We start from the raw sequence: 456,365 nt of genomic DNA on the forward strand, positions 1-456,365 counted from the left end.
CGGACGCCCGCGCCGCCTCGACGAACTCACGGTTGGCCAGCGTCATCGTCTGCCCGCGGATCACCCGGGCCAGGTACGGCCAGCCGAACACGCTGATCACCACGACCAGCAGCACTGGCCGGTTGCCCGACGGCAGCGACGACAGGATCGCGATCATGAAGATCAGCGCCGGGAACGCCATCAGGAAGTCCATCAGCCGCGAGATCACCTGGTCGATCCAGCCGCGGTAGAACCCGGCCAGCATGCCGAGCACCACGCCGAGGACGCCGGTCAGCAGGGTGGCCGACAGCGAGATCGTGATCGACACGCGCGCGCCGTACACGATCCGCGCGAACAGGTCGCGGCCGTTCTGCGGCTCGACCCCGAACCAGTGCGATCCGCTGATCCCGCCGAGCGAACCGCGCGGCAGACCGCCGAGGTCGGAGTTGATCGCGGCCGAGTCGAACTGGTACGGCCCCCACCCGCTGAGCTTGGTGATCAGCGGGGCGGCCACTGCCATCAGGACCACGATCGCCAGGAACACCAGGCAGGCCAGCGCGCCCTTGTCCCGGGTGATCGTGGTCAGGATCCGCCGGCCCGAGGTGGGGGGACCGCCGGCCGCGACCGGGGTCCCCACCTCCTCGACTTCGATCAGTGCCGGGGTCGTCGTCACTTCCCGCTGTCCTTGAGACCGACCGACACCAGGTCGATGCCGCCGGAGAAGCCGTCGTGCAGGTAGGCCCCGCCGATGTTGCTGCCGACAAGCATCAGCACCTTCTCGTACAGCAGCGGCACGATCGGCGCGAGCGCCATGATCTGCTTGTCCAGCTCGCCGTAGGCCGCGTTCGCCGCCTGGACGTCGGTCATCTTGGCGATCTCGTCGATCTTGGCGTTCACGCCCGGGTCGTTCAGCTGGGACAGGTTCGTGTTGCCCTTCGAGGTGATGTTGCGGCCGTCGAACAGCGGCGGCAGGAACGTCTGGCCCGACGGCCAGTCCGGGCACCAGCCGGTGATCGCCGCGTCGTGCTGCTGCGACGTCGTGCCGATCACCTCGTAGTACGTCGCGGTGTCGATGGTGTTGATCTTCACGGTGATCTTCAGCGGCGCGAGCGCCTGCTGGATCGCGACCGCCATCGCCTGCATCTTCGGCTGCGCCCGGGTGTCGAGCGTCATCGTGAAACCGTTGGCCAGACCGGCCTCGGTCAGCAGCTTGCGGGCGCTGTCGGCGTCACCCTTGTTGTCGGGGCTCGGGTACGGGTCGTAGTCCATCCGGCCGGCGATCGTCGGCGGCTGGATGGTGTTCCCGATCTCGGCGAGCGCCGATCCGCCGTCGGCGTCGCGGACGGTCTGCTTGTTCACCGCGAGATTGATCGCCTGCCGGACCTTCACGTTGTCCAGCGGCTTCTTCGTGGTATTCAGGCCCATGTACGTCGTACAGCCGTTGATGCCGGTCATCGTGCGCTGCTTCAGCTGCGGGGTCTGCATCCGGGCCACGGTGGCGGCCTGGACGGTACCGGCGATCGCGTCGGCGTCGGTGCCCTGCCCGGCGAGCATCCGCTCGTCGATCGTGGCGGGGTCGAGGCCGAACGTCCACTGGAAGGCATCGGGGTTCGCGGTCCGGACGCTGTCGGTCTTCTTGTCCCACTTGTCGTTGCGGACGAGCTTGAGCGAGGCGCCCGGCTTGTAGTCGGCGAGCTTGTACGGACCGGAGGAGATCGGCTTGCTGTCCAGCTGGTTGCCCGCGCCCTGGCCCTTCGGCACCGGGGTGAACGTGTTCTGCGCGACGACACTGCCGAAGTCCGCGAACGGCTTCTTCAGGTGGAAGACGATCGTCTTCGCGTCCGGCGTCGCGATAGTCGCCAGGTCACCCGACTTGTACGGGCCCTGGTACGACGCGGGCGCCTCGATCAGCTGCTTCGCGTACGGCGAGCCGATGCCGAGCTCGGGGTCCCAGGCGCGCTCCACTCCCCACTTCACGTCGGCGCTGGTGATCGGCGCACCGGTCTCGAAGAACACGCCGTCCTTCAGCGTGAAGGTCCAGGTCTTGCCGCCGTCGGTCGGCTTACCGGTGTCGGTGGCCAGGTCCGGCACGATCTTGGTGCCTTCGGCCCCCGGTGCGGCGCCCTGGGTGGTCAGCGTCCGGTAGATCAACCGGTAGAAGTTGTTGACGCCGCCGTCGAAACCGCGCGCCGGGTCGAGGTGCGAGAAGGCCGCGTTCGCGAGCACCTGCAGGGTGCCGCCTTGTTCGGCCTTGGCGCCCGGACCGGCCGATTGGCCACTGGTCCCGGACGTGCCGCCACCGCACGCGCTGAGGGTGAGCGCGGCGGTGGCCACCAGCCCCACGAGCATTGGAGTTCTCTTCATCAGCCTTCTCTTTCGGTTCGCAGCCACACACGCATGGCCAGGGCCTGACGGTTTCCCCACAGGAAGTACGGGACGAACGTCGCCGGCACTTCTTGGACGGCGGATTCACTGCTTGCTTCGGTGATGACGGGATAGAGCTCGGCCGGTGGCACCGGGGCGACGCCGGCGGTCAGCTCGAGCACGAGGTGGTCGTCGCGCTGCCGTGCAATCGCCGTGCTGACAGCGCCCGGCTTCAGCAGCAGGTCGTCGACCGGTGCGTCCACATCTTGTTGCTCGACGCAATAGACCAGCGGGCCGCGGGTCACTGCGATCGCACCACGCGTCGCGTCCAGGTACGGATGCGACCCATGGGCTCTCGGCGCCATCGGCAACGTCAGTCGGACGACGTCGCCGGGAACGAAGGTGCGGCGGACGGCAACCCACCCGTCGTCCGCCGACGCCGGCGCCTCGTCCTCGGCCCCGGGCCGGACGAGCGTCGCCTCGGTCGCCCAGGCGGGGATCCGGAGCGCGATCGTGCGTTCCTCGGCCGGCGCGTTCTCGACCGTGAGGGTGATCTCGCCGTCCCACGGGTAGTTGGTGGAGACGCTGATTGCCAGGTCGCCGGCGGTGATGCGCGCGTCGGCGTACACCCCGACGTACAGGATGTCGTCGCGGGCAACGGCCACGTGGTCCTGGAGCTCGGACATCCAGCGGACGATGTTCGGCGGGCAGCACGGGCAGCCGAACCACGCCCGCCGCAACAGCTCGCCACCGTCCTCGGCACCGGATCGTTGCGCGTGATCCGGCCGCCGCTGCAGCGGGTTGTCGTAGAAGAACGCCGTACCGTCGGCCGAAAGCCCTACGGCGTAAGCGTTGTAGAGCACGGTCTCGTAGACGTCGAGGTACGACGCCTTGCCGGTCGCGGCGAACATCCGCCAGGCCCACTGCATCGTCGCGATCGCCGCACAGGTCTCGGCGTACGCACGCTCGGAGGGCAGCTCGTACCGGTCGCCGATCGCCTCGTCGGAGTGCCGGCTGCCGAGCCCGCCGGTGAGGTACAGCTTGGTCGCGACCATGTCGTCCCAGAGCCGCTCGAGTGCCGTCAGCAAGGTCGTGTCGCCGGTCTCCAGGTACACGTCCGTCGCGCCGGCGGCCAGGTAGGCCATCCGTACGGCGTGCCCGATGACCGAGGGCAGCTCGCGGAACGGCACGTGGTCCTGGAAGTACTCACCCGGGAAGATCGTGTGCTTGAGCTTTCCCTGGCCGCGGCGATCGACGAACAGGCGCGCCTGGGTCAGGTAGTCCTGGTCGCCGGTTTCTCGATAAAGCTCGACGAGCGCCATCTCGACCTCGGGATGACCGTCGATCGCTTCCTCGCCGCGCTCGCCGTACCGGTGCACGACGAGGTCCGCGAACCTGCGCGCGACGGTCAGCAGGCGGTCGTCGTCCAGCTGACGGTTCGCGGCGACGGCGGCCTGGATCAGGTGGCCGAGGTTGTAGAGCTCGTGTCCCCAGCCGAGGTCGGACCACGGTTGCTTGGGTTGGTCGGGGTCCTGGAAGTACGAGTTCAGGTAGCCGTCCCCGGCCTGCGCCTGCTCGAGCAGTACGACGACCTCGTCGAAGAACTCCCGCGCGCCGGCCGGGGCGTCGTCGCGGGCGACCTCGTACGCGAGGCCCTCGAGCGTCTTGTACAGATCGGTGTCCAGGAACGGGTACCGCCCGCGGTACGGCCCGACCGAAGGGTCGGCGAGCCGCCGGAGGTTCTCCAGGTTCCCCGCCTTCCGCAACTCCGCGATGACATGCGGAATCGTCGCGTCCCGGTTCCGCTGCTGCCAGGTGCGCAGCAGTCCACCGGTCAGCTCTACGCTCACCTCAGTACCGTGTGACATTGCACTGACCTTAAGTGCAATGTCACACCTTGCCAAGAGAGAACGGCAGACGTTTACATGCCGGAAACCATCGACCCCGGCGGCCGGCCCGATCCGCGGCGAGTCAGAGGCGGGGGTCGATCGGCTCCGATTCCAGGGCCAGGACGGCGAAGGTGCATTCGTGGATGCGCCAGAGGGGCTCGGCTCGGGCTGCGCGGTCCAGGGACTCCAGGCCCAGGGCATACTCCCGGAGGGCGAGGGAGCGCTTGTGGCCCAGGTTGCGGTCGCGGAGGCGGGTGAAGTTGGCGGGGTCGGTGTAGTCGGGGCCGTAGATCAGGCGCAGGTACTCCTGCCCGCGCACCTTCAGCCCGGGCTGTGCGAGGCCCTTCGGGGTGCGGGTCAGGTTCGCGGCCGGCTTCACCACCATGCCCTCGCCCTGCCCCTCTCCCCCAGCACCCGTCAGCTCCTCCCACCAAGCGATCCCGTCGTCCCAGTTGTCCGCGTCGACGAACAGCCGCCGGGTCGGCGTGATCAGCTCCGGGCCCTCGGCAACCATCCGGTCCGCGACACCCAGGTGCCAGGCATGCGGGCGGTCCTGGTACGTCGTGCCCTCGGACGCGAGCACCTGGAACGGCGCCAACCGCACGCCGTCGAGCCCGTCTGTCGGCCAGCAGTACCGCCGGTACGCGTCGGTGAACTTCGCGGCGTTCGCGGTACGGCTCTCCATCGTCGCCAGCAGATCACCGACATCCAGCCCGGCGGCAACAGCCGACCGGAGCGCGGCGGTTGCTGCGGGCAACGACGTACGAGCGGCCGCGCCGACGGCGGCGTACTGGTTCCGGAGGAGGTCTTCGGCCTTGGCGCTCCACGGCAGCAGCTCGGCGTCGAGCAGCAACCAGGGCGTGTCGAGCTCCTCGAAGACACCGGCGGCGGAGGCCACGGCGCGCAGCCGGAGCAGGAGCTCGTCGGTCAGGTCCGGCTCGAAGAACGATCGTCCGGTGCGCGTGTGGATCGCGCCCCGGCCCGCGAGACCGAACCGCTTCTCCGCAACGTCGTCGTCCCGGGTGAGCAGTACGACGGCACGCGAGCCCATGTGCTTCTCCTCGCACACCAGCTCGGTCACACCCTGCGCCCGGTACGTCTCGAACGCCTGCCGCGGGTGCTCCAGCAGTCCAGGCTCCGGTGAGGTCGCGACCGGGCTCATCGTCGGCGGCAGGTACAACAGGAACCGCGGATCGATGGCGAACCTGCTCATCACCTCGAGCGCCGCACCGGCCTGCTCGGCGCGGATGCTGAGTCGCCCGTGTGTCGCGGTCTCGATCACCCGCCGACCGGTCACGTCGGTCAGCTCGAGTACGTCGGGCTCGCGCGTCGGTGCCGTTGCCACGTGCAACGGTTTGGCCGGTGCGTAGTACTCCTCGGCGGCCCGGATCGACACCAGCTCGCGCTCCGGGTAGCGCAGCGCGGTCAGGGATCCACCGAAGACGCAGCCCGTGTCGAGGCAGATCGTGTTGTTGATCCACTCCGGCTCGGGCGTCGGCGTGTGACCGTAGACGACCGTCGCGCGGCCGCGGTAGTCGTTCGCCCACGGGTACCGCACGGGCAGGCCGAACTCGTCGGTCTCCCCCGTCGTCTCGCCGTACAGGCAGAACGAGCGGACCCGGCCGGAGGCGCGGCCGTGCATGCGCTCGACCAGGCCGGCGTGGGAGACGACGAGCTTGCCGCCGTCGAACACGTAGTGCGAGATCAGCCCGTCGATGAACGCTTCGACCTCGTCGCGGAACTCCTGCGGCTCCAGCGCGAGCTGCTCGAGCGTCGTCTCGAGGCCGTGGCTGATCTTGACGTTCTTCCCGCGCAGAGCGCGGAGCAGCTTGTCCTCGTGGTTGCCGGGCACGCAGTACGCGTGGCCGTTGGCAACCATTCCCATCACCAGGCGCAGTACGCCGGGTGAGTCAGGGCCGCGGTCGACAAGGTCGCCGACGAACACCGCGCGGCGGTCCGCGTGGTCTGCATCGACAGGTCGGCCGGCGTCGTCGCGGGTCAGTGTGTAGCCGAGCTCCGTGAGCAGCTGCTCGAGCTCGGGACGGCAGCCGTGGACGTCGCCGATGACGTCGAACGGGCCGGTCTGGTCCCTGAGGTCGTTGAACAGCCGCGTGCGCCCGATGCTGAGGGCATCGATCTCGTCGACGTCGGAGAGCACGTGGACGGTGCGGAAGCCTTCGCGCTTCAGGCTGCGCAGACCGCGCTTCAGCTGCGAGCGCTGGCGGGTGATCACCTTCGCGCCGAACGTCCGGTCGGCGCGCTGCTCGGTGCGCTCGATGCAGACGCGCTCCGGTGGGTCCAGCACGATCGCCACCGGCAGTACGTCGTGCTCGCGGGCGAGGTTGACGAGCTCCTTGCGCGCGTCGGGCTGCACGTTGGTCGCGTCGATGACGGTCAGCCGACCGGCCGCGAGCCGCTTGCCGGCGATGAAGTTGAGGACCTCGAAGGCGTCCTTGGTGGCGGCCTGATCGTTCTCGTCGTCCGACACGAGCCCACGGCAGAAGTCGCTCGAAATCACCTCTGTCGGCAGGAAGTGCTTGCGGGCAAAGGTGGACTTGCCGGAGCCGCTCGCTCCCACCAGCACGACGAGACACAGGCTTGGAATCTCCAGCTCGCTCATCGCGCCACCTCCGCTTCGGCGGGGGTGCCGAGGGTGAACAGGGCCAGCTGGGTCGGTGGGCCGACGGCGGGGTCGACCGGGCCTACGGGCCGGAACTCGACTGCATAGCCGTAGCGGGCGGCTGCCTCGTGACACCAGGTCTCGAACTCTGGGCGGGTCCACTCGAAGCGGTGGTCGGGGTGGCGGAAGTTGCCCGCGGGGAGGGAGGGGAAGCGCACGTTGTACTCGCTGTTCGGGGTGGTCATGACGACTGCGGCCGGGCGGGCTGTGCGGAAGACCGAGTAAGCCAGCGCGGGCAGGCGTGGTGGGTCGACGTGCTCGACAACCTCCATCAGCACGACCGCGTCCAGCCCGGCCAGCCGCTCGTCGGAGTACGTGACCGACGACTGCAGGAACCGGAGCCGGTCCCGCTGCCGATCGGGCAGGTCGTCGTAGTGCAGCCTCCGTTTGGCCCGGATCAAAGCCCGCGCGGATACGTCCGTCGCGATCAGCTCGCCGATCATCGGGTCCTTCAGCAGCTCGCCGACGAGTGCGCCCTCGCCGCAGCCGATGTCAGCGATCCGGCGCGCGCCCAGCTCACGCAGTACGCCGGCCACCACGTCACGGCGCTCGACCGCGAGAGACACCGAACCCTCGTCGGACGACTCCTCGGCCAGTTCCTCGCCATCGACTTCCACCAGGCGCTCCAGCGCCGCATCGGCCAGATACCGACGGTGAGCGAGGTAGCGGCGCGAGATCAGGTCCTTCTCCGGATGCGCCGCGAGCCACCCCTCGCCGGCCCGCACCAGCTTGTCCACCTCGTCCGAGCCGACCCAGTAGTGCTTGGCGTCGTCCAGCACGGGCAGCATCACATACAGGTGATTGAGCGCGTCGGCCAAGCGCAGTACGCCGGTCAGCCGCAGGTCGACGTACCGGGAGTCGCCCCAGGCCGGGAGCTCCGGGTCGAGCGGCACCGGGCGGGCGTCGACGGTCCAGCCGAGCGGCGCGAAGAACCGCTCGGCCAGATCGGACCCACCGTTGCACGGCAGCGCGGGCACGTGGATCTCGAGCGGGATCGGACGCGCGGCCAGCTCCGGCCGGGCGTCGCAGCGTCCGTTCATCGCGGTCCGGAACAGCTTGGCCAGCGCGACCGCGAGCAGGCTGGAAGCGGCGTACGGACGGTCGTTCACGTACTGCCCGAGCGTGAAGCCTTCCGCCGCCTTGCCGCGGCCGGAGCGGACCAGCCCGATCGGGTCGATCTCCAGCAGCACCGCGGCCGTGCAGCGCTCGTCGGTCGCCTCGGGATAGAAGACATGGGCCGATCCGCCGGTGACGTCGATCGCCTGCGGTCGCGCCGGGTTCTTGTGCAGAAGAAACCCGAAATCACGCGCGGGCGCGTCAATACCGGTCAGATCGGTGCCGAGGGTCAGGAACACTGCGCTATTCGATCACGGGTCGAGGACCGAGACACGCGGATCAGGGGCTGGCGTGTTCGCCCCTTTGGATCTAGCTTGTGTTGAGAAGATGAGTCGCTACAGACCGTCCTTCCCCGCTGACAGTCGGTAAATGTCCCCGGTTTGTGGCGAGAGCCCAAGCACGTGACTACGGGGAAAGGATCATGGCACCAATCTGTCGCCTCCCGGGGTGTCGCCCGTGAAACCCCAGACATTCGAACTCGTCCGCTACACCGACATCAGCGGGGTTTCCGGCACCGGCGTCGTCGCCGAAGGATGTGTCTTCACCGACGGCTCGGTCGCGCTCCGCTGGCACGGCCCGAACCCCTCCACGGCCGTCTGGCCGGACCTGGACTCCATCCTCGCCGTCCACGGCCACTGCGGCGCCACCGTCGTGCGCTGGCTGGACGTCTCCGAGATGGAGCCGGTGCCGGGCACCGACCTCCTGCCCGGCGAGCTCACGCACATCCTCGCCACCGGCCGCCGGACCCACCACCACCACCCGCCGGCCGTCGCGTCGGCCTGAAGGCGAGTTTCGACTGACCGCCCGGCCTACGGGGTGAGGCCGGTCAGCGCGAAGAACTCCTGCCGCGAACTGGGGTTGTCGCGGAGGATCCCCTGCAGCGACGACGTGACGGTGCGCGAACCGGTCGCCCGGACGCCGCGGAGCGACATGCACTGATGCTCGGCCTCGATCACCACGCCGACGCCCTTCGGCTGGAGGTGGTCCTGGAGCCAGTCCGCGACCTGCTTCGTCAGTCGCTCCTGCACCTGGAAGTCGCGGGCGAACAGCTCCACCACCCGGGCCAGCTTCGACAGCCCGAGGATGCGGTCGCCGGGCAGGTACCCGACGTGGGCGACGCCCTGGAACGGCAGCAGGTGGTGCTCGCACAGCGACTGCACCGGGATGTCCTTGGCCAGGACGAGCTCGTCGTACCCCTCGTCGTTCGGGAACGTGGTCAGCTCGAACTCGCGCGGCGTGAGCATCTCCGCGTACGCGTTCGCGACCCGGCGCGGGGTGTCCGCGAGGTGTGCGCTGTCCGGGTCCCGCCCGAGCGCGGTCAGCAGGTCCGCGACGGCACGCTGCGCGGCCGGAAGATCGATCTCCGCCCGCCGGGCGACGATGTGGAGGGGGACGGACTCGAGGTCGGCCGAGATCGCCATCTGCTCACTCCCTGAGGTCTCAACGAAATGCCACTATAACTGTTACATCAACCGAAGTTGTCGATAGAATCATCCCGTGGACACGTCGTGGGACACCGAGGTTCAAGCGGTTGCCGCCCTGGAGGAGCCGACCCGCCGCCGGCTCTACGAGTACGTCGTCGCCTCGCCGGACCCGGTCAGCCGGGACGAGGCCGCGGCCGAGCTCGGCATCCCCCGGACGACGGTCGCGTTCCATCTGGACCGGCTCACCGAGGAAGGCCTGCTCGACACCTGCTACGAGCGCCGCAGCGGACGCACCGGCCCCGGCGCCGGGCGGCCCGCGAAGCTGTACCACCGCTCCAACCGGGAGATCGAGATCAGCCTCCCCGAGCGCCAGTACGCCGTCGCCGGCCGCCTGCTCGCCGCCGCCGTCGAAGATGCCGAGGCGAGCGGTACGTCACCCCGTGAGGCGGTCAACCGCCGGGCCCGGGAGTACGGCGAAGCAATCGGCCGTGACGCCGGGGATCGCCCGGTGATCGAGATCCTGGCCTCGCACGGCTTCGAGCCGCGTGCGGACAAGGACGGCATCGCGCTGGTCAACTGCCCGTTCCAGCGCATCGCCCAGGAGCAGCCCCAGCTGGTCTGCGGCATGAACCTGCATCTGCTGGCCGGCATCGTCAGCACGCTCGACCTCCCGTACGAGGCCCGCCTGGACCCGTCGCCAGGTCACTGCTGCGTTCGGCTGGTGCCCGCGGGATTAAGCTCACCGGGTGGCGAAGAGTAAGCAGAGTCAGGGCACGCCGGCGACGGTGGCGCTGACGAAGGCGAAGGTCGAGTTCACGACGCACGCCTACGAGCACGACCCGGCGGCGAAGTCGTACGGGCTGGAGGCCGCCGAGGCGCTCGGGCTCGCACCGGAGCAGGTGTTCAAGACCTTGCTCGTCGAGGTCGACGGGAAGCTCGCGGTCGGCGTCGTACCGGTCGGCAAGCAGCTCGATCTGAAGGCGATCGCGGCCGCGGCCGGCGGGAAGAAGGCGGTGATGGCCGACCCGGCCGCCGCCGAACGCACCACCGGGTACGTCGTCGGCGGGATCAGCCCGATCGGCCAGAAGCGCGCCCTGCCCACCGTCGTCGACAGCACCGCCGTCGACCACCCGACGGTGTACGTGTCGGGCGGCCGGCGGGGCCTCGACATCGGCCTGTCCCCCGCGGACCTGATCACTGTGACCAAGGCCCGTACGGCGGCTATCGCCAGATAGAGCCGAGCTGATGGATCGTCAGCTCGTCCACGACCACTCGCCCGTCGGCGGAGAGTTCGAGCTCGGCCGGGCGAACGTTGTAGCTCTGGTAGACCGCGCCGTCGTTCCCGAACACGTCCAGCTGATCGCGGTCGACCAGCAGGTGCAGCTTGAGCTTCCCGCCGGTCAGTCGGAGCTTGGCCCCGTCGAGCGTTTGCTGTTGGACGTCGTACGTCACCTCACGGCCAACCTTCAGGGTGAACCGCGTCGCCTGGCTGACGTCGACCGTCGTCTCCAGCTCGTACGTGCTGCCGGCCGGGAGTTGTCGGGTGTTGTCGGCGATGGTCAGGTCTTTCCAGGTCGCAGAGCTTGTGCGCAGGGACGCGATCTCCGGGATCGGCGTGCTGAAGACGCGGAGGCCGTTGTCGGTCCGGTGCAAAGCGAGCTCCACCGGGAACGACGCGTTGCCGGTCCAGAGCGAGCCCTTGTTCTCGCCCTGCCACGCCATCGAGACGATCCGGCCGCCCGGGACGTTCTCGAAGGTCAGGCCCGCGTAGTACCCGGCGCCGGCGAAGGTCTCGGTCTGGTTCAGCCGCTCCGGTTCGCTCCAGTCCGAGTGGTACGCCGTACCGTCCCAGTCGCCGACGACGTACTTGCCGCTGCCGGCGTGCAGCACCCAGTGATAGCTGTCGGCGAGCGGCATCCGGATCAGGTTCGGGCATTCGAACAACCAGTCGGCCGCGTAGCGTGACGCGAACGTCCAGTCGAGAAGGTTGGTCGAGGTGTAGAAGTCGACGCCGTTGCCGCCCTCGTCGGACCACAGCACCATGCCCCACGTCTGCGAGACCGGGTCCCGGAACACCTTCGGGTCGCGGCTGGTGCCGCCCGGTGTGACGATCTTCTTGCCGTCGGCGTACGTCAGGAACTGGCTGCCGCCGTCGAGGCTGTAGAAGACGGTCACGCCGTTCGTGCCCGAGTAGACGAGGATCGGGTCGTGGTCGCCGTCCTTCAAGCCGCTGACGTTCTCGGCGTCGACGACTCCGCCGCCCGACCACAGGTCGCCCGGGTGCACGGCCGGGTCGAGGGCGATCGGCTGCTGGGTCCAGTGCACGAGGTCGGTGCTCGTCGCGTGACCCCAGTGCATCGTGTCCCAGACCAGGCTGTCCGGGGCGTGCTGGTAGTAGAGGTGGTACACCCCGCGGTAGTAGACCGGTCCGTTCACGTCGTTCATCCAGCCGCCGCGGCTGGAGAAGTGGAACTGGCCGCGGTTGTCTTCTTGGTAGTCGGTCTCCGGGTACGGGAACGTCATCAGGCCACCAGGTCGGGAGGAGCGTCAGGGTCGGCAGGGCGCAACGCGCCGGTCATCAATGACACCACCTGGCTCATCGACGCGTCCGTCGGGCTGACGACCGCGGCGCGGCGGCCGAGTCGGTGTACGTGGATGCGGTCGGCGATCTCGAACACCTGCGGCATGTCGTGACTGATCAGCACGACCGGCAGGCCGCGGTCGCGGATCCGGCGGATCAGGTCGAGCACCTGCCGCGACTCCTTCACGCCGAGGGCGGCGGTCGGCTCGTCCATGATGACGAGCCGGCTGCCGAACATCGCGGCCCGCGCGACCGCGACAGCCTGCCGCTGGCCACCGGACAACGTCTCGACGAGCTGACCGATGTGCTGCACAGTTTCGATGCCGAGGGCATCCAGTTGCTGCTGGGCCTGTTGCCGCATCGCAGTACGGTCGAGCAGGCGGAGCACGCTGCCGAGCGGTCCGGTACGGCGTACCTCGCGGCCGAGGAACAGGTTGGTCGCGATGTCCATCGCGGGCGCCAGCGCGAGGGTCTGGTGGACGGTCTCGATACCGGCGTGGCGGGCGTCCAGCGGTGAATGGAAGTGCGTTGGCCGGCCGTCGAGCAGGATCGTGCCCGCATCCGGGATCAGTGCGCCGGACAGGGCCTTGATCAGGCTGGACTTGCCGGCGCCGTTGTCACCGACCACGGCCAGCACCTCACCGGCGTACAGGTCGAAGTCGGCGCCGTCGATCGCGGTCACCCGGCCGTACCGTTTCACCAGGCCACGTGCTTGCAGGGCTGGTTCGCTCATCGCGACCTCCTCCGGACGATCTGGTCGAAGGCGACGGCGGCGATCACGAGGACACCGGTCGCCACGTCCTGGTACAGGCTGTCGATCCCGGCCTGCGTCAGCCCGCTTCGCAGTACGGCGACGATCAGTGCGCCGACGACCGTGCCGAGGACGCTGCCCCGTCCGCCGAACAGGCTGGTGCCGCCGATGACGACCGCGGTGATGCTGTCCAGGTTCCCGGTCTGGAACGCGTTCGGGTCCGCGTTCGGGATCCGGCCGAGCGCCTGCCAGGCAGCGAACGCGTAGATCACGCCGGCGATCAGATAGACGCTGAACCGGGTCCGGCCGACGTGGATGCCGGTCAGCCGGGCCGCCTCCGGATCGTTGCCCAGGGCATACACATGGCGTCCCCAGGCGGTCCGGGTGAGCGCGTACCAGGTGACCGCGAACATCACCACGGCCAGCGTCATGCCGTGCGTGACCTTGAGCTGGCCGAACAGGTAGCCGCCTTCGCCGAGGACACCGAGTACATCGTTGGTGACCGGAAACGAGTTGCCGCCGGAGTACAACCGGCCCGCCGCCAGCACAACGGTCAGCATGCCCAGCGTCACGATGAACGGCGGCAGATTGAGCAACGTCACCAGTCCGCCGGAGATGGCGCCCAGCCCCGCACAGACGGCGAACGCCACCACCAGCGCGACTCCGGACGGGCTTCCCTCACTCACCAAACGAGCAAGGACCATCGTCCCGAGCACCATGACCGCCGCATTCGCGAGATCGATCCCCCCGGTCAGCACGATCAACGTCTGCCCGAGAGCCAAGGTCGCAACCACCAGGGACTGCTGCATCACCAGCGAGACGTTGTCCACGGTGAGGAAGGTGGAGGTGGTCACCGAGAACACGATCACCGCGAGGATGAGCGCACCCAGCGGACCCAGTGCCGGGTTGTGGAGGAAGGCTTCCGCGGAACGGTTCCTCAGCGAGGAGGTGTGCGCGACGCTCATCGCTCAGCCCCAGCAGTTCTGGGCGCCCCAGGCGGTGTCCTTGGCGTCCATTCCTGCGACCGGCTTGTCGGTGATCAACTGAGCGCCGGTGTCGACGAATCCGGTCGGCTTCTTGCCGTTCTTCGCGAAGTCGACGACGGCGTCGACGCCCTGCTCGGCCATCTTCTTCGGGAACTGCATGACGGTCGCGAGGTACTTGCCGGCCTTCACGTCCGCCACGCCCTGGCAGCCGCCGTCGATGGAGCCCACGGCAACCTTCCCGGCCAGACCCTTCGCGCTCAGCGCCGCGACGGCGCCACGGGCCGCCGGTTCGTTCAGCGTGTAGACCGCGTTCACGGTCGAGTCCCGCTGCAGCAGGTTCTCCATCGCGGCCTGCGCCTTGTTCTGGTCGCCGTTGGTCGGCGCGGCGCCGAGGATCGCCGGATCGCCGTCCTTCAGTCCCATGCCCTGCAGGAAGCCACGGTGCCGCTGCTCGTCCACCGTCCCGCCGGGCGTGCCGTCCATCATCAGCAACTTCGGCGGTGTCGAGCCGAGCGTTGCCTTGATGTACTTGCCCTGCAGCTCGCCGGCCGTCGTGTTGTTCGTCGCGTACGTCGCGTCGACGGCGTCCTTCGGGTCGGTCTCGGTGTCGAGGGCGATCACCAGAACGCCCTTCTCCTTGGCCTGTTTGAGCGCGCCGAGGATTCCGGTCGAGTTGCTCGGCGTGATCATGATGCCCTTCACGCCTTGCTGCACGAGGTTCTCGATCGCGGCGACCTGGCCCTCGTTGTCGCCGTCGAACTTCCCGGCGACGGCGATCAGCTCGGCGCCCTTGTCCCGCGCATGTGCCTTGGCGGACTCGCGGAGCTTGACGAAGTACGGGTTGGTGTCGGTCTTGGTGACCAGCCCGATCTTGATCGGGCCGCCGCTGTCCGAGCTGTCGCCGCCGGACTTGGTCTTCGTGCACGCCGTCGTGCAGGCCAGCGTCGCGGCCAGCAGGATCACGGGGACGGTTCTTCTCACGGGGCTGCCCTCCCGGGAACGGATAGGCCCGGGCCACAGACCCGGGCGAAGGTCTGGGGAGCGAAGCTAGACCGCTTCAGCTGCCGTCCGCTGGCTTTGCGCAAAGCCTTGCGCAAAGTACGCAGAGCGATGACCATACGACGGATGGTCACGATGACCGAGGTCGCTCGCGCCGCCGGAGTCTCGGTGAGCACGGTCTCGCACGTCGTGAACGGCACCCGCCTGGTCGCGCCGAAGACCCGCGAACGGGTGCACCACGCGATGCGGATCCTCGGCTACGAGCACCACCCGACCGCGCGCTCGCTGGCGGCGGGCTCGAACCAGACCATCGGCCTGGCGATCACCGCGGCCTCCAACCCGTACTGGGTCGAGCTGATCCAGGGCATCGACGGCGAGGCCACCCGGGCCGGCCTCAACCTGATCATCGTGGACACCCGCGACGACGCCCGGCACGAGTCGGCCGCGGTCGCGAACCTGATCGCCCACCACATCGAGGGTCTGGTGATCGCACCGGCCGTCGGCTGGCGCGACATCACCCTGCCGCTGCTCCGCGACCATCCGATCCCGTACGTCCTCGTGGACCGGATCGACCCCGATCTCCGGGTGGACCAGGTCGGCGTCGAGAACGAGGCGGCGACCGCAGCGGTGATCGACCACCTGATCTCGCTCGGCCATACCCGGATCGGCATGCTGGCCGGTATGCAGGGGCTGTCGACGAGCAGCGAGCGCCTCCGCGGGTACCACCTCGCCCACCAGCGAGCCGGCCTTGCGGTCGATCCCGAGCTCGTGGTCGACGGCGCCTCGACGGGTGACGGCGGCCGCCGGGCCGCCCTGGAGTTGCTCGAACTTCGCTCGCGCCCGACCGCGGTGTTTGCCGCCAACAACAACATGACCATCGGCGCGCTGGCCGCATTCCGGGTAGCCGGCGTGAAGGTGCCGCGCGATATCGCCGTCACCGCCTTCGACGACTTCGCCTGGGCGGATCTGTTCAGTCCCGGACTGACCACCGTCGCGCAGCCGTCGGCCGCGATCGGCGCGCGTGCGGTCCAGTTGCTGCTACGACGGATGAACGATCCCGGTGCACCTCCGCAGGCAGTCCGGCTGCCTGCGGAGATCATGCACCGGGAGTCGTGCGGCTGCGTCAGCCGGTGACACCGGGCTTCCCGGCCTCGAGATGACCCGACAGGCGACGGCGGTACGTCGCGACCGCGGTCGGCGACTGGCTCGGGCTCTTGCCGGCGGGCAGGTGATGCACGTCGAGGTGGGACGGCGCGGCGAGTTCTCCGCCGTACGGGTAGATGGCGAAGTGGGCCGACTGGGATCCATGGTTGCTCAGGGCCAACATCAGCTTGCCGTTGGCAACCGAACCGGAAACCGACGGCTCGTAGGCAATGCGCGGGCCGGGCGGCGGCCGGGCTCCTGCATCGGCATCGCCTGGTCGGCGGGCGGTGCGGGGTGCCAACGGGTGATCGGCGCCGGCACCGCGCGGGGCTGGTCGACCGGCGGCTGACGGTACGTGCGGTCGAAGTCGAACGTCGACGTCAGGTCACCGCAGGCGGTCCGGCGCCAGGTGCTGATGTTCGGCTCGCGGACACCGGTCCACAGCTCGAGGAACCGCAGTACCGAGGTGTGGTCGAAGTACCCGTCGTTCTCGTCGAAGTTGATCAGCAGCACAGCGACTCCGGCTCGGACCGGTACATCGCCTTGCGGAAGAGCTTCTGGTCCTTGGCCGGCAGTTTCTCGACGGCCGCGTCGAGCTGCTTCAGGGCGTCGGCGCGCTCGGCTCCGGTCTTCGCGAAGAGCCTGTCGTAGAACTCCTCCCGTCCAGTCGTAGCCGGCGTGGTTGTAGTCGTACGCCGCGTTGGTCACCGCGCGCTGCGTCGTACCGGGCTCGTAGCCGGTGGTGCCGGACCACAGGTAGTTGCGGTTCGGGTTCGTCGAGCCGTTGACCGAGCAGTGGTACGCGTCGCAGATCGTGAACGTCTCGGCGAGCTCGTACTGCAGCGGGATGTCGCGGCGCTCGTAGTGGGTCATGGTGGCGGCCGTCTTGGCCTGTACCCAGTCGTCGTTCCAGCCGCGCGCAGACCAGGCGCCGGGAGATCCCGGTCACGGGGCCTCCCGGCCTGGACCGAGGACCGGCGCGACGAGGGAAGGCTGGGAGTCACAGCCCCATGGCCCGCCGCGACGGAGTCACGGCATCAACACAGTCATGGTTCGGACCCTAGGGTCGGTCCGTAGCCACTGTGAGACCTGTGGATGAACAGCTATCCGTGTCGAACGATTGCTGCGTCGCGCAGCTTCTCCAGGGTCTGCACGGTCGTCTCCCAGCCCATGCAGGCGTCGGTGATCGACTGCCCGTAGGTCAGTTCCCGGGTCGGGTCGAGGTCCTGGCGACCCTCCTGCAGGAACGACTCGAGCATGACGCCGACGATCGCCTCGTTCCCCGCCGCGACCTGCGCGCCGATCTCCTCGGCCACCACCGGCTGACGGCGGTGGTCCTTGCGGCTGTTGCCGTGGCTCGCGTCGATCACGACGCGCTCGGGCAGGCCGGCCTTGCGCAGGAGCTCGACGGCGCCGCCGACGGACTCGGCGTCGTAGTTCGGTCCGCTGTCGGAGCCACGCAGTACCAGGTGGCAGTCCGGGTTGCCGCGGGTGTGCAGGATCGCGGGCGCGCCGTCGTGGTCGATACCGGTGAACACATGCGGTACGGCGGCGGCCTTGATCGCGTCGACCGCGGTGGCGATCGAGCCGTCGGGGCGGTTCTTCATCCCGATCGGCATCGAGAGGCCGGACGACAGCTGGCGGTGCACCTGGCTCTCGACGGTCCGTGCGCCGATCGCGCCCCAGCCGACGGTGTCGGCGATGTACTGCGGGGTGATCGGGTCGAGGAACTCACAGCCGGCCGGGAGACCGAGCTCGGTGACCTGGACGAGGAGCTGACGAGCGATCCGCAGACCGCGGTTCACGTCGCCGGAGCCGTCGAGGCCCGGGTCGTTGATCAGGCCCTTCCAGCCGAGGGTGGAGCGCGGCTTCTCGAAGTACACGCGCATCGCGATCAAGAGTCCGTCGGAGAGGCGCTCGGCCACCGGTCGGAGTCGTTCGGCGTACTCGAGGGCCGCCTTGGCGTCGTGCACCGAACACGGGCCGACGACGACGAGCAGACGGTCGTCGACCCCGTTGAGCACGTCGGCGACCGCCTGGCGGCCGTCGGCGACGGTGCGGGCGAGCTCGTCGCTCAACGGGAACTCGTCGTGCAGGGCCAGCGGCGTGACCAGCGGGACGGTCTTCTCGATCCGGCGATCGACCACCGAGGTCTGCTCGGTCGGTTTGGGAAGGGTGTTCATCGTGGGGGACCTTTCTGCCGGTCCGCTCGCGTTGCAGCGCACGCAGCCGGCTGAGGAACGAGAAAAGCCAAGGACGGAGGTCCTTGGCTTCGGGCCGGCTGTGGTGTTTGCGGTCGGGCGTCAGCGATCGGCTGAGCTGCCCGGCACCAGAGCCGGCCACTCAAAAAATCGCCAATAGCTGCGCTTCACGTCGACGACAATAGCACCCGTGAACATCCGTACCGCCCATCGAGACGAACTACCGACCCTCCGGGACCTGGAGACAGCCGCCGGCGTGCTGTTCCGCGACATCGGCATGACAGACGTCGCGGACCACCCGCCGCCCGCGCTGGAGGCGTTCGAGGAGTACCGCGAGTCGGGTCGGCTGTGGGTGTCGGCCGACGACGCGGACCGGCCGACCGGATTCGTCCTGGTGGAGCTCGTGGACGGCGCGGCGCACATCGAGCAGATCAGCGTTCACCCTGAACACCAGGGCCGTGGGATCGGGCGCCAGCTGATCGAGCACGTCGAGCGGTGGGCGGCCGGGCAAGGGATGCCGGCGTTGACACTCAGCACGTTTCGCAGCGTGCCGTGGAACGGGCCGTACTACGCGCGGCTCGGATTCTCGGAGCTGGCAGGCGAGGACCTGACCCCGGGGCTGGTCAAGATCCAGGCAGCGGAAACGGCGTTCGGGCTGGACCCGGCCGAGCGGATCTTCATGCGGCGGGCGGTTGCTGATCAGTAACCGGAAGCGGTGCGGGCTCGTTGAGGGCTGCAAGACCGGCTAGACGACGGGGAGTGCAGCAGGTGGTGAGGCCGCGGACCTTTGAGTTGGTTCGGTATCGGGATCCGAGTGGGGTTTCGGGGACCGGAGTGGTGGCTGAGGGTTGTGAGTTCAGCGACGGATCGGTGGCACTGCGATGGCGCGGTGACAACCCGGCCACGGCTGTCTGGCCTGACCTGGACTCGGTGCTCGCGGTGCACGGGCACCAAGGCGCCACCGAGGTCCGGTGGGTCGAGGGCCAGAGTCCGTCGGCCCCCCGCGCAGGCCTCGACAACTTGTTCGACGAACTCCACCAGGTGCGGCCCCCGTCGTCGCTCACCGATCCGCTTCCGCCGCCGCCCGGCCACGCACGTGGATGGGCAGGGGCCCGGCACCTGAGGTAGAACGTGGCCGTGACGCAGATCTACCTGGTCCGGCACGGCGAGCCGGATTACGAGCCGATCGACTCCCGCGGCTGGCCGGGAATCGCGGCTGCCTCCGCCCCGCTCAGTGCCGTCGGGATGAAACAGGCCGAGGAGCTCGCCGACCTGCTCGGCGGCATCCGCGCGACGTACCTGGTCAGCTCGCCGTTCACCCGCGCCCTGCACAGCGCCGCGATCATCGGCCATCGGCTCGCCCTCGGCGTCAAGGTCGACTACGACCTGCGCGACTGGCTGCCGGACGAAACCGGCCGGTGGGGCAGCATCGCCGACCTCCACGCCGCACAGGCCGAGTTCGAGGCGTACGACGGGGAATGGCCGGAAGGCATCCACCGACCCTGGGAGCCACTGTCCCGGGTCCGGGAGCGGGCCCGCGCCGCCCTCGCCCGGCACACCGCCAGCACCGACGGGCCGGTCCTCGCGATCACCCATGCGACGGTGATCCGGGCGCTGACCGGAGAGAAGGAGACGGCGCACGGCGGCCACGAGTACTACCGCTACGATCCGGCGAATGACAGCTGAGCCCGGTCTGCCGCGCATCATCGGCGCGGTTGCGCTGGGTGGTGTGATCGGCTCGCTGGCTCGGTACGGAATCGCCGTAGCGATGCCGCACGGACCGGCGGGCTTCCCCTGGGCGACGTTCGTCGCCAACGTGCTGGGCTGTTTCGCGATCGGAGTGCTGCTCGCGCGTTTGACTCCGCGGCACCATCCGCTGCTGCGGCCGTTCCTCGGCACCGGCATCCTCGGCGGCTTCACGACGTTCTCGACCTTCGCCGTCGACACCGAGAAGTTGCTGCACGTGCAGATGGTTGTTGCATTCGTCTACTTCTTCGGCACGATCGCCGCAGCGTTGGCAGCGGCAACGATCGGCGAACTGGTCGGCGGGCGGACGCGATGAACGTCCTGCTCGTCGCGCTCGGCGCCGCGGTCGGTGCGCCGCTCAGATTCCTGGTGGACAAGCACATGGTCGCGCGGTTGTTGCTCGGTGCCCGGATCGAGACCCCGTTGCCGTGGGGAACCTTCGCCGTCAACATCCTCGGCAGTTTTCTGCTCGGGTTGCTGACCGGCGTCGGCAATCACACGATCGCTTTGCTCGTCGGTGTCGGGTTCTGCGGCGCGTTCACGACGTACAGCACGTTCGCGGCCGAGACGACGGCACTGGCCGGTTCCGGACATCGTGGCAAGGCGTTGCTCAACGTCGTGCTGAACCTGGGTACCGGACTGGCCATGGCCATTCTCGGAGCGTGGCTGAGCAAGTGACTCATGTCACACGACGTGATGACGTGAACACCTGCGCCGCCTCCGTGCGCCTGAAAGAGCCCCGATCACGGGCCGCAACGGCACGTGGTGATAACGAATGGCCCGAACTTCGAGACAACAAGGGTTGAACTACGTAAGAGATGAGCATAGTTTTCACCGAGCGCCCGTCCGCGCTCACGGTGAGTCAAGGAGGTTGCCATGTCGAGAGGGATGCCTCGCCTGCCCCGCCCGCTCATGGATCTGTGGGACTGGCAGTCACAAGCCGCATGCCGGGACGTCAACCCGGAACTCTTCTTCTCTCCCGAATCGGAGCGTGGCGTTCGCAAACGCGCCCGCGAGATGGTCGCCAAGTCGCTGTGCGGGACCTGCCCCGTCCAGCCCGAGTGCCGGCAGCACGCGCTCTCCGTCGGAGAGCCGTACGGCGTCTGGGGCGGCACCACGGAGTCCGAGCGCGACAACACCCTGCTCCCCGAGCACCGGAAGTCCGCCTAGGCACAACCGGAGAAGTCAGGCGTTCCCGTCGTCGGTTTCGGACGGGGTGTCGTCGGACGTCTTCTTCGGCTTGTCCTGGGGACGGTCCTTCGGGCGGTCCTTGTCCGCCGGATCTTCGGGCTCCGGCGGCTTGACCGTCGTGCGCGGGTCCCGGTAGCGGTCCAGCGACTTGAGGAAGTCCGGATCGTCGTCGGGCGCGAGTGGGCGGCTGACCGGCCGCGAGGGCCGTACGACGGTCTCGCGGTCGCCACCGCCCTGGGTGCGCGACATGAGCAGCCAGACGATCGGCCCGACGAACGGGACGAACACGATCAGGACGATCCACACCAGCTTGGGCAGGTGCGGCACGTCCTCGTCGGGTGTCTGGATGCAGGAGAACAGCGCATACACGCTGAGCACCAGGCTGATCAGGAACGGCAGGAATCGAACCACGCTCCAACAGTACGGCGCTGACCCCATCAGCGGGTGGAGGTGGTGAGTCCTCGGGCTCGTAGGACGGTGTTCTCGAGGGGGCGGAAGACGAGCAGTTCGATGCCGACGCCGACCGCGAAGATCAGGACGATGCCGGCGAAGACCATCGAGATGTCGGACAGCGACATGCCGTTGTGCAGATACTGCCCGAGTCCTTCGCCGAGCTCCGGTGAGGTGGCGATCAGCTCGGCGGCCATCAGCGACCGCCACGAGAACGCCCAGCCCTGCTTGAGTCCGCCGAGGAACCCTGGCAGCGCGGCGGGCAGCAGGATGTACCGGATGCCGCCGAGCCGGCCCGCGCCGAGGGCCTTGCCGACCCGCGGCAGGATCGGCGGCACCTGGTCCAGACCGGAGACGAGGCCGTTCGCGATCGAGGGCACGGCGCCGAGCAGGACGACCCAGTAGATCGCGCGGTCGTTGAGTCCGAACCACAGGATCGCCGCCGGCACCCACGCGACCGAGGGCAGGCTCTGCAGGCCGGACACGAGCGGCCCGATGCCTCGGCGTACGACGGTGATGTTGGCGATCGCGAGGCCCAGGGGTACGGCGATGAGCAGCGAGATCGCGAAGCCGATGACAGCGCGGTGCACCGATACCCAGAACAGTTCCGCGATGTCGCCGCTGGTCACCAGCTGCCAGATCTGGCTCCAGACGGCCGCCGGTGCGGGCAGTTTGAACTCGGGCCAGAACGCCGCGGCCCACAACGCCTGCCAGATCGCCACCAGCACGACGATCGCGCCGATCGGCGGCAGGACCCGCGCGGCGATCCGCCGTACCCGGGATCCCTCGGGCGCGTTGACCGGGGTGTCGAGGGCGTCCAGGCCGGCCTCGACGGATCCTTCCTGGACGTCAAGCGGCATGACTGCTGATCACCTTGCGGAGCGCGGTGTTGATCTCGTCCACAGCCCCGGGCGCGTCCTCGACATTCCACTGCCGGACGACCCGGCCCGGTCGTGACGACAGCAGTACGACGCGTTGGCCGAGGCGCACCGCCTCCCGGACGTCGTGCGTGACGAACAGGATCGCCGTACCGGTCGCACGCCAGATCCGGAGCAGTTCACCCTGCAGGACGTCGCGGGTGATCGCGTCGAGCGCAGAGAACGGCTCGTCCATTAACAGCAAGGACGGCTTGCCCTCCGCGTCATCGGCGTTGTCCGCGGTGGACGCCAGCGCCCGCGCCAGGGCGACGCGTTGGCGCATACCGCCGGACAACTCGTGCGGGCGCTTGTCCCCCAGCCCGGCCAGCCGGACCAGCTCGAGCAGCTCGGCCGCCTTCGCCCGCCGCTCTGCCTTCGGTACGCCGGCCATCCGCAGCGGAAGCTCGACGTTCCCCGCGGCGGTCAGCCACGGCATCAGCGCGGCCTCCTGGAAGACGACCGCCGGCCGCGACGAGTTGAGCTCGATCCGTCCTGCCGTCGGCTGATCCAGGCCCGCGACGAGGTTCAGCAGCGTGGTCTTGCCGCAGCCGGACGCGCCGAGCAGGCAGACGAACTCACCGGGCTCGACCTCGAGATCGACGCCGTCCAGCGCGACCACCGACTTCCGGCCGGTCCCGAACGTCTTGCCCACTTGATGAAACCGCACCGGGCTGAGTACGTCCGGCAAGGTGTCGATGGTCGCGGTCATTGGCTTCCTCCTGGCTACTTCGAGTCCAGCTACTTCGAATCCAGGCCGGCGGCGTCGACCGTCGGCTTGCCTGCCTTGCCGAGTACGTCGTTCAGCGGGCCGAGGTCCGCGAACCCGGCCACCGCCGGCGCCTCCTTCGCGATCCCGGCCGTGACCTGGTCCTTCGCCAGCTGCGGGAACGTGCTCGCGATCGGGTCCGCGGTGATCTGGATGTTCTTGAACGCCCGGTCGATCACGGCGGGCTTCAGCGCCTTACCGGTCGCTGCCTTCAGCTGGTCGTTCACCACGGTCTTCGCATCGCCGGGATTCGTCGCGCTGTAGTCGATCGCCGCGACCAGCCCGGACAGCAGCGCCTTCACCGTCTCCGGGTGCTCCTGCAGGAACTGGGTCCGGACGATCAGGACCGTCGTCGGGAACTTCCCGTCCGGCCACAGCGACGCCTCGTCGAGCAGCACCTTCGCGCCCGCGTCGAGGACGAGCCGCGACGACCACGGCTCGGGCAGCCAGGCCGCGTCCACATCGCCCTTCTTGAACGCGTCGAGCGTCTGCGCGTTCTCCAGGTTGGTCACCTTGACCTTGCCGGTCAGGTTCTTCTGTGCGAGCCACTTCTTCAGCGACACGTCCTGCGTGTTGCCCAACTGCGGGGTGACCACGGTCTTGCCGACCAGGTCGTCCGGGTTGGTGATCGTCGGCTTCACCACGAGCTGCGCGCCGCCGGACGTCGTACCGGCGATCAGGCGGACCGCTTCGCCGTGGGACTTCGCGAAGGCGTTGATCGCGGGACCGGAGCCGATGAACGACGCGTCCAGCGAACCGCCGAGCAGCGCGCCGACTGCCTCCGGACCGGCGTTGAACTGGGTCGGCACGAGCTTGGTGCTGCCGAGCTCCTTGGTGAACAGACCCTTGCCGAGACCGACGAGCGCGGCGGCATGGGTGACATTCGGGAAGTAGCCGAGCCGCAGCTCGGTGGCGGGACCCTGGTCGCTCGACGCGACCGGCGTCTCGTCGGCGCCGCCGGCGCGCGAGCAGCCCGCGGCGGCGATGGTCAGGGCAAGGGTGGCAGCGAGCAGGCGGAACGGACGAATGGCGGGGATGCTCACGAGAAGACCTTTGTCTTGAAGGAAAGCGGAGCTTCAGGAAGCCGGCTCGAGCTCGCGCTCGTCGACGACGGCCTCGAGTTCGGCGTCGGTGGCCGTGCGGCGGGCGAGCCGGATCCCGTAGAGGACCAGTGCCGCCCAGCCGGCCACGAGGGCGGCGTACACGGCGTACCGCGGGCCGGTGGTGACGTCGAGGCCGTTCAGCAGGGTGCGCGCGTTGGTCAGGATCAGCACGAGGCCGACCGCGACACCGAGCCAGCGGGTCGCCAGCCGGGACACCAGCCACGCGGCCAGCGGGGCCGCGATGACGCCGCCGATCAGCAGCGCGGCGACGATGCCGTACGGCAGGTTGTCGCGACCGAGCCCGAACAGGAAACCGATGCTGGCGGCGACCGAGACCAGGAACTCGGCCGCGTTGACCGATCCGACCGCGCGCCGCGGCGCCAGCTTGCCGCTGGACAGCAGCGCGGAGTTCGCGACGGGTCCCCAACCGCCACCGCCGGTGGCGTCGATGAAGCCGGCCACCAGGCCGAGCGGACCGAGGAACTTCCCGGCCGGGCGGCCTTCGATCACGGCCCGGACCTTCCCCGTACCGAACCGGACCAGGATGTAGACGCCGAGCAGGAGCAGCAGACCGGCGACCCACAACGAGGCCGACTCGGTCGACAGGCTGGACAGGAACGTCGCGCCGACGAACGCGCCGACAGCGCCGGGCGCACCGATCAGCGCGACCACGCGCCAGTCGACGTTGCCGAAACGCCAGTGCGACAGGCCCGAGGCGAGCGTGGTGCCGACCTCGGACAGGTGCACCGAGGCGGAGGCGACGGCCGGGGAGATCCCGGTGATCAGCAGAGCCGTACTGGCGGTGACGCCGTACGCCATGCCGAGGGTGCCGTCGACGAGTTGGGCGATCGAGCCCAGCAAGGCGATCAGGATGAGACGACGCACGGAAGTACTCCCACAGGTCGGTGACGGGCTGACGGGCGGAGTGGTACGCCGAAGGTCAACAACCCGAGGAGTTCACGCGGAGCAGATCGACGTGCCGGCGGCGCGTCAGCGCATCGCCGGGAGCGTTCGAAGTGATCTGCACCCATCCATGAAAGCGCACAAAGTCGAGCAAGATGCTCAGGTTTCAGCATCTGGGACGGTGAATCACTAACCAAGACAAACGATCAGGATCGATCATGATCGGCCGGTTGTGGTCAGACGGTTGAAAGCCGAGCGCGCCGCTGCCTACGGTCCTGAGCGTGCTGACTCCCCGATCTCTCAAAACCGAGTACGCCGTCCGACCGCTCGGCGTCGACGTGAACCGGCCGCGGTTCTGCTGGGTCGCCACCGCGCCCGGGTACGGCGCGACGCAGGCGGCGTACCAGATCCTCGTCGCCTCTGCGCCGGAGCTGTTGACTCCGGAGAGCGCGGACGTGTGGGACTCGGGCAAGGTGGACTCTTCACAGACCTTCGGCATCGAGTACGACGGTCCCGCGGTGGCGCGGACGCGGTACCACTGGACGGTCCGGCTCTGGGACGAGCGGGTCGGTGAGTGGGCTGCACCGGAATGGTTCGAGACCGGGCTGCTGGACGAAGGCTTCGCGGCGGCGCAGTGGATCGGCGGCGCGACCGACAGCGCTCCCCTGCTGCGGCGCGGGTTTGCCGTCGACGGGACCGTACGGCGAGCGCGGCTGTACTCGAGCGGGCTCGGGTACGCGGATCTGCGGTTGAACGGTCACGCGGTGAGTGACGCAGTACTCGATCCTGGCTTCACCGCGTACGACCACACTGTCCTTTATGTGACGCACGACGTCACCGAACTCCTGCAGTCGGGGGAGAACGTGGTCGGCGCCGAGCTCGGACGCGGATTCTTCGGCCTGACCTCGGTGAACGTCTGGCGCTGGCACGATGCGCCGTGGACCGCCGACCCGCGGCTGATCGCGCGGCTGGTCGTCGAGTACGACGACGGGCGCGTGGACGAGGTCGTGACGGACGAGTCGTGGCGCATCACCGGTGGACCGACGGTGTCCGATTCCCTGTATCTGGGCGAGACGTACGACGCCCGCCGAGCGCTGCCCGGGTGGGACGCGGCCGGGTACGACGACTCGTCCTGGTCGGCGGCCGCGATCGTCGAGGCGCCGAAGGGGAAGGTGACCGCCCAGGCGCACGAGCCGATCCGGGTGGTCGAGACCGTCGATCCGGTCGAGGTGACCGAGGTCCGGCCGGGCGTGTGGATCGCGGACTTCGGGCGCACCGGTGCGGGCTGGACCAAGCTGTCCGTCGCGGCGCCGGCCGGTACGACGATCAGCCTGACCCACGGCGAGACGGTTGCCGATGGCAACGTGGCGGCGTGGAACGTGCACGTCGACGGCGACCGGATCCAGCGGGACGAGTACGTTGCGGCTGGCAACGGTGTGGAGACGTGGGAGCCGCGATTCTCGTACAAGGGCTTCCGGTACGTGCAGATCGAGGGCGCGCGGGCCGACGTTCAGATGCGGGTGGTGAACTCCGATGTCTCCGGCGTGACCCGGTTCGCTTCGTCGCAGGCGCCGTACGAGCAGTTCGAGCACGCGATGCGGCGGACGATCCTGAGCAACCTGCACGGGATCCCGACCGACACGCCGTACTTCGAGAAGAACGGGTGGACCGGGGACGCGCAGGTGGGCGCGCCGACGATGCTGGCGACGCTCGACCTGGCCCGGTTCTTCACCAAATGGCTCGGGGACATCCGGGACAGCCAGGCCGACTCCGGGCAGCTGCCGGTGATCGTGCCGTCGAGCGGGTGGGGGTTCACCGACCTCTCCCCTGCGACCGAGTGGCCGACGGTCTACCCGTTCCTGCTGCGCGAGATGTATCGCTGGTACGGCGACGAGCGGCTGCTGCGCGAGCACTGGGAATCGCTGACGAAATACCTGGTCTGGGAGCTGGACCGGGTCGAGGACGGGCTGTCGGTGAGTGTGCTCGGCGACTGGCTGCCGCCTGGGTTCGGGAGCGGCCCGGCACCGGAAGACCGGCGGCTGACGGGTACGGCGTACCTGTATCGGGCCGTCGTGGTCGCGGCCGAGATCGGTGAGTTGATTGGGCGGCCCAACGACTATCGCAAGGCCGCGGCCGAGCTCGCGGACGGGCTCAACCGGGCCTTCCTGGATCGATCGGCGGGACGGTACCGATCGGCCGACGATCCGGACTACCGGCAGACGTCGAACGCCGTGCCGCTGGCGTTCGGGATCGTGCCGGACGACATGGTCGACCAGGTCGCAGCGGGACTGGCCGCGGACGTCGAGGCGCGCGGGTTCCATCTCAACACGGGTTGCCTGGGCGTCGGCGTACTGCTCCCGGTGCTGACCGCGCACGGGTACGGCGACGTGGCAACGAAGGTCGCACTGCAGCGCAGCTATCCGAGCTGGGGTTACTGGTTCGACCTCGGCGCGGACACGATGTGGGAGAAGTGGGAGGACGACTCGCGGTCGCGCAACCACTACTTCCAGGGCACCGTCGTGCAGTGGATCTTCGAGAACGTCGCCGGGTTGCGCGTCGTCGACGCGGGCTGCGAGCGGATCGTGGTCCGGCCCGATGCGCGCGACGAGGTGGACTCGGCGAGCATCCGGACCGAGACGATCCGCGGGAGGGTGTCGGTCTCCTGGAAGAGGACGGGACGGGTGCTGTCGTTGGAGGTGCAGGTGCCGGTCGGTACGACGGCAGTAGTGCACGTACCGTCGGCGGCTGCCGCGGACGTTGCCGCCGTACCGCAGTCGTTCGCGGGCGAGGCGACGTACGACGACGGGTACACGATCTACACGGTGCCGGCCGGGCAGTGGCACTTCACCAGTCGGTCGGCGTGATCTTTGTGTAGATGAGGTCGCAGACCTCGCGGCCCTCGGCCTGCGCGCGGGACTCGAACTTGGTGACGGGCCGCCATTCGGGACGTGGAGCCCAGCCGTCGTACTTGTTGTGCAGCGACGGCTCGGCTTCGCAGACGTCGAGCATGCGGTCGGCGTAGTCCGCCCAGTCCGTTGCCAGGTGCAACGTCCCGCCCGGCTGCAACCGGGACGCGACCAGCGCGACGAACGGCGGGCTGACCAGACGGCGCTTGTGGTGCCGCTTCTTCGGCCACGGGTCCGGGAAGTAGATGCGTACGCCGGCCAGCCTGCCCGGCGGGACCTGGTCGCGCAGGAACTCGACGGCGTCGCCCCGGAGCAGACGGACGTTCTCGAGGTCGTACTTCTCCACCCAGAGCATCAGCTGGCCGAGTCCCGCGGGGTACACCTCGGCGGCGAGATGGTTGACCTCCGGCGCGGCGACGGCGAGCTGTGCGGTCGCCTCGCCCATCCCGGAGCCGATCTCCAGCACGGTCGGCGCTTCCCGGCCGAACCACTCGGCGAGGTCCAGCTCACCGGGCGGCAGGTCCTCCTGCGTCCGGCCGAGGTCCGACCATTGCGTCTGCCAGACCCGCTTCTGCCCAGCCGTCATCCGAACGCTGCGCCGGACCGTGCTGAAGACTCCCGGTTGCCTGACCTGATCCACTGCTTCCACCGACACGAGTGTATTAGTCGTCCCAGAACAGGTGGGCAACGGTGTTGTGGGCCCGGCGGGTGGTGCGGAGGTAGTCGTCGGAGAAGCGGCTCGACTCGCCAGGCGGGTAACCGCAGATCTGGGCGACGGCGGCGAGGTCCCGGGGATTGCGTGGCAACGAGTCGCCGGGGCGGCCGCGGACGAGCATGATCGCGTTGCGGATCCTGGTGGCCATCTCCCACGCGGCACGCAGCGTGTCGGCCTCGGTCGGGTCGACGAGGTTGGCGTCCACGCCGGCGTAGAGCGCTCCGAGCGTGCGCGTCGTACGCAGAGTCGGGACCCGGTGCGCCTCGCGGAGCTGCAGGAGCTGGACGGTCCACTCGATGTCGGCGAGACCGCCGCGACCCAGCTTGGTGTGCGTGGCCGGGTCGGCGCCTCGTGGGAGCCGCTCCGCGTCGACGCGTGCCTTGATGCGACGGATCTCCATCACGTCCCGTTCGCTGACGCCGTTCTCCGGGTAGCGCAGCGGGTCGATCAGTTCGCGGAACGATTGGCACAGGTCGGCGTCGCCACACAACGGGTCGGCCCGCAGCAGGGCCTGCGCCTCCCAGACCGCCGACCACCTGGCGTAGTACGAGGCGTACGACGCCAACGTCCGCACCAACGGCCCTTGCCGACCCTCCGGCCGCAGGTCCGCGTCGACCGCGACCGCCGGATCGGTCCCCGGCAACGCGAGCAGCCGGCGCAGTTCGGTCGCCGCCTGGGTCGCGAAGTCCGTCGCCGCCTTCTCGTCCGCGCCGGGCTTCGGGTCGTGGACGAACATCACGTCGGCGTCGCTGCCGTAGCCGAGCTCGTGCCCGCCGAACCGGCCCATCGCGACGATCGACATCCGTGTCGGCTCCGGCTCGCCCTTCGCGATCGCCCTGCGGGCAACCTCCAGCGCGGTCGTCAGCGTCCCGACCGAGATGACGGTCAGCGCCTGACCGACCGTCTCCACGTCGAGCAGTCCGGACAGATCGGCGGCCGCGATCCGGAACAGCTCCCGTCGCCGGACCGCGCGGATCGCCGCGACCGCGGCCTCCGGCGCATCCTGCCGACGGGCCGCCGCGGACATTTCCGCCAGCAGCGCGTCCTGGGTCCGCGGAGTCAGCTCCCGCTCGTCCGCGAACATCGCGGTTGCCTCGGGCGCGCGCTGCAACAGGTCGACGGCGTACCGGCCGCTGGCCAGCAGATGCGCGAGGCGCTCGGCCGATGCGCCTTCGTCCCGGAGCTGGCGCAGGTACCAGGGGGTCGAGCCGAGTGCATCGGAGATCGTGCGGAACGCGAGCAGACCGGCGTCCGGATCCGGTGACTCCGCGAACCACCCGAGCATCGCGGGGAGCAGCGCCTTCTGGATCGACGAGCGCCGCGAGACACCCTCGGACAACGCCTCGATGTGCCGCAGCGCCGACGCGGGATCGGCGTACCCGAGCGCCGTCAGCCGCTGCTTGGCCGCCTCCGGCGTCAGGCGGACCTCGTCACCCGGGATGCGTGCGACCGCCGCGAGCAGGGGCCGGTAGAACAGCTTCTCGTGCAGGCGGCGTACCTCGAGTGCGTGCTTCTTCCATGCCGCGGTCAGGTCGGTGATCGGGTTCTTCGTGAAGCCGAGGGAGCGGCCGAGCCGGCGCAGGTCGGCCTCGTCGTCGGGGACCTGATGGGTACGACGCAGGCGGTACAGCTGGATGCGGTGCTCCATCGAGCGCAGGAACCGGTACGCATCTGCCAGTACGGCGCCATCGGTGCGGCCGACGTACCCGCTGGTGGTGAGGGCCTCGAGCGCGACCAGCGTCGTACCGCTGCGGACCGACTCGTCGCTGCGGCCGTGGACGAGCTGCAGGAGCTGTACGGCGAACTCGACATCCCGCAGCCCGCCGGGGCCGAGCTTCAGTTGGCGATCGACGTCCGCGGCCGGGATGTGGTCGACGACGCGACGGCGCATCGCCTGCACGTCGTCGACGAAGCCCTCGCGGTCGGCCGCCGACCAGGCGAGGTCGCCGATCCTCTCGGAGTACTCCTGGCCGAGCGCCGCGTCGCCCGCGACCGGACGGGCCTTGAGCAGCGCCTGGAACTCCCACGTCTTGGCCCAGCGCTGGTAGTACGCGAGATGGCTGTCGAGAGTGCGGACGAGCGGGCCGGACTTTCCCTCCGGGCGGAGCGCCGCGTCGACCGGCCAGAGCGTGCCTTCGCCGGTGTGCGCGGAGCAGATCCGCATCGTCGCGGCCGCGAGCTGGGTCGCGGTCTTCAGCGCCGGCAGCTCCGGTTCACCTTCGAGCGGCTCGGCGACGAACAGCACGTCGACATCGCTGACATAGTTGAGCTCCCGGCCACCGCACTTGCCCATGGCAATGATCGCGAGGCGGCAGTCGGCAGCGCCCGGGTGCGCGGCGAAGTACTCGTCGCGCGCGATGCGCAGCGCGGTCTCGAGCGCCCCGCCGGCGAGATCCGCGAGTACGGCGGCGACCTCGTCGACGAGCAGGCCCTCGGCGAGATCACGTGCGGCCAGCCGCAGCAGCAGGCGGCGGTACTCGACCCGCAGCGCGTCGACCGGATTGTCTGCCTCGACCGCGGTGGCGAGCTTGGCGGCGACGTCCTCCACCGACGGGCGGGTGCCGGCCAGCGCCGGGTCGGCGAGGTCGTACCAGTGCCGTGGGTGAACGGACAGATGGCGGCCGAGCGCCTCGCTCGCGCCGAGCACGTACACGAGGCGTCGCCGGAAGCCCTCGTCCATCTCGAGCGTGCGCGCGAACGCGGCCACGTCGTACTCGTGCCGGTGCAGCGCCTCCGCCAGCCCGCAGAGCCCGTACAGCGCGAGGTCGGGATCGGCCGACTCCGACAGCGTGGTGATCAGCTGCTCGGTGGCCATCGGGCTGTGCGAGTCGAGGACGTCCAGCTCCTCGAGCATCCCCGCCGCCCGCTGCGGGTCCTCGAACCCGAGCCGAACCAGGCGTCCCTCCCACGACCCTCTCCGACCCTCAGCCACCCCCGCAATCTATCCAACTTCGCATCACGGCGGCTCCTTGGGCACCCCTCGACCGTCGCCGGAGGAGCACAATGGTCGGCGTGTTCACAAAGTCTCAGCTGGATCGCGGACAGATCGCGAGGAATACACGGTGTCGTGTAGCGGATTCGCTCAGTAGTCGGCATGATGGCTTCTCATGGTCATGATGACGGGGTCGCTCGCCGTGCGCGGAACGGTGCTCTGGCTGACACCACAGCAGGGCGGGCGAGTGTCGGGTCCGCCTGAGCCGGACTACGACTACGACTACACCGCGACGGCGTACCTCCCGCCACGCACGCCCGAGGACGGTCAGGCCGGGCTCGCGCTACGCCGCTTCGCGCCGGGCGCCTGGCGCACGCCGGCCGAGGGGATTCTCGTTCCGGCCAAGGGGAATCGGGCCCAGCAGGTGATCCCCGGCTGCATCGTCGTGATCACCGAAGGCGTCCGCCCGGTCGGGCTGCTCACGGTCGAAGAGGTGCACGCGCTGGCCCCGGATGGTACGCCGATCGTGGCCGCCGCCGTCCAGCCGGCTGCCGATGCTGTCGGGGCTGGGGCTGCTGCTGGCGGTGGTATTGCGGAGGCGTCGGCGCCGGCTGATCCGCCGTACCGGCACTCGACGGCGGCGTCACGGTGGGCCTCGAAGCACGCCTCCGACGACGCACCACCACAGCCCGCCGGAGTCTGAACACACTCTGGTGCAACCCGCCGTCGCGCTGGTCGTCGAGGGCTGGGCAGCCCGCGCCCAGCCCGCGGACGCTCGGTGGTGACTTTGAACATCGCATGGCCTGTCCGAGGTCTTCGTAGCGTGTCCAAGGTTCATTGAATGGCATTCCCTGACAGCCAACTCGTAGTGCGCCCCTACAGGACAGGTAGGAGTTTGTTCAGTTCGAAGGGGGTTACTTGGCGGCGGTAGTCCTGCCATTCGGCGCGTTTGTTGCGGAGGAAGAAGTCGAAGACGTGTTCGCCCAGGGTCTCGGCTACGAGTTCGCTGTCTTCCATGGCGCTGATGGCTTCGGCGAGGCTGCCGGGGAGGGGTTTGATGCCTAGGGCCTTGCGTTCGCGGGAGGTCAGGGACCAGATGTCGTCCTCGACCTCCGCGGGAAGCTCGTAGCCCTCTTCGATGCCCTTCAGGCCCGCGGCGAGCATCAAAGCAAAGGCGAGGTACGGGTTCGCGGCAGAGTCCAGCGACCGGAACTCGACCCGTGAGGACTGCCCCTTGTGCGGCTTGTACATCGGCACGCGCACGAGAGCGGACCGGTTGTTGTGCCCCCACGAGATGAACGACGGCGCCTCGTCCCCGACGGCCAGGCGCTTGTACGAGTTCACCCACTGGTTCGTCACCGCGGTGATCTCGCCGGCGTGGTGGAGCAGACCGGCGATAAAAGCACGACCGGTCTTCGAGAGCTGGTACTGCGCGCCGCCCTCGAAGAAGGCGTTGCGGTCACCCTCGAAGAGCGACATGTGGGTGTGCATGCCCGACCCGGGCTGATCCGACAGAGGCTTCGGCATGAAGGACGCGTAGATGCCCTGCGACAGCGCGACCTCCTTCACCACGACGCGGAACGTCATGATGTTGTCCGCGGTCGACAGCGCGTCGGCGTACCGCAGGTCGATCTCCTGCTGGCCGGGCCCGCCCTCGTGGTGGCTGAACTCGACCGAGATGCCCATCGACTCGAGCATCGTGATCGCCTCGCGGCGGAAGTCGTTGCCGATCCCCTGCGGCGTGTGGTCGAAGTACCCGGACGAGTCGACCGGCTCAGGCGTCGTACCAACGGCGCCCGTCAGCGACTTGAACAAGTAGAACTCGATCTCGGGATGCGTGTAGAAGGTGAAGCCCAGATCCGCAGCGCGAGACAGCGTCCGCTTCAGCACGTGCCGCGGGTCCGCGAACGACGCCGATCCGTCCGGCATGTTGATGTCGCAGAACATCCGCGCGGTGCCCATCGTCTCGCCGCGCCAGGGCAGGATCTGGAACGTCGACGGGTCCGGCTTGGCCAGCATGTCGGCCTCGGTCACCCGGGCGAACCCCTCGATCGCCGACCCGTCGAACCCGAGCCCCTCGGCGAACGCGCTCTCCAGCTCGGCCGGCGCCACGGCGACCGACTTCAGGAACCCGAGCACGTCGGTGAACCAGAGCCGCACGAAGCGTACGTCGCGCTCCTCCAGCGCGCGCAGCACGAACTCCTGCTGCTTGTCCATCAGTCCACCTCTCGCCCAGGTCCAGAACTTCTCACAGTGTGCCCCGTCTCTGTTAAGCAGACGTTACGTGCCCAGGCGGACACAGGCATGGTCAGGGGCCTAGCGTGTTCCCGTGCAGACGATCTTCCACGCAGCGCTCATCGTCGCCGCGGTCCTCTGCCTCAGCGACCTCATCCTGAGTACGGCGCGCTTCGTGCAGTCGCTGCGCCGGAAACGACCGGCCGAGCGGGACGTGCTCGGCCGCCGCTGGCTGCCGGTCCCGGAGCTCGGGTTCGGCATGTGCGCCTTCTGCTGCCCGGGGCTGGTGACGCTCGGCCTGACCCATCACGACGCGGACAGCCTGCCGACCAAGCAGATCCTGCTCGCCGCGCTGGTCTTCGGGTACGCCGGTGCCGTGCTGTCCCGGATCGTCCGTACTCCGGGGCCGGGCGGTCGCCGGTTCCGCCTACGCGCCGGCCTGCTGCTGGGCCTGCCGGCCCTCTTCGGCCTCGTGTTCGGCCTGTCCGGCGTCGTCTGAGCGATCCTTGGCCCGCCGCGCCCGTCGAGCCTGGTACCAAGGCACGACCCGCTCGAGCGGGGCGAAGGCCAGCCAGCAGACGACCGTCGGCAGGAAGTGGATCAGCAGGATCGCCGTGTTCGCCGCGTGGAACCCGAGGAAGAACAGGGCCCCGAGCAACTGCCACTTCCCCTTGAGCCACAGGATCACCGGCGAACAGAACTCTCCGATGATGCCCACCCACTGCATCACGTGCAGCACCCACGGATAGTGCAGCAGCCACTCCCCGACCGGGTGCGGCCGCCGCACGATCGCCCAGGTCAGTACGGCGCTCCCGGGCCAGGTCAGCGCCCATCCGGCACTGCGCAGCTTCGCGATCGAGGACAGGAAGTACGTCGCGATCACGCAGATCTGGATGCACCGGATCACCCACCCGGCCGCCTCGGACCGGGTCTGGTCGCCGTACGACGCCCGCCCGCGCCGGGCACCGCCGACGGTCGGGAGGACCCACAGCGCGATCACCAGCGCGAGGTGGTCGTGGTCGACCTTGCCATCGCTCATCCCGATCAGTACCCACCAGGTGAACGCCGGCGCGACGATCCAGCCGGCGATCCGCGGGAAGTAGTTCGACGCACCGATCAAGCAGGCCGCGATCAGCACGAAGTACAGCGCGGTCGTGTTCGCGACCGAGGGTGTCGGCAGGTGCAGCAACCGCTCCAGCAGCAGCGGCTGGTAGAGGTCCGGATGCTGGCCCTTGTCGCGGGTGTCGCGGACGAAGGCGTGCATGTCGAGGATGACGAACAGATACAGAACCGTCCGCAACCAAGCGATCCGCCCGAGCGCGATCGCCGGCGTGAACCAGTTGGCCGCCCTCATCGCCGCACCTCCCAGGTCGCCAGCACCTGCGACGTCGGCGGTCCTTCGACCCGGCCCTTGACCAGTTGGGTGGTGTCGCGGATCAGCTCGAGCTTCACGTACTTCGGCTTGTCAGGATGCTTGCGCGCCCACCCGTCCGCGACCTGCTGCAACAGCGACGGGTCCTTCACGATCTCCCCGGACCGCGCCTCGATCTCGGCCCGCGCCACGCCGGCGCCCTCGATGTTCAGCGGTACGTCGACCGTCGTACCGGCGTCGGTGACCGCGCTGATCCGGGTGTAGTCGATCTTGGCGTCGTCGGGCACGGACATCGCGTACTGCGACATCGGCCCGAACGGCCAGGCGTCGTCGGACGCCCGCACCGATCCGTTGATGAGCAGACCGATGCCGACCACGGCGACGAGGACCCGCAGACCCTTGCCGACCGGGCTCAGCCGGACGACGTCCTGCCCCTCCTGACTCTGTGTCACCACGTCATTAGATCATTCCGGTTTGGGGGCGTTGTTCGTAGGGAATTTTCTACAGCATGACCGCCCCAGAAAATATCCAACGCGCCCGGGTCTCCCGGCGTACGTTGCTCGGCGCGACCGCCGGCGGCGTACTGCTCGGCGGGGCCCTGACCGCAGCCATGCCCACAACAGCGCTCGCCGCCCCCGCGCCGCGCTGCTACACGCGCACCGAGTGGTCGGCGCGCCCGCCCAAGTCGGCGACCCAGGTGATCGGCAAGCCCGACCACATCGTCATCCACCACACCGCGAGCCCGAACGTCACGGACTACTCGCTCGCGGCGGCGTACTCGGTCCAGCACTGGATCCAGGACCTGCACATGGACACCAACGGCTGGATCGACATGGGCAACCAGCTCACGATCAGCCGCGGCGGGTTCCTGATGGAGGGCCGGAGCAAGTCGTTGTCGGCGATCAACAACGGCCAGAACGTCCTCGGCGCCCAGACCGCGAACGAGAACAGCCACACGATCGGCATCGAGCACGAGGGCATCTACGTCACCGAGAACGTCACGGTCGCGTTGTTCGACATGTCCGTGCTGACGTGCGCGTGGCTGTGCACGAAGTACGGTCTGGATCCGCATGTCGCGATCGTCGGGCACCGCGACTACAACACGACGCAGTGCCCGGGTGACGTGTTCTACGCGCGACTGCCGGAGCTGCGCGACAGAGTGGCCGCTGTCCTCTTCGGTTAATAGGTGATCCTCCGGATCAGGAGCTCGAACGGGCCGCGGCAGTTGACTCGCCGCATCCGGTCGGCGAATTGACACAGGTAGCACGTCAGCGACCGTTGCCCGACAGCCGCGATCGCCAGGGTGACCGGGCCCTGGCGATCGCTCGGGGCCAGCGGTCCTTCCACCGCAGCGCCCACACACCGAACAGCATCCGAAGTCCCTGCGGGTGTGAACCTTCGTCGCTGTTCCATGGATGGATGCACGAGGAAGCCCTGACTCGCTGGCAGCGCGGGTGGTCCGCGTCGCGAGGGTGGACCGATTACCAGCAGGTCGACGACGTCACCGTCGTACGCGTCGGCGAACCCCAGCGACGGGTCCAGTACGTCGCGACGGAGCAGAACGCGACCGCTGCCGCCCATCTCGCGCTGACCGACTGCCATCCGCCCGGTACGTCGTGGCTGACGATCGCCACCGACGACCCCGATCGCCTCGCCGCCGGCCTCAAGCCGCTCGAGGCGATCCGCACCCAGTGGCTGATGACGATCAGCCTTGCCGAGCAGGCGACGTACCCGGTGCCCGCGCCGTACATCCTCGAGGTGTCCGAGACGCCTTCTGTGATCGACGTACGGATCTGCGGCTACGGCGAGGTCGCCGCCAGCGGCCGGATGGCGGTACTCCACACGGGCGCGGTCGCCGACATGATCACCACCGACCCGGCCCATCGCCGCCGGGGCCTGGCCCGAGCCGTTATGACCGCTCTCGCCCAGGCCGCATCCACCCGGACCGCCTATCTCTCTGCCTCCCCCGACGGCCGCCCGCTGTACGAGTCCCTAGGCTGGACCACCCTCATCCCGGTCCTAGTGGCCCGCACAGCAGGAACCTCACCGACATGAAGCAGATCATCGCGTTCACCGGATTGCCAGGCACCGGCAAGTCGACGCTGGCCGAAGCACTCGCGACCGAAACCGGAGTGCCGGCTTTCGCCGGCGACTGGTTGCTCGGCGCGCTCCGACCGCACGGCGTACTGCGTGGGCTGGAACGCCCGGTGTTCCTGGACATGTACTACGACCTGCTCGGGACTTTGATCAAACGGCAGTTGATGCTCGGGCAGTCGGCGATCGTGGATTGTCTGGTGAATGAGGAGATCGCCGCCCGGTGGGACGAACTGGCCGCGGAGTACGACGGGCGACTGCGCCTCGTGGAGTGTGTCTGCAGCGACGAGGAAGAGCACCGGCGGCGGGTGGAAGGCCGGTGCCGCGGCATCCCCGGATGGCACGAGGTGGGCTGGGATCACGTCGAGCGGATGCGGAGTGAGTATCCGCGGTTGGCGCGCGAACGGCTGACGGTGGATGCGATGGATTCGCTGACCGGGAACCTACTTCGGGTAGGTGCTTACATTCGGCGTACGTAAGAGGTTGGAGAGGGGCGTGGGGATGCGGGCCCGGACCCAGTAATGTGCTCCCGTGCCTCAACTCCGAGTGGCTCTTGCGCAGCTCAATGTGACCGTGGGTGATATCGCCGGGAACGCCGACAAGATCGTCGCGTGGACCCGGAACGCGGTCGAGCAAGGCGCGCATGTGGTCGCCTTTCCCGAGCTCGGGCTGACCGGCTACCCGGTGGAGGACCTGGCCCTGCGGGCATCGTTCGTGGACGCGTCGCAGGCGCGGATCCACGACCTCGCGCAGCGGCTCGCCGACGAAGGACTCGGCGACATCGTCGTGGTCTGCGGGTACCTCGACCGCGCGAGCGGTACGGCGATGGGCATCGACCGCCTCGGCCGGCCGAAGGGCTCCCCCACCAACTGCGCCGCGGTGATCCACCAGGGCCGGGTCGTCACCAGCGCGGTGAAGCACCACCTGCCGAACTACGGCGTCTTCGACGAGTTCCGGCACTTCGTCCCCGGCAACACCCTGCAGGTGATCCGGATCCACGGCATCGACGTCGCGCTCGTCATCTGCGAGGACCTCTGGCAGGACGGCGGCCCGGTCGCGGTCACCCATGAGGCCGGCGCCGGTCTCCTGCTCGTGATCAACAGCTCGCCGTACGAGGCCAACAAGGACGACACCCGCGGCGACCTGGTCCGGCGCCGCGCCCGCGAGGCCGGCTGTGCGCTCGCGTACGTCAACCTCGTCGGCGGCCAGGACGAGCTCGTCTTCGACGGCGACTCGCTGGTGGCCGATGCCGACGGCAAGGTCTTCGCCCGCGCCCCGCAGTTCGAGCAGGGCAGCATGATCGTCGACCTGGACCTCCCGGCCGCGTCGGGTACGCCGGAGGGCACCCACGAAGGCATCGAGATCGTCCACACCGTGCTGCAGGACGAGGCGGTGCCGTCGTACGACGCGATGGACCCGGTGATCGCACCGCACCTGTCGGACGAGGCCGAGATGTACGGCGCGATCGTCACCGGTCTGCGCGACTACGTGCAGAAGAACGGCTTCAAGTCCGTCCTGCTCGGACTTTCCGGCGGCATCGACTCGTCGCTGGTCGCCGCGATCGCCTGTGACGCGATCGGCGCCGAGCACGTCTTCGGGATCTCCAACCCGAGCGTCTACTCCAGCGACCACTCCAAGGACGACGCCGCCGAGCTCGCCGCGCGTACCGGCCTGAACTACCGCGTCGTGCCGATCCAGCCGATGGTGCAGCCGTTCCTCGACACACTCGGCCTGACCGGGCTGGCCGAGGAGAACCTGCAGGCCAGGGTCCGCGCGGTGGTCTGGATGGGACTGTCGAACGCCGACGGCCACCTGGTGCTTGCCTGCGGCAACAAGTCGGAGCTGTCCGTCGGGTACTCCACCATCTACGGTGACGCGGTCGGCGGGTACGCACCGTTGAAGGACGTCCCGAAGACGCTGGTCTGGCGGCTCGCGAAGTGGCGCAACGCGGAGGCCAAGGAGAAGGGGCAGCAGCCCCCGATCCCGGAGAACTCGATCGCCAAACCACCGTCCGCCGAGCTTCGCCCGGGGCAGCAGGACACCGACTCGCTGCCGCCGTACGATCTGCTCGACGACATGCTGGACGACTACGTCGAGCAGGACCGAGGCAGTGCGGAACTCGTCGCTGCCGGGTTCGACACCGGGCTGGTCACGAAGGTGATCCAGCTCGTCGACCGCGCGGAGTACAAGCGCCGGCAGTACCCTCCGGGCCCGAAGATCACCCACAAGGCCTTCGGCCGGGACCGCCGGTTGCCGATCACGAATGCATGGCGTGAGGACGCACGAAAGGCAGCCGAGCACTGAGCGACTCCTGGCGGTACCGCCCATCATCAGACAACCCGTGGGGCTCGTCGGACGACCTGCACGACCGCTCCGGCCTGCCCCGCGACACCTACCCCGACGATGTGAGCGATCGCTCACCCTCGGGCGGTGGCGCTCACCCTCCGCAACGGTGGGACGATGGCAACATGGTTGACAACTTCCTGTCGGCCGGTACCCAGGACGACGACGAGGAGTTGCCGTCGCCGTACGGGACCGGACCGAAGAATCGGACAACCGAGGAGCAGCGCCGCTCGGACTACGACAACGACACCTGGCGGGACCGTGGCCCAGGCAGCTCCGGGCTCGGCCTCGACCCGTCGCCGTCGTTGCCGAACGCACCGCGGACCTACGAGCGCGGCCCGGTGCCGCAGCAGCCGTACGTCCCGAAGCCGCCGTACCTGCCGACCGCTCCGCCGCCGTCACAGCACCAGCCGCGGCAGCAACCGCCGCAGCGGCCTGAGTACTACGGTGAATCGCGGGACGAGTCCTACGACCGGTACCAGGAGCAGAGCCCGTTCCGTCCGCAGCAGCCGCCGGCACAGCAGCCTCCGCAGGCGCCGCAGACACCAGCGGCACCGCAATCGGGACAGCCGCCGCAGCAGGGGCGGCCCAGTCCGTTCGGGCCGGGAAGCAACGGCGCGCCGGGGAATCGCGCGCCGCAGCCTGGTCAGCCGACTGGACAGCCGCCGCGGCCGCCGGCTCCGCCGCAGTCGAGCAATGGGACGAGCAACGGAGTGAGTCCGCGGCCGCCGCAGGCGTCGAACGGCAGCACCAACTGGAGTGGTCAGGCACCGCAGCCGTCTCCTGCACCGCAGCCGCATTCGCCCGCGCAGAGCAACGGATTGAGCAACGGGCACAGCAACGGGCACAGCAATGGGCACAGCAACGGACTGAGCAACGGGGTGAGCGGTAGCTCGAGCAACGGGCTCGGTCCGCAGCAGCCGCCGCGGCAGGCGCCACCCGCGCCCCCGCACGAGCCGCCGCACGAGCCGGTGCGTGCGCAGGAGGCTGCCCAGCCGCAGGAGCCCGCGCGTCCCGAGCAGCCACCTCGTCCCGAGCAGGTTGCACGCCAGGAGCCGTCTCCGCACGAGCAGAGGGCTCGGCGGGAGCTTGCCGCCCTGCAAGAGCAGTTGGCCAGACAGGACCGCGAGCAGGCTTCGCGGCAGGAGCAGGCGCCTCGGCCGGAGCAGCAAGCCCGTCAGGAGCAGCCGGCACGCCGCGACGAGCCGGCCCGACGCGACCTCCCCCAACGTCAGCAGGAGCCGGCGCGCCCAGAGTTCGCCACACGCCCGGAAGAGCCGGCGCGGCCGGAGCAGGCAGCGCGGCCGGAGCAGGTGGCGCGGCCGGGTGCTGCTCCATCGACTCCTTCGACGCCGATGGATACGCAGACGATCACGGCGTACATGCCGGACATGATCGAGGGTTATCAGCAGGACAACGCGTACCTGTCGGATCCGAGTGCGGAGTACGAGAGCAACGCGCCGGTCAGTGAAGAGCCGGAAGGCCCGCGGCCGATCGGTGCGCGGCGGCGTGCGAATGTCCAGCAGGATGCGCCCAGCCAGATCGGCGCCGAGCCCGCCTCGTCGTCGCATCGGGCCGCGCGCCGCGCGCAGGTGTCCGCCAGCACCGCGGGCGACACCGACGGTCCGTCGGCGTCCGGCGGCAACCAGCCGGCCCAAGGCGGCTCGAGCGAAGCATCCAAGCGACCACGGCGGTACCGCGTCCACCACCTCCGCGACTTCAAGAACCGCGGCGAGAAGTGGGCGATGCTGACGGCGTACGACCAGTACACCGCCGAGATCTTCGACCAGGCAGGCATTCCGGTGCTGCTGGTCGGCGACTCCGCCGCGAACAACGTCTTCGGCTACGATACGACCCTGCGGGTGACCGTCGACGAACTCATTCCGTTGGCGCGCGCGGTCGCGGGTGCGGTCGAGCGGGCGCTCGTCGTCGCCGACCTGCCGTTCGGTTCGTACCAGGCGTCGCCGGAGCAGGCGTTCCACACCGCCGTCCGGTTCATGAAGGAAGCCGGCGTGCACGCGGTCAAGCTCGAGGGCGGCCGGAACATGGTGCCAATGGTCGAGAAGCTGACCCAGTCCGGCATCCCAGTGATGGCGCACATCGGCTTCACGCCGCAGAGCGAGCACAGCATCGGCGGGTACCGCGTCCAGGGCCGCGGCGATCAGGCCGCGGGGCTCATCGACGACGCCGTCGCGCTGGCCGAGGCCGGCGCGTTCTCTGTCGTCCTGGAGATGGTCCCCGGCGACGTCGCCGCCGAGATCACCAAACGCGTCCCGATCCCGACCATCGGCATCGGCGCGGGTCGCGACACCGACGCGCAGGTGCTCGTCTGGCAGGACATGGCCGGCCTCCGCTCGGGCAGCATGCCCCGGTTCGTCAAGCAGTACGCCGACCTGCGGGGCATCCTCTCGACCGCGGCGGCGACGTACGCGTCGGAGGTTGCATCGGGCGCCTTCCCGGGAGACGAGCACACCTTCTAAGCCACTCATCGTGCCGTCCGGGTAGCTCTCCGGATACCCCCGCGAACCCTTGTTCCTCCCGGTTTCGCGGGTTCACGATGTTTGCGGCAAAAGGGGAGGGCCGATGAGAATTCGTCGATTATTTGTTGCCGCAGGCGTCTCGTTCGCGCTGGTTGCCGGAGTAATCAGCTCCATTCCAGCCGCGAGTGCCGCACCGTCCAGCTCGTCCGGGCACAAGCCGGCGAGCTACACGCCACCGCCGGTCCAATGGGGCGCGTGCACAAGCGCGACGCTCGCCGGCCGGGGCGCGCAATGCGGGTTCGTCGTGGTGCCGTTGGACTACGAGCACCCGGGTGGAACGAAGATCAAGCTCGCGGTGTCGCGGGTGATGCACAAGACACCGGATTCGCAGGCACAGGGTCCGATGCTGGTGAACCCGGGCGGACCGGGCGCTTCCGGACTGATCTACGCGATCTTCGGTGAGTTCGTGCCGAACGGCGCCGGCGACGCGTACGACTGGATCGGTTTCGATCCGCGCGGTGTCGGTTCGAGCCAGCCCGCACTGAGCTGCATCCCGGACTACGCCGGTTACAACCGTCCGTTCTACGTCCCGGTGACACCGAAGCTCGAGCAGGTCTGGATCAACCGCTCGAAGGCCTACGCGAAGGCCTGCAACAGCGCACAACACGCACTGCTCGGTCACCTGACCACGCTGGACTCGGTCCGCGACATGGAGAGCATCCGTAAGGCGCTCGGCGCCCCGCAGATCAACTACTACGGCTTCTCGTACGGCACGTACCTCGGCCAGGTGTACGGCACGTTGTACCCGAACCGCTTCCGTCGCGTCATCTTCGACGGCGTCGTGAACGCGACCCGCGTCTGGTACAAGGCCAACCTCGACCAGGACATCGCCTTCAACAAGAGCGTCAAGGTGTTCTTCGCGTACGTCGCCGCGCACAACTCCGTCTGGCATCTCGGCACCACCGAGCGCGCCGTCGAACTGCGGTACTACGCCGAAATGTACAAACTGATCGGCCATCCCGCCGACGGCAAGATCGGGCCGGACGAGTGGAACGACATCTTCACCCAGGCCGCGTACTACGTGTACGGCTGGGTGGATGTGGCGAGCGCCTTCGCCGGCTGGGTCCACAACCACGACGCCGCTCCGCTGGTCGCCCTGTACGGCTCCCCGCCGTTCGACGACAACGGGTACGCGGTCTACCTCGGAGTGTCCTGCACCGACGCGAAGTGGCCGACCAACTGGAACACCTGGCGCCGTGACAACTGGCGAATCTACGCCAAGGCGCCGTTTCTGACCTGGAACAACGCATGGTTCAACGCACCGTGCGCCTTCTGGCCCGCCAAGGCCGGCAACCCGGTGAAGGTCGACGGCCGTCACGTCCAGAGCGCGCTGCTGATCAACGAGACCCTCGACGCGGCAACGCCGTACTCGGGCGCCTTGCAGACCCGCAAGACGTTCCCGCACTCGGTGCTGATCGAAGGTGTCGGCGGTACGACGCATGCCGGCTCGCTGTCCGGTGTGGCCTGCACGGACGACCGCATCGCGGCGTACCTGGAGACCGGTGCGCTTCCGGCCCGTCTGCCAGGGAACCGCTCCGACGTCAAGTGCCCGCCGGTCCCGGCGCCGCAGCCGGACGCCGCTCTGGCATCGGCAGCGAAGGCCGGATCGGGCGGGAGTGCGCTCCGGGAGGAGCTCAGATCCACGGTAGGGCCGACCGTTCGGTCCAGTACTCCTCGGGCTGCTGGATGAACTCGGTCAAAGGTCCGTCAGTTCGATAGGCGAGGTTGCTCGCCAGTTGGGAAGCAGTCGTGGCTCCACTGAGGACGATGTCGGCCCAAGGTTGAGCCGCGGCTGCGCCGATCGCCAGCGCGTCGGGGGCGACGCCGTGCTGGTGCGCGAACTCGTTGAAGGGCGTCTCACCGGCACGGCTGGTGAGGCGCCCGTTCGCGACCGCCTCTTTGACCACGACGAACCAGCCGGCTGCGTGGGCCTCGTCGAGGGCCGGTCCTGCAGAGGGCTCCAGGACGTTCCAGGTCGCCTGTACGGCGGAGAACGGCGTACCCAGGGCGACTGCCTTGCGAAGGGTCTCGGCCTGACGTGGTCCGCTCGTGGAGAGGCCGACGCGAACGCCGGAGTCCGTGAGTTCGCGCAGGCGGTCGAGCAAACGCTTGTCGCCGAGCGCGGGACTGTCGGCGGTGAGGCTGTGGACGAGGTAGAAGTCCGGCGGTCCACCAAGCGCTTGAAGGGTCTCCGGCCACTGCCGCTCGAACGTGGCGAGGTCGTGACTCTTCACCTCGTGCGTGTCCGCGTCGTGCCGCCATTCACCGACGTACGTGTAGCCCCACTTCGACCCGATCGTGAGTTGCCTACGGCGCTCCGGCGTGAGCCACTCGCCGAGGAACTTCTCGGCAAGACCGTACGAACGCGCGGCGTCGAAGTACCGAACACCGGCCTGCCAGGCCTGCTCGAGCAGCTGGTGCGTGCGCACCCGGAGATCGTCGACCGCCCGTCCCGGCGGGAGATCCTCGTCGTGCCCGAGATTGATGTACCCCGGACGTCCCAGCGCTGCCAGCCCAAGACCGATACTCGCCATGCCACCGATCGTAGATGTCTGCGGCAACCATGTGAGACGCGCCGCAGCACCCGACGAACAGCAAGCCGCGTCCCTTACCGTTTTGTGGTGTGAGCGAATCTCAGCTGCCACCACCAGGAACGGTCCGACGCCGGACGACGGCCCGCGTGCTGCCGGTGCGTCCGGACGGCAAGGTGCTGCTGCTGCACGGCTGGGATCCGCTGAAACCGCAGACGCCGTACTGGTTCACCATCGGCGGTGGCGTCGAAGCCGGTGAGACCGTCGGCGAAGCGGCCAGTCGTGAACTGCGCGAAGAGGTCGGGATCGTGCTGCCGGCCGACGCGCTCGGTGTGCCGGTGGCGACGAACACGATCGAGTTCGAGTGGGGCGGGTGCCAGATCATCCAGCACCAGACGTTCTTCGCGGTCGCGGTGGACAGCGTCGACGTGACCTTCGCGAACCAGGAGGAGCTCGAGCTGCAGACCATCAGCGCGCACGGCTGGTGGTACGGCGACGACCTCGAAGCGACCGGTCAGGCCGCGCACGTCACCATCCCGGGCCTGCTGCGGCAAGCGGCCGACGCGATCACACTGCGACGGGCGTCCTAGCGGGCGCGCGCCGCCTTGAAGACCTTCTTCGGGACCTTCTTGTCCACCTTGTAGTGGACCTTGTCGATGCGCTTCGCGCAGCCTGCCTTGGACAGGCGCATCAGCACCACCGGGCACTTCTTGCACCTCGGCTTGTCCTTGCAGCACTTCTTCTTCGCGGTCATCGACGGCACTCGGCGAGTGTAGGTGAGGCATACCTAACCGTCTAGATGACAACGCAGCTACCGTGGCGGACATCACTCCAACTGGCCGGCCAGGACCTCCCGCGCCTCGACGAGCGACGGCCCGTACCAGGTGAGATGCCGCCCCGAGATGCACCGTGCCGGATTGCCGAACGCCTCCGGACCATCCGCCGGAGAAAAGGCATAAGGCTCGTCCGGAAGCACCACGATGCCGTACTCCGGTAACGCGTCCGGGTCGAACCTTGGATAACGCTCGCCGGATTCCGCAAGCACGTTGTCGATGCCGATCCGGGAGAGTAGATCGCCCGCGAACGTGTCCCGCCCCAACGCCATCCACGGCCGCCGCCAGATCGGTATCACCGCCCGCCGGCGCATTCCGTCGTACGGCGAACTCCACACAACTCGCGCTTGCTCCAACCATGCCGGCACGTCACCGACGATCGCGGACAGCATGCGACCGAGTGAGTCGAGTGATTCGGGCACTGTTGCCGGCGCGGTCACCCAGACCGCGATTCCGTGCTCGCGCAACGCGTCGAGATCGGCCGCGCGATTCTCCTCGGCGTTCGCCACGACGACGTCCGGCGCGAGCTCGGCGATGCGCTCGACATCAGGATTCTTGGTACCGCGAACACGTACGACGTCGAGGTCCGCGGGATGCGTACACCAGTCGGTCGCACCAACGATCAACGACGGATGCGTGACCGCGATCGACTCCGTCAACGACGGCACGATGCTCACCACACGACGTACCGCGGCAGGTAGTCCGACCACGTTGCCGACGTCGTCGTACACGCTCTTCACAGGTCCGTCGCACCTCACCTTCGCAGGACGTTGCCGAGGACAACACTCGCCGATCGGGGCACTTCACGGCAGATTCTGCCGCGTGTCGCCAAGAAATTCTTGAGCCTATCCGGCATGCTCACGGCACGGCGGAATCCCTTCTGCACAAGGATTTTCGGCATTTGCGCCGCTCTTTGCCGCCAGTTCGCCTTAACCTGTAGACGTTTCGGGTGCTTTACGTGGCGCACAAGTGTTGTCATCATCATGACGACGAGGAATCCACCGTGGTTTTCCTCAGCCGCACCAAGGAGGCAGAGTGCCAGCCAAGAAGGCAGCCGCAGGGAAGGCGACAGCCAAAAAGGCTTCTCCCGCCAAGAAGACTGTCGCGAAGAAGGCCCCGGCGAAGCGGACGACAACCGCGCGCAAGGTCAGCGCAGCAAAGAAGACAGCGACGAAGAAGGTGAGTGCGGCCAAGAAGACCGCCGCTAAGAAGACGGTGGCGAAGAAGGCGCCGGCGAAGCGGGCTGTTGGGAAGACGGCCACCGCGAAGAAGACCACCGCCAAGAAGGCCCCGGCGAAGAAGGTCACGGCCCGCAAGACCGTTGCGAAGAAGGCGCCGGCGAAGCGCGCAACCGCTGCCAAGAAGACGACGGCGGCGAAGAAGACGACGGCCAAGCGCACGACCGCCGCCAAGAAGACGACGGCGAAGAAGACCGTCGCTCGCAAGACGGCCGCCAAGAAGGCCCCGGCCCGCAAGACCGCCGCCAAGAAGGTTGCCGCCAAGAAGGCGCCGGTGAAGGCCGCTGCCAAGAAGGCGCCGGCCAAGCGCGTCGCGGCGAAGAAGACGGCGGTCCGCAAGACCGCCGCGAAGAAGGCCCCGGCTCGCAAGACCGCGGCTCGGCGGGTAGCCCGCTGATCCGGACGTCCGCGCTCGCGCGACGTCCGTCACGACAAACCTGAGGGGCACCACCGGAGTCGGTGGTGCCCCTCGGCATGTTGTGGTCGGAACTCGTCAGTCGTCGTCCCACTTGGGGTCGTTCTCCCAGGCCTCGTTGCGTTCCTGGACCTTGTCGAGCGCGCGGGCGGCTTCCTCCGGGGAGCTGTACGGGCCGAGCCGGTCGCCCGACTTCGCTCCGGAGTACGGCTCGACCTTGCCGGTCTTGGTGTTGAAGTACCACTCGTTGCTGTGATCGTCGCTCATCTGGATGACCTACCTCCCGGGAGTCTTGTCGCAGCTGAATAGAATGATCTCACCATGTCGATCCTTACTGCTGGCGTCATTTCGCCGCGCCGCGACGTACCCGCCTCCATCCCGCGCCCGGAGTACGTCGACAAGCCGGCGCCGACGCCGTTCGACGGTTCGTACGTGACGTCGCCCGAGCTGATCGAGAAGATGCGGGTCGCGAGCAAGCTGGCCGCGCAGGCGTTGCAGGCGGTCGGTGCGGCGGCCAAGCCGGGGGTGACGACCGACGAGCTGGACGCGGTCGGACACGAGTACCTGATCGAGCGCAACGCGTACCCGTCGACGCTGGGCTACCGCGGCTACCCGAAGTCGCTGTGCACCTCGGTGAACGAGGTCATCTGCCACGGCATCCCCGACGACCGTCCGCTCGAGGACGGCGACATCGTCAACGTCGACATCACGGCGTACCTCGACGGTGTGCACGGCGACACCAACGCGACGTTCCTGGTCGGCGACGTCGACGAGGAGAGCCGGCTGCTGGTCGAGCGCACGCTGGAGGCCCTGAACCGCGGCATCAAGGCGGTCAAACCCGGCCGGCAGGTCAGCATCATCGGCCGCGTGATCGAGTCCTACGCCAAGCGCTTCGGGTACGGCGTCGTCCGCGACTTCACCGGCCACGGCATCTCGACGTCGTTCCATTCCGGCCTGATCATCCCGCACTACGACGACGAACGCTTCAACGACGTCATCGAGCCCGGCATGACCTTCACCATCGAGCCGATGCTCACCCTCGGCACCTACGAGTACGACCTCTGGGACGACGGCTGGACCGCCACCACCAAGGACAAGTCCCGCACCGCCCAGTTCGAACACACCCTCGTAGTCACCGACACCGGCGCCGAAGTCCTCACCCTGCCGTGAACATCACGCAGTATCGCGAAGCCCACCTCCCAGGCATCCTCGCGATCTGCGAAGCCGAACACTGGCCCAGCCTCCCCGCCGACCCCGCACGCGCCCACGCGGTCTGCACTGCACCGGGCGTGACAACTGTCGTCGCACTCGACGGCGAGCAGGTCATCGGTTTCGCCTACCTACAAAGCGACGGCCACATCCAGGCCCACCTGTCCCAACTAGCAGTCCACCAGGCCCACCGCCGCAAAGGCATCGGCCGCGCGCTCCTGGAGTACGCCGCACCCCTAACCGGAGCCCAACGCATAGACCTAGTCACCGACACAGCGGAAGCCTTCTACAAATCCTTCGACCACCGCCCCTTCTCAGGCTTCCGCATCTACCTGTAACTCAACACACCGCACACGTGCGGATGCCGGGGGGAAGCGTCCGCGCTGTCACCTCCGCCCCGCCACGTCCACATCCGACGTGTCCCCACCACTTCCCCCGCATCCGCACGGCAGCCCGTACGTCAGCGTCCGCGCGTCCACGTCCGTCCTGTCACGTCCACGTCCACGTCCGCCGTGTCCCGACCACTTCATCCCCAGCATCCGCAGGTCAGCATCGTCACATCAGCATCCACGCCACATCCGCCCCGCCACGCCACATCCGCCGTGTGCCGGCCACTTCCTGCCTGGCATTCGCACGGTCACGTCCACGCCGTCACGTCCACGCCGTCACGTCCCGACCAGGTTTGTTCTGGCACCCGCGCGGCGGCGTGCGCGTGGGCACAGCCGCGGTAGGTGTGGCACCGGGGCGGATGTGGAGTGCTAGGTGAGTGGTGTATCGGCCCAGGGGTCTGGGGGAATGGGTTTGGTCGAGCTCAACGAGCTGTCTCGGGCGTGTGGGGTTGGCTGAGCTGGATTGGTTGCCACCGAATCGCCTTGGAGTGCGGAGTGAGCGGCTTCCTGCGTCGTTGTTTCGTCGGCTGACCAGGGACCAGGACGTCGGGTCGTACGCCGTTCAGCAGACACTCCTGAACGGCCACCGGGACGTCTCCGCGCGGGAGGTCTCGTGGGAGGTCCTGCGGAGGCACGGGTGTCTGGTCGCGGGGCGGGGGTTGCCGCGAGGAGAGATGGCACGCTTGGTCTGCGTTGGGGTGGTGGATCGGCCCAGCTGGGGCGGGACACCTGGATGTGTCCGTCGGTGATGGTGATTACCCAGTGGCCGGCGTGGAGGGCGCGATGGTGTGCTCGGCAGAGGAGTACCAGGTTGTGGATCGCGGTTTCGCCGCCGTCGATCCACGACTGAAGGTGGTGTGCGTCGCAGTGGATCGGCGGGGCGCCACACACTACGCAGCCTTTGTCGCGAACGTTCAAGGCGCGACGCATCGCCCGCGTCACCAGGCGCTCGGCCCGCCCGACGTCGAGCGGCTCGGAGTTGGATCCGAGTACCAGCGGGATGATCTTCGCGTCACACGCCATCCGGCGGATCGCCGCGGCTGAGAGCCCATCGCCGTACACGAGTTCGCCGGTCGCGTTGGCAACGGCAGACCTCAGGTCGTCGAAATCGATCGTGACGGTGATGTTCGCCTTCGCACCGTACCCAGGCACCCAACGATCCGCACAGTACGCACCTGATCCATCCGCGACCGAGCCGTCGTTGGCCGAGCCGTCCCCGGCCGAGCCACCGTTGGCCGAACCATTCCCGGCCGGCCTGGTCCTCGCCGAGTTCGCCGAGGCATATGCCGTTGCGTCACCCGTGGCGCCGTCGTGCGTGGCAGCGGCTGCGGCTGCGGCGGCTGCTGCATCGACCGGGGTGGCGTTTTCGAGGGCAGCTCCTGTGGGGCGGCTGTTGGTGGTGGGTGGTTTGAAGCCGGTTTCGGTGGCTGCGGCGGCGATGGTGAGGGTGGTTGTGAGGGCGTCTGCTTGGCGCTTTTCGCGGGTGCGGGGGTCGAGTTCGCCGTCGTGGGTCTTGTGGGGGCGGGCGGCGGCGTGGATGCGGGATCGGAGGAGTTCGGCGTTCTCGTTGGCCAGGTAGCCGCGGAACTTGACGCCGTTCTCGGCCTCGATCAGGGTCAGCGACTCGCGGGCGTACGCCGCGTTCTCGTCGGGCTCGGGGCCGTCGGAGTCCAGCAGGTCGCAGATCTGTCGTGCGGCCTTGGCGAGCTCTCCTGGCGACAGGTGCGCGGCGAGCTTGACCAACTGCTCCTCCGCCACTTCGAGGTCTTCCACCGCGACTCTGGAGCCGACTCGCTCCAGCGCACTGACGATCGCGCCCGCCTGGGCTGGACGGAGCGGTCGAGTCTCGTCGGTGAGGGCAGTCGAGACGGCGTCGTACTTCGGCAGGCTGCGCGACAGCTTGACGTCGCGGTGGGCGTCACGGCGGTCGATGCGGTGGCGCATGGCAAGCAGTTCGGCGGTGTCGCGGGCGCCGAGCTCCGCGGCCAGACCGATCTCGTCGACACGGGCGATGAGCTGCAGGCGGTAGGTCAGAAGCTGGGTGACTGCAGCGTCAACCTGGTCAATGGTCGGCAGCAGCTCGCTGTCGCTCATCGACCAGACCGGCCGCTCACCCAGAAGTTCCATGCCCACAACGATAGACACACCCACCGACAGTTCCCAACCCAGAATCCCCTTATTTTCAAGGCGATTCAGTTATCCACAGATACAAAGTTCATCCGTCGACGAAGCCCAGATCGCGATACAGTGTGAGTGCGGGAGCATTGGAGTCCTCGACTCGCAGAGCGACCGTCGACGTTGCACAGCAGGCCAACAGCAGCCGCGCGATCCCCCGCCGTCGGTAGCTCGGGGCGGTGAACAGTTCGATGATGAAGGGGCAGTCCGGGGTATCGGGCCACGGCGCTCGCTTCACGATCAGCATTGCGCCTGCCAACTCGTCGCCCGACCAGGCCAGCCGGCTCAGGTTCAGGTCCAGTACGCCGTAGTGGCCTTCGAAGGTCAGCTCGATGTCTTCAATTGCTTCGGTCTCGGTCGACGAGGCAACGCCAGGCTCGTAGGCCTCGAAGTACAGGCGTCCCAACAGAAAGGTGTCCTCTAATGACGGCGCACGGAGCACGACTCCCGGAACGGCGGCGGTGTGCACAGGTCCGGCCGGGCGGACCAGAATGCTCATCAGAGCTCCCCGGCGGAGGCAATCACCGTCCGGCCGAACGCGACGGCGTCGATCGCATCGGCGGCGGTGAAGACAACCTCCGTACCGGCGCGATGGTCGATCGCGCGCCGGCAGAGTCCGGCGTACGCCGGGAACGTCGCGGCCCCGTGCTCGCCCGCAGCCGTCTTGGAGACGATGTTGCCCTCGGCAAGCAGCGCGTGCAGCCGCGGTACGCCGAGCACACACCACGGGATGATCCAGCCGTCGATCACCTCATCCCCCGGAGCGTCGGCAAAGCGGTTCTCCACCCGATCCAGCAGCGGCGCCCAGTACGACGTGAGGTTGGCCCGCGTGTAGTCGACGAGAGCCTGCTGATCGTCATGGACCTTCAAGCCCGGCACCTCCCGCACCGCGATCGACTGACGCGCCAGCTCCGACCACAGCACCGGGCTCACACCGCCTGCCTGGAGCTGACCGTCGATCGTGCAGACAACTGATGCGCGGAGGTCCGGCGGGGCCGCGAGGGTCGGCGCGGTCAGGTACACGACATCGAAGTACGGGCGCTCCGGCAGGCCGGTGTGGAGAGGGCGGACCTCGTCCTGCGTCACCGGCCTGTCGACCACGACCACACCGTCGATATCGCTGCGGCCCGGCCGGAAGTCGCCCAGCGGGATCGAGCCCGTCAGGTACAGCCCGCGGACCCGATCCGGCAGCAGCTCGTCCGCCAGGGTCAGGTACTTCGACGAGATCTCGGCGTACGGCGTCATCGGTTGGATGCGGTGCCGATGAACGCGCCGAGGTCCGCGGCCTGCTGCACGCGGGAGTCCTCGTGGATGTACATCATGTGGCCCGCCGGGTAGTACCTCGTCTCGATGTTGCCGGTCAGCTCCGCCGGGATCTGCAGGCGCGCCAACGTGTGCTCGGTGGCGAAGTACGGCGTCGCGCCGTCGTAGTGCCCGGACGCGACGTACACCTTGAGGTGCGGGTTGACGCGCATCGCCTCGGCGAGCTTGTCCGCGACCATGATCTGCTGGCCCTCGAACTCCTTGAACGACCAGTTCCTCGCCGCGTCCATGTTGAGCACCTCGTACGGCAGGTCGTTCTCGTACCCGAGCTCGACACGGACGTAGTGGTTGAGCGCCGCAGCGTACGGACCGGTGATCGCGTTCATCGACGGGTCGCGGTCCTGCCGCTCGCCGGCCGCATCCGGATCCCAGCCGGTGAAGCGACCGTCGATCCGCCCGACCACCTGCCGGCGCGACCGCAGCAGTTCGGCGAAGAACCGGCCGTGCTCGATCCGCAGGTTCACCCGGTCGATGTAGTCCTCGCTGAGCCCGGTCAGCGCGGCCAGCCGGGTGACGACCTCGGCCCGGTACTCCGCCGGAATCCGGTTGCCCTGGGCAAGCGCATTCGGGTACCGCCCGGCCGCGAACCGTTCCGCGTCGGCGAGGAGTTCCTCGAGCGTCTGGTCCGGCACGAGACCGTGGTAGTGCGCGATCGCGGCGTACGTCGGCAGGAACAGCGTGTACGGCAGATCGTTGCCGGGCGTGAAGTCGAGCGTCCCGAACTCCAGCACGACCGAGATCAGCATGACGCCGTTCAGGTACAACCCGTACCGCTGCTGCAGATGCGCGGCCAGTCCGGCCGCACGCGTCGTACCGTACGACTCGCCGGCCAGGAACTTCGGCGACATCCAGCGCCCGTTCCGCGACGTCCACAGCCGGATCACCTCGCCGACCGATTCCAGGTCACGGGTGAACCCGTGGTAGTCCCCCGGCTTCTCCCCCTCGACCGCGCGCGAGAACCCCGTCGACACCGGGTCGATGAACACGACGTCGCTGTACTTCAGCAGGGTCTCCGCGTTGTCGACGATCGAGTACGGCGGGGGCGCCAGCTCACCCACATCGCCCGACACCACGCGCCGCGGGCCGAGCAGTCCGAGGTGCAGCCAGATGCTCGACGAACCCGGTCCGCCGTTGAAGGCGAACGTCACCGGACGGTCCCCGGCGTCGGCGTCGTCCAGGGTGTACGCGGTGAGGAACACCTCCGCCTTCGGCTTCAACCCCTCGAACTTCCCGTCGGTGTACACCTCCTGCCGGAGCACGATCCGCCCGGTCGTCGCCGTGTACCGCAGCTCCTGCCCGTCGACGGTGATCGTGTGCTGCGACGTCACCAGATCGTCGACCGGCTTCGCGGGCTTCGTCTCGGTGCCGGCCTCGGTCTCCGTCTGCTCCTCGTTCGCCATGTCGAGCACCTTAATCCACGGCGGCAGGCGCTAGCGTTGGGTTTATGGCGACGATTCTGCACATCGCGTTCGCGGACCAGTGGGCGGCCGCGCTCGAGGCCGGGAGCTACCGGTGGTCGACCCGCGGCAAGAGCCTCGACGACGGCGCCACGTTCATCCACGCTTCCCGGCCCGAGCAGGTCGCGATGGTGGCGAACTTCGCGTACGACGACGTGGACCAGCCGCTGTGCCTGCTCGTGATCGACACCGGGAGGCTGGTGTCGGCGCTGTGCGACGAGGACCTTGACGGGACGGGGATGAGCTTCCCGCACATCTACGGACCGTTGAACCTGGACGCAGTGGTCGACGTACGCCCGTACGAGCGCGGTACCGACGGCCTGTGGCCGGAGGTGTCCGAGGAGGCCGTATCCTGAGGGGACGGAACGGGTCGGTCGGGCGATCGCGTCGTCCTGGCTCAGTTCTACTGGACCAGGGCGCCGAGGAAAGTCCGGACTCCACAGGGCAGCGTGGTGGGTAACGCCCACCCGGGGTAACCCGCGGGACAGTGCCACAGAGAACAGACCGCCAGCGGCTCCGATGAACCCCGTGGTTCATGGGAGTGCGGGTGAGGGTGAAACGGTGGTGTAAGAGACCACCAGCTCCGCAGGTGACTGTGGAGGCTCGGTAAACCCCACGTGGAGCAAGGCCAAGAAGGGCGGTGGGCAACCACCACCCGCGCGAGCGTTCGAGGGCGGCCCGCCCGAGCTCGCGGGTAGGCCGCTGGAGGTGCCCGGCAACGGTCACCGTAGATGGATGATCGCCACCACAGAATCCGGCTTACAGACCGACCCGTTCCCCACCCTCGAACGCCGCTTTCAGTGGCAGTGGCCGTCGGGCTTGACGCTGCGGCCGGCTGGTTTCTCCCAGGGTTCTTGGCGGCCCAGGGCGGTCATGTCCAGGGCCGTTACGGTGAAGGTCATGGCGTCGGGGCCGCGGCCGTACGTCGAGTAGGTGTGGTAGACCTGCTCGCCCACCCGGAGGAAGCAGCTCAGGCCGTGGAGGTCGAAGGCTGCTCCATCTGGATGAAGTCGGCCTCGGGGCGGAGGTCCCAGTCGGGCTTCGAGCGGTAGTTGTAGGAGAACGGCATGACCGACTCGTCCAGCGTCACGTGGTAGTCGTAGTTGAAGTCGCTCCCGTACGACGAGTACCACGGGTACTGCCACCCGCGCTCGGCCTTGTACGCCGCGAGCTTGTCGTACGGCGCCCGCGATACCAGCGCGAAGGTGGTGTTCGCGCCATGCAGCCCCGTCTGAGACCCGATGTCGTCGACGAACCCGGTGCAGTTCGGGCACGCCGCGTCCCACTCCGGCTGGTACATGATGTGGTACACGACCAGCTGGTCCCGCCCCTCGAACAGCTCCAGCAGCCCGGCCGGCCCGCCGCCGCCGCCCGTGAACGCGTACGGCTTGTCGACGAGCACCATCGGCAGCTCGCGCCGCCGCGTGTTGAGCGCGTCCCGCTGCTTCGTGAACGCCTTCTCCTCCGCCAGCAGCGCGACCCGTGCGGCCAGCCAGTCCTCCCGGGACACGACCTCGGGCAAGTTCATTCCAGCCTCCTCGAGATGAGATTCACCGGCGACGTCGGAGCCGACAACGCGAATTCGACACCCCGAGGCAGGCAAATTTGAGTGGGGTTGAGGTCTGGCGATGAACGGGTTTTGGTGCGACCGTGCTTCCGGGGGTCCACGAGCTTGTAACGAGTCAGGGGTACGGGGTCATGGGGAGGGGATTCGGACAATGCTGTCTCGAACCAGGAAATTCGGGGTTCTCGCGCTGTCGGCGGTGCTGGTCGGAGCGCTGATCGGAGTAACGCCGGCCGCGGCCGATCCGCCGAGGCCGAAGAAGGATCTCGGCTACAGCGACAAGGTGCTGTTGCAGAAGGCACGCACCAAGGGCCAGAAGACGGTCACGCTGCTGGTTGCCGCCGACAAGGGGCAGAGCAACGAGGTCGCGCAGCGGGTGGCGAAGCTCGGCGGGACCGTCGAGAAGCGGACCGACTCGATCGGCTACCTGCGCGTCAAGATCAGCACGGACAAGGCCGAGGACGTGGCGAACGTCCTGGGCGTCAAGGCGGTGGACGTCGACGACGTGATCCCGCTGGAGGACCCACGGCCCGAGGGCACGGTGGATCCGGCCCCGCAGCCGCCGCCGAAGGCAACGACTCCGCGGGTCAACCCGTACATGCCGACCGGTGACATCGGCTCGGCGCAGTTCGTCAACCAGCACCCGACCTGGGACGGCCGCGGCACGACGGTCGGCATCCTCGACACCGGCGTCGACCTCGGCCACCCGGCGCTGAACACGACGTCGACCGGCGAGCGCAAGATCGTCGACTGGGTCACCTACACCGACCCGACGTTCGTCGGCAACACGAACGCCGACAACGACCCGACCTGGATCCAGATGAACACCACGGTCGACGGCAGCACGGTCGGCCTTCCCGGCGAGGGCAGTGTCCAGACCGGCACCTTCAACGAACGCGATCCGCGCCTGGGCGGCGAGCTCGGCAACGACGTCAACCGCGACGGCAACCCGGCCGGCTCGAGCGGTACGTTCGGCGTCGCCTGGAACAAGACCACCGGCAGGGTCTGGGTGGACACGAACCAGAACGGCACCTTCGCCGACAACCCGGCGATGACCGACTACAAGATCAACTACGACATCGGCCACTTCGGCACCGACAACCCGGCCACGCCGATCAGTGAGTCGATGCCGTTCGTCGTGCAGACCGACCCGGCGGACAACGTGGTGAACATCGGCATCGTCTCCGGCGCGCACGGTTCGCACGTCGCGGGCATCGTGGCAGGCAACAAGCTCCTCGGCGGCTCGATGAGCGGCGCCGCACCGGGCGCGAAGCTGGTCTCGGTCCGGGTCTGCCTGTTCATCGCCGGCTGCACCAACCACGCACTGCTCGAGGGCATGATCTACGCGGTCACCCAGGCACACGTGGACGCGATCAACATGTCGATCGGCGGCCTGCCGGCGCTGAACGACGGCAACAACGCCCGCGCCGAGCTGTACAACTCGCTGATCGACACCTACGGCGTACAGATGTTCTTCTCCGCCGGTAACAGCGGACCGGGCATGAACACCATCGGCGACCCCGCGGTGGCGTCGAAGGTCGTGAGCGTCGGTTCGTACATCACCAGCGCCAGCTGGCTGGCGAACTACGGCTCGAAGACCGGTCCGGCCGAGAACCTGCACCCGTTCTCGTCCCGCGGCCCGGCCGAGGACGGTGCGCTCAAGCCGGAGATCGTCGCGCCGGGCTCGGCGATATCGGCCGTCCCGACCTGGCAACCAGGGCAACCGGTCGTCGGCACGTACACGCTGCCACCGGGCTACGGCATGTTCCAAGGTACGTCGATGGCCTCGCCGCAGATGGCCGGCGCAGGCGCACTGCTGCTCAGCGCCGCAAAGGCGACCGGCCTGTCGGTCACGCCCGCGCAACTGCGCAAGTCGCTGTTCTCGTCGGCGCGGTTCCTGACCGACTACAGCGCCTACGAGCAGGGCAACGGCCTGGCCAACGTCGGCGCCGCGTGGAACCTGCTGAAGAAGAGCCCGCGGACCGACACCATCACCGCCGCGGTCCCGGTCAGCACCGCCCTGTCCGCGTTCCTCAAGACGCCGGGCATCGGCACCGGGATCAACGACCGCGAGGGCGTGGTCCTGGGTACGCAGTACACCCGTACCTACACGTTGCGGCGTACCTCCGGGCCGGCCGGCAAGGTGAAGTACAAGCTGTCCTGGCTCAGCGGCGACGGCACCTTCGTCACCGCCGGCAACGTCATGCTGCCGCTCAACACCGACGTGTCCCTGCCGGTCCTGGTCAAGGCCAAGTCCGTCGGCGCGCACTCGGCGCTGCTGCAGTTCGACGACACCAGTTCACCGGGGATCGAGTTCCAGACCCTGAACACGATCGTGGTGCCGAACGAACTGTCGACGGCGACTCCGGCGAAGACGGTCACCGGGAAGATCGGTCGCAACCAGACCACGAGCTACTTCTTCCGCGTGCCCGCCGGCGTCACCGCTCTGAAGGTGGACCTGTCCGGTCCGAACGCGACGGCAGGCACCGGGCAGGCGCGATTCCTGCGCTTCAGCCCGTACGGCCTTCCCAGCGAGGACGCCGAGACCAACAGCCTGTACTGCTACAGCCCACCGGTCGCGGGCGGGACGTGCTCGGATCCGCTCAGCCGTACGGTCAGCAACCCGATGCCCGGCGTGTGGGAGATCACCGTCGAGGCCCGGCGTACGTCGGACCTCCTGAAGACGCCGTACACGCTGACGGCGTCCCTGCTGGGGGCATCGGTGTCGCCGAACCCCGACGTCATCGCCAGCGGCACCCTCGGGCAGCCGATCAGCCGCTCCTACACGATGACGAACCTGCAGGGTCCGTTCACCGGTAGGGCCGTCGGGACCGCACTGGGCAGCGCGAAGCTGGCCACCCCGACGATCGCGGACGGCGCACAGCAACAGTTCCAGGTGAATGTGACGCCGGGCACGACCTCGCTCAAGGCCGCGATCGGCGGCACGAGTGATCTCAACGCCGACCTCGATCTGTTCGCGTACAACTGCTCGAGCGGAACCTGCGTGCTGGCTGCGCAGAGTGCGGGCAGTACCGCCGTGGAGTCGATCACTGTGAACAACCCGGCGGTGGGCATCTGGGTCATCCTCGTCGACGGGTTCGCGGTGCCGTCGGGGACGACGACGTACAACTATCGCGACGTTCTCGCCAACCCGGCGTACGGCACGATCGCAGTGTCGGACGCCAACGCGCTGCGGGCAGCAGGCGCAGTGTGGACCGCGCCGGCGACAGTGACGCCGACTGCGGCACCCGCGTCCGGGCGGGTTCTCTACGGCAACGTGGAGGTCCGGACGGACACGAATGTCCTCATCGGTTCAGGGGATGTGATCATCCAGTCCGTCAGCTGAGCAAACCGGCCTCCGACCCACGCGTGCTGCGGCGCGCGTGGGTCGGAGCCCGTTTCGACCCGCAGCCGATGAGAAACTGGAGCCATGCGGAGACGGGTGCGGACCGGGATCGTGATCCTTCTCCTGGTCGTGCTACTCGGCGGGGCCGGGTACGTCGGCTGGGTGCTGGTGCAGCGGTCCGAACCGGTATCGCTGCCGGAGCTGACCGGGAACTACCAGGTCGGCCGCCGAACGTTCGAATGGACCGATACGCCGCGCCGCGACCCGTACACGAACGGCCCGCGCAAGCTCGCTGTCTGGCTGTGGTACCCGGTCGCCAAGGAGACCACCGGCCGCCGCGTCCAGTACGCCCCCGGCCAGTGGAGCGCACTCCACCTCAAGTCGCCCGTCTCGCTGTTCCAAGGACCGTTCGACACCCTCCAGGACCGCGCCCTGGACCGGGTAGCCGTCGCGCCGGGTCGCTTCCCGGTCGTCGTACTGATGCCGGGCATGGGCCTGTCCGCTCCGATGTACGCGGCTCTCGCCGAGGATCTCGCGAGCCACGGGTACCTCGTCGCGGGCGTCACACCGACGTACAGCGCGAACCTCACCGTCCTCGACGGCCAAACCGTGGAGAGCAAGCCGGAGGCGAACCCGCCGAACCTCGGCGACAGCACCGAAGGCTCTCAGCAGGTAGGCGACCATCTCGTCACCGTCTGGGCCGCCGATGCCCGGTTCGCCGCCGGCATGGTCGCGAAGCAGCTACCGGGCTCGGTCGAGTCCTCGGTCGGACCGTCGTACGTCGGCCACTCGTTCGGCGGTGCGGCGTCACTCGAAGCCTGCCGCCAGGACCAACGCTGCGCGGCCGCGGTCGACCTGGACGGCAGCCAGTTCGGTGAGGTGGTGACGAAGGGGGTGACGGCGCCGATCATGCTGCTCGGCGCCGACGACTCCTGCATCACCAGCGTCTGCGGCCCGGACGCCAAGAACGATGCCGACCGCAACCGCGCACTGTCTTTGCTCAAGGCAAGCAATGGCGCGTCGTGGTGTGCCACGATCCCCGGCAGCCGCCATTTCAACTTCACCGACTACGGCGTCTACTACCTGGCCTACCCGCTCCGGAAGTTCCTGCCGCTCGGCAGCGTCGGCCCACGCCATGCCCTGACCGTCACGAACGGCTACCTCAACACCTTCCTGTCGCACGCGATCTACAAGACCCCGCCGCCCGGCGCTCCGGCCTGCCGGACCTAGAGATCCAACTCGTAGGTCTGCCCAACCAGCGCGTCGCCCCACATCTCGTGCGGCTCGGTCGCCGTCAGCCGGAACCCGCGTGACAGGTAGATGTGCCGCGCCGCGACCAGCGGATCGTTGGTCCACAACACCATCCGCTTGTAACCGGCTGCGCGGGCAAACTCCAAACACGTGTCGACCAGCGCGGCACCGAGCTTCAGCCCACGCGCCGCCGGCGTCACGAGCAGGAGCCGCAACTGCGCCGTCGTCTCGTCCGGACCGCGCACACAGAAGATGCTGCCGACCCGCTCCCCGTCCACCTCCCCGATCCACGCCGCCTCGCGCTCGTCGTCGTGCTCGGTCGCGTACGCCGCCACGATCTGCGCGATCAGCACCTCGTACTGCGGACTCCAGCCGTACTCGGCCGCATAGATCTCCGCGTGCGACTGCACTACCCAGCCGAGATCGCCCGGCTTCCCCAGCTTCCTGATCATTCGTCCACCCGATCTACTGACACGACTGTTTCAGTAAGCGATACTAGCCTGGTGCCGACCACAAGAACAGTGCCACTTTCGAAGGATGGCCCGTCCGCGCGCCAGCAGGAACTGCTCGAGCGCGCGTACGCCTACTCGCTGACGCACGGGCTGGCCGACCTGTCGCTGCGCCCGCTGGCGACCGCGATCGGGTCCAGTCCGCGCGTGCTGCTGTTCCTGTTCGACAGCAAGGACGGCCTCATCCGGGCCCTGCTCGCCCGCGCCCGGGCCGACGAGCTGGAGTTGCTCCGCCGGATCCAGCAGCAGCACGACGTACCGCCCGGGCTGGACGTGGTCGCCCGGGAGCTGTGGACCTGGATGGCAGCTCCTGAGCGGCGGCCGTTGATGACGTTCTGGGTCGAGGCGTACGGGCGGTCCCTGGTCGCGCCCGAGGGGCCGTGGGCGGACTTCGCCCGCTCGACGGTCGACGACTGGCTCGAGTTGCTCAAGGCAACGCAGCCGGACCCGGACGCGATCCACTCCGCGGCGCGGCGTACCGGCGTACTGGCGATGCTCCGTGGAGCGCTGATCGACCTGCTCGCGACCGGCGACCTGGAGCGGACCACCGCCGCCCTCGAGGACTACCTAGCCGACTAGCTCGAACGCGACCGTGCGCTTGGCGATGTCGGCCTCGACCAGCTTCACGCGGACCTGCTTGCCCAGCGGCAGCGCCGTGCCCGTGACCCGGCCTTCGATCGCGACCTTGGTCAGCGCGACGATGCCGCGGTTGTTCTCCCGCTCGTCGACCTCGGTGATCACGCCGTCGAACTCGGACCCGACCTGATCCGCGACCAGCCCGGCCTCGACCATGCTGACGATCGACCGCTCGTACGCGTGCGCGCGCCGGTCCGCGTCGTCCATCATCTTCGGGATCTCGTCCATCGAATCCCGCACCCAGGCCGGCACCTCGGCACCGGCCGAGAGCGCGACGCAGATCTCCCCGGTCCAGCGGTCGACAAGTCGTCGCAGCGGCGCGGTGACATGGGCGTACTCCGCCTTCATCGCGGCATGTTGCGGTGACGCCGGCACGCTCCCCGCGAAGGCGACGTACCCGGCGCCGCGGAACAGCACCGTGCAGGCCGCGAGCATCGCCGCGTGCGCCGGCACCTTCGGGTCGAGCCCGTGGATGAACTCGGCGTACGTCGTCTCGTCCGGCCAGGCGAGCCCCAGCGCCTTGGCGGTGTTGCCGAGCTTGCGGCGCAGATCGTCGTGCGATTCGGGCAGCGTCCGCAGGATGCCGATCTTGCCCTTCATCATCAGCTCGGCGGCGGCCATCCCGGTCAGCAGGGAGATCTGCGCGTTCCAGCCCTCGACCGGCAGCGGCGCGCGGAACTCCAGACCCCAACCGTGGTTGGAGGTGACGACCTCCTGGTCCGGGATCGGCAGGTTGACGCCGCCGCGATCCAGCTCACGCTGCTCCCGGAGCTTCCCGACCTCGCGCAGCAGTTGCAACGACTCGGACGCCGTACCTGCGTCGAGGTCCTGTTGTACGCCGGCGTAGTTGAGCTTGGCCCGCGACCTCACCAGGGCCCGCTCGCAGGTGACGCCTGTGCCTTCGCCGGTCGCGTCCACCATGATCGTCCAGAGCAGAGCGGGACGGACCTGGTCGGGCAGCAGCGAGGCCTCGTCCTCGGACAGCTCCGGCGGGTGCAGCGGCGTGCGCTTGTCCGGCGCGTACAGGGTCTCGCCGCGCTTGCGGGCCTCGACGTCGATCGGGTCCCCGGCCTGCACGAACGCGGCGACGTCGGCGATCGCGTAGTGCACGGTGTAGCCGTCGCCGGTTCGCTCGATGTGCAGCGCCTGGTCGAGGTCCATCGAGTCCGGCGGGTCGATCGTGACGAACTCGATGTCGGTCCGATCCAGCTTCGGCAGGCGAACGTTCGCCGCCGCTGCCACCGCCGCGGCGGTCACCTCGGGCGGGAAGTCGGCCGGGACCTCCTGCTCCCGACGGATGTCCTGCAACGACGCCCGGAACACCTCCGGAACATCCTCGGCGAAGTGAACTCTCTGCAGCGGCATGGGGTCAGACTAGGGCAGGCCGCCAGGCAGGCCCTACAGGGCAGGCTGCAGGTTGAAGGAGCGGAGCGACGCCAGTCCGTCGGCGTACCAGTGGATCTCGGTCAGGGTCGCCGGGCGCATTTCCATCCGGAACATCGACGACATCGGGGCCTGCAGCACCGATCGGACCATCAGCTTGATCGGCGTCACGTGCGTCACCACGACGACGGTCTTGCCGGGGTGGCGGGCCAGCAGCCCGTCCCGCGCCGACCGCGCCCGCCGCGCGCACGCGTCGAACGACTCACCGCCGGGCGGCGCGACACTCGTCGAGTCCAGCCACGCGTTCAGCGCGTCCGGCCACTTCTGCTGTACTTCGGCGTACGTGTGGCCGTCCCAGTCGCCGAACGAGCACTCGATCCAGCCGTCGTCGACGATCGGCTCCAGCCCGAGCCTCGTCGCCACCGCGTCGGCCGTCTGCCGGGCCCGCACCATCGGCGACGTCACCAGCGCGTCCACCCCGCCGATCCGGGCCAGGTACTCCGCCGCTGCCGCGGCCTGCGCGCGACCGGTGTCGCTCAACGCCGGGTCGTCGCCACCGGCACCGGAGAACCGCTTCTCCGCGGTGTGCGGCGTCTCGCCGTGGCGCAGGAAGATCAGCTGCGTCGGTGGCTCGGCCTGCGCACCCCAGCCCTGCAAGGCCTTCTGCAGATCCGACGGCTCCTGGGCCGAGGCCGGCGCCGATCCGGCCGGGGCGGGTGTCAGCGGGATGTCCACGCCGTCGAGCGCGTTGTTCGCGAGGGCGTCCGCGGCGGAGTTCTGTGCGCGCGGCACCCAGGTCCACTCGGTCCCGAACGGCGCCAGGCCCTGCGCCTTGATCGCCAGCGGCTTCAGGTCCGGGTGCTTGATCTTCCACCGGCCGGCCATCTGCTCGATGACCAGCTTCGAGTCCATCCGCACCTCGATCGAGGCGTCCGGCGCGTACTCCGCGGCGAGCTGGAGCCCCGCCACGAGTCCGGAGTACTCCGCGACGTTGTTGGTCGCGATCCCGAGCGTCTGCCCCTGCTGTGCGATGACCTGACCCGTTGCCGGATCACGCACCAACGCGCCGTACGCCGCCGGCCCCGGATTCCCCCGGGACCCACCGTCGGCCTCGACGATGACGTGCGGATAGCTCATGCCGCGCTCTCCGACGTACGGACGAGGATGCGGCCGCACTCCTCACACCGCAGTACGGCGTCGGGGGCTGCCGCCTTGATCGCGAGGAGGTCGGACGGGGCAAGCTCCATCCGGCAGCCCATGCAGCGCTTGCCGACCAGCGGCGCGGCGCCGATGCCGCCGTTGTGCTCGCGCAGCCGTTGGTACTGGGCGACCAGGTTCTCCGGGAGCTCGGCAGCGACAGTCGTGCGCTTGTCGCCGAGCTGCGCGCGCTGCTCGTCGAGCTCCTTGAGGGCGGCGTCGCGGGTGGTCTCCAGCTCGGACTGCCGGCCCGCGAACGCCTCGGCCCGGGCGCGCAGGTCGGCCTGCACCACCTCGGCGGCCTCGAGCTTCTCCATCACCTCGAGCTCGGCGTCCTCCAGGTCGGAGATCCGGCGCTCGAGCGAACCGATCTCGTGCTGCAGGTTCTCCAGGTCGCGGGGCGAGGTGACCTGACCGGAGTCGATCCGCTGCTGGTTGCGGGCACGGCGCTGGCGGACCTGCTCGACGTCGCTGTCGGCCTTCTTCTGCTCGCGCTGCAGGTCGCTGACCTCGGTGTCGGCGGTGACGAGCTCGCGGTCGACCACGGACTTCTCGGCGGACAGGTCCTTGAGGGCCTGGTGCTCGGGCAACGACGCGCGCTTGTGCGCGACCTGATCCAGCTGCAGGTCGACATCCTGCAGGTCCAGCAACCGGCGTTGGACGGCGGGCTCGGCGTTCAGAGTCGGCTCCTTCAAATCGTGGCGGCGCCCTCAGATCCGCAGGGTCCATGCGTCCGTGCAGAGCGTTGAGATGTGAGTGTCCACGGTACTGCCTTGCGCTGCCAGGCCGGCGAGCAGGAGCCGCTCGGCATCCGCGAGCCACGGCCACTCGCTGGCCCAGTGCGCGACGTCGACCAGCGCGGGGTCGCCGTACGCGCGCGCCTCGGTCGCGGGATGGTGCCGGAGGTCCGCGGTGAGGTACGCGTCCACACCGGCGGCCCGGACCCGGTCGAACTCCGAATCGCCCGCTCCCCCGACCACCGCGACGGTCTCGATCATCCGCTCCGGATCCCCGGAGACGCGCACGCCGTGCTCGGTCCGCGGCAGGCTCTCCGCGACCAGCCGGGCGAAGTCGGCCAGCGGCAACGGCTCCGCGAGTACGCCGATCCGGCCGCCACCGCGCTCACTCGGCAGCGCCGCCAACTCGTAGAAGTCGTACGCCGGTTCCTCGTAGGAATGCGCCGCGACCAGCGCCTCCGCGACCGCCCGGCGCTTGCGGCGCGGCAGGATCATCTCGATGCGGTCCTCCCGCACCACCTCGATGTCGCCGACGGTGCCGATCGTCGGGTTCGCGCCCTCGAGCGGCCGGAACGTCCCGTCGCCGGTGACGCTCCATGCTGCGCGTTCGTAGTTGCCGACCCGCCCCGCACCGGCCTTCGCTAGCGCGTCGAGCATCGCCTGCGTCTCCCCGACCGGGACACCGACGACGACCTTGTCCATCGGGTCGGCCGGCATCGGCTTCAACGGCCGCGTGTCCCGCAACCCGATCGCGGCGGCGAGCGCGTCGCTCACTCCCGGGTTCGCGTTGTCGGCGTTGGTGTGGCAGACCTGCAGCGCGACGCCGCCGCGGATCAGGTCGTGAATCACCCGGCCCTTCGGCGTCGACGTGGCCACACTGTTCACACCGCGCAGCAACAACGGGTGGTGCGTGACGAGCAGATCGAACCCGCCTTCGATCGCCTCGTCGACCACGCCCCGCATCGGATCCACGGCGAACAGGACCCGCCGTACCTCTTGCTCCGGATCCCCGGTCACCAACCCGACCGCATCCCACGACTCCGCCCAGGCCGGGTCGTACAACCGATCGAGAACCGCAGTCACATCCGCCAGCGTCGTCACGCCGCCTATCCTGACACCCACTGGATTGTGACGGGGGCAGCCGCCCGGTGCCCCCGCCACAACCAGTTCCGCCGGTGCGGACGTGGAGGTGCGACCGCCCCGCCGCATCCACCACGTCGCCCGCTCCGGCGGGTCGTCCCAGTCACAGGGGGAGGGCCGTCGACAGGGGCCGACGGCTTGACCGGGACGAGTCTTCGAGGCCTGGCTAGATCAGCCAGGCGGTTGTGTCGCTCGGGAGCTTGTCGCCCTCGAGCGGGCCGCTGGACAGCACCACGGCAGCGTCCGGCAGCTCGACCGGGGCCGCGCCGAAGTTCGTGACGCACTGCCAGCCGCCGGGCCGGGTGAAGTGCAGGACCCAGTCCGTCGCGTCGACCCAGGTCAGCGAGTTGCCGGTGCGCAGACCACGCCGTACGGCGAGGGCCTTGCGGTACAGGCTCAGCGTCGACTCCTGGTCGCCGTCCTGCGCCTGGACCGAGTACGCCCCGAACCACTTCGGCTGCAGCAGGTGGGACCCGCCCGGGCCGAAGCCGAACGACAACCCGTCGACGGTCCACGGGATCGGCACCCGGCAACCGTCGCGGCCCTTCTCGGCGCCCTTCGAGCGGAAGTACGCCGGGTCCTGCAGGTTCGCGGCCGGCAGCTCACCGACCTCCTGCAGACCGAGCTCCTCACCCTGGTACAGGTACGCCGACCCGGGCAGCGCCAGCATCAGCAGCGTGGCAGCTCGGGCGCGCTGCAGGCCGAGCGCGACGTCGACCGTCGGCTCGGTGCCGTTGCTGAGCAGCCAGTCCTTGCCGTCCTGCCAGCCGCCCTTCGGGTTCCTCGGCAGGCCGTACCGGGTGGCGTGCCGGACGACGTCGTGGTTGGAGAACACCCACGTCGACGACGAGCCGTTCTCCTCGGCGAGCGCGAGGTTCTCCTCGATCACCTTGCGGAACTTCTCGTACTCGAAGTCGGCCTGCAGCAGGTCGAAGTTGAACGCCTGCCCGAGCCCGTCGGCGCTGGCGTACCGGGCCCGGCGGGCGGCCGGCACGAACGCCTCGGCCACGGCCGACCGCGGCGGGTCGTAGGTGTTCAGCAGGTTGCGCCAGTCGCGGTAGATCTCGTGGACGCCGTCCTGGTCCCACAGCGGGTGCGCGCCGTTGGACTCCGACTGGCGGGGCAGCATGGCCTTCGACGGGAACGGCTCGGACAGGTCCTTCACGAGCGCGTGCGCGACGTCGACCCGGAAGCCGTCGACCCCGCGGTCGGACCAGAACTTCAGCGTCTCCAGGAAGTCCGCGCGGACCTCCGGGTGCTGCCAGTTCAGGTCGGGCTGCTCGGCGGCGAACATGTGCAGGTACCACTGGCCGTCGTCGGTCTTGGCCCAGGCGGAGCCGCCGAAGACGGAGTCCCAGTCCGACGGCGGCTGGTCGCCGTCGCTGTCTTCCGGGCCGTCGCGGAAGATGTACCGCTCCCGGGCCGGCTCGCCCTTGGCCGCCTCGAGCGCCTCGACGAACCACTCGTGGCGGTTGGAGGTGTGGTTGGGGACGATGTCGACGATGAGCTTGATGCCCTCGGTGTGCAGCGCCTCGATCAGCTGGTCGAAGTCGTCCAGGGTCCCCAGCCGCGGGTCGACGTTGCGGTAGTCGTCCACGTCGTACCCGCCGTCGGCCAGCGCGGAGGGGTAGAACGGGCTCAGCCAGACCGCGTCGATCCCCAGCGCCACCAGGTACGGAACCCGACTGACAATGCCCTGCAGATCGCCGACGCCATCACCGTTGGCGTCGGCGAAGCTGCGCGGGTAGATCTGGTAGACGACAGCCTGCCGCCACCAGTCGGACTGAGCCGTTTGGGTCGTTGGGGTCGTCTGCGGACTCGTCACGATCGCCTCACCGGAATCTGTTGGTAACCCAGGGTTTATATATAGGCTCTAAATTTAGAATCTGCATGTATTCTGCGGTCGGTACGACGACAGGTCAAGGGGCTTTTCATGGCAAAACCACCGACTACCCCACCGACGGCCACTCCGACGATGTTGCGCCGGGTGAACGCGGGGAAGGTACTGGGCGTGCTCACGGGCGCGCGGGTGATGACAGGAACCAGCCTGATCGAGGCCACCGGGCTCACCCGCGCGACCGTGCACGCGGTCTGCAACGACCTGATCTCGATGGGCTGGGTGGTCGAGCTCGACCCCGGCCGGACGTCTGTCGGCCGTCCGTCGCGCCGGTTCGAGTACAACAACCACGCGGGATACGTGCTCGGCATCGACATCGGTGCGGCCAAGACGACCGTGCTGGTCTCGGACCTGCGCGGCGAGACGGTCGCCAAGGCCGGGCGGTCCGCGGCAGGCGTGAAAACACCGGCCGAGCGGACCGGGATCGTGCACGAGACGGTGCTCGAGGCACTGGCGTCCGCAGGAGTGTCGAACGAGCAGGTCCTGGTGGCGGGCGTCGGCGTCGCGGCGCCGGTCGATCGGGACGGGAACATCCTGGTCGACGACGAGTTCTGGCGGCGCTTCGACGCGGACCTGTCGAAGCGGCTGACCGAGCTGCACGGCTGGCCGGTCCTGCTGGAGAACGACGCCAACCTCGCCACCCTCGGCGAGCACTGGCGCGGCGAGGCGCGCAACGTCGACGACCTCGTCGTGCTGCTGGCCGGTGAGCGGTTCGGGTCCGGGCTGATGGACTCGGGTCGGCTCCTGCACGGCAGCCGCGGCGGCGCCGGCGAGATGGTCTTCCTCAAGCTGATCGAAGGCGTCGGCGATACGCACGGCATCGCCCGGATCGCGCGCGAGAACGGTACGGCGGCGGTCGCCGACCCGGCCGTCGAGACGTCGCTGCGCGAGCTGGCCGAGGGCGGCGAGGTGACCGCGGAGCAGGTGTTCAGCGCCGCGGCCGGCGGCGATGAAGTTGCCCTAGGCATCCTTGAGGACATCGCCGCCCGGACCGCGCGGGTGATCGCCACCCTCGGCATCTTGTTCAACCCCGAGCTGATCGTCATCGGCGGCGCGGTCGCCGAAGCCGCAGCCGCCCTGCTCCCCGACCTCGACAAGCACCTGTCCGGCTACACCAGTACGCCGCCCCGCGTCGCCGTCTCGTCCCTCGGCGACGCGATCGTCTCGGTCGGCGCCGTCCGCCACGCGCTCAACTACGTCGAGGAACACGCCCTCGACCTGGAGCTCAGCTCCCGCCCCAACTGGTGAAGCGGATCCCCGGGCCATCACAATCGGCGGCCGGCGGGCACCCGACGCCTGGCCGGGACGACCGGCGGTGATTGTGATGGCCTGGGGATCCGGCTCTCTTGCTAGCTCTCGCGGGTCAGCTGCCTGGCGATGGCCTCCAGGACGATGATGTTGCGGCCGGAGGTGGTCGCCGAGGGGACGCCGCTCGGTACGACGGCTTGGTCCTCCGGGATGCCGGTGCAGAGGACGAAGACGTTCCCTGGGTGGCCCTGGACGAGGTGGTCGAGCGCTTCGCGCATCCACGGCGTACGGCCGGCGTCCTGGACGGCGATCACGAGCGGTCGGTCTGCGGCGGTCTGAGCGGCCTTGGCGATCGCATCGTTCCCCGGCTCGGCTGCGTTGGTCATGCGGTGCTCGCCGCGGAGTACGACGCCGTCCGCGCCGGGGGCGACGCGGGTGAAGATCTCCGGGAGGCCGGAGAAGTACGGGTTCCAGGCCGGGTGCAGGCCCTGGGTGAGGTCGATGACGTACGGCGCCGGGCCGAGCGCGGGGAACGACTGGCCGACGACCACGCGGTTGGCGACCTCCCGGATCGGGGCGCCGTCGAGGCCCGGCTGTCGAGTGCGCTGACCGAGCGAAGCGGCGAGGGCACGGACCCGTGCGGCCGCGTCGGCGACGCGCTCGGCGGGGAGCGTGCCAGTACGCACGGCATCGGCCACGCGCGCGATCAGGGCCTGCGCGTCCGCGGTACCGACCGCGATCATCGCCAGGTCGGCGCCGGCGCCGATCGAGGCGACGGCGGCGTCCTCGATCGACCGGTTCTTGGTGATCGCCTGCATCTCGAGCGCGTCGGTGGTGATGACTCCGTTGAAGCCGAGCTCCTCGCGGAGCAATCCGGTCAGCACCCGGTGCGAGAGCGTGGCGGGCTGGTCGTCGTACGCCGAGAAGACGATGTGCGCGCTCATCACGACGTCGGCGCCCGCGGCAATGGTCGCCCGGAACGGGGCCAGCTCGACCGCCTTGACCTCCTCGATCGAACGGTCGACCCGCGGGAGATCCGAGTGCGAGTCGACGGCCACGTCGCCATGTCCCGGGAAGTGCTTGGGGCAGGCCGCGATACCGGCCTCGTGGACACCCTCGACGAAGGCGACGCCGTGGCGCGAGACCACGTCCGCAGTACGGCCGAACGAGCGGGTGGAGATGATCGGGTTCGCCGGGTTGCTGTTCACGTCGACCGACGGGGCGAGCATCAGGTCGATGCCTAGGGACGCGAGGGTCGCGGCGGCATCGCGGGCCGACGCCCGGGTCAGGTCGACGTCGTCCAGGTCCCCGAGCAGGCGCGGCGAGGCGAGCGGCCACGGGTTGGCGGGCGCCAGGTGGCTGAACTCGCCGCCCTCGTGATCGATCGCCACGATCAGATCCGGCCGCTCGGCCCGCAGGTCGGCGGTCAATGCGGCCACCTGCTCGGCACTCGCCACGTTGCGGGTGAACAGGATGACCGCGCCGAGCCCGTCGGCGACGGCCCGCCGCAGCTCGTCGGTGGCTGTGGTCCCGGCGAACCCGACCACCAGCGCGCCGGCCGCATCACGTTCCAGTTGATCACTCATCCCCCCACCCTCTCCCGCGCCGGCCCCGGGCCGCCACCCAGCGCGCTAATAATTAGCCGGCTCGGGAGGCGCGGAGGGGCATCGTTGTCAGGACCTGTCATGGCAGTTAACTGCCGTCTTCCTGCGGGTTTGCCGTGATTACTTTCATTCACCCCTGTCTGTTCGGGCCGACTACAGATAACGTTGTCTCTCGACCTGACCGCCCTGACCGGGGGGACGATGAGCGACGACGCAGCGATGGCGCGGGAGACCGTGCTGGGAATCGACATCGGCGGCACGAAGATGGCCGCCGCTTTGGTGTCCGCGGACGGCACGATTCTCTCCGGCGACCGCATCCTCACCCCGGCCGGCGACGCCGACGAGGTGTTCGCCGCGCTCGGGGAGCTGATCGCGCGAGTCCGCGGCGATGTCACTCCCCTCGCTGTCGGCATCGGCTCCGCAGGTCCTCTCGACCAGCAGCACGGCCTGGTCTCCCCCGTGAACATCACCGGTTGGCGCAACTTCCCCCTCGTCGACCGGGTCCGGGCGCTGACCGGCGACGTACCTGTCGCCCTCGGGCTCGACGGGCACTGCTTCGCGCTCGGTGAGTTCTGGAGTGGTGCCGGGCGGGACGCGAAGACCCTGCTCGGGATCGTCGTGTCGACCGGCGTCGGCGGCGGGCTGGTCGTGGACGGCAAGCCGTTGATCGGTCAGTCCGGCAACGCGGCGCACATCGGCCACGTGGTGGTCGACCAGGACGGCGAGGCGTGCGCCTGCGGGTCGTACGGCTGCGTCGAGGCGTACGCGAGCGGCCCGCGGATGGTCGCACGGGCCAAGCGGCAGGGCTGGCGGACGGACGAGGACGTGGACGCCGCCGTACTGGCTGCTGATGCCGCGGCCGGGGACGAGCTGGCACTGGCGACGTTCGACGACGGGGCGCAGGCGCTGGCCGCGGGGATCGTGGCGACCGCCGTCACCGTCGACCTGACCACGGTCGTGATCGGCGGCGGGGTGGCGAAGGCCGGGCCGGTGCTGTTCGACCCGGTGCAGGCCTGGGTGAAGCGGCTGGCGCAGCTGCCGTTCGTCGCGGACCTGACCGTGGAGCCCGCTCAGCTGGACAACGCCGGTTTGCTGGGTGCCGCACATCTGGCGTGGGCGACTCTGGCCTGAACTCGCCGGCCTGAACTCACTGGCCTGAACTTTCGGCTGAACACGGGCTGAAACCGGCCGAACACACAGGTTCTGTCGTTCGGAAAGGGTTATCTCGCGCATCTTTGCGCAATTTTTACGAATATCAGGAATCTCTGTAACGACCGCCCCACTTCACCCGATTCAAGGGATGGATGGGGTGGGGGCACCGTCATCCACGGACGGTCCAGGGGGGCCTGGGACCGGTCGGAAGCGGTTGATCGAGGGGGGCCTTGGATCAACCGGACACGTGAGCGGCGGGCGAGGAGACTCACCCGCCGCAACCGTGTCGCCCGCAGGTCGGGAACCGCCGTGCTTCGGGCAGCGTCCGACCGACTTGGTGAGTGATCGATCTGGTGGAGGGACGAGATCGAACGCGGGTTCTGCATCGTGGACGGCGGTCGGTGGCTGCGGGAGGGCTGCTACTGAACCTGACCCCCCGCCCACGGTGCAGAACCGACCTCGCCCTGATCAGGGCTTGAGCCACTCCGGTTCCGGCAGGCGGCTGCGGTCGAGCCGGCCGTTGTCGTCCAGCGGGAGCTCCTCGATCGGGATCAGATCCGCCGGCACGAGGTAGATCGGCAGTTCCTTGCCCAGGTCAAGCATCAGCCGCGCGAGTACGGCCGGGTCGCTGTCCTCGAGGACGACGTACCCGATCAGGCAGGTGTCGCCGCCGGGATCCGACTGGGCCACGACGACGGCATCGACCACGCCGGGCTGGTCGGCCAGCACGTGCTCGGTCTCGCCGGGCTCGACCCGGTGGCCGCGGATCTTCACCTGGTCGTCGGCGCGGCCCAGGTACTCGAGCATGCCGTCGGCGCGCCAGCGGCCGAGATCGCGGCTGCGGTACAGCCGTGCACCCGGATGGCCCGGATCCGGTACGAACGCGTGCTCGGTCTCCTCCGGCCGCCCGATGTAGCCCTGCGCAACTGCCGCGCCGCCGAGGTGGATCTCCCCGACCGCGCCGACGGGCACGGGCCGCAGCGCCGCGTCCAGCAGGCGTACGACGACGCCCTCGATCGGACGCCCGATCGACGGCCGGTCCTCGGCCGGGTCGACCTCGTGGATCGTGGTGACGATCGACGCCTCGGCCGGCCCGTACTCGTTGAACAGCCGGCAGTCCGGATGCGCGTCCAGGAAGTCCCGCACCTTGTGCGTCAGCACCATCGCCTCGCCACCGGCGACGATCTCCCGCAGCGCCGGCATCTCCGGCAGGCGCCGCATCGTCGCCAGCAACGCGGTCAGCGGGCTGAACGCCATGAACAGGCGCTCGACGCTGTGATCGCGCAGTGCCGCGACGACCGAGTCCGGGTCGTACCGGTCGTCCTCGCCGATCAGCACGAGCGCCGCGCCCGAGGCCAGCGTCGTGAACATCTCCTGCACATGGACGTCGAAGCCGAACGACGTCCACTGCAACGTTCGCAGCGATCGCCTCGTCCGCAGGTAGTGCCGGACCAGGTTGACCGGGCCGCGGTGGGGGACCACGACGCCCTTGGGATTGCCGGTCGAGCCGGAGGTGTAGATGCAGTAGGCAACATCATCGGCCGCCGCCCGCACCGGCGGCGCCTGCCGCGCCCGCGGGTCGCCGTCCACCGCCGCCACCGGGACGAGCCGCAGACCCAGGCGGTCCGCCAGCGCCGCGTCGTCGCCGACCAGCGCAACGGCCTTCGCGTCCTGCACCATGAAGGACCAGCGGGACTCCGGTACGCCGGGATCCAGCGGGAGGTACGCCGCGCCGGACTTGAGCACCGCGAGTACGGCGACGACCATTTCGGTGCCTCGGGCAACGCGCACGGCGACGAGCTGGCCGGGCTTCACGCCGAGATCGACCAGCTGCCAGGCGACCGCGTTCGAGCGGCGGTCCAGCTCGGCGTACGTCAGTTCTCGGTCGCCTTGGACCAGCGCGATCGCGTCCGGGGTGCGGGCGACCTGCTGCTCGAAGAGCGTGTGCAGACCGCTGAGCTCGCCGGCGACGACCGCGTCGCGTCGTACCCGGCCGATCGGACCGCCCGGGTCGACGTCGGACTCGAGTTCGCGGAGCGCCTTCAGGTCCGGCTCGATCGGGACGACGAGCTCGGGGATCCGTAGCGCCGGACGAGTCGTTGCCCTGCGCAACACCTCGGCCAGGTAGTCGAGCAGGCGCTCGATCGTTGCCTGGTCGAACAATCCGGACCGGTAGTCCGCGGTACAGGTGATGCCGGCGCCGTGGTGCGTCAGCCGGAACCGTACGTCGACGGTCGCGGGCAGGTCGTCGTCGCCGTCCTCGAAGTCGACGAGGATCTGGAACAAGGGATCGCGCTCGAGGATGGCGAGATCGGTGCCGGCGTGGTCGAACGCGCCGGCGGTGATGTCGCGGATCCGCTGGGCCAGCTCGCCGAGGTCGGGCTCGCCGGACAGGTCGATGCGCAGCGGGAGCGCGCGGCGGGGCGCGGTGGAGGTGTCACCCTTCGGGCGGATGAGCGAGGATCCGATCGTCACGTCGTCCTGGGCGGCGAACCTGCCGAGGACGGTGGCGACTGCGGCCAGCATCGTCATCACCGGGCTGAGTTTGCGCTCCCGGCTGTACGCGAACACCGCGTCGCCGAGCTCCTCCTCCAGCTCTTGCTTGACCGAGGCAACGGTGTCGTCGCCGGCGGCACGGACGCGATCCGCGGGGAGGACCAACGGTTCGGCTCCGGCCAGCACCTGGTCCCAGTAGGACAGGTCGTTGCGGCGGGCCTCTTCCGTCGCGCTGAGTTCCGCCGTACTGCGGGCGGCTTCTTCGTCGTCGACCCACGAGTCGGCCGTGTCCTGAGCGTCGGTCGGTGGGGCGGCTTGGTCCTCCTGTGGTGCCTGCTCTGGTTGGTCGCCGAGGAGGGCCAGTTGCTCACGCATGAGTTGAGTGACGCCGTCGACCAACTGGCCCGCGACGCGGAGCTGCTGGGACATGAGCGCGGCCATCCCGCTGCCGGGCAGCTCGGCCTCGCTCGTTGCCGCCGCGGCCTCGTCCACCTTTGCCGCAAGCTCTGCGAGACCCGATCCGAGCACTGCCAGGGCCGCCCGCGGATCCCGCGCCGCGGGCTGTTCGACCGTGCTGCTGTCGGCGTCCGGCGCTTCGGCCTCTTCCGTCGGCTCAGCGGTCTGCGTCGGCTCGACGGTCTGCGTCGACTCGGCGGCCTGCGTCGGCCCGACGTCCGCGGTCGGCTCGGGGTCAGCCTCCGGCTCCGTCGTCTGGACAGCTACCGCGGTCGCGAGCTTGTGCGGCGTTGTGTACGTCAGGAAGAGATCGTCCGGCGCCAAGTCCGCCTCGAAGCGGCTGTTGATCTCGTCGATCACCGGCGCCATCTTCGCGGGCGTCGCACCCAGCTCGGCGAACGTGTGGTCCACCGTCAGGTCGTACGGATCGAGATTGAGGTGCTCGCAGGTCAGATCGAGTACGAGATCCAGCGACTCGCGGTACCGCTCCGCCTCGCTACCGGACAGCGCCCCCGCCTGTGCGAGGTAGTCCGCGTCGATCGAATGTGTCTCGGCCGGCAGCGCGAACGGCGACCGCTCGCTCTCCTCGACCTCTGTCGGCTCCGGCTCGAGCTGCTGCATCGGCGGGTCCAGCGGGATCCGCTTGACTGCCGCGTTCGACGGCGGCTCGAACACCGGCGACTGCGCCCGCGCGGCGCGCTCGAACGGGTTCAGCTGCACCCGCGCCGCGGCCGCATTGTTGTCCCCGGCAACCGCCGTACCAGGGCCGGCGAGCACGGTCACGGTCGGGTCGACCGGGTGGTAGACGCGACGGAACGGGTACGTCGGCAGCGGCACGCGCCCGCCGTCCGGGTAGACCTTCGCCCAGGCGATCTCGGTGCCCTGCTCGTACAGCTCGGCCAGCCCGTTCATCGTCGCGAGCACGGGGTCCTGGCCGAGGCGCTGCGCGGGGATCCACGTGCTGTTCGGCGCGATCCGGCGACCGGCGGGGCTCAGTACGGCGTCCGGTCCGAGCTCCAGGAACCGGCGGCAACCGGCGGCCGTGACCGCCTCGACCGCGTCGCCGAACAGCACCGGCTGCCGCAGCTGCCCGACCAGGTAGTCACCGTCGAGCACGGTCCCGGACTCGAGCAGGTCGCCCGACCAGCTCGACACCATCGGCGTCCGCAACGGCTTCAACGTGATCTCGCCGACGATCTCGGCGAAGTCAGACAGTATTGGGTCGACCAACGAACTGTGGAACGCCCGGTCGACGTCCAGCCGCTGCCACGCGACCTCCAGCCGGTCGAGCTGCGCCGCGAGCTGTCCGACGATCACCTCGGAGCCGGTCAGCACGAAGTTTTGCGGACCGTTGCCCGCAGCAACCTCCACGCCGGCCGAGCGGGCGATCTCGCGGACCCGGTCGGCGTCCGCGCGCACCGAGACCATTGCCCCAGGCACCGTTCCGCGCTGCATCAGCTGGCCGCGCTTCGCGGTCAGCCGTACGCCGTCCTGCAGCGACAACGCGCCAGCGACACACAGAGCGGCGTACTCCCCCACGCTGTGGCCGACGACAAGCGCGGGCTGTACGCCGAACGACTGCCAGAGCCGGGCAAGCGCGAGCTCGAACGCGAACAGCGCCGGCTGTGCGGTCTCGGTCGGCCACACACCTTCCGCCGTACCGGTTGCCGGGGTCAGCAGGAGCTCGAGCAGGCTGCCGCCGGTCTCCTCGTGGTACACGCGGTCGCACTCGTCGAGCACGGACCGGAACACCGGGAAGCGCGCGGCGAGTCCCGCCGCCATGCCGCGACGCGCGGCTCCCTGGCCGGTGAAGGCGTAGCCGAGCGGACCAGGTCCACCACGCGGTACTTCGGTTGCCTGTGCGGACCCGAGCGCCTCGACGAGCTCGGCCTCCGTGCCGCCCGCGACCGCGATCCGGTGCCGGTGCGCCGGCCGGCCGAGTGCCGCCGTACCAGCGAGGTCGATGAGGCGGTGGCCGGTGCCGTGGTCGAGGTCCGTCCGGTACAGCTCGACGAGATCGGCCAGGGCGTCCGGGTCGGGCGCGGACAGCGCGAGTACGACGGGGCCGTCGTCGCCGCGGCGGATCTGCCGGGGCGCCTCCTCCAGGATCACGTGCGCATTGGTGCCGCCGGCATCGATCGCGCTGACGCCCGCGCGGAGCGTCGTCTCCGCGTCCCACTCGCGGGCCTCGGTGCCGATCACGAAGGGGCTGCCGTCGAGGGCGAGCGCCGGATTCGGTGCGGTGTAGTTGATCGTGGGGACGAGCATCCGGTGCTGGAGCATCAGGATCGTCTTGATCAGGCCGGCCATGCCCGCAGCGCTGTCGAGGTGGCCGATGTTCGGCTTCACCGAGCCGATCGTGCAGAAGCCGACCTTGTCGGTGTGCCTTCTCAGCGCGGTCGTCAGCGAGCGCACCTCGGCCGCGTCGGCGGTGGCGCTGCCGATCCCGTTCGCCTCGATGTAGCTGAGGGAGTCGGCGTCGAACCCGGCCCGCTCGAGCGCGCGCTCGATCAGCTCGACCTGGTTCCCCGACGGGGCGTCCTCGTTGCTGACCGCAGTACCACGGATCACGGCGTACACCGTGTCGCCGTCGGCGAGGGCCTGGTCGAGACGCTTCAGGAGCACTGCGGCGACGCCGTTGCCGCCGACCGTGCCGTCGGCATCCGCGGCGAACGCGCGGACATGGCCGCTCGGCGACAGGATCGACTCCGGCGTCGGGTGATAACTCGTTGCCTGAGGCACCTGTACGGCGGCGGCGCCGGCGAGCGCGAGATCCGCGTCACCCGAACGCAACGCCTGGCAGGCCAGGTGTACTGCGACCAGCGACGACGACCACGCCGACTGCACGCCGATGGCGGGGCCGGTGAGGCCCAACCGGTAGGCGACGCGCGTCGCGAGCGAGTCGCGCGACTGGTGCTGACGGTTGTAGAGGTTCATGCCCGAGCCCGCGAACACGCCGACGCGGCCCGACGTACCGGCGTACCCGCCGTGCTCCAAGGCCTGATGACACACCTCGAGGAACAACCGCTGAGCCGGATCCATCAACTCCGCCTCGCGGTCGCTCAACCCGAAGAACTTCGCATCGAACGACTCGATGTGCTCCAGCACCCCGCTGACCGCAACCGCGCCGTCCGCCTGCCCGACCTCCTCCGGCGAGAACCGCCGGACACTCTCCACACCGCCGACCAGGTTCTCCCAGAACTGCTCAACACCCTCAGCCCCCGGGAACCGCCCAGCCACCCCCACGACGGCCACCGGCTCCACCACCGGCTTCTCCTGCTTCGCACCGGACTGGCCCTCACCAGCCACCTCGCGCTGCACACCCGCCGCGCCCTGCCCAGCGCTCAACTCCCTCTCGGCAACCGCCGCGCCCCGCCCAAGCGCCCCTGCTCCGCCGACAACACCCTCGCCGTCCGCAAAACCCTGCCCCGCCCGACCCTCGGCACCTGCGCTCTCGGCACCCGTGCCTTCGGCCTCCCCGGCACCAACAGACGCAGCCGAGCCCTCAAACACCTCGTCACCCGCAGCAGCACCCGCCCCGGCAACTACCTCAACGTCGCCGGTCTCCTCGAGGCCCGCGGCCGCACCAACAGCCGACTCCACTTCAACACCGGAAGACTCCTCCGCGACATCCTCGGCCTCAACCGCTACCGCCTGGACCCCCACGGCCCGGCCATCCGAGGCCGCCGACTCCTCACCCGCCGCAGCCTCACCTACCGCGCCCCCACCAGACCCCGCATCCTCCGACTCGCCAGCAACAACTTCACCGGCGTCATCAGACTCAGTCGCCTCAAGCTCCGCGCTCTCCGCGTCCGCGCTCTCCGCGCCGGCACTCTCGGCACCCGTGCTCTCGGCGTCCGTGCTCTCGGCACCCGTGCTCTCGGCACCTGTGCTCTCGGCACTCTCGCTCTCCGCCTCCGCGCCTTCGGCCTCCGCGACCGCCGCGTCCGCGCCTTCAGTTTCCGGGGCGTCGGTGGACTCGTCAGCAGACACCTCCTGCTCGACTCCATCAACCTCCGCACCCTCAAGACCTGACTCAGAAGTCTGCGCCCCGGCCCCCACAGCCTCGTCACCTGCGCCCGCCGTCACCTGAGACGAAGCGCCCGCGACCTCACCGACCTCGACCTCACCGGTGCCCGCTTCCTCGGCCTCCTCGGCGACAATCTGATCCGAATCGTCCGCAGCAGTCAGATCGGAGTCCATCGCCCCACCTGCCTCGCCGCCCGCCTCGGAGGTAGTCGCCGCAGCTAGCTCACGGGCCACAGGTTCGTCGGTCGTCTCCTCATCTTCGGTGACCCCAGCAACCACTGCATCCGACTCGACATCACCCGAGCCGGCCTCAGCCACCACATCATCCGAAGAACGCCCGGACTCGCGTTCGTCCTCAACAACCTCGGCCCGCGCCTCAACCGGCTCCTGCTCATGCCCGACCTGCTCGTGCTCAGCTTGCTCGTCGTCGGCCTGCCCGTCCTCAAACTGCTCCGGCTCGATCGCTTCTGGGTCGGCGGCGGATTCGTGCTCGCGAGTCGGGTGCGACTGTTCTGCAGCCTGCGGCTCGGTCGAGGCAGCCGGTTCCTGCGAACTCTCGGCAGTTGCCTCCTGGCTGCCCTCAGCTGCGGCAGGTTGGTCCTCAACCACAGCCGCGTCGGCGTCAGACGAGGTCTGCTCGACTGCAGACTCATGCTCGGACCCTGGCCCCGCTGTCTCTTCCGAACCAGCGGCCTCGGCAGCCTCCGACTGGGCCTCAGGTACTGCGGGCGTAGCGGACTCAGCCGACTCCGGCGTCAGGTCAGGCTGATCCGCGAGTACTCCGGCAGCACCGTCCTCGGGCGCTACTGCTGACGCCGGCTCGGCCTCTTCCGAGTCCGACTCAGCCTCAGGTACTGCGGTGGCCTCGGCTGCAGGTGCAGCGGGCGCGGACGACTCGGGAGTGAGCTCCGGCTCGGTTGCAGGTACGTCGGTGGCGTCGGACTCGGCTGCTGCCTGCGACGCCGAAGCGGCCTGCTCCGGATTCGGCTCAGGTACTGCGGTGGTGTCCGGCGCAGGTGTTTCCGTGGCGGAACCGGCGGCGGGCTCGGACTGGTCCGGGCTCAACTCGGGGTCGGCCGCAGGTACTGCGGTGACATCAGCGGCAGGTGTAGACGATTCGACTGACTCAGGAGTCGGCTCGGGCTCAGCCGTGGGTGCTGCGGTTGCGTCGGGCGCAGGTGCCGACGATTCGACTGGCTCCGGAGCCGGCTCGGGCTCAGCCGTGGGTACTGCGGTTGTGTCGGGCGCAGGTGTCGAGGACTCGGCTGGCTCAGCAGTCGGCCTGGCCGCAGCCGTAGGTACTGCGGCGGAGTCGGGTGCAGGTACCGAGGATTCGGCTAGCTCAGCAGTCGGCTCGGCATCAGCCGCAGATGCCGCGTTGCCGTCGGGTGCAGGTGTGTCGGATGTGGTGGAGTCGGCCGGCTCGAGGGTGAGTTCGGGCTCGGTCTCAGGCGCTGTCGCGGAGGCAGGCGGCTCGGCTGTGGCGGCCGCCGTGGTCTCGCGGCCGGGAGGTGCCGGCGACATGAACTCGCTGATGGCAGGAAAGTCCGTGTCGGCTGTCGGCTTGGCGTCGGGTGAGGACGCCGGCTCAGCTGAGGTGCTCGCGATGGCGGACGGGTCGGAGGAACTACGGGCGGCCGGGGAACTAGACGCGTCAGCGGGTGCCATGAGCGAGTCAAAATCGGCGGCCGGGGGTGCGGAAGGCGCCACGGCGGAACTGGATGCGGGTGCGGCGGTCGAGGGCGCCGCTGGCGCGGAGGCTGTCGCCTCTGCGGGCGAGGTAGGTCCGGACGCCACAGGCTCAACCGTCGCGGCGCCGGACGCTGCCGGGTCGATCGCACGGCCGGACGCTGCCAGGTCGGACGCTGCTGCGTCCGAGGGTGCGGGCTCAGGTACGGCGGGGGCGGAGGAGCTCGCGGCAGTTGGAGAATCGGACGACGTCAGGTCAGACGCTCCCGGGTCCGCGGCGGCAGGCGCGGACGGCCGTGCGGGCGCAGGTTCCGACGCTGCCGGGTCGGACGCCGCCGGGTCGACTGCTGCCGGGTCGACTGCTGCGTCCGAGGGTCCGGGCTCAGGTGCCGCGGGGGCGGAGGAGCTCGCGGCGGCTGGGGAATCGGACGGCGCGGCGTCCGACGCTGCCGGGTCGGACGCTGCCAACTCGGAGGTCGAGACGGACTCGCGCTCCGACGGCGCGGCGTCCGACGCTGCCGGGTCGGACGCTGCCAACTCGGAGGTCGAGGCGGACTCGCGATCCGAGGGCGCGGTGGACGCGCGCTCGGACGGTGCGGTGTCGGTGGCTGCCGGGTCGGAGGTTGAGGCGGACTCGGGCTCCGACGGTGCGGTGGGCTCGGGCTCGGACGGTGCGGCGGGCTCGGGCAGCCCGGCGGGTGTGGGTGGGCTGGGTGGTGTGGGGGTGCCGAGGGTGGGGCGGGAGGGGGGTGTGGGGATGGAGTTTTGGAGTTCGCGTTTCCAGGCTAGGCGGACTACTGGGAGTTCGGTGGTGCGTTCTGAGGGGTCCTCGTCGGCGTACGGGGTGGTTTCGGGGGTTGCCGAGGGGCCTTGGCCGGTGGGGCCGGAGTTGGGGGTGGCGCCGGCTGGTTCTACGTGGGGGGCGGCGAGGGGCTGGAGGAGGGTGCCGTCGATCCAGCGTTGTTTGAGGAGGGGGCGGAGGATCTTGCCGCCGGGGGTGGTGGGGAAGTCGCGGCGCGGTACGCCGACCACCTGCGCCGGGAGGCCGAGGCGGGTCTGGATCAGGCTTCGGATCGCCTGGTCCATGCCTGGGACCGAGTCCGGTGTGAGCGCATAGAACACGACCAACCGATCGGTCCCGGTCTCCTCGTCCGCGACGCCGCAGGCGGCGACCAGGCCGTGCTCGGCGCCGACGACCGTGGTGGCAACGGACTCGATGTCGTGGGCGTAGTGGAGCTTGCCGGACATGATGATGCGTTCGCTGTCCCGTCCGGTGACGACGACCTGCCCACCGGTGATGAACCCCTGGTCCCCGGTCGCCAGCCACTTCCGCGCCGGCCAGTTCCCGACCGGGAACGCGGTCCGGTCGGCCTCCAGATTCCCCAGGTACCCCGGCGTCACCCGCGCGGACGCGACCTGCAGCTGACCGATCCGCCCCTCCGGCAGTACGGCGCCGTTCGGTGCCACGATGCGCACCGTCGTGCCAGGCGCCGGCGCACCGACCGACACCAGCGAGAGCACACCCGGTACTTCGGTCCGCGTCTTGCCCGGCCGGGCGACGGCGACCTTCCCGGACGACGGCCGCTGGTCCACCCACTCGACCACGCCGGTCGGTGGGATGCGCACGCGATGCACGTTCGGCGTCAGACCGGGGCGCGCGAACGTGATCCCGGTGACCGTCTCGGTCATCCCCCACGCCGCCACGAACGTCTCCGGTACGACGCCGAACCGGTTCGTCACGCGCAGGAACTCCGACATCACCGGCACGGTGATCTGCTCGCCGCCGCTGACCAGACTGCGCAACGCGGACAGGTCCCAATGCCGGTCCGGCTCCCCCGCGACAGCCGCGGTCGCGAGCCGGTACCCGAAGTTCGGCGACCACGAGTGATTGACGCGGTGCTGGTCCATCAGGTCGAGCCAGCGCAGCGGGTTGGCCAGCACCCAGTCGGTGTTCACGTGGATGTTCGTGCACCCGGTGAACACGGGCAGCAGGTGGTACAGCAGGAACGCGCCGCTGCGATCCAGCGGCAGCCAGTTCAACGTCGTCTGCCCCGGGCGCACCGGCAGCATCGCCGGCGTACCGGCGGCGAACTCGACCAGCCCGCGGTGCGTCAGCTGCACGATCTTCGGCGTACCGGTCGATCCCGACGACAGCATCAGTACGGCGACGTCGTCCGCGGCCGGGCGGTGAAAGTCCGAGGTCGGCTCGTGGCCCGCCATCGCGTCGGGGTCGAGGACCGGCAGCCCGAGGTCGTTCGGCAGGTCGGACGGGCGGCCGATCAGGACCGTCCAGCCGAGCAGGTCGGTGATCTTGCGGAGCCGCTCGCGGCCTTCCTCGGTCCGGTCGCCGCCCGGGTTCGGCGCGACGAGCAGCGGCCGGATGCCACCGAGCGTGCAGGCCCAGAACGCGGCGAAGAACCCGACCGGCTCGGTGCAGTGCACGACGGCGGGATCACCCGCGCGTACGCCGTTCGCGCGCAAGCCGGCCAGTATGCGGGCAGCGAGCTCGAGCAGCGTCGGGAAGTCGAGCTTGGTCTCGCGACCGTCCGCACCGATCTCGACCACACCGGCGGCACCGAAGTCACGCGCTGCACGCAGCAGCGCGCTCGGCAGATCGCGTGGGTAGCCCGCGGGAATCATCAATGCCGGCCCGGTGGAGATCGCCGGCCGGTCCGCACCACTTCTCACGCCGTTGCCACCACCAGCTGCTGCACCGGGGGCTCAGGCGCGGATACGGGTGTGGGTGTGCTGGGACGCGTGCAGACGTCGGCAACGAGCAGAGAGACGCCGACCAGTTGGCGACCCACGGACACGCGCCTCCCGAACTGGACGGAGCGGGTTCAGGGCAGACCCGCCTCACTTCACACCGAAAGCAGCCCCGTATTTCCGCCTGCCGGAACGATGCCGTGACCGGGCGCACCCGGTATGTCATCGCGCCGACCGACAGCCGTGAACCCTACCAGCCGCGACCCGCCCCGGAGGAGTCCGTTCTCACCAGCCGATGGTTAAGAATTGTGCGACTCACGACACCGATCACAACGAGTGTCAGCGCGTTCCGATACGGCCCGCCGCAACAAACCTGACGACAGGTCGCGCGCACGGCGAGAACATAAGCCAATGAGTGAGACGGACCCAGAGGTCCGCACGACTACCGGATTCGTCAGGGGACGCAACGAGAACGGCTTGGCGGTCTTCCGCGGCATACCGTTCGCGCGGCCGCCGGTGGGCGAGCTGCGCTTCGCCGCGCCGCAACCGGCGGAGCCGTGGGACGGTGTGCGCGAGGCCGTGGCGTTCGGACCGCCACCACCGCAGTCGCTCGTCTTCGGGCCGCCGTCGAACCCGGCGACAGGCGACGACTGGCTGACTGTGAACGTCTGGTCGCCGCACCTCGGCGCGGGGCTTCCGGTAATGGTGTGGGTGTACGGCGGCGCGTACGCGATCGGGCAGTCCGGCGATCCGTCGTACGACGGCACTCAGTTGGCGAGCGAAGGTGACGTCGTCGTGGTGACGTTCAATCACCGGCTCGGTGTCGACGGCTTCGGGCAACTGGAGGGCGCTCCGGCGAACCGCGGTCTGCTCGATCAGGTCGCGGCACTGGAGTGGGTGCAGGCGAACATCGGCGCGTTCGGTGGCGATCCGGGGCACGTGACTGTGTTCGGGGAGTCGGCCGGGGCGGGCTCGATCGCCGCCTTGCTTGCGATGCCTCGTGCGGCCGGCCTGTTCCGTCGCGCCATCACCCAGAGTGCGCCCGGCACGTTCTTCTCGCCGGAGCTGGCCGGCGACATCATGGCCGCGATCGCCGACCTGCTGGACGTCGTGCCGACTGTCGACAATCTGCAAAAGGTCTCGATCTCGGAGCTCGTCGATGCCTCGGACGCATTGGCCACCGGGATGCGCTCGGACACCGATCGGTGGGGCGCAGCGGCGTACATGGCGATCCCGTTCGCGCCGGTTGTCGACGGCGAGGTCCTGCCGCGGACTCCGTTCGAGGCGCTGGCTGACGGAGCGGGCCGCGACGTCGAACTGATCGCGGGCCACATGCGGGACGAGTACCGCCTGATGCTCGCGGCGGACGGCCGGCTCGGCAACCTGACCGACCAGGACGCCGCGACCGCGCTGCAGATGCTCGCCCCGGACGGCTACCGCGAGGCGTATCCGGATGCGACCGCAGAGCAGTTGTACGAGCTCGTCCACTCCGACTGGCTGTTCCGGATGCCGAGCCATCGGCTGGCCGAGGCGCAGGTCGCCGGCGGAGGCCGCGCGTACGCCTACGAGCTCGCCTGGCCCGACACCGGCCTCCGCGCCTGCCACGGCCTCGACGTACCACTCGTCTTCGGCACCACACCCCTCCTCGGCTTCCTGCTCGACCCCTCAGAGCTGCCTGACGCCGACCAGGTCTCACAGCTCTTCCGAACCGCGTGGCTCACCTTCGCCCACACCGGCGATCCCGGCTGGCCCGAGTACGACGCCACAACCCGACAAGTCGCCGTGTTCGGAACCGACCTGACCACCACGCCGTACCCCGAGGAGACCTCACGCCTGCTCTGGGCCGCGCATCCCTTCGCCCCGCTCTTGTTGCTGGGCCAGTAGCTGCGCATACCGATGGCCAGAAACGCCTCGGTCGCCACCTCGGAGAAGCTGACCGTCGCGAGCGGCTCAACGAGCTCGAACATGCGATGAACCTTGGCCCGTGGGTGCAGCGTCATCGGCATCTCCAGAGATCGTGACACCGCCCTCTCCGGCGGCCTCTACCCCTGGCGTCGAACCGACGGTCCCGGATTCGACACCCATCCCGCAGGCTGTCGCTGATCAGAACATCGCTTCCGCGGTGACCCGGTCATACTTCTTTGTGTAGTCGTCCGACGAGAAACAGGACATCGCCTGCGTCTGCCCCGGCTCCAGTTGGTTCGTCGAGCACTGCACGTCGATCACGACCTCGTCGGCCTTCAGGAACTTCAGCTCGATGAACATCGAAGAGGTCTCGCCGCCGGTGTTCCGCGCCTTCCCCGTCATCGAGGCCGAGCCGTATTCGGACGTCAACTTCCAGCCCGACAGCACAGTGTGCTTGCCCAGCTGGAACGGCTTACCGACGGTCACGACACAGGGTGCGTTCTTGTCTTCCTGGCCGGCGCACGCCACCCCCGCTGGCTTCGGCGGCGTCTTCGGTGCCGCGGTCTCTGGAGCTGCGCTCTTCGGCCCCGTGCTCTCTGGAGCTGCGGTCTTCGGAGCTGCAGCTTGTGCCGGCTTGTTGGTCGGGGTGATGACCGGCTCTGGCGACGGGCGGGCGGCGGGGAGCGTCACCGTGACGGCCGGCTGCGGAGCGGCGTCCGTGGCGTTGCTGCCACCAGCGGTGCCGACGACCAGGCCCGCCAGGAGCCCCACCATGCCGCCGCCCACCCAGCCCACCCAGGCCCGTGGCTTCTTCGGGGGTTGCGGCTGGACCGGCGGGTACCTGCCGTCAGGGAACGGCTGGACAATCGGACGGTTCGGATACTGGTTGCTCATGATCGGCTCCCCCGTGAGTAAATCTGGTGCTGAATAGAGTGAGCACCGCATCCGCTTGATTTCAGATCCTCGGCGAGCCGTTCGCCCTCCGGCAACGAAAGATCCCTCCCGAACGGATGGTTCGAGAGGGAACTGTGGGTGAATCCGAGGTGGGCGAAGAGGGGATCGAACCCCCGACATCTTCCTTGTAAGGGAAGCGCTCTACCGCTGAGCTATCCGCCCGGATCAAACGACCGCAGGAGTCTACCTGAGATCTGAGACCGTCATGACCGCCTTGCCCCGGAACTCGCGGCGGGACAGGGCGTCGAGCGCATCCGGTGTCTTCGTCCAGTCGACGCGGAGGCCGATCGACGGAGTGAGGCGGCCGTCGGCGACGAGCGCGGCAAGGATGGACAGGTCCTCACCCTTGGTCTCCTCGGGGACCGGGCTGATGAAGCCGACGATGTGTGCGTTCCAGCCCTGGGAGTAGAAGTCGCCCAGACGCAGCTCGGCCGGGCCGCCGATGTTGCCGTACCAGGCGAGATGCCCGCCCGCCGCGATCCGTCGTACGGCCTGCGCGGTCAGCGGGCCGCCGATGCCGTCCATGACTAGGTGGAACGGTCCGAGTGTCTCGTCCTCCAGGGACGTGACGACCTGGTGGGCGCCCAGTGCGCGCGCCTCGGCCTCGCGCGCCGGGCTGCTCACCTGGGCGGTCACCACGGCACCGGCGGCAACAGCAAGCTGTACGGCGAACTGCCCGACGCCGCCCGTCGCGCCGGTGACCAGCACCTTGCGACCGAGGACCGCACCGCCGACACGCAGGGCGCGCAACGCTGTCAGCCCGGCGACAGGCAGTGTCGCGGCCTGTTCGAAGGAGACGCGGTCGTCGAGGACGGCCAGGCAATGGGCCGGAACCGGGACCCGCTCGGCCCAGCCCTCCCAGTCCAGATAACAGCCCACTCGCGTGCCGGCGGCCGGCCCATTCCCGTCCGCCGCCGCGCGGACGACCACGCCGGCGATGTCCTGTCCGGGACGCCAGCCGTCCGGGCGGCGTGCGATCAGGTTGAGCTCGTCGTGGTTCGCGGCGTACGCACGCACCTCGACCACGGACTCGTCCGGCGCCGGTGTGGGCTCCGGTAGGTCGTCCGCCAGCCGTAGCCCGGCCTGCGCAGCCGGGTCGGTGATGAATCCGCGCATGCCTGTGCCTAACGAGTGAGGGCTGCCAGCGCTGCAGCGTAGTCGTCGGGGTTGCGTGCCTCGGGGATCGGGTTGACGACCGACCAGCGGATGATGCCGGTGCGGTCCACGACGAAGGTGCCGCGGAGGGCGCAGCCGCGGTCGGCGTCGAAGACGCCGTACGACGAGGCGATCTCGCCGTGCGGCCAGAAGTCGGTGAGCAGGCCGAAGTCCAGACCCTGCGCATCGGCGTACGCACGGAGAGTGAACATCGGGTCGCACGAGACGGCGAGGAACTCAGCCGCTTCCAGCAGCTCCGGACGGTCCCGGAGTTCGGACAGCTCGCTCGTGCAGACCTCGCTGAAGGCATACGGATAGAAGACCAGTACGACGTCCTGCCGGCCGCTGAAGTCGCTCAGCCGGATCTGTTCGCCGTACTGGTTCCGAGTGCTGAAGTCGGGGGCCCGGCTGCCTGCAGCCGGGATCGTCACCCGCGGCGGCCGGACTTCGGAACCACCAACTTGGTCGCGGACCAGTCGTCGGTGACGCTCAGGGTGCTGGTCGTGGCCAGGCCCGCCACCGGGGCGGCCTCGGCGATGTCACTGGTCTCGACGTACCCGTCGCGACCGACCTTCGGCGTCAGCAGCCAGACGACTCCGCCGGCCTTGAGGTCGGTCAGGATGTCGAAGAAGGCGTCGACCAGGTCACCGTCGTCCTCGCGGAACCAGAGCAGGACGACGTCGACGACCTCGTCGGTGTCCTCGTCGACGAAGGCCTCGCCGGTGATCTCCCGGATCGCATCGCGGAACTCGTCGTCGCAATCCTCGTCGTATCCGATCTCCTGGACGACCCAGCCGGCCTCCAGGCCGAGCCGGGAGGCCATGTTCGGCACTCCGCTCTTGCCGTCCGCGTGGTCCGCGGTCGCGCTCACGTGTCCTCCTCCGTGGTCCCCGCATGCCCGGGGGTAGGTGTCAGTACCATCCTGCTGGCGATAGTCCATCGTGACGTACCGCGTCGCGCAAGTATGCACCAGGGTTCCGTGACGTGTCCGGTATCCGCGTGGCGGGTACAAGGCGTGTCCGCTCAGATCGGAGCCCGCCAGCCGGAATCCGGCCGGAAGGCAAGGCCAAGTAGAACGCATTCCGAACAGGTGACAGGATTGCGGTGAAGAGCAACCAGAGAGAACGGCAGGACACCGTGGCTTCCGGACACGAACCACCAGCCATCATCACCGAGGGGATGCCCACCCAGCTCCCCGACATCGACCCCGACGAGACACGTGAATGGGTCGAATCGCTCGACGCCGTCCTGGACGAACGGGGCAAGGCGCGAGCGCGCTACCTGATGCTCAAACTGATCGAGCGAGCCCGGGAGCGACAGGTCGGCGTGCCCGCACTGCGGAGCACCGACTACATCAACTCGATCCCGCCCGAGCGGGAGCCGTGGTTCCCCGGCGACGAGCACATCGAGCGCCGGATCCGGGCCTTCATCCGCTGGAACGCCGCGGTGATGGTCAGCAAGGCCAACCGCAAGGGCCTGGAGGTCGGCGGTCACATCGCCACCTACCAGTCCGCGGCCAGCCTGTACGAGGTCGGTTTCAACCACTTCTTCCGCGGCAAGGACCACCCCGGCGGCGGCGACCAGATCTTCATCCAGGGTCACGCCTCCCCCGGTATGTACGCACGCGCCTTCCTCGAGGGCCGGTTCTCCGAGGACGACCTGGACGGCTTCCGCCAGGAGGTCTCCCGCGGCCCGCACCACGGCCTGTCGTCGTACCCGCACCCGCGGCTGATGCCGGACTTCTGGGAGTTCCCGACCGTCTCGATGGGACTGGCCGCGCTGAACTCGATCTACCAGGCGCGCTTCAACCGGTACCTGCACAACCGCGGCGTCAAGGACACCAGCCAGCAGCACGTCTGGGCGTTCCTCGGCGACGGCGAGATGGGTGAGCCGGAGTCGCTCGGCGCGATCGGCCTGGCCGCGCGCGAGGAGCTCGACAACCTCACCTTCGTGATCAACTGCAACCTGCAGCAGCTGGACGGACCGGTCCGCGGCAACGGCAAGGTCATCCAGGAGCTGGAGGCGTTCTTCCGCGGCGCCGGCTGGAACGTGATCAAGGTGATCTGGGGCCGCGAGTGGGACAACCTGCTGGCCCAGGACCACGACGGCGCGCTGGTGAACAAGATGAACACCACGCCCGACGGCCAGTTCCAGACATACTCCGTCGAATCCGGCGAGTACATCCGGAACAACTTCTTCGGCGGCGACCAGCGGCTGCAACAGATGGTGAGCAACCTGTCCGACGAGGACCTGCGCAAGCTGCCCCGCGGCGGTCACGACTACCGCAAGGTGTACGCCGCGTTCAAGAGCGCGACCGAGCACGTCGGGCAGCCGACCGTGATCCTGGCCCAGACCATCAAGGGCTGGACGATCGAGGCGCTGGAGGGCCGCAACGCGACCCACCAGATGAAGAAGCTGACCTCGGACGACCTGAAGGCCTTCCGCGACCGGCTCTACCTGCCGATCGAGGACAAGGACCTCGAGGACGCGTACAACCCGCCGTACTTCCACCCCGGCACCGACTCGCCGGAGTACCAGTACATGATGGACCGCCGTAAGCAGCTCGGCGGTTCGCTGCCGGCGCGCCGGGTACAGCCGAAGACGCTGAAGCTGCCGGGCGACGACGTGTACAAGCCGCTGGCCAAGGGCAGTCACGCGCCGATCGCGACCACGATGGCGCTGGTCCGGCTGTTCCGGGATCTGATGAAGGACCCGGAGATCGGCCACCGGATCGTCCCGATCGCACCGGACGAGTACCGCACGTTCGGGATGGACTCGATGTTCCCGACCGCGAAGATCTACTCGCCGCACGGGCAGAACTACGAGGCCGTCGACCGCAACCTGCTGCTGTCGTGGAAGGAGTCCACGGCGGGACAGCTGCTGCACGAGGGCATCAGCGAGGCCGGCGCGATGGGCTCGGTGATCGCGGCCGGTACGGCGTACGCGACCCACGGCGAGCCGATGATCCCGTTCTACATCTTCTACTCGATGTTCGGGTTCCAGCGCACCGGCGACTTCATGTGGGCGTTCGGCGACCAGCTCGGCCGCGGCTTCCTGATCGGCGCGACCGCCGGCCGGACGACGCTGACCGGTGAGGGTCTGCAGCACGCGGACGGTCACTCGCCGCTGCTCGCCTCGACCAACCCGGCCGTCGTGCACTACGACCCGGCGTTCGCGTACGAGATCGCCTACATCGTGAAGGACGGCCTGCGCCGGATGTACGGCTACGGCCTGGACGCGGACAAGCCGGTCGGCGAGGACGTCTTCTACTACCTCACGGTGTACAACGAGCCGGTGGCACAGCCGGCCGAGCCGGAGGGCCTGGACGTCAACGGCCTGCTCAAGGGCATGTACCGCTTCAACGAGTACGAGACCGCCGAGGGTGACGACGTACCGCGGGTGCAGCTGCTCGGGTCCGGTGTCGCGCTGCCGTGGGTGCGGAAGGCCCAGCAGATCCTCGCCGAGGAGTACTCCGTTGCCGCGGACATCTGGTCCGTGACCTCGTGGAACGAACTGCGCCGCGACGCGGTCGCCGCCGAGCAGCACAACCTGCTGCACCCGGACGAGCCGGAGCAGGTGCCGTTCGTGACCGAGCAGCTGAAGGACACGAAGGGTCCGGTCGTTGCCGTGAGCGACTTCATGCGCGCGGTGCAGGACCAGATCTCCCGCTGGGTGCCGAACGACTACACCTCGCTCGGGACCGACGGCTTCGGTCTGGCCGACACCCGGGCCGCGGCACGGCGCCACTTCCAGGTGGACGCCGAGTCGATCGTCGTCGCCACGCTGGAGATCCTCGCCAAGCGCGGTGACGTCAAGCCGGAGGTCGCCGCCGAGGCGGCCCGCAAGTACCGGATCGACGACCCGACCGCGGTCGCCGGCGTGAAGCAAGAAGGCGCCGGCGCCTGATCCAGCTGGTCGAACGGGCCGCTCACCTCACGGTGGGCGGCCCGTTCGCCGTTCCGGCGTACGACAAATCTCGTACTCGCGGCCGGGCGGAAGATGCGTATTCCGTCCGACGCGGTGGGTGCGCCGCGAAACCTAGCGTCGAGGCATGAACACGATCATCATCGGCGCAGGACAGGCCGGGCTCGCCACCGGTTACCACCTACAGCGGCTCGATGAGCCGTTCACGATCCTCGACGGCAGCGCGCGGCTGGGAGACCAGTGGCGGTCGCACTGGGACAGCCTGAAGCTCTACTCGCCGGCGAAGTACGACGGGCTTCCCGGCCTGCCGTTCCCGGGCAAGCCGTGGCACTACCCGGGCAAGGACGAGGTCGCCGACTACCTCGCGTCGTACGCGGCCCGGTTCGACCTGCCGATCCGGCACAACACCCGGGTCGACAAGCTCGAGCGGCTCGACGACCGCTGGATCGTCACGGTCGGCCGGGAGCAGCTGACGGCGGACAACGTCGTCGTTGCCACCGGCACCTTCGGGCGTACGCCGTACCTCCCGGACTTCGCGGTCGATCTGGACCCCGGCATCCGGCAGCTGCACTCGTCGGAGTACCAGCGGCCGGAGCAGCTCAATGACGGTGCGGTTCTCGTGGTCGGCGGGTCGCACTCCGGCACCGACATCGCGTACGAGGTCGCGCAGACGCACGGGACGATCCTGTGCGGGCGGGACCCCGGGCAGGTGCCGTTCACGCCGGGCCGTCCCGCCCAGGTCTTCTTCTGGCCGCTCATGCTGTTCGCGTGGCGGCACGTGCTCAATCGCCGGACACCGATGGGCCGCAAGGAGATGGATCACATCCGCCACCACGGCGGCCCGATGATCCGGGTCAAGCGGGCCGATCTGGCCGAGCGCGGGGTCCAGCGGGTGCCCGCCAGGGTCACGGGGACGCAGGACGGTCTGCCGATGCTGGCCGACGGGCGCGTACTGGACGTCGCGAACGTGGTCTGGGCGACTGGCTTCCAGCAGGTGTTCGACTGGATCAAGGTCCCCATCGTCGGGGCGGACGGCTGGCCGCGCGAGTATCGCGGCGTCGCCGAGAACGCGCCGGGGCTGTTCTTCTGCGGGCTGTCGTTCCAGTACGCCTTCAGTTCGATGGTGCTGCCGGGCGTCGGCCGGGACGCGGCGTACGTCGCCCGGCGGATCGCGGCGCGGGTTCGCACGGAGCGGAGTCTTGCCGCCGCCTGAACCGGCAGGGCATGCTCGCCAGTGGGGGCATCTGATGGGGATTGTCGACGATCTACAGCGAGCCCGGATCGCGTTCGAGCGACGCGACTGGGCCGCTGCGTACGACCGCCTGACCGTCGCCGACGGCGATCCGGGGACGGTCGGTCTCGGGGCGGACGACCTGATGACGCTGGCGATGGCCGCGTTCCTGCTCGGCGACATCGACGCCTGTATCCGGGCGCTGCAGCGCGGCTACCGGCTGCGGATCGACAACGGCGAGGTGCTGGGCGCGGTACGGTTCGCGTTCTGGCTGGCCCGGGTGCACAACGGCCGCGGCGAGAGGGCGGTCGGCAGCGGGTGGGCCGCCCGGGCCGAACGGTTGCTGGCCGACCATCCCGGCGACGTGGTCGAACGCGGGTACCTGTTGATCCACGACTTCTGGCGCTGCGTGGATCGCGGTGACTTCGCCGGCGCGGTAGCCACGGGCGACGAGATCGTCAGCGTGGCGCGTCGGCACAGCGATCCGGATCTGCTCGCGCAAGGTCTGGTCTGCAAGGGCCGGATGATGATGTACGCCGGTCACGTGCCGGAAGGCCTTGCCTCGTTGGACGAAGCGATGGTCGGCGTCGCGGCGGGCGAGCTGTCACCGGTCTTCGCGGGCTCGGTCTACTGCGCCATGATCGACGCGTGCCAGGAGGTCCTGGACTTCGCGCGGGCGTCGGCGTGGACGACAGCACTCACCCGCTGGTGTGACACGCAGCCGGACCTGGTCCCGTTCACCGGCCAGTGCGCCGTCCATCGAGGGCAGATCCTGCGGCTCCATGCGGCGTACCCGGAGGCATTGGCGGAGTTCGAGGACGCGTGCCGGCGGTATGCGGCGTTGGGGTACGACATGGCGGCCGGGCTGGCGTTGAGCGAGCGCGGCGACGTACTGCGGATTCGCGGTGAGTACGCGGCGGCAGAGACGTCGTACGACCAGGCCGCCAGCTACGGGTACGAGGCGCAGCCCGGGCGCGCGCTGCTGATGGTGGCGCGCGGACGTCCGACGGGCGCCGTCGCCTCCGTACGGCGGTTGCTTGCCGAGACCCACGATCCGGTACACCGGTCCCGGCTGCTGGCAGGGGCGGTCGAGGTGCTGCTCGCGGGTGACGCGGTGTCCGACGCCGAGGAGGCGGCTGGTCAATTGTCAACGATCGCCGATGAGTTCGGGTGCGTGGGACTGCGCGCTTCAGCGGCGTACTGCGTGGCCCTGGCGGCGTTGGCAGGCGACGATCCGGATCGCGCGCTGCCGCAGGCGCGGCTCTCGGCGCAGCTCTGGGGTGAGCTGCGGGCGCCTTACGAGGTGGCGCGGGCGAAGGTGGTGGTCGGGCGGGCGGTCCGGTTGCTCGGGGACGAAGACTCGGCGACGGGTGAGCTGACCGCGGCGCGCCTGACGTTCGCCGAGCTCGGGACGGTCCCGGCGCGGCAGGAGGCCGACAAGCTGATCGGCCGCAGTGCGGCAGGCGGCCTCACCGGGCGGGAGCTCGACGTTCTCCGGCTGGTTGCGGTGGGCAACAGCAATGCCGAGATCGCGGTCCGGCTGGTGCTGAGCGACAAGACGGTCGCGCGGCATCTGACCAACATCTTCGCCAAGCTCGACGTACCGTCCCGGACGGCGGCCGCGGCGTACGCGCGCGACCACGACCTGCTGTGAAAGGTCCTTCGGAGGGAGTGCGTTCCCTCTCGCGGGTGAGGTGAGGGCGGGGTGGTTGGCCGGATGCTCGAGAGGTGAGCACAACTGAGCGTCCTGTCCCCCGCTGGGCGTACCGCCTGGCGCACATCATCCCGTTCCTGGTCCTGCCGTCCGGGTTGTGGCGGCTCGGCCTGGTCTTCGGCTCGTCGATGGGCATGCTGGACCCGAACGGCGGCGCCGCCCAACTCGCCGGCGCAGGCGGCAAGGTGTACGTCATCTGCCTGACGATCTTCTCCGAGCTGGTGGCGTTGACGGCCCTCGGCATGGTCAGCCGCTGGGGCGAGGTCGCACCACGCTGGATCCCCTTCATCGGCGGCCGCCGCGTCCACCCGTTCGCCGCGATCATCCCCGCGACGCTGGGCGGCCTGTCCCTGATCGCCCTCTGGACCTTCGCCTTCCGCAACGCCTACACCGACCACTTCATCCCGTTCTCCAACACGGGCTGGAAGACCCTCATGCTCGCCTGCTACACCCCACTCAACCTCTGGGGCCCGTCCCTCCTGGTCCTGACCTGGGCCTACTACCGCCGTCGCGTCCCCCAACCCACCCCTCAAACCCGAGTCACCGCGGCTCGCTGACGGCCTTTCGTGATGCCTGTGGACAAATGGTCAGCGGGCGCGTGGCCGGGGCTTCAGGGCGATGGCGGGGAGGGGTGGCGCGGGGAGGGGGTCGCCGTCGTAGCCGGGAACCATACGGAAGCGGTCGTTGCCGGAAGCGCTGATTGCGTCCTGCCAGGACTGACGGGCGGCGACGATCTCCTCGTGGGAGCGGCCGATGAAGTTCCACCACATCACCAGTTGTTCCTCGAACGGCTCACCGCCGAGCAGGAGGAAGCGTGCTCCGTTGCCAGAGGCAACTAGGTCGATCGAGTCGCGGTTGGCGCCGAGGTAGGCCATCTCCCCGAAGGCCGGGTTCAGCTCTCCGACGGACAACGATCCGTCGACGACGAGTACGGCGTACTCGTTGGACGGGGTGAGCGGGAGCGCCAGCGTCCGCCCGGGCTCGATGGTGATGTCCGCGCCGACCAGCGGCGTGAACGCAGGCGCCGGTGACGTGACGCCCACGACGGTGCCGATCATCACCGTCGCGTGGGCGCCGTCGAAGTCGATCTGCGGCAGGTCGGCGTACGCGTTGAAGGCCGGCGGAGTCGTCGTCCGGACCGAGTCCGGCAACGCGACCCACAGTTGCGCGCCGTGCAGCCTGGGCGGTGCGGTCGGGGTCGAGATCTCGGAGTGCGCGATGCCGTTCCCCGCGGTCATGATGTTGAGCTCACCCGGTCGTACGAACGCGTGCGATCCGACGCTGTCGCGATGCTCGATCTCGCCCTCGAACAGCCAACTGACCGTTTGCAAGCTGGTGTGCGGATGCGGCGGGACCTGCATGCCGCGCTCCCCCGGTACGTCGTACGAGTCGACCCGCTGCGTCAGGTCGTCCGGCCCGTAGTGGTCGACGAAGCACCAGGCGCCGACCATGCGGCGGTTCTTGTTGGGCAGCAGGCGGCGTACCGTCGTCGACCGGCCGAGCACGACCTCGCGCCCTTCGAGCATCTCCAGCGCGGGGCCTTCACAGTCCCCGGTGCCGACGACTTCCGCCGGGTCCTTCTCGAGATCGCTCATGATGCGGTCCATTCCAGGAGTTGCTGCTGGTCCCAGGTGTTGATGACCCGGTCGGAGGTGACGCCGCAGTCCTCGGCGCGTTCGCAGCCGTAGACCTGCCAGTCGAGCTGGCCGGGTGCGTGCGCGTCGGTGTCGATCGAGAACATGCAGTCCATCTCGACGGCCAGCGAGAGCAGGCGTTTGGGCGGGTCGAGGCGTTCGGGACGGGAGTTGATCTCCACCGCCGTACCGAACTGGCGGCAGGCCTCGAACACCACCTCGGGGTCGAACTCCGACTCGGGGCGCGTGCCGCGGCCGCCCGTGATCAACCGGCCGGTGCAGTGCCCGAGGACGTCGACATGCGGGTTCGCGATCGCGCGGACCATCCGCTCGGTCATCGGCTCCGACGCCATCCGGAGCTTCGAGTGCACGCTGGCGACGACCACGTCCAGCCGCGCCAGGATCTCGGTGTCGCAGTCGAGCGAGCCGTCCTCGTTGATGTCGACCTCGATACCGTTCAGGATCTGGAAGCCGTCCAGCTCGTCGGCCAGCTTCTTGTTGAGCTCGGCAACGACCTCGAGTTGCTGGAGCCGGCGTTCGCGGGACAGTCCGTTGGCCACGGTCAGCCGGGGCGAGTGGTCGGTCAGCGCGACGTACGAGTGGCCGAGGCGATGCGCCGTACGCGCCATCTCCTCGATCGGACTGCCGCCGTCGGACCACTCCGAGTGCAGATGCAGGTCCGCCTTGAGGTCCGCCCGCATCCGCTTGCCCGCGGTGGTCAGCTCGCCGGCGGCCTCTTCCAGCTTGACCAGGTACGACGGGGTGGCACCGTCCATCGCCTCCACGATGACGGCCTCGGTCTTCGGGCCGATCCCGGCCAGCTCGGTCAGCGTCCCGGCGCGACGGCGGGCGCGCACCTCGGCGGCCGGCAGTGCGGCGATCGTGTCGGCGGCCCGCCGGTACGCCTTCACCCGGTGCGTCGGCTGCCGGTCCCGCTCGAGGTAGTACCCGATGGCCCGCAACGCCGCGACCGCATCCGCCACACCCGCCTTGTCCGTCATGCTCCCATCATGGCAGCGCGGATCCCCAGGCCATCACAATCCGGCCTGCGGTCCGGGGCCAGGTGGGGGCCGGACCGCAGCACGGCGATTGTGATGGCGTGGGGATCCGGGGTCTATGGTCGGTCCGTGGCGAAGGGTGCGCATGTGGCGCGGGCGGAGCGGTTGCAGGGCGCGACCGGGGCGCTCGCCACCGCCGCGATGGCCGCGATGGAGGAGAAGCTGCCCTGGTTCGGGGAGCTCTCGGCGCAGGACCGGTCCTGGATCGGGCTGGTGGCGCAGTCGGGGATCTCGGCGTTCGTCGAATGGTTCCGCGACCCGGAGGCGCACTCCTCGATGCCGACCCGGATCTTCGGATCCGCGCCGCGGGAGTTCACCCGGGTGATCTCGCTGCATCAGACCGTCGACCTGGTCCGCACGACGATCGAGACCATCGAGACCACCATCGGCACGCTGCTCCCGCCCGACGACGTGCCGATCGTGCACGAGGCCATCCAGCGGTACGCGCGCGAGGTCGCGTTCGCCGCCGCCACCGTGTACGCCCAGGCCGCCGAGATGCGCGGCGCGTGGGACGCCCGGCTGGAAGCCCTCCTCGTCGACTCCGTGATCCGCGGCGAGGCGGACGAATCGGTCCGCTCCCGCGCCTCCGCCCTCGGCTGGACCGGAGCCGCCGGTACGACGGGATCGGCCGAGGTGGCCGTCGTCGTCGGACGGGCCCAGACCGCCGAGGACGCCCAAACCACCTCGAACCTGGCCGACATGGTCCGGCAGGCGGCCCGCGAGGCAGGTGCTGACGCACTGTGCGCGATCCAGGGCGACCGTCTGGTGGTGGTACTCGGCGGTACGAGCAAACCTGTCGAGATCGTACAAAAACTCGCCCATTGGTTTGGACCCGGCCCGATCGTCGTCGGACCGGTCGTGAAGGACCTGATGTCCGCCGTGACCTCGGCCCGGGCCGCCGTCGCGGGCCTGCGCGCGGCAGCCGCCTGGCCGGGCGCTCCCCGGCCGGTCCAGGCCGACGAACTGCTCCCCGAACGGTCACTCTCCGGAGACGGCCACGCCCGCCGCCAGCTCGCCAACGAGATCTACGGCCCGCTCACCGTGGGGGATGGCGTGCTTCTCGACACCGTTTCGGCGTACCTGGATTCCGGCGGTTCGATCGAGGCGACGGCGCGGGCGATGTTCATCCACGCCAATACCGTCCGGTACCGGTTGAAGCGTGTGGCCGACATCACGGCGTACAACCCGCTCGATCCGCGCGACGCTTTCACATTGCGTGTCGCACTGACCTTGGGTCGCCTGCTCAATCCCGAGCCGGGCAGCGCTGTTTTGTAGGATCCCTACAAACCGGTCCCGGAGAATTCGTGCTCGCCTTCCGGCTCTCGAGGGGCCCGGCTGAGGGAGAGTGGTCACGTGCTCGTCATCGTCGCGCCCGGTCAGGGTGCCCAGACCCCAGGATTCCTCGAGCCGTGGCTGGCCGATCCCGTCTTCGAGAGCCGGCTGAACTGGCTCTCCGCGGTGGCCGGTCTCGACCTGGCCCACTACGGCACGCAGGCCGACGCGGACACGATCCGCGACACCGCGATCGCGCAGCCGCTGCTGGTCGCGTCCAGCATGCTGGCCGCGCTGGCGGTGTTCCCGCACCCGGCCGACGCCTTCACCAAGGTCGGCGCGGTCGCCGGTCACAGCGTTGGTGAGCTCGCCGCCGCGGCCGGCACCGGTGTGCTGACCGCCGAGCAGGCGATGGTCCTGGTCCGCGAGCGCGGCAAGGCGATGGCCGCCGCGGCCGCGCAGACCGCGACCTCGATGACCGCCGTCCTGGGCGGTGACCGCGACGAGATCCTCGCCAAGCTCGCCGAGCACGGCCTGACCGCGGCGAACGACAACGGCCCCGGCCAGATCGTTGCCGCCGGCACCGTTGAGGAGCTGGCCGCACTCGCCGCCGATCCGCCGGCCAAGGCCCGGCTGATCCCGCTGTCGGTCGCCGGCGCGTTCCACACCAGGCACATGGAGCCGGCCGTCCAGACGCTGGCGAAGTACGCGGCCGCGATCAGCACCCACGACCCGCGGACCCGCCTGATCTCGAACCGCGACGGCCACGTCGTCCACGACGGCCGCGACGTCCTGCAGCGGCTCGTCAACCAGGTGAACGCGCCGGTCCGCTGGGACCTGTGCATGCAGACCATGTCGGACCTCGACGTGACCGGCATCCTGGAGCTGCCGCCGGCCGGCACGCTGACCGGGATCGCGCGGCGCGCGCTGAAGGGCGTCGAGACGTTCGCGCTGAAGACTCCGGACCAGCTCGACGACGCCCGCGCGTTCGTGGACAAGCACGGCAGCCCGTCCGAGATCGACGCCTCCCCCACCTGGCGCCTGCTGGTCGCCCCGATCAAGGGCACCTTCACCCGCTCCGAGCAGACCCGCCGCGAGACCGGCGACAAGGTCGAGGCCGGCGAGGTGGTCGCGACGGTCAAGAGCCTGCGTGACGAGATCGAGGTGACCGCCCCGCACGGCGGCATCGTGGTCGAGTGGCTCGCCGAGGAGGGCGACCCGGTCGCTCCCGGACAGCCGCTCGTCCGCCTGCACCCCGCGGGGAGCGCCTCGTGATCACGGCGTCGACCGGTGCGACGTACGCCGGCGTGCTCGGCATCGGGTCGTACCGGCCGCGGCGCATCGTGCCGAACTCCGAGATTCTCGAGCAGATCGACTCCAGCGACGAGTGGATCCAGACCCGCTCCGGGATCAAGGAGCGGCGCTGGGCGAGCGACGACGAGACCGTGCTGATGATGTCGGTGCACGCGGCCAAGGACGCGCTGGCCGAGTCAGGCATCGACCCGGCCGACATCGGCTGCGTCATCGTCTCGACCGTCACGCACCTGTACCAGACCCCGGCGATCGCGACCCAGGTCGCCGTCGCGGTGGGCGCCCCGACCGCGGCCGCGTTCGACATCTCGGCAGCCTGCGCGGGCTTCTGCTACGGCGTCGCGATGGCCAATGACCTCGTCCGCGGCGGCAGCGCGAAGTACGTGCTGGCGATCGGCGTCGAGCGGCTCAGCGACATCACCGACCGGACCGACCGCAGTACGGCGTTCATCTTCGCCGACGGCGCCGGCGCCGCGGTTGTCGGACCGACCGAGGAGCCGGGCATCGGCCCGGTGGTGTGGGGCTCGGACGGCACGCAGCACAAGGTGATCAGCCAGCGGGAGTCGTGGCAGGAGGTGTTCGGCAGCTACCAGTGGCCGCACCTCACGATGGACGGCAACCCGGTGTTCCGCTGGGCGTCGTTCGAGATGGCGAAGACCGCGCAACAGGCGCTGGACGTGGCCGGCGTGAAGGCCGAGCAGCTCGACCTGTTCGTGCCGCACCAGGCGAACATGCGGATCACCGACGCGATGCGGCGGGCGCTGAAGCTGCCCGAGCACGTCAAGGTCGCGCGCGACATCGAGCGCCAGGGCAACACCTCGGCCGCGTCGATCCCGCTCGCGATCACCGCCATGCGCGAGGCCGGCGAGGCCAAGAGCGGCGACCTCGCGCTGATCATCGGCTTCGGCGCCGGGCTCGTGTACGCCGCCCAGGTCATCCGCATCCCGTAGCTCTCCAGAGAATTCCGTCATAGTTGTCCGGGGGCGGCTCAGGTGGCCGCACCCGGCTGTAGCAGCCAGAAGAAATCCGAAAGGGAACCAGAGAACATGGCCAGCACCGAAGAGATCCGTTCCAACCTCGCCGAGATCGTGAACGAGATCGCCGGCATCCCGGTGGAGGACGTCCAGCTGGACAAGTCCTTCACCGACGACCTCGACGTCGACTCGCTCTCCATGGTGGAGGTCGTCGTGGCCGCCGAGGAGAAGTTCGACGTGAAGATCCCCGACGACGAGGTCAAGAACCTCAAGACCGTCGGCGACGCGGTCGCGTTCATCGAGCGCGCCCAGAACGGCTGACGTACGCCGTCACCGTGCTGGCCCGGGTGCTCATCGAGCTGTGGTCGACGCAGCGGTTCGATGAGCACCACGCAGCACAGGCAGTGCCTGAGCAACGCCCACCCCTCGCTCCCAACCGCAGATCTGTCATGTGAAGGATGAGGTAACCATGTCGAAGACCCGAGTCGTCATCACTGGGCTCGGAGCCACGACCCCGCTCGGGGGCGACGTGTCCAGCACCTGGGAAGGGCTGCTGGCCGGACGCTCCGGTGCGCGGCGGCTGACCGACGAGTGGGTGCAGAACCTGGCCGTGCAGATCGCCGCACCGGCCGCGGTCGACCCGACCGAGGTGATCGAGCGGGTCAAGGCCCGCCGCCTGGACCGGACGGCGCAACTCGCCGTCGTCGCCGCCCGTGAGGCGTGGGCCGACTCCGGCCTCGAGGACTCCGGGCTCGACAAGGAGCGGCTCGGTGTCGCCGTCGCGTCCGGTATCGGCGGCCTGCACACCACCCTCTCGAACTACGACGCCCTGCAGCAGAACCCGCGTCGCGTGTCGCCGCTGGCGATCCCGATGCTGATGCCGAACTCGTCCGCGGCGTACGTCAGCCTGGAGTTCGGCGCCAAGGCCGGCGTGCACACCCCGGTCTCGGCCTGCGCCTCCGGCAACGAGGCGATCTGGCTGGGGCTGGACCAGATCCGGCTCGGCCGCGCGGACGTGATCATCGCCGGTGGCGCCGAGGGCGCGATCATGGCGCTGCCGCTGGCCGCGTTCGGGATGATGCAGGCGCTGAGCAAGCGCAACGACGAGCCGGAGCGGGCCTCGCGTCCGTGGGACGTCGACCGCGACGGCTTCCTGCTCGGTGAGGGCGCCGGCGTCCTGATCCTGGAGTCGTACGAGCACGCGAAGGCGCGCGGCGCGAAGATCTACGCCGAGCTCGCCGGTGCGGGCATCTCCGCCGACGGCCACGACATCGCGCAGCCGGACCCGACCGGTTCGGGGGCGCGGCGGGCGATGGAGCGGGCGTTGTCCGAGGGCGACCTGACCCCGGCCGACATCTTCCACATCAACGCGCACGCCACGTCGACGCCGCAGGGCGACATCGCCGAGTCGCTCGCGATCCGGCAGGCGCTCGGCAAGGAGGCAGACCACGCGGTCGCCACCGCGCCGAAGTCGATGATCGGTCACCTGCTCGGCGGCGCCGGTGCGGTGGAGTCGGTCGCGACCGTGCTCGCCGTACACAACCGGGTCTCGCCGCCGACCATCAACGTGGACAAGCTCGACGACCAGATCGACCTGGACGTCGCGACCGAGCAGCGCAAGCTGCCCGACGGGGACATCGCGGCGCTGAACAACTCGTTCGGCTTCGGCGGCCACAACGCCGCCATCGCCTTCAAATCGCTGTAACTCTTCGGAGGTCCGATGACCATCGCTCCGGCAAAACCCGCCAAACCGCCTCGTGAGCTGGACCCGCGCAACCCGGTCACCCGGCTGACGAACCTGCTCGATCCGGGCAGTCTCGAGCTGATCACCCCCGACAACCTGTCGGGGATGATCGCGGCCCGCGGGCGGATCGCCGGAGCGAAGGTCGTCGCGTTCTGCTCCGACGCCACCGTGATGGGCGGCGCGATGGGCGACGAGGGCTGCGACGTCGTGGTCAAGGCGTACGAGGTCGCCCGCGAGGAGCAGGTGCCGATCATCGGTCTGTGGCACTCCGGCGGCGCGCGGCTGGCCGAGGGTGTGCTGAGCCTGCACGCGGTCGGCAAGATCTTCTACGCGATGACGCAGGCGTCCGGGAAGATCCCGCAGATCTCCGTCGTCCTCGGCCCGGCGGCGGGCGGCGCGGCCTACGGTCCGGCCTTGACCGACATCGTCATCCTCGGTCCCGAGGGCCGGATCTTCGTGACCGGACCGGACGTGGTCCGCTCGGTGACCGGTGAGGACGTCGACATGCTCCGGCTCGGCGGTCCCGAGCCGCACGGCCGGCGCTCCGGCGTCGTCCACATCACGACGGACTCCGAGGCGGCCGCTCTGGAGCAGGCCCGTCGGCTGACCGATCTCCTCGCGAACCAGGGCTCGATGTCCACGGACATCCCGGACACCGATCTGTCCGGGTTCCTGCCGGAGTCGGCCAAGCGCGCGTACGACGTCCACCCGCTGGTCGGAGGGGTGCTCGACGAGTCTGCTGACCATCCTGTCGTCGAGCTCCACCAGCGCTGGGCGCCGAACATCGTCACCACACTCGGCCGGCTGGGTGGCCGTACGGTCGGCGTGATCGCGAACAACCCGCTCCGCCTCGGTGGTTGCCTGGACGCGCTGTCGGCGGAGAAGGCGTCCCGGTTCGTCCGCATGTGCGACGCGTTCGGCGTACCGCTGGTCGTGCTGGTCGACGTACCGGGTTATCTGCCGGGGGTCGGACAGGAGTGGGACGGCGTGGTACGACGCGGTGCGAAGCTGCTGCACGCGTTCGCGGAGGCCGTCGTACCGCGGGTCACGCTGGTGACGCGGAAGACGTACGGCGGCGCGTACATCGCAATGAATGCGCGCTCGCTCGGCGCGACCCGCGTGTTCGCGTGGCCCCGCGCCGAGGTGGCGGTGATGGGGGCGGTCGCCGCCGTCCGCGTGCTGCACCGCCGCAAACTCGCGGAGGTCGACCCGGAGCTCCGCCCACAGGTCGAGGCCGAACTGGCCGTCGAACACGAGAAAATTGCCGGCGGCATCGACCGCGCCCGCGAGATCGGCGTCGTCGACGAGGTCGTCGAGCCCACCCGCACCCGCACCGCCCTGGCCACCGCCCTCGCCAAAGCCGAAGCCAACGGCCCGATCCGCGGCCACCACGGCAACATCCCGCTGTAAGAAACCGTTGCACTCAGCGTGAGCATCGTGCTATCCATCGCGAGTGAATGTGCCGACGGCAGGACTGAAGCTCGCGGAGTTCGAGGCGCCGTACCGCGACGAGGCGGTTCTCATCGCCCACGAGCGCGCCAACCGGCTCGAGGTGAAGGGGGCCGAGTACGCGCACAGTACGTTCGCGAACATGAGCTTCAAGGACGCGAAGCTCGTGAACTCGAGCTTCCTGAACTGCGTGTTCGTCGACTGCTACTTCCGGGGAACCGAGCTCCGCTCGACGAAGTTCGTCGGCTGTCAGTTCGTCGACTGCAGCTTCAGCAAGGTCCGGCTGAGCGCGTGCGACTTTCGCTACGTACGGTTCCGCGGCTGTCACCTGCCCTTCGCCGAGATCGAGCAGAACGCCCCACCGGAACCCAACCTCCGGATGGCGTTGTACGGCGAACTGTCCCGCGCCGCCGAATCGACCGGCGACCAGGCAGAATCACGCAGGTACAAACTGGCCGGCATCAGTGCGACCAACCAGCATCTCTGGGCTGCGGTCAAGGCCGAGAACTCCTACTACCAAGAACACTTCCCGCTCAACCGACGGGTGCAGGCTGCGGGCACACTGTTCTGGCACTACCTGAACAGAGTCCTTTGGCAGCACGGTGAGAGTGCTTTGCAACTGTTCATCGTCGGGTGCATCGGCACTCTTCTGCTGTTCCCGGCGCTTCTGAAATGGTTCGGCGGCCTGGGCTTCGGTGATGCGTTCTGGTTGAGCTTAAGCAACTTTCTGTCGATCGATCGGTTGTCGGCAGTCGAGAATGTGACCGGCGGTGCGCGAGTGCTGTCGACTCTCGAAGGACTCAGTGGAGTGCTGTTCGCGGGTATGTACGTCACGCTGCTCCTGAAAGCTCTGCTCCGGCGATGACGACCACCGAAACCTGGCTCTACGGATCGGTCGCTCGCGGCACGGCGGACGACGGCAGCGACGTCGACATCCTCGTGGTAACTGACGAAACGGCGCCGGTCGACGTACCTGATGGTGAGCACGTGTCGGTGCGGGCCTACGGCTGGTCGGCTGTGGAGCAGATGGCCGCCTACGGCTCGTTGTTCCTGCTGCATCTCAAACTCGAAGGCCGGCCACTCACCTCGCCGGAGCCGTCCCGCCTGCGCCAGTTGCTGACCGACTTGCCGCCGTACCAGCGGACAGCCGGCGACATCGAGGGGTTCCGGATCGGACTCGCGGATGCCCGGGAAAGCCTGTTGGACGGCGGTTCGGCGGCTTTCGAACTCTCGGTGATCGCTACCGTCGTGAGGCATTGCAGCATCCTGGCCTGCTACCTCCTCGGCACACCGCTGTTCGACCGAACGACATCCATCCGTACGGCGTTCCGAGCGACCGGACTCGCCCGCGACGCGGATGCCGCTGTGGACCTGTACCGGTTCCGCCTTGCCGAGGCACGGGGAATCGCCGCACCCATTGCGGCTGACGTCGCACTCGGACTGCGCTGGGCGGCGATCGCCGACAAGTTCGTCTGTCAGGCCGGAAGGCTGGCACCAGCGATTCGAGGGGGATCCAGATGAGTATCCGGAGAGCGCGTGCGCTGCGGAGGATCGACGCGATTCTGACTGCCGACCTGCGACCAGAAGCGGCGTACCCGTTGCGCGCGCGGCTCGGCCGCGCGTCCCTCGCCGCGGCAGATTGGCTCGATCAGGAACGCCCTGCGCTCTCTCCCGACGACGCTGCCGCGATCGCGGCGAAGATCAGCACGCTCAAGTCGACGAGTCGCCGCATCATGCAGCCGAGCGAACCGTTCGACTCGGTCTGGCAGGCCCAGTGGCACGAGGTGCTGGAACTCTTGACGGATCTTCGCAACCGGATGACACCAGTCGGCTGAGCGGCTCTAACGGCTTACTGCGCTCAGCCGGCTTACTGCGCTAGACGGCTTACTGCGCTTAGACGGCTTACTGCGCTTAGACGGCTTGAAGGGCACGGATCCGGAGATCCGTGCCCTTCACGTGGTGCGGCCGCTGTTGTTAACAACCACCGGGGGTGTCCCGACACCCGGTGGCCCAGCGGCCACGGCCCCTCCCACCCTTGTAGAACGTCTGATGCTCAGTCTCATCGAAAAGTTCGCGGAAAGCTCCGCCGTTCACGGCTTTCTTCTGAAGTTCTCAGGAACCGTTCAGACGACCTGGTGGAGCCAGCGGACGGGGGCGCCGTCGCCGGCGTAGCGGAAGGGCTCGAGCTCGTCGTCCCAGGGGCGGCCGAGTAGACGCTCAACCTCCTCGGTCAGGTCGGCCTCGCCGCTGGCCGCCTTCAGCATGGCCGCCTTCAGCCGCTCCTCCGGCACCATGATGTCGCCGTGGACGCCGGTGGTCGCATGGAAGACCCCGAGCTCGGGCGTGAACGAGTACCGCTCGCCCTCGACGCCGTTGCTCGGCTCCTCGGTGACCTCGAACCGCAGCTTCTGCCACCCGCGCAGGGCGGATGCCAGCTTGGCCGCGGTGCCGGCCTCGGCCTGCCAGGACAGCTCGGCCCGGTACGTGCCCTGGGCCGCCGGCTGCGGTGTCCAATCCAGTTTCACGGGCACGCCAAGGATGCCGCCCGCGGCCCACTCGACATGAGGGCACAACGCTGACGGCACCGTGTGGACGTACAGAACGCCACGAGTCGTCGCCACCGGGACCTCCTGTGCTCGAGGGGCGCCTTCCCCAGCGTTCTCGAACACTTTCCTGTCAGTCCTGGCGGTACCTGTCCCTCAAGGCATCACGAGATGCCCCGTGGAACACTCGTACATCTTGCACCACGGCCCCCTCCAACACCAGCAACCTCGCCGTGTCAACTACATCACCGTCGTGTCGCGATCTACGTCGAGGCGCGCCGGACCAGGCGGGTGGGGAGGATCAGAGGGCTCGGGGCCTCCCCAGCGATGGTTGCCAGCAGCATGCGGGCGAGCTCGCGGCCGAGGGACTGGATCGGCTGGCTGATCGTGGTGAGGGGCGGGGTGGTGTGGCGGGCGGCGGTGACGTCGTTGAAGCCGACGATCGCGACATCGCCGGGGACGGCTCGGCCGGCGTCGGTAAGGACCCGGAGCGCGCCGATTGCCATCTGGTCGGAGGCGACGAAGACCGCGTCCAGGTCCGGATGCTTGGCGAGTAGCTCGTGCATCGCCCGGGTCCCGCCGTCCTCGGAGAAGTCGCCGTGTACGACGCGGCTCGCATCCAGCCCGGCGACCGCGAGCGCCTCCTGATAACCCTTGTACCGCGCAACGCCCGCGCCCTCGTCCATTCGCCCGGTGATCGTCGCGATCCGCCGCCGACCGGTCGCGATCAGATGCTCGGTGGCCAGCCGGGCGCCACCACGGTTGTCCGCGTCCACGTAGTACTGCGGCTCGAAGGCGATCGGTGCGCCGCCGAACACGACGGGTACGTCGGCCTGCTCGGCGAGCCGGGCGAGCGGATCGTCGCCGTGCATCGACATCAGCATCACGCCGTCGGTCTGCCTGGTCCGCAACAGCCGCTCGAGCCGGGTCTGACCGCGGGTCGAGGTCGCCATCATCAGCATCAACTCGAGCTCGGTCTCCTCGAGCACCGAACTGATCCCGACCACGACCTCGGCGAAGAACGGATCCGCGAAGACCTCCGGGTTGTCGCTGGAGATCGCGAGCACGACGGCGCCGACCTGCTGCGTCGCCAGCGCGCGGGCCGACGCGTTCGGCACGTATCCGAGGTCGGCGACTGCCCGCTGGACCGCCTCGCGCTTCGCCTTGCTGACGTGTGGGGCGTTGTTGAGCACCCGGGACGCCGCCGACCGGGACACGCCGGCCCGCTCGGCGACTTCGTCGAGCGTCACTTGCCGTTTACGGAGGTCGGTCACAGGGCTGATCCTTCAGTGGTGATTCATCAGGGCAAAAACCGGAAGCGCTCTCAGCAGTGTGCCACGCCCTTGACACCGCCTCCGCAGCTCGGCACGATGCCGAGAAACTGGAAGCGCTCCCAAGCGTTCTGGAGGACCGATGCCCACCGCCCCCCGGCGAGTCCTGACCCTTGCCCTCGCCGCAGTTCTCCCCCTGACCGTCATTACCCCGGCCGTCACCATCCCGGCCGTCGCCGCCGATCCGCAGTACGAGCGGGTGCTGAACGGGACGTTCGACACCGCGAAGGACCCGTGGTGGACGAGCGCCAACACGCCGTCCGCGGTCGACGACGGCCGGCTCTGCGCCCAGATCCCGGCCGGCACGGTGAATGTCTGGGACTCGATGATCGGCCAGGACGATCTCCCGCTCGAGCAAGGGCAGCCGTACACGCTGCGCTTCGACGCGTCGACCAGCCGGCCGGTCCAGTTCCGCGCCGTCCTCCAGCAGGCCGCCGCGCCGCACGCGACCGTGCTCAACCAGCCCGTCGACGCCACGACGACCGCGCAGACGTTCACGTTCACCGGCACCTCACCGGTCACCGACACGCACGGGCAGGTCTCGTTCCAGGCCGGTGGCGCGACCGAGCCGTACACGCTGTGCCTCGACAACATCTCCGTCGTCGGCGGCGTCGTGCCACCCGGTGGGGTGCGCGACTTCGGCTCGCCGGTCCGCGTCAACCAGCTCGGGTACGTCGCCAGTGGACCGAAGCGAGCCACCTACGTGACGACGGCGACCACCCCGCTCGCCTGGCGATTGCTTGCCGCGGGCAACCAGGTCGTCGGCAGCGGGCATACCAAACCGTATGGTACGGATGCGATGTCCGGCGACGACGTCCAGCTGATCGACTTCGGCTCGTACCGCGGCACCGGCTCCGGCTTCCGGCTGGCCGTCGGCGACGACGTCAGCGAGCCGTTCGACATCGGCAACCACGTGTACTCCGGCCTCCGCCGGGACGCACTCGCGTACTTCTACAACAACCGCAGCGGCATCCCGATCGAGGCGAAGTACGTCGGCGACACGTACGCGCGGGCCGCCGGCCACCTCGGCGTCGCGCCCAACCAGGGCGACACGTCCGTCCCCTGCTACCCCGGCACGTGCGACTACAGCCTCGACGTCCGCGGCGGCTGGTACGACGCCGGCGATCACGGCAAGTACGTCGTCAACGGCGCTCTCGCGGCGTGGCAGCTCCTCGATCTGTACGAGGAGACCGGTCCTGGCGTCGCCTTGAAGATCCCCGAGGCGGGCAATCGCACGCCAGACGTGCTGGACGAGGCGAGATGGGAGCTCGACTTCCTGCTGCGGATGCAAGCGCCGTCCGGCATGGTGCACCACAAGGTCCACGACGAGAAATGGACCGGCCTCGGACTCGCCCCGGCCGACGACCCCCAGCCGCGCTACCTCTACCCGGTGTCGACGGCGGCCACCCTCAACCTCGCCGCCGTCGGTGCCCGCTGCGCGCGCGTCTACGCCAAGTGGGACAAGAAGTTCGCGGCCCACTGCCTGTCGGCTGCGGAGACGGCCTGGAGCGCGGCACGTCAGCACCCGGCGATCTATGCGCCGGCCGGGGGTGAGGGCGGCGGTGCGTACGACGACACGAAGGTGACGGACGAGTTCTCATGGGCCGCGGCCGAGTTGTTCGCGACGACGGGCAAAGCGTCGTACAAGCGGTTCATCACCACGACGCTCAACGCCGCCGACGGGTTCTCGTGGCAGGAGACCGGCGGGCTGGCCGATCTCGCGCTCGCGCGGACGCCGTGGCGATTGTCAACAATCGACCAGCGCAAGCTGCGCCAGCGGATCGCCACCGCGGCCGACACGTACCTCTCCGACCTCCGGTCGCAGGGCTACGCGAACCCGTACAAGCCGGCCGACGGCCAGTATGTCTGGGGCTCCAACTCCGGTACGGCGAACGACGCGATGATCCTCGCGATCGCCGGCGATCTCACCGGGCGGGCCGCCTACCGCTCGGCCGCCCTGGAGTCGCTGGACTACCTGCTCGGACGGAACGCCATCAACCAGTCCTACGTCACCGGGTACGGCGAGAGAGCGAGCCACAACCAGCACCACCGTTTCTGGGCGCACTCGCTGAACCCGGCGCTGCCCTCGCCGTACCCGGGTTCCCTGGCCGGCGGCCCGAACTCGCACCTGCAGGATCCGGTTGCCCAGCGCAACCTGCCCGGCTGCGCTCCGGCCAAGTGCTACCTCGACGACATCGGCTCGTACTCGACGAACGAGGTCGCGATCAACTGGAACTCCGCGCTCGCGTGGCTGACCGCGTACGCCGACAGCCAGAAGGCTTCCGGCCATCAGGCACCAGTGACAGCGAACGTTCAGGCCAGTCCGATCGACCTGACCAGCGGCTTCTACGTCGATCCGAACTCGAACCCGGCGACCTGGGTCCGTGCCAATCCCGGCGACTCCAGGGCGAGCAGCATCCAGAACAACATCGCCGCCGAGCCGATGGCGCGCTGGTTCGCCAATCCACCCGCGGGGACCACGATCGGTGCGATGGTCGGCGGCTTCGTGGGTGCGGCCGACAATGCGGACAAGTTGCCGATCCTGGTCGCGTACAACCTGCCCGGCCGTGACGCCTGCGGCGGCCATTCCGGCGGCGGGGCGGGTTCGCCGGCGGCGTACCGGGACTGGATCTCGGCGTTCGCGGACTCGATCCGCGGCCGCCCCGCGATCGTGATCGTGGAGCCCGACGCGTTGGGCGACTTCAATTGCATGACCGACGCGCAGATCGCCGAGCGGAACGACATGCTCGCCTTCGCCCTGCAGCAGTTCCGCGACCGGGCGCCGAACACCTGGGCGTACCTCGACGCCGGCAACGCCGGATGGGTGCCAGCGGCAACGATGGCGCAGCGCCTCGGCGGCGCCGGGGTGAGTGCGGCCCACGGGTTCGTGGTCAACGTGTCGAACTACTACACCACGGCCGCCTCGGTGACCTACGCGAACGACGTACGCGCGAACATGTCGGTGCCGAAGCCGTTCGTCATCGACACCAGCCGCAACGGCAACGGCTCGAACGGCGAGTGGTGCAACCCGGCCAGCCGGAAACTCGGCGCCGCGAGTCAGGTAGGCGGCGGCGCCGAGCTGCTGCTCTGGGTCAAGGTCCCCGGCGACTCCGACGGCCAGTGCGGAATCGCTCCGACCGTCCCGGCCGGGCAGTTCAGCCCGGATCTCGCCACACGTCTGATCAACGGGACGTAGCAGCGATCAGGGGAAGCGCGAGGCGAGCGCGATGCAGGCGCCGGCGGCGGCCAGGGTGAAGAGCATGGCGATGCCGGCGTACCGCGCGGTGATCTCCTTGTCGACCTCGTCGTACCCGACCGAGGAGCCGATGTCCTTGTACACGTCCTTGAGCTCGCCGGCGGACTCCGCGGTGTATGCCTCGCCGCCGGTGGTCTCGGCGATGCTGCGCAGCTCGGTGCGGTCCGGTGGTACGCGCTGCCGGATGCCGTCCATCTCGATGAAGCCGGAGTCGGTGCCGAAGCAGATCGTGTAGACCGGGGTGTTCTTCGCCTTGGCGGCCTGCGCGCCTTCCTGCGCCGTCCGGCCGACCGTGCGCTTGCCGTCGGACAGCATCACGATGCGGGCCGGGGCCGGGTCGTTCGGGTGGGCGGGATCCGGCGGGACCTGGGTGAGCGCCTGCAGCGAGGTGAAGATGCCCTCACCGGTCGCGGTCGACTCCGCCAGCTCGAGCCCGTCGATCGACCGGTCGATGGTCGCCCGGTCCGTGGTCGGCGGCACGATGATGGACGCCGTACCGGCGAAGTTGACCAGCGCCACGTTGAACTTCGTCGGCAGGTTGTTGACGAACTCCTTCGCCGACTCCTTCGCCGCCTCCAGCCGGTTCGGCTCGATGTCGGTGGCCATCATCGACAGCGAGACGTCGATCGCGACCACGATCGTGGCCCGCTCGCGCGGCACCTTGACCTTGTCCTTGGGCTGCGCGAACGCCAGGATGCAGGTCATCGCGGCCAGCAGCGCCAGCCCGACGGCCAGGTGCCGCCGCCATTGCGGCCGGCGCGGCGCGACCCGGTCCAGCAGCGCGATGTTGGTGAAGCGCAGCGCGTACTGCGAGCGGCGGTGCTGGAGGAAGATGTACCCCGCGACGATCAGCGGGATGAGCAGCAGGAACCACAATCTGGCCGGAGACAGGAACTCCATCAGCGAGCCACTCCCTTCGGCGGTTGGTGCAGGCGGGGCGCCACTCGCCGGTAGGCGAGCACGAACCGCACGGTGTCGGCGACCCAGTCGCGGTCGGTCCGCAGCACAAGGTGCCCCGCACCTACCCTACGCAGGGCGGCCCGGGTTCGTTCCCGCTGCGCGAGAGCCGCGACCGCGAACGCCTCGCGGACCTTGCGCCGGCGGGTGTCGATCTCGCGCACCTCGCCGGTCTCCGGGTCACCGATCGTGACGACGCCGATGTTCGGCAGCTCGAGCTCGCGCGGGTCGACGATCTCGACCGCGAGCACCTGGTGCTGAGCGGTGAGCTTGCGCATCGCCCGCTCCCACGACGGCTCGATCTGGGATGCGACCTCGCCGTCCTGCGGGGTGAGGAAGTCGGACACGATCACGCGGAGTCCACGCTTGCGCTGCGTCCGGGCCATCGATTCCAGCGCCGCGGCCAGATCACTGCGGTGCGCCTCTTCGTCACCACTGAACTGCTCGGCGAGCAGCGCGCGCAGCAGACCGTAGAGCGCGAGCCGGCCGGACCGCGCCGGCCAGCGCCGCAGCGCCGAGTCGCGAAGCATCAGTCCACCGAACCGGTCACCGAGACGGTGCGTCAGGAACCCGACGGTCGCAACGGCGGCCACGGCCAGCTCACGCTTCTCGAGCGTCGACGTACCGAAGTCCATCGAGCCGGACAGGTCGACCAGCGCCCACGTCTCCAGCTCGCGGTCCGCGATCAGGTCGCGGACGTGCGGGATCGTGGTCCGCGCGGTGACCGCCCAGTCCATTCGCCGTACGTCGTCACCGACCTGGTACTCGCGCGCTTCGGCCAGCTCGGTGCCCGGTCCCGGGAGCAGCCCCAGGTGTTCGCCGTGCAGGTAACCCTCGAGCCGCCGTACGACGGTCAGCTCCAGCCGCCGCAGCGCACGCTCGGGAGCGAGCTGCGAGATCGTCATCGCAGCCCGCGGGTCTCGTCGGTTTGGCACTACACGAACTCCGGGCGGCCGGTGCCGTCGGCGCCGTCGCGCCAGACTGGCTGCGGCGGCGGAACGGTGGCCAGGATCCGCTCGATCACGGCCCGCGGGTCGATGTTGTCGGCGACCGCGTCGAAGGTCAGGCCGAGGCGGTGGCCCATCACGTCCAGCGCGACGGTCTGGATGTCGCTCGGCAGCAGGTAGTCCCGGCCGTGGATCAGCGCCAGCGCCCGGCCGGCCGCGATCAGGCCGAGGGTCGCGCGCGGGCTGACACCCAGCTCGATGATCGGCTCCAGGTCGGGCAGGTGGAAGTCGGTGGGCGTCCGGGTCGCCATCACCAGGCGGACGGCGTACTCCGCGACCAGGTTGTGCACGAACACCTGCTCGGCCGAGCGCTGCAGCTCCAGGATCGTCTCCGGCTTGAGCACCTGCCGCGGCTCGGGCGGATCGACACTCATCCGGCGGAGGATCTCGAACTCCTCGTGCCCGCGCGGGTGCGGCACGTCGATCTTGACCAGGAACCGGTCGCGCTGCGCCTCCGGCAGCGGGTAGACGCCCTCGGACTCGATCGGGTTCTGGGTGGCGATGACGATGAACGGCTTCGGCATCGGGAAGGTCTGGCCGCCGATCGACACCTGCCGCTCGGCCATCAGCTCCAGCATCGCCGACTGGACCTTGGCCGGGGCGCGGTTGACCTCGTCGGCCAGCACGAAGTTCACGAACGTCGGACCGAGCTCGATGTCGAAGGTCTCGCGGGTCTGCCGGTAGATCCGGGTGCCGACGATGTCGGAGGGGACCAGGTCCGGGGTGAACTGGATCCGGGCGAACGTGCCGCCGACCACGCTTGCGAACGTGCGGACGGCCAGCGTCTTGGCCACGCCCGGGACGCCCTCGAGCAGGCAGTGCCCCTTCGCGAGCAGCGACACCATCAGGGTCTCGACCATGTGCTCCTGGCCGACGATCACCCGCTTGACCTCACCGATGGCCTCGCCGATCAGCCGGGACTGCTGGGCCACCGTTCCTGCGGGCATCGTCGTTTCGGTCATGCCTGTCCTTCCGGGGTCCGCGTGCGGACCATGTCAAACACTGTCATTCCCCACTTCGCAACACCGGTCATTCCATCAGATCACCGGGGCCAGCGCCGCAGGGCCCACCGCGTCCCCGTCCATCCTGCCCCTCCGCGCCAAATCCCGCCTCCCCACGACACTGCTACCGGGCATGTGGTGGGATTGGGGTGATGACTGCGACCGAATCCCAGCCCGAGGTGCAGCCGGCGGACGCGCCGGAGGAGCGGCCTGCGCTGGAGATTCCGGAGGCGCTGCCGCTGCAGCCGGAGGATCCGCCCCGCGTCGGCGAGTTCTGGCTCCGCGGCCGGCTCGGCGCGAACGCGGCCGGCTACCTGTACACGGCCAGCGACGAGACCGGCCGGCATGTGGTCGTCGCGATGATGACCGAGGGCTCCGCCGACGACGCGGCCGCCCGCGACCGGTTCGTGTACGCCGTCGACGATCTGCCCGAGGACGCCGTACTCGGGCACAACGACTCCGACGACAACGACCTGGCGCTGTGGGTCGCGATCGGGCCGATCCGGGAGGACGACGGGTCGAGCGCGGCCTCCGACGAGCGCTTGATCGCGGAGCGTCGCGGCGAGGAGATCCTGTCCGCGGTCCTGATGGATCGCGTCCCGCAGATCGGCAAGCTGCGCGGGCCGGAGTTCCGCCACTACTGGGAGAGCCGCCGCCGTCCCGGTCTGTTCCGGATCTGGCCGCTGCCGTGGCCGAACGTTCTCCGCCCGGCGTCCCGCTGGGCGCTCGCGTTCGCGCTGCTGACGATGGCGCTGATCATGGCGCTCGCCGTCTTCCTGGCGTGGCTCCTGTTCCGCCATGCGCAGCCGCTCGAGCCCGAGCCCGTCATCCCGACGCCGAACAACACGGCCACCGTCACCGTCACGCCGACCACGCCGCCACCGGGCACCGGCTCCACGTCGCCGTCCATCTCGGTCAGCCCGAGCCCGGTGCCGACCGGTGTTCCGACCACTCTTCCGTCGGGCTCAGGCACCGCGACGGCCCCGGGCGACAAGTTCTAGCGGTCCTCCGGCCGGGTTGCCCTCTGGTGTCGTTTGAGGGTGAGCAGGCCGATCAGGCTGATCACGGCCCAGCTGCCCTCGAGCAGCAGGAAGCCCCAGGAGAGCTGGATGGCGGCGATGGTGGCCAGTACTCCGGAGCCGAGCAGGTTCATCAGCTGGTACGCGATGGTGCGCTGACGCAGCCGGCCGGCCTGCGCGGCGGCGAACGCGATCAGAATGGTGACCGCGCCAACGATCTCGAGAACGTCGAGTGCATGCATGAGGACGACCCCCTCCAACACAGGGTGAGGCGCCGTCTTGTCAGACCGGGTACGGCGCCGCTCGTCCGGGGAGCCCGCTTCGAGCTCCTACAGCTTCACGATAGCAAGCGCAGCAACTCGGGATCGCGCCACAGCCGCTCCGGCACCGGCTGACGGACGAGCGCCGCGTCGGCCCGGATCTCGGCCGGTGACGACGCCGCGATCAGCACGGATGTGACGGCGGAATGCCTGTTGGGAAAGGCCAGCGCGGCCTGCGGCAGGGAGACGCCGTACCGCTCGCAGACCGCGGAGAGCCGTCGCGCCTCAACGGTGTCGGCCTGTAGCACCTGCGGCGTGAGTACGCCGGACACGATCACGGAGACTCCGCGCGCAAGGCAACGATCCAGCAGCGGTACGGCGGAACGGTCGAGCAGCGAGTACTGCGCGGTGAGGAGCACGCAGTCGAACTCGACGTCGCCTACCAGCCGGTCGAGCACCTGCCAGTCGTCCGACACCGCGCCGACAGCCTTGATCGTGCCCTTGCGCCGTAATCGATCCAGGACCGGGTACGCCGACTCGTCCTGGGCGAACACGAGGTCGATGGCGAGCCCCAGGTCATTGCGGCTCTGGTGGATCGAGGCCTTCGGATCGTCTCCGACCAGCTTCGTCGACACGAGGAACTCGCCACGTGGCCGCTTCTGAAGCGCCGTGCCGAGTCTCCGCTCCGAGTCGCCGTACGCCGGTGAGGTGTCGAAGAAGCGGATGCCGGCCTGGTAGGCCGCGTCCACGGTGGCTGCCGCGGCCGCGTCGCCTTCCGGGCCCGGCGGCTCGCCGAGATGCGAACCACCCAGCCCGAACCGCGGCGGCCGGAACCGGATCGTCGATCGGGGCGCGAGCACCTGGCTGGGTGCGGCCATCGCACTCACCTCCCCTGATCGTTACCTACCAGGATCAGGGGTAGGCGATGACTTCGCATCCCGAACCAGCCGGGATCAGACAGTGACGCAGACCGGGGTCGGGGTGCTGAAGTCGCTCGTCAGGGTCAGGCCGCCGGTCGTTTGGTCTACCAAAAAGGTGGTGATGTTGTTCGACTTCTGGTTGGCGACGAACAACAGGCGGCCGGTCGGGTCGAACGCACAGTGCCGCGGCCAATCCCCGCCGCAATTTGGTATACCAACGAGCTCAAGGTGCGGCCCGTCGGTGCTGAAGACCGCGACGCTGTTGTGCCCGCGGTTCGTCACGTAGACGAACCGTCCATCGGCGGAGATGACCACCTCCCCTGGGTAGTTCTCCCCCGTAGCCACCGGGATCGACTCCAGCACGGTCAGTACGCCGTCGCCGTACCCGCAGACCGTGACCGTGCTGTCGAGCTCGTCGGCGACGTATGCGTAGTTGCCGGACGGATGGAATACCAAATGGCGCGGACCTGCGCCGGTCTTGACCTTGGCCTGGTGCTGCAGCGCGAGCTTGCCGTCCGCAAGCGTGTAGGTGTAGATCGAGTCGGTGCCGAGATCGACCGCCAGCACGTACTCGCCCGCCTGCACTACCTGATGTGCGTGCGGCGCGGAGCCCTCGTGCTTGACCAGGTCGGTCTGTTGCCCAAGGCTCCCATCTGCGGCGATCGGATGGACTGCGATGTCACCGGAGCCGTAGTTCGCACTGAGCAAGTAGTCGCCGATCTTGGCCAGGTGGCAGGGTCCGGATCCCTTGTTGGGTTGACGATTCAGCACGCGCGGGGTGCCCGAGATGTCGATCGCCGTGACGGCGCCGGCGTCCTGTTCGTTCACGGCGTACAGGAAGCTGCCGGACCGGATCACGAAGGATGCGTTTGGTATACCAGCGATGCTGCCGGTCGCGGTGATCTTCCCGGCAGCGTCGTACGACGCGATGCCGATCCCGTCTCCGTAGGTCCCGAGATACAGCGTGCCGTCGTCCGCGTCGGGCTCTGGTACTTCTCGGGCCGCGGCCTGGTGGACGGGAGCGAGCGCGGCCGCGGTGAAGCCGAGGAATCCTCGGCGGCTGACGCTCACGCCGCCACCGGAACGCTGACCCACGACGGATCACCGGCGGGCGAGCTGAACGCCACCGTCGACCCGATCACACTCCGCCCCAGGTACCGCGGATCGACCGTGTCCACGACGAGCACGAGATGATGCCCGGCCGGCACCTCCCAGCTCGTCGCCTCCAACCTGATGTCGAGCGGCACGGCCTTCCCCGCTGCGGCACCGCGCAACGTGTACGGCTTGTGTGACATCAACGACCCGACTCCCAGCGCATCAACGTCGTACAGATAGGCGAACAGCGAAGTACTGGCCGCCGAAGGCGTCACGGTCACGTGCACCTTCGGCGTACCGTTCACGACCGTCGCGCGGCCGACCGTCGGCCCGGACCACACCCCGGCGAACGACCGATCCACCAACGGCGTCGCCACGCCGACCGGAATCGACAACAACCCTTGCAGCGCACCCGATACGAGCGCCACCCCGCTGTCCGCGACCGTTGGTATACCAGCCCCGATCGACCGGCTCCATCCGTTCGACGCCGCGCTCTGAAGCGCCCCGGCCTTCGTGAGGTACGACGTACGCTCCTGCCCGACCGCAGCCCACGACCCGTACCCACGCCACACTCCACGCTGCGACTTCAACTGCACCGGCGCCTCGGAATCGGCGCCGTTGTCAGCACCCGTGAGGTAGTGCCGAAGCCAGCCCACGAGCTCGTCCCACGTCTCGTTCGGTAGACCAACCGCCCCGGTCACCTCCGGCGTTGCATGATCGCCGTGTGCGAGCAGGAGCCGCTTCGGCCCGGTCAGGCTGGAGAAGAAGTCCGTGTACTGCGACGGCGGGAAAATCGAGTCCTCGAACGCATTCGCCAGGAACACAGCCGGTTTCTTCGCGTTGATCTGGTCTACCATCGTCGCCGCCGACCGCGCCGGCGACAGTTGCGCGGCCTCCGCGATCGCACCGTCGAAGTCGCCCGTGACGAACTTCGTCTGCAGCGACGCCATCTCCGGACCGGGCCGCCCGGTGATGTTGCCCAAGGCAAGCAGGCCGGCGACGGACTGGAGCGCGACCGTGTCGTTCGGATCCAGCGAGCGGATCAGGTCGGCCCATCCGCTGAGCGCCCCGACCGCCTTGATCCGCGAGTCCTTCGCGGCGGCGAGCAGCGACGTACCCGCGCCATACGAGATGCCCACCGCAGCGACCCGGCTGGTGTCCGCCGGGGTGTGCCGTCCGGCCCAGTCGATCACCTTGCTGACGTCGTCGACGGTCGGCGGGCCGGCGATGTCGATACCGCCGCCCGAGTCCCAGAAGCCGCGACTCGAGTAGGAGATCACCTGGAACCCTGCCGTGGCCAGCTTCGTACCCTGGCCGACGTACTCGACGTTCGGCACACCCCAGCTCGACGGCATCACCACGAGCGGGAACGGGCCGTCGCCCTGCCCGGTCGGCGTGAGCACGACCGCGCCGATCTCGGTGCCACCGGCGCCGGGGATGCGCTGGTACGCCGTACTGAAACCGGGCGCCGCCTGGCTGGCGTCAGCGCGCGGGCCGATCGTGATCAGGGTCAGGGCGACTGCTAGGGCGACTAGGGCGGCGGCAAGTCTGCGCACCAGGACCTCCGGCGGTTAGGAATTACCGGAGGGTAACCAGAAAGTTGCCGCTGTGTCACTACCTCGGCACGGTGAGTGCTGGATCCACGCCGGCCGACTCGACCGACCAGTCCCAGAGGCGCTTGGCCAGCTCGGCGTCCTGCGCGGTCCGGCTCGGCCGCACGACCTTCGGCGTACCGCGGTACTCGAAGAAGCGCGGACCGACGAACGAGCCGGAGCGCAGGTCCGGGTACGTCGCGGCGTACAGGCTGGGCCACGCGCCGGCGGCGGCAGACTGCGCGACGAGGCGGGTGGCTACTTCCCAGAGCTGTGCCTGACGGGCATTGCCGGCCAGCTCCGGACCAGCGACCTGGAGGTGCGTAGCGGCGTACCCGGGGTGGGCGCCGACGCTCAGCAGGTCAACTCCGGCAGCACGCGCGCGGCGGTCGAGCTCGAGCATGAAGAGGACGTTGGCGAGCTTCGACTTGCTGTACGACTCCCACTTCCGGTAGCCGCTCGCCGGCTGACGAAGATCGCCCTCGCTGATGCCGCGCACGGTCTTGTGCATGAACGAGCTGACCGTGACGACGCGGCTGCCGTTGAGCAGCAGCGGCAGCAAGCGGCCGGTCAACGCGAAGTGACCGAGGTGGTTGGTGCCGAGCTGCAACTCGAACCCGTCAATGGTCTGCCGGTACGGCGGCGCCATCACGCCGGCGTTGTTGATCAGCAGATCCAGCCGGTCGTACGACGCGAGGACCTCGCCGGCCGCCTTCTCCACACTCGTGAGATCGGCGAGATCCAGCTCCAGTACGGTCGGCGCCTTTCCGGCCTTCTGCTGGAGCGTCTCGGCTGCCTGCGCGGCCTTCTCCGGATTGCGTGCCCCGACCAGCACGTCCGCGCCGTGTCTGAGCAGCTCCAGCGCGGTCTCGTACCCGAGTCCACTGGTAGCGCCCGTCACGAGCGCCAGTCGTCCGGTCAGGTCAGGGATATCCGACATACGCCAAGTCATGCGCCCACAGTAGTCGTGGGCGCACGACCCGGAGTTTGCTACTTCAGGATCTTGCGGGCCTTGAAGGCGTCGGTCACCGTTTGCGCGGCGGCCTTGCCGTACAGCAGCCGGGCAGCCTGGACGGTGTCCTGGGCCGCGGCGGCGAACGAGGTGTCGGGGTCGTAGAAGAACGTCGCCTCGAGGATCAGCTTGTCGGCCTTGGTCCGGCCGAGCCCCTTCTGGATGTCCCAGAGCGCGTTCGACCAGATCTCGCCGTCGTCGTGCACCTCACCGTCGATGTCGTCGGTCGTCTTGCCGGTGTCGGTCCGACGCAGGCAGTGCGGCTCGTCGGACGTGTACGACGTGGCGTCCCAGTCCATCACGCACGGCAGGTTGAAGCCCTTGCTGACCGGGACCGAGTTCGTCACCGCCCAGTAGTCGCCGAAGCCCTCACCGATCGCGCCGGCTTCCTCGGACGCGCCGAAGCCCGGCACGACGTCGTCCTGCATCGCGTGCCCGTACTCGTGCCAGATCACCTCGGCGTCCTCGGCGTCGTCGACGCCGCCTTCACCGGTGGTGATCATGTCGGTCGACGGGTCGTACCACGAGTTGTCGTCGGGCACGGTGTCGACCGAGAAGTCCTGCGACTCGTTGTTCACGTCGGTGAACCCGAGCTTCTGGATGTACTCCTGCGTCTGGTTGATCTGGTAGTAGACCATCACCTGCTCGAACTTGTTGTTCGCGCGCTGGTAGACGAAGGAGTTGTTCTTGCTCTGCGCGATCCCGCCCTTGGCTTCCTTGATGTTGACGTAGGGGCCGTTGAGCTTCCCGGAGCCGTCCAGGTTGCGCAGGATCACGTTCTTCTGCGCCAGGAACAGGGCGTCCTGGTTCTTGTCGTTCATGTCGGTCAGCTTCTCGTTCTTGGTGCTGACCACCGGGTTCGGATCGAAGACCGAACCGCGGCCGTCGACGTTGTCGCTGATCACCTTCGACTCGACCACACTGCCGGTCTTGGCGTCGACGAGCGACTGGCTGACACCTTCGGTCGACCGGCTCGTGACGTTCCAGACCAGGCGCGCGTCCGGTCCGCCGACCACCGCGAGCTGCGCGGCACCGCTGGTCGCCTCGGGCTGCTTGACGAAGCTCTTGTTCGGTCCGGCCGCCCGGGACCGGTTCGCCTGCGCGGTGACCGTTGCGTTCGCGGCCTGCGTCGCGGACGCGGGCGCGACGTTCGCGCTGACGTCGAGGTCCGCCGGTACGGCGTCCCGCCCGTCGGCGATCTCGACCGCGCCGTCCTTCGCCACGTGCTTGGCGTAGTACCCGTCGACGACCGGCAGCCCCTTGAAGGTCTGCTGGTACCAGAAATGCTTGCCGAGCAGCGACGTTTTCGTCTTGATCAGCTTGAGCCCGTTCGGATTGACCGCGGCCGCCTGCGGCGCGGCCCCCGCAACGCTGGTGAACGACAACCCGAGCGAAACAGTGGCCAGTCCTGCGGTGGCGGCCACAAGCGCCTTGCGGCGTTTCGACATACGCTTCCCTCCCACGCTCCTGTTGCGTAACGCAACCACTACGATCCGTCGACCCTAGTTCGGCGTACCACCCGCTGGGAAGCGGAACTCCGCGCGATTTCGCGGGTTTTCTGGCGGCAAGGGAAATCCTGTTACCCGAGCGGGAGCGGCTTGGCCGGGTATTCCCGCAGTACCAGCGAAGTGCTCACCGGCCCCAGCCGGCCGATCGCGTCGACCACCTGCTCGAGCCTGCCTGCGTCGGGCGCGTGCACGTCGACCAGGAAACAGTCCTCGCCGGTCAGCCGGTACGTCGCGACGACCTCGCACAACGTCGCGAACAACTCGAGCGCCTCCGGGATGCGGGCATGCGGGGTCCGGACGCGTACGACGGCGTGGATGTTGAGCCCGACCTTGGCGGGGTCGACGACCGCGCGGTACCCGGTGATGACGCCGGACCGCTCCAGCCGCTGGATCCGCGCCGACACCGCCGGCTGCGACAGGTTCACCTTCCGGCCGATATCGGCCCCACTCAGCCTGCCGTCGCTCTGCAGGATCGCCAGAATCTCCCGGTCGATCGCATCCAATGAACCAGTCGTTGCCTCGGTCATCGACCTTCAATTCATCAGCTCGGGGCGCCGTACGGCGATGACCCCTTCATGATGGCAGACCTCAACCCCACAGGAGCATCCATGACCTTCGTCATCATCCCCGGCCTCGACGGCTCCGACGAACACCACTGGCAATCCCTCTGGGAGCACGACTGGCTCACCCCCGCCATCCGAATCCAACCGTCCTCCTGGACCACCCCCGACCTCACAGACTGGTCCGCCGCAATCACCCGCGCCGCCGAGAGCACCCCCGACACCATCATCTTCATAACCCACAGCCTCGGCTGCCACGCCCTATCCCACTGGCTGACCCAGTCCCCACCGCCCCCACACATCCGAGGCGCGTTCCTGGTCGCACCTCCCGACCCCCAGTCCCCCACCTTCCCCGCAGACCGCCTCCCCACCTTCACCTCCCTCCCCGCCGCGCCCCTCCCCATCCCCTCCCTCCTAATCACCAGCACCAACGACCCCTACTGCACCCCCACGACCGCCACCCACCTAGCCCAAGCCTGGTCCACCCCCCACATCCCCCTCCCCAACCACGGCCACATCAACACCCCCAGCAACCTGGCCACCTGGCCCACCGGCCAATTCCTCCTCACCGCCTTCCTGGCCGGCCTGAACCTAGACGTGGACGCGGCAAAGCTGAGCCTGCAGGCCTCGAACCACACCACGCCGGACCGCGAATAGCTGCCCGATCGCCCCCTGAAACCGATCGCCTTCGATCGGTCCTGCTGACGACGGAAGGGCGCTAACACCGTTGATGTCCATAGGCCGCGGCGCACTCAACGATTCGCGCTCCGGGTGCCGAGGCTTCATCCCGTCAGGTCACCCCGTACCCGGCCGTCATCGAGCACCGCTCGAGCGCGCCACCGGCATCAGCCGACATGGCTCATACCTGCGTCATCCCCAGGCAGCGGGCGGAACGCCGCCTGCCTGCTCGAGAGTGTGCACACGCTCGACCAACGAGGGCGTGCTCGACATGACCTGCGCTCGACGGCTGCTCTCACGACCTAGATCTTGCTGATGCTGCATCTGCCAGCCGTACAAAACTTGCACCAACGTCGCCCCGTATCCGAGGATCGCCGCTTTGCGATCAGCCTCTTTGACATGCCAGCGATTGAGCCAGGCCAGCAAGGGTGGGGCGATAAACGGTGTGAGGAACAGGACCGGCCAGATATACCCGTGGCCGAAGGTGAACGCCGCAAGCACAATGCCCGCGTAGGCCATGATCATGAATCCGCCGATGATGCAGCCGAGGGCGGGAACGCGCCTCATCAGGCGTGCTATGGCTCGTACGACGATGAGTCCGCAACGCGCTGGGATCGAATACCAGAAATTAGCGAGGCTCAGCCAGGCTCGCCCGCCGAGATGGTGACTCAACTCGTGCGCCAGAGCCGCCTCAAGGTGCAGTGGGGGAAGCGTGTATAGCGACCATCGCGTGACGGCGACAGTGTGACCGGGGGTTGGTGTCGCGCTAACCTCGTCCGATTCCTGGATCCACAGTGAGAACCGTCCTTCAGGGACCCCCGCCCGGCCGAGAAGGTGCTGCCAAGCCGGGCCCAACCTTTGTTGCTCGACAAGCGTCGGCCGACGCAGTCGGAATAGGTACTTCGCCAGCAGCTCCTCGGTTGACGACATCAGGATCATGCCACCGGACAGAATCCACAGTGCGATGACGATCCAACCCCACTTGAATCCAATCGCGCCAGCAATCCAAATGACGAGGACGAGGCTCCAGAAGAACCACGGCACGGCCGACAACAATGCCGTCCACGCGGATGCCTCAGGCAGGCTGCGCGGCCGAGACTCAGACTGCCTGCCGCCAGGCCCTGGCAACTGCGGCTGCGGCTGCGGCTGCGGCTGGTTATGGCCTTGTGCGCCGGGATAGGGCGGCGTCGGGCCTGGCCTGGATCCTTCACCACCATTCTGGTCGTAGGGTTCACCAGGGCCGGTCATTGGGCGCTTCTCCTCGGGTGCGGGCGGTTCGGTTGGTTCGTCCATTATCAGTACAGAGATACGTGGACGTGATCGAAGTGGCCGCCGGTGGCGTCGGTTGGGTTGTAGACGCCGCCCCCGTTGTAGGGGATCCAGGTGCCTCGGCGGGCGGACCAGATCTTGCCGTACCAGATCACGTAGTGCACGCCGGTCTGCCCGGCAGTAGTTACGGCCCAGTTCGCGATCTGGTCGCCGCGGGCGCGAGCGGGCGCGGACTTTCTGGCGTCCGTGCCGACCATGACGTCACATGCCAGACCCCGAGGATGGTCGCTGGTCGGGTTCCATGCGTGTGCGTCCCAGCAACTCATGCTCAGGTTGCCGAGATTCTTCCGCGCTGCCGCGATCCAGGCCGCCGTACGCGGCGTTACCATCCCTCCGGTGCCAGTCGGGTCTGTGACGGTCGCCTTCTGCTGTGGCCAGACCCCGTTGACCGGCTTGCCTGCCGTCAATCCGCCCGAATCGCCGCAGTTGTCGTCGTCCTGCACTCCATCGACGACTGACCCGCCAGCCGGCGCGCCGGTGCGACCGGCGTACGGGTTCCCAGCTCTGGTCAGATCGATGCCGGCCGAAGAGGCGATCTCGCGGGCCTCCTGCTCACGTACGGCGTACCTGTCGGGGAACGCGGATACCTGGACTGCCTGTGCAGCATCACCGAGCGCCATCGAGGGCCAGCCGTTGATGTCCACGAGTCCGGGCGGATCTGGCGCCTGGGACCCGCCGAAGAACGCGTTGGCGGCGTACCGCGGACTCAAGATCTGAAGGCGCGAACCCCAGCCGGCCGCTGGTCGCTGCTGGAACAGACCGACCGAGTCAGCGTCACCATAGGTGAGGTTCTGGAGATCCGACTCGACCAGTGCCGTCATCAGAGCGATGAGCGTCGCCTTGCCAGGTAAGCCTCGCTGCACCGCAACGCTGTCGATCAGTTTGGCGAAAGCGATCTGCGTGGCGCGCAGTGGCCCGCTGGGCTTCGGGTCGCCGGCCTGGCCGGGAATCCCGGCGGGGCAAGCAGCCTGGTTCGTCGTCCCACCGCCGAAGGGGGCAAGCATCAGCAAGCTTGCGACTCCGATGATGGCCAGCGCGGCCGCACCTTTGGCGAACCATCCTCGCCCGGCGACCGCCAGGAACCCACGCCCGAGATCACGCTCGTCGAACATCGCAGTCCCCTGCCGTCATGGCCCCGTACCACCTGAGACGTCGCTGACGACCCACTGACCGTTCTGGTTGGCCAGCGTGATGAGCAGAGGTAGGTCGAACCGCTGGGCATGTTTGCCGGTGACGTCGATGGTGACCTTGACGAAACGGGTGATACGACTGGGAGTGTCGACCGGAGCCTCCGCATTTGCCGGTGGAGTGGTGACCGGAGCTGCGAGAACAGTCGACTTACCGCCATCGCTCTTGAGCGCTTCGTACGTCGGATCTCCTGCAGCGGTGAAGCTCGATGCCACCTCGGGGGTCATGTACTTCGCGCATTTCGCCACCAGCGCGGCGTACGTCTCCGTTGCCGGGTCACGGGTGTAGAAGGCTCGCGCCCACGCACCGACGACATCTGTCGCCATCGCTGTCGCCTCAGCTGCCGGCCGTTGAGTCTCGGGCGCCGGGGTTGTGAGGTCAGGGCTCGCGGAAGCAGCGGGTTGGTTCGACTGAGTCGATGGCGCGGTAGGAAGGACCACCGAGCGACCAGGTGTCAGCAAGCTGACCGGGGCGCCGTCGTCCTTGTTCTTGCCGCCGAGGAGCCGAGGCAGTCCACCACCAACACCGAGGATGATCACGGCGAGGACAACGACGAGGACCACAATCGTCGCGGGACTCGTCGGCTCGGCCTGGCGTTGATTGCGGAGCCAGGCCATGCGCTGGGCATGATCGTCACGGCGCCAGTTCTTCTTCGCACGGCGTCGGTCGCGACCATGGAGCTCGTCCAACTCTTCCGGGTAGTCATAGTCGTTGCTCATCAGCGAGCGCCAGCCCTCAGGCGCATCAGGGCGCGGCCGACCTTCCCAACGGTCCGATTCCGGACCGCTTGGGTCAGGTGCGCGATGCCGCGACTGACTAGCGCCTTCCCGGCGGTTGTGCGGCGATCGTGGTTTCCGGGCCATCCGACATCACCTACGCGTCGGCACGTGCACCGTCACGCCGTCCTTGGTGACAGCCGAGTACTCCCGGAACCGCCGCGGCTGCGACGTCGGTGCCTTCCGGCGCACACGCTGTCCCTTCGGCGGCCCTTCGCGCAGACTCGCCGAGTGCGTATGAGCACGCGGCTCGTAGCGAACATCATTCGAAGGCGCAGGAATAGGCCGTCGAGAATGCCGAGCCTTCTGTGCCTCACCACCCGCACGCGTCCCACCCGACGAGTTGGCCGGCGACGCGACGCCCGCGCTTGTCACCGTGATGGTCCGACGCTTGTCGGCGTCCTTCGACTGCGAGCGAGCACGCGACAGGTTGAGAGCCGAGGTGCCGCGCGCAGAGCCGGTAGCGGCTGCCACTCCGCCAATCGCTCCGCCGGCGCCACTCGCAGCCGCGTGTTGGCCGCCAGGACCCGTTCCGCTTGGACTTCCGGCGGCCCCATCAGTGCGACGTCTGTCCGTACCTGCCGTGAGCTCGTATGGCGAACTGCCAACCGATCCCCGTGCCAGTGAACCAACAACGGGAGCCTGTCGATACACGCGTGTAGACGACACACGCTGAGAAGCCGGCTCCGTGGTCCGAATGCGATCCCGGCTCCGCTCCGCGGGCGCTGGCGCCGCACCCCGGCTGCTGAGGGCACCCATGACCCGTCGGACCGCACTCATCGCACCACGCCGCGCCAGCCCACCCAACATGATGCTGCCGGCACCCGGACGCATCATCGTCGTGAGGCTGTCCAGCAATCGCCGCAGCCGGAAACCAACGATGAGCACGACAATTGCCAGGCCGGTAACGGGGAGCCAGCCCAACGGGCCAGTCAAGGTGAAGACCGCCGTGACCAAAGTCAGCGCCGTCCCGAAGACAAGCATCGCCAAGAAGGACTGCAAGACGAGGCCTACAAGAGCCTCGAACCAGTTCAGTCCCCATTGGCGAGGACGACCAGGGATGATCCAAAGACAAGCGAAGAAGACTCCGACGACAAGTAGGAGCAGCGCACCGATGAACGCCATGAGAGCAGTGAAAGCCAGAGCGATGTTCAGGAACCCAAAGAGCGTGGCTGCAATCGCGGCAAGCATGACGACGGCTGTACGTCCGAACGGATTGTCACCCTTGATCCACTTCACTGTTGGAGCGTCGTCGCCGCCCTCAGCAGGAACGATTACTTTGTTGACGTAGTCCTTCCGAGCGTCCGCGCTGACACCGACGTCGAGCATCCCCTTCCCATAGCGCTCACAGGCAGAGATCGATCCAAACTCTGCGATGCACCAAGGCGTTACCGCGAATCCTCGCCAACTCGCATCGGCCGATTTCCGCAGCAGAGTGTCCCTCGGTGTACCGGTGAAACCCGGTTCGGGCCAGGGAATCGGACTCTGGATCGTCGGCCCCAAAGCGTCAGATGACGCGGTCATCACGGCGCTGGCACCTAGCTGCCGCGCACCATCGACTCCGTGCAACCACGTTGCCGGTGCCACCGCGAAGCTGATGCTCAGCACACCTGCCACGAGAACCCAAACCATCTGCCCGAGAGCGCTACCTGTGGCCCGACGCTGCGTGTATGCGGCTACCGCGCCAAATGCCAGGGCGGACGGCAGCAACCATCCGACGAGTTGGGTACCTGTTGCTCCGATCGTCGTGGAGGTTGCATCCGTCAACGGCTTGACGTCGGTGAACGAGAAGAGCCACCAACCAACGGAGATCGCCGCACGGGTGATCGCCAGGATGTACATCATCACGATGTAGGCGTACCCGTTGAAGATCATATTGAAGGTGTCGGTCAGCCCCGTGTCGAAGTCCAATCCGTAATTCATCGGGCTGTACTGCTCGAACAGGGTCCGGGTGTCGCCGTGGGTCAGATCGGGGGTCGGCAGCAGGTCGGCGAAGCCGGTTGGGTTGGTCGGGCCCTGGTTGGGGTCGGCGGCTAGGGCCACTTGGGCTGTGATTATGAAGGAGATGGAGAGGACGGTCGCCGCGGTTCTGAGGCGGCGGGGCCACCTCATGCGACGTGCTCCTTGTTGCCGGTGGGCTTGTTGGGGTCGTCGCCGGTGGCGGGGTACATGGCCTCGTTGTAGGCGGCTTCGTCTGCTTCTTGGTCGTAGACCTCGTCGGGGCCTATCGGGGATTCGTGGCGGAGGGTGTTGTGGTGGTTCTGGCCGTTGGGGGCCGGGGGGTGGCCGTTCTGCTGGGCTACCGGTGGGGTGGCGGGGGGACCGGATTGGGCTTCCGGGGACGGGGAGGTGGCGGGTTGGGGCGGGGTGGTGGGCTGCGGCGGTTGGGCGGTCGGGTGCTGGGGCGTGCCGGCGGGGGGTTGAGGGGCGCGGTGAGCAGGGGTAGCTCCGTTGGGCGGGGCTTGGCCGTTGCTGTTGGGCGAGGCGGGTGCGCCAGCGTAGGACGGGTCAGGAGCACCGGTGTTGGGCGACGCAGGAATGCCGCCGTGGGGCGATGCTGGGTTGCCCCCGTTGGATGCTGGGCTGCTGCCCCCGTTTGGTGACGCTGTGGTGGCGTCGTAGGGCGACGCAGGCATACCCCCGTTGGGCGACGCAGAGGCGCCGCCGTTTGGTGATGCGGGGGCGCCGCCGTTGGGTGATGCGGGGGCGCTGCCGTTGGGGGGCGGTGGGGTGTCTTCGTAGGGGATGTGGGCCTGGGCGGTGGCGGCTGGTTCGTAGAGGGGTTCGTCTTCGGCGAAGGGGTCTTCGGGGGGTGCGGCGGGGAGGGCGGCCTGGGCGGGCTGGTTGGCGTGTTCGGATTCGGGGGTGGTGCGGAGGAGGGCGGCTACGCGTTGGCTGGGGATGTCGATCTGGACGGTGGCTACTTCGTCCCAGCGGTCGCGCATGATGCAGTGGCCGTGGCGGATGGACTTGCCGTTGGCGGCGGTGTTGATGCCGCGGACCAGGGTTTGGTACGGCGCAGTCTGGGGCCGGCCCAGCAGCTCCAGGAGCGAGTCGACCTGCTCGCGGGAACGCAGGCTGAAGGCGAACAGGGTGGTGATCTGCTCGACCAGGCCTGGGAGCTTCAGGATCGACGCCGGGTCCTGGGTGTCGAGGACCAGCGAGGCGCCGAGGGCACGGCCGACACGGGCGATGTAGTCGAGGAAGGACGCGCCGTCGGGGGTCTTGGTCAGCAGGTGGACCTCGGGGACGATGACGACCTTCGAGCGGCCGCGGAACTCGCGGCGGCCCGTCGTACGGACCATCCAGGCGAGGCAGCCGCGGAGGCAGGCCATGCCGACGCGTTCGATCGGGGACCAGGACTCGGGGGCCGACTCGGGGGACGGCAGCGTCAGGCCTGGCATCTGCACGACCCAGAGGCCTGGGTTCGTCGTGAGGGACGAGAGGCCGGACGGCGGGCCGGCGACCACTGAACCGAGGCCGGTCTCGACCAGGTCGCGCAGCGCGAATCCGACGGTCCGCACGGTCTCCGAGTCGGAAGCGCAGAGGCGCTGGATGACGCCCCACGACGACGGATCGGGCGACTGGATCTCGGCGCGGGTCGCGGCCATCACGGGCGCCTCAGCCGCACCACGCAGATGCGGCGGCAGCAGCAGCATCAGCTGCGAAGGCGCCTGCAGCAACGCATCGTCAACAGGCAGGACCCGCAGCAGGTCCGCAGCGCCGGAGAACTGTGCGGTGATCTCAATGACAGCAGTCGGTACGCCGTACTCAGCGGCGACCGCGGACACCCCCGCAGCGTCGCCCTTCAGGTCCAGCAACGGCACCCACGCGCCGGCGAACGCCGAGTCCAAACCACCCAGCATCGCCGCGGTCGTCTTGCCTCGACCAGACCGGCCCAGGAACAGCGTCGTCGTCGCGTCACCAAGCGCAGAACCAGCAGCAGCGTCAAAACGCACCAGACCCGGCGTAGACCCAGTCAGATAGCCGATAGCCGGACCAGTCGCGTCACCGATCGACGCACCACCCCAGAACCAGGACCCGAAGAATGCAGTCGACTCCCGCACGTGCCCGAGGTCCGGCACCCGCAACTGGTCGCCAGGCAAGGACTCCAGCCACAGGTCACGCTGCTCGTCAGCACCAGCGGCCACAGTGATGCCACGGTCCGCGTAGTGCGCGATAACGGCGTCTACATAAGCTTCCAAGTCTTCACGCGTGTCAGCACTGACCAGCAACCGCGGGTGGTCCTCGACCAGCGTCAGACCGCTGCGGTTGATGTCGCGCTTGACCTCACGCATCACACGCTCGGTCTCCACGATCTCGTCGGCGGTCTCCTCCGCCGTACCCTTCGCGGCCGAACGGCGCTGCTCCTTCGCGCTCTTCCGGGTCTCGTCGACCAGGTGGCGCGCGGTCTTCTTCGTCAGCACCCGGAAGCGAACCGACGCCTCGACGGTGACGTCGATTTCCTCGCCTTCGTCGTCGATCGCCTTGATCTCCGACAGCGTTCGCAGCCACTCCCCCGCGCCCGGCGTCTCGAGCTCCTCGGGGAAGTCGGTCATCGCCAGCACGGTCGTGTACGCCGCGATCTGGCCACGCGTGTCGTAGATCCGCAGGTGATCGGTGTACGGCACCACGCGCCCGGACGTCAGCCGAGCCAGCGAAGCACCCGTGATCAGGCCACGCCGTGGCGCCGCGACCGCACCACGATGCATCTCCCGGCTGATCAGCCAGGAGATGACCTCGGCCGGCGCGGTGTGCGCACGCCACACCGTCGAACCGAGCTGACGAGCGAGCTTGCGCACCCGCTCGTCCAGATGCGCCAACTCGCGCGCGCTGACCCGCCAAGACGTCGTACCGAGAGCGTCACTGATCGAACCACGCACCTGCGCGGTCGCCCGCGGGTCACGATCACTCAAATGCACACCCAAAGCGACGTACCGCTCCGGCATCCGCATCTCGTCGATGCGGTCGGCCCGGGTCTGCGCCCACCCCTCGTGGTCGCCGAGCCGGTAGCGGCCGGCCATCGAGTCGATGTAGTCCTGGCCGGTCGAGCGGCCCCATACGACCTTCAGATGGCTGAGCCGGTCGCCGAGGATCGTCGCGGCCGCGCTGACCGCCGCGTCGAGGGCGGCGTCCTGCTCCGACTCGGTGGCCAGGTCCGTGTTCGCCACCGAGATCAGGAACCACGCCTCGGCGCTGCGCTCGGTCACCAGCAGACCGTCGGCGATGGCAACAAGACGAGGTGGCGGCAGGCCGCGCTCGCGGCCGACCCCCACCAGGTTCAGGAGCTTGTCAGCGATCTTCATTCGCGGCCCTTCCCTGACGACGTCCTGCGACTCACCCGTTGTACGTGATCCGAACCCAGCAGGCGGGCTCTCTGGTTCACGGTGATGTCCGCACCCGCGCGGACCATCGGATCCAGCTCCACCACGACCTCGCGTTCCCACTCCGGCGTCACTCTGGCCTTCGCCAGGTCGGCCACCTTCCGGGTCGCGACGCGCTCACGCCACGGCAGGTACTCCGTCTTGTCGGCGGCCCGCGCGCCGAGACCGATGATCGGGCGATGCGCACGCAATGCGTACCGGACGGCCAGCGCCCACTCGGTCACCCGGCGGCGGCGTTCGTGGAACTTGCCGGACCGCCAGCCGAACGCGGTGATCACGAACGGCGGAACGACGTACAGGCTGACCGTGGGCTTCTTGGGTACGCCGATGAACGGGAACAGCAGCGCGATCCAGAGCAGGATGATCACCGCCCCGAAGATGATCATCCGGCGCCGGGCGCCTTCTCCGAGGTCGATGCCGAGCAGGTCGTACTGCCGGGTCTCGATCTCGAAGTGGTGAGTGAGGGTACGGCCGACGCGCATCAATTACCTCCGGACAGCAATCCCCAAAAGCCCTTGAGCACGTTGATGGTCTGGTTGTTGGCGTAGATCAGCCCACCGACCAGAACCCCGGCCGCGATGTGGCCGAACAGCTCGCCCCACTCGCGCTTGAAGTAGTGGCCGATGGCACGCAACACGAGGATCGCGATGAAGATGTTCCCCGCGATGACCAGGACCCAGTCCTTGAAATCCGCGCCCGTAGGGACGTTGGGGTCGGCCATGGGCACGGCAAGCTGAACCACGCTCGCAGCCAGTTCGTGCGTCATCATTGCGGTGTCTCCCTTGTTGCCTCGGTCATCCGATGGCCAGTCGCTGGATTCATCCGACGGCAGCCACTTGCCATCGTTCTGCTCCGTCCGTGGCGACAGTACGCCTCAACGTGAGCGTGTACGTCTGGTCCAAGGTGGTGTCACCGACCCCGGCCCAGGTGACGGCCGCGGTCGCCCGCCGCTCGTCGTCGTTGCCCGTGTAGACCTGCCAATCCTTGAGCTCGCCGAACCTGACCGCGCCGTTCAGGCTGCGGATGGTCGAGCCCGGCGCGGTCACCGCCGACACCTTGTTGTCCGACTCCGCATACGCACCGAAGAACGCCTCCGCATCCTTCTGCGTCGCGGCGGTCAGATCGTCGTCCGGCGCACCTGCTTGCGGCATGTTGTCCGGCAGTGGGGCCCGCACGTCCGGCACGAACGTCGGCGGCCCGCTGGCCACAACCCGCGCCGAAGTGCGGGCGACCGGAACCGACACGCGCTCCCAGACGACCGGTCCGGTCTTCCAGCCTCTGCCCTGTCGCGTGAAGGTGTGCACGCGGACCCGGACGTCCACGGTCGCGGTCAGACCGTTGGGGTCGGCCGTGACCTGCCCCGGGTACGCAACGTCAGCCGTTTGTTTGCCGCGACCGTTCCACCCCGCGCGACTGTCCAGACCCGCGGCCAGGTCGAGGCCGATCTGGGCCGGACGGGCGTCGGGGTTGCCCTCGTCCCAGGTCAGGTACGACACGGCGTACCGCGTCGCGACCGCGCGCGACTCGTCGGAGGGGAAGCTGCTCTGCCCGCTGACGACCGTCTCCGGCGTCTTGTTCGGGCTGATCCAGGAGCGGATGCCGCTGATAGCGGCCAGCAGCAGCACGACGACCACGAGACCACGGAAGAACCGCCGCGCCCAGGTCGAGAACGACGACTCCGGCTCGGTCGACCACGGCGTCTGCCCAGGCTCCAGCACCTCGCGGGGCGGCCCCGGCGCGGCGTGAGCACCGTGAGCGCCGTGCGGGGAGCGCTGTTTCAAACGCTCGGGTGTGCGGTGCGCCGGGTCGTGCTGCGGCGCGTCCACGGGACCAGAAGGACGTGGCGCCGGCCGACGTGGCGGTGCCATCACGCCACCTGGCGGCGGTGGTGCCTGCTGCTGCGGAGCGGAGTACTGCGCTGCTACACCCTGCGCTTGGCGAGGGGTAGGTGACACCGGGCCACCGGGGTGGGCCCACCACTCCGGTGCGGTGCTCTGTGGCCGTCCCTTGCCCGGCTTCTTCGTCCGGCGCCGGTCCGACCAGTGCTCACCTTTTGGCGGCAGATTCAGTACCGTTCGCCACCAACTCATCCCTACCCGCCCCTCAGACAGCAGTTACGCGGACAGTAGCCGGGAGGATACGGCAAGCAACCGCCCTCCGGGAGACCTGAGCCCAGGATCCCGATGGTCCATCGCTCCCCGCAGCCATACTGTTACCCCGCTCGCGGGCAGTCTCACCCTCACCGGCGCATTTACCGGCCAAGCGTGACACCTTCGGTACCGTCGTCATAGCTCCTCTCTCATGACCGTTCAGGTCGACCGGGCAGCGCACACCATGCCACACGCCGAGGACAGGTTTCGAATATCCGTGCGAACAACATGGTAAAGAATGCATCAACTGATCACAGATAGTAACGGATCCGGCGTCGCCTGTGGAAAACTCTCCCGTGGCGAGGGGGTCAAAATCGCCTGTGGACAACCGCTTGCCGAAGGCGCTTCCGGGCATAGGGTCGGAGTGACCCCGCTACCCCCTGGAGGACCAGCATGGAAACTCGCCGACTGGGCAGACTCGGCCACCAGAGCTCGGTACTGATCTACGGCGCCGCGTCGCTCGGCGGAGTCGACCAGGACCGCGCCGATGCCTCGATCCAGGAAGCGCTGGATGCCGGCATCAACCACTTCGACGTGGCCGCCGACTACGGCGACGCCGAGCTGCGGCTCGGGCCGCGGATGCCGGAGATCCGGGACCGCATCTTCCTCGCCACCAAGACCGGGCGCCGGACGGTCGAGGAAGCCTGGAGCGAGATCAACCGGTCGCTGGAGCGGCTGCAGACCGACCATGTGGATCTGATTCAGATGCACGCGGTCTGCGACCTGGAGAACCTCGATCTCGTCACCGGTAAGGGCGGTTCGCTGGAAGCGGCGATCCGCGCCAAGGACGAAGGCATGGTCCGGGCCATCGGCATCACCGGGCACACCGAGCAGGCGCCGTCGGTGCACACCGAGGGGCTGCGCCGGTTCGACTTCGACAGCGTCCTCACCCCGCTCAACTACAAACTGTCCACCGACCCGCAGTACGCCGCCGACTACGCCGCCCTGGTGGAGGCCGTGAAGGCGTCGGACGCGGCGCTGATGACGATCAAGATGATTGCCCGGCGCAACTGGCAGGACGGCGAGCAGAAGGCGTACGACACCTGGTACCGGCCGTTCGACGAGCAGCGCTACATCACCGCCGCCACCGCCTGGCTGCTGAACGGTCATCCGGAGATCACCGGCCTGGCTACTGCGGGTGAGACCCGGCTGCTGCAGCAAATGATCGTTGCAGAGCGCGAGCGCGCCGACCTCACGCCCGAGGCAGCCGCCTCTATCCTCGGCGAGGTGCAGGACTACGCGTCACCCTTCGTGGACTCGCCCATCTGACGACGTGGCCCAGGTCACATACGAGACTCCGCATTCCGGTCAGGTCGTAGGCCGTACGAGATTGTCCAGGTGTGATCTGTCCGGGTGCGGGAACAAGTCGGGGTCGGGTCGGTGTTGACAAAGCCGTACTCATCTACTTTCGGAGGTCGTAGTGGCAACGGTCGAGCTGACCCAGGACAACTTCAACGAGGTGGTCGGTGGCGACGGTCTCGTGCTGGTGGATTTCTGGGCGGAGTGGTGTGGCCCGTGCAAGATGTTCGGACCGGTTTTCGAGAAGTCGTCCGAGGAGCACGGTGACATCACCTTCGGCAAGGTGGACACCGAGGCTCAGGTCGAGCTGGCACAGGCGTTCCAGATCCAGTCCATCCCGACGCTGATGGCGGTTCGCGACGGCGTGGTGCTCTACTCGCAGCCTGGCGCTCTGCCGGCGACGAGCCTGGAGGACCTGATCGGTCAGCTGCGCGCGGTCGACATGGACGAGGTCAAGGCGCAGATCGCCGCCCACGAGGCGGAGCACGGCACCGAGCCGCACACGCACTGATCTACTGCATCAAACAGTTCAACCAATCCGGGAGCTCCCACCGAGCTCCCGGATTTGCTGTGCCACGGCCTTCCGGTCCGGGCCGGCGTCGATCTGGCCGTTGGTGTCGATCGAGGTGCGTAGTCGCGTGCGCTCGTCGGGAGTGAGGCGGCCCCAGCCGTTCCGGACGATCCGCAGGGCGTGGTACTGCTCGTTGCCGGTCAGCGATCTGCTGATGGCCTCGTCCAGTACGTCGCTGTCGAGGAGGGACAGGTCGCCTTGGATCAGGCCGAGGGCAAGAACGCGGACGATCGGTGAGCCGGTGAAGAACAGGTCCTTCACCTCGTCCTTGTCGAACTTCTCGACGGCGGAGGCGTTGGCGACGCGCTGGACGATCCGGTCGAGGATCTCGCCGCGGACCGCCTTCAGCTCGGGACCGCGCAGCTCGGTGTAGATCGTCGCGTAGGCGTCCAGCTGCTTCTCCATGCCGAGAGCGCGGAGGGTGTCGGCGCTCTTGCGTGCGGTGGCGGCGATCTGGCGGACGAGGTGGACCTCGAACTCGCCGAGCTTCATGCGCCTGATCCGGTCGACGATCGACGGCATGATCACCAGCAGCAGGCCGGCAACGATGACGATGAGGAGCGGTCCTTCACCGACGCCGGTGAACAGCCCGACTAGCCCGGCGACGAGCAACGCTCCGCCGATCACGAGGCACAGGATCCGCGACGACACGTCCACCACCGGCCGAGCTTTCACGGTCCACGCAGGCGCGTCCACCGACCGCCTGGCCGGTGCGGTGTGGGTCGGCGGCGGGGTTGGGTTCACGTCCGACATCGGGCAGGGCCTCCGTACGTCGTAGGCGAGTCCTCGTGATCGTGCCTGGGTCGTCGGCTGTCAGCAAGAGATCAGGCGCGTATCGGTGGATCGACGCATCAGGGTGGAGGCGCCGACCTGATCGCTGAAGGCCCACCGGCGATAGAACGGGATGAGCTCGGGTTGGCAGACGAGTTCGAGACTGCGAACGGCGGCGAGCAGGTCGGCGATGCGCGGCGGAGGCACCGTCGAGTGGATCGACAGGTCAGAGGTCATCTAGAAGTCGCGGGAGCTGAGGACGCAGAACTCGTTGCCCTCGGGGTCGGCGAGGACGGTCCAGCTCTGGCCTTCGGGTTGGCCGACGTCGACGCGGCGGGCGCCGAGAGCTTCGAGGCGGGCGATCTCGGCGTCGCGGTCCTGGCTCGTGTGCGGTGCGAAATCGAGGTGCAGCCGGTTCTTCAGCGTCTTGTCCTCGGGCACCGGGACGAACACCATGCCGGGGCCGATCCGCTCCCACTCCATCGTGTGGACGGTGTCGGGCCCGACCCAGCCGGGAACGTTCACACACTCGTCGTCGGTTTCGATGATCGTCTTCCAGCCGAACGCCTCGGCCCACCAGGCGGCCTGCTTGCGGACGTCGTGGCAGTCGATCACGAGCGTGTACCACCTGAGCACCATGACGGCACCCTCGCACAGCCCACCGACAGAAACAGCCTGTCGGCAGAACAGATCGGCAGAACGGAGAAGAGCGGGCCCTGGGCAGGAGAAAGACGCCAGGGCCCGCTCTTGGGGCTGACCGGAGCGGCGATATGGGTGGCCGAGGAGGTGCGGGCAGGTGAGGTGCTGCCCGAGGAGGGTCACCGATGGGGCTGCTCTGAAGACGGTCAGCGAGATGGCGGGACCACGTCATTGGGATCCCGCCACGTCATCAGCATCGTCAGCGGAGTGGGTTGAACGGCCGCAGTTCCTCCAGCGCACGGCCGGTGGTGATGGTCTCGGCCAGCAGCTGACCGGTGATCGGGCCGAGGGTGATACCCCACATGCCGTGCCCGCCGGCGGCGAAGACCCGCGGCGACGCGGTGGCGCCGATCAGCGGCAGGCCGTCCGGCGTACACGGTCGCGGTCCGACCCACTCGAACGTCCGCGCGTCCAGGTCGGCGTCCCGCAGCAGCGGCCGGGCGGCCTCGACGATCGCGTTGATCCGGCGCGGGTCGAGCTTCGCCTCGGGCTTGCGGAACTCCATCATCCCCGCGACCCGGAGCCGGTCGCCGAGCGGCGTGCAGGCGATCCGCTGCGCCGGGAAGTACACCGGGCCGGCCGGCACGTGCGCCATCGGCACGCTGAAGCTGTAGCCACGGCCCGCCTGGACGACGGTCTTCACGCCGAACTGCCGCGCCAAGTCGCCCAGCCATGCACCGGTCGCCATCACGACCGCGCCGAACGGGTCGGTCTCGCCGTCGCCGGTGATCAGGCGGACGCCGCGGATCTCGTCGACGATGTCCTTCACGACGACGCCGCTGATGATCTGCCCACCGCGGGCGATCACCGAGTCCGCGAGCAGCTGGACGTACTTGCCGGGGTTGATGAACCGCTGCCCGTGCAGCCGGATCGCCGCCCCGATCTCGTCGGACAGCGAGGGCTCGATCGCGCGGGCGTCGTCACCGCTGATCGCCTCGAACTCGATGCCCTGGCCGGCGGCGTGGATGGCCTCGATCTCCTCGAGCAGCACACTGCGCTCCTCGACGGTCCGGTAGGCGGCCAGGAACGACTTGGCCTCGTACGTCTGCGCCTCGACCCCGGCCTTGGCCAGGAAGTCGAACGCGTCCAGGGCCTGGCGGTTGATCGGGACCAGCGACTCCATCGCGGTCTTCCAGCGTCCGGCGGTGCTGTTGCGAGCGAAGCGGGTGAGGAATTTGAGGAGCCGCGGGCTCGCGGTCGGTGGGACATACACCGGTGAGGCAGGGCTCAGCACCGCACGGACGCCGTACTTGAGGACCGCTGGTTCCGGCAGCGGGGTGGCGAGGCCAGGCGTGAGCCAGCCTGCGTTGCCCCAGGACGCGCCCGCGGCGACACCTTCGCGGTCGAGCACGGTCACCTCGACACCGGCCTCCTGGAGGAACCAGGCGGTGGCCAGGCCGACCATGCCCGCGCCGACGACGGCAACGCGGTCAGGAACGATGTGCGGTACTGCGGAACCAGCTGTGGTCATGTATCGATGGTGCGGCCGCCGCGAGCCGCTGTCATGGTGCGATCACACCATTAACGGGTCGAATGACTGTGCCCATCGCACAATAACCTGCACAATAACCTCATGATCACCGCGCCTGACCTGATTGCCGCAGTCGGTCCTGCCCTGTTCGAGATGGTGGTGACAGGCAAGGGCGACAGCGAGGTCCGCGACGTGTTCCTGGCCGACCCGCAGGAGCCTGCGACCGGTCAGCCGGGCGATCTGGTGCTCGGACTCGGTCTGGGCGACGCAGAGGACGCTGTGGAGCTGGTGGAGCGCTGCGCGGCCAGCAGCGCCTCCGGCGTCGTCCTGCGTACGGCGCTTGCGCACGAGCCGCCCGTGGTGGCCGCAGCCGAGCGGTGGGGTCTGACGCTGGTCGCGCTGCAGCCGAGCGTCACCTGGGCGCATGTGGTCTGGCTGATGCGCGGCGTGATCGACCGCGCCGCTGCACCGGACTCCCCTGCCGCTGGTGACGCCGGAGTACACCAGGAGCTGTTCGCACTGGCAGATGCGGCCGCAGCGATCGTTGATGCACCGGTGACCATCGAGGACAACCAGTCGCGCGTGCTGGCGTACTCCTCCGGTCAGGACTTCACGGACCCGACCCGTGTGTCCACCATCGTCGGTCGTCGGGTACCTGCGGAGGTCATCGCGCATTTCCGGGCTCGTGGCATCTTCCGGCGGCTGGCGCGGTCCAGTGAGCCGTTCCTAGTGCCGGACGGGCCGAACGGGATCCGCCCGCGCCTCGTCGTACCGGTCCGGGCTGGTGGCGAGTGGCTGGGGTCTATCTGGGCCGTTGTCGATGGTCCGGTGAGTGAATCGGTCACTGCGGAGCTCAGCAACGCGGCGTCTGTGCTGGCGTTGCACCTGTTGCGTTTGCGAGCTCAGGCCGACGTAGCGCGGCGGAGTGCGATCGATCGGCTGCGGACGATCCTGCGGCAGTTCTCGCCGGACAATCCGGTCGACGTACGGCTCCCGCGGCAGCCGTGGCGGGTGGTGGCGCTCGGGTCGCCGGATGGGTACGACGTCCCGCAGCAGCTGGACCTGTGGGAGTCGACTGGTCGGCGGCATGGGTGGAGCGAGCCGCAGCTGGCTGACCTCGACGGGAACGTGTTGGCTGTCGTTACGGACACTGACGGGCCGGGGTCGTGGAACTGGTTGCAGAAGCTCGTGCTGGAGCAGTCGCCGGGCACGCACGCCGCTGCCGGTGGTCCAGCGCGCGGTCCGGCCGATCTGCCGAGTTCACGCGCGGAGGCGGTCGAGCTGCTCGGTCTTGTACGGCGGGGTGTCGCGCCGGGGCCGGCGTTGCGGGTGGAAGAGGCGTGGCACGTGCTGACTGTTCACCGAGCGGTCACGTCGCTTGATACCACCAAGATGGATGGCCCGCTGGCGACGCTGCTGATGCACGACATCGAGCACGACACGGGCTACGTGGAAACGTTGCAGGCGTGGCTGGACTATCCGGGGCAGCCGCAGCGGGCGGCGCGGGAGCTGCATCTGCACACGAACACGTTGCGGCACCGGATGAAGCGGATCGGGGAGATCGCGGAGCTGGATCTGTCGGATCCGCGGGAGCGGCTGGCGTTGCAGTTGCAGATTGCCGCGGTACGGACGGAGCACTGAGTCGGGGCACTGAGCTGGGCACTGAGATGTACGCCACAGGCTCGTGTAACAAGGCTTCATATTCCGGCAACTGTTGGGCAACATCCGGCTGACAGAGTCGTCCTTGTCAGCCGGTCCGGCGCTTCACCAGGGCGCCGGAACGGCTCGGGTCCGAGCTTTTCACCAGGAAGCTCGGGCCGTACCCGGGCCCGGCGATCGTCTGAGCGATCGCCGGGTTCGCGATTTTTATTGCCTAGGACAACCGGTTGACGATGGTGCGGTAGACGCCGGGGAGCGCGGTCGCGGCCGGGACGATGCGGGGCGCCAGGAGTGGGCGGTTGCGGGCCCAGAGCAACGATGCGGTCAGCAGGCGGCACTCCCAGGAGACGCGGCGCCAGGCGGCCTCGTAGTCCTGTGGGCGGTCGGCGCGGACGCAGTCGACGAGCTCGGCGGAGGTGCGGAGGGCTACGGCGATACCTTCACCGGTGAGCGCGTCGACGTACCCGGCGGCGTCTCCGACCAGGAGGATGCGGCCGGCGGTGCGGGCGCGGACGCGTTGGCGGAGCGGACCGGCGCCCATCACGGCGCTCGCCGGCTTGGCGCCACGGAGGCGGCGCTTGAGCGCGGGAAAGGCGTCGAGGTGGGAGTCGAAGGTGCCACGCGCGGAGGTGAGGATCGCGACCCCGACGAGATCGTCGGCGACCGGGGTGACGTAGGCCTCGCCGAGGCGGGACCAGTAAACCTCTACGAGATCGGTCCAGGGTTTGACGCGAAAGTGCTGCCGCAACCCACGTCGCACGTCACCAGAACTTCCGCCGCAGAGGCCTAGTTGGCGGCGGATGGGTGAGTGGAGGCCGTCGGCGGCGGCTAGGTAGCGGGCGGTGTGGTTGGCGGCGGTTACCGAGGTGGAGTTTTGGGTTATGGGGCCAACTCGAGTGGAGATGACGGGGATGTCCAGGTCGGACAGGCGCTTGGACAGGGCGGCTTGGAGGGTGGTGCGGCGTACGCCGAGGCCGGGGCCGGCGGTGAAGCGGGCGTCTACCTGGTGGGTGCCGTCGAGGTAGCGGATGCCGTGGAACGGGCGGCCGTCGAGTTCCACGCCGAGGCGGGTGAGGTACTCGACGGCGCTGTGCGCGATGCCCTCACCGCACGCCTTGTCGATCGGACCCGAGCGTGGTTCGACGACAACTACCGATAGCCCGGCCAGCGCCGCCCGGATTGCAGTAGCCGCGCCAGCCGGACCCGCGCCTGCAACGAGTAGATCGATCACTTGACCAGGGCGGAGTTGAGTGCGCCCTCCTCAGTGCGGATGCGGACGGCGAGCAGCGGGATGTTCAACACAGTGAAGACCAGTGCAGTGATCCAGGCGGTGTGGACCAGTGGTAGCGCGATGCCCTCCGCGACGACGGCTACGTAGTTCGGATGGCGGATCCACCGGTACGGGCCGCCGGCAACCAATCGCAGGCCCGGTACGACGATCACCCGCGTGTTCCACTGGTGTCCGAGGACCGAGATGCACCACCAGCGCAGGCCCTGCGCGAGCACCACCACGACCAGCATCGTCCACCCCAGCCACGGGATGAACGGCCGGTGCAACGCCTCCACCATGCACGCGGCCAGCAGCCCGGTGTGCAGCACGACCATGAACGGATAGTGCCCGCGCCCGGACTCCACCCCGCCCTGCGCGAAGCTCCACTTCGCGTTCCGCAGGGACACGACCAGTTCGGCCACGCGCTCGCACGCGACCAGGATCACCAGGCCCAGATACCAGCCGTACATCACCACTCCATCAGCACGAGCTCGGAACAGAAACCGGGGCCCATCGCCAGCAGCACTCCCGGACCCTTGGGAGAAGGATCCAGCTTGAGCGTGTCACCGAGCACGTGCAGCACCGAGGACGACGACAAGTTGCCGACCGCATCCAGTGACGTCCAGGTCAGATCCAGCGCTCCCGGACGCAGCGACAGCGTCTCCGACACCGCGTCCAGCACCTTCGGGCCGCCCGGATGGCTCACCCAGGTGCCGATCTCCGGCACCGTCAACCCGTGATCCTCGAGAAACCCCCGGACGTCGCCACCCAGGTACGTCCGCACCACCTCCGGCACGTCCGCGCCGAGCACGATCCGGAACCCGCCCGACCCGACGTCCCACCCCATCACCCGCTCCGAGTCCGGGTACAGCCGCGAACGCGTCGCCACCACCGAAGGCCCGGACGCGAGCGGATGCTCCGACCCCGTCAGCACCACCGCGGCCGCGCCGTCCCCGAACAACGCCCCACCCACCAGATTCGGCAACGAGGCGTCGTCGCGCTGCAGCGTCAACGAGCACAACTCCACCGACAGCAGTACGGCGACATGTGAAGGCCAAGCCGTCAGGTAGTCGTGCAAGCGCGCGATCCCCGCCGCTCCCCCGACACACCCGAGCCCGAACAGCGGCAGCCGCTTCACGTCCTCCCGCATCCCCAGCCGCATCGCCACCCGTGCGTCGATCGACGGCGCCGCCACCCCGGTCACCGTCGTGAACATCAGTACGTCGACGTCGTCCAGCGCCAGCCCCGCGTCCTTCACCGCCCCCGCGACCGCCTCCGCGCCGAGATCGACCGCCGCCGCGATCCACTCGTCGTTCGCCTCACCGAAGTCTTTCAAGGAGGCGTACTGCTCCAACGGCAACGCGAGATGCCGATAAGACACCCCCGCATTCGCGTGCAGCCGCCGGAGCAGCGCCGAACTCCGGCCGTCCGGCAGACAGATCGTGGCGAACGCCTCGGTCAGCTCCGACTGCGGATAGCGGTACGGCGGGAGCGCGGGCCGGACCGCTGCGATCCGCGTCATCGTGGCATCGTTACGTCGGTGAAGACCGTCAAAGGTCTGGCTCTCGCCTGCCACCCCGGGCCTACTGTCGCCGTGACCGCTCTCGTCACGGCTGTCGCGTGGTCGGCCGGGCGAAGTCCGGCCGGGTGTCTCCTGGTCGCAGCAACGATCCTCACCGGCCACCTCTCGATCGGCTGGAGCAATGACGCGATAGATGCCGCCCGCGACACCATTGTTAACCGCCGGGACAAGCCTGTGGTGCGTGGACTGGTGAGTCGCCGGACGCTCGCGATCGGTGCCGGCATCATGCTGGTGATCACCGTCCCCGTCTCCCTGGCCAACGGAATCGCGGCCGGGCTGGTTCATCTGCTGTTCGTCGCCTGCGCCTGGGCGTACAACCTCGGCCTCAAGTCGACCGTGATCTCCTGGCTCCCGTACGCCGTCGCGTTCGGCGCACTCCCCTCGTTCGTGACGCTCGGCACCGCACATGTCTGGGCGCCGTGGTGGGCCACCGCGGCGGGCGCCCTTCTGGGGATCGGTGCCCATCTGGCAAACGTCGTACCCGACCTGGCCGACGACCTCGCGACCGGCGTCCGGGGCTGGCCGCAGCGGCTCGGGTCCTATGCCCGCCTGCTCGCTCCACTCCCGCTCGCACTCGCCACGGGGCTGTTGGTGATCGCGCCCGCCGGGGCCATCGGGGTCGTCGGCTGGATCGCGCTCGCCGTCGTCGCCGCGCTGCTCGTCACGATCCTGCTCTGGCGGAACGCGCCGTTCCTGGTCACGATCGCCATCGCCGCCGTGAGCGTCGTCACGCTGGTGTTGCGCGGTGACGCACTGATCTAGCCGACGCCTGCGGGTCGAGTACGGCGTCCGGCTTCAGCGGAGCGTTGCTGCCGAGGATCGCGGCCGTCAGCGCCTCGGCCGGCTCCTTCGCGGCGCGGGGGTTGGTGATCAGCACCAGATCGATCGACGGCAGCTCGGGCAGCCCCGCGCTCGGCGGCGGCTCGACCAGGTCCGCGGGCATCAGCGACCGGGCGAAGATCGCGATCCCGAGCCCGGCCCGGACAGCCGCGAGTACGCCGTTCACGCCGCGGACGATGCACGTGATCCGGCAGGTACGACCGGCTTGCTCGAGCGACTGGACACCGAGCGAACGGCTGAGCGACGGCGCCTGGTACGCGACCAGCGGCACAGGGCCGTCGGGCGCGATCCGGGTGCCGGAGATGCCGGCCCAGACGAGCGGGTCGCGGCGTACCAGCCGGCCGTTCGGCTCGTAGCCGCCGCCGGCGCCGTGCTTCACGTACGCGAGGTCGAGGTGGCCGGACTCGACCCGGCGGAGCAGGTTCGGGCTCTGGGCAACGGTCAGCTCGAGGTCGATCCGCGGATACAGCTGGCGGAAGTCGCGCAGGATCTTGGGCAGCGGGGTGAGCGCGAGGTCGTCAGTCACACCGAACCGCAGCCGGCCGCGCAGCTCCGACCCGGTGAAGTAGCCGGCCGCCTCCTCGTGCGCCGCCAGGATGGCCCGCGCGAACCCCGCCATCGCCTCGCCGTCCGCGGTCAGCGTGACAGTACGGGTGTCACGGACGAACAGCGGCCGCCCGACGGCCACCTCGAGTTTGCGGACATGTTGGCTCACGGTGGGCTGCCGGATACCCAGCCGCTCGGCCGCCTGGGTGAAGCTGAGCGACTGCGCCACCGCCAGGAACGTCCGCAGCTGGTCCGGGTCGTACATCGATTCACTCCCTCATTACGTGACGCTATAAGACTAATAGGAGTAATTCGCTGTGGGAATCCAGTACCGAACCCTGAGGATGGAGGTGTCCTCCCCTGACCAGTCCACACGCGTAGGGATCGCTCTTGACCACCCGGGCCACTTCCGGTTCTGTCCCGTCCACCGATTTCCACCTCCACCGCACCACCGACCGCACCGAGTTCCGGGACACGCAGCGCCGCCCGGGCTTCAAGGACACCTTCAGCGCTCTGCAGGTCCGCAACTTCCGCCTCCTGGTCAGCGGACTGCTGGTCAGCTCGACCGGCGGCTGGATCCAGCGCATCGCCCAGGACTGGCTGGTGCTCACGCTCACCGGCAGTGCCACCGCGGTCGGCATCACCACCGCGCTGCAGTTCCTCCCGACCCTCGCGCTGGGCCTGTTCGGCGGCGTGATCGCGGACCGCTTCCCGAAGCGGAAGATCCTGCTCGTCACCCAGTCCACCATGGGCACCTGCGCCGGCGTCCTCGCCCTGACCGCCTTCACCGGTCAGGTCCAGGTCTGGCACGTGTACACGATGGCGTTCTTCCTCGGCCTGGCCACCGCCGTCGACAACCCGACCCGGCAGTCCTTCGTCACCGAGCTGGTCCCGCGCGACACGGTCCGGAACGCGATCAGCATGGTGTCGTCGACGTTCCAGCTCGGCAGCCTGATCGGCCCCGCGCTCGGCGGCCTACTGCTCGGCACGATCGGGGCGGGCTGGTCGTTCGCGCTGAACGGGCTCACCTTCTTCGCCTCGATCAGCGCGCTGCTGCGGATGCGCGAGAGCGAGATGCCCGGGCTGCACGCGGCCCGCAAGGCGAGCGCCGGGATGCGGATCCGGGACGGCCTGCGCGACGGCCTGCGGTACGCGTTCCACGAGCCGGCCGTCCGGTGGGCGATCGCGCTCGTCGGGATCTACGGCATGTTCACGATCAGCCTGCCGGTGACGCTGACCGCGTTCGCCGACCGGGTCTTCCACACCGGCGCGTCGGGGTACGGCGTACTGAACTCCGTCGTCGCGCTCGGCGCACTGGCCGGGGCATTGCTCTCGGCGCGGCGGATCCGGCCGAGCCGCCTGCGGAACCTGATCGGTATCGCCTGCCTGCTCACGGTCACCGAAGTACTCGCCGCGATCCAGCCGTCGCTGTGGACGTTCGTCCCGGTGCTGGCGTCGATGGGGATGGCGACGCTGATGTTCCTGACCGCGGCCCAGTCGATGGTCCAGTTGACCACTCCGGACGGCCTGCGCGGCCGGGTGTCCGGGATCTACAACCTGGTCTTCATCGGGGGCGGCGCGATCGGCGGGCCGACGGTCGGGTTCCTCGCGCAGCACTTCGGGGCGCGGTCCGCGCTGCTGATCGCCGGGCTGGTGCCGGCGATCGCGACGGTCGCGATCGGTCTGCGGCTGCGGCGGGACGGCCAGTTCCGGCTCGTCCTCGTCCGCACCCGCTCCCCGTGGCACCAGGTCCCGGTCCGGCTCAACCTCGAGCAGACCGAGATCCAGCTGTCCACTCCGCGAACCACTCCCGTTGCTCGCACGTCACGCCCGTTCGTACTGGGCCGCCGTCAGCACGCGCGGATGGACTCGCACCTGCGCCCGATGCGCGCACGCCGCCGCCCGCAGCACCACCAGTAACTCCGAGGCGGGGGCGAGCACGCTGCCTCCACTCACCCCTGCCCCGGGCCACCTTGAGCACCCACCAACCACATCCGAGTGCGGTTCGTGGTTGGTGGGTGCCCAAAGAACGGTGACGGACTCGCGGAGGGCGGAAGTTGCCGGGGTTGAATACTTGACGGGGTAAATTAAACCGACCTAGGCTCGGCGCGTCCGCTCACTCCTCCCCTGGAGGAACATCGCATGTCGTTCACACGCAGCACGATCGTGCTGGCTGCCGTCGCCCTGGTGTCGGCGGCAGCCGCAACCGCCCCGGCCGACGCGGTCCAGGTTCCGGCTCAGGTCCAGGCCAAGAAGCCGACGCCCGCCGCCTATCCGCAGGTCGCCGCCAAGCCCTACATGGGCTGGAGCAGCTGGAGCCTGCAGTCGACCAACTACCCAGGCGTCAACCCCGACGGCCCCGGCAGCTTCATCAGCGAGCAGAACATCCTCACCCAGGCGAAGGCCCTGGCCACCAAGCTCAAGCCGTACGGGTACGAGTACGTCAACGTCGACGCCGGCTGGCAGGACGGCGGTGACGAGTACGGCCGCCCGGTCGCGATGGCGAAGCGGTTCCCGCGCGGGATGAAGGCCGTCGGCGACGACATCCACAAGCTCGGGCTGAAGTTCGGCATCTACACAACGGTCGGCCTGGGCATGGACGTCTACCGCGACGGCAACACGCCGATCTACGACGCGCCCGGCTGCTTCACCCGCGACATCGTGTACCCCGACCTGCGCAAGACCAACGGCTGGGACGCGGCGTACAAGATCAACTACGAGAGCCCGTGCGCGCAGAAGTACGCCGACTCGATCGCGAACCTGTTTGCCTCGTGGGGCGTGGACTTCATCAAGATGGACGGTGTCGGCCCCGGCTCCTGGAAGGGCGCGCCGGACGACCCCAACCACAACAACACCGAGGACATCGAGGCCTGGTGGCGCGCCGTCCAGAACGCCGGCCGGCCGATGCAGTACACGCTGTCCTGGTCGCTCAGCCACCGGTACGCCGACGTGTGGAAGCAGAACTCGAACGGCTGGCGGATCGACACCGACGTCGAGTGCTACTGCGACACGATCGTCAAGTGGGACAGCTCGGTGAAGCAGCGCTGGTGGGACGTCGCGCAGTGGATCGACGACGCCGGACCGGGGCACTGGAACAACCTCGACGCGCTGGACGTCGGCGTCGGCGCGATGGACGGCCTGACCGACGCCGAGCGGCAGAGCTACATGACGTTCTGGGCGATCAACTCCGCGCCGCTGTTCGCCGGTGACGACCTGACCAAGCTCGACGCGTACAGCCTGAAGCTGCTGTCGAACCGCGAGGTCATCGCGATCGACCAGTCCGGCAACCCGGCCCGCCCGCTGAACCAGGACCAGCTGCAGCAGACCTGGTACGCGAAGAACGCCGACGGCAGTACGACGGTCGCGCTGTTCAACCTGGCCGACTCCCCCGCCACCGTGACCGGCGACTTCGACCAGCTCGGCATCGACGGCAAGGCGACTGTCCGCGACATCTGGGCGAACCAGAACACCCGCAAGGTCAGCGGCTCGGTCAGCGCCCAACTGCCGGCGCACGGCTCGAAGCTGTACAAGATCACGCCGAGTCATGTCCCGGTTGCCACACCGGCCGATCTGACCGCCACCGACGTCAGCCGTACGACGACCACGCTGACGTGGCGGCCGAGCGCCGGCGCCACGTCGTACCAGGTGTTTGCCAATGGCAAGCAGGTTGCGGCCGCATCGAGCACCAGCACGGTGGTCAGCGGTCTGTTGCCGCAGACCCAGTACTCGTTCACCGTGAAGGGTGTCAGAGGCGGCAGTACGTCGAGCGCCAGTGCGCCGGTGACGATGTTCACGTCGAAGTCCGGTGGACCGGTGCGGTACGAGGCCGAGGCGGCGAGCAGCACGCTGACCGGGGATGCCGGCGTCTCCGGGTGCACCCTGTGCTCGGGCGGCTCGAAGATCGGCAACATCGGCTACGGCTCGACGGTGACGCTCAACAACATCACCGTGCCAACGACCGGGACGTATCTGGTCAAGATCGCTTACACCGACGGCGACACCAGCCGGCAGAGCATGCTCACGGTCAACGGCAGCGACAACTACTGGGTCAACTACAGCGGACTCGGCGACAACGACTGGGGTACGCCGCAGGTGACGTACCTCCCGATGAAGCTGACCGCCGGAGCGAACTCGATCAAGGTCAGCAATCCGAACGGCTACATCGCCGACATCGACTGGATCACCGTCTGACCGATCCGGACCGCGGGGCCGGCACCACCAGGGCCGGCCCCGCGTTTTACTGGATCCATGAGCGACTACCCCGAACCGATGATCCCGCCCGGCGGCACCGCACCGGTCCCGCGGCGGATCCGCGCGATGCTCGACGACCGCGTCGTTCTCGACACGATGGACGCGATCTACCTGTGGGAGTTCCCGCCGTACCCGCAGTACTACGTCCCGGTCGCGGACGTGGCCGACGGGGTGCTGACCGACACCGGCGAGACGAAGACGTTCGGACACGGTGTGGCGCGGGTGCACAGCGCCGGATCGGGGCAGGCCTGGGTGTACGACGACGGCGCCGCAAAGGACCGCGTCCGGTTCGAATGGGACGCGCTCGACAGGTGGTTCGAGGAAGACGAGGAGGTCTTCGTCCACCCCAGGAACCCGTACTCGCGCGTTGACGCCATCAAGTCCACCCGCCGCGTCGAGGTAGCCGTCGACGGCGTCCCCCTGGCCGATTCGACCTCCACGGTCATCGTCTTCGAGACGGGACTGCCACCGCGGTACTACTTCCCGAGGACCGCGGTCCACCTCGAGCACCTCATCCCGTCGGACACCGTCACCGCCTGCCCGTACAAGGGCCGCACCTCGGCGTACTGGTCGCTCCCGTCGGTCCCCGATGTGGCGTGGTCCTACGACTTCCCCACCGCTCCCGTGCTCCCGGTCGCCGGCCACGTCGCGTTCTTCAACGAGAACGTCGACATCACCCTGGACGGCGTACCGCAGGAGCGCCCGATCACCCCGTTCTCGAACCCAACTCAGCGACCAACCGATGGAAACGTTCGGTGATCAGATGCCCGCGGTGGTGGCACCGTCCATGGTGATGATCGAGGCGGTGACGTAGCTGGCCAGCGGGGAGGCGAGGAAGACGGCGACGTTCGCGACCTCTTCGGGTTCGCCGAAGCGGCCCATCGGGACCTCGCGGACCATCTCGGCGAGGAGCTCGTCCTTCGGCTTGCCTGTCGAGCGGACCGCGGCCTCGAGGCCCTCGTCGACCCGGTTGGTACGGGTCGTGCCCGGGTTGATCACATTCACCCGGACGCCCTTGCCGGCGTACGCCTTGGCGTAGCCGACCGACGCGAGCATCAGCGCCGCGTTGGCCGCGCCGCCGCCGATGTGCAGCGGGTTCGCCGCACGACCGCCCTGGCCGACGACGTTGACGACGGCGCCGCTGCCGCGCTCCGCCATCCCGCGGATGACGGCCTCGGTCGCGTGCATGTACGTGAAGTACTTCGCCTCCATCGCGGCGTGCAACGCCTTGCTGTCCAGCTCGTCGACCGGAGTACGCCGGGCCGCGCCCGCACAGTTGATCAGGATGTCGGGTACGCCGATCCGCTCGAAGACCGCCCTGGTCGCATCGGAATCGGTCAGGTCGACCGCTTCCACCCCGAAGGTGAGGTCCGGCAACTGCTCCTGCGCCTTGGCGAGATTGGCGGGATCACGCGAGATGCCGACCACCGTCGCGCCTTCACGCGCGAGCAGCTCCACACAGGCGAATCCGATGCCCTTGCTGGCCCCGGTGACGACCGCGGTCTTCCCGGTCAGTTGCAGATCCACGTGACTCCTCAGAGGTTGGCGTCGTACTCCGTGCGGGCGGCGGCGATCTCGTCCATGTGGTCGTAGGCCCAGGTGCGCATCGTCGCGACGGCCGCGGCCAGGCTCAGGCCGAGCGGCGTCAGCGTATAGGTCACCGTCACCGGGACAGTAGGAACAACCTCACGCCGGACGACACCGTCGCGCTCGAGGTGCCGCAGGGTCTGCGTGAGCATCTTCTGCGTGATGCCCTCGATGATCGACTTGAGCTGCCCGGAGCGCAGGGTGCCGCCCTTCTCGAGCGTGCTGATCACCAGCATCGTCCAGGTGTCGCCGATCCGGCCGAGCACCTGACGCGTCGGGCAGGCGCCCTTGGTGGCGTCCCACCTGCCTCTGACCTGGTCGGTATCCATTAGGTGCCTATAGCAGTAGTAAGTGCTGTCTTCCGCCCGCTGCGACCCGCTCGTAGCGTCGTTGCCGAGTCTAGTTGAAGGAGCGGAACGGCAATGAGGGCAGTGGTTGCGGTGGACACCGGCAAGGTCGGGCTTACCGACGTCGACGAGGTCCGGCCGAGCGCGGGCGAGATGGTGATCGAGGTCGCGGCCTTCTCGATCAACCGCGGTGAGACCTTCCAGTTGGAGCGGCCGCGGGACGGCTGGCGACCGGGCAAGGACATCGCCGGCCGCGTCGTCGAGCCTGCTCCCGACGGCCCGCCGGCCGGCAGCCGCGTAGTCGCACATCTGCCGCACTCGGGCTGGGCCGAGCGAGTGACCGCGCCGGGCACGCAGGTCGCGGTACTGCCCGACAACATCTCGTTCGAGCAGGCCGCGGCGCTCCCGCTCGCCGGGCTGACGGCGCTGCGCTTGTTGCGTACGGCGGGCAGCGTGATCGGCCGGCGCATCCTGCTGACGGGTGCATCCGGTGGAGTCGGGCACTACTTCACCGAGCTCGCGGCCGGCGCCGGCGCGGTCGTCACGGCCGTCGTCTCCTCCGCGGCCCGCGGGGCGCGGCTGCTCGAGCTCGGCGCCGAGGACCTCGTGTACGACGTGGCCGACGCGCGTGGGCCCTTCGACGTCGTACTCGAATCCGTCGGTGGCGAGAGCCTTCCGATCGCGTTGTCGAAGCTCGCGCCCGGCGGTGACCTGATCTGGTTCGGCGAGGCCAGCCGGCAGCCGGTCACGCTCGACTTCTTCGACTTCTTCATCGCCGCCGAGGCCGCGCGGATCCAGCACTTCCACTACGTCCACGGCTCCGACGACCAGGACCTCGCCACGCTCGTCCGGCTGGTCTCGGCGGGTCGGCTCCACCCGGAGCTCGGCCGCGTCGAGGACTGGTCCCTTACCGACGCAGTACTCGACGACCTGCGCAACCGCCGTATCCGCGGCAACGCCGTACTGACGCTCCACGAGGAGGCACCACTCATGAACGACCCGAAGACCGTTGTCACCCGGTACGTCGAGGCAGTGGCGGCGGGTGATCTGCCGACGATCCGGGCAAGCTTCGCATCGGATGTGGTGTGGACCTACCCCGGTGATCTGCCGTTGTCCGGTGACTGGAAGGGCCGGGACATGGTCGTCGACGAGTTCCTGGGAGCAGCCGCCGGCAACCTCTTCGCCCCCGGTACGCCGGTGCGGATCGAACTGGTGAACGTGATCGCCGACGGCGAGCAGGTGTTCGCCGAATGGACCGCGCGGGCGACGGCGCGCGCCGGTGGTGCCTACAGCAACAAATGTGCAGGAGTCTTCACTGTTCGGGACGGGCTGATCGTCGCGGTCCGCGAGTACCTGGACACCGACCACGCGCGCCGGGTGCTGTTCTCGGACGAAACGATGCTCTGAGCAATTATCTCCGCTGGTGCGGGCTTGAACGGGTCAGTACAGTGGGTAACCAGATCGACACTCTTTGTTTCGACGCCTGATGCCCGAGCAGTTGCCCTGAGCACCGACGCCGGAGGACCACCCGTGCCGACCTCTTCACCTCCCAAGCTCTGGAAGACCATCCTTCACCACGACCTCCCTGCGTCACTGGTGGTCTTCCTCATCGCAGTACCCCTCTCCTTGGGGATCGCCGCCGCGTCCGGCGCTCCGCTGATCGCCGGCCTGGTGGCCGCTGTGGTCGGCGGCGTGGTCGCCGGCGCGCTCGGCGGCTCCCCCTTGCAGGTCAGCGGTCCGGCCGCCGGTCTGACCGTGGTCGTCGCCGGCCTGGTCACGCAGTTCGGCTGGGCCGCGACGGCTGCCATCACCTGCGCTGCCGGTGTCCTGCAGATCCTGCTGGGCATCACCCGCATCGGGCGGCTGGCGCTGTCTCTTTCCCCAGCCGTCGTGCACGGCATGCTCGCCGGGATCGGTGTGACGATCGCCGTTCAGCAGTTGCATGTCGTGCTCGGCGGCAAAGCCCAGAGTTCACTGATCGACAACGTGATCGCACTCCCCGCGCAACTGATCGCGCACCACGGCCACTCCGTTGTCGTCGGCATCTTGACCGTCGCGGTCGTGCTGGCCTGGCCCAGGATCCCCAAAGTGAAGGCGATTCCGGCGCCGCTGGTCGCAGTGGTCACGGTGACCGCACTGGCCGCGGTCTGGATGACCGATGTGACGCGAGTCGACCTGCCGGACCATCCGCTACGGAGTCTGATCCTGCCGACGATGCCCGAAGGCACACCGGTCCAGCTCGGCACGGCAGTACTGACCGTTGCCCTGGTCGCCAGTGTCGAGTCGTTGCTGTCGGCCGTTGCCGTTGACAAGCTTCATCGCGGCAACCGGAGCAATCTCGATCGCGAGCTGATCGGGCAGGGCGCGGCGAACGCGCTGTCCGGCGCCCTCGGCGGGATGCCCGTCACCGGCGTGATCGTCCGCTCGTCCACGAACGTCGCGGCCGGCGCGCGGACCAGGGCCGCCGCGATCATGCACGGCCTGTGGATCGCGGCGTTCGTGCTCGCCGCCGGGGCGATGCTCGAGCTGATCCCGATGGCAGCGCTGGCCGGCGTACTGCTCGTCACCGGGCTGCGACTGGTGCAGCTCGCTCATATCCGCACGCTGCGCAGGCACGACGAGTTGCTCGTGTACGTCGTGACAGCGGTCGGTGTCGCCGTGCTCGGACTCGCCGAAGGCGTGCTGCTCGGGCTGATCCTCGCGGTCGTCCGCGTGCTGTACCGACTCGCCCGGGCGACCGTCACCGCGACCGAGGCGGACGGTGTGTGGGTCGTGCGGATCCGCGGCACGCTGGTGTTCCTCGGCGTCGCGTCGCTCGTGCGGACGCTGCGATCGATTCCGGTCGGAGCGACGGTTCGGGTCGAGCTGACCGTGGACCATCTCGACCACGCGGCGTACGAGGCGATCGAGGACTGGCGGCGCGGACACATCGCCCGCGGCGGCATCGTCGAGCTGAATCGTGCTCGGTCCGGTCGGCAGATGCTGGACGGTGTCCGCGAGTTCGAGGCCTCGGCCGACGAGATCCGGCCGCTGCTCGCGAGACTCGCGACGGAGGGGCAACGACCAGAACACCTGTTCATCACCTGTGCGGACTCGCGGATCGTGCCGACGATGATCACCACCAGCGGACCGGGCGACCAGTTCTGCGTACGGAACATCGGCAACCTGGTGCCGCCGAAGGGATCGAACAGCAGCTCCGTCGACGCCGCGATCGAGTACGCCGTCGACGTACTCGGCGTGAAGTCGATCGTGGTCTGCGGTCATTCCTCCTGCGGCGCCGCCGCGGCCGCACTTGCCGCCGACCTGCCCGAGGGCTCCGGCCTGCACAACTGGCTGCGCCACCTCGAGCCTTCGGTACGGCGGGCGGTCGCGCTGCCTGACATCGTCGACCCGGCCACGGGCGTGAAGCTCTCGGCCGCGGACAAGCTCTCCGTCGCGAACGTCGCCGTACAACTGGAGAACCTGCGGAGCTTCGCGTCCGTCCGGAAGGCCGAGGATCAGGGCCGGCTCGAGCTGATCGGGCTCTGGTTCGACATCGGTGCGGCCGCGGCCCGGCTGGTGCTCGAGCGCGAGCCCTTCCTGGTCCGCGCCGGCGACGAGCTGTCGAAGATCAGGAGCAGCGGCGCCGCGAGCGCCATCGCGGCCAGACCGTCCAGCCAGTAGTGGTTCGCGGTGACCACGACAACTCCGAAGGTGAGCAGCGGGTGTGCGATCCACAGCCAACGCCACCGTGATCGCGTCGCGCGGATCAGGAACACCGCGACCATCAACGCCCAGCCCACGTGCAGGCTCGGCATCGCGGCGAACTGATTCGCGATGCCGGAGTGCGTGCTCGGCCCGTAGACCGACTGGCCGAGCCGCACTCCGGTGTCGACCCAGCCCGGCATCATCCGCGGCGGCGCGAGCGGGAAGAACATGTGCCCGATCAGCGCCAGCCCGGTCAGCGACGCGAGCGCCCAGCGCGCCTTCCTGTACTCGGCCGGGCGGCGGATCATCAACCACAGCAGGACCATCGCGGTCAGCGGGAAGTGGACGGTCGCGTAGAACGCGTTCGCGGCCCGGGCGAGCCCGTCGACCTGGAGCGCGTGGTGCTGCAGCGTCGCCTCGCTCGGCAGCCCGAGCCAGGCCTCCCAGCGGATCAGTTCGTGGGCATGCTTGAACGCCGACCCCGAGTGTTCCGCCGACAGGAACCGCCCGAGGTTGTACACCCCGAACAGAGCCGCCAGCAGCGCCACTTCACGGACTATTCGCCAGATCCCACCACTGCGATGCCGCCCCAGCTCCGGAAGTGCGGGTTGCCCCGCCCGGTCCAGAGTCATCTGCGTCATGCCGACCCCCAGCCCAAACCGAACGCTCGTTCTTTGAAATTCCACCTTGCGCCCGGGGTCACGGCTATATCAAGAACGGTCATTCGTTTTCCACTGTGATCCTTGGCACCCTTTCAAATTATCGCAATCTGCTGATAGTTGCGAAGAATATGAAGCAACTCACACTGAAGCCCTCGGCTAAATCGGTGGACGCCGGTGGGGCCTCTCGGGAGGGTGCTCGCATGGAGACGGTCTTCATCCGGTGGACCTGGATGCGCGCGGTCCTGCACAACGGGTGGTGGCTGGTCACGAGCGTCTACCTGGTCGTCGACGCCGGCCTTCCCCCGGCCGAGCTCGTGCTGATCGGGTCGGTGCAGAGTGCCTTCGCGCTCGTGTTCGAAGTACCTGCGGGTGTCATCGCCGACACGATCAGCCGGAAGTGGTCGCTCGTCATCTCACAGGTGCTGATGGGTACGGCGATGCTCGCGACCGGACTGGTCCAGTCGTTCCCCGCGTTGCTCGCCACCCAGGTGCTCTGGGGTATCTCGTGGACCTTCGCCAGCGGATCGGACGTCGCCCTGATCACCGACGAACTCGATCGGCCGGACCGGATCAACCTCGTCCTCGCCCGGGCGGCCCGCGCCCAGCTGAGCGGCGCCGCCACCGGTCTGCTCGCCCTCGGTCTGCTCGCTCGGGCGACCCGACGCGACGTGACGATCGTGGTCGCCGGGGCCGCGATGATGTCGCTGGCCCTGTACGTCGCGTTCCGTTTCACCGAGCACAACTTCGTCCCGGCCCGCACGGCGCGCTGGGCGACGTCGTGGACGACGTTCCGTCGCGGCGTCACGCTCGTACGGCGAAGCCGCGCGATCCTGCTGATCTTCGCCGCGACGTTCCTCGTCAACGGGGCCTCGGACGCCGCCGGCCGACTGACCCAGAAGCAGCTGATCAACCTCGGCCTGCCGCCCTCGATCCTCTGGTTCACGGCGCTCGGCGTGGTCGGGCTCGTCATCGGCGCACTCGTACTTCGGCTGGTCACCAACCGCATCAACGGGAGCCACGCCGCGACCGACTACGCGCTGGCCGCCCTCGTCGGCGTGCTCAGCATGCTCCTGCTCGCGTTCGCCCGCGGTCCGGTCCTCGGCGCGACGGCCGTCGTACTGCTCAACGGCATCGTCACCCCGCTGACCCGCGTCATCAGCACCATCTGGGTCAACACGCGGACGACCGCGGACGTCCGCGCGACGACCCACTCGTTCCTCGCGCAGCTCGAGTACCTCGGCGAGATCGTCTGCGGCGTCACCATCTCCACGCTCGCCGGCCTCACCACGCTCCCCCTTGCCCTGGCCGGCTGCGCGGTCCTCTTCGCGGCGACCGCTGTACTGATGCGTCAGCCGACCAGCGACGAGGCGACCGTGTAGGTGTTGCACGCACCCGGACTCGCCGCATCGAACCCGGCCGTCGTCCAGTACCCGTGGTTCTCGCCCTTGCCGTGATCGTGCTCGTCGTCGATCGTCGTCCGGATGACCAGTCCCCAGACGGTGAGCCAGTCCGAGGTGACCGGGAAGTAGTTGCGGTCGGCACCGATGTACACGCCGCTGTAGCACGAGGCCTGCAGCTCCATCCGCCGCGTGTCCTCCAGGTGCGCGTCGACGCCGTTCAGCTTCACCTCGCGGTCGTACATCGCAGCGAAGACGCCGGTGAGCGCCTGCACGTGGTGCCCGTACTCGTGCCCGATCTCCAGGGCCATCCATGCCCGCGCCTCGTCGGGATCCTCGCGGTACAACTTGAGATGGGTCGCGGCATCCATGTAGATCGTGCCGCCGCAGTAGTAGTCCCGGCCGTCGTCGACGGTGCACGGTGAGGACGGCGACTGGCCGAGCACGACCACGAGTTTCGGCGGCTTGAAGGTGAATCCTGCCGTGCGGATCGCCGGCGCCCAGGCCTTGTTCAGGCAGGCGACGTACTGGGTGAAGTACGCGCGCGCGTTCGCCAGCGAGGTCGGCTCGTACGCAGGCTCCGCGCACCGGGCGGACGGCAGCTTCCCGACCGCGTAGATCGGGTTGCGGGTCACCGCTGCCGGCAGGGGCGGCGTGGAAACCGGTGCCGTCGAGTCGTCGCCGGGTGAAGTCGTCGACGAGGACGACGGCAGGCCGGCTCGTGCCTTGGCGACCTCCGAGGCGGCGGCCGCATCGGCGTCCGAGACAGAGTTCTTCGACGTACAGCCGGTCAGGAGGACGGCTGCGGCAGCGCAGGTCGCGATCAGGCCCCGTGGGTTCACGGAGTGAATGTAGTCCAGGTGATGGCTGCCTCGGTCGATGTGGCAGAAACGTGCAAGAGCGCGCCATCCGGGATGGCGTCGTAAGGTGCGACGACGACCGGAAGGTTGAGGTTGTACAGCTCGGCGGCGACGAGTGCGCCGAGAGGGATGATCGGGTCGGGGCGGCCCAGGATGATGGCGGCGGGGGCGCTGCCGGCGCGGATCTGCTCGGCGAGCACGCTCGACGCGGAGCTGGAGCCGCGGCCGGACTCCATCAGAAGGACGCGGCCGGCCAGAACGGCGCCGCATTGCGGGTGATGGGCGTCGACGATGCGCCCGTTCTCGTCGGTGCCGCCCCAGAACGAGAGCGGCGCGCTGAGGCGGATGGGCTCGCCCGTCGCGGTGCCGGGGTGGAGAGTGCGGCCGTGGATGATCATTCGAGAATCACCCGGCCGGCGCGCGCCGACGCGACGCATTCGGCCAGGGAGCCGAGGACGGCGGTGACGTTGATGTTGCCGGGTGCGTAGTGCGCCCACTTGCCCGAGTTCGTCATCACGTGCTTCCAGCCGGGCGACAGGATTGCCGTGACGTAGGTGCAGGTGTCGACTACAACGGTCACACCTGCCTTCTCCAACACGTCGAGCTTGCTGCCAAGACGCTCCCGAGTCAGACGGCTGGTCGACAGATAGAACGGCAGCTTCAACGGAGGCCCGTCCGCCACCAGCTCGGCCACGCGCAGGCACTCGGCGTACGACGCGTGCGGCGTACCGACGCTGACCGCATCCAGCGCGCCGGACGTCGACAACTCGCGCCGCACACGCTGCAGTACCCCGAGATCGACCTCGTGCACGGGCAGGTCAGCAAACTCGCTCGGCGCCTCCGGTGTGATGCCCACCGCGTGGAACATCGCGACTCCCCCGGCAGACGCGGCCGCCGCACCCAGCGCCTTCAGGTCGTCCTCGGTCACCTCCACCGGAATCCCTACCAGCACAGGGATTCCGGCCCCGGCGATCGACCCGATGTGATGCCCGAGCAACGGATACGCCAACTCCGACCGGAGGAAGTCACCCAACGGCCGGCAGTCGAACACCACCGTCCCCCGCCGCGCCTCACTCGTTTGCAACCCGGCGTACGGCGCGCGCCCGGTGATCGCCGCGCAGACGTCGAGGAAGTCGCCGTACCGATCCGTCCGGGCGCCGAGGACCGAGTTCGCGAACACGATCGCGTTCGACTCCGCCCACGCGATGTGCTCGCCGAGCCCGGGCCGGTTAGGGAGCTGGTACGGCGCGCAGGTGAAAGTCGGCGTACATCCGAGCGCGACGTACGCCGCCATCAGCTCACGCCCCGCGGCGGCGAGCTCCTGATCGCGGACGAGATCCGGGTGGACGAGATCGGTCGAGCCGACGTTCAACGTCGTCGGCACCCGGACGCGCGCGCCCAGCTCGACCAGGCGATGGGCGAAGTCGAGGCTGACCTGACCGTGGTACAGGCACGAGTCGACGTGCGCGGACGTGATCTCGACCAGCCGCGGCGCCTCCGAGATCCGTGCCTGCCCGACGATCACCCGCATCGCGAGCGCGACGCCGTCCCCGTCCCGACCGCCGAGCATCGACTCTTCTTCGGCGGTCAGGTCAAGAGTCGGCATGCTCCGAAGGTAGCGGACCTGCAGCACTCACCAACCGGCCGGCCGCCGCGCGCTCCACGCTCAGGCGGGCGGGCGTCGGTGGTTTCCGGGCAGGTTGATGAGTGCTGGCGGTCCGCCTCCTACACGACCTGCCGCCGGGAGGCCACCAGGCTCCCCGTCTGATAGCCGTCCGCTCGCAGCAGCGCGCCCGCGGTCACCTCGAGGATGTCGATGCTGAGCGGTCCGGTCAGGTCCTCGGAGCTGATCGGGCGGTCGTCCAGGTAGAGGTCGACCCGATCGATGCTCTGGGCATCGATCGCGACGGTGAGCGTCGTACCGCTGAGCGACGTCTTCAGCTCGAGCCGGCGGACCGGTAGCGCGGCGAGCAGCGCGCCGGCCTTGTTCAGCAGGTCGACGTTGCCGTCGAGCAGGTCGGCCTTCGTCATCCGGTGCGTCTCCTGCGGCTTGACGCCGAGGTCCTCGACCGGGGTGCCGGCCAGCTTGCCGACCCGCAAGGTGCGCCGGATCGCGACCCGCAGGTTCGCGCCGTTCGGCAGCGCGATGTACGGCGAGGTCTCGTCGGGTGGCGGCGGCTCGTTGAGCAGCGACGCGAGCAGGCCGTGGGTCCAGACGTTCGCGCCGCCCGCGCCGGTGTTGTCGTCGACGCCGAGGATGGTGCCGATCTCGTGGTCGGCGAACCCGGCGGTGAAGATGTCGGTGGCCGAGTAGACCCGCGCATCGGTGATCAGCACGACCGGCCCGTGGTACGTCTGTCCGACGTCGTTCGCGCCGTCCTCCGGCGTGATCGGCTTGGCCGCCGAGTACTGCGCACCGGTCTCGATCGCCAGGTCGAGCGAGTCGAACCACGGACCGAGGTCGATCCCGGACGGGTTGTCCTTGTGCCGCCGGCAGATCTTCAGGTTCAGCGGAGTGCTGATGAACTGCACCGGCTCCGGCGAGATCCGCCGCGGCGTCATCGTCTGCAGGGTGAACTCGCTGGCGTAGATGTGCCCGCCGCCGTTGTCGCGTACGTCGACGATCAGGCCGTTCTGCGGCAGGATCGCGGCCAGCCGGACGAACTCGTCCCGGAACGCGACCGGGTCCTGCACGCTGAACGTGAAGATCCGCAGATGACCGAAGTTCCCGGACGACGTGACGACCTCGCGGGCCCGGAACACGCCGGGCATCGTGGTCGGCAGGTCCGCGCCGGCGACGGCGGCCGGGGCGGCCAACTCGGCCGAGCTCCGACCGCGCTCGAGTTCTACGACGTCGCGCACGTACAGCGCCTTCTTCGCGCGGGACTTCTCGTCGGAGTCGAGGTCGAGACCCATCGACGCCGACGCTTCGCCGACCGCGTCCAGGTCCGTCATCGGCGGAAGGTTGGCGGTGACCTTCCACTGCTCACGGAGCTCCTGCTGCGAGCCGTCGAGGCCGACGTACGTCAGCGTCACCCAGTCCTCGTCGGGTGGGGACTGGATCACGAGGGGGCGCAGCGTCAGCGACTCGAGGCCGCGGGCGAGGTTCGCGGCGTCGTTGCTGCCGGCGAACACCGCTCCGTTGAGGGCGACCGCGCGCGCGATCGGCGTGCCGTTCCAGTGCGTGACCTCGGCGCCCGGACCGAACTGCGGCGCCTGGTAGCCGGTGATGGTGCGCGTGATCAGGTAGTGCTCGCTGTCATCGGTGCCGTAGCACTTCTCGATCATGAACGGCAGGAACGCGATCTTCCCGGCGAACGGCACCGGCAGCAGGTAGTTCGTGTGCAGGTCGCGGACCGAGTGGAAGATGCTGGACATCTCGCGGTGGAACATCCACTCCGCCTGCATCGTGTCGTCGGTCTGGCGCTCCATCCGCGCCCGCATCACCCGCAACCGCTGCAGCGGGTTGACCGCGTGCATCGCGACCTTCAGCGGCAGGTGCACGTAGTTCTCGCCGAGGATCAGAAGCGCTTGATCCACCAGCAGTTTCCGCTGATCGAGCGTCAGCGTCCCCGCCGCGTCGAGGAAGTCCGGCAGCGGCACGGCCGGCGCTTCTTTGACGACTGCGGAAGACCGCCGTCTCGTGGTGGTCTTCTTGGCTGCAGTGGTCTTCCTGGCTGCGGCTGTCTTCTTCCCCGTGCGCGTCATCGTGCGTGGTTGAGACATGTCTTCCCCCAAAGCAGAGCGGCCCCTCCCCCGCGATCCCTCCACCGTCGTCCGCCCACCAGACGATGTCAACGGCGCGCCACGCCGTTCTGCCAGGACAGAGCAGGCGTCGTGAATCACTATCAGAAGCATGCGGATCAGTCGTTTGTTGTTAACGGCCGCCCTCCTGATCGGCGTACTGCTCGCGCAGCAGCCTGCTCAGGCCGCTGCCGCGTTCCCGCGCATCGATGCGACCGGCTTCCAGCTGGTCTCCGGCGACACGTTCGCGACGTACGGCGCTCGTGTCGCGCAACTGGAGACCAAGCCACAGCTCGCCCCGGTCGGCGTCACCGAGGTGCTCGCCGCGTCCAACCGGACCGGCCGGCCACTGTGCCATTCGACGTACCTGAACGCTTCGCTCGATCCGCAGGGTTTCTGCTGGCAGGACGGCGAGGACGACGACGAGAACGTCTGGATCCCGCAAGGGGTGAGCGGGTCCGGCGACGCGCAGCCGGCCGGCGGCGCCCGGCGGGTCGCGGTCGCGAGCTGGCACAACAGCGACGACACGGCGATCCGGGTGTCGTTCCTCGATCTGGCGACGAACAAGTACCGGCACGTGCTGCTGGTCGAGCCGACCGCGGACGGGAACTTCCAGGCGATCGCCGGGCACGGCCACGGGCTGTTCTGGTCCGGGAACATGCTGGTCGTGGCGACCGGCGGGTCGGTACTGCGGGTGTTCGACCTGCGCCACATCTGGCAGACCGACACCAGCACCGGCGAGGTGGGACTAGGTGCCGATGGCAAGTATCACGCGTTGTGGCACGCCTTCGCCCTGCCGCAGGTCGGCGCCTACTGGTACGCCGGTGGCGGCTGTGCGAACACGACCGGCGACAAACCGTGCTTCGCATCGCTCGGGATCGATCATGGCGGCGCCGGTTCGTTCGTCGCGGTCGAGCACACCGAGCGTGGCGGCGGCCGGATCGTGCGCTGGCCGCTCGACGAGTCGACCGGTCTACCCCGGGCCGGCGCTGACGGAGTGGTGCATGCCGTCGAGGCGTTCGACTCGCCGGTGTGGGGGATGCAGGGCGCGGTCTCGTACAACAACGAGTTCGTGATCACGGGCGTGTGCCCGGAGTACGCCGGCAATATCGGCGACGGGGTGGACTACCCGAGCTGTCTGCACCGTGGGACCGGTGGGGCGTCGACAACGGTCTGGACCAAAGCGCCGAAGAACACCGAGAACCTGTCGTACTGGCCCGCGACCGGCGAACTGTGGCTGATCAGCGAGCAACTCCGCGAACGGGTCACCGTGCACATCCCCTTCTCCTGAGGGTTGACCACCTGCCTGCAAGGATGTTCGGGTGAGTGAGTTCTGGAACAGCATCACGTCAGTGCAGCCGGATCCGTCCCTGCGGTTGGTGATCGGGACCGGTGTGGCCGCACTGCTGCTGATCGCCTGGCGACCGCTGTGGCACTACACACGGCAGGTGGTGACGATCGCGCACGAGGGCGCGCACGGTCTGATCGCCGCACTGGTCGGGCGGAAGCTGTCGGGCATCAGGCTGCACTCCGACACGTCCGGCGTGACCGTGTCCCGCGGGAAGCCGACCGGCGCGGGCATGATCGCGGTCCTGCTCGCCGGCTACCCGGGTCCTGCGCTGTTCGGCCTGGCTGCGGCGTTCGTGCTGAGCCGCGGGTACGCCGTCGCGCTCTTGTGGGGACTGTTGCTCGCACTGGTGGTCCTGCTGCTGCAGATCCGCAATCTCTTCGGACTCTGGTCGGTGCTTGTCTTCGGCGCCTTGGTGTTCGGAGTGTCGTGGTGGGGGTCAGCAGAGGTACAGACCGCCTTCGCGCATCTGCTGACCTGGTTCCTGTTGCTGTCTGCGCCGCGAGCCGTCATGGAGCTCCAGAGCTCCCGTCGTCGTGGCCAAGGGCGCAGCTCGGACGCTGACCAGCTGCGTCGGCTGACTGGTGTGCCCGCGTTGCTTTGGGTCGGCGTGTTCGGCCTGCTGACGCTTGGCTGTCTGGCCGTCGGGGTGATGTGGTCCGGCGTCCTGCCGAGCTAGACCGGCGGCAGCGTGACTCCGAAGCCTGTCACGGCCAGCCTCAGCAACACCTGACCGGGCCGCAGTAGGTCGGCGACCTTGGCCGCGCTCAGCACTTCCAGCTCGGCCAGACGCTTCTCGTAGTTGCCGGTGACGCGAGCCCTCTGCAACTCTGCCGTGTTGTGCCACACCTTCTGCCGGGACTCGCGCAGGAACCGTCGCGAAGCCAGCCGGTTGAGCGGAGTGAGCACGTGGTCCAGCAAGCTGCGCACTCCGGTCGCGGCCAGCTCCTCATCCTCCGCAGCAACACGCTTCGACAGCACACCGTCGATCCGCTCATGATCCCGCCGCCGCCGATCCATCAGAGACGGATCCAAGAAGTCCTCATCACTGATCACCTCGAGCAGCGCCTGCGGCAGGTCGTAGTTCACGTGCGCATTGATCCCCAGCAACACATGCCCCAACGCCGGCAAGTCTTTCGAGGCCTCGAACGCCAACCGCCAAGGCCGCGCCGGTCCCCGGGCCCGCGACGACCCGCCGTCCTCCCCCACCCGCGGCGCGCCGGCCAGAGGTTGGCGCGCCGCGATATCTGCGTCGTGAGCTTGTAGATAGAGCTCGGCGAACTTCACGTCCCAGATCCCGACCCAGTCGGGATCCTCGAAGCGGGCAGCGTCAATCGCTTGTCCCACCGCCTGGGTGGTCCGCAGGTACGTGCCGAGGAAGAACCGTCGATGCGCAACCTCTTCCGGCAGCTCGTCGAGACGCTGCTGCATGCGCGCCACCACATCGGCGATCGGACTACCATCGTTCATCGGATCTCCTCAGGGGGAGGGATCATGCGTATCAGAACAGGTCCACTGTCCTTCGACCCAGTGCTCGTCGGCAACCGCGAGACGGATGCGTGGGCCGCCTATTACCGGCACGAGTGGCGCCACTTCCTCGTCGCCGCGGTCGGAATGGTCGCCGCCGGCTTCGGGATGCCGCCGCACCGGACACTCAGCGGAGCCTGGTACGTACTGCGTGCCAACCAGGTGTGGGCGCCGTACCCGGACAACCAGCCGGACGTGGCCCGTGCGTACATGCGTCGCTTCTACGAGCTCGTCGCCGCCTCGAGCGGCCTGCTCTTCGACCCGGCCCGCGCCGCCGCGTTCGAGGTCGAGTGGTGGCGGATCCACCGCGAGCACCAGCACTCGGACGACGTCACCGAGGAGCAGCTCGAGACCGCGCTGATCGACCTGTACTCCTACGTCTACGACGCCGACCGCGACGCGGTACGGCAGGCAGCCCGTAAGCGGGTCGAGGCGATGGACCTCTCGGACCGCTGGGTCCAGGCAGGACGCGATCGTGACGACCCGCTGCTGGCGGAGGAGCGGCGCGCGCTGGTTGCGTCGTACGCCGCCCTCCGCCTGGCCGTGAAGCCTTAGTGCTTGACCGGCTGACCCGAGATCGGGTCCAGGTAGAGCGACTTGCTCTTGTGGTGGAAGTCGAACAGGTTGTCGAGTGAGCCTGCCTTCTCGTCGAACGAGTAGTTGCCGATCGGGCCGGTCTTCCAGTTGTCCTCGACGAACTTCAGGATCGAGGTCTGGTCCGTGACGCTGTGATCGACGAAGTTCTGCCTCGCGTACGGCGAGACGACGAGCAGCGGAAGCCTCGGCCCGTACCCGCACCGGTCCAGGTACCCGCCGGCGATCCGGGCCGGGTTCGTGCCGCAGTTCGTACCGGTCAGCGCGTCGCGTGCCGGGTCGTTGGACTGGTTGACCACCGGCCCGATCTGGTGGTCGTACCAGCCATCGCTGTCGTCGTAGGCGATGACGACGGCCGTGCTCTTCCAGTCCTTCGACTTCTGCAACCGGTTGATGGTGTCGACCACGAAGTGCTGCTCGTCCAGCGGAGTCGAGTAGCCCGCGTGGCCGTCCTGGTACGCGGCCGCCTTCAAGTAGCTGACAGCCGGCGTGGTGCCGTTGTCCACGGCCGCCCAGAAGTCCTTCAGGTCGTACTGATGGTTCGCCGGGCCGTTGTGGCCGATCTCGTCGACCGACGCCGGCGGCGTGTGCTGCAGATTCTGGGTGCTCTTGTAGTACTGGAACGGCTCGTGGTGCGGGATGTAGTCGGCGCTGCTGACCCCGCCGACGTCAGCGTGCGTCGCCGCGCAGTCGGCGAAGCCGCCCTCGAACCATCCCCAACTGACGCTCTTCGCGTTCAGGAGGTCGCCGACGTTCTTGTTCTTCGCGTCGGTGACGGTCGAACTGTCCCTGGTGTTGCACTTGTCCCCGGCGGGCTGCGGATCCCCGATCATCGTCGCGGTGGCGGCCGGCACGGCGTCGCCATCGGCACTGAAACCGTGGGTCTGTCCCGAGACCAGGTTGATGGCGCCCACCGACGACGGACCGTAGGTCGTGCCGTAGGAGTTGTCGCTCATCGCGAAGTGCTGGGCGTAGTTCCACAGGCCGGTGACGGTGTTGCCGTCGTAGTAGCCCATCACCAGGCCCTTCCCGTGCCCGTAGTCCGCGCAGGTGCCGGCTCCGCGGCCAACGGTCTCGACGACCTTGTCCATCAGGCCCGCATCCACCGCCTTCTGCTCATCGGTGTAGTTGTGGTCCTGGTCGCAGGTCTGCGCCTGGTTCCGGCCGAGCCGGAACGGCTGGGCCGAGTTCGGGTTGTTCGGCGCGGCGAGCGGGGTGTTGAGGCCGTTCACGCTCGGCGTCCCGGGGGCCGCGGTGAACGCCGGTTCGCCGGCCGGATCCGCGGCGTGCGGATAGGTCGCGAAGTAGTGGTCGAAGGCGACGTTCTCCTGGAAGATCACCACCAGATGCTTGATCGGGGTGGTCGTCGGCGCACCCTGATCGTGGCCCAGGGCAACGGCTGGGACGGCGACCGCGGCCACCAGTGCGGCACCGAGGCCGGCGGCCAGGGGAAGTCTTCGATTTCGGCGGATCATCACTGCTGACTCTCCTTCGGGCTGTGCGAGCCGGAGCCACCGGGCGTGATGGCTCGTCGGCCCACACAGCCTCCCCCAATCCGGCCCGCACCGAAACCGCCGTGGACGAACCTGTGGAAAACCAGTGCTGTCCGCTGAGAATCTCTCAGGTACCTGAGATCGCTCTCAGGAGCGGCCGCCCGTGATCGGCCGTCCGCGCTGCGCCACCCCGGGACCGCCGTACGGGTAGTCCGCCGCGCCGGGGTCGCTGGCCTCGTCGAGCTTGGCCGTCTCCTCGGCGGTGAGATGCAGATCCGCCGCGGCGAGGTTGTCGTCCAGCTGCTCGATCGTGCGGGCGCCGAGGATCACCGACGTGAGCATCGGGCGGTCCACCAGCCAGGCGAGCGCAACCTGTGCCATCGAGATGCCGCGAGCGTCGGCGATCTCCCGGACCGCGTCGACCACGTCACGGACCCGCTGGTTCCGGCTGCGGCGGTACCAGGACTCGACGCCGCGGTCCGGGTTCTCGCCGAGGCGGGTCGCACCGGACGGCTCCTCGTCGAACGAGTACTTCCCGGTCAGCCAGCCGCCGCCGAGCGGGGACCACGGCAGCAGGCCCAGCCCGTTCTCCTGCGCGGCCGGCACGATCTCCCACTCGATCTCCCGGACGAGCAGGTTGTACTGCGGCTGCAGTGTCACGAGCTTCGACCAGCCACGCTGCGCGATCAGGTCGCACGCCTTCTGCAGCTGCCACCCGGTGAAGTTCGACAGGCCGCCGTACGCGATCTTGCCGGCGCGTACTGCGTCCTCGAGGAAGCTCAGCGTCTCCTCGAGCGGCGTGACCGGGTCCCACGCGTGCAACTGGTACAGGTCGATGTGCTCGACTCCGAGCCGCTCCAGCGACGCGTCCAGCGCCTTGCGGAGATGCAGCCGCGACGTACCCACGTCGTTCGGCCCGTCGCCGGTCGGGAACCGGCCCTTGGTGGCCAGTACGACGTTGTCGCGGGCGGAGCTCTTGGCGAGCCAGCGCCCGACGATCTGCTCGGACACACCTGCGGAGTACACATCGGCGGTGTCGATGAAATTGCCGCCGGCCTCGACGTACCGGTCCAGCTGCGCGTGCGAACCGGCCTCGTCGGTCTCGTTGCCGAACGTCATGGTGCCGAGCGTGTAGGTCGAGACCACAGCGCCGCTCGCGCCCAGCGTGCGATATTCCACGGTTACTCCCTCTCTCAGAACTGTCCGACTCGAAGACTACGGTGGCGCTATGAAGACAAGTGAGCTGCTGCTGGACGCACATGGCCGGATTCAGGAGGTCCTGCACGATGTCGTCGCCGGGCTCGACGACAAGTCCCTCGCCGCGCGGCCGGGTGAGACGGCCAACTCGATCGCGTGGCTCGTCTGGCACCTGACCCGGGTCCAGGACGACCACCTCGCCGACGCGGGTGGATATGACCAGGTCTACACGGCCGACGGTTGGCACGAGCGGCTCGGGCTGCCGCTCACCGCGGCCGACACCGGATACGCACACACGTCCGACCAGGTGGCGCTGGTGCAACTGTCGGCAGACCAGCTTCTCGGCTACTACGACGCCGTGCACGCGCGGACCGTGCAGTTCCTCGGGACGGTGACCGACGAAGGTCTGGACCGGATCGTCGACAAGCGGTGGGACCCGCCGGTCTCGCTCGGGGTCCGACTCGTCAGCGTGATCGACGACTGCGCCCAGCACGCGGGCCAGGCGGCGTACGTGAAGGGGCTGCTCAGCTGAGGGTGGTTTGCCAGAGCGAGGTGCCGGCGATCAGGTAGAGCTTGTGATCCGGCATCAGCACTGCGCTGGTCACCCGGCCCTGTGGCCCTTGAGAGTCCTGGACGGTCCAGTGGCCGTCCTGACCGGTGAGTACTTTGACCTTGTTGTCCTGGGCAACGGCCTGGATGATCTTGCCGCCGTCCACGACCGGCGGCGGCAGCTTGTCCTTGTCGCCGACCGGGACGGACGGGACGCCTTGGACGCGCTTCGCCGTACCCGACGCGTCCAGCTGCCAGATCGCGAGCTGCCCGTCGACGTACCCCGAGATCACGCAGTCCTTCGCGCAGGTGGCTGTGTTGGCCTGACTGCGCTTGCCCGACTCGGGCAGGACGATCCGCTTCCAGCCCGAGTTGAGCTTCGTGGATCGCCAGACGGCCGCTTCCTGGGCGACCACGTTGGGCGCGAGTCGTACCTGCGAGCCGACGATGACGATGCTTTCGCCGAGCGTCGTACCGAAGCCTGGTCCGACGAGGAGGTTCGGCGTGCTCTGCAGAGCGGTCTTCGCAGGGTCCTGCCGGGTCCACTTGCCGGCCTGGGGCAGCCAGACCATCGCGTCGTTGCCCGTCACGTCACTGCCCCACGAGCCGAGCAGGGCGCTGCCGCTCGGCGTGATGACGGCGCTGTAGAGGTCGCCCGCCGTCTCCCCGCCGAAGGTCCAGAAATTCTGCGGACGCTCGATCAGTCCGGTCTGAGGTGTGCCGGTCCACACCGTCCAGCGCGTGTTGGAGTGTGCCCCGCCGGCAGCTCCGCCCAGGGCGAGGAGCTGCTTGCCGTCGTACGCGATCGAGTACCAGACGGCTTCGAAGGCGTACGGGCTGGCCGGGTTGGGTTCGACGGTGACCGGCGTGCGCTTGCCGGTGCTGTCCTGGAGCAGGAGCTCCGGGACGACCTTGGCGCCGCGATGCCGCAGGCCGATCAGCAGCTGGTCGTCGTGGGCGGTGAGAGTGACTGGCTCCGCGGCACCGACGTCGACCTTGGTCCAGGCGACCGGTGCCGGTGTCGGCGGCTTGTCGTCACTGCAGGCGGTGAGGGTCGCGAACAGGAGGATCGCGACTGCGGCGAGGCGGCGCATCAGCGGCTCTGCGGAAGCTTGGTGGTCTTCTTCCGACCGGTCCGCGGCGCCGACGGCGGGGGCACGACCGGACCGATATCGCCGTCCGGTGCGGTGTCGAGGTCGATGATGACCGGCGCGTGGTCGCTCGGGCCGGTGCCCTTGCGCGCCTTGCGGTCGATCCACGCGGCCTTGACCCGCCCGGCCACCGAATCGGTCGCGAGCATCAGGTCGATCCGCATCCCCAGGTCCTGGTGGAACATGCCGGCGCGGTAGTCCCAGTAGCTGAACACACGGTCGCCCGGCCACCGGTCGCGGACGACGTCGTGCAGGTCCTTCGCGGCCATCAACTCCGCCAGCGCCTGCCGCTCGGGCGGAGTCACGTGCGTCTGACCGACGTACGCCGCGGGGTCGAAGACGTCGGCGTCGGTCGGAGCGATGTTCATGTCGCCGCAGACGATCTGGTCGGCCGGGCCGTTCGCGACGACCTCGGTCAGGGCCGCGAGCCAGGCCAGCTTGTAGTGGTAGTGATCGGAGTCCGGGACGCGCCCGTTCGGCACGTAGAGCGAGTGGATCCGGATGCCGCCACAGGTCGCCGCGACAGCCCGGGCCTCAGGATTCGGGAAGCCGGGCGCCCCGGCGACGCCGGTCACCACATCCTCGAGTCCGACCTTGGACAGCAGGGCCACGCCGTTCCACTGGGGCTCGCCGTACAGACCTGTCTCGTAGCCGCGGTCGGTCAGCTCGCCGGCGAGCAGGGTGTTGAACGCGTCGTCCGCGAGCTTGGTCTCCTGGAGGCACACGACATCCGGCTGCCGCTCGTCGAGCCAGTCGAGCAGCCGCGGCATCCGCTGCTTGACCGAGTTCACATTCCACGTCGCCACTCGCATCCGACCAAGGTAGCGGCAGCAGGGGACAACTTTCAGCCGAGCTTGGGTGCGCGCCAGACGAGAGTGTTCAACGGATCCGTCGACGGGCGGTCGACGCTGTTGTTGTGACGTGGTTTGTCCTGACGTCCCCAGGCGTCGTTGCCGAGCCACGGCGGTACACCGAACGGCAGGTCGCGGGCCGGGATCGGCGCATAGTCGGACTCGACCAGCTTCGGCCCGTAGTTCGGTACGGCGTTGTCGCCATCGGGATCCGGCGTGACGATCGCGCGCAGATCGGTGACGGCTTGACGCCAGCTGTCGACCAGCGCCGTCGGATTGCGGCTCGACGGGTGCGGCACCTCGAACACCGGCACGTCCGGCCTGCCGTCCCACATCTGCAGCGCCGCGCGGGCCTGGACGCCGAACGCGACGATCGCCTGCAATTGCGGGCCGGTGATCAGTTGGAGCAGGGTGTTGCGCCAGGTCAGCTGATCGGGCCGTGCCAGCAGTGGCGCGGCCTTCTGCGCGCGGGATGGTCGGAGCGCGTACGCGTACGCATTGACGAGGGCGTAGCTGCGGGTCAGGCCGAGCTTCGTCAGGAATCCTTGCACGCGTTGGCCGGCATCACCCACCAGCGTGCGTCCGGCGACCCGCTCGGTCGGGCCGGGATCGGACGCGATCGCCAGCAGCCGGGCGGTCCGGTTGAGCCGCCCGCGGTAGAACACCGGGCCCCAGTCGTACCAGAACGATTCCTGGAAGTCCGCATAGCTCGGGACTTTCGCGAAGTGCCGCGCCACCGTGGCCGGCGGGCCGGCATCGAAATCGGCCATCGTCATACCTCCCCCTCGACGATCCGTGACCTTAGGCTCGAGATCAGGGGCGGCACGGGGAATTCTACGGGAGGTCGAGCCATGTTTGTACTGCGTGGAACTGTGGTGACCATGCGACCGGACGGACAGGTTCTCACCGGTGGCGCGGTGTATGTCGGCGATGACGGACTGATTGCGGCCGTCACTCCTCTCGACGCGGTGCCGGCCGGTTTCGAGAACGCGGTACAGCTCGCCGCCGGCGGCCTGATCTATCCCGGCCTGATCGATCTGCACAATCACTTGATGTACAACAGTCTGCCCTTGTGGACGGAGCCCGCGCGGAAGAAGCCGTGGACGTCGCACAACCAGTGGGGCGGCGCGCCGACGTACAGCGCGCAGATCAGCCAGCCGGCCCGATTGCTCGGCGCGGCCGCGGGCCGTGCGCTGCTCAGGTACGTCGAGACGCGGGCGATCGTGGGCGGTACGACGTCGATCCAGGGGAACCCGCGCGGCGCCGTACCGCCGGACAACGACCTGATCCGGAACGTCGACTCGGAGAAACTCGGCACCCACGACGATTTCATCCGGGTCAGCACGCTGGTTGCCGACAGCAAGGAAGCGCTGGCGCCGTATGCCACGGCGGTCGCGGCCGGGCGTGGATTCATCGCGCATTCGGCGGAAGGGACGGATCCGAAGCTGCGGTCGGAGTTCCAGTTGCTGGAAGAGGTCGACGTGGTGAAACCACAACTGGTGGCGATCCATGGCGCCGCGCTGAACGCCGATGATTTCGCGGCCATGCGGGCGGGGAATTCAACCCTGGTGTGGTCCCCGTTCTCGAACCTGTGGTTGTACGGGGCAACGGCGGATGTGAAATCCGCGCACGCCGCCGGAGTGCGGTTGTGCCTCGGATCGGACTGGGGCCCGTCGGGGACGCGGAATGTCTTGTGGGAGTTGAAAGTCGCAGACCTGTGGAACAAGACCCAATCGGTCTTCACGGACGAGGAACTGGTCCGGATGCTGACGTCCAACCCCGGCGAGGCCCTGTCCGGGGTCTGGCCGCGTCCGCTCGGTCGACTCGAACGCGGTGCCCTGGCCGACCTGATCGTCGTACGCCGCTCTGCCCCGGACCCGTACCGCTCACTGATCGCCGCTCGCGAAGCGGACATCCGTCTGGTCGTCGTCGGCGGGCAGGCTCGCTACGGCGTTCCGTCCCTGATGAAGCCGCTCGCCGCCGCTGCGACCCGAATCCGGGTCGGGCAACTCTCACGCTCCATCGACTACGGAGATTCGTCGGTCACCTTTGCCTCCGTCCTCGCCGACCTCGAGAAGGTTCGTCAGGACCCCGCCGGCGCCGCCGCCCACGCTGCGACCACTATCGCCGCCCTCGCAGCCGATGTGCCCGATGCCTTCTCCCCCAACGCGACCTCCTCCCTGCCGACCGACACGTTCGTGCTCCTGCCCGACATGCCTGCCCCTGAGCTCGACGACCAGTTCCGCCGCCGCGGCCCTGTCGGCGCCACCCCCGACGCCGTCGTCGTCCCGCCCGTCGAGCCCCTGACCACCGGGCCGGCCTGGTTCGACGCGGTCGACGCCAACCCCTTCCACAACGGCCTGCTCGGCGGCCTCCGCGCGTACGCCTGAGATATATCATTTGAACTCTATATACGCTGTCTGTAATATTTCTTGGCATGGACGTGTTCGAGGCGATAGCGGAGCCGAGCCGACGGGAAGTACTCGATCTGCTCGCGGAGCGCGAGCGGCCGGCCGGTGAGCTGGTCGCCCACCTGCACCGACTCACCCAGCCGGCCGTGTCCCGGCATCTGCGGATCCTGCGCGAGGTCGGGCTGGTCGACGTACGGCCGGAGGGACAGAAGCGGATCTACGCGCTGCGGGCCGACCGGCTGATCGAGATCGAGAACTGGATCAGCCGGTACCGCAAGTACTGGCCGCGGCACCTCGACGCCCTCGAGCAACACCTGGCCGACAACCCCGAGGAGCCTCCGCATGACCGCACCTGACCGCCTGGGCGAGCTCGCCGTCGACGGCGACCGTGCCACGATGACCTTCCGCCGGCACCTCCCCTACCCGATCGAGCGGGTGTGGGCCGCGATCACCGATCCGCTCGAACGCGAAGCCTGGTTCGGCGAGACAGTGATCGACGGCCGCGCCGGCGGCAGTATCGAGATGATCCCGACCGACCCACCGGCCGCGCCGGAGGCCAAGCGCCTGACCGGCCGGATCCTCGTCTGGGATCCCCCGCACATCCTTGAGCACGAGTGGCGCCAGCGGATCGTCGAGGACAGCGTCGTGCGGTACGAGCTGCGCCGGGACGGCGACGGGACATTGCTCACCTTCACCCACACCGGCCTGTCCGAGCAGAATGCTCGCGGCTTCATCCCGGGCACACACGCGTTCTTCGACCGGCTCGAGGCCTGGCTCGACGGGGTCGAGATCCCCGCCTGGTCCGACCGGTACGCCGAGCTCGCGCCGTCGTACCCGGCCTGGAGCTGACTTGTTGTAGTTATCCACATACTCGATGTCACTGCGTTCCGGGCGGACGAATCACGGCACTCTCTTTGGTAAGGAGATTCGGCGGCGAGAGGGACGGGATGGCAGATCTGGACTGTGATCCGGCGGACGTGACCGCGCTGGTGGCGTACCTGCGCGACATCGGGCAGCACGACCTACTGACTTTGGAGGAGGTGAGCGAGCACTCGTACTGGATCGAAGCCGGACTGCTGGCGGCGGAGCAGTTGCGCGGCGATCCGGGGCGGCCTGACTCGGGTGAGTTGCGGCAGGTGGAGGCGCTCGGACGGCTCTCGTGGCACCGGATGATCGAGGGCAACCTGCGGCTCGTCGTCTCGCTGGCCAGGAGGTACGCCGGGAAGGGCATCTCGCTGCTCGATCTGATCCAGGAGGGCAACATCGGGCTGATGCGCGCGGTCGAGCGGTTCGACCACCGCCTCGGGCACCGCTTCTCGACGTACGCGATCTGGTGGATCCGCCAGTCGATCGGGCGAGCCATCTCGGACCGATCCCGCCTGGTCCGGATGCCGGCCCAGGCGTACGCCGACGCGTCGCGGGTCGCCTCCAGCCGCAACGACCTGACGCAGCAGCTGGGGCGCGAGCCGACCAATCCGGAGCTGGCCCACGCGACAGGCCTCACCGTCGCGCGGATCGAGCGCGCCCAGGCCTGGCGGATCCAGCCCGAGACCCTCGACCTCGACGACTCCGACCCGGTGATCGACGACGATCCGCTCGTCCTGCGTGCGGCCCTCCGTCGTGATCTCGCCCACCATCTCCAGTTCCTCGACGACCCACACCTGTCGGTCCTCCTCCACCGGTACGGCCTGGAGGGCCGGATTCCCTGCACGCCCGAAGAGACCGCCGCCCGCCTGGGCCTGACCATCGAAAGGGTCCGCACCCTGGAGCGCGAAGCCCTCCGCCACCTGCGCCGGCGAGCCCTCCCCCAGCTCCGCGACTACGTCGCCTGACCCTCAGCCCATCGACTTTGACCCGACTGGAATGATGAACATGTGAGACTTCTCCGCACCTCCTGGCCGCGCGAGCTGGCTGACGCCGTGACGGCGGCCGCCCGCGAGTCGACCGGGAGCAAGGAAGACATCCTGGCCGCCGTACAGCTGACCAACGGTCGCTGGGCCGCGGGCACGCGATCGGCCGTGTACCTGCCGTCGGACTCCGCGGACGCCGACCGGCGGGTCGGCTGGGAGCAGATCGAGCGCGCCAACTGGGACTCCGAGGCATCGGTCCTGCATATCTACGAGACGACCGACTTCGGCACCCCGCTGCGCGCGACCGAGCTCAAGGTCGAGGACCCCGGCCGCTTCGGCCAGCTGCTGCGCGAGCGGGTCGACGCGAGCATCATCATCCAGCGCCACGTCCCGCTGGCCGGCAAACGCGGCGTACGCATCGTCGCCCGCCGGAATCCCGCCGTCACGGACGCCGCCGTCAGCTGGAACTTCGTTCTGGACAAGGGATTGGAGCCCGACCAACCAGGGGTCGTGGACGCCGCCGAGGCCGCGCTCCGACAGGTCCGCGACGAGTTCGGAATCTGACCCCGCAGGCAGCCGAATCCCGTTTTTGTAGTTCGCTTCCCGCCTGCTAACCTACTCAGGTCCTCAGGGTTTCGGGGTCATGCACCGCCACGATCCCGCGTAGCTCAATTGGCAGAGCAGCCGGCTGTTAACCGGCAGGTTACTGGTTCGAGTCCAGTCGCGGGAGCAACAAACCAGCCGGTCTCCTCTTCACAGGAGCCCGGCTTTTTCGTGCCCTCCCGCCGCAGGTAGGTTCGACGAATGCATCGACGTGCCCGGGTGGGGCTCCTCGCCGGACTGCTGCTCCTCACCGCTTGCGGCACCGAGAGCGCCGCGGTGACGAATCACAGCAGGCCGTCCATTACTGAGATCACCCCGCGGCCGCTCGGCCCCACCCCGTTCACCACCGTCCACCCCGACCCGACGCCCGCACCGCCGCGCCCGACGTGCTCGGCCGCCGGTGTCTCGATCAGCGTGGGACCGGTCGACGCAGCCCTCGGCCACCGCGCCGTGGTCGTCAAGCTGACCAACTGCCGCTCCACACCGATCAGCGTCGACGGCTACCCCGACATCGCAGTACTGAGCGCCGATCGCCGAGCGATGAACGTGACGATCACCCGCGGCACGTCGTACATGGCGATCGACCCGGGTCCGGCGAAACTGCTCCTCCGCAAAGGCGAATCAGCCCTCGCCGCCATCTCTTGGTCCAACACAGTCGAAGCCGGCGCGGACAAGGCATCCGGCACCTACGTGGCCGTCGCGAGAACCAAAGGCGAGCACCCGACCGTCTGGCCGGTCGACACCGACCTCGGCACCACGGCCAAACTCAGCCTGACCGCCTGGTGCCGAACCTTCCCCACCTGATCCAAGGTCTTGATAGTGGCCTAGACCAAGACTTCGACCGGTGAAGATCGGGCGGCTCGTTCACGACCGGCAAGACCAAGCTGGGCGAATTCACCCCTGCAGGTACGCGTCGGCTGACCGTTCGACCACGGAGACCCCGACCGCTTTGAGCGGTCGGGGCCTCTCAACGTCCTATTTGCCCTTCTTCCGGTCGATCGCCCGCTGGATCCGCTGCTGCGGTTGACCGAGGATCTTCGCCAGCAGCGGCACCCGGAACTTGTACGCCGCGATCGCGCCAACCACGATCACCAGGAAAATGAACCAGCCCATGGCAATTCCCTTCGTCCGGACCTGCCTCAATCATGCCTGCTCCCCGGCCCCCACCCCTCAGTCAAACCCCTGACGCATCCCTGGTTTCCGACAACCCGATACGATCACCCGCACACGGGGCGGTAGCTCAGCTGGTTAGAGCAGGGGACTCATAATCCCTGGGTCACGGGTTCGAGTCCCGTCCGCCCTACTACACAGCATGCACTCCGTGCCGAGCGTCGCGAGATATACGCTCACTTCTTGCTCGAACTTGAGAATGTCAAGCAGTTGATCAACCTGAGTCTCGAGTCACACGCGCATCCTCCACAACGGCGGCCGCCAACCCTCTGCGATCGCCACCAGCCTCTTGCGCCGCACAGACCACCACGTCTTGCGGACGGTCTGGCGAACGTACCCGTCGACCCCTCAGCCAGCAGGTTAGGGCGGCCGTCACTTGGTTCCGTCAGAAGGGTAGGTGCACGCTGCCAGAAAACGGGAACGTAAGGTCACCGGCATGTCGACATGGACTATGCCCGCCCGCCCCGAGCCGCCAATCAACCCGACCGACGAGCGGGTCGCGCTCGAAGATCGCCTCGAGTTCCAACGCACGACGTTGCTGATGAAATGTGGCGGGCTGGAGCCGGAGCAACTGGCACTGCGGTCAGTGCCGCCGTCGACGCTGTCGCTGCTCGGCCTTGTTCGGCACCTGTCGGCAGTCGAGGCCTGGTTCCATTCGTACGACGGCCAACCCGACCACCAGTATTTCTGGGACTACGGCTCGACGGAAAGCGGCGACGTCGACATCACGAAGGCCGCGGACGACCTGGCCAGCTATCTGGCGAGTGTCGCCCGGTCGCGCGCGGCGGTGGCCGGACGCAGTCTCGACGAGGCCAGTCCCGGCGAGGACTACACGCTTCGGTGGATCTACCTGCACATGATCGAAGAGTACGCACGCCACAATGGCCACGCAGATTTCCTCCGCGAACGCATCGACGGCGCCACGGGCGAATAGCTTGCCGACGGCGTCCGCACCATGCCGGCAGCCAGCTGCCGCGTGGCGGCGGTGGCGATGTCAGGGAAGCGGTCGCTGATGTCGTTGTGGTTGCGGGTCCACAGCCGCGCCCCGTCACCGTCACGGACGATCGCGACGCGGCTAGTTGACTGAACTCTTCAGCGCGTCGCTTGGCGCTTCGGCGCGGCCTTCCCTCCCGCCTGATTCAGGCAGACCGGAGCGACTGAACGTCATCAATGGTGATGTCAGTGCGGTGCGGACCAGGCGCAGCCGCGCCGACGAGAGCGGCCGAGACGTCTTGCGCTCAGGCGAATGCCGGTCGGTCGCCGTCGGTGCCGGGCTTGTTGATCCCGAGACTCTTGCGGGACCCGAGGCTGGGCTGTTTGAGGATTTCGACTACGAGGGCGGCGACGCTCTTGCGGCTGACCTCTGTCCCCCTGAACGGCTCGCCCTTCTCGGTGACCTCGAAGTTGATCTCGTCAGTGTCGGTGAGCCAGGCGGGCCGCAAGATCGTGTAGTCGAGGTCGGACGACTCGATCGCGTCCGCCGCCGCTCGATAGGGACCGACCATGGGTCCGATCGCATCACGGTTCCATTGCCCGAACTTTCCTGGTACTTCGTCGTAGATGCCCAGTGCGCTGATGAACACCAGTCGTGCTGGCCCCGCAGCGTTCATGGACTGGATGATGGTTCGCGCCTGCTCGTCTACGTCGCCGGCCAGGTTGGCGTAAACCACGTCCTGTCCGCGAATGGCGTCGTCGAGACTTTTCCGATCGAGGACATCGCCTTGGACGACGCGGATGGTGCCGGGGGTGTCGGTCAGCCGGTCCGCGTCCCGCACGAAGAGGGTTTGCTCGAAGCTGTCGTCCTCGGCCAGCATCTGCACCGCGTGGCGCGCAATCCGTCCGCTGGCACCGAGCACGGCTACCTTGGTCACTTCGATTTCCTCTCGACTCGATCGCGCGAGCATCGTGCTGGCTCAGGCGACGCGGCCGGCAGCAAGCGGCCGGGCCTGGCCAGTGGTGGGTACGGGGTGGTCGGTGTGATGCGCGGCTGCCGCCCGGCTCACTTGAGGTGCTTTTCGAACCAGTCGATCGGAATCTCGGGGTGCAGACCGAAGAAGTTATAGCCGTCGAAGCGCCGGTCGGTGCCCTGGATCCAGTACAGCTCCTTCTCGTCGACCGGGAGGGCGTCGTAGATCGACTGGACGTCATCGGGGCGCGTCATCGAGTCGTCGTGGACCTGGGCGACCAGTGTGGGCACGTTGATGTTCGCCACGTACTTGGCCGGGCTCTGCTCGTCGAGGTGGAACCCGGTGCGCTCGTGCACGGCCTTGTCGAACTTCTCGTAGCCGGCCTCCATGCCGAGGCCCTTGACGAACGTTTCGACGATCGGGCGGGCCGAGACTGGCTGGAGCATGACCATCGCCTGGATCTCGGCGAACTCTTCGGGATGCTTGGACCAGGCCACGGCTGTGGAGTCCGCGCCCAGGCACACCGACAACAGCACTTTGTTCATGTTCTTGGTGTCCGGGCGCGAGGCGGCGTATCGGAGGGAGCCGATGACGTCGCGGTACTCCAGTAGGCCGATGCCTGCGATGCCACCGTTGCCCTGTCCGCTCATACCGTGGTTGCGGATGTCGTAGGCGAGGACGTTGTAGCCGGCCTCGTGGAGAGCCTTGTACTCGGGCAGGAAGTTGACTTCGAAACCGCCAAGGCCACCGAACTCCGGTAGGTGCCCGGGGTAGCCGTAGCGGTTGCCGGGGAGGAAGTGGTTGTGGATGACCAGTTTGTTCGAGTCCGCCGGGATGAACCAGCCCTCGAGCGGCACGGCGTCCATCGACGGGAACGTGACGTCCTCGTAGTCGAGCCCGACCTCGTCGGGGCGTCGCAGTACGGGTGCTCGGCGCCCGGCGGTGGTGCCGGTGGTCCACAACTGGACGAAGTTGTCGAACGCTGCCTGAACATTGTCGTCATTTGCCATGAGTAGCCACATCTCCCAGGTGCGGGGTGGCGTCGATGTCGACCCCGCGGGTGTCGGTGCCTTGCGTGCAACGAGCGGCTCAGACGCCCTGGCGCCTTGCTCGATCGCTGCGTTGAACACTCGTTTTCTGCTGTCATTGCCGACGCTGCCAGCTGCGGATGATGCTAAGGAAGGGACGGAGGTGTCCTGGGACAAATCTGTCCCCCTGTCCCTGGCTCGTGGGTGGTGCGAACATCGTGTGAATGAGCAGCAACGAACGAGGCAACGAGCTGGGCGAGTTCCTAAAGGCGCGGCGGATGGAACTGCGCCCGGAGCTGGCCGGGCTGCCGAAGCCGTCCGATCCTCGCCGCCGCGTCAAGGGGCTACGCCGCGAGGAAGTTGCGGCGCTGGCTGCCATCAGCCCTGACTACTACGCACGCATCGAGCAAGGGCGCCGCGGCGCGCCGTGGTCGACCCTGGACGCCATCGCGCGAGCACTTCGCCTGGACGACGCCGGTCGTGAGTACCTTTTTGGGCTCTCCGCCACCGATGCTGCGCGACCACGAAGGCGCCGTTCGCAGAAGGTGCCGGTCCAGGTCCAGCGGCTTCTGGACAACCTGAGCGGTATGCCCGCTCTGGTCCTCGGCCGGCGGATGGACGTCCTCGCCTGGAACCAGCTGGCTGCCGCACTGATCACCGACTTCGGCGGCATTCCGGAGCGACACCGCAACTACATCCGCGTGCTGTTCACCGATCCGGACATGCGCATCCTCTATCCCCGCTGGGAGGAAACGGCGCGCCTGTGCGTCGCCCAGTTGCATATGGAGGTCGCCCGCGATCCCCGCGAGCCGCGACTGGCCGGACTCGTTGGGGAGTTGTCCGTGCTGGACGCCGACTTTCGCCGCTGGTGGAGCGATCACCAGGTGGTGGTGAGAAGCCGCGGCACGAAGGACTTCCGCCACCCGGTCGTCGGCGACCTCACCCTCGACTGGGACACCCTCACCTGCGCGGGCGACCCCGACCAACAACTCATCTCGTTCAGTGCCGAACCAGGATCCCCCTCGCACAAGGGCCTGTCAGCCCTTGCCGCGATGATCGGCTCCGCCACGGCAAGCCCGGAGGCGTCACCGACGGCAGAATCCGCCCACCGGCACGACCAGTCATCACCCACATCATCACCCAGCTCACCCGGAAGGAAGCAGTGATGACCTCCCCGACGTCGAGGTCGCGGCTGGTGCCGATGCGGCCGCGGGATCCCCACGAGCCCGGCCGGACCGCATCGCCGCTGGAGCTGTTCTTCGATCTCGTGTTCGTGGTCGCGGTCAGCATCGCCGCGGCCCAGCTCCATCACTCCTTGACCGAGAACCACGTCATCGACGGTCTGCTGTCGTACGGCGTGGTGTTCTTCGGTATCTGGTGGGCATGGATGAACTTCACCTGGTTCGCCACGTCCTTCGCCACCGACGACTGGCTCTACCGCCTGCTCACCTTCGTGCAGATGAGCGGCGTGCTGGTCCTCGCCGCGGGTATCGAGCCCGCCTTCGTTGATCACGACTTCACCGTGCTGGTACTGAGTTACGTCGTCATGCGAATTGCGATGGTGGCGCAATGGCTACGCGCGTCGCGCTCGGCCGGGTCGAGCCGGCGCGCCACGCACTTCTACGCCGGCGGCATCGCGGTCGTCCAGCTGCTGTGGCTGGGGATGCTCGGTCTCCACGGCCCGGCGCAAACCGTCGTTCTGATCATCCTGATCGGGGCTGAGCTCGCCGTACCGATCATCGCCGAGCGGCGCGGGATGACACCCTGGCACCCCCACCACATCACCGAGCGGTACGGCCTGTTCACCTTGATACTGCTCGGCGAAGGCTTGCTCGCCTCGGCCAACGCGATCATCGAGGCGATCCACGCCAACCAGTCGATCGGATCGCTGATCGCAATCTCGGCACTCACCCTCGTCGTCACCGCGGCTCTGTGGTGGATCTACTTCTGGCCGCCGCACCACACCGCCATCAGCTCGTTCGCCCGCTCGCTGCGCTACGGCTACGTCCACTACTTCGTCTTCGCCGCCGCCGGCGCCTTCTCGGCCGGCATCGAAGTCCAGATCGACGTACTCACCCACCGCAGCAAGCTCAGCGAACTCGCCGCCTCCCTTACCGTTACCCTCCCGATCGCCGCCTTCGTGCTCGGTATCTGGTGGATCGCGCTGCGCGACAACGCCGACCGGGTCGTCAACATCGGTGTCCCGCTCGGCGCCGCCCTCGTCCTTCTCGACCCGATCCTTCCGCTCCCCTTCACCGTCGTTGCCGTCGTTATGGCGCTCGTCGTTCTCGTTCTCGTACTTCGACCACCACTTCGTCACACTGCCGATCCCAGCACCATCTCCGCCTCGGGACCGGTGGAGAAGATTCAGTGAAGGTAGCCGTCCCATTTCACTTCGTACCGTGATCCGCCGGGTAGGGCATGCGGGCCGGGCACCTCATTCGCCGACTTCGCCAGCGCGACCTCAACGGGCCCGGCCAGGTCGGCCGGGACGTGCGGAGGTGGCGCCTCACGGCGTGGTTTGGCCGGTGTCACTGTCTCGGCGGTTCTCGCGTCGACGGAAGGGTGGCCAGGCCACGATGATCACTCGGCGTACCGTAAGCCAGGTGTCACGATGTGGGCAGAACCGGTGGTGCTCCGGAACGTTCGCCCCGTCGCACTTCCCGCACCGCCACAAGCCGCCCACGGCAGTGCCGCCAACGCTCGCGTGGATATCTGCGCCCACTAAGCTACTCGCCCAAGTGAACCCCCGGATGGACGAAGCCGAGCGCGTCTCGCCCAGATCTGTTCAGCGTGGGGACACCACGGAACGCCAGCGTGTCGAGTCGAGTCAACTCGAGTGGAATCGGGCAGAACTCCTAATGGTTGGTGACGCGCGGAGGGGTTCATGTCGGCGTGCGCGTCGGTTTCCTAATCGATCGTTTCGCGGTCTCTGACAGACAGAACACGGCCACCGCCGCCTCGCCAGCCGCGGTGAGGCTGGGCCGTCTACGAGGCAGCTGGAGACTGACGCTGCCCGTTCAACCCCGAAGGCCGGGCGGGGCACCCTCTCGAACTATCCGCGTCGGCGGTCCGCTGGGACCTGCATCCTGGATATGTTTGGCCGACTTGCCGATTTTCGCTCGCCAAAACCGGCAAGACGACTCCCTCGTGCGTCCAAGGGATCGACTACCCGAAGCGCGAGAGGGAATGGTATGCGGGCAATACTCCTGGGCGGCACGCTGGCGACGGTGTGCTCGCTGCTGGGGACTCGGATCGCTGTTCGATGGTTCGTCCGTCACGGCTTCGGCCAGCCGATCAGGCACGACGGACCGGCGACACATCATGTCAAGCGGGGTACGCCGACCATGGGCGGCCTCGTGATCCTGCTGAGTGCCGCCGCGGCCTATTTGACGGCAACTATCGTGACCGGCGGGTGGCCGAGTGCCAGCGCCTGGCTCCTGATGTTGCTGTTCGTCGGCTGCGGGATAGTGGGGTTCCTCGACGACTTCATCAAGGTCTACACCCAGAACAACCAGGGTCTGAGTAGCCGGGCGAAGATGGCGGGCCAGACGCTGGTCGCGCTCGTCTTCGGGGTCCTGGCCACGCAGTTCTTCGCCGACGAGCGCGGTGTCAGGCCGGCGTCGCCGTACCTCTCCACCACTCACGACTTCGGGATCAAGCTGCCCCTGATCGTGGTCCTGCTGGTGATCTGGTTCCTCGTCACCGCGACCTCCAACGGAGCCAACCTCACTGACGGTGCCGACGGGCTGCTTGCTGGCACCTCGGCGCTGATCTTCGGCGCCTACACCCTCGTCAACATCTGGCAGAACAACCAGTTGTGCGACTCCTCGCGGCCCACTGTGGTGGAGTCACAGTGCTACCAGGTGCGCGACCCTCTCGACCTCGCGGTCTTTTCGGCCGCCGTCGCTGCGGCCTGTATCGGCTTCCTGTGGTGGAACGCCAAGCCCGCACGGATCATCATGGGCGATGTCGGCTCCCTCGCCATCGGTGGTGCCTTGGCCGGGCTGGCGATCATGTCTCGAACCGAGCTCCTGATGGCCGTCGTCGCCGGATTGTTCGTCCTCGAGACCCTGTCCGTGCTGCTGCAGATGATCAGCTTCAAGCTGACCAGGCGACTCACGGGCACGGGACGTCGCGTCTTCCGCATCGCCCCCATCCACCACCACTTCGAACACGCGGGATGGGACGAGGTCACCGTAGTAATCCGCTTCTGGATCGTCGCCGGCGTCTCCGTCGCCACCGGCCTCGGAATCTTCTACGCCTCCTGGCTCACCTGACCCCGGTTCGCACACGCATGACCCCACGCGCACGTCAGCACCAGAGCCTGACCCCCGGCGTCAACCGTCCAACCAGCGCATTCGTGTCGGCCCACCACTCTCGGCCGTCGTCGCGCAGGCGGCCGTGGATGAGGTCGCAAACCGTCCTCGCTCACCAGGAAGGCGTAGCGCTGGCCGCGGATCTCGCCCTCGGTGTCCATGAAGTCCAGGCTCGCGGCGTTGTCCAGCTTGAGCTCGGCGCGGCACCCGATCGGATCAGTTCAGCGTGGGAACACGGTGGGAACGAAGGGGTGTCGATCCGAGTTGACAGGAGTCGAAACCGGCCGAACTAGTGATGGCTGATTACGCCTGGTGCGGTGCATGTCGGTGGGGTGTGTCGGTTTCCTAAACCGTGCGTCACCCGGCCGAGCTGGCGCTGACCTGAGCGTCGTGGATCCGCGAATCGTCGCTTCCGTAGTGAATACCCTCGACCGGCTCAACGAGACCTCCGTTCACCTGATGCGCGACGACCTGGCGCTCCCGCCGACATCAGGAATACCCCGACTACGACGCAACCGCGGCGTAGTGGCGCTAGATCCCAAGACCGAACGAATCAGCTAAGCCCAGAAGGTACGCGGGCCAGCTGCGCATGGCGAAGCCAACACCGACTCCGGCTCGACCGCTCGACCGCTCGACCGCTTGCCCCTGGCTCCATCGGCGCCAGGAGTACCGGATGTGCAGACGGAACCACTGGACTCATAATCCCTGGGTCACGGGTTCGAGTCCCGTCTGCCCTACCCTGCGTCCTCGCAGGTCACGGCCAGATTCGGTCGTGGCCTGCGGGGAACCGCACAGGTCGGACGGGTGGGTTAGTGGCCTCGGGCGACCTTTGTTGCGTTGATGATGCCGTCGCCGAAGAAGCCGTTGTTCGTTGGTGTGCCTTCGCAGGTCTGGGTGGATGTCACGGTTACGAAGGACCCGTCGGGTTGCTGGACCTGGCGGGTGTAGGTGAAGGCCGCCGGGGTCGGGCACGGTGTGTTGGTCGCCGTGCCGCGCAGTACCTGCTCTACGAGGGCCGGCGAAGCCTTCAGGCCACCGTTGACGTGGTCGCGGGTGCCGAGTCGGCCGACTGCGAGTGCGGCGACGCCGGCCGCGTGCGGTGACGCCATCGACGTGCCCTGCAGGTACTGGTAGTAGCCGCAGACTCCCTTGTGGCAGCTCTCGACGACGCTGGGCGTGTTCGGCGTACCGTCAGGATTGAGCTGACCGCGCTCCACGGCGAGGTGCTTCGGGTAGGCGGCGAGGATGGCCTTCGTGATGTCGCGCTTGTTGTCAGCGGTGTCGTACACGTCCCCGCCAGGTGCGGACAGGTCGGCGTAGCCGTTGCCGAAGTCCGAGTAGTAGGCCTTGCGCTTGGAGATGCCGGTGCTGGTCACCGCGAGTACGTGGTTGCCCTCTGACGGCATCGAGGTACACGAGGCCGGGATCGTCCGCTCGTACGGCGCTTCACCGGGCACGCCGGCGAAGTCCGGGCTCGAGGAGTCGATGATCGTCTTGCTGTAGTCACTCGCGCCGTTGCCCGCCGCCGCGACCAGCGTGACGCCGTGGTTGTAGGCGTAGTCGAGCGCCCGCTGCATCGCCGTCACGACAGTTCGCTGCTCGGCCTGGGCATCGGGCGAATCGGCGGGATTGTCGGCGCAGTTGAACAGCCACGGATCGACGTAGAAGCTCATGTTCACGACGTCGATGCCGTGATCGCCCGCGTAGGTCAGGGCATCGACCGTAGGCTGCAGGAAGAAGAAGCCCGCGTCCTGGCCGGCCCGCAGGTTGACGATCGTCGCCTTCGGCGCGATACCCGCGATGCCGAGCTTGTTGACCGGCGACGCGATCTCGGACGCGACGTGCGTACCGTGACCGTTGTCGTCCTCGTCGACAGGGTCGACGCAGCTCGGGTGTTCGCACGGCCCGTCGACTATCGCGCCGTTCGCGTCGACCGGGATGTCTGTCGTGAAGTTGCGGCTCAGCGCCTTGTCGAAGTTTTTGGCGATGTCGGGATGGGTGCCGTCGACGCCGGTGTCGATGATGCCGACCCGTACGCCGTTGCCCTGCTCGTAGCGCTGCGAGCCGTCGGCGGTGGCGCCGATCTGCTGCATGTCCCATTGCAGCCCGGCCAGCGGCTCCTGCTTCTTCCCGTTCTTCGCCTTCTCACTGCCTGCGCTTGCACCCCGAAGGTCGGTCTGCGCGGGGTCGAGCTTCACGCTCGGCTTCCCAACGGCCGAGCCGTCGTCAGGCGCGTGGCCGATGACCGTGCTTCGCGCGACGCCCGCGATCGCGGACGAGGCGTCGGCCGCAGCCTGGAAAGCCTCACTCTTGGTGGTGACGGTGGCGACTCCGATCGCCGTGTTCTCGCTCAGCACCGTGCCGCCGGCGGCGGCGATCGCGGCATGCGCGGCTTCAGCGGAGCCACCCTGGGCGTAGAGGACGACAAACTGCCGCTCTTGGCCGCTGGTCGCCGTACCGGGACTGGCTGCGACCCACAGCAGACCGGCGACGCTTCCTGCCACGACGGCTGCGCGCGTGACGTACCTGAACATTGGACCCCTCCCTCGAACCTCCAACTACAGCGAGCGAAACTCGCTGACTGGTCGTCGGAACTGCGCGAGCGCGACACATCCGGAGCCGGGGCACGGCCAGTTGAACTGGACCATCGAAAACCTGCTCACCATTCCCCCTTGTCCCGGCCAACAGCCGGAAAACAACCCCCGGCGCCATCACAGCGCCCCACAACCCCATCTGGCCTCATACCACCCGACTGACAGCGTCAAACCGCCCGTACACGATGCCTGCGACCATTTCACCGATGGTTCGTCCGACACAGCGGCCGGGCGAGTGTTGTCGAATCCTGGGTGGCTGGTTCGTGGATAGGACAACCGGACCGAACGAGACCCCACTCCCAAGGAGAACGACAATGCCCGATCAGGCCAGGCGCACAACCAGAGCATTCCGCTTCGGGATCGTTGCCCCGCTTACCTCTGACCTGCCGACGTGGCGCGATCGCGTGCGCCGCATCGCCGACAGCGGTTACTCGACGTTGCTGATGCCCGACGTTCCTACGTGGCAACCAGCACTTGGTCCCACACTGGCAACCGCGGCCGCGGTGGCTGACCTGCGGATCGGCTCGTGGGTCTATGCCGCCGCTCTCCGTGAATCATGGAGCACAGCATGGGAAGCTCATTCGCTCTCAGTACTCACAGAAGGCCGCTTCGAAATGGGCATCGGCGCCGGCCGCCCCGGGATCGAAGTCGAGCTGGGGCGGCCTGCCGTCTCCCCCGCTGAGCGTCGTACCAGGATGCGCGAGACCGTGGCCGCCCTGCGTACGTTCGACGGCCCCGATCTGCACACGCCGGTGGTGATGGCGGTGAGCGGACCGAAGTCACAGGCCCTGGCGCTGGAAGTCGCTGACGCAGTCACGTTCGTACTCTCGCCCGACGACGATCGCGTAGAGACCACGAACCGGGTACGCGACTTCGCCGGCCGCAGGGACATCGAACTCGCCCAGCACGTCGCCGCTGTCGGTGACGCTCCGTTCATGGCGCCGCCCACCCTCGACACCGCAGCGCTGCGCGCGGCCGACTCGCTCGTCATCCTTCCGAGCGACCCCGCGGCAGCCGCCGAAGAAATCGAACGCCGACGCGAAGAGATCGGCTTGTCCTACTTCGTCATCGGCGCCGACTTCGCCGACACACTCGCACCGGTCGTGGCCAAGCTTGCCGGACAGTAGACGGCGCACGCGTCGCCGGCCGCACCACATCCGGTACTCGTCGACCACGAGTCACTTGCCGCTGATGAGGTGGGACAGGGCCTCGTGGGCGACGGTGTAGACGCCGTTGAGGGTGGTGGTTTGATCGATGGCCCGCAGGTCCATGTGACCAGCGTTGTTGCAGCCGCCGTACTGGACCATCATCGTCGCGTTCTGGCTCAGGATGTAGAGGAAGGCCGAGCGGCAGCTCTCGCTGTCGATGCCGTAGATCAGGTGGGCCTCGTCGCCGTACCCGGGCACGGTCTTCTGGCCTTCTATCTGGCGAATATTTACGCTCTTGGGCAGATGCGCCACGAAGCCGGGATAAGTGCCCTTCGTGACGAAGAGCGCATCCTGACCGGTCGTCACGTCGAGCTGGACCGTCATGAAGCGCATCCCGAAGTCGCCCTTGCCGCCGGCGGAGAATCGGCATTCGCGCGAGTAGTAGGCGTTGTCCAGTTCCGTGTCCTGGTCGACCTCCTCGCCCGTCGCGCCGGGGTAGACCGACTGCACCGTCGTGCTGCCGATCAGTGAGCACGCACTGGCCGGCTTGCCGTACAACTTCGTACGGACGGGCAACGCGGCCGTCGGCGGCGGCTGTGAGCCCGGGTTCGCCCCGGACCCATCGGCCGAGTGCTTCCTGTTGAGTACGGTGATTGCGCCGGCGGCGAGAACACCGACACAAACGACGACGACGGCCACGACGATCAGCAGGGTCCTGCCGGTTCGCCGCGGGGGCGGACCAGGCGGTGGGTAGTACGTCGGCTGCGGCCAGTTCGGACCGCCGGTCTGCAGGTGACTCATCGGCGCTTCCGAGCCATGCGGAGGAAACCGAGGCCGGCGACGATCGCGATCCCGGAGCTGATCACGGTCAGGGGGTGACCGTGCTGTGTGCTCAGGCCTGCCGCCCCGCCTCCGATGAGTGTCGCGGCGATCGCGAGCGCGACGACCCGGTGCCCGGTACTCCGGGAGCTGTTCATGGTTTCCTCTCCAGCTGTCCTGAACAATGCGAATGTTCAGGCTGCTGCCGGAGATCCCTGCCGGGCTAGCACCAAAAGGCTCGACCTCGTCGACACATGGCTACGACATTCAGCCGAAGGTCCCTAGGAGGATTTGGGAGCGTTGTCCAGGTGGTCGGTCAGTTGATGGAGGGTGGTTTGAAGGCGGCGGACCTGTTGCTCGGTCAGGCCGAGGGAATCGCCGATGTGGCAGTAGGCCTCGTGGAGGACGGGTTTCAGCGCCTCGCCTTCGGGCGTCAGGGCGACGGTTACCGAGCGGGCGTCGGTGGTGGAGCGGTCGAGGGTTATGAGGTCGCGGTCAGCTAGGCGCCGGAGGAGCGGGGTGAGGGTGCCGTGGTCGAGGCGGGTGGCTCGGGCGATGTCGCCGATGGAGCTGGGGCCCAGGCGGGTCAGGGAGACGAGGACCAGGTACTGCGGGTAGGTCAGGCCGTGCGGTTCGAGGACCGGGCGGTAGAGAGCGGTGACTGTGCGGGACAACGAGTACAGGTCGAAGCAGAGCAGGTCGTGAAGGACCCGGTCGGCCGCCGGGCCTGCCTCGGCCGCACGCCGGCTGGGCTCGGTCATCGGTTCCTCCTGTGGGCAGGGTCTCGTCCGGTGGTACTTGACGGAAGGATACCTTGTGCACAAGTATCTTGTGCACAAGACAACTTCTGAAGGAGATCGTGATGCCGACTCGTACCGCGCGGACCGCTTGGAACGGCACTCTGGAGCATGGCTCGGGGCAGGTGGAGCTGAGCAGTTCGAAGGCTGGGACGTACGAGGTTTCGTTCCCGAAGCGGGCCGCCGAGGACGCGGGTGGGGCCACCAGCCCGGAGGAGCTCATCGCGGCGGCGCACACCGCGTGCTACGCGATGTCGCTCAGTGCGGAGATCGCGCAGCGCGGGGGTACGCCGCAGGCGCACGAAGTACGGGCCGACGTCACGCTCGGGCCGGACCAGGCGAATGGTGGCTTCAAGCTGACCGGCATCAAGCTCATCGTCCGCGCGGAGGTCGACGGCCTGGACGACGCCGGGTTCGCGGAGGCAGCCCAGGCCGCCAAGGCCAACTGCCCGATCAGCAAGGCCCTGGCCGGCGTCGACATCACCCTCGACGCAGCACTCGAGAGCTGACGTTGGGGATGGCGCTGCCCGGAGTCCCCTGATCTCCGGGCAGCGCTGGCTGTGTTGGTGGGCGGCGTCAGTTCGTGGGCGGCGGGGTGGACGTGATGGTGGCGCCGGCGATCGCGGAGTAGAGGATGTCGCCGGCCCGCAGGGAACGTTCGGGCTTGCCGTTGATGTCCGGCGGGCCATCCTTGATGACGGCGATCCGGGTGCCGAGGAACTGGCCGCCGGTCTCGGCGATCAGCAGGTCGTCGCGGTAACCATCGCCGTCGCGGGCGATCACCCGGGCCCGGTGCCCGTCCACCGTGACGACGTCGTCGAGCAGTTTGATGCCAGGGATCTTGCGCGCGGCCTGGTACAGCGCCGCGCGGAGATCGGCGGGTACGACGCCGGTACTCAGAACCGACCCGGTGGATCGTCACCGCGTGCCGGTCGAACAGCAGCGCGAACTCCTCCCGGCTCGCACCGCGGATGAGCTCGGCGTCCGTCGGCGGTTCCGGGCCATCCGTGGGGACGGCGGAGGCGGCAGGCTGCATACCTGTTTCTGCCCGCACGGCCGCAATCGGTTCCCGCCCCATCGCCGGAGTCTGCCATCTCCCCCGGCCATCTCCCCACCCGTCCCCGGGCCATCCGAACCGTCTCGGCCGGCATGGCCGTCTGGTGGGGCATGCTGGGGGCCGGTCTGTGGAGGAGGGGTTGTGGACTGGAGGGATCTGCCGTTTGCTGCGGCTCCGCGCGGGAATGAGGCGGAGTTGCTGCAGTTCGCGTTGGATCGGGTGCGGAAGCAGTTCGCCTGGAAGACCGGCGGGCTCGATGCGGAGCAGTTGCGTCGGCAGCACCCGCCGTCGGCGATGACGCTGGCCGGGTTGATCAAGCACATGGCGTTCGTCGAGGACGGTTTCACCGCGCGGGCCGCGGAGCAGCCGCTTGCGCCGCCGTGGGACACCAGGAGTTGGGTCGAGAATGATCGCTGGGGTTGGGACTCCGCGGTCACCGACGACCCAAACGAGCTCTACGCGCTCTGGTACGGCGCGGCCGCGCGCTCTCGGGCCGCGTGGCAGCAGTTGAGTGCGGACGGCGGTCTGGATGTGGTGGTGCCGGACCCGGATCCCGAGTGGTCGCCGAAGCGTCGGATGATCGCCCTCGACCTGCTCGAGGAGTACCTCAAGCACACCGGCCACGCGGACCTCCTCCGCGAAGCCGTCGACGGCCTGACGGGCAACGATCCTGACTGACCAGGAGAAGCTCGCAGCGGACCCCCGCAAGATCACCGAGGCCGCGGACAAGTTCGCAGTGGACCTAGGGAGGATCGCGGATGCGCTGGTGACGGCGTACGAGGTGCATCCGGTCGAGCTGACTGAGATTCAGGCGGGCACGGCGACCGTCAACTTTCGGGTTGTTGACCAGGCCGGGCGGGGGTGGTTTGCGAAGGTCTATCGCGGGGGGCTCGAGCGTGAGCGGGCGGCGATTGGGGTGGCGGAGTTTGCTCGGCGGGGTGGCGTGCCGGTGCCCGGGGTGCGGCGGACTCTTGGGGGGAGCGTGATCGACGAACGGGCGTCGATGTCGTTGTGGGAGTTTGTTGATGGGGAGACGGCGGAGGGTGGGATCTCGGGGGCGCGGTGGGCGGCGGTCGGGAGGGTGGTGGGCAGGCTGCATCGCCGGCTGGCTGAACATCCCGCGGCCACGCCGACGGTGCGGGCGGCTGTCGGAGTACGGGATGTCGGACGGGCATCGCAGTCCTTTGATCGGGTGATTGACGGGTATATGAGGCGGGGCCAGTTGAGCCCGTTCGAAGCTTGGGCGTTGGAGGCAGCAACGGAACGGCGTGGGTTGGTCCAGGAGGCCGGCGCGATCTTGGCCGGTCTGCCCGCGCTGACCGTGCAGGTTGTGCATGGGGACTTGGCATCGCCGAATCTGATGTTGTGGGGGGACGAAGTGGCGGCGGTCATCGACTTTCAGCCGCCCGAGCCGCGCTTTGCTGCGTGGGAGATCGCGCGGATCGGCTGTGACCCACGGACCGTGATGCTCGGCGACGGGTGGATCGACGGACTTGCAGAGCTGCTCATCGCCTATCGCGAAGAACACCCAGTGGCTCGCGTGGAGGATCTCGTGTCGACGGTCGCAGTCGGCTGCGCCTACACGCTGGCGTCGACGTACCCGTTGGCCGAGCCGCTCGACGATCCGGAGGCGGTCACGCCATCACTCGAGTTGTACGCCCGGGCGCGTCACGACGCCGCACTACGGATGCTCGAACGGCTCGCCGAAGTTCAGGAAAGCTTGCGCGACCGACTCAGGGCCGACGGATGACCGCGACGAACTGCATCGCCTGCGGTGAGGCCACGTTGACCAGCTCCCACCCGCGGGTCTCGAGGAACTCGACCGCACTCAGCACCTGATCCAACGCCGAGTCGTACGACGTGCCGCCGCTCAGCACCGCGGCGTACCGGAACGGGTAGCCGTCCAGGCTGACCTCACCCGACAGGATCTTCTGGCTCCGGAACATCCGCGGCGGCCGCGGCATACCTCCGGGCGGCTGCAGCTGGGACATGCCGCCAGCCTAGAGAGGCCCGAGGCCACCGACGGTCAAACCGGGTTCCCGCAGATCGCGAGGGCACTCGGCCTCGACCCGGACAGCGAGGAGTTCGCGAAGAGGTACGCCGAGGAGACGACGCGCCTCGTGGAGCACCTCAAGGAGGACTGAGAGGCGCCCTACAGCGCGCCGGAGATTGCGCGGTTGCGGAGCTCGGCTTTGTAGGCCTCGAGGGCGATGAGTTCGCCGAACATCCGGTTGTACTCGTCGGCGCGTTCGATCGGGTTCGTCCGCTGCAGCTTCGACTTGAGGTCCTGGATGCGCCGCGCGCAGGTCAGCTCCTGCAGCCGCGCGAGCAGGGCCTGCGCATACTGCTCGTCGGGCTCCCGACCGAGTCGCAATGGGTCCACGGCGAGCGCGCCCACGACCGCGGCCGCCGGATCGTTGCCAATGGCATCGCGTACGGCGACCACCCAGGCCTCCGCCGCGGGCGCCGCCGCCGGGCCGCCGGCCTTCGCCATCGCGGTACGGATCGCGGCGAGCCAGGGGTGGGTGAAGTCGTGGTCGTCGAGCTCGTCGAAGGCGACGCCGACCAGCGCCGGGTGCTGCATCGCGACCTTCAGCGCGTCCCACTCGATCACGTACCGCGGGTCCCGCGGCGAGGGCACCTCGGCGCGGCGGGGCTGCTGCGGAGCCTCACCTGGCTGACCGGCAACCGGGCGCCCAGCCTGCCCTGGCGCCGGGCGGCCAGACTGTCCGGACGCTGACGTCGTACCCTGCCTGGACGCGGCGCGGTACACCTCCGAGCGGACCTGGTCCTCGTCCATGCCCAGGTGCCCGGCGAGCTCGCGGGTGAAGGCGTCGACCTTCGACCGGTCGCGGATGCTGATCACCAACCGCGCCGCGTCGCGAAGCGCGTCGACCCGGGTGTCGGCCCGATCCAGGTCGTACTTCGACAGCACGTTCCCGAGCACGAACCGGTACAGCGGGACGCGTCGCCCGATCAGCTCGCGGACGGCCGCATCCCCCTTCTCCAGCCGCAGATCACACGGGTCGAGGCCGTCGGGCTCGACCGCGACGTACGTCTGGGCGGCGAACGCCTGGTCCCCCGCGAACGCCTTCAACGCGGCCCGCTGACCGGCGTCGTCACCGTCGAAGGTGAAGATCACCTCGCCCCGGAACTGGTCGTGGTCGAGCAACAGCTGCCGCAGCACGCGCGCGTGGTCCTCGCCGAACGCCGTGCCGCAGGTGGCGACCGCGGTCTGCACTCCGGCCAGGTGGCAGGCCATCACGTCGGTGTAGCCCTCGACGACCACGGCCTGCCGGCCCTTCGCGATCTCGCGCCGGGCGAGGTCCACGCCGTACAGGACCTTGGACTTCTTGTAGATCGGCGTCTCGGGCGTGTTCAGGTACTTCGCTTCGATCCGGTCGTCGTCGAACAGGCGCCGCGCGCCGAACCCGATCACGTCCGACGACGCGTCCCGGATCGGCCACATCAGCCGGCCGCGGAACCGGTCGTACAGCCCGCGCTGCCCGTCGGCGGACAGTCCGGACGCGACCAGCTCGGCGTTGGTGAAGCCGCGGCCGCGCAGGTGGTTGGTCAGCGTGTCGCCGCCGCGCGGCGAGAACCCGACGCCGAAGTGGACGGCGGCGTCCTTGTCGAAGCCGCGCTTGTCCAGGAACTGCCGGCCCGGCGCCGCCTCGGCCGCACCGAACAACTGGTCGACGTAGAACTCGGCCGCGACCTTGTGCGCCTCGACGAGCCGGGGCCGCTGGTTGCCCGGTCCGCGCTGCACCGGCGCACCGGAGTCCTCGTACCGCAGCTGGATACCGACCTTCGAGGCCAGCGTCTCGACTGCCTCGGAGAAGGTGATCTGGTCGATCTTCTGGATGAAGTCGATGACGTCGCCGCCCTCTTGGCAGCCGAAGCAGTAGAAGAACCCGCGGGCCGGGGTGACGTTGAACGACGGCGACTTCTCGTCGTGGAACGGGCACAGCCCCTTCAGGTTGCCACCGCCGGCGTTCTTCAAGGTCACATACGAGCCGACGACGTCGTCGATCCGGGCCCGCTCGCGCACCAGCGCGATGTCCTCTTCCTTGATCCGGCCTGCCACCCCGTGAGTCTAGCCGGGCCGATCACATAGGTTGACGGGTATGCCACGAACTCTTCGCCCTGGTCAGCGGTCCGAGTTGTACGTCGTCGACGTGACGAGCGGAGAGCACCGCCAAGTGTTCAGCTCGGCGGAGATCCTTTTCGAGGCGCCGAACTGGACGCCGGACGGCGTGCTGGTCGTCAACGGCAACGGGCGGCTGTTCCGGGTGAGCGACGGTCTCGAGGAGATCGAGCTCGGCGGAGTGCCGGATATCAACAACGACCACGTGGTCAGCCCGGACGGGCGGACGCTCTACGTATCGGCGGACGACGGCCACCTGTACGCCGTACCGATCGAAGGCGGGACCGGGCGACGGGTGACGAACGATCGCGGGCCCGGCTTCCACCACTACCTGCACGGCGTCTCGCCGGATGGTGAGACGTTGGCGTACATCGGGCTCGAGAACCGTGACGGCCGGCGGATCACCAATGTGTGGACGATTCCCAGCGCGGGCGGCGCCGACGTGCAGGTGACGGACGACGAGTTCGCGGACGACGGGTCGGAGTACAGCCCGAACGGGAAGTGGATCTATTTCAACTCCGAGCGGGCGGGGCAAGCGCAGTTGTTCCGGATCGCGGTGGGCAGCGGCGAGGTCGAACAGCTGACGAACGACGAACGCGTCAACTGGTTCCCGCACCCGGCGCCGGACGGATCGGCGATCGCGTACGTGAGCTTCCCGCCCGGCACCGAAGGACATCCGGCCGACATCGACGACGTACGACTCCGCCTGCTGACCAGCGACGGCGCCATCCGTGAGCTCACCACGCTGTTCGGCGGCCAGGGCACGATGAACGTCCCGAGCTGGTCGCCGAACAGCACGCAGTTCGCCTACGTCAGCTACCCGATCTAGACCTCGGACAGCTCGATCGAGGTGTCGGCGAGGCGGGCCGGGTCGACCTTCTTGCCGGACCGGATCAGCTCGCGGACCGCGTCGAGTCCGGTGTCCCACATGTTGACGTGCATGCCGGCCAGGACGTGGTGGTCGTCGGCCAGCCAGAAGACGAAATAGGCGCCGGACTTCGGGTCGCCGCGGAAGACGACCTGGTACGACGTGCCGCGCGCGACGTCACCGGCGTACTCCATGCCGAGGTCGAACTGGTCGGTGAAGAAGTACGGGATCGCGTCGTGCGCGACGTCCTGGCCGAGCATCGCCTTTGCCGCCGTCTTGCCGGTGTCCTTCGCGTTCTGCCAGTGCTCGACGCGGACCGGGCGGTCGTACAGCGGGTGGTCCCAGCGGACCACGTCGCCGGCGGCGTACACGTCCGGCGCGGACGTCCGCAGGTCCGCGCCGGTGACGATGCCGGAGCCGTTGTCCGGCGTCGCGACCTCGATCCCGGCGGCCTCGGCAAGCTCGGTGTTCGGCCGGACGCCGACTCCGACGATCACCAGATCGGTCGGGAGCACTTCGCCGCCGGACACCCTGACACCTGTGACCTTGTCGGTCCCCTCGAATCCGTCGACCCCGGTCCCGAAGCGGAACTGGACCCCGTGCTGCCGGTGGAACTCCGCGAACACCTCGCCGACCTCTTCACCGAGCACCGACGCCAGCGCGGTGGACTGCGGCTCGACGACTGTCACCTCGCAGCCCCGCTCGCGTGCGGCCGACGCCGCCTCCAGCCCGATCCAGCCCGCACCGACCACGACGACGCGCGGCTTCGCGGCGTACGCGTCGGTCAGCGTCTGCGCCTCCTCCGCCGTTCGCAGGTAGTGGACGCCGGGGAGGTCGGCGCCGGGGACGTCGAGGGTCCGGACGCGGCTGCCCGTGGCGATGAGCAGCTTGCTGTAGGACACCTGCGAGTCGTCGTCCAGCGTGACGGTGTGCGCGGACGGGTCGATCGCGGTGACCGTGGTCCCGAGACGCAGGTCGATCTTGTTGTCGTCGTACCACTGCTGGTCGTGCAACTGAGCGGAGTCGGTCCCCTTCTTGGCGAGCAGCACGTCCTTCGACAAGGGAGGTCGCTCGTACGGCAGGGACTGCTCACTGCCGATCAGGAGGACAGCACCGGTCCAGCCTTCCGTCCGAAGGGCCTCGGCCGCGGTCGCTCCCGCGAGACTCGCACCGACGATCACAATCTGCTCTGCATCAGCCATAGGACGACCCTAGTACCCGCCGACCCCTTGTAAAAGCAGGACCCGTTGGCTAATTTATCGCAGGACATCATACGTCCTATGTCCTGCCCGGGAGAGTCATGCGCGCACTCACACCGGCCCGCCTCGTGGCCGCCGCCCTCTTGATGTTCGGCACTGTCTCCAATCCACCCGCACATGCCTCCGGCGAAGCGCCCTTCATCGACGACAGCGTGCTGTTCCAGCAGAAGACCGAGGGCTACTCCTGCTTCCGGATCCCGGCCGTGGTCCGCGCGACCGACGGCGAGGTGCTCGCGTTCGCGGAGGGCCGGGTCGCGGACTGCGGCGACGACGGCGACATCGACATCGTGCTGAAGCGGTCCTCGGACGGCGGCAAGACCTGGGGTCCGCTGCAGGTGGTCTCCGAGGGCAACGGGAGCACCCACGGCAACCCGGTGCCGATTGTTGACAATCGGACCGGCCGGATCGTCCTCGTCACCACGCACAACGGCCCGGAGCCGTGTACGAACGGATGCGACCGCGACCCGTACGTCCAGACCAGCGACGACTTCGGCGCCACCTGGACCGCACCGCGCGAGCTGACCGACGCGAAGCTGCCGAGCTGGAACTTCTGGTACGCGACCGGTCCGATGCACGGGATCCAGCTCGAGCATGGACCGCACGCCGGCCGGCTCGTCCTCGGCGCGAACTTCGAGACGTACGACGGGGTCGGGCCGCATGTCTACGGCACCCACCTGCTGTACTCCGACGACTCGGGCGAGACCTGGCACATCGGGGCGACGACCTCGCGGGACGACGGCTCGGTGATCGCGCAGGAGGTCACCGTGGTCGAGCTGACCGACGGCCGGATCTACGCGTTGGCGCGCGAACGCGGTACCGATCCGGGCAACCGGGCGTACGCGATCAGCAGTGACGGCGGGGCGACGTTCGACGCACCGTTCAAGACGATCCCGAAGCTGGTGATGCCCGACGTACAGGGCTCTCTGCTTCGGTTCAGCGCGCGGAACGAAGGCGATCAGCGGAACCGGATCCTGTTCTCCGCGCCGGCGCATCCGGCCGCGCGCGAGGTGATGACGGTGCGATCGTCGTACGACGAGGCGCGGTCGTGGGGCACGTGGCAGCAGGGCAAGGTCTTCTACTGGGGGCCGTCGGCGTACTCCGACATGGTGCGGCTGGACGGGGATCAGGCCGGGTTGTTGTACGAGGCCGGGGTGGCGAATCCGTACGAGACGATTCGGTGGGCGCGGTTCAACGAGGCGTATCTGTCGTCGCCGAACGGCACGCCGCCCGGGATCCCCGGTCCGCCCGCGCCGGGTCCGCGGACGGCGGATGTCGGGCCGGCGCACAATCCGGCGTACGTGCGCGGTGGGGCGACTGTTGCCGAGGGCAAGTTCGGCGACGGGCTGGCGATGGACGGGGTGGACGACTACGTCGAGGTGCCGTTCGACCGGTCGATCGATCTCGGCGCGGACGACTTCACGATGATGACGTGGATCAAGTACGGCGCTACGACCGGCTCGCACGCGATTCTGTGGGCCTATCGGACCGGATCAGGGACGACACCGCAGGTCTGGCTGCGCGCGGAGCCGGAGAGCAATCGCATCCGCGCGTTGATGTCGGTGGATCGCTTCAACGTCACGGTGCAGTCGACGTCGGCGTACAACGACGACCAGTGGCATCACGTCGTACTCCAACGGGTGAAGGGAAAGCTGAGGCTGGTCGTCGACGGAGTTGAGGTCGGCTCGGCGACGGCGCCTGCTGGTTCTGTGACCGCGGGGAAGGAGTTCGGCGTCCAGGGCATCCACGTAGGCCAGCGCGTCGACGGCGCCAACCGCTTCCAGGGCACCCTCGACGAGGTGCGCGTCTATCGCCGAGCCCTCTCCGACACAGAACTCCAGCAAATCCGCGAAACCAACAAACCAATCACCAACAAGCTCGGCCTGGAGCTTTCCTTCACCACCATCCACTGATCAGCAGCTCGACAGGACATAGCCCCCGATCGCGCCCCGCGCGGAGTGAATCCACGCGGGCGTCCGGAGTCATTGGATCTACACGTCCTGTCGAGCTGCGGATGAGTGGGGTCCGCCGCCGTCGTAGCCACCCGGATGCCTGAGGGGTTGACCCCGCAGACGGACCACCGCAGGGCCGCCCCCTGACGATCACGGCCGGGCCGCGGCAGGGCGAGCTGTCCGGGCTGGAGTGGGCTGGAGCGAGTGGGCGGTGAGGCGAGCGGGCGCGTCAGCGGGTGAGCTGGGTGTGCCAGGCCGCGGCGGACGGGTCGGTCAGGGAGGCTACCTGGTCGACTATCACGCGGAGGCGGGCGTTGTCGTCGGGCGCTTCGGCGAAGTCGGATCGGAAGGGGTGGTCGAGGTTCTGGGGGGCGGTCTTCCAGAGGGCTTCGACCAGTTCGGTGAGGAGTTCGCGTTGGGTGGCTCGGCGGGCTTGGCGTTCGGGTGAGTTGAGGACGTGGAACATGCCGACGCCCTTCAGCAGGCCGATCTCGGTGCGGACGCCGTCGGGGACGATCAGGTCGGCCTCGTACCGGATCAGGCGCGAGCGGCCGAAGACGGCGTGGGTGGCCTGCTCGGCGGCGGTGGCGAAGCGGCCGATCAGCTGACTGGTGAGGTCCTTCAGGCCACCGAGCGCACGCCGGCTGTCGTCGAAGCGAGCGCCGGGCCAGTAGTTCAGTGAGGTCAACCGCGCCCAGCCCTCGTCCAGCTCCGCATCGGTTGCCTCGGGCAAGTACATCTGCCGGACCGTCTCCCAGTACGGCGCCCGCTCCGCGTCGACCGCAGCGAGATCGAGATGATGCGCGACGATCCCGTCCTCGACATCGTGCACGGAGTAGGCGACGTCGTCGGCGAAGTCCATCACCTGCGCCTCCAGGCAGCGCCGCTCCCCCACCCCCGGACGCAACCAGGTGAAGACGGCGAGATCGTCGTCGTACACCCCGAACTTCCGCTCGCCGGCCCGCCGCGGCCACGGGTACTTCGTCGCGGCGTCGAGCGTCGCCCGGCTCAGATTCAGCCCGACGCTGCGACCCTTGGTGTCGAAGGTCTTCGACTCCAACCGGGTCAGCAACCGCAGCGTCTGCGCGTTGCCCTCGAAACCGCCGATGTCTGCTGCGACCTGGTCGAGCGCGCGCTCGCCGTTGTGCCCGAACGGCGGATGCCCCAGATCGTGCGACAGACAGGCCGCGTCGACGATGTCCGGATCGCAGCCAAGCGTCGCCGCCAACTCGCGGCCGATCTGGGCAACCTCGAGACTGTGGGTCAGCCGATTGCGGACGAAATCGTCGCTGCCCGCCGTCACCACTTGCGTCTTGGCCGCCAGCCGCCGCAACGCCGCGCAGTGCAGCACCCGCGCGCGATCACGCGCGAACGCGGTGCGCCCCGGTCGCTTGACCGGCTCGGCAACCCATCGCTCCGCGTCGTGCTCGTCGTACCCCTCATGCTGCTTCCTCATTACTGCACACAGTAGCCGCGAGCACCGACAGTTTCGCGTCCTTCAGATGGCCACGCAGTAACGCATCCAGAGCACGCCGTCCTTGAAGACCTCGGTGCCGACGTGGCGCAGGTTGAGCCGGCGGGTGTCGTACCAACGGTCGCCGGAGCCGACCAGCACCGGATGGACGAGGAGGGCCAGCTCGTCGATCAGGTCCAGCTCCAGACACGCCCTCAACAGCGCCCCGGAGGAATCGACCCGGACGGTCTGCACGCCTCGTCGGCCCAGGACTGCAATTACTTCGGTGAGGTCGACCTGGTCATAGCCGGTGACCAGCTCGCGAGTGGTTGCGTCGGGCGGACGCGCCGGCGTCTGGTCGGCGTACAACGCAACTACGTCGGACCAGTAGCCGAGGTTGCGGAGCGAGCTCCAGCTGTGGACGCGGGCTCGGCTGTCGACGACCGCGAGCAGCGGGCCGTCCACCCGCGGACCGCGGCGAGGAGCAGCCGGCACGTCGGACTCCTGCGCGAGGATCGTGTCCGCTCCGATCAGCGTCACGTCCTCCTGCCACAGCGACGCCAGCGCATAGAACCGGGCGAGGTCGACGTCGAACCCCGACGCCGCCCCGTCCAGCGAGACCGCCAGCTGAGCCACTACGTGCATACCGCCAAACCTAGGGACGGCCACCGACAAAGCGATTGCAGAGACTCCTCTGCAGAGATTACTCTGCATCTATGCGACGGATCGATGCACGGAGTCTGCGCGGACTCGCCCACCCGCTCCGGATGCGCATCCTGGAGGCGATCGAGCTCGACGGCCCGGCGACGTCGAGCACCCTGGCGACCCGGCTCGGCGAGAACACCGGCACGATCAGCTGGCACCTGCGACTGCTCGCCGACCACGGGTACCTCGAGGAGGATCCCGATCGCGGCACGAAGCGGGAGCGGTGGTGGCGCATCCCCCAGCGCACTGTCCTCGACCCGTCCGAGTTCCTCGACGATCCGGAGACGCGGCGCGCACTCGACGTCTACCTTCGCGATCTGGTCGAGCGGTACTACGACCGCGTCCGCGCGTACGTCGACGAGGACTGGCCGGGCGAGTGGCAGCAGGCGGCCGCACTCTCGGACTGGCGCGACCTGCACCTCACTCCGGCGCAACTGCACAACCTCAACGAAGAGATCTCCGCCGTCATCGACCGCTATACCGACGCCGAGCCCGCCGACGGGTCCACAGCCGGATCCACAGCCGGATCCACTGCTGGGGCGGAGCGGGTGATCGTCCAACTGCAGTCGTTCCCCCGCCGCTCATGAGCCTGCTGCGGCGACATCGCGACTTCCGGCTGTTCTGGATCGGCGAAACGATCAACCGCTTCGGCAGCGCGACCTCGTCGGTGGCGCTTCCGCTGGTCGCCATTTCGATGCTCGATGCAACAACCTTCGAGGTCGGCCTGCTCACCGCGGCCGCCTGGGCGCCCTGGTTGCTGATCGGCCTCCCGACCGGCGCCTGGATCGACCGGGTCCGACGCCGACCGGTCATGATGGTCTCCTGCGCGACCTCGTTCGTCCTGTACGGGATCGTTCCGCCGGCCGCGGCGAGCCACCTGCTGACAGTCCCGCTGTTGCTTGCGGTCGCCGGGCTGGCCGGCGCGGCGTCGGTCGTCTTCCAGACCGCGTACACCGCCTACCTCCCGACGCTCCTGGATCCGGTCGATCACGCAGAGGGCAACGCGAAGCTGCACGGCAGCGCCTCCGCGGCGCAGATCGCCGGACTGGGTTGCGGCGGACTGCTCGTGCAGTTGATTGGCGCTGCCAACGCTGTCCTCGTCGATGCGTCGAGCTTCCTGGTCGCTCTCACCTGCCTCGCCGCGATCCGCGACCGGGAGCGCCGTACCGACCGCGAGCGGCGCCCGGGTGCGATCCGGGCCGGCATCAGGCTCGTCGCGCAGGACGTCTGGCTGCGCACACTGACGATCTTCGGCGCGGTCTCGAACCTCGCCCTGATGGGCTACCAGGCGATCATCGTGGTCTTCCTCGTCCGCGAGGCCGGCCTCACCGCCGGCACGGTCGGCACTCTCATCGCGGCAGCATCCAGCGGCGGAGTCGTCGGCGCCTTCGTCGGACGGCATACCATACGGTTTGGTACGGCGAGGGCGCTGCTGCTGTGCGAGCTCGGCCTCCCGACCCTCGCGCTGCTGATCCCGCTGAGCGGCGCGGCGCCGTGGCTGTATCTGGTCGGCGGCTTCGGCGTGAGCCTCGGCGTCGTCGGTGGAAACGTCGTGAAGGCGACGTTCCTGCAGTCCTACTGCCCACCGGACCTGTTCGGCCGCCTCACCGCGACGACAGCCTTCGTCAATTACGGCACGATCCCGCTCGGCGCGCTCCTCGGCGGCGCGCTCGGGCAGTCCCTCGGTCTGACGCCGGCGCTGTGGATCACGACGGCCGGCGTACCACTGGCCGGTCTTGTCCTGCTCGCGTCACCGATTCGCCGGCGCCGCGACCTTCCGACTCACCACGGCGTCGGCGTACCAGCGACGAGCGCCGACTCCAGCCGGGTCCGCACGGCCTGACGCGCATGCTCGTACGTCGTCTCGTCGTTGTGCAGGATCGAGGCGAGGTTCGCGGCCTCGTAGTACGCGTTGAGGTCGAACGCGAGCTGCTTCGGATCACCGGTGAGCTCACCGCCTGAGATCGCCTCGCCGATCGTGGTCTCGATCAGATCCATCCACTCGTAGTGCACCGCCGCGAGCATCTCCGTCACGGCGCTGTCGCGGGCCGAGAACTCGTGCGAGACCTTCTGGAAGAAGCAGCCGCCCGGAAACACGCGGCTCTGCGAATAGTCGAGCCAATGCGTGCTCAACGCCCACACCCGCCCGAGGCCGGGCTCGATCTCGAACGCGGGCAGCACCACGTTGTCGGCGTAGATCCGCCGCGCGGCGCGGATCGTCGACAGCTGCAGCTCCTCCTTGGAGCCGAAGTGCGCGAACAGCCCGCTCTTGCTGATCCCGAGCTCGGTCGCGAGCCGCCCGATCGACAGCCCTTCGAGCCCGTCCACCGACGCGATGTCGACCGACCGGCGCAACACCGCACGGCGGGTCTGATCGCCCCGCACCAACCGTCCGTCGACCTTCTCCACGGCTCCCGATCCTAGTTGCCCTTGACGCTGACTTCGTGCAAAAGTAATAGTACGACCGTTCGTATAGTTAGGGGAGGGCATTCATGCAGAAGCTGATCGGCACGGGACTGCGGACCATCGGAGCCGTGTCGCCACGGCTCGGCGGCCGTCTCACGTTCGCGCTCTGGCGCCGTCCGCTCGCCCGCGGCCGGGTCCGCGACAGCGAGCTGGATGTCCACACGGCCGCACGGGTCGAGACCGTGGCCGGCGTGCTCACCTACGCGTGGGGGGACGGCGCTCGGCCGGTGCTTCTCGTCCACGGCTGGCGGTCACGGGCATCGCGGTACGCCGGATTCATCACGCGACTGCTCGAGCTGGGGTACAGCCCGGTGTCGTACGACGCGCCCGGCCATGGCGACTCCCCCGGACCGATCACCTCGATCCTCGGGCACCAGCGAATCATCCGCGCGCTCGAGGAACGGCACGGACCGTTCGAGGGCGTGATCGGACATTCGCTGGGCGTGCTGTTCGCGTTGTACTCCGTGAAAGAAGGGGTCGCCGCGAAGCGGTTGGTGATGGTGAGCGGCGTAGCCGATTTCGGCTACCTTGCCGACTCCTTCTGCCGAATGCTCGGGCTGGGGCCGAAGGTCAACCGGCGGCTGCGGCGCGAGATCGAGCGTGGGTACTTCGACGGCGACCACACCATCTGGGACCGGTTCTCGGTCGCGACCGGCAAGGCGCCTCTACTGGTGGTCCACAACGACGAGGACGACGTCGTGGACCCGGAGCAGGCGCGCGTCCTGCTGCTCAACTACGGCGAGCAGGCGCACTTCCACCCGACGACCGGCCTCGGGCACGGCCGGATCCTCCAGGACCCGGCCGTGATCGCCGAGGCGGTCGCCTTCCTGCAAGACCAAGAGAGCCTGCAGGACGACCAGGACTCAGATGTCGCGGAAGGTCTCGATCTGAGCGCCTAGCGAGTTGAGCCGGGTGGCGAGATCCTCGTAGCCGCGGTTGATCACGTAGACGCTGCGCAGTACCGACGTGCCCTTCGCGGCCATCATCGCGATCAGCGTGACGACGGCCGGGCGGAGCGCCGGCGGGCACATCATCTCGGTGCCGGAGAAGTGCGTCGGACCCTCCACCATCACCCGGTGCGGGTCGAGCAGCTTGACCCGGCCGCCGAGCTTGTTCAGGTCGGTCAGGTAGATCGCGCGGTTCTCGTAGACCCAGTCGTGGATCAGCGTCTGCCCGGTCGCGATCGCCGCGATCACCGCGAAGAACGGCAGGTTGTCGATGTTCAGCCCCGGGAACGGCATCGGGTGGATCTTGTCGATCGGCGCGTGCAGCTTCGACGGCCGGGTCGTCAGGTCGACCAGCCGGGTCCGGCCGTTCTCGGCCAGGTACTCCGTGCTGCGGTCGTAGTCGAGCCCCATCTCCTCGAGCAGGGCGAGCTCGATCTCCAGGAACTCCACCGGCGCCCGCCGGATGGTGATCTCGGACTTGGTCACGATCGCCGCGGTGAGCAGGCTCATCGCCTCGATCGGGTCCTCGGACGGCGCGTAGTCGACATCCACGTCGATGTCGGCGCGGCCGTGCACGGTGAGCGTCGTCGTACCGATGCCGTCGATCTTCACGCCGAGCAGGTCGAGGTAGAAGCACAGGTCCTGGACCATGTAGTTCGGGCTCGCGTTGCGGATCACGGTCACGCCGTCGTACCGCGCGGCGGCCATGATCGCGTTCTCGGTCACGGTGTCGCCGCGCTCGGTCAGCACGATCGGCTTGCCCGGCGTGATCGCCCGGTTGACCAGCGCGTGGTACTGCCCGCCGGTCGCCTTCACCTCCAGGCCGAACGGGCGCAGCGCGGTCAGGTGCGGCTCGACGGTGCGCGTGCCGAGGTCGCAGCCACCGGCGTACGGCAGCTCGAACCCGTCCTCGCGGTGCAGCAGCGGGCCGAGGAACATGATGATCGAGCGGGTCCGGCGCGCGGCCTCGGCGTCCATCGAGGTCAGGTCCAGGTGCGCCGGCGGGACGATCTCGAGGTCGCCGGCGTCGTTCAGCCAGGTGGTCCGGACGCCGATCGAGTTCAGCACCTCGAGCAGGCGGTTGACCTCTTCGATCCGGGCGACCTTGCGCAGCGTCGTACGGCCCTTGTTCAGCAGGCTCGCGCAGAGCAGCGCGACACCGGCGTTCTTGCTCGACTTGACGTCGATGGATCCAGAAAGTTGGCGGCCACCGGCGACACGGAGGTGGACCGGACCGCCACCGAGAGAGACAATTTCCGAATCGAGTGCCTCGCCGATCCGGGCGAGCATCTCGAGGGTGAGGTTCTGATGACCCTTCTCGATCCTGTTCACCGCGCTCTGGCTGGTGTTCAGTACTTCCGCGAGCTGCGTCTGCGTCCAGCCGCGGTGCTTGCGGGCGTCCCGGATGAGGTTTCCGATCCGGCTCAGGTAGTCATCGGTCATGCGCCGGACCTTATCTCACATGTGAGATACCTCTGCACCGACCCGCCGGTGCCAGCGTAGCGAATGTCACCCGCAGCCCAGGCCGAGGGCCCCGAGGACCCGTGTCACCTGGTGAAACGCCCGCAGCCTACAGTTACCCCCAACTCCCGCCGCCACCCGGAGAGGAACCAGCAGATGCCCGACGACAGCTCCGCCGCGGTGGTCAACGAGTTCGAGGCGGAGTCCTGGCCGCTCGAGGCAGCCGCCGACAGCCTGCACCAGGTGATCGAGGGGTTCCACAACGGCGACACCCGGCCGCTGGTCATCGGCGACGGCGACCAGCCGGTGCTGGTGGTGCTGGCGATCGCGGACCTGGCCGACTTCCGGGCGCGGATCGCGGAGCTGCTCGGCAACCCGGTGGACGCGGGCTGGCTGCGGTATTACCTGCGCTCGAACTTCGACATGAGCTCCGAGCGGCTGGTCGAGCTGCTCGGCGTCGACACCGACCACGGGCTGTCGTCGCTGGCCAGCCAGGTGAACGTCGAGCAGGCCGCGACGCTGATGTCCGACCACGTACGCCGTACCGAAGCCGGCGGGAATCCGCTGATGCTGATCGGCGACGGGACGATGGCGACCGCGGCACTACTCTCGTTCCAGGCGTTCCAGGTGCTGCTCGCGATGGAAGGCGACGGCAAAGGCGACGACGACTCCTGCGCGCACGACGACGAGGAGAAGCCGACCACGCCGCTGGAGGTGCTCGCCGAGCGGATCGGGCCGGTGTCGACGCAACTGGTCGCGCAGCTCAACGCCGGTCGCGAGCCAGGCCTCCCGCGGTACGAGCTGCACTTCGAGGACGATCTCGTCGAGCACCTGCGCGATCTGGAGGCGCGGGCGCAGAAGGCACCGGGCGGCGGGGCGTACGACGAGCTGAACCAGCTGCTCCACCAGTTCGACCAGATGCGCAGCGGACTGGTCGAGGCCGAGGTGGACGAGGAGCCGGACGAAGCGCCGTACCTGGAGGCGACCGATCTCAAGGCGGCGCTGCCGGAGATCCGGGACACCTTCCGCGACGGCGCCGACGACCCGTACCTGATCGGGCTGGACGGCCGGCCGTGCGCGGGGCTGATCTCCTACGACCTCTACGAGGAGCTGCAGAGGGTCTCGGTCGAGCTGGGTGGGACCGACGAGGCGCCGGTGCTGCCGCTGCCCGAGCCGCGCTGGGAGAACGGGCCGCGACTGCTCTCGTTCGAGATCGCGCTCGAGATGTGCGAAGCGGTCATCGAGGACATCACCAACGGCGAGGCGTCGATGCTGTTCATCGCCGACGAGGACAACGAGCCCGAGCTCGTCCTCGCCCCGCTGGTCTGGCTCTGGGCGTACGTCGACCACCTGGATCTGGAAGGCGCCGAGGCCTGACTTCGACGCCGGTCGAAGTGACTTCCCGGGGTGTCAATCTGGACTGGTGAACCGATCGTTGCTGCTTGCGGTCGCGTGCCTGATGGTGGCGGGATGCTCGTCGGGCGGATCTGATCATGCCGTCGTCTCGGTCGACCAGTCGGTGACGTCGGCCGACCAGCAGGTCCATCTGAAGGTGACGGGTCTGCGTCCGAACAAGCCGGTGAGTGTGGCGGCCGACGCCGTCGATCGGGCCGGTAAGACGTGGCACGGCGAGGCGACGTTCACGGCCGACGACCACGGGACCGTCTCGCTCGACACCGCCAAGCCGACGGGCGGGAGTTACTCCGACGTCGACGGGATGGGGTTGTTCTGGTCGATGGATCCCGCCGACGGGGATCCGGACGCGCAGTCGTACGGACCACCGCTCGAGAACGGGCGACCGGTCGAGAAGCTGGAGATCTCCGCGAGCCGCGACGGGAACCGGCTCGCGAGTACGACGGTGGTGCGGCAGTGGATAGCGTCCGGGGTGAAGGCCACGCCGCTCACTATGGCGAGGGACAAGCTCACCGGCGCGTACGTCGCCCCGAAGGCGGACGGCTCCAAGCATCCGGCCGTCCTCTACTTCGGCGGCTCCGAAGGCGGCATACCGCCGATGTCGATCCCGTACCTGCTGGCGTCACACGGCTACCCGGTTCTGGCGGTGGCCTACTTCCACGCTCCGGGCGTGCCGGCGGACCTGCGCAACATCCCGGTCGAGTACTTCGCGACGGCAGCTCGTTGGCTCGACCAACAGCCCGGAGTTGATTCGGCGCACGTCGTCGTCATGAGTGCGTCGTTCGGCACCGAGGCGGCGCTCCTGGTGGCTGATCACTTCCCGTCCCTCGTCCAAGGAGCAGTGCTGTTCGCGCCGGGTGCGTCGGGCATGCCCTCGTTCCCGCACCCGGGCGCTGCCGCGTGGACTTATCAGGGCCGGCCGGTGGGGCTCGATCCGATCCCGGTCGACGGCATCGACGGACCGGTCCTTGCGGTCGCCGGATCCGCCGACGCGGCGTGGGCCTCACAACAGGCCGCCGAGCTGATCATGCTGGAGCTCGACGACGCGCACAGCAAGTATCCGCATGAGGCCGTGATCGTCCCCGGCGCGGGCCACGGCGTCGGCGGTGCGCCGTACCTCCCGCGCGGCACGAAGATCAACCATCCGATCGTCGGTCCGTACAACTTCGGCGGCACGCGCGGCGCCGACGAGTCCGCTCTTCGGCAGGGCTGGACGAAGACTCTCGCCTTGCTGCAGTCGCTCAGCTGATCGGGAAGAGGGGCTCCCACTCGGAGAGGGTGGCGATCTCGTAGACGTCGGCCGGGGTGTAGGGGTCTTTGGCGAGGATGTCGCGGAGCTCGGGCTCGTCGGCCACGTCGTAGATGAGGACGGCGCCGGTCTGGTCCGGGAAGGGGCCGGCGGTGACGAGCTTGCCGGCTTCCTTGAGCTCGGTGAGGTACTCACGGTGCGCCGGACGGACCTCGAGACGGCGGTCGGTGTCGGCGGGATCGAAGCGCAGCTGCACGACATAAAGGGCCATGCCGAAACCCTACATCGGCCAAGGAAACAAAGGGATTTGGTGCGGGGAAGGGAGTCACGAGCCGCCACAGCGGCTGGTTCAGGTCAGACCCGAAAGTCGACGAGTGATCTCCCTTCCCGCCCGGTTATTCTCACCAGTCCACGACCCACTACGCAAGGGGTTGGTTAAGAGAAATTCCTACAGACAGTTGATTCAGATAACGCTTCGTGATCGAGCCCCCGGCCGCCTCGATGAGAGCGCCGATGCAGTCGTACAGTCCGTCACGCCGCTCGATTGTCAAGGCCCGATGACCGGAGTACGAGGACAAAAGTTCGAGGTACTCGGTGCCCGAATAGTGGGCATCCCAGCCATAGCTGCGGAACTCGACGGACCCGAAAAGCCCCGACCGTCCGAGCCCTTCGGGATCCACCGGCACGTCGTCCTCGGCGGGTAGGCCATCGTGTACGGCGTCATCGGTGAACCGGTCGTAGCAGGACTGCACGTCGGCGAAGAACCGCTCGCTGCCACCCGCGACGTGATGCGTCGACACGACCGCGAGCGCACCACCTGGCCGCAGCAGCTCCACGCACCGCTGCACGCGCGTCGCAGGATCGAGCCAGTGGAACGCGGTCGCGGAGATGACCAGGTCGAAGGATCGTGCAGGCAGATCCAAGGTGTCGAAGTCCGCGACAACCACGTCGATCGCCGGGTACTTCCGCCGCAGGACCTCCGCAAGCCCAAGGCTCAGTTCGACCGCGGTGACCGGCCAGCCTCGGTCCACCATGGCGGACGTTGCCTGGCCGGTCCCCGGGCCGATCTCCAGGACCCGTGGACAGTCACCGACGATCGCGGCGAGGTCGTCGAAGAGCTCAGGTGGATAGGTAGGTCGGACGCGGTCGTACAGGTCCGCGTCCTCCCCGAAGGTCTGCCGGAGACTCTGTCTACTCACTCGCCAATGCTGCCCGGCCGGCTTCCAGCCGCGCCACCGGAATACGGAACGGTGAGCAGGAGACGTAGTCGAGACCGGCGTCGTGGAAGAAGTGGATGCTGTCCGGGTCGCCGCCGTGCTCGCCGCAGATGCCGAGCTTCAGGTCGGGCTTGGTCGCGCGACCGCGATCCACCCCGGTCCGCACCAGCGCGCCGACGCCTTCCCGGTCGATCGACTCGAACGGCGACACCGCGAAGATCCCCTTCTCCAGGTACCGCGAGAAGAACGCGCCCTCGACGTCGTCCCGGCTGAAGCCCCACGTGGTCTGCGTCAGGTCGTTGGTGCCGAACGAGAAGAAGTCGGCCGCCTCCGCGATCTGGTCCGCGATCACCGCGGCCCGCGGCAGCTCGATCATCGTGCCGATCGGGATCTCCTGGCCCGCACCGACTTCGGCGAGCACGCGTTCCACCTCGTCACGAGCCAGGTGCAGCTCCTGTACGGCGCCGACCAGCGGGATCATGATCTCCGGCTGTGGGTCCATGCCCTTGGCCCGGAGCTCGACCGCCGCCGACGCGATCGCCCGTACCTGCATCGCGAACAGCCCCGGGATGACCAGCCCGAGCCGCACCCCGCGCAGACCGAGCATCGGGTTCTGCTCGTGCAGCCGCTCGACCGCCGCGAGCAGTGCCGCGTCGTGGCCCGGCTCCTCGCCGCGCTCACGCGCCACCGCGACCTTCACCGCGAGCTCCTCCATCGACGGCAGGAACTCGTGCAGCGGCGGGTCGATCAGCCGGATCGTCACCGGCAGGCCGTCCATCGCGGTCAGCAGCTCCAGGAAGTCCCCACGCTGCAAGGGCTCCAGCTCCGCGAGCGCCGCCTCGCGATCGTCGTCGTTGTCGGCCAGGATCAACCGCTCGACCGACTCCCGCCGCTCGCCCAGGAACATGTGCTCGGTCCGGCACAACCCGATGCCCTGGGCACCGAACCGCCGCGCCCGCGCCGCGTCGTCCGCGGTGTCCGCGTTCGTCCGTACGCCGAGGCGCCGTACCTCGTCCGCGTGGGTGATCAACCTGTGCACCGACGCGACCAGCTCGTCGCCGGCGTCCGGGGCGAGCGTGCCCTCGAAGTACTGCACGACCGGCGACGGGACGACCGGGACCTCGCCGCGGAACACCTCGCCGGTGGTGCCGTCGATCGAGATCATTTCGCCGGCCTCCATCACCGCTCCGTTGACCTTGATGGTGCCCTGGGCAACATTCACGTCGAGCTCGTCGGCGCCGCAGACACAGGTCTTGCCCATGCCGCGGGCGACCACGGCCGCGTGCGAGGTCTTGCCGCCGCGGCTGGTCAGGATGCCCTGCGCCGCGATCATGCCGTGCAGGTCGTCCGGGTTCGTCTCGCGCCGAACCAGGATCACCTTCTCGCCGCGATCGGCTGCCTCGACCGCGGCGGCCGAGGTGAACACGACCTTGCCGGACGCCGCGCCCGGCGACGCACCGATCGCCTTGGTGATCAGGTCCTTCGCCGCGTCCGCGTCGAACCGCGGGAACATCAGCTGCGCGAGCTGCGCACCCTTCACGCGCTGCAGCGCCTCGTCGGTGTCGATCATGCCTTCGTCGACCAGGCTGGTCGCGATCCGGAACGCCGCCGCCGCGGTCCGCTTGCCGACCCGGGTCTGCAGCATCCAGAGCTTGCCGCGCTCGACCGTGAACTCGATGTCGCACAGATCGCGGTAGTGCCCCTCGAGCTTGGCCATGATCGCCATCAGATCGTCGTACGACGTCTTGTCGATCTGCTCGAGGTCCGCGAGCGGGACCGTGTTGCGGATGCCCGCGACCACGTCCTCGCCCTGGGCGTTCTGCAGGTAGTCGCCGTAGACGCCGGGCTGGCCGCTCGACGGGTCGCGGGTGAAGGCGACGCCGGTGCCGGAATCCATGCCGAGGTTGCCGAAGACCATCGAGCAGATGTTGACCGCCGTGCCGAGGTCGGTCGGGATCCGCTCCTGGCGGCGGTACAGGATCGCGCGGTCGGCGTTCCACGAGCGGAAGACGGCCTCGGTCGCGAGATCCATCTGGGTCCGCGGATCCTGCGGGAACTCACGGCCGGTGTGGTCGTGGACGGCCTGCTTGAACGTCTCGACCAGCGCCTTCAGGTCGTCGGCGTCCAGGTCGAGGTCGTTGCGGGTGCCCTTGGCCTGCTTCGCCGCCTCGATCGCGTCCTCGAACACGTCGCCGTCCATGCCGAGCACGGTCTTGCCGAACATCTGGATCAGCCGCCGGTACGCGTCCCAGGCGAACCGCGGGTTGCCCGAGTGGTGGGCCAGCCCGTTCACCGAGTCGTCGTTGAGGCCGACGTTGAGCACCGTCTCCATCATGCCGGGCATCGACACGGCAGCGCCGGAGCGGACCGACACCAGCAGCGGGTCGTCGGCCTGGCCGAGCTTCTTGCCCATCTTCTGCTGCAGCAGATCGACGTGCTTGTCGATCTCGTCGGCCAGGTCCGCCGGCACCGCGCCGGTCTGCAGGTACGCACGGCACGCGTCGGCGGTGATGGTGAAGCCGGGCGGCACCGGCAGGCCGAGATTGGTCATCTCGGCCAGGTTCGCCCCCTTGCCGCCGAGCAGCTGTTTCATGTCCTTGTTGCCTTCGGCGAAGTCGTAGACGAGTTTCGGCACGGTCACTCCCTGGGTTGCAGGCGGGTGTTTGCAGGCGCGGGAAGATGACCCGCTGGCCCATCGACTCCGGCGGCGGGGGCGTGCTTTCAGGGTAAGCCCAAAAACCAGTCCAGTTGAACACTGGTCTCACGATGCCGACGTGACCCTCCCCACAGCTCGAAGGCTGGAAAACCCTTCCCTGGTTGACAACGCGAGACAATCGGCGTGTCTCAGAATGAATCACAGGCAGGACGCTTCAAGCCGGTTTGGTCGGGGTACCGAGCGTCGCTGCGATTAGAGTCGGCGGGTGCGCATCGTCTCCCTGCTCCCCTCGGCGACCGAGATCTGCTTCGCGCTCGGCGCCGGCGACGACGTGGCCGGTGTCACGTTCGAGTGCGACTACCCGGCGGCCGCGCGGTCCCGGCGGATCGTGTCGACGACCGCTCTGCCGTCCGGTCTGACTCCTGGCGAGATCGACGCTGTTGTACGCCGGAAGGTGGCGGCGGGCGAGGATCTGTACCACCTGGACCCCGGTGCCCTGCGCGAGCTCGAGCCGGATGTGGTGATCACCCAGGACCTGTGCGCCGTGTGCGCCATCGAGGTGACCGACGTCGAGGAGGCGCTCAGCTACCTCGGATGCCGGGCTGAGGTGGTCACGACCGATCCGCACACTTTGGACGAGGTGCTCACGTCGATCGAGACGGTCGCGAAGACGATCGAGCGCGACGCGGCGCCGCTGGTGGCGAGCTTGCGCGCCCGACTGGGCGACCTCAAGAAGGGGCTGAGCCGTTCGCGTGAGGGTCCGGGCGAGCGGATGGCTCTGCTCGAGTGGACTGATCCGCCGTTCGCGCCGGGCCATTGGTTGCCGGAGATGGTGACGTTGGCGGGCGGGACGAATGTGCTGGGGAACGCCGGCCGGCGGTCGACCCCGGTCACGTGGGCAGAGGTCGCGGCCGCGGAGCCTGAGGTGATCGTGTCGGCGCCGTGCGGGTTTGACCTGGATGGAGCCGCGAAGCTGACGACGGAGTTGCTGCCGCGCCTGCCCGCCGACGTAGCGGTGTGGGCCGTGGACGCCAACGGGTACTTCGCGCGCCCGGGCCCCCGCCTGGTGGATGGAGTTGAGGTGCTGGCTGCCATCCTCCAGGGCGGGGACCCGGACCACGCGATCAGGTTGCGTTAGAGCTTGCGGCGCGTCCTGAGGTAGTCGCCCACGACGGCAGCGCCGAGGCCGTCGGGGTCGGGGGCGAGAACCCTGCCGCCGCTGCGCCGGGCGAGCAGGTCCACGAACGCGTTCAGCCGCGGGTCGTCGCCGAGGCGGAAGACGGTCAGCGTGGCGCCGAGCTTGGCCAGCCGGTCGACCTCGAAGATCGTCTTGCGGAGCGTCGCCGGCTCGGGCGGGTACGAGAACTCGGCCGTGCCGTCCGGCTCCAGGTGAGCAGTTGGCTCGCCGTCGGTCACCATCAGGACCACCGGCTGGGCGTCCGGGTGGCGACGAAGGTGGCGTCCGGCAAGGAGCAGCGCGTGGTGCGCGTTCGTGCCCTGCTCCCAGGCGCCTTCCATCCCGATCAGCTCCGGCAGCTCCACGACTCCGGCGTACCGCCCGAAGGTGATCAGCTGGAGTGCGTCGTTGCGGTAGCGGGTCGAGATGAGTTGGTGCAGCGCGAGCGCCGTCCGCTTCATCGGCAGCCAGCGGCCCTCCTGGACCATCGACCATGACGTGTCGACCAGCAGCGCCACCGCGGCGCGGGCGCGATGCTCGGTCTCGGCGATCTCCACGTCCGCCACGTCGAGCTTGACGCCTCCACCTCCGACATGAGCGGTCCGCAGTACGGCGTTTCGCACCGTCCGCGGCACGTCCCACGGCTGGGTGTCGCCGAACTCCCACTGCCGCGTGGACCCGCTCAGCTCACCGGCCGCACCGGCGTTCGCCGCGTCGCGCTCTCCCGATCCACGAGCAGCCCGCAGTACGTCGGCCAACGCGGTCTGCCCGAGCTGACGCAACGCCTTCGGCGACAAGCGCAGCGAACCGTCCGGCGCCCGCTCGATCAGGCCTTGATCACGCAGCTGCCGCTCCAGCTCGCTCAGCCGACGGGCGTCGACCGTTGCCTCGTCACCCAACTGCCGGGTGAGTGCGTCGAGGTCGATGTCCTCGAGCCGGGCGCCCGGATAGGACTGCGCCAGCTGCTCGGCCAGCGCATCCAGCTCGGCGAGATCGGACATCGCCCGCGCGCCCTCTGCGAGGCCGAGCGGATCCTCACCGCTCATCCGCTCCGACCCGGACCAGTCCTCGCCAGGCCGCAGCGACTGCAGCTGAGCATCCAGCTGGGCCAACTGCTGCGCGAGCTGCGGACTGCCGAACGCTTGCTGCGACAACTCCATCAACTCGGCCCGCTGCTCAGCAGTCATCGAGTTCATCATCCGTTGCGCCGCGGCCGCCCGCTGCGCGAGTACGTCGATCAGCTCCTCGACGTTCTGCGGGTTCTCCGGGAAGAACTCGCCGTGCTTGGCCATGAACTCCTCGAACAGCTCCGGCACCTCGGACCGGCCCTGCGCGTGCGCCGCGAGCAACGCGTTGAGGTCGGTGAGCATCTCGTTGATCGCCTCGACGTCCTCGGGCGTGGTCTGCTGCAGAGCCTCCTTCATACCCTCGAACCGCGATCCGAGCAGCTCCCGCCCGAGGAGCTCACGGATCTCCTCGTACTTCTCGCGGGCCTGGGACGACTGCCAGTCGTAGTTGGCCAGCTCCCGTACGGCGGCGGCCGTGCCGGACGGGAGTGCGTCGAGCTGAGCCTCCCGGAACCGGGCGTCGTCGGACGGATTCGGAAACAGGTCGTGCCGCTCCGCCTCGAGGGCCTCGTTCAGCAGGCGTTGGACGTCTCGCAGCGTGCCGTCGAGGTTGTGCCGCCGCTCGATCTCGCGGCGGCGCTCCCACAGCCGGCGGCTCAGGTCGTCGAGTCCCTGGGTGTTCCGGGTGCCGCGCCGGAGGAGTTCCTCCAGCGCGGACCGCGGGGACGACCCGTTCATCACGTCGCGGCCGATCTCGTCCAGCGCGTCCCGCAGGTCCGCGGGCGCCTTGAGCGGATCGGGCCCGTCGTGCCACGGCCCGTAGGACCAGCCTTCCGGAATGGACGACATGATCAGGCTCCGTAGACCGTGGTGTCGTCGTCGGCGTCCTTGGCTACTCGTTTCGACAGGTAGAGCATCTCCAGGGCGAGCTCGATGGCGGCGGCGATCCGGCCGGACGAGTCGTCCGGCTCGACACCGGCCCGGGCCGCGACGTCGTGCAGGACGGGCAGCTCGGGCAGCGCGGCGAGCACGTCCCGGCCGGGCACCCGCTCACCGGTCGTCACCAGGTTGCCATCGGCAACAGCATGCGCGAGCGGAGTGAGGTCGAGACCGGCGAAGCGCTCCCGCGCCGTGTCGGCCACCGACCGACGCAGCAGGTACTCGAGCAGCTCGATCTCGCGCCCCTCCTCGCCCGGCTCGAACTCCAGCTTGCCGCGCAGTACGGCGGGCACCGCCTCCAGGTCCACCGGCCGCGCGACGGCCGGCGTCTCGCCGGTGATCGCGCTCCGGCGCAACGCGGCGGCGGCGATCGTCTCGGCCGCGGCGACCGCGAACCGGGCCGACACACCCGACCGCTGGTCGATCGCGGTCGACTCCCGCAGATGCCGGACGAAGCGCGCCAGCACCTCCAGCAGCGGCTCGCCAACCTCGGCGGTGAGCTCGGCCTCCTGCCGGATCACGTCCACCTCGGCGTCGATGTCGAGCGGATAGTGGGTCCGGACCTCGGCGCCGAACCGGTCCTTCAGCGGCGTGATGATCCGGCCGCGGTTGGTGTAGTCCTCCGGGTTGGCCGTTGCCACCAGCAACACGTCGAGCGGCAGCCGCAGCGTGTACCCGCGGACCTGGATGTCGCGCTCCTCCATCACGTTCAGCAACGCGACCTGGATGCGCTCGGCAAGGTCCGGCAGCTCGTTGATCGCGACGATGCCGCGGTGCGAACGCGGGACCAGGCCGAAGTGGATGGTCTCGGGGTCGCCGAGACTGCGGCCTTCGGCAACCTTCACCGGGTCGACGTCACCGATCAGGTCTCCGACGGAGGTGTCCGGCGTCGCCAGCTTCTCGGCGTACCGCAGGTCGCGGTGCAGCCAGGCGACCGGCAGGTCGTCGCCGAGCTCGGCGGCCCGGCGCCTGGAGGCAGGGGTGATGGGGTCGAGCGGGTGCTCGGGCAGCTCCGCGCCCTCGATCACCGGGGTCCACTCGTCGAGTAGCCCGACGAGCGTGCGCAGCAGCCGGGTCTTGCCCTGACCGCGCTCACCGAGCAGGACGACGTCGTGCCCGGCGAGCAGCGCGCGCTCGAGCTGCGGGATCACCGTGCGGGTGAATCCGACGATGCCGGGCCACGGATCGCGTCCGGCCCGGAGTTGTTTCAGCAGGTTGTCACGGATCTCGGCCTTGATCGACCGGGGCAGATAGCTGGCGGCCCGGAGGTCACCAGCCTTACGGGGAAGTTCAGCAGGTGCACTAGTCACCCTGAAGACGTTAGCTCGGTCGGCCCAAAGTGCACCCGGTTTATCTCATCGCCTGGGCGTCACGCGACCGGACGTGAACAGGTGGGTCGGCGTGAAGGTCAGGGGGACCCACGGGTGGTCGGGCGAGTACCGGATGACGAAATGGTCGCCGTCCAGCGGCTTCGTCGGCAGCATCTCGTACTCGTGCACCGGTTCCTCGGCGAACGCCAGCCGGTCCCCCGTCGCCTGCTCGGTCAGCAGCAGACGGTCACCACGCCGTCCGACGTCGAGCCGCACGCCGGCGCGCTCGTACCGACCGACGTTGCGGTCGTCGATGGGGGCGTCGATGGGGGCGTCGACGGGCTGCGGCGAGTCCGGGTGGGCGACGCCGACGAGCTCCCTGAACACCTCCGTGGCCAACGGCTCGAACAGCCTGGTCCCGTTGCCGGAGTTCGTCAGCAGGCACATGATCAACCGCGCCTCGGGATCGATCCGCAGGAAGGCCGTCTGCGAGATCGTCGAGCCGTCGTGGCCGAAGATCCGGCGACCGTCCCAGTCGTAGATCCGCCAGGTCAGGCCGAGGTCGACGAAGCCGCCGATCCCACCGGCGAACGGCACCTGCGGCTCCTGCATCGCCGCGTAGGCGTTGTCGGTCAGGTGCATGCGGGCGAACTCGAGCACGTCGCCGGCGCTCGCCGCGATCAGGCCCGCCGGCCCGATGCTGCGCGGCAGCTGCCACGTCCTGACCGGTGAGCTGTCCTCGGCGGTGTGACCGCGGGCGGCGCGGTGCAGGATCGCTTCCTCGGGCAGCGTGACGGTGTGGGTCAGGCCGAGCGGCTCGATCAGCCTGGCCCGCAGCGATTCGTCCCAGGTCCGGCCGTCGAGGACCTCGATCAGCCTGCCCAGTACGACGAATCCGGCATTGCAGTACGAGTACGCCGTACCGGGCTCGAAGAGTTGCTCGACGTCGGCCAGCAAGGCGACGTACCGCTGGAGGCAGTCGTCGCCGCGGCCGGTGTCGGTGAACAGGTCGCCGTCGATTCCGCCGGTGTGGGTGAGCAGGTGACGGACCGTGACGCGGCTGTCGATAGGTGCCTCAGGCAACAGCTTGACCACCGGATCGGGCAGCCGCAGCCGGTCCTCGGCGGCGAGCTGGACGATCATCGCCGCGGTCCACGACTTGCTGACCGAGCCGATCTGGAAGAGCGAGTCGGCGGTGGTCTCCACCCCGGTCGCGGCATTGAGGACGCCGTACGGCGTGATCGTGGTCGCGCCGTCGTGCCAGATGCCGAGCACTGCCCCGGGCACCTCGGCCGCTACCGCCAGCTCGTTCAACCGCGCAGACCAGTCAGGCATGCGCCCAACCTACTTCTTGAGCGCCTCCAGCGCCGCGCGAATATCGGCCCAGGCCGCCGACTCGTCCAGGCCCTGCTCGAGCAGGATCTTCGTAGCGATGCCGGCCTGGTCGCGGTAGAAGGCAAGCAGGAGATGCTCGGTGCCGACATAGTTGTGACCGAGCGTCAGCGCCTCGCCGGCCGCGCCCTGCAGGACGTGCGCCGCACGCCGGGTCCACGGCGGATCCTCGACGTCCAGATCCTTCGGTTCGGTCGATGGCGCCGGCTCGGCCGCCGGGCTCTTGGCGTCGACGGCCCGAAGCACCGATTCCTCGGTGATGCCGTGGCTGACGAGGACCTTGGCGGCGATCGCGCCCGGCTCCTTGTACATCCCGAGAAGGAGGTGCTCCGTGCCGACGAAGTTGTGATTGCGGGCCCGGGCGATGTCCTCGGCGGCCTGCACCACCGAACGCGCCCGCTGGGTGTAGCGCTCGAACGCCGGCCGCGCGGTCCAGGAGTCGGCGAACCGCTTGTGAGCGGCCTGCTTGCTGACGCCGAGCACCGCGCTGATCTCGACCCACGACTTCCCCGCGCCGCGGGCCCGGTCGACGAAGAACCCGAGCGCGGCGTCGCCGGTCGTGGTCAGTTCGCTGATCGTCGCCGCCGCGGTGGCGAGCTGCTCGAGCTCGTCGTCGCTGCCGGTGTCGGACTTGATGGTGTTGATGAGCTGCTGCAGATCGGGTCCAGGAGTCATGCGTCAACCTTAGGTTGACGATCTCGCAGCGTCAACCCTGGGTTGACGATCAGCAGTGGTGCCGGACGAAGTCGGTCAGCGACCAGCCGGTGCGCCCGTCCGGCAGCCGCACATGTACCCAGGTGTCGCCGTCGCGCGGCGAGATCGGCGTCAAGCGGTCCCCGTAGTACACAGTCGCGACCACCGTCCGGCTCCGTGGCGCGTCCCGGACCGTCGCATCCTGCGCGCACACCGTCAGCTGGTCGTCATCCGCCTGTTGGTTGCGCAGGGCAAACATTCCGCCGATCACGGCGGTCAGGGCGACGCCGGCACCAGCCAGCACGAGCCGCCGCCTCGAACGGCTCCGCGCAACGACTCCCGTGCCGAGTGCTTTCGCAAATTCGGCTGCCGTTGCGAAGCGGTCACCCGGGTCCTTCGCCATCGCCTTCCGGATCACGGCGTCGTACTGCGTGACACCTGTGATCGGCGGAGGCAGCATCGCGACGGCATACGCCAGCTCCGGGAGGGTGCGACGCTCGTACGGGCGTTTGCCGGTGAGGAGGCTGTACAGCGTGCCGCCGAGCGCGTAGACGTCGGTCGCTGGTGAGACCGGATCGCCGCGCCACTGCTCGGGCGCCATGTAGGCGACCGTGCCGGCCATCCCGCCGAGGGCAGGCCCGGCGGGTGCGCCGGTGTGCAGCCAGGCGGCGTCGCCGCTCAGGTCCAGCCCAGTGGTGGATTCGAGGCCGGCAAGCTGACGGGCGACGCCGAAGTCCGCGACCATCGGGCGGTCGTCGTTCAGGATGATGTTGGCCGGCTTGAGGTCGCGATGGATGACACCCGCGCGGTGCAACGCGTCGACCGCATCGGCGACCTCGGTCATCAGCCCGACCGCGCGCTCGACCGGCAACGGACCTTGGTCGGCGAGCAGATGCTGGAGATCCGGGCCGCTCAGCCGATCCATGACCAACCAGGCTTGATCGCGTTCGCCGCCGACCTCATGCACCCGCACAACGCCGGGATGTACGACGGCCGCGGCGAGCCTTGCCTCACGCCGCAGCCGTTCGCGGTACTGCGGGTCGACCAGCTCCGGATGCACCACCTTGATCGCGACAGCGCTCGCGTCGGCCAGCCGGTTCGCGGCGTACACCACCCCCGTCGCACCCGCACCCAGCGGCTCCGCCAGACGGTAGCCGGGTACGTCGATCACGGCTCGCACACTAACTGGCACTGTCCGCTTCCGGAAGGGAATCTGCTGTCAGTTCGACCAGGGTTTCCAGCTGTGCCAACTCGGCCACGACCTTGCGCCGGAACCGCTGCAGATTGCCGGGATCGTCACCGGCCGCGCGGAGCGGCGAGAGCAGTTGCCGTACCGCTCGGCCGAGCCGGTCGTCCGCGGCATCGTCGACGACCGGCAGCAATTCCCGGGCCTCGGCCAGCGCCTGGCTGAGGAGCTTCAGCCGGATCGGGTCCTCGAGCACGAGCGCAGCGACCCGGAGCATCCGCCGGCCTGCCTTCAACGCGAGCTCCGGGCTGATCGGCTGCGCCGGTGCATCGCGCTGCTCGCGAACCACGTCGATCCAGGGCTCGATGGTCGCACCGCGCCAGATCGGGCCGGACGAGAGTTCGCCGTCCGGCTCGGGGATGCCGTGGCTGCGGCGGCGGCGCCAGGCCGTGACGAGTTGCCGGTTCAGGCCGAGCGCGTCGGCGATCTCCGCGAGGCCGTAGTACTCCTTCCGCTCGATCACGGGGCTCACTGTATCCACTGATGACAGGTCTTGCCATCTCTGAAGACACGTCCTACCGTCATCACAGATGACATGAACTCGGAGGTTCTGATGACATTTGTGGTGACACGGAAACCCGCCCTCCTCCTCACCGCGGTCGCCGTCACCGGCGCCGCACTGACCGCCGGGACGCCCGCGGCCGACGCGGTCGAGGTGCCCGAGCACGCGATCATCGTGTGCCAGGACGCGACCATGTACGAGAACTACGACTTCTCCATCCCAGGTCCGGTGCACCCGCTCCGGACGCTGACCTACGGCGACAAGGTCGGCCACACCCGCGGCAAGCACCCGGTCTACAACGGCTGGGCGTCGATCCAGGACTTCGGTCCGAACGACTGGGGCTTCGTCCGGATCGAGTGCCTCGGCGGCTGGGGGTCCTGGTGATGAAGCGAGTCGCTCTGGCCGGTGCACTGCTGGTCGCATCCGCCGTACTCACGTCGGTCCCCGCGAACGCCGCGAACGGTCACGTCGGTGTCCGCGAGACCGTCTGCGCGCAGGACCTCGAACTGCGGGTCGCGCCGGGCGGTGCGCGGATGGGCACGCTGCACAAGCCGCAGACCTTCCTGGTGAAGGAGATCCACGGCGAGTGGGCCTGGGGGTTCGCGTACGGCGACATCAATCATGACGGCTGGGTCCAGGACGGGTGGTTCTGCTGATGCGACGACTGCTCGCGGCGGTGTGCGGCGTCGTTCTGGGCATGAGTGGCATGGTGGCGTTCACCCAGCCGGCGCACGCCGTCAACCAGTACACGACCGTCGGCAACGTCCAGAAGCCGGCGGCCTGCAACAACCACGGCGTGATGCCGGCCGGCGGCTGGCTTGCGAACAAGTCGTGCGGCTACGTGATGGGTACGGCGATCGCGGGGACCAGGTTCGACGTACACACGACGACCTCGAACAACTTCCACTTCGGCCGCTGGCGGGCCGGGGACGGGTCGAACTTCTGCGCGTTCCTGGTGCCTGGCGCGCTCGACACCTCGCACTCCACGCCGGTCGCGGCCAGTTGCAGCGACGACACGAGTGAACGGCTGTCGCACCGCCGGACGTTCGGCCGGGACTTCGACGCGGCGCCGCACACCGGCAACGGGGCGATCATCGTCAGCATCAACCCGTCGGCGTGCACCGGCTACTACAACTACTTCACCGACAGCACCTACACCACCGGCAGCCTGCACGACCCGGTCGGCTTCGCCCTCCCGGCCACCGGCGGCTACCGGTACTCCACCAACGACCTGGGCGCTTCGATGATCCGGGTCGATGCGCTCGGCGAAACCATCTGGCTCTTCGTCGCGCGCAGCTGCATCGCCTCGCAACTCCCAGCCGGTCAGAACAACGAGAATGATTGAGGTTGGGTAGCTTTTCCTCATGCAAGCTCTGCCCGACGTCATCGGCCCCGGCCTGAAGGTGCTGTTCTGCGGGATCAACCCGGGGCTGATGTCGGCGGAGACCGGTCATCATTTCGCCCGGCCGGGGAACCGGTTCTGGCCGGCGTTGCAGCTGAGTGGGTTCACGCCGCGGCAGCTGAAGCCGGCCGAGCAGGGCGAGTTGCTGGAGTACGGACTGGGCATCACCAACGTGGTCGACAAGCCGAGCGCCCGCGCCGACGAGCTCACCCGCCCGGAGCTCGTCGCCGGTGGCGAGAACCTGGTCGCGAAGGTGCTCGAGATACAGCCCGAGTGGCTCGCCGTGCTCGGCGTGACGGCGTACCGCGACGCGTTCGCCGACCGTACGGCGGCCATCGGCAAGCAGGACCGCATGATCGGCGCAACCCGCGTCTGGGTCCTCCCAAACCCGAGCGGCCTGAACGCGCACTACACGTTGCCGAAGCTCGCTGATGCGTTCGCGGAGCTCCGACGGGTCAGTTGACCGGTCGTTCGGCAGGATGGGGGCATGCGAGCCAGGGACCTGCTGCGGGCGATCGACCAGCTTTCGTACGGCAACCGGCTGCGGCACGTGGCGCTCGAAGGCCACCGGCTGCGCGGGACCGCCGGACTGAGCTCGTTGCTGGATGAGCTCGGGCGAGGTACTCCGTACGAGCGGACTCTGGGCGTGACGATCGCGCAGGTCTCCGGCGAGATCGGCTACATCACGCGATTGCTCGACGATCCGTTGCCGACGGTGCAGCATCGCGCGCTCGCGGCGGTCGGCAGAGGCGTCGCGGTCTCGGACGACGACCTGCGGATCCTGTACGACGACGCGCCCGCCGTACTGCGCGCCAAGCTCCTGCACGTCATCCGCAAGACAGGCAGGTCCGCGCTCGCCGCTCGCCTCATCGACGACCACCGCGAACGCTGGGGCGACCGCGCCGCCGCGACCCTGCTCTCGACCACGGACGGCGAGACCGTCGAGCGTCTGCTGCCCGAGCTCGCCTACATCCTCGGCCCCGGCGAGTGGGAACGCCTCGGATCGCGGCACCCCAAGGTCGTCCTCGCCCATGCGCACAGCACGCTGCCGTCCGGGGCGGATCGCGACGAGTGGTGGCAGGGCGCGGCGTACGGCGTGGTCGGGGCGCTCGACCACGACCCGGCACAGGTCGCGGCGCTGCTCACAACCGCGCTGGTACCGGACCAGTTGCCTTCAGCATTCACGTCCGTGCTCGGGCGCTTGATGGACGCCGACCCCGCGGCGGTGCTGCGGATCCTGCTCACGCCGGAGCGGGCCTGGTCGTTGCCCAACGCCCTCACCCCCGCAGTACGCCGACGGCTGTATCGCTACTCCGACGACGATCTGATCGCGCTCGGCCGACTGTCGTGGCCCATGCTGCCCGGTCTGCTCAGTGACCTGCCGCTGTCCCGCCGCGCCGCTGTGTTCGCCGGCAGCACCAGTACCGTCGACCTCGGCCAGATCGTGCTGTCCACCGAGCTGCTCGCTCTGCTCCCCCGGCAGCTGCGCTTCGAGCAGACGCGGCGGATGCTCGCCTTGCCAGCGGTTGCTGAGGGCAATCATTCGCGCTGGCAGATCACCGCGTTCCTGCCGTACGACGAGGCGTTCGCGCTGCTCGAGCCGGAGATCACCCAGCCGGACGCCGACGATCGCGCCAGGGTGTACCGGGCGGTCATCGAGTCGGCCGGGCACTCGCGCCGGCCTGCCGCGGTCTCGGCTGCGGTGTCGTGGGTTACGCGGGTCCGGAATGATCGGGACACCGTTCGCCAGGAGGTCTTGCGGGCCGTCAGCAAGCTTCCGCCCTCGATGCTGAGCGGCGCCCTCACGCCATCGCTCGAGACCTTGCTGTCCGACGCGATGGGCGCTCGGGACACCAGTTGGGTCACGCAGCGAGCGCTCAATGCCTTGGCCATCACCGCCGTCCAGGAAGGTGCCCGACGCAACGATCCTTCCCTGCTGGAGTGGGGTCTGCAGGCGCACGGACGATTGACCGGGAACAAGGGATCCATCTCGCTGTACGGCCTGATCGAGGGCCTGCCCCGCGGGCGGGAAACGGCTGTGTACGACGTGCTGCGGAAGTACGTCGACGCCGGGGTGGCGCGGAAGGAGTTCCGGCTCGCGTTCGCGATCTCGCGGGCCTTCGACGAGCGTGGCTGGTCGATCGCGCACCTCCAGACCGCGCTCGAGAAAGCGGTCTGGTCGAACCAGGAGTACACCGTCGCCGAGGCGACCGAGTTGTGGTTGTGGCCGTCGAAGACGCGCGGCGAGCGGGTCGAACGGATCATCAAGCGCGACGTCGGGATGGCGCGCTGGGATCCGGTCTGGCGGGCGGTGACCGAAGTACGCACGGACTTGCTGGACGCCGTACTCGCGCGTCCTGGCCGGATCCACCGCTTCGAGCGGAATCACCCGGCCTGGCACGTTTCGGACCGTGCGATCCGCCGCTGGCTCCCCCGCCAGCAGGAGCGGTACGCCGAACTCGTCGCCGGCGCGGCCAATGACCGACGGATGCCGGACTGGACCCGCGCGAACGCCGTCTCGATGCTGGGCCATGTCCCTGGCGCCGGCCGTGCTGCGCTCGAACCGTTCCTTCATCACACGTCGGTGCTGCTGCAGGAGGCTGCGCTCGGGGCGTTGGCCTGGACGGACGCGCCGCAGGAATCGCTGCCGGTGTTGCTCGCGCATGCCGCAGACGATCGGGCGCGGGTCGCTCTGTATGCGGCTGGGCGCGCAGCGTCGTTCGTACGGCCGAGCAGATTGCCGGGATTGCTGCATCCGGTGCTGGTCGGTGGAGGCGTGAAGATCACCTCGCGGAAGGAGGCGGCCCGGCTGCTCGGCAAGCTGCGCGCTCCCGGTGCGAGTGCTGTCCTCGCAGACGCTTGGTCCTCGGCGCACCGTGATGTGAAGGCCGCGATCGCCAGTGCGGCATCGCAGTACCTGCTGCACGAGCCGGCGAGCTGGGCCTTGCTGCAGCAGGCAGTTCACGACAGTGCGGCGACGGCTACGGTTCTTACGCAACGCCCGGCGTACGGGATGGCGTCGACGTACCGCGGACGGTACGCCGACCTGCTGGTGGCGGTCACGAACCGGCCTGAGTCCGAGGTGGTCCGGAGCGCGGTGCGATCACTGCCGCGGTGGGCGCGGTGAAATCCCGCGGTCGCGCCGATCTGCGTGGACTTCATCGTGGATCTGTCCACTCCGACAGTCTGGAAGGAGGCGATCACGGCGCTGGTCGCGGTCGATCCCGAGCTGGCCGGGCAGGAGGTTGTCAGGGCTGCGCGGCTGCTGGTTCGACTGGAGGCTGATCCGCACCTGCCCGACGCGACGCCCGAGCGTGATCACCCGGCCCGGCAGCGGCTCGACGTGCTGGTCAAGCGGCTGTCGCAGGCGTTCCACGCGAAGCCGGATCGGGTGATCCTCAGGACTGTCGCCGGGGAACTCGACAGTCCGGATCTGCTGCGGATGCGATTGGAGCTTCTCGTCGATTCGGTCGACTTGCGTGACCTCTCGACCGAGCTGTTTGCGCTGGCGGAGGTGGTCGAGGGACGGCCGTTGGCGGCGTACAACGCCGCGTTCCGTCTTGGCGCACGGCTCGGGTTGCTTCCGGCGCAATGGACGCCGGAGCTGCTTGAAGAGCCAGCGCGAGCCATGCTTCGCGGCGAGACGTTGATGTCTGGACTCGTTGCTCACTCGCTGATCGGCGCGGCCGGGCGGCGCACCGGCTGGGCGCCGGTGTGGCGTGAGTTGCTGGTCGAGCTGCGCAACCATCCGCATCCCGACGTACGCCAGGGAGCGCTGGAGCTGACGACAGCGACCGAGTTGTAGTTAGTCCGGCTCCTACTCCGGCTCCTACTCGGGCAGCTACTCGGGCTGCTGCTTGGGCTGCTGCTTGGAGTTCTGCTCGGAGTTCTGCTCGGACTTCTCTGCGGCTTCGCGGGCGCGTTTGCGGCGTTTGCCCTCGTGCATGGCGACGACCCGGGCGACCGGGATCGCGCGGCCTTCTTCCAGCAGGTCCTCGGGGAGCGACTGCGGTGCGGGCAGTTGGTCGGCCCAGGGGTCGGCGTCGCCCAGGAGACCGGGGGCGGTCCGCAGGGTGAAGTCGCGCGGGGTCACGCTCTCGATGTCGTCCCAGCCCACCGGATACGAGACCGTCGTACCGGGCCGGACCCGCGGACTGTACGCCGCGACGATCGTCGCCCCGCCGGAACGGGTCGAGTCGACAAACACCTTCCCGTGCCGGTCCTCCTTGATGTACGCCGTCGTCGCGACCGACGGATCGATCTTCTCGGCCCGCGCCGCGATCGCCCGGGTCGCGGCCGCCGCGTCCTCGATCGACACCGTGTCGACGATCGGCACGATCACGTGCACGCCCTTCGCACCACTCGTCTTGACCGCGCCCGACAACCCGGTGTCCGTCAGCGCCTGACGTACGAGCAGCGCGGCCTGCACCGCCATCGTGAACGTCTCCCCCTCCGGCGGATCGAGGTCCAGCACGAGATGCGTGACGCGATCCCAGCGGTCGGCGCGCATCAGCGTCGGGTGGTACTCAACCGCGCGCTGGTTGGCGAACCACAGCAGCGTCCGACGGTCGTCGCACAACGCGTACGACACCTCGCGCTTGGATGCCTCCGCCCAGACCGGCACGGTCTTCACCCAATCCGGCGTGTACTTCGGGACGTTCTTCTGCATGAACTTCGGCTGCCCCGGACGAATCCGGATCACCGACAACGGCCGCTCCCGCAACTCCGGCAGGATCCGCTCGTGCACCGCGTCCAAGTAGTCGACCAGATCCCGCTTGGTCGCCTCCGCCCCGTCGAACAACGGCTGATCCAAGTTGGTCAGGTCAACGCCATTCCGCGTCTCATCCGGCTTACTCGCCATCCCCAGAGCTTAAAAGCCACACAGCCCGCCGAAAACCCCACTCACCCCCTCCACCACGCGAGCACCCCCACCCCAGCGCACGAGCACCCCTCCACCCCCGCGCGAGCACCACACCCCATCGCACGAGCACTTCACTCGCCCCACCACCCCGACAGCACGAGCACCCCACCCCCACCACCCCGGCAGCGCGAGCACTCCACCCCGCCACTCGCCGCCGCGCGAGCACGCACACCCCACTCGCCCCAGCCCCGCAGCGCGAGCAATCCGCCACCCCAGTCCCACCGTGCGAGCAGCCGACGGTTTGTTTGTTCGCTGGCGGGTTGCAGTACGTCAGCGGTGATACAGCCCGCCATCGAGCCCACTGGAAGTCGGCGGATTGCGGATGGTCGTCGGTTATTCGGAGGTGAGGATCTTTAGGAGGGCCTGGAGAACTACCTCATCCTCGCCCGGTTGGAGCGTCTGCGGATTAAGGGCGATCGCATCATCCGGAAGACCGAACGTTCCGACGGCGATCCGCGGCTCGCCGTCCCACAGTTGCTTGATCACCTCATCCCTCCTGCCGGGGAGCCTCAGTACGGCGCGACTGTGAGGCTGACCGGCCTCGCTCGGATAACCACGCTCGACCACAACTCCCGGGATCCCCTGCAAGCCCACAATCCAATTGTCAACAATCCGCTCGTACGACGCGAGCAGTTCGGTCTCGTCCTGTTGCAGCGTCCACTCAACCGCAGCGAGCAGGCCGAGAAGCTCCTCCTTGCCGACCTTCATCCCACGCCCGATCTCGTGGTTAGGCGACGAGTGCGCCCGAATCCGATCGATCAACCACCCCTTCCCCAGCACCAGCCCACTCGCCTGCGGCCCGCGTAGCCCCTTCCCACCACTGACAATCACCGCGTCAGCACCAACATCCCGCGTAAACCGCCAAAGCGACGCCACAGGCGGAATCTGAGCCGCAGCATCCACAATCACCGGCACCCCCGAAGGTCCCAGAGCGACTCCCGACGCAGCTGCCCCACCTCCCGAACCCCCGACAACCACCCCCGAACCGCCCGCGGCCACTCCGGATGCAGCTAGTGCAGCTTCTGGTGCCCCAGCGACCACCCCCGAAGCGCCAGCGGTTACTCCGATGGCGTCGGGGGCCACTCCCGGAGATCCAGCGGCAAGCCCGGAGGCGGCGGGGGCCACTCCCTGAGAGCCGGCGGCTACTCCGGGAGCGGCGGGGGCCACTCCCTGAGAGTCAGCGCCCACTCCGGAGGGGGCGGGGGCCACTCCCTGAGAGTCAGCGCCCACTCCGGAGGGGGCGGGGGCCACTCCCTGAGAGGGGGCGGCTGCTTCGGTGGCGGCGGGGACGAGCGCCTGGGAGGACTTATCCGATTCGTGTGTGACTCGGACTACCTCCTCGATTGGCAGGGCGTCGGCTGCGTAGTGGGCGCCGGCCATCCAGAGCACGCAGGCGGGTCGTCGTGCGAGGGCTGCCTGGAGTTCCTCGACGGACGGGCCGATCTCGTGGACGTGGACGCCGAGGAAGCGCGCCGAGTAGTCGTAACCGTTGCGCTGGCTCGCGAACATCACGATCTCGGCGTCGGCCGGGAACGCCTGCGACTCAGTGGTGATGCACGAGGCGATCGCGAGCGTGATGGCGGCTGCGGCGCCGGAAGTCACGTACGCGGCCTCGTTGTGCGTCAGCTCGGCAAGACGGTCACCAACGCGGACCTGCAGCTCGGGAAGGTCGACGAAGCGGGTCGCGGCGTCCGCCATCGCCTGGATGACAGGCGGCGGCATCAGCGAGCCACCAAGGAACGTGACGGTGGCGTTGGCGTTGATAACCGGCCGAACGCCGAGAGGGCTGCTCATGCGATGAACTTCGACATCGCAGGTACGCCCGACCGCTCCGCCAGCCACGCGTCGAGGAAGTCGTTGTCGGTGCCGTCCAGGTGCGTGACGTTGTAGACCTCAGCACTCGGTACGGCGGAGATCAGCGGACCACACCAGTCAGCATTGTCGATTGCAAACAATGTGCGGCCGGTGATCGCAGGAGCGTGCCGCACCGGATCGAAGTACGACAGCGTGGTCGCCAGCGTCTCGGCCGAGGAGCCTGCGCGCAGGTGATCGTTGAGTTCCTCCAGCGGATAGAGGGACGAGCTGAGCCGCGCCTCCATCGCCCGATAGAACAGCAGGTCCGTCACCCGCACCGCATTGAACCCCGGCCGCCGCGCAGCCGTCAGCACAGCCAGATCGTCCCCGCTGACCGCGACCCGCTCCGGATCGACCTCTGCCAGTCCCCGCAGGAACTCCGCTGCCCGCAGACAGTCCGCCGCGATCCCGCGGTAGATGTACGTCGCCGGGTCATCGATGCGCATTGTCAACAATCCCGGGTACGCCGCCGCGAACCCCTCGTCCGCGAGCCGCTGACCGCGGTGCATGAGGCTGAGTACGACGTACCGGCTCCGGTCGTTCGGATGGGGGATGTTGTTGACGCTGCCGTACCGCGGGGTGATGAGCAGCGCTGGGAACGGGCCGTCGCCGGCTGGGATGCTGAGGTTGCCGTAGACACGGTACGGTCCGGTGCTGGTGATCCGCAGCGTGTAGAAGGTTGCTTCGTCGGTCGTGCGCGCCGGCAGGAGATCGAGCACCGGCCGACCGGGGATCGCCGCCAGTTCGTCATCCACGGCGGCCCAGTAGTTGTCGAAGTCCATCAGTTCACCATCCCGGGGTGAGGTGCTCGGCGAGGAAGTCCTCGACGACCCGCATCACGTCCGGCAGGCCGGCGTGATGAGCACAGTGTGGATAGGTACGCAGCGTCGTCTCGCACGTCAGCGCCCGATGTAGCGCGAACCCGGTCTCCGGAGGGCACACATCGTCCTCGAGCCCGACGTACAGCAGGGTCGGCGCTGTAACCTTCGGCGCGAAGTTCAGCCCGTCGTAGTAGGCGACCGTCTCGCGCACCCGGTCGACGTCCTTCGGGTGGACCCGGAGGTACTCGTTGATCTCCTCGTACGGGTACGAGCGGGTCAGCGTCGGCGCGGTCATGATCCCGCAGAGGTACGGCGCACCTGCGGCCACGCACCGGATCACGTCGGGCATCAGGGCGGCTGTGGAGATCCCGAGCCCACCACCCTGGCTCGAGCCCTGGAGTCCGATCCGCAGATTGTCGACATCTGGACGATCCAGCAACACTTCAACCGCGCGAACGACATCCAGGTAGAACCCGCGATAGCCGTACGTGTTGTGGTCGACGATGTTGTGCGTCAGCAGACCCGGGTAACCGGGGTTGAACGTCTCGTTGGACCTCAGCTTGCCGCGGGGCGCGACCGCGAGCGCGGCGTACCCGAGCTCCGACCACTCCTTCGGGATCGTTGGCTCCGAGATGTAGCCGGGGATGGTGACGAGGGCGGGCAGCGGGGCGGGGGCGTCGCGCGGGACGGTGTACCAGCCGGCGATCCGCAGACCGCCGTAGCTTGTGTATCGCAGATCGTAGACAATCACAGTGTCTGTGGAGAGCGTCGGCATCTCGGTGAGCACCGGGTCGAGCGGGTACGACGCACAGTCGGCCAGTCCGGCCGCCCAGAAGTCGTCGAAGTCATCAGGCAGGTCGACCACGACAGTTGCGTTCTCGGGGTCTCTCAAGAGCGTTCCTCTCAGCTCGGGCGCGTCTTGGTTCGGGGTTTCTAGTTCAGGGCGGGCGGATCGGGGCGATCAGTCGGGGCGGGCTCGGTCCGGTCGGGTGGGTGGGTGGGTGGGTTCGGGGCGGGTCAGTTTTGGGGGTGGGGGGTTGGGGGGTGTAGGGCGGTGCCGTTGGTGGGGTTGAAGAGGTGTTGGCGGTTGGGGTTGAAGCCGACGTACACCGTGCTGTCGTGGCCGAGGCGGAAGGGGGTGGGGACGCGGGCTTTGATCAGTTCGCCTTCTATCCGGACGGTGACGAGGACGTCGGGGCCGAGCGGCTCGGATACGAAGACCTTTCCGGGATGATGGCCCTGGACCGGGGTGGTGGACAGCGTGATGTCCTCAGGCCGGATCCCCAGGACAACCCTGCGGTCGGCGGGTGCGGCGCCGGGCAGTCCAGCGCCGGCGGGGTCGCTGAGCGGGAGGGTGATGGCGGCGCTGCGGAAGGTTCGGGTGCCGTTGGTGTCGGCTAGTTCGCCGGTGATGAAGTTCATCGGGGGTGAGCCCATGAACGAGGCGACGAAGCGGTTGGCGGGGCGTTCGTAGATCTCTTCCGGGGTTGCGCATTGCTGGACGACGCCGTCGCGCATGACCGCGATTCGGTCGGACATCGTCATTGCCTCGACCTGGTCGTGGGTCACGTAGATGAAGGTCCGCGCGACGTCCACGTGCAGCCGCTTGATCTCCGCCCGCATCAGCACCCGCAACTGGGCGTCGAGATTGGAGAGCGGCTCGTCGAGCAGGTACGCGCCGGCCTCACGAACGATCGCCCGGCCGAGCGCGACTCGTTGCCGTTGGCCACCGGACAGCTCGCGCGGCTTGCGTTCGAGCAGGTCCTCGATGTCCAGCGTCCGTGCCGCCTGCAGCACCTGCTCGGCGATCGTTGCCTTAGGCACTCGCATCATCTTCAGCGCGAACCCGATGTTCTGCCGGACCGTCTTGTGCGGATACAGCGCATAGCTCTGGAACACCATCGACACGTCGCGCTTGTTGGCCGGCAGCCAGCTGACCGGTTTGCCGTCGAAGAAGATGTGGCCCTCGGTTGCCCGTTCCAGCCCGCAGATCATTCGTAGGGTTGTCGACTTTCCACAACCGGACGGTCCGACCAGCGTGAGGAACTCCTGGTCCTCGACGGTCAGGTTGAGGTCGTCCACCGCGGTCTTGCCGCCGAACGACTTGGTGACGCCTTCCAAACGCACTTCTGCCATTTGTCTCGGACCTCCTCAGCCCTTCACGGATCCGGCGGCCATGCCCTGCACCAGCTTGCGCTGGAAGAGCAGGGCCAGCACCAGGGGCGGCACGACCGCGAGCACACCGGCCGCGGCCATCACGGTGAACTGGGTGTTGAAGTCGGTGGCGAAATTCGCCGCCACCACCGGAATCGTCTTCGCCGCTTTCGTGCTGGTCAGGAACAGCGCGAACATGAACTCGTTCCACGCGGTCATGAACGCGAACACCGCGGCCGCGACCAGCCCCGGCGCCGCGACCGGCAAGAACACCGTCCACATCGTCCGGAACCACCCGCACCGATCGACGCGCGCCGCTTCCTCCAATTCCCGCGGTACGGACCGGAAGAAGTCTTTGAGAATCCAGATCGTGATCGGCAACGCGAACGTCGTGTACGACAGGATCAGCGCGAGGTAGGTGTCCAGCAGCCCGAACGACCGCATCAGCAAGTAGAACGGGATGATGATCGCGATCCCCGGCACCATCCGGGTCAGCAGGTACAGCACGAGCAGCACCTGACTCCCCCGGAACTTCAACCGCGAGAACGAGTACGCCGCGAACGTCGCCAGCACCAGGTTCAGCACTGCGGTCGACGTCGCCACGATCAGGCTGTTCCGCAAGGAGTACGGCGTCTCGGATACGGCCCGCCCGCCGACCAGCTGCTGTGCCGCGTTCGGGCGGATGAAGCCGAGGTAGTTCTCCAGCGTCGGGCGGATCGGAATCCAATGCGGAGGCACCGAGATCGCGTCCACCTCATGCATGAAACTCATTGCGACAATCCAGTAGAACGGCAACACGAGATAGAGCGCGAAAGCGATCGCCAGCACATACAGAACGATCTTCTTCCACGGAATCCGGTACTTGATGGGGATCTTCACTGCGGTGCTCATACCTCGAAGTTCCCCTTTCGGTAGAGCAGGCCGATATAGCCGACTGAGATGAGCAGTGTGATGGCGGTGATCACCCAGGCGTAGGCGCTGCCGAGGCCGAAGTCGGTGAAGGTGAGGACGGTCTGGACGTCGAGGAGCGCGATCGTGGTGGTCGCGTCGCCGGGGCCGCCGCCGGTGAGGACGTAGATGGTGTCGAAGGCGCGGAACGCGTTCATCGTCTCGAGGATGAGGACGATGAGGAGCGGATGAAGGAGCCAGGGCAGCGTGACCTGGGTGAAGCGCCGCCAGGCGCCGGCGCGGTCGACGGTCGCGGCGTCGTACAGCTCTGATGGGATTGTTGACAATCCTGCCAGCAGAATGATGACCGAGAACGGGAGGGTGTTCCACACCTGGGCGAGCGCGGTGAAGAGGAACGCGCCGGTGCCCGAGGTCAGCCAGGCGTGGTAGTCGTCGATCAGCCCGAGCTGTTGCAGCAGGCCGTTCAGTGCGCCGGTCTTCGCGTCGAAGATGGTCCGCCACATCAGGCCGTTCACCACCCCGGGCATTGCCCAGGGCAACAAAGCGAGGCTGAGCAGCAGACCTCGACCGTGGAACCTTTCGTTGAGCACTAGCGCCAGGATCAGCGCGAGTACGACGGTCAGCCCGAGGACGACGACCACGAACAACGCGGAGACCTTCAACGCGGACAGGAAAGCGTGATCGGTGAGCAGCGACTTGTAGTTGTCGAAGCCGATGAACCGCTTGGCCCGTGGCCGTTTCAGGTTGTTCTTCTGCAGACTGACGTAGAACGAGTACCCGATCGGATAGGCGACCAGCAGGGCGATCACGACCATCGCCGGGGCGTTCAGCGCCCAGGCCTTGGCGTTGTCGCCCAGCGGCCGGCGTTCGGTGAGCACCGTCATGCTCAGGAGTACTTCTTCTTGAGCGTGCCCGCGGTCTGCGCGAGCGAGTCGACTGCGGCGCCCGGCTGCGTCTGATTGCTCAGCACACCCTGGACGACCTTGTGCATCTCGGTCTCGAACTCGGTGTACCAGGGCACGCCGAGCACGTTCCGCGGCTTCGCGATCTCGGCGAGGTGCGAGTAGATCGCCGGGTCGGCGAACTTCTTCAGCGCCGCGGTGATTGTCGGATCGTCGACCATCGACTTGTAGGCAAAACCGAGTCCGCGTTGCAGGAACCAGAACTTCGCCGTGTACGGCTGCTTCTTGTCGTCGTACCCGCCGAGGTACGTGAGCAGCTTGAACGCGTTGTCCTTGACCTCGGTGTCCTTGGCCAGCCCGTACATCCGGGTGTTGCTGACCGTCGCGTGCTCCTTGCCGTCCAGGCTCGGTACGAGCGCCATCCGGATCTTGCCCGCCGCCTTCGACTTCGCCGGGTCGTTGTAGTCGCGGCTGGCGTACCGCGCGCCGATCGTGTACGCGTACCGGTTCGCCTTCATCGCGTTGTCGACCGGGACCGGCAGCAACTGCAGCGACGCCGGATCGATCACCTTCGACTTCGTCGCGGCCTGCTGCAGCCAGGCGAACACGTCCTTGGTGACCGTGTCGGAGGTGTTCATGATCGGGTTCTGCTGGTCGTCGAACATGTTGCCGCCGCTGCCGAACACGAGCGCCCACACCCACGACCACCAGGTGTCGGACAGCTGCGCGGGCAGACCGATCGGGTACTGCAGCAGGCCGGCGTTCTTGATCTTCAGCGCCTGCGCCTCGAGCTCCTCCAGACTGGCAGGCGCCTTGGTGATCCCGGCCTTGGCGAGGATCCCGCTGTTGTACGTCAGGCAGTTCGCGTCGGTGTAGTACGGCAGGCCGTAGCGCTTGCCCTGGTACGTCATCGCTTGCGCGTTGCCGGGGTAGATGGCGGAGTACACCTCGTCGACACCGGGCAGGCCGTCGAGCGGTTGCAGGTACTCGCCTTCGACCCAGGCCGCCAGCGAGTCGTCGTACACGTAGAGCGCGTCGGCCCCGCCGCCACCGGTGAACTCGGCAACGACCTTCTGGACGTACTGCGCACTCGTGATCGGGGTGTAGTTGACCTTGATGTTGCTGGCCTTGGTGAAGTTGTCGAGGTTCTGCTGAACCAGTGCGGCCTCGTAGTCCCAGCCTTCGAACTTCACACTGCCGTCGCCGGAACCACTCCCGTTCTTGGAGTCGTTCGAGCAGGCGGACAGCAGGGCCGGGCCGGCCAGTCCGAGACCGGTCAGCTTGAGGATGTGGCGGCGGGTGAGCTCCATGGTTGTGCCTCCAACGCTTGGGCGATGCGCAGTCGGTACAGACGCGTCGGGCGTCCTTTGGGGTGGTGCTGGGCGGTGCCCTCGACGCTCACCAGGCCGCCGGCGTCGAGGGTGCGGATCAGCCGTCGTCCGCTCTGATCCGTGATGCCGAGATGACCGGCAAGCTCTCCAGGCGAGAGCGTGCGGCCTTGTAGTTCGTGGTCCAGCGCCGCCAGCCGGGAGACCGTGGTGGCGCTCAGACCGACGTACTTCGCGAGTTGTTCGACCTCTTCGCCGTGTTCGCGGTACGAGAACCGGAGTGCCTCGCCGGCCGGCCCCATCGGGCCGATGACGACGCCGCTGTCCTCGAACAAGTACGCGCAGGGTTCTTCGGAGAGCTCGGCGCGCGCGGCCGCCTGCTCGGCGAGCAGGACGCAGTTCCGCGCCGACACCCCGACCCCGAACCCGGCCGAGATCTGCGCACCGAGCGCAGCGGCGGCCTCGGCGAGCGCGGGTACGGCGACCCAGTTGCGGGTGATGCGCTCGAACAACGCCTTGTGGGCGAAGACGACCACACCGCGGCGCCCGCGGTTCTCGATCCAGGCGCCGGCGAACTCCGGGGTGTTGAGCAGGTGATTCATCAGACCGATCCGGGCGCGTTCCTCGTCCGCGGACTGCTCGATCAGGAAGACGCCGGCGGCGAAGCGTTGCGCACTGGCCCGCTCGGACTCGATCCGTAGAGCGAGCTCGTGCAGTTCGGTGCGGATCGTCGCCGGGACCGGCATGCCGCTCATGATCGGGATCTGCCCGTGGAGCTGCTCGCGGACCGCCGCGCGCACGCTGATCACATAACTGCGATCGCCGAACCGGCGGTACGCCGCGCGGTGGAAGTCGACGATCTCGTCCACGCTCTGGGTCGGTGCGTAGGGCAAGCAGTCGATCTGGTCCTGGTCGAGGTCCAGCGCGGTCGCGACGGCCTCGACCGCCTCGGCCGGAAACGTGTCGATGCTGACCGGCGTACGACCCCAGCCGCGTTCCTGGGCGCGGTACAGGGCGAGCGTCAGGTCGAGCGCCGACGAGCGGATCACGCCGACCGGCAGACCGGGCGGCAGCAGTTCGCGGCTCGCCGTGTACGGGACCGGACCGGCGAGGAAGCCGTCGAGTCGCGTCGTACTCAGGAACTCCGCGACCTTGTCCCGGATCTCGTCCTCGTGGTCGTAGCTGACCCACTCGAGATCCACACCGCCGAGCGTGCGCGCCGCGTCGTGGAACAGCTCGTGATGGGTCACGTGGGTGACGACCCCGATCACGATGTCCACGACACTCCTTTACGAACTGCGTTCGGCTCTGCTCATTTACGAACTATGTTCGGAAGTGACTCGTAAATCCAATGCCGTCAAAGGTCCCCCGATTCCGGGGGTCAGGTCAAGGGATCGTGCGTGATTCGTTCAAGCCGCGACCGTCGTACCGGTCTAGCGTCGCGGCCATGATTCTCGTCACCGGTGGGCTCGGCATGATCGGCGCCCACACCGCCCGTGCCCTTCTCGACCTCGGGCAGGAGGTCGTCGTCACCTCGCACCGGCGTACCGATCCACCGTCGTTCCTTGACGGCAAGGTCGTCGTGGAGCAGCTCGACGTCACCGACCGGGCCGCGTTCCTCGCCCTCGGGGAGCGTCACGACATCAGCGACATCGTGCATCTGGCCGGCTCGATCCCCGGTGAGGATCCGGTCGCGTACTTCCGCCACGAACTGGCCGGATTGCTCAACGCATTGGATGCTGCGCGGACGTGGGGTGTACGCCGGTTCGCCGTCGCGAGCAGCCTCGGCGTGTACATCGGGCAGGACGAAAGCCCTTGGCACGAAGGGATGGCGCTACCGACCGCCGACCTCCCGCACCTGATCGTCGCCTTCAAGAAGGCTGTCGAACCCGTGACGACGCACAGCCTCGCCGGAACCGGCATCCAGCCGATCGTCCTCCGGATCGGCTCGACCTGGGGCCCGCTGATGGACCCGGAGTCGATCTTCAGCCCGATTCCGCCGTACGTGAGCGCCGTACTCCGTGGCGAAACCCCCACTCCCCTGCCGGCCGACGCCGGCGGCGACTGGTGCTACGCGCCCGACATGGGCCGCGCGATCGCCTCCCTGGTCAGCGCAGGCACCCTCAACCACACCACCTACAACGTCTCCAGCGGCAAGCCGTTCGTGTACGGCGAAGCGGCCGGCCGGCTCGCTGTCGAGCCCGGCGGCGAGACCAGCCCGCACCTCGACATCACCCGCCTGACCAGGGAGACCGGCTTCACCCCCAGCTTCACTTTCCCCGAAGCCGTCGCCCACTACATCACCTGGCGCTCCATCAACGCCCGCTGAAAAGCCCGCCCATGCTCGACCCAACCATCCGCCGCGTCCTCGACGGCGCTGCATGCACAGCCCGACCTCGCGCCACAAATGGGGAGCTGAGACAAGCAAGAGTGACTGAGAACAAGCAATAGCCTGTCTCCAGTCACCATCTCTTGTCTCCAGCGACGGAGCGGGCGGGCGGAGCGGGCGGCGGCGGGCGGCGGGCGGCGGGCGGCGGGCGGCGGGCGGCGGAGCGGGCGGCGGCGGAGCGGGCGGCGGGCGGCGGAGCGGGCGGCGGCGGAGCGGCGGGCGGGTTAGCCGCCGGAGATGCCTATCTCGGCGTCGGCGAGGTCGGCGGACAGGCCGTCTGTGTCGTCCAGCCAGCCTTGTGGGAGGACGATGTGGTCGCGGGGGCTGCCTTGGCGGCCTCGGGGGGCGCCTAGTTCGGCGACCGGGAAGGGGACGGTGGGATCCAGCTGGGCCAGTAGTTCGTCCAGGTGGGCCAGGGTGTCGACCATGCCGAGTGCGGCGCGAAGTTCGCCGCCGGCGGGGAAGCCTTTGAGGTACCACGGGACGTGTTTGCGGAAGTCGCGAAGGCCCCGTTGCTCGCCCATCAGTTCGGCGAGGAGTTCCGCGTGGCGGCGCATGACAACGGCTACCTCGCCCAGCGACGGCAGGTTCAACGCTTCCTCGCCGGCGAACGCGGCGGCGAGGTCGCGGAAGAGCCAGGGGCGGCCGAGACAACCCCGGCCGACGATCACGCCGGCGCAACCGGTCTCGGCGACCATCCGGAGCGCGTCGCCCGCCTCCCAGATGTCGCCGTTGCCGAGCACCGGGATGTCCACGTGGGCGACCAGCTCGGCGATCTTCGTCCAGTCCGCCTGACCGGAGTACGCCTGCGCCGCAGTACGCCCGTGCAGCCCGATCGCCGCCGCGCCGGAGTCCGACGCGATCCGGCCGGCATCCAGATAAGTCTGGTGATCCGCGTCGATCCCGATTCGGGTCTTCATCGTCACGGGTATGCCGTACGGCGTCGCCGCATGCACCGCGGAGCGGAGGATCGCGCCGAGCAGGTTCCGCTTCCAGGGCAGGGCCGCGCCGCCGCCCTTGCGCGTCACCTTCGGCACCGGGCAGCCGAAGTTCAGGTCGATGTGCGCGACACCGTAGGCGTCGCAGAGAATCTGCACAGCGCGGCCGATGTAGACCGGGTCGACGCCGTACAACTGCACCGACCGCACCGTCTCACGCGCGTCGAACGTCAGCATGTCGAGCGACTTCTGGTCGCCCTCGACGATGCCGCGCGAGGTGATCATCTCGCACACGTACAGCCCGGCGCCCTGCTCGGCGCACAGGCGCCGGTACGCCGCGTTGGTGATGCCGGCCATCGGCGCCAGCACCACGGGCGTGTCGATCGTGAGCCCACCCAGCTGCAACATCAGGCCTTCGCCACCAGCACCTGTCCGTTGCCGGAAACCTGTGCTTTGTAAGGCTGTACGGCGTTCGCGGTCGTCGTCACGTCGCACGCGATCCCCGCGTCGGCAGTCTTGACCACGGCAACATCATCCATCGTGCAGGTCACCTTCGCCGCGTCGGTGACCGACCGCTGCACGGCGTCGACGACCTTCGCGCGAACGATCGGTACCGACGCCGAGGTGAACTTGTACGACGCGGAGTACTGCTTCGCGTCGACCGTCAAGGTGCCCCCGTACGACTTCCCGGCGTACGTGACGGTGCAGGTGAGCTCGTGCTTGCCGGCCGTCTCGACCTTGTCGATGCCGGGGCACTTGACCGTCGTCGTGGCTGCCTTGCCGGCCGCGATCTGCGCCTGCTTGGAGATCGCGAAGGTGATGCGTGAAGCCAGCGGCGCATCGCCGGCCGGCTCGCCGGTCACCTTCGGCGTCGGCCACGGCTTGGACGGCGTCGGCAGCGGGGTCAGCGAAGGCGTGGAAGCGCTGGGGATCGGGGCGCTCGACGGCGGCGCAGTCGACGAAGAAGACGAGCCGGACGCAGACGGCGAGTTCCCGGCCGCAGGCTTGTCGTCCGAACAAGCGGACAACAAGAAGACAGCCAGAGCGGACAGCCCGAAAACGGCCAGCCCGAAGCGCACCCGATCCCGCGACAGCTTCATCGTCAGCAACCCACCAGGTGCTGGGCGAGATAGCCGGTCACCTCGGCGAGCGCGACCCGCTCCTGCTTCATCGAGTCCCGCTCCCGGATCGTCACGGCGTGGTCCTCGAGCGTGTCGAAGTCGACGGTGATGCAGTACGGCGTACCGATCTCGTCCTGGCGGCGGTAGCGCCGCCCGATCGCACCGGCGTCGTCGAAGTCCACGTTCCAGTTCGCGCGCAGCTCGGCGGCGAGGTCGCGCGCCTTCGGCGACAGGTCCGCGTTGCGGGACAACGGCAGTACGGCGGCCTTGACCGGGGCGAGTCGCGGGTCGAAGCGCAGCACCGTCCGCTTGTCGACACCGCCCTTGGCGTTCGGCGCCTCGTCCTCGGTGTAGGCGTCGAGGAGGAACGCGAGCACGTTGCGGGTCAGGCCGGCCGCGGGCTCGATCACGTACGGCGTCCAGCGCTCGCCCTTCTCCTGGTCGAAGTACGACAGGTCGGCGCCGGAGTGCTTGGAGTGCGTGGACAGGTCGAAGTCGGTGCGGTTCGCGATGCCTTCGAGCTCGTCGAACTCCTTGCCGCCGAAGTTGAACCGGTACTCGATGTCGACGGTGCGCTTGGAGTAGTGGCTCAGCTTCTCCTTCGGGTGCTCGTAGAAGCGCATGTTGTCCGGGTTGAGGCCGAGGCCGGTGTACCAGTCCCAGCGAGCCTTCAGCCAGTACTCGTGCCAGTCCTCGTCCGAGCCGGGCTCGACGAAGAACTCCATCTCCATCTGCTCGAACTCGCGGGTCCGGAAGATGAAGTTGCCCGGGGTGATCTCGTTGCGGAAGCTCTTACCGATCTGGGCGATGCCGAACGGCGGCTTCTTCCGGGCGGTGCCCATCACGTTCGCGAAGTTGATGAAGATGCCCTGCGCGGTCTCCGGGCGGAGGTAGTGCAGGCCCTCCTCGGACTCGACCGGGCCGAGGTAGGTCTTGAGCAGGCCGTTGAACATCCGCGGCTCGGTGAAGGTGGCCTTGTTGCCGCAGTTCGGGCAGGCGATCTCGGCCAGCTTGACGTCGTCGACGTCCTTGTTCTTCCGGCGGGCGAAGTCCTCGCGGAGGTGGTCGTCGCGGAAGCGCTTGTGGCAGGACTGGCACTCGGTCAGTGGGTCGACGAACTCGGACAGGTGCCCGGACGCCTCCCACACCTTGGTCGGCAGGATCACCGAGGAGTCCAGCCCGACGATGTCGTCGCGGCCGGTCACCATCGTCCGCCACCACTGGGTCCGGACGTTGTTCTTCAGCTCGACCCCGAGCGGTCCGTAGTCCCAGGCCGACTTGGTCCCGCCGTAGATCTCGCCGCAGGGATACACGAAGCCCCTCCGCTTGCTGAGGCTGACGACGGCATCGACGGTTTCCACGGGCACTTTTCGACTCCAGAACGGGCACAGGTGAAGCTACGGAAAGGTCCAGGCTATCGGTCCGGGGTGGCCCTCATCGAATCCGTGTCAGGTCAGCAAATCCTCGTACGCCGTCGGCTCGTCGATCGCCTCCGACAACAACGGCACCGCGGCCACTTTCACGTCGTACGGCGAGAGCGCCCGGCGGTAACTGCCCACGTTCACGAATTCCAGGTCCAGCGCCAGCAACTCCGGGTCGTCCACGTTGCGCCCGACCCGGGCCGAAACGAACCCCTTCTGCTGCGACAGCACGTCGACGGCAGCCTTCACCCGCTCCGCGAACTCGCCCTGCGAGGACTCCGCCACCCGGAACCTGATCACCACGAACACGCCGCTCACCTTACGTGACGCGCACGGACGCCGATCAGCACTTCCCCCCGGGCGGCCGCCGCCGCACAGTGTCGGTATGCCCGAGCGTGTCGTCGGCCGGCAACGGGAGCTCGGCACTCTCGCCGGCCTGCTGGACGAGGTCGAGCGCGGCCGTGGCCAGGGCGCGCTCCTGATCGGCGACGCCGGCATCGGGAAGTCGACCACGGCGGCGGCCTTCGCGGACACTGCCCGCGAGCGCGGGTACGCCGTCGCGTGGGGCCGCTGCCCGGAAACCGAGACCCTGCCGTACTGGCCCTGGCGGCAGGCGTTCCGCGCCCTCGGCCTCACGACGGCCTTGCCGGACGACCCAGGCACCGGGCGCACCACAGTCTTCGCGGAGGTCGCCGATCAGCTCGCCGCAGCAACCGCCGAGCGCCCCGCGGTGATCATCCTGGAGGACGTCCACCTCGCCGACGGACCGGCACTCGCCCTTCTGCGCTTCGCCGTCGGCCTCGTGCCCGAACTCCGTTGTCTCCTGGTCGTCACCAGCCGTGACAACGCCGTGGACGTGGGGGAACCAGCCGCCGAGGCCCTCCGCGCCCTGCCGCCGTACTTCGTCCGGCTGCCGCTCACCGGGCTGGACCGCGCCTCGACCGGCGAGCTGGTCACACAGATCCTCGGGACCGGTCCAGACGCCCAGTACGCCGACGCCGTCCACGCACGGACCGCCGGCAACCCGTTCTTCGTCCAGGAGCTCGCCCGCCTGCACGCAGCCCGCGGTACGACGTCAACCGAGACACCGACCGGCGTACGCCAGGTGCTGGAACGCCGCCTCGCCCGCTTGAACCAGTCCGCGTACGACGTCCTCGCAACAGCCGCCGTACTCGGTGACGACGTGGACGTCGACCTACTCGCCGCAGTGGAGGAGTCGAGCACAGCTGCGGTCCTCGCAGTACTCGGTGAGGCGGTCGGAGCCCGCTTGGCCGACGTCGACGGGAGTCTGGTTCGCTTCGCGCACTCCCTCGTTCGGGAGGTCGTCTACTCGGGGCTCGGCGTCCTGCAGCGTTCCGAGCTGCATCTGCGGGCCGCGCAACTCCTGGCCGACCGCCAAGACTCCGACGCTGGCCAGATCGCGGCCCACTACCGCAGTGCGGTCGGTCAGCCGGATGCAGTCGAGCGCTCGCACGAGTTCGCCCTGTTCGCAGCTCGCGCGGCTCAGCGCCGGTCGGGCTACGAACAGGCAGTGCGGTTCTACCGCTGGGCGGACCTCGACGATCCGACGGTACGACTGGAGCTAGGTGAGGCTCAGGTGCTGGCGGGCGAGCTGGCCGCCGGCCGGGACACGCTGCGGGCCGTGGCGCGAGAGACGACGGATCCCCGAACGGTCGCGAGAGCAGTGCTGGGGATGGGCGGTGGGGTCGGCGGGTTCGAGGTGGACCTTACGGACAGCGAGCAGACCGAATTGCTGGCGCGCGTCGTACCGCTGCTGCCGGACGATGCGTTGAAGGCCGCGTCGGTCGCACGCCTAGCGCTGGGACGCACTCTGACCGACCACGGGGACGGACCGCGACAGCTGGCCGACGAGGCGGTTCGACTGGCTCGGGTTGCTGGAGACGTCCGGGCCGAGGTCGCAGCGTTGGCAGTGTGGTGCGACGTGTTCTCCGGGCCCGACTACATCGCTGAGCGGGCGGCCGCGGCGGAGCGCATGCTGGCGATCGCCACCGGCGACCTGGCGCTGGTTCTGCTGGCTCGTCGGTTGCTGGTGGTCGCTCTGCTCGAGCAAGGCCGGTTCGCGGAGGCCGACGTGCAGATGGCCGCGTACGCCCGCGCCGTACTCCCCCTCCGGCTTCCGCTCTACAGCTGGTTAGTGCCGATCTGGCAGGGCATGCGCGCACTGATGACCGGCCGGCTCGGCGAGGTGGAGACCTGTATCGACCAGGCCACCCGGCTCGCCGACGACGCGGACAGCCTCAACGCGCGCCTCATGGTGTTTGCGCTGCGCGCCGCACACGCCGACACGACCGGCACGCTCAGCCAGCTGTTGCCGTACGTCGAATCGGTGATCGCGCCATTTGGCGACAATCCGATGGTCGACGGTCCGTCCGCGTACTACCTCGCCCGGGCCGGTGCGACCGGGCAAGCCCGTGGCATCATCCGGCGTCGGGCCAGTCACGGCCTGGACGCGATCGCCAAGGACTCTGAGTGGCTGGAAGCCGTCGTCTTCTTCGGCGAGGCGGCTGAGGTGCTGGAGGACGACGAGGCGGCGCGGCTCGCGTACGACGCGCTCACGCCGTACTGCGATCTCTGGGTGATCGACGGGATCGGCGGTGCCTGTCTGGGCAACGTGTCCTTGTTCCTTGGTCGACTGGCTGCACAGCTCGGACAGCCCGAGGCACGCCGGCTGTTGGAGACCGCACTGGACGCGCACCGGGCCGTCGGAGCGCAGACGCTGGTCGCAGTGACGGAGAAAGCCCTGGCCGAGCTGGGCGCCGCCCCTGTCCGTACGGCGACCGACTCAGGCGAGCTGCGCCACATCGGCACGACGTGGGAGGTCACCTGGCGTGGCGTCACCGCCCACGTGCCGGACTCCAAGGGGATTCGCGACCTCGCCACCCTGCTGGTACGGCCGCGTACTCCGGTGAGTGTCCTCGACCTGTCCGGTCCCGGACGCGTCCAGGGCGCCGATCTGGGACCGATGCTCGACGACCAGGCGCGGACTGCCTATCGCGAACGGCTGCGCGACCTGGAGGAGGACCTCAGCGAGGCAGAGGCCGGCAACGACCTGGCGCGCGCAGAACAGGTCCGTGCCGAGCGGGACTTCCTCGCCCGCGAGCTGGCCGGTGCCCTCGGCCTGGGCGGTCGGGCCCGGTCCGCGGGCGACCCGGTGGAACGCAGCCGGAAGGCGGTCTCGATGCGGATCGGCGTTGCGGTGAAGGCGATCGAGCAGATCCACCCCGCGCTCGGCCGGCACCTGCGGGTGTCCATCCGCACCGGCCGCCAGTGCGTCTACGAACCCGAGGACGACGTCACCTGGCATTGTCAGGTCAGACCTGGCGCCTGAGTGAGTGAAGGCAGTTCCTACTCAGCAACAGGAGAGCGGCATGACTACGACAGACATGACTACGACAGCCAACGCAGATCCGGCGGCCGCTGAGGCCCTGCTCGGACGGATGTTCGGTGCGGCGCTCGGTGCGGCCGAGCTGTTCACGATCTACCTCGGCGACCGGCACGGCATCTACCAGGCGATCGGCGAGAGCGGTCCGATCACCGCGGCCGAGCTGGCCGAGCGGACCGGTGTCGACCACCGCTATCTGGTCGAATGGCTGCAGTCACAGGCGATCAGCGGGCTGCTCACCATCGACGGCACCGAGGTCTGGACGGACCGGTTCGACCTGGCGCCAGGGGTTCGCGAGGCCCTGCTCGAGCCCACAAGCCCATTCTTCGCGGGCGGTCTGGCTGCCATCGCACCCGCAGTCGGCCGGGCGTTCCCCCAACTGGTCGAGGCGTTCCGCACCGGTGCCGGAGTGCCTTACACGGCGTACGGCGAAGAGGCGGTCGCCGCTCAGGAGGCGCTGAACCGGCCTGCGTACGTCAACTCACTCGTAGCCGATTGGGTCCCGGCCGTGCCCGGCCTGCACGATCTGCTGTCCAAGGGCGCCCGCGTCGCGGATCTGGGGACAGGCGCCGGCTGGTCGGCGATCGAGCTGGCCAAGGCGTACCCCGCGGTGCGAGTCGACGGCTACGACAGCGACGAGGACTCGATCACCCGCGCCAGGCACAACGCTGCCGAGCACGGCGTGGCGGACCGGGTCGACTTCGAGGTTCGCGACATCACCGCGGTCGCGGCAGGCGGTACGCAGTACGACGTGGTGACGTTCTTCGAGTGCCTGCACGACTTCGCGCACCCGGTCGAGGCGCTGACTGCGGCACGGACAGCCCTGGCGCCGGGCGGTTCGGTGATCGTCATGGACGAGCGGACCGACGAGGTGTTGTCGGCGCCGGGTGACGAGGTGCAGCGGTTCCTGGCTGCGGCCAGCACCGTCTGGTGCACACCACAGGGTCTCGTCGACGAGGACTCCGACGTGGTCGGGGCCATGATGCGGCCGGCTCAGTTGCGGCACCTGGCGGAGCACGCAGGCTTCGGCACGGTCGACGTACTGCCGATCGAGCACCCGTTCTGGCGCTTCTACCGGCTCGACCCCTGACCACTACCCATAGCCTGGAACAATGGTCCAATGAGTTCCCCCAGCGGCGGTCAGCCGGTCAGCTCGATGCGGCAGCGCCTGACCAAGATCAGCTACCCGTATGTCGCGAAGCTGCACGCCGCCCCGAAGCTGACGCTGCCCGGGATCACCTTGGTGCTCGCACTGGCCGGAGTGTTCGCTCCGGTGGTGGTGGCGGTGCCTGCGCTGGTGCTCCTCGCTCTGCTGCTGGGGTGGCTGGCGTTCCTGTCGTGGCCGGCCGTCACCGGCGGGCCGAAGTTCCTGCGGGTGTTCTCGATCATTCTGATCCTGTTCTTCGCGGTGTCGCGGATCGCGAACGGCTGATCAGGGTCGGCCGAGGCTGTCGTACGCAGCCTCGACCGCGGCCTCCCGCAGTTCCGCGACCGGCGCGTGGTCGAGCATCACCGCGCAGTCGGACAGGCCGCCGAGCGCGACCATGCAGCGCACCACGTCGGACAGCGACGGCTCGGTGCCGATCAGGAGCGTCGCCAGCGTCCCGCGCCACTCGATGAACCGGTCCGCCAGGTTGAGTTCGTGCAGCACCGAGAGGTCGCGGATCGCGAGCTGGATCAGCTTGCGGTGGCGGTAGGCGAGGTCGAAGTACGAGCCGAGGAGCTCGCGCGGCGCGATCGGCGCGGCGGCCTGCTGCGCGGCGGCGTACGCCTCGAAGTCGGCGATCATCGGCTCGACCAGGCTGTTCAGCAGGTCCTCGCGGGACGCGAAGTGGTAGTACAACGCCGGCTTGGTGACCCCGAGCCGGTCCGCGATGTCGCGCAGGCTGGTCTGCTGCAGCCCCTGCTCGGCGAACAGCTCCAGCGCGGCCTGCTGGATCCGCGCCCGGGTGTCCCCGGTCCGTTGTCTCGGCATACTCCGAAGATTAACTGACCTTCCGGTAAGTAAGCCATTGACAATGTCCACGCCTTTGCTTACCTTCCGTTAAGTAAGCAAACGTCAGGGAGTCGCCATGAAGGTTCTGATCTCGGGCGCGAGCGTCGCCGGTCCGGTGCTCGCCCACTGGCTGCACCGCAACGGTTTCGAGCCGACGATCATCGAGCGCACACCCGAACTGCGGCACGGCCTCGGCGGCCACGCCGTCGACCTGTTCAGCTCGGCCGCCGAGGTGACCCGCTGGATGGGCTGCTGGGACGCGATCGACGCGGCCCGGACCCGGATCGAGGCGATGACGATCGAGCGGTTCGGCCGGCCGCCGGTCGAGGTCGACCTCAGCCGGATGTACGCCGGCATCTCGAGCAGCCACGTGGAGATCCTCCGCGGCGAGCTGACGAGGATCCTGTACGACGCCACGCGCGGCACGGCCGAGTACGTCTTCGGCGACTCGATCGCGAGCCTGCACGACGACGGGAACGGTGTGGACGTCACGTTCGACTCCGGCACCGAGCGACGCTTCGACCTGGTCATCGGCGCCGACGGCCTGCATTCGAACGTACGCCGGCTCGCGTTCGGCCCGGAGGAACCGCTGCGTCGCTGGCTCGGCGGTTACCTCGCCGTCTTCTCGATGCCGGACATCTTCGACGTCGGCAACCACACGCTCGCGCACATGTCGGTCGACAAGCTCGTCGGGATCTACGGCGTCCACCAGACCGGCCAGACGCGCAGCGGCTTCTTCTTCCGGACACCGCAGGAGCTGCGGTACGACTACCGCGACAAGGACGAGCAGAAAGCCTTGCTGGTCAAGGAGTTCAGCAACTACGGCTGGAAGGCGCCGCAACTGCTGGAGCACCTGGAGTCGGCGGAGGACTTCTATTTCGACTCGATCGCACAGATCACCCTGGACACCTGGACCAGCGGGCGAATCGGACTGGTCGGAGATGCGGGCTACTGCCCGGGACCGGCCGTTGGTGGCGGTACGAGTCTGGCGGTCGTGACGGCATACGTCCTGGCGCGTGAGTTGGCGGCGGCCCGGAGCGATCTGGTGTCCGGACTGAAGAACTACGAGCGGATCATCCGGCCGTTGGTCGAGTCGAGTCGGCGGATCGGTCCGAAGTTGATGGGCACGATCATCCCGGGCAGCCCACTGGCCCTGCGGTTGATGCCGTTTGCCGCCGCGGCGCTTCCGAAGCTGCCGACCTCGGTGCAGCGCTTCATCTGGTCGCAGAACGCAGTAGGCAAAACCCTGAGCTCAGTGGACCTCCTCCAGCCCGAGGTCGGTCAGCCGGTCGCGTAGCCACGCCAGCTCCTTGGTGATCCGTTTAGGCATGGACTGTCGACCACGCGGCCACACGTAGACCTCTGACTCCAGGTGGTGCGTCAGCGGATGGCCTCCACCGACCAGTCTGGTCAAACAGTCGTCGAGTACGCCGGTTGTCACGCTCAACTGATCCGGTGCCGCACTGTGGGCCGGCAGGTGGGCGTGCATCCGCCAGGCCGCGTGCCCGGACAGCTGGTACGCCTGCGTCACGTCATCCACGCCCGGCCCGCCCCACTCACGCACCTGCCGCAGGTACTTCGGTGCGCCGAGCTGACCCATCACATAGCGACCGGCCGCGTCCGACGGGTCCACCAGCGTCGGCGCCACGGACAACTGGCCTTTGACCACATCGACTCCGGCTCGCCACAGCATCTGGAACACGTCGGCCGGGTCCTCGAACTGGACGGCCAGATGGCATGCGTCCAATCCCAGTCCGATCCGCGACGCCCCGCCGTACGGACTGGAGTAGCGGTCCAGCCAGGCAGCGGCCTGGCCGACCATCTCGAGCACGCAGCCCGGCTCGGTGTCGACGGAGAGCCGGATCGTCCGGCCGGTTCTGGTTTCGGTCCGGGCGAGGTGCTGCTCGACCCGGTCGAACGCCTCGCGCGCGACCCGGCTGCGCGCCTTCGACCACGGCACGCGCCAGGCGAGCGGCACGGTCGAGATCGATCCGTACGACGCGTCCGCCGGAAGCAGCTCGGCCAGGACATCGACCAGGTCGAGGGTGTAGCGAAGCCGCTCCGGGTCGGTCCAATCGGGGCAGTACAGCTTGGTGCCGACAACCTTCTCGGTGAACCGCGAGTGCGGCGTCCCGTTCAGGGTGACGACCTCGAGCCGATTGCGCTGCAACGCTCTGCGGAGCTTGCTCAGCGAGGACGGCGAGTTCGCCAGCCGGTCGGCCAGCCGGTGCGGGAACCACAGCCCGACCCCGAGCACAGGTACGCCGAGTGCCGCACGGACCGACCCCGCACAGTCGTCGAGACCAGCGATCAGCTCGTCGAGCTCACCGGCCGGGTGCACGGTCGCGCAGTACCCCAGATGGACGGTCGAACCGTCCCGATGACGGAATCTCATCAGCACTCCTCACCCCGTACAGCCACCGAAGGTAATCGCGGGCGGACCCTCCGTGACCTATCTGCACTGTAGAAGCCTGACGGCCCGGGTGGAAGGGCTGATTTTCGGTCAGAGCCGCTCTGCGTCGGCAACCAACTCGCGGGAGCGGTCCGCGACGGCCATCGCGGCGAGGGCGGTGGTGAGCGGGACGGCAGCGATGATGCCGAGGCTGCCGACCAGGCCGCGGACGACCTCCATCGCGACCGACTCCGTGGACAGGACAGCCCGGCCCGGGAGGCCCTGGATCGCGAAGACCAGCAGCACCGGCAGCGCGGCGCCGGCGTACGCGAGGACGAGCGTGTTGACCACGGATGCGACGTGGGTACGGCCGATGCGCAGGCCGGCACTGACCAGCTCCCGGCGATTGGCAGACGGGTTCGCCGCCGACAACTCCCAGACGGCGGCGGCCTGGGTGACGGTGACGTCGTCGAGCACGCCGAGGGCGCCGATCACCATGCCGGCGACCAGCAACCCGGTCAGGTCGATGTCGGGCACCATCGTCTTGGCGCCGGACGCCCCTTCGGACGCCAGCCCGCTCAGCTGGCAGAACTTCGTGAAGAACCAGCCCAGCAGCACCGTCAGCCCGAGCGCGGCAACCGTCCCGGACAACGCGATCGAACTCTCCGCATTGATCCCGTGCGTGAGGAACAACGCGATCGCCATGATCACCGTGCCGCCGACGACCGCGACCAGCAGCGCGTTCTCGCCTCTGAGGATCGCCGGGAGGATGAACTGCGTCAGCATCACCGCCGTCACCGCCAGCGCGATCAGGGCGGCGAAACCCCGCCAGCGCGACAGTGCGACGACCGCCACCGCGAACAGTCCGGCCAGCAGCAGCAACGACTTGGTCCGGTCGTGGTCGACGTACGAGTAGCGTCCGTCAAGCGTCTGCGCCTTGCCGTCGATGCCGAGCATGAGCGACTGCCCGACCTTGACCGGGATCGGGGTCTGGTTCGCAGTCGGGACCTCGATCGGCACCGTCTTGCCCTTGTCGGGGCCGCTGGTGAGCTTGACCGTGGCCTCGTCACATTGCTGCCCTTGCTCCTTCCCGGTGCAGGCCTTGATCGCGATGACCTCGGCGCGGGCTGTCTCGGTCTGGTACGACGCGACCTTCACGTCGCCGGCGGGCCACATCACGATCATCCCGACAACGGCGGCCACGATCAGCGGGATCAGCACCGCCGCGACCACGATCCGCACCCGCCGGGCCACGATCGCGTCGGAGTTCACCACCGAGGTGTCGACCACATGGTCGCCGTGCCCGTGCCCATGCCCGTGGCCCGAGGGAATTTCCAGCTTCCGGCGCCGGTTGCTGCGGTGGTCTGCGCGTCGGCGCCCGACGGTACGGCTGGCCATCGTGTGACTCCCTGTTTTGACAACCAGTTCCAATTAAATGAAAATGATTGTCATGAGATCTGGTCTTCGAGCTATTGTCGCTGGTGCCACCGCGCTGGCCGCACTCGCCCTGGCCGGCTGCGGCGGCTCGTCGGCCACCGGCGCCGGCAACGGCAAGCTCGACGTCGTGACCTCGTTCTATCCGCTCGAGTTCATCGCCCGAACGGTGGGCGGCGACGCCGTGAACGTGACCACCCTGACCGCACCGGGCGTCGAGCCGCACGACCTCGAGCTCACCCCCAAGCAGGTCGGTTCGATCGCGACCGCGAAGCTCGTCGTCTACGAGAAGGACCTCCAGCCGGCCGTCGGCGAGGCCGTCGACCAGAACGCGAAGGACGCCGGCTTCGACATCTCCCCGGCCGCCCAGCTCGAGGCCACCGGCGCGGACTTCGAGGAGCACGGCGTGGTCCCGGCCGCGCACAAGGAGAACGCGCTCGACCCGCACTTCTGGCTCGACCCGGTGCGGTACGGCGAGGTCGTGAAGGCGATCGAGGAGAAGCTCGTCAGCCTCGACAGTGCCAACGCCACGGGGTACCACGAGCGCGCCAAGGCCCTGCTCGCGCAGATCGGCAAGCTCGACACGGAGTACAGGACCGGTCTGGCCGACTGCACGCTGGACACGTTCGTGACAAGTCATCAGGCGTTCGCCTACCTGGCGAAGCGATACGGTCTGACGATGGTCGGGATCGCGGGGTTCACCCCGGACGCGGAGCCGACGCCGTCCCGGATCAAAGAGGTCCAGGACATCGTGTCGGCCCAGCACGTGACGACCATCTTCTACGAGGAGCTGGTCAGCCCGAAGGTGGCCGAGACGATCGCGAACGACGTCGGCGTGAAGACCGCCGTACTGAGCCCGATCGAGGGCCTGTCGGACTCCAACTCCAAGGAAACCTACCTGACCCTCATGCAGCAGAACCTGCAAGAGCTCCGGACGGCGAACGGCTGCAAATGACACCAGAAGACTCCCCCAGGGCCGTCCAGGTCGCCGATCTCTCGGTGGACCTCGGCGGTCGTCTCGTGCTCCGGGGTATCGATCTGCGGATCCGGCAGGGCGAGGTGGTCGCCGTGCTCGGGACCAACGGGTCCGGCAAGTCCACGCTGATCAAGACCATCGTCGGTCTGCTGCCCGCGGCCCGCGGTGAGGTCCGGTTGTTCGGGACGCCGGTCCCCCGCTTCCGCCAGTGGCGCCGGGTCGGGTACGTCCCGCAGCGCATCACCGCGGCCGGCGGCGTGCCCGCGACGGTGTACGAGGTGGTCTCGTCCGGCCTGCTGTCGAAGCGGCGGATGTTCAGCCCGCTCGGGGCAGCCGGCAAGCAGGCCATCGAGCGGGCCCTGGAGGTCGTCGACATGGCCGACCGGCGCAAGGACGCGGTCGCCGAGCTGTCCGGCGGGCAGCAGCAGCGCGTCCTGATCGCCCGGGCGCTGGTGTCCGACCCGGAGTTGCTGATCCTCGACGAGCCGACCGCCGGGGTGGATCTGGCCAGCCAGCAGATCTTCGCCGACGCCATCCGGGAGCGCGTCACGGCCGGTACGACGGTGGTGATGGTCAGCCATGACCTCGGCCCCATGGACGCGCTGATCGACCGCTCGGTCGTCATGCGCCGCGGCCGGATCGTGTACGACGGCCCGCCGCACGCCTCGCAGACCCACGCCCACGTCCACCACTCGCACACCGACGACGTACCGGGGTGGATGCCCTCATGAGCATGTTCGAGCTGGAGTTCATGCAGCGGGCACTGATCGCCGGACTGCTGACGGGCCTCTCCGCCCCAGCCATCGGGACCTACTTGGTGCAGCGGCGGCTGTCGCTGATGGGCGACGGCATCGGCCACATCGCCATCACCGGGGTCGCGCTGGGTCTGCTCACCGGGAGCGCTCCGGTTCTCACGGCCGTGCTCGTGTCCATCGCCGGTGCGACGGCGATCGAGCTGGTCCGGGCCCGCGGGAAGGCGACTGGTGACGTAGCGCTCGCCCTGATGTTCTACGGCGGTATTGCCGGCGGTGTGCTCCTCATCGGGCTGGCCGGTCAGGGCGCGGCCACTCTGAACACCTATCTGTTCGGTTCACTCACCACGGTGTCGCAGAGCGACCTGTACGTCGTCGTCGGCCTGGCGGTGGCCGTTCTGGTCGTGGCGATCGGTCTGGGTCCGCAGCTGTTCGCGGTGTGCCAGGACGAGGAGTTCGCCCGTACGACGGGGCTCCGGGTGCAGCTGCTCAACCTGGTGATCGCGGTGATGGCTGCGGTGACTGTGACCGTGGCGATGCGGACCGTGGGACTGCTGCTGGTCAGTGCGCTGATGGTGGTCCCGGTAGCGACGGCGCAGCAGGTGACGCGGTCGTTCCGCAGTACCTTCGTCACGGCGTGTGTGATCGGTGTGCTGGCCTGCCTGGCCGGCATCGTCACCTCGTACAACGCGAACGTGGCTCCCGGTGCGACCATCGTGGTGCTGGCGCTGGCCGGGTTCGTGGTGGCGGCCACGGTCGGCACGCTGCTCCGGCGGCGGTCCGGGCGGGCCCGGCCACTCGCCGACGAGGAGCCGGAGATCGGAGTACCGGCTCCTGAGCCGCATGTGGTGAGCGCCGGTCACCCCCACGCGCACACCCCCGCCTGCGGGCACAAGAAGGTCGAGCACGGCGACCATGTGGACTACGTGCACGACGGCCACCTGCACGCGGCACACGGGGATCACTGGGATGAGCACTGACACTTGCTGACTTCTGAGAGAATTGGGCGTGGTGACGACATGACAGGAGGAACGGTGGCCATCGGAACACGCTCGACCCGTCAGCGCGCGGCGGTCGCGCAAGCGCTCGACAAGCTCGACGAATTCCGCACCGCCCAGGAGATCCACCAGGACCTCCGCTCCGCCGGTGAGAACGTCGGCCTGACCACCGTCTACCGCACCCTGCAGGCGCTCGCGGACTCCAGCGAGGTCGACGTACTGCGCAACGCCGACGGCGAGACGGCGTACCGGCGCTGCTCGAAGGGACACCACCATCACCTGGTCTGCCGCAACTGCGGCCGGACCGTCGAGGTCGAGGGACCGGCCGTGGAGCGGTGGGCCGACAAGGTCGCCGCCGAGCACGGCTACGCCGACATCAGCCACACCCTGGAGATCTTCGGCACCTGCGCCGAGTGCCAGAAGGTCTGATCTTCAGGGTTTGCCTTTGAGCGCGCTCTAAGGCGTACGGTCGTAGACATGAACGCGACCGAGCTGCTCACGGACCGCCGTGCCGCCATCGCGGCCCACCACCCGGAGCTGGAGCCGATCGACCCGGATCTGCTCTGTCTGCTCGAGCTCCCGGACGATCTGCCCGAGCAGCTGTCCATCGCCGAGGCCGCCGAGCTCACCGGCCTCACCGCCCACACCCTGCGGTACTACGAGCGGATCGGGCTGCTCGAGGTACGCCGGGACGAGGCCGGGTACCGCAGCTACGACCGGCGGGCGATGGCGCGGATCGTGTTCATCAGCAGGCTGCGTGCCTCCGGCATGCCGATCGGCACGCTCAGCCACTACCTGGCACTGGTGCTCGAGGGCGACCACACCGCACCCCAGCGGCTCGCCCTGATGCAGGAGCACCGCGACAGGATCCGCCGGCAGCTGCGTGATCTGCAGCTCGCCCTCGCGGTGACCGACTACAAGATCGACGTGTACGGCGGCACCGCCACTCCGTAACTTTCCTCGCTCAACCCGGGGACCCGGGCGGAGCCATGCCATTTTTCAGGGAGATTCTGATGAAACTGGGTACTCAAGGCGCCGAGGTCAGCCGGCTCGGACTCGGCTGTATGGGAATGAGCTTCGCGTACGGCGCTGCCGACGACAACGAGTCCGTCGCGACCCTGCACCGCGCGCTCGACCTCGGCATCACGTTCCTCGACACCGCCGACATGTACGGCTTCGGCGCCAACGAGGAGCTGGTCGGGGCGGCGATCGCCGACCGCCGGGACGAGGTCTTCCTGGCGACGAAGTTCGGGATCACCGGCGATGGCCGCGACTCGTCGAAGCGCGGTATCAGCGGGTCGCCGGAGTACGTCCGGTCCGCGATCGACGCGTCGCTGCAGCGGCTCGGCGTCGACCACGTCGACCTCTATTACCAGCACCGCGTGGATCCCGGGGTGCCGGTCGAGGAGACGGTCGGGGCGATGGCCTCGCTGGTCGAGGCCGGCAAGGTTCGCTACCTCGGGTTGTCCGAGGCGTCGGCGGAGACGATCCGCCGGGCGCACGCCGTCCACCCGATCACCGCGGTGCAGAGCGAGTGGTCGCTGTTCAGCCGGGACATCGAGGAGTCGGTGCTGCCGGCCTGCCGCGAGCTCGGCATCGGGGTGGTGCCGTACTCGCCGCTGGGGCGCGGGATGCTGACCGGCGCGCTGCCGTCGGAGCTTTCGGCCGACGACTTCCGCCGTACCCTGCCGCGCTTCTCCGGTGACAACCTCGACGCGAACCTCGCGCTGGTCGACGAGATCCGCTCGGTGGCCGCGCGGCACGACGCCACGCCGGGGCAGGTCGCCCTCGCCTGGGTGCTTGCACAGGGCAACGACGTGGCGCCGATCCCGGGGACGAAGCGGCGCAAGTACCTGGAGGAGAACGCCGCGGCGCTGGAGCTGGAGCTGGACGCGGCGGACCTCGACACACTGTCGAAGCTGACCCCGGCCGGTAACCGCTACCCGGACATGAACTGGGTCGCCGGGCAGACGGCCCCGCAGGGCTGATAAACTGACCGCAGTAAGCCTTCCGTACCGGACTCTTCCGGCGGGAGGCTTTTCTGCGTTCTGATCCAGTTGAGGAGACCCATGTCTGATCTTGTGGTGCGTCGCGTCCAGCCTTCCGACCGGCCCGTGATGGAGCGGTTCTGGCTGATGTTCCGCCACGACTTGTCCGAGTTCCAGGGCCAGTTGCCGCGACCCGACGGCAGCTACCGCACCGAGTGGCTGGAGAAGGTCCTGACCGAGGACCCGGAGTGGGCGGGGTACCTGATCGCGCAAGGCGAGAACCCGGTCGGCTTCTGCTTCATGCGTGCGCTGCAGCAGCCGGTGCACGTGCTGAACGCGTTCTTCATGGTGCGTCCGGTCCGCCGCAACGGTCTGGGACTCCGGGCGGTCCAGGAGGTGCTGTCGAACCACCCGGGGCCGTGCGACGTCGCCTTCCAGGGCAACAACGAGAAGGCGGTCCGGTTCTGGCAGCGGGTCGCGACCGAGATCTCCGGCGACGGGTGGACGCAGGAGGAGCGACCCATCGCCGGCAAGCCCGACGCCACACCCGACCTGTGGATCTCATTCAAGGTCTAGCGGCAGACCGAAGTACTCGAAGAGGCTCTGGTCGAAGAACGTGATGTTGTGCGTGATCCCGGTCCTGGCGACGGCGAAGACCTGCAGGCTGTGGGCGCGGTAGTGCCCGTCGTCGGCGCGCGCGTAGGCGCCGACGGCGGGCTGGTCGTTCGCCATCGTGGTCACCATTCGCCAGGCCGGGCCGCGCATCGCGTAGACGCGCTCGATGAATGCGCCGTACGCGTCGCGTCCCACGAGCCACAGCGGCGCCGGCGGCATCTCGAGCACGACCCGCTCGGCGAGCAGCCGGCTGAGGCCTTGTACGTCGGCCGACTCGAAGGCTCGCACGTAGTCGTCGACGATCTGCTTGATTTCCTTGTCGCTGGGCTCGTCGACGTCGTCCTCTTTGACATCAACCTCGGCCAGGCGTGCCCGGGCGCGCTGGAGCGCGCTGTTCACCGACGCCGGGGTGGTCTCCAGCGCCTCCGCGACATCGGCCGCGGACCAGTCCAGGACGTCCCGCAGTACCAGGACCGCCCGCTGCCGGGCGGGCAGGTACTGCATCGCGGCCACCAGCGCGAGCCGCAGACTCCCCCGGGCCTCCAGCGCCCCGGCCGGATCGCCGGTCGTCGGGAACGGCTGCAGCCATGGCACGTCCAGCGCCGGCTCGATCGGCGCCTGCGCGTCGGTCGTCGCTCCCACCAGCCCTGACGGCAGCGCGCGCCGCCCGCGCCCTTTCAGCGCGGTCAGGCAGGCGTTGGTCGCGATGCGGTACAGCCAGGTCCGGAGCGAGGCGCGCTCGGCGTCGTACGTGTCGATCGCCCGCCACGCGCGCAGCATCGTCTCCTGGACCAGATCCTCCGCGTCGTGCACCGACCCGAGCATGCGGTAACAGTGCGCGAGCAGTTCCCGCCGGTACGGCGCCACACGCTGGTCGAAATCGTCACGGTCCACGGCGAGAGCCTTCCACTGATCGGGGTCTGTGGAAGTACGTACCGCGGCGCCCGCCGGAATTCATCGCTGCGGCGCCGATGAATTCGCGAGTCCGGCCAGGTACATACCCACGTCCTGACTCGACGAGGGAGACACCTGATGGCCACAGTGATGATCGACCGCCCGGCCGATGCCGGCGCCCGCCGCGGACTGATGCTCGCCCTACTGCTGCTCGGCCAGTTCATGGCTCTGCTGGACACGTCCGTCGTCAACGTCGCGATGCCCACCATCGGCGCCGGCTTCCACGCGTCGGGGGCGTGGCTGCAACTGGTCGTCGGCGGCTACATGGTCGCGTACGCGATGACACTGATCACCGGTGCCCGGCTCGGCGACCTGTACGGCCGCCGCCGGATGTATCTGATCGGCGTCGTGCTGTTCACGCTCGCGTCGCTCGCCTGCGGCCTGGCGCCGGCGATCCTGCCGCTGGTCCTGTTCCGCTTCGCCCAAGGGATGGCGGCGGCGGTGATGGTGCCGCAGATCATGAGCGTGATCCAGACGCACTTCACCGGTCCGGCCCGCGCCAAGGCGCTGTCGGCGTACGGTGCGACGCTGTCCGCCGGCCAGGTGGCCGGCCTGGTCGTCGGCGGCCTGCTCCTCGCCGCGAACCTGTTCGGGTCCCAGTGGCGCCCGATCTTCCTGATCAACGTCCCGGTCGGCGTGCTCCTCGCGGTCCTGGTGCCCCGGCTGGTACCGGCCGACCGGCCGACCGGTGCGCGTCGCCTGGACCTGCCCGGGCTGGCGATATCGACCTGCGCCGTACTCCTGCTGGTGCTGCCGATGGTGATCGGGCACGAGCTTGGCTGGCCGCGGTGGACGTTCATCTGCTTCGGCGCGGGGCTCGGCCTCGCGGTGGTCTTCGTCCGGGTCGAGCGCCGGGTCGTCGATCCGCTGCTCAACCTCGACGTTCTCCGCGCTCGCGGCCTCGCGGCCGGCATCACGACGCTCGCCTGCACGCTGCTGGCCGTCGCCGGGTTCATGTTCAGCTTCACCCTGCACCTGCAGAACGGACTCGGCGAGTCGGCCCTCCACTCGGGGCTTACCTGGCTCCCCTTCGCCGTCACCTTCGGTCTGGTCGGGTTCTGCTGGCGTTCGCTCCCGAGCCGGCTGCATCACCTGGTCGTCCCCACCGGCCTCGCGCTGTGCATGCTCGGGTACGTCGGCATCGGGCTCGGCGCCGGTTGGCTCGTGTGGCCCGCGCTGGTCCTGGCCGGCGCAGGCATGGGCCTGTCCGCCAGCCCGCTCGTCACCCAATCCCTGGTCCACGTCCCACTGAGCAGAGCGGCCGATGCGAGCGGTGTCCTCACCACGACCATCCAGCTGAGCCAGGTCGGCGGCGTGACGATCTTCGGAACCTTGTTCCTGTCAGGGGGCTCCCTCGCCACGACGAGCTGGTTCCTGGCCGTCGCCGCCGCCATCGGCATCGTCGCGGGCAGCTTCCTCGCCCGCAGCGTCCGCCAGGCTTAGAACACGACCACCGAACGCAGTACGTCGCCGTGGTGCATCTTCGTGAACGCGGCCTCGACCTCGTCCAGCGCGATCGTCTCCGAGACGAAGCGGTCCAGCGGCAGGCGGCCCTGGAGGTGGAGGTCGATCAGCAACGGGAAGTCGCGGGTCGGCAGGCAGTCGCCGTACCAGCTGGACTTGAGCGAACCGCCGCGGCCGAAGAAGTCGAGGAGCGGCATCTCCAGCGTCATCTCAGGCGTGGGTACGCCGACGAGCACCACCGTGCCGGCGAGATCCCGCGCGTAGAAGGCCTGCTTCCAGGTCTCCGGACGGCCGACCGCATCGATCACGACGTCCGCACCGAAACCACCCGTCAACTCCTGCACCGCTGCGACCACCCCGTCGTGATCGAGGCCCTTGGAGTTGATCGTGTGCGTCGCGCCGAGCTCCTGCGCGGTCGAGAGCTTGCGCTCGTCGAGGTCGATCGCGATGACCTTCGCCGCTCCCGCGAGACGGGCTCCGACGACGGCCGCAGTACCGACACCGCCCGAACCGATCACCGCCACCGTGTCACCGCGGCCGACATTGCCGGTGTTGATCGCCGCGCCGAGCCCGGCCATCACGCCGCAGCCGAGCAGGCCGGCGACCTCGGGCTTGGCGGCCGGATCCACCTTCGTGCACTGACCGGCCGCGACCAGCGTCTTGTCCGCGAACGCGCCGATCCCGAGCGCGGGGCTCAGCTCGGTCCCGTCCTTGAGCGTCATCTTCTGCTTGGCGTTGTGCGTGTTGAAGCAGTACCAGGGCCGGCCGCGCAGGCAGGCGCGACAGTTGCCGCACACGGCCCGCCAGTTCAGTACGACGAAATCGCCCGGCTGGATGTCTGTGACACCGTCGCCGACCGACTCCACGATCCCGGCCGCCTCGTGGCCGAGCAGGAACGGGAAGTCGTCGTTGATCCCACCCTCCCGGTAATGCAGGTCGGTGTGGCAGACCCCGCAGGCCTGGACCTTCACCACCGCCTCGCCCGGACCCGGGTCCGGGATCGTGATCTCCTCGATCGACACCGGCGCACCCTTGCCCGCCGCCACCACACCACGCACCGTCTGAGCCATTCCCCGAACCTAACCGGCCCGCGCCCCTCCCGTCAGCCCCGCCCCGCGCGTCTCGCAGTACCGAACGACGGGTACTGGTCTCCCGCCGACGCCACCGCCCCGCCTGACCGGGCCTGCGGAGGCGCCCGCGACCCCACCACTACCCGTTCTTCGGTACGCCCCGGCGGACGGCGCCGTGTCCCCCGGTCGGTGGACAGGGAGTCAGCCGGGCGGTGCTCCCCCGGGATGCCGCCTCGACGGGAGAGTTGAGGCATGGAGAACGACAACGCAGTGAGGGTGCGCGGCCTGGTCAAGCGGTACCCGGACAAGGTCGCAGTCGACGGCGTCGATCTGGACATCCACCGGGGCGAGGTGTTCGCCCTGCTCGGTCCGAACGGGGCCGGCAAAACGACGACCACGGAGATTCTGGAGGGGTATCGCCGGGCCGACGAGGGTGAGATCAGCGTGCTGGGGACCGACCCGGCGCACGCCGACCGGGACTGGCGGGCCCGGCTCGGGATCGTGCTGCAGACGTCCCGCGACGAGGCCGAGTCGACGGTGTCCGAGCTGGTGAACCACTACGCCGGCTACTACCCGAACCCCCGCGACCCCGACGAGGTGATCGCCGCCGTCGGGCTGGAGGACAAGCGCAAGACCCGGCCGCGCAAGCTGTCCGGCGGTCAGCGCCGCCGCCTCGACGTGGCACTGGGCGTCGTCGGCAACCCGGAGCTGCTGTTCCTGGACGAGCCGACCACCGGGTTCGACCCCGAGGCACGCCGCCAGTTCTGGACCCTGATCGAGAACCTGAGCACCAGCGGCACGACGATCCTGCTCACCACCCACTACCTGGACGAGGCCGAGCACCTGGCCGACCGGGTCGGCGTGATCGCCGACGGCCGGATGATCGAGATCGGTACGCCGGAGACGCTCGGCGGGCGCGGCGCCCGGACCGCGCGGGTCTCCTGGACCGACGCCGACGGACCGCACGAACTGCGCACCGACCGGCCGACCGCCGAGGTGGCCGCGCTGATGGCCCGCTTCGACGGCGAGGTCCCCGAACTCGAGGTCAGGCGCCCGAGCCTGGAAGACATCTACCTGGAGCTGATCGGCAAGGCCACCGCCGCCGACATCCCTGCCGTTGCGATCGAAGCTGGAGCACTCTGATGGCCGACACCAAAGCTTTGCCGTCCACCCTCTCGGTGGGCCTGGCCCGGACCAAGCTCGAGGTCCGTGAGTTCTTCCGCGAGCGGGAAGCGCTGATCTTCACGTTCTTCTTCCCGATCATCTTCCTCGGCATCTTCTCCGCCGTCTTCGGCAGCACCGACTTCGACGGCGTCAACGCCGCGACCTACTTCACCCCCGGGATGATCGCCTCCGGCATCTTCCTGAGCAGCTTCCAGTCGCTCGCGATCAGCATCGCGCTCGAGCGCGACGAGGGCCTGCTCAAGCGGCTCCGCGGTACCCCGATGCCCCCGCAGGCCTACTTCATCGGCAAGATCGGCCAGGTCCTGGTCACCTCGATCCTGCAGATCGCGTTGCTGCTGGCGATCTCCGGGCTGCTGCTCGGCGTCGACCTGCCGACCGAGCCGGGCAAGTGGCTGGACTTCGCCTGGATCTTCGTCCTCGGCACGGCGTCCGGTTCGGTGCTCGGGATCGCGTTCAGTGTCGTGCCCAAGTCCGGCAAGGCCGCGTCCGCCGTCATCACGCCGATCGTCCTGCTGCTGCAGTTCATGTCCGGCGTGTACTTCGTCTACAGCAGCCTGCCGGCCTGGATGCGCAACGTCGCCTCCGTCTTCCCGCTGAAGTGGCTGGCCCAGGGCATGCGGTCGGTGTTCCTGCCGGACGGGTTCCAGCTGACCGAGCCGGCCAAGTCCTGGCAGCTCGGCACCGGCGCGATCGTGCTCTCGATCTGGCTGGTCGTCGGCCTCTTCCTCGCCCAGCGGGTGTTCCGCTGGACCCGCCGGGACGCCGGCTGATGAACCAGGTCACCGGTACGACGTCGGCCCTCCCGGACCGGCGTCGTACCGAGCTGTCCACAGCCTCCGCGGGACCCGCGTGGACCGGACCTCGTCTGTGGATCCTCATGTGGAGGAAGATGGGGTCCGTGCAGAGGACGAGCGGTGGCGCCGGACAGCCCGTGTGGAACCGGACGCTGGTCGGATGGCACATCGTCTTCTGGGTGCTGCTCGGAATGACGCTGGCGTTGTCGTTCCTGGGGCATCTGGGGACGACCAGGCAGGCGGTATTCGCCGGTACGGTCGTCGTGCTCGGGGCGGCGTACCAATTCATCGGCCTGCCCGCGATCCGGTCGCGGCGCACGCTCCCGTCGTACATCTATCGGCTGGTGCTGATCGCGTCGCTGGTGGTGCTGATCGGGGTCTATCCGCAGTCGGTGTTCCTGATGTTCATCGCCTCTGCGCAGATCTGGTTGCTGTGCGAGGACATCCGCGAAGGGATCGGGCTCAGCCTGCTGCTGGTGCTCGGCGTCGGTACGGCGCAGTTGTGGAGCGCCGGGTGGGGCTGGCAGGCGTTCTGGGAGATCCTGCCGTGGATGCTGGTCAGCCTCGTGGTCAGCCTGCTGTTCGGGATCTGGATCGAGAAGGTCATCACGCAGAGTCAACAGCGGGCCGAGCTGATCGAGCAGCTCGAGTCTGCGCGGGACGAGCTCGCCGAGGCGCACCACAGTGCGGGTGTGATGGCCGAGCGGGAGCGGATGGCGCGGGAGATCCACGACACGCTCGCGCAGGGGATGACGAGCATCGTGATGCTGGCGCAGGCCGCGGCGGTCGAGCTGTCGCGCGGCGCCGACGCCTCGGCGCGACTGGCGGCGATCGAGGACACCGCCCGGGAGAACCTGGCCGAGGCGCGTGCCTTGGTTGCCGCGTTCACCCCAGTTGCGTTGTCAGAGGCAACGTTGACCGAGGTACTGCGTCGGCAGGCGGAGCGGTTCGCGGCCGAGACGGGAGTCGACGTACAGGTGTCGCTGGACCTGCCTGACGACGAGGTCGCGGCGCTGCCGCAGGCGCAGCAGGTGGTGCTGCTGCGGTCGGCGCAGGAGGCGCTGGCCAACGTCCGCAAGCATGCGCGCGCGACGCAGGTGCGGATCACGCTCGGGTTGTCGGACGACGGGGTGTGGATCGAGATCCGCGACGACGGGTCCGGGTTCACGCCGGAGGCCGAGTCGGCTGGGTTCGGATTGAACGCGATGCGCGGGCGGGTCGAGGAGTCGGGAGGTTCGGTCCAGGTGGAGAGTGCGCCGGGACGTGGTACGCGGGTGCAGGTGCTGATCCCGGCTATGCAGGAGGATGCGTGATTCGGGTTCTGGTGGTCGACGATCATCCGGTCGTGCGGTCAGGTCTGACCGGGATGTTGTCGGTGACCGAGGACATCTCCGTCGTCGGTGAGGCCGGGGACGGTTCGGAGGCGGTGGCGCTGGTCGAGTCAACCCGGCCGGACGTCGTACTGATGGATCTGCGGATGCCGCGGATGGACGGCGTGACCGCGACCGGTGCGATCGTGTCCGGTTACCCGTCGACGCGGGTGCTCGTGCTGACGACGTACGACACCGACACCGACATCCTGCACGCCGTCGAGGCGGGCGCCGCGGGGTACTTGCTGAAGGACACGCCGCACGTCGAGCTGCTCAACGGGATCCGTGCGGCGGCTCGTGGTGAAACGGTCCTGGCCCCGCCTGTTGCGGCCCGGCTGATGTCGCGCCTGCGTACGCCGGCCGCACCCGCCGCCGCATCGCCGTCGCCGCGCGAACTGGAGGTCCTGGCTGCCGTGGCTCGGGGTCTCAGCAATGCGGAGATCGGGCGCGAACTCTTCATTGGCGAGGCCACGGTGAAGACCCACCTGCAGCGGCTGTTCGCGAAGCTGGACGTCGACGACCGCACGCGCGCCGTCACGGTCGCTATCGAACGCGGCTTGCTGCCGTCGCCTGGCCGCTAGCGCTGGACGCCGCTGTCGTGCTCCTGGCCCTGGGGGTGCCTTTGGCCTTGCTGCTGTGCGCTGCCGGCGGGGTGTTGCGCTGCTCTGCTCGTTGGATTGCCGGCGACCTGCGCCGTCTTGGCCAACTGCATCGCCTCGTTGGAGATGTTGATCGCGTACTCCGTCGACCGTCCGACCTCTTGCCTGCGCGCGGCGACGGTCTCACGCACCTCGCTCATCACCGCTGCTGAGGCCCTCGGCTCATCGATTGCCCGAGTGAGCCCCGTCTCGGCGTTCTTCGTGATCTGCCGAACCCCGTGCACCTTGTCCAGCAGGTCGCGCGTCTGCTGCGTCCCGCCGTACTCCGGCGTGCGGTGAAGCGCGTCGGCCTGCTCCAACGCTGACTGAAGCTGACGTCCGCTGTCAGCCAGACCGTCACGCAACATCGTTGCGTCCTGCAACGATTCCCGCCCGTCGAGCACCCGCCCGACCCGGTCGAGCACCTGTCGCGCCACGTGCATCGCCGTCGCCACCTGATCGGTCCGACGGGCAATGTCGTTCACGTCAGCCATTCAGTGCTCCTCGTGGTCGTCCTTTGACTGCTGGTCGGCCTCTGCCTGCTCGTCGTCCGCCAGCCTCGCGCGCAGGTCCTCGGTCATCCGGCGGACCTTCTCCCGCGCAGCGTGCAACTCTCGTTCCACGGCCTGCCGCGGGGTCTCGTTCCCATTGATTGTCACAATGAGCGTAGACGCGAGCCGGGCCGTGGTTGGTTCCTCAGCTTTCGGCGGGGACCTCGTTCGGGATCGCGCCGCCGTACCTGCGGTCGCGCTGGGCGTAGATCTCGATCGCCCGCCACAGGTCGCGGCGGTCGAAGTCCGGCCAGAGCGTGTCCAGGAACACCATCTCGGCGTACGCGAGCTGCCACACCAGGAAGTTGCTGGTCCGCTGCTCCCCCGACGAGCGGACGAACAGGTCCACCTCGGGGATGTCCGGCGCGTACAGATGCCGGGCGATCGTCTTCTCGGTGATCCGGTCCGGCTTGAGCTTGCCTGCGGCAACCTCTGCCGCGATCGACTTCATCGCGTCGGCGATCTCCGCCTGGCCGCCGTAGTTCACGCAGAACTGCAGGGTGATCGTGTCGTTGTCCTTGGTCCGCTCCTGCGCGTACTCGAGCTCGTCGATCACGCTCTTCCACAACCGCGGCCGCCGCCCGGACCACACCACCCGCACGCCCATCGCATCCAGCTCGTCCCGCCGCCGATGGATCACCTCGCGGTTGAACCCCATCAGGAACCGGACCTCCTCCGGCGACCGCGCCCAGTTCTCCGTCGAGAACGCGTACGCCGAGATGTACTTCACCCCGATGTCGATCCCGCCCTTGATCACATCGAGCAGGCTCGCCTCCCCCGCCTTGTGCCCCTCGGTCCGCGCCAGCCCCCGCTGCTTGGCCCACCGCCCGTTCCCGTCCATGACGATCGCCACATGCCGCGGCACCAACTCCTTCGGCACCCCCGGCACCCGGGCCCCCGACGGATGCGGCTCCGGCGGCACCACCACCTTCTTCTCCCCCGAACCCCCCAAAACCCCTCGACCCCGACGACGACCAATAGGCGACATACCCCGCATCCTCCCACCCGCGCGGCACCACTCCCACGCCCACCCAGCCGTACGCCCCACCCCACCTGCAACAACCTGCAACCTGTGGATAACCCACCCCGGCGAACACCCTCCGTATGCAACCCTTACACCAACAGCACCCAAGAACGGAGCCCCACCCCATGCCCCGCCGACCGGCCCTCGCCCCCGCCCTCGCCGCCCTCTGCGCCGCCATGGTGCTAACCGCGTGCAACGGGTCCCCGGAGGCAGGCAGGCCTAATACCGTTCCGGTCGCCACTACGCCGTCATCAAGTTCAACACCCTCGGAGACCCCTTCCGGGCCGCAATGGACGGCGGAGGAGCAGACAGCGATCACTGCCTCGAACAAGCAGTACGCAGCCGCTCGGGTCGCCATCGACGTTGCGCTGGCAGCACCGGCCAAGGCAGACCGAACCAAGTTGGAGAGCGCCGGCAACGGAGGTACGTGGATCAATACGGTCCTCGAGGACATCGTCAACTTCCAGGACTACGGCTGGTACGAGACGGGTAGCACGAAGGTGGTCCACACACAGGTGTCGGCCGTCAATCTCAAGCTCCAGCAGCCCCAAGTCGATTTGATCAACTGCATCGACAGTTCGGCGGTCATCATCCGGTCTCAGCAGACTGGCAAGCCGATCCCGATCGGCGCGGGCACGAGCAAGCGCCAGAAGGTTTCGTCTCGGATGGTTTACGCCCCAGCGGCGACCGGCGGCGCGAAACGCTGGTGGCTGATCGCGGAGAAGGAGTTGGGCGTATGTTGAGGCGCCTCTCCAGATTTACCCTCACAGCAATCGTGATCCTCGCGGCCCAGCCACAACTTGCGAACGCCGAGACGCGCCCTCCGAAACCAGGGCCTGACTATGTGTGGAAATGTGTTGGAAGCCGACACTTTTGCGGCTGGGTCCTGAAGAGCTACGTCCAGAAGCCGGGCAAAGTCGCCCCCGGCAGGAAGCCGACAAAGAAGCCGGTGCAGATAGCCAAGCCAGTCTGTCACCTTCCTGGCGGTGCACTGCAGGCCTGTACGTCGGTGCTTGGCAACTGGTCGAACAGCCAGCAGTGCTACCTGCGTCGCGAAAGCCCTCAACCACCATTCAGTGATCCTCGCTGGCAGGGCCACACAGATGGCAGTATTTGGGCGTGTTTGCGCGAGCAAGGCTACGACGAAGGCAAACACATCGTAACGAAATGGGTCTGGCTGCCAGGTAAGCCCGACACCGTCGTCGTGGATCCGTTGACCCTTGTTTACGAAGCCATCGCGAGCATGAAACTCGCGCCGCCACTTGTAGAGACCGCGCCCAACGCGACTCAAATCGGCCTGGTGAACATGCCCGTTTGGCTCTGGGTAAACAAGTCGGAAAGCACGTGGGGACCGATCGTGCGTAGTGCGAGCGTGCCCGGTCTTGCGGTCACGGCAACGGCGCGGGTCAAAGCTGTCGACTGGTCGATGGGCGACGGGAGCACAGTGCGTTGCGAAGGTCCTGGGACGCCGTACGACGAATCGATGGGTGTGAAGGCCTCACCGACCTGCGGGCACCAGTACACCAAGACCTCACGTGAACTGCCGAGCTGCAAGTACCCGGTGACGGCGACCGCACAGTGGGACATCACCTGGCAGAGCACGCTGAGTGACACTGGACAGATCGCGATGACCGAGCAGGCCACCACTCAACTGCGAATCGGCGAGGCCGTGCCGGTGCTGGTTGATCCGGACGGTGGCGATGCGGTTGCGCCCACTAAGCCCGGATGTTGACCCTGGATCGATTGGCTTCATCTGCTGCAGCGGGCCGACTGGGTGGTTGGACTGTGAGCGTGAGCCCGGTCCAACTGTCTGAGACCTTGTTAGGAAGTCAGGTCTAGGTGGGGTAGGGAGCGGAGTTGGTTTTCTTGGTGGTAGGTGAAGAAGGCGGCTATTAGGCCGGTGGATTCTCGGCGGGTTCTGGGGTCGGCTTTCAGGGCGGTGGGCCAGTCGCCGGTGAGGAGGGCGGCCAGGTGGGTGACGGTGGGGAGGGATGGCATGGCTGAGGCCGGGGGGCGGCAGGTGGTGCAGACCATGCCGCCGGAGGCGGGGTTGAAGGCTCGGTGGGGGCCTGGTTCGCCGCAGCGGGCGCAGTCGTCGAAGGAGGGGGCGTAGCCGGAGATCGCCAGGGAGCGGAGGAGGAAGGAGTCGAGGACGAGGCCCGGGTCGCGTTCGCCGGTGGACAGGACCCGGAGGGCGCCGGCCAGCAGCAGGTGCTGCTGGGTGGCGGGCTCCTTCTCCTCGACGACCAAGCGGTCGGCGGTCTCCAGCAGGACGGTGCCGGTGGTGTACCGCGCGTAGTCGCCGACGATGCCCTCGCCGTACGCCGCGATCGACTCGGCCTGGGTGACCACGTCGAGCGTCCGGCCGGTCGCCAGTTGCAGGTCGACGTGGCTGAACGGCTCCAGGCGGGCGCCGAAGCGGGACGACGTACGGCGGACCCCCTTCGCTACCGCACGGACCTTGCCGTGGGCGCGGGTCAGCAGCGTGGCGATGCGGTCCGCCTCACCCAGCTTCTGGGTGCGCAGCACGATCGCCTGATCCCGGTAGAGCGGCACCGCACCAGTCTCTCACTGAGCGCGGACATACTCCTCGAACCCGGTCGGCTCGACGCCGGTGATGTCGCGTACGGCGGTGGACACCGGGCTGAGCTCCCCGCTGGCGATCGCGGCGTACGACGTCACCCAGCCGGCGACCTCCCACGCTGCGGCGCCGTAGGACTCGCGGGACCTGTAGGCCTCGTCGAGCGTCTCCGGCTCGTAGCGGACCTTGCGGCCCCAGACGTCGGTCAAGACCGCGGCCGCCTCGGCGAGCGTGAACGCGCGCGGCCCGGTGAGGTCGTAGGTCGCACCTGAGTGCTCGTCCGCTGAACCAGCGGAGGCCGAGCGCAGCACCGCCGCCGCCACGGCAGCCACGTCGTCCCGGGCGACCGCCGCGACCCGCCCGTCGCCGGCCGGTCCGCGGATCACCCCGTCCTCCCCCACGCCCCCGGACACGAAGTCCAGATACAGGTTGTCGCGCAGGAACGTGAAGTCGACACCGCTCGACCGGATGTGCTGCTCGGTGTGCCAGTGATCCCGCGCGAACGTGAAGGTCGCGCCCGGCGCCGCCCCGACGAACGACGTGTAGACGATCCGCCGCACCCCGGCCGCCACCGCCGCGTCGACGGTTGCCTTGTGCAACGCCACCCGATCCGCCGACTCCGTTGCGCTGAGCAACATCAGTACGTCGACCCCGTCGAGCGCGTCGAGCAGTGGCGCGTGCTCGCCGTACGCCGCCCGCGCGACCGACGCACCGGGCACCACCGGAGCCCGCTCCGGATCGCGCACGATCAGGCGCAGCGGTACGCCGGCCAGCCGCGACACGATCCGGGAACCGAGCTGTCCGGTCGATCCGGTGACGCCGATCACTTGCCCACCAGGTCCATCCCGCCGTCGGTGTACCGCTGCCCGGCGACCGCGTCCGGCGGGAACGCCTGGTCCAGCTCGACCCGCTCGGCCGGTGTCAGCACCACGTCCAGGGCGCCCAGGTTCTCGGCCAGGTACTTCTGCCGCTTCGTCCCCGGGATCGGCACGATGTCATTGCCCTGCGCAAGCAACCAGGCGAGCGCCAGCTGACCCGCCGTGACGCCCTTCGACGCGGCCAGCGCCTGCACCTGCGCGACCAGGTCGAGGTTGCGCTGGAAGTTCTCGCCCTGGAACCGCGGCAGCCCGCGCCGCATGTCGTCCTCGGGGAAGTCGGCCTCCGACTTGATCTGCCCGGTCAGGAACCCGCGACCGAGCGGGCTGAACGGCACGAACCCGACCCCGAGCTCCCGCAGCGTCGGCAGTACGACGGTCTCCGGGTCGCGCGTCCACAACGACCACTCGCTCTGCACGGCGGTGATCGGATGTACTGCGTGGGCCGCCCGCACGGTGTCCCCGTTCACCTCGGACAGACCGAGGTACCGGACCTTGCCCGCCTCCACCATCGAGGCCATCGCGCCGACCGTCTCCTCGATCGGCACCTGCGGGTCGCGCCGGTGCAGGTACCACAGGTCGACGTGGTCGACGCCGAGCCGCCGCAGCGACGCATCCAGGGCCTGACGCGCGTACGCAGGTGAGCCGTCGACGACCGTCGGCACGACCGCGCTGGCACCGGGCCGCTTGAAGCCGAACTTCGTCGCGAGCACGACCTCGTCGCGGCGCCCGGCCAGCGCCCGGCCGACAAGCTCCTCGTTCTCGCCGTCGCCGTACACGTCGGCGGTGTCGATGAAGGTGCAGCCCGCGTCGATGGCGGCGTGCAGCGTCGCGATGGACTCGGAGTCGTCGGCCCGCAGGCCGTACGACTGGGACATCCCCATGCAGCCGAGGCCGAGGGCGGAAACGGTCAGGTCACCGAGCTGGGATTCACGCATGCCTCCGAACCTACCGCCGCACGCTCCGTTCACCGACCGAGGGGCCGCGCTGGTCACGGTGAGTGAGACATTTCCTGCCTAGACAACATTAATGTGACATTTTGCCGCGACTCGGCACAAAGACCGCAACATTCCATATCTTCGGCAGGCACGAGCGGCATCAAAAGGGGTGGACATGTTCCTGCGACGGGCGCTGCGGTACCGCTGGGCACAGGCCCTCGTACTGACCGGCATCAGTCTGCTGATCGGTACCTGTGCCGTGTTCGGGCCGTGGTTCGCGCGCGCCGTCGAGCAGACGGTGATGACCGAGACCCTGTCCGGGCAGAGCCTGCCCGCGTCCTGGCTGCTCGCCTCGCCAGGACCGCAGGTCGGGATCAGCACCCACCCGGAGAACCTCGACAAGCTGCTCCCCGCCGACCTGAAGCCACTGTTCACCCAGCCCCTGCACGGCAGCTACAACGACGTGGGCTGGAGCAGCCCCGCCACCAAGGGTGACGCCTCGCCCGGCGCCCGCCTGCGCTGGCGGGACGGGTACTGCGCCCAGCTCACCGTCACCGAGGGCCGCTGTCCACAGGCGGCGAACGAGGTGATCGCTTCCGCCGTCGACAAGACGATCTGGGAGTTCCACATCGGCACGACCGTGGTCGCGACGCCGAGCGACGTCGGCAAGGGCGGCGGCCGACTCACCATCGTCGGCTTCTACCAGCCGAAGCAGGCCCGCGGCGACTTCTGGTACGGCGACTATCCGACCGGCCACTCGCACAAGCCGGCCGACAAGGACCCCGGCGCCGCCAACGAGTTCTTCACCGACAGCGCGACCTTCGCCGGCAACCAGTGGACGCAGCGGGTCACGTCGGACTTCCGGCCGATCCCCGGGGTGGCCCGGCTCGGTGACCTCGACCGCCTCAAGGACGCGACCGAGACGGTCAACGGCAACGCCAGGGAGATCGGCGTCGCCGCGCAGAACACGTCGTCGCTGGCCACGCTGGTCGACCAGATCCAGGCGGAGCGGAAGCAGGCCACCACGATCATCCCGCTGGTGATGGTGCAGGTCGCGTTGTTCGCGGTCGTCGTACTGGCGCTTGCGCTGGCAGCCGTCGTCGACCAGCGGCGCCCCGAGATCGCGCTGGCCCGGCTGCGGGGATCATCGACCAGGCGGACCCAGCGGGCGTTGTGCATCGAACTCGGCCTGCCCGTGCTGGTCGGCACCTTGCTCGGTGGGCTGGCGGGCTTCGCCTTGCTGCTGGTCGTACGCGCGACCTGGTTGCGGTACGGCGCCCCCATCGAGCTGCCCTGGACAGTCCCGGCCGCGCTCGCGGTGGCCGCAGTACTCGCCCTGATCGTGGTGGTGCTCCAGGTCCGAGGCACCGTCCGCCAGTCGATCTCCAGCCTGCTCCGGCGGGTCCTCCCACTGCGCCGCGGCCGGACGATCGGCCTGGCCGATCTGTGCATCATCGTGTTCGCGGTGGCCGGCCTGATCGCCGCGCTGACCGGCGACGGTCGTGGCCCGCTGCCGGTCCTCACGCCGGCGCTACTCGGGCTCGCAGCTGGTCTGACCTTCGCGCATCTGCTGCTGCCGACCGCTGGATTGATCAGTCGGCAGGCGCTGCGCCGCGGTCGGCTGGGCCTCGCGCTCGGGGCCTTGCAGATCTCGCGCCGACCGGCCGTGACCCGGATCGTGGCCGCTGTGGCGGTGGCGGCCGCGCTGCTCACGTTCGCCGGCCAGGCCTCGTCGATCGCCGCCGCCAACCGTGAGACCCGCTCCGGCTACGAGACCGGCGCCGAGGGCGTACTGCGGATGAACGCCCTGTATCTGAACGGGTTCCTCCAAACGGTCGACCAGGTCGATCCGGACCGCCACTGGCTGACCCCGGTGGTGATCTCGCGTCCGCCCTCCCCCGACGCACTGAAGTCGGAGATGATCGAGCCGGACAGCTTCCGGCGGATCGCGTTCCAGGGCGACCGGCTCACCGACGCGCAGGGCTGGCAGACGTTGCAGGCGCCGGCCGACGTGGCGCCGATCCAGTTCCGCAGCTCGCACCTCACCGCGACGGTCGCGGCGACCGCGATCAAGCCGCTCATCAGCCGCGACGCGAGCGGCACGCCGATCGACAGCGGCAAACCGAAGTCCGTCGTACTGCGGGCGAACGTCGTCAGCCATCGTGATGGCTCCCGCTTCCTGGTCTCGTTCCCGCCGCTGCCCCTCACGTCGACCAAGCCGGTCGTACTGCAGGCCGACGTCGAGTGTCTGGGCGGATGCGACCTGTTGCGCATCGGCATCGGCCGCGAGGCGCTCGACCCGGCCGGGGTGCAAGGCAACGTGGTGATCAGCAAGCTCTCCAGCGACGATCATCCGACCATCGACCTCGGCAAACCGGACGCCTGGCAGGCCGTCCCGCAACTCGGGTCCGACCAGAGCTCGATCGCGTCCGCGCCGGGTGGTGCGCTGACGATCGCGATGAAGAGCTTCGGCGCCGACCAGTTCCTGCAGTACGCGACGACCCCGCCGATCGTGCCGGCGCTGGTGACCCCGGAGTTCCACTACGTCGACCAGGTCACCAGCAGCCCGGCGGCGGACGGCAGCCCGATGACGCTGGCCAGGATCGACCGGCTGCGCGGACCGGTGAACAGGTACGGCGATCGCACCGCCGTGGTCGATCTCGAGACGGTACGGCGACTCGGCGGCGTCGTGGACGAAGGCGGGACGGACTTCGAGCTCTGGCTGAACAAGGACGGCCTGGCGAACGTCGACACGATCACCTACAAGCTCGCGAAGGCCGGGTACAACGCCGACCTGGTGGACCGCCGCGACGACCGGATCGCGGCGTACGGGCGGTCGGCGAGCGCGCTCGCGTTGCAGCTGACTCCGGTCGTCGGCATCGCGGCGTGGGTGCTGGCGATCGTCGTACTGCTGCTGACCGTCGTCACGTCGTGGCGCTCGCGGGCGCAGGACTACGCGAGCCTGAAGATCACCGGCGTACCGGCGAGCGCGACCGGGCGAGCCGCGCGCTGGGAGCAGACCGGTCCGGTCGCGCTGGCCGTCCTGCTCGGGACGATCTGTGGGCTGGTCGGTGCGCACGTCGCGCTGCCGCTGATACCGCTGTTCGCGACCAGCGGCGGGCCGGTGCCACTCGATCTCGGCGCCAGCTGGCCGGTCGCGCTTGCCCTCTGGGCCGGAGGTACGGCGATCCTCGCGGCTGTGACGCTGCTCCTCGGCAGCGGCGTCAACAGACGCTCCACCTACAACAGGATCCGGGAGGAGCTGACGTGACAGTGTTGAATGCCGCGACTCCGTCGCGGGGGTCACGGGGCTGTGACTCCCGGCCTTCCCTCGTCGCTCCGGTCGCTTCGCTCCCTCCGCTCCTCAGTCCAGGCCGGGAGGCCCCGTGACCGGCCTGGCGATCAGTACGACTGGACTTGTGCACATCTACAGGGCGCATGGCCACGATGTCGCCGCGCTCTCCGGTATCGGGATCACCGTACGGCCGGGTGAGCTGGTCGGGCTGCTCGGGCCGTCCGGTGCCGGCAAGTCGACGTTGCTGCAGCTGTGCGGCGGTCTGCTCACGCCGAGCGCGGGCCGGCTGCAGATCGGCGAGCACAATGTCGCCACGATGACCGACACCGAGCTGGACCGGATGCGCTCGGGTGACGTCGGCATCGTGCTGCAGGGTGCCGGCCGCAACCTCATTCCCTACCTGACGCCGGTCGACAACATCCGCTATGCGCAGCAGGCCGCACCACCAGGACGCGATCTCCCCGCTCCGGAGTCGATTCTCGAACTCGTTGGCCTGGGCAACCACGCGGCCACACCGCTGACCCAGCTGACACCCGGCCAGGTCCAGCTGTGTGCCGTTGCCGTCGGCATCGCAACGCTGCCCGGACTGCTGCTGGCCGACGAGCCGACCAGCCAGCTCGATCACCACGCCCGCGACGAGGTCCTCGCGGCACTCCGGACGATCAACACCGAGACCGGGATGACGGTCCTTCTCGTCACCCACGACCCCGAGGTCGCCGCGACGCTCCCCCGGACGATCACGATCCGGGACGGCCGGATCGCCTCCGAGGGCCGATCGGGTGAGGAGTACGCCGTGGTCGCGGTCGACGGATCGTTGCCGCTGCCACCGCATGTGGCCGAGCTGCTGCCGGCCGGGACGCTCGTCCAGGTCACGACCGACGACGGCGTCATCCGGCTCACCCCCGTGGAGCAGGAGGGCAACCAGTGATCAACCTCAGCCAGGTGACGGTGCGGTACGGCGAGCTGACCGCGGTGTCGGACGTCTCGTTCACCGTCCCGCCGGGGTTCGTGCTCGCGGTCAGCGGGCCGTCCGGCGCCGGCAAGAGCTCGTTGCTGTGGGCAATCGCCGGCGCGGTACCGGCGGCGAAGGGCCAGGTCGAGATCGACGGGCTGGTGATCAAGGACCGGCCGACCGCGGCCGCGCACGGCGTCGTACTGATCCCGCAGGGCAACGGGCTCGCGCGGGTGCTGACCGCGCGCGAGAACCTCTCGATCCCTTTGCTGACCAGCCGAAAGCCGGGCGAAGAGGTCGAGCGGACGATCGAGCAGGCACTCGCGGGCGTCGGGTTGGAGGAGAGCGGCGACCACCTGGTCGAGGAGCTGTCCGGTGGCGAGCAGCAGCGCGTCGCAGTGGCTCGTGGGATCGCCCAGCAAGGGCGGGTTATCCTCGCCGACGAGTCCACCAGCGAACTCGACAGCACCAACCGCGAACGCGTCCTCGACCTGCTGCACGAGGAAGCCCGCCGCGGCGCGGCCGTCGTGATCGCCACCCACGACCCCAATGTCGCCGACAGCGCCGACGGCCACGCCATCATGGACGAGGGCCACCTCAGCTGGCTACGACGCCTCTGACCGGCGTCAGCTGTCGGTCGTCGCGTCAGAGCCCGAGTTGGGTCGGGGTGTTTGGCGGGCCGGCGTGCAGGACCTTCTCCAGCAGAGCCGGCAGGTCACGTGGGGCGAAGCGGCCCTCGTGGATGGTCAGCTCGGAGAGGGGCCACCACTTCATCGCGTGGACGTTCTCAGCGCGGAGCTCGGCTGGGGTCATGGTGCCGGCGGGGTCGAAGGCCTCGGTGCGGACCAGGAAGTAGTCGTTGAGGACGCCGTCGTATCCGGTGGCGTGGCCCTCGGCAACGACTTCCTGGTGCCACAGGTGTTGTGGATCGGGGAAGCCGCTCAGGCCGACTTCCTCCACGAGCTCACGGCGAAGCCCCTCGATCACGGTCTCACCGGCTTCGAGACCACCGCCGGGCGTCGCCCACAGCGGGCCGTCCGCGAACTCGAAGCGGACCAGCAGAACCCGGTCATCGGGGTCGAGGATCACGCCGCGGGCGGCCGGGCGCAGGCTCGGCAGGCGCAGCTCGAGCTCGCGGTGCTCCTCGATCGCGCGGAAGCCGAAGCGGGAGTTGACCTTGCGCATCGGGGCGTTCGAGAGCGCGGTCCAGGTGTGCAAGAAGCGCTGCGTCGTACGGTGTTTGGCCAGCTGCTCGAGGTTCGCCAGCTTCAGGTGAGTGCCCAGGTTGTGGCCGCGGTGCTCCCGCAGTACGAGCGTGTCGTCCTGCTGGGCGTGCTCGGCGTCGGCCCTCGGCAGGTACATCAACGTGTACCCGGCCGGGTCGCCCGCGGACGTGTGCGCCATCGTCACCAGGGCGAGGTAGTTGCGGTCGATCCGTGCCTCGCTGGCCTCCAGCTTGTCGACCGTCCACGGCACGAGCTCGCGGGTCATGCCTCCGGTCGGCACATCCAGGTCCATCGCCGTGTGCAGATCGGCGTACGCCTGCTGATGCTCCGGCGGGCACACTCCCGCCCACGAGGTCAGTTGATAGCCATCCAGCCGGCCCGCCGATTCCCGCAGGTCGTCCAGCCGCAGGTCGTCGTACGGCAGCGGCACGACGAGGTGCTCCTCGACGTGCTCCACCTCGAAGCCCAGTCGCTCCGCGAAGGCAGCCCCCGGCCAGGGCTCGGAGGGTACGCCGAGCTCGGTCTGGACGATCGTCCGGCCGAGCTGGGCCGATCGGGTCACGGCCCACTGCCACAGCGCCGTGCCGATCCCGCGCCGCCGGTGCTCCGCGGGCACGTCGATCTCGACCTCGACAGTGTCGAGGTTGTCGGTCAGCCGGTACTCGAACAGCATGCCGCCGAGTACTCGGTCGTCCTCGAACGCGGCCACGGCGATCCGCTGCTTCAGCGGGCTGGGGTTGCGCAGCGAGTAGCCGAGCGTCTCCCGCCCGGCCACCAGCGCAGCCTTCCGGCCGGCGACCGCACCGGCCCGGAAGGCGTCGTACCACTCGTCGAACAAGGCCAGGTCGGCCGGGTCGATCTCGGAGATCAAGATCACCCGGCCGACCCAATCAGACAAACAGGTCAGCCGACAAGCGGTTAAACCGGCGCGACCTTGCCCTGGTACATGTACATGATCACGAAGTTGTCCGCGTACGGCGCGTTCTTCAGGATCGGGTCGTCGTCGGCCGGGAACTTCGCCACCCGGGTGCCCTCGAGCGCGGGGTTGTTACCGTAGCGCTCCCAGAGCGGGATGATCGGCAGCAGCTCGTTGAAGGCCATCGCCGCGGCGGTGACGTTCTTCTTCTGCTCGTCGAGGTTCAGGCCCTGTGCGGACTTGTCCACCACGGACTGCAGGTCGATCGGACCGGCCGAGGTGGTCTGCTTCAGCGGGAAGTTCATCCCCTTGCCGCCCGAGTTCGCCGCCGTCACGTAGTTGAAAGTGTACAGGTTCTGGACGAACGCGAAGTACGGGTGCGGGTGGTTCGACGCGCCCCAGGTCTGGATCGCGAAGTCGAACTTGCCGGCCAGGACGTCGGGGTTCAGCTGGGTGAAGGTGATGCCCCGCTTGGTGATGTTGAACCCGAACTTGTTCAGCTGGTCGGCCGCGTTGGTGGCGGCCGGGTTCCAGTCGGCGAACTCGGTCGGGAACTTGATGTCGTACGCCGCCGGCTTGCCGCTCGGCAGCATCCACTTGCCACCGGTCTGCTTCCAGCCCGCCGACTGCAGCAGGCTGGTGGCCTTGGCGAGGTCCTTCTCGTAGGCGTTCAGCTTCTTCTGGTCCGCGTCGGAGATCCAGTCCGGCACAGAGATGTCGGAGAAGCCGGCCATGAACTTGCAGGGCTTGCCGGAGTCGCCGAGCGCGACCGTGCCGTTCTCGGCGCGGTCGAGGACGTAGGCGATCGCCTGGCGTACCTTCGGGTCGGACAGCTCCGGGTGCGCGGTGTAGTTGAACACCAGCGCCGGGCCGGAGTACACCGGCGGCCGGAGGATCCGGAAGCCGCTGGACTGCAGCGTCTTCTCGGTCGCGACCGCGAAGCCGTGGGTCGCGTAGTCGACGTCCTTGTTCAGGACGACGGGGGTGACGTCGGAGGTCTCACCGTTGTACAGGAGAACCTTGCTGAAAGCGATCTTGTCGGCGAACAGGCCCTTGTCGTTCTTGACCAGGTTCATCTGCGCGTTGGTCATGTTCTTCGCGTCGAAGTTGAACGGACCCGACACGACCGGGTTCTCCGGACGGAACTTCTGGAAGTCGCCGTTGAGCTGCTTGCCCTCGGCGCTGTCCAGGCTGGTCTTGGCCTTACGCATCGTCTCGGCCTTGGTGGCCCACTCGCCGTACACCGAGTCGGGCATGATCGGCGCGCGGAGGATGTACCGCTCGAGCACGGTGGACGGCGTACCGATGGTGAAGGTCACCGTGGTGTCGTCCTTGGCACTGACGTCGGACAGGAACGCCCACGACTGCTGGCGCATCAGCCAGTGCAGGTTGAACGTCGACACGACGTCCTTGGCGGTGACCGGCTTGCCGTCGCTCCAGGTCAGCCCGGACCGGAGCTTCATCGTGTAGGTCTTGTTCGCCGCGTCCAGCGTGCCGGACTCGGCCATCATCCATTCCCACTTCTTGTCGGCCCAGTAGTACAGGCCGCCGCTGGGGTAGACGAGGTCGAGGTACGGGCTCTGCTGCTGGATGCCGTCCGTGACGCCGGCGGCCAGGTTGAAGTGGCCCTTCGGCGGCAGCTGGTACGGGTACGCGCCGTGGAACTCCTTGTTGGCGTTCTTGCTGCTGTCCCCGCTGCTGGTCGGGGAACTCGGCGAGCAAGCCTCCAGCGACCCGATGCCGGCCACGCCGACACCGGCGATGCCGAACAGCTGGAGCACGTGCCGGCGCGACATCGCGTTGGTCCGGGGGCTGGCCCCCGGGGAGTTGGTGCCGGAATCGTTGGTGCCGGTGGGACTCATTCCTTCGTCCTTTCTGATCTGACCGCACGACTGTGTGCGTCAGGCACTACTGGTTTGGGTACTGCTAACCGCCCTCGCGTTTTTCCCGCCGCCGGGTCCAGACGACCCCGACGACGACGATCAGGCCCAGTAGCAGGCCCAAACACAAGGTGAACAGGGTGACGACGAACTCCGGAGTACCGGGCGTCAGCGTGAGCAGTAACGCTCCGCTGGCCAGTACCAGGAACGCCGCCCAGCCGAGCGCCGCCCGGCCGATCTGCGGTGACATCAGGCCACCGGCTCATCACGCCGGACCTCCCCGGCTCCGTCGCGGGCCACCACATGGCAGGCCGCGGACTGACCGGAACGAATCTCGACCAGCTCCGGCACCGCGCCGTCGCACAGGCCATCCTCGAACATCGGGCAGCGCGGATGGAACGAGCACCCGCTCGGCAGGTGGGCCAGACTCGGGATCTCCAGGCTGCGCAGCGATTCGCGGCCCTTGGTCTTGGTCAGGTCCGGGTCCGGCTCGGGGATCGCGTCGATCAGCGCCCGGGTGTACGGATGCGTCGGCGCGTTGATGATCTTCGGCGTCGGACCGAACTCGACGATCCGGCCGAGGTACATCACCGCGGTCTTGCCGTTCCAGCCGAAGTACTTCGCGATCGCGAGGTCGTGGGTGATGAACAAGAACCCGACCCCGAGGTCGTCGCGCAGCCGGCCGAGCATTGCCAGCACGCTGATCCGGATCGACACGTCCAGCATCGAGGTCGACTCGTCCGCGATGATCAGCTTCGGGTCCAGCGTGAGCGCCCGGGCCACCGACACCCGCTGGCGCTGACCACCGGACAGCTGGTGCGGGAACTTCGGCAGATAGTTCTCCGGCGGGGTCAGGTCGACCTTGGTGAGCAGCTCGGCCGCCTTCTCGGCGGCAGCCTTCTTGGTCTTCACCACGCCGTGCTTGAGCAGCGGAGCGGTGATCGTCTGCTGGATGGTCCGGGTCGGGTTCAGCGAGGCGTACGGGTCCTGGTGGACGTACTGCACGCTGCGGCGGAAGGCGCCGAAGTCGTGCCGGTTCATCGACCAGATGTCCTTGCCGTCGAACGCGACCTGACCGTCGGTGGGCCGGGCCAGGCCGGCCGCCATCCGGGCCGCGGTGGTCTTGCCCGAGCCGCTCTCGCCGACCAGGCAGAGCACCTCGCCCGGGTTGACCGACAGATCGATGTTGTCGACCGCGCGGATCGGACCCGCCTTGGTCTCGAACACCTGACTGACCCCGCCCAGCGTCATCAGCGGCGTACGGCTCTCGGCCTGCGGGGTCTCTTCCAGCGCGCTCATGACGCGGTCCCCAAATCGTTGGGCACCTCGCGGTCGAGGTGCACGTCCTTCCAGTGGATGCAGGCGACGTCGTGGGCGCTGCCCGGCTCGTCGGTCACCGGGAGCAGCGGCGGCTCGTCCTGCTTGCACTCGTCGGTGGCGAACTTGCACCGCGGGTTGAACGTGCAGCCCGTCGGCAGCGCGGCCAGGCTCGGCGGACCGCCCGGGATCGACTCGAGGTCGGGCAGGTCACCCACGATCGGCGGCACGGCCTTGATCAGACCGAGCGTGTACGGGTGCCGCGGGCGGTAGAACAGGTCACGGACGCCGCCGGTCTCGACCAGGCGCCCGGCGTACATGGTGGCGACCCGGTCGGCGAGCTCGGCCGCCAGCGACAGGTCGTGGGAGATGAAGATCATCGAGAAGCCGAGCCGCTCGCGCACCTCGTGCAGCACGTCGACGATCGACCGCTGGGTGAGGATGTCGAGCGCCGTCGTCGGCTCGTCCAGGATCAGGACCTCCGGCTCGAGCAGCAGGCTCATCGCGATCAGCACCCGCTGCCGCATCCCGCCGGACAGCTCGTGCGGGTAGCAGTCCATCACCCGCTCCGGCTCCAGCCGGACCAGCCGGAGCAGCTCGCCGGCCCGGTCCTCGATCTCCTGCCGGCTCGCCTTGGTGTGCGCGCGCATCGTGTCGTGCATGTGCGCGCGGATCTTCAGCACCGGGTTGAACGCGTTCATCGCGCCCTGGAAGACCATCGCCGCGTCCCGCCAGCGGAACCGCCGCAGGTCGCGACCGTCCAGGCCCAGGATGTCGATCTCGGTGCCGTCGCCCCGGTTGAAGGTGACCTTGCCGCTGGCGTGACCGAGCCGCGGCAGCAGGCGGAGCAGGCCGAGCCCGAACGTCGTCTTGCCGCAGCCGCTCTCCCCCACCAGGGCAAGGCTTTCGCCCGGGTACAGATCGAGGTCGACGCCGCGGACGGCCTTCACCGTGGCGCCGGCGCCGGTCCGGTACTCGACCTTGAAGTCGCGCACCGACAGCAGTGGCTTGCCCTCGCCGCCGCGCACCGCGCGGGAGGATCCCGAAGTTGTCGTCGTCACCATGGGCTCACCGGTCCCGGAGGCGCGGGTTGAGGATCTCTTCGAGGGATCGTGTCATCATCACCAATCCGAGCAGCAGCAGGATGATCGCGACAATCGGGCTGAGGATCCAGGCCAGGCTGTTGTCGTTGAAGATCGCGCCGGCGATCCAGGCGCGGTTGAGCATGATGCCCCAGTTCGACCCGGTCAGCGGCGCCAGACCGAGCAGGTAGAGGCCGACCAGCTGATAGATCGCGTTCGTCACGCCGATCATGAAGTTCATCAGGATGAAACTGGCCATGTTCGGCAGGATCTCGACGAACACCACTCGCGGCGTACCGAGATCCAGTAGTCGTGCGGCCTCGACGAACTCACGTTCCTTCAGTGAGAACACCTGGGCCCGGACGGCCCGGGTCAGCACCGGCCAGGACAGGCCGCCGACCAGGAGCGCCAGCAGGACCGGCGAGTCGAGCTTGAAGAACGCCCCGAGGACCGCGAGCAGGACGATCTGCGGGACGGTCAGGAACACGTCGGCCATGGTGACCACGACCGAGTCGACCCAGCCGCCGAGGTAGGCGGCCAGTGAGCCGAGCACGATGGCGATCGTGGTGGAGATCGCCGCGGCGACGAAGCCGACGAAGATCACCGTCCGGCCGCCGCTGATCATCTGGATCAGGACGTCCTTGCCCTCGTTGTCGGTGCCCAGTAGGTGCCCGGGCGTGCCGGCCGGGAGCAGGATCTCCTTGACGTTCGGCGCCACCTCCGGGGTGAAGAACGGCCCGATCGCACTGATCAGCACCAGCAGGGCCACCAGCACGAAGCCGATGAAGCCGGCCGGACTGCGCCGCAGCGACTTGAGGATTCCGGCGAAGCGGGAAACGCCGGTCGTTCCGATCGCGGCGGCGGCGCCGGTGGCGGCTACGGTGTCTGCCATCTCGTCACCCCTTGCCCTGGACGCGGATCCGCGGATCCAGCCTGCTGTAGAGAATGTCGGCGAGCAGGTTGGCCGCCACCACCGAGATCGTGATGACCAGGAAGATCCCCTGCAGCACGGCGTAGTCGCGGCCGTTGACCGCGTTGAAGAGGCTGAACCCGATGCCCTGGTAGCCGAAGATCTTCTCCACGAAGATCGATCCGCCGACCACGAATCCGAGCGAGACCGCGAGCTGGCTGAACAGCGGCAGGACGGCGTTGCGGCCGACGTACCCGTTCCTGATCCGCGAGTCGGACAGGCCGCGGGCCCGGGCAACGGTCACGTAGTCCTCACCGAGCGTCTCCACCGTCGACGACTTCATCACCAGCGCCCAGGAGCCGACCGTGGTCAGGGTGTAGGCGAGGATCGGCAGCGCCGCGTGGTAGAAGATGTCGTTCAGGAAGGCCAGGCTGAAGGACGGATGCACGCCTGGTGTGTACGAACCGCGCGCCTCGGTCAGGTTGAACCATTGCAGTTTCACCCCGAGGAAGACGACGATCAGGATCGCCAGGATGTAGTTCGGGATCGCGTGCAGGAACGCGCCGATCGAGGTGAGCAGATGGTCGACCCAGGTCTCGCGGCGATAGGCCATGACCATGCCGGCCGCGATGCCGATGACGAACGCGAACACCGTGGCCACGCCGACCGAGAACAGCGTCCACGGCAGGTAGGTCCTGATGACCGAGGCAACGGTCGTGCCCGGCGAGAGCGCCGAGTTGCCGAAGTCGCCTTGCAGCAGGTTCAGCATGTAGGTCGCGTACTGCTGGATCAGCGGCGCGTTCGGGTCCAGGGAGAAGAGGTTCTTCGCCTGCGCGGCGGCGGCCTCGTACGAGATGCCGGTCTGCGCGATCTGGGTCTGGATGTAGGTGTCGACCGGGTTACCCGGCAGCAGCCGGACCAGGAAGAACGTTCCGGTGGTAACGATGAAGACGGTCAAGACGGCCTTGAAAAGTCTTCGGACAAGCCAGGCGTTGAAGAAGCGCCGAACAGCCGAGGGTCTCGGTTCGACAACCGGTCCTTCGATCAGTTTCGACGCGGGTGTCTCGACCGCACCGCTCACTGCTCACCTCCACGCGACTGCCAGGGAAAGTCGGTGGCGCAGAACCACTCAACAGCACGACTTAGTAACGCTGTCTTGCAAGGATCTGCGCATAGTGACGCTAGTGTGCGCAACCCCAGTCATCGAGTCAACGTCTTGAGGCAACGTTGAGACAACGTTGCGGTCCGTGACGCAACGGTACCGGGGCGTGCTGAAATCGCCCGCCTCTGAAACAGAGACGGGCGATTCGCCGGAAGAATGTGACGGACTCAGCGCGTGGCGCGATTGACAGCCGAGACGACCGCCTTCAACGACGCGGTGAGGATGTTGGCGTCGCGCCCGACACCCCAGAAAACCTCCTCGCCGACCTCGCACTCGACGTACGCCGCGGCCAGCGCGTCACCGCCCGCGGAAAGCGCGTGCTCGTGGTAATCCAGCACCCGTACGTCGTACTTCAGCGGCTTGATCGCGTCCACGAACGCCGACACCGGACCGTTGCCCTCGCCAACGAGCTCGTGCGGTACGCCATTGGAATAGACCTGAACCCGGAGCTGGTCGCCCTGGCCCTCGCCGGACGTGGAGTTCACGCTCAGCAGCGAGAGCTTGCCCGGAGCAAGGTATTCGGCCGCGAAGATGTCCCACATCTGCTGCGGGCCGACCTCGCCGCCCTCGTTGTCGGTGTGCTGCTGGATCACCCGGCTGAACTCGATCTGCAGCCGGCGCGGCAGGTCGAGCCGGTGCTCGGACTTCATCATGTACGCGACGCCGCCCTTGCCGGACTGCGAGTTGACCCGGATCACGGCCTCGTAGCTGCGGCCGACGTCCTTCGGGTCGATCGGCAGGTACGGCGCCTCCCAGGTGATCTCGCCGACCGGCTTGCCCTCGGCCGCGGCCTGCTTGTCGAGCGCCTCCAGGCCCTTCTTGATCGCGTCCTGGTGCGAGCCGGAGAACGCGGTGTAGACCAGGTCACCGGCGTACGGCTGGCGCTCGGGAACGCGCATCTGCGTGCAGTACTCGACCGTGCGGCGGATCTCGTCGATGTCGGCGAAGTCGATCTGCGGGTCGATGCCCTGGCTGAACAGGTTCATCCCCAGGGTGACCAGGTCGACGTTGCCGGTGCGCTCACCGTGCCCGAACAGGCAGCCCTCGACCCGGTCGGCGCCGGCCATCAGCGCGAGCTCGGTCGCGGCCACCGCCGTACCGCGGTCGTTGTGCGGGTGCAGGCTGATCGCGCTGTGCTCGCGCCGGGTCAGGTGCCGGCCGAACCACTCGATCTGGTCGGCGTACACGTTCGGCGTGCACATCTCGATGGTCGCCGGCAGGTTCAGGATGATCTCCCGGCCCTCGGCGGGCTGCCAGACGTCGCTGACCGCCTCGCACACCTCGAGCGCGAACTCCAGCTCGGTGCCGGTGAAGATCTCCGGGCTGTACTGGTACCCGAACTCGCAGTCGCCGAGGATCTCGTCGGCGTACTTCATCACGGTCTCGGTGCCCCGGACGGCGATGTTGCGGCACTCGGCCTTGTCGACGTTGAACACCACCCGGCGGAACAGCGGGGCGGTCGCGTTGTACAGGTGGATGGTCGCCTTCGGCGAGCCCTGCAGCGACTGCACGGTCCGCTCGATCAGCTCCTCGCGGGCCTGGGTCAGCACCGAGATCGTCACGTCGTCGGGGATCGCGTCACCCTCGATCAGGCTGCGGACGAAGTCGAAGTCGTACTGGCTGGCGCTCGGGAAGCCGACCTCGATCTCCTTGTAGCCCATCTTCACCAGCAGGTCGAACATCCGCCGCTTGCGAGCCGGCGACATCGGCTCGACCAGGGCCTGGTTGCCGTCGCGGAGGTCGGTGGACAGCCAGCGCGGCGTGTGGTCGACGGACCTAGCCGGCCAGGTGCGGTCGGGCAGCTCGATCGGCGGGAACGCGCGGTAGCGATGGGTCGGCATACCGGACGGCTGCTGGACGGGCTTGGGCTGGTTCTTCGGTGCCACGGGGGTTCTCCTCGGGAAGCTGTCTACTGCGGGGTCGCTTGGACGACCGGCGAACGACAGAACTCCGCGGCGAGGGAACCGGCCTTAACAGGCCTCGCCGCGGCAGCGAAGGAGGAGAAGCTGGTGCCGCATGATGCCTGCGAGTCTATGCACAACTCCCCCGGCCCGTCGAACCGGGGGTCTCGACGCGCGAGACACTCAGAGTGACGGCGTCCTCGCTGAGGATGTGCTGAAGATTCTGTTCGGCCGCCGGTGAGCGGCCTGTGGACGGTGCGAGGATGGCCGGATGACGGCGCGGGTGCTGGTGGTGGAGGACGCGGAGCCGATCCGGACCGCCGTCGGCATCGCGCTGACCGAGGCCGGGCACACCGTGCTCACCCGGCCCGACGGCGAGAGCCTCGAGCGGGACCTGGCGGAGTACCGGCCGGACCTGGTGCTGCTCGACGTGATGCTGCCTGGACGGGACGGGTTCGAGCTGCTGACGGTCACCCGGGAGACCTCGAACGCCGGCGTGATCCTGCTGACCGCGCGCGACGCCGTCGGCGATCGGCTGCACGGGCTGCGGACCGGAGCGGACGACTATGTGGTGAAGCCGTTCGTGCTGGCCGAGCTGATCGCGCGGGTGGAGGCGGTACTGCGGCGGATGGGGCGGTTGCGGACCGTCCTCTCGGTCGGCGATCTCGAGGTGGACGTCGAGGCGCGCGCGGTCCGCCGGGGCGGTACTCCGATCGAGCTGACCGCCACCGAGTTCAAGCTGCTCACGTTCCTGGCCGGCCGCGACGGGAAGGTGGTCGGCAAGACGCAGTTGCTGACCGCGGTCTGGGGGTACGACGACTACGCGGACAACCTCGTCGAGGTGTACGTCAGCGGACTGCGACGCAAGCTGGAGGCACACGGCCCGCGGCTGCTGCATACCGTCCGCGGGTCCGGGTACGTGCTGCGCCCATGAGAGGGCTCCGGACCGGGTCGCTGCGAGTACGGGTGACGGTGACGGCGATCGCCGTACTGCTGGTCGTGCTGCCGATCACGGGGCTGACGGTGAAGGCGGTGTTCGACGCGCAGGCCGAGCGCAGCCTCGACTCGCTGCTCACCGGACGGGCGCAGCTGGCCCAGCAGCTCGCCCGCCAGAACGTTGCACCAGGCAACTTGGTCCGGCGGGTGGACGCGGACGGCGTACGGGTCACGTTGATCCTGCGCACCGGGCGGCAGTTCGGAGCGCCGCCGGTCGACGCGGGCGGGACCGTTCGGCAGGTGAAGGCGACGTTGCAGGCGGGGCAGCAGACGAAGGGCGCGACGCTGATGCTGTCCGCCGACACCGGCTTGCTCGCGGACGCGAGTTCGCGGCTTCGGACGGTGCTGTTGATCTCCGGCGCGTTGGCGATTCTGATCACCGCGCTCGCGCTGGTGATCGGGATGCGCTTCGCCCTGGCGCCACTGGACGCGATGACCGGGCTGGCGCGCTCGATCGCGGCGGGTCGACGGGGTGGCCGGCTGCAGCCGGAGCGCGCCGACACCGAGCTCGGGCGTACGGCGGCTGCCTTCGACGAGATGCTCGACGCACTCGAAGGCGCGGAGAACGTCGCGCGGCGGTCCGAGGTGGTCGCGCGGGAGGCCGAGGGCGTTGCGAGGCAGTCGGAGGACCGCATGCGGGAGTTCGTCGCGGATGCCGCGCACGAGCTGCGGACGCCGGTCACGGGACTGCAGACGGCCGCGGAGGCGCTGATCCAGCTCGGGCCGCACGCTACGGCTTCGCAGCGCGAGGAACTCGAACTGCTGCTGGTCCGCGAGTCTCGGCGGGCCGGCACACTGGTCTCCGATCTGCTGGAGCTGAGCCGCATCGACGCGGGTCTGCAGCTCCACCTGACCCAGGTCGACCTCCGCCACCTCGCCGACGCGCAGGCTGCCCGGGTCCGGTTGGTCGCTCCCGAGTTGGACGTCGAAGTCACCGGCGCGGCGACCGTCACGGCCGACCCCGAGCGGCTGGCCCAGGTCGTCGCCAACCTCGTCGACAACGCCCGCCAGGCAGGCGCCCAGTCGGTCCACATCTGCGTCGACGGCACCGGCGTACTGGTCGAGGACGACGGCCCCGGGGTACCGCCACCCGCCCGGGAGCGCATCTTCGACCGCCTCGTCCACGGCCCCAACAGCAAAGGCGCCGGGCTCGGCCTGGCCATCGCTCGCGGTGTAGCCCGTGCCCACGGCGGCGATCTGACCGTGGGCGACCGCGCGGACGGCAAACCAGGCGCGGCCTTCCACCTTCACCTGACTGCTCAATAGGCGTCAGACGCGGAGGAGGCCGTTGATGGTCGTGGTGTGGTCGGCGAGGATGCGTCCCGGGTCCTCACCCAGCACGTGTTGGAGGACCGTCGCGTAGACGTCCCGGAAGTCGGTGCCCGCCTTGAGGTCGCCGTTGGAGAGGTCGGTGAGGCTCGGCTGGTTGCCGTAGAAGCCGCCGGAGACCTTCTCGCCGAGCAGGAAGACAGGGCCGGCGGTGCCGTGGTCCGTGCCGTCGCTGCCGTTGGCCTGGACCCGGCGGCCGAACTCGGAGTACACCAGCACGACCGCGTTCTTGCCGCGGTCCGTCTTCTGCAGCCGCTGCACGAACGGCGTCAGCGCGCCATCCAGCTCGGTCAGCAGCCGCTGTTGCGTTCCACGCTCGTCCGCATGCGTGTCGAACCCGCCCAACGACGCGGAGTACGCGCGGGTCGGCACGCCCGCCTCGATCAACCCGGCGATCAGCTCGAGCTGCGCACCGAGTTGCGACGTACCGCCGGCGGACGTACCCTTCGTGCGCTCCTCGTCGTCCTCGTCCTCCTGCTCGTGCCCGCTCTTGACGGCCTTGCCCAGCACCTGCGTCGCGTTCTGCAGGTCCAGCACGGACTTGGCCGCCCGCGCCTGCCAGTGGCCCTCTCCCGGGCTCGGCTTGCCCAGCGCGGCGTACGCCGTACCCAACGCACCGCCGGGCAAGGACAGTCCGCGCAACGGAAGGGACGCAGCCGCCGTGGTTTCGCCGGCGAGGAGTGGCGGCAGGGTGGGTTCGACGGAGACCGCGCGCAGTGGATCGGCGCCGGTCGCGTCGAGCCAGCGGCCGAGCCAGCCGGTCGGGATCGGCGACTTCGGCGAGGCCGTCTGCCAGATCGCCATCGACCGGAAGTGACTGCGATCCGGGTCGGGGTATCCGACACCACGCACGATCGCGAGCCGCTTGTCGTCCCACAAGCCCTTGAGGCCCTTCATCCCGGGGTTCAGCCCGAGGCCGTCGCCGAGGTCGAGCACCTCGTTCTGCTGGTACGCCAGGTCGGGCCGGGCCTTCTGGTACGCCGGGTCCGCCGCGGGGACGACCGTGTTCAGACCGTCGTTGCCGCCGTACAAGGTGATGACGACCAGTACCGACTGGTCGCTCGGCAACGGATCGTCGACGGCCGCAGCCATCAGGTCGGACCAGTTCACCTGCGTCGCCCCGGCCGCCAGCGCACCGGCCGCCGTCACCCCGCTGAGGGCCAGGAATCGCCTTCTCGTCAGATTGTCCACAATTCCGCCCTATCCGCTCACCACGTACTCGGGTGCGCACGCCGCGACCGCGGTCAGCTGCGCAGGATCCTTGACACCGGCCAGTGCCGACCGGGTTCGCGCTGTCCAGTTGTCGACACCGAGCAATGCGCCGACGGCGCTGACCCGATCCGTCGCATTGTCGACAGTTGACAAGTCGGCCTTCCTCGCCAGCTGCTGCGCGAGCTGCAGCCGGGTGACGCCGGCCGACGTGGTCAGCCAACTCGCGCCCGCCGGCCAGCCGCCGACGCTCGGCGGCCGGAACGGCAACTGGCCCATACCGCGCAGCCCGGCGAGTAGCTTGGTCTGCTCCTTCTCCTCCAGCTTGCTCGGCCGGAGCCGGAGCGCGCGGAGCAACCCGACCGCCCATTCGACCGGCTCCTTCACCAGGCTCGACGCCGGGTCCTTGAACGCCGCCTCGGCGACCATTGCCGTGAGCAATGACTTCACGTCGCGGTTGACGCCGTACGCCGTAGTCAGCCGGGCGACCGTCGCGGCATCGGGCGGCGTCGCCGACACCAGCCGGAACCACAACCGCCCGATCACGAACCCGGCCGACGCGGGCTGGGCGAGCGCGAGCCGCGCGAAACCCTTCGCGTCGAAGTCACCGGTCTTGCCGAGGACCGTCTTGCTGCCGGTGTCGAACCGCTTCCGCTCGAACGTGGCGACATCCTTGCGCAGCACCCACCCGGTCAGGCAACGGGCACCCTGCGCCACGTCGGCCTCCTGGTAGTGGCCGATGCCGAGCGTGAACAGCTCCATGAACTCGCGGCCCAGGTTCTCGTTCGGCGAGCCCTTGCGGTTCTTCTGCCCGTCGAGCCAGCGGATCATCGCCGTGTCCACGATCATCGACTGCGCCAGATCACCGAACCGGCCGAGGGCGAGGTTGCGCTGGGTCTGGTTCTGCGCCAGCATCCAGGCCGCGTTGCGAACCTTCTGGTTGCTGGTCGCGAAATGCCCGTGCCAGAACCAGGTCAGCCGCTCCCCTGCGGTCCGGCTGACCACCATCCGGTCCAGCCACCACATCGTCAGCTTCCGCTCCTGCGCGGCCCGCTGCTTGTTGGCGGCCTTCTTCGCATCCTTGTCGTCCTTCTTCTTCGCCACATCGGGCGGCTGCAGGCCGGTCGGCGCGGGAACGGCCTCGGCCGCGGCATCCTTCGCCGGCCCCAGCAGCCGGCGTACGGTCACGTCGACGCTTGCCTCCAGGTCACCTGGTGCCGGCCCGAACCCGAACCGATCGTTCAGCCGCCGCACCACGGCCCGCTCGCTGATCTCGGTCATGTCTTCGATGGTTTCCAGTCCGCGACCCCCGGACCAGGATCCGGGCGATTTCTTCAGCCGATCCACAGGTACTGAGTAGCGCCCGCTGGAGGTCGTCAGCGGATTCCTTGCCTTCAAGGATGCTTGAGCTATTAGCGTTCTCGGCATGACTCCGATGATGAGGATCGCCCGGCCGAGCACCGGGCTCGCGGCGATCGAGCGGTTCTACGTGGACGGTCTCGGATTGAGCGTGCTGTACCGGAAATCCGACGACAGCCACCACCTGCTGATGGTCGGGTGGCCCGACGCCGGATGGCACCTCGAGTTGGTCGAGGACCCGGAGGTCCGGCCGCGGCCCACCGAGGAGGACCTGCTGGTGATCTACCTCGACGGCCCAGTGCCGGCCGACCTCGTGGAGCGGCTGGTCTCGGCGGGCGGTCACGTCGTGCCGTCGCGCAACCCGTACTGGGACACTTGGGGTGTGACCATCGTCGATCCCGACTCCTACCGGCTGGTGCTGTGCACGCGATCCTGGAGCAACAAATGACATCCCTGCTCGATCGCATCGGTACGCACGGGCTTGGTGTGCTGGTCACCATCAAGCGTGACGGGCGGCCGCAGCTGTCCAACGTCACGTATGTCTTCGACGGCACGCGGGTCCGGGTCTCGCTCACCGACGGGCGCGCCAAGACCAAGAACTTGCGCCGCGACCCGCGCGCCAGCCTGTACGTCGACGGTCCGCGCGGCCGCTCGTACGTCGTACTGGAAGGCAAGGCCGAGCTCAGTCCGGTCGCGGCCGACCCGCACGACGCGGTCGTCGAGGACCTGGTCGACTACTACCGGACCGCGACGGGCGAACACCCTGACTGGGACGAGTACCGCGCGGTCATGGTCGAGGACAAGCGGCTGATGTTCTCGATGACCGTCGACCACGCGTACGGGATGCCTAAGCCGTAGCTTCGTCCATTTCGGGAACCATCCGGGCCTCCCGGGCCGCCCGGGCCGCCTCGCGGTAGCGGCGTGGAGCGACGCCGTTGACGCGTTTGAACGCGTTGCTGAACGCACTGTCGGAGGTGTAGCCGAGCGTGTGCGCGACGGCGGACAGCGGCTGATCGCCATCGCGCAGGGCTCGCTCGGCGAGGCGCATGCGCCAGTTGAGCAGGTACGTGAGGGGCGGGACACCGGCAACGGAGCGGAACCGCTCGGCGAACGTCGTACGGGACATCGCGGCCGCTCGGGCGAGTTCCTCGAGCTGCCACGCCCGGCCGGGTTGCTCGTGCATCAGGCGAAGGGCCGGGGCGATGCGCTCGTCGGCGATCGCGCGCAGCCAGCCGACCGGGAGCGCGCCGACTTCCGCGACGCAGGCCCGCAAGGCCTCGAGGAAGAGCAGGTGCGCGACGTCGGCGGCGGCCAGGCTCGCGCCGGGCTCCGAGGTCGATGCCTCGTGCAACAACCGGTTCAGCAACCACCGGAAGGTCGCGGCCCGCTCGTCGGTGGCCCGGAGGTGCGTCACCGGCGGCAGGGCGCGCATCAGCAGCTCTTCGCCGGTGCGATTCAGGCTGACGTGACCGCCGACGCCGACGACCCGCGGGCCGACGCCGGTCGTGACGCCACTGCCGAAGCGGGCGATCGGCCCGTCGGCGGCGCCGAACGCCGCGACCGCGTCCTCGACCGGCACGGCGTCGGAGTTGCCCTTCACGAACTCGTGTCGGCCGTCGAACAGCACGATGTCCCCCGGCTCCAACTCGATCCGGCCGCTCGTCAGCTCGTCGTCGAAATCGATCCAGCATGTTCCCTCGACCGCCGCGGTGAACTTGAGCCGGTTCGTCGCCGGGTAACGCAGCGCCCACTCGCCGATCGCCTCGAAGCCGCGGGAGACGTGGCAGCGCGCCTCGGTGAGCGCGAGGGTGTCGGTGAGCGGATCGGTCACATCCGTACTATCGCGCAAGTTGTCGGCACTCTCAAGCATTCTGCGTCCGGCTATCCCGGCATACCGTCGAAGCATGCAAACACCGATAGGCTCAGGATTCAGCGCGGCTTCCACGACGTACGACGTACTCCGAGGCGTCGATCTCCACGGGAAGGTCGCGATCGTCACCGGCGGGTACTCCGGCCTCGGCAAGGAGACTGTCCGCGCCTTCCGGTCCGCGGGAGCCGACGTCATCGTGCCGGCGCGCGACGTCGCTCGGGCTGCCGGTGAACTGGCGGACATCGACGGGGTCGTCGTAGAGCAGCTGGACCTGCTGGATCCGGCGAGTATCGACGCGTTCGCGGACCGGTTCCTGGCCGCCGGCCGTGCGCTGCACATCCTGGTGAACAGCGCGGGGATCATGGCGAATCCGCTGACCCGGGACGCCCGCGGGTACGAGTCGCAGTTCGCGACGAACCATCTCGGGCATTTCCAGCTCACGACGCGGTTGCTGCCGGCGTTGCGGCAGGCCGGTGGCGCACGGGTGGTCGCGGTGTCGTCGCGCGGGCACCGGTACAGCGCGGTCGATTTCGACGACCCGAACTTCGAGCATCGCGAGTACGCGCCGTACCCGGCGTACGGGCAGTCGAAGACCGCGAACATCCTCTTCGCCGTCGAGCTGGACGAACGGGAGCGGGCGAACGGGATCCGCGCGTTCGCCGTACATCCGGGCAGCATCATCACGCATCTGGCCCGGTACTCCGACCGCGAGACGTTGCGCGACGGCGGGTTCCTGGACGAGAACTACGAGCCGATCATCGATCCGGCGCGTGGGCTGAAGACGGCCGAGCAGGGCGCGGCGACGCAGGTGTGGTGTGCGGTCAGCCCGCAGCTCGACGGGTGCGGCGGGGTGTACTGCGAGGACGCGGATATCGCAGTGGTTCATGCGTCCGGCGTACCGGACAGCGAGGTGCTGGCGGTGACTCCGGGCGCGTTCGGCGTACTGCCGTATGCGATCGACCCGGAGAACGCGCGGCGGCTGTGGAAGCTCAGCGAGGAACTTCTCGACCGCGGATAAACCAGTCGCGGTAACTGGGTCGCTCGGTGGACGCTGGGGCGGTGGAGATCTCGAAACTGCTGCCCGACGACGAAGCCGGGTGCGCCGAAGCCGTTGCGCTGAAGAACGCAGGCGCCAAACTCGACTGCCCGGAGATGCTGCAGCCGACCGCGCGTGGCTATGCGAACATGCTGCGCTACGGCTGGGACATGGAGCCTGAGTACGCCTATCTGGCGCGGGACGCCGACGGGACCGCCGTCGGGCTGCTGGGCATGGGCGTCAACCTCTACGACAACACGAACCAGGTCTGGATCGACATCGACGTCCATCCGGATCATCGTGGCCATGGTGTCGGCTCGGCACTGGTCGAGTACGCCGAGGGGCTCACCCGCGAGCTGGGGCGGGACACGATCGGCTACGGCTGCGTGGACCTGCCGAAGGCGGATGCGTTCGCCCGGCGGCACGGGTTCGAGCAGAAGGCCGTCGAGGTGAACCGGCGACAGGACCTGACCGGGCTGGACTGGGATGTGGTGCAGCGGCTGTACGACGACGCGGTCGCCGCGTCCACGGCGTACGAGCTGACGAAGCTGACCGGCACCCTGCCCGAGGAGTTGCTGGCGGACATGGTCATGCTGACCGCCGCCATCAACGATGCTCCGAAGGACGACCTGGACATGGAGGACGACGTCTACAGTCCGGAGCGGCTGCGGGCGTACGAAGAGGCGCAGTCGAAGAGCGAGCACACCATCTACCGCGTGATCGCCCGCGAGAAGTCCACCGGCGCCCTCGCCGGCCACACGGTCATCGCTGTCGAGCGCGAACGCCCGTACGTCGGCGAGCAGCACGACACGTCAGTAGCCCGGGACCATCGGGGCCACCGCCTCGGCGCGCTCGTCAAGTCCGCGATGCTCCGCTGGCTCCGCGAGGCCGAGCCCGCGCTGACCCAGGTGGACACCTGGAACGCCGAATCCAACAACCACATGATCGGCATCAACGAACAACTCAACTACAAGATCGTCGCCCGCATCCTGGCGTACCAGAAGAAGCTCTGAACAGACCGGGGGCGCCGCAACCAGCGACGCCCCCGGCTTCTACTGCTGAAGGCTCACTCGCCCACGAGCTGGTTCCAGTGGCCGGTGATCGCGAAGATGCCGGTGCCCGGCACGGTGCCGCCGGTGACCCGGCCATACGACGTGACCGCCGTCGCCGAGCCGTTGAACTTGCTCATCGCGTACTGGTAGGCCGAGTCGGTGTCGTTGTCGAAACCGGTCACCAGCGAGCCGCCCTTGTCACCGCAGCCCGTGGCGGCCAGCGACTCGTACGCCGCGAAGCCCGTGCTCCGGACCAGCTTCAGGATCGGCTTCGTCGAGGCGGCGGCCGGGATCCGGACCGTCCACAGCGCACCGGCCTTGGTGGTCATCAGCAGCGTGTCGTACGACGGGTTCTCCGCCACCACGGTCATCGCCTTGAAGCCCTTGAAGCCGGCGAAGTGGCCGAGTGCCCGGAAGGTGGCGCCCGACGCCGCGTAGCGGTAGAGGCTGCCGTTGGTGCTCAGCCCGTACAGGTACGAGCGGTTCGGCGCGGTGATGGCGTAGTTCGACGTCACGAGCTGGGTGAAGCTGGTCCAGCCGGAGCCGATCCGCGCGTACGTCGGCCGCGCGTTGTCGGTGTCGAAGTAGGTGACACCGCGGTACAGCGTGCCGTTCTGCACGAACAGGCTGTGGTAGTAGAAGTGCGCGTCGGTCTGCACGCCGTACCACGTCGTGTTGAGACGCGTGCCGACGAACGGGAACTCCGCAAAGAACTCACCGCGCGGCGGCTTGGCCGGCGTGACCAGGACGTCGTTGATCCCCGGCGTCGGGGTGTTGAAGCCGACATCCTGCGCGCATCCCCCGGAGGCGAGCTTGGTGTTCGGCGTGGTCTTCAGGTTGCCGTTGGCCGGGTGGGCGATCGCGGGCGTCGGGTTGGACCGGACGGCGGCAGTGGCCGGGCCGGCGGCGGCCGTGGCGGCGAGCATGCCGACCCCGGCCAAGGCGAGCGCGAAGCGCTGCAGTTTCATACTGGAAGTCCCCCTCAGGACATGAATGACCTCGATGATCCTCGAGACCGTGCGCGAGCATAACGTGCGTCGGGGACGAACCGCGCCACGGTTGCACCTTGTTGCAACGGTCCAGGCTAGACCGCCTGAACCACTGTGACCTTCATCTCATTCGACAGGCTGAAACCCAACGAACGGTTCAGCCGGCTTGTCGCGACAGCGGGTCGGGACCTTGAGTGGGTGGCGGATCTGCACCACTCATCAACCTCGTCGCTTCACGCCGGCCCACGCTCAGCTTCCGGCCGGCACCGGCCACGGTCGGGTCTTACTGAGTGCTGCCGGTCCGCCCCAGGCCGAACAGCTTGGCGACCTGGTCGGCCAGCTCTTCTTCGGAGCGGTCGATGTCGACGACCAGACCGGTCAGACCGAGCCGCGCGGTCTCGCCGGCGATCCGTTGGGTGAACATCCGGTCCCGCTCCAACAAGTTGCCCAAGGCCCGTTCCGGCGCACTCGTCCGCCCGGCGATGGCCCACAGCGATCCCCGCCACTCCAAGGCGGCCCGCCGGAACCCCGGCGTCGGCAACAGCCACACGGCCTGCCGCCGATCGGCCAGCAACGGCTCCACCAGCTCGGGCAGCAGCCGGAACCCCTCCACCACGATCGGCTCCGCCGGCAAGCTCAGCAGGTCTTCGACAATCAGCCCGAAGGCCTCGCCACGGAACCAGTGGAACGTGTCGAGCATGACCTCGGGTGACCGCTTCGCCCAGCGCTCGTCCATGTCCATGGCGAGGAAATCCTGCAGGTACGGCGTTTCGCCGGGGCTGCTGCGGGCGGTGTGGTCGCTCATCGAGCGGTCGGTGTCGTAGCGGCGAAGCCCGAAGCGGTTGGCGAGGTGGGTGGAGATCGTCGACTTGCCGGCGCCGGTGCCGCCGCCCAGCCAGTAGACGTGGGCGAGGCGGGTGCGGAGGTCGGTCACGCGGGCTGGACGATCGTTACCGACATTTCGTTCGACAGGGTGAGGGCGAGTTTGTTGTAGAGGGCGATGGCGTTGGTGTTGGAGCCGGCGGTGTGGAGGAACGGGGTGCGGCCTGAGGACGTGATGTGGGCGGCGACCGCGCGGATGAGGCGGGTGGCCAGGCCTTGGCCTTGGTAGGACGGGTGGGTGCAGACGGCGCTGATCTCGGTGTGGGTCGGGAGGACGAAGCGGGTGCCTGCCATCGCGATCAGGTCGCCGTCGCGACGGATGCCGACGTACGTGCCCAGCTCGATCGTGCGGCTGCGGAACGGCCCGGGGTCGGTCAGCGCGACCAGCGCGAGCATCTCGGGTACGTCGTCGACGCCGAGCAGCACCGCCTCCGCGTCCTCGGCCGGAAGCGACGCCGGCGCGACGAACTGGACCAGCGGGATCTCCAGGTCCACCTTGAGGACGTCAGGGATCGGCACGCCCGGCCGCATCAGCGCACCCGTCGTACCGGGGCCGAGCAGCGCCGCCGCGTCCGCCCAGTCCTGCTCGGTCGGTACGTCGGGCAACGCCAGGAACGGCGCGACCGCCGTCGGGTAGCGACGGGCGTTGCCGCGGACTTCGGCGAGGTGCGCGTGCGGGCCGGTGAGAGCGGCGTACACGGGATTCTGCAGGCTCATCAGAACCCTAGTTTGCGCAACTGCTTGGAATCTGTCTGCCAGTTTTTGGCGATCTTCACGTGCAGGTCGAGGTACACCGGCGTCCCCAGCAGCGCCTCGATCTGCCGCCGGGCGGCCGCGCCGACCTCGCGCAGGCGGGCGCCCTTGTGGCCGATCACGATGCCCTTCTGGCTCTCCCGCTCGAGGAAGATGTTCGCGTAGACGTCCAGCAGCGGCTTGTCCTCGGGGCGGTCCTCGCGCAGGTTCATCTCGTCGATGGTGACCGCGATCGAGTGCGGTAATTCGTCCCGGACACCCTCCAGCGCGGCCTCGCGGATCAGCTCTGCGACGAGCGTCTCCTCGGGTTCGTCGGTGATGTCGCCGTCCGGGTAGAGCGGGAAACCGGCCGGCAGCAGCTTCACGAGCTCGTCGGCGACCACGTCGACCTGGTACCCCGACGTCGCCGACACCGGCACGATCGCCGCCCACTCGATCCCCGCGGCCTCACCGAGCGCCTGGATCTCGGCCAGATGCTCGACCATCCGGTCGGGCTCGACCAGGTCGGCCTTGGTGGCAAGCGCGACCTTCGGCGTCTTCGCGACCTTCGCCGCCTCGCTCACCAGGAACCGGTCGCCGGGACCGATCTTGTCGCTGGCTGGCAGGCAGACCGCGATCACGTCGACCTCGGCCCAGGTCGTCTTCACCAGGTCGTTCAGCCGCTCGCCCAGCAGCGTCCGCGGCTTGTGCAGACCAGGGGTGTCGACCAGGATCAGCTGCGCGTCCGCCCGGTGCACGATCCCCCGTACGGCGTGCCGCGTGGTCTGCGGCTTCGACGAGGTGATGACGATCTTCTTGCCCACCAGAGCGTTGGTGAGCGTGGACTTGCCGGCGTTGGGCCGACCCACGAAGCAGGCGAACCCTGCCTTGAAGTTCTCAGGTGTGGACGACATCGCGGGCCTCTCCGGTGCCATTGGCATGTACTACGGGAACGTTGGCGCCGGCGAAGTGGCGTACGACGCCGATGTCGACGGAGTCGGCGTCCGTGACGACCGCGGCAGCTTCCAGACCCTTCACACCCGACGAGAGCGCCATCGCGACCGCGAGCTGCAGCGCGGTCAGCTCGACGGTGTCCAGCGCGACCGTGCACGCGGCGTACGTCCGCCCGTCGGTGTCGCGCACGGCGGCCCCTTCAGCGGCCCGGGTCCGGGCCCGGGCAGCGCGCGCGAGCGTGACAAGTTTGGCGTCCTCCGCCGAAAGGTCTGACAAGAAAACTCCAAAGGAAGAAAGGAAAGAGGAGGGTGGTGGGCTAAAGGAAGGAGGGGTGGTGGGCTAGGCGTGCTGGTGGTTCTGGTCCTGGGGCGCGGGAGCGGGCTCCTCGCGTCGTACCAGAACCGTACCTACCTGGTTGCGGCGACCGGACGGCCGCTCCGCCGTGAGCGACAAGCCCTCGATCGCCACCTCGGCGCCGGGGATCGGCACCTTGCCCAGCAGCTTGGCCATCAGACCGCCGACCGTGTCCACGTCGTCGTCGTCCAGCGGTACGCCGAACAGCTCGCCCAGCTCGTCGATCGGCAACCGGCTCGAGACCCGGTACGCGCCGTCGGACAGCTGCTGCACCGAGTCCGGGTCCTCGTCGTACTCGTCGGTGATCTCGCCGACGATCTCCTCGAGGATGTCCTCGATCGCGACGAGTCCGGCCGTACCCCCGTACTCGTCGACGACGATCGCCAGGTGCATCCGGGCGGCCTGCATCTCGCGCAGCAGCTCGTCGACCGGCTTGGAGTCCGGGACGTACATGCACGGCCGCATCACCGACTCGACCCGCTCGGTCGACTCGGCCTGCGCGTTGTCGTAGACGCGGCGCATCACGTCCTTGAGGTAGACGACGCCGAGGATGTCGTCCAGCGACTCGCCGATCACCGGGATCCGCGAGTACCCCGAGCGCAGCGCCAGCGAGGTGAGCTGGCGGAGCTTCTTGTGCCGCTCGATGTAGACCATGTCGGTCCGAGGCACCATCACCTCGCGGACGATGGTGTCGCCGAGCTCGAAGACCGAGTGGATCATCTGCCGCTCGCCGGACTCGATCACCGCGGACTTCTCCGCGTAGTCGACCAGCGCCCGCAGCTCGGCCTCGGTCGCGAACGGACCCTCGGCGAACCCCTTGCCCGGGGTCAGCGCGTTGCCGATCAGGATCAGGAACTTCGGCAGCGGGCCGAGGATCCCGGTCAGCGCCATCACCGGACCGGCCGAGATGATCGCGAACCGGTCCGAGTGCTGCCGGCCGAGCGTCCGCGGCGCGACCCCGATGATCACGTACGACACCAGGACCATCACCACGGCGGTGATCAGGACGTGCTGCCAGGTCACCGACAGGACGCCGGACAGCGCCTGCGTGACCAGCACGATCGCGGTGATCTCGCAGATCAGCCGGAGCAGGAGCAGCGAGTTCAGGTACCGCGGGGCGTCGGACAGCAGGTTCCGCAGCCGGACGGCCCGCAGGTTGCCCAGCTCGACCTGCTCGTTCGCACGCACCTTGGAGTACGACGACAGCGCTGCCTCCGCGCCGGCGAACAGACCGGCGAGCAGGACGAGCACCGCAGCCACAACCAGCAGAACGAGGTCGTGGTAGCTCACCGCAACGTCACTCCTGCCTCAGACACTCTCGAGCCGGTTACCAGGTGCCCGCCATGCTTCCAGCAGGCGGCCCTGGACGTCCCACATCTCCGCTTTCTCGGCGGGTTCGGCGTGGTCGTACCCGAGCAGGTGCAGGATGCCGTGCACCGTCAGCAGCTCCAGCTCGGCCCACGTGCCGTGGCCGGCCTTCGCGCCCTGCGCCGCGGCGACGGTCGGGCAGAGCGCGATGTCGCCGAGATGACCGAGCGGCAGGTCGCCGTCGTCGTCGTCGGACGGACCGGGCCGCAGCTCGTCCATCGGCCACGACATCACGTCGGTCGGACCCGGCAGGTCCAGGAACTCGACGTGATACCGCGCCATGGTGTCCTCGTCGACCAGCTTGATCGACAGCTCACACTCCGGGTGCAGCCGCAGCGACGACATCACGAACCGGCTGAGCCGCATCAGTCCGTGGGCGTCGATCTCGACTCCGGACTCGTTGTTGACCTCGACGTTCATCGGTGGGTTTCAGCACTACCTTCATAGTTTTCGTACGCCGAGACGATCCGCCCGACCAGCTTGTGCCGGACCACGTCGTGCGAGGTCAGCCGGCAGAAGGTCAGGTCCTGCACACCTTCGAGGATGTCCTGGACGACGCGCAGACCCGAATGCGTCCCGGTCGGCAGGTCGACCTGGGTGACGTCGCCGGTGACGACCATCTTCGAGCCGAACCCGAGCCGGGTGAGGAACATCTTCATCTGCTCCGGCGAGGTGTTCTGCGCCTCGTCGAGGATGATGTAGGCGTCGTTCAGCGTGCGGCCGCGCATGTAGGCCAGCGGCGCGATCTCGATCGTGCCCGCCGTCATCAGCCGCGGGATCGACTCCGGGTCGAGCATGTCGTGCAGGGCGTCGTACAGCGGGCGCAGGTACGGGTCGATCTTCTCCGACAGGGTGCCGGGCAGGAACCCGAGCCGCTCACCGGCCTCGACGGCCGGCCGGGTCAGGATGATCCGGGTGACCTCCTTGGCCTGCAGCGCCTGGACCGCCTTGGCGACCGCCAGGTAGGTCTTGCCGGTGCCGGCCGGGCCGATGCCGAAGACGATCGTGTTCTTGTCGATGGCGTCGACGTAGCGCTTCTGGTTCAGCGTCTTCGGCCGGATGGTGCGGCCGCGGCTGGACAGGATGTTCTGCGTCAGCACGTCGGCCGGGCTCTCGGCCGTGGCCTGCTTGATCATCGCGATGCTGCGCTCGACCGAGTCGGCGGTCAGCCCGTGCCCGGTCCGGATCACCGCGATCAGCTCGTCGATCAGCCGCTCGGCCAGGGCCAGTTCGGCCGGCTCACCGTTGAGCGTGATCTCGTTGCCGCGGACCATGATGTCGGCGGCGAACTCCTTCTCGACGATGCGGAGGAACTCGTCCCGGGCTCCGAGCAGGGCCACCATGTCGATGCTGTTCGGCACGACGATCTTGTGTGATGCCTGCGCGCTGGCGGCGGCGCCGTTCGCGCGCGCCTCCGGTTCGATACTGCGTGGCCTGGACAGGCTCTTCCTCCTGAGTACTGGTGATGTGGCCTCCCATGCTAGCCGCCTCGTCCGACACCCTCACTTGTAATTCCCCGGGACACGCTCCCGGGCGGTCGTTCCGGGGCCGGCCTGTGCCCGCTCGAGCCCGATGCGGCGGTCCCCTTCGGCCGCCCACTCGCGGGTCGGGTGCAGATGTACGGTCACCCCGGCGGGCGACGGGCGCAGCATCGGGGCCAGATCTCGTCGTCGACCCCCAGCGCGTGTCCAGGCGTGAAGACGTGCAGCGACTGTCGCAGACCGTTGATCGTCGCGTCCGGCCCGGCAAGGTGCTGGTAGAGACGCGTGACGGCGGCGTAGGTGATTTCGTGATGGCCTGGCCACCGACCGTCACCGCGCTGCCGCATCTGATCGGGCTCCCATCAGATCGGGCCATCCTGTTGTCAACCTAGAAGGCGGTCTTGGCGTCTTCGTGTCGTGGCTCAACCGGCCGTGGTGTACGAAGAGTGCGTGACACATGAGTCCTCGTGGGATGCCGACGAGGCGCTGACGGCTGTCTACACCGCCCATTACACCTCGCTCGTCCGCCTCGGCGCCCTGCTGCTGCGCGACACCGGCGCGGCGGAGGAGATCGTGCAGGACGCGTTCGTCGCGATGCACGGTCGCTGGCACCGGCTCCGCGACCCCCACAAGGCGCTCGCGTACCTGCGGACCGCGGTGGTGAACCGCTGCCGGTCCCGCCAGCGCCACCTGGTGGTGGTGGACAAGCACACCCCGAAGACCCTCCCCGACGAGCCCAGCGCGGAGCAGGCGGTACTGCGGACCGCGGAGACCGACCGCGTCATCGAGGCGATGCGGACCCTGCCGGAGAAGCAGCGCACCGTGATGGTGCTCCGGTACTACGGCGACCTGTCGGAGGCCGAGATCGCCGACACGATGGGCATCAGCCGGGGCTCCGTGAAGAGCCACGCCGCGCGCGCGACCAAGTCGCTACGCCAGCTCCTGGAGCAGAACGCATGAACGACCAGAACCCGAACGAGCCGTTCGACGAGCTGATGCGCAAGGCCCTGCGGGACGAAGCGGACCGGATCGAGCCGGCCGACGCGCTGCCGGAGATTCGCGCCCGCGCGCACTCCCAGCGCCGGCCCGTCGCGCGGCGGCCCTGGCTCCTGACCGCCGGCGTGGCCGCGCTCGGCACCGCCGCGGCGGTCGGCGCGTTCACCGTGTTCAACGGCGGCCAGAACACCGCCAACGACGGCGACGCGGTGGCCGGCCCGGGTACGACGGCCACCGCGTCCGGCGTACCCCAGAGTCGGACGCCGTCGGTCACCAAGGCCTCCCCGTCGCCCGTCCCGGCCACGCTGCCTCCGACGACGTCCCCTGCCGTCAAGACCGCGCAGCCCACGGACCGCGGCAAGCCTGAGCAATCCGTGTCCAGCGCGGTGGTCCCGGTCTACTGGCTCGGACAGCAGGCCGGCGTCCCGAAGAAGTCCGCAGCTCGCCTGTACCGCACCTGGTCCAAGGTCAGCGGCCGTCCCGCCGAGGAAGCCGTCCGGATCATGACCACCAAGCAGCCGCAGGACCCGGACTACTACTCGGTCTGGCGTGGCGCGGCAGTGAACTCCGTGACCCGCTCGGACGGTGTGGTGACGGTCGACTTCAAGCAACTGCCGAAGACCACCCTGGACGCCGACCTCGCGAGCGTCGCGACGCAGCAGCTGATCTACACCGTCCAGGGTGCGCTCGCGGACGACTCGTCAGCGGTCCAGATCACCCAGCAGGGCCGGGCCGGTCAGAAGCTGTTCGGCCAGGTCGACACCAGCGCACCGCTCGGCCGGGCGCAGGCGGCGGACGTCCAGGCGCTGGTCTGGATCACCTCACCCGGCGAGGGCTCGGTGACGAGCGGCAAGGTCACCGTGCAGGGCACCGCGAACGCGTTCGAGGCGACCGTCAACTACCAGCTGACCAATCTGAAGACCCGCGAGACGAAGACGAGCTTCACCAGCACCAAGGAGGGGCAGAAGTTCTCGCCGTTCTCGTTCTCGGTGTCGCTCAGTCCCGGGCCGTGGCAGATCGAGGCTTATCTGATCTCCGACGCCGACGGCAGCATCACCAACACCGACTCGAAGACGATCCTGGTCAAGTAGCCGGGAGCACGATGGTGAACCCCGCGCCGCCTTCGGCCGCCGGCCCCGCGGTGAGCGTGCCACCGAGCCTGGTGACCAGTCCCTGAGCCAGCGCGAGGCCGATCCCCGAACCGACCGGCCGCCGGCCGCGGTACTTCTGGTTGAGTACGCCGGGCTGGAAAGCGACGGCGTAGTCCTCCGGCGCCAGGCCCGGACCGCCGTCGCGAACCTGGATCGTGACGTCTGCCGGCGTGCGATCCAGTGACATCGTCAGCTGCGCACCCGCCGGGGTGACGCGGAGAGCATTCTCGGCCAGACCGTCCAGCACCTGCCGGATCCTGCGCGGGTCGGTGGTCGCGACGGCCGGCACCGGGGGCAGGTCGAGCTGGAACCGGACGCCCTGCCGCTCGCAGCGCACCCGCCAGACCTCGGCGCACGCGACCAGCGTCTCGCGCAGGTCGACCCGGGCGAGGTCGAGCTGGAACTGGTCCGCACCGATCCGCGCGAGGTCGAGCAGGTCGCTGACCAGCCGTTCGAGCCGCAGCGACTCCTGCCGGATCACCTGACCGGCATGCCGCGGATCGGTCGCGACGCCGTCGGCCAGCGACTCGGCGAACCCGCGAACAGCGGTCAGCGGCGTGCGCAACTCGTGCGAGACCGAGAGCAGGAACTCGCGCTGCCGCGCCTCGCTGTGTTGCAAGGCGACCGAGAGTTCGTTGACCGCGGCCGCCACCTCGGCCACCTCGATCGGTCCTTCGACCGGTGCACGGAGATCACGCCGGCCCTGACGCATCGCGGCCGCGACGTCCGCCGTACGACGCAATGGGCGGCCGAGGAGCCGCCCGAGCAGGGCACCGGCGAGGGCGGCGACCAGCAGACCGGCGCCGAGCGCGAACAGGATGTTGCGGATCAGGACCCGCTGCGTATCGGCGGCCAGGCGCACCGGTTCGACCAGGGCGAACCCCGAGCTGTCGCCGAGACCGCGAGCCTCGACCAGGTAGTCAGTGCCGCCGACCCGGACCTCGGTGGAGGTGCGCTGCGTGCTGCCGATGTGGTCGAGCCCGGCCGTGATCGCTGCCTGGGTGGAGTTACCGTCGGTCGACTGGACCCCGCGCCGCGGCAGGAGCAGTACGACGACGATGCCCTGGCCGCGGACGACCTGCGCAACCCTGCCGAGCCCGGCCGCACGCGAGCTCAGGCCACGCTGATCCACCTGCCCGGCGATCACGTCCGCCTGCGCGGCCAGCGACTGCTGCAGTACGTTCTGGGCGGACCGCCGGGCGAGCCCCGCCATCACCAGACCCGCCACCAGTACTGCGATCCCTGCGACCGCTACGCAGGTCAGCACGATCCGGGTGGCCAGCGAGCCACGACCGGCCTCGTCCGGGGTCCGGACCTCGACGGACATCAGTCGGCCATCAGTCGGCCATCAGTCGGCCATCAGTCGCGGTCGGCCGCATAGCCGACGCCGCGCACGGTACGGATCGGACTGGCCGCGCCGAGCTTCGCGCGCAACTGGGCGATGTGTACGTCGACCGTCCGCGTGCCTGCGGCGGACTGGTATCCCCAGACCGAACTGAGCAGCTCGTCGCGTTCGAACACCCGGCCCGGGCGCCGGAACAGCTGCGCCAGCAGGTCGAACTCGGTCGACGTCAGGCTCACCTCGGTCTCACCCGCCCAGGCGCGCCGACGGCCGACATCGACCCGCACGACACCCACCGAGAGCACCTCGCCCGCCGCCGGAGCGCCGCCTGCCGTACGCCGGAGGACGGCACGGACACGCGCGGCCAGCTCCCGCGGGCTGAACGGCTTCGTGATGTAGTCGTCCGCGCCGAGCTCCAGCCCGAGCAGGCGATCGACCTCGTCGTCCCGCGCGGTGACGAACAGGACCGGCGTCCAGTCCCCAGCGGCCCGCATCGTCCGGCAGACGTCCGCGCCGTCACGGCCCGGCAGACCGATGTCGAGGACGACCGCGACCGGGTGCAGCCGCCGCCACGCGGCGAGTGCCGCCTCGCCGTCGGACTCGATCCGGACGTCGAAGCCGTCCCGCCGCAGGTACAGCTCGATCACCTCGGCGATCGCCGCCTCGTCCTCGACCACCAGGACCAGCCCGCGGCCGGGTTCGGCCATCCTCTGCTCCTGGAGACTCTCGGTCAGGGTGCGTCGTCCCCGGCCAGTTCGCGATCGATCGCGTCCAGGGTAGACCCGATCTGATCCAGCTCCTGCTCCGGCGACCCCACCTGTTGGGTCGCCGGAGCAGGACCGGCGCCCTGCCCACCGGGCTGGTTGCCGTGACTGTCCCCCGAGCTGCCGCAGGCGGACAGTCCGAGGCCGAGACACGCCGTACCGAGCAGCACGGCCAGCGTCTTGCGCATCACTTGGCCGCCTGGCAGTGCGCGGTCTTGAACGCCTCCAGCTTGGTCTTCACCGTGCCGAGCTGCTTCACGCGCTCGGAGCGGCGTTCGGCCCGCTTCTCGAGTTGCGCGGCCGCCTTGTCGTGGCCGTTCGCCTTCTGCTTGGCCGCGCGCGCCTTGAGCCACGCGACCGAACCCTTCACGTCGGCGCCGCCGCTGATCCGCCCGGCCAGCTTGTCGCGCCGCGCGATCATCTTCGGAAGCCGCTCGGCGCACAATTTCTGCGACTCCTCCGGGGTCAGCGTGACCGGCTTGTACGACGTACTCGCCGACGGAGACGGGGTCGGACTCGGATCGGCCGCGGCGATCGTCGTACTCCCGACGAGTCCGCCGACCAGGACGACGGCCGACGTACCGGCCGCGATCGCGCCGCGCACAGACCTGCGCATGTTGTGCTCCTCGTTCTCGTTCGTGCTCGCTCGTGCTGACGAGAACGACTCTGCCCGGCGGGCGTTCGAGGAGGTTCGGGACAGTGTTCGGGGTTTGTAAGAGTTCGTCAGTCCGCGCGGTCGACGGTGGCCGAGAGCAGACCGGGGAACGCCTGGTCGAATTCGGGGCGGCGGAGGCGGTTCAGGCGGCGGGCGCCCTCGTCGCGTTGCTCGATCAGGCCGGCGGAGCGCAGTACGGCGAAGTGGTGGCTGGCGGTCGCCTTCTTGACCGGGAGGTCGAAGGTGCCGCAGGCGCGGGTCCAGTCGTCGTGGGTGGCGAGGTCGCGCAGGATCGACCGGCGGACCGGGTCCGCGAGCGCGTCGAGAGCCGCCTGCAACGGCACCTCGGCCGGATCCACGTGGCTGAGCGTTCGGGCTCGGGCTGACTCGACGACCATGGTGTTCGATCCTTGTCGTACAGTTATGTTCGGTTCCTGTCTAACAGTCTAGCGAGGGGTTCGCGATGCTCGAGCTGGTCGACTACGGATTCGGGCCGGACGCGCGCCCGCGGGTGGACGAGGCGCGGGTGCCGGGGCGGGCGGGTGCGCTGGCGGCGCTCGAGACGTTCTACTACGCGCTCAACAGCAAGGATCTGGAGACGCTCGTCGCGGGGTGGGCGGATGCCGAGCTGGTGCAGCTGAACAATCCGATCGGCGGGATCCTGCGGTCGCGGGAGGCTGTGCGGTCGCTGTACGAGCGGGTGTTCGCGGGGTCGCTGGACGTGCGGGTGACGTTCGGCGACGCGGCGACGTACTGGCTGGAGGGCTCGGTGGTGTTCGCGGGGCGGGAGGTCGGCACGTACCGGCATCCGGCGTTGGGTGAGCAGCCGTTGCGGATCCGGACGACGCGCATCTTCGCGTACGACGGAGCGTGGGTGCAGGTGCACCACCACGGCAGCATCGACGACGCGGATGCGCTCGCGGCCTACCAGCAGGCCGTCCGGGGGTAATCCGGAACTGGTGCAGTTCGACAGGACGTATATGCCCACTGCCCGGCAATCCGGTAGACCGCCAGGCGTGCCATCGCCCGGCAGTAGACGTATACGTCCTGTCGAGCTGCCGACGGCGGAGGGGTCAGGCCCACCGGGACCGGGTGAAGAGGGCGGCTGCTGCGGCGACGCCGGCGGTCGAGGTCCGCAGTACGGTGTCGCCGAGGCGGACGGGGTCGACGTCGAAGGTCTTCAGTTCGGTGGGGGCGATGCCGCCTTCGGGGCCGATGACCAGGACGATGTCGCCACTCGCCGGGACGGTCAGCGACGCCAGCGGGGTGGTTGCTTCTTCGTGCAGTACGACGGGGAGCGCGGCGCGGGCCAGCCGGTCCGCGACCTCGGCCGTGGACGCGAGCGGGGCGACCTCCGCGAACCACGTACGCCGCGACTGCTTGCTCGCCTCGAAGGCCCACGCACGCCACTTCGCGAGCATCTTCTCCATCCGCTCCGGATTCGCCCGGAACTGACTGCGCTCCGCGTTCCACGGCACGATCACGTCGACGCCGACCTCGGTCAGCATCTCGACCGCGGGCTCGGCCCGCTCCCCTTTCGGCACGGCCTGCACCACAACCACCCGAGGATGCGCGGCCGGCACGGTCCCGCGTTCATCCACCGCCACGCTCAGCCCGGCCTTCGAAGCACCCACCACAGGCCCTTCGGCCCAGGCACCGCACCCGTCCGTCAGCCGAATGCGCTCGCCCGCGTCGATCCGACGTACGACAGCCGCGTGCCGCCCTTCGGGACCGTCCAGCACCAGTTCGTCGCCGCCGAGGTCGGCGTGGAAGAACACCGCAACGCCCACCTACCGAGCACCCCCAACCGCCGGCGCCCACCGGCGCCCGTCCGAGGGGTTGACCCCTGAGATGATGGGTTCGGCCCCGAGAATCCGAGGGGCCAACCCAGCACCTGAGGGGTCGACCCCTGAGACGTCGAGGCGCGCGGGGGTGGGGTGAGGGAGCGGGTTCAGCATCTAGTGGGCGCCGAAGGCATCGCGGAGGCGGCCGAAGACGCCCTTGTGGGTGGCTTGGACGTGACCCTGGGGCCGCTCCTCGTCACGGGCGACCGCCAGTTGGCGCAGGAGATCGGCCTGGGCGTCGTCGAGCTTCGTCGGGGTTTCGACGATCACCTGGACGATCAGGTCGCCACGACCCGCGTGCCGCAGCCGGGGTACGCCGCGCGCGGTCAGCGTCTGCGCGGTCCCGGACTGCGTGCCGGGCCGGATCTCCAGCGGAGTCGTCTCGCCCTCGAGCGTCGGCAGGTCGATCGTCGTACCGAGCGCGGCCGCCGTCATCGGCAGGGTGACCGTACAGTGCAGGTCGTCGCCGTTGCGGGTGAAGATGTCGTGCGGCTCGACCTCGATCTCGACGTACAGATCGCCGGCCGGTCCGCCGCCGGGGCCGACCTCGCCCTGCCCGGACAGCTGCACCCGGGTCCCGCTGTCGACGCCACCGGGGATCTTCACGGTGACCGTACGGCGCGAGCGCACCCGCCCGTCGCCGGCGCACTCGACGCACGGGCTCGGGATCGTGGTGCCGTAGCCGCGGCAGTTCGGGCACGGGCGCATCGTCCGCACCTCGCCGAGGAACGACCGCTGCGTGTGGGTGACCTCGCCGCGGCCGTGGCAGATCTCGCAGGTGACCGGCTCGGACCCGGCCGCCGCGCCGGACCCGCTACAGGTCGGGCACAGTACGGCGGTGTCGACCTTGAGCTCCCGGGTCGTGCCGAACGCCGCCTCGGCCAGGTCGATCCGCAGCGGGATCAGCGCGTCCTGACCGCGACGGGTCCGCGGCCGCGGACCACGGGTCGCGCCGCCGGTCTGGCCGAAGAACGCGTCCATGATGTCGGTGAACGTGAACGCCTGCCCGAACCCGGCCCCGCCCGGCCCCGCGCCCGCGGAGGCGAACGGGTCGCCGCCGAGGTCGTGCATCTGCCGCTTCTGCGGGTCGCTGAGCACCTGGAAGGCGCGCCCGATCTCCTGGAACTTCTGGTGTGCGTCCTCGGAGTCGTTCACGTCCGGGTGGTACTGGCGTGCCAGTTTGCGGTACGCCTTCTTGATCTCGTCCGCTGACGCGTCACGGCTGACGCCGAGGACGGCGTAGTAATCGGTGCTCATACTCCAGACCAGGGGGTTGGTAGCAGGTTCGTCATGATTCGGCCAGGATCTGGCTGACGTAGCGGGCGACGGCTCGCACCGCGCCCATCGTGCTCGGATAGTCCATGTGGGTCGGGCCGACGATGCCGAGCGTGGCCAGCGCCTCCGACTTGGACCCGTAGCCGGTCGCGACCACCGACGTGGTGGCCAGCTCCTCGAACGGGTTCTCGTGACCGATGCGGACCGTCAGGGTCTGCGGGTTGGTCGCCTCGCCGAGCAGCCGGAGCAGGATGACGTGCTCCTCCAGCGCCTCCAGCACCGGCTTGACGTTGCGCTCGAAGTCGTCGCCGTACCGCGTCAGGTTGGCCGCGCCGCCGACTGCGATCCGCTGCTCGCCGACCTCGTCGGTGAACGCTTCGAGCAGCGTGGTGACGATCGACGCGACCAGCGAACGGTCACCCGGCGCGAACAGCTCGGGCACGCCGGCCAGCGACGTGGTCGCGTCGGTCAGACGCTGCCCGGCCAGGACGGTGTTGAGCCGCGAACGCAGGTCGGCGATCAATTGCTCGTCGACGTCGTGCGGGTGCTCGACGATCCGCTGCTCGACCCGGCCGTTGCTGGTGATGAGCACCAGCAGCAGCCGGCGCGGGCTCATCGTGACGACCTCGATGTGCCGGACGCTCGACCTGTTCAGCGACGGGTACTGCACGATGGCGACCTGTCGGGTGATCTGGGCGAGCAGCCGGACCGTACGGCGGACGACGTCGTCCAGGTCGACCGCGCCGGCCAGGAACGACGTGATCGCCTTCTTCTCGGCGACCGACAGCGTCTTGACCGTGCTCAGCTTGTCCACGAACAGCCGGTACCCGGCGTCGGTCGGGATCCGGCCGGCGCTGGTGTGCGGCTGGGTGATGTACCCCTCCTCCTCCAGCGCGGCCATGTCGTTGCGGACCGTGGCCGGCGAGACGCCGAGGTTGTGCCGGTCGACCAGGGCTTTCGACCCGATCGGCTCGTGAGTCGCCACGTAGTCCTCGACGATGGCGCGGAGCACATCCAGCTTGCGGTCGTCCAGCACGCGCACCACCCTCTCTCGATCGACCTTGGCACTCGAAAGTTCCGAGTGCCAGTCTACCGAGCCGGAGGAGCCCGCCCGACGCACGGCGGCGTGGGGCGGGTCTCAGCCTGATTCCCAGCTCGACCTCAAGCTGTCTCGGGCGACGCCCCCAACGGTACGGCGGCGGGCCGGTCGACCGTACTCGCGACGTCCACGGGCTGATCCTGGACAGCCGCTTCGAGCAGTGACTCGAGTACGTCGAGCACGTGGTACGCCAACGCTCCGTCAGCGCGGTGTGGCTCACCGCGACGGAGCGCCCGCGCCATGTCTGCCACACCGACACCCCGGCCGGCTCCGGCGTACCCACCGGCGACGGGGACCTCGGTCCACTCGCGCCGCGCGGCCATCGCGAGCTCGACCGTGCCGTCGAAGCCGTTCGGGTCCGGCACGGACAGGCTGCCCTCGGTCCCGTGGACTTCGATCCGCGGCAAGCGCGCAGCCCAGACGTCGAAGGACATCAGGACAGTGGTCAACGCACCGGACTCGTGCTCCAGTACGCCGGTGACGTGCGTCGGCACCTCCACCGGGAACGTCGTACCCGCTCGCGGTCCGGAGTGGATCTGCCGCTCCTGCTTCGACTGGCCGGCCCGCGCCGTGACCCGACGTACCGGACCGAGCAGGGTGACCAGACTGGTCACGTAGTACGGCCCCATGTCGAGGACCGGCCCACCGCCCGGCTGGTAGTAGAACTCCGGCGCCGGGTGCCACAGCTCATGCCCTGGCGTGACGAACGACGCAGTCGCGGCATGCGGTACGCCGATGTCGCCGCGGTCGATCACTGCGCGAGCGGTCTGCGTCCCCGTACCGAGCACGGTGTCCGGGGCGCAGCCGACGCGGAGGTCGTTCGCGGCGGCGTACTTCAGCAGCGGCTCCGCCGCGGCACGGTCCACGGCCAGCGGCTTCTCGCCGTACACGTGCTTGCCGGCCTCCATCGCGGCCTGGTGCACCGGTGCGTGTGCGGCCGGGATGGTCAGGTTGAGCACGATCTCGACGTCGTCCGCGGTGTACAGCTCGTCCGGGGTGAGCGCACGGATGCCCTCGTGCTGGTCCGCGATCGTCTCGGCGCGGCTGCGGTCGAGGTCGGCCACCGCGACCACGTCGACGCCGGGCAGCTTGGCCAGATGGTCGAGGTACGTGCCGGAGATGACGCCGGTGCCGACGATGCCGACGTTGGTCACTTGCTCGCCCACAGCAGCCCCCGCTCGATGATCGTGCGTACCTCGGGCGTCTCCAGGTCGTCCAGCTTGTGGCCGACCGTGCAGACGAAGACCTTGCCCTCACCCCAGGTGCGGGTCCAGATCGCCGGCATCACGGCCCCCTCGATCCACGGGTAGTCCGGGTGCGACTTGAACGTCGTCGTCGCGAGCACGTTGTTGGTCGGGTCGTAGTGCACGTAGTACTGCTCGGTGTGGACGTCGAAGTGCTCGATGCCTTCGACGATCGGGTGATCCTTCACGATCTCGACGCGGTAGTCGGTGAAGCCGTGCGGGTGCGAGATGAACTGCCCGCCGGTGATGAAGCTGTAGTCGACGTTCTTCCGGAACGAGTCCGCGATGCCGCCGTGCCAGCCGGCGAACCCGGTGCCGCGCCGGATCGCCGCCTCCAGCCCCTTGAAGTGTTCGGGCTCGATCTCGCTCATCGTGACGCACTGCAGGACGAGGTCGACGCCGTCCAGCTCGAGGTAGCTCGCGGTCGTGTCGGAGACGGTGACCTCGAAACCGTTCTCCTTCAGGTAGGGGATGAACAGGTCGGTCGCCTCGACCGGCGAGTGCCCTTCCCAACCGCCCCGGACCACCACAGCACGTCGTGTCGTCACACCGATCACCCTTCGAAAGTTTCGACGTTCCGATCGGAACACTTGCGAGCCTAAGTCCCGGGGAGAGGGCTTGCCAACCATTAGTGTCGAGGGATGAGCTGGAAGTTCTGGAAGCGGTCGAATCCGATGGATCCGCAGGAGATGCTCGCGCGCGGGCATGCGCAGGCGAACAGCTTCCCCGGTGCGCCGCGGCCGCAGGACTCGTTGCCGGTCGGCTCGTTCGGGATGACGGTCGAGGATGTGTTCTCGATCACCGGTCGCGGCACGGTGGTGACCGGGCGGGTGCAGGCCGGCACGGTATCGGTCGGCGAGCAGGTGCTGCTCAGCCGCGCCGGGCAGCCGTTGCTGCAGGTCGAGGTGACCGGCGTCGAGATGTTCCGCAAGATCGTGAGGACCGCGAAGGCCGGCGACAACGTCGGCCTGCTGCTCCGCGGCATCCAGCGCGACCAGGTGATCAAGGGCGACGTCCTGAGCAAGTAAATGGGCAAGTAATGTCGTGACCATGAGTGAGTGGACGGAGATCGGCGACCGCACCTGGGTCCGGCGGTACGAGGAGTGGGACCTGAACGTCGGCCTGGTCGTCGGATCCGACGGGGCGCTGGTGATCGACACCCGCGCCACCACCGAAGAGGCCGAGCAACTGCGTGAACACATCCGCGAGCTCACCGACGCCCCGGTCCGCTGGGTCGTCAACACCCACGCGCACTTCGACCACGTCGCCGGCAACAGCGTCTTCGCCGACGCCACCGTCTACCTGCACGAGAACGCGGCGACCGAAGCGGACCTCGCCGGTACGACGTTCGCGGCCGCCAAGGTGATCGACCTCGGCGACCGCCACGTCGAGCTCCTGCACGTCGGCAACGCGCACACGTCCGGCGACACCGTGGTCGTCGTACCCGATGCCGACGTGTCCTTCGTCGGCGATCTGATCGAGGAGTCTGCGCCGCCGTCGTACGGCGAGGACTCGTTCCCACTCGAGTGGCCGGACACGATCGAGGCCGTGGTCGGGATGATGACCGCGGCAACCAAGATCGTTCCCGGGCACGGCGCGGTCGTCGACACCGAGTTCGCCCGCGACCAGGCGATCGAGCTGGGCAAGGTCGCCAACACGATCTCCACGCTGCACCACGCCGGCACCCCGCTGGACGACGCGCTGAAGCACACCGAGGACTGGCCGTGGCCGGTCGAGAAACTCCAGGACGCGATCCGCCGCGGGTACCAGGCCTTGGGCACGCCGCAGCGCCCGAGCCTGCCCTTGCTCGGCCCGGGATGACGCCCTTTCGGGTAGTTGTCCGTTGACACGACGTCATCTCGTCGCGCAACTTGTTCGGAACGGACATCGCCCGACCGGATGAGGTGGGACCTGTGGCCACTGTTGAACAGACCGTGCACCCCGATGGACGAGTCGAGCTGACCGACCCGGGCGCGCTGGCCGACAGCCCGTACGCGAACGCCGAGCTGGCGCCGACGCGGTTGCCGCAGCGGATGTGGACGACGTACAACTACGCCGCGTTGTGGATGGGGATGGCGCACAACATCCCCAGCTATCTGCTGGCGTCCGGCCTGGTCGCGATCGGGATGAACTGGTTGCAGGCGTTCCTCACCATCACGCTGGGGAACCTGATCGTGCTGATCCCGCTGCTGCTGAACAGCCACGCGGGTACCAAGTACGGCATCCCGTTCCCGGTGTTCGCCCGGGCGTTCTACGGCGTCCGCGGCGCCAACTTCCCGGCGCTGCTGCGCGCGTTCATCGCGTGTGGCTGGTTCGGCATCCAGACCTGGATCGGCGGCCAGGCGATCTACGTGATCGTCGGCGAACTGTTCGGCAAGGGATGGAACGAGGCGTCGGCGATCGGCGGCCATCCGTGGACGATGTGGCTGAGCTTCGCGTTCTTCTGGGTGTTGCAGATGGTGCTGATCTTCCGCGGCATCGAGGGCCTGCGCCGGTTCGAGAACTGGGCGGCGCCGCTGGTGACGGTCGCGTTCGTGGCGCTGATGATCGCGATCCTGGTCAAGGCCGGCGGCTTCGGGCCGATCCTGTCGCAGCCGTCGAAGCTCGGCTGGGACGCCGACTTCTGGAAGATCTTCGCGCCGTCGCTGATGGGCATGATCGCGTTCTGGGCGACGCTGTCGCTGAACATGCCGGACTTCACCCGGTTCGGGAAGGGCCAGCGGGCGCAGGTCTGGGGCCAGATCATCGGCCTGCCGACGACGATGTCGTTCATCGCGCTGGTCTCGATCATCACCACCTCCGGCACGGTCGTGCTGTACGGCTCGGCGATCTGGGACCCGGTCGAGCTGACCCGCCGCTTCGAGAACCCGGTGATCGTCACGATCGGCCTGATCATGGCGATCCTCGCGACGATGTCCTGCAACGTCGCGGCCAACGTCGTCAGTCCGTCGTACGACTTCGCCAACGCCCTCCCGCGCTGGCTGAACTTCCGGACCGCAGGCCTGGTCACAGGTGTGATCGGCATCGTGATCCAGCCGTGGCGGCTGATCTCGGACCCGTCGATCTACATCTTCGTCTGGCTGTCGTTCTACGGCGGTCTGCTCGCGTCGGTGGCCGGCGTGCTGATCGCGGGGTACTGGCTGATCAACCACACCAACCTGTTCCTCGCCGACCTGTACCAGCCCAACGGCCGCTACTGGTACGCCGCCGGCTGGAACTGGCGCGGTGTCGTCGCCACGCTCCTCGGCTCCCTGCTCGCCGTCGGCGGCGCGTACTCGAACCCGGGCGCCGGCCCGTTCCCCCAGGACGGCCTGATCCCGTTCCTCAAACCGCTCTACGACTACTCGTGGGCAGTAGGCCTGGTAGTCGGCTTCCTCACCTACTTCGCCCTAACCGCCGCCTCCCCCTCCCCCCACCCCACCCCCACCCCCACTCCCTCCCCAAGCTGACCTCCGCCCGCCGACGTCGAGTCGTGGAAATGGGTGGGAGAAAAAGACCGCAATTCACGACTCGGCAGATGGGGGTGCCGCCTTTCTGCACGACTCGGCGAGAAGCGGGTGTGTGGTTGAGGGGGAAGAGGGTGGGTGGGACATAGCGTTGGGCGCGTGGCTGACAGGTATGGGAACGACGTACTCAGTGGGGACTGGCGGAAGCCGAAGAACGGCCGGACCGTCGAGGTCGAGATCGAGAAGGGGATGGTCGTCGAGGAGCCCACTTCGGGGTTCGTCGGCGCGATCGTGCGCTGGGAGCACGGCGTCGTCGACCTCGAGGACCGGAACGGCAAGATCCGCACGTACCCGCTCGGTCCGGGCTTCTGGATCGACGGCAAACCGGTCAGCCTGAAGCCGCCGAAGAAGGCCGGCCCGGCGAAGAAGACCCGGACGGCCTCCGGCTCGGTGGCCGTGGACAACGTCCGGGCCAAGGTCGCGCGGGCCAGCCGGATCTACGTCGAGGGCCGCCACGACGCCGAGCTGGTCGAGAGGGTCTGGGGCGACGACCTGCGGATCGAGGGCGTCGTGGTCGAGTACCTCGAGGGCGTCGACGACCTGGTCGAGATCGTCAACCGGTTCCAGCCCGGTCCCGGCCGGCGCCTCGGCGTGCTCGTCGACCACCTGGTCGAGGGGTCGAAGGAGTCGAAGATCGCCGCCCAGGTGAGCAACCGGTACGTGCGGGTCGTCGGTCACCCGTTCATCGACATCTGGGAGGCGGTCAAGCCGTCGTCGGTCGGGATCAAGTCCTGGCCGCGGATCCCGCACGGGCAGGACTGGAAGAAGGGCGTGCTGCAGTCGTTCGGCTGGCCGGCCACCGATCAGGCCGACGTGGCCGCGGCCTGGAAGCACATCCTGTCCAAGGTCAACAGCTTCGCCGATCTCGACCCGTCGCTGCTCGGCCGGGTCGAGGAGCTCATCGACTTCGTGACTCTGGATTGATCTGCGGCATCCGCCGTTCGAGCCAGGCGCGGATCCGGCGGCGGGCGCGCCGTACGTACCAGATCACGACGCCGAGGACCGCGCTCAGCGCCAGAACCGCCCCGGCGAGCACCGCCGCGAGCAGGCGCACGCCGTCCACGGCAGCCGCGAGGATCAGCAGCAGGACGCCCACCGCAGCTGTTGCCGCAGGCAACCATGGCTCGAAGATCAGCGGCCGGTGCGCCGGCGTCAGCTTGACGCCGCGGACCATCCGCGCCCACGCCGTCTGCCGGGCCGGCTCGGTGAACCAGCGCGCCGTCCGCAGCAGCCACGACCCGGGCTGATGCTTGCGGCCCGCGGCCGCCTTCACCCAGTTGCCGACCTCAGCCCCGAGGCCGGAGGAGACGTCGACCATCCGGTCGGCCAGGCCCTTGGTGATCGCACGGCCCTCGGGCGACGCGTTCAGCTCGTCCCGCATCGTCACCAGTGCGCTGAGCCCGGCGTCGATCGGGAAGTCCCTGGCCAGTCGCTCGATCTGCTCGGCGATCGCGTCGAGCTCCCAGCCCTCGGCCTGCAGCACCTGCCGCTGCGTCTCGCGGATCCAGTCCGCGTCCGCACCGAGCATCGAGCCCAGGTGCGCGACGCAGTGCAGCCGGCCCATCAACCAGTCCCACCGCCGCCAGTCGGCCGCACCGAACGCGCCGAAGTGCCCGACCTGACTGCCGTACAAGATGCGCTCGTTGAGCTGGTTGGCGATCGAGCCTTCCTGCAGCTCGTCGAGGACGGCGAGCGGGATGTCCGGCCCGAGCCGGAGGAACTGGAACGGCGCGCTGCGCTGCTGCGGCGTACGCGCCGACGTACAGCGGGACACGATCTCCACCTCGAGCGCGGTGTCGACGAGCTCCCAGCCGACCACCGCGACCAGCTCCGCGAACGCGTCACCGAGCGCCCGCTGGATCTGCAGGTCCTCGAAGATGTCGTTCAGCCCGACGGCAACGGCTTCCGCGCCGCCGGCCGGCCGCAGGTCCAGATGCGCGGCGGCCAACTGCACGTCCAGCGCGTCGCGGACCGCCTGCACCTTCATCAGGCAATCGCTCGCCGCGGTCAGTCGTTTCTCCAGCTCAGCCCGCTCGGGCCGCGGTGCCTTGCTGACCCGGGTGCGCAGCGAACGCAGGATCAGCCGGACGATGCGCTCGGCGGCGCCGGTGCCCCACAACCAGCTCGGGTTGCCGTCGGCATCGTCACGGACGGCGGTCGTCGAACCGTCCGGCCCCGGCACCCACGGGTGCTTGGTCGCGAGGATCTCGTCGATCTCCGGCTCCGACAGCGCGGTCGCGGCGTCGAGCACGGTCGACTGGTCGTGACTCGCGATCGTCACCGCCTCCCACACCCCGCCGGCCGCGCGGCCCCGCGAGTACGCCGGTTGCAGCGCCGTGGCGGCCGCCTTCAACCGGGCCCGCTCGTCTGGTTGCTTCAGGCAACGGTCGAAGAGCCGCTGGGTGTCGGACCAGGACGCGTCCGCCTCCAGCAGCAACCGCTCCAGCTGCTCGACGTCGGAGCGGAAGTCGACCTCGCGCGGGAACTGGACGGCCGACAACGCCGACACCCGCCAGCTCGGCTCCTTCGCGCCGGGCAACGCGGTCGACGCGTGCCCGATCCCGGCCGACGGTACGACGTACAGCACGTAACGCGTCGCCTTGCCGGTCACCGGCCGCCGGGCGACGACATCGAGCACGGGACCGAACGGGGCGTTGTCGAGCACGCCGCCGTCCACCAGCCACGAACCGGACTCGGCCGGGCTCGGCTGCATCCGCGGCGGACTCGCGGCCAGCTCGGGCGTCTCCAGGACCGGACCGAACGCCGCCGGGAACGACGCGGACGCACGCGCTGCCCGCGCGAGCAGCTCGGTGTCCTTCAGCCCGTTCGTCTCCTTGACCGAGAACTTCCGGCGGGACCCGTCGTACGTCGGGGCGTCCTCACTCGTGAAGCCGTACAGGTACCGATGGTCGGGCACGACGAAGGCCTGACCGGCCGCGTCCTTCGCCTCGAACTGCTGCACCCCCAGCCCCGAGGCCGTGACGAACAGCGTCACCGGCTCCTCGGCGTCGTTCTCGCCCGCGTCGGCCACGCCCTTGAGCAGCTCCTCGAGCTGCTGGAGGAAGTACTTGCCGTCGAGCACCGAGGTCGACTTCACCCCGGCCGACGGAACCAGCTTGCCGACGTCGAGCGAGCCGAGCGAGACCCACTTCTGCCGCAGCCACGGGCCGTGGTCCCCGTCGGGATCCAGGGTCGAGCCGTTCGCGATCGCTGTCGCGAGCAACGAACCGTTCAGACCGCCGGCACTCGTGCCCGCGATGACGTCGACGACCAGGCGCCGCCGCTCCTCGCCGCGGTGGCACAACTCGCGCCAACGGTCCGCCAGCACCGCGTCGTACGGCTGGGATTCCGGCGCGTCGGATCCGCCGGACGCGCGCCGGATCAGATCCAGCTCGTGCGTCACCCCGCCCATCCAGACCGCCAGGCTGACACCACCGTTCAGAACCAGCGCGATCCGGATCTCGTGGTCGGTCATGGGCCCCCCTTTTGCCAACTAGGGATATCACGGATGCTTTGTTGTCGCAGCGGAGAGTGAACAAAAGGTTGTCGTGATCTGCACTCAGGGTCATCCTGTTCGTGGGGGTGGTCGTCATGCGAGCGTTGCTTGCGGCGGTTTCGGTGACAGTGCTGTTGCTGGCGGGATGTTCGTCGAACGACGGCGGTACGCCGACGCCCGTGGACACCGTGACCGCCGACGACACCACCGAACCTGCGCCCGAGCCGACCGGCGCCGAATCGACCCAACCGGAGCAGAAGCAGCCCTCGATCAACATCGTCTCCCTCCCGATCGGTCCGGGGGCCGATGCGAATCAGCCCGACGACCAGTCGAAGCAGTGCGTCGGCGTGAGCCTGACCGGGCTGGAGCTTCCGAAAGGCACCAAACTCACGTACGACACACCCGGTGTGGATCCGAAGTTGTTCGAACTCGACCAGTCGGCCTGCGGCGACCAGGGCCCGGAGTGCCCCGGACACCAAGTGACCTCCGACGATCAGCCGGCGTGCTACGTCGGAGTCCATCAGGTAACCGCCGACGGAGGTCAGCACGCCACGTTGATTGTTCCGGCGACCGCTACCTGCGCCACCGACGAGGACTGTGCGTCGATCAAGCGGGAGAGCATCAGCTCGATCGGCTTCGACACGCGCGCGCTCGGCAACCCCGAACCGAGCGAGACACCCGAGACGCCGACGAGCTGAGATGGCCGACGAACGGTCGCAGGCCGAACGCTGGATCAGTTTCGCCGCCGGCATCGTCACCCCGGTGACGCTGCTCAGCGCGCTGCTGTTCTACTTCGGCTACGTCTCGTCGCGTTCGCAGTACGAGTACTTCGGGATCGACGTCGACACGATCGGCCTGAGCACGCAGGACTACGTGATGCGCAGCCCGCAACCACTACTCGTCCCGCTCCTCGTCATCACCCTGCTAGCGGTGGCTGCTCTCCTGCTGCACAACGCGATCCACCCGACCCCCGTCGCAGTACGCCGTGCCGCCCGCGTCGCCGTACTCGTCCTCGTCGTGGGCGTAGCCGGCCTCCTGGCCTACCCACTCATCGGCCAGGTGCCGTACTACGCCCTCATCATCCCCGCCATCATCGGCTTCGCCGCCGCAGCGCTTGCCTACCTCACCTATCTGCGCCGCAAGGCCGACCCGACCCTCGGGCCACAACGAGTCCTCATCGCTCTACTCGCAGTCGCCACGGTCACCTGCGCCTTCTGGGCAACCGCGACAACCGCGCAGTACTCCGGCCGCGGCCTGGCCAGATCCGACGCCCGGCATCTGAACCGCTTCCCGGTAGTCATCCTCGACACCAAGGAGAAGCTCGCCCTCCGCTCCCCCGGCCTGGAAGAAACCACCCTCCGCCCCGGCACCGGCCAAACCTTCAACTACCGCTACCGAGGTCTCCGTCTACTGGTAGTAGGCGAGAACCGCCTCTTCCTCGTCCCGCAAACCTGGTCCCCCTCCAACACCACCATCGTCATCCCCCTGGACGACTCGATCCGAGTCCAATTCCAATTCCAGAACGACCCGCCCTAGCCGTCCGACCGGGTCGTCACGCGCGCAACCTCGGGCAGCCGCTGATCGCTCGCTGACTTCGGAACCATCCGCGCGAGGGCCTTCGGCATCGGCCCGACTGCCAGCGCGCGCACCTCGGTGCCGACCGTGACCACCGCGAACGACCCTTCGGTCGGTACGACGTCCGGAAGTACGATCTCGTGGGCTCCCGCCGCGAACTCACCGTCGAACACGGTCGACGAGGTGCTGCTCGGCTCGGGCGGCGTCCACGAGGTCATCCAGAACGCCTCGACCGTCACACGTACGTCGTCCGTCAGCGTCAGGTGGATCGTCCGGTCGCCCTCGTTGTACTCGACGTCCGCCGACGGGTCCCCGCCGGTCGCCGTGTCAACCTGCGCCGCGATAACCCCCGGAATCCCAACAAGCCCCTGCACCACGGTGATTCCGGCGTTGCGCTTCCCGATCTCCTCCCGCAGGTGCTCCTTCGTGTCCGGAGGCACCATCCCACCAAACACCAGCACGTCCAGCGCACCGACGTCATAGTCATCCATCACCCGCTCGAACTGATTAGTCGCGTCAGCCCGATACCCAGCACCCCGCAACAGCTCCACCACCCCTTCCAGCACGCTAGGACTACGCCCCACCACAAGCACGCTCTTCATCTGAACTCCCCACTCTTAGCGTTGGCGTCACCAATGTTGGCCATACCAACATAACCCATGAACGGGAGCACTCAAGGAGCGTCGCGACGACAAAGCGGCTGCGGAGCACGCATGGGCAGATCACCCACCACACTCGCCCGCGGGAACTGGGTCAGGCGCTGTCGCGGATGATCAGTTCGGTGTTGTAGATCTCGGGGCTGGTGAGGTCGGCGCCGCCGATCTTTGCGAGGAGGATCTCGGCGAGGCGGGCGCCGAGTTGTTCGACCGGCTGGCGGACGGTGGTGAGCTTCGGCGTGGTCATGGTTGCGAGGACCGAGTCGTCGAAGCCGACGACGGCGACATCAGCGGGGACGCGCCGACCACGTTGGGAGAGGACACGCAGAGCGGCGGTCGCCATCAGGTCGGAGGCGACGAACAGCCCGTCCAGATCCGGATGCTCATCCAGCACCCGCAGTGTCGCCTGCTCACCACCGTCAGCCGTGAAGTCGCCGTACCCGATGATCTCCGGCAATCCAGCTGCCTTCATCACGTCCTTGTACCCGGTCAACCGATCAATGCCGGCCGTCATGTCGAGCGGCCCAGCGATCGTCGCGACCTTCCGCCGCCCGATCGACAGCAGATGCTCGACACCAGTACGGGCACCGGCCACGTTGTCCACGTCGACGCTGGCCACCGGTACGTCGACCCCGAGCGGCCGCGCGCTGAATACGATCGGCAACGGCAACTGCGCGATCTCCTGCAGCACGTTGTCGCGCCCGTGGTGGCTGATGATGATCGCCCCATCGACATGCCCGCCGCGCAGATAGCGGATGAACCGCTGGTCGTCCCCTTCGGCCGGCTCGATCAGCAGCACCAACTGCGACGAGGTCGGCGCCAACGTCCGGCTGACCCCGCTCAACATCCCGGCGAAGAACGGATCCGAGAACACCCGGCTGTCCGGCTCCGGTACGACGAGCGCCACCGAATCGGTACGACGGGTCACCAGCGCGCGGGCCGCCCGGTTCGGGACGTAGCCCAGCTGACGGATCGCCTCCTCGACCGCGGCGACCGTGTCCGGCAGCACCTTCGGCGAACCGTTCACGACCCGCGAGACCGTCGCGCGCGACACCCCGGCGACCGCCGCGACCTGCTCCAGCGTCGGAGAACCAGACCCTTCCATCGGCCCTCCTCAGCTGTCGACCGGCCTGCGTTCACACGGTAGTACGTCCTAGGTCGAACGCGCGTCAGCCGTTGGCCGCCCACTGGGGCGTGTTGACAGATTTCTTCAGTTCCCGACCCGGGTGTCGGCAACGTCCTCCGCCTCGTCGACGGCCTGCTGCCAGGCCGCGTCCGCGGACTGCTTGCCGTTGTCGACCCGGGCCAGCGCGGCGCTGAAGATCTGGTTGATCTCGCCGTCGCGAGGTCCCTTGTGCTGCTTGAGGATCACGTTCCGGGCCCGGTCGATGAAGATCTGGCCGACCGGCGCCTTGTTGAAGTACGCGTTGACCTGCGACTTCACCTGCGGGTCGTCGTACGCGTCGAGCGTGGACGGGAACGAGCCGATCTTCTTGAACACCTTCACCTGCTGCTCCGGCGCGGTCAGCCAGGCGGCCAGCTTGGCGGCCTCCTCCGGCTGCGGCGACTGCACCGGCACGGTCAGGTACGAGCCGCCCCAGTTGCCGCCACCGCCGGGGAACACGTCGGCGACGTCCCACTTGCCCTTGCCGAAGCCGCCCGCGTTGTCCTGGATCACGCCGAGCAGCCAGCCCGGGCACGCCATCGTCGCGAACTTGTCGGTGCGGAAGGCCGCGTTCCACTGGTCGCTCCACGCCACCAGCCCGGCCGACAGTCCGTCCTTGCTACCGGCCACGACCTGGTTCCAGGTCTTCTTCAGCAGCGGGTTCTCGCCGGCGAGGAAACGGTCCTGGTTCGAGTAGTACGCCTGGATCAGCTGGTTGCGCATCGCTTCCCAGGTCAGTACGGCGGAGTCGTACCAGGCCGAGCCGGGCACCTTCTGCTTGAACTTGCGCCCCGTCGCGAAGTACGACGGCCAGTCCTGGAACAGCTTCGCGACCTGGGTCCGATCGGTCGGCAGCCCGGCCTTCGCGAACAGGTCGCGGCGGTAGCAGATCGCCTCCGGACCGATGTCGGTGCCGTAGCCGATGATCTTCCCGTCCTGCGTGGTCGCGCCGGCCACCTTCCAGTCGAGCCAGCGGTCCTTCAGGTCGTCCGCGCCGTACTGGCGCAGGTCGACGAACTTGTCGGCCTTCGCCAGGTACTTGTAGATCCAGCTGACCTCCATCGCCTCGATGTCGGCCAGCCCGGTCCCGGACTTCAGGTTCGCGTCCAGGTTCTTGACGTGGTCGTCGACCGTCTTGGCGTGCTGCTCGACGATCGTGATGTTCGGGTGCTCGGCCTCGTACTCGGCGTACAGGTCGGCGTACCCGAACTCGTTGAAGGTCGCGATGGTCAGCTTGATCTTCGGTCCGTCCGTCTGCGCGGCAGACGTATCGGACGTACCGGAACCACCACCGCAGGCCGCGGTGGCGAGGAGGACCGCGGCGCAGGCGAGCAGTCCGGCTATGGGGCGGTAGCGGGCACTCGGCCGCATGTGACGTGCTCCCTGGAACTTGGACGGAGTTGAGAGCGCTCTCGGATCGCGAAAGTGAGCTGAGTCTCAATCGTCCAAACCGGATATGTCAAGCACCGCATCGTCACGCTGAGACACGAGCCCCGTCAAGTCCTGACATAGTGTCACCGCTGGTCACGCTGCGAATCGTGACGATCACCGAACGGTGTGCACTCTGGGAGTTAGCTGTGAGTGATCAGTCGGAGCGTGGCGGCCCGACCGAGTCGCGGACGACGACGACCGTGCCGAGCGTGGTCATCGGCTGCTGGTGCGCGAACGGGTCCGCGTTCGGGTCCTGCCCCGCGAGGCCGGCCCGCACCGCGGCACGGCCGAGCTCCTCCAGCGGCACCCGGACGGTGGTCAACGCCGGCTGCAGTTCGGTCGCGACCGGTACGTCGTCGTACCCGACCACCGACACGTCGCCGGGGATGGCCAGGCCGCGCTCGCGCAGGGCGACGTACACCCCGGCAGCGACGATGTCGTTGGCGGCGAAGATCGCGGTGAAGTCGAGGCCGTCGTCGAGCGCGCACAGCGTCTGCTCGTATCCCCACTGGCGGCCGAACGCGCCGGTGCGAACAAGGCCTGGATCGTGCTCGAGTTTGCGGGCGGCGAAGGCTTGGCGGAAGCCGCGCAGCCGAGCGGTGGTCGTGGACAGCGTGGTCGGGCCGCCGAGGTAGAGGATCTTGGTGTGCCCCGCGCTGAGCAGATGGTCGGTGATCGCCGCGGCGCCGCCGAGGTTGTCGTACTCCACCGCGTACGCCGGTACGCCGGCCTCGAGCCCCGGCCGGCCGCACAGGACGAGGCTGGAACCGCTGCTCGCGAGTTGCCGGGCGCGTTGTCCGACCGCGGCGAAGTACTCCTTGTCCTCGACCGCTCCGCCGACCAGGATCACGGCATCCGCGCGCTGCTCGAGGAGTAGGTCGACGAAGCGGAGCTCGGCGGACTCGCCACCCTGCGTCGAGCAGACCAGGCAGAGGCGGCCGGACGCGAGCGCCTCGGCCTGCACCCCGCGGGCGATGTAGGCGAAGAACGGGTCGACGATCTCGCTGACCACTATGCCGACGACTCGCGTGGTCGATCCGGCCAGGGCGCGGGCGTGCGCGTTGGCGACGTACCCGAGGTCGCGCATCGCGCGTTCGACCGCGTCCCGGGTCGAGGCCGCGACCGGATAGTTGCCGTTGACAACACGGGAGACGGTCGCGGTGGAGACGCCGGCCCGGGCGGCCACGTCCCGGATGGTCCGCGCGGCCTCGGGATCACGCCGGCGCGCCCGCGATCGGGGCTGGTCCGCCATCACCCACCTCCTCGCCCAGCTGTACGTCGGCCGTCGTACCGTCGGCGAACCGCAGCCGTACGTGGCGGCCGTCGACCGTGACCTCGATGCTCTCGGCCAGCGCACCCGGCCAGACCGTGTCGCCGGACAGTACCACCGCGGACACGAGCACCTGCGGATCTGTTCCGTCGTGCTGAGCCTCGAGGTACGGCGTCGCGGAGTGCGGACCGAAGGCGTTCGCGTCGAGGTCGCGTCGTACGGCGGCCTTCTCGTAGCCGTGCAGCCCGACCACCACACTCGTGAGGCGATCCACCCGCGTCGCCTGTGCCCACATGCTCTCGGTCGTCACGTCAGGCTGCTGAACGGCTGCCACCGCATAACCACCGTGCTTCACAACTCCCTCCGGCCCGTCGACCAACACGCAGCGCACCTCAATCCGCCCGTGCACCACACTCACCACCTCGATCCGCGCCTCGCCTGCCTGCCACCAAGAACCCGCCTGACCATGCGTCACAGACAAGCGCCGGATCCTTCCCCGATGCTCGGGTAACCCAGCGGCGCCGACAAGCGTGACGTGGTTGTCCAGGTGCTGCTCGGGCGTGCGGAGGTCGGGTGCGGTTCGGGTTGAGTAGGCGAGGCGGTTGTAGTGGGGATCGCCTTCTCCGCCGTGGTCGCTGCCGTGGTTGAGGAGGCGGACTATGCCGTCGTGTTTGGTTGCTTGGATCAAGAAGCCTGGCGCAGGCATCGCCCGTACCTGGTCTTGCTCGTCGAGGGGCAGGGCGGACTCGCGGGTGGTCCAGACCTCGTGGTCGGCCGGGAGCAGGAGGCCGAGGAATCCTTTGGAGGCCCAGTACGGGGAGGCCGGCCCGGAGTACGGCTGGGTGGTGGGGAGGAAGTGGTGATGCCAGCCGAGGGTGAGGAGGCCGCGCTCGTCCGGGACGCCGTGGTCGATGAAATGGCGGAGCGTGCCGGAGCAGAGGCGGCGCGTCTGGCCGGGGGTCAGCGGGGTCGCGTCGAGGAGGGCGCCCATCCAGTACGGCGCGGCGGTCGCCATGCGATAGCAGAGAGAGCGGCCGAAGTGGATCGGGGCGCCGTCCGTCCCCGTGAGATGGACGGCGTCCTCGAGGAAGCGGTGCAGGCGTTCCTTGTAGACCGTGAGGCGACCATCTGCTGACGGACCGGCCATGCGGGTCCACAGGCCTGGGTACATGTGCATCGCCCAGCCGATGTAGTGGTCGAAGTTCTGCCCGTCGCCGTCGGAGTACCACCCGTCGCCGACGTACCAGTCCTCGATCCGGTCGAGCCCGCTGTCGATGTCGTCCTGCGAGTACGGCGCGCCGACCGACGCGAGGAACTGCTCCCCGACGACCTGGAACAGTCGCCAGTTGTTGTCCCACGTCCGCGACCCGACGAACCCGCCCAGCCAGTCGACCACCTTCTCCTGCTCGGGTACGTCGAGCTTGTCCCACAGCCATGCACGCGACTCGTGCAACCCGACCGCGATCGCCGCCGCCTCCACCATCTGCTGCGAACAGGGCGTCAACCGCGGCCACCCACCCGCCGCGCCCGCCACCAGGCCCCGCGCGTACCGCTCGACCAGCCGCTCGTCCCGTCCATCCGCCGCCATCCGAAACGCCGCCAGCAGGAATGACCGCGCAAACCCCTCCAACCCGTCGCAGTCAGCCCCTGACCAACTCCCCCGTCCCGGCAACCGCACCTGCGCCCCACTGGCCGAGAACCAAGGCACCAGCGAGTCCAGCAAATGATCGGCCACCGCCAACCAGGTCTCCCGCGTGTACCCCGTCCGCGACGACAGCAGCCGGTCAGGCGGGGGCAGGCGCAGCCGGCGCACCCCTTGGTCGTGCACCTCCCGGTTCATGCGATCCGCCCGAGGTCGTCGCGGTGGATGAGGTGGGCAAGCGGGCGACCGGCTGCCAGGCGTTCGACCTCCGCCACCGCGGCGTCGCCGAGGCGGGTGGTTTCGTTGCCCATGGCACCGGCCAGGTGAGGGGTGATGAAGACGTTGGGGAGGTCGAGGAGAGGGGACTCGGGAGGTAGGGGTTCGGGGTCGGTCACGTCGAGGATGGCGTCCAGGCGGCCGGCGACGCACTCGCGTTCCAAAGCTGCGTGATCGACGAGTGGACCGCGCGCGGTGTTGATCAGGACCCCGCCGTCCGGCATCGACGACAGCAGTTCCGCCGAGACCAGACCGTGTGTTTCCGGGAGCAGCGGCGCATGCACGGTCACGATGTTGCTCGCCGCGAACAACTCCGGCAGGTCACACCATCGAGCACCCAGCGACGCCGCCTCCGCCGGGCTCAGATACGGGTCGCTCACGAGCACATCCACGTCCAGCGAATGCAACCGCTCGATCACCAGCCGCCCGATCCGCGACGCACCGAGTACGCCGACCGTCGTACCGAGCGTGCCGAGGATCGGCGCCCCCGGCAACGGTCGTTTCGTGCCGGAGGTCCGGTACCAGTCCCGGTGCCGGAACGCCCGCTTCCCGGCCAGCACGATCGCGGCGAGCGTGAACTCCGCGACCGGGATCGCGTTCGCCGCGGCCGCTGACGACACCTCGATCCCCCGCTCGAACACCACTGGATCCACGAACGTCTTGATCGTCCCTGCCGCATGCACGATCGCCCGCAGCTTGGGCGCCGCATCGAGCACCTCGGCCGTGATCCGCGGACATCCCCACCCGGTCAGCAACACCTCGGCCGCGGCCAACCCGTCGCCGACCTCCGCGAACGCGCCCTCCAACCGCGGCCGGCCGGCCGGATCCAGGCCGAGCAGCTCGGCGACCTCCTCCAGCCGATGCCGGACCGCCGGGGTGGTCACCTCTGACCAGGTTTCCGCAGGCATCGCGACGAGGGTGCGCAAGCGCGGGACGGATCGAGGGTTCGGCACGGATCACTCCTAGTAAACGATTACTAGAAACCGTAGGCAGACGATCCGCCATAGGTCAAGACAAGTTCCAGCTAGCGCTTGACAGCAAGGCGGTGAACGTTTCATGGTTACTGCCATTCGAGATAGCAAACGCTTACTATCAGGGGGCGCCTCATGCATCGGCAGGTAGGGCGACGCGCAGCCCGGCGGGCAGGGCCCGGCCCGGGACTGCGCCAGCGACTCCGGCGCGACCGCACGATGCTGCTGCTGGTGCTGCCCGGCTTCCTGTTCTTCGTGGTGTTCCACTACGTGCCGCTGCTCGGCAACGTGATCGTCTTCCAGGACTACCAGCCGTACCTCGGCTTCAAGGGCAGTCCGTGGGTCGGGTTCGGCAACTTCACCGTGTTCACCGAGCCGGACTTCTACCGCGCACTGCTCAACACGCTGAAGTTCGCCGTACTCCAACTGGTCCTGTTCTTCCCGGCTCCGCTCGGTCTGGCCCTGCTCCTCAACAGCATCGTCAGCCCGAAGATCCGCAGATTCGTGCAGAGCGTCGTCTATCTGCCGCACTTCATCGGCTGGGTGATCCTGATTTCGATCAGCCAGCAGCTGATCGGCGGCACCGGCCTGCTCCCCCAGCTGCTCGGCGACCTCGGCCTACCGCGCGTCGATCTCATGACCAGCTCCGGCTTCTTCCCGTGGCTGGTGACGCTGCAGCTGATCTGGAAGGACGCCGGCTGGGGCACGATCATCTACCTCGCCGCGCTGCTCAACATCGACACCGAGCACTACGAAGCGGCCGCGATCGACGGCGCAGACCGGTGGCGTCGGCTGTGGCACGTGACATTGCCGGGCATCGTGCCGGTCACGTTGCTCCTCCTGATCCTCAACCTGGGCAGCATCCTCTCGGTCGGCTTCGAGCAGATCCTGCTCCAGCGCGACGCGGTCGGCGCCGACGCCGCCGAAGTACTCGACACCTACGTCTACTTCCACGGCGTACTCGACGGCCAATGGGGTCCGGCTGCCGCGGTCGGCCTGGTCAAGGGCGTGATCGGCCTGGTCCTGATCCTCGGCGCGAACAAGCTCGCCCACCGCTTCGGCCACGAAGGGATCTACAGCCGATGACGACCTCGCAACGGCCGCCGTGGATGGAGGCGCCGACCAAGCTCGGCCTGGCGATCAAGGGCGTCGTGATCGCGATCGTCTGCCTGCTCGTGCTGTACCCGTTCGTGAACATCCTCGCCACGAGTCTGGCCGGCGAGTCCGAGATCACCCGGCGCGGCGGCATCATTCCGCTGTTCCCGAGCGAGCCGACGCTGGCGGCGTACCGGACGATCTTCGCGGGCGGCGTGGTGAGCCACGCCCTGCTGGTCAGCGCCGGCATCACGATCATCGGTACGGCGCTCAACCTGGTCGTCACGATCGCGCTGGCGTACGGGCTCAGCCGCCCGATCGTCGGCGGCCGGTTCGTGCTGACAGCAGTATTGTTCACACTGTTGTTCGGCGCCGGCATCATCCCGAACTTCCTGCTGGTCAAGGCGCTCGGCATGTACGACTCGTACACCGCGCTGATCGTCCCCGGCCTGGTCAGCGCCTTCAACTTCCTGGTACTGCGGAACTTCTTCCAGAACATCCCGTCCGAGCTGCTGGACAGCGCCCGGATCGACGGCGCCGGCGACTTCGCGATCCTGATCCGGATCGTGCTGCCGCTGTCGAAGGCAGTCCTCGCGGTCGTCGCGCTGTTCTACGCGGTCGGCCACTGGAACGCGTTCTTCAACGCCTTGCTCTACCTCAACGACACCGGCAAGTGGCCGCTGCCGCTCGTACTTCGTCTGTACGTCCTGCAGGGCCAGCCGGTCGGCAGCGGCACCGAATCACCGGGTGAGGCGGTCGCGTCGATCCAGGCCGTGCAGATGGCGGTCGTCGTCGTGGCGCTCGTCCCGATCCTCTGCGTCTATCCGTTCCTGCAGCGCTACTTCACCAAGGGCGTACTCACCGGCGCCATCAAGGGTTAGGAGAAAGACCGTGACCACCCCACCTTTCAGCCGCCGGAGCTTCCTGCGCAGCGCAGTCGGCGTCGCCGTGATGAGCGCCACCGGCGTTCCGGCGCTGGTTGCCTGCAGCAACGGAAGTACGGCGGTCGGTACCGCCCGCGCGTCCTCGGTGACGCTCCCGACGTACGTCGCCTTCAACGGACCGAAGCCTGACCTCCCCGGTACGGCGAACGGCGTACCGCCGGGCTACCGGACCTATCCGAAGGATCTCGTCACCACCGTGCCCAAGCCACCGCTCAACGGCGGCAAGGTCAGCGTGATGACCGACATCTTCGATCCGTTGCCGCCGTCCCGGGACAAGAACGCCGCCTGGCAGGCCGTGGAGCAGAAGCTCGGCGGCACCCTGGACCTGACGATCGTGCCGGACAGCGACTGGGCAACGAAGTTCCAGACCGTGCTGGCCGCGAACCAACTGCCCGACCTGGTGCTGCTCACCGACCCGACCGCGGTCAACAACCTGCCCGCGTTCCTCAAGGCCAAGTGCACCGACCTGACGCCGTACCTGTCCGGTGACAAGGTCAAGGACTACCCGAACCTGGCCAACATCCCCGCCGTGATCTGGCAGGCGTGCGTGGTCGAGGACAAGATCTACGGGCTGCCGATCCCGCGCAGCATCACCGGCGGCGCCGGCTTCTACAACAAGCGGATGTTCGACGAGGCCGGTGTCGAGTACCCGGCCACCGCCGAGGATTTCCTTGCCGCCTGCAAGGAGCTGACCAAGCCCCAGGACGGCCGCTGGGCGATCGTGAACTCGAAGGGCAACACGTTCTTCACGATGATCCAGCAGATGTTCGGTGTGCCGAACGGCTGGCGGCTCGACGGCGGCAAGCTGGTCCGCAGCTTCGAGACCCCGGAGTACAAGGCCGCGCTCGAGTTCGCCATCGAACTGGTCAAGGCCAAGGTGCTCGTCCCGGGCTCGGACGGCATCGACGGCACCGCCCGCAAGAACGCGTTCCGCTCCGGCAAGGGCGCGCTCGTGTATGACGGATTCCCGGGCTACCCCGGCTATGTCAAGGACATGTCCCGCCTGGACCCGAAGAACGACCCGCGCGCGTTCGTCCCGATGGCGCCGAAGGGCGGGAAGGCGAACACCTGGTCGGACAACATCCTGTTCGCGTACACGCTGATGAAGAAGTCCGACGACACCCGCGCCAAGGAACTGCTCGCGGTCGCGAACTTCTTCGCCGCCCCGTTCGGCAGCACCGAGAACCTGCTGCTCACGTACGGCGTCGAAGGCGTCGATTTCACCCGCGACGCGAAGGGCGACCCGACGCCGACCAGCAAGGGCGAGGCCGAGCTGACGGTGCCGTGGAAGTACATCACCGCCGCCCCGCAGGCGCTCTACAACGCGGACTCGCCGACGTACGTCGACCGCGCCCACGAGGATCTGACCAAGCTGATCGGCATGGTCGCGAAGGACCCGACCGCGAGCCTGATCTCGCCGACCAACGACAAGTCCGGCGGTGACATCGGCCAGCCACTGACCGACGTACGCAACGACGTGATCGCCGGCCGGAAGCCGATCAGCGCGTTCGACGCCGCGGTGAAGAAGTGGGCCAAGGACGGCGGCGACAAGATCCGCGGCGAGTTCGAGTCGGCGCTCGGCGGTGCGAGCCCGCGATGAGTTGGTTGACCGAGGCAAGGTTCGGGCTGTTCGTGCACTGGGGCATCTACGCGGCCGCCGCGCGGCACGAGTGGGTGAAGTCGTACGAGCAGCTCACCGACACCGACTACCAGCCGTACTTCGACCACTTCTCGCCGGATCTCTACGACCCGGAGCGCTGGGCCGAGGACGCCTGGAACGCCGGGATGCGCTATCTCGTCATCACCACCAAGCACCACGACGGCTTCTGTCTGTGGGACTCCAAGCTGACCGACTACTCGGCGCCGAACACACCGTGGGGCAAGGATCTGCTCGCCCCGATGGTGACGGCGTTCCGCGAGCGCGGGTTCAAGATCGGGCTGTACCACTCGCTCCTCGACTGGCACCATCCCGAGTTCCCGGTCGACCTGTACCACCCGCAGCGCAAGGACGTCGACTTCATCGACCGTACCGCCGACCGCGACGTCGCGAAGTACGCCGACTACCTGCACGGGCAGGTCCGCGAACTGCTGACGGAGTACGGGAAGATCGACGTGATGTGGTTCGACTTCTCGTACGCCGATCGCGGGTTCAACGCCAAGGGTCCGGACGAGTGGCGGTCGGCCGAGCTGCTGCGGATGGTGCGCGAGCTACAGCCAGGGATCCTGGTGAACAACCGGCTCGGGCTCGGCGCGGGCGACTTCACCACGCCCGAGCAGGTGCAGCCGCCGGGCAACGAGGTTGCGGCTGGCAACGGTACGCAGGTGCCGTGGGAGGCGTGCCACACGCTGAACGGCAGCTGGGGCTACCACCGGGACAACCACGACTGGAAGTCCCCGGCACTACTGATCCGGATGCTGGTCGACGCGGTCTCGAAGGGCGGCAACATGCTGCTCAACGTCGGCCCGAACGGCCGCGGCGCCTGGGAACCGCGAGCGCTCACGGTCCTCGACGGGATCGGCGACTGGATGCGACTGCACGAACGGTCCGTCCGCGACTGCGGCCCGAGCACCTACGTCCCACCGGCCGACTGCCGCTACACGCAGAACGGCCGTCGCCTGTACCTGCACATCTTCGCGTGGCCGATGGGACATCTCCACCTGCCCGGCCTCGGCGACAAGGTCTCCTACGCACAATTCCTGCACGACGCGTCCGAGGTACAGCGGGTGGCAGTCGATCCCTCGGCGCCAGGTCACACGTACCTCGCGGGCCTGCCGGACAACACGCTGACGTTGAAGCTGCCGAACCGCACGCCCGACGTCGACAGCTGCGTGATCGAGCTCTTCCTGCGCGAGTGATCCCCGGAACGGCGAAGGCACCCACCTCGACCCGGTGGGTGCCTTCGTCCTGGTTCACTTCCGGCTGACCGTCGACTGCGCCAGCCGGATCGTCGGCTTCGGCACGTGGTACGTCGTCACGTCGGCGCCGTCCATCGCCGCGAGGATCGCCTCGCCGACGATCGTGCCGAGGCCGTGGACGTCGACAGTGACCACGCTCAACGGCGGATGGGCGAGGCGGGCCACGGCGGTGTCGTCCCAGGCGATGATCGACAGATCGTCCGGCACCGTGACGTCGAGCTCCTTCGCAACGGTCAGACCGCCGATCGCCATCAGGTCGTTGTCGTAGACAACGGCACTCGGGATCCGGTCGCCGGTCAGCAACTGCCGGGTCGCCTCGCGGCCGGAGTCCTCGGAGTAGTCCCCCTCGATGAGCTGACCGTCCACGTCCCGCTGCGCGCAGGTCTCGATGAACGCCACGTCCCGGGCCTGGCAGTGCATCATGTCGCGTGGGCCGCTCACCCTGGCGATTTGACGATGCCCGAGGTCGGCCAGCGCACGAACCGCCGCCCGGGCGCCCTCGGCGTTGTCGACCAGCACGTTCGTGATCGGCGCCTGCGACTCGGGGCCGCCGAGCAGCACCGAGGGCGTCCGCAGGCGCTCGAGCTCGGCCAGGCGCGGGTCGTTGCTGCGCAGATCCACCATGACGATCCCATCGACGTACTCGCCGGCCACCCAGCGGCGCCAGATCTCGATCTCGCCGGCGACGTCGGCGGTGAACTCGATCAGCAGGCTGCAGTGCCGCCCGGCGAAGTACTCCTCGATGCCCTGGACGACGTCGGCCATGAACGGCTCCATCCCGAGCAACCGGTCAGGACGCGCCAGCACCAGCCCGGCAATGCGATCCCGGGATGTCACGTCCTGCATAAACTGCCCTCCTAGGCGGCCGTTCCCACTATATTCACAGATCTAACTAACCGGACAGAAGGCGGATGTACCGATGCAGCAGGTCAGCGACTCCTCGCAGCCGCCGGGCTACGATCCGGCGCCGACGAGCAGCCGCGCCCTCATCGTCGACCGCATCCGCTCCGCCGGCACCCTCAGCCGGGTCGAACTTACCCAGCTCACCGGCCTGAAGGCACCATCGGTCACCGCGGTCGTCCGGCGGCTGATCGACGACGGCCTGGTCGCCGAGACCGGTCGCGGTACGTCGACCTCCATCGGCGGCAAGCCCCGTACGCTCCTGCAGATCCGCGCGGCGGCGCGGTACGTCGTCGGCGTACATCTGAGCGAGGACAGCCTGACGTACGTGCTGGTCGACTACGCCGGCGGAGTGGTCGCGCGCTGGCGGCGGGACGGGCCGGGCGACGAGAGCGACCCAGCGGACGTCGTCGAGCGGGTGGCGATCGAGACCCGCGAGCTGATCGCGCGCTCCGGTGTCGATCCGGCGCTCGTGCTCGGCCTCGGCTTCGTCTGCCCCGGCCCGCTGATCCGCAACCGCGGGGTGACGTCGGCTCCGCCGTCGATGACGCGCTGGATCGGCTTCCCGATCCGCAGCCGCCTCCAAGAGCTGCTCGGGATGCCTGCACTGCTCGAGAACGACGCGACCGCGGCCGCGGCGGGCACCCGCCTCACCACCAGCCACGACGTCTCGGTGATGGCCGCGCTGTTCATGAGCGAGGGCATCGGATCCGGCCTGCGGCTCAACGGCAACGTCTACCAGGGCGCGCACGGCAACGCCGGCGAGGTCGGGCACATCTGCGTCCAGATCGGCGGCCCGCGGTGCTGGTGCGGAGGCACCGGCTGCCTCGAGGCACTCGCCGGACCGGCCGCGGTCGTCGCCAAGGCCCGCGCGGCCGGGCTCGACCTCGGCTCGCACCGGCACTCCGGTGTCGCGGCCTTCGCCGCCATCGCGCGCCTCGCGCTGAGCGGGGACTCGCGCGCGGAGGCGATCCTCCGGGACTCCGCCGCGTGGATCGCCATCGGCGCGCAGACGATCGCCAACATGTACGACGTACAGCTGCTGGTCCTCACCGGGCCGGCGTTCGCCGTCGCCGGGACGATCTACCTGCCGATCCTGCAGGAGCGGATCCTGAGCTCGGTCTTCGGGCGCAGCGTCGGCACCGAGGTGGTGCTGGACGAGCGGGGCCACGACGCGGCGGCGATCGGCGCCGCGCTGATGATGCTCAAGTCCGAGCACGCCCTCTCGGCCTAGCCACCACCCCCACACCACCCCGCCGCCCCCGCCGCCCCCGCCGCCCCCGCCGCACCACCCCCACCGCACCCCACCCCACCGCACCCCACCCCCGCGCGCCCCCGCCCCCGCGCTGCCCTGCCGGCGGTCGTGCCGGCGAAGCCATCTGAGGGGTCAACCCCTCAGATGGCCGGTCAGACCCCCGCATGCCACGAGCGAACCCACACGCCCAGGGATTGACCCCCGAGATAGCCCAGGCGGGCGCGGCCACGCGCCGACGACGTAACCATCTGAGGGGTCAACCCCTCAAATCGCCGGTTAGACCCCCGCATGCCACGAGCGAACCCACACGCCCAGGGGTTGACCCCTCAGATGGCGCCGCGGCGCGTGCTGGGGATGTGGCCATCTCAGGGGTTGACCCCTGAGATGGCGCGGTTGCGCGAGGGTGCTGGTCGCAGGAGCCGCCGCCCCTTCGCGACCCTGCGCGGTCAAATCGTTACCCGGCCGACCCCTTGCGCCAAGTTTATTAGGCCAACTAAGTTACCGCCCAGCTCCCTGGCCGGCTGCCGGGTGACGCGTTCCAAGGACCGCGTTGGTGCGGACCATGCATGCCCGGAAAGGAATCCCCCCATGCTCCGGAACTCCACGAACCGCCCGCGGCTACGACGCCTGGTGAGCGCCGTGGCCGCCGTGACCGCAACGGCCCTCACGCTCGGCGCCTGCTCCGGCGCCGCCAACGGCGGCGGCCAGGCCGCCACCAAGGACGCCTCGATCACGGTCGCGGCCGGCGACATCACCGCCAAGAACTTCAACCCGTTCAGCTCGACCGCGCTGCAGCCGACGCTGGGCGTCATTTACGAGCCGCTGTACTGGTACAACTTCGCGAAGCAGTCCGAGGCGACGCCGGTGCTCGCCACCGGCTACTCGTGGAACTCGGCCGGCACCGAGCTCACGATCAAGCTCCGCCACGGCGTGAAGTGGAACGACGGCCAGCCGTTCACCGCGAAGGACGTCGCCTACACGTTCAACCTGGTCGCGAAGACCCCGGCGCTCAACCCGTCCGGCCTCGCCGCCACGGCCAAGGCCGCCGCTGACGACACCGCCGTACTGACGTTCAAGTCGAAGTCCCTGATGCAGGAGCCCGCCGTACTCGCGAACCAGGCGATCGTGCCCGAGCACATCTGGAAGGACATCAAGGACCCGACCACGAACCTCAACGAGAACCCGGTCGGCACCGGCCCGTTCAAGCTGAAGTCGTTCACGCCGCAGAGCTACGTGCTGACCAAGAACGACCAGTACTGGGAGACGGGCAAACCCACCATCAAGGAGGTCCGCTACCTGCCGGTGCAGTCGGCGGACGCGGCCAGCGCGGCCCTTGTGGCCGGCAAGGTCGACTGGGCGAGTGCGTACCTGCCCGGGATCGACAACATCATGAAGTCCAACAAGGACCTGACCTACGTCAACACTCCCGTGATGACGACAGTGATCGTGACCTGCTCGAACGCCGAGCTCGGGTGCGCCGGTCCGCAGACCGATCCCGCGGTACGCAAGGCGATCTACCTGGCCATGAACCGCGAGCAACTCGCCAAGCTGGCCGGCGGCGGCGTCGCGGGCGTCGGTTCGCCGACGCTGTTGCTGCCGGGCCGGGACGACCAGTGGATCGCGGATTCCGGTTCCGCCAAGCTTCCGCAGAGCGCCAACGCCGACGAGGCGGGCAAGCTTCTCGACGCGGCCGGCTGGACCAAGGGCAGCGACGGCGTACGGACCAAGGCCGGCAAGCGCCTCACGCTGACCGTCCAGACCGTGACGGGCTGGAGCGACTACATCTCGATCAACGACACCCTCAAGCAGCAGCTCGCCGCGGTCGGCATCGAGCTGAAACCCAGCCAGGTCTCGTGGAACGAATGGAACGCCGCCCAGACGAACGGCAAGTTCCAGCTGTCGCTCGACTCCGTCGGCCTCGGCGCCTCCACGAACCCGTACTTCACCTACGACAGCAAGCTCGCCTCGACGAACACCGCCGCGGTCGGCAAGAGCGCCTCGGCCGGCAACCAGTCCCGGTTCTCCAACCCGACCGTGGACGCGGCCCTCACGGCGGCGGCCGGTACGACCGACCAGGCCGCGCAGAAGGCGGCGTACGCGAAGATCCAGAGCGTCATCGCGGACCAACTGCCCTACATCCCGGTCTACGTGAACTCGATGCTCACCGAGTTCAACACCTCGCGCGCGACCGGCTGGCCGACCAAGGACAACACCTACGTCCTGCCCGCGGCCTGGAAGGCCTGGGACGCCGGCATCGTGCTCAAGTCCATCACCCCCGCCAAGTAGCGGCCGACTGTGCGTTATCTGCTGCGAAAGCTCGTCTTCTACGTCGCCGCCCTCTGGGCAGCACTGACGCTGAACTTCCTGATTCCCCGGCTGATGCCGGGGAACCCGGTCGACCTCATGCTGTCGAAGCTGGCGACGAAAGGTCCGGTCACCCCGACGACCCGGGCAGCCATCGAGGCGCTGCTCGGGACGGACACGCATTCGTCCCTGTGGGCGCAGTACTGGAAGTACCTTCACCAACTGGTGTCCGGAGACCTCGGGACCTCGATCGCGTACTTCCCGGAGCCGGTCTCCCAGGTCATCGGTCAGACCCTGCCCTGGACCGTCGGCCTGATCGGGCTGGCGACGGTGATCTCGTTCGCCGTCGGCATCCTGCTCGGCCGGGCCGCAGGCTGGCGCCGTGGATCGTGGATCGACAACCTGATCCCCGTCACCACGATGCTGCAGTCGGTGCCGTACTTCTGGCTGGCGCTGCTGTTGCTGTTCCTGCTCGGCAGCACGTGGCCGGTCTTCCCCCTCAACGGCGGGTACGACGTGTACTCCGTGACGCCGGGGTGGAACCTGCCGTTCGCACAGTCGATCGTGTACCACGGCACGCTTCCGGGGCTGACCATCGTCATCTCGTCGATCGGCGGCTGGATGCTCGGCATGCGCAACATGATGGTCTCGACGCTGTCCGAGGACTTCGTCGTCACCGCCGAGGCGAAGGGGCTGACGCCACGCCGGATCCGGTCGCGCTACGTCGCCCGGAACGCGATCCTGCCGTCGATCTCCGGGTTCGCGATCTCGCTCGGCTTCGTGGTCGCGGGTTCGATCGTCACCGAGGCGGTGTTCACGTACCCCGGGATCGGCTCCGCGCTGCTGCTTGCCGTCGGCAACAACGACTACGCGCTGATGCAGGGCGTCTTCCTGATCATCACGCTCGCGGTCCTCGGCGCCAACCTGCTCGTCGACCTGCTGTACGGCGTCATCGACCCACGCACCCGTGCGCGATCCTGAGAGGTGAACTGATTTGGCTATCACCACTGAAGGGGCAGCGCAGGCGGCGACCACGGCAGCGGCGCCGGCCCGGCGCCGGCTGCCGCCGATGACGCTCAAGCTGGCCGTCGGCCTGGGTATCGCCGGTGTCATCGTCGTGTTCGGCGTCGTCGGCCCGCTGCTCGTCGGCAATCCGTCGACCGTCCGGGACATCGGGCTGACCGCCCCCGGCAACGGCTTCCTGCTCGGTACCACCCAGACCGGTCAGGACGTCTTCGCCCAGCTCGCGTACGCGACCCGCGGCTCGCTGATCATCGGCGTCGTGGTCGGCGCGCTGACGCTGCTGCTGTCGGCGTTCTTCGGCATCGTCGGGGCCTTCGTCGGCGGCTGGGCGGACGAGGCGTTCTCGCTGTTCACCAACATCATGCTCGTCATCCCCGGCCTGCCGCTGGTGATCCTGATCTCCAGCTACGTGCCGAACAAGTCGATCTGGCTGGTGGCCGCGGTGCTCGCGATCACCAGCTGGGCCGGCTCCGCGCGCGTCCTGCGCGGCTTCACCCTGAGCGTGCGCAGCCGCGACTACGTGCTCGCCGCGCGGATCAGCGGCGAGAAACGCTGGCGCATCCTGTTCGTCGAGATCCTGCCGAACCTGATCCCGCTGCTCGCGTCGCAGGTCGTGTTCGCGGTGATCTTCGCGATCCTCGGCGAGGCGGGGCTGTCGTTCCTCGGCCTCGGTGCGTCCGGCTCGTTCACCTGGGGCACGATGCTCTTCTACGCACAGAACGGGCTCGCGCTCCGGCTCGGCGCCTGGTGGTGGTTCGCGCCACCCGGACTCGCGATCGCGCTCTTCGGCGCGGCCCTGTCGCTGATCAACTTCTCGATCGACGAGATCATCAACCCGAAGCTGCGCTCGCAGACGCGCGCCGAGCGCAACAAGTGGAGCGTGAAGGCATGAGTGCTGTGCTCAGCATCGAGAATCTCAGCATCGACTACCTGGCCGAGACCACTGTGCACGCGGTCCGCGAAGTCTCGCTCACGCTGGAACGCGGCGAGATCCTCGGCCTGGCGGGCGAGAGCGGCTGCGGGAAGTCCACGCTCGCGTACGCGATCACCCGCCTGCTCAAGCCACCGGCGCGCATCACCTCCGGACGGGTCGTGTTCTCGTCGCGGGAGGGGTACGACGTCGACCTGTCGGGCCTCGCCGGGGACGATCTGCGCGCGTTCCGCTGGGACAAGATCGCGATGGTCTTCCAGGGCGCGATGAACTCGCTCAACCCGGTACTGCGGATCGCCGAGCAGCTCGAGGACGTGTTCATCACGCACCGGCCCGAGCTGACCAAGGCGGAACGCCGGATCCGTTGTGCCGAGCTGCTCGAACGCGTCGGCGTCGACCGGAACCGGCTCCGCGCGTACCCCCATGAACTGTCCGGCGGCATGCGGCAGCGCGTGATGATCGCGATGGCGCTCGCGCTCGAGCCGCAGGTGCTCATCATGGACGAGCCGACGACCGCGCTCGACGTCGTCGTCCAGCGGGAGATCCTGCTCGAGATCACCCGGCTGCGCGCGGAGCTCGGGTTCGCGGTCATCTTCATCACCCACGACCTGCCGCTGCTGCTCGAGATCAGCGACCGGATCGCGGTGATGCGGGCCGGCCTGATCGTCGAGCTCGACGACGCGCTGACGCTGTACACGAAACCCAAGCACCCTTACACCCGGCGCCTGCTCTCGTCGTTCCCCAGCCTGACCGGCGAACGCGGCGCCTTCGTCCGCAGCGGCGATCTCGGCGACCTGGACGACATGGAGCTGGACGAGACGGAACAGACCGTGGAGGCCGTCGAAATGGAGAGCCGATGAGCGTCCTCGAAATGCGCGATGTGGTCAAGGAGTACCGGCTCCGGGACGGCTTGCGGACCACGCGGCTACGGGCCGTCGACGAGGTCAGCTTCGAGTTGCCCCCGGGGCGCACGATCGCGCTCGTCGGTCAGTCCGGTTCGGGCAAGTCGACGATCGCGAAGTTGCTGATGCAGCTCGAACGGCCCACCTCCGGATCGATCCTGGTGGACGGCGAGCCGATGCAGTACCGCGGTGCGCGCGCGGCGGCGTACCGGAAGGCTGTGCAGATGGTGTTCCAGGACCCGTTCGGGTCGCTGAATCCGTACCACACGATCGGCCATCACCTGGGCCGGCCGGTGAAGCTGCACCACCCGGACTTCACCCGCGAGCAGGTCACTGATCGCGTGCTGGAGCTCCTACGCCGGGTCCGGCTGGACGAGGACTATGTCGGCCGGAAGCCGCACGAGCTGTCTGGTGGCCAACGGCAACGAGTTGCGATCGCCCGGGCGCTCGCTCCGGAACCGGCGATCCTGGTCGCCGACGAGCCGGTGTCGATGCTCGACGTGTCGATCCGGCTCGGGGTGCTCAACCTGCTCGCCGCCCTGCAGCGGGAGGAGAACCTCGGCGTCCTCTACATCACCCACGACCTCGCGACGGCACGGCATTTCAGCGACGAGATCATGGTTCTGTACCGCGGGGCCGTCGTGGAGCGCGGGCCGGCCGACGACGTGATTCTGAATCCGCGGCACGAATACACCCAACTGCTCGCCGAGGCGGCTCCTGCACCGGAGCGCCGGCTGGCCGAACTCGGGCACTGAGGGCACCCTGTTCCGGGTGCCCTCAGCCCTGGTTCACTCCCGGATCGTGGTCGGGTCGGTCGGCGGCGGGGTGAGGTCGAGTGCAGTGAGCTGGGCCGTTGCTTCGGCGTCCACGGGTACGCCCCAGGCGCGGAAGAAGTCGCTCAGGTCGTGACCGGCGGTCCGGCTGCACAGTACGACGAGGTTGCGTAGCCGGAGTACCTCGTCGGTGTAGTCGCTCGCGTAGGGGCGTTCCACCCGGACGAGCTTGTGCAGGTCCGGCCAGAACTGGTTGCCGAAGGCAAGCCTCAGCTGCTCGAACATGACCAGCTTCTCGTAGGGGTCGAACGTCGTGCCGTAGTTGACGCCTGGCGAGCGGAGCTTGCCGGGCGCGCTCTGCCACGGGGTGAGACCGGTCTTCGCGTCCGGTGCGTGCAGCCGCGGCTGCTGCCCGTACTTCGTGGCGAAGACCGCGTTGACTGCGAGCGAGTAGATGTTGACCGTCACCTCGGTCAACGAGTTCGGCTTGTACGTGATCTGCTGATGCTGGTGGCCGAGCTCGTGGTAGATGCCCCAGCCGCGCATCTGCAGACCCTCGACGGTCAGCATCCGGTCCTGGATCGGCGGTGGGAACGACATGTGGCCGTGGGTCGCGTACGCGCCGACGCCGGTGATCGCGGACGGGTAGCCGACGAAATGGTACGGGTGCACCAGCCGGGCGTGCACCGGCGCGGACCCGTCGTACCCGCTGGTGCTGTCCTCGATCCGGATGATGTCCTCGTACGTGGAGAGCAGGTCGGTGTGGTTCTCGGTCCGGTAGGTCAGGGCCGAGGCGCGTTCGACGGTGATGATCGCGTGCGGGCCGACGAGTTCGACGTACGGCGTGGTGCGCTCGTCGAGTTGGCGCTGGAAGTCGGCCTCGCCGGTGCAGCCGAGGACGAAGTACGGCATCGGCTGCACCTGGTCGCCGATGCTGACCTTGGCCTGACCGGTGGCGCCGATGAGCTTGAGGTACACGACGCCGCCGCCGGCATCGGTGATCGTGTTGCGTCCGAGCTGGAGCGGGTACTCACGGGACGCTTTGAACTCCGGTCGCGCGTCGGCGTCGGGGGCGCCGATCACGAGGGTGGGAAGCAGACCGTCGTGGACGACCAGGTTGAGAGCGGTTGCTGCGGGCAAGTAGAAGCCGGTCGAGCGGAGCTCGGTAGCGCTGAGTGAGTCCTGGGTGCGGTCGAGCTCGGTGGTGCGTGCCGACGGGAGCGCGCGGATGGTGAACGTGTGGCTGGTCGCGGCCCTGGCCATTGTCGGTACGGCGGCCAGCGCCAAGCCTGCTCCTGCTACTTGAAGGACACGTCGCCTCGTGTACTGCGGCATGATCGAACAACCTCCTGGTTGAACTGCCAGCCACCGGCGACCCGGCCGGCGCGGATTGCCGACCCCGGTTGCTTGCGAAATTCAGTGGAACGACGCGGTGTGCGTCTTGCCGTTGGTGCCGCCAACGGCGATGTCGAGGACCAGCTGTTTGCCGGTCTCGACCACGGTCACGGTGTCGTCCTTCGTGACCACGCTGCGGGTCGGCTTCCTGATCGTCAGCCTGAGGGTCTGCGCGGTCCGACTCGGATCCGACACCGCGACGGTCGTCGTCCGCCCGTCCTTGCCGATCACCACCGATGCCGGCCCATCGCTGGTGATCTCGGCTACCTGGCCGGCTACCCAGAAGTTCGCCAGTGTCAGGCCTTCGGGGTGGGATCGGATCGCCTGGACGTTCGCGGTGTTGGCGAGGACAGTTGTGCCTGGGTCGTGCGCCCGTTCCGCCGTCTGACGACTGGATGCTCCAGGCAACAGGATGTAGGCGTACTCGCCCGTCGCGGTGCCGTGCTCGAGGATCAGCTTCGCGTACCGGCGTGTGTGCGGCGTGGTCGAACCGGCCGTGTCGTTGCCGATGTTGATCTCCGACCACGACCCGGTTCGGTCCTCGAGCTGGGTTGTGAGTCGGCCGCCGCGCGGGAAGATGTAGCCGGCGACGCCGTCCAGGTGCGCCCATCGCGGATCGTCGTACGTGCCTGCCGCTGTGCGACCGTCGACCAGGAGCGCCGCCGTACCGTTCTCGTGCAGGTTGCGGTTCTCGACGACCGTCTCTGCCGGATAGCCGTCGGTGCCGGTGATGCCGGCGCCCAGGGCAACGATCGAGTCGCGTAGGCAGAACCACGACTTCCTTGCCTGCAAGGTCTTGTCGTAGTTGATCAGGTGCATGCCGACCGCGCCGGCGACGTCCTTGTACGACGCTCCGCCGACCCAATCGGCGTACGCGGCAACGGTTCCGGTGCCCGCGCCGGTGCCGCCCGGCTGGCGTGGTTGCGTGCTGACCGTCGTACCTGGCATGCGTTGTGCGTCGACGGTCGGCCAGTACGCGTCGTAGTACTGCGACTGGTCGCCGGTGTAGAGATACGTCATGCCATCGCCGACGTACCAGCCGCGGAGGTTCTCGCCATTGCCCCACTCGTAGCGGGCGATCCGCGTCGACGACATCGCGATGGCGAACGTCCAGCCGGGGCGGCGGTGGACGACGCGGTCCTGGTTGTAGAACTGGAAATGCCGAGGTTGTGCCGGCACCGGGGTGATGGTGGCGTCGGCGAGGAGGGTCTTGGCGCGGGAGATCTCGGGGATCGATGCGCCGGGCAAGTAGTCGTCGAGGCGGTCGCGGGTGATCCAGCCTTTGGCGAGGGCCTTGAAGCGGGAGGCGTACGGCTCGGCGACACCGCCCGCCAGGAGCAGGACGGTCGAGGTGGTGGCGTGACCGTTGCGATGGTCGCCGGCGGCCTCGCGGGAGATCGCGCGGCCCGAGACGCAGTCCATCATCAGGCCGTCGGTCATGAACGGGGCGAAGCTCGCCTCGACCGCGTCCAGCAGTACGGCGCGGTTCGGGTCGGCGATCGCCCAGGTCGAGCCGCCGAGCAGGGCGATCAGGTTCGCGACTCCACCGAGCGCGACGTTGCCGTACGTGCCGACGTACGCGAGGTTGCCGTGCTGGATGAACGAGCCGTCGCGGTAGAAGCCGTCGCCGGTGGTGACGTAGGTGAAGATGCTGTTCTGGCCGGATTCGGCGACGTCGCTGAGTGCGTCGCGCGCGGCCGCGAGCTTGTCGGCGGACTTGCCGACGATGCCGCGGAGGGCGACGATCAGCGACTTGTCGACGCGGTTCGCGCCGGTCTCGCGGAGGGACGGCGAGTTGGTCCGTCGGTTCGGGTCCGGGACGAAGTGGTCGACGGCCTTCAGGTAGGCGGTGAGCTGGCCGGCTTCGAGGGCGTCGTACGCCAGGATGCAGGTGTCGAGGAGGGCACGCGGGGCGCCGATCTCCCAGAACCACCAGTTGCCGGTCTCTTTGAGTGTCTCGTTGTAGGCCGTCGCGTTGAGGAAGTCGAGGGCGCCGCTGAGCTCGGCGGCCCAGTCGGTGGTGCGGGTGGTCGCGCGTGCCAGCGCGATCGTCTTCAGCCGCGTGTAGCTGATCGAGAAGTTCCCGCTGGTCGGGCTCAACGGCAGATCCGGCCAGAGCGCGGTCCGGTCGGGGGTCGTGATCATCGTGCCGGCGTACTGCTGCGCCTGAGCCGTCAGCTTGCCGAGCGCGTCGGCGTACGCCGGGTCGGTGGTGTCGATCGCTCCCCCGGTATTGAGCTCTGCCCAGCGGGCTCGCAGTACGTCGTACTCGTCCTCCGCGAACGCTCGAGTGGGCAGACCTGTCGCAGTCAACGCACCGGCAGCAAGCCCGGCCTGAAGCAACAGCCGACGACGGATGAAGGGCGGCATCGCGACTCCTCGAGAGGTAGTAAACGCTTACCGTAGATCCTGCCGCCTGCTCACAACAGTCGTCAACAGCTCTCTGTGATCACTTCTGATCACTTCAAGGCAAGAGATCCCGAACCACCGCATCAGCCAGCAACCGCCCCCGGTCGGTCAGGACGAGCCGATCACCATCGATCACCGCAAGACCGTCGCCGACCACCTGCTCGACCGCGGCCAGGCCGCCGTCGTCCAGAATCTCCAGCGGCACCCCGGCCTCCAGCCGCACCTCCAGGAGGACTCGCTCTACTCGGCGGGTTTCTTCGTCGAGGGTTTCTCGGGCTTGGGCGGGGCTTTGGTCGGTGTTGAGGCGTTCGGCGTAGGCGGTGGGGTGCTTGACGTTCCACCAGCGGGTGCCGGCCACGTGGCTGTGGGCGCCGGGGCCGATGCCCCACCAGGTGTCGCCGCGCCAGTACAGCTCGTTGTGGCGGCACCGGGCCGCCGTACTGCGGGCCCAGTTGGACACCTCGTACCAGCCGAGGCCCTCGGCCGTCAGCAGCTCGTCGGCCAGCACGTACTTGTCGGCCAGATCGTCGTCGTCCGGCATCGGCAACTCCCCGCGCCGGATCCGCCGCGCCAGCTGCGTCCCGTCCTCGACGATCAACGCGTACGCGCTGACGTGATCGGGCTGAGCGGACAGCGCCGACTCGAGTGAAGCGCGCCAGTCGTCCAGCGACTCCCCCGGCGTCCCGTAGATCAGATCGAGGTTGACGTGCTCGAAGCCGGCCGCGGTCGCCTCTTTGACAGCCTGCAGCGCACGCCCGGGAGTGTGCCGGCGGTCGAGGATCTTCAGCACGTGCGACGACGCGCTCTGCATGCCGAAGCTGACCCGATTGAAACCGACCGCCCGCAGCTCGTCGAGGTAGACGGGGTCGACCGACTCCGGGTTGGCCTCGGTCGTCACCTCCGCGCCGGGCGCCAGCCCGAACTCGTCGCGGACGGCGGCCAGCATCTTCCCGAGATCGGCCGCCGGCAGGAGCGTCGGCGTACCGCCGCCGAAGAAGACGGTGTCGACCGGACGATCGAGATCCCCCAGCACCCGGCGGGCGAGGAGCACCTCACGGACCGCGGTCTCGGCGTACGACGCCTGCGATCCACCGCCGCCGAGCTCGCGCGCGGTGTAGGTGTTGAAGTCGCAGTACCCGCACCGCGATGCACAGAACGGCACGTGCAGGTAGAACCCCAACGGCCGATCGGCGGCTTCGCGTACGGCGGACTCCGGCAGCGCCCCGTCCCGGGGCGCAACCTCCCCCTCGGGCAATGTTGACGGCACCCACCCATCGTACGGACCACCAACACCCAGGTACCGACGGACGGGTAGTGGTGCCTTCCGCCGACCCGTCAGCAGTCATCTCCCGCCTGCCGCCACCCACGCACGCCTACCACTACCCGTCCGTCGGTACCGCCCGCGGTGACCTTTCTTGACCGGATCTCCGTCGTTTCGTGGTCACAGGATGTCCGAAAATAGCTACATTCGGCGTATGGACACCGAGGCTCAGCCGGTCGGACGTCGCACCCGGAACGCGGTCGTGGTCGCGATCATGCTCGGAATGTTGCTCGCGGCCCTGGATCAAACGATCGTCGCAACCGCGCTACCCACCATCGTCAGTGACCTCGGCGGCGCGAACCACCTGTCCTGGGTGGTCACGTCGTACCTGCTCGCCGAGACGATCATGACCGCGCTGATCGGGAAGTTCGGCGACCTGTACGGGCGCAAGCCGATGTTCCTGATCAGCGTCGTGCTCTTCCTCGGCGGCTCGGCCCTGTGCGGGGCTGCCGACTCGATGCTCTGGCTGGTCGGCTCCCGCGCGATCCAGGGCCTCGGCGCCGGCGGGATCATGGTGACCGCGATGGCGGTGATCGCGGACGTCGTACCGCTGAGTGAGCGCGGCAAGTACCAGGGCGTGATGGGCTCGGTCTTCGGCGTCTCGACCGTCGCCGGGCCGCTGCTCGGCGGATTGTTCGTCGACCACCTGAGCTGGCGCTGGGCGTTCTACGTGAACATCCCGCTCGGCATCGTCGTCCTGATCGTCGCCTCGATCACGCTCCCGTCGGTGAAGGCGGCGATCGAGCCGAAGATCGACTATCTCGGCATCCTGTTCATAGGGCTCGCCGCGACCGGGCTGACGCTGGTGACGACATGGGGCGGCAACGAGTACGACTGGACGTCGCCCGTCATCATCTCGATGGCGATCGGCTCCTTGGTTGCCCTGGGCCTCTTTGTCCTGGTCGAACAACGGGCCGCGGAGCCGTTACTGCCGTTGCGCTTGTTCCGGTCGCGGGTGTTCACGGTGTGCGCGGTGATGAGCTTCATCATCGGGTTCGCGATGCTCGGCGGGGTCACGTACCTGCCGACGTACCTGCAGTTCGTGCACGGCGCCTCGGCGACCGAGTCCGGCCTGCAGATGCTGCCTCTGGTCGGCGGTCTGCTGGTCGCGTCGGTCGTGACCGGTCAGACGATCAGCAAGACCGGCCGCTACCGGATCTTCCCGATCATCGGCACGGTCCTGATCGGCGTCGGGCTGTTCCTGCTGTCCCTGCTCGACAACTCCACGTCGTACACCGTGACGGCCGGCTACATGGTCGTACTCGGAGTGGGTGTCGGTCTGTGTATGCCGGTCCCGACGGTCGTCGTCCAGAGCACGGTCGACTACGCGGACCTCGGGGTCGCGACGTCCGGGGTGAGCTTCCTGCGCACGATGGGCAGCTCGTTCGGGGTGGCCGTGTTCGGGTCGATCTACTCCCACCAACTGCCGGTTCACCTGGAGGAAGCCGTCCGGGCCACGGGGGCGGATCCCCGGGTGGTGACGACCGTCGAGGGCGTGCGCAATCTCCCTGAGTCGATGCGGTCGGCGGTGACCGCGGCGTACGCCGACTCCTTGCACACCGTGTTCTTGTGGGCCGTGCCGGTGGCGGCGCTCGGGTTCCTGACCGCGCTGCTGCTGAAGGAAGTCCCGCTCCGCGACAGCGCGCGCATGGCCGCGTCCGATGTCGGCGAGAACTTCGCGGCGCCGTCGTCGTTCGACTCCGAACACGAACTCCAGAAGCTCGCGGCCCTCGTCGTACAGCACCACAAGCGCAACCCAGCGCCTGAGGTCCTCGCCGAGTCCGGGATCCCGCTCAGCAACGCCGAAGCCTGGATGATCATGCGCGTCTTCCGCGGCGGGGCCGAGAAAGGCTCCGCGACCCTGGCCGAGATCACCGGCGACCTCCGCATGCCACCCGGCGCCCTCGAACCCCTCGCCAGCCAGCTGGTTGCCAACGGCTACCTTTCCGAGACCCTCGGGCACTACCGCTTCACCCAACTGGGCATGGAGATGTTCCAGCGCTTCGTCGGCGCCTTCCGCATCTGGATGCTCGACCGCCTCACCGACTGGGACCCCGAGAACTCCGAAGCCTTCTCCCACGCCGTAGACCGAATCGCCGAACAAATGATCGACCAAGGCCAATCCCTTACCACCGGCAAACACGCCGCCGCGCTGGTCGGTACTCAGTAGCTTCGGCGGAGCCGGTGGCCCATGCTTGGGGGGTGGCTGACGGGGACGTGGCGGCGGCTCTGGCCGGCAGCTTCCTCGGAGGGCTGCCGGGTGAGCTGATCGAGCGGTTGCTGGCGACCGGTGATCGGATCGATTACCCCGCCGGCAGCACGCTGTACCGGGAGCGATCCACCCCGCGCGCAGTGCTGGTTGTTCGCGGGTTGCTGCGCGTCTACATGTCCTCGCCGGAAGGACGCCAGGTGACGGTCCGGTACGCGCGGGCTCACGACGTACTCGGGATCGCAGTACTCGTCGCTGGGCCGGCCGATGTCGGCGTACAGACGCTCTCGGAGTGCACGCTCTTCCGGATCGACGCCGGGCTGCTGACGACTGCTGCGCGTACTGACAGCCGGGTCGCGTGGGCGGTGGCGGAGGAGCTCAGCCGCCGGCTGTACGAGAACCTGCAGCAGACCGCGGTCAACGCCTTCGGCACCGTGCGCCAGCGGGTCGCCTCGCACTTGCTGGACCTGGCGTCGACCCAGCAGGGTCCACGTGGCGAACTCGTCGCTCGGGTGTCCCAGCAGGACCTCGCGGATTCCGTCGGATCGGTCCGCGAGGTGGTGGCACGCGTACTGCGGGAGTTCCGGCTGGCCGGGCTGGTCGCCACGTCCGCCGACAAGGTCCACATCCTCGATGCCACCGGTCTCCACGACCAGACCTGGAACCCCGACGATGCGTGACCGCGGTTACTCCCGCGCACTACAAAAGTCACAGACGCGGCCGCCACCCCGGGCCAAGACTGGTGCCCTCGGCCCCGAATCCGTCGGGGCCTGAAGGGAGTTCACGTGTCCACCGAAGCGACTCGATTGCCGGCGCGCACCGGCACCGGCGACCCGGTCAAGGCGGTGTCGGTGATCAGCACCGGCAGCGTCGAGATCCACCCCGAACACGCGTACGGCTCGCGGAAGCCGCTGTACTGGTGGCTGCTCACGTCCCGCCGGTGGCTGCCGGCCCGCCCGATCAACGTGTACGTCATCGAGCACGCGAACGGGCTGGTGTTGTTCGACACCGGCCAGGACCGTGCGTCGGTGACCGATCCGTCGTACTTCCCGGGCGGGTTCAACGGCGTTGTGTACGACCGGTTGGCCAAGTTCCACATTGCTGAGCACGAGACGCTCGACGCACAACTGGGCACGCTCGGGTACTCCACCGCCGACGTCGACAAGGCGGTCATCTCGCACTTGCACCAGGATCACATCGGCGGGATCCCTCAGCTCGGCGGCAGTGAACTGCTGATCACCTCGTCGGAATGGGACCAGCTATCCGGCTTCTCCCCCGAGGCTCGCGGCTTCCTCCGGTCGCACATCGACGTACCCGGCGCGCGCTGGAAGCACGTCGACTTCACCACCGACGTCGATCTCACGCCGTTCCCTCGGGCGTTCGATGTCATGGGCGACGGATCGATCCTCCTGTTCCCGACGCCTGGTCACACACCCGGGTCGATGTCGATGCTCGTACGCCGGCGCGAGCTGCCGCCACTGCTGATGGTCGGCGACCTCACGTACGAGGCCGGCCTGCTCGAACGCCGTCAACTGCCAGGCGTCGGCGACCGGAGCGAGCTCGCCCGTACAACCGACAACGTCCTGGCGCTCGCCGAGCAACTGCCCGGCCTCGTCATCCTCCCCGCCCACGACCCGACCGCGGCCCAGCGCCTGGTCGACAGCTCCCGGCGGCCGCAATGAAATTCACCAACACGATCACCATCGACCGGCCGCCGGCCACGGTCTTCGCCTACCTGCTGAACCTCGAGAACATCCCGCGCTGGAACTACGCCCTCTCCGAAACCCGCCAGCTCACCCCCGGCCCACCCGCCGTCGGCACCCGGTATGTGCAGACCCGCACCATCCCCGTCCACAAAGAAGAATCCCTGGAGATCGTCGAGCTCATCCCTGACCAGAAGCTCACGGTCCAGGGCACCCTCACCTCCTTCCCAGCCGTCCTCAGCTACACCCTCGACGCGGCCGACGGCGGCGCGCTCCTCACCAACACGGTCGACCTCCAGCTGCCGGGACCGCTGAAGCTCTTGACCCCGATCGCCCTCGGCCGCATCAAGTCCGCGGTCGCCGCGAACCTCGCCGTACTGAAGCAACTCCTCGAACAGCCATAGGAAGCGTCGGACTACCAGGCTTTCACTGAGTCTCCTTCAGGGCGTACGGCAATGAGGTTGAAGCCGGTGATCCCGGTCGGGCCGCGAAGTCTCAGACGGTTGGACTCGATGGTGTAGGTGAGCGGGGTGCGGAGAATCTCGAGGACGGCTCGCTCCAGGTCGGCAGCTCGGCCCGTGGGACGGGTAGGAGCAACGACCAGCTCGGTGAGTGTGAGAGTCCGATCCTCGCGGATCACGGTCGCGGTGAATGAGCTACTCCCGGTGGAACCGGTCGCTCGGGTGCCGTTGAGGGTGAGGGTCGCGGCGTCGCCAAGTGTGTAGCGCCAACGCAGATCATCATCGTCGATGAGGATCGACTGGACTGTCCAGTCGGTGCCGTCGAGCGGAAGGTCAGGTTCCGCGAGGCGCCGGTCCAGCAGGACGATCGTCGTACCACCGCTGATCAGCGTGAGAGTGTCGCCGTCGATGGTCCACTCGGGCTGGCGTATCACGAACCCCATCAACCAGTCGTCCTGAGCCTCCAGTTCAGGACCGCATCCCATCTGTGTCTGCACTCCTTCCTCGAACCCAAGTACCCCGTCGTCGAGCCAGACTCCACCGCTCAGCTCGTTGCATCCGGCGCGGACGATCAGTACGCCGTCCTTTCGGATGGTCAACGAAATTCGACTGCCCGGCACCAGCGGCCTGTCGACCCCGTCCTCGGTCACCGCCACGGACAAGTACGTCTTACCGATCGGCGACCCCTCGCCACCGATCAACGGCCCGTACTCGATAGTCATCTTCCGCCCCCTTCACTCCGGATTATCCCGCCGATGACCTCCTCCATCACGGACTCTGGGGTGGGGATAGGTACAGGGTGGTCGGGGAGCCAACCGCAATGGAATGACGGCTGGGAGGCGACAGGCTCGGAGCATGGTGACGGAACTGAGGGCGAGGCTCTTCACGCCGGTGCGGGCGTTGGCGACGATGTTGGTGTCTGTCGCGGGTGTTGTTGCGGCGGTGCTTGTGCTCATCAGCAGCGCGCTGGTGCTGATCGGGATCGGGCGGTACGCCGTGCCGCCTGCGGTCTGGTTCATGCGCCGGGTGGCGGATGCGGCGCGCGGTTTGGTGCGGATGGCCGGTATCGGCGTGAAGCGACCGTACGGGGCTGAGACCGGTGCGATCGCGCTGCTGAAGTCCCGCAGTACCTGGCGAGATGTGCTGTGGGCGTTCGTCGACCCGGTCATCGGGACGTGGGCGACCGCGCTCGCGGTCGCGATGCCGCTGTTCGGGGTGTACGGCGCTATCGTCCAGCCGTTCGTTTGGCGGGCCAACGAACGGGCGGGCGGCGTCAACTCGTTCGGCCCCATCCACGTGACCTCGACCGCGACCGCGCTCGCCGCGATTCCAGTCGGCCTGGCGATGATCGCGGCCGGCCTGTACATCGGGCCGTCGCTGCTCACCCTGCGCGCCAGCTGGTCGGCCGACCTGCTCGGGCCATCGCGGACGGCCGCGCTGGAGGAACGCGTCGAGACCCTGGTCGAGACGCGCGCCGACAGCGCCGGCGCGCAGGCCGCTGAGCTGCGCCGGATCGAACGCGATCTGCACGACGGCGCGCAGGCGCGGCTGGTCGCGCTCGGCATGAGCCTCAGCAACGCCGAGCGTCTGTTCGACGAGGATCCCGAGGCCGCGCGCAACCTGGTGATCGCCGCCCGCGAGGCGTCCTCCAAGGCGCTCGATCAGTTGCGCGATCTGGTCCGCGGCGTACATCCGCCCGTACTCGCGGACCGAGGCCTCGCCGACGCGATCCGCGCGTTGGCCCTGGACTCGCTGCTCGAGGTCGAGGTCACGTCTGACCTGCCCGGCCGTCCGTCGCTGCCAGTCGAGTCCGCGGTGTACTTCGCCGCCAACGAGCTGCTCGCCAACGCCGCCAAGCATGCCCGTAGCGCGACCGCTGTGACGATCTCGCTGCACCACACCAACGGCGCACTGCGCTGCGATGTCACCGACGACGGCCCGGGCGGAGCTGATCCGATGAATGGGACCGGCCTGCGCGGCATCGAGAGTCGGCTCGCGATCTTCGACGGTACGGTCGAGGTCGCCAGTCCTGTCGGCGGTCCGACCCGCGTCCAGCTGGAGGTGCCGTGCGCGATCCGATCCGTGTAGTGGTCGCCGAGGACCTGTTCCTGCTGCGCGACGGGCTCGTCCGGACGCTGACCGACCACGGGTTCACGGTGGTCGCCGCGGTCGACACCGGCCCGTCGTTGCGGAAGGCAATTGTCGATGAACAGCCCGATATCGCGGTGGTCGACGTACGGCTCCCGCCGTCGTTCACGGACGAGGGACTGCAGGTCGCGATCGAGGCGCGACGGCAACGACCCGGCCTCCCGGTGCTCGTGCTGTCGCAGTACGTCGAGCAGTTGTACGCCCGCGAGCTTCTTGCCGATGGCAACGGTTCGGTCGGTTATTTGTTGAAGGACAGGGTTTTCAACACCGACCAGTTCGTCGAGGCCGTGCGGTCGGTGGCCGGCGGCGGTACGGCGATGGATCCGCAGGTCGTCGCCAAGCTGCTCAGCCGAGGCGATGCACGGGGACGTACCGCGGACCTGACTCCGCGCGAACGCGACGTACTGGAACTCATGGCGGCCGGTCGCTCGAACGCCGCGATCGGGCAACAACTGACGCTCTCCGTCAGCGCCGTCACCAAACACATCGCCAGCATCTTCGCCAAGCTCGACCTGCCCGCCTCCGACGACGACAATCGTCGCGTGCTCGCCGTCCTCGCGTACTTGAACCGCTGACCCGTATCCTCGCAGCCATGTTGAGTGACGGAGTGCGGACGATTGCCGCGGGTGGGGTCGATCACTGGGTCCGGGTCGCGGGCGCTGACAACGACGGAGTGCCGCTGGTGCTGGTGCACGGTGGGCCGGGTGAGAGTTCTTACTCGATGGAGCAGTCCGTCGGTGACGAGATCGCCAAGCTCGCTCCGGTCATCTTCTACGACCAGCGTGGGTGCGGGCGGTCGGCGCGTCCGTCCGACACGAGCACGTACACGATCGCCCAGCTTGTTGCCGACTTGGATGAGTTGCGTACGGCGCTGGGCGTCGAGCGGATCGTGCCGTGGGGCGTGTCGTTCGGATGCCTGCTGGCCGCGGAGTACGCCGTTGCTCATAGCAACCATGTGCCCGGTCTGATCCTGCACGCTCCCCCGATCGTCGATCCCCTCCACCCCGGCCTGTGGACGATGCGCCCGGCCGCGGTTGACCCGATCCTCACACCGGACGAGCGCGCCGTCCTTCGCGCTCAACTCGAGCCCGTCACCGACCAGATCGAGCGCACAGTTGCCGCCATCGGCGCGATCGCCCAGAGCGAGAACGCGGCGAACTTCTTCTACTACGACCCGGCCAACATCCCCGCCGACGATCCCGCGACGCCGGAGCCCAACCTGGAAATGGCGATGGCGCTCGTAGGCACCGAACGCCCTGATCTCGCCGACGATCTGGCCGCCGTCGACATCCCCACCCTCATCCTCGCCGCCCTCTGGGACCGCCACGTCGGCTTCGACACTCCCCGCGACCTAGCCACCCGCCTCCCCCAAGCCACCCTCGAGATCTTCACCAAGTCAGCCCACTCCATCGCCGACGAGGAACCAACGAAGTACGTCGAGGTCATCCGCAACTTCCTGGAGCGCTGAGCCGTGCGTTCACTCGGAACCTCGGTCGAGTACCCCGGCCGCGGGCTCGCCATCGGCCGCGACGCCGACGGCGTGCCGTTCTTCACCTACTGGCTGACAGGGCGCTCGCCCGCTTCGCAGTCCCGGGAACTCGTCGTCCATGACGAGGAGATCGTCGTCCGCGACACCTCCGGCGGCCCAGTCGACGACCTCCGCCACTACACCGCCGCCACCCGCGGAGCCGACTGGGTCCTGGTCGGCAACGGCACCCAGGTCGGCGACCTGACCGCCCTCCGCCCGCTGCAGCCCGACCTCCAACTGGCCCTGCGGCACCTCACCTACGAGCCCGACCCACCCATCCGCACCCCACGCATCACAGCCACCGCCACAATCACGGGCCTCGAGCTCACCGAGGTCATGGTCGGTTCCGCTCGCGCGTACGACGGCGCACCCGACCTCACGGTCCACCCGTCCCTCTACGCATCCCAGGTCGCACCCGGCACCGCGCTCACCACAACGACCTACGTCGGCACCGCCGAACAAGTCATCACCAACGGCCACCCGGAGGTCGTCGCCGTTCAATCCACCTGGTCCGACATCACCGATGCCGTCTGGCAGTCGCTACAACCAGCCCTCCGAGTCGCCACCATCACGGTGCGCCTCGACATGCCGACCTTCGCCGAGGTGGTGCTGCAACAGCGCTGACTACTCGTACATCTTGTCGAGGACGGCGGCGTACTCGACCTCGACGTACTTTCGTTTGAGTTTCAGGCTGGGGGTCATTTCGCCGGACTCGACCGTGAGATCTCGGTCGAGGATGGTGAACTTCTTGATGGTTTCCCAGCGGTTGAGTGTCGCGTTGAGCTCGTCGACGTAGCCCTGGACCATCGTGTGCGCCGCGTCGGACGTGACGATCTCGGCGTACGGCTTGCCGCCCAGGCCGTTCGCGGACGCCCAGCCCTCAACGGCATCGGGATCCAGCGTGACCAGCGCTGACACGAAGTTGCGCTTGTTGCCGTGGACGATGAACTGGCTCGCATACGGGCAGATCGTCTTGAAGCGGCCCTCGATCACCTGCGGCGCGACGTACTTCCCGCCCGACGTCTTGAACAGGTCCTTCTTCCGGTCGGTGATAAACAGGAACTCGTCCTCGAAGTGCCCGATGTCCCCGGTGTGGAACCACCCGTCAGCATCCATGACCTCGGCCGTCTGCTCGGGCTGGTTGTGGTACCCGCTCATCACCCCGTCGCCCTTGATCAGGATCTCCCCGTCCTCGGCGATCTTGAACTGCGTCCCGGGGAACGCCGGTCCGACACTGCCGAGCCGGTACTGCGAGGGCCGGTTCAGCGTCGCCCCGGCCGCCGTCTCCGACAGCCCGTACCCCTCCAGGATCAGCAGCCCGGCCGCGTGGAACCACTCGGCCAGCGTCTTGTCCAGCGCCGCCGACCCGGACACGAAGAACCGGATCCGCCCACCGAAGCGCGCGCGGATCTTCGACAGCACCAACCGGTCCGCCGCCGCGAACTGCGCCGCCAGCAGACCGGAAGGCTCCTTGCCCGCCTGCCGAAGCGCAGACACCCGCGCCCCGACCCCGAACGCCCAGTCGAACATCCGTGCCCGCGCCCCGCCCTCGGACTCGATCATCGTCCGGATCCGGGCGTGCGCCTTCTCGAAGATCCGCGGCGCCGCCGCCATGAACGTCGGCTGGACGACGGCCGCGTTGTCGACGATCTTGTCGATCCGCCCGTCCACCGCCGTCGCGAACCCGATCTGGCACTGTACGGCGACCAGGACCTGACCAAAAACGTGCGACAACGGCAGCCACAGGAACTGCAGGTCGTCCGGGGAAAGTACCCGCATCCCCTCGACCGCGGCGCCCTCGTACGTCCACACCGAGTGCGGCAACCGCACGCCCTTCGGACGTCCCGTCGTACCGGACGTGTAGATCAGCGTGCACAGATCGTCCGGCTTGATCCCCGCGAGCCGTTCGTCGACCGCGGACGGGTGCTCGGCCAGCCACTCGTCGCCCAACGCGTCGAGCTCCCCCAACGAGATCACCCAGTCGCCGTCACTCTCCAGCGGCGTACCGTCGATCAGCACGACCTTGCGCAGCGACGGTGTGTCGGACCGGTACTCGCGGAGCTTGTCGACCTGCCCCGCGTCCTCGGCGAACACCAGCTGTACGTCGGCATCCGCCACGATGAATGCCACATCGGACGAGATCGTCGACGGGTAGATCGTGGTCGTCGCGGCGGCCGCGAGTACGGCGGCCAGGTAGCACTCGATCCACTCGATCCGCGTGCTCGACGCGATCCCCACCCGCTGCTCCGGCTCGACGCCGAGCGCGATCAGCCCGGCCGCGCGCCGGCGGGTCAGCTCCTCGGTCTCCCGCCAGCTCACCGACGTCCACTGCTCGCCGCGCGGGAACCGGAACGCCTCCCGCGCCGGGGTCGCCTCGACCCGGTCCAGGAACATCTGGGCCATTGTGTCCTTGCGGTTGCTCAGCAGTGCGAGCTGGCCGGAATCGGCGACAGGCTTCATATGGCCTCCAGTGGGGGTCAAGTAAACCGGACAGTAATAGCTGGCGGCCGAGCTGGCCATGCCACTCGCTTGCCCGCGTACACCTTCTCCATTACGTTTCCGCAACATGCGCATACGGTCGGTGGCCTTCGTCTCACTATCCGTCCTGCTGGTCGCCCTCGGCGCTCCGGCCCGAGCCGCCGGCCCGCCCGCCGAGTTCGGCTCGGACTATGACGATCCTCGCACCCCGGCGCCGGCCGTCAGCGTGCCCCACACCAAGCACTGCGAAGTGCAGATCGTCCGCAACCAGTTCAAGAACTTCGATCCGTACCGGTCGACGTATACGCCGCCGGCCGCCTGCCAGGGCCCGTGGTCGAAGGTCGTGCTGCGGATGCACGGCGAGGTGAAGGGCGTCCAGTACGACCGCCTCGGCCACATCACCATCGGCGGCGTCGGCGTCTTCCGCACGTCCACCCCGGAGCCGAGCACGGACGGCATCGCCTGGAACGTCGAGAAGGACGTCACCTCCTACATCCCGTTGTTGCGTACGCCGCAACCGGTCGTGATGGAGCTCGGCAACGTCGTCGACGACACGTACACCGGCGTCCTGGACATCACCGTGACGCTCGACTTCTACACCACCGATCGCCACACCCCGGCCGCGCGCACGGCGAACGCCGTACTCGCGCTGCAGGATCAGACCCGGCTGGATTCCGACCTGATCGGCACGGCGACCCTGCCGCGCAACACCACCCGTCTGCTCGGGGAGATCTACGTCACTGGCTCAGGCGGCGGCTGTGAGGAGTTCTGGGACACGTCCGCGCCGGCCGGGACCGGCTACTCCTGCCCGGACGGATCGCCGTACCGCGAGGTCGATGTGTCGGTCGACGGCAAACTCGCGGGGATCGCGCTGCCGTACCCGTACATCTACACCGGCGGTTGGTCGAACCCGTACTCCTGGCGCCCGTCGCCGGCGCCGCGCGCGTTCGACATCAAGCCCTTGACCTACGACCTCACGCCGTTCGCCGGACTGCTGACCGACGGCAAGCCGCACGAGTTCCGCGTCCACGTCGACGGCGTACCGGCGGGTCAGTCCGGCTGGTTCACGGTCCCCAACCTGCACGTCTGGACCGACGCTCATCGCAGCCAGACCCGTGGCGCCGTCACCTCGTATGCCGTGAGCCCGCTCGCCAAGACCGGCGATGTGACCGGCGCGCCGAACGAAGCCGGCTCCGTCAACACCACGGCGTCGCGCAACCTCGCCATCAGCGGGTACGTCGACACGTCGGCCGGACGGATCCGTACGACGGTCCGCCGCACGCTGAGCAACGTCTCCAAGCACACGTGGGAAGCCGGCGAGTCCCGCGACAGCCTCGACGCGAACTGGCGCGACACGTCGACCAGCATCACCAACGGCCGCGCCGAACGGACCGAGCTCGACTACGGCAAGAACGGCGTCCTCACATTCTTGCCCAACGCAACGATCCCGGGCGGGTACGACGTGGTCACCGACCTGTCGATCCACGACACGATCCGCACCCCGGGACGGACGACCACCGAGACGTACGACGGCCGCGCGTCCTGGATCTACGGCGTACCGCGGGACCAGCGCCACGCGACCGGCACCCAGACCGTCCGTTTCCGGGCGCTCGGCCCCGGGTGCTTCGACCACACCCTGGCCGCCGTCAACGGCGTGTACACCAAGGACTTCTACCGCTGCTGAGCCCTGCGGGAGACCTCACCTCAGCGTTTGCGGGCGATCAGCCGGTGAATGGTTTTGCCGGAACTGACGCTGGTGATCTCCTCGTCGAGGAGGAGGTCACAGGCGCCGAGGGTGTCCTTGACCGTGGTGAGGTCGACTGCGGCGTACAGGCGGCCGGAGTCGTCGCGTTGGTCGGTCGACGAGACCCGCCACGTGAGGTAGAGGACGCCGCCCGGCTTGAGGATGTCGACGAGGCGTCGTACGGCGGGGCCGACCGCGTCCGGCGCGAGGTGCATGATCACGGTCTCGCACAGGACGTTGGTGAAGCTGTTCGGCGCGACGCCGTCGAGCTCGGGCAGGGCGGCGGCGTGGAACGGGACGTCCGGGTGGCGCCGCTCGGCCTCGGCGCGGAGGCCGTCGGACGGCTCGAGACCGACCGCCTGGAACCCGTTCGCGGTCAGCCAGGCGGTGTCGCGACCGCTCCCGCAGCCGACGTCCGCGGTCGGGCCGAGCGCGAAGTAGGTCCGGACGAGCTCCTGCAGGTCGGTGCCCGCGGGCTGCGTCTCCCAATCGTCCGCGTACGCACCGGCGCCGGTGTCGTAGGCATGCAGTGTCTGAGTGTCCACACGCCTATCGTGCGTCCCAACTTCTCTCGATGTCAATCTTCTTGACGTCGAGAGATTATCGCCGGGGCGAGGAGCTCCGCGATCTGGACCGCGTTCAGCGCGGCGCCCTTGCGGAGGTTGTCGTTGGAGACGAACAGCACGAGTCCGCGGTTGCCCGGCACGGACTGGTCCTGGCGGATGCGACCGACGTACGACGGGTCCTGGCCGGCCGCGAGCAGCGGGGTCGGGAGGTCCGTGACGGCCACACCTGGCGCGGCGCCGAGGATCTGGGTCGCCTGCTCCGGGGTGATCGGCTCGGCGAACTCGGCGTGGATGCTGAGCGAGTGGCCGGTGAAGACGGGCACCCGGACGCAGGTGCCGGCAACCGGGAGGTCCGGGATGTGCAGGATCTTGCGGCTCTCGTTGCGGAGCTTCTGCTCCTCATCGGTCTCACCGGTGCCATCGGCAACGATCGACCCGGCCAGCGGGAGCACGTTGAAGGCGATCGGCCCGGCGTACACCTTGGGCTCGGGGAGGGTGATGCCGTCGGTGCCGCGGGCAAGCTTGCCGCCCGGCTCGACAAGCGCGCGGGCCTGGTCCTCGAGCTCGCTCACGCCGACGCCACCCGAGCCGGACACGGCCTGGTACGTCGAGACCACCAGTCGCGTCAGGCCCGCCGAGCGGTGCAAAGGGGCGAGGACCGGCATCGCGGCCATCGTCGTGCAGTTCGGGTTGGCGACGATGCCCTTCGGGATCGTGTCGAGGTCCTCGGGGTTCACCTCGGAGACGACGAGCGGCACGTCGGGATCCATCCGCCAGCCGGACGAGTTGTCCACGACGACAGCACCGGCCGCGGCCACCTCGGGCGCGAGCTCCTTGGACGCGGTCTTCCCGTTGGAGAACAGCGCCAGCTCGAGCCCGGAGAAGTCCGCCGTGGCCGAGTCTTCGACGGTGATCTGCTTGTCACCGAACGGCAACGTCCTGCCCGCCGACCGCGCCGACGCGAAGAACCGCACCTCGTCCACCGGGAACTTCCGCTCGACGAGCAGCTCCCGCATGACGCTACCGACCTGGCCCGTGGCTCCGAAAACACCTACTCGCATGCCAAAACCCTAATCCCCGCGCCCGCCGCGCGCCCGCGCATTCCACGATCCGGAGACCTTGAGCACCCACCAACCATTCCGGGGGCGCGAAAGTGGTTGGTGGGTGCCCAAGGAGCCTTCGGGACGGGCGAGGGACGGGCGAGGGTCGGGCGAGGGTCAGGCGTCGGCGGCCAGGGTGCCGCCGTTGGCTACGTCGGTTTTCTCGATCTCGGTGAAGACGATCCGGACGGACTCGCGCTTGGCGCCGAGGATGGCGATGGCGGAGTCGGTGACGGCGGCGACGAACTCGCGGCGCTGGTCGAGGGTGCGACCGGAGAGGAGTTCGACGGTGATGTTCGGCATGGGGTTGTTCTCCTGAGGGTTGGGTTCGGTCAGTGTTTCAGGACAGGACCGCGGCAGGGCGGGCGGCGGTCTCGTCCGGGTCGGTGTTCAGCGAATCGACGAGCTCGTCGACCTCCGGGCGGTTCTCCGGCAGCAGCAGGCCGAGGCCGACGTACACCACCAGGGAAGTTGCCAGCGGCAACGCGACGACCAGCGTCTGGTCGGTGGACCCGATGCCGTACTTCACGATCGCCCACGCGATCAGGCCGATCGCCCACGACGCCAGCGCGGCGCGCGGTCCGCTCCGCCGGAACCACGGCAGCAGGCCGAGCATCAGCGGGATCGCGATCGGTCCCATCGTCGCGGCCACCAGGTCGACGACGATCTTCAGTACGACGCCTTCGCCGTTCGTGGCGATCGCGATCAGCATGCTCACCGTGACGAAGGTGAACGTCACGATCCGCGCCATCTTCAACGTCGCCGCATCGGTCAGCCGGCGGACCTTCGGCACCAGGACCGGCGCGAGGTCCCGCGTGATCACCGACGAGATCGCGTTGGCGTCGGACGCCACCATCGCCATCGTGTGCGAGAAGAACCCGGCCAGCACCAGCCCGATCAGCCCGCTCGGCAGGAGCAGTTGGGAGAGTTCGACGTACGACTGCTCGGGCTTGCCGGGGTGGACGAGGAGCGGCGCCGCACACATCGGGACGAACAGGATCAGCGGCCAGACCAGCCACAACGCCGACGACAGCAACGCGGACTTCTTCGCGGCGGATCCGGACGGCGCGGCCATGTAGCGCTGCGCCAGGTTCCACATCCCGCCGTTGTACTCGAACGTCTTGATGAACAGGAACGCGATCAGGAAGACCGGGGTGTACGGACCGTTCAGCGCGTGACCGTGGCCGGCCGGCAGTTGATCCCACATCTTCCACAACGTCGGTACGCCGTCCAGATGGGCGAGCACGCCGATGAACATCGCGACGCCGGCCCCGAACTGGATCACGAACTGCCCGAAGTCGGTGAGCACATCGGCCCACAGCCCGCCGAGCGTCGCGTACAGCATCGTCACCACGCCGGTGAGCAGGATCCCCCACCGCATCGGTACTCCGGTGAAGCCGTTCAGCAGTACGGCGATGGCGACCCACTTCGAGGCGATGTCCACGACCTTCAGCGCGGCCCCGGAGTACGCGAGCGCCTGCTGCGTCGGCAGGTTGTACCGGCGGGCGAGGTACTCCAGTGGTGACACGACCCCGTGTTTGGCGCGGAGCCGGTTCCAGCGGGCGGCGAACAGGAACGCGCCGATGCCCACACCGATGCCGATCGTCATCGCCCACCACACGTAGACCGTGATGCCGTAGCTGTAGGCAACCGCCGCGAAAGCGACGAACATCACCGCGCTGTAGCCGGACATATGGTGCGAGATGCCGGACAACCACCAGGGAATCCGGCCACCGGTCGTGAAGTAGTCCACGACGGTCTTGATCTTGGTGCGCGACCAGACGCCGATCAGCACCATCAACACGAAGTACGCGACCAGGACTGTCCAGTCCAGAGTGGTCATCAGGATCCTCCCAGGGGCGATGGGCGATTGACTGGAAGGTTCCATTGACCAGAACTAAGTGTCAAGTCACGGAACCTGGAACATTTCACAGGCCTGTTCCAATGGCTCAGAAGATTGACAGCCGGTTCCGTCATGTAGAACCTAGTTCTGTGACTCTGCAGATCAGGCACGCAACCCATCCCGAGCAGCTGCCCGGCCTCGACACCGCCGCGCTGCGCCGCCACTACCTGGTGGACGACCTCTTCGTCCCGGACACGATCACGGCGGTGCTCACCCACCACGACCGGATCGTGCTCGCCGGCGCCCGCCCCGCGAACGGGCCGCTGACGCTGGACACCTACCCCGAGCTGCGCAGCGAGTACTTCCTCGAACGCCGCGAGGCCGGCATCGTCAACGTCGGCGGACCCGGCACGGTCACCGCGGACGGCACCAAGTACGAGCTGACCACCGGCGCCTGCCTGTACGTCGGACGCGGCGTCCGCGAGGTCGTCTTCGAGGGATCCGACGCGGCGTTCTACATCTTCTCCGCGCCGGCGCACACCGGCTTCCCGACCCTGCAGGTCAATCCCGGTGAGGGCAACCGGCTCGAGCTCGGCGACCAGCAGACCGCGAACCGCCGCACGATCGACCAGTACATCCACGCGGACGGCGTGCAGAGCTGCCAGGTCGTGCTCGGTGTGACCACGCTGCACGCCGGCAGCACCTGGAACACCATGCCGGCCCACACCCACGACCGCCGCACCGAGTGTTACCTGTACTTCGGCCTCCCGGAGACCGAGCGGATCGTCCACCTTCTCGGCGAGCCCGACGAGACGCGGCACCTGCTCGTCGCGGATCGGCAGGCGATCATCTCCCCGAGCTGGTCGATCCACTCCGGCTGCGGCACGTCGTCGTACAGCTTCGTCTGGGCGATGGCCGGCGAGAACCAGGCATTCGGCGACATGGACGGTGTCGACGTACAGGACCTGCGGTGACGTTCAGCCTCGAAGGGCGTACTGCGCTCGTCACCGGCGCCCGGCGTGGCATCGGCGCGGCCATCGCAGCGGGGTACGCCGCGGCCGGCGCCGAGCTGATCCTGATGGCCCGGGACGCCGCGCTGGAGGACACCCTCGAGGCGATCAAGCAGAACGGCGGCGGCCAGGCGACCGTGGTGATCGCGGACTTCGCGGATCCGGCCGCCGTCGAGGCGACCGCCGTCGAGCTGGCCCGGGAACGGCAGATCGACATCCTCGTCAACAACGCCGGCACGATCCGGCGGGCACCGGCGGCCGAGACCACGACCGCGGACTGGCAGCACGTGATCGACGTGAACCTCAACTCCACCTGGGCCGTCACCCGGCCGGTCGGCGCCGCGATGGCGGAACGCCGTACCGGGAAGATCATCACCATCGCCTCGCTGCTCAGCTTCCAGGGCGGGATCACCGTTCCGGCCTACACTGCCAGCAAGCATGCGGTCGCGGGACTGACCCGGGCGCTGGCCAACGAGTGGGGACCGGCCGGCGTGCAGGTCAACGCGATCGCGCCCGGGTACATCAGTACCGACAACACCACCGAGCTGCGCGCGGACCCGGCCCGTGAGGCCGCGATCCGGCAGCGCATCCCGGCCGGCCGCTGGGGGCGGCCGGAGGACGTCGTCGGTGCTGCGGTCTTCCTGGCCTCGGCGGCCGCCGACTACGTCAACGGGCACGTGCTCGCGGTCGACGGCGGCTGGCTGTCCAGATGACTCGGCCGGATCATGCGGCCGGACGATGCGGCCGGATAGGAGTGGCAGGATGAGCGACATGAGTTCGCCCTCGGCCATCGACAAGACGTTGATGGTGCTCGACGCCGTGCTGGAGCACTCGCGGTTCACCGACGTGGTGAACGCGACCGGTCTGGCCAAGTCGACAGTGCACCGGATCATGGCGTCGCTGGTCGAGCACGAGTTCGTCACCCAGGCCGACGACGGGTCGTACCACCCGGGTCCGAAGGCGCTGCGGCTGGCCGGCCATGCGCTGACCAATGTCGATCTGGCCACGGTCGCTCGCCCCGTACTCGCGGACCTCGTCGCACAGACGCGCTGCACCGTGCACGTCGGGCTGCTGAACGGCGACGAAGCGATCTACGTCGCCCGCCTCGACGGCCCGAAGCCGTACCGGATGCCGTCGCGCGTCGGCAAGGCGATCTGGCTGCACTGCACCGGGATCGGCAAGGCCCTGCTCGCCGAGAAGGACGAAGAGTCCCTCGACGTCCACATCACGCGAACCGGTCTGCCCGCCCGTACGCCGCTCACGCACACCACCGCGACCGCGCTCAAGACCGATCTCGCGCAGGTCCGGTCCCGCGGCTATGCGCTCGACGACGAGGAGAACGAGCCCGGCATCCGCTGCGTGGCCGCCGTCATCCACGACCACACCGGCGCCGCCGTAGCCGCCGTCAGCATCTCCACCTTGTCGCTGGAGCAGTCGATCGCCCAGGTCGCGTTGATGGCGCCGGCCGCGATCGAGGCCGCCCGCAAGATCTCCGCCGCCCTCGGCTACCGCGAACCGACGAACTAGGCCGCAACTGGTGCGGGACGGCGGCTCTCCGCCCACCGCACAACCGGGACGAACAGCGCGCCGGTCAGCGCGAACCACGCGCCGAGGATGATCCAGCCGGGAACGCCGAGCCCGAGCGGCAGCAGGGCCAGGACCGTCGGCGCGAGCATGGTGCTGATCGACATGCTCGTGTTCCACACGCCTTGGTACTGTCCCTGCGCGTGGTTTGGTGCCATGTCGAAGCTGAGCAGGAACGAGCCCGAGGACTGCATCAACTCCGCGATCACCTGGACCAGCGCGCCCGCGGCAAGGAGCGCGACCGCGATCAGCGCGTTGCCCCAGTTGGCGCCGGCCAGCAGCACCATCGATGCCAGCAGCAACAACCCGGCGGTGCGGGTGGCGCGAGCGGCCGTAGTGGGATCCGCGATGCCACGCGACGACCGCACCTGGAACAGCGAGACCACGACGGTGTTGATGATCAGCAGCAACGCGACCGTCCAGCGCGGCGCGTTGGTGTGGTCGACCACCCAGAGCGGGATCGCGACGTCGAGGACGGCGAAGTGGATGCTCATGCCCGCGTTCAGCGCCGCGACCGCGAGGTAGCCACGGTCGCGCAGCGCGATCCACACCGGGCCGTCGTCGTCGCGAGATTGCGGCGCCACTCGCGGAATCGCCAGTACGACGAAGGCCGCGATGCTGCTCAGCACCGCATCGAGGACGAACATCACGCGGTACGCCGTGGCGGTGTCGAAATGCAGCGCGAAGGCGCCGACCGCGGCGCCGGCCATGATGCCGATGTTCGTGATGGCCCGCAGGTACGCACGGGCGGCGACCCGGCCCGCGCCGACGGTCACCGCGGCGATCAGCGCGGCCCGGACGGCACCCGCGCCGCGGTCGATCATCGTCAACACGATGCTCACGACAAGGAACTGCCAGAAGTTCTGCACCAGCAGGTAGAGCAGCGACATGCCGCACACCATCAGGCTCAGGACGACGAACAGACCGCGCGGTCCCCGCCGATCCGCCAGATGCCCGAGCGGTACGGCGGACAGCAGGCCGAACAGCCCCGCGATGGTCAGACCGAGGCCGACCTGCGCGATCGACAGGCCGACGATCCGGTTGAAGTACAGGACGCTGACCGTCATCAGCAACCCGTTGCCGACGCGGCTGAGCAGCGTGGCGAGAGCTAGCGGGCGCAGCGGTCCGGGCTCCGGCAGCAGGCCCTTCACGACCGCGCCAGCACGCGGTGCGCGACCTCGCGAAGTTCGTCCATCAGGTCGACACCGGAGTCGAGCATCCGCTGCATCTTGGCGGGCTCCTGCTCGGTGAACATCAGCGCGACGGTCACCTCGTGGTCCGGCCGGCTGACGATCTCGATCGGGTCACCGGCACCGATCGTGCCGGTTTTGAGGACCTTCAGGTACGCGCCGGGCCGGCCTGCCTGGTGGAAGCGCTTGACCCAGTGCGGCTCCTGCATGCGGTGCTGGAAGGTGATGCACGGGATGCGGGGTGCGCGGACCATCACCTCGACCTCGTCGCCGATCCGCCAGACCTCGCCGAGCAGCGCGCCGTTGACGTCGAGCCCTTTGGTACGGAGGTTCTCACCGAACAAGCCGGTCGGGATGTCGCGATCCAGTTGGGCGGCCCACCAGTTCGCGTCTTCCTCGGCGTACGCGTACAGCGCGAGGTCCGGGCCGCCGTGGTTCTCGGTGTCGCAGACGCGGTCGCCGGCCAGGCCGAGCTCACCGACCCGGATCCGGCCGGGCTGCGGTCGCTTGTCAATGGCGGTCAGTCCCGTCTCCTTAGGACCCGGAATCAGCTTCTCCACCACGTTGACCGTCAGCAACCGCATACCGGCATCCTCCCCCGCGCACCGTGCCGGATCCACTGGATTATCCGCGCTTGAGCGGGAGTATGGCGATGATCACCACCGTCGCGGCCGTCGCGGCGACCCCGATCCACGCGGCCGCGCCGTACCCGGACTCGCGCGGGAAGACGCCGGTGGTGTGCGCGGCGAGGATGAGTCCGCCGAGGGCGCTGCCGGTGGAGAAGCCGACGCTGCGTACGACGGCGTTCACACTCATCGCGCTGGCGGTCTCCGCGGCCGGGGTGACGGCGAGGATGACGGCGGGCATGGCAGCGGAGAACGCGCCGACGCCGAACCCGAGGATGCCGATCGCGAGGATCGGTTCGACCAGGTGTGAGCGGGCGACCGCGAAGAGTAGGAACGCGGCGAGGACGACCGCAGTACTTGCTGCCAGCAACCATCGGGCGCCGAGCCGGTCCCGCCAGCCGGGGACGAGACGGCCGGCGGCGAAGCCGAGGATCGAGAACGGGACGAGGACCAGACCGGCCTCGAAGGTGTTCAGGCCGAACCCGTAGCCGGCCTCCGCAGGGGTTTGCACGTAGCGGGTGATCAGGCTGAAGAGCAGGTACATCCCGACGCCGCCGGTCAGCATCACCAGGTTGGCGGCGGCGACCGCGGGGTGACGGAGGAGGCGTACGTCGACCAACGGCTTCTCGGTCCTGGTCTCGAGCACTGTCCACCCGATCAGCAGCAGGATCGCCGCCGCGAGGATGCCGATCGCGAATCCGGCGTGCTGCCGCCAGAGGCTGGTCTCGCCGATGACGAGGAGCAGCGCGGGCAAGGCGATCGCCAGCAGGATCGCGCCGCGGACATCGAGCCGGGACGCCGGGCGGTCCGGGGCCTGCGGGAGCGCGAACACCGCGGCGATGAAGGCAGCTGCGGTGATCACGAGGCCGAGCCCGTACGCCGTACGCACGCCGGCGAGGTCGGTGAGCAGACCGGACAACGGGTAGCCGATCCCGATACCCGCCGTCGAGGCGACCGACAGCAATGCGATCGTCCGCGCGGCCCGCTGCTCGTCGAGATGATCCCGCGCGACGGCCATCATCAAGACCACCAGCCCGAGTCCGGATCCCTGCAACGCGCGGCCGATCAGCAGGAACGCGAACGGCAGCGGGAGGACTGTCAGCAGACTGCCGACGACCTCGGCCCCGAGCATCCCGAGGATGACAGTACGCCGCCGGGGCCCCGCCCCGAGCCGTCCGAACACCGGCGTCGCGACGGCCCCCGCGAGCAACGCGATCGTCAACGTCCACTGCGAGGCCGCGAGCGAGACGTCGTACTCCTCGGCGACCGCCGTGATCAGGGGTGCGCCGAGGCTGCCGATCACAGCGCCGGCCAGGCCGACGGACACCAGGAACCCCGCCAGCAGCCCCGGCGAAGGGGCATGCCTGGTCGCGGTGGTCATTGGTTCGTCTCCGTGGTGATGTGCAGGAAAAGGCCCGGTTTGATCCGGGTCCTGGCCTGGTGGGACCACGGCTCGTCGACCTGCGGCAGGTCGAGCGCGGCGTTGGTGTTGAGAAGCATGCCGAAGGCAAGGAACGACTTGATCGTGACCGGATCCAGTTGAGCCGTGTCGGCAACGGCCTGCCACAACCGCGCGAAACTGGCGCGGACGGCATCGCGCACCTCGCCGTCGCCGGCCGCTGCCGCCGCGGTGCCCTGGAGCTGCAGCAGCAGCGTCGTGCGATCGGCGAGCATCTCGTTGTACTCCTGCCCCATCGCCGTCAGCGCCTCGATCCCGGTCGACCCGCCCGCGGCGGCCAGCATCGCCAGCGCCATCCGCCCGAACGCGGCATCCACGCAGGCCAGGAACAGCTGCTTCTTGGTCCCGAACAGGCGGAACACGTACGCCTGCGTGATCCCCGCCCGCCGGGCGATCGTCTCGGTCGACGCGCCGTACAACCCGGCGGTCGCGAACTCCTCCTCGGCGATCCCGAGGATCTGCCCGCGCCGCTCCTTCCCAGTCATCCGCATACCGCGAAGTTAGTAGGTAGTAACTACTAACTACAACCTAGTGTCTGCTAGATCACTGGATCGCCTTGACGATCGCGATGTTGCGGGTGAGCCAGTCCTGCGGCAGCGTGCCGTCGGTGTTCTCCAGGGTGCCCAGGACGTTGAGCATCTGCCGGACGACGACCCAGTCGCGGGCCCGGTCCTCGTCCAGGCCGGCGGCGTCGACCGCGGTGTAGAACCGTTGCCGGACCGCGAATCGCAGGTCACGAGCGGCCGCCACCTCGTCCCACCGGTTCCAGATCAGGGGCGCGACGTCGAAGTGCGGGTCACCGGACAGCGGCTTCGGGTCGATCACCAGCCACGGCTCGCGCTCCCCGGCCAGCATGTTCTCGTAGTGCAGGTCGGTGTGGATCAGCCGGCCGTCGGTGGCCGGGTCGGCGATGAAGTCCTCCGAGAGCGAGATCGCCTGCTCGACGTACCGGTGCGGGACCGGCGCCGAGGGCGGCAACCTCCGGAAGCCCTCGACCCAGCGTTTCAGCTCCGCCGACAGCATCCGGTACTGCGGACCCGCGGCGACATGCAGCCGCTTGTAGGTGTTGCCAACGATCTCGCACGCGTCGAGTGCATCGATCGTGGTCAGGTCCCGCGACTCCAACCGCTCGAGCAGCAAGGCGAACCGGCGCGGATCCGCCCGCAGCAGCTGGACGGCGCCGTTGCCGGCCCAGGTACGCAGGGCCAGGTGCTCGGTCTCGGCCTCCCAGTGCGGGAACTGCACCTTCAGCACGGCACGCTTGCCCTCGGCAAGCACCGGCACGACGATCGCGCAGTTCCCGTACGCCGCCGCACCGTCGACGCGCAGGTCCCAGTCGTCGAGGAGATCGCGCATCAGCCGCGGCAGCCGATCGAGCCAGTCCGCCCAGTCCTGCCCGCGGGTGGCGACGGCGAGCAGGCCGGGCGGGATCTCGACCGGCACTAGCGGACGGGCTTCCGGCGGAGCACTACTTCTTGCCTGCCTTCTCGGCGGGCTCGGAGGTGCGGAGGGCGGCGATGAAGGCCTCTTGCGGGACCTCGACCCGGCCGACCATCTTCATCCGCTTCTTGCCTTCCTTCTGCTTCTCGAGCAGCTTGCGCTTACGGGTGATGTCACCGCCGTAGCACTTGGCCAGCACGTCCTTGCGCATCGCGCGGATCGACTCGCGGGCGATGATCCGGGACCCGATCGCGGCCTGGATCGGCACCTCGAACTGCTGGCGCGGGATCAGCTCCTTCAGCTTGCCTGCCAGCGCGACGCCGTACCCGTAGGCGTTGTCGCGGTGCACGATCGCGGAGAACGCGTCCACCGTCTCGCCCTGCAGCAGGATGTCGACCTTGACCAGCTCCGCCGCCTGCTCACCGGTCGGCTCGTAGTCCAGCGATGCGTAGCCCTTGGTCTTGGACTTCAGCTGGTCGAAGAAGTCGAACACGATCTCGGCCAGCGGCAGCGTGTAGCGCAGCTCGACCCGGTCCTCGGACAGGTACTCCATCCCGAGCAGGTTGCCCCGCTTGGACTGGCAGAGCTCCATGATGACGCCGATGAAGTCCTTCGGGCTCAGGATCGTCGCGCGGACGACCGGCTCGTAGATGTCGGCGATCTTGCCTTCGGGGAACTCGCTCGGGTTGGTGACGACATACTCCTTGCCGTCCTCCATCTCGACCCGGTAGACCACGTTCGGCGCGGTCGAGATCAGGTCCAGGTCGAACTCGCGCTCGAGCCGCTCCCGGACGATCTCCATGTGCAGCAGCCCGAGGAACCCGCAGCGGAAGCCGAACCCGAGCGCGCCCGAGGTCTCCGGCTCGTACTGCAGGGCGGCGTCGTTCAGCTGCAGGCGCTCCAGGGCGTCCCGCAGCGTCGGGTAGTCGTCGCCGTCGATCGGGAACAGCCCGGAGTACACCATCGGCTGGGGGTGCTTGTAGCCGCCGAGGGCCTCGGTCGCGCCGTGCACCGACGACGTGACGGTGTCACCGACGCGGGACTGGCGGACGTCCTTCACACCGGTGATCAGGTAACCGACCTCACCCACACCGATACTCTGCGTCTTCATCGGCTCGGGCGAGATCACGCCGACCTCGAGCATCTCGTGCACCGCGCCGGTCGACATCATCTTGATCCGGTCGCGGTGGACCAGCTCGCCGTCGACCACCCGGACGTAGGTGACCACGCCGCGGTACGTGTCGTAGACCGAGTCGAAGATCAGTGCCCGCGGCGGCGCGTCCTTGACACCCTTCGGCGGCTCGACCTGCGCGACGATCTCGCTCAGCAGCTCCTCGACGCCCTCACCGGTCTTGGCCGACACCCGGAGCACGTCGGACGGGTCGCAGCCGATGATGTGGGCCAGCTCCGCGGCGTACTTCTCCGGCTGGGCGCTGGGCAGGTCGATCTTGTTCAGCACCGGGATGATGTGCAGGTCCGCGCCCAGTGCGAGGTAGAGGTTCGCCAGGGTCTGCGCCTCGATCCCCTGCGCCGCGTCGACCAGCAGGACCGCACCCTCACACGCCTCGAGCGAGCGGGACACCTCGTAGGTGAAGTCCACGTGCCCCGGCGTGTCGATCATGTTCAGGATGTACGTCGTACCGTCCGGGGCGAGCAAGCCGCCCGGGGAGTCCGGCCCGGGTGCGAACGGGAGCCGGACCGCCTGGGACTTGATCGTGATGCCGCGCTCGCGCTCGATGTCCATCCGGTCGAGGTACTGCGCCCGCATCGAGCGGTCGTCGACCACTCCGGTGATCTGCAGCATCCGATCGGCCAGCGTCGACTTGCCGTGGTCGATGTGGGCGATGATGCAGAAGTTCCGGATCAGCGTCGGGTCGGTACGACCCGGCTGCGGCACATTCGTGGGGCCAACGGGCACGGAGGGGATCCAGTTCTGGTCTTGGGTGATATCCGGTCAATCATCCCATGCGGGTCCAGCAGATTCGAAAAATCGCTGGCGTGACCCCGATAGCGTTGTGACGCATGGCGCACGCTGCTGGGGTCAGGTTGCCCTACGAGAAGATGCCCTCGCCGGTCCGGGCCTGGGTCGAGCGCACGCTCGGCTCGGCTGTGATGTCGGCTGCCACGCAGCAGGGCGGCTTCTCCCCCGGCGTCGCCGCCCGCCTGGTGACCGCCTCGGGCAGCCGCGCCTTCGTCAAGGCCGTCGGTCCGTCGCTGAACCCCAAGACGCCGGAGCTGTTCCGCATGGAGATCACCGCCATGCAGGCCATCGGCCCGCTCCCGATGGCGCCGCAGCTGTACGACGTGTACGACGACGGGGACTGGGTCGGCATGCTGTTCGAGGACATCTCCGGGCGACTGCCTGATCATCCGTGGGAGCAGGCCGACGCGGACCGGGTCCTGGACGCTGTTGCCGAGCTCACCGATGCGCTGGACCCGTCACCGTGGCCGGATGCACCTGTGGTCGCCGTCCGGAGCCACGACTTCCTGAGCCGCTGGAACAACGTGCTGGAGGACGGTCTCGCCGTACCGTCCTGGATGGAGGGCCGGGTCGAGGAGTTCGCCGAGCTGGCGCAGAAGGGGCTCCGCGCGCTGGCCGAGGGCAAGGCGCTGGCGCATTACGACCTGCGGGCGGACAACATCATCCTGACCGACGACCGAGTGGTGTTCATCGACTGGGCGCATCCGGGGCTGGCACCCCGCTGGACCGACACAGTCATCCTGCAGGCGGACATGCGCGGATCGGTCGTGCTGCCTGACCTGCCCGCCGACGAGGCGATCACCGGGTTCATCGCGGCCGTCGGGGGCGGGCTGTGGTGGGGTTCGGCGCAGCCGGCGCCCCCTGGGATCCCCACTATGAGGTCATGGCAGCGGGAGAGCGCCCTCGTCCACCTCAACTGGGTCCGCCAGCGGCTCTGATGCAGCGTTCCCGGCAGCCGGACGTCTCTCAGGGTGTGACGAATCTAGTGGTGAGTATCGAGCAGCATCCTCACCAGGTGGCGGCCGGCGACGAGGCACGTGACGCCGTGACAGCGCTGTACGGCCGGGAGTGGCGCGGTCTCGTGCGCCTGGCCGTCCTGGTGATCGATGACCGACAGACAGCCGAAGACATAGTCCAGGAGGCGTTCGCCCAGCTGTACCGGCGATGGCCGCTCAAGGACTCCGACAAGGCGCTCGGGTACCTGCGTTCGACCGTGCTCAACGCGAGCCGGTCCGTGCTGCGGCGCCGCCGGGTGGCCCGCCTCTACACCCCGCCGCACCAGGCGCCACAGGACTCCGCGGAGAGCACCGCCGTCCTCGGAGAGGAACGCGAGGAGGTACGACGGGCGCTGCAGGGGCTGTCCACCCGCCCCCGCGAGGTGCTCGTCCTGCGCTACTACCTCGACCTCCCGTTCGACGAGATCGCCGAGCTCCTCGGCATCAGCGCCTCCACCGCCAGGGCAACCGCGTCGCGCGGCCTGACGGCTCTCACCAAGAAACTCGAGGAACTCCGATGACCGACACCGAGACCCGCCTCCGCGACTACCTCCACACCAAGGCCGACACCGTGCCTGACTCCGCCCACGGACCCGGCCTGGAGCTGGACAGCACCGGCACGTCCACCCGCCGTCGCTGGGTGCCGATGGCAGTCGCCGCCGCCGGCATCGCGGCGGTACTGACCCTGGCAGTGCCGTACCTGCACGGCCTGTCCAAGCCCGACCAGCCGGCCGTGGCCGGCCTGCCTGCCGCAGGCCCGGTCTCGACCGGAGCGCCCCGGATCCCCTACGCGATCACCGACCCGAACAGCAACCCAGACAACCCGCTGGACACCTGGTGGTATGTCCTGCACGACGGCGCTCAGACCGTCAAGAACCCCGGTCTGAAGGGCAATGTCGTCGCGCGGACCGAGGGCGGCTGGCTCGCCACCACCGGCTACCCCGATCCGGACAAGTCCCAGATCGTCGTCATCTCGCCGAGCGGCAAGGTCCGGCCGATCGGACCGCTCGGCGCCGACCAGCCCTGGGTCTCCCCCGACGGGCGCCAGATCGCCGTCGCGGTCTCGAAGTACGGCCGGGCCGAGAATCGGGTCGTGGTCGTCGACATCAGGACCGGCAAGGAGGTGTCGAGCCTCACCGTCAAGATCCCGAACCTCGACCTCATGGGCTGGAACAAGGACGGCATCTGGATGCACGAGCACTCTCCGGACGCTGTGCCGGTGAAGGTGTGGCAGCCTGGGTCGAAGGACGTCCGGACGGTCGGGTCGTTCAGCGACCGGTTGGAAATGACCCGCACCACCGGCACGATGGCGCAGATCACCTACAAGGGCGGGAAGACCTGCATCGTGGCCGCCACGCTCGGCGCCAAGGGCCTCGACGTGAAGCGTGAGTATTGCTTCAAGTCACTGACGGCCGCACCGTACGTGACAGTGTCACCCGACGGCTCGACGATGACCATCAACACCATCGGGGTCGCGGTCGACATCGCCACCGGGAAGGCCACGAAGCTGAGGCTGCCGGCCGGCACGAAGTGGTTCGAAGACGGGGTCTTCGAGGACCAGGACAATGTGATCGTGGTCGACGAGGCGGGTGCGGCCCAGAAGCTCTTCCGGTGCTCCGTCGCGACCGGCGAGTGCAAGCAGGTCGCGATCGTCAAGCCCGACGCGACGATTCGCCAGGTGCAGCCCTAGCTGTCTACTCGGACGATGGTTGAGCCTGAGCCGTCTGCGCCGTCGGTGAAGCGCAGCTGACCCAGCCACCTAGTGCCGGCAGTTAGTCCAGTCCAGTTAGCAGTCACATTCGCCGCACCGGCCACCTGCACCTGTTGGGTGGCCGGTGTGGCCGTTAGGTTGCCTGCGGCCTTCTGTAGCTCCCAGTGGTTGAGCTTGACGGTCTGCTCGTTCGCTCCGGCGTACAGGTCGACGTACACGTCCACCTGGCCACCTGCCGGCCGTGGGAGGTTGACCTCCTCCTCTGCCGAACCACCTGTGCTGCTGCCGAGCAGGGTGGTCGTCCCGGCCTGGTAGGCGAACACATCCAGATCAGTGCCCGCCGGATAGTCCGCGTCGAACGTGGAGAACCTGGCGTGCGTCGTACCGGCTGGGACCTCGACCGTGAACTTCGCGACGTGGTCGTTGGCCTTCGGGGCGGTGGTCGGGAACGCCACGCCGCCCGGGTTCTTCAGCGCGGCCTCGCCGACCGTGGCCCGCGTAAGGCCGAGCGCGGTCGTGGTGAGCGTCCCGGCGTACCCGGCCGTCACCGGGACCTCGATCGAGCCACTCGTCCCGGTGCCGTTGACCTGCGTCGGCGTCTTGACCGTCAGCGGCTTGATCGCCAGCGTGCTGGCCACGGAGTGCTTCGTGGACTTCCAGATCAGGCGGCCGAACGAGTACTGCTCGAGCGGGGCGCCGTTGTTCTCGAGCGTCACCTTGTACGTCGCACTGCGGCCGGGCAGCGTGACCAGGATCCGCGGCGACACGGTCACCTTGAGACCCTTCAGGCCCTCGACCTTCGGGAAGTAGACCTCGGGCAGCTTGCCGACGTTCGTCACGGTCCGGGTCACGGTCTGCTTGCCGGCCAGGTCGCCGATCGCGATCGTCGGGTAGTTGAGGTCGCTCAGGTCGATCTTGCCGTTGGCGCACAGCTCATGCGTGGCCGGGACCTGACCGGACCCGCAGACGAACTTCGTCCAGTCGGTGTACGTCGAGTCGTAGACCAGGCCCGGGTCGATCCCGTCGCGCGGCTGCACGAGGCCGGCGCCGTACCCGAACGGGTTGGCCTGCGAGCCGGAGTCGTTCTTGATCGGCCTGTCGTTGGTGTCCTTGTCGGTGGCGGTCGTCATCATCGCGGACTTGATCGCCATCGGGGACCAGGCCGGGTGCTTGGCCTTCAGTACGGCGGCGATGCCCGAGATGTGAGGCGTGGACATCGACGTACCGCTCATGAACGCGTACTCGCCACCGGCCGCACTGAACGCGGTCGTCGCGGCCAGGACGTTCGTGCCGGGGGCCATGATGTCCGGCTTGAGCAGGTCGCCGCCGCCTGCCGGGGACGGGCCGCGACTGGACGAGGCGGCGACCAACGGTGCGGTCACGCGGACCGGCGTACCGGGGCTGATGGTCGCGGTGGGATCGGTGGTCCCGCTGACATAGGCCTTGACCTCGGCGGCCTTGGTGTCGTCGAGGTGGACGGTCGGGACCGGGTGCAGGTCGGAGTCCAGCGTGCCCGGGGTGATGTTCAGCAGGATCATGCCGACGCCGCCTGCGTTCTTCACCTGCAGGCTCTTGTCGACGCGGGCGTTCACGCCACGGTCGCAGACCACGATCTTGCCCTTGACCTTCGCGGGGTCGAGCGTGCCGGCCTGGCAGAGCGTGAGGTTGGCCGGGTCGGCGTCCGCGAGGCCTGCATCCTTGGCCAGGATCACCGACGTTCGTGGCACGCCGGCGCCGATGCCCGCGCCCGTGTACGACTTCCCGTTCCCGAGCGTCACCGTGGTCTGGATGTCGCGGTCATGGGTGCCGTTGGCAACCGATGTCACCCACGGGTACGTCTTGCCGACGGTCGCCTCGCCCGGACCGGTGTTGCCGGCGCTGGTCGCGACGAACACGCCAGCCTTAGCGGCCCGCAGGAAGGCGAGGCCAGTGGCATTCACGTACGACGAGCCGCTGCCGGAGATCGAGTAGTTGACGACATCGACGCCGTCCGCGACCGCTGCGTCGATCGCGGCCACGATGTCGGCGTCCGTACCGCTGCCGCCACCGGTCGCGTCGACCGCCCACAGGGCCTTGTAGATCGCGAGGCGGGCGTGTGGCGCCATCCCGGAGCCCTTGCCGTAGTCGCGACCCATGACGCTCATCTCGACGCCGTAGTTGCCTGCCGCGGTGCTCGCGGTGTGCGTGCCGTGGCCGCCGTAGTCACGGGGCGACTTGTACTCCTCCGGGATCGGACGGGTGCCGATGCCCTTGTCGAAGTACCGGGCGCCGATCACCTTGTTGTTGCAGGTGACGGGCGCTTCCTCGCCGGCCTGGCAGGTGCCCTTCCACTTCTTCGCGACGATCGCGTCGGACTGCTTGGTGGTCTTCATCGGCGCGAAGCTCGGCCGCTCCGGGGTGTACCCGGAGTCGATCATGCCGATGATGACGCCGTCGCCGGCCTTGTCGACGCCGCCCGCCTGCTGCCACGCACCGCCCTTGCCGGCCAGGCCGAGGAACCGCGGGGTGTCGACGGTGTCCGCGTGCTCGATCTCGCTCGGCTCGACGCTCTTCACCCCGGACGACCTGGCCAGCTTGACCGCGTCGTCGTACGACATCGCGGCGGAGAAGCCGGCGTACGTGTAGTTGTAGTCGTACAGCTTGGTGATCTTGGCTCTGCTCAGGAGCTCGTCGCGCTCGCTGGTGAGGTGCTTGACGTAGTCGATCACCGGGGCGGCGGTCTTCAGGAGCTTGCCGCCGGGCGCGACCTTCGTGGCGGCGAGGCCGGCGATGTCGCCGTCGTACTCGGCCACCGGCGAATCGTCGAGCTGGACGATGTACGAGCCGGTCTCGGAGCGCTTGACGCCGGGGTCGGCGGTCCGGGTCGTCGACTCTGTCGTCGGCTGGCCGGCCAGCTGGTTTGCCGGTTGGCTCGTCGGCTGGCTGGCACTGGCGGCGTTCACCAGCAGCGGTATGCCGGCGGTTGCGGCGATCAGCGCTGAGGCGACGACGATCGCCTGGCGTTTGCGGGTCACGGAGATCCTCCAGGGCTGGGCGGCGCGATGGTGGAGCGTTGGCTCGCGGGGCCCTGAGTATGCCGTCAGCCGCCGACAGTGTCACGCTCGCTTCAGCAGGCCGATGCCGACAGCAAGGGAAACGAGATGCCCGATCTGACCGAGTCCGTCTCGGTTGCCGCCTCCCCCGCGACGCTCTATTCATTGGTCAGCGATCTACCTCGGATGCGCGAGTGGAGCCCGGAGTGCACCCGGGTCACCTGGTCGGTCGTCGGGGAGCGTTTCGTCGGCCACAACCGGGCCGGTGTCGTGCGCTGGTTCACCTTCGGCCGCGTGGTGGCCGCCGAGCCGGGCCGCCGGTTCGCCTTCTCCATCCACTTCGGCCCGATCCCGATCTCGCTCTGGGAGTACGACTTCACCCCGATCGGGACGGGCTGCTCGGTGACCGAATCCTGGACCGACCGCCGCCCCAGGGTGCTCAAGGGCCTCTTCCGCCCGGTCTTCGGGGACCGCGCTCCGCGGAACGCGGACGGCATCCACACCACTCTGATCCGGCTGAAATCCACGGCCGAGGCCGTCCTGCACCAGGAGTGAGTTTGGAGCTGGGGTCGGCTTGTTGGTAATCTGGCTCTTCGCGCGCCCACGGGCGGTGTCTAGCCGTGCGCCGCGACACCTTCCGTATTGACCGCACACACCTGATCGAGGCTCTTCTTCGTGGCGAACATCAAGTCCCAGATCAAGCGCAACCGCCAGAACGAGGCTGCGCGACTTCGCAACAAGTCGGTGAAGTCGACCCTCAAGACGGCTGTTCGCCGCTTCCACGAGGCCGTCGACGCCGGCGAGGCCGAGAAGGCCCAGGAGACGGCCCGCAAGGCCGGCCGCCTGCTCGACAAGGCCGTCAGCAAGGGCGTCATCCACGCCAACCAGGCTGCCAACCGGAAGTCGGCTCTCTTCAAGAAGGCCGCCTCCCTCTGAGGCCCGGGCCGCGCGCCTGACGCGCGGCCACCGAACGATCGGCCCGTCCCCAACGACCGGCCGATCGTTTTTGCGTACCCGGAACCAGCCAGTCAGCGACGGCCGTGGGAGCGGGTGATGGTGAGGACCATCCGCTCGAGCGCGTAGCCGGCGTCGCCGGAGGCGCCCTTGACGTCGGCGTCGGCCTGGGCGACGGCCTTGATCGCGGTCGCGAGCCCGCCGGGTGTCCACCCGCGGGCCTGCTGCTTGAGCTGCTTCAGCTTCCACGGCGGTACGCCGACCTCGCGCGCGAGATCCGCCTCACGCATCCCGCTCGGCGCGCTCGCGTACTTCGCCAGGCCGCGCAGCCCACCCGCCATCGCGCTCGTCACGAGCACCGGGGCGACTCCACAATCCAGCGCCCATCGCAGCTGCTCCAGCGCCGGCTCGGTCCGCCCCGCGATCGCCGCATCGGCGACGGCAAAGCTCGTGACCTCCGCGCGCCCACCGAAGTACTGCCCGATCAGCTCAGCCGTCACCGCCTGGCCGCCAGAGTCCGACACCAGCTGCGAACACGCCCCAGCGAGCGCCCGCAGGTCGTGCCCGACCGCGTCGACCAGCGCCGACGCCGCCCCCTCGTCAACCGTCCCGCCGTGCAGCCGGATCTCCCCCGCCACGAACTGCGGCAGCTCCCAGGTCTTCGGCGCCGTCGCGACGACCTCGTTGACGGATGCCTTCCGCAGCTTGTCGAGGACGCCCTTCCCCTTCTGGCCGCCTGAATGGACCAGGACGGCGAGCACGTCGTCCGACGGCGACCCGGCGTACTCGAGCAGGTGCGGCACCATCTCGCTGGGCAGGTTTTCCAGTGAGCGCATCACCAGCACCCGCTCGCTCGCGAACAACGACGGCCCGGTCAGCTCGGCGAACACCCCGACATCCAGCATGGCCGCGTCGGCGTCCGTCACCTCGATCTCGGAACCGCCCTTCGACACCGCCGCGATCGCCGACCGCACCGCCCGATCCGCCAGAAACGACTCGGCCCCTGTCACCAGCAACACATCACCAAGCTTCGGCGCAGAACCCCTACGAGCAGCCACAACCTCACCCTCTCACGCCCCACCGACAACCACCCCAACCATCCCGCCCAGGTCGCCCCAGGTCGCCCCCGACTGCATTCAGCCACAGCCCGCGACGCGTACAGGTCACACCCCGCGACAGCCCACAGACCACGCCCCCGACGGCGTCCAGCAGACCCGGGTCACCACCAGATCACCTGCACCAGACACTGCGGCTCCGCAGGGCCGGGCAGTCGGGTATGGCTCGAGGTCGATCGGCCGCGGCTGGCGGTCGACGTCGAGGGCCAGCCAGACAACCTTGCACCGGCCGTCCGCACCCGTCAGCACACTGCACCCAGCGCCTCCGGGGTCGCGCCGGGCCGGTGCGATTTCGACTCGGCCACAGCGGGCCGACCTAGACTGCTCGGACCGTATTGCCGAGGAGCGGGGCGAGATGACGCATTCAGTACCGGCGGTCGATGGACTGATCGTGGTGGACATGCAGACGGCATTCGTCTCGGGTGAAGGACCTGTGCCGGGCGCGGATCGGCTCCTGGAGCGGGTGGGTGAGTTGCTGGACCGGGCGCGTCAAGCCGGAGCGGTCGTCGTACACCTGCAGAACGACGGTCCGCCTGGCGCCGACGACGAGCCGGAGACGCCGGGATGGGAGCTGTACCTTCCGGTAAAGCCCGGGCCTCGCGAGCACGTGCTGCGGAAGCCTCGAGATGACGGATTCGACGCGACACCGCTCGGGGAGATCCTGGTCTCGGCCGGCGTACGATCCCTTGCCATCTGCGGGGTGATGTCGGAGATGTGCGTCCACGCGACGGCTCGCACTGCTCTCGCACGCGGGTATCGCGTCGTCCTCCCCCACGATGCGCACGGCACCTACGACATCCCCGCCGTCCCAGGAGTAGCCGACGCGGTCCCAGCCCACGTCGTCTCCCGCGTAGCCGCATGGTCTCTCGGCGACCAGCCCGAAAACACTCTCCCCACCGCTGGCGTCACCTTCTCGTAGACGCCACGCGGCCTCCTCGTATGCAGCCGACGGTCCTCACCTTCTCCTAGCCAGCCCGCGGCCTTCACCTTCCCCTCAGGCAACCCGCGGCCCGTACCTTCTCTCGTGAGCAGCCCGCGACGTGCACTTTCTCCCACGCGTCGCGCGGCCGTCACCTTCCTCGCCGGCCGCGGCAGCTGCGTCCCCTCGCCGCCCGCTGCCGCCTTCCCCAGTTGGCCCGTGGCCGCCCCTCCCCTAACCGGCCCGCGACCGCGACCCTGCTCGTAGGCGGGTCACGGCGCGGGGTGGGTCGTCGTGAGGGCTAGGTGGTTGTCGGTGTTGGTAACGGTGAGTGGGCCGCTGACGTTCGTGGTCGCGGTGCGGATTGCGTCGTGGGACAGGAGATCCAGGGTTCTTGGGGCTGGGTGGCCGTAGTCGTTGTTGCGTCCCGCCGAGATGAGCGCCAAGCGGGCATGCGTGGCGGCAATGAACTGAGGATCCTGCTGGGCCGAACCGTGGTGTGGGACCTTCAGGACGTCTGCCCGGAGATCGGCCCCCGTTGCCAGAACGGCTCGCTGGGACTCGGGTTCGAGGTCCCCGGTGAGAAGAATGCGGAGGCCGGAGAGCTCGACCATCATCGCGATGCTGGCGTTGTTCTCCGGTGAGCCTTCGTCCGACGAGGTCGCTGACGACGTACCGGGCGGAGGCAGCGCCGGCACCCGTGCCGGCCAGAGCGTCGTCCAACTCACCTGACCAACAACGCGCTTCTCCTGGAACGCGACCGTACGCAAGCCAATCCCATGCTGCGCAGCAAGATCGACCACCCGCTTGTACTCCGCGCGCGGCGACAAGTACGGCGTCACCTCGATCTCGTCCACCTTCCGCCCATCCAGTACGCCGGCCAGCCCGCCAACGTGATCAGCATGGAAATGGCTGAGCACCAGCACCGGGATGTGCTTGACCCCCAGATCCCGCAGACACCGATCCATCGCTGCCGGATCCGGACCGGTGTCGACGACAACCGCCGTACTCCGCCCGGCTCTCAACACCAAGCCGTCTCCTTGCCCGACATCGCAGACAACGAAGAGCCAGTCGTCTGGTGATCCACCGAGTGAGCCGACAGGACGCAGTACGACGACCGCTAGTACGACAACGGCCAGGATCATCGCGATCGGGCGGGCCAGGATGCGGTGCAGACCGAGCACGAGCGCGAGGCAGAGCAGGGTAAGTACGGTGACGCCAACCGCGGTTGCGGGCCAGGGGTTGGCCGCACCAGGGAGGCTGGCGCCCTCGCGAGCAACGACGATGATCCAGCGCGCCGGCCAGCCTGCGGCCCAGCCGACGAGTTTGGCCAGTTCGGTGCTCAGCAAGGCGACTCCGGCCGCGATGAAGCCGAGGATCGTGGCAGGACCAACCGCTGGTCCAGCCAACAGATTGGCGGCCACGGCGACCAGCGACACCTGGCCAGAGAGCCACGCGACGACCGGCGTACACGCAAGCTGAGCAGCAAGCGGGCACGCGATCGCATCGGCCAGCCACCCCGGCAACCACTTCGCCAGCGCATCTCGCCAACCAGGCCCAAGCAAGACAATCCCCGCGGTCGCGAGCACCGACAACGCGAATCCGGCCGAGCGCGCGAGCGACGTGTCCAAGAGCAGCAGGACGATCACCGCAACAGACAGACTGCGTACTGCGCGGCGCCGGGCTCCCCCGCTGGTCATGGCCGCCAGCGCGATCAGTCCCATGGCGGCAGCGCGGAGAACGCTCGGCTGCGGTCTGGCGAGGATCACGAAGACCATGACCATCAGGACGCCGACCACCGTGAGACCGCGGGAACGCACGCCTCCCAGCCGCGCCAGCGGGAGCACGAACGCGAGGAGCAGTGTGAGGTTCGTTCCCGAGACAGCGGATAGATGGGTGAGGCCAGTGGTCTGGAAGTCTGCGTTCAGGTCGGCGGACACCGCGGACACGTCGCCCATCACGAGGGCGGGGACGAGACCGCGGACGTCGTCCGGTTCGTTGGCCACAGCTTTGCGGAGACCGGCGCGGACCTGCTCAGCCGCGCGCAACCACCACGGCGGCTCGTCGACGATTCGCGGCGGCGAACGACTCGAAAGCATCGCGGCCACGTCGGACCCGTCTTCGACACCTTCAAGTCTTCCGGTGGTGTCGACGTGCTGGCCGTACCTGACGGTCTGCCACTTGACGGTGCCAATGACAAAGACCGGCGTACGGATGCGCGTCGTGGTGGTGCGCCCGGGGCTGGAGTTGGTCGAGTTAGTGCGGGTGCGTATCTCCTCGACGGTCGCTTTGACGACCACGTACGGCGGCCGTCGACTGGTGGTGCTCTGACGTACTGATGGATCTCCTTCGATCTTGAGCCGGACGTTGACGGTCGCGGACCTGCCAGCCAGCTCGCGAATCGGCCCAGCCCGGAGCGTGGCCGACTGCAGCGCGGCAGCAATGCCCAACCCGCCGATGACAACCAAAGAGCCAACTGCTGCCCAACCGATGGTTCTTCTCGGATGAGTCCGTCCATTGCGCAGCAGCAGTCCCAGCGCAATGGCAAGAGCGAGCGCAACGGCGGACACGACGACGGCGACCACCGGCCCCTGCCCGACGAGAACAACCGCCGTCAACCACCCCGCAGCCGACGGCACCAACAACCGCGCATCAAGCGGCTCGGAGGCGGGCGGATCGGGGGCGAGTGGATCGGGGGCGAGTGGGCTCGAGGTGGAGGGATGTGTGGCGGCTGGGGGCGGGGAGGGTGGGGAGGGGGTGGGCGGACGGGTAGTGGGGGTGGGCGGAGGGGTGGTGGGGTTAGAGGCGGACATGGGGTTTTAGGGAGTCGAACTTTTTGGGGCCTACGCCGGGGACGTCCTGGAGTTGGTCGATGGTGGTGAAGGGGCCGTTCTGGGTGCGGTAGTCGAGGATGCGTTGGGCGAGGACGGGGCCTACGCCGGGGAGGGCGTCCAGTTGGTCGAGGGTGGCGGTGTTGAGGTTGACGGGGTCGGTGGATGCTGCGGTCGGGGTGGTTGTGCCTGGCGGGTTGGTGGGTTGGGGTTGGGAGGGTTGGCCGACGGTGATTTGTTCGCCGTCGGTGACTTGGCGGGCGAGGTTGAGGGTGGTGAGGTCGACGCCTGGGAGTGGGCCGCCGGCGAGCGTCAGTACATCGGCCACGCGGGAGCCGGTGGGGGCGCGGACGAGACCTGGGCGTCGGACCTTGCCGGCGACGTACACAACGACCAGCTGTTGACCGGGCGAACCTGCAGAGCCGGGCGATTGGTTGGTGCCGGGTGGCCAGTTGGCGGCAGGAGATTGATTGGCTCCGGGCGACTGGTTAGTGCCGGACGACTGATTGGCTCCCGGTGATTGGTTGGTGCCCGGTTGGGTTTGGGCGGGGGTTGGTTGGGCGACGGGTTGGCCTGAGGTGGCTGTGGTTGGGCTGGTGTCGGGGATGGGTTCGGGGCGGGCTCGGAGGAAGGACCAGGCGGCCCAGGAGAGGCCGACGGCTAGTACGGCGAGTAGGACGAGGATGTGGCGTGGGGAGAGGGTCCAGCGGGCGTCGCGGAGTCGCTCGGGTCTGACCTGTTCGGGGATCCATCCACCTCGCACCTCACCATCACGCTCCTCCAAGTAGTCGTCACGCGGGTGATCACCGCTGACGTCGGTCGGGTCGTGAAGGTCTTCGCCCGGCGGGACATCGCCCGACGCGCTACGGGTCGCCTGCACACGGCCCGGGGCGACACGGGTCGCCTGAGCGTGGCTCGGGGCGGCACGGGTTGCCTGGGCCTCGCTCGGCGCAACACCACTCGGCACGACACCACTCGGCGCGGCATTGCTCGCCGGGACACCGCTCGGTGGGGCGTGGCTTGGTGGTCGGGCGGCGAGGCGGGCCAGGGCTCGCTCTCGGGCGGCCGGGTCGGGCACCGGATCGCGACGAAAGACCTTCACGGCAGAGAAGGTACGAGTCTGTGAGGCATTCGGATCCACGACTTCAGAGCTGTGGAAAACGAGGCCACGGAGTACAACACACCACTGGGTTGTCGCTGCCTTGCTCGGGCGGGGCGGATGTGGGTTTAGCGGGGGCTTACTACTACGGCTATTAGGCCGGGGCCTACGTGGGCTCCTATGACGGCGCCTACTTCGCGGAGGACTATTTCTTCGGCGGCGGGCAGGCGGGTGGCGAGCTCGTCGGCGAGGGTTTGGGCTTTTTCTAGGTTGGCCAGGTGGTGGACGGCGAGCTGGACGGGGGTTTCGCCGGCGCGTTGGACTGCGATGTCGGCCAGGCGGGCGATGGCTCGGCTGGAGGTGCGGACCTTTTCGAGGGGGACGATGCGGCCGCCGCTGATCGTCAGGAGCGGTTTGACGGCGAGCGCCGTACCGAGGAGGGCCTGGGCGGCGCCGATGCGGCCGCCGCGGCGGAGGTACTCGAGGGTGTCGACGTAGAAGTACGCCGAGATGGACTTCATCGTGGCTCGGGCCGCCGCCTCGACCGCGGCGGCGTCCTCACCGGCGGCGGCTTCGGCTGCGGCGGCGAGGACCGGGAAGCCTAGGCCCATGCCGAGTGAGCGGGAGTCGACGACGCGGACCGGGATCGGCGACTCCTTGGCCCCGATCATCGCCGCCTCGAAGGTGCCGGACATGTCGCCGGACAGGTGGATCGACACCACCTCTTCGGCTCCGTCGGCGGCGCAGGCGGCGTAGGTGTCGGTGAACGTCTGCGGCGCGGGTCGGCTGGTCGAGACGGGGGTGAAGGTCTTCAGCGCCTCCGCGACAGCGTCGGCCGAGGTTGCGCCGTCGTCGTACGACGTGCCGCCGATCACGACCTGGAGCGGTACGACGGTGAGCGGGTGGCGGAGTACCTCGTGCGTGGACAGGCCGGCCGTGGAGTCGGTGACGACCTGCACGCGGGCTGACATGCAGCGAGGTTACCGGACAGTTATATGTCGGCGCGCGGTGCCAGACTGTGGAACATGAAGGAGACGGCGGAGGAAGTCACCGAGTTGCAGGGGCTGCTCGACGGGGCGTATGCACAGTCGACCCAGCATCTGCGGAGCATCATCAAGGAGTCGCGCCGGCTGGATGCCGGGGAGTTGGTGCGGGTTCTGACCGGGATGTGCACGCTGAATCTCGCGACTGTGACGGCGCGAGGTGAGCCGCGGATCAGCGCGGTGGACGGGCATTTTCTGCATGGGCGGTGGGTGTTCACGACGTCGGGGTCGGCGGCGAAGGCGCGGCAGTTGAGGAGGCGCGCGGCGGCGAGCATCTCGTACGTCGATGGGGAGCGGATTGGGGTGTTCAGCCATGGGGATGTTGAGTTCCTGGCTGGGGAGCACCCGGACTTTGCGGGGATCGAGGAGCATCTCACGGAGCACTACGACAGTTCACCGTCGAGTTGGGGCGACGACATCGTGTACTGCCGGCTACAGCCCCACTGGATGGTCGGCTACGCCTTCGACAAGGCGGCTGTACTGAAGGACGTGTAGAACCCGCCCCTCGCTTCGCTCGGGGCGGGGAAGGAAGCGAACGGCGGCCGTCGAAGGCGCGGCGGGAAGAGGCGAGGGCGCCGCGGAGCTGCGCGAGAGGTGGTCGCGGACGTGCGCGAGGGGTAGTCGCGGAGCCGGCGCGGGAGGTAGTCGCGGAGCCGGGTGCGGGGAAGCGGAGAGCGAGGTGAAGGCCACCCCTCCGGGGCCTTCACCTCGCTTTGGGAATGGGCCGGGCTAGTGGCGTCCCCACGTGCGTCAGTAGCCCGGCTTGTCCTGCTGACTCCCCCTGGTTGTCAGCTGAAGTTGGTGGAGCCTCGACGAGCTACTCCCCGTATCCGGTGCCACGAAGGACCGGCCTGACCGCGAGCTCGTCGAGGTTCCGGGAGGCCCCAGCGGCCGGCTCGCCGATGGGCGACCAAACCCATCGGGCACCCGTGCCGGCCGGACCGCGACACTCGTCCCCTGTGTCGTGTGCCTGACCCGCTGCTGGGACCCCGCCCCGGAAGCGGTGCCCTGACGGTGCACAGCGTCCGGTACAGGCAGGACAGATCCACACTCCACAGCACCCCGGAGCTCTCGACAGCCGCTCGGCGCCCCCACCAACCAGCCGCCGGATGCCCTCCGCGTCGCCTTCCCCGCGCTCACCGGCAGTCCAGCGGTGCACCATGGCCTCTTCATGGTTCACCACCCCTTCGCTGCCGCTGCCCGGTGTCGGACTCTGCTTCGTGGAACCTGCCCTACGGCTGTAATTCTTGGTCCGGCAGCCATGTCAGGACGAGGCAGAACAACCGGCAGTTACCCGGCAGCTTCCGCGGATCCGCGTCAGGAAAGAGCAGCGAGTACGTCGTTCGCCAGCCGCTGCACCGCGGCCGCCGGATCCGGCTCCGGCCACCCGTCCGCGACCGACGCGCTCTCGCACGACTCCTGCAGCACCGCCCAGGCGGTCGGCAGCATCGGTGGGTCCATGGAGCGCTGCCACGCCAGCAACTGACCACACAGCGCGTCACCTGCATCCGAGCGCCCCAGTGCATGCAGCACCGCCACAGCCTCCGGCAGTACTTCGAGCAGGTAGACGACCCGCCCCTCGAGCAGCAGCCTGTTCACGGCATCGCGGATCGTCAGCTGCGCCTGCTCCACCTCACCGGCGGCACGCGCCAGCCGCGACCGGTACAGCATCACCAGATAGTCGAAGTACCCGCGGTGTCCACGGATGTCCGCGTCGGCCTGGTCGAGCAGCGCCCGGGCCTCGTCGTACTGCCCGTCGTGGAACTCGACCATCGCCAGACAGCCGGCGACCTTCGTCCGCTCCGGATCGTCCGACGCCTGGCTGTCCCGCGCCAGCACTGCCCAGTGACGGGCTGCGGACAGGTTCCCCAGCTCGAGATCGACCCGGCTGAGCGCCATGTACGCGATCTCGTCCGGGTACACACCCGGATTGACCAGTGCGGCCTCCCAAGCGAGCAGGAGCTCCTTGGCCTCCTCCAAACGACCCCACCGCAGCAACGCCAGCCCGCAGATCGCCTGCACCGTCGCGGACCGCTGTACGTCGCCATGCTTGCGAGCGTCATCTACCAGAGCAGGAACCTCGGCCAGGCTCTGCGTATCGAGCAGATGCGAACCGGACGACACCCAGCCGCCACGAGCGACCAGACCCATCTCGGTCTCGCCCGGAATCAGCGTCCGCGCCTCGCCATAGTGTCGCCGCGCCCCACGAATGTCACCGGTCAGACTCGACAGCCGGCCCGCGATGGCAAGCAGCCGGCCACTGACCTCTTTGTCGGACACATGAGAAGCGCACAGCGTCGCCCAGCGGATCCCGCTCTCGGCCACACTCGCCTGGTACTGCCACGCGATCCTGAAACCCAGAACGATCCGTGCAGCGGTGTCCCACTCCCCCAGCTCGGCCGCTCGCTCCAACGCCACCTCGAACAGCGCCGAGTTCGCATGCGCTGCCCGGTACTGCCGATCGCGGTCCGGCGACGACCACGCGCCCTCCAGCCCCGCGACGTACGTCGAACACCAGGCGATCGCCCTATCGCGGAATTCGACCAGGTCACCGCCCTGCGACGACAGACCGGCGTACGCGTGCTCCCGGATCGTCTCCAGCAGCTTGTACCGCGCGCCGTACAGCTGCTCGAACTCGTGGACTGGCTGCAGCAGCGACTTGTCCACCAGCTCGGCCAGCAGCATCGGTACGTCGAGACCGTCGATCGGGGCGCCCGTGCATACTCCGGCCACCGCTTCCAGCGTGAACGGCGAACCGAGCACCGAACACCGGTAGAGCAACTGCCGCGCCGGATCCGACAGCGCGTCCACGCTCCACGCGATCGTGTCCGCCAGCGTCCGCTGATGCGGAGCACCGAACCGCCTCGGACCCGACAACAATCGGAACCGGTCGTCCAGCGCCTCCAGAATCGTCTCCACCGACAGCGATCCGGCCCGCGCGGCCGCCAGCTCCAGCGCGAGTGGCAGACCGTCCAGCCGCCGGCACAGACGCGCCACCGTCGGGGCGGTCGCTGGCGTGAGGACGAAGTCGGGCCGTACCCGGGCCACTCGGCGGCAGAACATCTCTACAGCCGGCGACGCCGCGATCTCCTCGAAGTTCTCGTCGTTCGCCGGTACGCCGAGCACCTGCACGCGGCGCACCACCTCGTCCGGCAGGCCCAGCGGGATGCGCGACGTGACCAGCACGCCGACCCCCGGGAAGCTGCGGACCATCCGGTTGGCGACCGTCGCGACACCGTCCAGCACGTGCTCGGCGTTGTCCTCGACGATGACCAGGTCACCCGGACGGCGGCCGGACAGTACGTCGTCGAGGTCGGACGTACCCGGGGCTGTCCCGAAGGCGTCGAGGATCGCGGACGGTACGGCGGCATCGCGCTGGACTGTTGTCAGGTCGACGACCACCACGGTCGTGTCGGCACCGGAGAAACGATCGGCGGCGGCCAACGCCAGCTCGGTCTTGCCGACCCCACCGGGACCGACGAGCGTGACGAGCCGGTTCTGCCGCAGCAGGCCTTCCAGCTCGAACAGCTCCTGCTCGCGGCCTACAAGCCCGTCGGGGATCGGCCGTGTGCCGCGCCAACGCAGACCGGTCGGCGCCGGATCGGCGACAGACACCACAGGATGCGCAACAGGCTGTACGACGCGACGCGCGGCACCGTGACCTGCCGCGGCGAGGAACTGCGCGGTGTCCTGCAGACCGAGGGCGGACGCGAGCAGCCGGACCGAGTCCTTGCGCGGCCGTGCGACCCGGCCGGCCTCCATCTCGCGGATCGACCGGACACTCAGCCCGGCGCGGTCGGCCAGCTCCTCCTGGGAGAGACCGGCCTGGACCCTCAAGTCGAGCAACAGATCGGCGAAGCCCCGCCGACCGTCAGCCCGGCCATCCGCGTCCGACACTGCCCGTCACCCCTCTGGATCCCCAGACACCCTCCGACACAACATAGCGTGACAAGGGCGTCAGTGCGGGGGGCGACCGGCGTGCGGGATGCGGCCTGGGTCACATAATTCGTTGACTAAGGCAACGAGTTTGGAGTACCGGGGAAATGGCTGCGGGATCAGAAATGTGCGTTTCAAGCAGTTGCGCGAACCGAGTGGGATTCATTTTCGGCGGTGTACAGAGAAAGCACTCCGGCCCAGTCGTCGATGCGGGCGCTGGTGTCCGCGCGACCGGAGTCGGCATTCAGCACGCTGCCGGCACAAATCCCCTGGGTCGCGCGAACCAGGAGCTCAACAGTGACATCGCGCAAGGTGTCCAGGGCTGCCATGCGGCAATTCAAGCGGAGTCGTGTTTCGCAAACGTAACACGATCCGCAACATCACGATAAGTCACCAAAATACGTCCGCCGGCAGTTACCGGGTAGTCCACTAACCGGCCAGGAACGACAAACGGACGTGCCGGTCGGGATTGTCCCGATTGGTGTCGACGAGACAGATCGATTGCCACGTGCCGAGCGTCAACCGCCCGCCGAGAACCGGAACGGTCGCGTACGGCGGAATCAGCGCCGGCAGCACGTGGTCCCGGCCGTGTCCGGGCGACCCGTGCCGATGCCGCCAGCCGAAGTCGCGCGGCAGCAGGTCCTCGAGCACGGCGAGCAGATCGCTGTCGCTGCCGGCACCGGTCTCGAGGATCGCGACACCGGCGGTCGCGTGCGGGACGAACACGTGCAGCAGTCCGTCGCCGCGGCCGGAGACGAACTGCTCACACCGGCTCGTGAGGTCCATGACGACCTCACGAGCACCGGTGTGAACGTCGAGTACGACGGAATCCATCAGGCCGGAACGATATTGACCAGCTTCGGCGCCCGCACGATCACCTTGCGGGTACCGCGGCCGTCCAGCGCCTTCTGGACCGCGTCGGAGTCCAGCGCCAGCTTCTCCAGGTCGGCCTCGGAGATGTCCGGCGCGACCTCCAGCCGGTCCTTCACCTTGCCGGCGACCTGGACCACGCAGATGACGGTGTCCTGGACCAGCAGCGCCGGGTCGACCTTCGGCCAGCCGGCCTTGGCGACCGTCGGCTCGTGGCCCAGCTCCGCCCACATGTCCTCGGCCGTGTACGGCGCGACCAGGCTCAGCAGGATCGCCACCGTCTCGGCCGCCTCGCGGACTGCCGGGTCGGCCGCGCCCGGACCGGAGTCGATCGCCTTCCTGGTGGCGTTCACCAGCTCCATGATCCGGGCCACCATCACGTTGAACCGGTGCGAGTCGATCAGCTCGGCCGCATCGGCCACCGTGCGGTGGGTCAGCTTGCGCAGGTCGACGTCACCGGTCGAGGGATCCGAGCCCAGCGGCGCCTCGACCGATGCTGCCAGCCGCCAGGCCCGTTGCAGGAACTTCAGCGAGCCACCCGGCGACATGTCGGCCCAGTCGATGTCGTCCGCGGGCGGACCGGCGAACACCATGGTCAGCCGGACCGCGTCCACGCCGTACTCGTCGATCATGTCGCCCAGGTTCACGCCGTTGCCCAGCGACTTGCTCATCGCCTTGCCCTTGTTGATCACCTGGCCCTGGTTCAGCAGCCGGGTGAAGGGCTCGACGGCGTTCAGCAGGCCCATGTCGTGCAGCGCCTTGACGAAGAAGCGCGCGTACAGGAGATGCAGTACGGCGTGTTCCTTGCCGCCGACGTACTGGTAGACCGACATCCACCGGTCCGCCGTGGCCTGGTCGAACGGGCCGTCGTTGTACTCCGGGGACAGGTAGCGCAGGAAGTACCAGGACGAGTCGACGAACGTGTCCATCGTGTCCGTGTCGCGCTCGGCCTTGCCGCCGCACTTCGGGCAGTCGACCTCGACCCACTCGCGGGCGGCCGCCAGCGGCGAGACACCCTTCGGCTGCAGGTCCGCTCCACGCAGGTCCGGCAGCTCCATCGGCAGCTGGTCGTCCGGGACCGGCACCTCGCCACACGACGGGCAGTGGATGATCGGGATCGGGCAGCCCCAGTACCGCTGGCGGCTCAGCAGCCAGTCGCGCAGGCGGTAGTTGATCGTCCGCTCGCCCAGGCCCTTGGTGTCCAGCCAGTCGATGATCCGCGACTTCGCATCGGCGACGTCCAGCCCGTCCAGGCTGATCTCGTCGTTCGCGCTGTTGATCGCGGCGCCCTCGCCGGTGTACGCCTTGCCGTCGAAATCGGCGGGCGGCTCAACGGTGCGGACGATCGGCAGGTCGAACTTCTCCGCGAACTCCCAGTCCCGGGTGTCCTGTCCGGGCACTGCCATGATCGCGCCGGTGCCGTAGTCGGCCAGCACGTAGTCAGCGGCCCAGATCGGGATCCGCTGCCCGGTCACCGGGTTGATCGCGTACGAGCCCAGGAAGACGCCGGTCTTGTCGCGCTCGGTGCTCAGCCGCTCGATCTCGGTCGACGCCTTGACCGCAGTCAGGTACTCGTCGAACGCGGCCTGCTGGTCCGGAGTGACCAACTCGGCAGCCAGCTTCGCGTCCGGCGCGACCACCATGAAGGTGGCGCCGAACAGCGTGTCCGGTCGGGTGGTGAAGACCTTGATCGGCTCGTCACGCCCCTCGACCTGGAAGCTCGCGAACGCACCCTCGGACCGGCCGATCCAGTTGCGCTGCATCAGCAGGATCTCTTCGGGCCACTGCAGCAGTTCCATGTCGTCCAGCAGCCGCTGGGCGTAGTCCGTGGTCTTGAAGTACCACTGCGTCAGCTCGCGCTTGGTGACCTCGTGGCCGCAGCGCTCACAGCGCCCCTGGATGACCTGCTCGTTGGCCAGCACGGTCTGGTCGTGCGGGCACCAGTTGACGTACGACGCCTTGCGGTACGCCAGGCCGCGCTCGTACAGCCGCAGGAACAGCCACTGCGTCCAGCGGTAGTAGTCCGGGTCGGACGTGTGCAGCCGGCGGGACCAGTCGAAGCTGATCGCGTACCGCCGGATGGACTCGGCCTGCGTCTCGATGTTGGCGTAGGTGAACGTCGCCGGGTGCTCGTTGCGCTTGATGGCGGCGTTCTCGGCGGGCAGGCCGAAGGAGTCCCAGCCGATCGGGTTCAGCACGTCGTAGCCCTGCTGGAACCAGTAGCGGGCCAGGACGTCGTGCAGCGCGAACACCTCGGCGTGGCCCATGTGCAGGTCGCCGGACGGGTAGGAGAACATCGTGAGCGCGTAGCGCCGCTCGGCCGAGCCGTCGTCCTTCGCCTTGAACGGGTCCAGCTTCTCCCACACCGGACGCCACTTGGCCTGCATGGCGTTGAAGTCGTAGCCACCCCGGTCGATCGGGGCGTCATCCACCTGCTCGCTCACGGTCCTACTCCATACTTCGTGTGTTTGTTGAGCCTTAATGTGCCAGATCGGCATCCGAGACATAAAAAAGCCCCTCACGCAGGAGGGGACGCCGCACTGACCGCTGCCAGTACGGCTAACTAAGGAGCAGGCTCACTCGCATACAACCAGAATACCACTGCCCGTCGTGCCGCAGTCCTAGATGAACTCGGTGCCGCCGGCGCGGCGGTGGTCGCCGGGGGTGCGGCCGTACTTGCGACGGAACGCCGTGGAGAACGGGCGGACGTCCGAATAGCCGCAGGACCTGGCGACTTCGGTGATCGTCAGGGTGGGATCCAGGAGGAGCTGGGCGGCCAGCTCGAGGCGTAGGCGGCGAAGGGTCGACATGATCGACGCACCGGTCTGCTGGGTGAAGAGGCGCTCGGCGTGGCGCTCGGAGAGATGTGCTGCCGCCGCGACATCCCTGACGGAGATAGGCCGGGACAGGTTGTCGCGGAGGTGACGCTTCATGGCTTCGACGACCAGTGGGCCGCGGTCGCGGCGGACAGGCTCTACAGCGAGGTCCTCATCCAATGCGAACGCACGAGCAGTCTCAAGAACCAGAGTCGCGCCCAGAGCCCCCAGCGCTGTGCTGTAGCCGGACACAGGCGCAGCCGCCTCCCCCGCCAACGCAGTGATCACCGCCGGCAACGAACCCGTCCTACTGGACATGACCGGGCCGTCAGTACGTGTCAGCCCGGACCACCAACCCCGTTCGTCGGACCCGGGACGGAAGGTGAAGCCCCAGAAGGCGATTCCGAGCGGGGACGAGCGCGACGACTCGATCTCGTGGACGTCGCCGGGGCGGGCCAGGAACACCGAGCCCGGCGTCACGTCGTACCGCACACCTCCGGAGTTGAAGCGACCCTCGCCGGAGTACGCCAGACAGACCTCGTGGAAGGAGTGGGTGTGCCAGTAGTTGCGCCAGTACTCCGCCCGGTAGTGCCCCCAGCTGAGGAAGTCCGCGTGGAAGCCGTCGACCTCGCAGGACTCCAGCAGTCCCGCGAGGTCGACGAACCGATCCGCCGCAGCGACGGACTCCAGGCTCAAACAGCGCTCCTGCCGGTCGGGTCGACTCCTCGCAGCATCATGCCCTGGCCGAGCGACCAGTCGTGGGTCTTGACCATCGGCGGGTCCGCCGGGTCGCGGTACTGGATCAGCCAGGTGGTCCGCGCCTCGTCGCTCACGTTCACCCCGGAGCCGTGCACGGTCAGGTAGGTGAAGAACAGTACGTCGCCCGCCTCGGCCGGCTGCGGCGTCGCCGCGTCGAACGACGGCTCCAGCAGGTGGTACGACCCCTCCGGGCTGTGCTCCCGCGGACCGTCCTTGTGGCTGCCGGGGATGACCCGCACGCACCCCTTCTCCTCCGGCGCGTCGTCGAAGTGGAAGATCGCCGCTCCGACCCGGTGGTGGGTGTGCGGGAAGAACGGGTGGTCCTGGTGCAGCGGGAACGGCGAACCGTTCTCCGGCGGCTTCACGAACAGCTTGGTGTGGTGCAACTGCACGTTGTCCACGCCCATCACCGCGGCGGCCACGTCGGTGAACCGAGGGTCCACGAGCAGCTTCGAGAACGCCGCGTCGTAGAACTGCGCGTCGTGCAGGTGCTGCAGCTTCGTCGGCGCCTCGGTCATGTCCCGGGCCGCTCCCCAGGTGGGGTCGTCGGCCCGGTTCAGCTGCGCCAGCAGGTCGTGGCTGCGCTGCCGGTAGTACGCCGCTTCTTCCTTGCTGAGCAGGCCTTTCACCAGCACGAAGCCCTGCTCGGCGTACTGCTGTGCCGCAGTCGACAGGTCAGGCCTGTCAGAAGTGATCGTCATCTCGAAGTTCCTCCTGATCGGGTACTTCGAGCCTACGAACGCCGGCGTCCGGACGGGAGGACCCGACCGGACGCCGATGTTCGTCAAACGGACACGGTCACTCTTCCTCGACGGGTACGGCGATCGGCCGCAGCCGGGCCCAGAGGATGAACAGAGCGGTGAACACGAGCATCGCGATGCCGCCCCAGAGGTTGATGTTGATGCCGGCGGCCTTGTCGATCTCGGACTGCTTCTCGACGATGCCGAGGATCGTCAGCACCACTCCGTAGATGCCGATCAGGGCCGCGATCACGATCCGGATGTCGAAGGCACCGGCCTTCTTCTTGTCTGCCATCTCGAACCCTCCCTCAGGCGAAGATGATGTTGAGGACGATGGTCAGCGCGAGTGAGATGCCGGCGAGCAGGACCGGCCTGCGATACCAGCCGCCGTCGCCCGCGACCGCCACCTCGGTGCGCTGCTCCTTCGGCGTCAGCGAATACACCAGGCCGATCAGCTCGGTCTCCCGCTTCGGTGTCGTCACCAGGCTGACCACCACACTGACCACGATGTCGACCACGAAGGCCGCGCCCGCGCCGACGAAGCTGGCGCCCTGGCCAGGCAGGTTGATCACGCCGTTCTCGGACAGGACGAACACCAGGATCGCGGTCCCCGTACCGCTGACCAGGCCGATCCAGCCGGCCGCCGCGGTCATCCGCTTCCAGAACATACCGAGGATGAACGTGGCGAACAGCGGCGCGTTGAAGAACGAGAACAGCTGCTGCAGGTAGTCCATCAGGTTGCTGTAGCCGGATGCGATCGCGGCCGTCCCGATCGCGACCAGCGTGCCCGCCACCGTCACGATCCGGCCGGTCTGCAGGTAGAACTCGTCCGGCCGGTCCTTGATGAGGTACCGCTCGATGATGTCGTACGACATGACGGTGTTGAACGAGCTCAGGTTGGCCGCCATACCGGCCATGAACGAGGCCAGCAGACCGGTGATGGCCAGGCCGAGCATGCCGTTCGGCAGGAGGTCGCGCATCAGCAGCAGCAACGCGTCGTTGTAGTCGACCTGGCCGGTGCCGTTCGCCTTGAACTGGGCGAGCTCGGGCACGATCACCGCGGCGATGATGCCAGGGATGATCACGATGAACGGGATGAACATCTTCGGGAACGAGCCGATGATCGGAGTACGCCGCGCGGCGGACATGTTCTTCGACGCCAGCGCGCGCTGGACCTCGGTGAAGTTCGTCGTCCAGTAGCCGAACGAGAGCACGAAGCCGAGCCCGAACACGATGCCGATCACCGACAGGAAGCTGTTGTGGAAGCCGCTCAGCGCATTGCCCGGCCACGCCGTCATCTGCTCCGAACCGCCCGGTGACCCGCTGACCTTGTCGACCAGGCCCTGCCAGCCGCCGACCTTGTGCAGGCCGACCAGCGTCAACGGCAGCAGCGCGGCGACGATCACGAAGAACTGCAGCACCTCGTTGTAGATCGCCGCGGACAGGCCGCCGAGGGTGATGTAGCTCAGAACGATGGCAGCGGCAACGATCACCGACACCCAGATCGGCCAGCCCAGCAGCACATTCACGATGGTGGCCAGCAGGAACAGGTTCACGCCCGCGATCAGCACCTGCGCGAGGGCGAAGCTGACCGCGTTCACCAGGTGCGCGGGCTTGCCGAACCGGCGCAGCATGAACTCCGGCACGCTGCGGACCTTGGAGCCGTAGTAGAACGGCATCATCACGACGCCGAGGAACAGCATCGCCGGGACGGCGCCGATCCAGAAGTAGTGCACGGTCGGGATGCCGTACTGCGCGCCGTTCGCCGACATGCCCATGATCTCGATCGCGCCCAGGTTGGCCGAGATGAAGGCGAGGCCGGTCACCCAGGCCGGCAGCGAGCGCCCGGACAGGAAGAAGTCCAGGCTGTTCGAGACCGCGCGTCTGGCCAGGTACCCGATGCCGAGGACGAAGACGAAGTACAGGGCGATGATGATGTAGTCGATCGCCGTGGCATCCAGTCTGAGGATGGATTGTTGTGGAAGCATCGCCCCTCCGGATCGTCGCGTGTGACGCATCGTGGTGTTACCGGTGAGGAACGTTACTCCTACTTTCAACCATGCGGGCGGCGACCCGGCGCCCGATGGTTCTCCACCCGGATCTCCACCCTTGGTCGGTCCTGTACCAGGAGCCGGCAGACCTACCGTCCGTGACATGAGCTTCGGAACGTTACCCAACGCACTCGTCGTCATCGCGGTCGTGGTCGTCGTGCTCGCCCGCCGGCTGTCCTGGTCCGAGCTGGAGAACTCCGACACCGACGTCTGGCGCGGGCCGCTGGTGCTGATGGGGGCCGGGGTCTACCAGCTGTACGACCGGCACACCGGTATGGGCGTCATCGACGTCACGTTGCTGGTCATCGGCGCCGCGGTCGCACTGATCGCCGGGACCGCCTCCGGACGGGTCGCCCAGGTCGAACGGCGCGCCGGGAAGGTGTTCTTCCGCCTCGGCATGCCTGGACTCGGCATCATGGTGGCCTACCTGGTCATCCGGCTCGGCCTGGCGGGAATCGGGCATCTGCTCGGGGCGTCGGTCTCCGGCGGCCCGGCGCTGATGGTCTCGATGGGTGCGAACCTGTTGACTCAGTCCGTGGTCATCCAGAGCAAGGCCCAACGCGACGCAGAGGAGTACAGCACCCGGTGAACCTGAAGGCGGTGCTGCCGACGCGGCCGCACGGCGAGAGTGGCTGGGTCGGCCGGGTCCTCACCGCGGGCGTCGTGGTCGCCGTGCTGGCCACCGCGCGCCCCGCGGACGCCTGGGTCTGGGGCGTGCTCGGCGTGAGCTTTGCCGTCTTCGGAGTCGGGTCGGTGCTGATGGCGTCTCGCCCGTACGCCGCTCTCGCGCTGCTGGGCGTCGTCGCGGTCGGCAATGCCCTGATCGCGGGCTACCCGCAGTCGAACTCGCTGGCCCTGGTGCTGGTCGGGATCACCGACATCGCCGTGATCGACTTCGGCCGACGGGGCAATCGGCCGATCATTGCCGCGAGCATCGGTGTCGCGGCGGCGTACGCGGGGTCGGCGTGGTTGTTCGACCAGTCGGATGCCTGGTACTTCACCCAGCTGCTGTGGACCGCCGTACTCGTCGCCTTCGGTCTCAACCGGCGGCAGTACGAGGTGCAGGCGCGGCAGACCGAGCAGCTGCTCGAACAGACCCGGCTGGCACAGAGCGAACACGCCCGGGCGGCGACGCTGGAGGAGCGGGGCCGGATCGCGCGCGATCTGCACGACGTTCTCGCCCACTCGCTCGGTGCGTTGAGCGTCCAGCTCGAGGTGGCGGAGGCGCTCCTCGACGAGCGTGGCGATACGGCTGGCGCATTGGAGCGGGTACGGCGTTCGCGACGGCTCGCCGTACAAGGGCTGTCGGAGGCACGGAACGCGGTGGCGGCGCTGCGGGCCGATGAGGTGCCGGACCTGGCGCAGGCGGTTCGCTCGCTCGGGGAACAGCACGAAAACGACCACGGTACGCCGGTTCGGGTGAGCGTCACCGGTCCGGTGACGCGGACGGACTCCGGTGTGACGGTTGCCCTGCTCAACGCTGCTCGGGAAGCGCTGACGAATGCGGCCAAGCACGCACCTGGACAGCCGGTGGAGCTGGAGCTTGCCGCTGCGGACGGGGTCAGAGTGACGGTGCGGAACAAGGGTGCGACTCGAGGCGAAGGGTTCGGACTCACTGGGATGCGGGAGCGGCTGGCGTTGGTCGGTGGGACGTTGACGGCGGGGCCGGACGGCGACGACTGGCTCGTGGTGGCGGAGGTGCCTGATGAGTGACGCGATCCGGGTGGTGGTGGCGGACGATCAGCAGGTCGTGCGGGAGGGTCTCGTGGCGCTGCTCGGCCTGATCGACGGCGTGGAGGTCGTGGGCGCGGCGGCCAACGGTGTCGAGGCCGTCGCTCTGGTTGCCGAGGGCAACGTGGACGTGGTGTTGATGGATCTGCGCATGCCGGTGCTCGACGGCACGCAGGCGACCGCGCGGATCACCTCCGGCTTCCCGGCGGTCGCCGTACTCGTGCTGACGACGTACGCCGACGACGCCTCGATCGGGAACGCGCTCCGGGCCGGTGCTCGCGGGTACCTCACCAAGGACGCCGGCCGCGCCGAGATCGGTGCCGCGCTGCGGTCGACCGCGGCCGGGCAGTCCACGTTCGACCCGGAGGTGTCGAAGCGGCTGATCGCCGGGCTGACACCATCCGATCCTGGCAACGACGGGCTGACCGCCCGGGAGACCGAGGTACTGCGGTTGATCGCGCAGGGACTGAGCAACCCGGAGATCGCGGGGCAGCTGTTCATCAGCGAGGCGACCGTGAAGACGCACATCAACAACACGTTCGCGAAGATCGGCGCCCGGCACCGTGCGGAAGCGGTCCGGTACGCCTATCGCAAGGGGATCGCGTCAGATGCGTAGCTCGGCGACGACGGGGCGGTGGTCGCTGCCGGTGGGCTTCATCACCCAGGCCTTGGTGGGCGTGACGCCGCGCACCAGGATGTGGTCGATGCGGGCCATCGGGAACTTCGACGGCCAGGTGAATCCGAACCCGGTGCCGGCCGCGCCTTGCGCCGAGCGCAGTCCGGTCGTCAGCGGGGCGAGGCTGCGATCGTTCGCCGTACCGTTGAAGTCGCCCATCACGATCACACCCGCCAGTTGCTCGTCGGCGATCTGCCGCCCGAGCGCCTTGATCGTGTCGTTGCGCTGATCCGAGGTGAAGCCGCTGGTGCCGACGCGCACGGAGGCGAGATGGGCGACGTACACCGCGACCTTGCCCTCCGGCGTACTGACCTCGGCCCGGAGCGCGCGGGTCCACGCGAAGCCGACGTCGACCGACTTGGTCTCGACCACCGGGTACTTCGACCAGAGCGCGACCGTGTCCCGGGACACCTGGTACGGGTACTTCGCGGCGAACGCGGCCTTGTAGACCTTGAGGTCCGCTGCCGTGATCTCCTCCAGGGCCATCACGTCCGCGTCCGCGCCGAGCAGGTCGCTCGCGGTCGCCTTCGGGTCCGGGTTGGCGGCGTCGACGTTGTGGGTCAGCACCCGCAGGTCGTACGCGCCGCCGGCGCCCTTGCCCGGCAGCAGCAGATCGCCGAACATCACCCCCCAGATGAGCGCGGGGACCAGGAGGGCGACAGCCGCCGTCACGGAACGCCGTACCAGGGCTGCCACAGCGAGGACCGGAACGGCGAGGCCGACCCACGGCAGGAACGTGTCGAGCAGACTGCCGAGATTGCCGACCGAGTTCGGCACGTAGCGGTGGAACACCAGCGTCGCGGCCGACAGTATCGCCAGCACCGCGATGAACCAGCCACGCCGCCACATACCGCCCTTCTTACGCCGTCGCGCGCTGCTGCGCGACGGCGGCGGTTTGCGGGTGGCGACTGCGGTCTGGCGGTCCGGCATGCAGCGATTGTTGCGGACACCGGGGCCGGACCAAAGTCCATGCCGGGTCAGGGACGGCGATTTCATCCGTCCGGAGGACCGATCCGACCGTTCTGATGAGGAATTCGTGAGAGCTCTGGTGCCCTGGATGGACAGCACCGACAATTCCCGTATGGCCCGTATGCCGTCAGCGCAGCAGCTCAGCGAGCCGTTCGTCGTCAAACGCCACGGTCTGGGGACCACGACGACCGCGCTCGCGCTGGGCACCGTGGTCTTCGGCGTGATGGTCGCGCTGACCTTGGGGATCGTCGTGGTGCAGGCCATCCGCGGTGCGTCTGTGCGCGAGCCGCTGGAGGCGGTGTGGCTGGCCTGGGGCGGTACGCCGCTGATCCTCGGGGTCGGGTTGCCGATCCTGTTGCTGGTGGGGGCGATCACAGCGCTGGAGGAACGGCGCGAAGAGGACGACGACGACGTACTGCTGACTGTTGACGACGCGGGGATCTACCTGGGCGGTGAGCAGCCTCGCACGATCCCCTGGGGGCAGATCCGCGGCGTGTGCCGGCTGGAGCGGCACGAGGTCAACGGCGAGGGCGACGAGATCTGGGAGCCACGCCTGGTGGTGATGTTGCTGGACGAGAGCGCCCTCCCCCGCAGTACGAGGGCCTGGGGACCGTCGTGCCCGTGGCCCGGCACCCACGAGATCCTCGGCCGGCCGCTCCAGTACGACGCCCTGGCCAACGCCGTCGCCCAACGAGCTCCCCACGTCCAGGTCACCAACCGCGGCCGCGTCAGCGACCGACCACCCGCCTCTTGAACGGCTCGCGGGTTAGCGTCGGGTCCATGACGGCTCCCGACATCAACAGCCCCGAAGAGCAGGTCCGGTACGAACGTGGTCTCGAGGTACTCAACGCGGTCGACGGCGGCTCGGCCGCCGGTGTGATGGACAGCCTCGCCGACATCGCGCCGGCCATGGCCCACCACATCGTCGCGTTCGGGTTCGGCGACATCTACTCGCGCGCCGGTCTCGATCCCAAGCAACGCCAGCTCGTCACGCTCGGCATCCTGACCGCACTGGGCGGCTGCGAACCGCAGCTCGAGGTCCACATCCGCACGTCGCTGAACGTCGGCCTGACGCCGACCGAGATCGTCGAAACCTTCACCCACGCGGCCGGGTACGCCGGGTTCCCCCGCGCCCTCAACGCGATCTCGGCAGCCAAGAAGATCTTCGCCGAACGCGACCTGCTCCCCGTCGAAGGGAACTGAGATGGCCAAGCTCATCTACTCCGCGATCACTTCACTCGACGGGTACGTCGAGGACGCGGAGGGCGGATTCGCCTGGGCGGCACCGGATGCCGAGGTGCACGCCTTCGTGAACGAACTGGAGCGCCCGATCGGCACCTACCTGTACGGGCGCCGGATGTACGACACGATGGTCTACTGGGAGACCGCGGTCGACCACTCGCCGGTGAGCCAGGACTATGCGAACATCTGGCAGTCCGCCGACAAGATCGTGTACTCGCGGACGCTTGACGCGGTCACCAGCGCGAGAACACGCCTCGAACGTGAGTTCACCGCCGAGTCCGTGCAGCAGTTGAAGAACTCGTCCGCTGCCGACCTGAGCATCGGCGGCGCGGATCTGGGCGGCCAAGCTCTCCTGGCGGGCCTCGTCGACGAGATCCACCTGGTCCTGAACCCGGTGACAGTCGGCGGCGGCAAGCCCGCCCTGCCCAGCGGGCTCCAAACCCAACTGACCCTGACCGACGAACACCACTTCACCAGCGGCGTAGTCAACCTCCACTACACCGTCCAGAACCCCTGACTACCCCTTAGGACCGAGCAGCTTCTCGAGGTCATCCAGGACGTCCATGGCGCCCAGCGGGCCCAGGCCCAGGAACCAGACCTCGTCGTCAACGCGGGCCGACTTGCCTGCCTTCACCGCCGGCAGGGCCTTCCACAGGTTGCCGTTGACGACCCTGTTCTCGTCGGTGGTGTCGGGTTTGCCGTAGCTGGAGTAGAAGATCCAATCGCCGGCGGCCTTGCCGATGTTCTCCTGCGACACCTCGACCGCGAGGTCCTGCACGTCCTGGATCTTCGGCCGCGGCAGTCCGATGTCCTTCAGGATCACGCCGATGAACGACAGGTTCCCGTACAGCCGGATCTCCCCCGGCCGGAACCGGACCAGCGAGATCGTCGGCGAGCCCTGCACCTTCGACTTCACGTCGTTGGCGCGCTTCTGGTAGTCGTTCAGGATCCCGGTCGCCTTCTCCTCCTCGCCGACCGCGTCCGCGACCAGCAGGAAGTTCTCCTTCCACGGGAACCCGGGCCGGATGCTGAACACCGTCGGCGCGATCGCGCTGAGCTTGTCGTACAGGTCGTTGGCCCGCAGCTTGCTGCCGAGGATGAGGTCCGGCTTGAGCGCGGCGATCGCCTCGAGGTTCAGCTCGCTGATCCCGCCGACGGTCTTGATGCCCTGCGCCTTGTCGGCGAGGTACGACGGTACGCCGTTCTGCCCCGCGGTCGTCGCCATGCCGACCGGGGTGATGCCCAGGGCGAGCACGTCGTCCAGCTCACCGCTGTCGAGAACGACCACGCGGGACGGCTTCGCCGGGATCTTGGTCTCGCCGAGCGCGCCCTTGAGGGTCCGCGGGAACGCGCCGGGCGCGGCGTCCGAGCCGAGTTTCGCCGTCTCGGCGTCAGCGGTCTTGAACAGCCGCCCGCCGGTCGCGACGTCCTTGTCCCCCACGCCCGTGTCGGCACTCTTGGTGTCGCCACCACCACATCCGGCCACAACCAGCACGGCGGCCGACACGACGATCCCGATCAGTTTCCTCACAGAAGCCGACCCTACAACAACCGAAGTTAGGTAGCCCTAACCAGGTCCAGATTCTGTCCTGACAAGGCCCCGTTGCTCGCCGGCTCCGAGCGTGACGGTGACGACTCGGTCTGCACTCAGCGCGATCCGGTATGTGCCGTCCTGCGTCGCGCGGACGACGACCTCCGTCAGCGCCCCGTCCTTCCAAGCGACGTCGAACGACAGCCCTCCCCGGGCACGCAGGCCGCGGAACGACCCATCGGGCCAGTCGGAGGGCAGCGCCGGAAGGACGCGGATCAGGTCGGTGTGACTCTGCAGCAAGAGTTCCGGGATGCAGCCGGTCATGCCGAAGTTGGCGTCGATCTGGAAGATGTCGCCGTCGCGGTGCAGCAGGTTGTCCGACACCAACCGAGTCAGGTAGTCCTGGATGACCGCCGCCGCGCGATCCGGCTCGAACAGCCTTGCCCACAACGCGACCAGCCACGCCGCGGTCCACCCACCGTTGGTCGCGCCCGCGGTACGCAACTCCAACGAAGCACGAGCAGCCGCGGCCCACTCCGGCGTACGCTCCGGATCGATCTCGGCGCCCGGATACAACCCGTACAGATGCGACTGGTGCCGGTGCTGCGGCTCGGACGGCTGCCAGTCCGTCGGCCATTCGTACAGCCGCCCGTCCGGCGTCACCCGCACCGCAGGCAGACGATCACGCGCAGCGGCGGCCCGGGTGAGCAGGTCCGAGGACAGCCCGAGGACCGCGGAGGCCTCGATCAGGTTCGCGAACAGTTCGCGGATCAGCCAGATGTCGTACGTCGACGTGAGGTCGACCGACGCCTTCGCACCGGACGGCAGGAGGAAATGGTGTTCCGGAGCCGTCGACGGGATGAACTGCAACCGCTCGCCGTCGTCCACGAGCATCGACAGCACGAACTCCGCAGCGCCGGCGATCAACGGGTACGCACGGTCCCGCAGGAAGTCCACGTCCACCGTGAACCGGTAGTGCTCCATCAGATGCGCCATCAACCACACCCCACACGTCGCGCACATCGCCCAGACGGGATCGTCACCACCCGCACCCACCGGCCAGGTCGCCCGCCAGATGTCCGAGTTGTGGTGGCACACCCACCCGGGAGCGTCGTACAGAATCCGCGCCGTCTCGGCGCCCGACGACGCCAGGCCCTCCAACAAGTCCACGAAGGGATCGAAACACTCCGGAAGACCGGTCAGGTCGGCCGGCCAGTAGTTCATCTGGGTATTGATGTTGTTGGTCCAGTCGCTGGCCCACATCGGCCGGCGATCCTGGTTCCAGATGCCCTGCAGGTTTGCCGCCTGCGTCCCAGGGCGGGAGGACGCCATCAGCAGGTACCGGCCGAGGTTGAACGTCAGCGCGACCAGATCCGGATCATTGCCCCCGGCAGCAACCGCCGTGATCCGCTCGTCGGTCGGTAACCCACTTTGCCCAGCGCCCAACGAAAGCGAGCAACGGTCGTACAACGCCACATGATCCTCGACGTGGCGCTCACGAAGCTTGTCCACAGCAACCGAATCCAGCGTCGCAACCGCAGCACGCAAAGCAACCAGAGGATCGCGCCCCGGCGACTCAGACCACCCGGCGAACGTGCTTGCCGCCGACAACAACACCGTCACGCTGTCGGCCCCACGCACCACAACGCCGGCATCCGACGTCGCAACCGTCCCGCCGACAGCCAGAGCCCGCAGCGCGACACCGAAGCCGATGCCGCGCCCTTCCTCGTACCGGATCGGATCCGGACTGTCCCGATACTCGATCGTCAGATCCGACGGTGCATGCCCGACCACCCCGTAGGTGCCGTCGGCAACCGACGGCCGGACCGGATGCCGACTCTCCAGCGAGAGCTCGAGATCGACAGCACCCGGCCGGTCGGCCGTGATCGTCCACACCATCACCTGGTCCGGCGTGGACACGTACGTCTCGCGCCGGAACCGTACGCCGTCGATCGAGTACTCGACGGCGACGATCCCGGTGCGCAGATCCAAACTTCGCGTGTAGTCCGCACCCACGCCCGCCGACCGGACAAGCAGGTCGGCGAGCGGCTGGTACGACTCGACCAGCGGACCCTGCAACGCCCGGGTCCGCTCGGTGGCCGCCAGCTGATCACCTGCGGTCAGCAACCGGCGTACGTCGGCCAGCACCGCCGGGCCGTCCGGGACGGTCAGCGTGCGCGGACCGTCGCCGGACCAGACGTCGTCGAGGTTGAGCGCGATCCGCTCGTCGGCGACCCGGCCGAACACCTTCGCGCCGAGATGACCGTTGCCCACCGGCAACGCCTCGAACCAGTCCGGTGCGGGGGTGCGGAACCACAGGAGATCGGACAAGTTACTTGTTCCCGGCCTTGTACTTGTCGTAGGCCTGCTGGTTGATCTCCAGGTACCGCGGCATGCCGGTGCTCTCGAGACCCTTCACGTACGCGTCCCAGTCGGTGTCGATGTTCTTCGAACCGGTGATGAACGCCAACTGGTTCTGGTTCACGTAGTTGTTCAGGTTGGTCTGCAGCGTGGCGATCTCCCCGCTCAGGCTCGGGTCCGGCCACATGAACGCCTGCGGGAACCACTGCGACTTGTCGACATGTCCCTCGTACTGCTTGGTCGCGTCCCACAGCCGCCGCTCGAGGCCGGCGCCGCTGTAGATGTCCTTCGGCACGACCTGCGCGTTGCGGTAGGCCAGCGTGTTGTTGTACTGACCGAGCGCACCCCAGTTGATGTTCTTCGGCGCGTTCTGGGCCGGCTTGTACAGCGGCTTCGTGCTCGCGTCGAGCGCGATGTCACCGGCGGCCGGCTTGGTCCAGCCGACACCCTCCGGGCCCATGTTGGTGATCATCTGACCCTCGTCGCTGTAGATCCAGTCGAGCATCTTGATCGCCGCGACCTGGGCCTCCTTGCTGGCCTTGTTGGTCAGCATGAACGTGTAGCCGGTCGAGGTCGGGTGGTTGTACCCGGTGTAGCTCTTGCCCTCGGGACCGGTCAGCGGCGGTACGGAGTCGTACTGCTTGTCGCGGCCGTCCTTCGAGTCCAGCTGGACGAAGATGCCCGGCCACAGCACCGGCACCGAACCCAGCGTGACCGCCTTGGGGTTGTTGCCCTGGGCCTGCAACGCCTGTGCGTTCTGGGTGAACGCCGCCTGGTCGATCAGACCGTCCTTGTAGAGGCCGTGGATGTACTTCAGGCCTTCTTTCCATTGGTCGGAGGCGACCGGCGTGACGACCTTGTCGCCGTTCAGCGTGAGCAGCGACCGCACGCCGTTGTTCGCGCCGACCGGGTCGTAGGAGAACGCGTTCATCAGGTACGCGATCAGGCTGCTGTCCTGGACGTCGGTGGTCATCGGGATCTCGTCGGCCTTGCCGTTGCCGTTCGGGTCCTTGGTCTTGAACGCCTCGAGCACCTTGCGCAGATCATCGGTGGTCTTGGGCACCTGCAGGCCGAGTTTCTTCAGCCAGGTGCTGTTGATCCACAGCTTGTCCGGGTAGGTGCAGTGGAAGCAGTCGGCCCACTGCGGCAGCGCGTAGATGTGACCGTCGGGCGCGGTCGCCATCTGTTTGTATTCCTTGTTGGTGTCGAGCACCTTCTGGATATTCGGCGCGTTCTCCTTGATCAGGTCCTCGAGCGGCACCGCGACGCCCTGCTGGCCGAGCTTGAGCACCTCGGCCTGGGTGAACGCGTCGACCCACGGGATCAGGAAGAACAGGTCCGGGTAGTCGCCGCTGGCCAGCGCGATCTGCCGCTTCTCCTTGGCCGGCCCCGCGTCGTACGTCGTGGTCTGCCACCGGAACTGGATCTTGAACTTGTCGCTGATGATCTTGGTGACCGCGTTGGTGGTCAGGTTGGTGCTGGAGTCCGACGGCGTGAACGTGTCGATGACGACCTTGCCGTCGGCCGAGGTCTCGTTCGCCGCTCCCTTGGACGATTTGTCCGAGCTGCACGCCGCCAGGGCGAGCGCGCCGGCGGCCGCCAGCGCGACGACCTTGCTCACGGATGAGCGCATTGCTGTGTTCCTCTCTGAAGTGGGCCGGGCCTCGTGGCTCAGCCCTTGACCGCGCCGACCATCACGCCCTTGGTGAAGTGGCGGGCGACGAACGGGTAGATGATCAGTACGGGCAGGCTCGAGATGACGATGAGCGCGTACTTGAGGACGTTGGCCAGCTGCTGCTGTTCGAGCTGCTGGGCCAGGTTCGTCGTGGTGGTGGATCCGGTGAGGGTGTTCAGGATCAGCACGTTGCGGAGCACGATCTGCAGCGGGTACAGACCGGGGTCCTTGAGATAGATCAGTGCGTCGAAGTAGCTGTTCCACTGGAAGATCGCGTACATCAGCGCGATCACCGCGATCACCGGCTTGGACAGCGGGATCACGACCGACCAGAGGAAGCGCAGGTCACTCGCGCCGTCCAGGGTGGCCGCCTCGTACAGCTCGTCCGGGATCGACGAGCGGAAGAACGTCCGCGCGATGATCACCTGCCAGACGCCGATCGCGCTCGGGATCACCATCGCCCAGCGGGTGTTCAGCATCCCGAGGTCCTGGACCACGAGGTACGTCGGGATCAGGCCGCCGGAGAACAGCATGGTGAAGATCAGCACGCTCATGATCACGTTCCGGCCGAAGAACGTCCGGCGGGACAGCGGGTACGCGATCGCGATCGTCAGCGTGACGCTGATCAGGGTCCCGCCGATCGCGTAGATGAACGAGTTCAGGTAGCCCTTCATGATCAGCGGATCGCTGAACGCCTCTTTGTACGCGCGGATACTCGGCTCGATCGGCCAGAACAGCACTCGTCCCGCACTCACCGCCGACGGGCTGCTGAACGAGTTCGCGACGATGTAGATCAGCGGGACCGCGACGAGGATCAGCGCCAGCCAGAGCATGATCTTCACGCCGGCCAGGAAGATCTTGTCGGTCCGCGTCTCCTCGATCGCGGTCCGCTTCGAGCCCTCCGGGCGCGACGCCGTACGCCGGAATCCTTGCAACGTGATACTCATGACCAGAGTCCGTTTCCGGTGATGCGCTTGGCGGCGAAGTTCACGCCGAGCAGCAGGAAGAGGTTGATCACCGAGTTGAAGAGCCCGATGGCGGTCGCCATGCTGAAGTCCGCGTTCAGCAGGCCCGTCTTGTAGACGTAGGTGGCGATGATCTCCGACTGCGCGGTGTTCAGCGGGTTCTGCAGCAGGAACGCCTTCTCGAACCCGATCGACATGATGTTGCCGACGCCGAGCACCAGGATGATCACCGCGGTCGGCATGATCCCGGGCAGGTCGACGTGCCGGATCCGCTGCAGCCGGCTGGCGCCGTCGATCCGGGCCGACTCGTGCAGCGCCGGGTCGATCCCGGAGAGTGCGGCCAGGTAGATCACCGCGGAGTACCCGGTGGTCTGCCAGACGTCGGACCAGACGTAGATGTGCCGGAAGTAGTCCGGCTTGCCGAGGAAGTCGATCTGCGGGACGCCGAACAGGCCGATCGCGTCGTTCACGAACCCGAGCCGCGGCGACAGCACCAGGATCGTCATCGAGACCACCACGACGGTCGAGATGAAGTACGGCGCGTACGTGACCAGCTGGACGGTCTTCTTGAATCGGCCGTTGCGGATCTCGTTCAGCGCGATCGCCAGGATGATCGGGATCGGGAAGCTGGCCAGCACCGTGTAGACCGACAGCAGGAAGGTGTTCTTCACCAGCGTCCAGAACACCGGGTTCTGGAAGAACAGCTCGAAGTTCTTGAACCCGACCCAGTCGCTGCCCCACGGGCCTTTGACCGGGCTGTAGTCCTTGAACGCGATCACCGCGTTGGCGATCGGGATGTACTTGAAGATGACGAAGTACGCGAGCGGTACGACGATCAGCAGGTAGAGCTGCCAATGCCGCCGCAGGCTTCGCCCGGCCTGGGTCCGGCGGGACGTTCGCGGTGGCTTCCGGGCAGTCGTCTCACCTGCCCGCGACGCCGCTGGCGCCGGCGCCGGTTTCACCTCGAAGGTTGCGCTCACTCCGCATCCTTTCCCTCACGCGCTGGAGTGGAACCGATATCCGATAGGATCTCGGGTTTCGCTATCCCGGAGGATGACACACAACCCCGCCGGAGCGGAAGAGTTCCCGGCCCGGTCGATACCGGACGGTGACCGAGTCGCTCAAACCCCTTGCAAAACAAGGCATATACGAAGTTGCCTGCAGCAATGAGCGGCCAGGAAACGCCACATGATCCGATGGCCAGCCACCGGATCCGGGCACACGCCGATCACGCCCGGGGTCGCTCTGAGCCACCGACACCGGACCGATCCACACTTTATTTCTTCTGTTAACTATATCGCAGTCAACCCGCCCGTCAGGGCTTGTGTCAAGACCTGGCTTTGTCCAGATGCCGGGTGATCATCGCCTTGTCGAAGTGCCCGCTGTGCTGCCCGTTCCACAGCCCCGCCATCACCATCAGGACCTGGAGCACGATCTGTAGCGGCTCGATCGCGGCAAGCTCCGATTCACTGAGCGGATCCGGGGTTGCGCGCTGGTATCCGGCCAGCAGCGCGGGCGCCAGATCCAGCCGGGCGATCACGAACTCCCAGGCGCGGCTGTCCGGGTGGCAGAGGTCGAAGTCGATCACCCCGGCGAGCCGGCCGTCGTCGCCGAAATGTAAGTTCCAGCTCGCGAAGTCCCCGTGCACGATCGTCTGCGGCAGGCCGAGGAGGTCGTGTTCGGCGACCAACCGCTTGGCGTCGTCCATCGCCCGCGAAGCCCGGCCGGCCAGCTCGGGATGCTCCCGCCGGAGCAGTTCGACGCCACGGTCCCAGCTCTGGAACTCCCCCATCGCGTCCAGATCAGCCGCCTGGAAGTACCCGGGCCGCGGTCCCAGGTCGAGCCCGCTCAGGTCGGCGTGCAACCTCGCCAGCAGCTCGCCCCGCTCGCCCTGCTGCGCGACCGTCTCCCCTTCGTACGGCCGCCCCGGCACGAACCGCGTGACCGCCCACAACCGGCCCTCGTACCAAACCGGTCCGGCCACCTTCGCGGGCACGCACCATCCACGATCCGTGAGGTGTTCGAGCACCTTCGTCTCGAACGCGAGGTCGGTCTCGGTCCGCAGTACGTGGTACCGCCGGAGGATGTGATGCTCACCGTCACGGGTCCACAGATGCCAGTTCCCGTTCCCCGCCGAGTCGTCGTCCCCCGGTCGGGTCGGTTCGAGGCGGGCCACGTCGACCCCGAGGACGTCACTACCGGGAAAAGGCATCCGGACATGGTCGCAGGTTCGACGACGCTGCGCAGAGAAAAACCTGACCCGACCATCACGGGGGAACGGCCGGGCCAGGCACTTTCGATAGTACCCCGGATCACCGCCTGTGGTCGGCAAATTCGGAGGCGGACGCGCCGGGGCTGCTCTACCCTGGGCGGCATGCGAACCCGCTCCTGAAAGCGCACCTCCGCGGCCCGGTTCGGGCCGCTGTTGTGCGTCACGCAAGCGTTTGACCGCCGGTCGCGCTTCGTCATGCCCGCGCACGCTTTCGGGAGCATTTCTGCATGTCTGTCTACCGGTCCGCCGACCCCGCGCGGACGTTCTACGGCTACAACGCGGCCTGGTCCTTCCTCGCTGCCCTGTCCTTCACACTGAACGCGGTCTACTACGTCCGCGACGCCGGCCTGAACCCGCTGCAGATGGTCCTGGTCGGGACCACGCTCGAGCTCGCCTGCTTCCTCTTCGAGATCCCCACCGGCATCGTCGCCGACCTCTACAGCCGTCGCCTCTCGATCATCATCGGCTTCGTGCTGATCGGCGCCGGCTTCCTGCTCCAGGGCCTGGTGCCCGCGTTCCTGGCGATCCTCGCGGCGCAGGTGCTGTGGGGCGTCGGCTTCACCTTCACCTCCGGCGCCGATCAGGCCTGGATCACCGACGAGGTGGGTACCGAGCGCGCCGCGGCGGTGTTCGTCCGGGCGCAGCAGTTCGAGCTCGGCGGCAAGATCGTCGGAATCATCTCCGCCGGAGCGCTCGGCCTGATCAGCCTGCCGCTGCCGATGGTGTTGTCAGGGGCCGGGATGATCCTGCTCGCGCTGACGCTCGCGGTCCTCATGCGCGAGGAGAACTTCCACCGGACCCCGAAACAGGAGCGCGAAACGTTCAAGCAGATGGCCGAGACGTTCAAGAGCGGCCTCGAGGCGGCTCGCCGGCGTCCCGTCGTCCGCACGCTGGTCATCATCAGCCTGATCGCCGGCCTGTCGAGCGAGGCGTTCGACCGGCTGTGGTCGGTGAAGATCCTGACCTTCACCTTCCCCACCGTGTTCGGGACGTCGGAGCCGGCCTTCTGGTTCACGGTGCTGGCGCTGGCCGGCACGCTGCTCTCCCTGGGTACGTCGCTCGCCCTCAACCGGTTCTCCCCCGAACGGCTGCAGGCGACCCACCCGACCGGCATCCTCGCGACGCTCGCGCTTTTCCAGGTCGCCGGCGTGATCGGGTTCGCGCTCCTCGGAAACCTCTGGCTCGCGCTGGCGGCGATGTGGCTGAACACCGTCGCCGGTACGATCGCCTACCCGATCGAGTCCGCCTGGCTGAACCGGCACGTCGACTCCCGCTCGCGGGCCACCGTCATCTCGATGGTGTCCCAGGCGAACGCGATCGGCCAGGTCGTCGGCGGCCCGCCCCTCGGCGCCGTCGGCCGCTCCTCGCTCCGCGCGGCTCTGCTGGCGTCGGGCGTGATCCTGACGCCGATCCCCGCGTTGTACCTGCGGCTCAAGGACGCAAGCCGTATCCCCGTCGAGGAGGTCAGTCGTCGATCTTGACGCGGACCTCTTCGCGGCGGTTGTCGTACGACGACTTGATCAGGCTCGCGACCGTGGTGACGAACAGGGTGCCGATGATGAAGCCGAGCGAGGTCAGGATGCCGATGTGCGGCAGGTGGATCGCGCCGAGGTCGTCGATGTGTGAGCCGTGCAGCGCCTCGATGATCAGCTTCACGCCGATGAACGCGAGGATCACGGACAGGCCGACGTTCAGGTAGACGATCCGCTCCAGCAGGCCGCCGATCAGGAAGTACAGCTGCCGCAGGCCCATCAGCGCGAACGCGTTCGCGGTCAGCACGATGTAGGCGTCCTGGGTGAGCCCGAAGATCGCCGGGATCGAGTCGAGCGCGAAGATCACGTTCGCCATCCCGATCCCGGCGATCACGATCACCAGCGGCGTCAGCATCCGGCGCCCGTCGATCCGGGTGGCCAGCTTGGCGCCGTCGTAGTCGTGCGACAGCGGGAGGACCTTGCGCAGCCCCCGCAGTACGGCGTTCTCCTGGAAGTCGGCCTCGTCGTTCTCGCCCTCGAGCGCCAGGCGGACCGCGGTATAGACCAGGAACGCGCCGAAGATGTAGAACACCCAGCTCGCCGCCGAGATCGCCGCCGCGCCGGCCAGGATGAAGATCGCCCGCAGCAGCATCGAGACCACGATGCCGATGTACAGCACCTTGTCCTGCGCCAGGCTCGGCACGGCGAAGCGCGCCATGATGATGACGAACACGAACAGGTTGTCGACGCTGAGGCTGTACTCCGTGATGTAGCCGGCGACGAACTCGCTGCCGCTCTGTGCCGGACTGAACAGGAACAGGCCGAGCGCGAAGAGGCCCGCGAGGCCGACGTAGAACAGCACCCACCGGGTCGCGTCCTTGATCGTCACGGTGTGGTTGCGGCGCGCGATCACGACCAGGTCGAACGCGACGATCGCGAGCAACCCGATGATCGTGAGCACCCAGACAACGGGTGGCATGACAGAGACCATAACGAACCTCCGGACGTGGGCATACCGCTAGCTCGGTCCGGAGGTCTCTTCCACCCAGGTGACCCTGGGCCGGCAGCACCGGTTCGGCCGCAAGGCCTCCCGTGATGACGACACTGCCGTGGCGGAATACTCCCCTCCACAAACGGTGCAAGTATATCCGGTCCCGATTTATTCCCGGTCACACCGGCCCGCTCGCGATGATCGTATACCGCATACTGACTCCAATGCTAGACATGAGACATGAATGTCTCAAATGGGTTATTCTTGTCTCATGTCTGTGGATCGAGAGCGGGTACTGCGGGATGCCGCGGGACTGTTGATGCGGAAGTCCGGGGCGACGATGGACGAGGTCGCCCGGGCCGCCGGGATCAGTCGCGCGACGCTCAACCGGCAGTTCGCCGGGCGGGACGCACTGGTGCGCGCGCTCGAGGAGCTCGGGCTCGCCGAGTGCGAGAGCGCGGTGGACAAGGCAGGCATCGACGACGGTCCGGCCTCGGACGCGGTGCGACGGCTGGTGCGAGAACTGGAGCCGGCCGCCGGCCTGCTCGCGTTCCTGTACTCCGAGAACCAGCTCTTCGAAGGTGACGGGCAGCACGAGGGCTGGGCCCGGCTGGACGCCCGCATGGTCGCGCTGTTCCGGCGCGGTCAGGAGGCCGGCGAGTTCCGGATCGACCTCAGCCCCGTCTGGTTGAGCGAGGCGCTCTACGGATTGCTGGTCTCCGCGGCCTGGGCGATCTCCGAGGGCCGGGTCGCCTCCAGGGACTTCACCTCGAACATCACCGAGTTGCTGCTCGGCGGCGCGGTGCGGAGAACGAAATGAAGCAGCAGGTCACCCGGCCGGGGCGCTGGCTGGCGCTCGGCGTACTCGTACTGGCTGTGCTGCTCGTTGCGGTGGACGCGACGGTCCTCGGCCTCGCCACGCCGTTCCTGACAGAGGATCTGAAGCCGTCGGGCACGCAGTTGCTGTGGATCGGCGACGCGTATTCGTTCGTCCTCGCCGGACTGCTCGTCTCGATGGGCAGCCTGGGCGACCGGATCGGCCGCAAGCGCATCCTGCTGATCGGCGCGACGGCGTTCGGCGCGATCTCCGTGCTCAACGCGTACGCGAACTCGGCCGAGTTGATGATCGTCGCCCGGGCGCTGCTCGGTGTCGCCGGTGCGACGCTGATGCCGGCGACGCTCGCGTTGATCCGCAACCTGTTCCACGACCCGCGCGAGCGCAGTCTCGCCATCGGGGTCTGGGGCGCTGCCGCGTCGGCCGGGATGGCGGTCGGGCCGATCGTCGGCGGTGTCCTGCTGGAGAACTTCTGGTGGGGTTCGGTCTTCCTGATCAACCTGCCGGTGATGGCGGTTCTGGTCGTCGTCGGCGCGAAGCTTTTGCCCGAGTCGCGCAACCCCGCGCCGGGTCCGTGGGACCTGGTCAGCGTCGTGCTGTCGATGGTCGGCATGATCGGCATCGTCTACGCGATCAAGGAGTTCGCGGCGCACGGCTTCGGCTGGGTGGCGGTCGCGGCCGGGTTCGTCGGCATGGTCGGGCTCTATGGATTCGTACGTCGTCAGCGTCGGCTGCCGATTCCGTTGCTCGACCTGCGCTTGTTCCGCAGCCGCGGTTTCAGCAGCGCCGTTCTGGCGGATCTGCTCACGATTCTTGGGCTGTCCGGGTTGATCTTCTTCCTCTCGCAGTACCTGCAGTTGGTGCAGGGCAGGCGGCCGATCGAGGCCGGACTCGCGGAGCTTCCGGCCGCGATCGGCTCGGTTGTCGCAGGTCTTCTCGCCGGCCGCGTCGCGCGACGGTTCTCGGTGCGTGCGGTTGTCGCGGGCGGTCTGGCTGCGATCGGTCTGGCGTTGGCTGCGCTCACGACGATCAGCCACACGACCGGGTACCCGTTGCTCGGGGCGGCGCTGCTGGTGGTCGGGGCCGGGGCCGGGCTCTCGTTCACGGTGACGGCCGACGTCATCTTGACCGCGGTACCGAAGGAGCAGGCCGGAGCGGCGAGCGCGGTGTCCGAGACGGCGTACGAGCTCGGTGCGGCGCTTGGTATCGCACTGCTCGGCTCGATCGTCATCGGCATCTATCGCGGCTTCCCGAGCCCGGTCGGTACGCCGGAAGCCGCCCATGAATCGCTCGGCGGAGCAGTGGAGGCTGCCGCTCATCTGCCACCCGAAGCCGCCGCTGCCCTGTTGGACGCGGCCCGCCGATCCTTCGCGGACGGCGTCGCGACCGCGGCCGGCGTCGGCGCCGCAGTACTGCTGGCAACCGCGGTCGCGGCGTGGTTCCTGCTGCGCGGGCAAACCCTGAGTTCGCACGAACATTAGGCAAAAAGTTTCCATTTCCGCGCTGAGCTCTGGGAGATTCCGCCCAATCGGAGTACAAACAGTTCCTGTAGGTCTTACCGCCCCTAGGCCTAGGAGGAATTTGTCATGGCCGGAATCACTGCCGAAGCCTCATGGTTCTGTTGTGGGAACGCATGGGGTCCCTGTGGAAGCGCCGGGCACGGCGCCTGCGGGACATGCAACTCGGGAAACATGCAGCACGCGTGGCCGAACACCTCGGACGGCTGCTACGCCATCACCCATCCGGACAGCTGTGGGATCACCGGGATGTCCCGGCGGACCTGCGGCTTCAGGCACGCCACCACCAGCCTGTGTACCGGCAAGCGGGTGGTCACGTCGATCGCGGACTGCGGTCCGCAGACGGACCTGTTCTGCGGCGAACGAACCTGCTGCGGCGGGAACTGCGCCTCGAACCGGGTCATCGACTTCACGCCGGCCGCGTTCAGCGCGCTCGGCCTCAGCCTGAACAGTGGCCTGTCCCCCGTATCGATCGATGTGGCGTGAGAGGAGAGCCGAAATGACAACCACGATGGACCGTCGTTCCCTGCTCTCCCGCGCGGCCCTCGGCGCGACCGGCCTGGTGGCCGCTACCGCCTTGGGTTCACTCGCCCCGGAGACCGCGTTCGCCGCCGGTGCACAGTTCGCGGACGCCGGCCAGCCGGACCCGAACTTCGCCGAAGGCCTGATCACCGGCCGGAACCAGGATCTCCTGCAGGTACAGGGATCCGACGGCCGGATGCACCGGATCCAGTTGACCGGTGTGACGAGTGTCTGGAAGCTCCGCCCGACCACGATCGACCAGGCCAAGATCGGCGACGGCCTGTACGCGCGGGGCGTGCTGCTCCCGGACGGAGTACTGGCTGCCGAGGCGGTCTGGGTCAACATCGTCAACCTGACCGTCGCCATCACGTCGATCGCCCGCTCGGGCGTGCAGTTCGACCACCACGGGCAGAAGGTCGTCGGACACGTCCAGCCCGGTACGACGGCCGCCGTGTACAACGGCACGCCGGCGGTGTCGGACCTGTCGATGCTCAAGGTCGGCCGGCATGCCCAGGTGATCGGCGCCTGGCGACCGGGCACCAACGAGATCGACATCGCGACGATCTACACGTCGAACTGACATGGGTACCCAACACGTGGCGGCCGCCCAGCCGCTTCTGATCGGCCTGCTGCTGCTCTGGTCGTCGTACGGCAAGCTCGCCTCTTCCGAGCAGGCAGAGCGGACGGCGCTCCCCCGCCTGGTCGGCGAGTCGCGCGCGAAGCCCGCCTACCAAGCAGTCGCCGTGATCGAGGCCGTCATCGCCCTGGCCCTGCTCGCACCGCCCTCCTGGGCGATCGAGGCAGTCGCCGCTGCAGCACTGGCCGTCGGCTTCACCGGATTCCTCGCCTACTCGAAGGTCGTCGTACCCGAGGCATCCTGCGGATGCGCGGGGAAGTCGGCCAGACCCGTCGGCTACCGGGCGATCGCCCGCGCTTTGTTGCTGTTGGCAACTGCGGCGCTCGCGACGACGACCACGGTCGGCTGGTGGTCGGCAGGTCCGGCTCTGGTCGTGCTCCTCGTCGAGGCAGCGGTGTTCGTGATGCTGTCCGCCGAGCTCGACCGGTACTGGTTGCTGCCGATCCGCCGGCTCCGGATCCGGCTCAGCCATCCGTACGCCGGCACGGCATCCAGCACGGCACCACTCGCCGCGACCCAACGGCGGGTGCTGCTCAGCCCGGCGTACCGCGCGGTCGACGGGATGCTGCGCTCCGACATCCACGACTACTGGGACGACGACGACTGGCGCTACTTGAGCTACGTCGCCAGGTACGACGGCCGCCGCGCGACCGCCGTCTTCGCCGTACCGCACCAAGACTCCACCCCGGAGTCCGTCCGCGTCGCCGTCGTCGACGAAAGCTCGGGCTTGACCGTCTACCGCCCGATGGTCCTGGCCACGACCGGGTAGCTGGACCCGGATCGCCACGCCATCACAACCGAATCCCGCCGCCCCCGCCACGCTGACCGTGCCGGGGGCGGCGGCATTGTGATGGCCTGCGGATCCGCACCTGTTGACAGATCTCATTATCGTTAGGAAGCTTTCCTAATAGTTAGCCCCCTGCAGCTCCTCCGCCCCGGAATCCAGGAGACCCCATGAGACCCCGCTCGATCTGGGCTGTCACCGCGCTGGCCGTCGCCACGCTCGGGCTCAGCGCAGCACCCTCCGCCACTGCGGCGTCGACCGACTACCAGGCCGAGGTCGCGACCATCTCGCAAGGTGTGGTCGAGTCCAACCACGCCGGCTACACCGGCAGCGGCTTCGTCAATTACGACAATCTCGTTGGCAGTTACGTCGAATGGACCGTCACCGCCCCGGCCGGTCCCGCCGACGTCACCCTGCGGTACGCGAACGGCACCGACGCCACCCGGCCGATGGACTTCACCGTCAACGGGCAGGCCGGCGCGGTCGGCATCACGTTCCCCGGCACGGGTGCGTGGACGACCTGGAAGACCAAGACCGTCCGTCTCCAGCTCGTGGCCGGCACGAACAAGATTCGCGCCCGCGCGACCAGCGCCGACGGCGGACCGAACGCCGACAAGCTGACCGTCACGCCCACCACGGACGACACCACCCCGCCGTCTGCGCCCGGCAACCTGACCGTCAGCGACCTCAAGTCGAACGCCGCCACCTTCCACTGGACCGCCGCGACCGACAACGTCGGCGTCGTCCGGTACGAGATCAACCGCGGCGGCAACGTCCTGAAGGTTGTCGACGGCAACACCTTGTCCGCGACCGTCGACACGCTGACCGCCAACACGTCGTACGACATCTCGGTCGGCGCATTCGATGCCGCGGGCAACGCTTCGCAGCAGAGCAACGTGGTCACGTTCACCACTCCGGGCAGCGGCGACACGCAACCGCCGTCCGTGCCCGGGAACCTGCATTCAACGGGCGCGACCGCGAACAGCGTCTCGCTTGCCTGGAATGCATCGACGGACAACAGCGGGAGCATCGCCGGGTACGACGTGTACCAGGGCTCGGCGAAGGTCGCGACGACTGGTTCGTTGACCACCACGGTGACCGGCTTGACCGCGAACACGGAGTACACGTTCACCGTCAAGGCCCGTGACCCTGACGGCAACGCATCCGCGGCGAGCAACGCCGTGACGGTGCGTACGTCGACGGGCGGTGCCGGCGGCATCCCGGCGTACGACAAGGACATCGCGAAGGTCGATCTCGGCTGGAGCGTTGCGTTCCTGCCCGACGGGTCGGCGCTGGTGACCGAGCGGGACCGGTTCGAAGTACTGCGGGTGACGGCGTCCGGTCAGAAAACGACGCTCGGGAAGGTGCCGGGCGTGGTGACGACCAGCGGTGAAGGCGGTCTGCTCGGTGTCGCGTTGTCGCCGAACTTCGCCACGGACCACTGGGTGTACTTCTACCACACTGCTTCGGGCGACAACCGGATCGTTCGGATGAAGTACGAGGACGGCAAGCTCGCGACGACGTCGTCGCCGGTGTTGACGGGACTCGCCAAGAACCGGTACCACAACGGCGGGCGGATCGCGTTCGGCCCGGACGGGAAGCTGTACGCGACCGTCGGCGACGCGAAGAACTCCGGCAACGCGCAGAACAAGAACTCGCTCAACGGCAAGATCCTGCGGATGAACCCGGACGGCACACCGCCGAGCGACAACCCGTTCTACAGCAGCGGCGGCAACGCCCGGTACGTCTGGAGCTGGGGTCACCGCAACCCGCAGGGCCTGGCGTGGGACTCGCGCGGTCAGCTGTGGGCCGCCGAGTTCGGTGAGAACAGTCAGGATGAGCTCAACCTGATCCAGAAGGGCGGCAACTACGGCTGGCCGGCGTGCGAGGGCACGATCGGCGACTGCTCCGGGTACATCGCGCCGAAGCGGACCTGGTCGACGTCGCAGGCCGGGCCGAGTGGCATCGAGATCGTCAACGACTGGATCTACATCGCCGGCGTCACCGGCGAGCAGCTCTGGGTCACGAAGATCAATGCCGCCGGCAACGGTGTCGGGACACCGCAGGCCGTGTTCTCCGGACGGTGGGGACGGCTGCGCAGTGTTACGCGTACACCGGACGGCGGGTTGTGGCTGACGTCCACGAACGACGACAAGAACGGTGGAACTCCTAGCACGATCGACAACGTGATCGTGCGATTGAAGTTCTCGTAGGAACCTTCAGCCCTTGCCGCTTCGAAGGCTCTTGCTGCTTTGGAGGATGGCGTCGAGGGCTTCAGCGGGTGGCGGGCCGACCGGCAACGGTGGCCGGTCCGTCACCCGCAAGGCATCCAGCATCAGGGCCAGGTAGCGGCGCCATAGCTCGGGATCGATGGTCCGGCTCATCGCGAACGCCGGACCGAGCATGGCGAAGATCGCGGCGACGTCCTGCGGTACGACATCCTTGCGGATCGCGCCGGCCCGTTGCGCGCGGTCGAAGAGTTCGGTGACCGAGGCAACGATCCGCGGCCAGATGCGGGCCTGTTCGTCGTAGTCGCCCTGGCCGGTAAGGGTTTCGTACAGTCCGCGGTCGGCGGCCTGGCGGGCGGCGGTGCGTTCGAAGAACTGCACGAGTCCGTCCCACGGGTCGTCGATGCTCAGCGCCTCTTCTGCATCGACGACGATCTGCTCGGTCGCCTCCCGCAGCACCTCGGCGGCGATCGCGTGCTTGTTCGGGAAGTGCCGGTACGCCGTACCCGTGCCGAGGCCGGCCCGCAGCGCGATGTCGTCGAGCGTCGCGCCGAAGCCATGCTCGGCGAACACCTCCCGCGCGGCCGTGACCAGCCGCTCGCGATTGCGAACGGAGTCCCGCCGAGGGCCCGGCGTCATCGTGCGACGCCGTGGTCGATCAGGCTCTGCGCACACTCGACAACCGTCTCCGCCGCGGGTCGTGGTTTCCAGTCGAGGACGCGTTCGGCCTTCGCGGTGGTGTGGCGGTTCCGACGGCCCAGCGAGATCGTCAGCGCCCGCAGCGACGGGTCGGTGATCGAGGCGAGGCGGACGACGAAGTTCGGGAGCTCGCGGGTCGGCACCGACTTGGCCTGCTCGCCGAGTCCGGCCTTGAGTGCCGCCGCGATCTCCCGCATCCACACGAACTCGCCGGTGCCGAGGAAGCGTTCGCCGGCCGCTTCGGGGGTGAGCATCGCGCGAATGTGCAGGTCGACCAGGTCGCGTACGTCGACGACCTCCAGCCCGATCTTCGGTGCCCCCGGCATCTTTCCGGACAGCATCCGCTGGATGATCCGCGTCGTCCCGACGTTGTCCGCGCTCAGGATCGGACCGAGGACCGCGCCCGGCAGCACGGTGGTCAGCTCAGTCGGGCCGTCGTAGGACGACATGAAGTCCCAGGCCGCCTTCTCCGCAAGGGTCTTCGACCGCCGGTACGCGGCGAGCGTCGGATTGTCGACAGTCCACAACGTCTCATCGGTGACCCCGTCCTCGGCGTACGACGCCGGGCTCGCGGCATTCGCGGCCGAGGTCATCACCACGCGTTTGACGCCGGCCCGGATCGCCGCCCTGAGTACCCGCAATGCGCCGTCGCGAGCCGGGATGATCAGGGCGTCGGCGTCCTTCGAGGTCTCGTCGCCGAGCGGGGACGCGACGTGCAGCACGTAGTCGACGCCTGCCATCGCGGCGTCCCAGCCGTCGTCGGCGAGCAGGTCGGCCGCGGCGAACGTCAGCCGGTCCCGATGCTCCACGACCGGGCCCACCGCGGCGCGCACCGCATCTGCCTTTGCCAGGCTCCGGACGGTCGTGCGGACGTCGTATCCACGCTGGAGCAGCGCGACGATCGCCCACCCGCCGACATACCCGGTCCCGCCGGTCACCAGCGCCGTTTCAGCCATCACTCCACCTCGCCGCTTAACGGAGATCGGCTCTCCGGTTATCAGCGTAGCACGAAGTGGAGAGGTTCTCTCCGGTTAGCGCAGGCTCCGCTCGTCGATCCAGGCGGAGACCTCGGCGCCGATCTCCTTCGGGCGATCCTCCGCGGCGTGGTGGCCGGCCTCACCAGCGTGCACGACGTCGAGCGATGCGATGTTGGCCTCGCACCACTGCTTGTACTTCTCGTCGATCAGCAGGGTCGGCGAGCCCTCGAAGGTGAGGAGCAGCTTCGGTACGTCGGCGCTCGCGGCGAGCCATTCGTCGTACGCCTCGATCCGCGCGACCAACTCGGCCGGATCGCCGCCGAGCGGGAGCTGGCGCGCCCAGGCGAGGATCGGCTTGCGGGTCGCGGGGGTCGGGTACGGCGCGAGGTAGGCCTGTAGGTCCTCGTCCGGGACTGGCGTGAGTACGCCGCCGGTGAAGGCTTGCCGGACGAAGAGGTTCTGCTCGAGGACGAGGTCCTCGCCGGGGCCCGGCGTACGGATCAGGCGGGAGCGCTCGGCGGCCTGCGGCGAGAGGTCCTCCCAGGCCATCGGCTTCACGATGCTCTCGAAGAACGCGATGCCCCGCACGCGCTCGGGATGACGCGCGGCCCAGTCGAAGGCGAGCGCGCCACCCCAGTCGTGGCCGACCAGGATCACTTCATCGAGCTCGAGTGCGTCGAACCACGCGTCGAGATAGCTGGCGTGGTCGGCGAATGTGTAGTCGAGGTCAGGTTTGCCGGAGCGGCCCATACCGATCAGGTCGGGTGCCAGGCGGCGGCCCTCGCCGACGATCGGCGTGACGTTGCGCCAGACGTACGACGAGGCGGGATTGCCGTGCAGGAAGACGATCGGCGTACCGCTGCCGGTGTCTTCGTAGTGGATTGTCGAGTCGAGTATGTCGATGTCAGGCATGACGGATCCTCACAGTGGAGTGTCGAGTAGTTCGGTGAGCTCGCGCACGAAGCCCTTCGTCCGGGCACCACCGCGCCCGCCGAGCGGCGCCAGCAGCTTGTCGAGCAGAGCGGCGACCTCGGCGATCGCGGGCTGGATCGTCTCGCGCCCCTCGGCGGTCAACTCGAGCCGCATGGCGCGGGTGTCCTTGGCATCCCGGGTCCGCTGCAACAGCCCATCCGCGTCAAGGCTCCGAGCCAACTTCGAGACGTACAACGCCTCCAGCCCCGTGTGATCAGCCAACTCCCGCTGACTAGGCACCCGCCCGTCCCGCTCCAGCCCGTACAACGACGCCAGCATCACGTACTGCGCATGCGTCAACCCCCGCGGCGCCAAGGCCCGATCCACCGCCACCCGCCACTTCATAGCCAACCGCCAAACCAAATGCCCCGCCGTCGCTTCACCCATACCAAACACAGTACATGGCTACTATGTACATGGCTAGTATCTGAGGCTGTCCTCAGAGCGAGCGCCGCGTGGCCGTCCGCGCTGTCAGCTGAGGGTGCGGCCGAAGTCGGCGTAGGTGGGGGTGTTGGTGGTGCGGGCTTGTTCGGCCAGGGATAGGCGGCGGGCCATGGAGGGGCGTAGGTGGGGGGTGGCTTCGGCGAGGGTCAGGTAGTGGTGGGCTCGGGCCTCGGTGGGGTCGAGGGTGAGGGGGACTTCGTCGAGGATGCCGCCGTCGAAGACGAAGGCGAGGGCGTCGGTCCAGGGGCCGAGGGCGGGGACCCAGTCGACCACCAGGAGGCGGCCGATCTCCAGGTCGAGTCCGATTTCTTCCTTGACCTCGCGACGGCAGGCCTCGTACGGCGATTCGTCGTACTCGACGATGCCGCCGGGGATGTCGAGGGTGGGTTTGTAGGTGGGCTCGAGGAAGAGGATGCGGCCGGCCCGGTCGTGGATCAGCGCGCCGCCGGCCGCGGTCTTGCGGGGCAGGCGGTCGGCGATGCCGGGGTTGAACTCCTTCTCCGGCTCCCCCTCGGCGGCGAGATCGTTCTGTCGGTTCACGGGTCTAGTGTCGGGCAAACCGCGACCGAGGAGAGGTACTGCGCATGCTGCGAGGACGTTCGGACAAGGGCCACTGGTTCGGGACGGTGATCGACGCACCGGACCCGCAGGCGCTCGGCATGTTCTACCACGCGGTGCTCGGCTGGAAGATCCACAAGAACGAGCCCGACGAGTTCACGCTGGCGGTCCCCGGCAACTCGGAGACGTACCTGGCGTTCCAGGCGCAGACGTCCGCGTCCTGGGCGCGCCCGGTCTGGCCGGCTGCCGAAGGCGAGCAACAGATGATGATGCACCTCGACATCGAGGTCGGCGATCTCGACGCCGCCGTCAAGCATGCTGTCGAGCTCGGCGCCACGCTCGCCGACTTCCAACCCCAGGAAGACGTCCGCGTCCTCCTGGACCCAGCCGGCCATCCCTTCTGCCTCTACGCCAACGGCTGACCCAGCGCCCGGGTCATCCAGATCGACGCGCCCCGCTCGGGATCCTCGGTGACCCGACCGCTGCGCTCGAATCCGAGCTTCTCGAGCACGCGGAACGATGCCTCGTTCCACTCTCGCACCGTCGCCCACAGCCGCTGCCGACCGGTCCGCGCCGCCGCCTCGACCACCGCCCGGGCCGCCTCGGTGGCGTACCCGTGTCCGTGGGCGCGGGCCGCCAACTCGTAAGCGATTTCCGGTTCGCCGAAGGTCGCCTGCCCGACGGTCAGCCCGCAGTACCCGATGAACTCCCCTGTCGCCCGCAGCTCGATCGGCAACAACCCGAGGCCTGCGTCGGCGGCCAGCGGATTGTCGGTCAGCCACCTGCGGATCTCCTCGACGGTCGGCCGCCCCTCGGCATCGATCCGGCGCAAGGCACGGACATCCCGCTCGACCCACAGTCCGCGATATTCCTCCGCGTCCGACCGCCGCCAGCGCCGTAGGTGCAATCGCTCGGTGGTCAGCTCGGCCGGAAAGTCGTCGTACATCCGATCAACCTAGCTGGATGGGTCGGCAGCTCGACAGGAGGTGTCGGGTAGTCAGGCCCAACTTCCTGTGCGCGCAGGCGGGAGCATGCCAGCAGACGGACTATACGTCCTGTCGAGATGCACGCGGTGGGAATCGTGACGGTGCCGAACGTGACTGTCGTCACGTCACATCCGGGGTGGTGAGCAGTGTCTGTTGTACGTCGAAAGGGGTGCGCAGATGCACATCGTCGTACTGGGGGCCGGGTACTCCGGTCTCGTCGCAGCCAAGCTGGCAGCCCGCCGTACTGACTCAGCCGTCACGCTCGTCAACGCCCGCGAGACCTTCGTCGAGCGGGTCAGGATGCACCAGCTCGCGTCCGGTCAGCAGCTGCCGGCGCGGCCGATCAAGGACCTGCTCGAGGGCACCGGGGTCCGATTCGTCGCGGACCGCGTGCAGCGGATCGATGCCGAGTCCCGGACCGTCGTACTGAGTGATCGCGAGCTGCGGTACGACGTGCTGATCTATGCGCTCGGGAGCCGGGCGGATCTGAACTCGGTGCCTGGGGCAAGCGAATACGCCTACACCGTGGCCGATGTTGACCAGGCGGGCGAGCTCCGCCAGCGTCTGGGCACCAGCGGCACGATCGCCATCGTCGGCGGCGGGTTGACCGGGATCGAGGCCGCCACCGAGCTCGCCGAGACGCACCCGGACCGGCACGTGCGACTCGTCACGAGCGGCCGCCTCGGCTCCGCCCTGTCCGAACGAGGTCGCAAGCATCTGCACCACGCCTTCGACCGCCTCGGCATCGAGCTCGTAGAGAACGCACGCGTCGCCGCAGTGGATGCCGACGGCCTGAAGCTGGACGACGGGGATCGCGTCGCCGCCGACGTCGTGGTGTGGACGACCGGTTTCGAGGTCTCCCCGCTGGCGGCCGAGGCCGGGTTCGCCGTCGACGGGCACGGCCGGATGCAGGTCGACGCGACGCTTCGGTCCACGTCCCACCTGGATGTGTACGCGGTCGGCGATGCGGCAGCGGTACGCCGTACCAGCGGTCAAGAGCTGCGGATGGCCTGCGCGACGGGTCTCCCCGCGGCGGCCCACGCCGTACGCTCGCTCAAGGCCCGCCTGGACGGACATGAGCCGAAACCGCTGCGCTTCCGCTACATCAACCAGTGCATCAGCCTGGGACGCAACGACGGTCTGATCCAGTTCGTCCACGCCGACGACTCGCCTCGCAAGACCGTCCTCACCGGCCGCGCCGCCGCCCGCTACAAGGAAACGATCGTCCGGCTCGCCTACCTGACCCAGCGCCGCCCCGGCCTGACCGCCTTGACCTGATCGATCAGTTTTCAAGAAGCGCCCGCCGTACGCCGGATCCTAGGGTGAGGAGTGTTCAGACCGACCGAGAGGACACTCCGATGGCCACCACCAAGAAGACCGCCGCGAAGAAGACCGCAACCAAGGGCAAGGCGTACGAGGGATTCACCGAGGACGAGGTCGCCGCGATGAAGGAGCACGCGAAGGACCTGAAGAGCAAGGAGGATCCGACCGAGGCGCAGCTGGCGAAGATCGCGGGGATGGTGGACGCGGACCGCGTGATCGCCGAGCGGCTGCACGCGCTGATCGCGGCCGAGGTGCCGGAGTTGTCGCCGAAGCTCTGGTACGGGATGCCCGGGTGGACGCTGGGTGGGAAGAACGTGTGCTTCTTCCAGGACGCGGCCAAGTTCAAGGCCCGCTACGCCACCTTCGGCTTCAGCGACGCGGCGAAGATCGACGACGGCGACCTCTGGCCCACGTCGTACGCCCTCACCAAGCTGACCCCCGCCATCGAGAAAAAACTCCTCACCCTGGTCAAGAAGGCCGTCCGCCAGTAATGGCGGCGGACCGAGCCCTCGAGGCCTTCGACGCCCTGGTCGGAGGTGGCGCCGCCCGCCGGGAACTCGACCGCGGAGGTCGCACACTCCGCTGGATCGAGGCGGGCGGAGGCCCCACCGTCGTACTCGAGGCAGGGGCGATGTCGCCGGTCGTCGCCTATGCGGCGGTCTTCGAAGCGTTGGTGCCTGACTACCGCGTGATCGCGTACGACCGAGCAGGGTACGGCGCGAGCGACCCCGCTCCGCTGAGCTTGGACCTGCAGGTCGACGACCTGATCGCCGTACTCGAAGTCGTCGGTCCGTCGGTCGTCGTGGGACACAGCTGGGGCGGACTGCTCGCCCAGCTGGTCACCTGGAGCCGGCCCGATCTGGTCACCGGGCTCGTTCTCCTCGACCCGTCGCACGAGACGTTCTGGTACGACACCGAGCCTCCGCCGGCTGACGACGCTCACCGACAGGACGTCCTCGACTCCGCCCGCGAGTTGGCGCAGGACATCGCCCGCGGCGTCGATCCGGGCCTGAGGCAACTGGTGACCGACGCCTGCCTCTCGTATGTGGAGACGGACGAGCAGCTCTCCACTCATCTCGACGAGCTGCCGATGATCCTCGATCATGTCGACGACCTGGCCGGCCGCCGTGCGCGCGCTGTCTGGCCGGAGATTCCTGTCGTCCTCCTTACCGCGACCAAAGGCAGACCGGCCGAGTTCACGCCGCTGGTGATTGCGGTGCAGGATCAATTGGCCACCGAGTGCGACGGGCGGCACCAGGTCGTGCCGGATTCGGGGCATTATCTGCACATCGACCGGCCTGATCTGGTGGTGGCCTGCGTCGAGGAAGTCGCCGTGTGAGCCTGGACCACCACCCGGCGCGTGGCACAATCTCGCAGGTGCAGATCGGGATGCTGGGGCCATTCGAGGTTCGTACGGACGATGGCGGCATCGCCGACGTGCCGGGCGCGCGGTTGCGCGGGCTGTTGATCGCCCTGGCCCTCGAACCGGGGCGCGTCGTGCAGAAGGCGACGCTGGTCGACTGGATCTGGGGTGAACAGCCGCCGGCCGACGCGGCGAACGCCTTGCAGCGCTTGGTTTCCCGGCTCCGGAAGGTCCTCCCGGAGGGTTCCGTCGAGGGCCACACCGACGGCTACCGGCTGCAGGTCGATCCCGACGCGGTCGACGCCGTACGGTTCGAACGCCTCGTCTCCCGGGCCCGCACCGACCAGGACCCGCAGGGCGTCCGGCTGCTCCGCGAAGCACTCGAGTTGTGGCGCGGCGCGGCCATGCAGGACGTCGGCCTGACCGAAAGCGGCGCGTTCGATGCGGCCGTGACCCGCCTGGACGGCCTCCGCCTGACCGCCATGGAGGATCGGTACGACGCCGAGATCGCCCTCGGCAACGGCGCCGACCTCGTCACCGAGCTGACCGACCTGGTCGCCGCTCACCCGGTCCGCGAACGCCTGGTCGCCGCGTTGATGCGCGCCCTCGTCGCCTCCGGCCGCGACACCGAAGCGCTCCGGGTGTACGAACGCACCCGGGAAACCCTCGCCGACGAGCTCGGTGTGGATCCCTCCCCGGAGCTCTCCGCACTCCACGTCGCCCTCCTGCGCGGCGAGCTGGTACGGCGCGACGAGAGGCGGAACACCAACCTTCGCGAAGAGCTGACGACGTACGTCGGCAAGGACGCGGATGTCGCCGCCGTGCGCGATCTCATCGCCGGGCACCGGCTCACGAGCCTGATCGGCCCAGGCGGCTCGGGAAAGACCCGGCTCTCCGCCGAAACCGCGCGGACCCTGCTCGGCGATCTCCCCGACGGAGCCTGGATGGTCGAACTCGCCGCGATCGGCCCCGACGGTGACGTGGCCCAGGCGACGCTCTCCGCGCTCGCGCTCCGGGATGCGCTGCTGGGCGACGTACCGGATGCGGATCCGACGGACCGGGTCATCGCGGCGGTCCGCGAGCGGTCGATGCTGCTGATCCTGGACAACTGCGAGCACGTGATCGAGTCGGCAGCGGCGTTCGCGCATCGGGTGCTCGGCGAGTGCCCGCGGCTGCGAATCCTCGCGACGAGCCGCGAGCCCCTCGGCATCACCGGCGAGGCACTGTGGCCGGTCGCGCCCCTGGCCGTACCCGCGGACAACAGCGAGATCGACACCTCGCCGGCCGTTCGCTTGCTGCAGGACCGCGCCGGCGCCGTACGTGCGGATCTCGCCACGGATGCCCAGACGCTGGCGACGATGGCCCGCATTTGCAGGGCATTGGACGGTATGCCGCTCGCCATCGAGCTCGCCGCGGCCAGGCTGCGCACGATGTCCTTGGAGCAGCTCGCCAACCGGCTCGACGATCGCTTCCGCTTGCTGACCGGCGGCAGCCGTACGGCGCTCCCCCGGCACCGGACGCTCCGTGCGGTGATCGACTGGAGCTGGGAGCTGCTGTCCGATGCTGAGCGGTCTGTGCTGTGCAGGCTCTCGGTGTTCGCCGGCGGTGCGAGTCTGGAAGCGGCCGAGCAGGTGTGTGCCGGTGGCGAGGTCGAGTCGTGGGAGGTCCTCGACCTGCTGACCGCGTTGACCGAGAAGTCGCTGGTGGTCACCAAGGACGAGGGCGCTCCGCGGTACCGGATGCTCGGCACGATCAAGGAGTACGCCCAACAGCGTCTCGACGAGGCAGGCGAGTCCGAGCTGACCCGGCGTACCCACCTCGCGTACTTCACCGAGCTCGCCGAGACCGCGGACCCGCATCTGCGTCGCGCCGAGCAGCTGGAGTGGCTGAGCATCGTCGAAGCCGAGCACGACAACATCGCCGCGGCCATGCGGGGCGCGCTCGCGGCCCGGGAGGCGCAGGAGTCGATGCGGCTCGCCGCGGCCGCCGGTTGGTACTGGTGGTTCGCGGGGCACAAGGTCGAAGGCAACGAATACCTGATGGCCGCCCCGGCCCTCCCGGGCGAGGTCGCGGACGAGGTCTTGGCCGTGGTGTACGCCTTCGTCACCGGGATCATGACGTCGGGGCGTGGACGCGACCAGTACAACGCGGAGGAATGGATCCGCAAGGCGGCCGAGATCAGCCGCCGGATCAACCACCCGCACCCGGCGGTGACGATGTCCTTGGCTCTGGAACGGCTGCTGGAGGGACCGGATGCCTTCGTGTCCGCCTTCGAGCCGCAGCTGACCGACGACGATCCCTGGGTACGGGCGCTGGCTCGACTGCAGACGGGCAAGATGCGGATCATGCTCGGCGACGGTGACCGGGAAGCGGACGCATTGCTCGAGCTGGCGCTGGCCGAGTTCCGCGCGATCGGCGAGCGGTGGGGCATGTCGTTCGCGTTGACCGAGCTCGCGGACCGGGTCGCCGTCCGCGGCGAGTTCGCCGCCGCGTGCGAGTACTGCGAGCAGGCGATCGCGGTCGCCGTGGAGGTCGGCGCCATCGAGGACGTCGTACGCATGCGGTCGCGGCAGGCTCAGCTGTACTGGCTGGCCGATGACCCGGAGTCGAGCGCAGTCTCGATGGCGGATGCGCACCGCCACGCGGAACGGGTCGCGTGGCCTGAGGCGCTGGTCGAGCTGGCGCTTTCCAAGGCTGAGCTCGCGCATTGGCGCGGCGACACCGAGGAGGCGCGCCGGCAACTCGGCATCGCGACGACCGTACTGGGACACGAGGCCGAGCGAGCCAATTTGCGCGCGATGACGCAGGACCTGCTCGGCTATCTGACCGAGGACCTCGACGAGGTCTGGGAGCACCGCACCGCTGCGGTCCAGGCGGCGACCGAGAGCGGCCACCTCCCCGGCATCGCGCAGGTGCTGGTCGGCATCGCGGATCTCGCGTTGCGCACCGATCAGGACGAGCAGGCCGCGCGGCTGCTCGGCGCGAGTGCCGCCGTCCGCGGACTGCCGGATCTGTCGAACCCCGACCAGACCCGGATCGAGCAGGAGACGCGCAGTCGCCTCGGTGACACGCGGTTCACCGAGGCGACTGAAGAGGGACGGCAGGCGAGCTGGACCGAGCTGGTCGCGGTCACGCTCGCTTCTTGAACGTCGAGGTCGCCCAGAGGTAGCCGACGACCGCGATCCCGACCAGCCAGGCGAGCGCGGCGATCAGGTCGCCGGTCGCCGCGGAGCCGTTCAGCAGCCCGCGCAGGGACTCGATGATCGGCGTGAACGGCTGGTACTGCGCGAACTGCTTCACGCCCGGACCCATCTTGTCGGCCGGCACGATCGCGCTGCTGAAGAACGGCAGCATGATCAACGGCACCGAGGCGAGGCCCGCGGTCTCCGGAGTCTTGGCGAACAGACCGAGCGCGACGGTCAGCCAGCCGGTCGCGAGACCGAGCAGTACGACGATGCCGATCACTCCGAGCCACTCGACGAAGCTCGCCGACGGGTTGAACCCGAGCGCGAAGGCCACACCGATGATCGCCGCGATCGCGATCAGGTTGGTCAGCAGGCTGGCGATCACGTGACCGGTCAGCACCGCGCCACGCGGCACGTCCATGACCTTGAACCGGTTGATGATGCCCTTGGTCATGTCGGAGTTCACCGACGTGGCCACTGATCCCAGTCCGTAGCAAACCGCCAGCAGGAGCATGCCGGGCGTCGCGTAGTCGACGTACGGAACGCCAACGCTGAAGGCGTCGCCGAGCATGTAGACGAACATCAGCATGACCACGACCGGCATCAGCACCGCGTTGAAGACCGAAGTTGGGTTGCGGGCGATGTGCTTGAAGTTGCGGCGCAGCATCACCATCGAGGGGTTCTTCATTTCGCGACTACCTCCGCGGTGTCGTGGCCGGTCAGGGCCAGGAAAACGTCATCGAGATCAGGGGTGTGGACGGAGAACTCCTCCGCGTCGAGCGAGTGTTCGTCGAGTCGGTCGAGCAGCGCCCGGACCGATTTGGTGCCGCCGTCGCTGGGGACCCGCAGGGTCAGCGCGTCGTCGTCGCGGGTCGAGTCGGGCATGATCCCGGCGGCGACGTCGAGGTCGTCGACGCTGCTGAACCGGAACCGCACGTGCGTGCCGGGAAGCTGCCGCTTGAGCTCCTCGGGGGTGCCCTCGGCAACCAATCGGCCCTGGTCGAGGACCGCGATCCGGTCGGCCAGCTCGTCGGCCTCGTCCAGGTACTGCGTGGTGAGGAAGATGGTCACGCCGTCGGCCAGCAGTTCGCGGATGATCGTCCACATCGTCCGCCGGCTGCGCGGGTCCAGACCCGTCGTCGGCTCGTCCAGGAAGATGATCCGCGGGTCGCCGACCAGCGTCATCGCCAGGTCGAGCTTGCGGCGCATACCGCCGGAGTACGTCGCCGCGGACTTGTCGGCCGACTCCACCAGGTCGAAGCGCTCCAGCAGATTGTCAACAATCCGCTTGTCATCTTTGGACGATCCCGGACTGAGGTCCACCATCAGCTGGAGGTTCTCCCGGCCGGTCAGCAGCTCGTCCACGGCCGCGAACTGGCCGGTGACCCCGATCGCCGCGCGGACTGCCTTGGCCTCACTCGCGGCGTCGTGCCCGGCCACCCGGACCGTGCCGCCGTCGGCCTTGATCAACGTGGTCAGCACGTTCACCGTGGTCGTTTTGCCGGCCCCGTTCGGGCCGAGCAGCGAGAAGACGGTGCCCGCGGGGACCTCGAGGTCGATGCCGTCGAGCACGGTCTTGTCGCCGAATGCCTTGCGCAGTCCTGAGACCGCGATCGCCGAAGTTGTCATGGGAACACTGTCGGCAGCCGCCCTGACACGCACCTGACACGCCGCCTACACCGTGTCAGGCCCCGTGTCATGGATCCGTGGCGGCGCGGTGTCAGGGCGGCCGATGAGAGTTGTCCTTGTCAGCAATCGACTCAGCCAAGGGACAACCACCATGCCGACCTTCGCCACCCCCGCACCGATCTCCGCCGACGTCGACATCATCTTCGGCAACGTCACCTTCAGGGCCGGCGACCGGACCGACACCGTCGTCGAGGTCCGCCCGGTCGACCCGGCCTGGGCGCTCGACGTGCAGGCCGCCGAGCAGGTCGTGATCGACTTCGCCGACGGGAAGCTACAGATCAAGCACCCGAAGCTGCGGACCCTCTTCACCAAGAAGTACGGCGAGGTGGCCGTCCTGATCGAGCTGCCGACCGGATCCGACGTCCAGGGCTACACCGCGAAGGGCGACTACGTGGTCGAGGGCGAGGTCGGCGCCTGCGAGCTGAAGACCGCGAACGGCGACATGCGCATCGCCAAGGTCGCCGGCAACCTGCGCGCCAAGTCGGCCACCGGCGACATCAGCGTCGGCGTGGCCGGTGCCGCAGTCAACGCCCGTACCGCCAGCGGCAACATCCAGGTCGGTCAGCTGGGCAGCGGAGCCGCCGACCTGTACACCGCCACCGGCTCGGTCGCGGTCGGCGTACCCGCCGGCGTCGCAGCCCAGCTGGACGCGCACACCTCGATCGGGCGCGTGTTCAACGAGCTGGACGCCGACGAGCAGACCGACCGAACCATCAATGTCCGGGCCCGCACTCACGGCGGCAACATCACCGTCCGTCGCGCGTGACCAGCCGGAGCCAGGCCGCGGCGAGGGCAGCGTGGCCGGCCGGGGTCGGGTGTACGCCGTCCGCGGCCCAGTACTCCGGTTCGGTGGTGGCCGAGAGCTCGGCGAACATGCCGTCGGCGGCGAGCAGTTGCGCGCCGTACTTCCGGGCCAATTCGCGCACGACCTGAATCTTCGGGTCCAGGTCGGCGCGCCACTTCTTCCGATCCTCTTCGTCGAGCAGCGAAGCGCCGACCTCGATGACGCCGCGGACCGGCAACAGGAACGGCTCGATCAGGATCAACTCGGTGCCCGCCTCGGCCAGCGGAGCGAGCAACCGGTCGTACCCGGCGGCGTACTCCTCCGCGGGAATCACATAGCCGTCCGGGTCGTACGCGTGCCAGCCCACGTCGTTGATCCCGACCAGGACCGACACGACATCCGGCCGTACGTCGAGCACATCCGGCTGCCACCGGTCCTCGAGATCCATCACTTTGTTGCCCGCGACACCGGAATTCAGCCAGGTGATCGGTTGCTCAGGGCACCGGAATCCCCACTCGCCGGCGATTCGCAGCGGATATCCGAAGCCCAGCCCGTCCTCGCTTTCCAGCCGCTGGCAGTCGGTGATCGAGTCGCCCGTGAACATCACGGTGCTTCCCGGCCTCATCCGTGGTCCTTTCCGAACCAGCGCGCGGCGGCAGCGTCCAACGTGGCGGGATCACCGGTCCAGGCGACGACGCCGTCGGGACGGATCAGTACGGCGGCCAGGCCGAGATCGTCGCGCGCGGGCCCAGCGACGTACGTCAGGTCCCAGCGCGAGGCTTGTTCCTGCAGACTGCCGGCGAAGTCGAGCAGGACACCGCGGCCGTCCTGCATCAGTTCGCCGAGACGCGTGCCGTCCTCCAGGCACAGATCCGGCGCGCTCCGGCCGACCAGCGGATGCTCGTCGCCCAGGTCGTAGCGGATCCAATACCCGGTCAGCTTGCTGACCACGTACGTCGTCCCGTCGCGGGTGTCGAGGAGGTCGCGGATCAATCCTCGAACCGCATCCGCCTGCGGACCGGGCCTCATGACATCGACCTGCGCCCGGGTCCAGTCGAGCACCGAGGCCCCGACCGGATGTCGCTCGGTCGCGTAAGTGTCGAGCAGGCCGTCCGGCGCCTCGCCGTGCACCGTCGCGGCGAGCTTCCAGCCCAGGTTCATCGCGTCGCCGAGGCCGGTGTTGAGTCCCTGCCCGCCGAGCGGCGAGTGGATGTGCGCGGCATCGCCCGCCAGCAGGACGCGCCCTCGCCGGTACGTCGTCGTCTGCATCGCGCGATCGGTGAAGCTCGACGCGAGATGTACCTCGGTCAGCGTCACATCGGTGCCCGACAGACGACGCAGTACCTCTTGAAGGTGCTCACGCGTCAGCTCCTGCGAGCGGTCGAACGCGCCGCCGTCGAAGTCGAGCATGCTGAAGTGGCCTTCGGTCGCCATCCGGATGTACATGCCCGTCGGCGTCAGATTGAAGCCAGGGTTGAGCTTCTCGGGGTCGTCGACGGTCACGCTCATCGTGTAGCCGGTGAACAGCGGCCCGGTGCCGACGAACTCGAACCCGGCCAGCCCTCGGACCGCACTCCGCCCGCCGTCGCAGCCGACGACCCAGCGCCCGGCGTACTCCTGTTCACCGGCGCGCACGACCACGCTGTCGTCGTACTGCGTGAGGCCCGAGACCGGCGTACCGCGCTCGATCTCGACGCCCAGCTTGGCGGCACGCTCCGCCAGCACGGACTCGAGTTCTTCGAGGCTCGTCATCAGGAGGTCCGGCGTCGGGGTCGGCAGCCGGAACGGGAAGGCGGCCTCGTCGAGGTTCGCCGCGTCCAGCATCATGCCGGCGAAGTGGCCCACCATCCGGGGAGGCGGCTGCCGGTCGTCGAGGTCCTTCACCAGCGGCTCCAGCAAGCCGCGGCGGTACAACGCCTGGATCGACGCCGCCGACAGTCCCCGCAGCCCGAGCGGTTGCGCCCGCCACGGCGACGATCCTTCCGGATCCCGCTCGATCACCAGCACAGAACAGCCTGCGAGACCGAGCTCGCAGGCAAGAAGCAGTCCAACCGGACCGGCACCCACTATCACTACGTCGTACACGAGGTTTCCCTTCTCACGGCTTGTTGCCTGAGGCATGCATTCACCGTGACACGAACCGCGCACGCGGCACTGACACCGACCGGGCAGGCCGCTGGCACGCGATACCAGCGTTGACACTTTCCGATATAGGCATATGATGCTGGCATGGCTCGAGCGGCGACGACCTCGGACGCGTTCAACGCGATCGCCGAACCGCGGCGGCGCGACATCCTGGTGCTGCTGCGGGGCGGCGAGCGGCCGGTGACCGACCTGGCGCGGGACCTGGAGATGACCCAGCCGCAGGCGTCAAAACACCTGCGGGTCCTTCGGGAGGTCGGGCTGGTGCGGGTCCGCGGGGCGGGCAAGCAACGGCTGTACGGCCTGGACGCGCGGGGGCTGCGGCCGATCCACGAATGGGTGGGCGGCTTCGAGCGGTTCTGGAGCGAGAGCTTCGGCCGGCTGGACGAATATCTGCAGGAGTTGAAGCAGGAGGGTCCCTTCGATGACGACGACCAGTAGGGCCGGCGAGCCCGCGGACCGCGAGATTGTGGTCGCCCGGACGATCGGCGCCCCGCAGGAGTTGGTGTTCGAGGCGTTCACGCAGGTCCGGCACCTGTCGAGGTGGTGGGGACCGGAAGGCTTCACCACCACGACACGCTCCTTCGAGTTCCGCGTCGGCGGGACGTGGGACTTCGCGATGCACGGTCCGGACGGGACGGAGTACCAGGAATGGATCACCTGGCGGGAGATCGTCCCGCCGGAGCGGATCGCGCTGCTGCACGGCGAGTCCCGCGACGATCCGAACGCGTTCGAGTCGCTGCTGACCTTCGAGGCGGCGGGCGAGCAGACGTGGATCGTGATGCGCACGGTGTTCCCCACCAAGGAGCTGCGCGACGAGGCGGTGGACAGGTACCACGCGATCGAGGGCGGCGAGCAGACGCTGCACAACCTGGCGGCGTACGTCGCCCAACTCAAGGGAGCTGAAGACTGATGGCAGGCACGGTGTTTTTCGGCGTGACGATGTCCCTCGACGGTTTCATGGCGCCGGAACACGTCCCGGCCGAGCTCGTCTTCTCGCCCGCCGGTCAGGACGATCCGAGGGCCCAGCGCTGGTTGCGGAAGTGGTCGGAGCTGCAGGCGTGGGCGTTCCCGCAGCGCCACTTCCGGGAGAACCTCAAGCTCGGCGAGGGCGGTGAGGAAGGGGTCGACAACGACCTCTCGCGGGCGACGCAGGAGCGCATCGGGGCGAACATCATGGGCAAGCGGATGTTCGACGCCGGCGAGCTGGCGTGGCCGGAGGAGGCGCCGTTCCACACCCCGGTGTTCGTCCTCACCCACACCGAGCGCGAGCCTTGGGAGCGGCCGGGCGGTACGACGTTCTACTTCGTCAACGACGGCATCGAGAGCGCGCTGTTCCAGGCCCGGGAGGCGGCCGGCGACCGCGACATCCGCATCTCGGGCGGTGCGGACACGATCCAGCAGTACCTGGACGCCGGGCTGATCGACGAGTTCTCGATCACCATGTCACCTGTGCTGTTCGGCACCGGCATCCGCCTGTTCGACAACGTGGACCCGGACCGGATCGCGCTTCGACAGACCCGCACCGACGCGTCGTCCCGGGTGACTCACCTGACCTACACGACGGCGAAACGCTAGGTGGCATGTCAAAGCGGCTTGGTCGGGTCCGACCTGTTGGTGACGATGTCCCAGCTGAAGGAGCATGAAACATGTCTGAGGTCAGGGTTCACAACTTTTCGATTTCGCTGGACGGGTTCGGGACCGGCGAGGGTCAGGCGCTGGACGCCCCGTTCGGGCACGCCGGTGAGCGCCTGCACGAGTGGTTCGTCGGCACGCGGTTCTTCCGCGGCGAGGACGACCGGTCCGGCGGCACGCTCGGCGCCGACAACGCCTTCGCCGAGCAGCACAACCCCGGGATCGGCGCCGAGATCATGGGCGCCGGCAAGTTCGGTCCGCCCGGATGGCAGGACGACGCCGACTGGAAGGGCTGGTGGGGCCCGAACCCGCCGTTCCACTCCCCCGTCCTCGTCCTGACCCACCGTCCGCGCCCGTCGATCGAGATGGACGGCGGTACGACGTTCCACTTCCTCGACGCCACCCCGGCGGAGGCGCTCGCCCAGGCCCGCGAGGCCGCCGCCGGCGCCGACGTACGCATCGGCGGCGGCGCGACCGTGGTCCGCGACTTCCTCGCCGAAGGCCTGATCGACTACATGCACGTAGCCCAGGTCCCCATCCTCCTGGGCCGCGGCGTCCGCCTCTGGGACGGCCTCGAATCCCTCGAACAGACCTACACCATCGAGGCCGTCTCGACCCCGTCGGGCATCACCCACCTGACCTTCACGGCCAAGCGAGGGTGAGAGCGCACCGGACGGCGCTCCTTGCGAGGTCGGGGCGGCCGTCCAGGTACGCCGCTCACCGCTCGCGCCTGGTCATTTGCCCTTAGAAGCAAGGTATATATCGCATGACCCGATCGGGTCTGCTTGTTACTGTGCCCGGATGGCTTCTCAGGGCTCCCTATTGCCGCGGTCGATGCCCTCCGCCGCGGGGATCTCGTCCAGTTCGATCCTCGCGCTGCTGGACGATCTCGAGGCGCAGGCCATCGAATGCCACTCGATCATGATCGTGCACCGCGGTCAGGTCGTCGCGGAAGGCTGGTGGGCGCCGTACTCCGCCGAACGCCCGCACCTGCTGTACTCGCTGACCAAGTCGTTCACCTCGATCGCTGTCGGTCTCGCGATCGGCGACGGGCTGCTGTCGCTGGACGATCGGGTGGTCGACGTACTGCCTGACCACGCGCCGGACGACATCTCGGAGCAGGGACGGCGGATCAACGTTCACCACTTGCTGTCCATGACGGCCGGTCACGGCAAGGACAGCCTCGAGGAAGCGTGGCAACTGGAGCCGGACGACCTGATCAAAGGCTTCCTGCGCGCACCGTTCACCGCGGTCGAGGGCACGCAACACGACTACGACAACGCGACCACCTTCATCCTGGCCCGGATGGTCGAGCGCGTCACCGGCCGCGATCTCCCCGGGCTGCTCGACGAACGCCTCTTCAAACCGATGGGTATCGAGGGCGCCGAATGGGACCGCGTGGCGAGCGGCAAAGCGTTCGGATTCCACGGCCTGCATCTCACCACCGAGGCCATCGCCGCCTTCGGTGAACTGCTCCTCCGCGGAGGCCGTTGGGGAGACCAACAACTAGTCCCGCGCGAGTGGGTCGAGCTGGCAACTCGCGGTCACATCGAGACCCTTCCCCTTCCCAACTGGTCGCCGAACCCCGACTTCGTCGCCGGCTACGGCTACCAGTTCTGGATCTCCCGCCACGGTTACTTCGGCCACGGCTCCTTCGGCCAGTACTGCGTAGTCGTCCCGTCCCACGACCTCGTCATCGCCCTGACCGGTGCCGTCGGCCCGACGAACGCCGTACCCGGCCTCTTCTGGGACCACCTGCTCCCCGGACTGGACGCCCCCGCAACCCCCGAAGACGACCACCGCCTCGCCGACCGCCTTCGACAACTCTCCATGCCAACTGTCCCTGGTTCAGCCGCCCCCACCCGCTCCGCCAAGGCAACCCTCGACGCCTCGCCGGAGAGCTCAGCCCTACCCGACGGAACCCCGATCACCGTCGACCCCATCGACGGCGGCTGGCTCCTACACCTGGGCCCATCCCTCACCATCGAGGCGGGCCACAACACCTGGCCCGAATCCTCCCCCCTCGGCCGCCCGGTCATCGCCTCAGGCGCCTGGCAGAACAACAAGTTCATCGCCGACCTCTACGTCATCACCACCCCCCACCGAGTCCGCCTCACAGTCGACACCACCACGAGCACAGCAACCGCAACCTGGTCCACGGTCCCCCTGACCACAGCCAACCTCACGCTCCACCTGCGGTCCCCCCTGATGACCAGACCCGACGTCTCCTAGCCGATTCACCATCCGACGACTCAAGCCCTCAGCTGCGGCGCCCCTTGGAAGCACCAGAAGTGAGGTCCGTGGTCGAACGCGATGTACTGGCGCATGCCGAAGAGGGTCGCGACGGTGCGGACGATCTCGGCGCCCCGAGTCGGCTTCGAAGCAGTCGGCCATGAGCGCACAGCAACGATCCCGCACCTCGATCGATAGGTCGCTGCCATCTCCCGAAACAACTTTGGCGAGCGGTGTCGGATCAGGTCGGGCCGGCTCGTAGTCATGACGATTTTGACGGAACTTGCAGTTCCAGCTATGAGGATGGACGCTCTCGCTCGGGACGGGCGGCGAACTGGCCGCCCCGCGTCGAACCCCGTTGCACGCGGGGCTGGCCGCCCGCGAGAGCCCTTGCTCCACCCTCGCCCGCTGCGCGGTCTGCAACAGTCGCAATCTGCTCGCGGAGTCCGTCGAAGGCCGGCTCGAAGCGGTGACGCTCGGCCTCGCCAATCCCATGTGAGGCAGCGACTCTGCGCCAGTCGGCCGTCGCATCGCCAACTTCGCGCAGGATTCGCTGTGCGTCACGCACGTTCAGGTCAAAGGTTTCGGCGTACGTCATCAGTCCCGAGAGCTCGTCCGTTCGGCTGCGTGCGCCGCCGATTCCGGTCACGCGCGCTTCGGAAGCGATCGGGTTCGGGTTGATGTCGAAGACCGGCGACAGGCGCCACCCCCCTGCCTCACGCAGGAAGCCGTGGTTACGCAGATGGTCGTCAGTGTTGTGGATCGCAACCGAGAACGCGATCCGCCGCCACAACTCGTGAAGGTCGCTCTTGACCCGCGCGCCATGGTCGGTAAGCGTCTCCGCGACCTCGACGTAGTCGCGCACGTCGCCATCGCGTCCTTCGATCAAGGTCATCGCGCTGATGTACCCGCGACGCCGTACGCCGTCACGGTCGAACCGGTCGAGCACCAGGACATGCCGACCGTCGATCTGTAGCAGCTCACTCCCCGGGACCTCGATCCCGGCCCGCTCCGCCAGGTCCAGCGCTGTCTTCTCCCACGCCATCACATCCCAGTCATCACCGCGGTGCGGGAACTTCGCGATAAGCAAGCGATCTCCATCGCGGACCGATGCCTTTGGTCGCGCCCCACCGAGTGAACCCGAACCCGCGTCCAGTAGCGCCTTGATCGCGGCCAGGTCGTCGCTGTCGCCGGACACCTGATCAACGGCCTGCAGGAGGCGCGGCAACTCGACCAACTTCGGCACCTGGAGATCTGGATCGAGGAAAGGACCATCGGCAGCAGACCTGAATCGGAGCGCGCCCTGGCGGGTCAGGTCACTGACACCGACGAGGAAGTCGGCATCGCCGAGCGACGGCGCAGTGCGCGCCTCCCGAAGCGCCAGCGCTTGGAGGCGCTTGGTGATGAGACTCCGGCCCCACCGGTCCGGCGAGCAATCTGCGAACGCACCAGGAAGTCCATCGGCTTGTTGAGGCCCGGCAAACAACCCGAGAGCTGGGTCGATGGGATAGGCGCGCTTGTCGGCGAGGTAGCTCGGAGCGTATTGAAACGAGGTCGACGACGTACCTCGACGACGGCTGAAGTACACCGATCCGACCTCGACAGGCTCACCGTCCAGGTCGACAGAGACCAAGAGCGAAGTAGTCATCGCCGCACTCGCTTCGGAAGCACCTCGTCGGCGCGCGCCCGTCCCAGATCCGTCTCGTAGGGATCGAAGGCCTCAACCACTCGATCAAGCACACCGAGAGCCCGCGCCACGTTCAGCAGGACGTCGAGCCCCACGGTCGTCTCGCCGGTCTCCAGCCGCCGCAGGGTTCCCCGAGAGATCCCCGCCCGCTCAGCAACCTGCGCAGCGGTCAGCCCTTCGAGCTTGCGCCACGCAGCCAGATGCTCCCCAATCCGCTCCGCCCCCAACCGAGCCCGAGCCGACATTGGCCTAGCCATTACTCCACCTACCATCTTAATGACCGCTGCGTGAACCACTATACCTGATAATGGTTCACATAGCGGTCATCAGAATCGACCCGCAGAATCGACGACGGTGCAGGCTCGGTACGCCGCCGCGATCCGGGCATCAGTTCGGGGTGTACGCGAGCTGGACTTCTTGGTCGGATTCGCTGTTCAGTTCGAAGCCGAGGCGTTCGTAGAGCGTGCGTGCTCTGGTGTTGTCGCGCTCGACGGTGAGCACCAGAGGCTTGCCTGCGGATCGGCTTTCGTCTTGCAGGGCGGTGACGAGTTCGGTACCGATTCCTCTGCGCTGGAAGTCCGGATGGATCTGCAGGCCGCCGAGGAAGATCCGGTCGTCGAAACGTACGACGCGCAGCCGGCCGACCGGCACCCCGTCGTACTCGACGATCGACAGAATGCTTTCCGGCTCGTCCAGACCGAAGTAGCCGTTGATTGCCTCGGTCATGCCCCGCCGCTGCTCCTCGACATCGATCGAGGGATCGGCCTGCGCCTGGACGTTCGCCAGCACAGAGGCCAGCACCGGGATGTCATCTCGCGTCGCGGTCCTCAGTGTGATCATCAATCCAACGTTCCACCGACATCCACCAGCGACAAACGATTATCTCGACGCAGCCGGCTGAACCTGCTGATCGAGCAACCGATCCGTTCAGCGGTCAGCCGTTCGGGTCCGCCGGCGATGGTTGCGTGCTGCCCGTCGGCTCTGGCCACGATGCCGGGGGCGGTCCAAACGCGCGGCGGCCGGCCTTGACCGCCAGAGCGGCGAGGGCAGCGTTGGCACCGCCACCAATTACAAGGCCGATGCCGAACGGTGCCACTCGACCGAGGACGATGATCCCCTGCTTGGTCCCGTACTTCGTGACGAAGTTCTTTCCCAATACCTTGTTGATCTGACGCAGCGTCTCGACCGGCACCTTGGCAACCACCTGACGTCCCCAGTGCTGCCCGGTGCGCTCGGCGACCTTGCCGATGGTGGCGGAGCCGGACCCACCGAGCAGGATCCCCATCACGATCGTCCGGCGGCGTTCGATCTCGTCGATGGGCACTCCGTGGACCTCGGCGATCGACAGCGCGAAGAGGGCGCTCAACTCCAGAGTTGAAAAGCTCTCGCCTGCCGACAGGGCCAGTGCGACTCCCGTGCCAACGCCGGGCGCGGCCGCAACTCCTCCAACTGCGGCACCCGTCCCGGTCAAGGCGCTGACGTACATCCGCTCCAGACTGCGGATCACCTGCGCTGGTGTCGCCTCCGGGTTCCGCTGGCGGGCACGAGCGATGTTCTTGTACACCAGTGAACTTTGAACGGCGATCGCCTTGTCCATGATCGCGAGCACTCGTTGCCCGGCCGCCCCCGGCCCTGATCCGTCGTGGGCATCTGTTTCCATGCCTTGAACTCCCCCTAGGTCGTCATGTCCCAGTGAGTCTCCCACTGAAGCAGCACCTCGCGTCAGGGTGTCCTCGGCGCTGCTGAGGGCCCAATGGCAGGCGGATGTCAGGCAGATGTCCGGTCGCGTTCATGGTGATGTCCGCTCGACCGGCAGGAAGCTTCTCGGCACAAAGTGTGCCAACCGCAACGGTGAGGTGACGCTAAGTGATACCGGAACTGTGGTCCCTCTGGCTGATGGCCGGCGTGCTCTACGCTTTCATGCTGCGCGATATAGCGCGGGAGGTGCGTGGCGAATGACGACCGCCTGGCCCGCTGTTCCAGTTCGCAGGCGCGTCCGTGTCTGGTTCGGCGTACACGTCATTGCGGACTACACGGATGAGCCGGCCGCGGCCCTGCGCTATCACGCCGCGATGACCAGACGTTTCGCGAGCCTCCGGGTAACCATCGAGCCGGCTCCTGCGACGGTGAATCCAGATGCTTCTGACTCGTGAACGGCCGGCACCGGCGTGGCTCGTGGTTCCGGTTCTGGGAACGCCGTCTGACGAGGTGCCGCCGATGTTGCTCGGCTATGCCCGGCGAGACCTGTATCTGTCCGATCCACACATCGAAGAGCTGAAGCGCGAATTCAGCACGATCGCCAAGCTCGAGGGCTGCACCATGGGCCCGGTGTACGTCGAGGATCCAGCCTCGGCGCCCGCCGCCTTCGACGCCCTGGTCCATTCGGCCAGCTGCGACGAGATCACCACAGTGTTGCTGCCGGAGTGGCGACACCTGGCCCTGGTCGGGAACCCCGCATCGATCAAGCACCAGTTCGAGCGGGTCACGGGGGCGCACTTCCTCCTGTACGACTCCGACCCCTGAACCTACGAGCAGATCCCACAATCCGGCTGGCGCGGGACGCGAAGACGAGCCCGTCCTGCGCCAGCCGTTCCAACACTGAAACCCGAGTGCTTCAACTGCGCCGGATCGGCGTACATCCGACGGCCGGCCCCGTCCTGAAGCAGCGCCCCACCAGCAGCTGTGACGCGCGCACCGGCGGCGTCCGGTCGGTCTGCGGGGCTGCTGCTGCCTGGCACAACGTAGAGGTGTTCGATGGCTGGCGTGGGTGCCGGACGGTCCGATCCGGGCACAGACCTACCACTCCTCTGCGATCCACAATGGTGACCGGAGGAAACTCTCTCGGCCGCGCTGTCCCTTGTCAGTTAGGAAACGCATCAGCATCATGTCCGTCGACTCTGCTGCCTTCGTCGGCTCGGGCCCGACCACTGTGCGTGCTCCAGGCATGGACGTCCATCCGCAGCTAGCGTAGAAGCCTTCGAGGTCGGGGTTGCAATAGACAATTCCGAGGTCGGCGTCGCTTGCGTCGATGCGGCGGACAGCCTCGGCCACAAGCTTCTTGGCCCAGCCTTCCCCTCGGAATGACGGGTAGGTCAGCACAGCGGTTGGGCTGCGGACCTCGTAGGAGACGTTCTCATGTTCGAGGGTGACGCGGACGAGTTCCAGATGACTGACGACCAGGCCATGCGCCACATACAGAAGGTGGTACGGCGTCAGGTCCGATCTCGTGATCCAGTCTCTATAGCGGAGTTCCCCGGTGAAGCCCTCTGGCCACTGCAAACGGAGGAACGACAGAACCTGGCACCTCAGCAGTGCCGGAAATGCGGCGTCATCGAACTCAACGAACTCGATCTCTCGGGTGTCCATGTCCCCAGCCTCAGGCAGGGCCCGGTGGCGGCGCCAGTCAGTTTGCACAGGCCCGTTCATGTGTCCTTTGACGTGCCCCAAACTGCCCTCACCAAGCGTCAATGACCACACCTAACCTGCGGACAAGAACCCCACTCGTAACGCGTCGCTCCTTGGTAACGCCGTTGCCAAGGAGCGCTGGACGACCATGCAGGCCAGCCGACAGTCTGGGCCGACCGAGGCCATCCGGCCGGGACGGCGCGTGTTTACACCCAGCCGGCCGCCGTGGCCACGGCCTTTGCTACGTCGGCCACCGGGCGATCGGTGGCTACCGTGAAGTCCTCCACACCGGCCAGGTCGAGGATCTGCTCGAGTTCCCGCGAGCGCCGCAGGTGCCATCGGAGACCGTCGTCCCCATTCCCGTGCCGCTGCATGAGCCGCTGCCGGATGACCGCCAGATCCGCGCTCAACCTACACACGGCGAGATCAACGCCGATCGCTTCGGCATACCGCTCCCGACCAGCTCGGCTCTCGACAACGCCCGCCAGCACCAAGCGGTCCGCGCCCGCGGCGAGGTAGTTGCGTGCCACACTCCGAAGGTTGCGCAACTCCAAGGCGAAGTTGAACGGGTCATCCGTCGCGCTGGGCCAGTAACGAGCCAGCCAGTCCAGATCGATGACAGCGTGCGGAATCGCGGCTCCAGCAAGCAACTCCCCGACAGCCTCCGCCACCGAGGTCTTGCCCACCCCCACGGAGCCGGTGATGAGCAAAGCCCGCTGCGAACGATCCCCGTCAGCGCCCATAGAACGATCTTCCCCGATCTACAGCTCAAGGAGGCTGAGCCTCCCGGCTAATGCAACAGGCCTGTCTCCCGAGCGGGAAACCGGCATTTGAGTTTCTGATGGAGCTTCGGAGATTCGAACCCTGCGCACTTCCATGCCAGGGGTTTCCGGACCGATCGCGTCCCTGGGACCGACCGATCGGGGAGTCGGTGCACGTTCAGAACCGTCCATCGCTGTGCGCGGTCGTTGCCTCCCGACAGCCGCCGCGCTCCGTGCGGTCCACACGGCTTGTTGCGGCCTGGGGCTTCAGTGAGGTGGTGCGGCGAACGACGGACGCGCCGCCGTAGCGGCGTTAGACTCGCCGGCCATGGGACTCCTCACCTTCAGCCTCAACCTGACCCTGGACGGTTGCGTCGACCATCAGGAGGGGATCGCCGACGACGAGACGCACGCCTTCTTCACCCGTCTCATGGACGAGCGCGGGGCAATGCTGTGGGGTCGCGTCACCTACGAGATGATGGAGAGCTACTGGCCGGCCGTCGCCCGCGGCGACGAGGAAGCGCCGCCGGCCCTGCGCGAGTGGGCGGTCAAGCTTGAGGCCAAGCCCAAGTACGTGGTGTCGTCGACGCGCACGGACTTCCCTTGGACCAACAGCCACCAGATCGCCGGCGATCTGCGCGAGGGCGTGCAGAAACTCAAGGACGCGACCCCTGCGGGGGTCCTCCTAGGAAGCGGCAAGCTCGCGACCGAGCTCGACCGGCTGGACCTGATCGACGAGTACCAGCTGCTTGTCCATCCCAGGATCGCCGGCCACGGCCCGACGCTGTACCAGGGCGGCCTGCCCGCCACGCGCCAACTCGAACTGCTCTCAGCGGAGCCCCTCCGCAACGGCGTGGTGGCCATGCACTACCGCCGCGCGCGCTGAATCACAGAGCCGACACAGCCGACATAACTGCAGACTTAGACGCCGTGCATTGTCACCCTACGAATGCCGCCCAGCCCTTGCCAGCATCGCGTTCGAGCGCGCGTAGGTACACGCTGAGCTTTCCGTAGACGATGTAGACCGCCTCGCGATAGATCATGTGCTGAACAAAAGGTGACGCGACGAAGCCGCCGCGATCGATCCTGTCGATGCCCAGTTCTTCCTCGCTGAACTTGTCCAGAGCTGCCTTCATCGCCTCATCCTGCGCATTGAACCACGTGCGCAGGTTGGCGACCGTGATTGGAGCCGGGGCCGGCAACTGCCGGTGGGCCCAATCGAGAGAGAACGTTTCGAAGGAATGGGTGTAGACGCCTTGGAGCTCTCCCATCTCGACAAGCAGTTCGCCGAGGGTCGGGTTGTTGCCGGGCAACTTGTAGGCGAGGTCGGCGTCGGACACCAAGGTCAAGAGGTGATCACGCATGCTGTGATGCCCGCGAATCTCCTCCTCGAACAGCCGGTTCATAGTTCATCTCCCTGTGCTGGTTGGTAGTCCGAGAGCTCGGGCCGGAGCCCTTGATCCGTCAGGCCGACGTTCCGGCTGACGATCCATCGGTGCCTGCCGATCTGACGAACGCGCTCGAACCCGTAGTCCTCGTACAGTTCGACCGACATCTCGAACAGGAACCGGCCATGCGCAGTACGTCCCGCGGTCACCTCAGGGAGCGCCTCGACGAGGCCACCGCCGGCCAGTGCGATGAGATCCAGCGCGCCTTCCAGCGCAGCCCGGCCGACACCTCGGCGACGGTGCCGCGTATCGGTGTAGTAGCAGGTGATGCGCCAATCCGGCGACGGTGGCGGATCCTCCTCGTAAGCCAGGCGGTTGTGCTCGATGATCGGTTGCTCCGACAGCCTGCCGTACTTCGCCCAGCCCTGCACCACACCGTCCGCATCGAAGACCAGCGCGGCGTGAGCACGTCCCGCCCGGACCAGCTCATGCTTCTTCGCCCGCTTGTCGTACGTCTGGCCGCGGTAGGTCCGCCCATCCTCCATTGCATGGTGGCCCATGCACCAGCAACCGCCGAACACACCGCCGTTGCGCTCCACCAACTCCGCGAACGCATCCCAGGTCGACTCATCCAGGGCGCGGACCGTATAAGGCCGGGCCGTCACGTCGTCAGGCATCCAATACCTCGTCGTTCGTCGTCCGTCCCGAAGCCCGCCCAAGGCCGTCGCGTCGACACGGCCTCGCCGGACGAGACTGATTCAAATCATTCGATCAGTGCTCGCGGTACACTATACGAGAAATGTCGACCAGTCAGCAGGTGCCGGATTACGAGCTCGACGACGTACACATCGTCACCTCGAACCAAGAGCTCAAGGCGATGTTCGATCCCTTCCGCGGCGCGCTGCTCCAATTGCTGCTCGAACGGGCAGCCTCGGTGCAAGAACTCGCGATCGCCGTGCAGCGCCCGAAGAGCACCGTTGCCTATCACGTCGGCCTGCTGGTCGAGGCCGGGATGCTCAAGGTCGTCCGCACCCGCATGATCCGAGGTCAAGAGGAACGCTTCTATGGACGAACTGCCCGACTCTTCGGAGTTGGTCAGATCACCCCTGAGCAGACCGAGTTGATTCCCAACCCGATGGCAGAGTGGGCCGCCGAAACCGGCCCCGCTCACGCCAACGACAGACTTCGAGCCATCAAGCGCTATGCCTGGATAGACGACGACGTTGCCAACGAGTTCTGGGACCGTGTCCTCGAGCTGGTCAACGAGTTCTCCCAGCTACCAAGCAGCGGTCGAGGTCAAGCTCACGCGTTCATGACCACGTTCTATCCGACCGAGCACCCCCGGCTGCCAGAACGCCAGGATTAGCCACACGACCAGATCACAGATCACGACGGACCGGGAGCACGCGGCCGGCGTGTAGATCGGCCGACTGATCCTGCTGAGCAAGGCGCCAAACGCGCAGTCCTCCCGCATCGCCGGGACCTGCACATGGCAGTTGTCGCTCAGTCAGTCACTCATCAGCCGCACTTGACCCGTCAGCGCCGGTTGGCATCCGCTGGTGTCTCGGTCTCGGTCTCGGTCTCGGCATCGACGCCGAAGGCGCCTGTCAAACGCAGGAGGGCCGTGCGGCCGAGTCGGCAAGCTGGGTCGAGGTCTCCGAACCACCCACCGTCGAACCGGTGTGAAGCTCGCTTGGCGGCGCTGGATCGGAGGCTGCCTTCGGCGGTTGCCGAGATGGTCCGAGCGACGGGCTACTTGCGGCGCTCTCGCTCCAGTCTGCCAGCGTGGCGGCCATTGGCGAGGCACCATGCTTCGACCATTGATGGTCCACCGTGGCCCTCGTCCTCTACGACGATCAGCTCGCTGCCGGGCCAACTGCGGTGGAGCCGCCACGCAACCACCACTGGGCCGCTCACATCGCGACGTCCGTGGATCAGCGTGGCGGGGATGTCATGTAGTCGTTCCATCCGATCGAGGATCGGTGGATCCAGGAACGCGTCGTGCGCCCAGTAGTGCGTCACCAGGGTCGCAAAAGCATGTCTGTAGTCCGGATCGTCCCAGCGCCCTCCGGTGTGCGTGGCTTCACTGCCGATCGACACGTGGCTGTCCTCCCAGTCAATCCACGCGTACGACGCGGCGTCGCGCACGACGGGATCGGCGTGGGTCATCAGGCGGGCGTAGGCCTCGATCAACCGGCCTTCACCACGACGGTATCCAACACCTGCCAGCTCCGCATGACTAGCGACGCGGTCCCAGGCTTCGGGATAGATCGCCCCGACTGTCTCGGTGATCCAATCCACCTGAAATCGATCGGTCGTCGTGACTGCCATCAGTACGACGCCTGTGACCCGGTCCGGATGCACCTGGGCATAGGCGAGTGCAAGCGTCGATCCCCAGGACACACCGTTGACCAGCCAGCGTTCGACACCCAAGTGTTCGCGGACTCTTTCGATGTCGTCGACAAGGAAGCTGGTCGAGTTCTCACCGAGGTCGTAGCCCGGCGTTGTCACGCGTGGCGTGGAGCGGCCGCAGCCACGCTGGTCGAGACCGATGATCCGGAATTTGGCCGGATCGAACTTGGTCCGATAGCCGCCCTCGTTGAGCGAACCACCGGGTCCACCGTGCAGATACACAGCCGGAACACCGTCTGGATTTCCCGACTCTTCCCAATAGATCTGATGCACTCCACCAACCGGCAGCACTCCCGAAGCCCGCACCGGCGCCTTCTCGAACAGGTTCACGCCGCCATCATCTCGGATGGTCGAACAGCAGGCAGCGCTACGTAGCGACCTCGGAGGCCCCGGCTCATCCGAGTAGGAGCTGAATATGTCTGAACAGTGCGAACTGGACACCCACGGGAACTGCGCCGCACCTTCGTCTCCCTGCTATCGAGTCAGGGCGTGCCGATCGAGGACATAGCCGCACTGGCAGGACACATCAGCACGGTCGTGACGGAGAAGGTCCACCGGCACGAGCTGCGGCCCTGTGCTCGAACCGGTGCGTCCATGGAAGTCCAGCTCGATCCGCCGCAGCTATCGCGGTTGCCTCCCGGCTAGCCTCCCGTGCGGCGGTCATCGGGAGTCCGATGTCGCGCCTAGATACCTGGCCGGCAAACGCTCCTCGGATAGCCCGGTATCGCCCAGGAAGACAGCGTAGGCACTCGCGTCGGGACGTGAGCTGACGACGTTCGCCAGGTGCCCATTGGTGAAGTGCAATGCAACGCTGTCCTCGGCGGCGTAACCGGCCGGGAAGCCGGCCCGGACCAGGCTGAGAAAGGTGTCACGCCGGAGAGCCTCGCCGTCGTAATGGGGGCAGGCGCTGCCGGGAAGGAACCCGAGCCCGTCGGCCAGTGGACCGCAGCCGTTCGTGTCAAACGAGTCCGTCACCGAGGCCTCGAACCAGCAATTCATCCCAGCGCTGATCCCGGCCATGATCACGCCAGCTCGGTAGGCCTTCTCGAGCGCTGCGTCGAGTCCGTGCAGCCGCCAGATGGCGAGCAGGTTCGCGGTGTTGCCACCGCCCACGTCGACGACGTCCTGGTCCAGGATCAAGGCGTCCAGGTCGGCCACCGAGCGTTTGAAGAGGGACAGCACTGTCGCTTCCGCACGATCCGGGCCGAAGGCTGCCAGGAAGCGATCGCTGTACCCCTCGGAGTCGCCGCTGGCGGTCGGAACGAAACAGACCCGGGGCCTGCGGTCCGTCGGCACCAGCGAGAGCAGGTAGTCGTCCACCAGCGGATTGTCCGGCTCCATCGAGAAGCCGCCACCGCCCAACGCCACAATCTGCGAATCAACCATCGGCGTTCCAATCCAATTTCTCCGTGGTCACGGCTACAAGCTCATGCAGGCGACCCTCCCGCCTGAGGTCGGTCCACGTCGCCACCCCCATCAGCTGGCACGTCCGCACAGCCATCGTCGGCGAAAGCAAGATCCAACCAGGCCGCCCCCTGAGCAAACGCCTCGGCCCCGCCCGAGCTTGGACTGGGCCTGAGAAGTCCTACAGGCGCGGGCTGCGGCCGGTGCTCGGGACAGCAGCGAAGAAGATAGACGAGATCTTCCCCGATCTGCAGCTCACGGAGACCTAGCCTCTCCGGTCATGCAAGAGACCAGTCTCCCAAACGGAAGCCGGCCTCTGAGCTGCGGTGGAGCTTAGGGACTCGAACCCCTGACCTCTTCTATGCCATGGGCGGGGATCGTATGGCTGGCCTACACGGAACAACGCTCATTCCCTTACCTACAAGGCGTTTTCGCCATCCTGGTTCCTGCGGGTTGGAGCCACTTCAAGACCGTTGTTACGCGTGGTTCGCTCCCAAAATCCTCCCACGGTGGTAGGCGGTCAGATAGCCTGCCGGCTCCTCTCCCCCGTTGCGAATTGCGGCTCGCAGATCGTGCACCGATCGGATCGCGAGTTGGTCAGTGATCACGTTCCGTTGGTTCGGACAGCAACTTGATTCGGCCACGGGCACGCCTGGGCAAGTAGAACGCCTCGGCGAGTATGGAGGCAGGCGCAACGGCGAGCAGCAGGTACCAAGGCGAATTGGTCACGCTCCCCAGCACGCTGAAGGTCAGCACGAGCAGCGCCAAGACGATGCGGAGAGGCTTGCGTATCTGCCCGTACTCCCGCAGCTGATGGCTGGCGATTCGCAGAGCGGCCACCCGTATCTCTGGATCCTCGGGTACAGGTCCGCGCATGGCGGCGCGATGCGCGGCCTTCAACTTTTCGGTCGGGATGTCTCCCTCGACCGCGCGCATCTTGCGCTGTTCTTTGTCAAACCAGAATGCCATGGGGATGCCGAAGGCGACGCCCAGGATGAGCCCACTGACGATGGTCTCTGTCCAACTCGAGCCGTCGTTCCTGATAAAGCTCCCCATCCCAGTTCCAAAGCCGGCCCCAGCGATCAGGGCTACGACCCACTTCGGGGCGGCCGAGAGATAGTTACGCACCCGCTCATCATCGCCGAATACGCCGCGCTCTTGCTAAGCGGCGCGCGCTGGCAGGTGCCGGGCCCTCAAGGTATGAGCTTGGCCGTCCAGTGTCCGACGTCGGTCACCACAGTTCGCAGAATCCTTAATTTAAAGTCGATCGGTCGATCACGAAGGATCGCGAACGGCGGCGTACTGCAACCGCTACTGCAACCGCGTCGACGACGGTCAGGTGCAGGCCAATCCTTCGCCTCTCGCGGCTTGCGGCGCTTCGCGCTGGGGTCTGGCTGCATGCGCGGAGACTGGTTCGAGGCCAGCCGTCTGCAGCCAATCGACCGCCCAGGCGAGGCGTTCTGCTGGCGAGACCGCAGGAGATCTTCGATGTAAGCATCCGACCCGCTCAGTGGGCCTCATAATGGCAGGCATGGACGATTCGACTACGGCCAAGCTCGCATTGGTGATATCTGTCGCCGTGGCCTTGTGGGAGTTGGTCAAATACTTGCTTGAGGGAGGCCGCGTTCGGGTCCGGATGAATCCGGCCCTCGTCGATGATTATCGCATCCGCCGGTCGACCCGATCGTGGCCAAACCTGAAGGCGGCCGTCGTCAAAGAGGGTGGCTGGTATATGGAAGCCGTGGAAGTTGAAATTGAAAATATCAGTCGCTCCGCGGTAACTCTCTCAGATGTGAATTTGGATTTCGGGCGGTCTGGCAGATTTCGTCTTGGCCATCACTCGATTGGCCCAGCGCCGATGAAGTTTGGTCAGGGGTCGACTGACTCGACGGTTCGACTGGAGCCATTCGATCGAGTTACGTACGTCTTCGATGCGTGGAGCGCGATCGATGCGGCGCGCGAGAGTAGAACGAACCTGGGGATGCGTCCACTTCGTCGAATGCGAGCGTCGGTTCGTGTGGCTGGCAAACGCTGGCGTACTCGGTCTCCCTGGCGAAAGTCGTGGCGCATCCTTGAGGGTCGGCGCTCGTTCATGGATCAGGACCCGCCAGTTCACATGGTTGCTTTTCAAAGCATCATGCGCTGGCTCGGTGACCGAGACGAGGGAACGGTCGATTCAAGGACGATTTCAGTTGCGCTCGACATCGGCAAGATGTATCCCGTGAGTGGAGCAGCGCCTACGAAGGAACAAATCGCCGAGCTCCTCGCAAAGCATACCTCCAGTCAGTCGCGGGCCAAGGAGAAAGACGTCCAGGATAGATATGCTGCCTTTCGTATCGCAATCGATCTTCAGCGGTGCTATCCGAGTTCGCAATCGCTTTCTGCCTCTGCCGCTTCAACTTCACCCGCGCCTCTAGGCGGAGCCGATGAGACGTCTTGACGCTTACGTGTCAAGACCACGGGCAGATCTCCCGCATCGCCCCGATAGCTGCCGACCTTAGGTTCGGTGCGGGGCGGGTCAAGGGTCGGAGATCCCGGAGGGACGCCGCAGGCGCCCTTGACGCGTGCCGTGCCGGGCCGTCCGTTCCATGATTGCTAGCGGGGCGATGCGGGAGCCCACGGACAGGCGCGCGGCCTGGGCAACCCAGCGCGAGATGCGTGGCCGGCCTTTCCAGCTATGGCGACAGGGGGTCGAGCCTTGACGGCGAGTTCGGCTGTCTTCGATCCTGCACCCTTTGGCACGTGCGCGCCAAGCCAAGGGACGCGCCCAGAGCGCAGCGAAGCGGAGCGGCGAGCAGGCGGCCCGCCCTGTGGTGGCGACGCGCTTTCGGGCCCCCTGGAGGGCCCGTCTTGAAGACGTAGAGAAACTTGTCAGACCGAACGAAGAAGCCAACTGTCCTCCGTCGGATGATGCGCGACACTCGTCCGCGACAGTCGAAAGCGCGGATCGCGGCAGATCCGTGCGTCGCTGGGGATTCACGGCCGGCAGACTTCCAGTTCCGAGGTGGGTTGCGACTGCAGTAATGGAGTTGCCTGGCCTGAGAGTCTGAGGGCATGACGGAACACGCTATGCCGCCAGAAGCGGCGCGCACGTTGATTACGGCCCTGCAGGGGCACGGAGTCGCAGCATGCGTTGGCGGAGGTTGGGCAGTCGATGCACTAGTAGGGAAACAGACCCGGGAACATCTAGATCTCGACATCTGGGTAGACGCCGTTGACTTCGAAGGTCTCGTCGCAGCCTTCGCCGACCAAGGAGTCGATCGGCTCTACCCTTGGCCCGGCGACCGTCCCTGGAACTTCGTCTTGCATGATGGCCACAGTCGTCGCGTAGATCTTCACCTCTACGAGACTCTGAGCGACGGCCGACTTCACTACGGCAGTCTCAACGCGCCGTTCATGTTCACTCAAGAGGACCTCTCGGGTGAGGGTGAGATTGCCGGCGTCTCTGTTCAATGCGAACGTCCTGAATTCGCCTTGGAGAACCACACCGGCTATGAGTTGCGTGAGACCGACCGACACGACGTCGCTGTGCTCTGCGAGCGCTTCGCGCTCCAGCCGCCAGAGAACTTCCGCTAGGAACACCTAGCCGGTGCGCGCTCATCGGCACGACCTCGCTTCACTGTCGGCGGCAGATCAGTGCGTTGTGGCGGCTATGGTCCTCGGGTGATCGAGACCCTGGTGCGAGCCTTCCCAACGCGCCTGCACGCCGCCGCGTCGGAGGTCGTCGGGTCGCTACCAGCAAGCGACTACGAGCCGGCTGGGGATATCGCGACAACCTACAAACGTGCCTGTCCGGGCCTCCGTCTCGGGAGCGAACAGGTGTCCATCCCCTGCAGGATCTATAACCCGAGGCCCGAGCAGTCGCTCCTCCAACAGCTCGACGACGAACGCTCGCTCGTCTTGTCCTGCATCTACTCCCGTCATCACGATGGATTCGTCCGCCAAGAGTTCGTGTCCCGGATCCTTGCGTCGGACGACGCCTGCATCATTCCGTTCGTTGTCCAGCTCCTCGGCGAGTACGTCGTCGAGATCTGTGCCGACGTCGAGCGCTTCGTCCTCGAGCGCCTGCCGACTCGCCCGAACATGGTCCAGGGTTTCGCGACCTTCCTCGCCGACAATCCGTGCTACGCGGCGCTCACCGAACAGCGTGCGACCAGCTACTGGTCCTGCTACTGCCGCCGCCAGTACCCATCACGACAGAGCTACCCTGGCCTTGTCGCGTTGGATGCACTGCGCACGACGGCCTGACCTCTGAGCGCCGCAACGTCACCCAAGTGGAACCAACGCCCTCAATTCGGCAGATCCGTGCGTTGCTCCGACACATGGACAGGGTCCTAGCCTGTCGCACATCAGTTGGCGGAGATGCGTCGCAGATCTGTTGGCGGATCACACCTAGGCGCAATGCATGTCCTGTGACGGCTGATGCTTGACAGTCGCGTGCCAGCTGATGGTTGTCACCGGCATGACCGCGCGGAACGCGGCATGTCAGCGTGTCCTCTGGCGGCCGGACTCGTAGACGAAACGCCCCTCAAGTTCGCCGCTCTGAAGCGCGTCTGCGACGGCCTGGGCTGCATCTGGCGGGCATGAAAGCGCCATGAGTTTGGCGCTGTACGCCTCGACCAGGCATCCCATCCCGCCGAACTCAGTGAGGATCTGACGTATCTGATCCGAGTCGCCATGCTCGAGCCAGATCCGGAACGTGTAGTTGCGGCTGTCCTTCGAGATACCCGTCGCCACCAGGGATCCCTCCGCAGAGGCCACGACTGCAACCTCATCGCCGTAGTTCAGGTCGTAGGCGAACATTGGGATGGCTCGAATCTCAACCCTGTCTTGGCCAGCCAGCCGCTTGGCGACCAAGCCCTCCCATATCTGGCCGCTTTCGCCATGTTCGGGCAACCCGAGCCACACCGTGACATCGGCCTCAAGCGAGTCCGGCACGGGGACGAGTTGCCCAACCACCAGCGAGCACGTCACCGTGGGGTGTTCCTTGTACTGGTGATCCACCCCGTGACCCTATTCGTAGGCCGACGGAGCACCCGTACGAGCGTCGTCCCCTCAGTCTCCTAGACCAGGGTGTCAACCATCAGCTGGCACGGAAACGTCAGACATCAGGGTGGCACACGACAGCTAGGCGCAATGCAGCTTGGGTTCGTCAGCGGGTCTTCTGCCGAGTCGGAAAAGACTACGTCGCGGCGGTTCGCGAGCTGGCCCCGGAGCTTCGTCGCTCTGGTCACCAACGCTTGCCTCCGGTCGTCCGGGTCGACGTCCCCAGCCCAGACCCCGATCGCGACCTTCCGGTCTCGCTACCTCTGAGCATCGCGTCGACCTACGAGCTGCTCCTCGGCGACCCGACCGAGTGGGAGTTGGTTCGTGTTCACCTCGCTGCAAGGGAAGCCCTGGTACCGCTCGAACTCCGTCAGCGCTTCTGGCGGCCGGCATGGGACGGCGTCGATCCGACCAACCCGTCTTCCGAGCGCCACATGCCTGCGATCCTGTCTGGCTTCCGATTCCACGAGGGGCGACACACGCACGCCACGTGGTTGACCGAGGACGGCATCGAGGAGGTCGCTCGCCGCGCTCGGCTCGGTCACAAGATGAAGGGCACGGGTCGGGTCTATGACCACGTGACACCTGAGTTGGTGGGAGGCGAGCGGTTCTCCCAAATCTCTCCCACTGGGCCCTCAAACGAAAACAGGCCAGGAGGCGAAAGTGCCTCCTGACCTGCGATCTCTTGCGGTGGAGCTTAGGGGATTCGAACCCCTGACCTCTTCCATGCCATGGAAGCGCGCTACCAACTGCGCCAAAGCCCCGCGGTGTCTTGCGGACTCCGGAAGTTTAGCGGATGGGGGGCGGCAAAGAAAAATCGGTTGGCTCGTGGGGCTTGTGAGGTGGGGAGCGGGGTGCTGGAGGCGCTGGATGGGGGCTTGAGAGGCAGGTATGACGGTCCGGGACGACGGCGCACCGGGTGAGCTGGTGGGTGTCTAGGTTGGGCTTGTGGTGAACGCTTCTGAACAGGAACTGCTCGATCGGTACGCGCTCTCCGGGGAGGCCTCCGCGAAGGTGCAGGGTTGGGCGAACGGGGCTCGGATGTTCGCCGTACTGCGTGGGCTGCAAGAGCGCGGGTGGTTTCGGTACCTCGGTCGGCCGCGTGGGCGTGACGAGCTGCTTGAGTTCTCGGGTCTGGCGACGGTGCAGTTCGAGGACGTGCTCGCGGTGCTGGATGCGCATGGCGTCGTTGAGCAGCAGGCGGGAATCGTACGGCTGACCCCCAGTTTCGCGGAGCTCGTTGCCGACGACGCGTCGATCGGGTTGGACGAGATCCTCGACGCTTCCGTGCTGGGTCTCGAGCAGAGTCGCGGGGCCGTGGCTCCTGGTACGACGCCGATGACAGAGCGGGATGCCCTCGTGGTCGCGCGCGGCTCGGGTGGACGGGCTAACGACATCACCAAAGTCGTGTACGAGGAGTACTGGCTTGTTCATCTGCCGGAGGTGTCGGAGGCGCTGCGTGCTGGACGCTTCCTGGACGTCGGCTGCGGCGTGGCGACCACCTCGCTGACGCTTGCTAGGATCTTCCCGGAGACGTCGGTGCTCGGGATCGACGTCGTGCCTGCCGTGGTGGACGAGGCTCGTCGGCGGGCGGAGGCGCTGGGGGTGCAGGATCGGGCCGAGTTCAGGTGTGTGGATGCGCAGGAGTTCGACCAAGTTGACGGGTTCGGTACGGCGTTCTGGGCGCAGCCGTTCTTTCCCGAGCCGACCCGCGCGAAGACGTTGGCCGCGATCTTCCAAGCGCTTCACCCGGGCGGGCTGCTGATTTTGCAGGAGATGATGCCGCCGCCGACCGACCAGGCCAAACTGCCCGCGTACACGCTGCGCCGGCTGGCTATCCGCGCCACGGGGCGACCGTTCGGCGGCACTGCCGAGGAGCTGGTCGCCGAAGCGGAATCGGCGGGCTTCACCCTTGCCCGCATCGCCCTCGCGGACTCCGAGCGCTACGTGATCATGAGACGCCCCGACTGACGGTACGTCGGTCATGCGCGGCTCAGTCCGATCGCGTGAGCTGCCCTCGCCGGTCACATCCCTGCTAGGTCCGCGGCGGTCCCGACATGCGCGGACCAGGACTGGCGCTGACGAGCCGTGCCGCGGCGGAGCAGCGTCCCACTCCAGTTAGTGGCTCTGCTACGAGGCATTGTCCCGCGGGACGGGCCTGCCCGCCGGCGGAGCCGGCCCATAAGACAGGCGCTGCGGAGCGGTGTCGTTCTACTTCTGGGGGTCGTCGCTCATTACTGGTTCGGGGAGGGAGCCGGCGTTCCATTCTTCGATTCGCCAGCCGTGGCGGCCTGGGAGGAGGGAGACCCAGTTGCAGTTGGAGAGGCCTCCGAATGCGGGCCAGTTGGCCGGTGGGATGCCGAGGAACACGCAGATGCCGACGCGGGCGGCGAGGCCGTGGGTGGCGATGACGAAGGTGTCTTCGGAGGTGCCTTCGGCCGAGATGCGTTGGAGGGCGCCGTTGAAGCGAGTGGCGACTTCTTCGACGGTTTCGCCGTTGGTACCGCGGCGTTGGGATTCGCCGCTACGCATGCGGGCGGCGGCTTCGGGGTTGATGGCGGCGAGTTCGGCCGAGGTGAGGCCGGCCCAGTCGTCGACGTCGATCTCGCGCAGGGCTTCGTCGTACTCGATCTTGAGGCCGGTCAGCGCGGAGAGCTCACCGGCGGTGGCCGCGGCGCGCTGCAGGTCGCTGGCGAAGAGCCTTGTCGGGGCCAGGGCGGCGAGGCGGGCGGCGGCGGCGCGGGCCTGCGACAGTCCCACGGCGTCCAGGGGGATGTCGGCTTGGCCTTGGATCTTGTCCTGCAGGTTCCACTCCGTCCGGCCGTGGCGCCAGACGATCAGCCGGCCCGCCGTCATTCGGCGGAAGCCGAGCCCGGGACCGCCGAGCCGGGGACCGGCGACGGCAGGGCGATGACCGGGCAGTCGCGCCACAGGCGTTCGAGGGAGTAGAACGCGCGCTCCTCGTCGTGCTGGACGTGGATGACGATCTCGAGGTAGTCGAGCAGCACCCAACGGCCCTCGCGGGCGCCTTCGCGGCGTACCGGCTTGGCGTCGAAGTCGACCCGCAGCTTCTCCTCGATCGCGTCCACGATGGCGCGGACCTGGCGGTCGTTGGAGGCGGAGGCGACCAGGAACGCGTCGGTGATGGCGAGCTGCTCGGACACGTCGAAGGCGAGCACGTTCTCGGCCTTCTTGTCATGGGCCGCCGCCGCGGCCGCGGTCAGCAGCTCGATGGCGCGTTCACTGGCAGACATACAGGTCCTAACGGTTGGTGTAGAGCTCACGCTTGGCGATGTACTGGACGATGCCGTCGGGCACGAGGTACCAGGTCGGGTTGCCCTTGGCGACCCGGGCGCGGCACTCGGTCGACGAGATGGCCAGCGCCGGCACCTCGAGCAGCGTGATCCGGTCCATCGGCAGCTGGTCGAGCGGCAGCTCGAGACTCTCCGTCCCGGGCCTGGTACAGCCGACGAACTGGGCGAGCTTGAACATCTCGTCCACGTCGCGCCAGGTGAGGATCTGGGCGAGCGCGTCGGCGCCGGTGATGAAGAACAGCTCGGCGTCCGGGTACAGCCTGGACAGGTCGCGCAGGGTGTCGATCGTGTACGTCGGACCCGGCCGGTCGATGTCCACGCGGCTGACCGAGAACCGCGGGTTCGACGCGGTCGCGATCACGGTCATCAGGTAGCGGTCCTCGGGCGGGGAGACCTTCTTGTCCGACTTCTGCCACGGCTGGCCGGTCGGGACGAAGATCACCTCGTCGAGATCGAAGTACGCCTGCACTTCGCTGGCCGCGACAAGGTGGCCATGATGGATCGGGTCGAACGTGCCACCCATCACACCGATGCGTCGTACCCGCTCCACAGAAGCCACGTCAGCCCTTCATGCAATCCGCACAGACGACAGCCGCTCAGCTGTGCGGCCGGCCCTTACCCATGATGACGGTGACGAGCAGCAGCAGGACGAGGACGAACAGGGCGAACCCGCCGAACCACCACTTCGAGATGTGTGACGCCTCGACGGCGGCCGATTCGATGGCCGCCACCTGCGGCACGAGGATCGAGAACATGATGCGAAGCCTATCTCGTGACCGCCCGGACAGGAGCGACCGGTGGCCCAGAAGGACACCGGTCGCGGTCGGTAGGTCAGCTGTGGCGGACGTGACGGGTCAGCAGCCGGCGCCAGGCAGACGGTACGGCGTGGGCGCGGCGGGCCCGCGCTGCGACGCGGTGCCGCTCGTCGATATGGGCACGGGCAACTTCGGGGGTGATCATGATTCCTTCACTGGGTTGGCACGGCGGAGCTGGGGCGGACTCACCCCAGTACCTCTCATTGTACGATTTCGACTACGTTGTCACAAACGAATTAAAGGCCTTGGACATTCCCAGCCTTAGAATCCGTGGTGAACAGGAGGAGTCATGGACGCGATCGACCGGCAGCTGATCGAGGCGCTCCGGCTGAACGGCCGTTCCAGCTGGGCCGAGCTCGGCCGGGTCGTCGGCCTGTCCGGCCCGAGCGTCCAGGAGCGGGTACGGCGGCTCGAGGAGCGCGGCGTGCTCCTCGGGTACCGGGCGGTGGTCGCGCCGGACCAGGTCGGACTCGGGACGAGCGCGCTGATCGGGCTGTTCCAGCGCGACGACGTCGAGACCGACGACATCGTCGAGCAGGTGCGGGACATCGTCGCCGTCGAGGACTGCTGGTTCGTCGCGGGCGACCAGGAGCTGGTGGTCAAGGTGCGGGTCGCCGACGTCACCCAACTCGAAGCGGTCGTCGGCTCGCTGCGCCGCGTCAACGGCGTGGTCAGAACGCGGACGACGGTCGTCCTGTCGACCCGCTGGGAGGGCCGGCCGGCTCCGCTGCCCGATCAGCAGGCCTGACCCGCGCCTGGACGACGGCCGCCACGACGGCCAGCGCCCCCGCGACCGGGAAGAGTACGTGCGGAGCGTGCTGGTAGACCGATCCGCCGATCGCCGGTGCCAGGAACATCCCGCTGATCGACGCAGCGGCGTACAGGCTCGAGTAGCGGCCGACCATCCCCTCCGGCGCCGCGTCGGCGACGTATGCGGTGGCCGTCGGTTTGTAGAGCATCTCCCCCGCCGTGATCACGACGTTCGCCAGCGTCGCGCCGACGAGCACGGGCCAGAAGCCGAGGATCGCGAGCCCCACGCCGACGAGCGCGAACCCGATCGCGATCACCCGGGTCGCGCGATGACCGCGCAGGCGGACCGCGAGCGGCGCCTCGAACACGACGATCACGACCGAGCCGACGCCGATCAGTACGCCGTACGCGAAGGCCGGCGTACCGGCGTCGCGCAGCAGCAGCGGCATCGTGGCGAAGATTTGCCGGTAGACGGTGTCAACGACCACGATCGTCGCGAGCAGAACGAGTACCGAGCGGTCGCGGGTCAGTGCGCGCCAGAGGCCGTGGACCCGGACGGTCGACGAACGGTGCGCCGCGGGGACGAAGCGCCAGATGACGGCGGCCATGATCAGGCTCGTCGCGGCGTCGACGACGAAGACGAGCGAGAAGTTGTACGCCGCCAGCAGTCCGCCGAGCGGTGGGCCGATGATGAAGCCGGCGTTGCTCGCGGTGCGGGACAACGCGATGCCTTCGCGACGCCGCCCGGCCGGGAGCGCGGTCGCGACGAGTGCGCTGAGGTTCGGGCGGCTCGCACCGCCGCAGAGGCCGGCGAGCGCAGCGAGCACGCCGAGCCACGCGACACCGACGACGGGCATTGCGCAGCATGTCGCGACCCAGGCGAGCTGGCTGGCGACAGCCGCCGTACGCAGGCCGAAGCGGTCGCCGAACCAGCCGCCGCCGAGGTTGCCGCCGAGCAGCCCGATGCCGTACGCCGCTGCCGCGAACCCGGCCTGCTGCGCCGACATGCCGCGGTCCTCGACGAGGTAGAGCGTGAGGTAGATCCAGGCGAGGGCGCCGGCGGAGCTGATCAGCTGGCCGACCATGACCGCCTTGAGCCAGGTTGGCAGGTCTGCGATGCGGCGCCAGTACATGCCTTGACCTCCAGTAGTAAGTTCCTATTGGGAACTTACTTGGCCAGCTAGCGTGGTGGCAACCGGAATCGAAGGAGTACGTCGTGCGGCGGAGCACCTTCTCGCCCGAGCCGGACTGTGCGATCGCGCAGTCCCTCGGCGTCATCGGCGACGGCTGGGAGCTGCTGGTCGTCCGGGATCTGGCGCGCGGGCTGGAGCGGTTCGACCAGCTCGCGGAGTCGTTGCACATCTCGCGGAAGGTGCTGACCGAGCGGCTCAACGGTCTGCTCGAGAGCGGGATCGTCTCCCGGTCGGCGTACCAGGAGCGGCCCAAGCGCTACGCGTACCGGCTCACGCCGCGCGGGCGGGCGCTGCTGCCGGTGCTCGTCGCGCTGCAGGACTGGGGCGACCGGTGGCTGCTCGGCGACGGCTCGCTCAGCGGGACCAACTCGGCGGACGAGCCGCCGGCACATCGGCTGCACGAACTGGTTGGTCAGCGGGTCCCGTACGTCGCTCTGCCGTCGATCGTCGGTACGACGGTCGACGTGGTGGATGCGGACGCGAGGGCGACCGTGCTCTTCGGCTATCCGGCGACCGGGCGGCCGACTCCGTTGCCGGACGGGTGGAGCGAGATCGCGGGGGCTAGCGGGTGCACGTTGGAGAACCGTCTGTTCGCCGGACGGTACGACGACTTCGCGGCTCGCGGGATCGCCGTACGAGGGGTCAGCACGCAGCGGACCGACGAGCAGCAGGCGTTCGCCCGGGCGGAGGAGATTCCACACCTGCTGCTGTCGGACCTCGATCTGGAACTGGTGGCGGCGCTGCGGCTGCCGACGTTCCGGGCGGGTGGGTACGAGCGGTTGAAGCGGGTCGTGCTGGTGATCGGCAGCGATCGCGTCGTGCGGGATGTGCGGTATCCGGTCACCGACATCGCGGATGCCGTCGACTGGGCGCTCACGACTGCTTGAAGAAGGCCCTGACCTCTGCGGCGATCCGGCGTACCGCGTCGGGCTTGCCGGTCGGGTTGACTCCGCCGGGGTCCGACGACGAACCGTGGTCGTAGCCGTCGAACTCGATCCGTCGGCAGTGCGGGAGCACCTGCTCCAGGGTGGCGCGACCCGGCTTGAGGCCGGGCAGGCCTTTCGTGCCGCCGAGGAGTAGCACGTCGGCGTTGACGGAGCGGAACTTGTCGAAGGTGCCGGCGAGCTCGGCGACGATCGCGCCTTCGGCGTGGATCGTGGGGGCGAGTTGGCGCATGGTGATCGCGCCTGCCGGAGCCTGACGCTCCTCCTTGGCCATCATCTTCTCGGTCATCCAGCGGAGCAGGCCGCGGGGCATGACCTTGAGGAACGGCGGGGCCATCTCGAAGCCGAACATGCTCGTCACCATCCCGCCCGC

General features: G+C 68.3%; 426 protein-coding genes, 4 tRNA genes, 1 other RNA gene, 1 pseudogene and 1 riboswitch (2 of these 433 cut by a window edge). Of the genes and pseudogenes, 189 read left to right on the forward strand and 243 right to left on the reverse strand.

Annotated features, from left to right (window positions below):
* The 5 genes from ACIA58_RS14685 to ACIA58_RS14705 all read right to left on the reverse strand — a co-directional run.
* Window positions 1-652 carry the 5' portion of an ABC transporter permease gene (locus ACIA58_RS14685; protein ID WP_396404153.1) on the reverse strand. It extends 305 nt beyond the left edge of the window, so the window shows 652 of its 957 coding nt (coding positions 1-652); its start codon is at window positions 650-652; its stop codon lies beyond the left edge, outside the window.
* Window positions 649-2,343 carry an ABC transporter substrate-binding protein gene (locus ACIA58_RS14690; protein WP_396404154.1) on the reverse strand — a complete coding sequence of 565 codons (1,695 nt, stop codon included), beginning with the start codon at window positions 2,341-2,343 and terminating at the stop codon, window positions 649-651. Before ACIA58_RS14690 ends, ACIA58_RS14685 begins: the two co-directional genes overlap by 4 nt.
* Window positions 2,343-4,193: a glycoside hydrolase family 127 protein gene (locus tag ACIA58_RS14695; protein WP_396404155.1), complete on the reverse strand. Its 1,851-nt coding sequence runs from the start codon at window positions 4,191-4,193 to the stop codon at window positions 2,343-2,345. Before ACIA58_RS14695 ends, ACIA58_RS14690 begins: the two co-directional genes overlap by 1 nt.
* 121 nt (window positions 4,194-4,314) lie before the next feature.
* Window positions 4,315-6,852, reverse strand: a complete 2,538-nt coding sequence (locus ACIA58_RS14700; protein WP_396404156.1) for a polynucleotide kinase-phosphatase — start codon at window positions 6,850-6,852, stop codon at window positions 4,315-4,317.
* Window positions 6,849-8,267, reverse strand: a complete 1,419-nt coding sequence (locus ACIA58_RS14705; RefSeq protein WP_396404157.1) for a 3' terminal RNA ribose 2'-O-methyltransferase Hen1 — start codon at window positions 8,265-8,267, stop codon at window positions 6,849-6,851. Before ACIA58_RS14705 ends, ACIA58_RS14700 begins: the two co-directional genes overlap by 4 nt.
* A 217-nt stretch (window positions 8,268-8,484) precedes the next feature.
* Here ACIA58_RS14705 and ACIA58_RS14710 point away from each other — a divergent pair, with 217 nt between their 5' ends.
* Window positions 8,485-8,811, forward strand: coding sequence for a hypothetical protein (locus ACIA58_RS14710; protein WP_396404158.1), 327 nt, complete (start codon window positions 8,485-8,487; stop codon window positions 8,809-8,811).
* Between the two features lie 26 nt (window positions 8,812-8,837).
* Here the strand turns inward: ACIA58_RS14710 and folE are convergent, their stop codons facing one another.
* Complete coding sequence (gene folE / locus ACIA58_RS14715) at window positions 8,838-9,449, reverse strand: GTP cyclohydrolase I FolE (RefSeq protein WP_396404159.1); 612 nt, start codon at window positions 9,447-9,449, stop codon at window positions 8,838-8,840.
* A gap of 76 nt (window positions 9,450-9,525) precedes the next feature.
* Here folE and ACIA58_RS14720 point away from each other — a divergent pair, with 76 nt between their 5' ends.
* Together ACIA58_RS14720 and ybaK are read left to right on the forward strand one after the other, a co-directional pair.
* The gene (locus ACIA58_RS14720; RefSeq protein ID WP_396404160.1) at window positions 9,526-10,212 is read left to right on the forward strand and encodes a helix-turn-helix transcriptional regulator; all 687 of its coding nucleotides are present in this window, start codon (window positions 9,526-9,528) and stop codon (window positions 10,210-10,212) included.
* Window positions 10,199-10,687: a Cys-tRNA(Pro) deacylase gene (gene ybaK / locus ACIA58_RS14725; protein WP_396404161.1), complete on the forward strand. Its 489-nt coding sequence runs from the start codon at window positions 10,199-10,201 to the stop codon at window positions 10,685-10,687. The genes ACIA58_RS14720 and ybaK overlap by 14 nt, the downstream gene beginning before the upstream one ends.
* On the opposite strand, the gene ACIA58_RS14730 is transcribed toward ybaK, so the two are convergent.
* The 4 genes from ACIA58_RS14730 to ACIA58_RS14745 are packed head-to-tail and all read right to left on the reverse strand — an operon-like array spanning window position 10,674 to window position 14,751.
* Complete coding sequence (locus ACIA58_RS14730) at window positions 10,674-11,975, reverse strand: glycoside hydrolase family 32 protein (protein WP_396404162.1); 1,302 nt, start codon at window positions 11,973-11,975, stop codon at window positions 10,674-10,676. The genes ybaK and ACIA58_RS14730 overlap by 14 nt on opposite strands.
* The gene (locus ACIA58_RS14735) at window positions 11,975-12,766 is read right to left on the reverse strand and encodes an ATP-binding cassette domain-containing protein (RefSeq protein WP_396404163.1); all 792 of its coding nucleotides are present in this window, start codon (window positions 12,764-12,766) and stop codon (window positions 11,975-11,977) included. The genes ACIA58_RS14730 and ACIA58_RS14735 overlap by 1 nt, the downstream gene beginning before the upstream one ends.
* A complete protein-coding gene (locus ACIA58_RS14740; protein ID WP_396404164.1) occupies window positions 12,763-13,749 on the reverse strand; it encodes an ABC transporter permease in 987 nt (328 codons plus the stop codon). Before ACIA58_RS14740 ends, ACIA58_RS14735 begins: the two co-directional genes overlap by 4 nt.
* A 3-nt stretch (window positions 13,750-13,752) precedes the next feature.
* Entirely contained in the window at window positions 13,753-14,751 is a 999-nt protein-coding gene (locus tag ACIA58_RS14745) for a substrate-binding domain-containing protein (RefSeq protein ID WP_396404165.1), read from the reverse strand.
* A gap of 153 nt (window positions 14,752-14,904) precedes the next feature.
* Between ACIA58_RS14745 and ACIA58_RS14750 the strand changes: the two genes are divergently transcribed.
* Complete coding sequence (locus ACIA58_RS14750) at window positions 14,905-15,903, forward strand: LacI family DNA-binding transcriptional regulator (protein WP_396404166.1); 999 nt, start codon at window positions 14,905-14,907, stop codon at window positions 15,901-15,903.
* On the opposite strand, the gene ACIA58_RS14755 is transcribed toward ACIA58_RS14750, so the two are convergent.
* The 3 genes from ACIA58_RS14755 to ACIA58_RS14765 all read right to left on the reverse strand — a co-directional run bounded on the left by ACIA58_RS14755 (window position 15,893) and on the right by ACIA58_RS14765 (window position 18,095).
* Window positions 15,893-16,096, reverse strand: coding sequence for a hypothetical protein (locus ACIA58_RS14755; protein ID WP_396404167.1), 204 nt, complete (start codon window positions 16,094-16,096; stop codon window positions 15,893-15,895). The genes ACIA58_RS14750 and ACIA58_RS14755 overlap by 11 nt on opposite strands.
* Window positions 16,096-16,785 carry an alkaline phosphatase family protein gene (locus ACIA58_RS14760; protein WP_396404168.1) on the reverse strand — a complete coding sequence of 230 codons (690 nt, stop codon included), beginning with the start codon at window positions 16,783-16,785 and terminating at the stop codon, window positions 16,096-16,098. Before ACIA58_RS14760 ends, ACIA58_RS14755 begins: the two co-directional genes overlap by 1 nt.
* A 230-nt stretch (window positions 16,786-17,015) precedes the next feature.
* Window positions 17,016-18,095, reverse strand: coding sequence for a 3-deoxy-7-phosphoheptulonate synthase (locus ACIA58_RS14765; RefSeq protein WP_396404169.1), 1,080 nt, complete (start codon window positions 18,093-18,095; stop codon window positions 17,016-17,018).
* Window positions 18,096-18,303: 208 nt separating this feature from the next.
* Here ACIA58_RS14765 and ACIA58_RS14770 point away from each other — a divergent pair, with 208 nt between their 5' ends.
* From ACIA58_RS14770 to ACIA58_RS14790, 5 genes are all read left to right on the forward strand, one after another.
* Complete coding sequence (locus tag ACIA58_RS14770; RefSeq protein WP_396404170.1) at window positions 18,304-18,819, forward strand: GNAT family N-acetyltransferase; 516 nt, start codon at window positions 18,304-18,306, stop codon at window positions 18,817-18,819.
* A 431-nt stretch (window positions 18,820-19,250) separates the two neighbouring features.
* Complete coding sequence (locus ACIA58_RS14775) at window positions 19,251-19,799, forward strand: histidine phosphatase family protein (protein WP_396404171.1); 549 nt, start codon at window positions 19,251-19,253, stop codon at window positions 19,797-19,799.
* On the forward strand, window positions 19,789-20,175 hold the full coding sequence (locus tag ACIA58_RS14780) for a CrcB family protein (RefSeq protein WP_396404172.1): 387 nt from the start codon (window positions 19,789-19,791) through the stop codon (window positions 20,173-20,175). Before ACIA58_RS14775 ends, ACIA58_RS14780 begins: the two co-directional genes overlap by 11 nt.
* Window positions 20,172-20,537: a fluoride efflux transporter CrcB gene (crcB, locus tag ACIA58_RS14785; RefSeq protein ID WP_396404173.1), complete on the forward strand. Its 366-nt coding sequence runs from the start codon at window positions 20,172-20,174 to the stop codon at window positions 20,535-20,537. The genes ACIA58_RS14780 and crcB overlap by 4 nt, the downstream gene beginning before the upstream one ends.
* Window positions 20,538-20,735: 198 nt before the next feature.
* The gene (locus ACIA58_RS14790; RefSeq protein WP_131350551.1) at window positions 20,736-21,029 is read left to right on the forward strand and encodes a WhiB family transcriptional regulator; all 294 of its coding nucleotides are present in this window, start codon (window positions 20,736-20,738) and stop codon (window positions 21,027-21,029) included.
* 15 nt (window positions 21,030-21,044) lie between these two features.
* Here ACIA58_RS14790 and ACIA58_RS14795 read toward each other — a convergent pair whose 3' ends face one another.
* From ACIA58_RS14795 to ACIA58_RS14820, 6 genes are read right to left on the reverse strand one after another with little or no spacing between them, the layout of a single operon-like run.
* Window positions 21,045-21,461 carry a PLD nuclease N-terminal domain-containing protein gene (locus tag ACIA58_RS14795; protein WP_396404174.1) on the reverse strand — a complete coding sequence of 139 codons (417 nt, stop codon included), beginning with the start codon at window positions 21,459-21,461 and terminating at the stop codon, window positions 21,045-21,047.
* A 26-nt stretch (window positions 21,462-21,487) separates the two neighbouring features.
* The gene (locus tag ACIA58_RS14800) at window positions 21,488-22,360 is read right to left on the reverse strand and encodes an ABC transporter permease (RefSeq protein WP_396404175.1); all 873 of its coding nucleotides are present in this window, start codon (window positions 22,358-22,360) and stop codon (window positions 21,488-21,490) included.
* Entirely contained in the window at window positions 22,350-23,126 is a 777-nt protein-coding gene (locus tag ACIA58_RS14805) for an ABC transporter ATP-binding protein (RefSeq protein WP_396404176.1), read from the reverse strand. Before ACIA58_RS14805 ends, ACIA58_RS14800 begins: the two co-directional genes overlap by 11 nt.
* A gap of 29 nt (window positions 23,127-23,155) precedes the next feature.
* Window positions 23,156-24,226, reverse strand: coding sequence for an ABC transporter substrate-binding protein (locus ACIA58_RS14810; RefSeq protein ID WP_396404177.1), 1,071 nt, complete (start codon window positions 24,224-24,226; stop codon window positions 23,156-23,158).
* A gap of 33 nt (window positions 24,227-24,259) precedes the next feature.
* Window positions 24,260-25,171, reverse strand: a complete 912-nt coding sequence (locus ACIA58_RS14815; protein WP_396404178.1) for a sulfite exporter TauE/SafE family protein — start codon at window positions 25,169-25,171, stop codon at window positions 24,260-24,262.
* A 55-nt stretch (window positions 25,172-25,226) separates the two neighbouring features.
* Window positions 25,227-25,331: a putative leader peptide gene (locus ACIA58_RS14820; RefSeq protein ID WP_396404980.1), complete on the reverse strand. Its 105-nt coding sequence runs from the start codon at window positions 25,329-25,331 to the stop codon at window positions 25,227-25,229.
* Window positions 25,332-25,470: 139 nt separating this feature from the next.
* Between ACIA58_RS14820 and ACIA58_RS14825 the strand changes: the two genes are divergently transcribed.
* Window positions 25,471-28,053, forward strand: coding sequence for a family 78 glycoside hydrolase catalytic domain (locus ACIA58_RS14825; RefSeq protein WP_396404179.1), 2,583 nt, complete (start codon window positions 25,471-25,473; stop codon window positions 28,051-28,053).
* On the opposite strand, the gene trmB is transcribed toward ACIA58_RS14825, so the two are convergent.
* Both trmB and ACIA58_RS14835 read right to left on the reverse strand, forming a co-directional pair.
* Window positions 28,034-28,744, reverse strand: a complete 711-nt coding sequence (gene trmB, locus ACIA58_RS14830) for a tRNA (guanosine(46)-N7)-methyltransferase TrmB (RefSeq protein ID WP_396404180.1) — start codon at window positions 28,742-28,744, stop codon at window positions 28,034-28,036. The genes ACIA58_RS14825 and trmB overlap by 20 nt on opposite strands.
* A 13-nt stretch (window positions 28,745-28,757) precedes the next feature.
* On the reverse strand, window positions 28,758-31,664 hold the full coding sequence (locus tag ACIA58_RS14835; RefSeq protein ID WP_396404981.1) for a bifunctional [glutamine synthetase] adenylyltransferase/[glutamine synthetase]-adenylyl-L-tyrosine phosphorylase: 2,907 nt from the start codon (window positions 31,662-31,664) through the stop codon (window positions 28,758-28,760).
* Window positions 31,665-31,917: 253 nt separating this feature from the next.
* Here ACIA58_RS14835 and ACIA58_RS14840 point away from each other — a divergent pair, with 253 nt between their 5' ends.
* On the forward strand, window positions 31,918-32,445 hold the full coding sequence (locus ACIA58_RS14840) for a hypothetical protein (RefSeq protein ID WP_396404181.1): 528 nt from the start codon (window positions 31,918-31,920) through the stop codon (window positions 32,443-32,445).
* Window positions 32,446-32,618: 173 nt separating this feature from the next.
* Here the strand turns inward: ACIA58_RS14840 and glnA are convergent, their stop codons facing one another.
* Window positions 32,619-33,959: a type I glutamate--ammonia ligase gene (glnA, locus tag ACIA58_RS14845; protein ID WP_396404182.1), complete on the reverse strand. Its 1,341-nt coding sequence runs from the start codon at window positions 33,957-33,959 to the stop codon at window positions 32,619-32,621.
* 112 nt (window positions 33,960-34,071) lie between these two features.
* On the opposite strand from glnA, the gene ACIA58_RS14850 reads away from it, so the two are divergent.
* Window positions 34,072-34,476, forward strand: coding sequence for a hypothetical protein (locus tag ACIA58_RS14850; RefSeq protein ID WP_396404183.1), 405 nt, complete (start codon window positions 34,072-34,074; stop codon window positions 34,474-34,476).
* Here the strand turns inward: ACIA58_RS14850 and ACIA58_RS14855 are convergent.
* Together ACIA58_RS14855 and ACIA58_RS14860 are read right to left on the reverse strand one after the other, a co-directional pair.
* Window positions 34,405-35,331: a hypothetical protein gene (locus ACIA58_RS14855; protein ID WP_396404184.1), complete on the reverse strand. Its 927-nt coding sequence runs from the start codon at window positions 35,329-35,331 to the stop codon at window positions 34,405-34,407. The genes ACIA58_RS14850 and ACIA58_RS14855 overlap by 72 nt on opposite strands.
* Window positions 35,328-35,801, reverse strand: coding sequence for a hypothetical protein (locus tag ACIA58_RS14860; RefSeq protein WP_396404185.1), 474 nt, complete (start codon window positions 35,799-35,801; stop codon window positions 35,328-35,330). The genes ACIA58_RS14855 and ACIA58_RS14860 overlap by 4 nt, the downstream gene beginning before the upstream one ends.
* A gap of 56 nt (window positions 35,802-35,857) precedes the next feature.
* Here ACIA58_RS14860 and ACIA58_RS14865 point away from each other — a divergent pair, with 56 nt between their 5' ends.
* From ACIA58_RS14865 to ACIA58_RS14890, 6 genes are all read left to right on the forward strand, one after another.
* The gene (locus ACIA58_RS14865) at window positions 35,858-36,532 is read left to right on the forward strand and encodes a peptidoglycan recognition family protein (protein ID WP_396404186.1); all 675 of its coding nucleotides are present in this window, start codon (window positions 35,858-35,860) and stop codon (window positions 36,530-36,532) included.
* Window positions 36,533-36,768: 236 nt separating this feature from the next.
* A complete protein-coding gene (locus ACIA58_RS14870) occupies window positions 36,769-37,404 on the forward strand; it encodes a GNAT family N-acetyltransferase (RefSeq protein WP_396404187.1) in 636 nt (211 codons plus the stop codon).
* Window positions 37,401-37,922, forward strand: coding sequence for an AAA family ATPase (locus tag ACIA58_RS14875; protein WP_396404188.1), 522 nt, complete (start codon window positions 37,401-37,403; stop codon window positions 37,920-37,922). Before ACIA58_RS14870 ends, ACIA58_RS14875 begins: the two co-directional genes overlap by 4 nt.
* Before the next feature lie 52 nt (window positions 37,923-37,974).
* Window positions 37,975-39,747: an NAD+ synthase gene (locus ACIA58_RS14880; RefSeq protein ID WP_396404189.1), complete on the forward strand. Its 1,773-nt coding sequence runs from the start codon at window positions 37,975-37,977 to the stop codon at window positions 39,745-39,747.
* Between the two features lie 164 nt (window positions 39,748-39,911).
* Entirely contained in the window at window positions 39,912-42,266 is a 2,355-nt protein-coding gene (gene panB / locus ACIA58_RS14885) for a 3-methyl-2-oxobutanoate hydroxymethyltransferase (protein WP_396404190.1), read from the forward strand.
* Window positions 42,267-42,369: 103 nt separating this feature from the next.
* A complete protein-coding gene (locus tag ACIA58_RS14890; RefSeq protein WP_396404191.1) occupies window positions 42,370-44,016 on the forward strand; it encodes an alpha/beta fold hydrolase in 1,647 nt (548 codons plus the stop codon).
* On the opposite strand, the gene ACIA58_RS14895 is transcribed toward ACIA58_RS14890, so the two are convergent.
* The gene (locus tag ACIA58_RS14895) at window positions 43,961-44,860 is read right to left on the reverse strand and encodes an aldo/keto reductase (protein ID WP_396404192.1); all 900 of its coding nucleotides are present in this window, start codon (window positions 44,858-44,860) and stop codon (window positions 43,961-43,963) included. The two genes, ACIA58_RS14890 and ACIA58_RS14895, sit on opposite strands and share 56 nt — an antisense overlap.
* An 89-nt stretch (window positions 44,861-44,949) precedes the next feature.
* On the opposite strand from ACIA58_RS14895, the gene ACIA58_RS14900 reads away from it, so the two are divergent.
* Complete coding sequence (locus ACIA58_RS14900; RefSeq protein WP_396404193.1) at window positions 44,950-45,447, forward strand: NUDIX hydrolase; 498 nt, start codon at window positions 44,950-44,952, stop codon at window positions 45,445-45,447.
* On the opposite strand, the gene ACIA58_RS14905 is transcribed toward ACIA58_RS14900, so the two are convergent.
* Window positions 45,444-45,620, reverse strand: coding sequence for a hypothetical protein (locus ACIA58_RS14905; RefSeq protein ID WP_396405000.1), 177 nt, complete (start codon window positions 45,618-45,620; stop codon window positions 45,444-45,446). The two genes, ACIA58_RS14900 and ACIA58_RS14905, sit on opposite strands and share 4 nt — an antisense overlap.
* Before the next feature lie 63 nt (window positions 45,621-45,683).
* Window positions 45,684-46,430 (reverse strand): helical backbone metal receptor, encoded by a 747-nt coding sequence (locus ACIA58_RS14910; protein WP_396404194.1) that lies wholly within the window; start codon window positions 46,428-46,430, stop codon window positions 45,684-45,686.
* Between the two features lie 295 nt (window positions 46,431-46,725).
* Between ACIA58_RS14910 and ACIA58_RS14915 the strand changes: the two genes are divergently transcribed.
* Window positions 46,726-47,325: a histone H1-like repetitive region-containing protein gene (locus ACIA58_RS14915; RefSeq protein ID WP_396404195.1), complete on the forward strand. Its 600-nt coding sequence runs from the start codon at window positions 46,726-46,728 to the stop codon at window positions 47,323-47,325.
* A gap of 96 nt (window positions 47,326-47,421) precedes the next feature.
* Here ACIA58_RS14915 and ACIA58_RS14920 read toward each other — a convergent pair whose 3' ends face one another.
* Entirely contained in the window at window positions 47,422-47,610 is a 189-nt protein-coding gene (locus ACIA58_RS14920) for a hypothetical protein (RefSeq protein WP_396404196.1), read from the reverse strand.
* 54 nt (window positions 47,611-47,664) lie between these two features.
* On the opposite strand from ACIA58_RS14920, the gene map reads away from it, so the two are divergent.
* Window positions 47,665-48,513, forward strand: a complete 849-nt coding sequence (gene map / locus ACIA58_RS14925) for a type I methionyl aminopeptidase (RefSeq protein ID WP_396404197.1) — start codon at window positions 47,665-47,667, stop codon at window positions 48,511-48,513.
* Window positions 48,510-48,890 (forward strand): GNAT family N-acetyltransferase, encoded by a 381-nt coding sequence (locus ACIA58_RS14930; protein ID WP_396404198.1) that lies wholly within the window; start codon window positions 48,510-48,512, stop codon window positions 48,888-48,890. Before map ends, ACIA58_RS14930 begins: the two co-directional genes overlap by 4 nt.
* 420 nt (window positions 48,891-49,310) lie before the next feature.
* Here the strand turns inward: ACIA58_RS14930 and ACIA58_RS14935 are convergent, their stop codons facing one another.
* The 4 genes from ACIA58_RS14935 to ACIA58_RS14950 form a co-directional block, all read right to left on the reverse strand.
* The gene (locus tag ACIA58_RS14935) at window positions 49,311-51,068 is read right to left on the reverse strand and encodes a DUF222 domain-containing protein (RefSeq protein WP_396404199.1); all 1,758 of its coding nucleotides are present in this window, start codon (window positions 51,066-51,068) and stop codon (window positions 49,311-49,313) included.
* Between the two features lie 88 nt (window positions 51,069-51,156).
* Window positions 51,157-51,615, reverse strand: coding sequence for a GNAT family N-acetyltransferase (locus ACIA58_RS14940; RefSeq protein WP_396404200.1), 459 nt, complete (start codon window positions 51,613-51,615; stop codon window positions 51,157-51,159).
* On the reverse strand, window positions 51,615-52,361 hold the full coding sequence (locus tag ACIA58_RS14945) for a nucleotidyltransferase domain-containing protein (protein ID WP_396404201.1): 747 nt from the start codon (window positions 52,359-52,361) through the stop codon (window positions 51,615-51,617). Before ACIA58_RS14945 ends, ACIA58_RS14940 begins: the two co-directional genes overlap by 1 nt.
* Window positions 52,358-53,839, reverse strand: coding sequence for a S10 family peptidase (locus ACIA58_RS14950; protein ID WP_396404202.1), 1,482 nt, complete (start codon window positions 53,837-53,839; stop codon window positions 52,358-52,360). Before ACIA58_RS14950 ends, ACIA58_RS14945 begins: the two co-directional genes overlap by 4 nt.
* Before the next feature lie 44 nt (window positions 53,840-53,883).
* Between ACIA58_RS14950 and ACIA58_RS14955 the strand changes: the two genes are divergently transcribed.
* Entirely contained in the window at window positions 53,884-54,252 is a 369-nt protein-coding gene (locus tag ACIA58_RS14955) for a DUF952 domain-containing protein (RefSeq protein ID WP_396404203.1), read from the forward strand.
* Between the two features lie 10 nt (window positions 54,253-54,262).
* An RNA gene (rnpB, locus tag ACIA58_RS14960) (RNase P RNA component class A) lies at window positions 54,263-54,674 on the forward strand.
* Window positions 54,675-54,693: 19 nt separating this feature from the next.
* On the opposite strand, the gene ACIA58_RS14965 is transcribed toward rnpB, so the two are convergent.
* Together ACIA58_RS14965 and ACIA58_RS14970 are read right to left on the reverse strand one after the other, a co-directional pair.
* Window positions 54,694-54,852: a DUF899 family protein gene (locus tag ACIA58_RS14965; RefSeq protein ID WP_396404204.1), complete on the reverse strand. Its 159-nt coding sequence runs from the start codon at window positions 54,850-54,852 to the stop codon at window positions 54,694-54,696.
* Window positions 54,853-54,866: 14 nt separating this feature from the next.
* Window positions 54,867-55,424 (reverse strand): DUF899 family protein, encoded by a 558-nt coding sequence (locus ACIA58_RS14970; RefSeq protein ID WP_396404205.1) that lies wholly within the window; start codon window positions 55,422-55,424, stop codon window positions 54,867-54,869.
* Window positions 55,425-55,614: 190 nt separating this feature from the next.
* On the opposite strand from ACIA58_RS14970, the gene ACIA58_RS14975 reads away from it, so the two are divergent.
* Both ACIA58_RS14975 and ACIA58_RS14980 read left to right on the forward strand, forming a co-directional pair.
* A complete protein-coding gene (locus ACIA58_RS14975) occupies window positions 55,615-58,806 on the forward strand; it encodes a S8 family serine peptidase (RefSeq protein ID WP_396404206.1) in 3,192 nt (1,063 codons plus the stop codon).
* 84 nt (window positions 58,807-58,890) lie between these two features.
* Entirely contained in the window at window positions 58,891-60,036 is a 1,146-nt protein-coding gene (locus ACIA58_RS14980; RefSeq protein ID WP_396404207.1) for an alpha/beta hydrolase family protein, read from the forward strand.
* On the opposite strand, the gene ACIA58_RS14985 is transcribed toward ACIA58_RS14980, so the two are convergent.
* Window positions 60,033-60,509: a GNAT family N-acetyltransferase gene (locus ACIA58_RS14985; RefSeq protein ID WP_396404208.1), complete on the reverse strand. Its 477-nt coding sequence runs from the start codon at window positions 60,507-60,509 to the stop codon at window positions 60,033-60,035. The two genes, ACIA58_RS14980 and ACIA58_RS14985, sit on opposite strands and share 4 nt — an antisense overlap.
* A 69-nt stretch (window positions 60,510-60,578) precedes the next feature.
* Between ACIA58_RS14985 and ACIA58_RS14990 the strand changes: the two genes are divergently transcribed.
* Window positions 60,579-61,145 carry a TetR/AcrR family transcriptional regulator gene (locus ACIA58_RS14990; RefSeq protein WP_396404209.1) on the forward strand — a complete coding sequence of 189 codons (567 nt, stop codon included), beginning with the start codon at window positions 60,579-60,581 and terminating at the stop codon, window positions 61,143-61,145.
* Here ACIA58_RS14990 and ACIA58_RS14995 read toward each other — a convergent pair.
* From ACIA58_RS14995 to ACIA58_RS15015, 5 genes are all read right to left on the reverse strand, one after another.
* Window positions 61,134-62,567, reverse strand: a complete 1,434-nt coding sequence (locus ACIA58_RS14995; protein WP_396404210.1) for an RNB domain-containing ribonuclease — start codon at window positions 62,565-62,567, stop codon at window positions 61,134-61,136. The genes ACIA58_RS14990 and ACIA58_RS14995 overlap by 12 nt on opposite strands.
* 33 nt (window positions 62,568-62,600) lie before the next feature.
* Window positions 62,601-63,722 carry a bifunctional RNase H/acid phosphatase gene (locus ACIA58_RS15000; protein ID WP_396404211.1) on the reverse strand — a complete coding sequence of 374 codons (1,122 nt, stop codon included), beginning with the start codon at window positions 63,720-63,722 and terminating at the stop codon, window positions 62,601-62,603.
* On the reverse strand, window positions 63,719-64,477 hold the full coding sequence (locus ACIA58_RS15005; protein WP_396404212.1) for a zinc ribbon domain-containing protein: 759 nt from the start codon (window positions 64,475-64,477) through the stop codon (window positions 63,719-63,721). Before ACIA58_RS15005 ends, ACIA58_RS15000 begins: the two co-directional genes overlap by 4 nt.
* Window positions 64,478-64,492: 15 nt before the next feature.
* On the reverse strand, window positions 64,493-65,620 hold the full coding sequence (locus ACIA58_RS15010; protein ID WP_396404213.1) for a Nif3-like dinuclear metal center hexameric protein: 1,128 nt from the start codon (window positions 65,618-65,620) through the stop codon (window positions 64,493-64,495).
* A 205-nt stretch (window positions 65,621-65,825) separates the two neighbouring features.
* Window positions 65,826-67,484 (reverse strand): alpha-amylase family glycosyl hydrolase, encoded by a 1,659-nt coding sequence (locus ACIA58_RS15015; RefSeq protein ID WP_396404214.1) that lies wholly within the window; start codon window positions 67,482-67,484, stop codon window positions 65,826-65,828.
* A gap of 108 nt (window positions 67,485-67,592) precedes the next feature.
* Here ACIA58_RS15015 and ACIA58_RS15020 point away from each other — a divergent pair, with 108 nt between their 5' ends.
* Entirely contained in the window at window positions 67,593-68,804 is a 1,212-nt protein-coding gene (locus ACIA58_RS15020) for an ROK family protein (protein ID WP_396404216.1), read from the forward strand.
* Between the two features lie 101 nt (window positions 68,805-68,905).
* Here ACIA58_RS15020 and nagZ read toward each other — a convergent pair whose 3' ends face one another.
* A complete protein-coding gene (gene nagZ, locus ACIA58_RS15025; RefSeq protein ID WP_396404217.1) occupies window positions 68,906-70,390 on the reverse strand; it encodes a beta-N-acetylhexosaminidase in 1,485 nt (494 codons plus the stop codon).
* Between the two features lie 219 nt (window positions 70,391-70,609).
* Between nagZ and ACIA58_RS15030 the strand changes: the two genes are divergently transcribed.
* The gene (locus ACIA58_RS15030; RefSeq protein ID WP_396404218.1) at window positions 70,610-71,539 is read left to right on the forward strand and encodes an ROK family protein; all 930 of its coding nucleotides are present in this window, start codon (window positions 70,610-70,612) and stop codon (window positions 71,537-71,539) included.
* Window positions 71,540-72,028: 489 nt separating this feature from the next.
* On the opposite strand, the gene ACIA58_RS15035 is transcribed toward ACIA58_RS15030, so the two are convergent.
* On the reverse strand, window positions 72,029-82,918 hold the full coding sequence (locus ACIA58_RS15035; protein WP_396404219.1) for an amino acid adenylation domain-containing protein: 10,890 nt from the start codon (window positions 82,916-82,918) through the stop codon (window positions 72,029-72,031).
* Between the two features lie 429 nt (window positions 82,919-83,347).
* Here ACIA58_RS15035 and ACIA58_RS15040 point away from each other — a divergent pair, with 429 nt between their 5' ends.
* Window positions 83,348-84,820: a carboxylesterase/lipase family protein gene (locus ACIA58_RS15040; RefSeq protein ID WP_396404220.1), complete on the forward strand. Its 1,473-nt coding sequence runs from the start codon at window positions 83,348-83,350 to the stop codon at window positions 84,818-84,820.
* A 219-nt stretch (window positions 84,821-85,039) separates the two neighbouring features.
* Here the strand turns inward: ACIA58_RS15040 and ACIA58_RS15045 are convergent, their stop codons facing one another.
* The 5 genes from ACIA58_RS15045 to ACIA58_RS15065 form a co-directional block, all read right to left on the reverse strand.
* Window positions 85,040-85,627 carry a hypothetical protein gene (locus ACIA58_RS15045; protein WP_396404221.1) on the reverse strand — a complete coding sequence of 196 codons (588 nt, stop codon included), beginning with the start codon at window positions 85,625-85,627 and terminating at the stop codon, window positions 85,040-85,042.
* Between the two features lie 258 nt (window positions 85,628-85,885).
* A tRNA-Val gene (locus ACIA58_RS15050) sits at window positions 85,886-85,957 on the reverse strand.
* A gap of 21 nt (window positions 85,958-85,978) precedes the next feature.
* Window positions 85,979-86,911, reverse strand: coding sequence for a zinc-binding dehydrogenase (locus ACIA58_RS15055; RefSeq protein ID WP_396404222.1), 933 nt, complete (start codon window positions 86,909-86,911; stop codon window positions 85,979-85,981).
* An 8-nt stretch (window positions 86,912-86,919) separates the two neighbouring features.
* Window positions 86,920-87,381 carry a peroxiredoxin gene (locus ACIA58_RS15060; protein ID WP_396404223.1) on the reverse strand — a complete coding sequence of 154 codons (462 nt, stop codon included), beginning with the start codon at window positions 87,379-87,381 and terminating at the stop codon, window positions 86,920-86,922.
* Window positions 87,378-87,821 (reverse strand): DUF3052 domain-containing protein, encoded by a 444-nt coding sequence (locus tag ACIA58_RS15065; RefSeq protein WP_328998473.1) that lies wholly within the window; start codon window positions 87,819-87,821, stop codon window positions 87,378-87,380. The genes ACIA58_RS15060 and ACIA58_RS15065 overlap by 4 nt, the downstream gene beginning before the upstream one ends.
* Before the next feature lie 308 nt (window positions 87,822-88,129).
* Between ACIA58_RS15065 and aceE the strand changes: the two genes are divergently transcribed.
* From aceE to ACIA58_RS15085, 4 genes are all read left to right on the forward strand, one after another.
* Entirely contained in the window at window positions 88,130-90,856 is a 2,727-nt protein-coding gene (gene aceE / locus ACIA58_RS15070; protein ID WP_396404982.1) for a pyruvate dehydrogenase (acetyl-transferring), homodimeric type, read from the forward strand.
* 145 nt (window positions 90,857-91,001) lie between these two features.
* Window positions 91,002-92,087 carry a flavin-containing monooxygenase gene (locus ACIA58_RS15075; RefSeq protein WP_396404224.1) on the forward strand — a complete coding sequence of 362 codons (1,086 nt, stop codon included), beginning with the start codon at window positions 91,002-91,004 and terminating at the stop codon, window positions 92,085-92,087.
* A 34-nt stretch (window positions 92,088-92,121) separates the two neighbouring features.
* Window positions 92,122-93,759 carry a LuxR C-terminal-related transcriptional regulator gene (locus tag ACIA58_RS15080; RefSeq protein ID WP_396404225.1) on the forward strand — a complete coding sequence of 546 codons (1,638 nt, stop codon included), beginning with the start codon at window positions 92,122-92,124 and terminating at the stop codon, window positions 93,757-93,759.
* A gap of 74 nt (window positions 93,760-93,833) precedes the next feature.
* Window positions 93,834-94,376 carry a hypothetical protein gene (locus tag ACIA58_RS15085; RefSeq protein WP_396404226.1) on the forward strand — a complete coding sequence of 181 codons (543 nt, stop codon included), beginning with the start codon at window positions 93,834-93,836 and terminating at the stop codon, window positions 94,374-94,376.
* 30 nt (window positions 94,377-94,406) lie between these two features.
* On the opposite strand, the gene ACIA58_RS15090 is transcribed toward ACIA58_RS15085, so the two are convergent.
* Both ACIA58_RS15090 and ACIA58_RS15095 read right to left on the reverse strand, forming a co-directional pair.
* The gene (locus ACIA58_RS15090) at window positions 94,407-95,414 is read right to left on the reverse strand and encodes a pirin family protein (RefSeq protein WP_396404227.1); all 1,008 of its coding nucleotides are present in this window, start codon (window positions 95,412-95,414) and stop codon (window positions 94,407-94,409) included.
* Complete coding sequence (locus tag ACIA58_RS15095; RefSeq protein ID WP_396404228.1) at window positions 95,411-96,454, reverse strand: PHP domain-containing protein; 1,044 nt, start codon at window positions 96,452-96,454, stop codon at window positions 95,411-95,413. Before ACIA58_RS15095 ends, ACIA58_RS15090 begins: the two co-directional genes overlap by 4 nt.
* Window positions 96,455-96,580: 126 nt before the next feature.
* Between ACIA58_RS15095 and ACIA58_RS15100 the strand changes: the two genes are divergently transcribed.
* From ACIA58_RS15100 to ACIA58_RS15140, 9 genes are all read left to right on the forward strand, one after another.
* On the forward strand, window positions 96,581-97,786 hold the full coding sequence (locus ACIA58_RS15100; RefSeq protein WP_396404229.1) for a PucR family transcriptional regulator: 1,206 nt from the start codon (window positions 96,581-96,583) through the stop codon (window positions 97,784-97,786).
* A 78-nt stretch (window positions 97,787-97,864) separates the two neighbouring features.
* On the forward strand, window positions 97,865-99,058 hold the full coding sequence (locus ACIA58_RS15105) for an acyltransferase domain-containing protein (RefSeq protein WP_396404230.1): 1,194 nt from the start codon (window positions 97,865-97,867) through the stop codon (window positions 99,056-99,058).
* Window positions 99,055-100,044, forward strand: a complete 990-nt coding sequence (locus tag ACIA58_RS15110) for a beta-ketoacyl-ACP synthase III (RefSeq protein ID WP_396404231.1) — start codon at window positions 99,055-99,057, stop codon at window positions 100,042-100,044. Before ACIA58_RS15105 ends, ACIA58_RS15110 begins: the two co-directional genes overlap by 4 nt.
* Window positions 100,045-100,140: 96 nt before the next feature.
* The gene (locus ACIA58_RS15115; RefSeq protein WP_130446978.1) at window positions 100,141-100,389 is read left to right on the forward strand and encodes an acyl carrier protein; all 249 of its coding nucleotides are present in this window, start codon (window positions 100,141-100,143) and stop codon (window positions 100,387-100,389) included.
* Window positions 100,390-100,537: 148 nt separating this feature from the next.
* Entirely contained in the window at window positions 100,538-101,773 is a 1,236-nt protein-coding gene (gene fabF, locus ACIA58_RS15120) for a beta-ketoacyl-ACP synthase II (protein ID WP_396404232.1), read from the forward strand.
* 15 nt (window positions 101,774-101,788) lie between these two features.
* Window positions 101,789-103,222 (forward strand): carboxyl transferase domain-containing protein, encoded by a 1,434-nt coding sequence (locus tag ACIA58_RS15125; protein WP_396404233.1) that lies wholly within the window; start codon window positions 101,789-101,791, stop codon window positions 103,220-103,222.
* A gap of 43 nt (window positions 103,223-103,265) precedes the next feature.
* Entirely contained in the window at window positions 103,266-104,126 is an 861-nt protein-coding gene (locus ACIA58_RS15130; RefSeq protein WP_396404234.1) for a pentapeptide repeat-containing protein, read from the forward strand.
* Complete coding sequence (locus ACIA58_RS15135; protein WP_396404235.1) at window positions 104,123-104,782, forward strand: nucleotidyltransferase domain-containing protein; 660 nt, start codon at window positions 104,123-104,125, stop codon at window positions 104,780-104,782. Before ACIA58_RS15130 ends, ACIA58_RS15135 begins: the two co-directional genes overlap by 4 nt.
* Entirely contained in the window at window positions 104,779-105,096 is a 318-nt protein-coding gene (locus ACIA58_RS15140; RefSeq protein WP_396404236.1) for a hypothetical protein, read from the forward strand. Before ACIA58_RS15135 ends, ACIA58_RS15140 begins: the two co-directional genes overlap by 4 nt.
* A gap of 288 nt (window positions 105,097-105,384) precedes the next feature.
* Here the strand turns inward: ACIA58_RS15140 and ACIA58_RS15145 are convergent, their stop codons facing one another.
* Both ACIA58_RS15145 and ACIA58_RS15150 read right to left on the reverse strand, forming a co-directional pair.
* Window positions 105,385-105,882, reverse strand: a complete 498-nt coding sequence (locus ACIA58_RS15145) for a DUF3145 domain-containing protein (RefSeq protein ID WP_130446981.1) — start codon at window positions 105,880-105,882, stop codon at window positions 105,385-105,387.
* Between the two features lie 185 nt (window positions 105,883-106,067).
* Window positions 106,068-107,078, reverse strand: a complete 1,011-nt coding sequence (locus tag ACIA58_RS15150) for a LacI family DNA-binding transcriptional regulator (RefSeq protein ID WP_396404237.1) — start codon at window positions 107,076-107,078, stop codon at window positions 106,068-106,070.
* Between the two features lie 139 nt (window positions 107,079-107,217).
* Between ACIA58_RS15150 and ACIA58_RS15155 the strand changes: the two genes are divergently transcribed.
* On the forward strand, window positions 107,218-110,331 hold the full coding sequence (locus ACIA58_RS15155; RefSeq protein ID WP_396404238.1) for a glycoside hydrolase family 9 protein: 3,114 nt from the start codon (window positions 107,218-107,220) through the stop codon (window positions 110,329-110,331).
* 6 nt (window positions 110,332-110,337) lie between these two features.
* Here the strand turns inward: ACIA58_RS15155 and ACIA58_RS15160 are convergent, their stop codons facing one another.
* The 3 genes from ACIA58_RS15160 to ACIA58_RS15170 are packed head-to-tail and all read right to left on the reverse strand — an operon-like array spanning window position 110,338 to window position 113,317.
* Window positions 110,338-111,291, reverse strand: a complete 954-nt coding sequence (locus tag ACIA58_RS15160; protein ID WP_396404239.1) for a VWA domain-containing protein — start codon at window positions 111,289-111,291, stop codon at window positions 110,338-110,340.
* Complete coding sequence (locus tag ACIA58_RS15165; protein ID WP_130447314.1) at window positions 111,291-112,253, reverse strand: DUF58 domain-containing protein; 963 nt, start codon at window positions 112,251-112,253, stop codon at window positions 111,291-111,293. The genes ACIA58_RS15160 and ACIA58_RS15165 overlap by 1 nt, the downstream gene beginning before the upstream one ends.
* A gap of 29 nt (window positions 112,254-112,282) precedes the next feature.
* The gene (locus ACIA58_RS15170) at window positions 112,283-113,317 is read right to left on the reverse strand and encodes an AAA family ATPase (protein WP_396404240.1); all 1,035 of its coding nucleotides are present in this window, start codon (window positions 113,315-113,317) and stop codon (window positions 112,283-112,285) included.
* A gap of 191 nt (window positions 113,318-113,508) precedes the next feature.
* On the opposite strand from ACIA58_RS15170, the gene ACIA58_RS15175 reads away from it, so the two are divergent.
* Entirely contained in the window at window positions 113,509-114,357 is an 849-nt protein-coding gene (locus ACIA58_RS15175) for a hypothetical protein (protein WP_396404241.1), read from the forward strand.
* On the opposite strand, the gene ACIA58_RS15180 is transcribed toward ACIA58_RS15175, so the two are convergent.
* The 7 genes from ACIA58_RS15180 to ACIA58_RS15210 form a co-directional block, all read right to left on the reverse strand.
* Window positions 114,354-114,617: a hypothetical protein gene (locus ACIA58_RS15180; protein ID WP_396404242.1), complete on the reverse strand. Its 264-nt coding sequence runs from the start codon at window positions 114,615-114,617 to the stop codon at window positions 114,354-114,356. The two genes, ACIA58_RS15175 and ACIA58_RS15180, sit on opposite strands and share 4 nt — an antisense overlap.
* Window positions 114,618-114,643: 26 nt before the next feature.
* A riboswitch (guanidine-III (ykkC-III) riboswitch) is annotated at window positions 114,644-114,708 on the reverse strand.
* A 4-nt stretch (window positions 114,709-114,712) separates the two neighbouring features.
* On the reverse strand, window positions 114,713-115,513 hold the full coding sequence (locus tag ACIA58_RS15185; RefSeq protein ID WP_396404243.1) for an aldo/keto reductase: 801 nt from the start codon (window positions 115,511-115,513) through the stop codon (window positions 114,713-114,715).
* A 75-nt stretch (window positions 115,514-115,588) separates the two neighbouring features.
* Window positions 115,589-116,626: a lactonase family protein gene (locus ACIA58_RS15190; RefSeq protein WP_396404244.1), complete on the reverse strand. Its 1,038-nt coding sequence runs from the start codon at window positions 116,624-116,626 to the stop codon at window positions 115,589-115,591.
* Window positions 116,623-118,206: an alpha/beta fold hydrolase gene (locus ACIA58_RS15195; RefSeq protein WP_396404245.1), complete on the reverse strand. Its 1,584-nt coding sequence runs from the start codon at window positions 118,204-118,206 to the stop codon at window positions 116,623-116,625. The genes ACIA58_RS15190 and ACIA58_RS15195 overlap by 4 nt, the downstream gene beginning before the upstream one ends.
* A 58-nt stretch (window positions 118,207-118,264) precedes the next feature.
* A complete protein-coding gene (locus tag ACIA58_RS15200; RefSeq protein WP_396404246.1) occupies window positions 118,265-119,194 on the reverse strand; it encodes an oxidoreductase in 930 nt (309 codons plus the stop codon).
* A 38-nt stretch (window positions 119,195-119,232) separates the two neighbouring features.
* Window positions 119,233-120,702, reverse strand: coding sequence for a M4 family metallopeptidase (locus tag ACIA58_RS15205; RefSeq protein WP_396404247.1), 1,470 nt, complete (start codon window positions 120,700-120,702; stop codon window positions 119,233-119,235).
* A gap of 131 nt (window positions 120,703-120,833) precedes the next feature.
* Window positions 120,834-121,289, reverse strand: coding sequence for an Lrp/AsnC family transcriptional regulator (locus ACIA58_RS15210; RefSeq protein WP_396404248.1), 456 nt, complete (start codon window positions 121,287-121,289; stop codon window positions 120,834-120,836).
* Between the two features lie 81 nt (window positions 121,290-121,370).
* On the opposite strand from ACIA58_RS15210, the gene ACIA58_RS15215 reads away from it, so the two are divergent.
* Window positions 121,371-121,979, forward strand: coding sequence for an RBBP9/YdeN family alpha/beta hydrolase (locus ACIA58_RS15215; RefSeq protein ID WP_396404249.1), 609 nt, complete (start codon window positions 121,371-121,373; stop codon window positions 121,977-121,979).
* Window positions 121,980-122,192: 213 nt separating this feature from the next.
* Here ACIA58_RS15215 and ACIA58_RS15220 read toward each other — a convergent pair whose 3' ends face one another.
* From ACIA58_RS15220 to ACIA58_RS15255, 8 genes are all read right to left on the reverse strand, one after another.
* Entirely contained in the window at window positions 122,193-123,293 is a 1,101-nt protein-coding gene (locus tag ACIA58_RS15220; RefSeq protein WP_396404250.1) for a M48 family metalloprotease, read from the reverse strand.
* Window positions 123,294-123,295: 2 nt separating this feature from the next.
* Entirely contained in the window at window positions 123,296-124,441 is a 1,146-nt protein-coding gene (locus ACIA58_RS15225; protein ID WP_396404251.1) for a hypothetical protein, read from the reverse strand.
* Between the two features lie 15 nt (window positions 124,442-124,456).
* A complete protein-coding gene (locus ACIA58_RS15230; protein WP_396404252.1) occupies window positions 124,457-125,236 on the reverse strand; it encodes a hypothetical protein in 780 nt (259 codons plus the stop codon).
* Window positions 125,237-125,386: 150 nt separating this feature from the next.
* Window positions 125,387-127,405 (reverse strand): hypothetical protein, encoded by a 2,019-nt coding sequence (locus ACIA58_RS15235; RefSeq protein ID WP_396404253.1) that lies wholly within the window; start codon window positions 127,403-127,405, stop codon window positions 125,387-125,389.
* Window positions 127,402-130,599 (reverse strand): ATP-binding protein, encoded by a 3,198-nt coding sequence (locus tag ACIA58_RS15240; RefSeq protein ID WP_396404254.1) that lies wholly within the window; start codon window positions 130,597-130,599, stop codon window positions 127,402-127,404. The genes ACIA58_RS15235 and ACIA58_RS15240 overlap by 4 nt, the downstream gene beginning before the upstream one ends.
* Window positions 130,596-131,159 (reverse strand): hypothetical protein, encoded by a 564-nt coding sequence (locus tag ACIA58_RS15245; protein WP_396404255.1) that lies wholly within the window; start codon window positions 131,157-131,159, stop codon window positions 130,596-130,598. Before ACIA58_RS15245 ends, ACIA58_RS15240 begins: the two co-directional genes overlap by 4 nt.
* The gene (locus tag ACIA58_RS15250) at window positions 131,159-131,446 is read right to left on the reverse strand and encodes a hypothetical protein (protein WP_130446998.1); all 288 of its coding nucleotides are present in this window, start codon (window positions 131,444-131,446) and stop codon (window positions 131,159-131,161) included. Before ACIA58_RS15250 ends, ACIA58_RS15245 begins: the two co-directional genes overlap by 1 nt.
* Window positions 131,447-131,495: 49 nt before the next feature.
* Window positions 131,496-132,503 (reverse strand): conjugal transfer protein, encoded by a 1,008-nt coding sequence (locus tag ACIA58_RS15255; protein WP_396404256.1) that lies wholly within the window; start codon window positions 132,501-132,503, stop codon window positions 131,496-131,498.
* A 717-nt stretch (window positions 132,504-133,220) separates the two neighbouring features.
* Here ACIA58_RS15255 and ACIA58_RS15260 point away from each other — a divergent pair.
* Together ACIA58_RS15260 and trxA are read left to right on the forward strand one after the other, a co-directional pair.
* Window positions 133,221-134,096 carry an aldo/keto reductase gene (locus ACIA58_RS15260; RefSeq protein WP_396404257.1) on the forward strand — a complete coding sequence of 292 codons (876 nt, stop codon included), beginning with the start codon at window positions 133,221-133,223 and terminating at the stop codon, window positions 134,094-134,096.
* A gap of 151 nt (window positions 134,097-134,247) precedes the next feature.
* A complete protein-coding gene (trxA, locus tag ACIA58_RS15265) occupies window positions 134,248-134,637 on the forward strand; it encodes a thioredoxin (RefSeq protein WP_396404258.1) in 390 nt (129 codons plus the stop codon).
* Between the two features lie 18 nt (window positions 134,638-134,655).
* Here trxA and ACIA58_RS15270 read toward each other — a convergent pair whose 3' ends face one another.
* The 4 genes from ACIA58_RS15270 to ACIA58_RS15285 form a co-directional block, all read right to left on the reverse strand.
* Window positions 134,656-135,450, reverse strand: a complete 795-nt coding sequence (locus ACIA58_RS15270; protein ID WP_396404259.1) for a hypothetical protein — start codon at window positions 135,448-135,450, stop codon at window positions 134,656-134,658.
* Window positions 135,451-135,510: 60 nt separating this feature from the next.
* Window positions 135,511-135,705, reverse strand: a complete 195-nt coding sequence (locus ACIA58_RS15275; protein ID WP_396404260.1) for a hypothetical protein — start codon at window positions 135,703-135,705, stop codon at window positions 135,511-135,513.
* The gene (locus tag ACIA58_RS15280) at window positions 135,706-136,107 is read right to left on the reverse strand and encodes a VOC family protein (protein ID WP_396404261.1); all 402 of its coding nucleotides are present in this window, start codon (window positions 136,105-136,107) and stop codon (window positions 135,706-135,708) included.
* A 259-nt stretch (window positions 136,108-136,366) separates the two neighbouring features.
* Complete coding sequence (locus ACIA58_RS15285; protein ID WP_396404262.1) at window positions 136,367-137,638, reverse strand: NAD(P)/FAD-dependent oxidoreductase; 1,272 nt, start codon at window positions 137,636-137,638, stop codon at window positions 136,367-136,369.
* Window positions 137,639-137,740: 102 nt separating this feature from the next.
* Here ACIA58_RS15285 and ACIA58_RS15290 point away from each other — a divergent pair, with 102 nt between their 5' ends.
* Window positions 137,741-139,279, forward strand: a complete 1,539-nt coding sequence (locus tag ACIA58_RS15290; protein WP_396404263.1) for a PucR family transcriptional regulator — start codon at window positions 137,741-137,743, stop codon at window positions 139,277-139,279.
* Window positions 139,280-139,511: 232 nt separating this feature from the next.
* Here the strand turns inward: ACIA58_RS15290 and ACIA58_RS15295 are convergent, their stop codons facing one another.
* Genes ACIA58_RS15295 through ACIA58_RS15305 form a run of 3 tightly spaced genes read right to left on the reverse strand, consistent with a single transcriptional unit; the run spans window position 139,512 to window position 142,089 of the window.
* Entirely contained in the window at window positions 139,512-140,528 is a 1,017-nt protein-coding gene (locus tag ACIA58_RS15295; RefSeq protein ID WP_396404264.1) for an NAD(P)/FAD-dependent oxidoreductase, read from the reverse strand.
* Window positions 140,525-141,037 (reverse strand): isoprenylcysteine carboxyl methyltransferase family protein, encoded by a 513-nt coding sequence (locus tag ACIA58_RS15300; protein WP_396404265.1) that lies wholly within the window; start codon window positions 141,035-141,037, stop codon window positions 140,525-140,527. Before ACIA58_RS15300 ends, ACIA58_RS15295 begins: the two co-directional genes overlap by 4 nt.
* The gene (locus ACIA58_RS15305) at window positions 141,037-142,089 is read right to left on the reverse strand and encodes a type III polyketide synthase (RefSeq protein WP_396404266.1); all 1,053 of its coding nucleotides are present in this window, start codon (window positions 142,087-142,089) and stop codon (window positions 141,037-141,039) included. The genes ACIA58_RS15300 and ACIA58_RS15305 overlap by 1 nt, the downstream gene beginning before the upstream one ends.
* An 18-nt stretch (window positions 142,090-142,107) precedes the next feature.
* On the opposite strand from ACIA58_RS15305, the gene ACIA58_RS15310 reads away from it, so the two are divergent.
* Window positions 142,108-142,911 carry a UbiA family prenyltransferase gene (locus ACIA58_RS15310; RefSeq protein WP_396404267.1) on the forward strand — a complete coding sequence of 268 codons (804 nt, stop codon included), beginning with the start codon at window positions 142,108-142,110 and terminating at the stop codon, window positions 142,909-142,911.
* Here the strand turns inward: ACIA58_RS15310 and ACIA58_RS15315 are convergent.
* The gene (locus ACIA58_RS15315) at window positions 142,877-143,800 is read right to left on the reverse strand and encodes a LysR substrate-binding domain-containing protein (protein WP_396404268.1); all 924 of its coding nucleotides are present in this window, start codon (window positions 143,798-143,800) and stop codon (window positions 142,877-142,879) included. The genes ACIA58_RS15310 and ACIA58_RS15315 overlap by 35 nt on opposite strands.
* Before the next feature lie 125 nt (window positions 143,801-143,925).
* Between ACIA58_RS15315 and ACIA58_RS15320 the strand changes: the two genes are divergently transcribed.
* The 3 genes from ACIA58_RS15320 (at window position 143,926) to ACIA58_RS15330 (ending at window position 148,545) form a co-directional block, all read left to right on the forward strand.
* Window positions 143,926-145,455 (forward strand): MFS transporter, encoded by a 1,530-nt coding sequence (locus ACIA58_RS15320; protein ID WP_396404269.1) that lies wholly within the window; start codon window positions 143,926-143,928, stop codon window positions 145,453-145,455.
* A gap of 222 nt (window positions 145,456-145,677) precedes the next feature.
* The gene (locus ACIA58_RS15325; protein WP_396404270.1) at window positions 145,678-147,726 is read left to right on the forward strand and encodes a fibronectin type III domain-containing protein; all 2,049 of its coding nucleotides are present in this window, start codon (window positions 145,678-145,680) and stop codon (window positions 147,724-147,726) included.
* A gap of 57 nt (window positions 147,727-147,783) precedes the next feature.
* Window positions 147,784-148,545 (forward strand): DUF427 domain-containing protein, encoded by a 762-nt coding sequence (locus ACIA58_RS15330; protein WP_396404271.1) that lies wholly within the window; start codon window positions 147,784-147,786, stop codon window positions 148,543-148,545.
* Here the strand turns inward: ACIA58_RS15330 and ACIA58_RS15335 are convergent, their stop codons facing one another.
* Complete coding sequence (locus tag ACIA58_RS15335) at window positions 148,546-149,313, reverse strand: SDR family NAD(P)-dependent oxidoreductase (protein ID WP_396404272.1); 768 nt, start codon at window positions 149,311-149,313, stop codon at window positions 148,546-148,548.
* 8 nt (window positions 149,314-149,321) lie between these two features.
* Window positions 149,322-149,702 carry a winged helix-turn-helix transcriptional regulator gene (locus ACIA58_RS15340; RefSeq protein WP_396404273.1) on the reverse strand — a complete coding sequence of 127 codons (381 nt, stop codon included), beginning with the start codon at window positions 149,700-149,702 and terminating at the stop codon, window positions 149,322-149,324.
* A gap of 93 nt (window positions 149,703-149,795) precedes the next feature.
* On the opposite strand from ACIA58_RS15340, the gene ACIA58_RS15345 reads away from it, so the two are divergent.
* Window positions 149,796-151,127 carry a nuclear transport factor 2 family protein gene (locus ACIA58_RS15345; protein ID WP_396404274.1) on the forward strand — a complete coding sequence of 444 codons (1,332 nt, stop codon included), beginning with the start codon at window positions 149,796-149,798 and terminating at the stop codon, window positions 151,125-151,127.
* 123 nt (window positions 151,128-151,250) lie between these two features.
* Window positions 151,251-153,203 (forward strand): annotated as a pseudogene (locus ACIA58_RS15350) (bifunctional SulP family inorganic anion transporter/carbonic anhydrase); the annotation flags it as partial.
* 14 nt (window positions 153,204-153,217) lie between these two features.
* On the opposite strand, the gene ACIA58_RS15355 reads toward ACIA58_RS15350, so the two are convergent.
* Window positions 153,218-154,048: a phosphatase PAP2 family protein gene (locus tag ACIA58_RS15355; RefSeq protein ID WP_396404275.1), complete on the reverse strand. Its 831-nt coding sequence runs from the start codon at window positions 154,046-154,048 to the stop codon at window positions 153,218-153,220.
* A 221-nt stretch (window positions 154,049-154,269) separates the two neighbouring features.
* On the opposite strand from ACIA58_RS15355, the gene ACIA58_RS15360 reads away from it, so the two are divergent.
* Window positions 154,270-155,448, forward strand: coding sequence for an MFS transporter (locus ACIA58_RS15360; RefSeq protein ID WP_396404276.1), 1,179 nt, complete (start codon window positions 154,270-154,272; stop codon window positions 155,446-155,448).
* On the opposite strand, the gene ACIA58_RS15365 is transcribed toward ACIA58_RS15360, so the two are convergent.
* From ACIA58_RS15365 to ACIA58_RS15380, 4 genes are all read right to left on the reverse strand, one after another.
* Window positions 155,418-156,308: a neutral zinc metallopeptidase gene (locus tag ACIA58_RS15365; RefSeq protein ID WP_396404277.1), complete on the reverse strand. Its 891-nt coding sequence runs from the start codon at window positions 156,306-156,308 to the stop codon at window positions 155,418-155,420. The two genes, ACIA58_RS15360 and ACIA58_RS15365, sit on opposite strands and share 31 nt — an antisense overlap.
* A complete protein-coding gene (locus tag ACIA58_RS15370; protein ID WP_396404278.1) occupies window positions 156,305-156,724 on the reverse strand; it encodes an aconitase X swivel domain-containing protein in 420 nt (139 codons plus the stop codon). Before ACIA58_RS15370 ends, ACIA58_RS15365 begins: the two co-directional genes overlap by 4 nt.
* Complete coding sequence (locus ACIA58_RS15375; protein WP_396404279.1) at window positions 156,721-157,932, reverse strand: aconitase X; 1,212 nt, start codon at window positions 157,930-157,932, stop codon at window positions 156,721-156,723. The genes ACIA58_RS15370 and ACIA58_RS15375 overlap by 4 nt, the downstream gene beginning before the upstream one ends.
* 119 nt (window positions 157,933-158,051) lie before the next feature.
* Window positions 158,052-160,034, reverse strand: coding sequence for a S41 family peptidase (locus tag ACIA58_RS15380; protein WP_396404280.1), 1,983 nt, complete (start codon window positions 160,032-160,034; stop codon window positions 158,052-158,054).
* A gap of 148 nt (window positions 160,035-160,182) precedes the next feature.
* Here ACIA58_RS15380 and ACIA58_RS15385 point away from each other — a divergent pair, with 148 nt between their 5' ends.
* The gene (locus ACIA58_RS15385; protein WP_396404281.1) at window positions 160,183-161,361 is read left to right on the forward strand and encodes a hypothetical protein; all 1,179 of its coding nucleotides are present in this window, start codon (window positions 160,183-160,185) and stop codon (window positions 161,359-161,361) included.
* Window positions 161,362-161,392: 31 nt separating this feature from the next.
* Window positions 161,393-162,097 (forward strand): M50 family metallopeptidase, encoded by a 705-nt coding sequence (locus ACIA58_RS15390; protein WP_396404282.1) that lies wholly within the window; start codon window positions 161,393-161,395, stop codon window positions 162,095-162,097.
* Here the strand turns inward: ACIA58_RS15390 and ACIA58_RS15395 are convergent.
* Window positions 162,094-162,888: a DUF5995 family protein gene (locus ACIA58_RS15395; RefSeq protein WP_396404283.1), complete on the reverse strand. Its 795-nt coding sequence runs from the start codon at window positions 162,886-162,888 to the stop codon at window positions 162,094-162,096. The genes ACIA58_RS15390 and ACIA58_RS15395 overlap by 4 nt on opposite strands.
* Window positions 162,889-162,912: 24 nt before the next feature.
* Here ACIA58_RS15395 and ACIA58_RS15400 point away from each other — a divergent pair, with 24 nt between their 5' ends.
* Window positions 162,913-163,500, forward strand: a complete 588-nt coding sequence (locus ACIA58_RS15400) for a hypothetical protein (RefSeq protein WP_396404284.1) — start codon at window positions 162,913-162,915, stop codon at window positions 163,498-163,500.
* On the opposite strand, the gene ACIA58_RS15405 is transcribed toward ACIA58_RS15400, so the two are convergent.
* Together ACIA58_RS15405 and ACIA58_RS15410 are read right to left on the reverse strand one after the other, a co-directional pair.
* Window positions 163,497-165,014: a phospholipase C gene (locus ACIA58_RS15405; RefSeq protein WP_396404285.1), complete on the reverse strand. Its 1,518-nt coding sequence runs from the start codon at window positions 165,012-165,014 to the stop codon at window positions 163,497-163,499. The genes ACIA58_RS15400 and ACIA58_RS15405 overlap by 4 nt on opposite strands.
* A 165-nt stretch (window positions 165,015-165,179) precedes the next feature.
* Window positions 165,180-166,211 carry an aldo/keto reductase gene (locus ACIA58_RS15410; protein ID WP_396404286.1) on the reverse strand — a complete coding sequence of 344 codons (1,032 nt, stop codon included), beginning with the start codon at window positions 166,209-166,211 and terminating at the stop codon, window positions 165,180-165,182.
* A gap of 49 nt (window positions 166,212-166,260) precedes the next feature.
* Here ACIA58_RS15410 and ACIA58_RS15415 point away from each other — a divergent pair, with 49 nt between their 5' ends.
* Window positions 166,261-166,761, forward strand: coding sequence for a DinB family protein (locus ACIA58_RS15415; RefSeq protein WP_396404287.1), 501 nt, complete (start codon window positions 166,261-166,263; stop codon window positions 166,759-166,761).
* Here the strand turns inward: ACIA58_RS15415 and ACIA58_RS15420 are convergent.
* The 3 genes from ACIA58_RS15420 to ACIA58_RS15430 are packed head-to-tail and all read right to left on the reverse strand — an operon-like array spanning window position 166,754 to window position 169,556.
* Window positions 166,754-167,872, reverse strand: a complete 1,119-nt coding sequence (locus ACIA58_RS15420; RefSeq protein ID WP_396404288.1) for a hypothetical protein — start codon at window positions 167,870-167,872, stop codon at window positions 166,754-166,756. The two genes, ACIA58_RS15415 and ACIA58_RS15420, sit on opposite strands and share 8 nt — an antisense overlap.
* A complete protein-coding gene (locus tag ACIA58_RS15425; protein ID WP_396404289.1) occupies window positions 167,872-168,741 on the reverse strand; it encodes an exodeoxyribonuclease III in 870 nt (289 codons plus the stop codon). Before ACIA58_RS15425 ends, ACIA58_RS15420 begins: the two co-directional genes overlap by 1 nt.
* Window positions 168,742-168,773: 32 nt before the next feature.
* Window positions 168,774-169,556, reverse strand: a complete 783-nt coding sequence (locus ACIA58_RS15430) for a uracil-DNA glycosylase family protein (RefSeq protein ID WP_396404290.1) — start codon at window positions 169,554-169,556, stop codon at window positions 168,774-168,776.
* Window positions 169,557-169,661: 105 nt separating this feature from the next.
* Between ACIA58_RS15430 and ACIA58_RS15435 the strand changes: the two genes are divergently transcribed.
* The 7 genes from ACIA58_RS15435 (at window position 169,662) to ACIA58_RS15465 (ending at window position 174,448) form a co-directional block, all read left to right on the forward strand.
* Complete coding sequence (locus ACIA58_RS15435; protein ID WP_396404983.1) at window positions 169,662-171,170, forward strand: amidohydrolase family protein; 1,509 nt, start codon at window positions 169,662-169,664, stop codon at window positions 171,168-171,170.
* Between the two features lie 47 nt (window positions 171,171-171,217).
* Window positions 171,218-171,547 (forward strand): ArsR/SmtB family transcription factor, encoded by a 330-nt coding sequence (locus tag ACIA58_RS15440; RefSeq protein WP_396404291.1) that lies wholly within the window; start codon window positions 171,218-171,220, stop codon window positions 171,545-171,547.
* The gene (locus ACIA58_RS15445; protein WP_396404292.1) at window positions 171,534-172,040 is read left to right on the forward strand and encodes an SRPBCC family protein; all 507 of its coding nucleotides are present in this window, start codon (window positions 171,534-171,536) and stop codon (window positions 172,038-172,040) included. The genes ACIA58_RS15440 and ACIA58_RS15445 overlap by 14 nt, the downstream gene beginning before the upstream one ends.
* A 98-nt stretch (window positions 172,041-172,138) precedes the next feature.
* A complete protein-coding gene (locus tag ACIA58_RS15450) occupies window positions 172,139-173,023 on the forward strand; it encodes an RNA polymerase sigma factor RpoD/SigA (protein ID WP_396404293.1) in 885 nt (294 codons plus the stop codon).
* A 42-nt stretch (window positions 173,024-173,065) separates the two neighbouring features.
* On the forward strand, window positions 173,066-173,605 hold the full coding sequence (locus tag ACIA58_RS15455; protein WP_396404294.1) for a hypothetical protein: 540 nt from the start codon (window positions 173,066-173,068) through the stop codon (window positions 173,603-173,605).
* A gap of 93 nt (window positions 173,606-173,698) precedes the next feature.
* Window positions 173,699-173,771 (forward strand) — tRNA-Asn (locus ACIA58_RS15460).
* A gap of 74 nt (window positions 173,772-173,845) precedes the next feature.
* Window positions 173,846-174,448, forward strand: a complete 603-nt coding sequence (locus ACIA58_RS15465; RefSeq protein ID WP_396404295.1) for a DUF4232 domain-containing protein — start codon at window positions 173,846-173,848, stop codon at window positions 174,446-174,448.
* A gap of 171 nt (window positions 174,449-174,619) precedes the next feature.
* On the opposite strand, the gene ACIA58_RS15470 is transcribed toward ACIA58_RS15465, so the two are convergent.
* Window positions 174,620-174,757, reverse strand: a complete 138-nt coding sequence (locus ACIA58_RS15470) for a hypothetical protein (protein WP_396404296.1) — start codon at window positions 174,755-174,757, stop codon at window positions 174,620-174,622.
* 116 nt (window positions 174,758-174,873) lie between these two features.
* On the opposite strand from ACIA58_RS15470, the gene ACIA58_RS15475 reads away from it, so the two are divergent.
* Window positions 174,874-174,947: transfer RNA gene (locus ACIA58_RS15475), tRNA-Ile, on the forward strand.
* 303 nt (window positions 174,948-175,250) lie between these two features.
* Complete coding sequence (locus ACIA58_RS15480) at window positions 175,251-175,748, forward strand: DinB family protein (protein ID WP_396404297.1); 498 nt, start codon at window positions 175,251-175,253, stop codon at window positions 175,746-175,748.
* Window positions 175,749-176,052: 304 nt separating this feature from the next.
* Here ACIA58_RS15480 and ACIA58_RS15485 read toward each other — a convergent pair whose 3' ends face one another.
* Both ACIA58_RS15485 and ACIA58_RS15490 read right to left on the reverse strand, forming a co-directional pair.
* Window positions 176,053-176,685 (reverse strand): SDR family oxidoreductase, encoded by a 633-nt coding sequence (locus ACIA58_RS15485; protein ID WP_396404298.1) that lies wholly within the window; start codon window positions 176,683-176,685, stop codon window positions 176,053-176,055.
* Between the two features lie 128 nt (window positions 176,686-176,813).
* Window positions 176,814-177,731: an alpha/beta hydrolase family protein gene (locus ACIA58_RS15490; RefSeq protein WP_396404299.1), complete on the reverse strand. Its 918-nt coding sequence runs from the start codon at window positions 177,729-177,731 to the stop codon at window positions 176,814-176,816.
* Window positions 177,732-177,973: 242 nt separating this feature from the next.
* Here ACIA58_RS15490 and ACIA58_RS15495 point away from each other — a divergent pair, with 242 nt between their 5' ends.
* The 3 genes from ACIA58_RS15495 to mraY all read left to right on the forward strand — a co-directional run bounded on the left by ACIA58_RS15495 (window position 177,974) and on the right by mraY (window position 182,029).
* Complete coding sequence (locus ACIA58_RS15495; protein WP_396404300.1) at window positions 177,974-178,915, forward strand: helix-turn-helix domain-containing protein; 942 nt, start codon at window positions 177,974-177,976, stop codon at window positions 178,913-178,915.
* Window positions 178,915-180,123 (forward strand): low temperature requirement protein A, encoded by a 1,209-nt coding sequence (locus tag ACIA58_RS15500; RefSeq protein ID WP_396404301.1) that lies wholly within the window; start codon window positions 178,915-178,917, stop codon window positions 180,121-180,123. The genes ACIA58_RS15495 and ACIA58_RS15500 overlap by 1 nt, the downstream gene beginning before the upstream one ends.
* Window positions 180,124-180,943: 820 nt before the next feature.
* The gene (gene mraY / locus ACIA58_RS15505) at window positions 180,944-182,029 is read left to right on the forward strand and encodes a phospho-N-acetylmuramoyl-pentapeptide-transferase (RefSeq protein ID WP_396404302.1); all 1,086 of its coding nucleotides are present in this window, start codon (window positions 180,944-180,946) and stop codon (window positions 182,027-182,029) included.
* Window positions 182,030-182,877: 848 nt separating this feature from the next.
* Here the strand turns inward: mraY and ACIA58_RS15510 are convergent.
* The gene (locus ACIA58_RS15510; RefSeq protein WP_396404303.1) at window positions 182,878-184,602 is read right to left on the reverse strand and encodes a S8 family serine peptidase; all 1,725 of its coding nucleotides are present in this window, start codon (window positions 184,600-184,602) and stop codon (window positions 182,878-182,880) included.
* A 374-nt stretch (window positions 184,603-184,976) separates the two neighbouring features.
* On the opposite strand from ACIA58_RS15510, the gene ACIA58_RS15515 reads away from it, so the two are divergent.
* On the forward strand, window positions 184,977-185,789 hold the full coding sequence (locus tag ACIA58_RS15515; protein ID WP_396404304.1) for an LLM class flavin-dependent oxidoreductase: 813 nt from the start codon (window positions 184,977-184,979) through the stop codon (window positions 185,787-185,789).
* A 51-nt stretch (window positions 185,790-185,840) separates the two neighbouring features.
* On the opposite strand, the gene ACIA58_RS15520 is transcribed toward ACIA58_RS15515, so the two are convergent.
* The 3 genes from ACIA58_RS15520 to ACIA58_RS15530 form a co-directional block, all read right to left on the reverse strand.
* Window positions 185,841-186,611, reverse strand: a complete 771-nt coding sequence (locus ACIA58_RS15520) for a hypothetical protein (protein ID WP_396404305.1) — start codon at window positions 186,609-186,611, stop codon at window positions 185,841-185,843.
* Window positions 186,608-186,787 carry a hypothetical protein gene (locus ACIA58_RS15525; protein WP_396404306.1) on the reverse strand — a complete coding sequence of 60 codons (180 nt, stop codon included), beginning with the start codon at window positions 186,785-186,787 and terminating at the stop codon, window positions 186,608-186,610. Before ACIA58_RS15525 ends, ACIA58_RS15520 begins: the two co-directional genes overlap by 4 nt.
* A 123-nt stretch (window positions 186,788-186,910) precedes the next feature.
* Entirely contained in the window at window positions 186,911-187,390 is a 480-nt protein-coding gene (locus ACIA58_RS15530) for a MarR family winged helix-turn-helix transcriptional regulator (RefSeq protein WP_396404307.1), read from the reverse strand.
* A gap of 101 nt (window positions 187,391-187,491) precedes the next feature.
* Between ACIA58_RS15530 and ACIA58_RS15535 the strand changes: the two genes are divergently transcribed.
* Window positions 187,492-187,935: an OsmC family peroxiredoxin gene (locus ACIA58_RS15535; RefSeq protein WP_396404308.1), complete on the forward strand. Its 444-nt coding sequence runs from the start codon at window positions 187,492-187,494 to the stop codon at window positions 187,933-187,935.
* Window positions 187,936-188,002: 67 nt separating this feature from the next.
* On the opposite strand, the gene ACIA58_RS15540 is transcribed toward ACIA58_RS15535, so the two are convergent.
* The gene (locus ACIA58_RS15540; protein ID WP_396404309.1) at window positions 188,003-188,230 is read right to left on the reverse strand and encodes a hypothetical protein; all 228 of its coding nucleotides are present in this window, start codon (window positions 188,228-188,230) and stop codon (window positions 188,003-188,005) included.
* 394 nt (window positions 188,231-188,624) lie between these two features.
* Here ACIA58_RS15540 and ACIA58_RS15545 point away from each other — a divergent pair, with 394 nt between their 5' ends.
* Both ACIA58_RS15545 and ACIA58_RS15550 read left to right on the forward strand, forming a co-directional pair.
* On the forward strand, window positions 188,625-189,161 hold the full coding sequence (locus tag ACIA58_RS15545) for a DUF664 domain-containing protein (protein WP_396404310.1): 537 nt from the start codon (window positions 188,625-188,627) through the stop codon (window positions 189,159-189,161).
* Window positions 189,162-189,249: 88 nt separating this feature from the next.
* Window positions 189,250-190,233, forward strand: a complete 984-nt coding sequence (locus tag ACIA58_RS15550; RefSeq protein ID WP_396404311.1) for a phosphotransferase enzyme family protein — start codon at window positions 189,250-189,252, stop codon at window positions 190,231-190,233.
* On the opposite strand, the gene ACIA58_RS15555 is transcribed toward ACIA58_RS15550, so the two are convergent.
* Both ACIA58_RS15555 and dnaG read right to left on the reverse strand, forming a co-directional pair.
* Entirely contained in the window at window positions 190,217-190,474 is a 258-nt protein-coding gene (locus ACIA58_RS15555; RefSeq protein ID WP_396404312.1) for a hypothetical protein, read from the reverse strand. The two genes, ACIA58_RS15550 and ACIA58_RS15555, sit on opposite strands and share 17 nt — an antisense overlap.
* Window positions 190,475-190,635: 161 nt before the next feature.
* The gene (dnaG, locus tag ACIA58_RS15560) at window positions 190,636-192,570 is read right to left on the reverse strand and encodes a DNA primase (RefSeq protein WP_396404313.1); all 1,935 of its coding nucleotides are present in this window, start codon (window positions 192,568-192,570) and stop codon (window positions 190,636-190,638) included.
* A 40-nt stretch (window positions 192,571-192,610) separates the two neighbouring features.
* Here dnaG and ACIA58_RS15565 point away from each other — a divergent pair, with 40 nt between their 5' ends.
* Complete coding sequence (locus ACIA58_RS15565; RefSeq protein ID WP_396404314.1) at window positions 192,611-193,459, forward strand: TolB family protein; 849 nt, start codon at window positions 192,611-192,613, stop codon at window positions 193,457-193,459.
* Here the strand turns inward: ACIA58_RS15565 and ACIA58_RS15570 are convergent.
* Window positions 193,456-194,700 carry an NAD(P)/FAD-dependent oxidoreductase gene (locus tag ACIA58_RS15570; protein ID WP_396404315.1) on the reverse strand — a complete coding sequence of 415 codons (1,245 nt, stop codon included), beginning with the start codon at window positions 194,698-194,700 and terminating at the stop codon, window positions 193,456-193,458. The genes ACIA58_RS15565 and ACIA58_RS15570 overlap by 4 nt on opposite strands.
* Window positions 194,701-194,798: 98 nt before the next feature.
* On the opposite strand from ACIA58_RS15570, the gene ACIA58_RS15575 reads away from it, so the two are divergent.
* Window positions 194,799-196,667 carry an exo-alpha-sialidase gene (locus ACIA58_RS15575; protein ID WP_396404316.1) on the forward strand — a complete coding sequence of 623 codons (1,869 nt, stop codon included), beginning with the start codon at window positions 194,799-194,801 and terminating at the stop codon, window positions 196,665-196,667.
* A gap of 268 nt (window positions 196,668-196,935) precedes the next feature.
* Here ACIA58_RS15575 and ACIA58_RS15580 read toward each other — a convergent pair whose 3' ends face one another.
* Both ACIA58_RS15580 and ACIA58_RS15585 read right to left on the reverse strand, forming a co-directional pair.
* Window positions 196,936-198,162, reverse strand: a complete 1,227-nt coding sequence (locus ACIA58_RS15580) for a deoxyguanosinetriphosphate triphosphohydrolase (RefSeq protein WP_396404317.1) — start codon at window positions 198,160-198,162, stop codon at window positions 196,936-196,938.
* 42 nt (window positions 198,163-198,204) lie between these two features.
* The gene (locus ACIA58_RS15585; protein ID WP_396404318.1) at window positions 198,205-198,804 is read right to left on the reverse strand and encodes a dihydrofolate reductase family protein; all 600 of its coding nucleotides are present in this window, start codon (window positions 198,802-198,804) and stop codon (window positions 198,205-198,207) included.
* A gap of 71 nt (window positions 198,805-198,875) precedes the next feature.
* Between ACIA58_RS15585 and ACIA58_RS15590 the strand changes: the two genes are divergently transcribed.
* Together ACIA58_RS15590 and ACIA58_RS15595 are read left to right on the forward strand one after the other, a co-directional pair.
* Complete coding sequence (locus ACIA58_RS15590) at window positions 198,876-199,451, forward strand: winged helix-turn-helix domain-containing protein (RefSeq protein ID WP_396404319.1); 576 nt, start codon at window positions 198,876-198,878, stop codon at window positions 199,449-199,451.
* On the forward strand, window positions 199,448-200,707 hold the full coding sequence (locus tag ACIA58_RS15595) for an MFS transporter (RefSeq protein ID WP_396404320.1): 1,260 nt from the start codon (window positions 199,448-199,450) through the stop codon (window positions 200,705-200,707). The genes ACIA58_RS15590 and ACIA58_RS15595 overlap by 4 nt, the downstream gene beginning before the upstream one ends.
* Here the strand turns inward: ACIA58_RS15595 and ACIA58_RS15600 are convergent.
* Entirely contained in the window at window positions 200,647-201,273 is a 627-nt protein-coding gene (locus ACIA58_RS15600; protein WP_396404321.1) for a TetR/AcrR family transcriptional regulator, read from the reverse strand. The two genes, ACIA58_RS15595 and ACIA58_RS15600, sit on opposite strands and share 61 nt — an antisense overlap.
* Window positions 201,274-201,356: 83 nt before the next feature.
* On the opposite strand from ACIA58_RS15600, the gene ACIA58_RS15605 reads away from it, so the two are divergent.
* Window positions 201,357-202,229, forward strand: coding sequence for an alpha/beta hydrolase (locus ACIA58_RS15605; RefSeq protein WP_396404322.1), 873 nt, complete (start codon window positions 201,357-201,359; stop codon window positions 202,227-202,229).
* Here ACIA58_RS15605 and ACIA58_RS15610 read toward each other — a convergent pair.
* Window positions 202,194-203,720, reverse strand: coding sequence for a helix-turn-helix domain-containing protein (locus ACIA58_RS15610; protein ID WP_396404323.1), 1,527 nt, complete (start codon window positions 203,718-203,720; stop codon window positions 202,194-202,196). The two genes, ACIA58_RS15605 and ACIA58_RS15610, sit on opposite strands and share 36 nt — an antisense overlap.
* A gap of 174 nt (window positions 203,721-203,894) precedes the next feature.
* Here ACIA58_RS15610 and ACIA58_RS15615 point away from each other — a divergent pair, with 174 nt between their 5' ends.
* Entirely contained in the window at window positions 203,895-205,115 is a 1,221-nt protein-coding gene (locus tag ACIA58_RS15615; RefSeq protein WP_396404324.1) for a hypothetical protein, read from the forward strand.
* Between the two features lie 46 nt (window positions 205,116-205,161).
* Window positions 205,162-206,400, forward strand: coding sequence for an acyl-CoA thioesterase/BAAT N-terminal domain-containing protein (locus ACIA58_RS15620; protein ID WP_396404325.1), 1,239 nt, complete (start codon window positions 205,162-205,164; stop codon window positions 206,398-206,400).
* Here ACIA58_RS15620 and ACIA58_RS15625 read toward each other — a convergent pair.
* From ACIA58_RS15625 to ppdK, 3 genes are all read right to left on the reverse strand, one after another.
* Complete coding sequence (locus tag ACIA58_RS15625; RefSeq protein ID WP_396404326.1) at window positions 206,393-206,671, reverse strand: YciI family protein; 279 nt, start codon at window positions 206,669-206,671, stop codon at window positions 206,393-206,395. The two genes, ACIA58_RS15620 and ACIA58_RS15625, sit on opposite strands and share 8 nt — an antisense overlap.
* Window positions 206,672-206,819: 148 nt before the next feature.
* Window positions 206,820-207,599 carry a class I SAM-dependent methyltransferase gene (locus tag ACIA58_RS15630; RefSeq protein WP_396404327.1) on the reverse strand — a complete coding sequence of 260 codons (780 nt, stop codon included), beginning with the start codon at window positions 207,597-207,599 and terminating at the stop codon, window positions 206,820-206,822.
* Complete coding sequence (ppdK, locus tag ACIA58_RS15635) at window positions 207,592-210,252, reverse strand: pyruvate, phosphate dikinase (RefSeq protein WP_396404328.1); 2,661 nt, start codon at window positions 210,250-210,252, stop codon at window positions 207,592-207,594. Before ppdK ends, ACIA58_RS15630 begins: the two co-directional genes overlap by 8 nt.
* Before the next feature lie 286 nt (window positions 210,253-210,538).
* On the opposite strand from ppdK, the gene ACIA58_RS15640 reads away from it, so the two are divergent.
* A complete protein-coding gene (locus tag ACIA58_RS15640; protein ID WP_396404329.1) occupies window positions 210,539-211,411 on the forward strand; it encodes a cobalamin-binding protein in 873 nt (290 codons plus the stop codon).
* On the opposite strand, the gene ACIA58_RS15645 is transcribed toward ACIA58_RS15640, so the two are convergent.
* Genes ACIA58_RS15645 through ACIA58_RS15670 form a run of 6 tightly spaced genes read right to left on the reverse strand, consistent with a single transcriptional unit; the run spans window position 211,408 to window position 218,560 of the window.
* A complete protein-coding gene (locus ACIA58_RS15645; RefSeq protein ID WP_396404330.1) occupies window positions 211,408-213,366 on the reverse strand; it encodes a VWA domain-containing protein in 1,959 nt (652 codons plus the stop codon). The genes ACIA58_RS15640 and ACIA58_RS15645 overlap by 4 nt on opposite strands.
* Window positions 213,367-213,368: 2 nt before the next feature.
* Window positions 213,369-214,766, reverse strand: coding sequence for a sigma 54-interacting transcriptional regulator (locus ACIA58_RS15650; RefSeq protein ID WP_396404331.1), 1,398 nt, complete (start codon window positions 214,764-214,766; stop codon window positions 213,369-213,371).
* A gap of 45 nt (window positions 214,767-214,811) precedes the next feature.
* Entirely contained in the window at window positions 214,812-216,101 is a 1,290-nt protein-coding gene (locus ACIA58_RS15655) for a serine hydrolase domain-containing protein (RefSeq protein WP_396404332.1), read from the reverse strand.
* Between the two features lie 9 nt (window positions 216,102-216,110).
* Window positions 216,111-216,833, reverse strand: coding sequence for a Clp protease N-terminal domain-containing protein (locus tag ACIA58_RS15660; RefSeq protein ID WP_396404333.1), 723 nt, complete (start codon window positions 216,831-216,833; stop codon window positions 216,111-216,113).
* A 49-nt stretch (window positions 216,834-216,882) separates the two neighbouring features.
* Window positions 216,883-218,022, reverse strand: coding sequence for a serine/threonine protein kinase (locus ACIA58_RS15665; RefSeq protein ID WP_396404334.1), 1,140 nt, complete (start codon window positions 218,020-218,022; stop codon window positions 216,883-216,885).
* A gap of 10 nt (window positions 218,023-218,032) precedes the next feature.
* Window positions 218,033-218,560, reverse strand: coding sequence for a hypothetical protein (locus tag ACIA58_RS15670; RefSeq protein WP_396404335.1), 528 nt, complete (start codon window positions 218,558-218,560; stop codon window positions 218,033-218,035).
* A gap of 90 nt (window positions 218,561-218,650) precedes the next feature.
* On the opposite strand from ACIA58_RS15670, the gene ACIA58_RS15675 reads away from it, so the two are divergent.
* From ACIA58_RS15675 to ACIA58_RS15700, 6 genes are read left to right on the forward strand one after another with little or no spacing between them, the layout of a single operon-like run.
* On the forward strand, window positions 218,651-218,983 hold the full coding sequence (locus ACIA58_RS15675) for a hypothetical protein (protein WP_396404336.1): 333 nt from the start codon (window positions 218,651-218,653) through the stop codon (window positions 218,981-218,983).
* Window positions 218,983-219,255: a hypothetical protein gene (locus ACIA58_RS15680; RefSeq protein WP_396404337.1), complete on the forward strand. Its 273-nt coding sequence runs from the start codon at window positions 218,983-218,985 to the stop codon at window positions 219,253-219,255. Before ACIA58_RS15675 ends, ACIA58_RS15680 begins: the two co-directional genes overlap by 1 nt.
* Complete coding sequence (locus ACIA58_RS15685) at window positions 219,255-219,944, forward strand: hypothetical protein (RefSeq protein ID WP_396404338.1); 690 nt, start codon at window positions 219,255-219,257, stop codon at window positions 219,942-219,944. Before ACIA58_RS15680 ends, ACIA58_RS15685 begins: the two co-directional genes overlap by 1 nt.
* A 19-nt stretch (window positions 219,945-219,963) precedes the next feature.
* On the forward strand, window positions 219,964-220,464 hold the full coding sequence (mug, locus tag ACIA58_RS15690; RefSeq protein ID WP_396404339.1) for a G/U mismatch-specific DNA glycosylase: 501 nt from the start codon (window positions 219,964-219,966) through the stop codon (window positions 220,462-220,464).
* Between the two features lie 24 nt (window positions 220,465-220,488).
* Window positions 220,489-223,128 (forward strand): hypothetical protein, encoded by a 2,640-nt coding sequence (locus ACIA58_RS15695; RefSeq protein ID WP_396404340.1) that lies wholly within the window; start codon window positions 220,489-220,491, stop codon window positions 223,126-223,128.
* A gap of 36 nt (window positions 223,129-223,164) precedes the next feature.
* Window positions 223,165-223,806 (forward strand): hypothetical protein, encoded by a 642-nt coding sequence (locus tag ACIA58_RS15700; RefSeq protein ID WP_396404341.1) that lies wholly within the window; start codon window positions 223,165-223,167, stop codon window positions 223,804-223,806.
* Between the two features lie 36 nt (window positions 223,807-223,842).
* Here the strand turns inward: ACIA58_RS15700 and ligD are convergent, their stop codons facing one another.
* From ligD to ACIA58_RS15750, 10 genes are all read right to left on the reverse strand, one after another.
* The gene (ligD, locus tag ACIA58_RS15705) at window positions 223,843-224,862 is read right to left on the reverse strand and encodes a non-homologous end-joining DNA ligase (protein WP_396404342.1); all 1,020 of its coding nucleotides are present in this window, start codon (window positions 224,860-224,862) and stop codon (window positions 223,843-223,845) included.
* A gap of 131 nt (window positions 224,863-224,993) precedes the next feature.
* Window positions 224,994-225,215, reverse strand: coding sequence for a hypothetical protein (locus tag ACIA58_RS15710; protein WP_396404343.1), 222 nt, complete (start codon window positions 225,213-225,215; stop codon window positions 224,994-224,996).
* 40 nt (window positions 225,216-225,255) lie between these two features.
* Window positions 225,256-226,716 (reverse strand): hypothetical protein, encoded by a 1,461-nt coding sequence (locus ACIA58_RS15715; RefSeq protein WP_396404344.1) that lies wholly within the window; start codon window positions 226,714-226,716, stop codon window positions 225,256-225,258.
* Window positions 226,713-227,558, reverse strand: coding sequence for an acetylxylan esterase (locus ACIA58_RS15720; RefSeq protein ID WP_396404345.1), 846 nt, complete (start codon window positions 227,556-227,558; stop codon window positions 226,713-226,715). Before ACIA58_RS15720 ends, ACIA58_RS15715 begins: the two co-directional genes overlap by 4 nt.
* A 4-nt stretch (window positions 227,559-227,562) precedes the next feature.
* Window positions 227,563-228,489, reverse strand: coding sequence for an acetylxylan esterase (locus ACIA58_RS15725; protein WP_396404346.1), 927 nt, complete (start codon window positions 228,487-228,489; stop codon window positions 227,563-227,565).
* 125 nt (window positions 228,490-228,614) lie between these two features.
* Window positions 228,615-229,733 carry an ABC transporter ATP-binding protein gene (locus ACIA58_RS15730; RefSeq protein WP_396404347.1) on the reverse strand — a complete coding sequence of 373 codons (1,119 nt, stop codon included), beginning with the start codon at window positions 229,731-229,733 and terminating at the stop codon, window positions 228,615-228,617.
* A gap of 15 nt (window positions 229,734-229,748) precedes the next feature.
* Window positions 229,749-230,642 carry a carbohydrate ABC transporter permease gene (locus ACIA58_RS15735; protein WP_396404348.1) on the reverse strand — a complete coding sequence of 298 codons (894 nt, stop codon included), beginning with the start codon at window positions 230,640-230,642 and terminating at the stop codon, window positions 229,749-229,751.
* Window positions 230,639-231,544 (reverse strand): carbohydrate ABC transporter permease, encoded by a 906-nt coding sequence (locus tag ACIA58_RS15740; protein WP_396404349.1) that lies wholly within the window; start codon window positions 231,542-231,544, stop codon window positions 230,639-230,641. Before ACIA58_RS15740 ends, ACIA58_RS15735 begins: the two co-directional genes overlap by 4 nt.
* Before the next feature lie 2 nt (window positions 231,545-231,546).
* Window positions 231,547-232,872 (reverse strand): extracellular solute-binding protein, encoded by a 1,326-nt coding sequence (locus ACIA58_RS15745; protein WP_396404350.1) that lies wholly within the window; start codon window positions 232,870-232,872, stop codon window positions 231,547-231,549.
* Entirely contained in the window at window positions 232,839-234,170 is a 1,332-nt protein-coding gene (locus ACIA58_RS15750) for a hypothetical protein (protein ID WP_396404351.1), read from the reverse strand. The genes ACIA58_RS15745 and ACIA58_RS15750 overlap by 34 nt, the downstream gene beginning before the upstream one ends.
* A gap of 167 nt (window positions 234,171-234,337) precedes the next feature.
* On the opposite strand from ACIA58_RS15750, the gene ACIA58_RS15755 reads away from it, so the two are divergent.
* A complete protein-coding gene (locus tag ACIA58_RS15755; RefSeq protein WP_396404352.1) occupies window positions 234,338-235,219 on the forward strand; it encodes an NAD-dependent epimerase/dehydratase family protein in 882 nt (293 codons plus the stop codon).
* Window positions 235,220-235,503: 284 nt separating this feature from the next.
* Here the strand turns inward: ACIA58_RS15755 and dusB are convergent, their stop codons facing one another.
* The 4 genes from dusB to ACIA58_RS15775 all read right to left on the reverse strand — a co-directional run bounded on the left by dusB (window position 235,504) and on the right by ACIA58_RS15775 (window position 239,068).
* Complete coding sequence (gene dusB, locus ACIA58_RS15760; protein ID WP_396404353.1) at window positions 235,504-236,625, reverse strand: tRNA dihydrouridine synthase DusB; 1,122 nt, start codon at window positions 236,623-236,625, stop codon at window positions 235,504-235,506.
* A complete protein-coding gene (locus ACIA58_RS15765; protein WP_396404354.1) occupies window positions 236,625-237,317 on the reverse strand; it encodes a hypothetical protein in 693 nt (230 codons plus the stop codon). The genes dusB and ACIA58_RS15765 overlap by 1 nt, the downstream gene beginning before the upstream one ends.
* Before the next feature lie 2 nt (window positions 237,318-237,319).
* Complete coding sequence (locus ACIA58_RS15770) at window positions 237,320-238,705, reverse strand: glycine--tRNA ligase (protein WP_396404355.1); 1,386 nt, start codon at window positions 238,703-238,705, stop codon at window positions 237,320-237,322.
* A gap of 81 nt (window positions 238,706-238,786) precedes the next feature.
* Window positions 238,787-239,068: an antibiotic biosynthesis monooxygenase family protein gene (locus ACIA58_RS15775; RefSeq protein ID WP_396404356.1), complete on the reverse strand. Its 282-nt coding sequence runs from the start codon at window positions 239,066-239,068 to the stop codon at window positions 238,787-238,789.
* Window positions 239,069-239,144: 76 nt separating this feature from the next.
* Here ACIA58_RS15775 and ACIA58_RS15780 point away from each other — a divergent pair, with 76 nt between their 5' ends.
* The 3 genes from ACIA58_RS15780 to ACIA58_RS15790 are packed head-to-tail and all read left to right on the forward strand — an operon-like array spanning window position 239,145 to window position 243,594.
* Complete coding sequence (locus ACIA58_RS15780; RefSeq protein WP_396404357.1) at window positions 239,145-242,108, forward strand: ATP-binding protein; 2,964 nt, start codon at window positions 239,145-239,147, stop codon at window positions 242,106-242,108.
* Between the two features lie 40 nt (window positions 242,109-242,148).
* A complete protein-coding gene (locus tag ACIA58_RS15785; RefSeq protein WP_396404358.1) occupies window positions 242,149-243,252 on the forward strand; it encodes a class I SAM-dependent methyltransferase in 1,104 nt (367 codons plus the stop codon).
* A gap of 30 nt (window positions 243,253-243,282) precedes the next feature.
* Window positions 243,283-243,594, forward strand: a complete 312-nt coding sequence (locus tag ACIA58_RS15790) for a DUF6703 family protein (RefSeq protein ID WP_396404359.1) — start codon at window positions 243,283-243,285, stop codon at window positions 243,592-243,594.
* On the opposite strand, the gene ACIA58_RS15795 is transcribed toward ACIA58_RS15790, so the two are convergent.
* Window positions 243,595-244,137 (reverse strand): TetR/AcrR family transcriptional regulator, encoded by a 543-nt coding sequence (locus ACIA58_RS15795; RefSeq protein WP_396404360.1) that lies wholly within the window; start codon window positions 244,135-244,137, stop codon window positions 243,595-243,597.
* Window positions 244,138-244,234: 97 nt separating this feature from the next.
* Here ACIA58_RS15795 and ACIA58_RS15800 point away from each other — a divergent pair, with 97 nt between their 5' ends.
* A complete protein-coding gene (locus ACIA58_RS15800; RefSeq protein ID WP_396404361.1) occupies window positions 244,235-245,455 on the forward strand; it encodes an FAD-dependent monooxygenase in 1,221 nt (406 codons plus the stop codon).
* Here ACIA58_RS15800 and eboE read toward each other — a convergent pair.
* Both eboE and ACIA58_RS15810 read right to left on the reverse strand, forming a co-directional pair.
* Complete coding sequence (gene eboE / locus ACIA58_RS15805; protein WP_396404362.1) at window positions 245,411-246,553, reverse strand: metabolite traffic protein EboE; 1,143 nt, start codon at window positions 246,551-246,553, stop codon at window positions 245,411-245,413. The genes ACIA58_RS15800 and eboE overlap by 45 nt on opposite strands.
* A 108-nt stretch (window positions 246,554-246,661) precedes the next feature.
* Entirely contained in the window at window positions 246,662-247,948 is a 1,287-nt protein-coding gene (locus ACIA58_RS15810) for a YibE/F family protein (protein WP_396404363.1), read from the reverse strand.
* A 52-nt stretch (window positions 247,949-248,000) separates the two neighbouring features.
* Here ACIA58_RS15810 and ACIA58_RS15815 point away from each other — a divergent pair, with 52 nt between their 5' ends.
* The 7 genes from ACIA58_RS15815 to ACIA58_RS15845 all read left to right on the forward strand — a co-directional run bounded on the left by ACIA58_RS15815 (window position 248,001) and on the right by ACIA58_RS15845 (window position 253,274).
* Entirely contained in the window at window positions 248,001-248,939 is a 939-nt protein-coding gene (locus ACIA58_RS15815) for a metal ABC transporter substrate-binding protein (protein WP_396404364.1), read from the forward strand.
* Window positions 248,936-249,691 (forward strand): metal ABC transporter ATP-binding protein, encoded by a 756-nt coding sequence (locus ACIA58_RS15820; RefSeq protein ID WP_396404365.1) that lies wholly within the window; start codon window positions 248,936-248,938, stop codon window positions 249,689-249,691. Before ACIA58_RS15815 ends, ACIA58_RS15820 begins: the two co-directional genes overlap by 4 nt.
* On the forward strand, window positions 249,688-250,692 hold the full coding sequence (locus ACIA58_RS15825) for a metal ABC transporter permease (RefSeq protein ID WP_396404366.1): 1,005 nt from the start codon (window positions 249,688-249,690) through the stop codon (window positions 250,690-250,692). Before ACIA58_RS15820 ends, ACIA58_RS15825 begins: the two co-directional genes overlap by 4 nt.
* A gap of 54 nt (window positions 250,693-250,746) precedes the next feature.
* Window positions 250,747-251,139, forward strand: coding sequence for a Fur family transcriptional regulator (locus tag ACIA58_RS15830; protein WP_396404367.1), 393 nt, complete (start codon window positions 250,747-250,749; stop codon window positions 251,137-251,139).
* Between the two features lie 48 nt (window positions 251,140-251,187).
* Window positions 251,188-251,664 carry a MerR family transcriptional regulator gene (locus tag ACIA58_RS15835; protein ID WP_396404368.1) on the forward strand — a complete coding sequence of 159 codons (477 nt, stop codon included), beginning with the start codon at window positions 251,188-251,190 and terminating at the stop codon, window positions 251,662-251,664.
* Between the two features lie 59 nt (window positions 251,665-251,723).
* Window positions 251,724-252,698, forward strand: a complete 975-nt coding sequence (locus ACIA58_RS15840; protein ID WP_396404369.1) for an aldo/keto reductase — start codon at window positions 251,724-251,726, stop codon at window positions 252,696-252,698.
* An 81-nt stretch (window positions 252,699-252,779) separates the two neighbouring features.
* Entirely contained in the window at window positions 252,780-253,274 is a 495-nt protein-coding gene (locus ACIA58_RS15845; RefSeq protein WP_396404370.1) for a GNAT family N-acetyltransferase, read from the forward strand.
* On the opposite strand, the gene ACIA58_RS15850 is transcribed toward ACIA58_RS15845, so the two are convergent.
* Complete coding sequence (locus ACIA58_RS15850; protein WP_396404371.1) at window positions 253,260-254,207, reverse strand: sigma-70 family RNA polymerase sigma factor; 948 nt, start codon at window positions 254,205-254,207, stop codon at window positions 253,260-253,262. The genes ACIA58_RS15845 and ACIA58_RS15850 overlap by 15 nt on opposite strands.
* A gap of 138 nt (window positions 254,208-254,345) precedes the next feature.
* Here ACIA58_RS15850 and ACIA58_RS15855 point away from each other — a divergent pair, with 138 nt between their 5' ends.
* Window positions 254,346-255,710 (forward strand): MFS transporter, encoded by a 1,365-nt coding sequence (locus ACIA58_RS15855; protein WP_396404372.1) that lies wholly within the window; start codon window positions 254,346-254,348, stop codon window positions 255,708-255,710.
* On the opposite strand, the gene ACIA58_RS15860 is transcribed toward ACIA58_RS15855, so the two are convergent.
* Window positions 255,707-256,801, reverse strand: coding sequence for an S-(hydroxymethyl)mycothiol dehydrogenase (locus tag ACIA58_RS15860; protein WP_396404373.1), 1,095 nt, complete (start codon window positions 256,799-256,801; stop codon window positions 255,707-255,709). The genes ACIA58_RS15855 and ACIA58_RS15860 overlap by 4 nt on opposite strands.
* Window positions 256,802-257,053: 252 nt before the next feature.
* Here ACIA58_RS15860 and ACIA58_RS15865 point away from each other — a divergent pair, with 252 nt between their 5' ends.
* From ACIA58_RS15865 to ACIA58_RS15880, 4 genes are all read left to right on the forward strand, one after another.
* A complete protein-coding gene (locus ACIA58_RS15865; RefSeq protein ID WP_396404374.1) occupies window positions 257,054-257,944 on the forward strand; it encodes an ABC transporter ATP-binding protein in 891 nt (296 codons plus the stop codon).
* On the forward strand, window positions 257,944-258,756 hold the full coding sequence (locus tag ACIA58_RS15870) for an ABC transporter permease (protein WP_396404375.1): 813 nt from the start codon (window positions 257,944-257,946) through the stop codon (window positions 258,754-258,756). The genes ACIA58_RS15865 and ACIA58_RS15870 overlap by 1 nt, the downstream gene beginning before the upstream one ends.
* Before the next feature lie 119 nt (window positions 258,757-258,875).
* Window positions 258,876-260,093 (forward strand): sensor histidine kinase, encoded by a 1,218-nt coding sequence (locus ACIA58_RS15875; protein WP_396404376.1) that lies wholly within the window; start codon window positions 258,876-258,878, stop codon window positions 260,091-260,093.
* Entirely contained in the window at window positions 260,090-260,731 is a 642-nt protein-coding gene (locus tag ACIA58_RS15880; protein WP_396404377.1) for a response regulator, read from the forward strand. Before ACIA58_RS15875 ends, ACIA58_RS15880 begins: the two co-directional genes overlap by 4 nt.
* On the opposite strand, the gene ACIA58_RS15885 is transcribed toward ACIA58_RS15880, so the two are convergent.
* From ACIA58_RS15885 to ACIA58_RS15895, 3 genes are read right to left on the reverse strand one after another with little or no spacing between them, the layout of a single operon-like run.
* Complete coding sequence (locus tag ACIA58_RS15885) at window positions 260,728-261,282, reverse strand: hypothetical protein (protein ID WP_396404378.1); 555 nt, start codon at window positions 261,280-261,282, stop codon at window positions 260,728-260,730. The two genes, ACIA58_RS15880 and ACIA58_RS15885, sit on opposite strands and share 4 nt — an antisense overlap.
* The gene (locus ACIA58_RS15890) at window positions 261,283-261,447 is read right to left on the reverse strand and encodes a hypothetical protein (RefSeq protein ID WP_396404379.1); all 165 of its coding nucleotides are present in this window, start codon (window positions 261,445-261,447) and stop codon (window positions 261,283-261,285) included.
* 37 nt (window positions 261,448-261,484) lie between these two features.
* On the reverse strand, window positions 261,485-262,264 hold the full coding sequence (locus ACIA58_RS15895) for an isoprenyl transferase (RefSeq protein ID WP_396404984.1): 780 nt from the start codon (window positions 262,262-262,264) through the stop codon (window positions 261,485-261,487).
* A gap of 224 nt (window positions 262,265-262,488) precedes the next feature.
* Between ACIA58_RS15895 and ACIA58_RS15900 the strand changes: the two genes are divergently transcribed.
* Together ACIA58_RS15900 and ACIA58_RS15905 are read left to right on the forward strand one after the other, a co-directional pair.
* Window positions 262,489-263,106: a hypothetical protein gene (locus tag ACIA58_RS15900; RefSeq protein ID WP_396404380.1), complete on the forward strand. Its 618-nt coding sequence runs from the start codon at window positions 262,489-262,491 to the stop codon at window positions 263,104-263,106.
* Window positions 263,100-264,095 (forward strand): hypothetical protein, encoded by a 996-nt coding sequence (locus ACIA58_RS15905; RefSeq protein ID WP_396404381.1) that lies wholly within the window; start codon window positions 263,100-263,102, stop codon window positions 264,093-264,095. The genes ACIA58_RS15900 and ACIA58_RS15905 overlap by 7 nt, the downstream gene beginning before the upstream one ends.
* A gap of 89 nt (window positions 264,096-264,184) precedes the next feature.
* Here ACIA58_RS15905 and recO read toward each other — a convergent pair whose 3' ends face one another.
* From recO to ACIA58_RS15920, 3 genes are read right to left on the reverse strand one after another with little or no spacing between them, the layout of a single operon-like run.
* Complete coding sequence (gene recO, locus ACIA58_RS15910) at window positions 264,185-264,919, reverse strand: DNA repair protein RecO (protein ID WP_396404382.1); 735 nt, start codon at window positions 264,917-264,919, stop codon at window positions 264,185-264,187.
* A 12-nt stretch (window positions 264,920-264,931) separates the two neighbouring features.
* Window positions 264,932-265,771, reverse strand: coding sequence for an SDR family oxidoreductase (locus ACIA58_RS15915; protein WP_396404383.1), 840 nt, complete (start codon window positions 265,769-265,771; stop codon window positions 264,932-264,934).
* Window positions 265,768-266,757 (reverse strand): aldo/keto reductase, encoded by a 990-nt coding sequence (locus tag ACIA58_RS15920; RefSeq protein ID WP_396404384.1) that lies wholly within the window; start codon window positions 266,755-266,757, stop codon window positions 265,768-265,770. The genes ACIA58_RS15915 and ACIA58_RS15920 overlap by 4 nt, the downstream gene beginning before the upstream one ends.
* Before the next feature lie 175 nt (window positions 266,758-266,932).
* Here ACIA58_RS15920 and ACIA58_RS15925 point away from each other — a divergent pair, with 175 nt between their 5' ends.
* From ACIA58_RS15925 to ACIA58_RS15935, 3 genes are all read left to right on the forward strand, one after another.
* Entirely contained in the window at window positions 266,933-270,028 is a 3,096-nt protein-coding gene (locus ACIA58_RS15925) for an FtsX-like permease family protein (protein ID WP_396404385.1), read from the forward strand.
* Window positions 270,029-270,143: 115 nt separating this feature from the next.
* Window positions 270,144-270,980 (forward strand): ABC transporter ATP-binding protein, encoded by an 837-nt coding sequence (locus ACIA58_RS15930; RefSeq protein WP_396404386.1) that lies wholly within the window; start codon window positions 270,144-270,146, stop codon window positions 270,978-270,980.
* A complete protein-coding gene (locus tag ACIA58_RS15935; protein WP_396404387.1) occupies window positions 270,977-271,624 on the forward strand; it encodes an ABC transporter ATP-binding protein in 648 nt (215 codons plus the stop codon). Before ACIA58_RS15930 ends, ACIA58_RS15935 begins: the two co-directional genes overlap by 4 nt.
* A gap of 25 nt (window positions 271,625-271,649) precedes the next feature.
* On the opposite strand, the gene ACIA58_RS15940 is transcribed toward ACIA58_RS15935, so the two are convergent.
* From ACIA58_RS15940 to leuA, 8 genes are all read right to left on the reverse strand, one after another.
* Window positions 271,650-273,107, reverse strand: coding sequence for a GNAT family N-acetyltransferase (locus ACIA58_RS15940; protein ID WP_396404388.1), 1,458 nt, complete (start codon window positions 273,105-273,107; stop codon window positions 271,650-271,652).
* A gap of 41 nt (window positions 273,108-273,148) precedes the next feature.
* Entirely contained in the window at window positions 273,149-275,008 is a 1,860-nt protein-coding gene (locus tag ACIA58_RS15945) for an ABC transporter substrate-binding protein (protein WP_396404389.1), read from the reverse strand.
* 64 nt (window positions 275,009-275,072) lie between these two features.
* Window positions 275,073-275,276, reverse strand: a complete 204-nt coding sequence (locus tag ACIA58_RS15950) for a hypothetical protein (RefSeq protein ID WP_396404390.1) — start codon at window positions 275,274-275,276, stop codon at window positions 275,073-275,075.
* Entirely contained in the window at window positions 275,276-276,325 is a 1,050-nt protein-coding gene (locus ACIA58_RS15955; protein ID WP_396404391.1) for an ABC transporter ATP-binding protein, read from the reverse strand. Before ACIA58_RS15955 ends, ACIA58_RS15950 begins: the two co-directional genes overlap by 1 nt.
* Window positions 276,322-277,404 (reverse strand): ABC transporter ATP-binding protein, encoded by a 1,083-nt coding sequence (locus tag ACIA58_RS15960; RefSeq protein ID WP_396404392.1) that lies wholly within the window; start codon window positions 277,402-277,404, stop codon window positions 276,322-276,324. Before ACIA58_RS15960 ends, ACIA58_RS15955 begins: the two co-directional genes overlap by 4 nt.
* 7 nt (window positions 277,405-277,411) lie before the next feature.
* Window positions 277,412-278,317 (reverse strand): ABC transporter permease, encoded by a 906-nt coding sequence (locus ACIA58_RS15965; protein WP_396404393.1) that lies wholly within the window; start codon window positions 278,315-278,317, stop codon window positions 277,412-277,414.
* Between the two features lie 4 nt (window positions 278,318-278,321).
* On the reverse strand, window positions 278,322-279,293 hold the full coding sequence (locus ACIA58_RS15970; protein WP_396404394.1) for an ABC transporter permease: 972 nt from the start codon (window positions 279,291-279,293) through the stop codon (window positions 278,322-278,324).
* Between the two features lie 371 nt (window positions 279,294-279,664).
* Window positions 279,665-281,338: a 2-isopropylmalate synthase gene (gene leuA / locus ACIA58_RS15975; protein ID WP_396404985.1), complete on the reverse strand. Its 1,674-nt coding sequence runs from the start codon at window positions 281,336-281,338 to the stop codon at window positions 279,665-279,667.
* Between the two features lie 331 nt (window positions 281,339-281,669).
* On the opposite strand from leuA, the gene ACIA58_RS15980 reads away from it, so the two are divergent.
* Both ACIA58_RS15980 and ACIA58_RS15985 read left to right on the forward strand, forming a co-directional pair.
* The gene (locus ACIA58_RS15980) at window positions 281,670-282,332 is read left to right on the forward strand and encodes a response regulator transcription factor (RefSeq protein ID WP_396404395.1); all 663 of its coding nucleotides are present in this window, start codon (window positions 281,670-281,672) and stop codon (window positions 282,330-282,332) included.
* Complete coding sequence (locus ACIA58_RS15985) at window positions 282,329-283,660, forward strand: ATP-binding protein (protein ID WP_396404396.1); 1,332 nt, start codon at window positions 282,329-282,331, stop codon at window positions 283,658-283,660. The genes ACIA58_RS15980 and ACIA58_RS15985 overlap by 4 nt, the downstream gene beginning before the upstream one ends.
* Before the next feature lie 3 nt (window positions 283,661-283,663).
* On the opposite strand, the gene ACIA58_RS15990 is transcribed toward ACIA58_RS15985, so the two are convergent.
* Together ACIA58_RS15990 and ACIA58_RS15995 are read right to left on the reverse strand one after the other, a co-directional pair.
* Window positions 283,664-284,914, reverse strand: coding sequence for a DUF1501 domain-containing protein (locus tag ACIA58_RS15990; RefSeq protein WP_396404397.1), 1,251 nt, complete (start codon window positions 284,912-284,914; stop codon window positions 283,664-283,666).
* Window positions 284,915-284,923: 9 nt separating this feature from the next.
* Complete coding sequence (locus ACIA58_RS15995) at window positions 284,924-286,213, reverse strand: DUF1800 family protein (protein WP_396404398.1); 1,290 nt, start codon at window positions 286,211-286,213, stop codon at window positions 284,924-284,926.
* A gap of 145 nt (window positions 286,214-286,358) precedes the next feature.
* Between ACIA58_RS15995 and ACIA58_RS16000 the strand changes: the two genes are divergently transcribed.
* Both ACIA58_RS16000 and ACIA58_RS16005 read left to right on the forward strand, forming a co-directional pair.
* Window positions 286,359-286,739, forward strand: a complete 381-nt coding sequence (locus ACIA58_RS16000) for a VOC family protein (RefSeq protein WP_396404399.1) — start codon at window positions 286,359-286,361, stop codon at window positions 286,737-286,739.
* Complete coding sequence (locus tag ACIA58_RS16005; protein ID WP_396404400.1) at window positions 286,736-287,149, forward strand: PPOX class F420-dependent oxidoreductase; 414 nt, start codon at window positions 286,736-286,738, stop codon at window positions 287,147-287,149. Before ACIA58_RS16000 ends, ACIA58_RS16005 begins: the two co-directional genes overlap by 4 nt.
* Here the strand turns inward: ACIA58_RS16005 and ACIA58_RS16010 are convergent.
* Window positions 287,139-288,122, reverse strand: a complete 984-nt coding sequence (locus tag ACIA58_RS16010; protein ID WP_396404401.1) for an AraC family transcriptional regulator — start codon at window positions 288,120-288,122, stop codon at window positions 287,139-287,141. The two genes, ACIA58_RS16005 and ACIA58_RS16010, sit on opposite strands and share 11 nt — an antisense overlap.
* Window positions 288,123-288,195: 73 nt before the next feature.
* Here ACIA58_RS16010 and ACIA58_RS16015 point away from each other — a divergent pair, with 73 nt between their 5' ends.
* Entirely contained in the window at window positions 288,196-289,179 is a 984-nt protein-coding gene (locus tag ACIA58_RS16015; RefSeq protein WP_396404402.1) for an oxidoreductase, read from the forward strand.
* 41 nt (window positions 289,180-289,220) lie between these two features.
* Window positions 289,221-290,210, forward strand: a complete 990-nt coding sequence (locus tag ACIA58_RS16020; protein ID WP_396404403.1) for a GNAT family N-acetyltransferase — start codon at window positions 289,221-289,223, stop codon at window positions 290,208-290,210.
* Window positions 290,211-290,263: 53 nt separating this feature from the next.
* Here the strand turns inward: ACIA58_RS16020 and ACIA58_RS16025 are convergent, their stop codons facing one another.
* From ACIA58_RS16025 to ACIA58_RS16065, 9 genes are all read right to left on the reverse strand, one after another.
* Window positions 290,264-291,217, reverse strand: coding sequence for a hypothetical protein (locus tag ACIA58_RS16025; protein ID WP_396404404.1), 954 nt, complete (start codon window positions 291,215-291,217; stop codon window positions 290,264-290,266).
* A gap of 304 nt (window positions 291,218-291,521) precedes the next feature.
* A complete protein-coding gene (locus ACIA58_RS16030; RefSeq protein ID WP_396404405.1) occupies window positions 291,522-292,172 on the reverse strand; it encodes a hypothetical protein in 651 nt (216 codons plus the stop codon).
* The gene (locus tag ACIA58_RS16035) at window positions 292,169-292,837 is read right to left on the reverse strand and encodes a GNAT family N-acetyltransferase (RefSeq protein WP_396404406.1); all 669 of its coding nucleotides are present in this window, start codon (window positions 292,835-292,837) and stop codon (window positions 292,169-292,171) included. Before ACIA58_RS16035 ends, ACIA58_RS16030 begins: the two co-directional genes overlap by 4 nt.
* Window positions 292,837-293,766 carry a GTPase Era gene (era, locus tag ACIA58_RS16040; protein ID WP_396404407.1) on the reverse strand — a complete coding sequence of 310 codons (930 nt, stop codon included), beginning with the start codon at window positions 293,764-293,766 and terminating at the stop codon, window positions 292,837-292,839. Before era ends, ACIA58_RS16035 begins: the two co-directional genes overlap by 1 nt.
* The gene (locus ACIA58_RS16045; RefSeq protein ID WP_396404408.1) at window positions 293,750-294,082 is read right to left on the reverse strand and encodes a cytidine deaminase; all 333 of its coding nucleotides are present in this window, start codon (window positions 294,080-294,082) and stop codon (window positions 293,750-293,752) included. The genes era and ACIA58_RS16045 overlap by 17 nt, the downstream gene beginning before the upstream one ends.
* A gap of 63 nt (window positions 294,083-294,145) precedes the next feature.
* A complete protein-coding gene (locus ACIA58_RS16050; protein WP_396404409.1) occupies window positions 294,146-295,450 on the reverse strand; it encodes a hemolysin family protein in 1,305 nt (434 codons plus the stop codon).
* A gap of 18 nt (window positions 295,451-295,468) precedes the next feature.
* Window positions 295,469-295,948 carry an rRNA maturation RNase YbeY gene (ybeY, locus tag ACIA58_RS16055; protein WP_130447149.1) on the reverse strand — a complete coding sequence of 160 codons (480 nt, stop codon included), beginning with the start codon at window positions 295,946-295,948 and terminating at the stop codon, window positions 295,469-295,471.
* Window positions 295,945-296,871, reverse strand: coding sequence for a PhoH family protein (locus tag ACIA58_RS16060; RefSeq protein ID WP_396404986.1), 927 nt, complete (start codon window positions 296,869-296,871; stop codon window positions 295,945-295,947). Before ACIA58_RS16060 ends, ybeY begins: the two co-directional genes overlap by 4 nt.
* Before the next feature lie 281 nt (window positions 296,872-297,152).
* On the reverse strand, window positions 297,153-297,356 hold the full coding sequence (locus ACIA58_RS16065; protein WP_396404410.1) for a hypothetical protein: 204 nt from the start codon (window positions 297,354-297,356) through the stop codon (window positions 297,153-297,155).
* 103 nt (window positions 297,357-297,459) lie between these two features.
* Here ACIA58_RS16065 and ACIA58_RS16070 point away from each other — a divergent pair, with 103 nt between their 5' ends.
* Both ACIA58_RS16070 and ACIA58_RS16075 read left to right on the forward strand, forming a co-directional pair.
* Entirely contained in the window at window positions 297,460-297,969 is a 510-nt protein-coding gene (locus ACIA58_RS16070) for a SigE family RNA polymerase sigma factor (RefSeq protein ID WP_396404411.1), read from the forward strand.
* Window positions 297,966-299,096, forward strand: a complete 1,131-nt coding sequence (locus tag ACIA58_RS16075; protein WP_396404412.1) for a Gmad2 immunoglobulin-like domain-containing protein — start codon at window positions 297,966-297,968, stop codon at window positions 299,094-299,096. The genes ACIA58_RS16070 and ACIA58_RS16075 overlap by 4 nt, the downstream gene beginning before the upstream one ends.
* On the opposite strand, the gene ACIA58_RS16080 is transcribed toward ACIA58_RS16075, so the two are convergent.
* The 5 genes from ACIA58_RS16080 to ACIA58_RS16100 all read right to left on the reverse strand — a co-directional run bounded on the left by ACIA58_RS16080 (window position 299,089) and on the right by ACIA58_RS16100 (window position 302,315).
* Window positions 299,089-300,483, reverse strand: a complete 1,395-nt coding sequence (locus ACIA58_RS16080; protein ID WP_396404413.1) for a sensor histidine kinase — start codon at window positions 300,481-300,483, stop codon at window positions 299,089-299,091. The two genes, ACIA58_RS16075 and ACIA58_RS16080, sit on opposite strands and share 8 nt — an antisense overlap.
* A 32-nt stretch (window positions 300,484-300,515) precedes the next feature.
* Window positions 300,516-301,205 carry a response regulator gene (locus tag ACIA58_RS16085; RefSeq protein WP_396404414.1) on the reverse strand — a complete coding sequence of 230 codons (690 nt, stop codon included), beginning with the start codon at window positions 301,203-301,205 and terminating at the stop codon, window positions 300,516-300,518.
* 23 nt (window positions 301,206-301,228) lie between these two features.
* Window positions 301,229-301,450, reverse strand: coding sequence for a hypothetical protein (locus ACIA58_RS16090; protein ID WP_396404415.1), 222 nt, complete (start codon window positions 301,448-301,450; stop codon window positions 301,229-301,231).
* The gene (locus ACIA58_RS16095; protein WP_396404416.1) at window positions 301,450-301,878 is read right to left on the reverse strand and encodes a hypothetical protein; all 429 of its coding nucleotides are present in this window, start codon (window positions 301,876-301,878) and stop codon (window positions 301,450-301,452) included. Before ACIA58_RS16095 ends, ACIA58_RS16090 begins: the two co-directional genes overlap by 1 nt.
* A gap of 107 nt (window positions 301,879-301,985) precedes the next feature.
* Entirely contained in the window at window positions 301,986-302,315 is a 330-nt protein-coding gene (locus ACIA58_RS16100; RefSeq protein WP_396404417.1) for an ArsR/SmtB family transcription factor, read from the reverse strand.
* A 65-nt stretch (window positions 302,316-302,380) separates the two neighbouring features.
* On the opposite strand from ACIA58_RS16100, the gene ACIA58_RS16105 reads away from it, so the two are divergent.
* Window positions 302,381-302,866 carry a YybH family protein gene (locus ACIA58_RS16105; protein WP_396404418.1) on the forward strand — a complete coding sequence of 162 codons (486 nt, stop codon included), beginning with the start codon at window positions 302,381-302,383 and terminating at the stop codon, window positions 302,864-302,866.
* Window positions 302,867-302,990: 124 nt separating this feature from the next.
* Here the strand turns inward: ACIA58_RS16105 and ACIA58_RS16110 are convergent, their stop codons facing one another.
* The 5 genes from ACIA58_RS16110 to ACIA58_RS16130 all read right to left on the reverse strand — a co-directional run bounded on the left by ACIA58_RS16110 (window position 302,991) and on the right by ACIA58_RS16130 (window position 307,927).
* Window positions 302,991-303,707 (reverse strand): 16S rRNA (uracil(1498)-N(3))-methyltransferase, encoded by a 717-nt coding sequence (locus tag ACIA58_RS16110; protein ID WP_396404419.1) that lies wholly within the window; start codon window positions 303,705-303,707, stop codon window positions 302,991-302,993.
* A 168-nt stretch (window positions 303,708-303,875) separates the two neighbouring features.
* On the reverse strand, window positions 303,876-305,018 hold the full coding sequence (dnaJ, locus tag ACIA58_RS16115; RefSeq protein WP_396404420.1) for a molecular chaperone DnaJ: 1,143 nt from the start codon (window positions 305,016-305,018) through the stop codon (window positions 303,876-303,878).
* A 31-nt stretch (window positions 305,019-305,049) separates the two neighbouring features.
* A complete protein-coding gene (gene hrcA, locus ACIA58_RS16120) occupies window positions 305,050-306,072 on the reverse strand; it encodes a heat-inducible transcriptional repressor HrcA (protein ID WP_396404421.1) in 1,023 nt (340 codons plus the stop codon).
* Window positions 306,073-306,197: 125 nt separating this feature from the next.
* On the reverse strand, window positions 306,198-307,301 hold the full coding sequence (locus ACIA58_RS16125) for a Gfo/Idh/MocA family protein (protein WP_396404423.1): 1,104 nt from the start codon (window positions 307,299-307,301) through the stop codon (window positions 306,198-306,200).
* Window positions 307,286-307,927, reverse strand: a complete 642-nt coding sequence (locus ACIA58_RS16130; RefSeq protein WP_396404424.1) for a ThuA domain-containing protein — start codon at window positions 307,925-307,927, stop codon at window positions 307,286-307,288. Before ACIA58_RS16130 ends, ACIA58_RS16125 begins: the two co-directional genes overlap by 16 nt.
* A gap of 93 nt (window positions 307,928-308,020) precedes the next feature.
* Here ACIA58_RS16130 and ACIA58_RS16135 point away from each other — a divergent pair, with 93 nt between their 5' ends.
* The 4 genes from ACIA58_RS16135 to ACIA58_RS16150 all read left to right on the forward strand — a co-directional run bounded on the left by ACIA58_RS16135 (window position 308,021) and on the right by ACIA58_RS16150 (window position 311,809).
* Entirely contained in the window at window positions 308,021-308,407 is a 387-nt protein-coding gene (locus tag ACIA58_RS16135) for an EF-Tu/IF-2/RF-3 family GTPase (protein WP_396404425.1), read from the forward strand.
* Window positions 308,408-308,429: 22 nt separating this feature from the next.
* The gene (locus tag ACIA58_RS16140) at window positions 308,430-309,200 is read left to right on the forward strand and encodes an MBL fold metallo-hydrolase (protein WP_396404426.1); all 771 of its coding nucleotides are present in this window, start codon (window positions 308,430-308,432) and stop codon (window positions 309,198-309,200) included.
* A gap of 92 nt (window positions 309,201-309,292) precedes the next feature.
* Entirely contained in the window at window positions 309,293-310,828 is a 1,536-nt protein-coding gene (locus ACIA58_RS16145) for an NCS1 family nucleobase:cation symporter-1 (protein ID WP_396404427.1), read from the forward strand.
* Window positions 310,829-310,984: 156 nt separating this feature from the next.
* Complete coding sequence (locus ACIA58_RS16150) at window positions 310,985-311,809, forward strand: DUF3097 domain-containing protein (protein WP_396404428.1); 825 nt, start codon at window positions 310,985-310,987, stop codon at window positions 311,807-311,809.
* On the opposite strand, the gene ACIA58_RS16155 is transcribed toward ACIA58_RS16150, so the two are convergent.
* Window positions 311,784-314,360: a DUF3376 domain-containing protein gene (locus ACIA58_RS16155; RefSeq protein WP_396404429.1), complete on the reverse strand. Its 2,577-nt coding sequence runs from the start codon at window positions 314,358-314,360 to the stop codon at window positions 311,784-311,786. The genes ACIA58_RS16150 and ACIA58_RS16155 overlap by 26 nt on opposite strands.
* A 116-nt stretch (window positions 314,361-314,476) precedes the next feature.
* Here ACIA58_RS16155 and ACIA58_RS16160 point away from each other — a divergent pair, with 116 nt between their 5' ends.
* Together ACIA58_RS16160 and ACIA58_RS16165 are read left to right on the forward strand one after the other, a co-directional pair.
* Entirely contained in the window at window positions 314,477-315,079 is a 603-nt protein-coding gene (locus ACIA58_RS16160; protein ID WP_396404430.1) for a hypothetical protein, read from the forward strand.
* A 1-nt stretch (window position 315,080) separates the two neighbouring features.
* On the forward strand, window positions 315,081-315,917 hold the full coding sequence (locus ACIA58_RS16165) for a hypothetical protein (protein ID WP_396404431.1): 837 nt from the start codon (window positions 315,081-315,083) through the stop codon (window positions 315,915-315,917).
* Here ACIA58_RS16165 and ACIA58_RS16170 read toward each other — a convergent pair.
* From ACIA58_RS16170 to ACIA58_RS16195, 6 genes are all read right to left on the reverse strand, one after another.
* On the reverse strand, window positions 315,914-316,558 hold the full coding sequence (locus ACIA58_RS16170; protein WP_396404432.1) for a hypothetical protein: 645 nt from the start codon (window positions 316,556-316,558) through the stop codon (window positions 315,914-315,916). The two genes, ACIA58_RS16165 and ACIA58_RS16170, sit on opposite strands and share 4 nt — an antisense overlap.
* 151 nt (window positions 316,559-316,709) lie before the next feature.
* Window positions 316,710-317,717, reverse strand: coding sequence for a LacI family DNA-binding transcriptional regulator (locus tag ACIA58_RS16175; protein ID WP_396404433.1), 1,008 nt, complete (start codon window positions 317,715-317,717; stop codon window positions 316,710-316,712).
* 105 nt (window positions 317,718-317,822) lie between these two features.
* The gene (locus ACIA58_RS16180) at window positions 317,823-319,148 is read right to left on the reverse strand and encodes an extracellular solute-binding protein (RefSeq protein WP_396404434.1); all 1,326 of its coding nucleotides are present in this window, start codon (window positions 319,146-319,148) and stop codon (window positions 317,823-317,825) included.
* Window positions 319,149-319,362: 214 nt separating this feature from the next.
* A complete protein-coding gene (locus ACIA58_RS16185) occupies window positions 319,363-320,460 on the reverse strand; it encodes a LacI family DNA-binding transcriptional regulator (protein WP_396404435.1) in 1,098 nt (365 codons plus the stop codon).
* Window positions 320,423-322,318 carry a DUF2264 domain-containing protein gene (locus ACIA58_RS16190; protein WP_396404436.1) on the reverse strand — a complete coding sequence of 632 codons (1,896 nt, stop codon included), beginning with the start codon at window positions 322,316-322,318 and terminating at the stop codon, window positions 320,423-320,425. Before ACIA58_RS16190 ends, ACIA58_RS16185 begins: the two co-directional genes overlap by 38 nt.
* Entirely contained in the window at window positions 322,315-323,304 is a 990-nt protein-coding gene (locus ACIA58_RS16195) for a hydroxyacid dehydrogenase (protein WP_396404437.1), read from the reverse strand. Before ACIA58_RS16195 ends, ACIA58_RS16190 begins: the two co-directional genes overlap by 4 nt.
* Before the next feature lie 198 nt (window positions 323,305-323,502).
* Here ACIA58_RS16195 and ACIA58_RS16200 point away from each other — a divergent pair, with 198 nt between their 5' ends.
* The 4 genes from ACIA58_RS16200 to ACIA58_RS16215 are packed head-to-tail and all read left to right on the forward strand — an operon-like array spanning window position 323,503 to window position 328,262.
* The gene (locus ACIA58_RS16200) at window positions 323,503-324,453 is read left to right on the forward strand and encodes an ABC transporter permease (RefSeq protein ID WP_396404438.1); all 951 of its coding nucleotides are present in this window, start codon (window positions 323,503-323,505) and stop codon (window positions 324,451-324,453) included.
* Window positions 324,450-325,343, forward strand: a complete 894-nt coding sequence (locus ACIA58_RS16205; RefSeq protein ID WP_396404439.1) for a carbohydrate ABC transporter permease — start codon at window positions 324,450-324,452, stop codon at window positions 325,341-325,343. Before ACIA58_RS16200 ends, ACIA58_RS16205 begins: the two co-directional genes overlap by 4 nt.
* Window positions 325,344-325,353: 10 nt before the next feature.
* On the forward strand, window positions 325,354-327,006 hold the full coding sequence (locus ACIA58_RS16210; protein WP_396404440.1) for a hypothetical protein: 1,653 nt from the start codon (window positions 325,354-325,356) through the stop codon (window positions 327,004-327,006).
* Window positions 327,003-328,262 carry an alpha-L-fucosidase gene (locus ACIA58_RS16215; RefSeq protein ID WP_396404441.1) on the forward strand — a complete coding sequence of 420 codons (1,260 nt, stop codon included), beginning with the start codon at window positions 327,003-327,005 and terminating at the stop codon, window positions 328,260-328,262. The genes ACIA58_RS16210 and ACIA58_RS16215 overlap by 4 nt, the downstream gene beginning before the upstream one ends.
* Before the next feature lie 54 nt (window positions 328,263-328,316).
* On the opposite strand, the gene ACIA58_RS16220 is transcribed toward ACIA58_RS16215, so the two are convergent.
* Window positions 328,317-329,168, reverse strand: coding sequence for a LacI family DNA-binding transcriptional regulator (locus ACIA58_RS16220; protein WP_396404442.1), 852 nt, complete (start codon window positions 329,166-329,168; stop codon window positions 328,317-328,319).
* Window positions 329,169-329,241: 73 nt separating this feature from the next.
* Between ACIA58_RS16220 and ACIA58_RS16225 the strand changes: the two genes are divergently transcribed.
* The 6 genes from ACIA58_RS16225 to ACIA58_RS16250 all read left to right on the forward strand — a co-directional run bounded on the left by ACIA58_RS16225 (window position 329,242) and on the right by ACIA58_RS16250 (window position 336,392).
* Window positions 329,242-330,456 carry an ROK family protein gene (locus ACIA58_RS16225; protein WP_396404443.1) on the forward strand — a complete coding sequence of 405 codons (1,215 nt, stop codon included), beginning with the start codon at window positions 329,242-329,244 and terminating at the stop codon, window positions 330,454-330,456.
* A 609-nt stretch (window positions 330,457-331,065) separates the two neighbouring features.
* On the forward strand, window positions 331,066-332,763 hold the full coding sequence (locus ACIA58_RS16230) for an ABC transporter substrate-binding protein (RefSeq protein WP_396404444.1): 1,698 nt from the start codon (window positions 331,066-331,068) through the stop codon (window positions 332,761-332,763).
* Window positions 332,764-332,772: 9 nt separating this feature from the next.
* Window positions 332,773-333,762 carry an ABC transporter permease gene (locus ACIA58_RS16235; protein ID WP_396404445.1) on the forward strand — a complete coding sequence of 330 codons (990 nt, stop codon included), beginning with the start codon at window positions 332,773-332,775 and terminating at the stop codon, window positions 333,760-333,762.
* A 13-nt stretch (window positions 333,763-333,775) separates the two neighbouring features.
* Complete coding sequence (locus tag ACIA58_RS16240; RefSeq protein ID WP_396404446.1) at window positions 333,776-334,696, forward strand: ABC transporter permease; 921 nt, start codon at window positions 333,776-333,778, stop codon at window positions 334,694-334,696.
* On the forward strand, window positions 334,693-335,595 hold the full coding sequence (locus ACIA58_RS16245; protein ID WP_396404447.1) for an ABC transporter ATP-binding protein: 903 nt from the start codon (window positions 334,693-334,695) through the stop codon (window positions 335,593-335,595). Before ACIA58_RS16240 ends, ACIA58_RS16245 begins: the two co-directional genes overlap by 4 nt.
* The gene (locus ACIA58_RS16250) at window positions 335,592-336,392 is read left to right on the forward strand and encodes an ABC transporter ATP-binding protein (RefSeq protein ID WP_396404448.1); all 801 of its coding nucleotides are present in this window, start codon (window positions 335,592-335,594) and stop codon (window positions 336,390-336,392) included. Before ACIA58_RS16245 ends, ACIA58_RS16250 begins: the two co-directional genes overlap by 4 nt.
* A gap of 33 nt (window positions 336,393-336,425) precedes the next feature.
* Here ACIA58_RS16250 and ACIA58_RS16255 read toward each other — a convergent pair whose 3' ends face one another.
* From ACIA58_RS16255 to hemW, 3 genes are all read right to left on the reverse strand, one after another.
* Window positions 336,426-337,745 carry a M60 family metallopeptidase gene (locus tag ACIA58_RS16255; protein WP_396404449.1) on the reverse strand — a complete coding sequence of 440 codons (1,320 nt, stop codon included), beginning with the start codon at window positions 337,743-337,745 and terminating at the stop codon, window positions 336,426-336,428.
* A gap of 81 nt (window positions 337,746-337,826) precedes the next feature.
* Window positions 337,827-340,175 (reverse strand): polysaccharide lyase 8 family protein, encoded by a 2,349-nt coding sequence (locus tag ACIA58_RS16260; protein WP_396404450.1) that lies wholly within the window; start codon window positions 340,173-340,175, stop codon window positions 337,827-337,829.
* 94 nt (window positions 340,176-340,269) lie between these two features.
* Window positions 340,270-341,481, reverse strand: a complete 1,212-nt coding sequence (gene hemW / locus ACIA58_RS16265; RefSeq protein WP_396404451.1) for a radical SAM family heme chaperone HemW — start codon at window positions 341,479-341,481, stop codon at window positions 340,270-340,272.
* A 208-nt stretch (window positions 341,482-341,689) separates the two neighbouring features.
* On the opposite strand from hemW, the gene ACIA58_RS16270 reads away from it, so the two are divergent.
* The 4 genes from ACIA58_RS16270 (at window position 341,690) to ACIA58_RS16285 (ending at window position 345,851) form a co-directional block, all read left to right on the forward strand.
* Window positions 341,690-343,705, forward strand: coding sequence for a DHA2 family efflux MFS transporter permease subunit (locus tag ACIA58_RS16270; protein ID WP_396404452.1), 2,016 nt, complete (start codon window positions 341,690-341,692; stop codon window positions 343,703-343,705).
* 32 nt (window positions 343,706-343,737) lie between these two features.
* Complete coding sequence (locus tag ACIA58_RS16275; protein WP_396404453.1) at window positions 343,738-344,424, forward strand: Crp/Fnr family transcriptional regulator; 687 nt, start codon at window positions 343,738-343,740, stop codon at window positions 344,422-344,424.
* Between the two features lie 105 nt (window positions 344,425-344,529).
* Window positions 344,530-345,426 (forward strand): N-acyl homoserine lactonase family protein, encoded by an 897-nt coding sequence (locus ACIA58_RS16280; protein WP_396404454.1) that lies wholly within the window; start codon window positions 344,530-344,532, stop codon window positions 345,424-345,426.
* A complete protein-coding gene (locus ACIA58_RS16285; RefSeq protein ID WP_396404455.1) occupies window positions 345,423-345,851 on the forward strand; it encodes an SRPBCC family protein in 429 nt (142 codons plus the stop codon). The genes ACIA58_RS16280 and ACIA58_RS16285 overlap by 4 nt, the downstream gene beginning before the upstream one ends.
* A gap of 11 nt (window positions 345,852-345,862) precedes the next feature.
* Here the strand turns inward: ACIA58_RS16285 and ACIA58_RS16290 are convergent, their stop codons facing one another.
* On the reverse strand, window positions 345,863-346,630 hold the full coding sequence (locus ACIA58_RS16290; protein WP_396404456.1) for an META domain-containing protein: 768 nt from the start codon (window positions 346,628-346,630) through the stop codon (window positions 345,863-345,865).
* A 133-nt stretch (window positions 346,631-346,763) separates the two neighbouring features.
* Here ACIA58_RS16290 and ACIA58_RS16295 point away from each other — a divergent pair, with 133 nt between their 5' ends.
* The 4 genes from ACIA58_RS16295 to ACIA58_RS16310 are packed head-to-tail and all read left to right on the forward strand — an operon-like array spanning window position 346,764 to window position 350,208.
* Window positions 346,764-347,996, forward strand: a complete 1,233-nt coding sequence (locus ACIA58_RS16295; protein ID WP_396404457.1) for a histidine kinase — start codon at window positions 346,764-346,766, stop codon at window positions 347,994-347,996.
* A complete protein-coding gene (locus tag ACIA58_RS16300) occupies window positions 347,987-348,631 on the forward strand; it encodes a response regulator (RefSeq protein ID WP_396404987.1) in 645 nt (214 codons plus the stop codon). The genes ACIA58_RS16295 and ACIA58_RS16300 overlap by 10 nt, the downstream gene beginning before the upstream one ends.
* 17 nt (window positions 348,632-348,648) lie before the next feature.
* Entirely contained in the window at window positions 348,649-349,524 is an 876-nt protein-coding gene (locus ACIA58_RS16305; RefSeq protein ID WP_396404458.1) for an alpha/beta fold hydrolase, read from the forward strand.
* 3 nt (window positions 349,525-349,527) lie between these two features.
* Window positions 349,528-350,208 carry an IMP cyclohydrolase gene (locus tag ACIA58_RS16310; RefSeq protein WP_396404459.1) on the forward strand — a complete coding sequence of 227 codons (681 nt, stop codon included), beginning with the start codon at window positions 349,528-349,530 and terminating at the stop codon, window positions 350,206-350,208.
* On the opposite strand, the gene ACIA58_RS16315 is transcribed toward ACIA58_RS16310, so the two are convergent.
* The gene (locus ACIA58_RS16315) at window positions 350,209-352,044 is read right to left on the reverse strand and encodes an AMP-dependent synthetase/ligase (RefSeq protein ID WP_396404460.1); all 1,836 of its coding nucleotides are present in this window, start codon (window positions 352,042-352,044) and stop codon (window positions 350,209-350,211) included.
* Between the two features lie 106 nt (window positions 352,045-352,150).
* Here ACIA58_RS16315 and ACIA58_RS16320 point away from each other — a divergent pair, with 106 nt between their 5' ends.
* Window positions 352,151-353,746, forward strand: a complete 1,596-nt coding sequence (locus tag ACIA58_RS16320) for a peptide-N4-asparagine amidase (RefSeq protein ID WP_396404461.1) — start codon at window positions 352,151-352,153, stop codon at window positions 353,744-353,746.
* Between the two features lie 20 nt (window positions 353,747-353,766).
* Here the strand turns inward: ACIA58_RS16320 and ACIA58_RS16325 are convergent, their stop codons facing one another.
* The 4 genes from ACIA58_RS16325 to ACIA58_RS16340 form a co-directional block, all read right to left on the reverse strand.
* Window positions 353,767-354,351 carry a class I SAM-dependent methyltransferase gene (locus tag ACIA58_RS16325; RefSeq protein WP_396404462.1) on the reverse strand — a complete coding sequence of 195 codons (585 nt, stop codon included), beginning with the start codon at window positions 354,349-354,351 and terminating at the stop codon, window positions 353,767-353,769.
* Window positions 354,352-354,383: 32 nt separating this feature from the next.
* Window positions 354,384-355,433, reverse strand: coding sequence for an aspartate-semialdehyde dehydrogenase (locus ACIA58_RS16330; RefSeq protein ID WP_396404463.1), 1,050 nt, complete (start codon window positions 355,431-355,433; stop codon window positions 354,384-354,386).
* 156 nt (window positions 355,434-355,589) lie between these two features.
* Entirely contained in the window at window positions 355,590-355,775 is a 186-nt protein-coding gene (locus ACIA58_RS16335; protein ID WP_396404464.1) for a tautomerase family protein, read from the reverse strand.
* 37 nt (window positions 355,776-355,812) lie between these two features.
* A complete protein-coding gene (locus ACIA58_RS16340) occupies window positions 355,813-357,315 on the reverse strand; it encodes a sodium:solute symporter family protein (protein ID WP_396404465.1) in 1,503 nt (500 codons plus the stop codon).
* A gap of 149 nt (window positions 357,316-357,464) precedes the next feature.
* Between ACIA58_RS16340 and kduI the strand changes: the two genes are divergently transcribed.
* From kduI to ACIA58_RS16355, 3 genes are read left to right on the forward strand one after another with little or no spacing between them, the layout of a single operon-like run.
* Complete coding sequence (gene kduI / locus ACIA58_RS16345) at window positions 357,465-358,289, forward strand: 5-dehydro-4-deoxy-D-glucuronate isomerase (protein ID WP_396404466.1); 825 nt, start codon at window positions 357,465-357,467, stop codon at window positions 358,287-358,289.
* On the forward strand, window positions 358,286-359,038 hold the full coding sequence (locus ACIA58_RS16350; protein ID WP_396404467.1) for an SDR family oxidoreductase: 753 nt from the start codon (window positions 358,286-358,288) through the stop codon (window positions 359,036-359,038). Before kduI ends, ACIA58_RS16350 begins: the two co-directional genes overlap by 4 nt.
* Before the next feature lie 58 nt (window positions 359,039-359,096).
* Window positions 359,097-359,852, forward strand: a complete 756-nt coding sequence (locus ACIA58_RS16355; RefSeq protein ID WP_396404468.1) for an IclR family transcriptional regulator — start codon at window positions 359,097-359,099, stop codon at window positions 359,850-359,852.
* Here the strand turns inward: ACIA58_RS16355 and ACIA58_RS16360 are convergent.
* The 6 genes from ACIA58_RS16360 to lepA are packed head-to-tail and all read right to left on the reverse strand — an operon-like array spanning window position 359,849 to window position 366,542.
* Window positions 359,849-361,060, reverse strand: coding sequence for an MFS transporter (locus tag ACIA58_RS16360; protein ID WP_396404469.1), 1,212 nt, complete (start codon window positions 361,058-361,060; stop codon window positions 359,849-359,851). The two genes, ACIA58_RS16355 and ACIA58_RS16360, sit on opposite strands and share 4 nt — an antisense overlap.
* Window positions 361,057-361,683 (reverse strand): MOSC domain-containing protein, encoded by a 627-nt coding sequence (locus ACIA58_RS16365; protein ID WP_396404470.1) that lies wholly within the window; start codon window positions 361,681-361,683, stop codon window positions 361,057-361,059. Before ACIA58_RS16365 ends, ACIA58_RS16360 begins: the two co-directional genes overlap by 4 nt.
* Window positions 361,684-361,723: 40 nt before the next feature.
* Window positions 361,724-363,106, reverse strand: coding sequence for an MFS transporter (locus tag ACIA58_RS16370; RefSeq protein WP_396404471.1), 1,383 nt, complete (start codon window positions 363,104-363,106; stop codon window positions 361,724-361,726).
* On the reverse strand, window positions 363,103-363,675 hold the full coding sequence (locus ACIA58_RS16375) for a TetR/AcrR family transcriptional regulator (protein WP_396404472.1): 573 nt from the start codon (window positions 363,673-363,675) through the stop codon (window positions 363,103-363,105). Before ACIA58_RS16375 ends, ACIA58_RS16370 begins: the two co-directional genes overlap by 4 nt.
* A gap of 52 nt (window positions 363,676-363,727) precedes the next feature.
* Entirely contained in the window at window positions 363,728-364,627 is a 900-nt protein-coding gene (locus tag ACIA58_RS16380) for an aminoglycoside phosphotransferase family protein (protein ID WP_396404473.1), read from the reverse strand.
* A 25-nt stretch (window positions 364,628-364,652) separates the two neighbouring features.
* A complete protein-coding gene (gene lepA, locus ACIA58_RS16385; RefSeq protein WP_396404474.1) occupies window positions 364,653-366,542 on the reverse strand; it encodes a translation elongation factor 4 in 1,890 nt (629 codons plus the stop codon).
* A gap of 104 nt (window positions 366,543-366,646) precedes the next feature.
* Here lepA and ACIA58_RS16390 point away from each other — a divergent pair, with 104 nt between their 5' ends.
* Genes ACIA58_RS16390 through ACIA58_RS16400 form a run of 3 tightly spaced genes read left to right on the forward strand, consistent with a single transcriptional unit; the run spans window position 366,647 to window position 369,290 of the window.
* Window positions 366,647-367,543 (forward strand): hypothetical protein, encoded by an 897-nt coding sequence (locus tag ACIA58_RS16390; RefSeq protein WP_396404475.1) that lies wholly within the window; start codon window positions 366,647-366,649, stop codon window positions 367,541-367,543.
* A gap of 50 nt (window positions 367,544-367,593) precedes the next feature.
* Complete coding sequence (locus tag ACIA58_RS16395; RefSeq protein WP_396404476.1) at window positions 367,594-368,121, forward strand: RNA polymerase sigma factor; 528 nt, start codon at window positions 367,594-367,596, stop codon at window positions 368,119-368,121.
* Window positions 368,118-369,290: a hypothetical protein gene (locus ACIA58_RS16400; protein WP_396404477.1), complete on the forward strand. Its 1,173-nt coding sequence runs from the start codon at window positions 368,118-368,120 to the stop codon at window positions 369,288-369,290. The genes ACIA58_RS16395 and ACIA58_RS16400 overlap by 4 nt, the downstream gene beginning before the upstream one ends.
* On the opposite strand, the gene ACIA58_RS16405 is transcribed toward ACIA58_RS16400, so the two are convergent.
* Window positions 369,287-372,325 (reverse strand): S8 family serine peptidase, encoded by a 3,039-nt coding sequence (locus tag ACIA58_RS16405; protein WP_396404478.1) that lies wholly within the window; start codon window positions 372,323-372,325, stop codon window positions 369,287-369,289. The genes ACIA58_RS16400 and ACIA58_RS16405 overlap by 4 nt on opposite strands.
* A 126-nt stretch (window positions 372,326-372,451) precedes the next feature.
* Between ACIA58_RS16405 and ACIA58_RS16410 the strand changes: the two genes are divergently transcribed.
* Window positions 372,452-372,898 carry an SRPBCC family protein gene (locus ACIA58_RS16410; RefSeq protein WP_396404479.1) on the forward strand — a complete coding sequence of 149 codons (447 nt, stop codon included), beginning with the start codon at window positions 372,452-372,454 and terminating at the stop codon, window positions 372,896-372,898.
* Window positions 372,899-373,018: 120 nt separating this feature from the next.
* Entirely contained in the window at window positions 373,019-373,279 is a 261-nt protein-coding gene (rpsT, locus tag ACIA58_RS16415) for a 30S ribosomal protein S20 (RefSeq protein WP_396404480.1), read from the forward strand.
* 92 nt (window positions 373,280-373,371) lie between these two features.
* Here rpsT and holA read toward each other — a convergent pair whose 3' ends face one another.
* On the reverse strand, window positions 373,372-374,307 hold the full coding sequence (gene holA / locus ACIA58_RS16420) for a DNA polymerase III subunit delta (RefSeq protein ID WP_396404481.1): 936 nt from the start codon (window positions 374,305-374,307) through the stop codon (window positions 373,372-373,374).
* A gap of 460 nt (window positions 374,308-374,767) precedes the next feature.
* Here holA and ACIA58_RS16425 point away from each other — a divergent pair, with 460 nt between their 5' ends.
* A complete protein-coding gene (locus tag ACIA58_RS16425) occupies window positions 374,768-375,331 on the forward strand; it encodes an isochorismatase family protein (RefSeq protein WP_396404482.1) in 564 nt (187 codons plus the stop codon).
* 272 nt (window positions 375,332-375,603) lie between these two features.
* Here the strand turns inward: ACIA58_RS16425 and ACIA58_RS16430 are convergent, their stop codons facing one another.
* From ACIA58_RS16430 to ACIA58_RS16440, 3 genes are all read right to left on the reverse strand, one after another.
* Complete coding sequence (locus ACIA58_RS16430; RefSeq protein ID WP_396404483.1) at window positions 375,604-377,949, reverse strand: ComEC/Rec2 family competence protein; 2,346 nt, start codon at window positions 377,947-377,949, stop codon at window positions 375,604-375,606.
* Window positions 377,950-378,130: 181 nt separating this feature from the next.
* Entirely contained in the window at window positions 378,131-379,303 is a 1,173-nt protein-coding gene (locus ACIA58_RS16435; RefSeq protein ID WP_396404484.1) for a helix-hairpin-helix domain-containing protein, read from the reverse strand.
* Between the two features lie 86 nt (window positions 379,304-379,389).
* Entirely contained in the window at window positions 379,390-380,232 is an 843-nt protein-coding gene (locus ACIA58_RS16440; protein WP_396404485.1) for a DegV family protein, read from the reverse strand.
* Between the two features lie 54 nt (window positions 380,233-380,286).
* Here ACIA58_RS16440 and ACIA58_RS16445 point away from each other — a divergent pair, with 54 nt between their 5' ends.
* The gene (locus ACIA58_RS16445) at window positions 380,287-380,799 is read left to right on the forward strand and encodes a pyridoxamine 5'-phosphate oxidase family protein (protein WP_396404486.1); all 513 of its coding nucleotides are present in this window, start codon (window positions 380,287-380,289) and stop codon (window positions 380,797-380,799) included.
* A gap of 822 nt (window positions 380,800-381,621) precedes the next feature.
* On the opposite strand, the gene ACIA58_RS16450 is transcribed toward ACIA58_RS16445, so the two are convergent.
* The 8 genes from ACIA58_RS16450 to ACIA58_RS16485 form a co-directional block, all read right to left on the reverse strand.
* Window positions 381,622-384,201 carry an ATP-binding protein gene (locus tag ACIA58_RS16450; protein WP_396404487.1) on the reverse strand — a complete coding sequence of 860 codons (2,580 nt, stop codon included), beginning with the start codon at window positions 384,199-384,201 and terminating at the stop codon, window positions 381,622-381,624.
* Between the two features lie 173 nt (window positions 384,202-384,374).
* Entirely contained in the window at window positions 384,375-384,569 is a 195-nt protein-coding gene (locus ACIA58_RS16455) for a hypothetical protein (RefSeq protein ID WP_396404488.1), read from the reverse strand.
* A 100-nt stretch (window positions 384,570-384,669) separates the two neighbouring features.
* Entirely contained in the window at window positions 384,670-385,074 is a 405-nt protein-coding gene (locus tag ACIA58_RS16460; RefSeq protein WP_396404489.1) for a YjbQ family protein, read from the reverse strand.
* On the reverse strand, window positions 385,074-387,608 hold the full coding sequence (gene leuS, locus ACIA58_RS16465) for a leucine--tRNA ligase (RefSeq protein WP_396404490.1): 2,535 nt from the start codon (window positions 387,606-387,608) through the stop codon (window positions 385,074-385,076). Before leuS ends, ACIA58_RS16460 begins: the two co-directional genes overlap by 1 nt.
* Before the next feature lie 123 nt (window positions 387,609-387,731).
* A complete protein-coding gene (locus tag ACIA58_RS16470) occupies window positions 387,732-388,622 on the reverse strand; it encodes a helix-turn-helix domain-containing protein (RefSeq protein WP_396404491.1) in 891 nt (296 codons plus the stop codon).
* On the reverse strand, window positions 388,619-389,386 hold the full coding sequence (locus ACIA58_RS16475; RefSeq protein WP_396404492.1) for a phytanoyl-CoA dioxygenase family protein: 768 nt from the start codon (window positions 389,384-389,386) through the stop codon (window positions 388,619-388,621). Before ACIA58_RS16475 ends, ACIA58_RS16470 begins: the two co-directional genes overlap by 4 nt.
* Window positions 389,387-389,483: 97 nt before the next feature.
* Entirely contained in the window at window positions 389,484-389,720 is a 237-nt protein-coding gene (locus ACIA58_RS16480) for a hypothetical protein (RefSeq protein WP_396404493.1), read from the reverse strand.
* A 13-nt stretch (window positions 389,721-389,733) separates the two neighbouring features.
* Complete coding sequence (locus ACIA58_RS16485; RefSeq protein ID WP_396404494.1) at window positions 389,734-391,413, reverse strand: sodium:solute symporter family protein; 1,680 nt, start codon at window positions 391,411-391,413, stop codon at window positions 389,734-389,736.
* 166 nt (window positions 391,414-391,579) lie between these two features.
* Between ACIA58_RS16485 and ACIA58_RS16490 the strand changes: the two genes are divergently transcribed.
* The 3 genes from ACIA58_RS16490 to ACIA58_RS16500 are packed head-to-tail and all read left to right on the forward strand — an operon-like array spanning window position 391,580 to window position 393,823.
* Window positions 391,580-392,065 (forward strand): hypothetical protein, encoded by a 486-nt coding sequence (locus tag ACIA58_RS16490; RefSeq protein WP_396404495.1) that lies wholly within the window; start codon window positions 391,580-391,582, stop codon window positions 392,063-392,065.
* Window positions 392,062-393,189: a sensor histidine kinase gene (locus ACIA58_RS16495; protein ID WP_396404496.1), complete on the forward strand. Its 1,128-nt coding sequence runs from the start codon at window positions 392,062-392,064 to the stop codon at window positions 393,187-393,189. The genes ACIA58_RS16490 and ACIA58_RS16495 overlap by 4 nt, the downstream gene beginning before the upstream one ends.
* A complete protein-coding gene (locus ACIA58_RS16500; protein WP_396404497.1) occupies window positions 393,182-393,823 on the forward strand; it encodes a response regulator in 642 nt (213 codons plus the stop codon). Before ACIA58_RS16495 ends, ACIA58_RS16500 begins: the two co-directional genes overlap by 8 nt.
* Here the strand turns inward: ACIA58_RS16500 and ACIA58_RS16505 are convergent.
* Window positions 393,812-394,732, reverse strand: a complete 921-nt coding sequence (locus ACIA58_RS16505; RefSeq protein ID WP_396404988.1) for an endonuclease/exonuclease/phosphatase family protein — start codon at window positions 394,730-394,732, stop codon at window positions 393,812-393,814. The genes ACIA58_RS16500 and ACIA58_RS16505 overlap by 12 nt on opposite strands.
* Window positions 394,733-394,964: 232 nt before the next feature.
* Between ACIA58_RS16505 and ACIA58_RS16510 the strand changes: the two genes are divergently transcribed.
* From ACIA58_RS16510 to ACIA58_RS16520, 3 genes are read left to right on the forward strand one after another with little or no spacing between them, the layout of a single operon-like run.
* A complete protein-coding gene (locus ACIA58_RS16510; protein ID WP_396404498.1) occupies window positions 394,965-395,606 on the forward strand; it encodes a hypothetical protein in 642 nt (213 codons plus the stop codon).
* A 26-nt stretch (window positions 395,607-395,632) separates the two neighbouring features.
* A complete protein-coding gene (locus tag ACIA58_RS16515; protein WP_396404499.1) occupies window positions 395,633-396,055 on the forward strand; it encodes a carboxymuconolactone decarboxylase family protein in 423 nt (140 codons plus the stop codon).
* 1 nt (window position 396,056) lies between these two features.
* Window positions 396,057-396,611, forward strand: coding sequence for a dihydrofolate reductase family protein (locus ACIA58_RS16520; RefSeq protein WP_396404500.1), 555 nt, complete (start codon window positions 396,057-396,059; stop codon window positions 396,609-396,611).
* On the opposite strand, the gene ACIA58_RS16525 is transcribed toward ACIA58_RS16520, so the two are convergent.
* The 6 genes from ACIA58_RS16525 to ACIA58_RS16550 form a co-directional block, all read right to left on the reverse strand.
* Window positions 396,612-397,625 carry an ABC transporter substrate-binding protein gene (locus ACIA58_RS16525; RefSeq protein ID WP_396404501.1) on the reverse strand — a complete coding sequence of 338 codons (1,014 nt, stop codon included), beginning with the start codon at window positions 397,623-397,625 and terminating at the stop codon, window positions 396,612-396,614. It lies immediately after the preceding gene.
* 36 nt (window positions 397,626-397,661) lie between these two features.
* Window positions 397,662-399,956: a glycosyl hydrolase family 95 catalytic domain-containing protein gene (locus tag ACIA58_RS16530; RefSeq protein WP_396404502.1), complete on the reverse strand. Its 2,295-nt coding sequence runs from the start codon at window positions 399,954-399,956 to the stop codon at window positions 397,662-397,664.
* 1 nt (window position 399,957) lies between these two features.
* Window positions 399,958-401,619 (reverse strand): ABC transporter substrate-binding protein, encoded by a 1,662-nt coding sequence (locus ACIA58_RS16535; protein WP_396404503.1) that lies wholly within the window; start codon window positions 401,617-401,619, stop codon window positions 399,958-399,960.
* Window positions 401,620-401,657: 38 nt separating this feature from the next.
* The gene (locus tag ACIA58_RS16540; protein ID WP_396404504.1) at window positions 401,658-402,608 is read right to left on the reverse strand and encodes a carbohydrate ABC transporter permease; all 951 of its coding nucleotides are present in this window, start codon (window positions 402,606-402,608) and stop codon (window positions 401,658-401,660) included.
* A complete protein-coding gene (locus ACIA58_RS16545) occupies window positions 402,605-403,606 on the reverse strand; it encodes an ABC transporter permease (RefSeq protein WP_396404505.1) in 1,002 nt (333 codons plus the stop codon). The genes ACIA58_RS16540 and ACIA58_RS16545 overlap by 4 nt, the downstream gene beginning before the upstream one ends.
* A gap of 347 nt (window positions 403,607-403,953) precedes the next feature.
* Window positions 403,954-404,838, reverse strand: coding sequence for a phosphotransferase enzyme family protein (locus ACIA58_RS16550; protein WP_396404506.1), 885 nt, complete (start codon window positions 404,836-404,838; stop codon window positions 403,954-403,956).
* Between the two features lie 287 nt (window positions 404,839-405,125).
* Between ACIA58_RS16550 and ACIA58_RS16555 the strand changes: the two genes are divergently transcribed.
* Window positions 405,126-406,379, forward strand: coding sequence for an MFS transporter (locus ACIA58_RS16555; RefSeq protein ID WP_396404507.1), 1,254 nt, complete (start codon window positions 405,126-405,128; stop codon window positions 406,377-406,379).
* Here ACIA58_RS16555 and ACIA58_RS16560 read toward each other — a convergent pair.
* Window positions 406,363-407,349: a TerC/Alx family metal homeostasis membrane protein gene (locus ACIA58_RS16560; protein WP_396404508.1), complete on the reverse strand. Its 987-nt coding sequence runs from the start codon at window positions 407,347-407,349 to the stop codon at window positions 406,363-406,365. The two genes, ACIA58_RS16555 and ACIA58_RS16560, sit on opposite strands and share 17 nt — an antisense overlap.
* A gap of 283 nt (window positions 407,350-407,632) precedes the next feature.
* On the opposite strand from ACIA58_RS16560, the gene ACIA58_RS16565 reads away from it, so the two are divergent.
* The 6 genes from ACIA58_RS16565 (at window position 407,633) to ACIA58_RS16590 (ending at window position 413,869) form a co-directional block, all read left to right on the forward strand.
* Window positions 407,633-408,181, forward strand: coding sequence for a TetR/AcrR family transcriptional regulator (locus ACIA58_RS16565; RefSeq protein WP_396404509.1), 549 nt, complete (start codon window positions 407,633-407,635; stop codon window positions 408,179-408,181).
* On the forward strand, window positions 408,178-409,677 hold the full coding sequence (locus tag ACIA58_RS16570; protein WP_396404510.1) for an MFS transporter: 1,500 nt from the start codon (window positions 408,178-408,180) through the stop codon (window positions 409,675-409,677). Before ACIA58_RS16565 ends, ACIA58_RS16570 begins: the two co-directional genes overlap by 4 nt.
* A gap of 210 nt (window positions 409,678-409,887) precedes the next feature.
* A complete protein-coding gene (locus ACIA58_RS16575; RefSeq protein ID WP_363865663.1) occupies window positions 409,888-410,199 on the forward strand; it encodes a hypothetical protein in 312 nt (103 codons plus the stop codon).
* 13 nt (window positions 410,200-410,212) lie between these two features.
* Window positions 410,213-410,815 carry a cell wall protein gene (locus ACIA58_RS16580; RefSeq protein WP_396404511.1) on the forward strand — a complete coding sequence of 201 codons (603 nt, stop codon included), beginning with the start codon at window positions 410,213-410,215 and terminating at the stop codon, window positions 410,813-410,815.
* A gap of 1 nt (window position 410,816) precedes the next feature.
* Entirely contained in the window at window positions 410,817-411,641 is an 825-nt protein-coding gene (locus ACIA58_RS16585; RefSeq protein WP_396404512.1) for a MauE/DoxX family redox-associated membrane protein, read from the forward strand.
* Between the two features lie 185 nt (window positions 411,642-411,826).
* Entirely contained in the window at window positions 411,827-413,869 is a 2,043-nt protein-coding gene (locus ACIA58_RS16590; protein ID WP_396404513.1) for a PQQ-dependent sugar dehydrogenase, read from the forward strand.
* Window positions 413,870-413,875: 6 nt separating this feature from the next.
* Here ACIA58_RS16590 and ACIA58_RS16595 read toward each other — a convergent pair whose 3' ends face one another.
* The 5 genes from ACIA58_RS16595 to ACIA58_RS16615 all read right to left on the reverse strand — a co-directional run bounded on the left by ACIA58_RS16595 (window position 413,876) and on the right by ACIA58_RS16615 (window position 417,516).
* The gene (locus ACIA58_RS16595) at window positions 413,876-414,523 is read right to left on the reverse strand and encodes a TetR/AcrR family transcriptional regulator (RefSeq protein ID WP_396404515.1); all 648 of its coding nucleotides are present in this window, start codon (window positions 414,521-414,523) and stop codon (window positions 413,876-413,878) included.
* A complete protein-coding gene (locus ACIA58_RS16600) occupies window positions 414,520-415,539 on the reverse strand; it encodes an NAD-dependent epimerase/dehydratase family protein (protein WP_396404516.1) in 1,020 nt (339 codons plus the stop codon). Before ACIA58_RS16600 ends, ACIA58_RS16595 begins: the two co-directional genes overlap by 4 nt.
* A gap of 75 nt (window positions 415,540-415,614) precedes the next feature.
* Window positions 415,615-416,472: a haloalkane dehalogenase gene (locus ACIA58_RS16605; RefSeq protein ID WP_396404517.1), complete on the reverse strand. Its 858-nt coding sequence runs from the start codon at window positions 416,470-416,472 to the stop codon at window positions 415,615-415,617.
* 9 nt (window positions 416,473-416,481) lie between these two features.
* The gene (locus ACIA58_RS16610; RefSeq protein ID WP_396404518.1) at window positions 416,482-416,919 is read right to left on the reverse strand and encodes a MarR family winged helix-turn-helix transcriptional regulator; all 438 of its coding nucleotides are present in this window, start codon (window positions 416,917-416,919) and stop codon (window positions 416,482-416,484) included.
* A gap of 84 nt (window positions 416,920-417,003) precedes the next feature.
* Complete coding sequence (locus tag ACIA58_RS16615) at window positions 417,004-417,516, reverse strand: NUDIX domain-containing protein (RefSeq protein ID WP_396404519.1); 513 nt, start codon at window positions 417,514-417,516, stop codon at window positions 417,004-417,006.
* Window positions 417,517-417,560: 44 nt separating this feature from the next.
* On the opposite strand from ACIA58_RS16615, the gene ACIA58_RS16620 reads away from it, so the two are divergent.
* Complete coding sequence (locus ACIA58_RS16620; protein ID WP_396404520.1) at window positions 417,561-417,956, forward strand: VOC family protein; 396 nt, start codon at window positions 417,561-417,563, stop codon at window positions 417,954-417,956.
* Here the strand turns inward: ACIA58_RS16620 and ACIA58_RS16625 are convergent.
* Entirely contained in the window at window positions 417,941-418,480 is a 540-nt protein-coding gene (locus ACIA58_RS16625; RefSeq protein ID WP_396404521.1) for a GNAT family N-acetyltransferase, read from the reverse strand. The two genes, ACIA58_RS16620 and ACIA58_RS16625, sit on opposite strands and share 16 nt — an antisense overlap.
* Before the next feature lie 217 nt (window positions 418,481-418,697).
* On the opposite strand from ACIA58_RS16625, the gene ACIA58_RS16630 reads away from it, so the two are divergent.
* From ACIA58_RS16630 to ACIA58_RS16645, 4 genes are all read left to right on the forward strand, one after another.
* Complete coding sequence (locus tag ACIA58_RS16630) at window positions 418,698-419,798, forward strand: NAD(P)/FAD-dependent oxidoreductase (protein WP_396404522.1); 1,101 nt, start codon at window positions 418,698-418,700, stop codon at window positions 419,796-419,798.
* 80 nt (window positions 419,799-419,878) lie between these two features.
* Window positions 419,879-420,334 carry an iron chaperone gene (locus ACIA58_RS16635; RefSeq protein ID WP_396404523.1) on the forward strand — a complete coding sequence of 152 codons (456 nt, stop codon included), beginning with the start codon at window positions 419,879-419,881 and terminating at the stop codon, window positions 420,332-420,334.
* Window positions 420,334-421,182 carry an alpha/beta fold hydrolase gene (locus ACIA58_RS16640; protein WP_396404524.1) on the forward strand — a complete coding sequence of 283 codons (849 nt, stop codon included), beginning with the start codon at window positions 420,334-420,336 and terminating at the stop codon, window positions 421,180-421,182. Before ACIA58_RS16635 ends, ACIA58_RS16640 begins: the two co-directional genes overlap by 1 nt.
* A 38-nt stretch (window positions 421,183-421,220) precedes the next feature.
* Window positions 421,221-424,352, forward strand: coding sequence for a BTAD domain-containing putative transcriptional regulator (locus ACIA58_RS16645; RefSeq protein WP_396404525.1), 3,132 nt, complete (start codon window positions 421,221-421,223; stop codon window positions 424,350-424,352).
* On the opposite strand, the gene ACIA58_RS16650 is transcribed toward ACIA58_RS16645, so the two are convergent.
* Both ACIA58_RS16650 and ACIA58_RS16655 read right to left on the reverse strand, forming a co-directional pair.
* A complete protein-coding gene (locus ACIA58_RS16650; RefSeq protein WP_396404526.1) occupies window positions 424,336-425,079 on the reverse strand; it encodes an ABC transporter permease in 744 nt (247 codons plus the stop codon). The two genes, ACIA58_RS16645 and ACIA58_RS16650, sit on opposite strands and share 17 nt — an antisense overlap.
* Entirely contained in the window at window positions 425,076-426,020 is a 945-nt protein-coding gene (locus ACIA58_RS16655) for an ATP-binding cassette domain-containing protein (protein WP_396404527.1), read from the reverse strand. The genes ACIA58_RS16650 and ACIA58_RS16655 overlap by 4 nt, the downstream gene beginning before the upstream one ends.
* Window positions 426,021-426,171: 151 nt before the next feature.
* Between ACIA58_RS16655 and ACIA58_RS16660 the strand changes: the two genes are divergently transcribed.
* A complete protein-coding gene (locus ACIA58_RS16660) occupies window positions 426,172-426,846 on the forward strand; it encodes a DUF4097 family beta strand repeat-containing protein (RefSeq protein WP_396404528.1) in 675 nt (224 codons plus the stop codon).
* On the opposite strand, the gene ACIA58_RS16665 is transcribed toward ACIA58_RS16660, so the two are convergent.
* Both ACIA58_RS16665 and ACIA58_RS16670 read right to left on the reverse strand, forming a co-directional pair.
* Window positions 426,827-427,489 carry an SGNH/GDSL hydrolase family protein gene (locus tag ACIA58_RS16665; RefSeq protein ID WP_396404529.1) on the reverse strand — a complete coding sequence of 221 codons (663 nt, stop codon included), beginning with the start codon at window positions 427,487-427,489 and terminating at the stop codon, window positions 426,827-426,829. The two genes, ACIA58_RS16660 and ACIA58_RS16665, sit on opposite strands and share 20 nt — an antisense overlap.
* Window positions 427,486-428,985, reverse strand: a complete 1,500-nt coding sequence (locus tag ACIA58_RS16670) for an FAD-dependent monooxygenase (RefSeq protein ID WP_396404530.1) — start codon at window positions 428,983-428,985, stop codon at window positions 427,486-427,488. Before ACIA58_RS16670 ends, ACIA58_RS16665 begins: the two co-directional genes overlap by 4 nt.
* A 108-nt stretch (window positions 428,986-429,093) precedes the next feature.
* On the opposite strand from ACIA58_RS16670, the gene ACIA58_RS16675 reads away from it, so the two are divergent.
* The 5 genes from ACIA58_RS16675 (at window position 429,094) to ACIA58_RS16695 (ending at window position 432,873) form a co-directional block, all read left to right on the forward strand.
* Window positions 429,094-429,447 carry an ArsR/SmtB family transcription factor gene (locus tag ACIA58_RS16675; RefSeq protein ID WP_396404531.1) on the forward strand — a complete coding sequence of 118 codons (354 nt, stop codon included), beginning with the start codon at window positions 429,094-429,096 and terminating at the stop codon, window positions 429,445-429,447.
* Window positions 429,431-429,919 (forward strand): SRPBCC family protein, encoded by a 489-nt coding sequence (locus ACIA58_RS16680; RefSeq protein WP_396404532.1) that lies wholly within the window; start codon window positions 429,431-429,433, stop codon window positions 429,917-429,919. The genes ACIA58_RS16675 and ACIA58_RS16680 overlap by 17 nt, the downstream gene beginning before the upstream one ends.
* A complete protein-coding gene (locus ACIA58_RS16685) occupies window positions 429,919-430,584 on the forward strand; it encodes a dihydrofolate reductase family protein (protein WP_396404533.1) in 666 nt (221 codons plus the stop codon). The genes ACIA58_RS16680 and ACIA58_RS16685 overlap by 1 nt, the downstream gene beginning before the upstream one ends.
* A gap of 71 nt (window positions 430,585-430,655) precedes the next feature.
* Window positions 430,656-431,303, forward strand: coding sequence for a dihydrofolate reductase family protein (locus tag ACIA58_RS16690; protein WP_396404534.1), 648 nt, complete (start codon window positions 430,656-430,658; stop codon window positions 431,301-431,303).
* Window positions 431,304-431,442: 139 nt separating this feature from the next.
* Complete coding sequence (locus ACIA58_RS16695) at window positions 431,443-432,873, forward strand: serine hydrolase domain-containing protein (protein WP_396404535.1); 1,431 nt, start codon at window positions 431,443-431,445, stop codon at window positions 432,871-432,873.
* Window positions 432,874-433,168: 295 nt separating this feature from the next.
* Here ACIA58_RS16695 and ACIA58_RS16700 read toward each other — a convergent pair whose 3' ends face one another.
* The 4 genes from ACIA58_RS16700 to ACIA58_RS16715 form a co-directional block, all read right to left on the reverse strand.
* Window positions 433,169-434,521 (reverse strand): type II toxin-antitoxin system HipA family toxin, encoded by a 1,353-nt coding sequence (locus ACIA58_RS16700; RefSeq protein WP_396404536.1) that lies wholly within the window; start codon window positions 434,519-434,521, stop codon window positions 433,169-433,171.
* Window positions 434,518-434,817: a helix-turn-helix domain-containing protein gene (locus ACIA58_RS16705; protein WP_396404537.1), complete on the reverse strand. Its 300-nt coding sequence runs from the start codon at window positions 434,815-434,817 to the stop codon at window positions 434,518-434,520. The genes ACIA58_RS16700 and ACIA58_RS16705 overlap by 4 nt, the downstream gene beginning before the upstream one ends.
* A 130-nt stretch (window positions 434,818-434,947) precedes the next feature.
* Entirely contained in the window at window positions 434,948-435,400 is a 453-nt protein-coding gene (locus ACIA58_RS16710; RefSeq protein ID WP_396404538.1) for a GNAT family N-acetyltransferase, read from the reverse strand.
* A 94-nt stretch (window positions 435,401-435,494) separates the two neighbouring features.
* Window positions 435,495-436,220 (reverse strand): hypothetical protein, encoded by a 726-nt coding sequence (locus tag ACIA58_RS16715; protein WP_396404539.1) that lies wholly within the window; start codon window positions 436,218-436,220, stop codon window positions 435,495-435,497.
* Window positions 436,221-436,777: 557 nt separating this feature from the next.
* On the opposite strand from ACIA58_RS16715, the gene ACIA58_RS16720 reads away from it, so the two are divergent.
* On the forward strand, window positions 436,778-437,083 hold the full coding sequence (locus tag ACIA58_RS16720; RefSeq protein ID WP_396404540.1) for a hypothetical protein: 306 nt from the start codon (window positions 436,778-436,780) through the stop codon (window positions 437,081-437,083).
* 273 nt (window positions 437,084-437,356) lie between these two features.
* Here the strand turns inward: ACIA58_RS16720 and ACIA58_RS16725 are convergent, their stop codons facing one another.
* Both ACIA58_RS16725 and ACIA58_RS16730 read right to left on the reverse strand, forming a co-directional pair.
* Window positions 437,357-437,926, reverse strand: coding sequence for a GNAT family N-acetyltransferase (locus ACIA58_RS16725; RefSeq protein ID WP_396404541.1), 570 nt, complete (start codon window positions 437,924-437,926; stop codon window positions 437,357-437,359).
* Between the two features lie 245 nt (window positions 437,927-438,171).
* Complete coding sequence (locus ACIA58_RS16730; protein WP_396404542.1) at window positions 438,172-438,708, reverse strand: AAA family ATPase; 537 nt, start codon at window positions 438,706-438,708, stop codon at window positions 438,172-438,174.
* 346 nt (window positions 438,709-439,054) lie between these two features.
* Here ACIA58_RS16730 and ACIA58_RS16735 point away from each other — a divergent pair, with 346 nt between their 5' ends.
* Window positions 439,055-439,612: a dihydrofolate reductase family protein gene (locus ACIA58_RS16735; protein WP_396404543.1), complete on the forward strand. Its 558-nt coding sequence runs from the start codon at window positions 439,055-439,057 to the stop codon at window positions 439,610-439,612.
* Window positions 439,613-439,664: 52 nt separating this feature from the next.
* Here the strand turns inward: ACIA58_RS16735 and ACIA58_RS16740 are convergent, their stop codons facing one another.
* Together ACIA58_RS16740 and ACIA58_RS16745 are read right to left on the reverse strand one after the other, a co-directional pair.
* Window positions 439,665-440,132: a hypothetical protein gene (locus tag ACIA58_RS16740; protein WP_396404544.1), complete on the reverse strand. Its 468-nt coding sequence runs from the start codon at window positions 440,130-440,132 to the stop codon at window positions 439,665-439,667.
* Window positions 440,129-440,791 (reverse strand): GNAT family N-acetyltransferase, encoded by a 663-nt coding sequence (locus ACIA58_RS16745; protein ID WP_396404545.1) that lies wholly within the window; start codon window positions 440,789-440,791, stop codon window positions 440,129-440,131. The genes ACIA58_RS16740 and ACIA58_RS16745 overlap by 4 nt, the downstream gene beginning before the upstream one ends.
* 122 nt (window positions 440,792-440,913) lie before the next feature.
* Here ACIA58_RS16745 and ACIA58_RS16750 point away from each other — a divergent pair, with 122 nt between their 5' ends.
* On the forward strand, window positions 440,914-441,480 hold the full coding sequence (locus ACIA58_RS16750; protein ID WP_396404546.1) for an ArsR/SmtB family transcription factor: 567 nt from the start codon (window positions 440,914-440,916) through the stop codon (window positions 441,478-441,480).
* A 386-nt stretch (window positions 441,481-441,866) separates the two neighbouring features.
* Here the strand turns inward: ACIA58_RS16750 and pip are convergent, their stop codons facing one another.
* The 3 genes from pip to ACIA58_RS16765 all read right to left on the reverse strand — a co-directional run bounded on the left by pip (window position 441,867) and on the right by ACIA58_RS16765 (window position 445,058).
* A complete protein-coding gene (gene pip, locus ACIA58_RS16755) occupies window positions 441,867-442,856 on the reverse strand; it encodes a prolyl aminopeptidase (protein WP_396404547.1) in 990 nt (329 codons plus the stop codon).
* A 330-nt stretch (window positions 442,857-443,186) separates the two neighbouring features.
* Window positions 443,187-443,912, reverse strand: coding sequence for a Type 1 glutamine amidotransferase-like domain-containing protein (locus ACIA58_RS16760; protein ID WP_396404548.1), 726 nt, complete (start codon window positions 443,910-443,912; stop codon window positions 443,187-443,189).
* A 615-nt stretch (window positions 443,913-444,527) separates the two neighbouring features.
* The gene (locus ACIA58_RS16765; RefSeq protein ID WP_396404549.1) at window positions 444,528-445,058 is read right to left on the reverse strand and encodes a hypothetical protein; all 531 of its coding nucleotides are present in this window, start codon (window positions 445,056-445,058) and stop codon (window positions 444,528-444,530) included.
* 403 nt (window positions 445,059-445,461) lie between these two features.
* Here ACIA58_RS16765 and ACIA58_RS16770 point away from each other — a divergent pair, with 403 nt between their 5' ends.
* The 3 genes from ACIA58_RS16770 to ACIA58_RS16780 all read left to right on the forward strand — a co-directional run bounded on the left by ACIA58_RS16770 (window position 445,462) and on the right by ACIA58_RS16780 (window position 448,178).
* The gene (locus ACIA58_RS16770; protein WP_396404550.1) at window positions 445,462-446,370 is read left to right on the forward strand and encodes a hypothetical protein; all 909 of its coding nucleotides are present in this window, start codon (window positions 445,462-445,464) and stop codon (window positions 446,368-446,370) included.
* A gap of 629 nt (window positions 446,371-446,999) precedes the next feature.
* On the forward strand, window positions 447,000-447,506 hold the full coding sequence (locus tag ACIA58_RS16775; RefSeq protein ID WP_396404989.1) for a nucleotidyltransferase domain-containing protein: 507 nt from the start codon (window positions 447,000-447,002) through the stop codon (window positions 447,504-447,506).
* An 87-nt stretch (window positions 447,507-447,593) separates the two neighbouring features.
* Entirely contained in the window at window positions 447,594-448,178 is a 585-nt protein-coding gene (locus ACIA58_RS16780; RefSeq protein ID WP_396404551.1) for a hypothetical protein, read from the forward strand.
* Window positions 448,179-448,415: 237 nt separating this feature from the next.
* On the opposite strand, the gene ACIA58_RS16785 is transcribed toward ACIA58_RS16780, so the two are convergent.
* Both ACIA58_RS16785 and ACIA58_RS16790 read right to left on the reverse strand, forming a co-directional pair.
* Window positions 448,416-448,934 (reverse strand): DUF4265 domain-containing protein, encoded by a 519-nt coding sequence (locus tag ACIA58_RS16785; protein ID WP_396404552.1) that lies wholly within the window; start codon window positions 448,932-448,934, stop codon window positions 448,416-448,418.
* Between the two features lie 733 nt (window positions 448,935-449,667).
* Window positions 449,668-449,740, reverse strand: a tRNA-Ala gene (locus ACIA58_RS16790).
* A gap of 187 nt (window positions 449,741-449,927) precedes the next feature.
* On the opposite strand from ACIA58_RS16790, the gene ACIA58_RS16795 reads away from it, so the two are divergent.
* A complete protein-coding gene (locus ACIA58_RS16795; RefSeq protein ID WP_396404553.1) occupies window positions 449,928-450,947 on the forward strand; it encodes an SAM-dependent methyltransferase in 1,020 nt (339 codons plus the stop codon).
* A gap of 240 nt (window positions 450,948-451,187) precedes the next feature.
* Here the strand turns inward: ACIA58_RS16795 and ACIA58_RS16800 are convergent, their stop codons facing one another.
* The 5 genes from ACIA58_RS16800 to ACIA58_RS16820 all read right to left on the reverse strand — a co-directional run bounded on the left by ACIA58_RS16800 (window position 451,188) and on the right by ACIA58_RS16820 (window position 453,250).
* Window positions 451,188-451,832, reverse strand: a complete 645-nt coding sequence (locus ACIA58_RS16800; protein ID WP_396404554.1) for a histidine phosphatase family protein — start codon at window positions 451,830-451,832, stop codon at window positions 451,188-451,190.
* Window positions 451,829-452,230, reverse strand: coding sequence for a ribosome silencing factor (gene rsfS / locus ACIA58_RS16805; RefSeq protein WP_396404555.1), 402 nt, complete (start codon window positions 452,228-452,230; stop codon window positions 451,829-451,831). The genes ACIA58_RS16800 and rsfS overlap by 4 nt, the downstream gene beginning before the upstream one ends.
* A gap of 7 nt (window positions 452,231-452,237) precedes the next feature.
* Window positions 452,238-452,849, reverse strand: a complete 612-nt coding sequence (gene nadD, locus ACIA58_RS16810; RefSeq protein WP_396404556.1) for a nicotinate-nucleotide adenylyltransferase — start codon at window positions 452,847-452,849, stop codon at window positions 452,238-452,240.
* Window positions 452,850-452,886: 37 nt separating this feature from the next.
* On the reverse strand, window positions 452,887-453,045 hold the full coding sequence (locus ACIA58_RS16815; protein WP_396404557.1) for a hypothetical protein: 159 nt from the start codon (window positions 453,043-453,045) through the stop codon (window positions 452,887-452,889).
* Between the two features lie 76 nt (window positions 453,046-453,121).
* Window positions 453,122-453,250: a hypothetical protein gene (locus ACIA58_RS16820; RefSeq protein ID WP_363865573.1), complete on the reverse strand. Its 129-nt coding sequence runs from the start codon at window positions 453,248-453,250 to the stop codon at window positions 453,122-453,124.
* 144 nt (window positions 453,251-453,394) lie between these two features.
* On the opposite strand from ACIA58_RS16820, the gene ACIA58_RS16825 reads away from it, so the two are divergent.
* A complete protein-coding gene (locus ACIA58_RS16825) occupies window positions 453,395-453,853 on the forward strand; it encodes an Lrp/AsnC family transcriptional regulator (protein WP_396404558.1) in 459 nt (152 codons plus the stop codon).
* Here ACIA58_RS16825 and ACIA58_RS16830 read toward each other — a convergent pair.
* A complete protein-coding gene (locus tag ACIA58_RS16830; RefSeq protein ID WP_396404559.1) occupies window positions 453,777-454,988 on the reverse strand; it encodes an MFS transporter in 1,212 nt (403 codons plus the stop codon). The genes ACIA58_RS16825 and ACIA58_RS16830 overlap by 77 nt on opposite strands.
* 83 nt (window positions 454,989-455,071) lie before the next feature.
* Here ACIA58_RS16830 and ACIA58_RS16835 point away from each other — a divergent pair, with 83 nt between their 5' ends.
* Entirely contained in the window at window positions 455,072-455,935 is an 864-nt protein-coding gene (locus ACIA58_RS16835) for a winged helix-turn-helix transcriptional regulator (RefSeq protein ID WP_396404560.1), read from the forward strand.
* Here the strand turns inward: ACIA58_RS16835 and ACIA58_RS16840 are convergent.
* Window positions 455,922-456,365 carry the final stretch of an alpha/beta hydrolase gene (locus ACIA58_RS16840; RefSeq protein ID WP_396404561.1) on the reverse strand. Its footprint extends 444 nt past the window's final position, so the window shows 444 of its 888 coding nt (coding positions 445-888); the start codon falls outside the window, past its right edge — the gene reads right to left on this strand; its stop codon occupies window positions 455,922-455,924. The two genes, ACIA58_RS16835 and ACIA58_RS16840, sit on opposite strands and share 14 nt — an antisense overlap.

It is taken from the genome of Kribbella sp. NPDC051586, assembly GCF_044453965.1.
Taxonomy (GTDB): Bacteria; Actinomycetota; Actinomycetes; order Propionibacteriales; family Kribbellaceae; genus Kribbella.

Coding starts and splice junctions, on each gene's coding strand:
- ACIA58_RS15840 (WP_396404369.1), top strand. CDS start 251,724: ATGAAACTGGGTACTCAAGGCGCCGAGGTCAGCCGGCTCGGACTCGGC.
- ACIA58_RS14920 (WP_396404196.1), bottom strand. CDS start 47,610: ATGAGCGACGATCACAGCAACGAGTGGTACTTCAACACCAAGACCGGC.
- ACIA58_RS16140 (WP_396404426.1), top strand. CDS start 308,430: ATGAGTGAGTGGACGGAGATCGGCGACCGCACCTGGGTCCGGCGGTAC.
- ACIA58_RS15225 (WP_396404251.1), bottom strand. CDS start 124,441: ATGTTCGACGAGCGTGATCTCGGGCGTGGGTTCCTGGCGGTCGCCGGG.
- ACIA58_RS14735 (WP_396404163.1), bottom strand. CDS start 12,766: ATGAGCGAACCAGCCCTGCAAGCACGTGGCCTGGTGAAACGGTACGGC.
- ACIA58_RS15360 (WP_396404276.1), top strand. CDS start 154,270: ATGGAGACGGTCTTCATCCGGTGGACCTGGATGCGCGCGGTCCTGCAC.
- ACIA58_RS16355 (WP_396404468.1), top strand. CDS start 359,097: ATGAGTTCGCCCTCGGCCATCGACAAGACGTTGATGGTGCTCGACGCC.
- ACIA58_RS16515 (WP_396404499.1), top strand. CDS start 395,633: ATGACGGCTCCCGACATCAACAGCCCCGAAGAGCAGGTCCGGTACGAA.
- ACIA58_RS15615 (WP_396404324.1), top strand. CDS start 203,895: ATGCCCGACGACAGCTCCGCCGCGGTGGTCAACGAGTTCGAGGCGGAG.
- ACIA58_RS16340 (WP_396404465.1), bottom strand. CDS start 357,315: ATGACCACTCTGGACTGGACAGTCCTGGTCGCGTACTTCGTGTTGATG.
- ACIA58_RS14800 (WP_396404175.1), bottom strand. CDS start 22,360: ATGCCGCTTGACGTCCAGGAAGGATCCGTCGAGGCCGGCCTGGACGCC.
- ACIA58_RS14950 (WP_396404202.1), bottom strand. CDS start 53,839: ATGGCGAACGAGGAGCAGACGGAGACCGAGGCCGGCACCGAGACGAAG.
- ACIA58_RS14985 (WP_396404208.1), bottom strand. CDS start 60,509: ATGATCAGGAAGCTGGGGAAGCCGGGCGATCTCGGCTGGGTAGTGCAG.
- ACIA58_RS14690 (WP_396404154.1), bottom strand. CDS start 2,343: ATGAAGAGAACTCCAATGCTCGTGGGGCTGGTGGCCACCGCCGCGCTC.
- ACIA58_RS15075 (WP_396404224.1), top strand. CDS start 91,002: ATGAACACGATCATCATCGGCGCAGGACAGGCCGGGCTCGCCACCGGT.
- ACIA58_RS16160 (WP_396404430.1), top strand. CDS start 314,477: ATGCGAGCGTTGCTTGCGGCGGTTTCGGTGACAGTGCTGTTGCTGGCG.
- ACIA58_RS14730 (WP_396404162.1), bottom strand. CDS start 11,975: ATGACGTTCCCGTACCCGGAGACCGACTACCAAGAAGACAACCGCGGC.
- ACIA58_RS16315 (WP_396404460.1), bottom strand. CDS start 352,044: ATGAAGCCTGTCGCCGATTCCGGCCAGCTCGCACTGCTGAGCAACCGC.
- ACIA58_RS16540 (WP_396404504.1), bottom strand. CDS start 402,608: ATGAGTATCACGTTGCAAGGATTCCGGCGTACGGCGTCGCGCCCGGAG.
- ACIA58_RS15420 (WP_396404288.1), bottom strand. CDS start 167,872: ATGCGCCGCCTCGCCGCAGTCGCGATCCTCCTGTTCGCGACCCTCACC.
- ACIA58_RS15865 (WP_396404374.1), top strand. CDS start 257,054: ATGGAGAACGACAACGCAGTGAGGGTGCGCGGCCTGGTCAAGCGGTAC.
- ACIA58_RS15565 (WP_396404314.1), top strand. CDS start 192,611: ATGCCACGAACTCTTCGCCCTGGTCAGCGGTCCGAGTTGTACGTCGTC.
- ACIA58_RS16075 (WP_396404412.1), top strand. CDS start 297,966: ATGAACGACCAGAACCCGAACGAGCCGTTCGACGAGCTGATGCGCAAG.
- ACIA58_RS15090 (WP_396404227.1), bottom strand. CDS start 95,414: ATGAGCGATCTCGAGAAGGACCCGGCGGAAGTCGTCGGCACCGGGGAC.
- rsfS (WP_396404555.1), bottom strand. CDS start 452,230: ATGTCTGCCAGTGAACGCGCCATCGAGCTGCTGACCGCGGCCGCGGCG.
- ACIA58_RS16290 (WP_396404456.1), bottom strand. CDS start 346,630: ATGACTATCGAGTACGGGCCGTTGATCGGTGGCGAGGGGTCGCCGATC.
- ACIA58_RS14870 (WP_396404187.1), top strand. CDS start 36,769: ATGCACGAGGAAGCCCTGACTCGCTGGCAGCGCGGGTGGTCCGCGTCG.
- ACIA58_RS16505 (WP_396404988.1), bottom strand. CDS start 394,732: ATGTGGCGGCGTGGCTGGTTCATCGCGGTGCTGGCGATACTGTCGGCC.
- ACIA58_RS16095 (WP_396404416.1), bottom strand. CDS start 301,878: ATGCGCAGGTCTGTGCGCGGCGCGATCGCGGCCGGTACGTCGGCCGTC.
- ACIA58_RS15115 (WP_130446978.1), top strand. CDS start 100,141: ATGGCCAGCACCGAAGAGATCCGTTCCAACCTCGCCGAGATCGTGAAC.
- leuA (WP_396404985.1), bottom strand. CDS start 281,338: ATGCCGACCCATCGCTACCGCGCGTTCCCGCCGATCGAGCTGCCCGAC.
- ACIA58_RS15780 (WP_396404357.1), top strand. CDS start 239,145: ATGCCCGAGCGTGTCGTCGGCCGGCAACGGGAGCTCGGCACTCTCGCC.
- ACIA58_RS15155 (WP_396404238.1), top strand. CDS start 107,218: ATGCCCACCGCCCCCCGGCGAGTCCTGACCCTTGCCCTCGCCGCAGTT.
- ACIA58_RS15185 (WP_396404243.1), bottom strand. CDS start 115,513: ATGGCCGCACCCAGCCAGGTGCTCGCGCCCCGATCGACGATCCGGTTC.
- ACIA58_RS15695 (WP_396404340.1), top strand. CDS start 220,489: ATGCGAGCCAGGGACCTGCTGCGGGCGATCGACCAGCTTTCGTACGGC.
- ACIA58_RS15530 (WP_396404307.1), bottom strand. CDS start 187,390: ATGACCGAGCCCAGCCGGCGTGCGGCCGAGGCAGGCCCGGCGGCCGAC.
- ACIA58_RS15405 (WP_396404285.1), bottom strand. CDS start 165,014: ATGATCCGCCGAAATCGAAGACTTCCCCTGGCCGCCGGCCTCGGTGCC.
- ACIA58_RS15510 (WP_396404303.1), bottom strand. CDS start 184,602: ATGTTCAGGTACGTCACGCGCGCAGCCGTCGTGGCAGGAAGCGTCGCC.
- ACIA58_RS15645 (WP_396404330.1), bottom strand. CDS start 213,366: ATGTCGTCCATTCCGGAAGGCTGGTCCTACGGGCCGTGGCACGACGGG.
- ACIA58_RS16225 (WP_396404443.1), top strand. CDS start 329,242: ATGCAGCAGGTCAGCGACTCCTCGCAGCCGCCGGGCTACGATCCGGCG.
- ACIA58_RS15495 (WP_396404300.1), top strand. CDS start 177,974: ATGAGCAGCAACGAACGAGGCAACGAGCTGGGCGAGTTCCTAAAGGCG.
- ACIA58_RS16180 (WP_396404434.1), bottom strand. CDS start 319,148: ATGCGGCCGAGTGCCCGCTACCGCCCCATAGCCGGACTGCTCGCCTGC.
- ACIA58_RS16480 (WP_396404493.1), bottom strand. CDS start 389,720: ATGGCAGACAAGAAGAAGGCCGGTGCCTTCGACATCCGGATCGTGATC.
- ACIA58_RS16200 (WP_396404438.1), top strand. CDS start 323,503: ATGCATCGGCAGGTAGGGCGACGCGCAGCCCGGCGGGCAGGGCCCGGC.
- ACIA58_RS15965 (WP_396404393.1), bottom strand. CDS start 278,317: ATGGCAGACACCGTAGCCGCCACCGGCGCCGCCGCCGCGATCGGAACG.
- ACIA58_RS16800 (WP_396404554.1), bottom strand. CDS start 451,832: ATGACGGCGGGCCGGCTGATCGTCTGGCGCCACGGCCGGACGGAGTGG.
- ACIA58_RS15465 (WP_396404295.1), top strand. CDS start 173,846: ATGCATCGACGTGCCCGGGTGGGGCTCCTCGCCGGACTGCTGCTCCTC.
- ACIA58_RS15160 (WP_396404239.1), bottom strand. CDS start 111,291: ATGGAGTTCCTGTCTCCGGCCAGATTGTGGTTCCTGCTGCTCATCCCG.
- ACIA58_RS15300 (WP_396404265.1), bottom strand. CDS start 141,037: ATGTACGGCTGGTATCTGGGCCTGGTGATCCTGGTCGCGTGCGAGCGC.
- ACIA58_RS15605 (WP_396404322.1), top strand. CDS start 201,357: ATGCAGAAGCTGATCGGCACGGGACTGCGGACCATCGGAGCCGTGTCG.
- ACIA58_RS15280 (WP_396404261.1), bottom strand. CDS start 136,107: ATGGTGCTCAGGTGGTACACGCTCGTGATCGACTGCCACGACGTCCGC.
- ACIA58_RS14765 (WP_396404169.1), bottom strand. CDS start 18,095: ATGAACACCCTTCCCAAACCGACCGAGCAGACCTCGGTGGTCGATCGC.
- ACIA58_RS15080 (WP_396404225.1), top strand. CDS start 92,122: ATGGGGATTGTCGACGATCTACAGCGAGCCCGGATCGCGTTCGAGCGA.
- ACIA58_RS15500 (WP_396404301.1), top strand. CDS start 178,915: ATGACCTCCCCGACGTCGAGGTCGCGGCTGGTGCCGATGCGGCCGCGG.
- ACIA58_RS15520 (WP_396404305.1), bottom strand. CDS start 186,611: ATGAGTCACCTGCAGACCGGCGGTCCGAACTGGCCGCAGCCGACGTAC.
- ACIA58_RS16825 (WP_396404558.1), top strand. CDS start 453,395: ATGGACGCGATCGACCGGCAGCTGATCGAGGCGCTCCGGCTGAACGGC.
- ACIA58_RS15215 (WP_396404249.1), top strand. CDS start 121,371: ATGACCTTCGTCATCATCCCCGGCCTCGACGGCTCCGACGAACACCAC.
- fabF (WP_396404232.1), top strand. CDS start 100,538: ATGTCGAAGACCCGAGTCGTCATCACTGGGCTCGGAGCCACGACCCCG.
- era (WP_396404407.1), bottom strand. CDS start 293,766: ATGTCGTCCACACCTGAGAACTTCAAGGCAGGGTTCGCCTGCTTCGTG.
- ACIA58_RS16760 (WP_396404548.1), bottom strand. CDS start 443,912: ATGGTTGATTCGCAGATTGTGGCGTTGGGCGGTGGCGGCTTCTCGATG.
- ACIA58_RS15845 (WP_396404370.1), top strand. CDS start 252,780: ATGTCTGATCTTGTGGTGCGTCGCGTCCAGCCTTCCGACCGGCCCGTG.
- ACIA58_RS15580 (WP_396404317.1), bottom strand. CDS start 198,162: ATGAGGAAGCAGCATGAGGGGTACGACGAGCACGACGCGGAGCGATGG.
- ACIA58_RS14940 (WP_396404200.1), bottom strand. CDS start 51,615: ATGAGCATTCTGGTCCGCCCGGCCGGACCTGTGCACACCGCCGCCGTT.
- ACIA58_RS15200 (WP_396404246.1), bottom strand. CDS start 119,194: ATGACTTGGCGTATGTCGGATATCCCTGACCTGACCGGACGACTGGCG.
- ACIA58_RS15355 (WP_396404275.1), bottom strand. CDS start 154,048: ATGACGCAGATGACTCTGGACCGGGCGGGGCAACCCGCACTTCCGGAG.
- ACIA58_RS15680 (WP_396404337.1), top strand. CDS start 218,983: ATGAAGCGAGTCGCTCTGGCCGGTGCACTGCTGGTCGCATCCGCCGTA.
- ACIA58_RS16455 (WP_396404488.1), bottom strand. CDS start 384,569: ATGGCAGCCCTGGACACCTTGCGCGATGTCACTGTTGAGCTCCTGGTT.
- ACIA58_RS15435 (WP_396404983.1), top strand. CDS start 169,662: ATGCGACCGGACGGACAGGTTCTCACCGGTGGCGCGGTGTATGTCGGC.
- ACIA58_RS15055 (WP_396404222.1), bottom strand. CDS start 86,911: ATGCGCGGATTCATCACCGACCCGGCTGCGCAGGCCGGGCTACGGCTG.
- mug (WP_396404339.1), top strand. CDS start 219,964: ATGCAAGCTCTGCCCGACGTCATCGGCCCCGGCCTGAAGGTGCTGTTC.
- nagZ (WP_396404217.1), bottom strand. CDS start 70,390: ATGAGTGATCAACTGGAACGTGATGCGGCCGGCGCGCTGGTGGTCGGG.
- mraY (WP_396404302.1), top strand. CDS start 180,944: ATGCGGGCAATACTCCTGGGCGGCACGCTGGCGACGGTGTGCTCGCTG.
- leuS (WP_396404490.1), bottom strand. CDS start 387,608: ATGCCGATCTGGCACATTAAGGCTCAACAAACACACGAAGTATGGAGT.
- ACIA58_RS16320 (WP_396404461.1), top strand. CDS start 352,151: ATGCGCATACGGTCGGTGGCCTTCGTCTCACTATCCGTCCTGCTGGTC.
- ACIA58_RS15490 (WP_396404299.1), bottom strand. CDS start 177,731: ATGGCAAATGACGACAATGTTCAGGCAGCGTTCGACAACTTCGTCCAG.
- dusB (WP_396404353.1), bottom strand. CDS start 236,625: ATGTTGCAGCTGGGTGGGCTCACGATCGACACGCCCGTGGTGCTGGCG.
- ybeY (WP_130447149.1), bottom strand. CDS start 295,948: ATGAACGTCGAGGTCAACAACGAGTCCGGAGTCGAGATCGACGCCCAC.
- ACIA58_RS15315 (WP_396404268.1), bottom strand. CDS start 143,800: ATGTACGACCCGGACCAGCTGCGGACGTTCCTGGCGGTGGCGCAGTCG.
- ACIA58_RS15095 (WP_396404228.1), bottom strand. CDS start 96,454: ATGACGGACAAGGCGGGTGTGGCGGATGCGGTCGCGGCGTTGCGGGCC.
- ACIA58_RS15305 (WP_396404266.1), bottom strand. CDS start 142,089: ATGACGCGGATCGCAGCGGTCCGGCCCGCGCTCCCGCCGTACCGCTAT.
- ACIA58_RS16460 (WP_396404489.1), bottom strand. CDS start 385,074: ATGGATTCCGTCGTACTCGACGTTCACACCGGTGCTCGTGAGGTCGTC.
- ACIA58_RS16820 (WP_363865573.1), bottom strand. CDS start 453,250: ATGATCACCCCCGAAGTTGCCCGTGCCCATATCGACGAGCGGCACCGC.
- ACIA58_RS16390 (WP_396404475.1), top strand. CDS start 366,647: ATGGCGCACGCTGCTGGGGTCAGGTTGCCCTACGAGAAGATGCCCTCG.
- ACIA58_RS16175 (WP_396404433.1), bottom strand. CDS start 317,717: ATGGAAGGGTCTGGTTCTCCGACGCTGGAGCAGGTCGCGGCGGTCGCC.
- ACIA58_RS16710 (WP_396404538.1), bottom strand. CDS start 435,400: ATGATCACACTGAGGACCGCGACGCGAGATGACATCCCGGTGCTGGCC.
- ACIA58_RS16285 (WP_396404455.1), top strand. CDS start 345,423: ATGAAATTCACCAACACGATCACCATCGACCGGCCGCCGGCCACGGTC.
- ACIA58_RS15855 (WP_396404372.1), top strand. CDS start 254,346: ATGGCCACAGTGATGATCGACCGCCCGGCCGATGCCGGCGCCCGCCGC.
- ACIA58_RS16220 (WP_396404442.1), bottom strand. CDS start 329,168: ATGCAGGACGTGACATCCCGGGATCGCATTGCCGGGCTGGTGCTGGCG.
- ACIA58_RS16775 (WP_396404989.1), top strand. CDS start 447,000: ATGCCGCCAGAAGCGGCGCGCACGTTGATTACGGCCCTGCAGGGGCAC.
- ACIA58_RS16635 (WP_396404523.1), top strand. CDS start 419,879: ATGGCCACCACCAAGAAGACCGCCGCGAAGAAGACCGCAACCAAGGGC.
- ACIA58_RS16520 (WP_396404500.1), top strand. CDS start 396,057: ATGGCCAAGCTCATCTACTCCGCGATCACTTCACTCGACGGGTACGTC.
- ACIA58_RS16065 (WP_396404410.1), bottom strand. CDS start 297,356: ATGCGGCAGCGCGGTGACGGTCGGTGGCCAGGCCATCACGAAATCACC.
- ACIA58_RS16330 (WP_396404463.1), bottom strand. CDS start 355,433: ATGCGAGTAGGTGTTTTCGGAGCCACGGGCCAGGTCGGTAGCGTCATG.
- ACIA58_RS15325 (WP_396404270.1), top strand. CDS start 145,678: ATGTCGTTCACACGCAGCACGATCGTGCTGGCTGCCGTCGCCCTGGTG.
- ACIA58_RS16740 (WP_396404544.1), bottom strand. CDS start 440,132: ATGAACCGGCTGTTCGAGGAGGAGATTCGCGGGCATCACAGCATGCGT.
- ACIA58_RS15330 (WP_396404271.1), top strand. CDS start 147,784: ATGAGCGACTACCCCGAACCGATGATCCCGCCCGGCGGCACCGCACCG.
- ACIA58_RS16830 (WP_396404559.1), bottom strand. CDS start 454,988: ATGTACTGGCGCCGCATCGCAGACCTGCCAACCTGGCTCAAGGCGGTC.
- ACIA58_RS16260 (WP_396404450.1), bottom strand. CDS start 340,175: ATGCCGCCCTTCATCCGTCGTCGGCTGTTGCTTCAGGCCGGGCTTGCT.
- ACIA58_RS15820 (WP_396404365.1), top strand. CDS start 248,936: ATGACACCAGAAGACTCCCCCAGGGCCGTCCAGGTCGCCGATCTCTCG.
- ACIA58_RS15425 (WP_396404289.1), bottom strand. CDS start 168,741: ATGCGAGTGGCGACGTGGAATGTGAACTCGGTCAAGCAGCGGATGCCG.
- ACIA58_RS15765 (WP_396404354.1), bottom strand. CDS start 237,317: ATGAAGCTGTCGCGGGATCGGGTGCGCTTCGGGCTGGCCGTTTTCGGG.
- ACIA58_RS15245 (WP_396404255.1), bottom strand. CDS start 131,159: ATGCGCGTCGGCCGTACCCTCACTCACCACTTCGAGATCGAGACCCGG.
- folE (WP_396404159.1), bottom strand. CDS start 9,449: ATGGCGATCTCGGCCGACCTCGAGTCCGTCCCCCTCCACATCGTCGCC.
- ACIA58_RS16555 (WP_396404507.1), top strand. CDS start 405,126: ATGTCTGTCTACCGGTCCGCCGACCCCGCGCGGACGTTCTACGGCTAC.
- ACIA58_RS16560 (WP_396404508.1), bottom strand. CDS start 407,349: ATGCCACCCGTTGTCTGGGTGCTCACGATCATCGGGTTGCTCGCGATC.
- ACIA58_RS15230 (WP_396404252.1), bottom strand. CDS start 125,236: ATGAGCAACGACTATGACTACCCGGAAGAGTTGGACGAGCTCCATGGT.
- ACIA58_RS15375 (WP_396404279.1), bottom strand. CDS start 157,932: ATGCCGACTCTTGACCTGACCGCCGAAGAAGAGTCGATGCTCGGCGGT.
- ACIA58_RS15810 (WP_396404363.1), bottom strand. CDS start 247,948: ATGGCCAGCCGTACCGTCGGGCGCCGACGCGCAGACCACCGCAGCAAC.
- ACIA58_RS14790 (WP_131350551.1), top strand. CDS start 20,736: ATGTCGAGAGGGATGCCTCGCCTGCCCCGCCCGCTCATGGATCTGTGG.
- ACIA58_RS14875 (WP_396404188.1), top strand. CDS start 37,401: ATGAAGCAGATCATCGCGTTCACCGGATTGCCAGGCACCGGCAAGTCG.
- ACIA58_RS14970 (WP_396404205.1), bottom strand. CDS start 55,424: ATGAACTTGCCCGAGGTCGTGTCCCGGGAGGACTGGCTGGCCGCACGG.
- ACIA58_RS16620 (WP_396404520.1), top strand. CDS start 417,561: ATGCTGCGAGGACGTTCGGACAAGGGCCACTGGTTCGGGACGGTGATC.
- ACIA58_RS16675 (WP_396404531.1), top strand. CDS start 429,094: ATGGCTCGAGCGGCGACGACCTCGGACGCGTTCAACGCGATCGCCGAA.
- ACIA58_RS16375 (WP_396404472.1), bottom strand. CDS start 363,675: ATGCGGATGACTGGGAAGGAGCGGCGCGGGCAGATCCTCGGGATCGCC.
- ACIA58_RS15430 (WP_396404290.1), bottom strand. CDS start 169,556: ATGACGATGGCCGATTTCGATGCCGGCCCGCCGGCCACGGTGGCGCGG.
- ACIA58_RS15570 (WP_396404315.1), bottom strand. CDS start 194,700: ATGGCTGATGCAGAGCAGATTGTGATCGTCGGTGCGAGTCTCGCGGGA.
- ACIA58_RS15135 (WP_396404235.1), top strand. CDS start 104,123: ATGACGACCACCGAAACCTGGCTCTACGGATCGGTCGCTCGCGGCACG.
- ACIA58_RS15445 (WP_396404292.1), top strand. CDS start 171,534: ATGACCGCACCTGACCGCCTGGGCGAGCTCGCCGTCGACGGCGACCGT.
- ACIA58_RS15905 (WP_396404381.1), top strand. CDS start 263,100: ATGTTGAGGCGCCTCTCCAGATTTACCCTCACAGCAATCGTGATCCTC.
- ACIA58_RS15340 (WP_396404273.1), bottom strand. CDS start 149,702: ATGGATACCGACCAGGTCAGAGGCAGGTGGGACGCCACCAAGGGCGCC.
- ACIA58_RS15535 (WP_396404308.1), top strand. CDS start 187,492: ATGCCGACTCGTACCGCGCGGACCGCTTGGAACGGCACTCTGGAGCAT.
- glnA (WP_396404182.1), bottom strand. CDS start 33,959: ATGGACAAGCAGCAGGAGTTCGTGCTGCGCGCGCTGGAGGAGCGCGAC.
- ACIA58_RS16255 (WP_396404449.1), bottom strand. CDS start 337,745: ATGCCGCAGTACACGAGGCGACGTGTCCTTCAAGTAGCAGGAGCAGGC.
- ACIA58_RS15180 (WP_396404242.1), bottom strand. CDS start 114,617: ATGCATGCACTCGACGTTCTCGAGATCGTTGGCGCGGTCACCATTCTG.
- ACIA58_RS15175 (WP_396404241.1), top strand. CDS start 113,509: ATGACTGCGACCGAATCCCAGCCCGAGGTGCAGCCGGCGGACGCGCCG.
- ACIA58_RS15985 (WP_396404396.1), top strand. CDS start 282,329: ATGAGAGGGCTCCGGACCGGGTCGCTGCGAGTACGGGTGACGGTGACG.
- ACIA58_RS15525 (WP_396404306.1), bottom strand. CDS start 186,787: ATGAACAGCTCCCGGAGTACCGGGCACCGGGTCGTCGCGCTCGCGATC.
- ACIA58_RS15625 (WP_396404326.1), bottom strand. CDS start 206,671: ATGGCCCTTTATGTCGTGCAGCTGCGCTTCGATCCCGCCGACACCGAC.
- ACIA58_RS15285 (WP_396404262.1), bottom strand. CDS start 137,638: ATGACCACAGCTGGTTCCGCAGTACCGCACATCGTTCCTGACCGCGTT.
- ACIA58_RS16155 (WP_396404429.1), bottom strand. CDS start 314,360: ATGACCGACCACGAGATCCGGATCGCGCTGGTTCTGAACGGTGGTGTC.
- ACIA58_RS15800 (WP_396404361.1), top strand. CDS start 244,235: ATGAAGGTTCTGATCTCGGGCGCGAGCGTCGCCGGTCCGGTGCTCGCC.
- ACIA58_RS15835 (WP_396404368.1), top strand. CDS start 251,188: ATGAACGCGACCGAGCTGCTCACGGACCGCCGTGCCGCCATCGCGGCC.
- ACIA58_RS16425 (WP_396404482.1), top strand. CDS start 374,768: ATGACGCATTCAGTACCGGCGGTCGATGGACTGATCGTGGTGGACATG.
- ACIA58_RS16440 (WP_396404485.1), bottom strand. CDS start 380,232: ATGTCAGCCCGCGTGCAGGTCGTCACCGACTCCACGGCCGGCCTGTCC.
- ACIA58_RS15815 (WP_396404364.1), top strand. CDS start 248,001: ATGAGATCTGGTCTTCGAGCTATTGTCGCTGGTGCCACCGCGCTGGCC.
- ACIA58_RS16625 (WP_396404521.1), bottom strand. CDS start 418,480: ATGTACGACGACTTTCCGGCCGAGCTGACCACCGAGCGATTGCACCTA.
- ACIA58_RS15720 (WP_396404345.1), bottom strand. CDS start 227,558: ATGGACTTCGACAACTACTGGGCCGCCGTGGATGACGAACTGGCGGCG.
- ACIA58_RS15870 (WP_396404375.1), top strand. CDS start 257,944: ATGGCCGACACCAAAGCTTTGCCGTCCACCCTCTCGGTGGGCCTGGCC.
- ACIA58_RS15000 (WP_396404211.1), bottom strand. CDS start 63,722: ATGAGCTATCCGCACGTCATCGTCGAGGCCGACGGTGGGTCCCGGGGG.
- ACIA58_RS15470 (WP_396404296.1), bottom strand. CDS start 174,757: ATGGGCTGGTTCATTTTCCTGGTGATCGTGGTTGGCGCGATCGCGGCG.
- ACIA58_RS15555 (WP_396404312.1), bottom strand. CDS start 190,474: ATGTCCCAGCTGCAGCCGCCCGGAGGTATGCCGCGGCCGCCGCGGATG.
- ACIA58_RS15860 (WP_396404373.1), bottom strand. CDS start 256,801: ATGGCTCAGACGGTGCGTGGTGTGGTGGCGGCGGGCAAGGGTGCGCCG.
- aceE (WP_396404982.1), top strand. CDS start 88,130: ATGCCCACCCAGCTCCCCGACATCGACCCCGACGAGACACGTGAATGG.
- ACIA58_RS16630 (WP_396404522.1), top strand. CDS start 418,698: ATGCACATCGTCGTACTGGGGGCCGGGTACTCCGGTCTCGTCGCAGCC.
- ACIA58_RS16000 (WP_396404399.1), top strand. CDS start 286,359: ATGACTCCGATGATGAGGATCGCCCGGCCGAGCACCGGGCTCGCGGCG.
- ACIA58_RS14750 (WP_396404166.1), top strand. CDS start 14,905: ATGACCGAGGTCGCTCGCGCCGCCGGAGTCTCGGTGAGCACGGTCTCG.
- ACIA58_RS16655 (WP_396404527.1), bottom strand. CDS start 426,020: ATGACAACTTCGGCGATCGCGGTCTCAGGACTGCGCAAGGCATTCGGC.
- ACIA58_RS15125 (WP_396404233.1), top strand. CDS start 101,789: ATGACCATCGCTCCGGCAAAACCCGCCAAACCGCCTCGTGAGCTGGAC.
- ACIA58_RS14760 (WP_396404168.1), bottom strand. CDS start 16,785: ATGACCCACTACGAGCGCCGCGACATCCCGCTGCAGTACGAGCTCGCC.
- ACIA58_RS16195 (WP_396404437.1), bottom strand. CDS start 323,304: ATGCCTGCGGAAACCTGGTCAGAGGTGACCACCCCGGCGGTCCGGCAT.
- ACIA58_RS15220 (WP_396404250.1), bottom strand. CDS start 123,293: ATGGACGAACCAACCGAACCGCCCGCACCCGAGGAGAAGCGCCCAATG.
- ACIA58_RS16695 (WP_396404535.1), top strand. CDS start 431,443: ATGGCTTCTCAGGGCTCCCTATTGCCGCGGTCGATGCCCTCCGCCGCG.
- ACIA58_RS14865 (WP_396404186.1), top strand. CDS start 35,858: ATGACCGCCCCAGAAAATATCCAACGCGCCCGGGTCTCCCGGCGTACG.
- ACIA58_RS16640 (WP_396404524.1), top strand. CDS start 420,334: ATGGCGGCGGACCGAGCCCTCGAGGCCTTCGACGCCCTGGTCGGAGGT.
- ACIA58_RS15370 (WP_396404278.1), bottom strand. CDS start 156,724: ATGATCATCCACGGCCGCACTCTCCACCCCGGCACCGCGACGGGCGAG.
- ACIA58_RS16215 (WP_396404441.1), top strand. CDS start 327,003: ATGAGTTGGTTGACCGAGGCAAGGTTCGGGCTGTTCGTGCACTGGGGC.
- ACIA58_RS16770 (WP_396404550.1), top strand. CDS start 445,462: ATGGACGATTCGACTACGGCCAAGCTCGCATTGGTGATATCTGTCGCC.
- ACIA58_RS15785 (WP_396404358.1), top strand. CDS start 242,149: ATGACTACGACAGACATGACTACGACAGCCAACGCAGATCCGGCGGCC.
- ACIA58_RS16305 (WP_396404458.1), top strand. CDS start 348,649: ATGTTGAGTGACGGAGTGCGGACGATTGCCGCGGGTGGGGTCGATCAC.
- ACIA58_RS16370 (WP_396404471.1), bottom strand. CDS start 363,106: ATGACCACCGCGACCAGGCATGCCCCTTCGCCGGGGCTGCTGGCGGGG.
- ACIA58_RS16170 (WP_396404432.1), bottom strand. CDS start 316,558: ATGAAGAGCGTGCTTGTGGTGGGGCGTAGTCCTAGCGTGCTGGAAGGG.
- ACIA58_RS16230 (WP_396404444.1), top strand. CDS start 331,066: ATGCTCCGGAACTCCACGAACCGCCCGCGGCTACGACGCCTGGTGAGC.
- ACIA58_RS14895 (WP_396404192.1), bottom strand. CDS start 44,860: ATGGCGAGTATCGGTCTTGGGCTGGCAGCGCTGGGACGTCCGGGGTAC.
- ACIA58_RS16550 (WP_396404506.1), bottom strand. CDS start 404,838: ATGCCTTTTCCCGGTAGTGACGTCCTCGGGGTCGACGTGGCCCGCCTC.
- ACIA58_RS16185 (WP_396404435.1), bottom strand. CDS start 320,460: ATGGCGGACCAGCCCCGATCGCGGGCGCGCCGGCGTGATCCCGAGGCC.
- ACIA58_RS15710 (WP_396404343.1), bottom strand. CDS start 225,215: ATGGCGGGCTGTATCACCGCTGACGTACTGCAACCCGCCAGCGAACAA.
- ACIA58_RS16025 (WP_396404404.1), bottom strand. CDS start 291,217: ATGAAACTGCAGCGCTTCGCGCTCGCCTTGGCCGGGGTCGGCATGCTC.
- ACIA58_RS16245 (WP_396404447.1), top strand. CDS start 334,693: ATGAGTGCTGTGCTCAGCATCGAGAATCTCAGCATCGACTACCTGGCC.
- ACIA58_RS16815 (WP_396404557.1), bottom strand. CDS start 453,045: ATGTTCTCGATCCTCGTGCCGCAGGTGGCGGCCATCGAATCGGCCGCC.
- ACIA58_RS16580 (WP_396404511.1), top strand. CDS start 410,213: ATGACAACCACGATGGACCGTCGTTCCCTGCTCTCCCGCGCGGCCCTC.
- ACIA58_RS15040 (WP_396404220.1), top strand. CDS start 83,348: ATGAGTGAGACGGACCCAGAGGTCCGCACGACTACCGGATTCGTCAGG.
- ACIA58_RS16365 (WP_396404470.1), bottom strand. CDS start 361,683: ATGCGGTTGCTGACGGTCAACGTGGTGGAGAAGCTGATTCCGGGTCCT.
- ACIA58_RS15450 (WP_396404293.1), top strand. CDS start 172,139: ATGGCAGATCTGGACTGTGATCCGGCGGACGTGACCGCGCTGGTGGCG.
- ACIA58_RS15290 (WP_396404263.1), top strand. CDS start 137,741: ATGATCACCGCGCCTGACCTGATTGCCGCAGTCGGTCCTGCCCTGTTC.
- ACIA58_RS15735 (WP_396404348.1), bottom strand. CDS start 230,642: ATGAGCACCGCAGTGAAGATCCCCATCAAGTACCGGATTCCGTGGAAG.
- ACIA58_RS16750 (WP_396404546.1), top strand. CDS start 440,914: ATGTCGACCAGTCAGCAGGTGCCGGATTACGAGCTCGACGACGTACAC.
- ACIA58_RS14855 (WP_396404184.1), bottom strand. CDS start 35,331: ATGAGGGCGGCCAACTGGTTCACGCCGGCGATCGCGCTCGGGCGGATC.
- ACIA58_RS15020 (WP_396404216.1), top strand. CDS start 67,593: ATGGCAAAACCACCGACTACCCCACCGACGGCCACTCCGACGATGTTG.
- crcB (WP_396404173.1), top strand. CDS start 20,172: ATGAACGTCCTGCTCGTCGCGCTCGGCGCCGCGGTCGGTGCGCCGCTC.
- ACIA58_RS15165 (WP_130447314.1), bottom strand. CDS start 112,253: ATGACGATCTCGCAGCTCGCTCCCGAGCGTGCGCTGCGGCGGCTGGAG.
- ACIA58_RS15415 (WP_396404287.1), top strand. CDS start 166,261: ATGAAGACAAGTGAGCTGCTGCTGGACGCACATGGCCGGATTCAGGAG.
- panB (WP_396404190.1), top strand. CDS start 39,912: ATGGTTGACAACTTCCTGTCGGCCGGTACCCAGGACGACGACGAGGAG.
- ACIA58_RS16720 (WP_396404540.1), top strand. CDS start 436,778: ATGTTGCTCGGCTATGCCCGGCGAGACCTGTATCTGTCCGATCCACAC.
- ACIA58_RS16080 (WP_396404413.1), bottom strand. CDS start 300,483: ATGTCCGTCGAGGTCCGGACCCCGGACGAGGCCGGTCGTGGCTCGCTG.
- ACIA58_RS16700 (WP_396404536.1), bottom strand. CDS start 434,521: ATGACTACTTCGCTCTTGGTCTCTGTCGACCTGGACGGTGAGCCTGTC.
- ACIA58_RS15730 (WP_396404347.1), bottom strand. CDS start 229,733: ATGGCAGAAGTGCGTTTGGAAGGCGTCACCAAGTCGTTCGGCGGCAAG.
- ACIA58_RS15385 (WP_396404281.1), top strand. CDS start 160,183: ATGCGGATCAGTCGTTTGTTGTTAACGGCCGCCCTCCTGATCGGCGTA.
- ACIA58_RS15980 (WP_396404395.1), top strand. CDS start 281,670: ATGACGGCGCGGGTGCTGGTGGTGGAGGACGCGGAGCCGATCCGGACC.
- ACIA58_RS15675 (WP_396404336.1), top strand. CDS start 218,651: ATGACATTTGTGGTGACACGGAAACCCGCCCTCCTCCTCACCGCGGTC.
- ACIA58_RS15945 (WP_396404389.1), bottom strand. CDS start 275,008: ATGAGTCCCACCGGCACCAACGATTCCGGCACCAACTCCCCGGGGGCC.
- ACIA58_RS16575 (WP_363865663.1), top strand. CDS start 409,888: ATGCAGCACGCGTGGCCGAACACCTCGGACGGCTGCTACGCCATCACC.
- ACIA58_RS15440 (WP_396404291.1), top strand. CDS start 171,218: ATGGACGTGTTCGAGGCGATAGCGGAGCCGAGCCGACGGGAAGTACTC.
- ACIA58_RS16500 (WP_396404497.1), top strand. CDS start 393,182: ATGAGTGACGCGATCCGGGTGGTGGTGGCGGACGATCAGCAGGTCGTG.
- ACIA58_RS16565 (WP_396404509.1), top strand. CDS start 407,633: ATGTCTGTGGATCGAGAGCGGGTACTGCGGGATGCCGCGGGACTGTTG.
- ACIA58_RS15995 (WP_396404398.1), bottom strand. CDS start 286,213: ATGACCGAGATCAGCGAGCGGGCCGTGGTGCGGCGGCTGAACGATCGG.
- ACIA58_RS16685 (WP_396404533.1), top strand. CDS start 429,919: ATGGCAGGCACGGTGTTTTTCGGCGTGACGATGTCCCTCGACGGTTTC.
- ACIA58_RS15655 (WP_396404332.1), bottom strand. CDS start 216,101: ATGCCTGACTGGTCTGCGCGGTTGAACGAGCTGGCGGTAGCGGCCGAG.
- ACIA58_RS16400 (WP_396404477.1), top strand. CDS start 368,118: ATGACCGACACCGAGACCCGCCTCCGCGACTACCTCCACACCAAGGCC.
- ACIA58_RS16730 (WP_396404542.1), bottom strand. CDS start 438,708: ATGGGCGCTGACGGGGATCGTTCGCAGCGGGCTTTGCTCATCACCGGC.
- ACIA58_RS16745 (WP_396404545.1), bottom strand. CDS start 440,791: ATGCCTGACGACGTGACGGCCCGGCCTTATACGGTCCGCGCCCTGGAT.
- ACIA58_RS15715 (WP_396404344.1), bottom strand. CDS start 226,716: ATGAGCAGCCCTCTCGGCGTTCGGCCGGTTATCAACGCCAACGCCACC.
- dnaJ (WP_396404420.1), bottom strand. CDS start 305,018: ATGAGCACCGATTACTACGCCGTCCTCGGCGTCAGCCGTGACGCGTCA.
- ACIA58_RS15920 (WP_396404384.1), bottom strand. CDS start 266,757: ATGCGTGAATCCCAGCTCGGTGACCTGACCGTTTCCGCCCTCGGCCTC.
- ACIA58_RS16680 (WP_396404532.1), top strand. CDS start 429,431: ATGACGACGACCAGTAGGGCCGGCGAGCCCGCGGACCGCGAGATTGTG.
- ACIA58_RS15210 (WP_396404248.1), bottom strand. CDS start 121,289: ATGACCGAGGCAACGACTGGTTCATTGGATGCGATCGACCGGGAGATT.
- ACIA58_RS14740 (WP_396404164.1), bottom strand. CDS start 13,749: ATGAGCGTCGCGCACACCTCCTCGCTGAGGAACCGTTCCGCGGAAGCC.
- ACIA58_RS15140 (WP_396404236.1), top strand. CDS start 104,779: ATGAGTATCCGGAGAGCGCGTGCGCTGCGGAGGATCGACGCGATTCTG.
- ACIA58_RS15250 (WP_130446998.1), bottom strand. CDS start 131,446: ATGATGACGCACGAACTGGCTGCGAGCGTGGTTCAGCTTGCCGTGCCC.
- ACIA58_RS14945 (WP_396404201.1), bottom strand. CDS start 52,361: ATGACGCCGTACGCCGAGATCTCGTCGAAGTACCTGACCCTGGCGGAC.
- ACIA58_RS15950 (WP_396404390.1), bottom strand. CDS start 275,276: ATGTCACCGCAGATCGGCCGGGCGGCGCTCGGCTGGGCGGCGTTCCTG.
- ACIA58_RS14700 (WP_396404156.1), bottom strand. CDS start 6,852: ATGAGCGAGCTGGAGATTCCAAGCCTGTGTCTCGTCGTGCTGGTGGGA.
- ACIA58_RS14755 (WP_396404167.1), bottom strand. CDS start 16,096: ATGTTGGCCCTGAGCAACCATGGATCCCAGTCGGCCCACTTCGCCATC.
- ACIA58_RS16735 (WP_396404543.1), top strand. CDS start 439,055: ATGGGACTCCTCACCTTCAGCCTCAACCTGACCCTGGACGGTTGCGTC.
- ACIA58_RS15270 (WP_396404259.1), bottom strand. CDS start 135,450: ATGTCGGACGTGAACCCAACCCCGCCGCCGACCCACACCGCACCGGCC.
- ACIA58_RS16650 (WP_396404526.1), bottom strand. CDS start 425,079: ATGAAGAACCCCTCGATGGTGATGCTGCGCCGCAACTTCAAGCACATC.
- ACIA58_RS16690 (WP_396404534.1), top strand. CDS start 430,656: ATGTCTGAGGTCAGGGTTCACAACTTTTCGATTTCGCTGGACGGGTTC.
- ACIA58_RS16725 (WP_396404541.1), bottom strand. CDS start 437,926: ATGGACACCCGAGAGATCGAGTTCGTTGAGTTCGATGACGCCGCATTT.
- ACIA58_RS15825 (WP_396404366.1), top strand. CDS start 249,688: ATGAGCATGTTCGAGCTGGAGTTCATGCAGCGGGCACTGATCGCCGGA.
- ACIA58_RS15610 (WP_396404323.1), bottom strand. CDS start 203,720: ATGACCGATGACTACCTGAGCCGGATCGGAAACCTCATCCGGGACGCC.
- ACIA58_RS15790 (WP_396404359.1), top strand. CDS start 243,283: ATGAGTTCCCCCAGCGGCGGTCAGCCGGTCAGCTCGATGCGGCAGCGC.
- ACIA58_RS14975 (WP_396404206.1), top strand. CDS start 55,615: ATGCTGTCTCGAACCAGGAAATTCGGGGTTCTCGCGCTGTCGGCGGTG.
- ACIA58_RS14835 (WP_396404981.1), bottom strand. CDS start 31,664: ATGCTCGAGGAGCTGGACGTCCTCGACTCGCACAGCCCGATGGCCACC.
- ACIA58_RS15590 (WP_396404319.1), top strand. CDS start 198,876: ATGCGACGGATCGATGCACGGAGTCTGCGCGGACTCGCCCACCCGCTC.
- ACIA58_RS16585 (WP_396404512.1), top strand. CDS start 410,817: ATGGGTACCCAACACGTGGCGGCCGCCCAGCCGCTTCTGATCGGCCTG.
- ACIA58_RS15595 (WP_396404320.1), top strand. CDS start 199,448: ATGAGCCTGCTGCGGCGACATCGCGACTTCCGGCTGTTCTGGATCGGC.
- ACIA58_RS15480 (WP_396404297.1), top strand. CDS start 175,251: ATGTCGACATGGACTATGCCCGCCCGCCCCGAGCCGCCAATCAACCCG.
- ACIA58_RS14995 (WP_396404210.1), bottom strand. CDS start 62,567: ATGCCGCTGCAGAGAGTTCACTTCGCCGAGGATGTTCCGGAGGTGTTC.
- ACIA58_RS16715 (WP_396404539.1), bottom strand. CDS start 436,220: ATGGAAACAGATGCCCACGACGGATCAGGGCCGGGGGCGGCCGGGCAA.
- ACIA58_RS15955 (WP_396404391.1), bottom strand. CDS start 276,325: ATGAGCGCGCTGGAAGAGACCCCGCAGGCCGAGAGCCGTACGCCGCTG.
- ACIA58_RS15745 (WP_396404350.1), bottom strand. CDS start 232,872: ATGGAGCTCACCCGCCGCCACATCCTCAAGCTGACCGGTCTCGGACTG.
- ACIA58_RS16060 (WP_396404986.1), bottom strand. CDS start 296,871: ATGGTGGCCCTGCTCGGAGCCCGGGACGAGTTCCTCCGCATCGTCGAG.
- ACIA58_RS15275 (WP_396404260.1), bottom strand. CDS start 135,705: ATGACCTCTGACCTGTCGATCCACTCGACGGTGCCTCCGCCGCGCATC.
- ACIA58_RS15235 (WP_396404253.1), bottom strand. CDS start 127,405: ATGAGGTGGCCCCGCCGCCTCAGAACCGCGGCGACCGTCCTCTCCATC.
- ACIA58_RS16005 (WP_396404400.1), top strand. CDS start 286,736: ATGACATCCCTGCTCGATCGCATCGGTACGCACGGGCTTGGTGTGCTG.
- ACIA58_RS16250 (WP_396404448.1), top strand. CDS start 335,592: ATGAGCGTCCTCGAAATGCGCGATGTGGTCAAGGAGTACCGGCTCCGG.
- ACIA58_RS15575 (WP_396404316.1), top strand. CDS start 194,799: ATGCGCGCACTCACACCGGCCCGCCTCGTGGCCGCCGCCCTCTTGATG.
- ACIA58_RS15740 (WP_396404349.1), bottom strand. CDS start 231,544: ATGACGGTGCTCACCGAACGCCGGCCGCTGGGCGACAACGCCAAGGCC.
- ACIA58_RS16660 (WP_396404528.1), top strand. CDS start 426,172: ATGCCGACCTTCGCCACCCCCGCACCGATCTCCGCCGACGTCGACATC.
- ACIA58_RS14890 (WP_396404191.1), top strand. CDS start 42,370: ATGAGAATTCGTCGATTATTTGTTGCCGCAGGCGTCTCGTTCGCGCTG.
- ACIA58_RS16165 (WP_396404431.1), top strand. CDS start 315,081: ATGGCCGACGAACGGTCGCAGGCCGAACGCTGGATCAGTTTCGCCGCC.
- ACIA58_RS16205 (WP_396404439.1), top strand. CDS start 324,450: ATGACGACCTCGCAACGGCCGCCGTGGATGGAGGCGCCGACCAAGCTC.
- ACIA58_RS16510 (WP_396404498.1), top strand. CDS start 394,965: ATGGCCCGTATGCCGTCAGCGCAGCAGCTCAGCGAGCCGTTCGTCGTC.
- ACIA58_RS15170 (WP_396404240.1), bottom strand. CDS start 113,317: ATGACCGAAACGACGATGCCCGCAGGAACGGTGGCCCAGCAGTCCCGG.
- ACIA58_RS16535 (WP_396404503.1), bottom strand. CDS start 401,619: ATGCGCTCATCCGTGAGCAAGGTCGTCGCGCTGGCGGCCGCCGGCGCG.
- ACIA58_RS15240 (WP_396404254.1), bottom strand. CDS start 130,599: ATGAAGATCGCTGACAAGCTCCTGAACCTGGTGGGGGTCGGCCGCGAG.
- ACIA58_RS16190 (WP_396404436.1), bottom strand. CDS start 322,318: ATGAACCGGGAGGTGCACGACCAAGGGGTGCGCCGGCTGCGCCTGCCC.
- ACIA58_RS16475 (WP_396404492.1), bottom strand. CDS start 389,386: ATGACGATCACTTCTGACAGGCCTGACCTGTCGACTGCGGCACAGCAG.
- ACIA58_RS15900 (WP_396404380.1), top strand. CDS start 262,489: ATGCCCCGCCGACCGGCCCTCGCCCCCGCCCTCGCCGCCCTCTGCGCC.
- ACIA58_RS16590 (WP_396404513.1), top strand. CDS start 411,827: ATGAGACCCCGCTCGATCTGGGCTGTCACCGCGCTGGCCGTCGCCACG.
- ACIA58_RS16485 (WP_396404494.1), bottom strand. CDS start 391,413: ATGCTTCCACAACAATCCATCCTCAGACTGGATGCCACGGCGATCGAC.
- ACIA58_RS15380 (WP_396404280.1), bottom strand. CDS start 160,034: ATGACGCGCACGGGGAAGAAGACAGCCGCAGCCAGGAAGACCACTGCA.
- ACIA58_RS16665 (WP_396404529.1), bottom strand. CDS start 427,489: ATGAGGCCGGGAAGCACCGTGATGTTCACGGGCGACTCGATCACCGAC.
- ACIA58_RS16570 (WP_396404510.1), top strand. CDS start 408,178: ATGAAGCAGCAGGTCACCCGGCCGGGGCGCTGGCTGGCGCTCGGCGTA.
- ACIA58_RS16490 (WP_396404495.1), top strand. CDS start 391,580: ATGAGCTTCGGAACGTTACCCAACGCACTCGTCGTCATCGCGGTCGTG.
- ACIA58_RS15400 (WP_396404284.1), top strand. CDS start 162,913: ATGCGTATCAGAACAGGTCCACTGTCCTTCGACCCAGTGCTCGTCGGC.
- ligD (WP_396404342.1), bottom strand. CDS start 224,862: ATGGCGAGTAAGCCGGATGAGACGCGGAATGGCGTTGACCTGACCAAC.
- ACIA58_RS14935 (WP_396404199.1), bottom strand. CDS start 51,068: ATGGAACTTCTGGGTGAGCGGCCGGTCTGGTCGATGAGCGACAGCGAG.
- ACIA58_RS15755 (WP_396404352.1), top strand. CDS start 234,338: ATGATTCTCGTCACCGGTGGGCTCGGCATGATCGGCGCCCACACCGCC.
- ACIA58_RS15925 (WP_396404385.1), top strand. CDS start 266,933: ATGTTCCTGCGACGGGCGCTGCGGTACCGCTGGGCACAGGCCCTCGTA.
- ACIA58_RS14980 (WP_396404207.1), top strand. CDS start 58,891: ATGCGGAGACGGGTGCGGACCGGGATCGTGATCCTTCTCCTGGTCGTG.
- ACIA58_RS15585 (WP_396404318.1), bottom strand. CDS start 198,804: ATGCACGTAGTGGCTCAGCTGGCGGTCTCGCTGGACGGGGCGGCGTCG.
- ACIA58_RS15345 (WP_396404274.1), top strand. CDS start 149,796: ATGAGGGCAGTGGTTGCGGTGGACACCGGCAAGGTCGGGCTTACCGAC.
- ACIA58_RS15795 (WP_396404360.1), bottom strand. CDS start 244,137: ATGCCGAGACAACGGACCGGGGACACCCGGGCGCGGATCCAGCAGGCC.
- ACIA58_RS14840 (WP_396404181.1), top strand. CDS start 31,918: ATGGTCATGATGACGGGGTCGCTCGCCGTGCGCGGAACGGTGCTCTGG.
- ACIA58_RS16015 (WP_396404402.1), top strand. CDS start 288,196: ATGCAAACACCGATAGGCTCAGGATTCAGCGCGGCTTCCACGACGTAC.
- ACIA58_RS15875 (WP_396404376.1), top strand. CDS start 258,876: ATGGGGTCCGTGCAGAGGACGAGCGGTGGCGCCGGACAGCCCGTGTGG.
- ACIA58_RS16035 (WP_396404406.1), bottom strand. CDS start 292,837: ATGAGCCTGCAGAATCCCGTGTACGCCGCTCTCACCGGCCCGCACGCG.
- ACIA58_RS16335 (WP_396404464.1), bottom strand. CDS start 355,775: ATGCCGAACATCACCGTCGAACTCCTCTCCGGTCGCACCCTCGACCAG.
- ACIA58_RS16600 (WP_396404516.1), bottom strand. CDS start 415,539: ATGGCTGAAACGGCGCTGGTGACCGGCGGGACCGGGTATGTCGGCGGG.
- ACIA58_RS16705 (WP_396404537.1), bottom strand. CDS start 434,817: ATGGCTAGGCCAATGTCGGCTCGGGCTCGGTTGGGGGCGGAGCGGATT.
- ACIA58_RS16085 (WP_396404414.1), bottom strand. CDS start 301,205: ATGGCCGAACCCGGCCGCGGGCTGGTCCTGGTGGTCGAGGACGAGGCG.
- map (WP_396404197.1), top strand. CDS start 47,665: ATGTCGATCCTTACTGCTGGCGTCATTTCGCCGCGCCGCGACGTACCC.
- eboE (WP_396404362.1), bottom strand. CDS start 246,553: ATGAGATTCCGTCATCGGGACGGTTCGACCGTCCATCTGGGGTACTGC.
- ACIA58_RS14805 (WP_396404176.1), bottom strand. CDS start 23,126: ATGACCGCGACCATCGACACCTTGCCGGACGTACTCAGCCCGGTGCGG.
- ACIA58_RS15685 (WP_396404338.1), top strand. CDS start 219,255: ATGCGACGACTGCTCGCGGCGGTGTGCGGCGTCGTTCTGGGCATGAGT.
- ACIA58_RS15885 (WP_396404378.1), bottom strand. CDS start 261,282: ATGGCTGACGTGAACGACATTGCCCGTCGGACCGATCAGGTGGCGACG.
- ACIA58_RS14955 (WP_396404203.1), top strand. CDS start 53,884: ATGGCGACGATTCTGCACATCGCGTTCGCGGACCAGTGGGCGGCCGCG.
- ACIA58_RS16670 (WP_396404530.1), bottom strand. CDS start 428,985: ATGCCTCAGGCAACAAGCCGTGAGAAGGGAAACCTCGTGTACGACGTA.
- ACIA58_RS16445 (WP_396404486.1), top strand. CDS start 380,287: ATGAAGGAGACGGCGGAGGAAGTCACCGAGTTGCAGGGGCTGCTCGAC.
- ACIA58_RS16105 (WP_396404418.1), top strand. CDS start 302,381: ATGCTCGAGCTGGTCGACTACGGATTCGGGCCGGACGCGCGCCCGCGG.
- ACIA58_RS15030 (WP_396404218.1), top strand. CDS start 70,610: ATGAGCGACGACGCAGCGATGGCGCGGGAGACCGTGCTGGGAATCGAC.
- ACIA58_RS15205 (WP_396404247.1), bottom strand. CDS start 120,702: ATGTCGAAACGCCGCAAGGCGCTTGTGGCCGCCACCGCAGGACTGGCC.
- ACIA58_RS16270 (WP_396404452.1), top strand. CDS start 341,690: ATGGACACCGAGGCTCAGCCGGTCGGACGTCGCACCCGGAACGCGGTC.
- ACIA58_RS16595 (WP_396404515.1), bottom strand. CDS start 414,523: ATGACGCCGGGCCCTCGGCGGGACTCCGTTCGCAATCGCGAGCGGCTG.
- ACIA58_RS14780 (WP_396404172.1), top strand. CDS start 19,789: ATGACAGCTGAGCCCGGTCTGCCGCGCATCATCGGCGCGGTTGCGCTG.
- ACIA58_RS16605 (WP_396404517.1), bottom strand. CDS start 416,472: ATGCCTGACATCGACATACTCGACTCGACAATCCACTACGAAGACACC.
- ACIA58_RS16090 (WP_396404415.1), bottom strand. CDS start 301,450: ATGCGCAAGACGCTGGCCGTGCTGCTCGGTACGGCGTGTCTCGGCCTC.
- ACIA58_RS16410 (WP_396404479.1), top strand. CDS start 372,452: ATGCCCGATCTGACCGAGTCCGTCTCGGTTGCCGCCTCCCCCGCGACG.
- ACIA58_RS16610 (WP_396404518.1), bottom strand. CDS start 416,919: ATGGGTGAAGCGACGGCGGGGCATTTGGTTTGGCGGTTGGCTATGAAG.
- ACIA58_RS15395 (WP_396404283.1), bottom strand. CDS start 162,888: ATGAACGATGGTAGTCCGATCGCCGATGTGGTGGCGCGCATGCAGCAG.
- ACIA58_RS16100 (WP_396404417.1), bottom strand. CDS start 302,315: ATGGTCGTCGAGTCAGCCCGAGCCCGAACGCTCAGCCACGTGGATCCG.
- ACIA58_RS16135 (WP_396404425.1), top strand. CDS start 308,021: ATGAGCTGGAAGTTCTGGAAGCGGTCGAATCCGATGGATCCGCAGGAG.
- ACIA58_RS15660 (WP_396404333.1), bottom strand. CDS start 216,833: ATGACTCCTGGACCCGATCTGCAGCAGCTCATCAACACCATCAAGTCC.
- ACIA58_RS15515 (WP_396404304.1), top strand. CDS start 184,977: ATGCCCGATCAGGCCAGGCGCACAACCAGAGCATTCCGCTTCGGGATC.
- ACIA58_RS15260 (WP_396404257.1), top strand. CDS start 133,221: ATGGAAACTCGCCGACTGGGCAGACTCGGCCACCAGAGCTCGGTACTG.
- ACIA58_RS16295 (WP_396404457.1), top strand. CDS start 346,764: ATGGTGACGGAACTGAGGGCGAGGCTCTTCACGCCGGTGCGGGCGTTG.